The following is a 461373-nucleotide window of genomic DNA, read 5'->3' on the forward strand; positions in this document are numbered from 1 at the left end:
CCCCGACGGCAGGCTGCGGGTCCGCCGCGACGCGCCCCGCGGACAGGTGCAACGACTCGGCCTCGAATCGACCAGGACCGCTGCCCCGCCCGTCGACGCCCTCGAACTCCCGCCCGCCGACGGCCCGTCCACGCGCGACTGCCCGCGCTGCGGGGCGACGACCTCGGCGCGCTCCGCCAGGTTCTGCGAGAACTGCGGCCACCGCTTCGACGAGGCGACGACGGACGGCACCCCGGTGGACGCCGCATGAGCGCAGCGACCACGCAGCCCCGACGGTCCCTGCGCGAGGCGTTGACCGGCTGGGGAACACGGGCCCGGGCGGTCCATCCGGTGCGGGTGCTGCGCTGGCTCAGAGCGGGCGTGATCACCATGGTGCTGGCCACGGCACTGCTCTATCTGCTGGTGTCGACGCGGGCCGGCGACCAGCTGGCCGCCGCGAGGCGCACCGGCGGCGCCATCGAGGACATCGTCCAGGCACGGGACACGGCCGTGGCCGCGGACAAGGCGCTCGCGAAGGCCGCCGACACCGGCCAGGTCACCCTCATCGGCACGGGCACCGAGTTCGCCAACGACACCGCACGCGTGAACACCCTCGTCACCTCGGCGGCCGAGGGCAACGCGGCCGGAAACCGGGGGCAGGCCCAATTCCAGTTCATCCAGGGACAGTTGACCACCTGCGTCCAGCTCGCCAACACGGCGGTGCGCGACTACGCCCGCAGCGGGCGGGCCGGTCTGACCACCGCCCGGCAGGCCCTGACCGCCCCGAACGCGCGAGAACCCGGGACGGACGACCCCATCCCGGGCACCGGCGGCCTCAAGGCATCGCTCACCGACCTCGAGAACATGCAGCGACAGGCCCTCGACGCCCAGCGTGAGTCGCACTGGCTGAGCCCCGCCTACGTCTGGTCCCTGCTCGTCGGACCCGCGGCCGTCCTGCTCCTGTGCGTGCTCGCGACCGGCCGGATCGTCGTACGCCGCTTCCGCCGCCGTGTCAGCCCCCAGCTGGTCCTCGCACCGGTGGCCACCGCGGCGGTCGGGATCACCGCCAGCCTGCTGTGCCGGCACGACGCCCAGGCGCTCAGCCGGCATCCACTGATCGGACACTGGCTGACGACGACGCTCGCCCTGGGCCTCCTCGCGGCCGCCGCCGCGCTCGCCTACCTCGGCTACCGCCCCCGCCTCGCCGAGTACCGGTTCCCGCGCGCATGACCACGGTCAGGGACACGGCCATGAGAACGCTGCCGGCGCGCCTCGCGCGCTGCGTCCTGGTCCTGGGCCTGCTGCTGGCCGCGGCCGGCTGCGGCAGCGGCCCCGGACACGACCGGGTGACGATCATGATCCCCTGGTCCGGCAACGAGTTCCAGGCGTTCTACTCGGTCGTCAAGTCCTTCGAGGACGACACCGGCATCCAGGTGGACGTGCAGGTCACCCGCGCCCTGACCCAGCAGCTCGACGCCGCGGTGGCGGCCGGGGCGCCGCCCGACCTCGCCATGCTGCCCAGCGTCGGAGCCATCTACCGGTACGCGGACCGGGAAGCGGAGAACGACAGGAAGCTACAACCGCTCCGGGTCCCCACGGACGCCTATCTGGAGCCGTTCCGCGGGCTGTCGAAGGTGCGGGGCGAGGTCTACGCGGTGCCCGTGAAGGTGGACGTCAAGAGCCTCGTCTGGTTCGACCCCGCGGTGACCGGGCGGCCGTCGCCGGCCGACCTCCGCAAGACCGGGACCTGGTGCCTCGGACTGGAGTCCGGCCCCACCTCCGGCTGGCCCGGCGCCGACTGGATCGCCGACATCCTGCTCGCCCAGGGCGACGGCGCCGCCTACAAGCAGTGGCTCTCGGGCGCCCTGGAATGGAACTCGCCCCCGCTCAAGCAGGCGTGGACCACCTGGCGCAACCTCGTGGGGACCGGTGTCGAGGGCGCCGCCGTCCGCAACTTCGGCGAGGCCGCCGCGGGAATGGCCGGCACACCCCGCACCTGCTCCCTCGCACACGGCGCGCTGTCCGCGATGGGGTTCAGAAAGGGGCAGAGCCACGACTACCTGCCGTCCTCCTCGACGCGCCGACTGGAGGTCTCGGCGGACTTCGTCGGCATGTTCACCCACGACAATCCGAGCGCCGAGGCCTTCATCGCCTACCTCGCGGAGACGAAGGCCCAGCAGTCCTGGGTGAACCAGGGAGCGGGCTCCGCGTTCTCCGCCGACAGCCAGGTCACCCGCTACGACGACGCCGTCCAGCAGCGGATAGCCGGCATGCTCCGTCCGGACTCCGGCTACACGCTGTGCTTCGGCGCGGCCGACACGATGACCCCCGATGTGTCGGCCGCCTTCTACCGGGCCGTGCTCGACTACGCGACCGCCGGCACGAAGGACCCCACCGGCCTCCTCGACGATCTCGACGAAGTCCAGCACAAGCTGGGGAAATCCCCCGTCCCCCCGGACAAGCTCTGCGCGACGCTGACGAGCTCGTCGTAACGCGGGAAAATAGTTCGCGCCGTGATGTCGAGAACCCGCGGCCGGCTCCGTCCCTGCTACGAACGCGACCACAAGGGGTCGCACCAGGACCGAGGAGAACCACCATGGCCAAGTACCTGCTGCTGAAGCACTACCGCGGAGCCCCGGCCGCGGTCAACGACGTGCCCATGGAGCAGTGGACGCCCAAGGAGATCTCGGAGCACGTGCAGTACATGCGGGACTTCGCGGAGCGGCTGGAGAAGAGCGGGGAGTACGTCGACGGTCAGGCGCTCGCCCCCGAGGGGACATGGGTGCGGTACGACGGCGAGGGGCGCCCGCCCGTCACCGACGGACCGTTCGCCGAGACCAAGGACCTCATCGCCGGGTGGATGGTGATCGACGTCGACAGCTACGAGCGGGCCGTCGAGCTGGCCGGGGAGCTGTCGGCCGCCCCCGGGGCCGGCGGGAACCCGATCCACGAGTGGCTGGAGCTGCGCCCGTTCTACGGCGCGTCGCCCACCGACATGGACTGCCACGCCGGTGGATGAGGCACTGCTGAGAAGCCTCACGCCGAGCGTGCTCACCGTCCTCGTCCGCCGCGGAGCAGACTTCGCGGCGGCCGAGGACGCCGTCCAGGACGCGCTCGTCGAGGCGGTCCGCGGCTGGCCGGCCGACCCACCCCGCGATCCCAAGGGCTGGCTGGTCACCGTGGCCTGGCGGAAGTTCCTCGACCAGACCCGCGCGGACACCGCACGCCGTCGACGTGAGGACCGTATCGAGGACGAACCGGCGCCCGGCCCCACGACCGCCGTGGACGACACGCTCCAGCTCTACTTCCTGTGCGCCCACCCCTCGCTCACCCCGTCCTCCGCCGTCGCCCTCACCCTGCGGGCCGTCGGCGGCCTCACCACCCGCCAGATCGCCCAGGCCTACCTGGTGCCCGAGGCGACCATGGCGCAGCGAATCAGCCGCGCCAAGCGCACCGTCTCCGGCGTGCGGTTCGACCGGCCCGGCGACGTCGCCACCGTCCTGCGCGTCCTCTACCTGGTCTTCAACGAGGGCTACTCCGGCGACGTCGACCTCGCCGCCGAAGCCATCCGGCTCACCCGCCGGCTCGCGGCGGCGATCGACCACCCCGAGGTGGCGGGGCTGCTCGCCCTCATGCTGCTCCACCACGCCCGCCGCGCCGCCCGGACCGCGCCCGACGGCAGCCTGGTCCCGCTCGCCGAGCAGGACCGCAGCCGCTGGGACACGAAGTCGATCGCCGAGGGCATCGCCATCCTGCAGACGGCCCTCGCCCGCGACCGCCTCGGCGAGTTCCAGGCCCAGGCCGCCATCGCCGCCCTCCATGCCGACGCGCCCACGGCCGAGGAGACCGACTGGGTGCAGATCGTCGAGTGGTACGACGAGCTCACGCGGCTGACCGACAGCCCGGTCGTCCGGCTCAACCGCGCGGTGGCCGTCGGCGAGGCCGACGGACCGAGAGCCGGCCTGGCCGCGCTCGCGGCGCTGGACGACTCGCTGCCCCGGTACACCGCGGTGGCGGCTTACCTCCACGAGCGCGACGGCGACCTGGCGACGGCGGCCCGGATGTACGCCGAGGCGGCCCGCAAGGCGCCCAACCTCGCCGAACGCGACCACCTGACCCGCCAGGCCGCCCGCCTCAACACCCGCCTGTCGTAGCTCAGGCCCTACCCCTGAAGCCGCCAGACCCGGTTCTTCTTCGTGCCGAGGGCGCTCGCGCGGTCGCAGGTCCGCATTACCGATGAAGATCTTGGTCAGTGGCCGCGGGCGTCTCGGGCCGGCGCCTCCCGGGCCAGCAGCCCGGCGCGCAGCTCCAGCGGGGTCGCCCCGTGCCAGCGACGCACCGCCCGCCGGAGGGCGCTCACGTCGGCGAACCCCGCCTGGCGGGTGATCTCACGGAGCGTCAGTTCCGGTCGTCGTAGCAGCTGTTCGACCTGCTCGCGACGTACCCCGTCGACGATCGCCTCATAGGTGGTGCCGCACTCGGCCAGGCGACGGCGCAGGGTGCGCTCGCTGGACGCGTGCCTGCGGGCCTGCTCGGGGAAGGAGGGCACGGCGGGAAGGCTCTGCGCGATGGAGATCTCCAGCACCTCCAGCAGGTCCTGCTGGTCGCGCCGCGACGCCGTCTCCCTCTCCAGCACCTCCAGCACCGAGGCATAGGTGATGGCGTCCCACCCCGGCATGGCCGCGCGGGCCCACCGAGCGGGGATCACCATGCGGTTGCCGGCGGCGTCGAAGCGCAGGGGGCAGCGGAAGAGTTCGTCGAACGGGCGTGTGTCACGCGGCGCGGGAAAGGCGAACTCGACCGCCTGCGGGGCGTACGCGGCGCCGACGCTCAGCCGGGTGAGGGTGACGACGCTGGAGTACGCCTCCTCGATCAGGAAGACGCCGACCGTCGGATCCAGCGCGGGGTCCGGCAGGTCGGCGCGCAGCACATAGCCGGCGTCCTCCCAGCCAGCGGACCACACCGTCATCGCCCCGGAGAGGTTCTGGTAGCGCACGCCGGTCTCGATGGCGTCCTGATGAGTTGCGGCGGCCATCATGGCGAAGCCGAGCAGTCCCCACGCGGTCAGGTGCTGCGCCGCGCCCACGCGCAGCCCCAGGTGCTCGTCCCCGGTCAGCCGCACCGCCTGCCGGATGACGTCACTGCCCTGCCGGTAGGAGACCCGCAGCGCGGCGGAGCCCAGCACCGTCGGGTCCAGCCCGACCCGGGTCAGCAGCGGTTGCAGGTCGACGCCGTGCTCCTCGACGACCCGGGTGAGATAGCGGAGGATGTTCGGCGCGATGGTGGCGGAGGTGCTGCGGCTCGTTCCCGGAGAACTGGCCGGAGCGGGAGCATCAGGCATCGCGTTCCCTCTCACCAGGGCGTTTCTCGCTTCACTGTAAGCAACCGGCCCCCGTGTGTCGCCCGGGTGGCCGCCGGAGCCCCCATTTCGGCCTCCGACGCGCTGCACACGGCCTTTCCGCCCTCCCTACGGTGTGCGGAAACCCGCCCGCCACCCGCCCTGCCGTGCGCGAGAAATGAAGGCTCACGATGACTGCACCTCGTCGGACCGCGGCTCGGCGCCGATCCGTGCGGCGGAGCCCGCTCAGGGCAGCGCGGCGGGCCGTGGCGACGGTGTTCGCCGCCCAGGGAGCCGCGGTGGCCGCGGTGTCCACCACGGTGCCCGCCGTCAAGGAGCGTCTCTCGCTCTCTCCGCTGACGATGACCGTGCTCGTCGTGGCCGTCGCGTTGAGCGCGGGCGTCGGCAGTTTCGCCGGACCGGCCGTGATCCGACGGCTGGGACCCGTGGGCGCCATGCGGGCCGCCGTCGTGACCGCCGCCACGGCCCTGCTGCTGATCGGCCGGGCTCCCGACGAGGCCGTGGCCGCGGTGTCCTACGGGTTGTTCGGCATGGCGCTGGGCTGCAACGACGTATCGGCGAACACCCGGGCCGCCGCCGTCGAACGCCACTACGGGCGGAGCATCTTCGCCTCCTTCTACGCCGCCTGGAGCGCAGCGGGCGTCGCCGCCGCGCTGGTGACCGCGGGCACCGCTCGCCTTGGTTGGCCCGCCGAGTACACCCTGACCGCCGAGGCCGGCCTCGTCCTGGCCCTGGCCCTGACCGTCCGAGCGCACGAGCTTCCCGTCGACGCACCACCCGTCGACTCGCCACCCGCCGAGTCCGTGGTGCACGGACGCGGACTGTGGATCGAGCTCGCCCCGTTCGGCCTGGTCCTCCTGGTCGCCTACGTCATCGACTCCACCGTCTCGTCGTGGTCGACGCTCTACCTCCACCAGACCCTGGACACCGCTCTGTCCCTCGCACCTCTGGCGTATGCGGCCTACCAGGTCGGCACCGTCACCGGGCGGGCCTGCGCCGACCACCTCGTACGGGCCGTCGGTCCGGCGGCCGTGATCCGTGCCGCCCCCCTGCTCACGGCCATGGCCCTGGCCGGACTGGCGGCCGCCCCCACCTGGCCGTACGCCGTCCTGGCCGCCGCGTGCACCGGGCTCGGGGTCTCCGCGCTCGTCCCCCTGTGCCTCGCCTCGGCCGGGCGTCTGCGACCGGCGGCGACCGAATCGGTCCTGGCCCGTATGAACGTCTTCAACTACCTGGGGGTGCTGGCCGGCGGGGCCGCCAGCGGAATCCTCGGGTCCACCGGCCACTTCCGGCTCGCCTACGGGATACCCGCCGCACTCGTCCTCGCCCTCCTGGCGACGGCACGGTCCTTCCGGCTGGCCGCCCAGGCCCCCTCTCTGACCGCGGGGACCATTTCCCGCTGAACTGCGGGTGAATAAGTTCCTTTCAGCCCTTCAGGAATGGGATCGCGAACGGCTGGAAAAGGAATCTGGTTCATGGGAAATATCCAGTACGACACATGCGTGATCGGCGCGGGACCTGCCGGGCTGGCGGTCGCCAGAGCGCTGGCGGAGCGGAATCTGCCGTACACGCATCTGGAGCGGCACACTGGGCCCGGCGGGATCTGGGACATCGACAACCCCGGTAGCCCGATGTACGAGTCGGCCCATTTCATTTCCAGCAGAACCCTCTCGGGCTTCGGAGGTTTTCCCATGCCCGACGCATTCGCCGACTATCCCCCACACCGGCAGATCCTCTCGTATCTGACGTCCTTCGCCGACGCCTATGAACTGACGGAGCGCATCCGGTTCGGCGTCGAGGTCGAAGGCGTCGAGAAGAACGCGGACGGCACCTGGACGGTCACCCGCGCCGACGGACAGCGGACCGTGCACGGCCAGGTCGTGGTGTGCACCGGCGCCCAGTGGCACCCCAACGTCCCGGAACTGCCCGGGAACTTCACCGGAGAGGTCCGCCACACGGTCGGCTACCGCAGCGCGGAGGAACTGCGCGGCAAGCGGGTCCTGGTCGTGGGAGCCGGAAACTCCGGCTGCGACATCGCCTGCGACGCGGCCCGCAGCGCCGACCACGCGGTGATCAGCATGCGCCGCGGCTACTGGTTCATCCCCAAGCACCTCTTCGGCCGCCCGGTGGACACCATCGCGAGCGGCGGGCCGCACCTGCCGATGTGGCTCGCTCAGCGGGTCTTCGGCACCCTCCTGCGGATCGTCAACGGCGACCCGACGCGCCTTGGCCTGCAGAAACCGGACCACAAGCTGTTCGAGACGCACCCCGCGATCAACTCGATGCTGATCCACCACCTTCAGCACGGCGACATCACCGCCAAACCGGGGATCGCCCGCACCGAGGGCAGAACCGTCCACTTCACGGACGGCACCCGCGACGACTTCGACCTGATCCTGCTGGCCACCGGCTACGTTCACCGAGTGCCCGTCGCGCAGAAGTACTTCGGCGACGAGCAGCACCCCGACCTGTACCTGTCGTCGTTCTCCCGGGAACACCAGGGCCTGTGCGGAGTCGGCTTCGTCGAGACCAACTCCGGCGCGTACCGGCTCTTCGACACCCAGGCCCAGCTGATCGCCGGGCACATCCACGATGTCGCGCACCGGCTGCCGAACGCCGAGCGGTTCGCCGGCATGATCCGTACCGACCGTCCGGACCTGTCCGGCGGCATCAGGTTCGTCGACTCGCCCCGGCACACCGGCTATGTCGACAGCACGGCCCTTGTGAAGCACCTCGCGAGGATCGCGGCCGACATGGGCTGGCGCACCGAAGGCCGGCCGCCGCGCGCTCGGTCCCCGCGGGGCGTGGAGGCCGTGTCATGAGCGGATTCGACTTTCATGACAAGGTCATGCTGGTGACCGGCGGCGCCGGCGGGATCGGCAGCGCGATGTGCCGTCGCTTCGCCGCCGGGGGCGCCCGCTGCGTCGTCGTCGACCTCGACGAGGCCCGCGCGAAGCAGGTCGCCGTCGGACTTCCCGGTCCCGGCCACACCGCCATCGGCTGCGACCTGGTGGACCGGGCCCAGGTGGAGCGCCTTTTCGACCAGGTCGCCGACGGGTACGGCCGCCTCGACGCGCTCGTCAACAACGTGGGAATGACCAGCGCCGAACGCTTCGACGTGCGCAGCGTCGAGAGCATCGAGAAGGAGATCACCCTCAATCTGACCTCGCCGCTGGTCGCCACCAGGATCGCGATCCCGCTGCTGCGGGCCTCGCCGGACGCCCGTGTGGTCACCACCGTCTCCCTCGGCGGGATCTTCCCGCTGGGCGAGACCCCCATCTACACGGCCTCGAAGTTCGGACTGCGCGGGGCGATGCTCGCCCTCGGGCTCGACCTGAGGAGCAAGGGCATCCTCGCCGGGTCGGTGCTGCCGTCGGCGACCGACACCCGGATGCTGCGTCAGGAAGCCGTGGACGGCGGGAACTCCATGCAGTTCCAGGACCCGCCACAGCAGCCCGCCGACGTCGTGGCGGCCGTGGTGAGCCTGCTCGACAAGCCCCGCCTGGAGGCCTACCCGCGCACCGGTGAGTCCCGTCTGGTCAGGTTCGCGATGCTGGCGCCGAACCTGTTGCCGAAGGTGTTCCCGCTGTTCCGTAAACGTGGTGAGCGCGGCATGGCCCGCTATCTCGAGGAGCTGCGCCGCCGTGGACTGGCCCGGCAGGTCGACGGACGCTGGGAACTGGTGGAGGAGAAGTGATGTTCACCGAGAGCCCCGCCACGCTGAACGTCGTCAACCCGGCCACCGGGGAGCTGATCACCACCGTGCCCGCCACGAGCGCCGAGGACGTCGCCAAGGCTGCCGAGCGGGCCGAGCAGGTCTTCGCGTCCGGCGTCTGGTCGCGGCTGCCGGTCCGGGAGCGCGGCGCGGTGCTGCTGCGACTGGCCGACCTGATGGAACGCGACGCCGGGATCCTGGCCCGGCTGGACAGCGAGGACGCTGGAAAGCCGATCACGGAGTGCCTCACCGGCGACGTACCCGGTGCGGTCGAGTCGATCCGCTGGTTCGCCGAAGCGGCCGACAAGGTGTTCGGCAGAGTCGCCCCCGGAGGCGGACACGAGCGCCTCGGCCTGATGACCCGGGAGCCGGTCGGGGTGGTGGCGGCGATCCTGCCCTGGAACTACCCGCTGGCCATGTCCGCGTGGAAGGCCGGTCCCGCCCTCGCCGCGGGCAACAGTCTGCTGCTCAAGCCCGCCGAGGCGACCCCGCGCTCGGCCCTGCACCTGGCCGGGCTGGCCGCCGAGGCCGGCCTGCCCGACGGTGTCCTCACGGTCCTGACCGGCCACGGCTCCGTCACCGGCGCCGCCCTGGCCCGCAGTCCCCTCGTGGGCGCCCTGTCGTTCACCGGCTCCACCGAGACCGGGCGCCGCATCCTCAAGGACGCGGCCGACAGCAACTTCAAACGCGTCTCGCTGGAGATGGGCGGCAAGAGCCCCCAGGTGCTGATGGCCGACGCGCTCGCCTACGGGGACGAGCTCATCGACCACATGATCGAGGCCGCGTTCCTGACGATGGGGCAGAACTGCACGGCCGGTTCCCGCGTCCTGGTCCACCACAGCATCGCCGACGAGGTACTGGAGCGGTTCACGACCGCCGCGAAGAGCCTGGTCATCGGTGTTCCGGCGGACCCTCGCACCCAGGTGGGGCCACTGATCGACCGGGCGGCCTTCGACCGGGTCGCGGCGGCGGTGGAAGCGGCCCGGGCCGGTGGAGCCCGCGTCCACACCGGAGGGCTGCCGCACGGCCTGCCGCAGCGCGGGGCCTACTACCCGCCCACCGTGATCACCCACGCGCCCGACGGCAGCGACGTACTCACCAGGGAACTGTTCGGCCCCGTCGTCACCGTCCAGACCTTCACCTCCGAAGAGGAGGCGACGCATCTGGCGAACGCCACCGAATACGGGCTCGCCGCCTCCGTATGGACCCGCGACCTCGACACCGCCCTCCGGTTGGCACGCGGCGTCCAGGCCGGCGTGGTCTCCGTCAACGCCTACAGCGAGGGCGACATCACCACACCCTTCGGCGGCTGGAAACAGTCCGGGTTCGGCGGCGTGGAGAAATCGACCGACGCCTTCGACCAGTGGACCCGGCAGAAGACCGTCTGGATCCGCACCCGCTGAGAGTCCGCGTTTCTGGGCGAGCCGATGCGCAGGTGGCCGGCATCGACGCCCTCGCCTGCGGTATGGGCTCCCTGCTGCCCGCTACTGCTCCTCTTCGTCAGTGAGGTCGTTGATCAGCGGGACCAGGAGGGGGTGGACGGCGAAGCCGGACGCGGGACCGGGGCCCGCCTCGTACTTCGCTTCGAGGACCGTGACCGCCGAGTCCGGGATCGTCCCGACATTCCTCATCAGGGTGGCGATCCGGGTGACGGGCTTGGTGAAGCCCCGGAGGGTGCGGTCCTCGGGGTATTCGCAGATGTCGTAGACACTCCTGGCGTCGGCGACACCGTTCATCTCGGCGGCGTACTTGATCACGGCCACCCGGTCTCCGCGGCCTTCGTAGGTCAGCCGGTCGAAGAGCTCCTGGAGCGTGCTCGCGGTCCAGCCTCCGTAGGTCTCCTCGGTGCCGATCCGCTCCACCCGTTCGATGTCCTCGACGGATCCTTCCTGTAGACGGACCTCAAGGATCGGCGCGGCGACCTCCAGGAACCGTTTGGGGCTGAGCATGAAGAGCCGGCCGCCGCCGCGGGTCCTCAGTTCCTCGGTCAGTTCCGGCCGGGGACCGCGGTTGAAGCCCTGCTCCTTGCGCCACCAGTCCTCCTTGGCGTCCGCCGTCACGAACAGGACGTCACAGCGGCGGCGGGCCGACTCGCGCAGGATCTGCTCCCAGATGAGATAGTCGGCGGCGGCCCCCACGCCTTCCTTGGCGTTGTCCATGTAGCCCGGAGGCAGACGCTTGTCGACCCGGCGCATCCCCTCCGCGATGGCCTTGTCGTAGTCGGCCTGACTCAGCGGGGCACCGACGTGACCGTCGAGACCGGGCTCCAGTCTGGCGATGACCGGGTCGGTGCTCGTGTCCTGGGTGATGTTCTGCCACTCGCCGTCGCCCACCTTGACGATCGTCTCCTGCACGTCGTCGAAGACCTCGTTCAGCTGACTGCGCAGCCGTTCGGTCTCCTCCTCGGGCAGGGCGACGCGATTGGCCCAGGTACGCAGGGTCCGCTCCGCCTGGGCCGCGTGACCGGCCATGTCCTCGGCGGCTTGCGCCCCGGACGACCGCGCGTCACTGAGGGTGCTCTCGCGGTTCCGCCAGAATTCCACGAGGACCTGGTGAGGAACCCACAGCCGGTCCTCCAGCGCGAGGAGCGCGTCCAGCAGGTCGCCCCGGGCCTTTTCGGTGTACCGGTACAGGTTCAGCAGCACGTTGGCGTCGGGGGCGACCAGTCCGCGGGTCAGTACGGTGGTGAAGTCGTCGGTCGTGGGAGTCCGAAAGGCTCCGAAGTCGTCGAAAAGCCCTCGACCGTCCGCGCCCTCGGTCATGCCACTCACTCTGAACCACCCCTGTCCGCAACCGACTTACCCCTGGCGATCCTAGGACTGCGGGCAGGGAGGGGAGCGGCGAACGGTCGGATGCACGATCAGCAGGTGACACGGTGCCGTCAAAGGGCGCGTAGCAGCCAGGTCAGTTGCAGTTCGCGGGCGGTCAGGCCGGATATCTCGCGGAGCTGGTCGGTTTCGGCTCCAGGGGGCAGTTCGCCGGCGAGAGTGAGGGCCGCTGCTGCCGTTTGTGGGCGGGCGCCGAGGGACGCTCGCAGGTGGTAGGACCGGCGCAGCTGGGCGATGCCTTGTTCCCGGTCCCGTTCCAGGAGGTGGGCGCCGATGTGGCGTACGGCGTAGGACTCCAGCAGTGCGTCGCCATGCTCCTGGGCGTGCCCCAGCGCCTGTCGATAGGCCGTTTTGGCAGCGTCGGGATCCTTGTCGATGTTGTCGGCGAGCACTCCGAGCCAGAACGTGGCCCAGCCGGTCAGCCGTGGGTCGGCCGTGGCGGTGGTGAAGTCCTCGCGAGCCCGCTGGAAGTCTTCGGGGAGCGGGTCCAGGCTGAACAGCAGCCGGGTGTAGCGGATCTGCGCGGAAAGGAATCCGGCGAGTACGGGGTCGGACGGCTGGAGTGCGCTGACCGCCTCCTCGGCCGCCGCGGCCCCGTCCAGCCTCCACCAGTGGCGGTCCACCAGGATCTCGGCCCGCTCCGCCACCGCGTCCGTCGGCAGGAGGGCCAGCGCCTCGTCCCACCGGCCCATACGGTGCAGCATTCGCGCGACGGCGGTTGAGCCGTCCATCATGTAGGTGGCATCATTGGTCATGATGCCTACTCTTCAGGCGTGGGAGGTAGGTGGTCAAGTGCGTTACGTCGACTACATCGGGAATCTGACCCGACTCGCGGTCGAGATCGTCAACGGCGACGACCCGAGCGAGTTGCGCCGGGAGATGTTTCTCCAGCACCGGATCGTCGAACCGGACCCCGAGCGGCTCGGCGAGTTCCTGCCCAGGCTGCTCGGCGCGGTGGAGGCCGCATCCCAAGGCGGGCCGCTCGGCCCCGTCAATGCCCTGCTGGAACAGCACCCGCCGCTTGTCCGGGTCGACGACCACAACGGCGAAGGCGCGCCACATCTGCACTTCGCTCCCAACGGCGAGGACGCCGTGAGCTGGCTCGGGCGCAGTTGCTCCGCGGCACTCGCGCACGTCGTCTGCGGCGACCCGGCCGTGACGATCGGCCGCTGCCACGCTGCCGACTGTGAGCGTTTCTATGTCGACGACTCCCGCAACCGCACCCGGCGGTTCTGCTCCAATGCCTGCGCCAGCCGGACCACCGTCGCCGCCTACCGTGCCCGCCGCAAGGCTGGACACTGACCCGTCGCGTGGCGGCCTGTGGGCCGACGCTGCCTCCCGCCCTGATCGTGACGGCGGAGGCGGACGTCGTACGGGACGAAGGCGAACAGCACGCCCGCCTGCTGCGACAGGCCGGCGTCCCGGTGACCGCCGTCCGCTACCTGGGGACCGTGCATGACTTCGTGTCCCTGATTCCACTGCGGGACAGCCCGCCGACCGTGGCGGCGATCAGGCAGGGCGGCCCCTTCCTCAGGGATGCTCTCGCCGACCGGAGTTGAACGGCCGGCAGCAGCGGTTGCGCATGTCCTGAGAACGTTCGGCGGATCCAGGTCACATCCGGGCGTACGGCTCGGCGGACAGCGTCTCGAACGGGAGCCGGACGGTGGTGGCCGTCCCGGTGTCCGCGTTGGACGTGCGCAGGGCGGTCACTTCCTCCGCCGTCAGCGCGCGCCGCACCAGGCGGAACTCGTCCAGGGAGCCCTTGAGCCGGTCGTGGCCGTCCGGCCTTGCGCCCAGATGCAGACCGAGCACGGCGAAGCCGTCCTCGTACGTCACCGAGCCGGCCGGAGCCGGCGCTTCGCCGGGCGGCCCGCCGTCCACCGACAGGCTCAGCTTCCCGCCCGAACGCTCGAGTACCACGTGGTGCCAGGCGCCGTCCCCGAAGGCGTAGGCCGCGCTGCCGTCGCCCGCGTAGACGGTGGTGGTGGCCGTGTCGGTCTGCAGCACCGCGGCGAGCCGGTCCTGGCCTGGCTGGGCCCGCAGCCACACCTGCCGTTCGGCGGCGCCGACGCCGTACGCCCAGAAGACGACCTGGTTGGCGCTTGTCTGGCCGGCCGTGTAGCGCAGCCATGTCGCCACGGTGAAGTCACGGGAGCCGAGGATTTCGTCCGCGCCGTACGGCAGCTCGACGGAGTCGTCCGTGCCGTCCAGGGGGAGCCCCGCCCCGAACCTGCCGCCTCCCGCCGTAGCCGCGGGACGCGCTCCGCCCCGTACGAAGGCGTGGTTGCAGTGCACCGAGGAGTCCGGGGTGGCCGGGCCAGCTGCCGGCCTGACCACCTGGTGGGCCTGGGTGTTGCCGTTCTCCATGGACCACGACAGGGCGGGCCTGTCGGCCGGGTAGCCGCCCGAGGAGCCGACGACGGACTGCGCGATTCTCGTCAACTCGTCCGTTGTGAACGCCCGCTTGTAGAGCCGGGCGTCGTCCAGGGAGCCGGTGAACACATCGAGGTTGCCCGGCTTGGAGCCGACCCTCAGCCCCTCCGGCGTCGTGGTGGAGGTGAGCGTGCCGGACAGCCCGGTTGCCTCGGCGGACGTGGTCGCGTCGACGCTCAGCCGCAGTGTGCCACCGCTTCGGGTGACCGCCAGCAGATGCCAGGCGCCGTCCCCGAAGGCGGCCGACGGGCCGGTGTCCCCGAGTGCCACCTGCACCGCACCCGCGGGTGTCTCGGCCCAGGCGAGCAGCCGCCGCTGGGACGGCTGCGCCCGCACCCACAGCGAGGGCTCGCCCGTGACCGAGCCGTAGGCCCACAGCAGCGCGGCGTTCGCGTCGGCCCCGGTCAGGGTGTGCCGGAACCACAGGGTGTAGGTGAAGTCACCCGATCCGACGTCGAGGGCCGGCAGATAGGGGACCTCGACGCCAGGTCGGGACGCCGTGACGGAGATCGCGCCCTTGCCGACCCGGCCGGCCACCTCGGCGGGCACCCCGCCGAGCAGGGTCCCGTCGGCGCAGTGTCCCGAGACGTCGTCCTCGATCGCGACCGAGGTCAGCGCGGGTACATCGGCCGTGTCGACGACCTGGAACGGCAGCCGCACACCGAGTGAACCGTCTGCGGAAGGGGCCGCGTTCGCCGTGCGCAACTCGGCGAGCTGGGTCTGCGTCAGAGCGCTGCGGTACATGCGGAACTCGTCCAGGCCGCCGCTGAAGGGGTCACCGGCCGCGCTGTCGGGCTTGGCCCCGAGCCGGATCCCGTCGACGCCGTCCACGCGGTCGGCGCTGACCGACCCGGCCACCCCGGTGGCCTGCGCCGACGACGTGCCGTCCACCGAGAGCGTGATCCGTCCTCCGCTGCGCACCAGCGTCAGCTGGTGCCAGGCGTCGTCGCCGAAAGCGGTGGACGGGCCGGGGTCGGTCAGGGCGACGGAGGCGCCGCCGCCGGTGCCCTGCACCCAGGCGTACAGCCGGTTCTGGCCGGGCTGGGCGCGCACCCACACCTGCGGTTTCGTCGCGCCGTACCCGTAGGCCCACATCAGTACCCGTTGCTGGGTCTCGCCGGGCTGCGCCCGGTACCTGAAGAACAGCGAGTAGGTGAAGTCGCCGTCGCCCGGGTCGATTCCCGGCGTGTACGGCACGTCGGCGTACTCACCGGTGGCGTCGAGGGCCAGACCCTGGCCCCAACTGCCGGTGCCGAGCGCCGAACTCCCGGCGAGATAGGCGTCGTTGGCGTCCGGCGTGGTGTCAGGGGTGGTGCGTCCCGCGGCCTGGGAGGCCTGTGGGTACACCGCGCCGGTGAAGGTGCCCGGCACGCCGGCCGCCGCCGGGGTGAAGCGGTTGAAGTAGATGTTGGCCGCGGAGAAGCCGTCGCCGCCCTCGTAGACCAGACCGATCTCGCCGTCGGTCAGCTCGACCAGGTCCGAGTAGCCGGCCCGCTTGGCGTTGATCTGCGCGGCGTCGTGCCAGGTGGTGCCGCGGTCCGTGGAGTAGCGGATCCGCATGTTCTGTCGGTCCGTCGGGTGCGAGGGAGCCGACAGGACGAGCGTGTCACCGGGCGTGGCCCGGTAGGTCTGCTCCAGCGCCAGGACCGACGCCTGCACCTCGGGCGTGGTCAGCGAGGGCACGACCTGCTGCGCGGGCACGGTCGCACCGGAGTCGGTGCTGACGGCGTGCGTGCGGTGCCCGGACGAAGAGCCGTTGTTGTTCCGGGCGTTGATGTAGACATTCCCGTTGTCGAGTTCGGCGACGGTGGGTTCGCCCGGCGACATCCCCGGCCCGGCGGAGTCGGCCGTGGCGCTCGCGAACCAGTCGTCGCCGTTGTCGCTGTAGAGCACCCCGACGAGCTGGGGATCCTGACCGGGCTGTGGCGGGGACTCGTACGCCCCCACCACCAGCCGGCCCGCCTTGTCGCCGCGCTTGAGCTGGATGCCGTGCGCGGGGCCGGTGCCGAACCAGCCGTCCTGCGGGTTCGACAGCCGCGGCAGCGCCTTCGGCGCACCGAAGGTCAGCCCGTCGTCCGTGCTGCGCTGGACCCGCGGCAGCCGCTTGCCGCCCGGCACGGCCGGTTCCGACGTGGAGAGCAACTGGACGTCGCCGGTGCGCAGGTCGGCCACGGGGGAGGGGTTGCCGCGCGTGTAGGGCGTCTCCGGGTCGGTGTCGCTGCCGGCGAGCACCACGCGGACGGGGCCCCAGGTGCGGCCGCCGTTGGTGGAGCGGCGGACGACGACGTCGATCGCACCCCGGTCGGCGCAGGAGGGAGAGCGGCGGGCCTCCGCGAAGGCGAGCAGGGTGCCCGCCTTCGTACGGACGATCGTGGGTATGCGGAAACAGCCGTATCCGGCGGTTCCGGAGCGGAAAAGGATCTGTTCGTTTCCGATGAGAGCGTCGGCCGACGGCTGTGTACCGCCGGCGGCGGCGGGCGGAGCGACGGCTCCGAGGAGGATCAGGGGCAGGGTGACGAGGGCGGCGCCGAGGGCGCGTACGCGTAGCCGGGACACGGCGGTGCAGACCCTTTCTGGTGAGGTGAGGACCTGGCCTCAGCGGACCGCCGCGGGCGGCGGAGGCGGCGGGGGCCTGCCGACCGGCGGGCCGCCAGGGCCTCCTTTACGGTGTGATCACTTGGCCGGGGGGTTGGGCAGCTTGCCGCCCCGGAAGTCCGGCGCGTCGGCCTCGGCGCGCAGGGCGCCGAGTGAAGAGGTCTGCTGGACCTGGTAGATGCGGGTCTGGTTGTCGGCGGTACGGAAGGTGTAGGCCCAGGTCGGGCCGGTGGCGTTGGTGTAGGTGAAGGCGGTCGGCTCGGTGGCCGAGGCTTCGAAGCTCACCTGCTGCCAGGCGCGCCAGGCGCCGCTGCCCTGGGTGGTCTCGCCGGTGTTGTGGACGGTGCCGTCGGCGCCGCGGACGACGATCTCCGTGAGGCCGGTCAGCGGGGAGATGACGGCGCTGGGGGAGCCCTGCGCGGTGATCCCGCCGATGGTGTCCCACGTCCCGTACGCGCCGCCCTCGGCGGACTGGGCGGTGGTGACCACGTTGCCGCTCGCGTCCGTGGCGAAGACGCGCATGCGGTAGCCCGGGTAGACGACGACCGACGGGGTGCCCGTGACGGCCTGGGCGCCGAGGGCGGTCCATGCCGAGAGGGTGCCGTTCTCCTTGAAAAGGGCCGTGGAGAGGGTGCCGTCGGCTTTCCTGCCGAAGAGCTGGATGCCGTCGCGCACACTGACGGCGGTGAGGGGGCCGGTGAAGCCGGTGCCGGAGAGCGGCATCCAGCCCATGAAGTCGACGTTGGCGCGCTGCTGGATGCGGTACCAGGGCTTGCCGCTCGCGTCGAGGGCGAACTGGGTCATGAGACCGGTGGGGGTCTTGCCGGTGACCGCGTGCTGCTGCATGGCGCCGGCCAGATCGATCCAGTTGCCCCAGTCGGCACTGCTCACGGCGCTCTGGTTGCGCTGCCAGACGCTGCCGGAGGTGTTGTGGGCGGTGACGACGACGCGGCCGTCGGTGTGCTCGGAGAGCGAGGGCCGGCCGGTGAAGGCCTCCTGTCCGGAGATCACCGTCCACTGGGCGCCGTTGATGTCGGCCGGGTCGGTGCGGCCGTGGACCAGGCGGCCGATGTTGTCGGTGTAGGCGAGCTCCAGCTTGCCGTCGGACGCCTGCATGACGGAGTTGGGGGTGTACGACTCCAGCGGCACGGGCGTCGCCGCGGGCGTGTGGTTGACGTTGAGCCTGCAGATGTCGGGCGCCGCCGAGACCGAGACGTAGCCGGCCCAGCCGGACGCCTCGACCTGCTTGTTGTACACGGCCCAGTCGCGGATGTCCTCGTCGAAGCGGTAGTACGTGACCGCGCCGCCGCCCTTGACGCGGAACAGCGTGTCACCGCCGTACGACGGCATGAACTTGGTGTCGCTCCAGTCGGCGGCGGACTCCAGCACATGGCGTTCGATCCAGCGCTGGCTGGTGTAGTCGTAGCGCGAGCGGTAGAGCTTGCCGTCGGTCGCGTCACGGCCGTAGACGACGCCGCGCTCGCCCGCGTAGATGGCGTCGTAGTTCCAGCCCTTGTCGACGATCTTGCCGCTGCCCTCGACGAACTCGTTGGCGGTCGCGTCGTAGCGGTACCAGCGCAGGTCGTTGGTGGCGCCGGAGACCGTCCATATGTAGCCGCCGCGGTCGATGGCGATGTCGTCGATCCGGTCGGCGGCCCTGAACTGGGCGAAGCTGGAGCTGATCTTCCGGTGGTGGACGTCCCAGGTGTTGCTGGAGCTGATCCGGTGGCTGTAGTACAGCCCGTCCGACTTGATGCCGTAGAAGGTCGCTCCAGGGCCGGCGAGCATATGGCCGTAGCCGGTCCAGGTGGTGTCGATGGTGCTGCCGGCGGGCAGGGCGTTGCCGACCGCCGGATCCGGCATGTCGGTTCTGTTGAGCTTGCCGGCGGAGTCAAGGGTGTAGGTGACCCCATTGGAGCCGCAGGTCAGTGAGACGGCCGCCGCTGCGGGAGCGGAGGGCAGCGCGCCGGTGAGCGGCAGGGCGGTCGCCAGGGCCGTGGCCAGAGCAGTGGCGGAGATCAGTGCGCGAGGTGAAATCCGGTTCATGACATGGACGTTAAGCGTCCGACGGTGAACGCTGCCGTTTCAGTCAGGTGAACAAACGTCTTCAATAGGGATCTTGAAAGTGAACTGATGGACTCAACTGACCCTGTGTGATGACTAGTTGACGGAACAGTCCCTGACCCCGGTGCCCGGTGAACGGCAGGTGAGGGCCCGGGGAGGCGGGATGCCCCTCCCCGGACACGGCGATCACATGTGTGGGGCGGGGTGGCGTCAGTCAGCCGTGGGCAGGCTGCGTCCGGTGAAGTCCGGGGTCTCCCGGACGGCCTTCGTCGTGGAGAGGGCCGCGGTTTGCTGGACCGCGTAGAACCGGGTCTGGTTGTCCGCGGTGCGGAAGGAGTACGCCCAGGTCGGGCCGTTGGCGTTGGTGTAGGTGACGGCCGTGGGCTCGGTGGCGGAGGTCTCGAAGCTGGACTGCTGCCAGGTGCGCCACACTCCGCTGCCCTGGGTGGTCTCACCGGTGTTGTGGATGTAGCCGTCCGTACCGCGGACGACGATCTCGGTGAGGCCGGTCAGCGGGGAGATCACGGCGCTGGGGGAGCCCTGCGCGGTGAGCCCGACGACCTGCGTCCATTCGCCGTACGCCCCGCCTTCGACGGACTGGGAGACGGTGACGACGTTGCCGTTCCCGTCGGTCGCGAAGACGCGGATGCGGTATCCGGGGTAGACCACGGCGGACGGGGTGCCGGAAATGGCCTGCGCGCCGAGCGAAGTCCAGGCGGAAAGCGTGCCGTCCGCCTTGAACAGCGCGGTGCTCAGGACGCCGGAGGCGTTCTTGCCGAACAACTGGAGGCCGTCCCGCACCGTCACCGCCGTGAAGGGACCGGAGAAGCCGGTGCCGGACAGCGGCAGCCAGCCCAGGAACTCGCCGTTGGCCGCGGTCTGCAGGCGGTACCAGGGTGCGCCGTTCGCGTCGGCCGCGAACTGCACCAGCTGTCCCGAAGGCAGCTTCGCGGTGGTGGCATGCTGCCGCATCGCGCCGGCCTGGTCGTTCCAGGCCGCCCAGTCCGCACTGGACTTGGCGACCTGGTTGCGCTGCCAGACGCTGCCCGAGGTGTTGTGCGCGGTGACCGAGATCCGTCCGTCCGCCTGCTCGACGAGCGAGGGCTGACCGGTGAAGGCCTCGTTGCCGGAGATGGTGGTCCACTGCACGCCGTTGACGTCGGACGGGTCGGCCATGCGTCCGTGGACGAGCCGTCCGATGTTGTCGGTGTAGGCGAACTCGACGGACCCGGTGGAGGACTGCATCACCGAGCCACGGCTGTACGACTCGAGTGGGATGGCCGGGGACGCGGGCGTGTGGCTTGCGGCGATGCCGCAGTTGTCCGGTGCGCCCGAGACGCTGAGCAGGTTCTGCCAGCCGGAGGTGCCGATCTCGACCCGGTTCACCGGCCAGGATCTGGTGTTCTCGTCGAACCGGTAGTAGAAGAGCTGGCCGGTGGAACTCTGGACACCCATCAGGGTGTCACCGCCGTTGGACGTGATGCTCTTGAACTGGTGCCAGTCGCTGGAGCTGACCAGCACATGGCGCTCGATCCAGCGCTGGCTCGTGCTGTCGAAGCGGGAGCGGTAGAGCTTGCCGTCCGCCGCGGCACGGCCGTAGATCACACCGTCGTCCGCTGCGGTGATCAGGTCGTAGCGGTTCCAGCCCGTGTCATGGAGGAAACTCGTGTCGGCCGGCGTCCAGGCGCCGCCCGAGCCGTCGTACCTGTACGAGTAGAGGCTGCCGTTGTCGAGCAGCACCCACATGCGGCCGGAGCGGTCCACGGTCACCTGGTTGCGGTCCGCGGCATCGGCGAGCCAACCGAACGCAGTCGTGATCTTCCGAGGACTCACCGCCCAGGCACCGGTGCTGACGTCACGCCGGCCGTACCAGGTGCCGTCCGACTTGAGCAGGTAGAACTTGCCGTCCGGGCCGGAGATGACCAGCGGATAGTTGTTCCAGCTGGAGCCGATCGTGGTGGGGCTGAGATATCCGCCGGCGCCGTTGATCGGCGACTTGAGCTTGTACTCCAGCAGGGAGCCGGCGCTGTTCACGCCGTACGTCGGGCCGTTGGTCCTACAGGTCGCGGCATCGGCGGCGTGCGCCGTGCCCGGCGCGGCGATGAGCAGCGGCAGTGCGGCCGCCGCGGCGGCCGCCATGGCCGTGAGGCGAGCGGCTCTGCCGCGCGTGAAGAGGGTCATGGCGGGTCCTTTCAGAGGGATGTCAGCGGGCCGCGGGCAGGCTGCGCGCAGTCGCCGTCGTGCACTGAAGGAGCTCACCGGCCGCTGTCACGGAGGTCAGTCCGGCCGACTCTGCGGTGTTGAGTCGATGCCATGTGGATTCGTCCTGTCCTTCCGTCGAACAAGCCGCCCCAGGGCAGCCTGTTTCGTGGCTTCCGGCGGAAGCCCCCCTGTGAGCTCGAACCGTAAGTGGCGGTCAGGAAGCCTACGTTCGACGTCGAGAGGGAACGATCACGATCGGATAACGCTGAGATGAATGGACTGGGAAAAGATTCGACAAAGACTCCGGCAAGGCGTCAGGCTCCCATCTGATCGTTCGTTCGTTCGTGCTGTGGGGGGCCCGTGCCGGCGTACCGAAGACTCGCGCGCAAGTTCCTGATCACGAGACTCCTGCGTTCACGTTGGGGCAAGGTCATCGCGCTCGCCGTGACAGCGGTCATCGCCGTCGGTTCGCTCGCCATCGCGGGGGCCGGGTTCCCCCTCTTCCCGGGAGAGCCGGCCGCCGCCAAGGGCCCCGGCCAGCGCTGGGGCAGTGCCGAGGGGCTCAGCCACTTAGCGGGGGGCACGCGCAACGACGACGCGCCGAGGTCCCTGCGCGCCAAGTACCCGCTGAAGAGCCCGCCCGCCGCCCGGCCCACGGTCCGCAAGAACGCGGTTGACGTCACCGCGCCGGCCCCCGCGCAGGTCAAGGGCTTCGACCGCAGCACGAGCAAGGAGATCGTCTCGGAGCGGGACGCCCGCAGCCGTACGTACGCGAACCAGGACGGCACCCGCACCAGCGAGGTCTCCACCGACCCGATCAACTACCAGGACGTCCGCGGGGTCTGGCGGCCCATCGACAGCGAACTGGTCGAGCAGCAAGGCGGCTGGGCGAACACCGCCGACTCCGTGAACCTGCGCCTGGCCGGGCGGGCCGATGCCTCAGAGCTCGCCACCGTCACCCTGCCGTCCGGTGAGTCCTTCGGCTACGGGCTGAGCGGCGCCGCCTCCGTGGCGGGCACCGCGGACGGCGCCCGCGTCGCTTACGAGCAGGTGCTCCCCGGCACCGACCTCTGGCTCGACTCGCAGGCCGGCGGGGTCAAAGAGACCCTCGTCCTGAAGTCCGCCACCGCCCCGAACAGCTTCGTCTTCCCGCTTCACCTCAAGGGCCTCACCGCCCAGGCCGACGGCGGATCGATTCTGCTGACCGACGCCAAGGGCCGCACCCGCGCCGTCATTCCGGCCGGGTTCATGGAGGACGCAGCCCACGCCGTCTCGCACGCCGTCACGTACGAACTCGTCCAGCGGCAGGGCGGCGGCCAGGCGCTGAAGGTGACCGCCGACCGGGACTGGCTCGCCGACCCGGCCCGTGCCTACCCCGTCCGCCTCGACCCCTCCGTCGACACCACCTCCACCTCCACCTCCATGACGGTGCGCAGCGGCGGTTCCGTCGTGGGCTCCAGCGAACTGCAGGTCGGCAAGGGCCCGGATGGCGCCTCCGCCGCCTACCTCGGCTTTCCCGGCCTCGACGAAGAGCTCAGATACCACCAGATCTTCGGTGTGCAGCTCCAGGTCGTGAACTTCGACTCGGCCTCCTGCAAGCCGCGTTCCGTCTCCGTCCACCCCGTGACCGGGTCGTGGACCGCCGGCACCGGCACCGCCTACCCCGGCCCCTCCGTCGGCGGCGCCCTCGCGTCGAAGTCCTTCGCCTACGGCCACATAGGCTTCGGCCAGTCGAAGTCCGCCTGCCCCACCGCCGGTGAGCTCTTCGACCTCGGCAAGGGCGGCCGTGACCTGGTGCAGCGCTGGGTCAACGGCACCCAGGCCAACTACGGCCTGTCCCTGCGGGCCTCGGCCACCGACTCGCTCGCGTTCAAGAAGTTCACCGGCCACGCCACGGCCAACCCGCCCAAGCTGTACGTCACGCACTCCCCGTACAACGCCTCCTACGGCTTCCCCAAGCCCGTCCCCGACCCGCCGGTGCTGCAGAACCAGGCCGGAAAGGTCAAGGTCGCCGTCACCAACAAGGGCGCCCAGACCTGGACGCCGTCCACCTACTACCTCGCCTACCGCGCCTACGACAAGAAGGGCAAGCTGGTCACGCAGCAGCGTGCGGGCAGCCTCACCGGCAACGTGGCCCACGGCGCCAAGGCGACGGTCGACGCCACCATCAAGGCGCTCCCGCCGGGCGTCTACATGCTCGACTTCACGATGGTGCGCCAGGGCGGCACGGTCTTCACGGACGAACAGGTGCCGCCGGGCCGACTGACCATCCAGGTCTTCGACATCGCACCGGTGGTCAAGGAGCAGTTCCCGCCCAACGGCTACCAGGCCCAGACGCTGACCCCGCAGCTGTGGGCGGCCGGCACCGACATCGACGCGCCGCCCGGCTCCACGCTCCAGTACAAGTTCGAGATCTGCGAGTCCGACAAGGCCGGCAAGCCGATCGCCTGCACCACCTCCGCCTATCAGACGAGCTCTGCCTACCCGGTCCCGTCTGGCCGGCTGAAGTGGGGCAAGACCTATCTGTGGCGCGGCTTCGTCAAGGACGCGTCCAACGAGGTGCCCACCCAACAGGTGGCGCTGGTCGCCACCGTTCCGCAGCCCGAGATCACCTCGCGGCTCTCCGGCGCGCAGGGCAAGGAGTTCGACCCCAACGTCGGCAACTTCACCTCCAGCGCGACCGACGCGTCCCTCGCCGGCGTCGGTCCCGACCTGACGCTCATCCGCACGTACAACAGCCTCGACCCGCGGCGTGACCTCGCCTTCGGCGCCGGCTGGACGACCCGCTTCGACATGCGGCTCACGCCGGACGACGACGGCAGCGGCAACGTCGTCATCCGCTACCCCGACGGCCAGGACGTCCGCTTCGGCAAGAACACGGACGGCACGTACGCCCCACCGCCCGGCCGCTTCGCCAAGCTGACCTTCGACTCCACGGCCAACACCTACACGCTGCAGGACAAGTCGGGTACGACGTACGCCTTCAGCACGACCGGTCTGCTGGCCAAGATCACCGACGCGTACTCCAACTCGGTCACCTACACCTACAGTGCGGGCAAACTCGCGACCGCGACGAACAACCGCACCTCCCGCTCGCTGACCTTCACCTGGACCGGCGCGCACGTCACCAGGGTCCAGACGAGCGCCGTCGACGGCGCCCCGCTGGCCTGGACGTACAGCTACACCGGCGATCTGCTGGACAAGGTCTGCGACCCGCTGAACGGTTGCACCCAGTACGCCTACGGCACCGGCAGCCACTACGCCACCACCGTGCTGGACTCCCGCCCCGAGTCCTATTGGCGTCTCGGCGAGGAGGAGGGCACCGCGGCCAACAGCGCCAACGAGGCCAACCTCGGCAAGGACCGCGGAACCTACCAGAACGTCACCCTGAAGGCCGGCGGCGCCATCACCGGCGACCCCGGCACCGCCGCGTCCTTCGACGGCGCCGCCTCACGTGTCGACCTGCCCGCCGGCACGTTGAAGAAGAGCCGTGACGCGTCGGTGGAGGTGTGGTTCAAGACGATCGCCGGCGGCGTCGGCGGCCCCCTCGTCGGCTACCAGGACAAGGCCTGGGGCACCACACCCGGCACCGGTGTCCCGATGCTGTACGTCGGCACCGACGGAAAGCTCCGCGGCCAGTTCTGGACCGGCACGGCCGGGCCGATCACCGACATCACCAAGAACGTCAACGACGGCCAGTGGCACCACGCGGTGCTGTCGATGTCCGGCTCCGCCCAGAGCCTCTATCTGGACGGCAAGCTCTCCGGGACCCTCACGGGCAAGCAGCCACTGCAGACCAACCTCACCTACAACCAGATCGGCGCCGCCCACGCCACCAGCCCCACCACCTGGCCGGGCTGGGGCTCCACCGCCGCCAAGTCCTTCGCGGGCGCCATCGACGACGTCGCCGTCTACCACCACCCGCTGGGCTCCGCGGCCGTCACCGCCCACTACCGCGAGGGCGGCCGCAGCGCCGACGTTCTGACAAAGACGACGCTGCCCAGCGGCCGCGTCGCCTCCGAGGTCCAGTACGACACCACCCGCGACCGCGTCCAGGAGTACACCGACCGCAACGGCGGCACCTGGGAGATCGGCACGCCCGCGGTCTTCGGCAACGACAAGGACCTGCGCCGCACCGTCGAGGTGCGCGACCCGATGGACGCCCCGTACTTCTACGAGTACGACGGGTTGTCGTCGCGGCTGCTGCGCTACGGTGAGCCGATGGCGCTGGGCGCCCGGGAGTCCGTCACCGAGGCCCCGTCCCCGTCGCCGACCGACCCCGGCGAGGTCTGCACCCAGCCCGACCCGGGCGACCCGGCCTTCTGCACCAATCCGCCCGGTCGCGGCGGCGAGGGGCCGGACTTCATCCGGTACCCGGTCGACGGCGTCGCCATCCGCTCGTTCGCGTACGACGACAACGGCTTCCAGACCGGCATCACCAGCGAGAACGGTGAGAAGGTCACCCTCGGCTACGACGACCGCGGCAACGTGACCAGCCGGACGACCTGCCGTTCGGCCGGCGACTGCCAGACCTCGTACACCACCTACCCGACACCGGCCGGCGACTTCGACCTGCGGGGCGACCAGCCGTCCGAGACCCGCGACGGCCGTTCGACCGGCCCCACCGACAACCGCTTCCTCACCAAGTACACGTACAACACCAGCGGCGCGCTGCTCACCCAGGCGGCGCCCGACGGCGGCACGGCCAGGAACACATACACGACCGGCGCCGAGCCGGCCATCGGCGGCGGCAACACACCCACCGGCCTGCCCCTCACCACAGCCGACGCACGCGGCAAGATCACCCGCTACCAGTACTACAAGAACGGCGACCTGGCCTGGGTGACCGATCCGTCCGGCAGCGTCACCAAGTACACGTACGACGCGCTGGGCCGCAAACTCACCGAGACCGTCGTCACGGACGCCCAGCCGGCCGGCACGACGTCCACCTTCACCTACGACAAGCTCTCCCGGGTCCACACCCTCACCGACCCGGCGGCGACCAACGCCGTCACCTCCGGCAAGCACCAGCGCCGGACCACCACGGACTACGACGCCGACGGCAACGTGGTGCGCACCGAGATCGGCGACCTGCTGGGCGGCGACGCCGCCCGCGTGATGACCTTCGACCTCGACGACCACGGCCGCCCGGAACGTGTCGGCGACGCCGAGGGCAACGAGACGACGTACACCTACGACGTCTTCGGCAACAAGACCTCGATGGTGGACGCGGGCGGCAACCACTACGACTACGTCTACACCGCGCGCAACATGATGGCCGAGACGCGGCTGCGCGACTGGGACGACGACGGCGGCGACGACAGCTACACCGTCCTGCAGTCGTACGCCTACGACATGGGCGGCCGGCTGGCCCGGCACACGGACTCGATGGGCCGCTCGCTGCTGTACCAGTACTACGGCGACGACCTGGTCAAGTCGATCACGCTCAAGGACTTCCACAACCCCGACGGCACCAAGCGCGACATCGTCGTGGAGTCCAACACCTACGACGGCGCCGGCAACGTCCTGACCGAGACGAGCGGCAACGGCAAGCTCGTCACCGCCTACACCTACGACCCGGTCGGCCGGGTGAAGTCCGAGGTCATGGACCCCGACGGACTCGCACGGCGCACGACGTACACCTACGACCTCGCCGGCAACGTGCTGACGACGGCCTCCAGCGGTTCCCCCTCCAACGTCCCCTGGCCGGTGAGCGTCAGCGGCGACTCCGTGCGCTACGAGTACGACGACGCGGGCAACGTCCTCCACGAGACGGTCGAGAACGGCACCGACTCGCGAACCACCGACTACACCTATGACGACCGCGGTCTCACCACCGCCAAGACGGACCCGGCGGGCAACAAGACCGAGTACGGATACGACGAGCTGGGCCGGGCGGTCTCCGTCACCGCGCCCGCCGTCCGGACCGAGTCCGGCGGCGGCACGCCCGCCACCTCCCGGCCGACCACCTTCACCGGTTACGACACCTTCGGCGCGGTCACGGAGTCGGTCGACGCGCTCGGCAACGTCAACCGCACCGCCTACGACCGGCTGGGCCGCGCCGTCACCGGGACCGCGCCCTCCTACACGGCGCCGGGCTCCACCGAGACCGTCGCCCCGACGGTCACCAACGAGTACGACGCGCTGGGCAACGTCACCGAGACCACCGACCCGCTCGGCCGCGTGACCAAGTTCCAGTACGACCGCCAGAACCGGCTCACCGTGAAGGACGTGCCCGTCGGCACGGGTGACGAGCGGGGGCAGTGGAAGTACACCTACACCCGCACCGGCGAGGTGCTGACCGTCACGGACCCGAACGGCTCCCGCGCCGAGACGACCTACGACGACCTGGACCGCCCGGTCACCACCACCCGGATCGAGCGCAAGCCGCAGCCGGGTGCCTTCACCACCCGCAACGAGTACGACGACGCGGGCAATGTGCTGAAGCAGACCACGCCGAGCGGCGCCGTCAGCCAGTACACCTACGACAGCCTCAGCCAGCTGACCAGGCTGCAGGAGCCGAGCGGCGCCACCACCCTGCTCGGCTACGACGCCTCGGGCCGCGAGGTGCGCCACACCGACGGCATGGGCCGCACCTCGGCGAAGATCTACGACCAGCTCGGCCGGCTCGTCCAGGACCAGGACCTGGACTCGGTCAACAACCAGCTGCGCAAGGTGAGTTACACCTACGACAAGGCGGGCAACCTTCTCACGTCGACCAACCCGCTGAACCGCACGACGACGTACGCGTACGACGCCCTCAACCGGCTGACCAGCCAGACCGAACCGGTCTCCGACACCAAGTCCATCACCACGTCCTTCGGCTACGACGCGCTCGGCAACCGCACCCGCTACACGGACGGCCGCGGGAACTCGACGATCTACACCGTCAACACGCTCGGCCTCGCCGAGTCGGTGATCGAGCCGGCGACCGACCGCGACCCGTCCCCGGCAGCCCGTACCTGGACGACCGCATACGACGCCGACGGCCAGGCGGTGAAGCTCACCGCGCCGGGCAACGTGGTCCGCGAACGCGAGTACGACAAGGCGGGTCAGCGGGTCCGGGAGACCGCTACGGGCGCCGACGTGGCGACCCCCGAGAAGCGGTTCCAGTACGACCCGGCGGGCCGGCTGGTCGTGGCCTCCTCCTCGAAGGGCGACGACACCTACGAGTACGACGACCGGGGCTCCCTGCTGAAGGCGACCGGGCCCTCCGGCGACGCGACGTACTCCTACAACAGCGACGGCCAGCTCACCAGCCGCACCGACGCGGCCGGCACCGCCGGGTTCAGCTACGCCAGGCAGCAGCTGACCTCGGCGACCGACCCGCTGACCGGTGTGCGGCAGAGCTACACCTACGACGGCGCGGGCGCGATCAAGAAGGTCGACTACGGCGCGGGCCAGTCCCGCAGCTTCACCTACGACGACCTGGGCCGGCTCGACACCGACACGCTGAAGAACAGCACCGGCCAGACGATGGCCTCGACCGACTACGGCTACGACACCGACGACCGGTTGGCGTCCAAGACTACGGTCGGCACCGCCAAGGCCGGGACCAACACCTACGGTTACGACCACGCCGGCCGCCTCACCTCCTGGACGGCCGACGGCACGACGACGGCGTACGGCTGGGACGACAGCGGCAACCGGGTGAAGAACGGCAGCAAGACCGCCGCCTTCGACGAGCGCAACCGGCTGCTGTCCGACGGCGACTACACCTACGACTACACCTCCCGCGGGACGCTCGCGTCGCGCACCAGCTCCGGTCTGAAGGAGGATTTCACCTTCGACGCCTTCGACCGGCTGGTGAAGGCGGGCGAGTCCGGAACCCAGTACACGTACGACTCGCTGGACCGGATAGCGGACCGCAACGGCGCGGACTTCTCCTACGCGGGCTTCGCACCCGACCCGGTCAAGGACCAGAACGCCACGTACGGCCGTGGCGCGGCGGACGAGCTCCAGTCGATCGCGGACAACGGCGGCACGGCCCAGCTGACGCTGGAGGACAAGCACGGCGACGTCGTCGGCAGTATGTCGGCGACGAACGGCGCGGCGCCCGCCCTGAACGAGTCCACGGCCTTCGACCCGTTCGGACAGGTGCTCGGCACCGCCGACATGGACGGCAACGTGGGTTACCAGGGCGACTGGACCGACCCGGACACCAACCAGGTCAACATGCAGTCCCGCTGGTACGACCCGGGGACCGGCGCCTTCGACTCCCGGGACTCCTACAGTTACAGCTCCGGCGCCTCGATCCTGGCCAACCGCTACACCTACGGCGCCGGCGCCCCGCTGGACTACACCGACCCGGACGGCCACTGGCCGAGCTGCGGCTGGTGCAAGAAGGCCGCGAGCTGGACGAGCAAGAAAATCCACCAGGGCGTGAACTACGTCTCCAAGACAGCCCAGTCGGTCTGGCACGGCGTGCAGTGGGCCTGGAACAACCCGGGTGCGGCGTTCAAACTGGCACTGAGCTACGTCGGCAAGGCCGCCAACTGGGTCTACCGGAAGTCGGGTCTGAAGACGGTCGTCGACGCCACCGTCAACGCCGTCAAGTGGGTGGGCCAGAAGACGGGCATCACCGAGTGGGCCCGTGAGAAGGCGAGACAGGCCGCCAGGGCGGCTTACCAGGCCAAGGTCTACGTCACGAAGAAGGCCAGACAGGCGGCGTCGTTCGCGGCGCAGCACAACCCGATCCCGGCGATCCTCGCGGCCACCAAACCGTTGATCGCCGTCGGCAGAGCGATCGTCACGGCCGACCCGAACCTTCCGGCGATCATCGTCGGCGCGGCCGTCCAGGTGGTCGCCGATGCCGCCAAGGCCGCGGACGCCATCCGCGACGAGGTCGTCAAGCAGGTCGGCAGCGTCGTGGAGACCGTTTCGGACGCGGTCGACTGGGGCGAGGTCTGGGACGGTGTCAAGACCGTCGGCAACATCGTCGGTGACGTCACCGGCTTCAACGACATCAAGAACTGCGTCACCACGGGCGACATGGAGTCCTGCGCCTGGGCGGCGGCGACCGTGGGCGGCATCGTCCTCGGCGGCGCCGGCGCGGCCGCGGTCCGGGCGGCGAAGGCCGGACGGATGGCGGCGAAGGCGGCGAAGTACGCGGACGAGATCGCGAAGGCGGCGAAGAAGGGGAAGAAGATCCTCGAAGAGGCCGAGTCGGTGGGGGAATGCGTTTCCACCGCCAGGGACGTGGCCTCTCTCGCCAGCGCCAACAGCTTCGTACCCGGTACCGAAGTCGTGATGGCGGACGGCAGTCGCAAACCGATCGAGAAGGTCAAGGAGGGCGACGAGGTCCTCGCCACCGACCCGACGACCGGCAGGACGTCCAAGCAGAAGGTCACCGACACGATCGAGGGCAAGGGCGAGAAGCACCTCGTCAAGCTCACGATCGACACGGACGGCGACAAGGGCGACGCCACCGACACGATCACCGCGACCGAGGGCCACCCCTTCTGGGTGCCGGACCTGAAGAAGTGGCTGAAGGCCGGCGAACTCAAGCCGGGCCAATGGCTCCGGACCGGTTCCGGAACCTGGGTCCAGGTCGACGCGGTCAGCGCCTGGACACAGCAGGCAGCGGTCTACAACCTGACGGTCGACACGGCGCACACGTACTACGTGGCGGCGGGCGGGACATCGACGCTCGTCCACAATTGTAAGCTCAGCTACGGCGAAGCCTCAGAGAAGGCAAACCGGGCACTGGCCGCCAAGCTCGACGAAATGCATTCAACAATGTCTCGCTCCAAGATTCGCGAATTCGCAATGGGGTCTGCCGCTGTCGACCGGAAAACCGGGAACGTAGCAGTGGGCATGAAGAGGACCGGAGACGGGGCCTTCTGCGCGGAAGATATGTGCCGAGCCGATCTTGTCGCCAGAGGTGCGAACCCGGAAGACATCGTCTACAGCGTGCCGCTTCGCCCGTTGAAGCGAACCCCTGCCCCTGTGTGTCAGCGTTGCGAGGGCAGAACCACTCGCGATCAGTTCGCTCCTGGAACTGAATGGGAGAGTGATCTGGAGTGAAAATATCCGAAGAGTGGGACTGGGAATCCCTTACTACCCTGAGTGTGCCTTCGAATCAACTTCGACAGCACCTTGGGCGACTGCTCGGGCGAGATGCAGAGGCACGCAAACGTGCAGGCGGGCTACTCTACTGCGAGGTCGCCAATCAGGGGCATCTGTATAGCGCCGCTGCCCCGTGTGTCGACATCATCGCGGATCATGTGGAGTCCGGAGGGGGTTTCAGTTCCGACTCCGTCGCCTTGCTCGAGTCGATCCTCAACGCCAGATCTCCGGGACTCCAGGTAACTGTTGGTGGAGTCCGGGTGGACGTTTCCGAGTACTGCAGGAAAAGAATCCTTGATCTCCTCCCGGAGATTCTCCGGGAGGCCGACGGGGAGGACGTTCAGCTTTTCCGGGAGGTCTGCTTCCTGATTCCTCAGCTGGCTGACTCGTCGCAGGAAGTAATTGAGTTCCTCAATCTTTCGATCTCGCGATTTGAAGGCGAATTGCGGCGCGTCTCCAGTGAGGCTTTGGAAGAGGCCCAGGAAGTTCTACGCGACGGGCATATGCCCTAATGCTCCCGTTGTAGATCGTGATCTTGCCGGTGGGGCGGGGCTACGGCCATGGGTGCGGAGCGAAATCGGATCGCGTGACGCGGTCGGGGGCTGGGTCGCTGCTCCGCATGGATCATCCGGAAGTACTGCTCATCGAAGGACGTGCCGATGTCGGCAAGCGGACGGTGGGGTGGGAGGTTTCGGCGCGACTGCGCAGCCGGGGCGGTCTCGCACGCGATCGTCGAGGGTGACTTCATGGGCCGGGTGCATCTGGGCACGGGAGGGGGGATCCCCGCCGCTCGGAGATCACTGAGAGTAATCTGACGGCCGGCTGGGCGAATTTCGCCCGGCTCGGTCACGGCAGCTGTAGTTCCAGCGTCTGCGCTGGTCAGTGTGTTGCCGGGGCGGGTGTGGGCATGAGTACAGCCACCGTGATCATGAACGTTTGTGACGACGTATCAAGACGCGGTGGCCGTGGAAGCCACGATAGCCGAGCGGGCGTGGGGCGAGGCGTTCGGGAGGGCGATGCGGGCGGTCGCGGGCTGCTTCGCGCGACGTGAAGCCCGGGCGACGGCGGCGGAGTTGGTCGCGGGGCTGTTGCTGGAGGTGGACACGCGGAACTGCTGGACGCTCGCGCAGGTTCTGGGACATCCGGGCCCGCACCGGCTGCAGCACCTGCTCTCGCGCGCCCGGTTCGACCATGAGCGGGCCCGGCAGGAGATCGCCTGCCTCATGATCGATGAACTCGCCGGTCAGAGCGTGGTATTGGTGGCGGACGAGACGGGGGATGCGAAGTCGTCCACGGACTGCGTGGGCGCCGGCCGGCAATACTCCGGTGCAATCGGCGGCGTCGGACTGTGCCAGGTGGCGGTGCACCTGGCGGCGGTCACCGCGACGACGAAGGTGATCATCGATCGGGCCCTGTATCTCCCGGCGGACTGGGCTGCGGACGAGGAACGCCGCGAGGTCGCCGGAGTGCCGGAGGAGATCGCTTTCGCGACGAAGCCGCAGCAGGCGCTGGCCATGGGCACCGACGCGTTCGCCGCCGGGCTGAAGGCCCGTTGGTTCGCGGGCGACGAGGTGTACTGCGGGCGCGAACTACGCCGGGGCATACGGGCGCTGGGGCTCGGCTACACCGTTGGTGTAGCCGCCACCTACCAGGTCATCGACGGGACCGGACGCCGGTGGGAGGCCCGCAAAATCATCAACAAGGTGCGGCCCGGGCAGTGGATGCGCCGGCAGACCGGACACGGCACCAAGGGCACCCGCGAGTACGACTGGGCCTGGCTCGATGTCCGCCCCGACGACGCTCCCGAGGAGAACCGGAACGAGCAGGAGCCCGGGACGAGTGTGCTGGTCGCGCGGCGGCACCGCTACACCGGTGAGGTGTCCTACTTCCGCTGCTGGGCCCTCTGCGACGTCTCGCTCGGCACGCTGGTGGAAGTGATCTGTCGCAGGTGGCGGATCGAGGAAACCTTCCAACTCGCCAAGGGCTTCACCGGACTCGACCAGGGCCAGGTGACCTGCTGGAACTCCTGGATGCGCTGGTCACTGTTCTCCCTGATCGCCGCCGCCGTCCTTGCCCTCACGGCCACCGCCGTCCACGACGCCGCCGAGGACGAGCCCGCGCTCGTCCCGCTGAGCTGCCCCGAGTTCATCCGGCTCCTGCGAGCCCTCGTGCTGCCGCCACCCGTCCGCGACCGCGAGCACGTCCTGCACTGGACCGCCTGGCGACGCCATCACCAAGCCGTCGCGACCGCCTGCCACCAGCGACGACACCACCGTCACGACCAACCGTGATCAAGAACCACAGCTGCCGTGTCCGATGGGGGGATCTTCGTGAAAACCGATGGTGTTCATGCACGGCAGCGAGCAGTGGCCGAATGGGCTGACATTGCTCCACGTCTGCGCACTGGTCGATCTTGAGCGTAATGCGCGGCTTGCCTGGCTGATCGCCGCTGTAGGTTCGCGATTCCGATGTCCTTTTCTCGTTGACGGTGGCCTCTGTCCGGCCCAAGGGACAAAGCGGTGAGACGAACTTCTGTCCCCTCGCATTCCAGTTGGCAGATTCGCAATCCTTCGCGGTCACGGCGTGGTCACCCGGCCCCACTCTTCCTGGCCGCGCAGCCGGCAGGCGGAGGCGCTGGAGGCTGACGGGCCGGGGACCACAACGTGGAGGCCATCGACGTCCTGCTCGTCGTCGCCCCGCAGCAGCGCGGCGACCGTCGGGCCGGGCAGGCGCAGCTCCAGGAAGCTCGCCGTGCTGTAGCGCCAGGCTCGTTCCTTCAGTGGGGCGTCGTCCAAGGTGACCTGCCCATGGTGCAGTCGCCACTGTGGTGCGTCCGCGATCAGTGCCGGCCGAACGTTCACGGCGGCGTGCTCGCTGAGCATCGCCACCAGTGCGGCCGTGTCCGTCTGTCCGTTGTTCGCCATGCCCGGTTTCCCTCTCCCCGCAGCGTCGCGGAGCGCCTGACACAGCTGGTCGACGGTGGGGACGCCGGCCGCCGCGCCCGGGGTGCGGTAGATCCGGCAGGACGAAAGCCGTCGCCAGCCCAACATGCTTCGCCGTGCCGGCCTCTCCGCAGCTCGCAACGGTCAGGATTGTTGAGAGGACCGGCTCGAAACAATGAAGCCGCCACGACCGGCCGACGATCAACCACACTGGAGGCAGGGCCCCGCTACCGGGCCCGCCCAGCGGACGTCCACTGGTCCGGGCACAGCGTGGACGATCTGGGGTTTCCCTTACGCGGGCCCCGCCGGGCAGGCCGGCCAGCCTCGTGCAGACGAAGTCCAGCAGCATCCCGGCGTCGATCTTTCCCTCGGTGCGCTGCCAGACCAGGTCCGGGGCGGTGCCGCAGACCAGCGCGCCGAGCGCGTTGACCCGCCGGTTCCGGGTGTCCTCGCGTCCCACCACGGCGCGCTGCCCGATCCTCGACCAGGTGTAGCCGGTGGGCATGGTCGGGGCGAACCCGAACTCGTCCAGAAAGATCAGATCGCGTGTGCCCGCGGCGGCCTCCAGCCGTGCAGCCGTGCGCCCTCCAGTTGAGCCCGTGCCGCCTGCTGGAGGGCGGGATCTGCCTTGTGCCGTAGGCTGTCGCGGGTGCGTTTCCAGCGGAAACCCTCCCGGTGCAGCAGCTCGGCCAGCGCGGCAAGACCGCCCTCCTCGAGACGGTGCACCACCCTGCGCACCGTGGTCACGTCGCACTCCAGGACCTCGGCGGCCTGCGGCGCGGTCATGCCGCGGTTGAGCAGCCGGACCGCATCGAGGCGCAGCCTCTCGAACCGCGGCAGGTCCCGGCGCTGAAGCCATATGCGTAACTCGGCCCGTTCCTGCGACGACAGCACCACTTTCAAGATCTTCGGCATCGGGCGCCGCCCCCGCAGGGACGGCTACCCAAACCGACGGCCACATCACCGAGACCGCTTAGCGTCCCGCACCCGTTCCTCGTCGAGTGGCTGAAGCGGATGTCGGTTGTGCGGTGCCGTAGCGGCGTTGGCGGTTGCCGTATTCGCTGACGGCCCTCCACAGGTCGCGTCGGTCGACGTCGGGCCAGTGGCCGGGAGTGAAGTACAGCTCGGCGTACGCGGCGTGCCAGGGAAGGAAGTTGGAGGTGCGTTGCTCGCCTCCGGTGCGCCACAGCAGGTCCACGTCCGGCACGTCGGCGAGGGGGAGATGGCGGGAGAAGTCGTTCTCGCCGATGAAGTCGGGGTCCAGTTCACCGGCCAATGCTGTTCGGGCGAGGGCTGCGGCGGCTCGGGTGATTTCGTCACGGCCGCCGTAATTGAAGCAGAGGGTGCAGGTCAGCCCGGTGCGGGTGCGGGTGGTGGTCTCTTTGTGCTGCAGGGACTCGACGAGGTCCGCGGGCAGTTTCTCCGGGCGACCGGTCCACCGCATGCGCACATTCAGTTCCCGGAAGGGGTCTTGGTCGATTTCCTCTCGCAGGGTGCTCATGATGCCTGCGACTTCCTCCGTGTCGCGTCTCCAGTTCTCGGTGGAGAATGCGTAGACGGTCAGGTGGGGCAGGCCGATCTCCAAGGCGCCGTAGACCACCTCGTGCAGGGCGGCAACACCGGCGCGATGGCCTTCGGCGCGGGGTAGGCCGCGTTGTCGGGCCCAGCGGCCGTTGCCGTCCATGATGACGGCCACGTGGGTGGGCATTGCTTCGGTTTCGATCTGGGGAGGCCGGCAGCCACTGGGATGTCTCGGTGGCTGCTGGAACGTGGTCGTGTCGGGAACCGGGCGGGTTGCTGGGCGGGGCCCCGTGGCAGCCGGACTTCGCGGGGCGACTGGAACCGTCACCGGTGTCAGGCTCCACACCAGAGCCGACCGGATGCGAGCGGGAAGGAAGATGCGCGCCCGTGTCATGTGTGAGGGACGCGGCTGGGACCGGAGCAGGGCGGGGCCCGCCGCCTCGACTGCGTCGAGCAGGGCGAGCAGAAAGCTGATCAGCGCGTGGCCCGTGATGGCGATGCCTGGGTGCATGCCGTGGGCCAGGCGGGGCTGGTTCACCCATCGACGGGCGAGGGAAGTCAGTTCAGCGACGAGGTCTGCCGCTGCCGGGCTCCATCGGCCGCGCAGCAGGTCCTCCTCGGCTCCGGGGAACTGGTTCAGGATCTCGTCCGGTAGGAGAAGCTTGTCCTCGCCCTGGTCGGTGCGCAGGTCGGTGAGGATGTCGACGAGCCGGATGCCGTCGTTGAGCTGCTCGTAGCTCTCCTGCCGGTCCAGCCGGAAGTCCACCGGCACGCCCGCCCGCCCGAGCAGGATCCGAAGCGTGTCGAACATGGGGACGATGTGGCCGCGGCTCCAGGCCCGCCACTGGGCCCAGTCATCGAAATGCCGGTGGTCGATGTCATTGCGCGACACGAGTACACCGTCGCGGAAGTCGGACAGATCGATGTGCCAGCGTGCAGCGGTGTCCACCAGAGCATGACGAATCGGGTCGGTGCTGGTCCCGGCAGCCATATCGGCCTCCAGCGCGGCCATCCATCTGTCAGCACGGGCCGCCCGTTCGGCTGGTGTCGCATCCCGGTCGTCGATCAGATCGTCGACGACCGTCAGTCCCGCCCAGACGGCCCAGTACGCGGGGTGCAGCACGGGGGGCAGCAGGCGCAGGACGGCGTATGCTCCGGGGTCCTGAGTGCGCGTGATATGGCGGCACAGGCGATAAGCGGCCCGCAGGTCGGTCTCGGCGCGGCTGCCGGAGAAGGGTGCGGGCCAGTCCACGACTGGGTAGTCCTCCGGTGCGGTGGCCGACGGCCGGCGGCCACCGCAGTACCGGCGGAAGCGTTCACGTTTCTGGGGCGTGTCCATGGAGGGCTCCACGAGGTAGCTGAAGGGGCGTGTCAGCCGACGGGCGCGGGTACTGCGGAAGGTTCAGTCCGCCACCGTCGGACCGGCTTTTGCCGCCTGGTCCCGGACGGTTCGGCGGGATCCCGGCACGAAGGGCCGGGCTGCCGGGGGCAGCGCGTTGCGGGTGCGGCGGTGGAAGGCGAGGAGACCGGCCAGCGCGGCGGCGGCGGCCCAGATCAGCTGGACGGCGACGTGCCCCGGCACGGCCGCGGTCGAAAAGCCCGCAGCGGTACTGGCCTGCATCGCGCCGTAGGAGGGCAGGAAGCAGGTGACGGGACTGTCGCTCCCGGAGCTGGAAATGGGGTTCTGCAGACCGAGGTCGATGATGCTCGTCATCAGGATGGCGAACATGCCCTCGACCTCCCTGCGCATCACGGCACCGAAACCGACGCCCAGGACGCCATAGGTCATGGCGGCGCTGAACAGTGCGACAGCGAGCAGGACAGGCTGGCGCGGTGTCCAGATCAGACAGGTGACGGCGGTGGCGTAGGCGGACACGGCGGCGGAGGCCAGGGCGAGCGCGGCGACCTTCGCCAGGACGAGATGGGTCCGGGGATAGCCGGCCATGGCCAGGCGGCGGTCGAAGTCGTGCCCGGCGAACGTGGCCGCGAACATCATGAACCCGGTGATCAGGGTGACGGCGTTGAGCGCACCGCTGATTTCCGTGATCTCGTTCCCCCGTGGAGCCAGCACCTGCCCGGTGGCCCGCAGTCTCATCCGGGCCGGAGAGTCGGGCATGACCAGGTAAGCCAGCATCGTCCACAGCGGGATGAACACGGCGACCAGCACCATCGCGAACCGATTGCGTACGTGTTCGGTCAACGCATACCGCGTCGCGGTGGCGAACAGCGCCAGATGCCTTTTCATGCCGCGCCCGCCATAGGCTGGAGCGTGCCGTCTTTCATCTGCCACAGTTCGTCCAGCCGCTCGGCGTCATAGGCGAGGTGCGAGACGACCAGCACCGAACGGCCGGCGTCCCGCAGCCGGGCCGCCAGGTCCCAGAAGCGCTGGTAGGTGTCCCAGTCGAAGCCCTGGTAGGGCTCGTCCAGGAGCAGCACCTGCGGGTCGTGCATCAGAGCCAGGGTCAGATTCAGCTTCTGCCGCGTCCCGCCGCTGAGCACCCCGGCGCGCACGTCGGCGTACTCGGCGAAGCCCAGGGTCTCCATCACCTCCTCGGCGTGGCGCAGGTCGGCCAGGCCGAAGGCGGTTTGGAAGAACTCCAGGTGCTGCCGGACGGTGAAGGCGTCGTTGAGGACAGGGTGCTGCGGGCAGTACCCGAAGCGGCCGACGTGGCGGACGGTGCCGCGAGACGGGCGCAGCTCACCCGAAAGGATCCTGAGCAAGGTGGACTTGCCCGCACCGTTCTCGCCGACGATTCCGACGAGCGCGCCGGGACGCAGGTCGAAGTCGACCCCGCGCAGTACCGTGCACCGGCGGTAGGAGTGATGCACGTACCTGACCTTCACGCGCCCGCCCCGCCGACAACGCCCAGGGCCACCAGCCCGACGCCTAAGCCAGAAACACTCCAGCACCCGGAAATCCTCAATGCCCCTCCAGGCACGTCGATTGTGAGCGACCCGGCACCGCACCGGTAACACGAACAGGTCTCCGCGGTAAGCGTGTTGCTACGCCCCCTCGGGCGACACACAGAACGTACAGTCAGCAAAATGATGATCGAGGCGCCGCTAAGTTAATCCCCCCGATCGGGTGATGACCGATGCCCGCAGCCACCCCGCCACCCCGCTGACCAGCCTCAACTTACGACGCAGCCACATCTACAGCTGCCGTGTCGGTTACCGCGGCCTGGTCTATACGAACACCGTGAGTGTGCTGCCCGAGGCGACGGCCATGTTCGAGCGCGCCTCACGGCGTAGATCCTGGCCGCTGGCAGGAAGCGTTCGAGGTCCTGATGGGCCGTATCGCGGGATGGTTCGTGCGGGGGGAACCACGGTGCCGGGCACGGCCGTTGGTGCTCGGGTTGTTGTCGGACCTGCCGCGCAAGAACTGCTGGACGCTCGCCGAGCATGCCGGGGACGCGACGCGGACGCATCGAGAACAGTCAGGTCGCCGTCTACCTTGCGTACTCCACCCCGCTCGGGCACGCGGCGATCGACCGGGAGTTGTATGTCCCGCGTTCCTGGACCGAGGACACGGCCCGCTGCCAGGCCACCGGAATACCCGACGCCGTCGCCTTCGCCACGAAACCCGCCCTAGCCGCGCGCATGATCGGCTGCACCCTGGACGCTGGCGTCCCCGCGTCCTGGGTGGTCGCTGACGAGGTCTACGGAGGCAACCCGCACCTGCGAGGCGAACTAGAGAAAAGGCAGGTCGGCTACGTCCTTGCCGTCGCCTGCGACCACCAGATCACTACCCGTGCGGGCAAACTCCGCGCCGACGCCCTGGTCAGGAAGCTCCCCCCACGGGCCTGGCAGAAGCTCTCCGCCGGCACCGGAGCCAAGGGCCACCGCTTCTACGACTGGGCCCTGGCTGGCATCGCCGACGACTCGCCCGGCCACCACCAGCTACTCGTCCGCCGCAACCGGCGCACCCGTGAACTCGCCTTCTACCGCTGCTACTCAGCCACCCCGGTGCCGCTGTCCACCCTGGTGCGGGTCGCCGGACGCAGATGGACGGTCGAGGAGACCTTCCAGTCCTGCAAGGGCCTGGCCGGACTGGACGAGCACCAGGTCAGAGGCTGGGTGTCCTGGCACCGCTGGGTCACCCTCGCGATGCTTGCCCGCGCCTTCCTCGCCGCCGTCCGCGCCGACGAACACGCCCGCCACCCGAAGCCGGACGGGCTCATCCCGTTGACCTGCAACGAGATCCAGCACCTGTTCACCGCGCTCATCGGCCGGCCCGCACACGATGCGGCCCACCGGCTCAGTTGGTCCCACTGGCGACGCCGCCACCAGGCCCGATCCCAGACAAGCCACTATCAGCGACAAGCCGCTCAGACATGAAGATCGCGATCTACAACTGGAGTAGAGAGCAGTGCTGATTTCAGGACGGGCACGTTGTGATATTCCCCTTTCGTCGCCGCCTCCGGAATGGGCATCATGCGCGTCGTCGACGGCAAGATCGCCGAGACCTGGTCCCGCGCACGCACCGCACGCGGACGGGGGTGGCCATGGCACGCTCAGGTCAGCAGGTCGGCCAGCACGTCGGGGCGTTCCAGGGCGATGAAGTGGCCCGCCTTCGGGACCTGTGTGAAGTCGGCGGCCGGCAGGAGCTTCTTGTTGGCCTCCCGGTCCGAGGGCCGGGACCAGTCCTTCTCGCCGTAGACGAGATGCACGGGGGCCTTGACCTCGGGGTAGCGCGAGCGGGCCGCGATGAGGGTGGGCAGGCCCTGGTACACGGCTCGGGCGACGGTCGGGTAGCCGGGGCGGCTGCCCACCTGGAGGAGCTCGTCGACGTAGTCCTCCCGCAGGGCGGTCTTGTCGCCGAGGCCGCCCTGAAGGATCTTGCGGAGGGCGGCCTTGGGCTCCACCCCGGCGATCACCGGGCCCACTCCCGGCGTGAGGACACCGCTGACCACCACGCGGGCGAGGAGACCGGACCGGGCGATTCCGTGGCGGAAGTCGTACGTGTTGACCGCGACGACGCGCCGGACGCGCTCCGGTAGATCGGCCGCGGTGGTCAGTGCCAGCACCGCTCCCATGGACTCCCCGACCAACGTGACGTCGTGGAGGTCGAGTTCGGTGAGGAGCCGTTCGACGCCCGCGCGCATGGCCGGCTCGTCGTACGACGCACCGGCCACGATCTCGGAGTGGCCCATCCCGGGCAGGTCGAGGGCGTACACGGTGTAATGGTCCGCGATCAGCGGGATGAGGGCCCGGAAGTGCTCGGCCTGGGTGCGCACGGTGTGCAGCAGGACCAGGGGAGCGCCGGTGCCCGCCTTGAGGTAGCGCAGCGTTCCCTGGTGGCCGTGGCGGCCCGGGCGCGGGGCGATGGTGTGGCTGGTGGTCCCCGGGATGTGGATCGTGGAACGTGACTCGTGGACGGGCATCCCGTCGGCTCCTTGTCCTACGTGCTACTTGGCCAACTGGGCGTACAGGGCGGTGAGGTCGTCGGCGAGGCCCGCCTTGACCTGGCGCGAGATGTCGTCGGCGAGCACCTCGTACGCGCCCGTCTCGATGCCGTCGAGGGCGAGTGCGGCGACGTCACGAGGGTCGGACTTCGGTGCGTCGACGCCGGCCGTGAGGTCCGTGTCCACGTACCCGACGTGCAGTCCGGTGACGGCGATCCCGCGCGGCTGAAGCTCCAGGCGAAGGGAGTTGGTCTGCGACCACAGGGCGGCCTTGGAGGCGCTGTAGGAGCCGCCGAGGGCGATCCAGGAGAGCACGGAGTGCACGTTGAGTAGGTGACCGCCGCCGTTGCGCTCGATGACCGGCACGAAGGCCCGGGCGAGAAGCAGCGGGCCGTAGAAGTTGGTCTCGAACTCCCGGCGCACGTCGTCGACCGGCGACTTGAGGAAGGATGCGCCGACCGAGGCGCCCGCGTTGTTGATCAGCACGGTGACGTCTTGCGCCTGTGCGGCGGCGGCCGCCACGGAGGCCGGGTCGGTGACTTCCAGTGCCACGGGAACGGCGTCGGGGTGCGTCACGCTGCGCGGGTCGCGGGCCGTGGCGTAGACCTTGCCGGCGCCGCGGGCATAGAGCTCCTCGACCAGGGCCTTGCCGATGCCCCGGCTGCCGCCGGTGACGAAGACGTTTGCGCCCTTCAGAGCGGTCATGACTGCCTCCACAGAGTGAGAAACCGAACGGTTTTCAACATAGTAAACCGATCGGTTTCCCAACGCAAGCGCCGAGGGTGGGCGGTTCGACGGTTCGGTGCACCGCTCGCGTCGCGTTCGCTTGCGCTCTGGAAACCGATCTGTTTTTCTGAATGGAAACAGATCGGTTTCCAACCGGTGGTCGGTCTGTGACCAGCAGCTAAGGGGAAAAGTGAGTACCACGTTCGACCGTGGGGCGCCCGCCTCCGGGAAAACAGATTCGGGCCGCCGCGGCTCGCACGCCGTGCGCTGGTGGGTGCTTGTCGTGCTGGGCACGGCGCAGCTCATGGTCACGCTCGATGCGACCGTCGTGAACATCGCGCTGCCCGCGGCCCAACATGACCTCGGTTTCAGCGACGGCAGCCGGCAGTGGGTCATCACGGGTTACGCCCTGGCCTTCGGCAGCCTGCTGCTGCTCGGTGGCCGGCTCGGCGACCTGTTCGGCCGACGCACCACCTTTGTGACCGGCCTGATCGGTTTCGCGGGCGCATCCGTCCTCGGCGGCGCGGCCACCAGCTTCGACATCCTCGTCGCGGCACGTGTGGCCCAAGGGCTCTTCGCCGCGCTGCTCGCGCCTGCGGCACTCTCCCTGCTCAGCGTGACCTTCACCGAACCGACCGAGAGGCCGAAGGCGTTCGGCATCTTCAGTGCGCTGGCCGGAGCGGGCGGCGCGGTCGGGCTGCTGCTCGGCGGCATGCTCACCGAATGGGCGTCGTGGCGCTGGGTGATGTACGTGAACGTCGTCTTCGCGGCCGTCGCGCTGGTCGGTGCGGTGCTGCTGCTGGCCAAGCCCGCGGTCACCGAGCGGCCCAAACTCGACATTCCCGGCACCATTGTGGTGAGCGCGGCACTGTTCGCCATCGTCTACGGGTTCGCGCACGTCGAATCCACCAGCTGGACCAACCCGGTCACCCTCGGCTCGATGATCGCCGGCGTGGTGCTGCTCGCCGTATTCGTATGGCTGGAGTCCAAGGTCGCGCATCCACTGCTGCCGCTGCGACTCGTGCTGGACCGGACCCGCGGGGGTTCGTTCCTGGCGGTGTTCGTCATAGGCATGGGGATGTTCTCGATCTTCCTGTTCCTGACCTACTACCTGGAGGCCGGCATCGGCTACTCGCCGATCGAGACCGGACTGGCGTTCCTGCCGATGGTCGCGGGCATCGTCGTCGCGTCGACCACGGCGCCTTCGCTGCTGCTGCCCAAGGTCGGTCCGAAGATCGTGATCAGCGCCGGCTTCCTGGTCGCCGCGACAGGGATGGCCCTGCTGACCCGGCTCGAGCTGGACAGCGCCTACGTCGCCGACATCATGCCCGGCCTGGTCCTGCTGGGTCTCGGCCTCGGTGGGGTCATGACCACCGCGTTCCAGGGTGCGACCGCAGGCGTGCATCACGAGGACACGGGCGTCGCCTCGGCGCTGATCAACACCGGCCAGCAGGTGGGCGGATCGATCAGCACGGCGCTGCTGACCACCGTTGCCTCGTCGGCCGCGACCGACTACCTGTCCTCGCACAAGCCCGGCGCACTGACCATGGCCCAGGCCGGCGTCGAAAGCTACACGGCCACCCTTGCGTGGGGCTCCGGGTTCTTCGTGGTCGGTGCCGTCCTGTCGGCGCTCCTGATGCCGAATGTGCCTCTGGCGCCGTCGGAGGGCGAGCCCGTCATCGCCCACTGAGCCCGACTCCACCGGGGATGCCCGGTTGGTCGATCACAACGAGTGGAGAGTGAGAAAATGCCCTGCTGCCTGCGCTGATCGCCTGCTCTCTAGGCGCAGGTCGGCGAAGGGAGACAGGGCATCTCCGAGAGCGGGCACCATGGCGTGGTGCTCGAAGGTCGCCCCGACCGGCGTTGTAAACCGATCGGTTTTCATTTGGTCGGAATCGAGTTAACCTCGCAATATGACCACCGACGCGAAGTCAAGTCCCCGAGAGCGGCTGCTGGAGGCAGTGGCCACGCTCACCTACCGAGACGGTGTCGGCGTCGGCGTCGACGCGCTGTGCAGGGCGGCGGGGGTGTCGAAGCGTTCCATGTACCAGCTGTTCGAGAGCAAGGACGAACTGCTGGCGGCGAGCCTGGAGGAACGCGCCTCCGCCTACGTGGCGACTCTTCTGCCCGCAGCCGACGACAACCGTTCGCCCCGCGAGCGGATCATGCACGTCTTCGACCAGTTGGTGTCACAGGCGGGTGCGTCCGACTTCCAGGGCTGTCGGTACCTCGCCGTCCAGATCGAGCTCAAGGACCCGGGCCACCCTGCGAGCCGGGTGGCCCGCCGGGTCAAGGAGGACCTGGCAGCCTTCTTCCGCGCCGAGGCCGAACAGGGCGGGGCGAACGACCCGAATCTGCTGGCCCGGCAACTGGTCCTGGTCTTCGACGGCGCCAACGCCCGCGCGGGAATCAAAGCCGACACACCGACAGGGCTCATCGCGCCCACGGTGGCCGTCCTGCTCAACGCGGCGGACATGCGCCGACCCGGCTGATGGGCCGTGGGGGCTCCAGCGGCGCCGCCGCCCCGCCGGCGTGCCGTTGTACAGTGAGGAACGCCCTTGACCTGCGGCTAGCAGGCAGGGAGCCGTCTTCTAGGAGTGCTGAATGCTGCGCACCATGTTCAAGTCCAAGATCCACCGTGCCACCGTCACCCAGGCCGACCTGCACTACGTGGGATCGGTGACCATCGACGCCGAACTGCTGGACGCCGCCGATCTGTTGCCGGGCGAGCTCGTTCACATCGTCGACATCACCAACGGGGCACGGCTCGAGACGTACGTCATCGAGGGGGAGCGTGGCTCGGGCGTCGTCGGGATCAACGGGGCCGCCGCCCATCTCGTACACCCCGGCGATCTGGTGATCATCATCAGTTACGCTCAGGTGACCGACGCGGAGGCGCGGGCTCTGAAGCCACGGGTCGTGCATGTGGACCGCGACAACCGGATCGTGGCCCTCGGGGCCGACGCCTCGGAGCCGGTACCGGGCTCCGACCAGGAGCGCAGCCCGCAGGCCGCGTCGGCCTGACCGAAGCAGGCATCGCACGCATCGCACCGGGAGTGCCCATGAGCGACATCGAGATCCGCGACGACCGGGCGGCGGGCCGCCTCGAGGCCCTCGATGCCGGCGGCGAAGTCGTGGGCCGCATCGAGTACTTCGTGCTGGAGTCGCCCGCACCCGCCCTGGTGCCGGTGCACACCATCGTCGAGCCGGCCCACGAGGGCAAGGGCATCGCGGGCTCGCTGGCGCGCGAGTTGTACGCCCTCTCCGCGCGCGAGGGTGTCCCCGTCGCCCCGCTCTGCCCGTACGTCGTGAAGTGGGCGGCCCGCCACCCCGAGGAGGCCCCGGTGGCCGACCCCGAGCTGCTGAGCGCCGCCAAGGACTGGCTGCGCGCGCACCCCGGGCGGTTCTGACCGGTGGCGCTGGCGCTGCTGCACACCTCACCCCTCCATGTGCCGGTCTTCGAGGCGCTGCGCGACGAGGACCACCCCGGCCTGGAACTGCGGCACTTCGTCGATGAGTCACTGCTCGCGCGTGCGCGTGAGCTGGGTCCCGAGGCGGTCGCGGACGACGTCCGGACCGCCTTGTCCCGTGCCGCGGCCGACGGGGCCCGAGCAGTGCTCTGCACCTGCTCGACCATCGGCGCGGTCGCCGAGGCCGCCGCCTCCACGACCGGCGGCCCAGGCGTTTCAGGCGCCCCGGGGGTCCCAGGTGTCCCCGTCGTGCGCGGCGACCGCCCTATGGCCGCCGCGGCGGTGGCCGCCGGGGGCCGCATCGTCGTCCTGGCGACCGTGGAGAGCACCTTCGCCCCGACCGCCGGGCTGATCGAGGACGAGGCCCGGCGTGCCGGCCGCTCCGTCACCGTCGGCACACTGCTGGTCGAGGGTGCCTGGGGGCAGTTCGCGACGGGGGACACGCAGGCGTGCGCCCGCCTGGTCGCGGACGCGGCCGACTCGGTCACCGACGCCGACGTGATCGTCCTGGCCCAGGGCTCCATGGCCCCGGCCCAGCACCTCGTCCGCACGGCCGTACCGGTGCTGTCCAGCCCCCGGCCGGGCCTCGCCGCGGGCGCCCGGGCCGCCCGGGCCGGGTGAGTCCACCCGGGTGAGTGTCCGGGGCGGAGCCGGGTAGGCGGGGGAGTAGTCCATGGCCGAGCTTCTCGACTGCCCGGAGGACACCATGACGAACCCGCAGCCCGATCCGGTCCCGCCCGGACCCGTCCCCGGCCCACCGGACCCGTACCCGAGCCCGGTGCCGACCCCGCAGCCCCCTTCCCCGGAGCCCCCGGCCCCCGCCCCGACGCCGCCCCCGGGCCCGCCCCCCGAGCCGTCCCCGTCCCCGATCCCGCCGGGCCCCGAGCCGGTCCCGAGCCCGGAGCCGGGGCCTCCGCTCACCTGAGCGGGCCGGAATCGACCTCGGGCAGCACGGGGGGGCGCGGAAATCTCACCGTGAACCCCGTCAGAGGGGCGGTGAGGGTTTCGCCGGTGTCCTCCGGCGCCGGGTCGATCAGGTAGATCGTCAGCAGGGGCCGCCCCGGACGCGGTGCTGCGCCGAGCACCTGGTCCTCGTCGAGTCCGGCCTGGTCGTCGCGCGGGTTGCGCAGCACCTTCAGCCGGTACGTGCCGTCTGGGGAGACGGCGTCCAAGGGGCGACGGACGACCAGGCCGACGCGATGTCCGGCCACGTCGACCGTGCCCCGGCGGTGTGTCGGGTTCGCGATCTGGACGGTCCACTTCGCCGCGTCCCCGTCGGCCATGCGCCGACGCACAAACGCGGAGAGGTCGTTGACGGGCTCCCGTTCCCCCGCCGGGGGCAGCGCCGGCTGATAGGGATCCAGGAAGCCTGTGACCACCCGCTCCGGCGGGACGTCGTCCCAGAGCAGGTTGCCGTCACCCACGCTCCGCGGTCCTCGGCCGAGCTTGTCGAGCGAACGGACGAAGGACTCCACCATCCGGAAATTGCGGCGCAGGACGGCGGGCGTCAGACGGAAGTACCGGGTCTCCACCACAGCCCCCGAGAACGCGTCGAGGCTTTGTCGGCGACGGCCCAGCACCTCCGGTGTGGCGTACAGCCGGCAGAGGTCCTCGTAGCCGGTCCGGTAGCGGAAGGCGCTGTTCAGCTGGAGCAGCGTCCCGTACGTGCCGGTGGCGCGCACGTAGTAGCCGACGGTGAGTCCTTCCAGCGCCGTGCCCTGCCCGAGTTTCGTACCGCCGACCGCCACCACGTTCAGGCCCTCGGGGTGCGCGTGCCACGCGGGCATACCGTCGGAGCCGCTGTTCACCAGGACGACGTCGGTCTTGCGGGCGGCGTCCGCCAGGTGGTGTTCCGCGCGGGCCCAGGCGACCGCCTCCGCCGCCGAGTCCGGTGTCACGTCGCTCGCGGGGGCGAAGTCCGATTGCCACAGGGAGTGGAACTCGCTCGTGAGCCGTTCGCTGCCGGGCTCCGCCAGCGCGGATGCGAGCAACCGCACATACCCCGCCAGCTGGTCGCGGACATGCGCCTGCACGGCGGTGAACCGACTGACCGAGACCAGCATGGAGTTGTGCGCCGCTCGCTCTTCGCGTGCCCGACGCACGGCACAGGCCAGCACGAACGAGTGGACGGCTGTCACCAGCGAGGGTGGGAGCTCCCTGCCCGGCGTGTGCGTGGCGTCGTGCCGGGTGGGCAACCATTCTTCCTGGTCGGTCACCTCGCGCACGAGCGGCAGCAACTCCTGGGCGACCGGCTGGGGTTCCTCACCCGGGTGCGTCCATAGGTTGTGGACGAAGTGGTCGGGGTAACGGCTCTGCTTCTGGCCCCCGGGGCCGGGGACTGGGAGGAAGGGGGCGAAGGCGAAGCTGACGTAGGCGGACTTCGGGAACGCTGCCAGCAGGTGGTGGACGACGTCGTCCGCGGCGGTGGGATGGCCCGCGGACGCCGACTCGACGACGAGCAGCGGGAGGCCGTTGTACGGCTCCAGGTACCGGGTATGGCGCGCGAGCCAGGAGCGGACAGCCTCCACGACCCTCTTGTTCTTCTTGATCACGAAGACGAGGGGGTAGGCGTCCGGCGGAGCGTTCAGCCGCGCGGCCCCGCGCGCGGTGAAGTCGCTGGAGGTGCTGGTGAGCGTGGCGATCTCCAGGCCGTCGGGCACCCCGAAAGCGCCCACCCCGACGGGTCTCCGTGGCGGTTCGTATCGGGAGCCGACCATCTGGTACGCACTGTCGAAGCCCAACAGACCCTCGTCGACGAGCCGTTGGGTCTGCAGTCGGTCGTCGTTGGACGGTCCGGTCAGCACGACTATCACTCGGTAGCCCGCGTCGAGGGCCTTGGCCGCCAGGCCGATGACCACCCTGGTGCGTCCCGATTGGACGGGTGCGACGACCAGTCCCGCCCGGTGCCAATGCCCCGGACGGCGCGGGTCGTCGAGCCGGCCCAGCAGCCGGTCCGTGGCCCTGTCGATCCGGTCCGGGTCCGGTGGTACAGGTCTCGCGTCCTCGTCGAGGTGTTCCAGGTAGCGTCCCCAGAACGTGTTGTGCTGGGGGAGCGGGGTGCGGATCCACTGTTCCTGGCCTCCGAAGACGTCGGAGCCGGACGCGGACTCCTGGAAAACGGCATGCCCGGACTCCACCTCCCGCACCAGGACCTCGGGGTCCGCGGCGAGTCCCTGCCCGTGCAACAGCGTCAGCGCCACCTCGACGGCCGCCGTCAGGTCGCCGCGGCTGAGCTGCCCGCCCGTGGGCAGGAGGGCCGCCACGATGCGCAGGGCTAGCTCGGTGGGATCGGGGGGCGGCTCCTGCACGTGAACGGGAGGCAGGAGCGTCGGGGAGGCAGGGGCGGGCGTCGGCGAGACCTCCGTCGCCGACGAGGTCTCCGTGGCCGGCGCGAGCTTGATCGTCCTTCCCTGCCCGCCGGGCAGCCCCAGCAGCTCCAGCGTCCGTGCCAGCGCCCGCCCCGCCGGCGTCGACTCCGCCGCGACGGCTTCCGGGCCGTCGGCCGCCCCGCCCGCCACCATCGGCATGTGCCCGCGCCCCTCGCGCCGGGTCGCGACGTGGCGGTTCAGCGCCCGGCTCAGCCGCAGTGCCTCGTGCTCGGGCAGTGACTGTTCCAACCGCGTCCGGATCGCTTCCGGTGCTTGCAGGACCACCGTTCCGGACGCATCGGTGTGCAGCGCGAACAGGTCGGAGCCGATCAGCTCGGCGACGTCCGCCGTACCGGCCTCGGGCACCAGTTCCTGGCGGAGCACGTGCAGCAGGTCGAGGCTCAGCCGGTCGAACGTGGAGCACAGCACGGCCAGCCGGGCGGCGGCCGGGGCGGCCGTACGGAGGAAACCTTCCGCGCGGGACTCGGTGTCACGCAGGGTCGACGGCCGTGCCGGCGCCGTGTCCCGCCCGGGCGCCGGACGGCCCCCGGACGGGACCAGCGCGGCGGCGCAGCCCTCCGGCGCGGCGAGCATCACCGCCCGCGACCACCGCCTCAGGGAGTGCGGGGACAGGGACAGCACCGGCACCGCGAGCCACTCGTCCCGGCCGTCGCCGGAACCGCCGTCGGTGCGCGGCAGCAGCGGCGGGAGCCGGAAGGTCAGCCCGGCGTTGGAGCCGCCGGGGGCGCCCGGTGTGACTCGGGCGGTGGGCAGGTCGAGCCCCGTCCGGCGCCACAGCTTGGTCGGCAGCGGGTTGAGCAGGGCCAGGGGAGCGCTGCGCCCCCACGTTCTCAGCCGCTGCCAGACCTCGGGCGCACGCCAGGGGCCGGCGGTGCAGTCCGACACCACCACGATCAGCCGGCGGCCGTCGGCGGAACCCGGCTGCCGGGCGGAGACCGGCCGTCCTTGACGGTCGGTGAGTTCGAGGCCGTGGTCCGTGCCGAACCGGAGGTCGCGGACCTGGAGCGTGCGGAAGGCGCCCAACTGGTCCAGGACGCCGGTGAACGCGTCGACCGTCTCACGCCACACCTGCATGGAGGGGGAGCGGTCGACGACGAGGGTCAGGTCGAACCAGCGTTCCGGCGCGGGGGTGAGGACGGGGAGGAGCTCGCCGCTGCGGGCGTATCCGTCCACGGTCGCGGCCACGTCGAGGGTATGACGCCGGCCGGTTCGCCACGGCCGCTTCCAGGGGCGCAGCGCCCTGGTCAGCGGCAGCGCGAGCGGCAGGGCCGACGGTCGTGGCACGGCGACCGCATGCCCGGGAACGGGGGAGGCGGACCCTGGCAGCCGTTCGTGGAGGGTCCGGGTGGGCAGTTCGGGGGCTGGGAGAGCGGGGGGCCGCAGTACGGGGGCCTGGTCGGGGGACGCGGAGGACGGGCGGGGCCGAGGGGCCTCCGGCTCCGTCGGCGCCGCGGTCTCCGCCCCCTGGCCCGGCGACGTCGCGTTGTGGTCCGCCCCCATCCGAGAGGCCAGCCACAGGGCCTCCGCGAGGCTCGTCGCGTCGAGCTGAGGAGCCACGGCCCGCAAGCCCGACACGGCTCGCTCAAGCGGGGACGAGCCCTCGGGCGGACTCTCAGGCACGGGACAGCTCGCGCAGGATCAGGTCCACCACGTCCTGCGCCGTGTCGCTCTCCGAGGCTGCCGTGCTGGTCAGCACATGGACGGCGTTCAGCAACTGGTCCACGGCCAGGCTCTCGCCGGCCGCGAGCCGCTCGATGAAACGGGCGATCAGGGTGTCGACCGAGGCGGAGTGCTCGGTGTCGACCTCCAGATGGGCCGCCACGACGGCGCGCAGGGACTCGACCGTCGGCGCAGGCATCGTGAAGCGGATGCAGCGCCGCAGGAACGCGGCCGGGAAGTCCCGCTCGCCGTTGCTCGTCATCACGATGAAAGGGAAGGTGTCGCACTGCACCCGTCCCTTGACGATCCGGTGCAGGCCCTCGCCGCCCCACTCCCGGACGTCGACCTCGTCGCGCTGGTAGCGGGCCAGCTCCGGGATCTCGAACTCGCCGTGCTCCAGCACGTCGAGGAGGTCGCTGGGCAGGTCGAAGTCGCTCTTGTCGATCTCGTCGATCAGCAGGGCGCGGGGCAGGCGTTCCGTCGGCAGCAGTGCTGTGCCCAGGGGGCCCAGCCGCAGGAAGGGGGCGATGTCGTCGCCGTCGGGGTCGCCCGCCAGCCGCTGCGCGTGGATGCGGCCCAGCGCGTCGTAGCGGTAGAGGGCGTCGACGAGCGTGCTGCGGGAGGTGATGTGCCAGCGCAGCGGCTCGTCCAGTTTCAGCTCCGCCGCAACCTGCCCGATGACGCTGGACTTGCCCGACCCGGGCGCGCCGGTCAGCAGCAGCGGGCGGCGCAGCACGAGCGCGGCGTTGACCGCCTCCACGAGGCCGGGCGGCGGCTGGAAGCGCTCGTGCCGGGGCCGGCGGGGGAAGGAGCGCCAGGGCGGGGGAGTGCCGAGGTCCACGTCCCGGGGCGTGCCGTCGCCGACGTAGAAGGGGGTCCAGGTCATCGCGTGTTCTCTCCATCGCCCGTGCGGGTGTCGAACCAGTCGCAGAAGTCGAGCCATTGCGTGTCCAGCCATGCCGACCTCACCCGGGCGAGGTCCGCATGGCCGCCCGCCGGGTCCTGTCCGCCCGCGGCTTCCTTCCAGGCGCTGCGGTAGGCGGCGCTGAGTTCCGCGGGGAGCCGGTCCCACAGGCGCTCCACGCTGTCCCGGGAGGCCGCGGGCAGCTCGCCCGGTCCCTGCGGCCACAGCACGATCGGGGCGTAGGCCAGCAGCGGCGGCAGGAAGTCCGCGAGCCGGTCGGGCCGGTGGGCCAGGGCGAGGGCACGCTCGTAGAGGCCGCTCTCCAGCCGGTCGGCGAGGTCGTCCGCCCGGCCGGTCTCCTCCTGGCCGAGCCAGTCGAGGGGGACGCGGTCGCCCTTCTCCATCGCCTCGAGCCGGTCCCGGGCGTAGTCGTTGATCCAGGAGATGTGGGCGGGCGGGCACAGCCGGTCGCTCCAGCGCAGGACGACGTTGTAGCGCAGGCCCAGCCGCGGGCCGACCCTCGCCTCCTCGGGGCGCCAGCCGGCCAGCAGCGCCGAGGGGGCGGCGATGTCGACGTGCCTGAGGCGCAGCCCCGCCTGCCGGGCCTGCTTGGCGGCCCAGGTCAGCACCGTGCCGAGCGTCTGCTCCACACCGGCTTGCGTCGCGGGGCAGGGGAACTCGTCGTGCGCGAGGGACGTGCCGCCGTCGAGCAGCCAGGCCAGGAGGGTCTCCGGCCAGTCGTCGGCGACCGCCGCGTGCAGGCTGACCACGAGGCGCAGTCGGCCCTCGGCGCTGGCCCGGGCCAGCTCGGCGAACGCGTCGTTCAGCTCCAGGACGGCGTCCACGGCGTCGGCCCAGGCCGCCAACTCCGGTGTCGCGGAGCTGAGTTGGTCTTCGGCGGCGAGCGCGGCGACGAACGCGGCGAGCGGCGCCCGGCGGTTGCCGCGCACGCCGGCGACCCGCAGCCGCAGGGACTCGACGCAGTCGCGCAGTAGCTCCCCGCCGTCCGTCAGGGGAGCGCGCACGGTGCTGCCGGCCGCCGCGGAGAACGCGCGCCGCAGCCGGGGCGACGTCAGCGGCGCCCCGGGCCAGCGCCGCAGGAGCGCCGTGGTGCGCAGCGCGTCCGACAGCCCGCCGACCACGTGCAGGGCGCTCGTCACGTCGCACGCGTCCGCCGTGCCGTCCCGGCTCAGCTCGGACAGCGTCTCCCGCAGCCGCGTCAGGTCCTCGGCCGCGTCGGGCGGGGAGGGCGGGACCGCTTCGCCGAGCGGTTCGAGCGCCCAGCGCAGTTCCTCCGCGCCCAGCGGCCCCAGCAGCGTTCCGCCGTGTGCCGCGTGCCGGGCGTTGCGGGCGATCCAGGGGCGCTGCCCGAACAGGTCGCCCTCCTGCACCAGGGCCTGCGCGCCGGTGCCCGTGACCGCGTTGACGGCGTCCCGCACCTCCTGCGCCGACAGGAACTCCCCGGCCCCGGACACGCCTTCGCGCAGCACCCGCAGGAGCCCGCGGGTGAACGACAGCCCGTAGGCGTCCTCGGTGACCCCCACCGACGTCAGCAGCGACAGCATCGTCGCGCCCCTGCGGACCCCGGCGCCCAGCGCCGCGAGATCCGGCACGGCCCCGCCCGCGCGGCAGGTGTCGACCAGCGCTACGACGCCCTGGACGCCCGGAGTGTCCAGGGCGTCGGAGAGCAGCCCGCCGAGGTCGACCACGGTCGTCGGCGCGTCGGCACGGGAGTCGCTCGCCATGAAGGCCAGCCGGGGCACGTCACCGGGCGTGGTGCCGTGCCCGAGGAACGCGAGGACCAGCCCGGCCTCCGCCTCGCCCGCCCGCTCCGCCGCCGCCCGGACCGCCTTCTCGACCTGCGCCTGGCCGACCTGCGGCCCGCACAGCAGGGAGGAGTCACCCGGTGCGGCCTGCTCGCAGCCGCCCACCGCGGCGTCGGCGAGCGCGGCGTGCAGGGACCCCGCCAGCTCCTCCAGGCCGTCGAGGGGGCCGAGGTCCGGGCACTGCGGAGCGACCACCAGCAGATGACGGGGCGAGAGCGGCGGCGTCATACGGGCGTGACAGCCTCGAGAGCCTCGGCGATCGGCCCCGCCACGGCAGACTGGGCGAGATACTTCGCCGCGGGGTGCACCCAGGCGCCGTCGGAGTCGACCCGCCTGCTGACCGGGGCCACCGACGCGGCGTTCGGCGCGACGAACCGCTCCAGCCGGGGCGTGGCCGTGACGAAGTCGTCGCGGTCCCAGAAGTTCAGCCAGCCCTCGACCTGCGCCGGAGTCCGCAGCGGCTGGGGACGCATCCGGGGCTGTACGGCCGCGCGCATGCCGATGGGCGATCCCAGCGTGACGAGCAGCGGTATCGGAGCCTCGTGCTCGTGCAGGGTCTCGAAGGCCACCACGGTGCCCAGCGAGTGGGCGACGACGAGGGTGGGACCCTCGGGGTCGAGCTCGGCCCGGACCCGGTCGCGGATACGGGCGTCGAGGCTCACTCCGGCCGCGTCGGGATGCTTGCGCGCCAGGTACTGCCTGACCTGGCGCAGGACGTGCACCATCAGGCCGGCGCTCGTCCAGCCGCCGATCCGGCGCAACCCCGGCAGGGCGAGCAGCGTGTTCCCGGCGGCGAGGGTGCGCCGCAGGACGTCCCCGGCGCCCTGGGCCTCTCCCTCCGGTGCGAGCTGTTCCCTGGCCCTGCGCAGCACCTTGGCCTCACGGTCGTCCCGCGGCGCTTCCAGACGCGCGTCGACGGCGTCGAGGAGCAGCTGCGCCAGCTCGCCCTCCTCCTGCTCCTCCGCCCGCTCCGGGCGGGCGTCAGGACCCTGGCCCGGGAACAGGTCGCCGTAGTAGGCGAAACGGATGTCGGCGGAGCGGCCGTCCAGCAGTTCGGCCGCCCGCCGGGAGTGCCCCGCGGCCCCCATGCCGTCGGCCAGTGCGAGCCGCCACTCGTCGAGATCCCGCTTGGCGTCCCGCGGCTTGCCCACACCGTGCACGAAGACCAGACGTGGTCCCATCGAACCCCCCGTACTTCCCAACTTCCCGCGTGCCCCCCGGCATTGCCCGAGACCTCTGTCCCCTCGGGCGGGCTGCGAGGATATCAACGCCACCGACAGCCCGTCCGAGGAACAACCACCGCGGGGGCGGCTGAGATCAGGCCGGTCAGGCCGTCACCTCCGACCGGTCGCCGCCCCACAGGGTGTGGAACGCGCCCTCCTGGTCCACCCTCCGGTACGTGTGCGCGCCGAAGAAGTCCCGCTGCCCCTGCGTCAGCGCCGCGGGCAACCGCTCCGCGCGCAGCGCGTCGTAGTAGGCGAGCGCCGCCGCGAACCCGGGCGTGGGCACGCCCTGGAGCGTCGCGGCCACCAGCACCTCGCGCCAGGGGTCCTGCGCCGCCGCGATCTCCGAGGCGAACGTCTCGTCCGACAGCAGGCTCGGCAGGTCCGCCCGGGCGTCGTAGGCGGCGCGGATCCGGTCGAGGAAGGCCGCTCGGATGATGCAGCCGCCGCGCCAGATCGCGGAGACGGCACCGAGGTCGATGTCCCAGCCGTACTCCTCGCTGCCCGCGGCGATCTCGTGGAAGCCCTGCGTGTACGACACGATCTTCGAGGCGTACAGGGCCTGTTCCACCCGGTCGGCGAAGGCCTGCGCCTCCGCCTCGCCCAGCGCCGACGCCTTGGGCCCCGCCAGGTCGCGCGAGGCCTCGCGCAGCGCCGCGTGCCCCGACAGCGACCGGGCGAAGACGGCCTCCGCGATGCCGGACACCGGCACGCCCAGGTCGAGGGCGATCTGGACGGTCCAGCGGCCGGTGCCCTTCTGCTCGGCCTGGTCGACCACCACGTCCACGAAGGGCTTGTCCGTCGCCGCGTCCACGTGGGACAGCACCTCGGCGGTGATCTCGATCAGGTAGGAGTCGAGGCGGCCCGTGTTCCAGGTGCGGAAGATGTCCGCGATCTGCGCGGGCTCGTACCCGGCGACGTCGCGCAGCAACTGGTAGGCCTCGCCGATCAGTTGCATGTCGGCGTACTCGATGCCGTTGTGGACCATCTTCACGAAGTGACCGGCGCCGTCCGGGCCGACGTGGGTGACACAGGGCGTTCCGTCCGCCGCCTTCGCGGAGATCCTCTCCAGCATCGGGCCCAGCGACTCGTACGACTGCGGGGAGCCGCCCGGCATGATGCTCGGGCCGTGCAGCGCGCCCTCCTCGCCGCCGGAGATGCCCGCGCCGACGAAGTGGATGCCCTGCTCGCGCAGTTCGCGCTCGCGGCGGCGGGTGTCGGCGAAGTGCGCGTTGCCGCCGTCGATGATCATGTCGCCGGGTTCGAGCAGCGGGGCGAACTCCCGGATCACCGCGTCGGTCGGCTCACCGGCCTTCACCATGACGACCAGGCGGCGGGGCCGCTCCAGGGCCGCCACGAACTCCTTGGCCGTCTCGGCGGCGACGAACTCGCCTTCGTGGCCGAACTCCTCGACCAGGGCGTGCGTCCGCGCCACCGTGCGGTTGTGCAACGCGACCGTGTAGCCGTTGCGTGCGAAGTTGCGGGCGAGATTGCGGCCCATGACCGCGAGTCCCGTGACACCGATCTGCGCTGTCGTGCTCATACGGTTGGCTCCTCCGGGGGTGTGCCCGTCAGTATCGTCCTGGGGACCATCTTGACGGGTTTCCCGACCGGATTCCCGGTGGGGTGCCCCGAGCTCCGGGGCGCGTCGGAGCGGCCGGTTGTCGCCTTGTCATGGCCAGTTCGTGGCCCTTATTTTTGCCCCTCCTGACGCTCGTCGAGGGGGATCTCCATGGCCGTACGCGGCCGGCACCGCCGGTATCAGCCGAACAGGATCAACCGCGCCTCACTCACTGTCACGGCGGGCGGCGCCGGCATGGCGATACCGCTCATCGGCACCGGAGTCGCCCAGGCGGCCGACGTGGACACCTGGAACAAGGTCGCCGCGTGCGAGTCGACCAACGACTGGAACATCAACACCGGCAACGGCTTCTACGGCGGGCTGCAGTTCACCCAGTCCACCTGGGAGGCGTACGGCGGCACGCGGTATGCGCCCCGTGCGGATCTGGCCACCAGGGACCAGCAGATCGCGGTGGCCGAGAAGGTCCTGGACGGGCAGGGGCCCGGTGCCTGGCCGCTGTGCTCGGTGAAGGCCGGACTGAGCAGGGGCGGCGACGCCCCCGACGTCCACCCGAACGGCTCGTCGGGGAAGACGGCCCACGGCACCAAGCCGTCCACGTCCTCCAAGGGCTCGAAGACGTCCCTCGAGGACGTGCAGCCCCAGAGCACGCCCCAGTCCCGGGCCGGCACCGCCGAGATGTACACCGTCGTCCGCGGCGACACCCTCTCCGGCATCGCCGAGACCGAGGAGGTCAAGGGCGGCTGGCAAGGGCTGTACGCGGCCAACCGGACGACCATAGGCGGCGACCCGGACCTGATCCTGCCGGGCCAGCGGCTCAGTCTGAGCGAGCGCGCGGCCGCCGCGGGCAAGGCCCCGAGCCGCCATGCCCCGAGCACCAAGGCCCCGGGCCGCAAAGCCCCGAGCGGCAAGGAGAGCAAGCCGGCCAAGAGCACCAGGACCAGGGACGACGACAAGGCGACGACCGGCCATTCCCTCGTCGCGCCCGTCAGCGCCGCTACCGGGACGCCGTACCACGCGACCGGCTCCTCGTGGTCGAAGGGCTACCACACGGGCGTCGACTTCCCCGTGCCCACCGGCACGTCCGTGAAGGCGGTCAAGGCGGGGAGCGTGGTGAGCGCGGGCTGGGGCGGTTCCTTCGGCTACCAGGTGGTCATCCGGCACGCCGACGGCCACTACACGCAGTACGCCCACCTGTCGGCGATCTCCGTGCGCGAGGGGCAGTCGGTCGGCGGCGGCCAGCGCATCGGCCGGTCGGGCTCCACCGGCAACAGCACGGGCCCGCATCTGCACTTCGAGGTGCGGACGGGGCCCGGTTTCGGGTCGGACGTCGACCCGGTCGCCTACCTGCTCGCAGGCGGCGTCAGGATTTGACTCGCACCCGATGCCGGTCGACGGCCGGCATCGGGACGAGCAGCCCTCCGTAGACCGGGGCGTAGTACCACGGTCGTTCAGCGTCGTCGGGGTCCGAGAGGTCCTCCTCGCCGGGCGAGGAGGAGGCCGGTACTCGCCGGTCCTCCCGCACGTCCTCCAGCAGCGACGCGACCGGCTGTTCCGGGATCTCGATCTCCGCGGGGATCTCGATCTGCTCGGGGATCCCGATCCCGCCGAGCGCCTCGTCCGCCGCCGGGGCCGACGCGGGGGCGGCGTCGACCTGTGCCCGCGGGGCGGGGACACGGGCCGGAGCCGCCACCGCCTGCACAGCTGCCCGCGCCTCCGCCTCCGCGTCCGCCTGCGCCGTCTCCTGCTGGGCTCCCTGCAGGCGCTCCGTCGTGAGCAGGATCAGTCCGCCCGCCGCCACCACACCGCAGCTCAGGGCGAGCGCGGTGCCCGTGGTGCCGTAGCGGAAGGTCTCGCCGAACATCGTGATGCCGACCGCGGCGGCCACCACCGGGTTGATGACCGTGAGCGTGGCCAGCGGGGCCGCGAGGCCCGCGCCCCGGTAGGAGGCCTGCGAGAGCAGCATGCCGGCCGTGGCCAGGACGCCGATCACGGCCAGGGAGGGGATGTCGGCCGCCGTGACGCCGCCGCTCCAGTCGACGGCGACGGTCTTGGTGAACACCGACGACATGCCGAACGCGATGCCCGACGCGGTCGCCAGCAGCATGCTGCGCACCGCCGGGTGCCGGTGCGCGGCCCGCGCGGCCACCATCAGGGTCACTACCGCGGCGGCCGTGACCATGGCCACCGTCACCCGCTGCGGGGTGCTCAACGTCTGCGCGTCGGCCGCACCGACCAGGGACAGCAGACCGGCGAGACCGACCGTCGCCATGATCGCCCCGCGCCAGGCCGTCGCCCCGGCCTTGCGGCCGACGAACAGCGCGGCCATGGGCAGCGCGAACACGATGGTCAGCGCGCCGAGCGGCTGAACAAGGCTGAGGGGACCGTAGGCGAGGGCCACCACATGGAGGAGACCGCCGAGACCGTTCATCGCGACCGCGGCCCACCAGCTCGGCCGGCGCAGCGGGGCGTACTCCTCGTCGGGCGAGGACACCGCGACCCGCTCCTGCACGATCGCCCCGCCCGCGTACGCGACAGCGGAGACGAGCGACAGGACGACGGACAACGCGAGGGCGCTCATGAGCTGCTCCTCTGCGTGAGGCGGGGGCGCAGGGCCCGGCGCGGCGAACGGTCGGCTCTCATAACCAACACGATGCCTTCTCGATCTGTTCCCGTCGTCGTCCCTGAGCACGCAATGGGTCCTACTACCGATGGAGTACGACGGGCCCGCCCTCCTCCCCCAGGCGGGTGACGTACCAGGGATCCCCCTGATCACTGCCCCTACTCGCCTTGGTACTACTGCACTTCGTGGACCTCGACCCCCAACTCGCCGCGCTCCGCCCGCTCGGCGGCTTCTTCGTCCTGCGCACGCTACGAGGCGACCCAGGAGAGCCGCCCGGAGCGCTGCCGACGCTCGCACGGGCCTATGCGGAAACCCCCGATCGCGCCGCCTCGGACGGGTACGGAGATCCGCTGGCCTTCAGGGTCGGAAAGGTCTCCCGGGCCCTGCGCGCTCCCGAGGACCGGATCGCCGCCTCCGTGGCGCAGCAGGGCCTCGCGGCCCGGCTGTGGTCGGTGGCCCTGGGCTGCGCCGTCCTCTACCGGCGCGTCCCCGACCTGGCCCCGGAGCTGCTGCGCTGGGACCCGGACGCCGGCGCGCCGGACGACCTGTGGCTGACGGAGGTGCGGTCCCTGCCCGGGGACGCGGCGACCGTCGCCGCGACGGTCCTGGTCGGCCATCTCGAACCCCTCTCCGCGGCCCTGCGCGCCCGTCGATCGGTGGCGGCGGGCCTGCTGCGCGGCAATGCCGGATCGGCGCTGGCCGGAACCGTCCGGCAGCTCGACCAGTGGTCCCGGGCGCACGGCCGCCCCGACGTCGCGGCACGCGCCCGTGCCCTCACCGATGAGCTGTTCACGCACCCCCTCCTCGCCGGCACCGGCACACCGACGGGTACCGCGTTCCGCCGCCGAAGCTGCTGCCTGTACTACCGGGTGCCCGGCGGGGGTCTGTGCGGTGACTGTTGCTTCACACGACCCCCGCGCTCTTCCCCACGCGCCCCGTCTGGGTGACCATGAAGGGAGCCGACCGCTGAGACTGGGGGGTTCCGGGTGCGAGTGGGACTGCTGACCCGGGAGTATCCCCCGGACGTGTACGGCGGAGCGGGCGTCCACGTCGAGTTCCTCGCCCGCGAGTTGCGGCGGCTGGTGGACCTCGACGTGCACTGCTGGGGCGAGGGTCGCACGGACGGCGTGCTGCGCCACCGCCCCTGGTCCGTGCTCGACGGAGCCAACGACGCGCTGCGCACGTTTTCCGTGGACCTCGCCATGGCGGCCGCCCTCGAAGGCCGCGAACTCGTCCACTCCCACACCTGGTACGCCAACCTCGGTGGTCACCTCGCCAAGCAGCTGTACGGCGTCCCGCACGTGGTGACCGCGCACTCGCTGGAGCCCCTGCGGCCCTGGAAGGCCGAGCAGCTCGGCGGCGGCTACGCCCTGTCCAGCTGGGCCGAGCAAAGCGCGGTGGAGGCCGCCGACGCGGTGATCGCCGTCTCCTCCGCGATGCGCGAGGACATCCTGGCCTGCTATCCGACGCTGGCCCCGGACCGGGTCCACGTCGTGCACAACGGCATCGACACCGGTCTCTACCGTCCCGACCACGGCACCGACGCCCTCACCCGGATCGGCCTCGACCCGGATCGCCCGTATGTGCTGTTCGTCGGCCGCATCACCCGGCAGAAGGGCGTGCCCCATCTGCTGCGCGCCGTGCGGGACATCGACCCGGCGGCGCAGGTCGTGCTGTGTGCGGGAGCGCCCGACACCCCGGAGATAGACCAGGAGTTCCGTGATCTCTTCGCGGAGCTGAGCCGAGCCCGGGGTGGGGTGCACTGGATCCCGAAGATGCTGCCGCGCCCCGAGGTGATCCAACTCCTCACGCACGCGGCCGTGTTCGTCTGCCCCTCGGTGTACGAGCCCCTCGGCATCGTCAACCTGGAGGCGATGGCCTGCGGCACCCCTGTCGTGGCCTCCCGGGTCGGTGGGATCCCGGAGGTCGTCGAGGACGGGGTGACCGGGACGCTCGTCACCGTGGACGAGGGATTCGAGGCGGGCCTCGCGCGGGCCCTGGACGCGATCCTCGGCGATCCGGCGGCCGGGCGTCGCATGGGAGAGGCCGGGCGGGCGCGCGCGGTGGGGGAGTTCGGCTGGGACGCCGTCGCCCGGCGTACGGTCCGCCTCTACGAGGAGATCGTCAAACAGGCGTAGCGCGCCCCTCACGGGGGAAGGTCATGGTTCAAGCAGGGTGAGGGGAGCGGCCATGCGTCGTGGTGGGCCTTCGGTACTCGGGATCGTGCTGGCGGGCGGTGAGGGCAAGCGCCTCATGCCCTTGACCGCGGACCGCGCCAAACCGGCAGTCACGTTCGGCGGCACATACCGGCTCGTCGACTTCGTCCTGTCCAACCTCGTCAACGCCGACGTCCTGCGCATCTGCGTGCTCACGCAGTACAAGTCGCACTCGCTGGACCGGCACATCACCACCACCTGGCGGATGTCGAGCCTGCTCGGCAACTACGTCACCCCGGTCCCGGCCCAGCAGCGGCTCGGCAAGCGCTGGTACCTGGGCAGCGCCGACGCCATCCTGCAGTCGCTGAACCTGGTCTACGACGAACGGCCCGAGTACGTGGCCGTGTTCGGCGCCGACCATGTGTACCGCATGGACCCGCGCCAGATGCTCACCCAGCACATCGAGAGCGGCGCGGGTGTCACGGTCGCCGGGATACGGGTCCCGCGCAGCGAGTCCTCCTCCTTCGGGGTGATCACCCCGGGCTCGGACGGCCAGACGGTCGAGCGGTTCCTGGAGAAGCCCGCCGACCCGCCCGGCCTCGCCGACGACCCGGACACCGTGTTCGCCTCGATGGGCAACTACCTCTTCACCACCAAGGCCCTCATCGAGGCCCTTCAGCGGGACGCCGAGGACGAGGACTCCGTGCACGACATGGGCGGCTCGATCCTGCCCCAGCTCACCGAGCGCGGCGAGGCCCAGCTGTACGACTTCAGCAGTAACCACGTCCCCGGCGAGACCAGCCGCGACCAGGGCTACTGGCGGGACGTCGGCACGCTCGACGCGTACTACGACGCCCATATGGACCTGATCGCCGAGCGTCCCGCGTTCAACCTGTACAACCGCAGCTGGCCGATCTACACCCACTCGGGTCAGCTCTCCCCGGCCCGCTTCGCCGCGGGCGGCATGGCCGGCGAGTCGATCATCAGTGCGGGCTGTCTGATCCGCGGGCAGGTGACCCGGTCGGTGCTGTCGCCGGGCGTCGTGGTCGACCCGGGAGCGGTCGTCCAGGGCTCGATCCTGCACGACAACGTCCACATCGGACGGGGTGCGGTGGTGCGCGGGGCGGTCCTGGACAAGAACGTCGAGGTCCCTCCGGGTGCGACCATCGGCGTGAACCCGGAGCGGGACACGGAGCTGTACACGGTGTCCAAGAACGGCGTGATCGCCCTGGGAAAGGGCCAGCGGGTGTCCTGAACTTAACGGCTTGTTAACTGTACGTAGTCTGATCGTACTTGACCGTAATCGCCTGGGCGCGCTTGACTGCTTGCCTCACCCTTCGTCGTTGCGAGGCAAGTCCTTGACTGCTGATGATCTGCTGGCACCCCTCGACCTGGCGTTCTGGAACCTCGAGTCGGCCGAGCACCCCATGCACCTGGGGGCGCTCGGCGTCTTCGCGGCGCACTCGCCCACCGCGGGAGCCCACGCGGCCGACCTGCTCGCCGCCCGCGCGGCCGCCGTCCCCGGGCTGCGCATGCGGATCCGGGACCTGTGGCGGCCCTTCGACGCCGGCCGGCCCCTCGACCTGCGCGGCGCGCTCGCCTTCGGCGGCGCGACCCGGGAGCCGGACCCCGACTTCGACCCCGTCCACCACGTCACCCTGCACGCCCCCACCGCCGACTTCCAGACCGAGGCCGGCCGGCTCATGCAGCGGCCTCTGGAGCGCGGCCGCCCGCCCTGGGAGGCACACGTGCTACCGGGAGCGGACGGCGTCTCCTTCGCCGTGCTCTTCAAGTTCCACCACGCCCTCGCCGACGGCCTGCGCGCCCTGACGCTGGCCGCGGCCGTCCTTGACCCCATGGACCTGCCCGCGCCCCGGCCCCGCCCCGCCGAGCCGCCGCGCGGGCGCCTCCCCGACGTGCGCAGGCTGCCCGGTCTGCTGCGCGGGGCCGTCTCCGACGTGGGCCGCGCCCTCGACATCGGCGCCTCCGTCGCCGTGCACACCCTGGGCATGCGCCCCACGCCCGCCCTCACCGCCCGGCCCACCGGCACCCGCCGCACCGCCGGCGTCGTCATCGACCTCGACGACGTGCACCGGATCCGCAAGGCCGAGGGCGGCACCGTCAACGACGTGCTGATCGCGGTCGTCGCCGGGGCGCTGCGCCGCTGGCTCGACGAACGCGGCGACGGCAGCGAGGGCGTCGTCCCCCGCGCCCTCATCCCCGTCTCCAAGCGCCGCCCGCGCACCGCCCACCCGCAGGGCAACCGGCTCTCCGGGTACCTGATACGGCTTCCTGTCGACGACCCGGACCCGCTGCGCCGTCTCGGCACGGTCCGCACCGCCATGGACCGCAACAAGGAGGCGGGACCCGGCCGGGGCGCCGGCGCCGTCGCCCTGCTCGCCGACCACGTCCCGGCCCTCGGCCACCGCCTCGGCGGTCCGCTGGCCGGCCAGGCCGCCCGGCTCTGGTTCGACATCCTCGTCACGAGCGTCCCCCTGCCCAGCCTCGGCCTGAAGCTCGGCGGGAACCCGGTGACCGAGGTCTTCCCGTACGCCCCGCTGGCCCGCGGCCAAGCCCTGGCGGTCGCCGTCTCGACCTACCGCGGCCGTGTCCACTACGGGCTCGTCGCCGACGCCGAGGCCGTCCCCGATCTCGACCGGTTCGCCCGCGCGCTGACCGCCGAGGTGGAGACGCTCATCACGGCCTGCGGCTCTTGACGGGAACGGGTTTGGAGGAGGGGCCCGGCGCTCCGTAAAATTCCCTGTTCGAGGCGGGCGCGGTCGGAGCGCCGCACGGGTGATCAGGGAAGCGGCAGCGCGATGACGGTGACAGAGGACGGCTCGACGGCGGTCACGGAGGAGGTCGTGGGCGAGGTCGTGTACGGGCCCGGCATCGACCCGGAGCGGCTCGCCCTCTGCCTCTCCGTGCTGGAGGAGCTCGACAAGCTGGACGTCGACCACCCCGACGCGATCGCCGTGCGCCGCGCCACCGCCGGCATCTACCGCACCGTGAAGCAGCGCCGTCGCCAGGAGCGCCGGGCCGCCAAGACCGCCCACGACAAGGCGGTCACGGAGGCCACGGCGACCGGCTCCGCCCAGCGCATCGACGACGAGACCGAGGGCATCCTCCCGTCGTCGATCACCGAGGAGGGCCGGGTCGCGGGGATACTCCAGCGCCCGCGCTCCTGCTACACCTGCAAGACCCGGTACGTCGAGGTCGACTACTTCTACCACCAGCTCTGTCCGGACTGCGCGGACCTGAACCGCGCCAAGCGCGACGCCCGCGCCGACCTCACCGGCAAGCGCGCCCTGCTCACCGGCGGCCGCGCCAAGATCGGCATGTACATCGCGCTGCGGCTGCTGCGCGACGGCGCGCACACGACGATCACCACGCGCTTCCCCAAGGACGCCATCCGCCGCTTCAAGGCCATGGACGACTCGGCGGACTGGATGCACCGCCTGGAGGTCGTCGGCATCGACCTGCGCGACCCGGCGCAGGCCGTGGCCCTCGCCGACCAGGTCGCCGAGGCGGGCCCGCTCGACGTCCTGATCAACAACGCGACCCAGACCGTACGCCGGCTGCCGTCCGCCTACGCCGCCCTGGTCGAGGGCGAGAGCGCCCCGCTGCCCGCCGGTGAGCTCCCCGCCCACCACGTGATCGGCGCCTTCGGCTCCGGCGCGGTCGACGGCCTGGCCGCGCTGCCCGTCGGCATCAGCGGCCTCGACGCGCAGCAGGTCGCCGACCTCGCCCTGGTCGCGGGCAACGCCAGCGTCGCCCGGCACCTCGACGGCACCGCCATCGACGCGGGCGGCCTGGTTCCCGACGTCGTCGACACCAACACCTGGGTGCAGACCATCGAGCAGATCTCCCCGGTGGAGCTCCTGGAGACCCAGCTGTGCAACTACACGGCGCCGTTCATCCTGATCAGCAAGCTGCGGCCGGCCATGGCCGCGGCCGCCCGTGCGGCGACGAGCGGGCGGGCGTACGTCGTGAACGTCTCGGCGATGGAGGGGGTCTTCGGCCGCGGGTACAAGGGCGCGGGGCACCCCAACACGAATGCCGCCAAGGCCGCGATGAACATGGTCACGCGGACCAGCGCGCAGGAGATGTTCCAGGCCGACGGCATCCTCATGACCTCCGTCGACACCGGGTGGATCACCGACGAGCGGCCCCACTACGACAAGCTGCGGCTTGCCGAGGAGGGGTTCCATGCGCCGCTCGACCTGGTGGACGGGGCGGCTCGTGTGTACGACCCGGTCGTGCGGGGTGAGGCGGGGGAGGACGTGTACGGGGTCTTCTTGAAGGACTACGCGCCCGGCAAGTGGTAGGGCCGGCTACGCCCGATGGGTGGGCGCCGGTCGTGGCGGCTGGTCGCGGGCCGCGGCGAAGCCGCCGAGCGACGCGGCCCCGCGCCCCTGAGGCGCGGTGCTCGCCGCCCGTACTCTCGTGCCGCCGTCCACCACCAGGTCCGTACCCGTGATCCACTTCGCCTCGTCCGACGCCAGCCACACCACCGCCCTCGCCACGTCGTCCGGCTCGCCGATCCTGCCCAGGGGCAGTCCCGCGGCGATCTCCTCCTCCCTGGGCTCCCACATGAAGCGGGCCATCTCGGTCCGCACCAGTCCGGGGGAGACGGAGTTGACCCTCACCCCCGGCCCCAGCTCGCCCGCGAGCTGTTGCGTGAGGTGCAGGAGGGCCGCCTTGCTGGTGCCGTAGGCGCCGACGCCCGGCCCCACATGGGTCGCGCCCTCCGTGCAGAGGGTGACGACCGCACCGCCGTGCTCGCGCATCCAGCCCCGCCACGCGCACTGCACGAGCCGTAGCGGCGCCTCGACGTTCACCGTGAACGCCTCACGCCATACCAGCGGGTCGGCGTCCATGAGCGGGCCGTAGGGCTGGTTCGTCGCCGCGTTGTTGACCAGGACGTCCAGCCGGCCGAACTCACTCAGACACAGGCCCGTCAGTTCCTCGGGGTGACCGGGGTCCCCGACGCTGCCGGCCAGGCCCACCCCGCCCAGCTCCGCGGCGGTCCGCCGCACCTCGTCCGCGTTCCGCGAGCTGACACACACCCGTGCCCCGGCCTCCGCGAGCGCCCGTGCCACCGCCAGGCCGATGCCCCGCGTGGCGCCCGTGACGACTGCGGCCCTGCCTCGTAACGCATGCGACGACGTCATCGGCGTACGGTCTCACGGTGGGCCGTCAGTCGACAGCCCCGAGACGTGAGGTGCGGGCCGCCACCAGTTCCAGGACCGTGCGCCAGTCCTCCAGCACACCCGCGTCGAACCCGGCGACGCGGCCGTCCTCGTCGGCCTGGCGCAGGCTGAGCAGGTCGTCGTCGGCGGGTGCGCCGAGCCAGGGGTGCAGAGCGACGAGGCGGGAGACACGAGGGCCGAGCAGCGGGCGTACGGCGTCGGCGGCGCGCTCCGAGCGGCCGGCGGAGTCGGTGGGGCACAGGAGATGGCCGATGGGGTGGACCAGCCCGGTGAGCTGGAGCTCCTTGTCGGCGGGGCGGCTTCGGCGCAGCAGAGCGGCCGTCTGCAGCGCGTGATCGTGCAGGTCGACGCCGGGTCCACCGCGGCCCGTCGTGTCACGTACGCCCCGGCAGGCGTACAGCAGGTCCATCAGCTCCTCGACGCTGCGCAGCTCCATGCGTCTGTCCTTCCGCGAGACAGCCGTTGCCGGACACCAGCAGATCATGGCCGGCTTGCGATCGGACGAACGGGACTTGAACTGCGCTGCCGTAGCCCGGACGGGCGAATCCAAAAGGTGCGTAAGGGGGTAAAAGTGTTCAATTCTCCTACGAAGAGCTGAGAGTGGCTTCCCATGGTTACCTCAAATCTTCAGCCCTATCGAGCGGGCCCCCGCTCATTTGGTTACCCTGTAGCGGACGGACGACAAAACGGAGTGCCACCCACACCCGCAGTCCGTCATGGGACAAGCCGCTTCACAACGGCCTGCTCTCCACAGGAGTTGCCGGCGCCACCGCGTCCTTGACCGACTTGAGCCAGACCCGAGGGAGCGTCAGGTGCCGGACCGCAGACTGGTCGGCACGCCCCGAGGGTGACCCGACACATAAGGAGTGCGCGGTGACACCGGAGAAGACGAATCGCGAGCAACGCCCCAAGGAACGCCCGGAGCGGGCCGGCCGCAGGCCCGGCGAGATCGGCAGCCTCGACGTGTGGGCCCGCTCCGCCCCGATCCGCCTGGCAGGCTACGAGGACGACCTCGCCGAGCCCCACATCCTGCCCAGCGTGGACTGACCCGCTCGCGATCGCTCACCGCATGGGCGTGCACCCGGCACGCCCATGCCGAGCCCCCTGCTCTCCCGGCCGCCTCGGGCCGCTGTCCGCGTCGCCGTCCCCTCGCTCAGTCGAGCGGCGCCGTCCGCCGCCACGGACGCAGGTTCTCCAACTGCTCCGCCACCCGCAGCAGTTCGCCCTCCGACCCCGGCCGGCCCACCAGTTGCACGGCCGCGGGAGCGCCCGACGGCAGCGTGCCGAAGGGCACCGCCATCGCGGGCCAGCCGGTCAGGTTCCACGGCGGGGTCAGCGGCGAGTAGTTCGTGTTCACCAGGATGTTGCGCAGCCAGCCCCGCTCGTGCCACGCCGCCGCCTTCGGCGACCGTCGCGCCAGCGCCGGTGTGAGCAGCACGTCGTACTCCGCGAAGAACGGCTCCAGGCGGCGGCGCAGTTCCTGCCGCGCCGAGCCGTCGCGCACCCCGTTCATGAAGCGCCGGCCGAGGGCCGCGTGCACCCGGGTGCGCCGGGTCAACAGGCGCGGGTCGAGCGGCGCGGCGTCCACCGCCGTGCCCGCCGTCCAGTGCGCGAGCGAGGTCATGCTCAGCGACAGCGGGTACGGCGGCTCGGCCCGCTCCACATGATGTCCCGCCCGCACCAGCACCCCGGCCGCCTCCCGCGCCGCGCTCGTGTACGGCCCGCTCACCGCGACCCCGGCCAGCGGGCTGCGCACCGAGACGGCGATCTTCAGCGCCCCCAGTTCCCCGGCCCGGACGGCGTCGGCGTCGGTGCCGGCCAGGACCGAGAGCATCAGCCGAGCGTCCCCGACCGTCGTCGCCAGCGGGCCGTTCTCCGACATCCCGAACCAGTCGCCGTCCCCGATCCCGGCCGGGACGACGCCGTGGCCCGGTTTGATGGTCACCAGGCCACAGTTGGCCGCCGGTATGCGCAGGGACCCCATGCCGTCGTTGCCCAGCGCGATGGGCACCATCCCGGCGGCGACCGCGGCGGCGCTGCCGCCGGACGAGCCGCCGGCCGTGCGCGAGGTGTCCCACGGGTTGCGGGCGGTGCCGTGGACGCCCTCCGTGGTGCCGAAGACACACAGCTCCGGCACGTTCGTCAGACCCACCACCACCGCACCGGCCGCCCGCAGCAGGGCCACGGTGACATGGTCGGCGCCGGCCGGGGTGTCCGGCGTCGCGGCCGAGCCGACGCGGGTGGACTCGCCCCGCACGGCCAGGTTGTCCTTGACCGCCACCGGAACCCCGGCCAGCGGCAGAGCGGCCAGGTCGCCGCGGGCTGCCACCTCGTCCGCCTCGGCGAGCGCCGCCCGCGCCCGCACCGCACGGAACGCACCGATCCGGCCGTCCAGCCGCTCGATCCGCGCGAGATGCTCCGCCACCACCTCACGCGGGGTGACCTGCTTCTCCCGCACGGCGGCGGCGATCTCGACGGCGGTCCGGCCGGCCCAGCTGGTCACAGGCAGCTCCCTCGGTGTGCGTGCGCTACTCGCGAGTACGTCGCGTAGGGAGAACTGTGCCCGGCCCGGAGCGCCGCGTCGAGGGGCGACCGTACGCCCTGCGGATCTCAGCCCCACGGATCTCAGTCGCGCGGGTCCCGGCCGCGCGGGTCCCGGGCGCGTGAAGGTCGGGCGCGTGAGGGTCGGGCTGGTGTGGGCCGGGCTGGTGTGGGCCGGTCACAGGCTCACCTGGGCTCTCAGCCACTCCTCCACCTCACCCACGTGCGCGGCCGCCGCCGCCCGCGCGGCCTCCGGGTCGCGGGCGGCCAGGGCGCGGTGGATCGCCGCGTGCTCGCGGCGCGTACGGGCGAACGCGCCCTCCTGCTGGTAGCCGCGCCAGACACGGGCCCGGAACGTGCGCGAGGACAGGCCGTCCAGGATCGCCGCCATCGTCTCGTTGCCGGCGGCCGTCGCGATCGCACGGTGGAAGGCGAGATCGTGGGCGAGGATCTCCTCCGGGTCGTCCGTGGCGTTCATCGCCGCCAAGTGCCCGGCCACGACGGCCAGTTCCTCCGAGGTGATGCGGGCCGCGGCCAGTGCCGTCGCCGTCGACTCCAGGATCCGGCGCACCTGGAGCAACTCGACCAGACGCGGACCCCGCGAGAGGTCGGCCACCACCCCGAACGTCTCCAGCAGATCACCGGCCCTCAACGCGGTGACGTAGATGCCCGAACCGTGCCGGGCCTCCAGCACGCCCAGGACCGTGAGCGCGCGGATCGCCTCACGCATCGAACTGCGGGAGATGCCCAGCTGCGCCGCGAGGTCCCGCTCGGTGGGCAGCCGCTGACCCGGCTCCAGCAGACCGTCGGCGATCATCGCCTTGATGCGCTCGATGGCGCGCTGTGTCACCGTGCCCCTGGGGGCGTGCGCGCTGGACGGGGTGTCTTCCACGGGGCCTCTCCTGTCGCTGATGCGCCGCAGTCCAGCCAGGGAGGTGGTCGGACCACTTGAGGCAATAATGCAGCCGAATCTCCTCTCGAAGGGTGTTGTCGAGGCGAAGTGGTCTGATAAATATGCGTCAACCGTTGGATCGTCCGCCAGACCGACAGCCCCGGACCAGTCCGACGCCGGACCGGTCGGGCGGCCGCGGTACGGGTATCCCGGCGGCGACTGCTGGACCGCCAGCCTCAAGAGCCGGAAGGAGAAGGCGGCGTGAGCGACTTCGAAGGGCTGACGGCCCTGGTGACGGGGGGCGGCTCCGGCATCGGCCGGGCGACCGCACAGCTCCTGGCCGAGCGCGGCGCCCGGGTCGCCGTCCTCGACCTGGACGTGTCGGGCGTGGAAAAGCCGCTGCTCGGCTACCGGGCCGATGTCGGCGACGACGCCTCGGTGCGGGAGGCGGTCGCGGCCGCCGTCACCGACCTCGGCGGGCTGGACGTCCTGGTCAACAACGCGGGCATCGGCGCCCAGGGCACTGTGGAGGACAACGACGACGCCGAATGGCACCGCGTCCTCGACATCGACGTCGTCGGCATGGTCCGCACGGCCCGCGCCGCCCTGCCGCACCTGAGGCGCTCCGCGCACGCGGTGATCGTCAACACCTGCTCCATCGCCGCCACCGTGGGCCTGCCGCAGCGGGCCCTGTACAGCGCGGCCAAGGGCGCCGTGTACGCGCTCACCCTCGCCATGGCCGCCGACCACGTGGGTGAGGGGATCCGCGTCAACTGCGTCAACCCCGGCACCGCGGACACCCCGTGGGTCGGCCGACTGCTCGACGTGGCCGACGACCCGGCCGCCGAGCGCGCCGCCCTGGAGGCCCGCCAGCCCACCGGCCGCCTGGTCAGCGCGGCCGAAGTCGCGGGCGCCATCGCCTACTTGGCGAGCCCCCTGTCCGGCGCCACCACCGGCACCTCCCTCGCCGTCGACGGCGGCATGCAGGGCCTGCGGCTGCGCCCGGCGGACCCCCGATGACCGGCCTCGGCCGCAGCGGCGTGCAGGTCACCGCACTCGGCCTCGGCGCCGCGGCCCTCGCCAACCTCTTCTCCGAGGTCACCGACGAGCAGGCGTACGACACCGTGACCGCCGCCTGGCGGCGGGGCGTGCGTTACTTCGACACCGCGCCGCACTACGGGCTGGGCCTGTCGGAGCGGCGCCTCGGCGCCGCCCTGCGGGACTTCCCGCGGGCGCAGTACACGGTCTCCACGAAGGTCGGCCGCCGTCTGGAACCCGTGGACCCGCCGGTCGGCGACGACCTGGCCAACGGCTTCGCGGTGCCCGCCACCCATCGGCGGGTGTGGGACTTCAGCGCCGACGGCGTACGCCGCTCCCTGGAGGCATCCCTCGAACGGCTCGGTCTCGACCGCGTCGACATCGTGTACCTGCACGACCCCGACGACCACGCCGAACAGGCCTTCCGCGAGGGCTATCCCGCCCTGGAGAAGCTGCGCTCGGAGGGGGTGGTGGGCGCGATCGGCGCCGGGATGAACCAGGCCGAGATGCTCACCCGGTTCGTCCGCGAGACCGACGTGGACGTGGTGCTCTGCGCGGGCCGCTACACCCTGCTCGACCAGCGCGCCCGCGCCGAACTGCTGCCCGCGGCCGTCGAACGGGGCGTGTCGGTGGTCATCGGCGGCGCCTTCAACTCGGGCCTGCTGGCCGACCCGAGGCCCGGAGCGACGTACAACTACGGGCAGGCGCCGGCCGAGTTGCTGGAGACGGCCCTGCGTATGAAGGAGGTCGCCGACCGGCACGGCGTCACCCTGCGCGCCGCCGCCCTGGCCTTCTGCGCCGCCCATCCGGCGGTCGCGAGCGTCCTGGTCGGCGCCCGCTCGCCGGCCGAGGCCGAGGACTGCGCCGAGCAGTTCGCCGCCCCCGTCCCGGCCGCCCTCTGGGACGAGCTGCGGGACACCGGTCTGTTGCCCTCCCAGGAGTCGTCATGAGGATCGCCCTGCACACCAAGGTCCGCACCGACCGGATCGCCGAGTACGAGGCCGCGCACCGGGAGGTGCCGAAGGAACTCACGGACGCCATCCGAGCGGCCGGTGCCACCTCCTGGACGATCTGGCGCAGCGGCACCGATCTGTTCCACGTCCTGGAGTGCGAGGACTACGCACGCCTCCTCGCCGAGCTGGAGAAGCTGCCGGTCAACATGGTGTGGCAGGCGCGGATGGCCGAGCTGCTCGACGTGGTGCACGACTACTCCGACGAGGGAGCCGGCGCGGGCCTGCCGGTCGTCTGGGAGCTGCCATGACCGTCGACGCCCACCATCACGTCTGGGACCTGTCGGTGCGGGACCAGGACTGGATCGCCGAAGGCAGCCCGCTGCGGCGGGACTTCGCCGTCGAGGACCTGTTGCCCGAGGCCCGCGCGGCCGGGGTCGACCGTACCGTCCTCGTCCAGACGGTCACCGTGGCCGAGGAGACCCCCGAGTTCCTCGCCCTCGCGGCCGGGCACGGGCTGATCGCGGGCGTCGTCGGGTGGACCGACCTGACCCGCCCGGACGTCGCCGACGAACTGGCCCGGCTGCGGGAGCTCCCCGGCGGCCGGTACCTCAAGGGCGTCCGGCACCAGGTCCAGGGCGAGCCGGACCCGGAGTGGCTGCTGCGGGCCGACGTACGGCGCGCTCTCGCCGCCGTCGCTGACGCGGGGCTGGTCTACGACCTGATCGTGCTGCCCCACCAGCTACCGGCCTGCACCAAGGCGGCCGCCGCCCTGCCCGAACTCACCTTCGTCCTCGACCACTTGGGAAAGCCGCCCATCGCCTCCGGAGCGCTGGAGCCCTGGGCCCTCGACATCAGGACCCTCGCCGCGCTGCCCAACACGGTCTGCAAGTTCTCCGGCATGGTCACCGAGGCCGACCCCTCCTCCTGGAGCGTCCACGACCTGCGCCCGTACGCCCACACGGTGCTGGAGGCCTTCGGACCGGCCCGGTTGATGTTCGGCTCGGACTGGCCGGTGTGCACGCCGACCGCGTCGTACGGCGAAGTCGTCGACGTGGCACGGAAGTTGATCGACCCACAAGACCACGCCCAGATCTTCGAGGCCACGGCCGTGCGCGTCTACGACCTCTGAGAGACCCTGGCCAGCCGGGTCGGCGGCAGATACTCCCGCACATACGTCCGCTCCCAGCATGCGCCCGTCTCCCGCAGCTCACGCCAGGTCGTGTAGCGGTAGCGGAAGAGGCGGGCGCGGATGTGGCGCGGCGGCTCGTCGGGCGGGAACGGGGAACGGCGTAGCAGTCTCAGGGTGTCGCGGTCGTTCTCCAGCAACCGCTCCACCATCGCGCCGAACCACGGCCCGGCGTACGCGGGGGAGAGCGCGGCGAACCACATCAGCCAGTCCAGGCGCAGATGGTAGGGGGCGAACTGACGCGGCCAGCGCCGCGGATCGCCCGGTTTGCCCTTGAACTCGTACTCCCGCCAGTCGGACTCCTCGCGCGGCACGTCGTCGAGGGTGCCCTCGACCACCACCTCGTAGCGGATCCGGCTCACGCTGCCGAACGCGCCGTAGGTGTTGACCAGGTGCAGCGGGTCGAAGGAGCGGTTCATCACCTGGCGACGGGAGAGCATGTTGACCACCGGGTGGTAGCTGAGGAACAGCAGAAGCGCTGCCGCGGCGAGGACCACGATCTCGAACCAGAGCGGTGCGACGGGGCCCGACCGATGGCCGGTGGGGAGGGCGAGCGCGGGCACGGCCAGGACGATGGCGATCCAGTTCAGCCACGAGAAGTTGCCCGACAGCACCAGCCACAACTGGGTGAGGATCATCAGGGACGCGGCTGCCGTGGCGACCGGCTGCGGGGTGAACAACAGGAACGGCACCACGAGTTGGGTGAAGTGGTTCGCGGCCACCTCGATCCGGTGCAGCGGCTTGGGCAGGTGGTGGAAGAACCAGCTCAGCGGGCCGGGCATCGGCTGGGTCTCGTGGTGGTGGTAGAGACAGGTCAGCTTCCGCCAGCAGGCGTCGCCCCGCATCTTGATCAGGCCGGCGCCGAACTCGACCCGGAACAGGACCCAGCGCACCAGGAAGAGCACGAGAACCGGCGGGTCCACCTGGTCGTTGCCGAGGAACACGGCGAGGAAGCCCGTCTCCAGCAGCAGGGACTCCCAGCCGAACGAGTACCAGGTCTGACCGACGTTCACGATCGACAGGTACAGCGCCCACGGCACCAGCCACATCGCCATCCCGGCCCAGAGCGGCAGCCGGCCGTCCAGCCCCGCCAGCAGCGCCGCCGACACCGCGCAGCCCGTCCAGGCCACCGCGGCGAAGAGACGGTCGGAGTAGCGCAGCTGGAACAGGCTCGGGGCCGCCCGGAACGGCACCCGCTCGACGAAGCGGGGGATCGGCAGCATCCCGCGCTCACCCAGCAGCGCCCGGAACTGCCACGCCGCCGTCAGGAACGCGACCAGGTACACACCGGCCAGGGCCCGCTGGAAGACCAGCCGGCTCAGCCAGTACTCGGGTGCGGTGAACCAGTCCACGGCGGTGCGCTCCTCTTCTCCATTCTGACCTCGTCACCGTGCGTGTTCCCCTGTTCCGTTTGCGTGACGCGGGTGGGTGGAGCAGACAATAGTGGTCGTGCGACTACCCACTGCCACCCTCATCACCGCCTGCGCCCTCTCGGCGGCGCTCCTCGTCGTCGGCCGCGGCGGCGAAGGGCAGAAGGAACCCGCGCCGGGCTCGGAGGTCGTCGCCCCGGCGGTCGAGGGGCGTGTCCTCTTGACCGACCCCTTCGACGACACCCTCGGCCACCTGTTCGCCGACACCTCCGACACCTCCGACACCTCCGACATCGATCCCGCCGCTCCCGCCGCTCCCGCCGATCCGACCGATCCCGCCGAGGCCGAGGCGGACTCCGGTGCCGAGGGCGACGCCGATCCGGGCCTCGACCGTGCCCTCGAACCCGCCGGCCCGGATGTTCCCGTCGTCCCCGACGACATCGGCCCGGAGGTCGTCCCGGAGGTTCCCGATCCGCCCGACGGGGGCGGGCTGATCCCCGACGGGCCCGACGAGTCCGACGTCATGCCCGGCTGAAGGCCCCGGGTCGAAGAATCGGACAAACCCTGGCAAGGTGGCTCCATGGTTGATCGGGCAGCGAGCGCCCTGTCCCTCCCGGACGACTGGCCCGCCCACCCGGACCCGATCCTGGCGCTCAACCGGATGGGCAGCTTCGACTGGGACCTGGACACCGGGCTGTTCCACATGGACGCCCGGGCCCACGAGATCTTCGACCTGCGGCCCGAGGAGTACGACGGCGACCCCAACTCCCTCGCCGTGCGGGTCCCACCGGTCGAGGCCAGCCGGCTGGACGAGGTGATCGCCCAGGCCATCAAGGACGGCAGCGAGAACTACGGCGCCTACTTCCGGATGCGGCTGCGCGACGGCACCCCGCGCTGGACCCACACCCAGGGCTACATCCGGCGCGACGACACGGGCCGCCCGCGCCGCATCGTCGGCATCGTGCGCGACGCGTCCGACGAGCTGAGCGACCTCGCCGCCCGCACCGAGGAGACCACCCTCGACGACGCGCGCCGCGAACAGACCAACGTCGTCCAGCTCACCACGGCGGCCCTGGCCCACGCCCGCACCGTGCAGGACGTCATCGACGTCCTGAAGGACACCCACGGCCTCACGCATCTCGGCGCGACCAGCCTCGTCATGGGTCTGGTCGAGGCCGGCCGGATCCGGCTGATCGCCGAGGGGCCGGAGGGCAGCTTCGTGCCCGGCACACTGGTCACCCGGATCGACGAGCCGTACCCGATGAGCGAGGTCGTGCGCACCCTCACCCCCCGCTTCATCGAGTCACCGCAGGAGTTCGCCGGCGGCTACCCCGTCCTGTGGCCGCACCTCACCGATCTGAAGATCACCTCCGCGGCCTATCTGCCGCTCATCGTGCAGGCCCGGCCCATCGGCGCGATGGGCCTGCTCTACAGCGACCGGCACGGCTTCACCCCGGAGGAGCGCAACATCCTCGTCGCGCTCGGCAGCAGCATCGCGCAGAGCCTGCAACGGGCCATGTTCTACGAGCAGGAGAGGGACATCGCCCAGGGCCTCCAGCAGGCCATGCTGCCGCGCACCATCCCCAGCGTCGCCGGCGCCGACGTCGCCGTCCGCTACCGTGCCGCCACCATCGGCGGCTCGCTGGGCCGCGGCATCGGCGGCGACTGGTACGACCTGATCCCGCTGCCCGGCGGGCGGGTCGGAGCCGTCATCGGCGACGTCCAGGGCCACGACACGCACGCCGCCGCCGTCATGGGCCAGCTGCGCATCGTCCTGAGGGCCTACGCGGCCGAGGGCCACACCCCGGCCACCGTGATGGCCCGGGCCTCCGTCTTCCTGCACGAGCTCGACACCGACCGCTTCGCCACCTGCCTGTACGCGGAGGCCGACCTGTCCACCGGGGTCGTCCAAGTGGTCCGCGCGGGACACATCGATCCCCTGCTGCGTGCTCCCGACGGGACCTGCCGGCGCATCTCCGTGCCCGGCGGGCTGCCGCTCGGTCTGTCCGCCGAGTTCGGCAGCCTCCAGTACCCGGTCGGCACCGTCGAGCTCGACCCCGGCCACACTCTGCTGCTGTACACCGACGGTCTGGTCGAGCAGCCCGGCGCCGACGTCGACGACGGCATGCGGGCCCTCGCCGCCATGGTCGCCGCGGGACCGGGGGACGTGCGCAAGCTCGCCGACCAGCTCATCGAGGTCGCCGAGGAACGCGGCGGGGACGACGACGTCGCCCTGCTCCTGCTGCGCCGGCGCGGCCCGGACACCCCGCAGGCGGGGAACCGGCTCCAGCAGCATGTGGCGCCCGGCGACCCGGAGGCCCTCGCCGAGGCCCGGCACATGATCCGGGCGGCCGTCCGCGCCTGGGGCGCCGGGGACCGCTCCGACGAGATCGAACTGGTCGCCGACGAACTGATCACCAACGCGCTCATGCACACCGAGGGCGCGGCGATCGTCACCGTGCGGGTGGTCACCGGCGGCGAGCGCCGGCTGCGGGTCGAGGTCGAGGACTCCTCCAGCGCCCTGCCGCGCCGCCGTGAGGCCGGCGAGTCGGGTGTCTCGGGGCGCGGTCTGCTGCTGGTGGACCTGCTCAGCGACGCGTGGGGCGTGGAGGCGCGGGGCGGCGGCAAGTGCGTGTGGTGCGAGTTCGTCGTACGCGAGCCCCGGTGACCTCTCGTGGCACTCTGGACGTATGCCGGAACTCCCCGAGGTGGAAGCGCTCAAGGACTTCCTGACCGAGCATCTCGTCGGCCACGAGATCGTGCGCGTGCTGCCCGTCGCGATCAACGTGCTGAAGACGTACGACCCGCCCGTCACCGCCGTCGAGGGGCAGCAGGTCACCGCCGTGCACCGGCACGGCAAGTTCCTCGACCTGACGGCCGGCGACGGGCTGCACCTCGTCACACACCTCGCCCGCGCCGGCTGGCTGCACTGGAAGGACCGCCTGCCCGACGGGCCGCCGCGCCCCGGCAAGGGCCCCCTCGCGCTGCGGGTCGCCCTGGAGACGGGGGCGGGCTTCGACCTCACGGAGGCCGGCACCCAGAAGCGGCTCGCGGTGTACGTCGTGCGCGACCCGCAACAGGTGCCCGGCGTCGCCCGGCTGGGCCCCGACCCGCTCGCCGCCGACTTCGACGAGCCCCGCCTGGCCGCACTCCTCGCCGCGGAGCGGCACCGACTCAAGGGCGTCCTGCGCGACCAGAGCCTGATCGCGGGTGTCGGCAACGCCTACAGCGACGAGATCCTGCACGCGGCGAGAATGTCCCCCTTCAAGCTCGCGGCGTCCCTCACGCCCGAGGAGACCCACATCCTCTACGAGGCCCTGCGCACGACGCTCACGGCGGCGGTGGAGCGTTCGCGAGGTGTGGCGGCGGGGCGGCTCAAGGCGGAGAAGAAGAGCGGCCTGCGGGTCCACGGCCGCACCGGCGAACCCTGCCCGGTGTGCGGCGACACCGTCCGCGAGGTCTCCTTCAGTGACTCCTCGCTCCAGTACTGCCCCACCTGCCAGACGGGCGGCAAGCCGCTGGCGGACCGGCGGATGTCGCGCCTGCTGAAGTAGGCGTCACCGCCGAGGCGGCGTCCCTGCCGACCTGGGCACGAAGTGACCTGAACTCACTTCGGGCCGAGGTCAGTGGGCGTCGAGCGTCACCAGGTGCTCGCCGGTCGCCGTGCGCAGCTCGTAGCGGACGATCTCGTCGGAGTGCCAGGCCGCCGCGCCCTGCACGGTGTTGGGGCGGGCGTCGTGCTTGGGAACGACCCAGCTGGTGATCGTCTGCTCGGAGCCGTCGGCGCCGATGGCGATCAGACGGCAGGAGCGGGGGCCGGCCCCGTCCTTGACCTTCAGCTCCACATGGCTGCCCCACGGCTCGTCCTCGGTGGTGATCTGCGCCCACACTCCGGACTTCTCGTCGGTCGCGGTGACCCGCGCGGCGTCCGCGCCGTCGCTGCCGCCGCCCGCCATCATCGCGATGACCGGACCGGCCAGGGCGACCACCACCGAGGCGGCCACCGCGTACAGCACCCGTCGGCGCACGGCGCGGTGCCGGGCCGCCACCTCGCCGAGCAGTCGGTCCAGCAGCTGCGGGCCGGGCCCGGCGAAGGGGTGCACGGCACGCGGGGTGGCGCGCCGGTAGAGCATCATCTGTCGGGCGGTGGGGCCGAACTCGGTGACCTGCGCCGCGCATTGAGGACACTCCATGAGGTGGTCCTCGAAGCGGAAGGCCTCCGCTTCGTCCAGCACGCCGAGCGCGTACGCGCCGACGTCGCGATGCCTCTCCAGGGACCTCATGCCGAAACCTCGTGCCGTTGAGTGCCAGTGGGGTTACTCCTTGCTCCCACCGGTACGCACCCGACAGACGAATCACTCAAGCCGCGTACCGAATCGTGACCCAGATGTTCGGAGCGGACCGGCCCGCGGATTGGTGCGAATCTAAAAAAGATGAATCGCGAGGTGCCCGAGGGGCAGTCCGAGCTGCCAGGCGGGCGTCCAGACCTTGGGTCCGTCCTCCTCGCCGACCACCGGGGCGCCGCCCGGCACCGCGTTGAGGTCGGGAGCCAGCAGCTCCGTCTCCTCCAGCCAGCGCCAGGCCGCGGCCGCCAGTTCGAGATCCGGGGCGGGCCCGTCCAACGCGGCCGCTTCAGCCGTCAGTTGAGACATACGTTCGCCGACCCAGTCCTGCCACGGCTGGTCGTACGCCGTGAGCGAAAGCCAGGTCTCCAGCTGAGTGACGACCCGGATGCCGGGCAGTTCGCCGTCGGTGTCGGACAGGAAGATGGTGAGCGCCAGGGCATCGCGTCCGGCGCGGAACTCGAAGGACGTCGGTGGCATCAGATCGCCGGTCCGCAGCAGTTCGTCGGCGATGTACTCGGCGTACAGCCAGGCCATGGGGACGGTGAGTTCACCGCCGCCGGTGCCGTCCGTGTCCTGGTGACCTCTGTGCAGCATCCCTTCCTGCCTTCCTCCGGTGCGTGCGCGTCGCCCGATGCGGGGACCCCGGGGAGGACCCCATCCGGAACACGGATAAGGACACCCGATTACTCAATGGGGGTCCTCGGCAAGGCGCTTTACGGAGGCTTGACCGAGCCGTGGGTTTCAGTGCAGGTCGGCCGCGTATCCCGGAAGCACCCGGCGTAGGGCGCGCAGCGCGTAGTACGCGCGGGACTTCACCGTACCCGGAGGAATTCCGAGGGCTTCGGCGGCCTCCGCCACACTCGCCCCTTGGAAATACACCAGCACCAGGACTTCACGGTGTTCCGGAGTGAGTGTCTTCACAGCCTCGCGCACATCGAGGGCCGCGGCGGCCCGCTCGGCGTGGTCGGCGTGGACCGGCGCGTTCTCCAGCACCGCGTCCCCGACCTCCGCCGGCCGCGCCTGCCGGGCGCGCCGCGCGTCGATGGCGAGCCGTCGGCCCACGGTGAGCAGCCAGGGCCGTACGGAGTCGAAGGCGTCGGTGCGCAGTGCCTCGGGATGCTGCCAGGCGCGCACCAGGGTCTCCTGGACGAGGTCCTCGGCGCGCTGGCGGTCGCCGTCGGACAGCCTCAGCAGCAGCGCGAAGAGCGGCCTGCCGTGCTCGCGCTGCAAGGCGGCGAGTTCGTGCTCGGCGGTCGTCGGCCCGGTCGCGGTGAGGGTGATTCCGGCGGTCATGGGCGTATGGCACCGCAGTGCGCCGGTTCGGGACAGCGTCCGCACAGGGATCTGCGGCGGACGGTCGATCGCGTCGACGAACGGTTCGACGAACGGTCCGGGCTACGCCGATCGCGGGCATCGGCCCTGGACGCAGGGAGTGGTGGGGCGCTCGGATGCCTCCCATCCATTAGTACTGATACGTGCGTAAATATGACAATTCATGCGAAGTGGAGTGATCAGGTGATCGCACGCAGACATCAGATGGCGCTGGTCCTCACGGCCGTCCTCGCGTCGGCCGCCGCCTGCCAGGCCCGGGACCGGCCGGCCGAGCCGACGGGACGTCCGGCACCGTCCGCCGCCCGCGGCTTCACTCTCGTGGCCTCCGGCGACGTCCTCCCGCACGGCACCATCATCGACCGCGCCCACTTCGACGCGGGCGGTCCCGGCTACGACTTCCGCCCGATGTTCGAGGGCGTCAAGCCCGTCGTCTCCCGCGCCGACCTGGCCCTGTGTCACATGGAGACCGTCTACGGCGCGAACGGCGCCTACACCGGCTACCCCGTCTTCAGGTCCCCGCCCGAGATCGCCCCGGCCCTCGCCGCCACCGGCTACGACGGCTGCTCCACCGCCTCCAACCACAGCCTCGACGACGGCGCCGCCGGCGTACGGCGCACCCTCGACGCGCTCGACGGCGCCGGCGTACGGCACGCGGGCACCGCGCGCACCGAGGCCGAGGCCAACTCGGTCACGATGCTGCGCGCGGGCCCGGCGAAGGTCGCCCACCTCGCCTACACCTACGACACCAACGGCTACCCGCCCCCGCCGGGGCAGCCTTGGGCCGTCAGTCTCATCGACGAGAACCGGATCGTCGCCGACGCCAAGGCCGCCCGGAAGGCGGGCGCCGACGTGGTCGTCGTCTCCGTGCACTGGGGCACCGAATGGCAGGACGCGCCGGACGACCGCCAACTCGCCCTCGCCCGCACCCTCACCGCCGCCCGCACGGCCGGCCGCCCCGACATCGACCTGATCCTGGGCACCCACGCGCACGTCCCCCAGGCCTACGAGAAGATCAACGGCACCTGGGTCGTCTACGGGCTGGGCGACCAGATCGCGGGCGAGATGTTCAACCACCAGGGCGCCCAGGACCCGCGCGGCAACCAGTCCACCCTCGCCCGCTTCACCTTCGCGCCGCCCGCCCGGCACGGCGGCCGTTGGGAGGTGCGCAAGGCGGAGTTCGTACCCCAGATGTTCGACATCGACGCCGGCCGGGTGGTGAACCTCAACAACGCGCTCGCCCGGGGCGCCGACGTCGAGGGCGTGCGCGACCGGATCAGGACCGTGGTCCTCAGCCGGGGCGCGGCCAAGGACGCTCTGGTGATGGGGGAGTGACCGGTGAGAGGGGAGTGAGAGGAGCGGCGGCCGCGCCTTCGGGGTGACGGAGGTGCTACGGCACCACCGTCACCGGCCACCGCCCCGCCTTCACCAGCCGGATCGCGACGGACCCCACGATCCGGTGGCCCGCCTGTTCGGAGGCGCCCACCACCACCGCGTCCGCCTTGAGCTGGTCCGCCGCCTTCACCAGCCCGCTGTAGGGGTCGCCACGGAAGGTGTGGAACTCCCAGCGCACATCGAATATCCCGCGCGTCCGCTCGGTGGCGTGCCGGATCTGCGCGACCAGGTCCTCGGCGATCGCGTCGGTCGTGTCGGCGACCGGCACTCCGAACGCCGCGCCCGCCGCCAGCACCGGCTGCACGTACACCACGGCGAGCAGCGCGTGCTGGCGCCGGGCCAGACCGGCCGCGTAGGCCGCGGCCCGGAGCGAGGTGTCGGAGCCGTCCACGCCGGCGACGATGACCTTGGGTCCATCCGTGCCCCGCTCGAACTGGTGCGCGGGCTGCTGTGAGTGCTGTTCCGTCACGGCCCAGAGGCTATCGGAACCCGCAGGTCCGGATGGGACCCGCCCGGCCGATCACGCAGGTACGGCGCCGAGGCTCTCCCGCCATCCGACCGGCAGGACAGCTCCCCGCGCGCGGGCCGCTTGCTTGCTCGCGCCGGCCGACCCCGCACTGCGCCGGTCGGGTGGAATCGTGCCGCCGGGGCGGTGTCGGTGCGGTGCGTCGAGGCTTCGTCGGGCGACTGATGACTCATGAAGAAGGATCAGTTGTTCACGCGGCGCCGGGCGTTGCTCGCGGGCGCCGCCGCGGTCGGAGCGGTCGGCACGGCCGGAGTGTTCGGGTGGGGCGGGGACAGCAAGCCGGTGAAGGCCGCCGCCCCGGCCCCCGCGGCGGGCGCCCCGGCGCGCGGCATCCCGCGGAAGCCCTCCGCCTACCGTCTCCAGCCGCTGACCGGCTACGGCCCCCCGCACGCCGCGCCCGCCCGCACCCCGGTGCGCCGCGAACCGCTGCTGAGGATGAACGGCCGCGGCCGCACCATGGTGCTGACCTTCGACGACGGCCCCGACCCCCGCTACACCCCTGGCATCCTCGACACGCTGGCCGAGTACGACGTGCGCGCGATGTTCTTCGTGTGCGGGGAGATGGCCGTCGACAACGAGGACCTGCTGGAACGCATGGCCGACGACGGCCACATCGTCGGCAACCACACCTGGTCCCACCCCCTGCTCACCCGGCTGACCCGCCGCCAGATCCGCTCCGAGATGATCCGCACCAGCGACGTCATCGAGGAGAGCTACGGTGAGCGGCCCCGCTGGTTCCGCGCCCCCTACGGCGCCTGGAACCGCGCCGCCTTCCAACTCGGCGCCGAACTCGGCATGGAACCCCTCGCCTGGACGGTCGACAGCCTCGACTGGACCACCCCCGGCACCGGCACCATCGTCGAACGGGTCGAACAGGGCGCCGCCCCCGGCGTCGTGGTGCTCTCGCACGACGCCGGGGGCGACCGCTCCCAGAGCGTGCGGGCGCTGCGCAGATATCTGCCGCAGCTATTGGATTCCGGCTATCACATCACCGTTCCGCACCGGAAGTACACCTGACACGAGGCATCCGCCCGCCCGGTCGGGAACCGCTCAACGGACCTCGACCAGGCGGGCGAAAGCGACGACATTCCCGTCGTAACCCTTCGCCTTGGAGAAACCGCCCCCGCAGGTGATGATCCGCAGTTCCGGAGAGCCCTTCGAAGCGTAGACGCGGTCGCCGGGGAAGTTGTTCTTCTCGAACACCTCGATGCCATAGACATCGAAGACCGCGGTCTTTCCGTCCTGCCGCGACACCTCGACGCGGTTTCCCTTCTTCAGGGCTCCGAGACCGTAGAAGACGGCCGGACCCAGTTTGTTGTCGACATGGCCGACGACGACCGACGTCCCCTTCTCGCCGGGCGAGACCCCGCCCGTGAACCAGCCGGCCAGGTTCGGGTCCTCCGGCGGCGGTGCGGCCACCCAGCCGTCCGTGTCCAGGCCGACCGGCATGATCGGCGCGTCCACGCTGATGGCGGGGATCCGTACCCGGTTCGGCACGGCGTACGCCAGCGGAGTCGGGGGCAGGCCGAGGGCGCCGGCCCGACTGTCCGCGGCCGCCGCCGAGGCCGGCTGCGGCGGGCCGATGTCGAACTCCCCCGACCCGTTCCGGATGAGCGCGAGACCGGTCAGCAGAACAAGCGCTATCACGCCCCAAGGGGCGCGCTTCTTCTGCCGCTCCTTTTCATCCGCCGCCTCGGACAGCTCGTACGCATACATTCGCCATCCCCTTTCGACGCGGCCGTCGCCACGTCCTTTTCGCGCATACGAGAACGCTAAGTCCCGAGTGGGCAACCGGCGACGGGGCAGCAGCGAACGGGTGGCCCCGACCCTCTTCGGTGCGCCATCCGAGTTGCCGACGGCAGGAATTTTCTGACGGTCCGTGACCTGCGGCGATATCCCCTTGTGTGCATGCCGCCCGGCGTGTCCTCTCACCAGTACGGACCATTCCCGAAATGCGGGCGCGTGCACGGCATCTGAGGGTCTTTCCGGGAGGTGCTTTCTCGCCGACATGCCGGGGACGGGCCCCGGGACGCCTTCCGCGGAGGATCACATGCGTACCACTCGTGTCCTGGCGGCCGCGGCGGTCTCAGCCGCCTCGGTCGCCGCCCTCGGCCTCGCCGCACCCGCGGCGCTCGCGCGTGACGGCATGGGCGTCAGCCCGAGCAACATCGTCGTGCTGCCTGCTGTCATCGCCCGCGGCGGACAGATCACCGTCACCGTGGACGGCTGCCCCAGCGGCGGCACCATGACGTCGCCCGCCTTCAGGACGGCCAACCTGACCCCGATCAACGGCGCCAACCAGACGGCCAAGGGAAGGGCGATCATCGACGAGGACGCCCGGCCCGGCACGTACGACATCACCGTCAACTGCTCCGGCCGGACCCTGACCCGCCCGGACGCCTTCACCGTCATCGGGGGCGTCCGCGGCGGTCTGGGCGGCGGCACCAGCACCGGCGCCACGCCGACCGACATGGCCATCGGCGGCGGGCTCGTCGCCGCGGCCATGGTCGGCGGCGGTCTGTTCTGGATGCGACGCCGCGCCGAGCGTCGCATCTGAGCTGCGCCCCCGCACCCCCGCAGACCGCACGTCACACAGACCTTCGCCCCGGTCCCCGCTGGGATCCGGGGCGAAGACCCGCGCCCGGTGGAGCGTCAGCCGCCGTCCTCGCCGGTGCGGCGCCGGGAGAGGCAGTACGCGGCGCCGACCGATCCGGCGATGAGCGCGGCGCCCAGCCCGATCTCCTTCAGGTCGAACCCGGCGACGGTGCCGCCCTCGCCGGCGTGCACACCCTGCTGCACCGGATAGGGCGCCGGCGTGAGATCGGCCGGACGACCGCCGGCGATCGTCAACTCCTTGACGGCGCTGACGCCGCCGCAGACGAACGTCACCCGGTACGACCCGCCCACCCTGGCGTCCCGGTCGACCAGGGCCACCGCCGACGACGACCCCCGCGGGACGACGACCGTGTCGAACACCGGCGACGAGACCGTCACGGAGCGTCCGCAGCCACTGGCGACGCGGTCCACCCGAAGGGTGACCTGGCCGCCCGCCGCGATGGCCGAGGGCAGCACGTCGTAGCCGTTGGACATGACGTAGTGGTTGTCGTCGCCGCCGTCGCTCGCGAGGGCGGCCGGTGCGGAGCAGGTCAGGGCGGTCAAGCCCAGCAGGGCGGCCGAAGCGACGCGTATCGCGTGCATGTGGATCCTCCGGTCCTCGAGGAGCAGCGGTGCGGACCTGTTCCGCTTGCGCCGCAAATGCACCTCGATGACCGAAACGCTAGGAACACGTGTGCGCCGCCGCGATCGCAGTCGCGCGAATGGGGCATGCGTGTGGGCCGCTCAGGGGACACCGTTCGTGCGACCGGGGGACGGCCGCGGCGTGGCGGCCACCCCCCGGCGCGGGACCGAACCTCAGCCGCCGATGTGCGGGAAGAGGTGGAGGAACGGCTCCGCCGACGCGGTGACACCCCGGCTGTAGGGCGCGTCGAAGTCCCAGATCAGGAAGAGCAGGAACGCGATGAGCGCGGAGAACAGCCCGGCCAGGACCAGTTCACGGGGCGTGCGCCGGATCTGCAGAGCGAAGACCATGCCGATGGTGATGACGGCCCCGGCCAGCAGTCCGAACCACACCACGCCGGGCATGGTCGCCCCGGTCGAGGCCGCGCGGGCGTTGCGCGCCTGGTCCGCCGCGGCCATCTGGTCGAGCAGCGGCTGATACGCCTGCGCCTCGAAGTCGGACGCCGGCCGGTAGTCGGTGACGTCGACCCGGACGCGCTGCAGGAGTTCGTCGCCGCGCTTGGTCACCTCGCCGTCGTCGGCCATCGTCTTCCATTCGACGGTGACGACGTGTCCGACATAGGCGTTGACATCGTCCCGAATACGGTCACGGACGTCGGTCGGGTAGACCCGCACGCGCTCGGAGATCTCGTGCAGCGCCTGGGCCTCCGCCTGGACGTGGTCCTGGGCGACGCTGCGCGCCTCCCACACGCCCGCGATGGCCAGGCCCAGCACGATGGCGTACACCACGCCGATCCACATCGTCATGTACTCGATGACGTCCGGGGTCTCGGAGGGGTCCTCGTCCTCGGGCGCCCTACGGTGCCGTACGAGGGTGACGACGACCACCACCGCACAGGCGGCGAGCATCGCGAGGGTGAGAACAAGCCATTCCGGCAAGTGATGCCTCCAGGATCATCGTTAGCGCGGTCGCATCGCGGCGACGGCGATCACCGCGGGCACGGTGATGAGCAGGACGTAGACGACCGGCGACTGGCCGCCGCGGGCGGCCCGCTGGTGCACCGAGGGGCGATACGCGGGATAGGTCACCGGGGTCGCGGAGGGGCGTGGCGTGGGGGTCGGTTTCGGTGTCGGGGTGGGGGTGGGTGTGGGGGCCGGCCGGGGGAGTGGTGCGGCGGGCCGGGGCGGCGGGGGCGCCGGTGGCTTCGGGCGTGGGGCCGGCGTCGGCGGCCTGGGCTGGGGCGGCGGCGGCTTCGGGGTGGGGTCGGGCTTCGGGGTGGGTTTCGGGGGCGGGCTCGGGGTCGGCTTGGGCGGTGGTGTCGGCTTGGGCGGTGGCGTCGGCTCGGGCGGTGGCGTCGGCTTGGGCGGTGGCTCCGGTTTCGGCGGGGTGGGGCTCGGGGTGGGCGTCGGCTTCGGCTTCGGGCACACCGGGGGAGTCGGCCACGAGTCGCTCCCCGCGACCGCCACCGCCTCGATGCCGTCCGGACCCGTCGAGGCGTATGCGCACGCGTCGGCCGCCGCCACCCCGGCCGGTGCGGCCGCGAGGATCCAGGCCACGGTCACCAGTGCCAACGCCCTTGCGGCGAGGGTGGATCGGGTCTGCTGGGGTCCATGCACGACGGAGATCATGCGACCTCTCGCACCTGCCTACGCCCGCACCCGGCGGGGAATGCCCCGAACGGGGGAAGTTCGGGACCAGGGGTTTGCCGGGAGTGCGGCCGCGCATCCGGTCCCTCGCGTGCCTGTGCGACCCGGTGACGGGCCGACTCTCCGGCGGGGTCTTCGGCGGACTCTTCGGCCGGCGGACCGGTCGGCGGATCGGCCGATGAGCCGGTCGGCCCGGACCCCGGGGCACAGCTTCCGGAAAGTTTTTCGTGCCGGGTTTGAACACAACGACCGCCCGCATGCGTACTCAGGGCCGTGCGGCGGCGCAGCAGGGCGCTGCAACACCCTTGTGACGATCGGGGAGTTGTTGACGATGAAGACCACCTGGCGGAGCGCCTCACTCGCGGCGGGCACCGTGGCCGTTCTGGCGCTGACGGCGGCGTGCGGATCCGAAAGCGGCACGTCGGCGTCGAGCCAGAACGTCGGAGCCACGGCTCCGGCCGGTGGCATCGGCGGCGTCGGCAGCGGCTACGGCGGGGTCGGCGCCAGTGCGAGCGCCAGCGCGCCCGGCGGCGTCGGTACCGGTACCGACACCGGTACCGGAGCCCAGACCGCGGGTGCCGGTGAACTGGCCATCTCCGCGAACGGCCAGCTCGGCAAGATCCTGACCGACAGCGCAGGCAAGACTCTCTACCGCTTCGACGCGGACACCGCCGAACCGCCGAAGTCGAACTGCGACGGCGACTGCGCCACCACCTGGCCGCCGGTGTCCGCCGACGACACCAGCGCCGGCGACGGCATCGACAAGTCGCTGCTCGGCGAGATCACCCGCCCCGACGGCACCAAGCAGCTCACCGTCGGCGGCTGGCCGGCCTACTACTACGCCAAGGACGCCAAGCCCGGTGACACCACCGGCCAGGGCGTGGGCAACAAGTGGTTCGCGCTGGCCCCCGACGGCAAGAAGGCCAAGTCGGGCTCGGGGTCGGGCTCGGGCTCGGACACCGCCCAGGCGGGCCTGTCCGTCCGCAAGGACGCCAACCTCGGTGACATCGTGGTCGACAAGGCCGGCATGACGGTCTACCGCTTCATCAAGGACAAGGCGTGGCCCAAGCCGGTGTCGAACTGCAACGGCGCCTGCCGGGACAAGTGGCCGGTGGTCGAGCCCGTCGACTTCTCCCAGACCAAGGGGATCCAGAAGAAGGGCTACATGAACTTCACCCGGTCCGACGGTGACAAGCAGCAGACCATCAACTGCTTCCCGATCTACACCTTCTCCGGTGACAAGGCCCCCGGCGACATCAACGGCCAGGGCGTCGGCGGTACCTGGTACGCCGTGGCCCCCAATGGAGACCTGGTCGGCGCGCCCAAGAAGTAGAGATCGCCTCCCCAGGGCTGATCACCGCACCTGCTGACTGAGCGCGCACGACCACGGATCCGCCCCCTCCACGCCGCACGGAGGGGGCGGATCGCCGTTTTCCCGTTCATACCCCGTATGCGTAGACTTTCGCCGCCCTGGGGGCCGCGCCGGAACTCTCCGGAACGCCCCGGGTACTTTTCGTAGCCCCTCGGGGGTCGTCGATTCGGCACGTGCCGCAGGCAGTGACCGGGAACGGACGGTCAATTTCCGTTTCCACTCGCCCGTTTGGCGGGCGATCAGTAGCCTCAGCTCGAACACCGGATCGCCTACGCCTTGGAGAGATAGATGGAGCGTCCCGCCTGGGCCCCTCGGAGCATCGACATCTCGGTGCCGAGCGTCTCGCGGATCTACGACTACTACCTGGGCGGTTCGTACAACTTCGAGGTCGACCGGGAAGCGGCCCGCAGGGCCATGGAGTTCATGCCGGGACTCCCGAAGATCAGCCAGGCGAACCGGGCGTTCATGCGCCGCGCCGTGCGGTACGCGGTCGGCGAGGGCATCACTCAGTTCCTCGACGTCGGCTCCGGCATCCCCACCTTCGGCAACGTCCACGAGGTCGCCCAGGCGGCCAGCCCGGGGGCGCGGGTGGTGTACGTCGATCACGACCCGGTGGCCGTCGCGCACAGCGAGGCGGTGCTGGCGGACAACGCCGACGCCGACGTCGTGGCCGCCGACCTGCGCAAGCCGCAGGAGATCCTCGGCAGCCCGCAGGTGGAGCAACTGATCGACCTGGAGCGGCCGGTGGCGCTGCTGCTCGTCGCCCTGCTGCACTTCGTGGAGGACGCGGACGACCCGTACGCGGCGGTGGCCGAGTTCGGCGCCGCGCTCGCGCCCGGCAGTCTGCTCGTGCTCACGCATGCCTCGTACGAGGGAATCCCGCTGCCGCCGGAGCGGGCCGAGGGCGCGGTGGACGTATACAAGGACATTCGCAACCCGCTGGTCATGCGCTCGCGTGCCGAGATCGAGCGGTTCTTCGAGGGGTACGACATGGTGGAACCGGGACTGGTGCCGATGCCGCACTGGCGGCCGGACACGGCGCCGGAGGACGAGGACCCCTGGGCCTTCTCGGGTTTCGCCGGCGTGGGGCGTACGGCGTGAGTGCGGAGCCGGACGGGCCGGAGGACAGACTGCGGCGGTTCGTGACGATCTGGAGCCGGGCCGTGTTCCCGGTGACCTCGACGTCGCTGACCCGGCCCGAGCTGGAGGAACAACTGCTGCCGCTGGCACGGCGGTTGAGCGGGGCGCTGCTGGAGCGGGCCTTCGACGCGGACGCGGGCAAGGCGGTGGGCTCGGCTCTCGTCGACGCGCACTGCACCGACCCCGAGGCGCTCAGCCGCTCCCTCGACTGCGTGGACGCCTACCTGGTGCTCTACTGCGGCGAGGACGGCCCCCAGGAGGACCTGCGCACCCGTGCCTCGCGGCTGCAGCACGCCATGGCGGCCGGATACGCGCAGGCGCTGCGCCGGCGCACGCTCGCCGAGCAGGAGGCCATCGCCCAGGCCGCGTTGCGGGCCCAGGGCGTGGTCGCGCAGGCACTGCACGCGAGTGAGGCCCGCTTCCGAGCGGTCTTCGAGGGCGCCGCGATAGGAATCGGCATCGCCGACCTGGAAGGCAACGTCCTCCAGGTCAACGGGGCGTTGCTGCGGATGTTCGGCGGCTCCGAGCAGAGTCTGCGGGGCCGCAGGGTCCAGGACCTGACCCATCCCGAGGACGCGCCGCAGACCTGGAAGCTGTACTCCGAACTCGTCCGCGGCGAGCGCGAGCACTACCACACGGAGAAGGCGTTCAGCCGTCCTGACGGAACGGTCCTGTGGACCAACCTGACGGTCTCGCTGCTGCGTGACGCGGACGGCAACCCGCAGTATCAGCTGGCCCTGATGGAGGACACCACCGAGCGCCGGCTGCTGAACCTCCGGCTGCGCTACGAGGCCACCCATGACGCGCTGACCGGCCTGCCCAACCGCACCCTGTTCTTCGAACGCCTGGAGAAGGCGCTGGGCGCCCGCGAGAACCAGCGCTTCGGTCTGTGCTACCTCGACCTGGACGGCTTCAAGACCATCAACGACAGCCTCGGACACGCGGCCGGCGACCGGCTGCTCGTCGAGGTCGCCGACCGGCTGCAGTCCTGCGCGACAGCGCCCGGTGAGATGGTCGCCCGGCTCGGCGGCGACGAGTTCGTCGCGCTGACCACCGGCCCCGACACCCGCCGCGAGGTCGACGAACTCGCCGCGCGCATCATGAACGCCCTGCTCGCGCCGGTCAGCATCGACGGCCGGGAGCTGACCGTGCGCGGCAGCATCGGCATCGTCGAGGGGCCGGCCGGGGAGCGCAGCGCGGCGGAGGTGCTGCGCAGCGCCGACATCACGATGTACCGGGCCAAGTCGGCGGGCGGCAACCGTTTCGAGCTCGCCGACCCGGAGGCCGACGCCCGCGCGATCACCCGGCACGGGCTGACCACGGCGCTTCCGGCGGCTCTCGAACGCGGTGAGTTCTTCATCGAGTACCAGCCCCTGGTGCACCTCGGCGACGGCAGTGTGCGCGGCGCGGAGGCCCTGGTGCGCTGGCTGCACCCGCAGCACGGGGTGCTCGGCCCCGACCGGTTCATCCCGCTCGCCGAGCGCACCGGGCTGATCGTGCCGCTCGGCCGCTGGGTCCTTCAGGAGTCGGTCCGGCAGGCCGGCGAGTGGCGGGAACGCAACGGGGACACCGCGCCCGTCCGTATCAACGTCAACCTCTCCCCGTGCCAGCTCACCCACCCGGGTCTGGTGCAGGACACCGTCGAGATCCTGGAGCGGGCGGGCGTCGAGCCGGCCGCGCTGTGCCTGGAGGTGACGGAGTCGGCGCTGATCGGCGCCGACGACGACCTGCTCAAACCCCTGCGTCAACTCGCCGAGATGGGCGTCGACATCGCCCTCGACGACTTCGGCACGGGCTACTCCAACCTGGCCAATCTGCGCCGTCTCCCGGTGAACGTGCTCAAGCTGGACCGGTCCTTCACCCAGGGAATGCAGCAGTTCCCGGCGGACCCCGTCGACCTCAAGATCGTCGAGGGGATCGTCTCGCTCGCCCACAGCCTGAACCTCGCGGTCACGGTGGAGGGCGTGGAGACCGGCGCGCAGGCCGAGCAGCTGCGCATACTGGGCTGCGACACGGCCCAGGGCTGGTACTACGCCCGCCCCGGCCCGCCGGACCGGCTCCACCAACTGGCCCTGGTGGACGCCACGGGGTGAGCACGGGCGGCCGGGCGGTCGGGGGGCGCTCCAGCCCGGCCGTCAGCCCGCTTCCCGTTCCCGTTCCCGTTCCCGCAAGGGCGTCACGGTGGCGTTCTCCCCGGCCGCTTCCGCCACCGACACGGCGGCGCGGACGAGGGCGGCCGTGGCCGTCGAGCGGGACTGCTGCGGCCAGACGATGGCCAACGCCGCGGGCGGGGCGTCCGACACCGGGCGGTAGACGACGTTCGGGCGGGGGTAGCGGACGACGACGGAGGCGGGCAGCACGGGTATGACGCGGCCGAGGCCGACCAGGGTGATGAGTTGGGCGAGGTCGTGGCCCTGGCTGCGGATCTCGTCCAGGTAGCGGTGCAGCTCGCCGGGGCGCAGGCCCAGGTCGGCGAGGGTCACCCGGTCACGGGCGGCGAGCGGGTGGTCCGTCGCGAGGGCGGCGACGTACGGCTCGGTGGTGAGCCTCTCGGAGTCGAGACCGGTGCGGTCGAACGGCTCGTAGATCAGCGCGGCGTCGGCCTCGCCGAGCCGCAGCAGCCGGGGCTGCTCCTGCCATCCGCTCAGGCGGACGGTGACCGGCAGCGCGGACGGCTCCTGCGCGTAGCGCGCGCACAGCGCCTCCAGCAGTCCCGCGTCGCCGTCGGCCTTCACGGCCAGTACCAGCTTCGGGCCTCCGTCGGCGGCCCGCCGTGCGCGCCGCCCCGCGGCCTCCAACGCCTCCAGCGCGAACCGGGCCTCCGCCAGGAGGACCTCTCCCGCCGGGGTGAGCGCCACGCTGTGGGTGGTCCGCTCGAAGAGGGCGGCCCCCAGCTCCGTCTCCAGCCCGCGGATCGCCCGGGACAGCGGTGGCGCGGAGATGCCCAGCCGCTCCGCGGCGCGGGTGAAGTTGAGCTCCTCGGCGACGGCGACGAAATAGCGCAGCGGACGGGACTCCATGGGCGGCTCCCTCGGCTCGGTATTGCTCTGAGGGTAACAACCGCGACCGAACGGGTCCTTCAGTTCAACGCCGCCGGGCGGCAGGCTCGACGACGTCCCCACCGAGGGACATCCCGACCGAGGGACCTCCCAACCGCCTTTGTTTCAGGAGCAGTTCATGATTGTCGTCACTACGCCCACCGGGCAGATCGGCCGTGAGGTCGTCGCCCGCCTCCTCGACGCCGGCGAGGGCTCCGCACCGGTCCGGGTGATCGTCCGCGACCCCGGTTCGCTCGCCCCGCAGGTGCGCGAGCGCGTCGACGTCGTCCAGGGGTCGCACGCCGACCCGGCCGTGCTGAAGGAAGCCTGTCAGGGTGCCGACCAGGTGTTCTGGCTGGTCCCGCCGACCCCCACCGCGCCCGACGCCGAGGCGCACTACGGTGAGTTCACCGACCGGCTGTGCGAGGTGATCGAAGCGCAGGGCCTGGAGCGAGTGGTGGCCGTCTCCACCCTCGGCCGTGGCATCGCGCGGGGCGCCGGGCTGATCTCCGCCGGCCTCGCCATGGACGAGCGGATCGCCGCCACGGGCGTCCCCTACCGGGCGCTGTGCCCGCCCGCCCTGATGGAGAACACACTCCGTCAACTGGCCTCGATCCGTGACACCGGAGTGTTCGCCACCGGGCATGTGACCGACCGTGTGCTGCGGCTGTGTGCCACGCGCGACGTCGGCGCCGCGGCCGCCCGGCTGCTGCTCGACGACTCCTGGTCCGGGCGGGCGGACGTCCCCCTGGTCAGCCCGGACGAGCTGACCCCCGAGGGCATGGCCGACATCCTCGCCGAGGTGCTCGGCAGGCCTGTGCGCGCTCAGTTCCTTCCGGTCGCCGAGCAGCGGGCGGGGCTGCTGCGGGCCGGGGCGACGGAGGGCTGGGTCCGTTCCTACACCGACATGGTGACGGCCCAGAACGAGCAGGGTTTCTACGGCGCCTCCCAGCGCCCGACGCCCGATCTCGCGCCCACCACCTTCCGTCAGTGGTGCGAGGAGGTGCTCAGGCCGGCAGCCGAGGGCTGACAGCTGAAGGCTGACAGCCCAGCGCTCCGGACATCGCTCCGGTCATCGCTCCCGACATCGCTCGGGTCACCGCTCCGGTCATCTCTCCAGCAGCATCCGCTGCAACTCCCGCGCGGCCCGCGGCGGAGCCACGTCGCTGCGGTGCGCGAGGGCGATCGTACGGTGCAGGCCGGGCCGGGCGAGCGGGGTGACCCGTAGCCCCCGGCCCGAGCGGGCGGCCACCATCCGGGGGACGACGGCCACCCCGAGCCCCGCCCGCACGAACCCGAGCACCGCGTCCATCTCGCCGCCCTCCACCGCGAAGTCCGGCTCGAAGCCCTCCGCCCGGCACGCGGCCACGGTCAGTTCCCGCAGGTCGTAGCCGTGCCGGAACATCACCAGGCGTTCGCGCTCCAGATCGGCGATCCGGACCGTGCGCCGCCCGGCGCCCGGCTTCGACGCCTCGGGGGAGGACACCACGACCAGGTCCTCCCGCAGCAGCTCCACCGTCGTCAGCGCCGGGGACGGCGTCGGCAGCGGCAGGACGACCAGGGCGAGGTCCAGGGCGCCGCGGGCCAGTTCCCGGACCAGGTCGTGCGAGCCGCCCTCCTCGATCAGCAGCCGGATGCCCGGATAGCGGTCGTGGAAGGCGCGCAGCACATCCGGCAGCAGACCCGTGCACAGGCTCGGCGTCGCCCCGAGCCGCACCCGGCCGCTGCGCAGCTGCACCAGCTCCTGCACCTCGTACCGCGCGGTCTCGGTGTCCGCCAGGATCCGCCGGGCCAGCGGCAGCAGCGCCTCGCCCGCGTCGGTGAGCGTGATGTTGCCGCGTGCCCGCAGGAACAGATCGGCCCCCAACTCCCGCTCCAGCGCCTTGATCTGCTGCGACAGCGAGGGCTGCGCCACGTGCACGAGGTCGGCGGCCCGGGTGAAGTGCCGGGTCTCGGCGACCGCCACGAAGTACTGGAGCTGCTGGAACTGCATGCCGCAACCCTACGCCTCGATAGCCACAGCCTATGGAATCGAGGCGGACCATGTCTTGGACCGATGGGGTGGCCCGGCCCTAGCGTCTTGACCCATGGCTCTGGCAACGCGGACGGACCGACGGCCGTCCATGGCACGCACCGTGTGGGACTCCTCCGTCGGCAAGAAGACCGTGATGGCCGTCAGCGGCGTGATCATGCTGCTGTATCTGGTCGCCCACATGATCGGCAACCTGAAGATCTTCTTCGGGGCGGGGGAGTTCAACCACTACGCGCACTGGCTGCGCACGGTCGGCGAGCCCTTCATGCACTACGAGTGGACGCTCTGGCTGATCCGCGTGGTGCTGGTTCTCGCGGTCGTCGCCCACGCCGTCTCCGCGTACCAGCTCAGCCGCCGCGACATCAGGGCGCGGCCCAGCAAGTACGTGCACCGCAAGCCCCGGGCGAGCTACGCCACCCGCACCATGCGCTGGGGCGGGATCATCCTCGGCCTGTTCATCGTCTGGCACATCCTGGACCTGACCACCGGCACCGTGCACAGCGGCGGTTTCCAGGAGGGCCACCCGTACCAGAACGTCGTGGACACCTTCTCCACCTGGTACGGCAATGTCATCTACATCGTCGCGATGCTCGCCCTCGGGCTGCACGTCCGGCACGGCTTCTGGAGCGCCGCCCAGACGCTCGGCGTCGGCAGCCGCACCCGCGACCGCGCCCTGAAGATCGTCGCCGACGTCCTCGCGCTGCTGCTCACGGTCGGCTTCATCGCCGTGCCCGTGGGCGTCATGACCAAAGTGGTGAGCTGAATGACCGACTACGTGGACTACGAGACCGGCGAGCCCCTCGCGGACGCCAAAGCCCCCGCCGGCCCCGTCGCCGACCGCTGGGACACCCGCCGCTTCGAGGCCAGGCTGGTCAATCCGGCGAACCGGCGCAAGCACACCGTGATCGTCGTCGGCACCGGCCTCGCCGGCGGTTCCGCCGGGGCCACCCTCGCCGAACAGGGCTACCACGTGGTCCAGTTCTGCTACCAGGACTCCCCGCGCCGCGCCCACTCCATCGCCGCGCAGGGCGGCATCAACGCCGCCAAGAACTACCGCAACGACGGCGACTCCATCCACCGGCTGTTCTACGACACCGTCAAGGGCGGCGACTTCAGGGCGCGGGAGTCCAACGTCCACCGGCTGGCGCAGATCTCCGTCGAGATCATCGACCAGTGCGTGGCGCAGGGCGTGCCCTTCGCCCGGGAGTACGGCGGGCTGCTCGACACGCGCTCCTTCGGCGGCGTCCAGGTGTCGCGGACCTTCTACGCCCGCGGCCAGACCGGGCAGCAGCTCCTGCTGGGCGCCTACCAGGCCCTCAGCAGGCAGATCGCCGCGGGCAACATCGAGATGCACCCGCGCACGGAGATGCTCGACCTGATCGTGATCGACGGGCGGGCGCGCGGGATCGTCGCGCGGAACCTGATCACCGGGAAGATCGACACATACGTCGCCGACGCCGTCGTCCTGGCGAGCGGCGGCTACGGAAACGTCTTCTACCTGTCGACCAACGCCATGAACTCCAACGCCACCGCGATCTGGCGGGCGCACCGGCGTGGCGCGTACTTCGCCAACCCCTGCTTCACCCAGATCCACCCCACCTGCATCCCGCGCACCGGCGACCACCAGTCGAAGCTGACGTTGATGAGCGAGTCGCTGCGCAACGACGGCCGGATCTGGGTGCCGAAGGCCAAGGGCGACGACCGTCCGCCGAACCGGATCCCCGAGGACGAGCGCGACTACTACCTGGAGCGGATCTACCCCTCCTTCGGCAACCTGGTCCCGCGTGACATCGCCTCCCGCGCCGCGAAGAACGTCTGCGACGAGGGGCGGGGTGTCGGGCCCGGTGGGCAGGGCGTCTACCTGGACTTCGCCGACGCCATAAAGCGCATGGGGCGCAAGGCGGTTGAGGCGAAGTACGGCAACCTCTTCGACATGTACCAGCGGATCACCGACGAGGATCCGTACGAAGTGCCGATGCGGATCTACCCGGCCGTGCACTACACGATGGGCGGCCTGTGGGTCGACTACGACCTGCAGACGACCGTCCCGGGCCTGTTCGCGATCGGTGAGGCCAACTTCTCCGACCACGGTGCCAACCGCCTCGGCGCGTCCGCGCTGATGCAGGGCCTCGCGGACGGCTACTTCGTGCTGCCGGCCACCATCAACGACTACCTCGCGAAGAACCCCCGCCAGGACGAGGTGACCGTTGAGCACCCCGCCGTTCAGGAGGTGTTGGCGGAGACCGAGGACCGGCTGCATCTGTTGCTGTCGGTCGACGGGGACCGCACTCCCGACTCCTTCCACCGTGAACTCGGGGAACTGATGTGGGAGTTCTGCGGCATGGCCCGCACGGACGCCGGACTGCGCAAGGCACTTGAGCGGATCCCGCAGATCCGCGAGGAGTTCTGGCGCCGCATCAAGGTGCCCGGAACCGGCGAGGAGTTCAACCAGTCCCTGGAGAAGGCCAACCGGGTCGTCGACTATCTGGAGCTCGCCGAGCTGATGTGCCTCGACGCGCTGCACCGGGCCGAGTCCTGCGGCGGCCACTTCCGCGAGGAGTCCCAGACTCCCGACGGCGAGGCGGCCCGCCGGGACGACGCCTTCGGGTACGTGGCCGCCTGGGAGTTCACGAGCACCGGCTCCGCCCCCGTCCTGCACAAGGAAGACCTGGTCTTCGAGTACGTCCACCCCACCCAGCGGAGCTACGCATGAAGCTCACCCTGCGCGTCTGGCGGCAGCGCGACGCCGACGCCGACGGCACCATGTCCACGTACGAGGTGGACGGCATCTCGCCCGACATGTCCTTCCTGGAGATGCTCGACACCCTCAACGAGGAACTCATCCTGCGCGGCGACGACCCGGTCGCCTTCGACCACGACTGCCGCGAGGGCATCTGCGGCGCGTGCTCGCTCGTCATCAACGGCGACGCGCACGGCCCGGAGCGCACCACCACCTGTCAGCTGCACATGCGCTCCTTCAAGGACGGCGACACGATCGACGTCGAACCGTGGCGGGCGTCCGCGTTCCCGGTGATCAAGGACTTGGTCGTGGACCGGTCGGCGTTCGACCGGATCATCCAGGCCGGCGGGTACATCACCGCCCCGACCGGCGCCGCGCCGGAGGCCCATGCGACGCCGGTGCCGAAACCGGACGCCGACTTCGCCTTCGAGCACGCGGAGTGCATCGGGTGCGGGGCATGCGTGGCCGCCTGCCCGAACGGAGCGGCGATGCTGTTCACGTCCGCCAAGGTCAACCATCTGAACGTCCTGCCCCAGGGGGCGCCCGAGCGGGAGACGCGGGTGCTGGACATGGTGGCGCAGATGGACGAGGAGGGGTTCGGCGGGTGCACGCTGGCCGGGGAGTGCGCGACCGCCTGCCCCAAGGGCATCCCGCTGGTCTCCATCACCAGCATGAACAAGGAGTGGCTGCGGGCCACCAGGAAGGTCGCCAAGCGGTAGCGCCGTAGCGGGTACGGCGGGACCACCGGACGTTCGCCGACAAGGTGCGGACGGGCGGGGCCGGGAGTGGTGCTCATCCCCGGCCCCGCCAGGCACCCCCGGCACTGCCGGAACGCACCCGGCGGGGCGGCCGTAACCGGCTTGGGGCCGGTCGGCGGGCAACGACTTCCGGCATTCAGCATTCGCACATCCACGGGTCCCGCGCCGGACACGCCGAGGCCAGCCGACCGCGGAAGAAAGCAGGTGCAGATTCCCCATGCACTGTCCCCATGCTTTTCCGCTCGGCGCAGGAGACCTCCATGACCGCCATGCCCGTCTCGCCCCCCGCCCTTGCCGTCCCGCCCGGCGGTTCCGGCTACCTCGTGTCGCTCGCCCGTGACCTGGACGACGTCCGGGCCGCGCAGCGGCTGCGTCACCAGGTGTTCGCCGGGGAGCTGGGCGCCCTGCTCGACGGCCCGGAACCGGGCCTGGACACCGACGCCTTCGACGCGTACTGCGACCACCTCCTCATCCGGGACAAGGGCACCGGCGAGGTGGTCGGCACCTACCGGCTGCTGCCGCCCGAGCGGGCCGCGGTCGCCGGACGGCTGTACTCCGACGGCGAGTTCGACCTGAGCCGGCTCGACGCGATCCGGCCCGGCCTGGTCGAGGTCGGCCGCTCGTGCGTGCACCCCGCCCACCGCGACGGCGCCGTCATCGGCCTCATCTGGGCCGGGATCGCCCGCTACATGGTGGACCGCGGCCACGAGTGGCTGGCCGGCTGCTGCTCGGTTCCGCTCGCCGACGGCGGCGCCCTGGCGACGGCGACCTGGGACCGGGTGCGCGAGAAGCACCTGGCGCCGGAGGAGTTCCGGGTACGGCCGCTGCTGCCCTGGACCCCGAACGGCGCCGGCCCGGTCTCCCGCACCGAACTCCCGGCGCTGCTGCGCGGCTATCTCCGCCTCGGCGCCTGGGTGTGCGGGGAGCCCGCCCACGACCCCGACTTCGGCGTCGCCGACCTGTACGTGCTGCTGTCGATGCGCCGGGTCAACCAGCGCTATCTGCGGCACTTCCTCTCCCTCGTCCCGGCCTGATGAGCGTCTGGCTGCCCAGCGCACCCTGCACCCCGCGGGCGTGCGTGGAGACGACGGCTTCCCTCACGGCCGTACCGAGGGCCGTGCTGCGGCTCACGTCGGTGGTCGTGCTGGTTCTGGTCGGGGTCGTGCTGTCACCGGTGGGACGGTGGATACCGGATCGCGTGGTGCGGTCGTGGAGCCGGGCCGTGGTGCGGGCGGCGGGGGTGCGGATCCGGGTGACCGGCTCGCCCGCGCCCACCGCCACCGGGCTGCTCCTGGTCGCCAACCACATCTCCTGGCTGGACATCCCGTTGCTGGCCGCCGTCCGCCCGGCCCGGATGCTGGCCAAGGCCGAGATCCGGCGGTGGCCCGTCGCGGGCGCGCTGGCCGCCCGCGGCGGCGTCCTGTTCATCGACCGCGACCGGCTGCGCGCCCTGCCCGCCACGGTCACCCGGATCGCCGACGTGCTGCGGGCCGGGCGGGCGGTCGCCGTGTTCCCGGAGGGCAGCACCTGGTGCGGCCGCGCCCAGGGACACTTCCGGCGGGCCGTGTTCCAGGCCGCGCTGGACGCCCGCGTGCCCGTCCAGCCGGTACGCATCCGCTACCTGGACCGCGCGGGCGGGGCCAGCACCGCGGCGGCGTTCGTCGGCGACGACCCGCTGCTCGCCTCGCTGTGGCGGGTGGTGTCGGCGCGGGGTCTGGTCGCGGACGTCGAGGTACTGCCGGCGCTCGCACCGGGCGGTCACCCCGACCGCAGGTCGCTGGCGGCCGACGCCGGGGCCCGGGTGCAGGGCGGGACGCACGAGCGGCGGATCCTCGCACCGGCCGACCGGCACGGCCCGCTCGGCGGACGCCGGTCCGGCGAATTCCCGGTAAGCAAGGGGGAGATGGCCGTCCTTGATGGGATCATGACGCGACCCGACCTCTGAGGGGAGCGCGCGTGAGCGGAAGCCCGGCCGGCCGGACGGTACTCGTGACGGGAGGCAGCGGCTTCGTGGCCGCCCATCTCGTGCAACAGCTCCTGGAACGCGGCCACCACGTCCACACCACTGTGCGCGGCACGGCGAACACGGCCAAGCTCCGTCCCCTGCACGCCCTGCGGGACGCCCATCCCGGCCGGCTCGACCTCTTCGAGGCGGACCTGCTGACGGAGGGCTCCTTCGACGAGGCGGCGAAGGGCTGCGCGGTGGTCTTCCACGTGGCCTCGCCGTTCCTCATGCCGGAGAAGATCAAGGACGGCCTGCGGGACGTGGTGGAACCGGCCCTGCTGGGCACCCGCAACGTCGTGGCGGCGATCGAGCGCACGGAGACCGTCGAGCGCCTCGTCTTCACCTCCACCGTGGGCGCGATCTTCGGCGACTACGCCGACGTACGTCAGATGGACGACCAGACGCTGTCGGAGAAGTACTTCAACACCACCAGCACGGTGGAGAACAACCCGTACCACTACGCCAAGACCGTGGCGGAGCAGGCGGCCTGGGAGGCCGAGGCGGCGCAGAAACGCTGGCGCATGGTCTCCGTCAACCCCGGCCTGATCCTGGGCCCCTCGCTCACCCCCGCCTCGGACTCGGGCAGCCTGTTCCTCCTCGACGAGCTCTTCAAGGGCTACTTCTTCTACGGCGCCCCCGACTTCAGCTTCACCACCGTCGACGTACGGGACGTGGCGGCGGCCCACATCGCGGCGGCGGAACGCCCCGAAGCACACGGCCGGTACATCGTCGCGGCCGAGGAGATGACCTCCTTCCACCAGATGGCGAGAGCCCTGCGCAAGCACCACCCGCGCAACCGGCGGCTGCCCCGGACCGCCCTCCCGCACTGGCCGGTCCGTGTCCTCGGCCCCGCCTTCGGCCTCTCCCAGGACTACATCCGGGCGCACCTCGGCATCCGCTTCCGCGTCGACAACCGCAGAAGCACCGAGGAACTGGGCCTCACCTACCGCCCGATCGAGGAAACCCTGCTGGACCACTACCGCTCCTGGCAGGAGCAGCGGAACTAGGACCTGTCCGGGGAGAGCGGCGGTCGGCCGCCGCTCCGCTCGCCGTGCACGATGCCGGCCAGCCGGCGGTAGGAGTCCAGGAGCGCCGCACGGTCGTACGTGCTGGTCGTGACCAGGACCTCCTGCGCTCCCGTCTCCTTCAGCACCGTCTCCAGTTCGTGGGCGACCTGCTCCTCGGCGCCCGCGAGGTGACCGGTCAGGCCGGACTCGTAGAAGCCGCGCTCCTTCGCGGTCATCGTGCGGGCCTCGGCCTCCTCCGCGGGCGGCAGCGGGGGGAAGGTGCCCCGGGTGCGCGAGTGCGCCATCGACCAGGCCTCCGGGATCAGCAGCCGCCGGGCCGCCTCGGGAGTCGCCGCCACGGCGATCGTCCCGGAGATGACGACATAGGGTTCCACCGCCCAGGCGGAGGGCCGGAAACGGGTGCGGTAGCGATCGACGCCCCGCCGCATCTTCTCCCTGTCGCGCAGGTCGCCGATGACCATCGGCAGCCCCGCGCGGGCGGCGATCTCCGCGCCCTCACCCATCGCCAGTACGAACGGCGGCACGGTCAGGCCCTGCGCCGGGTACGCGTGCACGCGGGTCGGGGAGGCGCCCCGGAACCAGCCGAGCAGTTCCTCCAGCTGGGCCGCGAAGTCGTCGGCGTCGTCCTTGTCCCGGCCGAGAGCCCGGCGCACCCCGTCGGTGAAGCCCACCGAGCGGCCCAGGCCCATGTCGATCCGGCCGGGGAAGAGCGATTCCAGCACGCCGAACTGCTCGGCCACGACCAGCGGCCGGTGGTTGGGCAGCATCACCCCTCCGGTCCCCACGCGGATCGTGCGTGTCGCCCCGGCCACGGCGGCCGCGAGCACGGTGGGCGCCGAACCCGCCACGCCGGGCACGCCGTGGTGCTCGGAGACCCAGAACCGGTGGTAGCCGAGGCGCTCGGCCTCCTGCGCCAGCGCCACGGTGTCCCGCAGCGCCTGGGCTGCGGTGTGCCCCTCGCGGATGCGGGAGCGGTCGAGGACGGAGAAGCGGGCCGAGGCGATCACGGAACTCATACCGGGTGCAACGCCTGGCGGCCCGCAGGATTCCTCGGCGGGCGCAGCGCGACCGGGTACGGCGGCGCGGTCAGGCGTCGGGGCGCAGCAGTCCGCGCTCGTAGGCCTTCACCAGATGCTGGGGCACGAGGTGACGGACGCCGTCGACGGTGACCGGTACGAGTCGCGGCGTGCTCGCCTTCCACTGGGCGCGGCGGTGCCGGGTGTTGCTGCGGGACATCTTCCGTTTGGGGACGGCCATGGGAACCTCCTCGATCGGCTCGGGATGAGCTTCGAGGGACGCTATATGAAAATGGATCCCATTAGCAATTGGCCCTCTCGGGCTGCCGGGGCGGGCTGGGCCGGGCGCGCGGCGGCGCCGGGTCAGAATCGTGCCCCGACGGCCGCCCCGCTGCGTGGGACCAGGAACGACGGGGCGGACGGCAGCGTGCCGTCGGCCGCGGGCGCCGGTGAGCGGCCCGGCGTCCGTGCTCAGCACCGAGGACGCGTCCCACGTGCCGCCCAGATCCCAGGAGCCAGGGTCCTGGGCGCGGCGGACGCCTCGCCCGCCGGGCCCGCCACCGTCGCCAGTGCCGCACTCAGCACCGCTGCCGTCCAGATCGACGCGTTGCGCATGGGCTCTCCCGCCTCCGTCAGTCCACTGTGCATGCTTGCCGTCGTTGCTGCCGCAGGGCAGTGGGCGCCGGGGGCGGGAAGGTTGCCGGGGTCGGCGATCTGTTTAGGGTGAGCTTCGTGACCGACAGCAGCAAGAGGCCCCTCGCCGTGTTCGACCTGGACAACACCCTCGCCGACACGGCCCACCGCCAGCGGTTCCTGGAGCGCGCACCGCGCGACTGGACCGCGTTCTTCGCGGCAGCGCCGCAGGACCCGCCGATCCCGGAGGGCATCGCGCTGGCGCTGGCCCACGCCGAGGAGTGCGAGGTCGTCTACCTCACCGGCCGGCCCGAGCGCTGCCGCCGGGACACGCTGGAGTGGCTCGCCGCGCAGGGTCTGCCGGAGGGGCGCGTCCACATGCGACGCAACGACGACCGCAGGCCCGCCCGGCGCACCAAGCTGGAGATCCTCAAGCGGCTCGCCGGCACCCGGGAGATCCGGGTGCTGGTCGACGACGACGAGTTGGTCTGCGCGGACGCCGAACGGGCGGGATTCACCGTCGTACGGGCGCGCTGGACCGCCCCTTCCGCCGCGCTGGAGACCGCGCAGGAGCGGGAGGGGCGGACCTGAGAGCCGTCAGTCGGACTCCTCCAGCCGGAAACCGACCTTCAGGCCCACCTGCCAGTGCTGGATCTGCCCGTCCTCGATCTGGCCGCGCACCTGGGTCACCTCGAACCAGTCCAGGTTGCGCAGGGTCTGCGAGGCACGGCTGATCCCGTTGCGGACCGCCTGGTCGACGCTGTCGGGCGACGTACCGACGATCTCCGTGACCCGGTAGGTGTGGTTCGACATGCGGGTGCTCCTCTCCGCCGTGACGGCTGTGTCACGCGTCACTCCACCGTGCCTCAGTCCGCCGTGGAGCGCGAGCCGTCCGTCACCGCACCGTGCTCAGCGACAGGGCGAAGCGGCCCTGGGCGTCGGTCCACCAGTGGGTCAGCTCCAGTCCGGCGGCGGACAGTTCCGCGCGTACGCCCTCCTCCCGGAACTTCGCCGACACCTCGGTGCGCAGTTCCTCGCCGGCCGCGAAGTCGACGGCGAGGTCGAGCGCGGGCACCTTCACGGTCTGCGCCGTACGGGAGCGCAGTCGCATCTCTATCCACTCGTGCTCCGGGTCCCAGAGCGCGACGTGGTCGAACGCGCCGGGGTCGAAGTCGGCGCCCAGTTCACGGTTGACGACGGCCAGGACGTTCTTGTCGAACAGGGCCGTCACCCCGGCCGCGTCGTCGTACGCCCGCACCAGCACACCCTCGTCCTTGACGAGGTCCGTGCCGAGCAGCAACGCGTCGCCCGGCGCGAGCAGCGCGCGCACCGAGGCGAGGAACACCGCGCGCTCGGCCGGCAACAGGTTGCCGATCGTGCCGCCGAGGAAGGCGACCAGGCGCGGGCCCGGAGTGTCCGGCAGGGCCAACCGCGCGGTGAAGTCGGCGATCAGGGCGTGGACGGTCAGCCGCGGCCGCTCGGCGATCAGGGCCTGCCCGGCCTGGGTGAGGGCGCTCTCGCTGACGTCGACGGGCACATAGGTGTCCAGTTCCGTCAGCGCGTCGATCAGGTAGCGGGTCTTCTCCGAGGAGCCCGAGCCGAGCTCGACGAGGGTGCGGGCGCGGGCCGCCGCCGCGATCTCGCCGGCCCGGGCCACGAGGATCTCGCGCTCGGCGCGGGTCGGATAGTACTCGGGCAGTTCGGTGATCCGCTCGAACAGCTCGCTGCCGTGGGCGTCGTAGAACCACTTGGGCGGCAGCGTCTTGGGGGTGGCGGTCAGGCCGCGCCGGACGTCGGCGCGCAGGGCGGCGTCCGTGGCGTCCTCGGGGAGGGTGCGGGTGATGTGGAACGGGCTCACGTGCCGGTCTCCTTGCGGGGTGCGGATGCCACGTCCGGGCTCGGGTCCTTGAGAGGGGTGAGCAGGACGTCGGCGCGGCTCGCCGCGAGCAGGGTGCGGTCGGGGACCTCCTGCCAGCGCGGATCGTCGTCGTAGGGTTCGGAGGCCACGACCGTGCCCCGGCCGGGCTCCGCCAGATACCAGAGGGTGTCGCCCCAGGCGGTCGCCGTGATGGTCTCGCCGTTGGTGAGGAGCAGGTTGAGCCGGGAGCCGGGGGCCGCCGCGGCGACCTCGACCACCGTGTCCGTCAGCGCCTGACTCTCCGTGTCCCCGCCGCGCAGCCGGGCCAGGACCAGCGCCCACACGAACGCCGAGTCGTTGCGGGCCTCCATCGACAGCAGCTCGGCGGCCGGCAGGGAGCCGGTGAGCGGTTCCAGCGAGCGCGGCCAGCCCGCCACCGCTCCGTTGTGGCTGAACAGCCAGCTCCCGGCCGCGTACGGAGCCGCCGCGGCCTCCGCGTCGGCCCCGGCCAGCGTCGCGTCGCGGACGGCGGCCAGCAGTGCCCGGCTGCGCACGACCCGGGCGAGGTCGGCGAAGGACAGGTCGGCCCAGATGGGCCCGGCCCGGCGGTAACGCGCCGGCACCGGATCCCCCTCGGCGTACCAACCCACCCCGAAACCGTCGGCGTTGACCGTGCCGTACCGCTGCCGGCGTGGTGCCCACGACTGGCGGTACAGGGCGTGCGGGGGCTCCACGAGGAGCCGGCCGAGTGGCTCCTCGTGGCCCAGATAGGCGAGATGACGGCACATCAGGCGGCCCCGGCCGAGCGGGCGGTGCGGAACCCGGAGAAGATCTGCCGCCTGATCGGGTAGTCCCAGTTGCGGAACGTGCCCCGGCAGGCCACCGGGTCCACCGCGAACGAACCGCCGCGCAGCACCTTGTACTCGGGGCCGAAGAACACCTCCGAGTACTCCTTGTACGGGAACATCCGGAACCCGGGGTACGGGAGGAAGTCGCCGGCCGTCCACTCCCATACGTCGCCGATCAACTGCCGTACCCCGAGCGGGGATTCACCGGCCGGGTAGCTGCCGGCCGGAGCCGGGCGCAGATGGCGCTGGCCCAGGTTGGCGTGCTCGGGGCCGGGATCGGCGTCGCCCCACGGGTAGCGCATCGAGCCGCCGGTCACCGGGTCGAAGCGGGCCGCCTTCTCCCACTCGGGCTCGGTGGGCAGCCGGCGTCCGGCCCAGCGGGCGTAGGCGTCGGCCTCGTACCAGCACACGTGCAGCACCGGCTCGTCGGGCGGGACCACCTCGGTGACCCCGAAGCGGCGGCGCAGCCACTGCCCGCCGTCGCGCCGCCAGAACAGCGGGGTGTGGATGCCGTGCCCGCGGATGTGCGCCCAGCCCTCCTTCGTCCACCAGCGCTCCTCGTCGTAGCCGCCGTCCTCGATGAACGCCTGGTACGCGGCGTTCGTCACCGGGGTGGTGTCGATGTGGAAGGCCGCCACCTCCCGCTGGTGCGCGGGCCGTTCGTTGTCCAGCGCCCAGGGTTCGCCGGACGTGCCCATCGTGAACGGGCCGCCGGGGACGAGGACTTCGGACGGGCCGGCGAACAACGGCACCGGGTCGGGGTCGGGGGCGGTCAGGGCCTGCGGGCCGGTGCGGAGCTGATGGGTGATCAGCATCGTCTCGTCGTGCTGCTGTTCGTGCTGGGCGATCATCCCGAAGGCGAAGCCGGCCTCCGTCAGCCGGGTGCCCTGGAAGTCGGCCGACTCCAGCACGTCCATCACCCGGCCGCGCACCTCCGCCGCGTACTGGCGGGCCTCGGCGGGCGGCAGCAGCGGCAGCGAGGGCCGTTCGGCGCGCGAGTGCTCGAAGGCGTCGTACAGGCCGTCGATCTCGGGGCGCATCGCCTCACGGCCGGCCACCGCGCGCAGCAGCCACAGCTCCTCCTGGTTGCCGATGTGCGCGAGGTCCCACACCAGCGGGGACATCAGCGGGGAGTGCTGGGCGGTGAGGTCGGGCTCCTCCACGCAGCTCGTCAGCAGCGTGGTGCGCTCCCGGGCCGTGGTGAGCGAGGCGAGCACGCGGGCGCGGAGGGTCTCCGCGTCCGGGGCGGCCGCAGCGTCCCCGGCCGACTCGACGGCCGGCGCGGGCTCGGTGTCCAGTGCGGCCTCGGTGTCCAGTGCGGGCTCGGTCATGTGCGGAGGTCCTTCCCGTACGCGCGGGTGTCCGTGCCGCGCAGGCGGTCGAGCTGGTCGTCGGCGGGGGTGCGGCCCTTGAGGACGTAGCGGTCGAAGTAGTCCGTCACCGCGTCCATGACGCCGTCGTCGGCGCCGAGGCGGGGCAGGGCCCGCAGCGCCGTGGTGAAGCAGGCGACGGCGACCTCGTGCAGCTCGGGGTCGGCCAGCCCGTAGCGGGCCGCGTCGATCCACAGCGGATTGTGCGGGGCCGGCAGCGGCTGGGCGCGCTCCGCCAGCGGCTTCACGGTGCGGTAGGCGTTCTCGGCCGCCTCCGGGTCGTCGAACAGCGCCGCCGTCACGGCGAGCGGGACGATCCAGCCGTCATCGCCGGGCTGCGCGTCGATCATGCGCAGTTCCAGGTGGCCGCGCGGTCTGACCGGCGGGAACAGGGTGGTGAGGTGGTAGTCGAGATCCTCCTGGGTCGGCTCTCCCGCCCGGGTCCACTCCCGGAACGTGAGCCGCTCGGGCACGTCCCACGGCCCGCTGTCGCGCCGGACGCACATCACCGGCGCGTCCAGCACATGCCGGGCCCAGGCGGCGCGTGGATCGCCGTCCAGGGCGGGTCCGCCCGCCCGGCCGGCGCCGATCTCCATCCACAGCAACTGCCGGGTGGAACGCCAGCCGGTGGGGTTGCCGTCGAGCAGCGGGGAGTTGGCGAAGGCCGCCACCAGGACCGCGCCGAGCATGTGCGACAGCCACCAGCGCCGTCCGTGCCCCAGCGGGCCGGGCTCCTCGTACCCGGCGTCCAGGCAGACCTGCACGGAGGCCGAGGTGCACATCATGGCGCGGCCGGCCGGGCCCGTGCGGTCGAGGCAGGCCTCCATGGCGTCGTAGCGGGGCTCGTGCAGGAACCGGCGGGGTGGGTGCCAGGGGTCCGTGCCGTTGCCGGAGAGGGCGAGTCCGTGCTCGGCCAGGGCCGCGCGGACGGCGGCGAGGTCGGCGGAGACGGTGCCCACGCACTCCATCAGGGAGGCGGCGGGCGGGGAGCTCAGTTCCAGCTGACCGCCTGGTTCGACGGTGAGCGGCGAGCTCAGCGGCACGGTGCGCAGTGCGGCGTAAGCGGTTTCGAGTTGTTCAGTCGTGACGGGGAGCTGCGGCGAGCGCAGCTCGTGGACGAGCCATTCCACCTCGACCCCGACGGTGCGGGGCGGGCCGGTCTTGAAGCAGATGCCCCTGACCAGGGCCTCCACCTCGGCTTCGGTGAGGGCGGTGCGGCGCTCGGTACCTTCGGTGCTGTCGGTACAGTCGCTGACCGAATCGGACATGTCGGGATCCTCCTGAGATTCCACCATGCCACCGGTCCAGCCTCGGTGCGGCCGGACCGGCATAGCTCGTCCCACCCAAGTCCCTCGAAACGAATCGCACAAGGGTGCACAACGGCACTTTTGGGACCGGGAATGCTGGATTCCCTGCTTATTCCATGCCTATTTCGAGCTGTTTCCTATGTGTTTTCGGCGTGTCGGCGCGGGGTTACCCGGCCCTGGAAACCCTGTTGCACCAGGTGTCCAGGATCGCTCACGATGCGTGCATGAGCACGGCGGGGGAGGCGGGCGGGGCGCGAGTGACCGCGCGGCGCGCGACCATGGAGTCCACGGGGGTGGCGCCATGAGCGCGCGACTGCGCGGTATCGCCCGCGAGACACAGGAGATCGTCGCCGCGGGCGGCTACCGCGCGTCCGACGGGCGCGAGGTGCCCCTCGCGGCGGCGATCGAGGCGGCCCGGGCGGCAACGCGGACGGCGGGACCGGAGCCGGTCGCCGTGCCCGAGCCGGTGGCTCCGGTCGCGGACACGCTGATCGAGGTCACGGGCGAGAGCACCCTGGAGGCCGCCCGCCGGCTCGCCGACACCGGCCCGGTCGCGGCCTTGAACTTCGCCTCCGCCCGCAACCCCGGCGGCGGCTATCTCAACGGCGCCCAGGCGCAGGAGGAGGCCCTGTGCCGGGCCTCCGCGCTGTACACCTGCCTGCTCACGGCCCGGGAGTTCTACGACCACCACCGCGCCCACCGCGACCCGTTCTACACGGACCGCGTCATCCACTCACCGGTCGTGCCCGTCTTCCGTGACGACCGGGGACGACTGCTGGACGAGCCGTACCCCGTCGGCTTTCTGACGGCCGCCGCGCCCAACGCGGGCGTGGTGTCGCGGACGGCGCCGGAGCGCACGTCCGAGCTGCCGCGCGCGCTGGCCGTCCGTGCCGAGCGCGTCCTGGAGACGGCCGCCGCGCACGGCTATCAGCGGCTCGTCCTGGGCGCGTGGGGCTGCGGGGTGTTCCGTAACGATCCCACGCAGGTGGCGGGGGCGTTCCGGGCCCTGCTCGCCCCCGACGGGCGGTTCGGGCAGACGTTCGACCATGTGGTGTTCGGAGTGCTCGACCGGACGCCGGGCGGCGCGGTGCGGGGCGCCTTCGAAAAGACGTTCGCCCTCTTCGGGGTCTGACAGAGCCTCAGGTCCAGCCGTAGCGCTCATGCAGCCGCTGTCGGACCAGGTTGAACCGCATCCGGTCCAGCGCGCAGGCCTCGCGGCGCATGCCGTCCTCGTGGAGGCGCAGGATGCGGTCGACGTCCACCCAGGAGTCCCGTCCGGTCCGGTCCCAGGGCCCGCTCCCGATCGCCACCCACTCCCGGTCGCCGTCATGCCGTTTGCTCGACAGCTGCACGGCGAGGAAGGTGCCGCCCGCCTCCCGGGCGACGACGAGCACCGGGCGGTCCTTGCCCCGGCCGTCGTTCTCCTCGAAGGGCACCCAGGTCCACACGATCTCGCCGGGATCGGGGTCGCCGTCGTGCGCGGGGGAGTACTCCGTGCGTACCCGGCCGGTCTCGTGGGGGTCGGCCTCGGTCGTGGCGGAGGGGCCGAAGCGGCCCGGGACGTCTGCATCTGCATCGGTAAACGCGGTCACGGGGGCACCTTAGAGGCTGCCCCCGTGACCGCGTTTCACCGCCGGGTCACTTCTCCTCGACCGGCACCCGCTGCGACGGCGGGCCCGAGGGCGGGCTCGTGATCCCGTTGAGGGGCGAAGTCCCGTGCGGGGCCTGCCCGTTCTGGTTCATCGAGGCAAGCAACTGACGGGCCAGACCGAGTCCCGTCCCGCCCATGGTGAGCGCCTTGGCGAACACGTCCGCCATGCCGTCCGCGCCGTTGAGCAGCACCATGTTGTCGACGTTGCCGAACGCGGACGCGCCGGCCCGCACGATCTCCGGCCAGTTCTCGGCGAGTTGCTGGGCGACGACCGCCTCCTGGTTCTCGGCCAGCGCGGCGGCCCGGGCCTTGATGGCCTCCGCCTCCGCAAGACCCTGCGCCTTCGTCGCCTCGGCCTCCGCCAGGCCCCTGGCCTGCGCGGCGGCCGCCTCGGCCTCACCGGTGGCCCGGGTCGCGGCGGCGGTGGCCTCACCCCGGGACTTGGTCGCCTCGGCCTCGGCGCCGGCGGCCTGCTTGACCCGGCTCGCCTCGGCGGCGGACGCGAGCTCGGTCTCCTTCGCCTTGGCCTGCGCCGCCGAGATCCGGGCGTCGCGCTCGGCCTCGGCGAGCGTGCGCTTCTCGTAGGCCTTCGCGTCCGCGGGCTTGCGGACGTCCGCCTGCAGCTGCTGTTCCCTGCGGTGCGCCTCGAGTTCGGCGACCCGGGTCTCCTGGACGACGACCTCCTGCCGGGCGGCCGCGTCGGCGAGAGGCCCCGCCTGACGGGCCTTGGCGCCCGCCTTGTCCCGCTCGGCCTGGTAGCCGGCCTGAAGGATCTCGCTGTCCCGGGTGGCCTCCGCCATCCGCGCGAACGAGGCCTGTTCCGCCTCCGTGGCAAGACGGTTCGCCTCCGCCTGGGCGATGCGCGCGTCCCGCTGCACGGCCGCTGCGTGCGGCATCGCCAGGTTCCGGATGTAGCCGGTCGGGTCCTCGATCTCGTGGATCTGCAGGGAGTCCACGATCAGGCCCAGCTTCTCCATCTCCGTGCCGCAGGCGGCGCGGGTCTGCCCGGTGAGCTTCTCCCGGTCGCGAATCATGTCCTCGACCGTCAACCCGCCCACGATGGACCGCAGATGACCGGCGAAGACGTTGTGCACCCGCTCCGACATCAGCTTCTGCTGGTCGAGGAAGCGCCGGGCCGCGTTGGCGATCGACACGAAGTCGTCGCCCACCTTGAAGATGACCACGCCCCGCACCTTGAGCGGTATGCCCTGGTGCGTCACGCAGTCCACATGCAGTTCGGTCTCGTTGAGATCCAGCGACAGCTTGCGCACCACCTGCACGCCGGGCATCACCAGCGTGCCGCGCCCGGTGACGATACGAAAGCCCATCCCCGCTTCCAGGCCCTCGGTGCGGTGGTTGGAGCCGGAGATGACGAGTGCCTCGTTGGGTTCCGCGACCCGCCACATCATCTTGAACAGACCGAGCAGAACGAGAACGGCGAGAGCCGCCGCCCCCGCAACGACGCCGACAATCATCGGCATACGCCCCCTTTGGATGGTGCCCTGTCGGCACCGAACGAAGGGAGTGTGCGCCTGCCCGAGTCCAGGTTGAAGACGCCGGGGAATCCTTGTTGCAATCTTGACGCTTACGTTCCCGAAGGCGCACCAACCCGCTCTCAGCTGGGCCGGAGCAGGCTCAACTGTCGTAGGCCGGGGTGACGTAGACCGTTCTGGGCGGCAGGTGCTCCACCACCATCACCACCGTGCCGCACTCGATGCAGCCCGTGCCGTCCGCCGGGTAGGCGAGGAAGTGCTCGGCCCCGCCGCGCACCCGGACGATCACCTCGCCCACGAGGCCCGGCCCGATCGCCCCGGTGACCCGCCCCATGAGCCCGACCATCGACGCATCGTCCATGGTCACAGGGTACGGGTGGAACCCGCTCGGCCCGCCGGGCGGTTCGCGACCGTTTTCCCGCGCCCAGGATGCGTGCCACAGCCGTCCCACAGGCATCTTCTGTTACTGCGCGAAGGATTGACGTGTTCCTGCCTCACCCCTACCTTCCGATCGATGTTCCGAACTGTGTTCGGAATTTCGAACCTTGAGCCGTAGGAGAGCCGCACCATGACGACACGTCCCCCCGCTCCGTCCCGCCGTGCCCTGCTGCGTGCGATGGCCGCGCTGCCCGCCGCGGCACTCGTGCTGGGCGAGGCGCCCGGCCTGCTCGGCACGGCCCTCGCCGCCGCGCCGGCCGCCGGATCGGCCACCCGCTACACCATCGTGCCGTTCCTCAACAGCAACGACGGCATGGTGAACGTCTACCAGTCCGACGACGCCACCGACTTCCGACTGGTGCAGTCCTCCGCGTACACCCCGCCCAGCAACCGCATCCGCGACGCGAGCGTCTTCAAGCACACCAACGGCTACTACTACATCACCTACACCACCCACACCTGGCAGGACGCCAGCACCACCATCGGCTTCGCCCGCAGCTCCGACCGGGTCAACTGGACGTTCCTGTACGACTACACGGTCCCGATCGCGAACCTCTCCCGCGCCTGGGCGCCGGAGTGGTTCGTCGACAGCGACGGCAGCGTCAACGTCATCGTGTCCTGCTCGGTGACCAGCGACGAGTGGATCTTCACCCCGTATCTGCTGAAGGCCACCAACTCAGCGCTCACCGCCTGGAGTTCACCGGTCGCCCTGTCCGGCATCGGGTCGAACCACATCGACACGTACATCGTGAAGATCGGCTCGACGTACCACGCGTTCACCAAGAACGAGACGGCGAAGTACATCGAGTACGGCACCGCGTCCAGCCTCGCCGGCCCGTACACGATCACCAGGACCGGCGACTGGGCGGGCTGGGGCAGCTACCGCGAGGGCCCGTCCGTCATCCAGCTCGACAACGGCGGCTGGCGGATCTTCTTCGACGGCTACGGCGACGGCAACTACTACTACAGCGACAGCTACGACACCTTCGCCACCTGGACCGCGCCGAAGGCCCTGCCCGGCATCTCGGGCACGGCACGCCACTTCACGGTGATCAAGGAGACGGTGACCGGCGGCCTGGCCATCACGAAGAACGCCACGCGCTCCCTGCGCTCCGCGAACTACACCACCCGCTACTGGCAGGAGCAGTCCGCGCTGCTCAACCTGCCCGTGGTGACCAGCTCCAGCACCACCGCAGAGAAGCAGGCGTCCACCTTCACCGTCGTGGCGGGTCTCGCGGACGCGAACGCCTACTCCTTCCGCGACACCTCCGGCAACTATCTGCGCCACTACTCCTTCCGGGGCCGCTTCGACGCCAACGACGGCACATCGACCTTCGCCAGGGACGCCACGTTCATCGCCCGGACGGGCTCGACGAGCGGTGCGATCCGTTTCGAGTCGTACAACTACCCCGGCTACTACCTGCGCCACTACAACTACCAACTCAGCGTGGAGCAGTCGGACGGCACGGACCTCTTCCGGCAGGACAGCTCCTTCGTGCCGGTGGCTGCCTGGGTCTGACCCGTCCTCCCTTCGGGCGATCGCTCCTCGACCCCCTTTCGTCTACAGTGCGCTGGACCGTCTACGTACCTGTGGTCAACCGGGCTCGTTCCGGCAGGAAAGAGGTCGCGGCCATGGCCCTCCTGCTCGCCTGCGTCTGCCTCGCGCTGTTCGCCGCCCTCGCCACGGCCGTGGCCGTGCGCGAGGGCGCACCCCTGCCGGGCGACCGCGCCGTCCACGCCTGGTCGCTCGCGCACCGGCCTCCGGTGGCCGAGGCGCTGGCGCGCGGGGTCACCGTGACGGGCGGGGGCGTCTGGCCGTATCTGATCGCCGTCGCGGCCGGGTTGATCGCCGGACGATCGCCTCGGGAGCGGCTGTGGTCCGTGGCGGTCGCCGTGGGCGTCCTGCTCGCCGGGCAGTTCATCCGCTTCGGGCTGATGGAGTTGCTCGCCCGCGCCCGTCCGGCCCCCGCCGACTGGGTGGCGGCCGCCTCCGGCTACGCCTTCCCCTCCGGCCATGCGACGACCTCGGCGCTGGCCGCCGGTCTGCTGGCCTGGGCGGTGCTGCGGCGGACGGCGCCCGCCCGGGCCCGGACGGTATGCGCCGTGGCCGCCTGCTGGGCCGTCGCCGTAGGCCTGAGCCGCGTGTACCTCGGTGTGCACTGGCCGAGCGACGTCCTCGGCGGCTGGCTGCTGGCCGCCGCCTGGCTGAGCCTGTGCGCGCAGGTGGCGGCCCGCCGCCTGCCCGGGTTCACGACCCGTACGCCGCAGGAGCCGGGGGCGGAGGATCCTCCTCGGCGAGGCCGATCAAGCCCCGGGTGACCGGGACCCCTCAGGGGGTGGCGATCGCCGGGGGCGCGGTGTGGAGGGTGAGGGCGTGATTGAAGCGGCGCAGGAGGAGCAGCGCGGTGGTTCCGAGGCCGATGAGGAGGCCCAGCCAGATGCCCACGGTGTCCCAGCCGGCGGCGAAGCCGAGGAGCGCGGCGGCCGGGAGGCCGACGAGCCAGTAGCCGACCAGGGTGACCCGGAAGCCGCCCTTGGTGTCGTCCAGGCCGCGCAGCAGGCCGACGCCGATGTTCTGGGTGCAGTCGAAGAACTGCAACACCGCGGCGATCAGCAGCAGATGCGTCGCCAGATCGGTGGCGGAGGCGTTCTCGCTCTCGAAGAACGGCGCCAGCACCAGCCCCGGCACGGTGACGTACACCAGCGCCACGACCGCCATCACCGCGGCGGCGCACGCCAGCGCCGTCGACTTCAGCCGCTGGGCCGCCGCCGTGTTGCCGAGGGCCAGTTCACGGCTGACGCCGAGGGACGCGGCATGGGAGAGCCCGACCGCTGTCTGGAACACGATGTACACGAGCTGGTTGACGGCCGTGTGCGCGGCGAGCGCCGCTGTGCCGAAGCTGCCCACCAGCAGCGCGACCACCGAGAAGAAGCCCGCCTCGGAGCCGTAGGTCGCGGCGATCGGCGTGCCGAGCGAGACGAGCCGCCGCAGGGTGGCCGGGCGGGTCTTCCAGATGCTCAGCGACAGCAGCGGGGCCAGTCGTGGGTCGCGGCGGGCGGAGGCGTACAGGGCGAGGCACGACAGGGTGTACACCGACGTCGTGGCGAGCCCGATGCCCGGCAGACCGAGCTTGGGCAGGCCCCAAGTGCCGTGGATGAAGACCCAGTTGAGTCCGGCGTTGACCGCGATCGAGGCGATCGTGATGCGCAGCAGGGCCTGTGGGCGGCGCATACCGACGGTGAACTGGCGGATCGCCTGGAACCACAGACAGGGCACCAGTCCGGGCGCCATCGCGTACAGCACGGGCTTCGCCGTGTCGACGACGTCCGGGTCCTGGCCGAGGAACACCACGGCGTGCCCGATCAGCACCATCAGCACCGCCCCCGCGAGACCGGCGAGCGTGGACAGCAGCAGGCTCGCCCGGACCAGGTCCCGGACCTCCTCGTGAGCGGCCTCCGCCGCAGAGCCCTCGGTCTCGGCGCGCGCGTCGGCCGAGGCGACCTGGTTGCCGACGGCCGTGACCAGGCCGACGCCCATGGTCCGCAGCTGATTGAAGATCACCATGGCGAGACCGCCGGCGGCGAGGGCCTCGGTGCCGATGAGACCCATCATGACCGTGTCGGTGGTGGTGAGCGCGACCTGCGCGAGCTGGGTGAGCGCCAGCGGGACGGCGAGCGCGGCCAGGGCGCGGCCGTCGGTGAGGAAGCGGGCGAGGACGGGGGGCATCAGTTCTTTTCCTGCGAGGTTCGTGGGGAGTCGGTGCGGCGGAGCTTGGCCATCAACTCCTCGACCTCACACTCCACTTGGGGCGAGAGGAGGTCGCGGTCGGCCATCCAGTCGTCGTCGAAGACGGTGTCCATGTATTTCTCGCCGCCGTCGTTGATCAATGCGACCACCGTAGTGCCGGGCGGCAGGGCGGACATCCGGGTGAGGGCCTCGTACACCACCCCGCCCGCCGAGCCGCCGAGGAGCAGCCCGGTGCGGCGGGCGACGGCCCGGGCGGTGGCGAACGCCTCGACGTCCTCGACCTTCGCCCCCTCGTCCAGCAGCGCGTAGTCGACCATGGCCCCGATCGTCGCACCCTCCGGAGTGCCGGTGCCGGACTGGTAGTAGTCGTGCGCGGGCGGCCCGAAGGCGATCGAACCCTTCGGCTCGACGCCGACGATCCGCACCCCGGGCACGGTCTCGCGCAGCACGCTCCCGGTCCCGAACAGTCCGCCGCCGGTGCCGACCGCGCCGATGAGGATGTCGATACGACTCTCCAGGGCAGCGTCGAGCTCCCGGGCCACCGCGTGGTAACCCACCCCGTTCGCGGGGTTGTTGTGCTGCTCGGTGAAGTAGGCGTTGTCGGACTCGGCGGCCAGTTTCTCCGCGAACTCCTCGCGGGCGGCGGTGGCCAGTTCCCCCTCGCCGGCGTCGGCCACGTACACCAGCTCCGCGCCGAGCGCCTTCATCGCGCGCAGCTTGTCGACGGCCGCGTGACGGTCGACGACGGCGGTGAAGGTGTAGCCGCGCTCGGCGGCCACGACGGCGAGCCCGAGCCCGGTGTTGCCGGAGGTCGATTCGACGATCCGGCCGCCCGGGCGCAGCAGTCCACGTTCCTCGGCGTCGAGGACCATCTGCCGGGCCATCCGGATCTTGGCGGTGCCGGTCGGGTTGAACTGCTCCAGCTTCAGCAGCAGCCGGACGTCGCTCTCTGTCCGGCACAGCTCGAACAGCGGGGTGGCGCCGATGAGTTCGGAGACCTGCCGCACGATGGGCGGCCGGTACAGGGGGTCGTCCATGGAGGCTCCAGGGATGCTCAGGCGGGATGGCGGTCGAGGCGCCAGCGGAAGGGGGAGGACTGGGCGGACGCCGACTGTTCGACGACGACCTTCGGCGGCAGCGGCAGCTCGTGGAACGGCGACTCGTTGGAGTCCATCTGGTAGCCCGCGGTGTTGAGGTACACCAGGAGGTCGCCGACGGCGGGCCGGAGCGGGAAGGGGATCTTGCGCCAGGTCAGCATGTCCGACTCCAGGCAGGTGGCGGCCCCCACGCACGCCGGGTACGGCCCCGCGTCGGCGACCGGACGGGACCCGGCCGGCACGAGCACCGGGTCCGGCAGGAACTCGCTGTCGAACCACTGTTCGGACAGGCTGAGACTGCTGCCGTCGACGGTGAGGACCGCGTACCCGTCGCGCTCCTTCACGCCCTGCACCCGGAACACGGTGAACCCGGCCTGGTCCAGCAGCGCCCGGCCCGGTTCCACGAGCAGCGTGACACCGGCCGCCCGCAGCAGCGCGGCGAGGCTCGTGTGCTCACCGGCCGGGGTGGCCGCCAGCATCGTCCGCAGGGCGTCGGCGCCGGCGACGGGGGAGTGGTAGGGATAGAAGCCGCCGAAGGACTTCCCCGCGTGGAAGTGCTCGGGCCGCCGGCTCTCCTCGAAGCGCCGCCAGTCCTCGGCCGCCACATAGTCGACGGCGAAGCCGCCGCCGACGCTGACCCGGTCGGCCCGCAGACCCAGCTCACGGGCGCGCCCGCACAGGTGGACCAACTCGACGGCCAGATCGGCGCGTTGGCGGACGTCGTAGCCGGAGAGATGGAAGCTGAACCCCTCCATGTCGACGGGTCCCTCGACGCAGCGCGTCAAGGCGCTCGCCAGCTCGCCGTCGTCGAGGCCGAAGCGGCTGTGCGGCTGCTCCGGCGGCAGACGGCGCAGCAACACCCGTGCCGTACGCGCCAGTTGATGTGACATTGCGATCAGCCGGTCCAGCTCGTCGAGGGCGTCCACGGCGATCAGCGCACCCTGGAGCACGGCGACGCGCAGCAATGCGTCCGTCTTGGCCGGGCCGGTGACGACGAGGTCCGCGCCGCGGACCCCCGCCGCCAGCGCCTCGCGCAGTTCCCCGTGGCTGGCCACGTCCACGCCCAGGCCGGCCACGGCCGCCCGTCCGGCGTAGACGGCCGCCTTGTTGGCCTTCTTGGCGTAGTACACCCGTCCGTCGACGCCCGCCTCGGCGAACACCTCCCGGAAGGCCGCCGCGTTGGCGTCGAAGCGTTCAGGGAACAGCACGTGGTACGGGCCGCCGAGGCCGTGGCTCAGCTCGTGCAGCAGCGCGTCGGCGAGCAGGGAGCGCACCTCGGGGGTGGTGTGCGAGGGGAGTGCCGTGGTCATTTCCACAGCGGCACCGCCGTGCCGAGCCCCTGGGCGAGGGCGAGCTGGGCGAACCGGTGGCCGAGCGCGATGTCGGTGACGACGAGTCCGCTGTTGTAGGCGAAGATCCGCTGCCCCGGGTCCGTTCGGCCGACGGCCCGGCCGGCCAGCACTTCGGGGAACTCGGCGTCCACGTCCCGGAGTTCACCGCTCGCGTCGGCCATGTCGGTGCCGGTGACGCGCATCTGGGCGGCGCTGGTGGCGATGACCCGGTCGGCCCGGTGCAGGGTCGAGGGCGCGATGCCGTAGCCGACGAGGACGCAGAGCGCGGCCGGCCTGAGCCACTCGGCCTCGACGGACGCGGGGGTGTTGGGCCCGGCCGTGGCGAGCACGATGTCCGCGTCCTCGGCTGCCGCCCGCAGGTCGGTCACGACCTCCACCTCGCGGTCGGGGAAGTGGGCGTGCAACTGCTCGCGGACCGCCCGGATGCCGTCCGGGTGTGTGCCGAACAGCATCAGCCGCTCCAGGTCCGGCCGCGTGGTCAGCAGGAACGGCAGCGCCAGCCGCCCCTGTGTGCCGGTGCCGACGACCAGCGCGCTGCGGGAGTCCGGGGCGGCCAGTTCACGGGCCAGCAGGGCCGAGACCGCGGGGGTGCGCAGGGCGCCGACCCGGCCGCAGTCCAGCATCGCGACCGGCAGCCCGCTCTCGTCGTCGTACAGGGTCAGCGTCGTGTAGTAGTGCTGCTTGTCACGGTCCTCGTGCAGGCCGTGCTTGTACGACGTCTTCACCGCGACCACGCCCCGCACCCCGTCGCGGCCGAGCATCGCGTACGCCACCGAGTGGCCGTCCTGCGGCTTCACGGTGAGCTTGCGCGGGTTGTCGGACCGGCCGTCGGCCAGTGTGCGGTAGGCCTGCTCCACCACGGAGACCACGTCGGACAGCGAGATGTCGATACCGGCCACGTCGCTGGTGCTGAGGATGCGCAGAGTCGTGTCGTCGGACGCCATGGTGCTCCCCCTGAGTGCCTGATCGGAGTGGGTGTCGGTCACGCGAACGCCTCGACGGCCGCCTGGCCGTAGCCGTGCTCGAACCGCTCGGCCCGCGGGCGGGTGCGGCGGCCGGGCACGCGCACGGAGGAACGTTTCAGCCATCGGTCCGTGCCGTCGTAGCGGGCCTTGAAAGGGACCCGGCCGTGGACCACGAGGTCGTTGTCGACGACCAGGACCTCACCCGGCGTCAGAGCCACCGCCACGGAGACGCGCGCGAGTTCGGCCTCGAGCCGGCCATAGGCCGCGCGGTACTCCTCGGGCGCCTCGTCGAGTGGCGTGTAGGCGGGGTCGAAGCGCAGAGTCGGCCCGTCCGGGGAGTGCCAGATCGTCGGTACGGGCGGCGGGGTGCCGTCGTAGCCCTGGGCTTCGGCGTAGGCGTCGTCGGGCAGGATCGGCAGCACCGGGCGGCCGAGCAACTCCAGGTCGTCCGCGTCGAGTCGGGCGTGGCGGATGCTGGCGGCCGTGGTGGCGACGGAGTCCGGGTTGCGCAGGCAGCCGAGGATCAGCAGATGGGCGCGGCCGGGGTGGAAGGCGTCCTCGGTGTGCGGGCTGAGCAGCACGTCGCTGCTGGCGCCGGTCTGCTCCTCCTCGTGTCCGGGCGAGGGCACGATGTTGTGCACGAACCGGCCCTCCTGCTGCCCCTCCCAGGCGAGGGGTGTGCCCATCACCGTGGACAGCAGGAGCAGGACGACGTCGTGCACGGCGCCGGAGGTCCCGGCGGCGGACCAGTGACCCGGGGTGGCGCCGATGGCCTCGTCGTCGACCGGGAGGCCACTCAGCACGAACAGTCCGTCGGCGGTGTCGACGGGACGGCAGGCGTACCGGATGTCGTCGCTCAACTTGGCGGCGGCGTCCGGGACTCGGGCGAGCAGCGCGGGGTGGGTGGCGACGCCGTCGAAGGCGTCGAGCAGGGCGCGGGCCGTGGTGAGTAGTTCGGTCACGGCGTGCGGGTGGAGCTGACGTACAGGCGTTGCTGCCGTCGGCATGGGTGATCCGTCCGTTCGATGCGGGTGGGGGGTGCGGGTGCTGGGCCTCCGGCGAGGGAGGCGTCGTCAGCCGGACGGAAACATAGCCAGCACACAGAAATTAGGCAAGGCTCACCTAAGTTGATCTAGATCACGCCCCCCGCCCTCTTGTATGATCGTCGCAATTCAGGGTAGGCAAACCTAAGCATGTGCCCCGCTTGTGAAATCGAGGACGAAGTGGACCTGACCAGACGTCAACTCCTGTGGGCCGGTGGCGCCTTCGGTGCGACCGCCCTGCTGGCCGCCTGTGGAGGCGGCGATGACGCCGAACCGGCCGGGTCCGCCACCGGCGGCTCGACCAAGCCGCGCAAGGGCGGCACGCTCCGGGTCGGCGCCCTCGGCCGGGCCGGCGCCATCACCCGCGACCCGCACGGCTCGCAGGCCAACGAGAGCGACTACCTGATCATCAGCCTCGTATACGACACCCTCGCCGTGCCCGGCGCCAAGCCGAACACCGTGCCCCGGCTCGCGGCCGGTTGGGAGCCGTCCGCGGACCTGAAGACCTGGAAGTTCAGGATCGCCCCGGGGGCGAAGTTCCACGACGGCACACCGGTGACCGCGAAGGACGTCGTCTTCTCGCTCAAGCGACTGCGGGCCACCCCGTCCGGCGCCTCCCGGCTGCCCGGTATCCAGGCGAAGAACATCACCGCCGAGGGCGCCGACACCGTCGTCCTGGTCTCCGACTACGCCAACGCCGAACTGCCCCTGCTCACCCGCCTGACCACCTTCGTCATCCCCGACGGCACCACCGACAAGGACATCGCGAAGGCCCCCGGCACCGGCCCCTTCAAGCTCGACTGGTTCCGCTCCGGCAACGCCCGCCTGGTCCGCAACGACGACTGGTACGGCGGCGACGTGTACCTCGACGCCATCGAGGTCAAGATCTTCGAGAGCCCGCAGGCGATGGCCAACGCCCTGCTGGCCGGCCAGATCGACCTGGCCTCCAACGTCGGCGCCGTCGCCGCCCGGACGGCCGCGTCCCGCAAGGACGTGACGACCGTCCGCCGCCCCAACGACATGGCGATGCCGATCGTCATGCGCACCGCCGACGGCCCCTTCGCCGACCCCAAGGTGCGCGAGGCGCTGCGGCTGGCCGTCGACCGCAAGGCCATGGTCGACCAGGTCCTCTCCGGCTACGGCACCGTTGCCAACGATGTCCTCGGCACCGGCGACCCCGCCTACGACAAGGGCATCCCGCAGCGCACCCGTGACCTCGCGCAGGCCCGGAAGCTTCTCGCCGAGGCAGGCTTCGACACCTCGAAGACCTACGAACTGATCACCACCGAGGACATATCCGGCCTCGCCGAGTCGGCCACCCTCTTCGCCACCCAGGTCCGCGAGGCCGGCGTCAAGGTGAAGGTCGTCAAGCAGGAGTCGGCCGTCTTCTGGGACAGGACCTGGCTCAAGGGCGACCTGTACACCACCTACTGGGGCACCAACGACTCGGTGGTCTTCTTCGCCAGCAAGACCATGGTCTCCGACAGCGGGCAGAACGAGGCAGGCTGGAAGTCCCCGGAGTTCGACGCCGCCTACCAGAAGGCCATCGGCACCGCCGACGCCGCACAGCGCACCCCGCTCCTCGCACAGCTCCAGCAGATCGAGCACGACACCTCCGGCTACCTCCTGTGGGGCATGGCCGACGGCATCGACCTCGCCGGGGCGAAGGTGCGCGGACTGCCCACCCTGCCCGGATACGGAAGGGTGCAGCTGCAAGGCGCATGGCTGGCCAGTTGACCCCCGACACCGCGGCGCCGGCCTCCTCCCGTCCGGGGAGGCCGGCGCGCGCGCCCGCCCCGGCCCTGCTCCTGGCCCGCCTCGGCACCACGCTGCTGAAGCGGCTCACCCTGCTGGCGCTGCTGCTCGCGCTGGTCTTCTGCACCGTCGAACTGCTCCCGGGCGACGCGGCGAACGCGACCTCCGAGCGCGGCGAGAGCGCCGCCGACCTCGCGGCGCGCCGTGAACTGCTCGGCCTGAACCGGCCGGTCCTGGAACGCTTCTGGGACTGGATGACGGGCCTGCCCACCGGCGACCTCGGCATGTCCGCGCGCGGCGAGAAGGTCACCGACCTGCTCTCCCACGCGTTCCCCAACACCCTTCTCCTGGGCGGCGTCGCCCTGCTGCTCACCGCGGTCCTGTCGCTCGCCCTGGGCTGCTGGGCCGCCCTGAAGCCGGGCGGACGCCTGGACCGGGCCGTGTCGGGCGCCGCGACCGCGGTCCTCGCCCTGCCCGAGTTCGTGGTGGCCGTCGCCCTGGTGCTGCTGCTGTCGCTGTGGACGGGCTGGCTGCCCGCCGTCACCCTCACCGACGCCGACGGATCCCCCGCCACCTGGGACATGCTCGTCCTGCCCGCCCTCGCCCTGACCATCCCGCAGGTCGGCTGGAACACCCGGATCGTGCGCGCCGCCCTCGCCGACGAGGCCCGCGCCCCGCACGTGGAGACCGCCGTCCTCGACGGACTCCCGCCCCACCGCGTCCTCACCCACCATGTGCTGCCCGGCGCCCTGCCCGCCATCGCCGCGGGCCTGGCCACCTCCACCGGCATGCTGCTGGGTGGCGCGGTCGTCGTGGAGACCATCTTCAACTACCCGGGCATCGGCTCGGTCCTGGCCTCCGCCGTCACCGACCGCGACAGCCCGGTCATCGCCGGGGTCACCGCGCTGTCCGGCGCCGTCATCACCGCTGTCCTGCTCCTGGCCGACCTGGTCCGCGACCTCGTGACGGGAGACCGACGATGAGCGAGAGAACCTCCCGCACGGGCGTCGCGCTGCGTATCGCGCCCGCCCTCCTCCTGACGGGCCTCGCCCTGATCGGCCCCTGGATCGCTCCGCACGCCGTGGACGCCCCCGTCACCGCGCCCTACGCCGAACCCGGCTCCGCCGCGGTCCTCGGCGGCGACCAGCTCGGCCGGGACGTGCTCAGCCGACTGCTGGCCGGCGGCCGCGAACTCGTCCTGTCCTCCCTGCTCGTCGCGGCCCTGGTCACCGGCTCGGCCGCGATCCTCGGCGCGATCGGCGCCGTACGGCCGCGCGTCGGACGGTTGGTGGAACGCACCGCCGACCTGCTGATGCTGCTCCCGGCGGTGCTCGGGATCCTGCTGGTCACACTGTCCTGGCCGGGCGGCGGCCGGCTCGCCGTGATCGCCGCCGCCGTCGTGCTCGGCGTGCCGTACGCCGTCCGGCTCGCCGCGAGCGCGGCGGCGCCCGTCGCCGGGGCGGGGTACGTGGAGGCGGCGGCCGCCGGCGGCGAACGCCTCTGGTACCTGGTCGTCCGGGAGATCCTGCCCAACCTGCACGCCACCCTGCTCGCCCTGTTCGGCCTACGGTTCGTCGCCGCCGTGTACCTGGTGGCCACCGCCGGCTTCCTCCAGGTCGGACCCCAGCCGCCGGCCGCCGACTGGGCGTTGATGATCCGGGAGAACTCTCCCGGCATCCTTCTCAACCCCTGGTCCGTGGTCGCCCCCGGCATCGCCGTCGGCCTGCTCGCCCTGAGCGTCAACCTCGCGGCCTCCGCCCTCGCACCCCAGACCGGCCGAAAGGCGGTGACCGTCCTGTGAGCCATGCGCCCGACCGGTACCCGAAGCGCGCGGGCACCCCGGACGACCCGCCGGCCGTCGAGGTCACCGGCCTCACCGTGGCCGCCCCGGACGGCCGGCTCCTGGTGAAGGAGGCGTCCCTGACCGTCCGCCCGGGCCGGCTGGTCGCCCTCACCGGCCCCTCGGGCGCCGGCAAGACGACCCTCCTGCGCGCGCTCACCGGCCTGCTGCCGCCCGGCACCACCCGCACCGCAGGACACGTCGACGTCCTCGGCCACGACGTGTTCGCCCTCCCCGAGAAGGAACTGCGCACCCTGCGCGGCACCCGCCTCGCCTACGTCGGCCAGGACCCCGGCTCCGGCCTCAACCCCCGGATGCGGGTCCGTACCCTCGTCCGCGAACTCGCCGTCGACCGCGGCGCGGACGCGGTCGCCGCCCTCCTCGCCGAGGTCCACCTCCCCGACGACGGCCGGCTCGCCGCCCGCCGTCCCGGCGCCCTCTCCGGCGGACAGCAACGCCGCGTAGCCCTGGCCCGGGCCCTGGCCCGCCGCCCCGACGTTCTCCTCCTGGATGAACCGACCGCTGGCCTCCACCCCGAACTCCGGGACGAGATAGCCGAGTTGCTGTCCCATCTCGCCCGCGAGCACCGGCTCGCCGTCGTCTTCTCCTGCCATGACCCGGCCGTCGTCGAACGGTTCGCGGACGAGGTCGTGGAGCTCGGCGCCCACCTGCCCGCACCGCGCACCGCGCCCGCCGCCCGGACGTCCGCCGCGCCCGCGGTCGCGGGGAGCCCGCCGGCCCTTGAAGTACGGGGCCTGCACGTGGCGTTCCACGGGACGCCCGCCCTCACCGGAGTCGGCCTCACCGTCGCCGCCGGCTCCGCCGCCGGCATCGTCGGCGTCTCCGGCTCCGGCAAGACCACCCTCGTCCGCACCGTCGTAGGACTCCAGCGCGGCACCTCAGGCACCGTGCACGTGGCCGGCGCCGCCGTCAGCACCGGTCTGCGCGGCCGCACCCGGGAGCAGCGGCGCGGACTGCAACTCGTGACGCAGAACCCGCTCGGCGCGCTGAACCCCAGCCGCACCGTCGCCGCCGCCGTGGGCCGACCACTGCGCCTGCACCGACGCTGCCCCGCCCAGGAGGTCCCCGAACGCGTGGCCGAACTCCTCGAACAGGTCGGTCTGTCGCCCGCGTTCGCCGACCGCTACCCGCACGAACTGTCCGGCGGGCAGCGCCAGCGGGTGGCCATCGCCCGGGCGCTGGCCGCCGAGCCCGACGTCCTGATCTGCGACGAAGTCACCTCCGCGCTCGACCCCGACACCGGCCGCTCGATCATGGACCTGCTGACCGGGCTGCGCGAGCGGCACGGCATGACGCTCGTCCTCATCAGCCACGACCTGCCCCTCATCGCCGACCGCACGGACACCGTCACCGTGCTGGAAGCCGGGCGCGTCGTGGAGTCCGGACGCACCGCCGACGTCTTCCACGCCCCTCGCCATGAGGCGACCCGGGCCCTGCTGGGCACGTACGCTCCCGCGGCCGGCCCCTGACGAGCACGACCGGCCGGCAGCCCCCGCAGCGACCCGACACGGGCCGGCAGTTCAGCGGATCCGGTCGTAGACCAGGGCCAACGTGCCGTGCTCGCCCGCCGTCTGACGGGCCAGTGACCACTTCCCCGCGGGCAGGCCGTCGTCGAAGAGACGCGGGCCGCCGCCGAGGAAGACCGGGAAGACCGTGAGCGCGAGCCGGTCCACCTGGTCGGCGGCCAGCAGCGCCTTGATGACGCTCGCGCTGGAGAGCACGAGGATGTCGCCGCCGTCGGTCGCCCTGAGGTCCGCGACCGTCTCGGCGGCCGGCTTGTCGACGATCGTCGTCCGCTCCCACGGCGCCTCGCCGAGGGTGGCGGAGAGCACCACCTTGTCGGTGTCGACGAGCCACTTCGCGAAGGCCTCGTCGCGCGGGTCGGCGCCCTCCATGCCGATGACGGTGGGCCAGAAACCGAGGAAACCCTCGGCGTTGACCCGCCCGAGCAGGGCAGTCGTCGCCGGCTCCCACAGGCTGGTCAGATGGTCACGGGCGACGTCGGTGACCGCGTACGGCATCACCCAGCTCATGTCCAGGGGGTTGTCCGGTCCGGCGTAGCGGCCGTCGAGGGAGAGGCTCATGTTGGTGACGACCCTGCGGCCGTGGGCGGCGGTCTGCTCGGTCATTTTGTGCTCCTCGGGTCCGTGTCGGTGTCGGCGCCGGTGCCGTCGGAGGCACCGGTGTCGTGGGTGTCGTGGGTGTCGTCGGGCTCCGCGGCGAGAGTCGCCGTGAGCTTGTCGAGGCTCTGACCGAAGCCGGTCTCGATGCCCGCGACGAAGTCTGCGGAGTCGACGGTGCTGTCGGTGATCCGGTAAAGGACGTCGAGGTCCGTGCCGGCGCCGGTGCGCGTGAGGACGAACTCGACGTGGGAGGTGAAGGCGAGGCCCCCGTCGGGAAGCAGCGGGGAGAGCCGGTAGACGAGGCGCTCACTCGCGCGCACCTCGTGGACGACGCCCTCGGCGCGCCCGGCGACCAGGTCGGAGCCGTCGGCGTCCTCGGCGTCGCGGTACTCCAGGACGACCCGCCCGCCCTCTCGCGCCTCGAAGATGAGCTCGGAGACGCGCAGGTCGTCGGGTGTCCACCAACGGGCGAGCAGGTCGGGCTCGGTCAGGTGGCGCCACACGAGCTCGGGGCGCCCCTTCAGTGACCGGAGGAACCTGAACGAGCGGCCGTCGGCCCACCCCGGCTCCTCGGCGGCCAGCCGCTCCGCCCGGAGGCTGAGCCCATGGCGGTCGTAGGCCGATTGGGGGCCGTCGGCCCGGTCCGCGGTGTCGGCGAGCCGGCTGAGCTCGGCGGCCAGGTCCCGCAGGGCGGCGGACCGCAGCGCGTAGACACGGCGCTGGCCGGTGCGCTGGGACGTGACGACGCCGGCCCGCTCAAGGGTCTGCAGATGCTTGGTCGTCTGCGGCTGACGCGCCTCGGCCAGCTGGGCGAGAACCCCGACGGAGCGGGGCCGCTCGGCCAGCAGGCTCACGAGCCGCCAGCGCGCCGGGTCGGCGAGCGCGGTGAGAAGTGCGTCCATGGCGAGTAGTATTCCTGACAAAGAATATTCGTGTCAAGGAATATGGGTCGCGGGTCCGCCCCTCATGGCCGTCGCTCGGGTGAACCTGTCAGCGGCCCAGGTAGGCGAGCTCGGGGAAGTGCCGCTGGTAGGCGTCCAACAGGCGCTTGGCGACGGCGTACGAGTCGATCAGGGGGTGGATGGTCAGGGCCCTTATGGCGTGCGCGCGATCGCGGGTGGTGGCGGCCCGGATCACCGCGCGTTCCACGGCCTTGACCGAGCACACCAGGCCGGTGCCGTGGTCGGGCAGCGGGGCCCCGGCGATGGAGTGGGCGCCGTTGCCGTCCACATGGCAGGGAACCTCGATGACGGCGTCGTCGTCGAGGACCGGGATCCGGCCGCGGTTGCGGACGTTGAGGATGAGGGTCGCCCGCTCGTCCAGGGCGATGGCCCGCATCAGGGCGAGGGCCACCTGTTCGTAGCCGCCCGACTCCAGATCGCAGGAGTCGCGTTCCCCCATGCCTACGGCCTCGCGGTTCTCGGCCATGTAGGTGACCTCGCGCTCCAGGCGGGTCGCGTCCCAGGCGTTCCAGGCGGCGCGCGACGCCGGCGAGGTCTCGGCGACGGCGCCCAGGGAGTCGTAGAAGTGCTGCTGCTGGGAATGCAGGAAGGCGCCCCGGGTCTGCTCGGCGGCCCCCGCCGAGCGCACCGACTCGCGGCTGAAGTAGTAGTAGTGCAGGTACTCGTTGGGCAGCGCGCCGAGCGTGCGCAGCAGATCGGCGCCGAAGAGTTTGCCCTCCTCGAAGGAGGTCAGCGCGGCCTCGTCCGCGAACAGGGAGGGCAGCAGGTTCCGGCCCTCGGCGTACAGGCCGCGCAGCCAGCCCAGGTGGTTCAGGCCCACGTAGTCCAGGCGGACGCGCGCCGGATCGACGCCTAGCGCCCCGGCCGCGCGGCGGCCGAGGCCCACCGGTGAGTCGCAGATCCCGATCACCCGGTCCCCCAGGTGGGCGGTCATCGCCTCGGTGACCAGGCCGGCCGGATTGGTGAAGTTGATGACCCAGGCCTCGGGCGCCAGGACCGCGATGCGGCGGGCGATCCCGACCGCCACCGGGACGGTGCGCAGCCCGAAGGAGATGCCGCCCGCGCCGACGGTCTCCTGGCCCAGCACTCCTTCCGCCAGCGCGATGCGTTCGTCCGCCGCGCGGCCGGCGAGCCCGCCGACGCGGATGGCGGAGAACACGAAGTCCGCTCCGGTGACCGCCTCGTCCAGATCGGTGGTGGCGGTGACGGTCGGCGGGTCGGGATGCCCGGACGCCTGGTCGGCGAGGACCTTGCGGATGGTGGCCAGCCGGGAGGCGTCCAGGTCGTACAGGGTCACATCGGTGACGCGCCCCTCACCGCGGTCGCCCAGCAGCGCCCGGTAGATCAGCGGGACCCGGAAGCCGCCACCGCCCAGGATCGTCAGTCTCATACCTCGACCACCTCGCTCATACCTCGACCACCTCGACTCCCGCCTCGCGCAGGCGATTGCAGGTCTTCGCGTCCCCGGGCGCGTTGGTCACCACGACGTCGAGCTCCTCGGGGCCGCACACCCGGGCCATCCCGGTGCCGGGGAACTTGCCTGCGTCCGCCACCAGGACCACCTGGGCGCTGGCGGCGATCATCGCCCTTTTGACGGGCACCTCGACCGCGGTGGTGTCCAGCACCTGACCGTCGGGCCGCACCCCGCTCGTGCCGAGGAACAGCCGGTCGGCGTGGACCTGGCGCAGGTTGTCCTCGGTGAGGAAGCCGACCAGCGAACGGTAGTCGCGCCGCACCACGCCGCCCAGCAGGATCAGCTGGACGTCCTTGTCGTCCTGGAGCTCCTCGTAGACGGCGAGGTTGCTGGTGATCACGGTCAGGGACCGGCCGTGGAGATGCCGGGCCACCCGGTGAGCGGTGGTGCCGATGTCGAGCAGCACGGTCTCGCCGTCCCTGACGAGGTTTGCGCACCACAGGGCCAGGGCGTCCTTCGCCTCGACCCGGACGCCGGCCACGTCGGCGAACGGGTCGTCCTCGCCCACGACGGGGGCGGCGCCGCCGTACACCCGCTTGAGCAGTCCCTCGTCCTCCAGTTGTGCGAGGTCGCGCCGGACCGTGGCCTGACTCGCCCCGACCTTCTCGGTCAGGGCGACCACCGAGGTGGGCCCGTCCGCACGCAGTGCGCGCAGGATCAGCTGATGTCTTCGGTCAGGGAGCATGCGGCAGACCATACTCGCGAACTCGCCAAACTCAAGCAAAGTCGCGCATGAATGTCTCGATACCTGCTTGACCCTTGTCAAACCCGCGCACCGGGTGCACTCTCTTGCGTAATTCGGAGCCAGGCCCGGACCCCACTCCGGTCGGCCGAAGCGGATGAACGGCGTATTCCGCCGTCACGACGCGTCGGCGCCGTCTGAGAGGACCAGGTCACACACCCCGGGTGGCTGAAGGGTTACCACCCACGCCGATGCTCTTCAGCCACCCGGCCTCCCCGCCGCGCCCCACCGCGGCCCAGCACTCACAAGCCGTGTCGGACATGCCCGACACGCCGTACCCGCCGCCGACCTCGCCCTACCCGCCGAACTCGCCGAAAACCAGGAGAAGACAGTGGACCTTTCCCGCAGACGATTCCTCCAGGCCGCCGTACTGACGGCCGCCGCGGCCGGTGCCACCGCAGCCTGCGGCGGCGGCTCCGGATCGAGCGGCAGCAAGGACAGCAAGAACCTGAGCCTCTGGTACTGGTCCGGCGGGCTGAGCGACAAGGTCGTCGCGGACGCCAAGAAGCACTTCTCCGACATCACCCTCAAGACCTCCGTGGTCGGCGGCGACTTCAAGACCAAGCTGCTCACCGGCCTCAGGGCCGCCCAGTCCGCCCCGGACATCACCGGCATCAAGGGCGAGGACATCGCCTCCTTCCTGCCCAACGCCGACCGCTTCGTCGACCTGAAGACCGTGGGCGCGGACAAGCTGATGCCGCAGTACCTGTCCTGGAAGCTGAAGCAGGCCACCACACAGGACGGCAAGCTGATCGGCTTCCCGATCGACATCGGCCCCTGCGCCACGTTCTACCGCGAGGACCTCTTCGCCGCGGCGGGGCTGCCCACCGACCCGGCGAAGGTCTCCGCCGAGCTGTCCACCTGGGACGACTACTTCAAGGCCGGCGTGGAACTGCACAAGGCCGTGCCGAAGACCTATCTGATCAACAACATCGGCTCCGTGTTCTCGATGATGATCGGCCAGGGCACCCAGCGCTTCATCGACGAGAACAACAAGTTCATCGGCGACCAGGACCACATCCGTACCGCCTGGACCACCGCCGTGAAGCCCTACACCCTCGGCATCGACGCCAAGATCAACGACAACACGTGGAACGCCGCGATCGGCAACGGCTCCCTGGGCACCGAGATCGGCGCCGCCTGGCACGCGCTGGACATCAGCAACGCCGCGCCCGGCACCAAGGGCAAGTGGCGGGTGGCGAGCCTGCCGGGCGGCCCGTCCAACCTCGGTGGGTCCTTCCTGGCCATCCCCGCGACCAGCGGCAACCCCGAGGAAGCCTTCAAGATCATCAGCTGGATCCTGGACCCGGAGAACCAGGCCCGCGGCTTCACCGACGCGGCCCTCTTCCCGACCGCCCCGGCCGCCTACAAGCTGCCGGCGCTGACCGGCGGTGACGCCTTCTTCGGCGGCCAGAAGACCATCGAGATCTTCGGCCCGGCTGCCGAGAAGATCCCCGCGGCCTACGAGGCCCCGGCGGACGCGGCGGTCTCCGCGCCCTTCTTCAGCGAGCTGACCGGCATCGAGGCCAAGGGCAAGGACCCCGACGAGGCCTGGAAGGACGCGGTCGGCCAGGCCAAGCAGATCGCCCAGCGGCAGGGAGTGAAGTGACATGTCGTCCAGCCCGGTAGCCGGCCCGGCTCCCACCGGACCGACCTCCGGATCCGACACCGGTCCCACCGAGCGGCCGGCCCCGGACCGTCTCCACGGTCCGGGCCGACGCGCCCCCCGGATCCGGCCGGTCTCCGCCGGGGCCCGGCGCGGGCCGGGGCGGCGGGTCGCCAGACACTGGCCGCAGTACCTGGCCATCTCGCCGTACTACCTGATCTTCTCGGTCTTCATGCTCTTCCCGGTGATCTACACCGTGTACCTGGCGTTCCAGAAGTGGGACGGCATCGGGGACATGCACTTCGTCGGGTTCCAGCAGTTCCGGTTCCTGTGGGACGATCCGATCTTCTGGCTGTCCATCCGCAACACCCTCGTCATCTGGGTGCTGTCGACCGTGCCGATGCTCTTCATGGCGCTGGTGCTCGCGGTGCTGGTGAACTCCACCAAACGCCTCACCGCGTTCTACCGGGTCGCCCTGTTCATCCCCAGCATCACCTCGCTGGTGGCCATCGCGATCTTCTTCGGCGCGATCTTCAGCAACAACTTCGGCCTGATCAACGCCATCCTGCGGGCCCTGCACGTGTCGGCCGTGCCCTGGCTGAGCAACGAGTGGACGATCAAGCTGGTGATCGCCGCGCTGATGACCTGGCAGTGGACCGGCTACAACGCGATCATCTATCTGGCCGGCCTCCAGGCGATCCCCTCGGAGCTCTACGAGGCCGCACGGATGGACGGCGCCGGACCGGTCCGGATCTTCTTCTCCATCACGATCCCGCTGCTGCGGCCCATCATCCTGTTCACCGTGGTGGTCTCCACCGTCACCGGACTGCAGAGCTTCACCGAACCCCAGGTGCTGTTCAACAGCGACGCCTCGACCAACCCCAACTCCGGTGGTCCGGGCCAGGCGGGCATGACCACCCTGCTGTACTTCTACCACCAGGCCTTCGACAACAACGACTTCGGCTACGGCGCCGCCATCGTCTGGGCCTTCTTCCTGCTGATCCTGCTCATCGTCCTCATCAACTGGCGCCTGGTGCAGCGTAAGGAGCGACGGTCGTGAACAGCCAGAACCGTAAACGCCTGCGGGGGCTCAGCGTCCACGCCGTCCTGATGACCGGCGTCGTCATCTCGGTGTTCCCGTTCTACTGGATCGTCGTCATGGCGACGAACACCTCGCAGGACATCTACAGTTACCCGCCGAAACTCTGGTTCGGCGACCACCTGCTGACCAACATCCAGCACCTGTTCGACAAGATGGACTTCTTCGGCTCCCTCTTCAACACGGTGATCGTCGCGGTCTGTACGACGGCGCTGGTGCTGTTCTTCGACTCGCTGGCCGCCTTCGCCTTCGCCAAGTACGACTTCCCCGGCAAGAAGTTCCTCTTCGGCGTGCTGCTGTCGATGTACATCCTGCCGACCCAGCTGGCGATCATCCCGCAGTACGAGATCATGGTGCAGCTGGGCTGGCTGGGCACGCTCAAGGCGCTCATCGTGCCCGCCGCCGCCAACGCCTTCGGCATCTTCTGGATGCGCCAGTACACCTCCACCAGCGTCCCCGACGAACTGCTGGACGCCGCCCGCATCGAGGGCGCCGGGTTCTTCCGGCTGTACTGGCACGTGGTACTGCCGTGCGTCCGCCCGGCCCTGGCGTTCCTCGGCATCTACACGTTCATCGCCGCCTGGAACGACTACATCCTGCCGTTGGTGATGCTGGTCAACCCCGACCGTCTCACCCTCCAGGTGGCGCTGGCCCAGTTGTACGCCGGCCACTCCACCGACTACAGCATGGTGATGGCCGGGGTGCTCCTGTCGGTCATCCCGCTGGTGCTGGTGTTCACGTTCTTCGCCCGGGGCTTCATCGCGGACGCCACGAAGGGCGCCCTGCGCTGACGACGGCGGAGTGGGAGGCCGAGACGGCGGCGGGGACGGGCCCGGTCGGGCGGCCCCCGGTGGACGGTGTGCCGTTCGGTCGGCCTGAGCGCGAGCCTCGCGTGGCTTTCCGCTCCGGAGTCCTAGCGTGGCGCCATGACGAGACAGCAGGACATGGGGCAGCGAGCAGCCGTGGTGCTCTGCGTGAGTGCGGCGCTGATGGGACCGGGAAGCCTGGCCGGCGCAGCCGCCGCGACGTCGGCGGCCGGGCCGTCCTCGCGGCCCGATGCGCTCGTTTACCTCGCCAACCTCCACTCCGACACGGTGTCGGTCGTCGACACCGGCACCGGCATGGTCGTGGACAGCGTTGCTGTCGGGGACGGACCGGACAGCGTGGCCGTCAGCCCGGACGGCTCCCGCGTCTACGTCACCAATTCCGCGTCGGACACCGTATCGGTGATCGACGCCCGTACCCGGACGGTCATCGCCGCCGTCGCCGTCGGTGACGAACCAAGCAGAGTGACCATCTCTCCTGACAACCAAAACGTCTACGTCGCCAACGTCGGGTCGGACAACGTGTCGGTGATCAGCACCCGCACCCGTGCCGTGACGGACACCATCGCGGTGGGCGATGCCCCGCTGGGCGTGACGGTGACACCCGACGGACGCACCCTGTACGTCGCCAATGCCGCGTCCGACACCGTCTCGGTGGTCCGGACCGCCACCGGATCGGTCACCGACTCCATCCCCGTCGGCAGCGGACCGACCGCCCTGGTACTCACCCCCGACGGCCGGCACCTGTACGTCTCCAATCTGACCTCGGACGACGTGTCGGTGGTCGACGTTCACGACGGCGTGGAATCGGACCGCATCCCGGTCGGGGACCAGCCCGCGGGAATCGGGGCGCGACCGGATGGCCGCCAGGTCTACGTCGCCAACATCGGGTCCGACAACGTGTCCGTGATCAGCACCCGCGGCCGTGCCGTCACCGACACCATCGCCGTGGGAGACGGCCCCAACGGCCTCGCCGTCGGCCCGGGCGGCTCCCGGGTCTACGTCAGCAACTTCGACTCGGACACCCTCTCGGTCATCGACACCTCGACAGCCCGCACAACGAACACAGTGGCCGTGGGCGACGGGCCGACCGGCGTGGCAGTGGCACAAGCAAAGAGGGCCTGACACCGGCCGCGGTCTCGTCCTGTCGCTGCCGCAGTCGCTCCAACTGACCCACCATCAAGGAGACACGTCCTAGAAGGCTCATGAAGATCTTGGTGAGGGGCTGTCCGGCCGGAGGCCGGGCAGCCCCTGTTCGCTATGTGGTGGCCGGGGTGAGTCGCCAGCGGCCGCCAGTGTGGGTGAGTCCGAGGTTGATCAGTCGGCGGAGGTTGAGGGCGGCGGCTCGGGTGTGAAGCCAGGTGTTGTTGTTGATGGTTCCGCGGTAGCGGAGTCTGCGGTTGCCGTGCTGGACGAGCCAGGCGACGGCGCGTTCGACTGGTGGTCGCCAGCGGCGGTAGTCGGCTTGCCAGTCCGGGTCGGTGGCGGCCTGGCGGCGGGCGGCCGCTTGCAGGTCGTGGTGGGGGCGGATGGTCAGGATGCGGCCGGCCTTGGCCTTGGTGCACCGCTCGCGGAGGGGGCATCCGGTGCACAGGTTCCCGAAGGCCGCCTTGCGCTGGTTGTGCTGTCCGCCGGGGCCCGACAGGGCAACCGTATGCCCGGCGGGGCAGGTGACCGCGGAGGCGGCGGTGTCGATGGCGAAGTCGTCCAGGGTGAAGCCGCCGGGGACGGCGGGCCGCAGTGGGGCGGGCTTGAAGAACAGCCGGTGCCCCGCCTGGTGCAGGGCTTGGCGCATGTCGCCGGCGGAGTAGGCGGTGTCGCCGAAGGCGTCCACCGGACTCTCCTCGTCGGCCAGCAGATCCAGGCCGACGGTGGCCTCGTGGTGCTCGGCTCCGGCGCCGGGCCGCAGAGCCACGGCCGTGTATAAGCCGGTCTCGGGCTCGATGGCCAGGTGGGCTTTGTATCCGTCCTGCTGGTGGGTGCGGGTCTTGTGGATGTGGCGGGCTTCAGGGTCGACGGTGGACACGACGCGGCCCGGAGCGGTCCCCTTGCTGATGCGCCAGCGTCCGTCGCGGCCGTCGGAGTCCTCGGCCGGCTCCACGTCTTGTCCTGCGACCAGCGCCAGGATGCCGAGGGCGTTCGCGGCCTTCTCGTCCAACTGCTGGTCGGGCAGGTGGCCCAGCAGCCGCAGCACATCGGTGACCAGGGCGTCGACGAGTTCCGCGCGGGCCTGCTCGTCGTTCCAGGCGATGCGGGGTTTGCCGGGATCGGTGTAGTCGTGCGCGGTGCACTGCACGGCCGCGACCTCGGCGGCGCCGGGGACTTCGCGGATCACCGCACGGACGGCGGCGATCAGCTGGGTGACGGTGTCCTGGGTGGCCACCGCGTCGTCCAGCACCGTCGAGTCCAAGGCCCGCCGGTGCTTGCCGCCCAGGACACCGGTGGCCTTCACCACCTCGCGCACGGCCTCGAAGACGCGGTTGGGCCGGGCCGAGCAGGCCAGACGGCGGCGGAAGTAGGCCAGCAGAGACGGGTCAAACGCCAGGTCGTTCAGGCCCAGCCCGCACGCGGCCTTCCACCGCAGGTCACACCGCAGCTCCTGCACCGTCTCGAAGTCCGACAGCCCGTGCAGGGCCTGCAGCGTGATCGCCGCAGCCAGGATCTGCGGCGGCATGCTCGGCCGTCCATTCGCCGACGGGTACATGTCCGCGAACATATGAGCCGGGAACAGAGCACCACGGTGCTCGGCCAGAAACGCGAACACACTCCCCGCCGGAATCAACTCCCGGCACGTCTCCCACACATCCGGCCCGACCGTGTCCCCGGCCCATTCCCCCATCACCACGAAACGAGTCTGGCCCCACCGCTCACGCGGCGGGGCCAGAACCCCAAGATCTTCATGAGCCTTCTAGTCGACGTCCACCGGGCCGTCGTCCGTCTTGCGGTCCTTGCCCGGGTGCAGCTGGAGCAGGGCGCTGCCGTTGCCGTTCTCGGGGCGGCCACGGCCCTCGCCGGAGTCCTGCCCGCCCAGGTTCTGGCGGACCGAGTCGAGGATCGTCAGGCCCTGGGAGACCAGGCCGGCGGCGATCTCGCCCAGGCCGTCCGCGCCGTTCAGGACGTTGACGTTGGCGCCGGCGAGGCCGCCGGCCGCCTCCTTCACGATCTGCGGGAGCTGGTCGATCAGCATCCGGTCGAGCGCGACCCGGTCGTAGGACGCGGCCGCCTCGGCCTGGATCTTCATGCGCTGCGCGTCGGCGGCGGCGAGCACCCGGATCCGCTCGGCCTCGGCCTCGGCCGGCTTCACGATCTCGGCCACCAGCTGCTGCTGGCGCAGCTTGGCCTGGCGCTGCGCCAGCTCGGTCTGGGCGGCGAGCACCTCCTGCTGGGCGTGGGCCTGCGCCAGCGGGCCCGCCTGGGCGGCCTGGGCCTGCGCGCGGTCCACCTCGGCCGAGTACTCCGCCTTGACGACGGCCGTCTGCCGGGCGTACTCGGCCTGCTTGCGGGCCGCCTCCTGCTCCGCCTCGACCGACGCCTGGGTGGCCTGGGCCTGGGCGATCTGGGCCTGCCGCTGGATGGCCGCCTTGTGCGGAGCGGACATCGCGTCGATGTAGCCGGCGTCGCCGTCGTCGATCGACTGGATCTGCAGCGAGTCCACGATCAGACCGATCTTCGCCATCTCCATCTTGGAGGTGTCCAGCACCTCCGCGGCGAGCTTCTGCCGCTCGGTGACGATCTCCTCGACCGTCATCGAGCCGATGATGGCGCGCAGGTGCCCGGCGAAGATCCGCCCGGTCAGCACCGACATCTGGTCCTGGTCGGAGAGGAAGCGCTGCCCGGCGTTGATGATGCTCTCGTGGTCGTTGCCGACCTTGAACGCGATCACGGCACGCACGTGCAGGGCGATGCCCTGCCTGGTCACACAGGTCTCGGTGACCTCGGCCTCGCACATCGACAGCGTGAGGAAACGGGTCTTGCGGAAGAACGGGATCACGAACTTGCCGTGTCCCGTCACCACTCGGAACGGCGCGCCCCCCAGTCCCCGCCGGCCCCCCGAGATCAACATCGCCTCGTCGGGAGCGGGAACGCGGTATCCGAACATCTCTCTTCTGCTCCTCAGTCGGCGTCGGCGAGATCGCCGAGCGCGTCCAATGGATCCCTCCACTCGATGACGCCGACCTCGCGACATCCACGCGATTCGATCACCAGGACCGTCGCCCCAGTGGGTAGAGGATCCTCCGACCAGGCGAGAAAGGTCTCGGAACCGCCCCTGACCCGCACCAGGATCTCGCCGGGGCCCGCGGAACCGCGGGTTCCGACGAGCACCTTCCCCGTACAGCCGATCACGGCCTCATCCTGCGGCATCACCGGCCGCCCTCCAACGCTCTGGCCCACGGTTCAGACGATAGACCCACCAGGGCCGGGGGCCCAACGGGCACGACGATTCGGCCCGCGGGGGCGGGCATACCGCCTTTCCCACGACGGGAAACCGGGCCGGGACGACGGGGGCCCGCACGAGGCCGAGGAGCCTCGCCTGCTGCGCGGCGGTCAGGGCGGTGCTACCTCCTCGTGGCGGACGGTGACCGTTTCGCCGTCGATCTCCATCGAGGTCGGCTCCGAACCCCAGAAGCAGGGGCGCCGCGCTGCACCTCGCGGGTGCTCTCGGCGAGCACGAGGTCGCCGAGCGTCCGCACGGGTCCCTGGTCGGACGTCTGCGCCGGCCCGGCCCGACGCAGCAGACCACGCAGCCGCTCGTTCTCGCCGCGCAGCCGGCGCAGCACCTCGACGCCGTCCACGTCGGGCAGCATCCCGTCGACCATCAGCACGCGAACCGTGCCTTCACGGGTACCGGGGACGCCAGACATGGGCCGAGGTTCGCTCGGTGCGCTGTGAGAACCGGGTGCGCGAGCTGAGCGCGTGCCAGGAGGACGTCAGCGGCGCGGTGACCGGCGGACGGTCAGGACGGCGACGTCGTCGTGCCGGCGGCCCCCGCCGGCGAACCCGCGGGCGTCCTCGTGCAGCGCCCGGGGCAGCTCGGTGGGGGAGAGGTCCAGGTGCTTCATCAGGCGTTCGTCGACCGGGTAGAACGTGCCGTCGGCGGCGCGGGTCTCGGTGAGGCCGTCGGTGGTCAGCAGCAGCGTCGAACCGGCCGGGAACGCGAACCAGTCCACGGTCGTGGGCTCGGCGGCCAGTTCGGCGAGCCCGAGCGGGACGCCGGAGTCCAGCGGCGGAGTGCTGACGGCGCCCTCGTGCACCAGCCGGGGCGGGACGTGCCCGCAGTTGACGGCCTGCACCTCCTCGCCCGCGTCGACGCCGATGATGAGGGCGGTGACGAACCGCTCGTCGTCGCCGGTCTGTTCGGCGTAGGAGTTGTGTCGGACGACGGAGGCGTCCAGGGCGTCGACGAGCGCGGTGAGCGTGGGCTCGCGGTGGGCCGCCTCGCGGAAGGCGCCGATGACGGCGAACGCGGCGCCCACGGCGGCCAGGCCCTTGCCCTGCACGTCGCCGATGAGCACCCGCGTGCCCCAGGGCGAGGCGACGACGTCGTAGATGTCGCCGCCCACGAGCCGGTCCTCCTGCACGGGTTCGTAGACGCCGTTGACCAGGACGTCGTCGGTGAGCAGGGGGAGGGGGTGGAGGATGTGCCGCTGCATGGCGGCGGCGGTGGAGCGCAGCCGCAGCATCTCGTGCTCGCGCCCGATACGCCGGTGGCAGGCGTAGACGGAGGCGGCTCCGAGGGCGAGGGTGAGCAGTACCAGCAGCGTCCGGTCGAGCGGTCGGCCGCCGTTGCCGCTGCGCAGCAGCACGGTGAGGGTGACGAAGAGAGTGGTCCACGCGGCGACGAACTTCGTCTGCTGGACGGTGCACAGTGCCGACGCCGTCCCCGGCAGGAAGACCAGCAGTCCGAGGAGCCACACCTCGGACCCGGACAGGACGCCGAGGACCTCCACCAGGACCGTCACCGACAGCACCCCGACGACCGTCTCGGCGTTGCTCGGAGGCTCGATGGCATCGAGGGTGTCGGCGGCTCTCTTCCGACGGATACCGATCATGGGAACTCCCGGGCAGGCGGTGATCTCTCTGTACCTTAGACAGCCGACCGGCCCGGCGGACGCCGCCACGACCCCTCGGTCCTCGGCTCACGTCCCTCGGCTCACCGGGCCGCCCGCCCCGCAGCCCCGCCCCCATTTCCCGCCGCCCCTAGGGCGGTGTCGCGTCCGGCGGTTCCGGGTGGGTGGGCGGCGGTTCCGGGTGGGCGTCCGGCGGTTCCGGATGGGCGGGTGGTTCCGGGATGGGTGCGGGGGGCTGGGGCGGCAGGTCGGCTCCGTGGACGAGGACGATCTGCGGGCCGGGTATCGCCACGAACCGGGCCGGGTGGTGGCGCCGCTCCTGCCCGGGCTCGGTGACCGCGAGCGGCCACTGGAGCACGAGGTCGCCCTCGCCGAGCGTGTCCCGTTCACCGTCGAGGCTCAGCAGCTTCCCCTCCCACAGCCGTCCGTCGGTCAACTCCACCGCCAGCCACAGCGAATGCCCCGGCGGAGTCAGCTCGACGGCCCTGCGCAGCGGGGGAGAGGGGGTGTGCCGGACCGACGTGCCCTTGTAGCGGGCGACCGCCAGCCCGGCCGACCCCGCGATCCCCAGGCTGATCGTGAACGCCAGGACACCCGACCAGATGGCCTGCCAGGGATGAACGGTGAGGTAGGCGGAGCCCTTCAGCAGCCCTTCGAGCGGCAGCAGCGCCGTCCAGTGCGGCGCGAACAGCAGCACCACCAGCGTCCCCACGGCGCTGCCCGCGGCCCCCACGCACACCAGGTCCACGAGTTCCAGGAGCGAGGTGCGCCGGCGTCGCGCTCGACGCACCTCGACGATACGGACGTAGACGTACCCGGGTGCGGCGGAGACGAGCAGCACGACGAGCGCGACGACACTGGTCGGCATCTTCCCCCCTTGCCTTCCCCCTTGCCTTGTCGCCTACCTTCGCGTCTGGGGCTCCCCGCCACTCGTCGGTGGTGGTGGCGGTGGTGGTGGCGGCTGTTGGGCGTTCGCGCTGCCGAAGGGGTCCGGTAGCCCGGCCGCCCCGGGGTCGGGCTCAGCCGGCATGTCGGTCCCTCGCGGGTCCGAGTTCTCGGTGAACTCACCTTGGGGCAGGAGGTCCTGGAGGTCCGCGTGCGTGTGGACGAGCTCCGCGAGTTCCTCCTGGAATTCGTCGTTGTCCAGACCGTGGGAGCGGTCGTAGAACTCGATCAGAGCGGCTCGGGTCCCCTCGGAGAGCCTGTGCCACCCGGCGTGGACGGCCTTTCGGACCCGCGCGTCGGTGACGCCACGCGGCAGAGTGGGAAAGGCGGGACGTCCGGAATCGGAACGGCTGGAAGGCACGGTCGCTGACACCTCCGGAGACGGCTGGCTGAGGGCGCCCGGACATCCTGCCAGTCTCAGTCCTGTCAAGGAGAACCTTTTCTCACACAAATCTGTTCATCGGTACGTAATCTGGGGGGACGAGAGCGCGCCTCGCCTCGGCCGTCCGAAGACGTCACCGGGGCCTGAGGCCCGGGCAAGGGGGCACGGCACGGTGGTCGGGCAGAACAGGCCTTGTGAGTACCGGGACTTCACCGTTCGCCTGGTCCGGACATACCCGACAGACGGTACCGGTGACACCGGGGGCGGTGCCGGGAGGCTCCGTTTCGACGTGTACGCGGCGGAGGACGGGGTCCGGGTCCCGGACAGGTCGCTTCACATCGAGAACGTACGGCAGTTCGCGGAGAGGTTCGACGAACTCGGCGTCACCGACTCCGACATGGCGAGCATCATGGGGAGCGCGCTGCTTCCCAAGCCCGTCGACGCCTGCTTCCGGGCCGCCTTGGAGGACGCCCGGCAGCGGCGGGCCGGAGTCCGGCTGTGCATCGAGACCACCGACCCCGAACTGGCCGCCGTCCCCTGGGAGATCTGCACCGTGGAGGTGAACACCGCGGGCGGCGGACCGGAACGGCGGTTCCTGTACCGCCACGAGGCCGTGTCCGTGGCACGCAGGCGTGTCGGCTCCTTCCGGCCGCCGGAAGTGGAAGCCTTCGCCCGCGAGGCCGGGGCGGTGGTCGTGGCCACCGCGCTGGACGTCGTCGACCGCCACGGCCGCTTCGGACTCCAGGAGCGCAAGCCCGGCGTCGGCGGGCACATCTCCGCGATCAGCGCCGCGCAGGCGGCCGATCGGCTCCAGGGCACACGCTACGAGCCGGTGGTGACCCAGGACCCCGTCAGCCGCGACCAGCTGTGCGACGTCCTCGCCACCCGGGCCTGGGCGTTCGTGTTCGGCGGCCACGGCACCGCCGACGGCATCGTGCTCACCGGGCCCGGCGGCCGCGAGGACCTGGAGCTGATGACCGCGACCGACCTCGCCCGCGTCCTGCACGCCGCGAACGTGCAGGTCGCCGTCCTCGCCGCATGCCACACGGCCACTGAGAGAGGCCCCGGCGCCGTCGACACGCCGAGCGGCTGGAGCAGCGTGGCCGGGACACTCGTCGACGGCGGAGTCCCCTGGGTGATCGGGATACGCGGCCTGGTGGACGACAAGGTGGCGGCCGAGCTGACCCGGCAGTTCCTGGCCGGGCTGAGGGACGGCGACTCCGTGGAGAACGCGCTGGCCCGGGCCCGCGACGAGGTGGGCAATCCCGGCTGGCTCCCCGTGCTCCACACCTCCGAGTCCGCGCCGGACGCCCGGTTCCGGCCACCGGCGCAGGCCGTGGCGCGCGAGGAACTCACGGCGTTCCCGGCCGTGTCGGGGGAGCGGGCCACCGCGGGTCGGCTCGTATACGACGAGGGCCCGTGCCGGCTCGACGTCCTGTGGGGTCTCGACCGGGGCCCGATCCGCGGCGTGCTGGCCGACTGGCCCGACACCCGGCTCGCCGACGAACTCGACCGCGTGGAGGACGGCCCGCTGGCGCCCGCCACCACACCCCCCGAACGCCGGGAGGCCGGGACCGCGCAGTTACCCCGGCGGAGGTGGTACGAGCTGCGGTGCGACGGCGCGGAGGTCCCGGGCTCTCCGGACGCGCTGAACCTCCTGGTCTCCCGCCCGTACGGCTGGAACCTGCACATGAAGGCGCACCCCGACGGTTCCTCTACGGGGTTCGTGGTGTGCTGGGACGCGCCCCGCCGCTGCGCTGCGGGCGCCGTCCGTCCCGCGGTGGACCTCATGCGGGCGGTCGCCTCGCTGCTCCCCGGCGCGGCAGTGCTGCTGCATATCCGAGGGGACGACGAGGAAGCGCTGCTCGGTGCGGCCGAAGAGGCGGCCGGGTCGCTGCCCGCCCGGGACGACGGCTCGGGGATCGCGCCGGCGGTACTGACTCGGGTGCGATGGGGGGACACCGCCTGGCGCACCGCCACGGAAACCGGTCGGCCCAGGGACGCGGAGGCCGGCGTACCCCCCGACGCCGCCTCCTCCGGACAGCTGACGGCCCGCGCCCGCGTCGACCGCTACAAGCGGAAGAGGGGGCAGCTGGATGCGGCCGAGCAGCGGTTGAACGCCGCGCGCACGTTCATCGCGGAGCTGGAGGCGGACGACGAGGACTCCGGTCTGCTGGCGGATCCGGCGTTCCTGGCGAGCGAGGTGTTCCGGGTGGGCACCCGACCCGCGGTCGAGGCACTGCTCACCGTGCTCGCACGGGAGCGGGACGACGACGAGGAGCGCTACGCCTCGCTGGCCGCCGCGGCCACCCGGGAGGACCACCTGGACGTCTGGCTCGCCGCCGCGGAAGGGCTTCCCACGGCGAGCGGCGAACCCGCCGAGGGCGCCAGACCGATCGACCCGCTGTGGCTGCCGCCCGCCCTGTTCCCCGAGGCGGTCCGGACCCGCGTCGCGCTGGGGCTCCTCCGGCGTGGCGACGATCCCGCGCGGGCCGTCCCGGGACCGCACTGGGACGGCCAGGTCCCCCAGGACCTGCGCCGCGTGTTCGCCTATCTGCGCTCCGCGCCCAAGGGCCGTGACACGGCCGAGGGCAGAGCCGCCGACCTGAAGTTCCTGCTCGGTCTCCGCAGCTACGAAGCCGCGGCCACCGCGCTGCGGGCCGGCGTCGGCCAATCCCTGTCGATCCGTGAACTGTCCCCCGCCGAGCCGAAGTGCCCCGACGGACGACTGTCGCCCGCGGGCTGGGCGGCGCTCGCGTCCCGGCCGCTGGAGAGGGCCTCCGTGCGGCTGCTGAGCGGCGAACTCGCCGAGTGGATGCAGCGAGCCGTCGGCTTCCACCGGAATCCCGCCGAACCCGACGGCGACAACCTCCGTTTCGCCGAGGGGCTGCGCCGCGCCCTCTTCACCCCGCACCCGCCGTTCGCCGCCTCCGTCTGACCGCCTCCGTCCGACCGCCTCCGTCTGATCGCCTCCGTTCGACCACCTTCGTCCCCACCCCTCATCGACACACGAGGAGAGTCCGTGCTCGCTGCCTGGTACCTCTGTTCCTGTCTCGGTCTGACCATCCGGCAGAGCGCCGACTACCTGGACATCCTGGAGATCCTGCGCTCGAAGAAGAGCGACGAGCATCAACTGGCCGCCGCTGTCGAGAAACTGGTGGAGTGCGAGCCGTCGCTGCGGCTGCACGGACTCGGTCACGTCCTCGCGGCGGCGCGACGGCCGGAGCACGGCGAGCAGGATGACGCCGAGGCCGGCGGAGGCGCGCTCGGTGTGGCCGCGCTGGCCATGGCCACCCGACTCTGCGAGGGCCTCGTCGAGTGGGCGGCCCCCGCCCAGGCCGGCACCCGGCGGAAGTTGAACGACCTGCTGAAAGAGGCCCTCGACGGCTCCCACCACCCGGCGTACGTCGAACGGGTCGCCGCACTGCTGGGCGAATGCGACCAGCGGGCCAGGTCCGTGCCCACCGAGGCGATCCCCTACCAGAGCGTCGACGGCACGGTGTTCGAGACGCTCGCCCTCACCCTGCTCGTGGCCGCCGTGGCGCAGGACCCGGACGACGCCGCCAAGCTGTGCGTGGGGGACGACCGCCCCGAGGTCGTCACCGACGCGCTGGCGAACCGGCTGGGGCGGCTGCCGCTGCTCGTCGCCGTCGACGCCGTCCTGGCCGCCTCCCCGGAGGAGGCGGACGACGCCGTACGCACGGCCGTGTGGCACGCGGGGCAGGGCTCGGCGGACCTCGAACCCGATCTGCTGACGGCCGCCGCCCGGTCCTGGTTCCCCGCCCGCCCCCAGCACGGCGACCCCGGTTCCGACGAGGACCCGCAGGACCTGGAGGACCTCGCGAAACGCTTCGAGACCGAGCTGGGCACCGGCCTGCTGTTGCGTGGCTGGGCGGGGGACAGACGCGGTGTCGGGGCGCGCGGAAAAGAGGTGCTGGCCCGGCTGGGCTGTGGGTCGGACGGCCTCACGGACGCCCGGGTGCGTACCGCACTGTGGCAGCTGATCCTCTGGGAACTGTTCGCCGAGGACGCGCCCGCGCAGGCGCTGGAGTCGGCCGCGCGCTGGTGGGGCGCGCCCGCCAGGTACGAGAGGCGGACCCTGTTCGACGGCACGCTGGCCGTCCTGCCGTCCGCCGAGGCGACCGACTCCGAACGGCAGACGGCCGTCGACTGGATCGGCACGATGGTGCGCAGGCCCTACCGGCCCGGAGGGGCGCCCGAGGTCACCTGGAGCGACGATCCGGACGGCCTTCCGCCGCACGTGGTGTGCTCGCCCTGGATGTGGCGGGGCGACAACCGCTTCTCCCTCAAGCCCAAGAGGGAGTCCCCGACCACCTGGTACCGCAGTTGGGACCACCTCGACCTGCTGCGGGTCACGGCTTTGGCCCCGATCGCGGTGCGGCTCCTGCGCGAGGCCCACGACCCGGTGCCGACCCTGGACTTCGACGGGCGGCGGCCGACCGACCCGGCCGTGGCCTTCCTGTTCCACGCCAAGGACGTCTTCACCGACCCCAGTTGCCGGTTCTTCCTCACCGCCCTGCGCACCCAGTCCCGCCCGGACGACCTGACCGTGGACGTCCGCCTGGCCGCGCTGGTGATGCACAGCCATCTCACCGTGGGACGCGCCGGGCGGGGCCTGTACCCCGAGGTCCCCGTGTCGCTGTTCGCGGACTTCCTGATCGACGGACCCGGCGACGTCAGCGAGGCCGAGGAGAAAACCCAGTGGTACCAGCTGTTCTCGCGCCCCGCGTTCAACGGGGCGCGGGACTGGATCACGGACTCCGCGGCCGGCGCCCGGCTCACCGGCACCGGCGAGGCCCAGGGGCCGCGCTGGTTCGACGGCAGTGTGCCCCATGCCCGCCGGCTGCTGACGACGGCCGTCGACCGCCTCCTGCCCATCGACCGGGCGGAGGACGGGGCCGACGCCGAGAAGGCGCAGAAGGAGGGCAAGGCCGCCCGTCGGCAGAAGCACGGGTCCACCAAGCCGTTCCTGAGGTCGCTCGGCGAGCACTTCACGCCGGATCTCGTCACGGCGGCGGCCCTCGCCGAGATCGACCGGGACTGGATGGCGCCGGACCGGCTGGACCAGCGCGTCGAGAGGCACAGCGGGCAGCGGGCCGCCGCCCGCCGGCGCGGTGACGCGATACCGCCGGGCCTGAGCCCGGACGATCTGCTGGTCGCCGAGCGCTACCCGGCGCAGGCGTGGGAGCTCAACCAGGAGAACATCGAGCTGCTCGTCCCCGACCCGTTCGATCCGCAGGAGTGGCAGCACTACCGGGAGCCGTTCGAGCGGTTCCTCACCGACATCGGCGCCGTCCCGCTGACCTTGCAGACGCTCAGGGTGGCGGCCCTGCTGCAGGCGGAGCAGCCGGAGACCATCCGGCACAGCGAGGAGTGGCTCACGTCCTGGCAGCGGTTGATGGACAACGTGACCCACAAGAACCACCTGGGCCGTTTCATCCGCAGGGCGGCCCTGGAGATGTTCCGGACACCGGACCGGGGCGTGGACGCCCAGGACCGTGTCAGGCGGGTCCTGGAACGGGTCGTCGGCAGCGTCGTGGCCTTCAGCGCCGAAGCCCCGCGCTACTACCAGATCCTGCTGTCGGAGGACGCGTTGAGGCCCGTCCCCGAAGCCGCGCGGCCGCTGCCGCCCGAAGGGATGAACCGGCTGCGGGTACAGGCCCTCTACGCGATCCGCCGCCGTAACTGGCATGCGCAGCGGGCCTCCGAGGCGACGACCGGTCCGTGGGAGGTGATCGAGGGGCGACGGTCACGTGACGATGTCGACGCCCAGGTCCGCGCATTCGTCGCCGCGGCGGCCACCGAAAAACTGACGTCCGACCCCGGGAAGACGCTGGGGGACACGTTCGTCAGCTCGTGGGAGCGGTACGCGCTGAGCCTGCCGGGCCGTCCCGGGGACGAGCGGGCGGACCCCCGGCTGGTGGTCGCCCGGGGAGTGCGCCACCGCACCGGTGAGCCGTGGTCCGGTCTCGGTCCCTGCAAGCTGGAGCCCGAGGAGAGCGGGCGGGACGGCTCCGGGGCCACCGATCTCGGCGCTCTCTCCCCGGACGAACGGCAGGCGCGCCTCGCGGCATGGCGCGACGCCCTGCAGTCCCGGACCGTCCTGGGCATGGTCTGCGCGCGTGATGCCGCAGGGGCCGGTGTACGGATCAACTGGGGCGCCGGGACTCCGCTGTCCGCCGAGGACGGCGGGAAGCTGGAGGTCGGCGACCCCTGTGTGGTGCAGGTGGTGTGGGATCCGGCGCGGGAGACCTGGCGGCAGGCGGAGGGTGACACCGCGCGCCGGGCGGGCCGCGCCGACCCGCGCGACGGAGAGGTGCGCGCCGCGCGCGTCCGCAACGACGACGGCAGGGTGCGCGTCACCGTGGACGGCGTGCCGGGTGACGCGGTCGACGGCGGGGCCGCCGCCGTGCTCTGGGAGCCGGACCTCTCGCAGGTGGTCGCCCGGCGGGGCGGCAGCGCCGCCCCGGACGCCCTCGCCACCCTCGCCCGCTGGGACGCGGCCACGAGCCGTTGGCTGCCCGTCGACCGCTCGCTGACCGAACTCGTCGCCGCCGACCTGCCGTACGGGGATCCGGACGGCCCGCGCGCGACGGTCCTGGTGTACGCGGGCCACGCGGAGACGGACAGCCCCGAGGAGTCCGAGGCGAGGCGCTTCTCGACCGTCGCCGGCCGCAGCTATCTGCTGCGGCCCCAGGACTGGGTGGACCCGGAGGCTCTCACTGCCGTCCTCACTCCCGCGGCGCGTGGACCGCTCGCCGGCGAACAGGACGAACTCCAGGAGAACGGCGCCGCGCCCGCCCCCGGGATGCTCGTCTACGTGGCGCTGGGCGAGGGACCCGATCCACGGCTGGACCTGCTCCCGGACCCGCCCGCCGGCGCGGAGGGGCGGTGGCCCGCCCTCGCCTCCGGTGCGGGCCGCGACACCCGCAACGTCGACTGGCTGGCTCTCTTCGACGAACCCGAGGCACGGCCGTGGCGGGCCACCGCCCACCAGGTCGACACCAGGGCGGACAAGACGCCCCTCTGGCAGGTGCAGGTCGACGACCTTGCCGGCTATCCGAAGGGCGCGGGCTTTCCGACTCGGGTGACCGTCGAGGGCGTGGAGTCCGGCGACGGCGCGGAGCGGCTGTTCCAGCCGCGGCCCTGGGACGAGCAGGGCGCCCGAGCCGCCCGGGTGCTGGGCGACCGGCTGCCCGTCCAGCGCCTGGAAGACGCCGAACAGCCCCCGAGCGGGGCGCGGTTCGACGCGTTCTGGCAGATCGAACCGGGCGACACGTTTCCGGTGCGGTCCCTGGGCCGGCCCCGCGCCACGGCGCCGACGGTCGGGGCCACGGCCGGAGCGGGCTTCCCGGTCCTGCTGGAGCGCTCCGGACTGCTCTTCGAGGACCGGACCGTCGCCGGCCTCACGCTGAGCGTCACGCGGGTCACCCCCGTGCCCGCGCGGTCCGACCGGGACGCGGTCCCCCTCCCGGACCGGGAGCTGTGCACGCGCCTGGGGACGAGCACACCTCCCGACACCGGGGTGGAGGGCGTCGTCGTCCAGTTGATTCCGCTGCTCGACGGCTCGGTCGACTCCTACGACGTCTGGCTGCGCGCGCCGGGTGAGGAGCCGCGGCTGTGCGCGCTGCCCGCCGCCTCCTTCCGCGCACCCGTCCGCGACGCGGGCACCACGTTCCGCGGCACACGCACCCAGGACGGCTGGCTGTTCACCCCGCGACAGGTGCGTGGCACCGCGCTGCACCAGGTGCGGAAAGCCTCGGCGCCGCCCGGTGGGTCGTGGGAGTTCCAGGGGCCCGTCGGCCGCCCCGGGCAACAGGAGTCCGCGCTCTACACCCAGCGGCGCACCGGCGAGATCGTCCTGGCCCCGCCGCCGGCCGAACGCCCCCGCACGCGGGTCGTCGTGCGCGTCGCCCTCGGCACGTGCCAGGTCCGCTCCCGCCAGATGTCGCTGCTGCTCGCGGGGATCGGCACGTCCGCGGCGGTGGGCATCGTGCCCGCCGCCCTGGCCGGCAGGATCGTGGCCGGCAAGGTCCCGATCACGGGGATCCACTTCGAGCTCGCCTCGGACGGCCCGGACGAGCCGATGAACGGAAGCCCGATCGCGCTGCGCCGCTGCTTCGACGTCGGCCCCGGCCCCCGCACCAAGCAGAGGGCCGCCCCGGACCGGCCGCGCACCGAGGAGGACCTCTGGCGCCAGGGCTACGACGCCGGGAAGCCCCTGACGGAGACGGGCGCGCTCAGCGGCAGAACGTTGACCGTGCGCGGGCACCAGATCCCGGTACGCCGCGACGACGTTCCCTTCGTACGGGCGGTCCGGTACTCCCTGAACGACGTCAGGGCGCTGATCGTCGTGGAGAACGGCGACCTCGTCGCCTCGACCCGCCAGGTGCCCCCGCTCGACGCGGCGCAGTTCGCCCACTACCTGTCCACGACGCTCTCCGCGAAGAAGGGCCGCGTGTGCGAACTGCGGCGCAGGCTCCACTACGTGGGGACCTTCCGGCAGGGCGGGGAGACGCTGTGGCACTTCGAGTGGGGGCGGGGCTACACGGTCGCGCTGCGCCCCGGTGAACTCACCTGTGACGGCAAGCCCTGCGGCGAGGCGTTCCCGCTGTTCCACGGCGACCAGTTGGTGCGGCTGAGGTACCGCGAGGAGGCGTCCGGCCGGGTCACGGTGGACTTCCGGTCGGGCGACATCCGGGTCCAGGCCGGTACCCGGGTCGCACAGGAGGCACAGGACGACGGCTTCGTCCACCAGGTCACCGTCTTCGCCGACCCGAGCACTGGCGAGGTGCGGATTCGCCGGGTCAGGCTGACGCCCCGTTTCCTGCCGCGGGCCGACGAGCGGTTCCAGGACGTGAACATCGCCGCGCACCTGTCCAGGTCCGACCGGGAGAAGGTGCTGCGGCTGCTCGGGGACAGCGCCCAGGCGACGGAACTGTGCGTGCTGGCTCGCTTCGACCGCGACCAGTACCTCGCCACCAAGGGCGTGATGCGGACCTTCCGCTACGTGGAACCCCGGTTCATCGGGGCGCTCGACGGGCGAGGCCCCGCCAGGAACCGCCTCTTCATGGTCGCGGACGGCATCACACGCGACGCCGGCGGCACCTATCTCACCCTGAAGCTGCCGGAGGCGGTACGCCAGCCCGAGGGCACCGAGCTGAAGGTGCGGGTGTATCCCCGTGACTTCTCCGTACGGCCCAACCTCCTGCCCCGCATCCACGACGAGGTCGGCGGCGATGGCAACGGCGCAGCCGAGGAGTCCGACCCGGCGCTGCGGTACCGGGGAGTCGTCTTCCTGGTCGAGGTGAGTCAGGGCACGACGCCCGGCACCTGGCGGGGCAGACTCACCTCCGCGCCCGCCAGGGACGCGCGCACGCTCGTCAGCGCCGTACGGCAGGCCGGAGGATCGCTGCTCGCGGTGGTCGCCGACGAACGGGGGCGCACGGTCGAGGTTCTGCCCGGTGTGGTCTTCGAACTGCCCCAGGACGCCTGGAAGTTCGCCGACGAGGTGGGCAAGGGCGGGATCGTCCGGCTCTACCCGCGCGGCGGCGAGGGACTGTTCGTCGGCCGGGCCCAGCGACCGGACCACGCCTATCTGCACCGGGAGGGCCGCGTCGCCGTCGTCGAGGAGTCGTCGAGCCTCGGCGACAGCCGCGCCGCGTTCCGGGTGCGCGGGCTGCCCGCCCTGTCCGTCGAAGTGGCCGAGGCCCTCGCGAGCCGCCTCCGCGACACCCGGCTGCCCCAGACCGCCGTGCTGCTGCGCTCCGGCGCCAAGGTGACGGCCGTGTCCCCCGGCCCCCGCGCCCAGGTGCGGGCCGCGAGGGTCGACACGACGAACAGGGACAGCGCGGAGGCCGTCCTCAGGCCCCTCCGGCTCGGCGGCAGCAAGCCGCCGGAGGGACCCGTCCCCTGGTCGCAGCTCAGCTTCGCCGACGGCTCCGTGGAAGACCTCCGCGCCCACTGGGCCAAGCCCCGGCCGGACGGCGCCGCCGGGGCCCGCGCCGCCGAGCGCCGACGCGCGCCCGTCTTCTTCGACGACGACGGCAACGGCGGCTGGACCCTGCGCTACCGGTCAGACCGGCTGCTGAGGAACTTCGCCCTGCCCGCGACCACGCTGACCGAAGTGCCGCGGCCGGCCGGCTCCGCCTGGTACACCGTGGCCGGACCGGCCCGGGACAACAGGGGCGCCGCCTACGGCCTGTGGCTCGAACTGAGCCCCGGCGCCGTCATCGAGGTCCACGGCCGGCTGGTCATCGGGCCGTCCGGGCACCCACTGGCCGATCTCTCCTGGGACCGCTTCGGGCCGGGCGACCAGGTGCGCCTGGAAGTCGTTCGGGGCGCGCTCGCCGCACCGCGCGAACTGCGGCTGTCGGACTGGCGTCCGGGCGCACGCGCCGCCTGGTCGGCCGGCCTGCGGGACCGGGTGTGGCTGCCCGTCCGACCGCTGCCCGGCAGGAACGGCGTCGAGCTGGGCGTGAGGCACTTCCGTTGCCGCTACCCCGTGATCGACCCCGCCGCCGCGCTCGCCCCGGGCGGCTTCCTGCACTCCGCGCTGACCGGGGCGACGGCGGTCGTCCTGGACAGCGCCGCCAACACCCTCTCCGGGGCCCCCGAAGCGGGTCCGGCGCCCGGCGACTGCGCCCTGCTCGGCCTCGACCCGCAGGGCGAGCCGACCCTCCTCGGCCTGCCGCACCGCCGGGTCGGGCTGAGCGAGGACGCGGCCGGATGGCCCGGCGGAGGCTGGCTGCGTGACCTGCTCGCCGACGGGCCGGAGGCGCTGCTGGAGCAGCTGGAGGGTCTGCCGGTGACCATCGAGGAGTGGGGCGAGGAGGCCGTCATCGTGTCCCGCCGGCTCCAGCCGGCCGGGACGCTGCCGGAGAGAGCGACGATGCTGTGCACCGCGCTGGCCGAGACCGGCGGCGACCTCGTGGTGCGCTGCGGGGGAGCACTGCATCTGCTGCCCCTGCGGGAGGTCGTGCCCGGCCTTCCGGAGCAACTCGCCGTCGAGGCCGCCCGCTTCCTCAGCGGCCGTGCGCCGCACGAGGAGCAGGAGAACAGGCGAGGCCAACGGCTGTGGTGTCAGTCGACGATCCCCGGCGACCGCGGTCGGCAGGACGGCGCCGCCCCGGTGCTCCACGTCCGCCTGCCGCTCGCCCCGCTGTCACCCCACGCGGACGAACTGCACGCCACACCGCGCGGCGTGCTGGTCCCGTCCGACGGGCCCGACCGCCCGCCGTACGGTCTGCTGCTGGAGGCGGACCGCGACCGGCGCTGGCACTGGATGCCGGCCGAGCGGGCCTCGTGGCTGCCCGACCCCACGGCCGGGGAGCTGCGCGCCGCACTCGTCGACGGCGCACGGCCCGTGCGCGTCCGCCGGCTGGCCGACGACACGGTGTCGGTGCTGCACGTGCGCGACGTCGAGCGCGCGCGGCTCGCGCTGCGGCCGGGCACCCGGCTCCGGGTCGCCCCCGGCAAGGACCGGGAGCGGACGGCGGACGGACCGCGGCCGAGGGTGGCACGCGCCCTGCCCACCGGAGTCCTCGTGCAGCTGCGGCCCGCCCAGGAGGAAGGCGTACGGTCGGGCGAACAGCTGTGGTGCGAGGTGGAGCGGCTGGACACCGGGCACGGCCGGGGCACCGTCGGCGTGGTGCCGGTCGGCAGCCGCCGGCACCGGGTGGACCTGCCCAAACGCCTCGCCGTGGACTTCGCGACGACCGCGGCCGCGCAGCAGGCGGCACTGCTCGCGACCTGCGCCGCCCAGGACGTCGTCGCCGAGGCGTATCTGTTGCCGCGCACACCCGAGGCCCCGCTCTCGCCCGACGCCCGCCAGGCCCTGCGGCGCTGGCTCACCGAGCACGGAGCGGCCGCGTACCACCTGATCGCCGATCCCGAGGCGGCCGACCTGGATCTGGAGTTGACGGACGTCCTGGCCGCGACCCTCCTGCTGGAGCGGCACGGCCGAAGCAGTCTGTTGCATGCCAGGGGCGCGGTCCTGCTCGCCCATCACCTGGGGCTGCGGGCGACCCGCTCGCTGCATGTGGAGCCGCTGGTCCGGTCCTGGGCCGCGCTCGAACGGCTGGCCGCCGACCCTCGTCTGGCGCGGCTCCGGTTCCCGGCCGAGCTGGACGACACCCAGCTGCACATCGTTCGCTCCTACGGCAACGGGCTGCTGAGCCAGACCGACGGCGCGGGAGACGAGCACACCGACGCGCCCGTGGCCCGTGCCGCTCTCGCGGCGGTGGGCGACCTGCCGCCGGGGGAGGACCTGTCGAAGGGCGCCGACTGGCTGTCACCGCTGGCGGCCCTGGGCCGGGCCCTGCACCCGCCGAAGGGCGAGGCCACCGCCCAGACCGAGCTGGATCCCGGCCAGCGCGACCAGTTGCACACCTCGCTGCGCAACTCCCTGAACGTCCCGATCCCGTTGCTGGCCCACACCGGCGCCGTCCCCGCCGCCCAGCGGGACCTCGCCCGACTCGTCCTTGAGGAGGACATGGAATGAACGGCCACGGCCGCTGACCCGTATCTCTTCGCGAACGCCCGGCCACAGGCGTGGCCGGGAAGCGCGCCGAAAACGGAGTTGTACGTGCTTCAGCAGTCCACGGCCCGCCTTGTGCGCGGCGCCGCACTGGCCGGCAGCCTGGCCCTGCTTCCCCTTACCACCGCGTGCAGCGGCGGCGAGGACGACGCGTCCGCGAAGAGCACGCCGGCGCCCCCTGCGGTGACCGCCGCTCCGGCGGCCGGGGTCGTGGCGCCGGCGAAGGTCGAGGTGATCGCCGGCCTGACCGGCTGCACCGCCAAGATCCGCATCGAGGCGGACGAGCTGCGCCAGGGCGTCTGCCACACGGCGGAGGCCGACTACCTCATCACCACCTTCCCCGAGGAGCAGCACAAGGAGACCTGGCTGGAGTCCGCCAGCATCTACGGCGGCAAGTACCTCGTGGGCTCCCGCTGGGTCGTCAGCGCCCAGCCGAAGCTGCTGGAGCAGTTCCGGCCCAAACTCGGCGGCACCATCCAGCAGTTGGGCTGAGCCCGTCAGCTCTTGAACACGACGACATAGCCGGCGCGGGCCGTCAGGGGCGCGGCCAGGGGCGGCCACACCTTCGCCTCCGAGGACGGCTTCCGCACCGCGCTCCTCGTCGGCGTCGGACTCGCCCTGGTCTCCGCGGCCATCGCCGCCGTCATCCCCGCCGCCCGCACCACGGCGGCCGACGAGGACGCGACCGACCCGACCGACCACGCCCTCGCGCCGGAGCAGGCCGAGGTCTGAGCCGCGGGAGACGACGAGGGGGCACCCGCGTTGCCGGGTGCCCCCTCGTCGTACGTCTCACGCGAGGTCCAGCAGCCCCCGGCGCACCGCCTCCGACACCGCGGACGCGCGGTTGTCCGCGCCCAGCTTGCGGTAGACCCGCACGAGGTGCGTCTTGACGGTGGCCTCGCTCAGGAACAGGGCCTCGGCGATGGAACGGTTGCTCAGCCCGTCCGCCAGCAGCCGCACCACCTCCACCTCCCGCCCACTCAACACCCGCTCCGGAGCGGGCACTTGGGCGACCAGCTCACCCACCACGTCCGCGGCGAGGCCGAGCGCTCCGGCGGCCGCGCCGCGCACGGCCCGGAACAGCTCCTCGGGCGGACCGGCCTTCAGGACATAGCCCCGCGCCCCCGCCTCCAGCGCCCGCACGACATCGACCCGCCCCGAGTAACTCGTCAGCATCACCACAGGGACGTCCGGCACCGCGACCCGCAGTCTGCGCACCGCCTCGATCCCGTCGATCCCGGCCCCGCCGCCGCCCGCGAACCGCAGATCCATCAGCACCACGTCCGGGACCAGCGCAGCCGCCAGCCGCACGGCCTCCTCCCCGGCGCTCGCCTCGGCGACCACCTCCAGGTCCGGCTCACCTTCCAGCAGCGCGCGCAGCCCGGCCCGGACGACGGCGTGGTCGTCCGCCAGCAGCAGACGCAACGCGGCGCCGGTCACCGGCCGGCCACCGCACTCGGCGCGCCCACCGGCGGCCGGACCGGCGACGACGTGGGCACCGTGGCCCGCACCCAGGTACCCCGTCGGGGCGCGCTGCCGACCTCCAGATCGCCGCCGCACTCGCGCAGCCGGGTCCGGGCCGCCGGAAGTCCGAGCCCGCGGCCCGGACCCGAAGCGAAAGCGCCCCGGGCCGCGTCGAACCCCGCTCCGTCGTCCCGTACTTCGAGCTCCACCCGGTCGGCATGCCGGTGCAGGGTGACCAGGACGTTCCCGGCGCGGGCGTGTTCGCGCACGTTGGCCAGGGTGCTCTGGGCGACCCGGAACAGGGTCGCGGCCGTCCGGCCGTCCACGGCGGGGCGGGGCGCGCCCAGCGACCGGAACCGCACCCGGGCCGCCGCCCCTTCCGCCTGCGCGCGAGCGCACAGCAGCCGCAGCGCGCCTTCCAGACCGGCCTCGTCGACGGCGGACGGCGTCAGGTCGCGGATGATCCTGCGGGTCTCCGCGAGGTTGGCGTGCAGACCGTCGGCGACGGCCCGGACCCGGGTCCGCGCCACGTCCGGACGGGTGTCCCAGTCACGCTCCGCCGCCTGCAGCAGCATGACGCCGCCGGCGAGTTCCTGGGCCAGTGTGTCGTGCAGGTCCCGGGCGATCCGGGTCCGTTCCGCCAGCACCCCGGCCTCACGCTGCTGCCGGGCGAGGACGTCCCGGGTGCCCCGCAACTCCTCCACGAGCCGCAGCCGTTCGGCGGCGTCGCGCTGCTGCGTGCGGTAGAGGGACACCGTGCCCCACACCGCGGCCACCGGGATCAGCACGATCTCCGGATCGAACTGACCGCCGCTGCGGATGAGTTGACCGGCCAGCACGACCGTGAGCGCGGCCACCGCCACCGCGGCCGCCCGGCGGCCGAGCGCGCGCAGCGCCACACAGGCCAGCGGCACCGCGCACCACACGTAGGCCGCGGTGAGCGACGCGGGAGCGAGCAGGACGAGCACCGTCCACAGCGCCAGCAGCGCCGCGATCCACACCGGCCGACCGAACCGCCCCAGCCGGTCCCACGCCGCGAGCCCACCCGCGTACACCAGCGCCAGCAGCCCGCTGACGGACACGATGTCCCAGCACAGACCGATCCTCAGCTGCTCCAGCCGCACGAGACCGGCGCCGACGACGAGGAAGAACGTCAGATGCGACAGACGGGCCAACGCTCCCCGGCTTCCGCGGGCGGTCCGCACTGAGGAAGGGACGGGAGCGTGGTCGGACACGGCAGAAACCCCTTGGACGCCCTTGGACGATGATCCGTTCGAACAGGGGTGCCGAGTCTATCCGTCGGCTGTAGGGCCGGTGTGAGGACGGCGGGTGCCGTCGGTCACGCCCCCGGGTGCAGCCCGAGCACGCCCGGCGTCGGCTCGCCCTTGACCTCGCCGAAGTACAGCGCGAACGTCTGCTTCAGACGCTCCACCTCGGCCCGGTCGGACATGAAACGGGGGAAGCCGTCGACGTTGGCGTTGCGGTACTCCCACACCGGCTTCAGACCCGTCGGGGGAGTGACGTCGGTGCGCACCGACCAGCCGCTGAACGAGTTCTGCTGGACGGCCGTGGACAGCTGCCAGTTGAGGTAGAGCTTCGCGGCCGTGGAGTTCTTCGCCGCCTTGAGGATCGCCGCCCGCTGGCCCCACGCCATGAACGGGGCGCTGTCGGGCAGGACCCACTTCACGGGGCCCGTGCCCAGGGGCGCGCCAGAGCCGCCGACGCCGATCGCGTACTGCCCGGAGCCCACGGCCTCGCCGGGCGAGTTGCTGCCGCGCGCGAAGCGGACGTCCTGCGCGGCCAGCTTGGCCACCCAGTCCCAGCCGTAGTGCTTGACGTAGAGCGAGTACAGGAACAGGACGGCGTCGTCGTCGTGCGGGAACGACGAGGCGATCTTCCCCTTCCACTTCGGGTCGACCAGGTCCAGCGGCGTGCGCGGCGCGTCCGAACCCACAGCGGCCGTGCCGTACATGAAGCTGAAGCCGATCGCTCCGATGGCGACCCACGCGCCCTGCGGGTCCTTGAACTGCTCGTGGACCTTCGAGAACCCGGCGGGACTGTAGTGCAGCAGTCGGCCCTGGGCCTTCCAGCGGGTGAAGTCCTGCAGGGTCTGCAACTGGACGACGTCGGGGACGAGGGTGCCGGTGGCGAACTGGTTGTCGACGCGTACGTCGTGGTACTTGCTGTAGTCGACGATCAGCTTCAGGTCGATGCCCGGGAAGGCCTTCAGGAAGGCCGCCTTGGTGCCGTCCTGCTGGGTCGGGGTGTCCCCGCCGGCGTAGACGACGAGCTTGCCGCCTTCCGCGAGCGCGGCCTGGTACAGCTCGTCGAGCGACCTGCTCTCCTCCGCGCCGGAACCGGTCCGACGGGGGGACGTGGACGACGCGGTCGCGGTGGCCGCGGACGCGGGGGCGGCGCCGAGGGCGCCGAGGCCGAGGGCGGCGCCCGCCCCGGTCGCGAGGAGACGCCTTCTGCTGGGGAATCCGGACATGGTGGGGAGACCTCTCAGGACTCGGAGGGGGGTGAGGACCGGGCGCCACGGTCGAGGTCGAGTCTGCCGGGCCCGACGACCGGTCCGCGTCGTCCGGACGGCGCGGACGACGGGCGTACGGTCGAATCCCCGTTCAACCGATCGGTTGAACGCCTCTGCGGCCGCCCCGTCCTCGCGGGAGCGCCGCTACGGCCGCGCCAGCCGCCGCATCGTCAGCGCGAGGTGCAGCCGCAGCCGGCCCTGGGGTGTGCGCACCGGCCACCCCAGCAGATGCTCGGCGTGCACCAGCCGGTCCTGGAGGGTGGAGTGGTGGACGTTCGCCTCGGCGGCTGCCGCCCGCAGACTCGCCGTGGCGGTGACGGCGTACAGGGTGGCGAGCAGCCAGGGGGCGTCCGCGGCTGCCGCCTCGACCGCGTGGACGTCCGGCGGCGGCTCGGCGCCGGGCACGACGAGGTCGGCCAGCAGGGCGACGCCGCCGAGCTCGTCGGCGTGCACGACCCGGGGCCCGGGATCCTGCGCGGTGCCGTCCGCGGTGAAGCGCAGCGCGGTGCGGGCCGCGGCCCAGGACCGGGGCAGGTCCGGCACCGGCACGGCGGGTCCGACACCGGCCCGGCCGGCGGGCACCGCGTCCCGGGCGTCCGCGGGCAGCACCCGGGGCCGGCCGCCGGGCGTGGCCAGCGCGCGGGCCGGGGCGGCGGGGTCGAGGCCGAGCCGGCGGGCCGCGTGCAGCCGGGCCGGCTCGGGGGCCGTGGCGTCGAGGAGGGTTTCGACAAGCGCGGGATCGTCGAGCGGGGCCCGTCCGCGCGTGCGGTCGAGGACCAGACGTGCCGCGCCGGCCGCCCGTTCCAGGATCACCGCGTCCACGACGCTGGGCACGGCGCCGGTGCGTTCCAGCCACAGCGCGGGAGCGCCGTCGGGCGTCAGACCGGTGGACGGCCAGGCCGGGTCCGGCGGCAGGTCCGTGTCCCGGCGGGCCCCGTCGGCCTCCACCCGGATCCGCACCCGCCGGTCGGCGTCGACGAGCCGCGCGGGCACCCCGGCCAGCACCGCGGCTCCGCGCACCAGCGCCTCCACTCCGGCCCGCGACTCGGCGAGCCGGTCGAAGTAGGCGATGACCTGCACGGCGGCTCCGGCGTCCGGGTCCAGCGCGGTCAGGCGCCCGGCCAGCTCTTTCATACGGCCATGATGCGCCACGCGGGCCCGCCGAGGAACGGACCGCTTCGGATCCGCACCCGGTACCGGGCGGCCGGGCCGCCCGCGGGAGTCACTCGGCGAGCAGCCTGCGCAGCCAGTCCAGGTGGGCCGCGCGGGCCGACCGGGACAGCGCGGCCTGCGGCGCGAAGCCGTCGAAGCCGTGGAAACCGCCCGGCCAGACGTGGAGTTCCGCGATCCCGCCGGCCTGCCAGATCCGGGTGGCGTAGGCGACGACCTCGTCCCGGAAGGTCTCGGCGGAGCCCACGTCGAGGAAGGCCGGGGGCAGCCCGGACAGGTCCTCGGCGCGGGCAGGCGCCGCGTACGGGGAGACGTCCGGTCCGCCGCGCCGCTCGCCGAGCAGGGCGCCCCACCCCGTCTCGTTGGCGGTGCGGTCCCAGACGCCGAGGCCCGCCATCTGGTGGCTGGAGGGGGTGTCGTTGCGGTCGTCCAGCATCGGGCACATCAGCATCTGGCCGAGCGGCCGCGGACCGCCCCGGTCGCGCAGCAGCAGGGCGAGTGCCGCGCTGAGGCCGCCGCCCGCGCTCGCTCCGGCGATCACGATCCGCTCCGGGTCCCCGCCCAGCTCCTTGGCGTGCTCCGCCGTCCACAGCAGACCGGCGTACACGTCCTCGACGGGCGCCGGATGCGGGTGTTCGGGCGCCAGCCGGTATTCCACGGACACCACCACCATGTCCAGTTCCCGCGCCCAGTCGAGGGCGACGTCCACCCCGACCCGGTTGTTGCCCAGGACCATGCCGCCGCCGTGCACGTGGTAGACGACCGGACGCGGCCGGTCTGGGGCCGGAGAGGTGGGCCGGCAGATCAGCAGCGAGATCTCGGCGGCGCCCTCGGGGCCGGGCACCGTGCGGTCCTCGACCTCGAAGGCGCCGTCCGCGGTGAGGTCGAGCTCGGCGAGCAGTTCGATCCCCGGTCCCTGCCGGATGACCTCGATGTCCTCGGGGGTCATCCCCGGCTGGATCATCTCCTTGATCAGTTCCAGGGCGGCGGCGAGTTCGGGGTCGAAGGGCGGCGGCACGTACGTCATGGGCTTCTCCTCACGCGAAACGCGGATGCGCGGCGGCTCGTGCGGCCCATGATCGGCGCATCCGCCGTCCCGGTGGGCGCCGCCGTACGGCGGAACCTGCCCGCCGTTCGGCGGGTGACGCCCGCCCCACCCGCGCAGCTTGCCAGGACTTGACCTTTTGTTCACCTGTGCCGGGTGGAAAGGAGCAAGCCGCCGCGACAACGATTTTCAGCCCCCACACAGGCACCAGGAGTACCACCCGTGAACATCTCGCTCTCCGTCTGGCTGCTGACCGTCGCCGCCTTGTGCGCGCTCGTCGCCGTCGACTTCGTCATCGGCCGCAAACCGCACGACGTCTCGGTCAGGGAGGCCGGCATCTGGACGGTCGTCTGGGTCGTCCTGGCCTGTCTGTTCGGTTTCGGCGTGTTCCTCTTCGGGGGCGGGAGGCCTACGGGGGAGTTCTTCGCCGGGTACATCACGGAGAAGTCGCTGAGCGTGGACAACCTCTTCGTGTTCGTCCTGATCATGGGCAAGTTCGCGGTTCCCTCGCAGTACCAGCAGCGGGTGCTGATGGTGGGCGTGCTCGTGGCCCTGGTGCTGCGCGCGGTGTTCATCGCCGCCGGCGCGGCGATCATCTCGACGTTCTCCTGGGTGTTCTACCTCTTCGGCGCCTTCCTGATCTGGACGGCCTGGAAGCTGATCCAGGACGCCAAGAAGGGTGGGCACGAGGACGAGTACGAGGAGAACAAGCTGCTGAAGTCGGTGGAGAAGCGTTTCGGCGTGGCCGACCGCTACCACGGCACGAAGCTGTGGGTCGAGCAGAACGGCAAGCGGGTCATGACCCCGATGCTGGTAGTGATGCTGGCGATCGGCTCCACCGACGTGCTGTTCGCCCTCGACTCGATCCCCGCCATCTACGGGCTGACCGACGACCCGTACATCGTGTTCACCGCCAACGCGTTCGCGCTGATGGGCCTTCGGCAGCTGTACTTCCTCATCGGCGGCCTGCTGAAGAAGCTGGTCCACCTCAGCTACGGCCTGTCGATCATCCTCGGCTTCATCGGCGTCAAGCTGCTGCTGCACGCGCTGCACGAGTCCGGGGTGCATGTGCCGGAGATCGGCATCCCGTTCTCCCTGGGCTTCATCGTGCTGGTCCTCGCGGTCACGACCCTCACCAGCCTGCGGGCCGCCAAGCGCCAGGAGGCGGCAGGAGAGGCCGCGGCGGAGCCCGAGACCGGGGCGCTGCGGGACGGCTCTACGGCGTAGGCGCCGCGTCCGCGCGCATCAGCACGCAGTCGAACTCGATCACCCGGCCGGTGGTCGCCTCGCGGGTCACGGGGTACATGCCGGTGATGCCGAACCCGGCGGCCTCGTACACCGCGACGGCCTCGCCCATGCCGGGGCTGCCGTCGTACAGCTTCAGCACGGCGACCTCGGACTGCATCCCCGCGAACTCCGCGATCCGCTCCCCGGCTCCGGCGAACACCTCCAGGTCATAGCCCTGGGTGTCCATCTTCAGGTAGGGACGCGGTTCGGCGAGGCCCTCCAGCGCCTCGTCCATGACCTCCGCCAGCCGGCGGATGCGGATCTCCTCGGTGTCGGCCTTCGCGAACCGGCTGTAGCGGCCCTTGCCGTAGTCGCTCGCCGACAGCAGGGAGTTCATCGTCTGCCAGCCGACGTGGATCTGCGCCCTCGTCTCCTCGCGGCCCAGCCCGCACTGGTACACGTGCCAGTCGGGGTCGTGCGCGGCGGCCTTCTCCAGCCGGGCGAAGGTCTCGGACGTCGGCTCGAAGGACACGATCCGGCCGGTGTAGCCGAGCCCGCGCAGCCGCTTGGCGTACTGGCCGGTGTTGGCGCCGACGTCGAAGACGCAGTTCACGCCGTAGAGCTCCAGCATCGCGGCGACGTGCTGGGTGCAGAGGTATTCGGCGGCTGCCAGCTGCAGTCTGCGCTCGTCGAGCCGCTCCGGGGCGTCCATGAGGAGCAGGGTGGCGGTGTCGCCCAGCCGCACGGCGGCGCCCCGGGCGACCCCGGCCCGCGCGCTGTCTCCCGTCCGCCGGAGCACCCAGGTGTCCTTGTCCGCACGGGTCGCCTCGTACGGGCCGCCGCCCCGCGAGACCACCGCCGTCCCCGGCCCGAGATCGGTCACCCGGACGCCGGCACGGGGCATCAGGTCGAGCAGTCGTCGATAAAGGGTGCGCATCTCCCCACCCCTATCAGACATGACCGGAAAACGTCTGCAGGTTGACCGAGATTCGCGGCCGACGGCGGTGAGGCGACCGGCGGCTGCCGGTGTGGTGCCGGGCCGGTCGAGGGCCGCGCAACGCGAACGGGGCCCGGAAAACCGCTCCGGACCCCGTTCGTGCCTGCGTGCCGCGTGGCGTCAGCGCACTCAGGCGGCCGCAACCTCGCCCGCGTGCCCGTGCAGCCGGGCCACGACCTCGGTCAGCTGGGCGGCGACCTCGGCGTCGTCGACCGGGTGGGTCTCGGCGAAGCGGGTCAGGGAGCCCGGGATGGAGAGCTTCAGGTCCTCGATGACCTTGCCGCCGGCGATGCCCACGGCCTTGCGGGCCTCGTCCTGCGCCCATACGCCGCCGAACTGGCCGAACGCGGTGCCGACCACGGCGACGGGCTTGCCGCCGAAGGCGCCGGCGCCGTAGGGGCGGGACAGCCAGTCGATGGCGTTCTTCAGGACGGCCGGGATGGTGCCGTTGTATTCGGGGGAGAAGAGCAGGAAGGCGTCGGCGGCCTGGGCGGCCTCACGCAGCTTGACGGCGGTGGCCGGGATGCTGCCTTCGACGTCGAGGTCCTCGTTGTAGAAGGGGATCTCGGCCAGGCCCTCGAAGAGGTCGACCTCGGCGCCCTCGGGAGCGACCTTGACGGCCGCCTCGGCGAGCTGGCGGTTGGTCGACCCGGCGCGGAGGCTGCCGACGAGCGCGAGGATGCGGACAGACATGGATACTCCCAGAGGCTGAAACATTGCTGTTACGAATCCGGACCGAGGTCCGTTTAATGTTCTAGCACCCTAACCGGACCGCGGTCCAGTTTCATTCCCGGTGCTTTACGCTGAGTTCATGTCCGCCCTGCTGCCGCCCTGTCCGGATCCCGAGGAGACCACTGGCGAGCCCGAGCTGCTGCAACTCGGTTCGCCGGACGACGAGCCGTGCCTGCGCGCCGACGCGGCCCGCAACCGGGCAAGGCTACTGTGCGCCGCCGCCCGGCTGATCGCCGAGCACGGGGCCGCCGGAGTCACGATGGAAGCGGTGGCGGCGGCCGCGAACGTGGGCAAGGGCACCGTCTTCCGCCGCTTCGGCGACCGCACCGGACTGCTCACCGCGCTGCTGGACCACTCCGAGAAGATGTTCCAGGCCGCGTTCCTGAGCGGCCCCGCGCCGCTGGGGCCGGGCGCGCCGCCCGTGGAGCGGCTGAGGGCCTTCGGCGTCGCCCTGCTGCGGCGCGCCGTCGACGAGCTGGACCTGCAGCTCGCCGCCGAGCCCAGCCCGGAGCGCCGCTACTCCGTGCCCGTGCGCCGCGTCCACCACAGTCACCTGATGATGCTGCTGCGGCAGGCGGTGCCCGACGCGGACGCCGAACTGCTCGCCCACACGCTGATGGGGTACCTCAATCCCGTTCTCGTCCACCACCTGACCCGGCAGTGCGGGCTGCCGCCGGCGCGGCTCGAGGCCGGCTGGAGCGACCTGGTCGACCGGGTGACGTCGATCCCGGCGTGAGCGGAAGAGGAAACCACCGGTCGACTCCGGTCGACGGCGGCCCCTCGGATTTCGACGTCCCCCGCCCGGAACCCCGCCCGCAGCTTCTGCCAAGATGCCGTACGTCATGGTGCAGATACCGAACACGCCCGCGCCGACGAAGTCGCCGGCGCCCCGCCCCGTGCCCACCAGCGCCGACGTGGCCCGTCTGGCCGGCGTCTCGCGCGCGACCGTTTCCTACGTCCTGAACAACACCAGCGCCGTACGCATCAGCGAGCCCACCCGCCGCCGTGTCCAAGAAGCCGCCAAGGAACTCGGGTACGTGCCGCACGCGGCGGCCCGCAGCCTGCGCGCCGGACACAGCAGGATGGTCCTGATGCCCACCCTGCCCGTCCCGGCCGGCCACCTCTACAGCCAGTTCGTGCACGACTTCCAGGGGGCGCTCAGCCGCCTCGACTACACCGTCGTCCAGTACGGCGCCACCGGTCTGCACGGCGACGCCGCCGCCCGCGCCTGGGCCGAACTGCGGCCTGTCGCCGTGCTGGTGCCCACCCCCGGCATCGGCCCGGAGGGGGTCGCCGTCCTCAAGCGGTCCGGCGCCCGGGCCGTGGTGACCCTCAGCCCCGTGGCGGTCGAGGGCGCCCGTTCGGTCCGCCTCGACCACGCCGACGTCGGCCACAGCGCCGCCACGCACCTGTATGCCCGCGGCCGCCGCCGGATCGGTGTGGTCGTCCCCGAGGAGCACGGCATGGAGGTGTTCTCCACGCCCCGACTCGCCGGCGCCCGCGCGGCCCTGCACGGCACCGACGCCACCGTCACCGAGCTGCCCCTCGTCTACACGGAGGAGTCCGCGGCCGCCCTCGCCGCCCGGTGGCGGGGTCTCGGCCTGGACGCCGTGTTCGCCTACAACGACGAGTACGCCATGCTGCTGATGCGCGCCCTGCAGGACGAGGGCTTACGCGTACCGAAGGACGTGGCCGTGATCGGCGCCGACGACCTCGTGCTCGGCCGGCTGCTGCGGCCCAGGCTCAGCACCGTCCGCATCGAGCTGCCCTCGGGCCGCGACCTCGCCTGGCTGCTCGACGAGGCGGTCCGCGATCCCACGGCCGCCCCCGTGTCCCACGAACAGTGCGGAGCCACGGTCGTACACCGCGACTCCAGTTGACCCACGATTCCTCGGCTGTGTCCTCAGGCCCCCGGCAGGACACATGACTAGGATGTTGCACGCTCAACCAGATGGGATGCGCGGTTCACCGCATCCCGCACGCCGCCGCCCAACTGGCGGCGACCGCACGGGACTTCCGCTTCCCGTGCGAGCCGTCAGTCCCGTGGGTCCACTGATCGGAGAGCCGTCATGCCGTTGCTCGACCCCCAGACCTGGCAGTCCCGCCCCCTCTCGGGCCCCCAGCACACCGTGACCGAGCCCGCCACCGGCGACGAGCTGGGCACGGTCGTCCTGGCGAGCGGCGCGGACGTCGGCCCGGCCGCCGAGGCCGCCCGCGCCGCGCAGGCCGAGTGGGCGCGCCTTCCCCACTTCGTGCGCGCCGGAGTGCTGCGCAAGGCCGGCGACCTGTTCGCCGCGCACGCCGACGAACTGCGCGACTGGATCGTCCGCGAGTCCGGCTCCATCCCCGGCAAGGCCGACTTCGAGCTGCACGTCGCCGCCCAGGAGTGCTACGAGGCCGCCGCCCTCGCCTCCCGCCCGGCCGGCCAGGTCCTGCCCAGCGAGGCGCCCCGGCTGTCGTACACCCGGCGGGTCCCGGTCGGCGTGGTGGGCGTGATCTCCCCCTTCAACGCCCCGCTGATCCTGTCGATCCGCTCCGTCGCCCCCGCCCTCGCGCTCGGCAACGGGGTCGTCCTCAAGCCGGACCCGCGCACCGCGGTGTGCGGCGGCCTGTCGCTGGCCGCGGTCTTCGCGGAGGCGGGCCTGCCCGAGGGCCTGCTGCACGTCCTCCCGGGCGGCGCCGAGACCGGTGCGGCCCTGGTCGCCGACCCGCACGTCCCGGTGATCTCCTTCACCGGCTCCACCGCGGCCGGCCGCGCCGTCGGCGAGGCCGCCGGACGCCACCTCAAGCGTGCCCACCTCGAACTCGGCGGCAACTCCGCCATGATCGTGCTCGCGGACGCCGACCTCGATGCGGTGATCTCCACGGCCGCCTGGGGCTCCTTCTTCCACCAGGGCCAGGTCTGCATGACCACCGGCCGCCACCTGGTGCACGCCTCCCTCTACGAGGAGTACGTCGAGCGGCTCGCGGCGAAGGCCGACGCCCTCGCCGTCGGTGACCCGCACCGCGCTCAGGTGCACCTCGGACCGCTCATCGACGGCGGCCAACTCGCCAAGGTGCACGGCCTGGTGGAGGCCAGCACGGCGGCCGGCGCGAAGCTCGCCGCGGGCGGCACGCACGAGAACCTCTTCTACCGGCCGACGGTCCTCGCGGGCGTCGACGACACCACCCCCGCCTACGCGGAGGAGGTCTTCGGCCCGGTGGCCCCGGTGCGCCCCTTCCACACGGCGGACGAGGCGGCGGCCCTGGCCGCGCACAGCTCCTACGGCCTCGCCCTCGGCATCGTCACCCGGGACGCCGCCCGCGGCCTCGACCTCGCCGAACGCATCCCCACCGGCATCGTGCACATCAACGACCAGACGGTGAACGACGAGGCCGTGGCGCCCTTCGGCGGGGTCGCCGCCTCCGGCACCGGCGCCCGCTTCGGCGGCGAGGCCAACCTGGAGGCCTTCACCGACGTGCGCTGGACGACGGTGCGCGGGGACGTGGCGCCGTACCCGTTCTAGGAGCCGGACCTGCTCCAGGGCCGGACCCGCTCCAGGGCCGGACCCGCCCCTGGGCCGGACCGGCCCTGGAGGTCACTGGCTCTCGGCGGCGTCCTGCTGCGCCTCGACCGCCTTGCGGACCTCGTCCATGTCCAGCTTGCGCGCCTGTCCGATCACGTCCGTCAGGGCGGCCTCGGGCAGCGCGCCAGGCTGGGCGAACACGGCGACCCGGTCCCGGACGATCATCAGCGTGGGGATCGACTGGATGCCGAAGGCCGCGGCCAGCTCCGGCTGCGCCTCGGTGTCCACCTTGCCGAACACCAGGTCGGGGTTGTCCTGCGCCGCCTGCTCGTACACCGGCGCGAACTGACGGCACGGCCCGCACCACGACGCCCAGAAGTCGATCAGGACGAAGTCGTTGTCCGTGACCGTCTGGTCGAAGTTCTCCTTGGTGAGCTCCACGGTGCTGCTCATGACCTGAATCCTCTTCCCTGTGGGGGGCGAAACCGTCCGCACAACACGGCGACCCGGAAACCTATTCCGCGCCCCTACCCGTGTGGTCACCGGCCACACCACCCACCAGACTGAGCCCATGACGGAAACGGAAGCCAACGTGTACGACGTCGTGGTGCTCGGGGCCGGGCCCGTGGGGGAGAACGTCGCCGACCGCACCCGCGCGGCCGGTCTCACCACCGCGATCGTGGAGAGCGAACTCGTCGGCGGCGAATGCTCCTACTGGGCCTGTATGCCCAGCAAGGCCCTGCTGCGCCCGGTCATCGCCCGCGCCGACGCCCGCCGCGTGCCGGGCCTGCGCCAGGCGGTCCAGGGCCCCCTCGACGCGGCCGCGGTCCTCGCCCACCGCAACTACTACACCTCCGACTGGACGGACGACGGCGCCGCCCAGTGGATCGACGGCATCGGCGCCGACCTCTACCGCGGCCACGGCCGCCTCACCGGCCCGCGCACGGTGACCGTGGGGGACAAGGTGCTCACCGCGCGGCACGCCGTCGCCGTCGCCACCGGCACCCGTGCCGTCCTGCCCGACCTGCCCGGACTCGCGGAGGTCAAGCCGTGGACCAGTCGGGAGGCGACCAGCGCGCAGGCCGTGCCCGGCCGGCTCGTCGTGGTCGGCGGCGGAGTCGTCGCCACCGAGATGGCCACCCTCTATCAGGCCCTCGGCGCACAGGTCACCGTGCTCGTGCGCGGCAAGGGCCTGCTGAACCGCATGGAGCCGTTCGCCGGCGAACTCGTCGCCGAGGCGCTCACCGAGGCAGGCGCCGATGTGCGCACCGGAGCGTCGGTCGAGTCGGTGACCCGCACGGCGGACGGCGCCGTCGTGGTCGTCACCGGCACCGGCGACCGGATCGAGGCCGACGAGATCCTCTTCGCCACCGGCCGCGCCCCGCACACCGACGACCTCGGCCTGGAGACCGTGGGCCTGGAACCCGGCTCCTGGCTCACGGTCGACGACAGCCTGCTCGTCACCGGCACCGACTGGCTCTACGCCGTCGGCGACGTCAACCACCGCGCCCTCCTCACCCACCAGGGCAAGTACCAGGCGCGCGTCGCGGGAGCCGCCATCGTCGCCCGTGCGGCCGGCGCCCCTGTCCAGGCGGCCGAACCGTGGAGCGCCCATGCCGCCACGGCCGACCACGAGTGCGTGCCCCAGGTCGTCTTCACCGACCCCGAGGCCGCCGCGGTGGGCCTCTCCCTCGCGGAGGCCGAACAGGCCGGGTACCGGGTGCGGGCCGTCGACGTCGACATGACCTCGGTGGCGGGCGCGGGCCTGTACGCCGACGGCTACAAGGGCCGCGCCCGCATGGTCGTCGACCTGGAGGAGGAGATCCTGCGCGGCGTCACCTTCGTCGGGCCGGGCGTCGGCGAGCTGATCCACTCCGCGACGGTCGCGGTCGTCGGCCAGGTCCCGATCGCCCGCCTGTGGCACGCCGTCCCGTCCTACCCCACGATCAGCGAGGTGTGGCTGCGGCTGCTGGAGGCCTTCCGGGACAACTGACCTACGGCAGCTCGAAGCCCAACGCCTGCGCCGCCGCTGCCGGAGTCGGCTGCGCCCACCGCTCCAGCACCGCCTGATTGGCGCAGAGCGACCGCAGTTCGGCCCGGTCGAGGTAGAGCAGGCCGTCGAGGTGGTCCGTCTCGTGCTGGACGATACGGGCGGGCCAGCCGCCGAACACCTCGTCCAGCGGCCGGCCGTGCTCGTCCTGGCCGGTCAGCCGGACCTCGGCATGCCGGGCCACCACCGCCTGGTAGCCCGGCACGCTCAGACAGCCCTCGAAGAAGGCGGCGGGGGCGGAACCGACCGGCTCGTAGGCCGGGTTGACCAGGACCCGGAACGGCTGGGGCACCCGTCCGCGCGCCGCCCGCACCTCCTGCGGCACCGGCGCCGGGTCCTCGATGACCGCGATCCGCAAGCCCACACCGACCTGCGGGGCGGCCAGCCCGACACCCGGCGCCGCATGCATGGTGACCCGCAGGGCCTCGACGAACCGGGCCAGCAACGCGGGGTCGAGCTGGCCGTCGTAGCGCACGGCGCCCGCGCGCAGGACCGGGTCGCCGGCCGTGACGATCGGCAACGGGCCGCCGGGGGCGAGGAGTTCCTCGATCCGGTCGGCAAGGGGCGCGCGGGGACTGGGAGATGCCATCGAGCCAGGATGCCACGGACAGCCATCATGTGACGCAGGTCACTCGAAGTGGCGGGAACTCGGGGGTGTTCTCCTGCGACTACTGGTGCGCCCCGGCTGAAGAACGTCCCCCAGCCCTCGGCTCCCCGTCCCCGCTCCCCCTGACCCCGGAGAAGCCCGCCGATGTCCACCGCTCCCTCGACGACCACGGACGAGGCCCCACAACCGGCAGCCCCCGCGCCGAAGTCCCGCGGCCCGTGGGCCCCGTTGCGCCCGCTGGTCCTGCGCCTGCACTTCTACGCCGGCCTGTTCGTGGCGCCCTTCCTGCTGGTCGCCGCCACCACCGGGTTCCTGTACGCCGGCGCGTTCCAGGCCGAGAAGCTCCTGTACTCCCACGAGATGACCGTGCCCGTCGGCGACGCCAAGCTGCCCATCTCCGAGCAGGTGGACGCCGCCCGCAAGGCCCACCCCGAGGGCACGGTCTCGGCCGTCCGTCCCTCCCCGCAGGACGACGCCACCACCCGGGTGCTGCTGTCCGGCGTCAAGGGAGTCGACTCGGGCCACACCCTCGCCGTGTTCGTCGACCCGTACACCGCCAAGGTGCGCGGCTCGCTGGAGCAGTACGGCTCGACCGGCGCGTTGCCGCTGCGCACCTGGATCGACGAGTTCCACCGCGATCTGCATCTCGGCGAGAACGGCCGCCTCTACAGCGAACTCGCCGCGAGCTGGCTGTGGGTGATCGCCGGCGGCGGCCTCGTGCTGTGGTTCACCCGTCGCCGCGCCCTGCGCAAGGTGCGCGGCACGAGCGGTCGGCGCCGCACGCTCGGCCTGCACGGCGCGGTCGGCGCGTGGGCCGCGGCCGGGTTCATCTTCCTGTCCGCGACCGGCCTGACCTGGTCGACATACGCGGGCGCCAACATCGACGAGTTGCGCACCTCCGTGGGCCAGTCCACCCCGTCGGTCTCGGCTGCCGTCGGCGGCGGCGGTGAGCACGCCGGTCACGACGCGGCCTCCGGCAGCGGCGGGGACGCCGAGCACGGCGTCGGCCTCGACAAGGTCCTCGACGCCGCGCGCGCCGAGGGGCTGGGCGACCCGGTCGAGATCGTCCCGCCCGCGGACGCCTCCTCCGCGTACGTGGTCAAGCAGGTGCAGCGCAGCTGGCCCGAGAAGCAGGACTCGGTCGCGATCGATCCGGCCACCGGCAAGGTCGTCGACGTGCTGCGCTTCGACGACTACCCGCTGCTCGCCAAGCTGACCCGCTGGGGCATCGACCTGCACACCGGCGTTCTGTTCGGCCTGGTCAACCAGATCGCGCTGATGCTCCTCGCGCTCTGTCTGATCCTGCTGATCGTGTGGGGCTACCGCATGTGGTGGCAGCGCGGCCGCGGCTCCGCCTTCGGCCGGCCGATCCCGCGCGGCGCCTGGGCGCAGGTCCCCCCGTACGTCCTCGTCCCGCTGATGGCGGCGGTCGCCGTGGTCGGCTACTTCGTCCCGCTGCTCGGCATCCCGCTCGCCGGGTTCATGGTCGTGGACGTCGTCCTCGGGGAGATCGCGCACCGAAGGGGGCGCCGGACGGCCGTCTGAGCCCGTCCGGCCCGGCGCGTCAACGGCCCGGCGGCCTCTCGCCACCGGTCCCGCCCGCGCCGGGCCGCCCGCGCAGGCGGGCGCCGAAGTAGCGGTACCAGCGGTGGGCCATGAAGCCGGCGACCACCGGCATGCCGTAGATGACGGGGTAACGGGAGCTGGGCGTCCAGTCCGTCTCGAACCACAACAGATCGGCGGCCATCGTCAGACACAGCAGCACGAACACCGGACCGTAGACGTAGAAGTTCCAGTCCTCCCAGAAGGCCCATTCGTTGCGGCGTCGACTGGAGCGTGTGATGCGCCAGTCGATCAGGAGGAAGACCGACAGCAGGCCGGCGAGCACGTAGAAGAGCACCCACGCAGTATGGGGACCAGGGTGTTCGGCGGTCCACAGCGCCGGAGCCGTGATCGCGTGGGGTCACGCGGGTTCACGGCTCCGGCTCCGGCGGCGGTTCTGTGCGGGCGGGGTGCGTCAGGCCTGCGGGAAGTCTCCCGCCAGCGCCGAGGCGAGGCGCAGATGCGGGCCCGCCTCCTCGTGCCGGCCCTGCCGCTCCAGGGTGCGGCCCAGCATCAGCCGCGCGTAGTGCTCGACCGGGTCGCGCTCGACGATCACACGCAACTCGCTCTCGGCACGCAGGAGTTGGGCCGAGTGGTAGTAGGCGCGGGCCAGCAGCAGCCGGGGCCCGGTCTGCTCGGGCACCTCCTCGACCAGCCCGACCAGGACCCGCGCGGCGGCGGCGTACTCCTTCGCGTCGAAGAACAGCTGAGCCCGCTCCCACCGCTCGGCCGGCGTGCCGTGACCGTAGTACGCGGAGTCCTGCGTCGTCTCGTATGTCATGTCCACTCGCGCCTCCTTCGACGCCGACAACCGGGAGCGGTGGTTGAATATTCCACCATCGGCGGGTGGCGGGACGGCTACGAGGTCAGGGCCGCCAGCTCCGCGTCGGCCCGTTCGGTGATGCGCGCGAGGACGCGTCCGGCCGTCGCCAGGTCCTCCGCCGGGATCCCGGCGTAGATCCGGGCCGAGACCTCGCCCGTCTCGGCGCCGATCGCGGCGAACAGCTCGCGCCCGGCGTCCGTGGGGCTGATCAGCGGGCCGTCGGCGGCCAGCAGCCCCTTGGTGAGCAGCGTGCCGACGGTGGCGCGCACGTCCGCCGCGTCCACCTTGAGGTCCGCGGTGACCCGCTCGACGAGTGTGTCGAGGTCCAGCGGACCGTCGGCGACGACGGCCCTCCGGACGACGATCTGCTCCTGGAAAGTGACGCCGTGCCGGGCCAGGACGTGCTCCAGGACGGCGCGGCCCGCGTAGTGCGCCAGGCCTATGGTGCGGCCGTTGGCGGGCTGTGGGGTTGAGGTCATCACTGCTCCTGAGGGGTCTCGTCGGTGAAGTCGAGCGGCGTGTCGAGCAGGAGCGCCAGCTCGCTCTTGAAGGTCTGCGTCCGTGCACTGTCCAGGCCGCCGAGCGGTTGCAGCAGCTGTTCCAGCAGTCTCTGGACCACCTGGACGGCCCGTCGGGTGACGTCCTGGCCCTGTTCGGTGAGCGCCAGTTGGACGGCGCGCGGATCGCGGGGGTCGCGGGTGCGCTCGATCAGCTCCGCGGACTCCAGGGCGCGCGCGAGCTTCGAGACGTAGAGCGGCTCGAGCCCGGTGTGGTCGGCGAGGCGGCGCTGGCTGGGGCGTTCGCCGGCCCGCTGCATACCGTGGAGCGAGGCGACCAGCGAGTACTGCGCATGTGTCAGTCCGAGCGGCGCCACCGCCCGGTCGACGGCCACGCGCCACTTCGTCGACAACCGCCACACCAGGTAACCGGGCGTGGCCCGTTCGGAACCGCTGCTCTCGCTCATGGGCATTACATTACATGGCTACTATGTCCATGGCTACTAAATCCGCACGCCCGCCCGTCGTCGGGGCGTCGCGTACCGAGGGATCACGCCTTGCGCAGGTCCCTGACCCGGCGCAGTTTGCCGAGCGAGCGCTCCAGGGTCTCCGGGTCGACGATCCTCACCTCGACGCTCACGCCGACGCCGTCCTTGATCCCCTGGGCGATCGCCCGGGCGGCGGCGTCGCGCGGCTCCGTGCCCGTGTCCGTGTCCGTGTCCGCGTCCGTGCCGGGGCGGGCTTCGATGAGGACGGTCATGTGGTCCAGCCGTTCGCGCCGGCTCAGCTGGATCTGGAAGTGCGGGGCGACCCCGGGCGTGCGCAGCACGATCTCCTCGATCTGGCTGGGGAAGACGTTCACCCCGCGCAGGATGATCATGTCGTCGCAGCGGCCGGTGATCTTCTCGATACGGCGGAACGCGGGCCGGGCGGTGCCGGGCAGCAGCCGCGTCAGATCACGGGTGCGGTAGCGGATGACCGGCAGCGCCTCCTTGGTGAGGGAGGTGAAGACCAGCTCGCCCTCCTCGCCGTCGGGCAGCACCTCGCCCGTGATCGGGTCGACGACCTCCGGGTAGAAGTGGTCCTCCCAGACGTGCAGTCCGTCCTTGGTCTCCACGCACTCCTGCGCCACACCCGGACCGATCACCTCGGACAGGCCGTATATGTCGACGGCGTGGAGGTCCATGCGCTCCTCGATCTCGCGGCGCATCTCCTCCGTCCACGGCTCGGCGCCGAAGATGCCGACCTTCAGCGAGGTGGAGCGCGGATCGACGCCCTGACGCTCGAACTCGTCGAGGAGCGTGAGCAGATAGGAGGGGGTGACCATGATGATGTCGGGCTGGAAGTCCTGGATGAGCTGCACCTGCCGTGCCGTCATGCCGCCCGACGCGGGGATCACTGTGCACCCGGCCCGCTCGGCCCCGTAGTGGGCGCCGAGGCCGCCGGTGAACAGCCCGTAGCCGTACGAGATGTGCACCTTGTGTCCGGGGCGGCCGCCTGCGGCGCGGATCGAGCGGGCCACCACGTCGGCCCACATCGACAGGTCGTTCTCCGTGTAGCCGACCACGGTGGGGCGGCCGGTGGTCCCGCTGGAGGCGTGGATCCGGCGGATCTCGGACGGGGGGACGGCGAACATGCCGAAGGGGTAGGTGTCCCGCAGATCGGCCTTGGTGGTGAAGGGGAACCGGGACAGGTCCTTCAGCGAGCGGCAGTCGTCGGGCCCGACCCCGGCCTCGTCGAACTTCTTCCGGTACTGCTCGACGTTGTCGTAGGCATGCCTCAAGGTCGCCCGCAGGCGGTCGAGTTGGAGCTCCGTCAGCTGCTCGCGAATCATCCGCTCGCCGTCGTCCAGCAGCTCCTGGGGGAGCGGCTCGCCCCGGCGGGGTCGGGCGACGGCCGGGGCCGTCGGTTCAGTGCTCATCGCGACTCTTCGCCTCCATGCTGCGACCCTGCGACCGCGGCCGTTTCGCCAGAGGGCCGCGCCACCGTCTCCACCCCCCTGGGTACCGACCGAACATTCGGTTAGCGACACGGCCAAGTAATCCAGCCGTACCACTGCATGTCAAGAGGTGGATCGCCTGCCCGCCTCCGGCCTCTCCTCGCCGCCCGTCGCGTGTGTCGGGGTGGGGTGGGTACCTGGGGGCGAGGTGACGAACGAGTCCTGACGGCAAGCGCCGCGGCAGACGTGAGGAGATCCCATGGTCCACAGGCGCGGGGGACCGAGTGGCCGTGCGCTGCTCGCGGACCCGTTGAGCAACAAGGGTGTCGCCTTCACCCAGCAGGAGCGGGAACGGCACGGCCTGGTCGGGATGCTGCCGCCCGGGGTGCTGCCCCTGGAACTCCAGGCGCGACGGGCATGGGAGCAACTGCGGGCCCAGCCGGACGACGTGGCCAAGAACGTGTACCTGGAGCAGCTCCACGACCGCAACGAGGTCCTCTACTTCCGGCTGCTCTGCGACCACCTCCCCGAGCTGCTGCCGATCGTGTACGACCCGACCGTGGGCGAGGCGGTCAAGCGCTACAGCCACGAATACCGCCGACCGCGCGGTGTCTACCTGTCCGTCGACCGCCCGCAGGACGTCCGTCCCGCCTTCCAGGCGCTCGGCCTTGGCCCCGACGACGCCGACCTGGTGGTGGCCACCGACGGGGAGCAGCTCCTCGGCATCGGTGACTGGGGTGTCGGCGGCATGCAGCTCTCGGTCGGCAAGCTGGCGGTCTACACCGCCGCCGCGGGTATCCACCCGGGGCGGGCCGTGGCGGTGATGCTCGACGTCGGCACCGGGAACCAGGCGCTGCTCAACGACCCGCTGTACGTCGGCAACCGGCACAACAGGGTGCCCGGGGAGGCGTACGACGTGTTCGTCGGCGCTTTCGTGGAGGCCGTCGGCGAGCTGTTCCCGCACGCGCTGCTGCACTGGGAGGACTTCGGCCCCGGCAACGGCCGCCGGCTCCTCGAGCGGTACGGCGACCAGCTGTGCACCTTCAACGACGACCTCCAGGGCACCGGCGCCATCACGCTGGCCTGCGTCCTGAACGCGATACGGGTCTCCGGCACGCCCCTGCGGGACCAGCGGATCGTGGTCTTCGGCGCGGGGACGGCCGGTGTGGGCATCGCCGACCAGCTGCGCGACGCCATGGTCCGCGACGGACTGGACCACGAGGAGGCCACCCGCCGCATCTGGTGCGTGGACCGCCAGGGCCTGCTACGGCAGTCCACCGAGGGGCTCCGCGACTATCAGCAGCCGTATGCGCGGCCCGACGACGAGTGGCCCGACGGCAGGCCGGCCGACCTGCCCGGCGTGGTGGACCGGGTGCGGCCCACCGTGCTGGTGGGAACCTCCACCCGGCACGGGGCCTTCACCGAGGACGTGGTGCGTTCCATGGCCCGCCACGTGGACCGGCCGGTCGTCCTGCCGTTGTCCAACCCCACGGAGAAGATCGAGGCCATGCCGCAGGACGTGCTGCGGTGGACCGACGGCAAGGCACTGGTCGCCACCGGCATCCCGGTACCTCCGGTGGACCTGGACGGCACGACCCATGTCATCGGCCAGGCCAACAACGCGCTCGTCTACCCGGGGCTGGGGCTGGGGGCCGTGGTGGCCCGCGCCGAGCGGATCACCGACGGCATGCTCCAGGCCGCGGCGGAAGCCGTCGCCGGCCTCGCCGACCTGTCGCAGCCCGGGGCCGCCCTGCTGCCGGAGGTGCGGAACCTGCGCGCCTCCTCGGCCGTGGTCGCCGCGGCCGTCGCCCGCCGCGCCGCCGAGGAGGACGTCGCGATGGCCCGCCTCGACGACGTCATCCAGCAGATCCAGGACGCCATGTGGCAGCCCGAGTACCGCTGACCGCAAGGGGGCGCTGCCGGCAAGGGGTGGCCATGACCGCAAGCGGGCGGGGGAGCGGCGTAGACCTCCCCAGGCGCTCCGCCGCTTCCCCGCCGACATGGCCCGATTACCCTGGGGCGCCGGTTCCAAGCCCGGCATCTCCGAGCGGGCACCGGAGGCCTCAGGCGATCAGCGTCACCACCATGGCGATCAGTCCGATCGCTATCAGTGCCACCACCACCATGATCAGGACGAGTGGCATCGCTCCCCACCCCTTGCGCAGTTCGGGCGGCTCAGGATGGGAGATGCCGTACGTGCCTCCTTCGGCGGGCGGTGTCTCACCGGGTGACACGCCGCCGCCCGGTACGAGTCCCGGGGTTCGCCTCGGGTCGGGGTCAGGAGTCGTCATGGCGCACGCTCCTCTCGGCGTCGTACGGGTGAGGACGCGTCACTTGTTGGGGCTGGTGGAGCTGATGTCGCCGAGAGCCGACTCGGGGTCGCGCTCGATGGCCAGGTCGCCGATGGAGACGATGCCCACCGCGTGCTGTCCTTCGTCGACGACCGGCAGTCGGCGCACGGAGTGCTCACGCATCACCGCCACTGCCCGGCCGAGGTCGTCGTCGGGCTGCACCGTGACGAGGTCGTCGCTGCACGCGTCCGCCACGGTCGTACGGTTCGGATCGCCGCCCTCGGCCATCGCGCGGATCACCAGGTCACGGTCGCTGACCAGTCCGCGCAATCGCTCGCCCTCGGTGACCAGGACGGCGCCGATGTCCTCGTCCCGCATCATCCGGGCCACGGCCGTGACCGAGGTCTGCGGTTCGACCGTCACCGGGGAACGCGTCATGACGTCGCTGACATGCTGAGTCATGGGAAGGACCATCCCTTCGTCGGGTGGCGGCGCTTCCCACCGCCGCCGGACCTCCCGAGTACCCGGAGGCGGCCGGTCCCCACTCGGTCACCGGGAGCGGGTGTCGGGCCCGAGGTGACGGCGGTCCTCCTCGTCCCACGTCCGGGTGTCGCGCGGCTGGACGTACGGTTCCTCGTCGGCCGGAAGGCCCCCGGCGACGGCTCGCTGACGCACCAGCTCCGCGTCGAACTCCAGGCCGAGCAGGATCGCCAGGTTGGTGATCCACAGCCACACCAGGAAGATGATCACACCGGCGAGAGCGCCGTAGGTCTTGTTGTACGAGCCGAAGTTCGCCACGTACAGCGCGAACCCGGCCGAGGCGATCATCCAGATCAGCAGGGCCAGGACACTGCCCGGCGTGATCCAGCGGAAGCCGCGGACCCGCGCGTTGGGGGTGGCCCAGTACAGGACCGCGATCATCACCGTCACCAGAACCACCAGCACCGGCCACTTCGCGATGGACCACGCGGTCAGCGCCGTGTCACCGACCCCGAGCGCGGCGCCGACCTGCCGGGCCAGCCCGCCGGTGAACACGACGATCAGCGCACTGATCACAGCCATCACCATCAGCAGCACGGTCACGCCCACCCGCACCGGCAGCACCTTCCAGACCGGGCGGCCCTCGGGGATGTCGTAGACCGCGTTGGCGCTGCGGATGAACGCGGCGACATAACCGGACGCCGACCACACCGCCAGGACCAGACCCACGATCGCCATGATCGAGCCGAGTCCGCCCTTGCCCTGCATCTGGTGCACGGCATTGCGCAGGATGTCCTGGGCCGCACCCGGGGCGAGCTTGCGGATGTTGTCCAGGACCGCCTGCGTGGCCGACTGCCCGACGATCCCCAGCAGCGACACCAGCGTGAGCAAGGCGGGGAACAGCGCCAGGATCGAGTAGTAGGTCAACGCGGCGGCCCGGTCGGCCAACTCGTCCTTCTTGAACTCCTTGAGGGTGCCTTTCAGCACCGCTCCCCAGGAGCGTTTGGGCAGGTCCGTCGGCTTCTCGGGGGCCCGCCGCTCAACCTGCTCGTCCGGCCCGACGGCGGACCGTGCGGCCTGCCCCGTGCCGCTCCCGCCGTCGGCCGCGACGCGCTCGCCGTGCCGTCTGTGCGGCTTCAGTGTCCGTACCATTCCGCTCGGGTATCCGCCGCTGCCCCACCCATGCGCGAATACATGACATGAATACGTGACATATCGGGCGTCCGTGAAGCGGTCGCCGAGGTGTCACCGTGGCGGCCTCTGGCGGTGCCTCACCAGCTGATTCCGGCCGCCACCGGCAGGTGGTCGCTGCCGGTGGCCGGTAGCACCCACGAGCTGTCCGGCTCCACGCCCCTGACGAGGATCTGGTCGATCCGCGCCACCGGGAACTTCGCCGGCCAGCTGAAGCCGAAGCCGTCCCCGGCCACGTCCTGGGCCGAGCGCAGCCGCGAGGTGATGCCGTCGAACGCGCGGTCGTCCATCGTGCCGTTGAGGTCGCCGAGCAGCACCACCCGCTCGTTCCGCTCGGCGGCGATGGCCTTGCCGAGCGCCTTCGCGTTCCTGTCCCGCGAGTCCGTCCAGAAGCCCACCCTCGGATTCACCCGTACCGACCCCAGGTGGGCCACATACACCGCCAGCGGCCCCCGGTCCGTGGCCACCGTGGTGCGCAGCGCCCGGCTGGAGGCCAACTTGACCTCGATCGGCTTGGTGTCCGCCAGCGGTCCGACGTCCTGCGCGATGTCGACCGGCCGGGTGTCCGACAGCGGCAGCTTGCTCCACAGCCCGACCGTGCCCTGCACGGCGTGGTACGGGTACGCCGTCGCCAGCTCCTTCTCGTACGTGTCCCTGGCCTGCTCGGTCAGCTCCACCAGGGCCAGCACGTCCGCGCCGGAGGCGGCCAGGTCGCGAGCGGTGCCGGCCGGATCGGGGTTGTCGGCGCCGACGTTGTGGCTGACGACGGTGAGGTCGCTGCCCGGGTGGGACTTGTCGCCGAGCAGTCCGCCGAACAGGTTCAGCCACACCACGACCGGCAGCAGCAGCGCGGCCACCGCGGAGGCGGAGCGGCGCCACAGCGCCCCGGCCAGCAGCACCGGGACGAACAGGCCGAACCACGGCAGGAAGGTCTCCACCAGGCTGCCGAGGTTCCCGATCCGGTTCGGGATCTTCGCGTGCAGCAGCATGAGCAGCCCGAGCAGCAGCGCCAGCGCCGCGAGGACCGGGCCGCGCTTCCAGGGCGCCGGCCGGGAGGCGGCACGGATCAGGCGGCGGATGCCCGCGCGCCGGCCGCCGGCGCCGGTGGCCAGGAGGTCTGCGCCGCCCTGCTCCGTCCGCGGCGTGTCCACCGGCGCCACCGTCTGCGCTCGCTCAGTGCCCGTCACCGCTGCGTCCTCGGGTCCCGGGTGGGGTCGGCGTGCCCGTGCCGGCCCCCAGGATCGACCGAGGGCTGCCGTGCCGACAGTGGTGTTCGATTCATGCCGCCAGTCAAGGCGGCGCCGTGTTGCCGGTACGTATGCGGATTTCGATACGCGGACGATATGCGCCGCCTCGTAGCCTGAACGGCATGCGTGTGCTGATCGTCGAGGACGAGCCCTATCTGGCAGAAGCCATCCGCGACGGCCTGCGCCTGGAAGCCATCGCGGCCGACATCGCAGGTGACGGCGGCACCGCCCTGGGGCTGCTGAGCATCAACGCCTACGACATCGCCGTCCTCGACCGCGACATCCCCGGACCGTCCGGCGACGAGATCGCCAAACGCATCGTCGCCTCCGGCAGCGGCATGCCGATCCTCATGCTCACCGCCGCCGACCGTCTCGACGACAAGACCACCGGGTTCGAACTCGGCGCCGACGACTACCTCACGAAACCCTTCGAACTGCGCGAACTCGTGCTCCGGCTCAGAGCACTCGACCGCAGGCGTGCCCACAACAGACCGCCCGTACGGGAGATCGCGGGCCTGCGTCTGGACCCGTTCCGCAGAGAGGTCTACCGAGACGGCCGCTATGTCGCCCTGACCAGGAAGCAGTTCGCCGTGCTCGACGTCCTCGTCGCCGCCGAAGGCGGGGTGATCAGCGCCGAGGAACTCCTGGAGCGCGCGTGGGACGAGAACGCCGACCCGTTCACCAACGCCGTGCGCATCACCGTCTCGGCACTGCGCAAGCGCCTCGGCGAACCCTGGATCATCGCCACCGTGCCGGGCGTCGGCTACCGCATCGACACGCAGCCGGCGGCCGGAGACGAGGGAGATTAGGGAGATGAAGGAGGCGAGGGAGGCAAGGCAGGCGAAGGGGGCGGGCATGGACAGGGCCGCTGGGGTGAGCGTTCGCGTCAAACTCACCCTCAGCTACGCAGGGTTCCTCATGCTGGCCGGCGCCCTGCTGCTGGCCGCCGTATGGGTGTTCCTCCTGCGTTACGTCCCCGACCGGGCGATGCTCATCAACGCCGGTGACAAGCCCGCGAGCGATGTTTTTCCCGTCCGGTCCGCCCTCCTGGCCGTTTTCGCTCCGAGGGCGGCCGCGGTGTTGGCGTTCCTGCTGGTGTTCGGCCTCGTGGGAGGGTGGATCCTCGCCGGCCGCATGCTTGCCCCCCTGACCCGCATCACCGACGCCACCCGCACGGCGACGAACGGATCACTCTCCCACCGGATCCGGCTACCGGGCCGCAACGACGAGTTCCGCGAACTCGCCGACGCCTTCGACACGATGCTCGCGCGGCTCGAAGCACACGTCGCCGAACAGCGAAGATTCGCAGCCAACGCCTCGCACGAGCTGCGCACCCCGCTGGCCGTCTCGAAGACCCTCATCGACGTGGCCCGCACCGACCCGACGTGCGACACCCGCGAAGTCATCGACCGCCTCCACGCCGTCAACACCCGAGCGATCGACCTCACCGAGGCGCTGCTCCTGCTCAGCCGAGCCGATCAGCGGTCCTTCACGCGGGAACGCGTCGACCTGTCCCTCATGGCGGAAGAAGCCACCGAAACACTCCTCCCCCTCGCGGAGAAGCAGGGCGTCACGATCGAGACCCGCGGCGACATCACCCCCACGATCGGATCGCCGGCGCTCCTGCTGCAGCTGACCACGAACCTCGTGCACAACGCGATCGTCCACAACCGGCCCGAACAGGGCACCGTGTGGGTCGACACGAGCGTGCACCCCGACACGGTGGCGCTCACCGTCGAGAACACCGGCGAGAAGGTCACCCCGGAGCTGGCCTCGACCCTCACCGAACCCTTCCGGCGCGGCACCGAGCGCGTGCACACCGACCACGCAGGCGTCGGCCTCGGCCTGGCCATCGTCAGGACCATCACCCACGCCCACGACGGAACGCTCACCCTCACCCCGCGCCCGGCCGGCGGGCTCCGCATCACCGTGGAACTACCCGCGACAGCCCCGCACCCGGACAGGCACCCGCACACCGACGGGTCCCCGCACACGGACCGGCCCCCGCACACCGACAGGTGAAGAAGACCCACCCGGCACCGCCGCTGCCCGAACGCTCCGTAGCCGGTCAGCTACTCCGTACATCCGGGTCCGCGACGTCCTTGCGCGTCACCGCGAGATGGACGACCAGGCCGAGGATGACCGCCAGGAACAGGGTGCTGGTGACGACGCTGCCCAGGCCCACTCCGCCGTCGCCGGTCGGCTGGGAGAGGTAGTCGCCGATCGACGCGCCTAGCGGGCGGGTCAGGATGTAGGCGATCCAGAAGCTCCACACCGCGTCCAGGCCCAGCGCGAAGTGCGCGACCGCCACGGCGGCGATGGCCACGGCGAACAGGACCGCCGAGAGCCAGTAGCCGAGATCCATGCGCTCGGAGACCAGGTCCCCGGCCGCGGTGCCGAGCGCGAAGGTGAACAGCACCGCCAGCCAGTAGAACGACTCGCGGCTCGTGGTGTCGATGCTGTGGATCGACAGGGTCCGCTCACGCCGGTACCAGACGACGAAGACGACCGCGAGGACGAGCGCGAAGACCGTGGTGCTCGTCTCCAGCGGCACGCCCATGTTGTCGGTGAGGTTGTCGCTGATCAGCGTGCCGACCACGCTGATCAGGGCGACGGCCGTCCAGTACACGCCCGCGCGGTAGGCGCTCGTGCGGAACTGGACGACGAGAACGACGGCGAGGAGCGCGCTCATCAGCACCGACACGCCCGTGAGCCCCAGGCCGGCCTTCTCGTTGAGCAGGTCGGCCGCGGTCTCGCCGACCGTCGTGCAGAGCACCTTGATGATCCAGAAGTAGGCGGTGACTTCGGGAACCTTGTTCCAGCGCAGCCGGCGGGCGGGGCCGCTGCCGCTCCGGGCGGCTTCAGGAGTCTCGGAGATCTCATAGGTCATGAGGCACGACGGTGCCAGCGGGTACCTGAACACATCCTGACTGCCGCGCGGTCATGCCTCCCCGACGCCTGACACCCGATCACCATGAGCCCATGTGCACCCGTCGGCCCTGCATGGCGGATTCCGTCCCATCCCAGCTCCCACTCCAGTTCCCCCCAACTTCCCACCCCAGGCCCCGCCCCAGGCCCGCCCCGGTTCCTGTGACGGAAGCAGGCCGCTGTGATCCCTCCGACCGCTTCCCCCTCCCCGGCCGAGCGCGCCGCCTCCTGGCTGCGACGTCGGCTCGGCCGCGCCGTCGTCCTCGCCTACACCGCCGCGCTGCTCCTGCCCGGCCCCGCGTTGTGGTTGCGCCGCCCCCACGCCGTCCCGGCGGCGCACCTGACGCTGCACACCGCACCGCTCCTGCTGTCCCTGGTCCTGTTCTCGGCCGGGCTCCAGGTACCCGTACGCGCGCTGGGCCGCCTGCTGCGGCGGCCGAAGGCCCTGCTCGCCGGGCTTGTGCTGCACCTCGCGATCCCGCTGGCGGTGGTGCCGTTCGTCGCGTTCCTGCTGCGGCGCACCCCCGACACCGACGGCGGCAGCGGACTGCTCACCGCGATGATTCTCGTCGTGGCGATGCCCGTCGCCGCCGGGGCCACCGTGTGGACCGACAAGGGCGACGGCGATCAGCCGACGATGGTGGGCCTCGTCCTGGCCTCCACCCTTCTCAGCCCGCTCACCACCCCCTTGCTGCTGGAGACGCTGGCACCGCTGCTCAGTGGCGGCTACGCCCACACCCTCGCCGTCACCGGCCGGTCGGCCGAGCGCGGATTCGCCCTCACCGCCGTGGTCCTTCCCTGTGCGACGGGTCTGCTGGGCGCACTCGTCCTGCCGACGCGGTGGCTCGGCCCACTGGTCAGGACGGTGGCGCCGTCGGCCATGGCAGGTTCGCTGGTCATGACCTACGTCAACGCCGGCGGCGCCCTCGGATCCGTCCTCACCCGGCCCCGCCCGCTGCTGATCGCCGCCGCCCTGGCCGTGGCCGCCCTGGTCTGCCTGCTCTCCTTCACCCTGGGCCGCGTCGCCGCCCGCGCTCTGCGGCTGGAGGCGGGCGTGGCCTCCTCTTTGACGCTGGCCTGCGGAATGAACAACAGCACCGCGACCGCCGTCCTCCTGACGGCCTCACTGCCCGGCAAGCCCCATCTCCTGCTGCCCGTCCTCGCCTACGGGCTGCTGCAGAAGACGGCCGCGAGCCGGGTGGTCACCCGGCACGGCAGACCGTGGTTCAGTCCACGCTGGGCAGGGCCAGACCCTGGTCGTAGGCGAAGATCACGGCCTGGATGCGGTCGCGGGCTCCGATCTTGGCCAGGACGCGGCCGACGTGGGTCTTGACGGTCGACTCGGACAGGACGAACCGGGCGGCGATCTCACCGTTGGTCCAGCCCTTGCCGACGGCGACGAGGATCTCGCGCTCGCGGTCGGTGAGTGAGGCGAGTCCCGGGTCCTCGACGGAGTCCACGCGGTGCGCGGGCACGTAGCGGGCGTACTCCTCCAGGAGGCGGCGGGTGAGGGCGGGCGCGATGACGGCGTCGCCGGAGGCGACCGCGCGGATTCCGGCGAGGAGCTCCTCGGGTCGCGCGTCCTTGAGGAGGAAGCCGCTGGCACCGGCGCGTAGGGCGGCGTGGACGTATTCGTCGAGATCGAAGGTGGTGAGCACGAGCACCCGCGAGCGGCCACCGGCGGCGACGATGCGCCGGGTGGCCTCGATGCCGTCCATGCCCGGCATCCGGACGTCCATCAGGACGACGTCCGGGCGTAGTTCGGCGGCCTTGCGGACGGCCTCGGTGCCGTGCGCGGCCTCCCCGACGACGTCGGTCTCGGCGACGGAGTCCAGGAGCAGGTGGAAGCCGTAGCGTTGCAGCGGCTGATCGTCCACGATGAGCACGCTGGTCATCGGTCACCGCCCTGGGGCGTGAGGTCGAGGACGGCCTCGACGCTCCATCCTCCGCCGCCCGTCGGCCCCGCGCTGACGGTGCCTCCGTACAGAGCGGCTCGTTCCCGCATGCCCACCAGGCCGTGTCCTTCCTCGTTCGGAGGCCCGGGCCGGGTGGCCGGACCGGTGTCGTGGACCCGGATGTTGAGCCGACGGTCCTCGACGAGGATCGCCAGGTGCACCCGGGTATCGGTGGCGGCGTGCTTCAGGGTGTTGGTGAGGGCTTCCTGGACGATGCGGTAGACCGTCAGCTGTACCCCGCTGTCCAGGGCGTCCACGTCGCCGACGGTCCGGTAGACGACCTCCAGGCCGACGGTGCGCACACCCTCGCACAGCGCCTCGACGTCCCCGACGCCGGGCTGCGGACTGAGGTCCGGGACCCTGTCCGGGACGTCCGACGTCTCCCGCAGGACGCCCAGCACGCGCCGCAGCTCACTGAGGGCCGTCCGGCCGGTGTCGCCGATCAGCTGCAGGGCCTCCTTGCCGCGTTCGGGCGCGATGTCGGTGGCGTACGCGCCTGCGTCGGCGAGAGTGATCATCACGGACAGGTTGTGGCCGACGATGTCGTGCATCTCGCGGGCGACCCGGGTGCGTTCGGTGGCGGCCGCGAGTCTGCTGCGCTGGTCGCGTTCGATCTCCAGGCGGGCCGCCCGGTCCCGCAGCCCCGCGAGCTGGGCCCGGCGGATCCGCACCATCAGCCCGAGCGCCAGGGCCGCGGTCGCCGTGCTCAGCAGGAAGAACAGCGCGTCCCAGACGGACACCGCCGCCGAGGCGCGCACCGCGACCAGCACCATGCCGGCCGCCATGGCCCCGCAGGCCCACGGCAGCTGCCGCAGCCGCCCGTGCAGGGCCAGGCTGTACAGGGCGATGAACAGGGAGATGTCCGCGCGCAGCGCGGCGCCGAGCGACCACTGGAGGACGAACACGGCCGCGACGGTGGCGAAGGCCGCCATGGGCCTGCGCCGCCGCCACAGCAGCGGCAGCACGAGACCGGCCTGCAGGGCCAGCATGGCAGGCGGAGGAAGCCGGGTGAAGGCGAGTCTGAACCGGCGTGGCGCGTCGCCGTCCCCGGCACCCCCGTGCAGCAGATCCGGCAGGCAGAACAGCAGGAAGACCAGCACCACCACCGTGGTGTCCAGCACCCACGGATGCGCACGGTCCGCGTGCCGCAGCCGCTGGCCGGCCCGGCCGAGCCGGGCGACCAGCGGTCCCATCCCGCCGATGTCGTCGGTGGCGGTCGTCAAGGTGGTCACCTGCCCATGGTGCGGGCGATCAGACGTCGCTGCGCACGAGCCGGTACGCCGCGCCGCCCAGCGCGAGCGCCGTCCAGCACAGGAAGACCAGCAGTCCGGCGCCCGGCGACAGGGCCGTCGAGTCGTGGGTCAGCGCGAACATCGACTCACCCGCGTTCGACGGCAGGTAGGGGCTGATGTCGTCCTGCCAGGAGCTCGGCAGCAGGGAGATGAGCCCTGGGATCAGCATCAGGGCGGCGACCAGCACCGAGATCCCTCCGGCCACCGACCGCAGCAGCGCGCCCAGGGCGGCGCCGATCACCCCGACCAGGCCGAGGTAGAGCCCGGCACCCAGCAGGCTCCGCAGTACACCGGCGTGCGAGAGGCTCATGGCCGCGGGCGTGCCCGAGACGATTCCGCTCCCGATCATGAACGCGACGAACGCGCCGAGGGTCCCCACGGCCAGCGCGACCAGTCCGAACACGGCGGCCTTGGACCACAGCACGGGCAGCCGCCGGGGCACCGCCGCGAGCGTCGAGCGGATCATGCCGGTCGAGTACTCGCCCGCCGTGACCAGCACGCCGAGCACGCCCAGGGCCAGTTGGGCGAAGTTCGTACCGAAGAGGGACAGGCTGACGGCCGTCGAGTCGGCGAAGTCCTTGTCGATGTTGCCCGAGTCGATGCCCGACTTGTAGCGGCTCGACGCGATCAGCCCGAAGGCGACGAGGAAGAGCAGCCCGAGGCCCAGGGTGATCCACGTCGAACGCAGCGACCACAGCTTGGCCCACTCCGAGGTCAGCACGCGCCGTCCGGTCACCCGGTAGCCGGGGCGGGCAGGGGTGGTGCGGGGTTCCTCGGCCGTTGCGGTGAGGGTGCTCATGCGGGCCTCCCGACGGCCTCGATGGTCTCGATCGTGGTCGTGGAGCCGTGGTACTCCACGGCATCCCTGGTCAGGTCCATGAACGCCTCCTCCAGTGACACGGTCCGCGCGCTCAGCCCGAACAGCGCGATCCCGTGCTCGGCGGCCTTCAGCCCGATCTCGCGGGCGGTCAGCCCGGTCACCTGCAGCTCCTCGGAGCCGATCCGGCCGGTGACGTCGACGCCCGGCCCCGCCAGCACGTCCCGCAGCCGTGCCGGATCCTGCGTCACGACGCTCACCGAGTCCCCGCCCGCCTCGCGGATCAGGTCCGCCACGGTCGTGTCGGCCAGCAGCCGCCCGCGCCCCACGACGATCAAATGGTCCGCGACCAGCGCCATCTCGCTCATCAGGTGCGACGACACGAACACCGTCCGCCCCTCGTCGGCGAGCCCCTTGAGCAGGTTGCGGATCCAGAGCACACCCTCCGGGTCCAGCCCGTTGACCGGCTCGTCCAGCATCACCGTCTGCGGATCTCCCAGCAGCGCCGCCGCGATGCCCAGCCGCTGCCCCATCCCGAGGGAGAAGGCGCCGGCCCGCTTCTTCGCCACGCTGCCGAGGCCCGCGAGGTCGATGACCTCGTCGACCCGGCGGCCCGGAATGCCGTGGGTCAGCGCGAGGGCCCTGAGGTGGTTGTACGCCGAGCGGCCCGGGTGGATCGACTTCGCCTCCAACAGCGCGCCGACCTCCTGCAGCGGCGCCCGGTGCCGGGCGTAGGGGTGGCCGTTGACGGTGACGGAGCCGCTGGTGGGAGCGTCGAGGCCGACGATCATGCGCATGGTCGTGGACTTGCCCGCGCCGTTGGGCCCCAGGAAACCGGTCACGGTGCCGGGCTTCACGACGAAGTCCAGCCCGTCCACGGCCGTCTTCTCCCCGTACCTCTTGGTCAACCGCTGTGCGTCGATCATTCGCGTTCTCCCTGTCGGGCTCGGGCGTCCTCACCTGCGACGCCTCACCCGCAACGCTAAGACGCGGATCACCCCGATCCGGTGGTACCGGGAGGCTGAACCGCGCCGGGGGCGTAGTACCCCGGTACTACGCGCCCTCTGGGCGGAGCCGCCCGCGGGCCGGTCCGGTCACGGGCCGGTCCGGTCACGGGCCGTCCTCGCCCTGGGCGATCTCGACCTCGTGGTGGAAGTCGACCACGCCGGCCGTTCCGGCCGCGACGGACAGGACCGCGCAGGCTACGAGGAGGAACGCGGTGAAACGCCGGGCGCGCGAGCGCCCCTCGACGGGCCTGAGGAGGGCGGCGACGCGTTGCGGCACGGGGCCCGTCGTCGCCGCGGGTGCGAAGTCCGGGCGGTCGGAGGGGGAGGCGTGGCCGGCGAGGGCGGCGCGGGCGATGGCCGTGGCGATCAGACGCCGGTCGCCGACGGCGGTGGCGGCGGCCTCGTCGGCGGCCCGCTCCGCAGTGAGCCGGATGGTCTCGCGGGCCGTGCGCAGGGCGGGGTGGCAGTGCGCGGCGAGTTCGGCCGCGGCCAGGAAGTAGTGGTGGCAGGCCCGGTTGTGGGCGCGTTCATGGGCGAAGAGGGCCTCGCGCTCGGCGGAGCCGAGGCTGCGCAGCATCGCCGTGGTGACGACGATGCGGTGGGGCCGTCCGGGCAGGGCGTACGCGTCCGGGTGCGGCGAGTCGACGACGCACAGGTCGCCGGCGGTGGGGCGGCGGTCGGCCTGCGTCCGGGCGGTACGCCAGGCGCGGGTCTGCCGGAATGCGGAGCGCACCACGGTCCAGACGCTGAGGGTGAGCACTCCGGTGGCCGCCATGGCCGCGGGGAGGACGAAGTGGTCCGAGGGGGTCCGCAGGGGGTGGACGAGTTCGCCGAGGGCGGCGAAGGCGGGGAGCTTGAGCAGTCCGGTGAGCACCAGGGCGCCGAGGGCGGCGACGCAGGTACCCGCCAGCGCCAGGGCCGAGGCGGTGAGGACCCACAGCGCGGTGGCGGGGGCGAGGCGGTCGAGGGTCCGGCGGGCCAGCACGGGTGCGAGGAAGGGCAGGACCAGCGGGACGAGCAGCAGGGCGGTCATCGCTCGTCACTCTCCAGGAGCCGGCGCAGGTGCTGCTCGTCGCCGGGGCTGAGCTGGGCGACGAAGCGGGCCAGGACCGTCTCCCGGTCGGTGTCGCGGTCGAGTTCGGTGTGCATGCGCCGGGCGGTCAGGCCGGGAGCGTCCTGCACGGGGGAGTAGGCGTAGCCGCGTCCCTGCCGCTCGCGGCTGACGGCGCCCTTCTCGTGCAGCCGGGTCAGTATCGTCGCCACCGTCGTGCGGGCCAGGCCGAAGCCGAGTTCGGTCTGCAGCCGTCCGGGCGTGAGCGGGACCCCGGCGGCCCACAGCGCGGCCATGACGGCGGCTTCGAGCTCGCCGGCCGGCCGTCTCTCGTCCCTCGCGTCGGTCATGGGAACGTTCCTCACTCCGCCATCGTCTACAGTGCAGTAGACCGTCTACAGGATTGTAGTCAGTTGTCGGCGCCACCATGCCGGGCGTTCTCGGTGCGTCCGACGGTCGGCACGAAGGTCGAACGACGAAGTACGAACGACGAAATACGAACGACGAGAGGGCTCTCGACGATGACCACAGCCATGCACCTATCGTCGCAGCTCGCCGTCAATGTGCTGGACGCCCGGTCGTTGCTGTCCGCCTTCGGCGTGCTGGGCGTGGGTGTGGTGCTGTTCGCCGAGACCGGGCTGTTGATCGGCTTCTTCCTGCCGGGCGACTCGCTGCTGTTCACGGCAGGTCTGCTGTGCACCGGCTCCGCCGACCGCGGCCTGACACTCTCCCTCGCCCCGCTGCTGGTCGCCGCGGCGGTGGGGGCGCTGGCGGGCGCCCAGTGCGGATATCTCCTGGGCCGAAGAGCGGGCGGCGCCCTGCTCGCCCGCAGCCGCTCGGCCCGCCTGCACGAGGGGGCGCAGCGCGCGGAGGAGCTGCTGGAACGCTACGGATACGCGAAGGCGATCGTGCTGGCCCGCTTCGTCCCGGTGGTGCGCACCGTCCTGAATCCGATGGCGGGCGCCCTGCGGGTGCCGGTGCGGACGTTCACCGGGTGGCAGGTGGCGGGCGGCCTGGTGTGGAGCCTCGGTCTCACGTTGGCGGGATACGCGCTGGGCTCCTCCGTGCCGAACGTGGACCGGTATCTGCTGCCGATCGTCGCGGTGATCGTTGCCCTGTCGCTGATTCCGCTCGCCGCCGAGTCGTACCGCTCGCGTCGGGACGCGAGGGCGAAGGCCGAGGAGGCACGCGGATGATCCTCGCCCTCGACGGCTCGTCGGTCGACGGCTCGGCCTACACCGATGTGGTGAACCTCGCCCGGCACGCTCCCGCGTGGCTGGACGACACGGTGTCGGCCTGGTCGACGTACGGACTCGCCCTGTTCGCGGCGCTCATGACGATCGGCTGGTGGCGCGCCCGGCGGGCGGGAGCCACCGCGTCCGTGACGGCGCTCGCCGTGCCGTTCGTCGTGGTCGTCGCCTACGCGGCGGACGCGGTGCTGAAGCTGCTGGTGCGAGAGGACCGGCCCTGTCAGAGCCTACGGGCGGCGACGCTGGAGGCGTGTCCCGCGCCAGGTGACTGGTCCTTCCCCAGCAACCACGCGGCCATCGCCGCGGCCGCTGCCGTCGCCCTGCTCTTCGTCTCCCGCCGGCTCGGCGCCATCGCCGCGGTGGCCGCCTGCGCGATGGCGGCCTCACGGGTCTGGGTCGGCGCACACTACCCCCACGACGTGCTGGCAGGGGTCGCGGTGGGCGCGCTGACCGCCCTGCTCGTCATGTCGGCACTGCGCAGGCGTGCGGAGACCGTGGCCCTGCGGCTCACGGCCACCCGCCTGCGTCCGCTGCTGGTGGCGGCGTCATGAAGCGCGGCGACGTCGCCGAACTGGCCGGCAGCTGCGGCCTCGGCGCCTGGGCGGCGTTCGGCGTGCTGACCATGGTCGTGGCGGGCCACGACGGCGGGCCGCTGTTCGCGGACGCCGACCTGCTGTCGTGGTCCGTCGGTCACCGCCCCGACGTGGCGGTGGCGTTCGCCCGCGGGCTGACCGCCACCGGGACGGGTGTCGTCCCGTACGCGCTGGCGGTGCTGGCCGCGCTCATCGCGCGGCGCACCCTCCGGCAGCGCGCGTTGGCCGTCGCGCTCTGTCTGGCCTGCCTCGCGGGGGGCCAGGCGCTGCGGTACGCGGTGATGACGCTCGTCGCCCGGCCCCGGCCACCCCAAGCGGACTGGCAGACGCATGCCTCGGGATGGGCGTTCCCGTCCGGTCACACCACCACGGCGGCCCTCACCGCGGGGCTGCTGATCATCGCCGTCCGAGTGCGCGCCCCACGGGGCGGAACCCTGCTCGCGCTGGTCATCGGCGGCTGGGGCGCGCTGGTCGGACTGACACGCGTCTACCTCGGGGTGCACTGGTTCACCGACGTCGTCGGCGGCTGGCTGTTCGCCCTCGGCTGGCTGGGAGTGTGCCTGTGCGCCGTGGCCCGCCGGCTTCCCGAGCGCTCGACCCCCGGTACGACGGATACGGCACGAGAACAGAAGGAGGGCCATGCGCCGGACGATCCTGGTCGTCGAGGACGATCACGCCCTGCGTGACGTGGTGATGCGCGGGCTGCGCGAGGAGGACTTCGACACCGTGCCCGCGCCGGACGGCGCCACCGCCCTGCGGCTGGCCACCGCCGACATCTGTGCCGCCGTGCTCGACATCGGGCTGCCCGACGCCGACGGGCGGGACGTGTGCCAGGCGATGCGCGCGAACGGATTCCTCTCCCCGGTCATCTTCCTGACCGCCCATCACCGGCTGCCCGACCGGCTGTCCGGGTTCTCGGCCGGCGGCGACGACTACCTCACCAAGCCGTTCCACCTCACCGAACTCGCGGCCCGCCTGCGGGCAGCCCTCAAACGGGCCGCGCCGCCGCCTGCCGCCACGACAGGAGACCTGGTACTGGACGCCGTCCGGCACATGGTCAGCGTCCGAGGAACCCGGGTCGATCTGACCCCGACCGAGTTCCGTCTCCTGGCCGTGCTCATGGCGGCCTCCGGCGGCATCGTGCGCCGCCGCGAACTGGTCCGGGCAGGCTGGCCCGAGGGCGCCCAGGTCCACGACAACACCCTCGACCAGTACTTGACCCGACTGCGCCGCAAGCTGCGCGAGGCGGGCAGCGACCGCACGATCGGCACGGCCCGCGGGATCGGCCACCGCCTGTCATGAGCGGTCCCCGCCACCGGCCGTGGCCTGCCGTGACCGCTCTCCTGAACCGTCTGGCGCCCCGCACACTGCGCGGCCGGCTCTCCCTCGTGGCCCTCACCACGGCCACGCTGCTGATGCTGGTCCTCACCGTCGCCTTCAACGCCGTGGCCGGCCACCGCCTCCAGCACCAGGCGGACGACGAACTGCGCACCCGCGCCGCCGCGGTCGCGACGACCGTCGACACCAGCGGCACGACGGTACGCGTCCTGGAAACCTCCCACGACGAACTCCTCGACACCAACGTCTGGATCTACACCGGCCGACGCCTGCTGGAAGAGCCGCCGAACGCCGGCCCCCTGACCCGCGTCGCCGACGCACTCGCCGGGCGCGGCGGGCGGACCTGCGTCACCGCCGATGTCCACGGCCCCCTCCGGCTGTGCTCGCAGCCGATCTCCGGGGAGAAGAGCGAGGCCACGGTGGTCACGGCACTCGACCTCTCCCCCTACCGGAGTTCGGCCGACACCCTGCTCCTGGGATCGCTCGCCCTGGACGCCGTGATGCTCGCCTGCACCTACGCCCTGACCCGGCTGGCGGTCGGCCGCGCGCTGCGCCCCGTCCGCACCATGACCGACCAGGCCATCCAGTGGAGCGCCGTCGCCTCCGAAGAACGCTTCGGCCAGATGCGGCACCCGGCCGAACTCGCCCGCCTCGGTACGTCGCTGGACTCCATGCTGGACCGCATCCGCACCCTGCTGCGCTACGAGCGGCAGCTCACCGGCGAGCTCTCGCACGAGCTGCGTACCCCGCTGAGCCGGATCATCGCCGAACTCGACTGGTGGCAGACCCGCCCGCGCACGGCGGACCAGACCCGCGCCGCCCACAAGGTCATCGCGGACGCCGCCGAGTCCATGCGGACCATCTGCGACACCCTCCTGGACGACGCCCGGGGCGGCACACTCACCGCTCCGGGCACCGCCGACCTCCCGCCCACGCTGCACCGCCTCGCCGAACTCCTGGACGTGCCGCCCCACTTGACGGTCACCATCGACAGCGCACCTCTGACGGCCGGAGTCCCACCCGCCCTCCTCGAACGCATCGTCAGCCCGCTCCTCGCCAACGCCTGCCGCTACGCCCGCGCCGACGTCACCGTCCGCGCCCACCGCACACCCGACGGCGTGCGCGTCGACGTCGTCGATGACGGTCCCGGCGTACCGCCCCCGTTCGTCGGACAGCTCTTCGAGCCCGGTCGACGTGCGGATCCCGGCGACGGCCATGAGGGAGCGGGCCTGGGGCTGCCGCTGGCGCGACGCCTGGCCCGCTCCGTCGGCGGCGAAGTGGCGTACGACCCCGGGCACGCGCCCGGGGCACGGTTCGTGGTCAGCCTGCCCGCCGGGTGACGTCGGCCGCGCTCGGCCTGTCACGGCATGACGTCATGCCGGACGTCCTTGTGAGAGGCCGCCAGATAGCCGACGAAGCCGAGGATGGCCACCGTCCAGGACAGCGTGACCGGCCCCAGACCCAGGTCGAGTCCGCCTCGGTCGTGGCCGACGGCCATCCAGTCGGCGACGGAGGCCCCCAGCGGGCGGGTGATGACGTACGCGGCCCAGAAGGCGGCCACCGCGTTCAGGCTCCCCCCTCGGTGAGCGACGGCCGGTACGGCGATCGCGACGGCGTACAGGACCGCGGAGCCCAGGTAACCGAGGCCGATCGTGGCGGTGAGGTCGCCCGCGGCGGTGCCCAACGCGAACGTGGCCAGCACCGCGGCCCAGTAGAAGGTCTCGCGGCGCCGGGTGTGGATGCTGTGGATGGACAGGGTGCGTTCGCTGCGGTACCAGAGGACGAAGACGGCGGCCAGCGCCACCATGAAGAACGGCGTCGACAGCGTGTACGGCACACCGAGGCCGACGTGCAGGACGTCGGCGGCCATCGTGCCGAACACGCTGACCATGACGATCGCCGTCCAGTAGATCCAGGCCACGTACCGGCGGACGGCGAACTGCACCACCAGAGCGGCCGCCAGGGCGACGCCGCCGACACCGACAGCAGGGACAGGGCCGAGCAGATGGGCGAGAAAGTCGGAGGCCGTCTCGCCCATGCCCGTCGTCAGCACCTTGATGATCCAGAAGTAGACGGTCACCTCCGGCACCTTGCTCGCTATGTGTCGGGCGTGGCGCGCATGCCGGTCGTGAGTGAGGTGATCAGTCGTCATGGCACGCACGATGGCACGGTGCCCGCCGCTTGCCCCAGACCCCTTTGCCAGAGTTTTGGTGCCTCTGGTGCCTTCGTTGCCCGAGGCTCGTCCAGGTCTGAAAGCAACCTGAACACGATGGCCGAAGAGCTGGTCACGGGCGCCCGGCGGGTGTACCGGGCCCAGCTTCGAGACACCCAGGACCCGCGGTGTCGTGCCGAATGTTGACCCGCGGGCTTTTCGACGGCGGTTCGCCGCGAGGCATTGTTGGTTAGGGTGGCGAACAGAGACTGATTTTTCGTGCAGGAGGGGGAGATGCATCGCAGGGTTGCGGCGGCAGCCGGCGACCGAAGCACCGTGGGGACCGGGCGCGGTGGGCCGGTGACCGGCCGGTCGGCGCCCGCGGTGCTGCCCCGGCCGCTGCGCGTGTGGCTCGGACTGATCGCGGCGCTCGCCGCCCTGGTGGTCGTCGTGCTCGGTGTCGTGTACGCCGGCCACGGCGAGCCCGGCAGGGTGGACCGCTGGATCATCCAGCCGACGGCGGACAGCGTGCGGCCGCCCTGGAGGCGCGTCGCCCTGGTCATGGACTTCCTGGGGGAGCCCGCCGGATCGGTGATGCTTGTCACGGCCGTCGTGGCGGGCTGCCTGCTGCTTCGGCGTCCTCGCGCGGCGGTGCTCGTCGTCGCCGGCACCACCCTGACCGTGGGGACGACGACGCTGCTCAAGCACGTGGTGGGACGCACCATCCACGGCGACGACAACCTGTCCTATCCGAGCGGGCACACCGCCTTCCTCACCGCGCTCGCCCTCGTGGTGGCCCTGCCCGCGACCGGCCGGCTCGGCCTCGGCAGGACGGCCGGCACGTCACTCGTTCTCGCCGCGGCGCTGGTCGCCGGCGCCGCCATGGGCTGGGCGCAGGTCGCCCTGGGCGCGCACTACCCGACCGACGTCCTCGGCGGCTGGTGCACCGCGCTGGCGGTGATCCCGGCGACCGCATGGCTGATCGACAGGACCGCCGACGCCCGTCAGCCAGAACGCCGCTGACGTCACGTCACGGCACATCATCACGTCATGTCACGCCAGGCGGCGGAACACGGGCTGCACCGGCCGCCCTGCCAGCCAGGGGGTGGGGTCGGCCGCGTCAAGTGCCTTCCGGTACACCGCACACGCCTGGGCCACCACGTCGACGGTGTGATCGATGTCGGCGTCGTCGAGCGCGCTGCTCACCACGAACGACGGGGCCAGCACCCCGCCCGCGAGAAGCCGGCGCAGGAACAGGGTCCGGTACCGCTGTGACGGCTGGAGGTTCTCGTCGAGGGTGGCGAAGACCAGGTTGCTGGCCCGGCCCCGGACGACGAGGTGGTCGCCGACGCCCATGGCGGCCGCGGCGTCGCGGACACCGGCTGCCAACCGCTCGCCGAGGGCGTGCAGCCGGGCGGTGACGCCCTCTTCGACGTAGGTGGTGAGCACGGCCATCGCGGCTGCCAGGGAGTGCGTCTCCGCACCGTGCGTGGTGGACAGCAGGAACACCCGCTCTCCGGAGTGACGCAGCCCGCCCCGCTCCATCAGCTCGCGGCGCCCGGCCAGCGCGGAGACGGCGAACCCGTTGCCCAGCGCCTTGCCGAACGTGGAGAGGTCGGGGACGACGCCGTACAGGCCCTGGGCGCCCGCCTCGGACCAGCGCAGGCCGGTGATCATCTCATCGAAGATCAGCACGCAGCCGTGCCGGTCGGCGAGTTCGCGCAGGCCGGCGAGGTACCCGGGCGGCGGCTCGCTGTGGGTGGCGGGTTCGAGGATCAGGCAGGCGACCTCGCCCTGGTACCGGGTGAGCAGTTCCTCCGTGGCGGCCAGGTCACCGTAGGGGAAGGACACGGTGAGCTCGTTGGTCGCCGCCGGAATGCCGGCGGACATCGGGGTGGTGCCGATGAACCAGTCGTCGACGGAGAAGAACGGATGGTCGGCGCAGAGAGCCACCCGCGGGCGCCCGGTGGCGGCGCGGGCGAGGCGCACCGCGGCGGTGGTGGCGTCGGAGCCGTTCTTCGCGAACTTCACCATCTCGGCGGTGGGCACCGTCGCCAGGAACCGTTCCGCGGCTTCGACCTCCACGATGGACGGCCGGACGAAGTTGCTGCCGCGGTCGAGTTCCCTGCGCACCGCCTCGATCACGCGTGGGTGGGCGTGGCCGAGGCTGACCGACCGCAGACCGGAGCCGTACTCGACGTAGCGGTTGCCGTCGACGTCCCACACGTGGGCGCCGTGGCCGTGGCTGATGACCGGGGCCAGGTGCTCGGGATACTGGTCGTCGCCCTTGGCGTAGGTGTGCGCGCCCCCGGGGATCATGGCGTGCAGCCGCTCGTTCGCGCTCCGCGACCGGGGCAGGAGGAGTTCCGCGGTGTCTACGGTGTCCACACCGACCTCAACTTTCTACTGTTGCTTCAGGACCTCGGCGAGGCTCGGCGCCTCGCGGTCCCGCTGGGACATCGAAGTGACCGGCAGCGGCCAGGGAATGGCGAGCTCCGGGTCGTCGAACGCGATCGTCACGTCCTCGGCCGGATCGTGCGGGCGGTCGATCCGGTAGGAGGTGTCGGCGGTTTCGGTGAGCGCCTGGAAGCCGTGCGCGCACCCCGCCGGGATGTACAGGGTCACCTGTGTCTCGTCGGACAGCTCGAAGAAGCCCCGGTTGCGGTAGGTCGGCGAGTCCGCCCGCAGGTCCACGACGACGTCGAAGATCCTCCCGTACGAGCACCGCACCAGCTTGGCCTCGCCGGCGCCGGAGCGCAGGTGCAGGCCCCGCAGCACGCCCCGGGCCGAGCGGGACAGGCTGTCCTGGACGAAGGTGTCCGGGTTCAGGCCCACCGAGCGGACCACGTCGGCGTCGAAGGTGCGGCAGAAGAAGCCGCGTTCGTCGGCGTACGGCGTCGGCTCGAACAGGAACGCGCCCGTGATCTCGGGGACTTCGATCGCTTTCATGGAGCCTCCTGCCGGGCGTGGGCCTGCTCGTGGTCGGTCGTCGGGAACAGGGCCGCGGTCAACGCGGTGAACTGGTCCTCGAGTTGCCGGGCGGTGGCCAGGTTCCGCTCGGCGAGTATCTCCCGCAGCTCCGCCGAGCGCTTCTCCAAGGACCGGAACTGCTCGAGCAGCCGGTCGGCGTCGACCTCGCGAGCCGGGTGGCAGTACGCGCCGAGGCCCATCCGGTCCATGAGCGCGTCGCTCTTCGCCGCATAGCAGAGGGCGAGCACGGGCGTTCCGGTCTTCAGCGCGCAGATCAGGTTGTGGTAGCGGACGGCCACCACGGTGTCGGCGGCCGCCATCTCGTTCATCAGGTCGGCCAGCGAGGCCGGTTCGGCCGCGGTGACCAGTGGTGAGTCGACCGCGTCCAGGACAGCGGCGACCACCGACAAGTCGCACTGGTCGCCGGTGAGCAGCCGGACCGGCCTGCCCTCCTCGACCAGCGCGCGGACGAACCGGATCGTGCCGTCGAGGTAGCGCCGGTATATCTCATCGGCCCGGGCGCGATCGTCGTTGCCGCCGTGGAAGTCCATGACGCCGAGGCAGACGGTACCCGGCGTGCCGGTGGGCGCGCTCGCCGGCGGTGTCGGCAGGGAGAACGCGAGGTCGGGGTAGACCTCGTCGCGCGCGGTGTCCACGCCCATCGCCCGCATCGCGTCCCGGGACTGGCCGTCCCGGTACGACCGGTACGCGGCCAGCCGCGCCGACCAGCGCACCAGGGCCCGGGTCGGGCGGTTGCGGATCTCGGCGGCGCCGACGCCGACCAGCGCGACCCGGGTGCGCGTCAACCGTCCGCTCGCGCAGAGCAGGAACAGGGAGTACGGGAAGCCCCACGGCCGCAGCGGCAGGGTGGCCTCCAGTACGCCCATGCCGGGCACGATCACGACGTCGTGCCGGCGCACCCAGGCAGCGGTGCGGAAGGCGTCGACGAGTTTGCCCAGACCCTTCGAAGCGATCGCGCCCGCACGCGACGCGGTCCGGTACTCCCCGCGGTTCCAGTGCAGCCGCGTCGCGGGGATCCCGAACTTCGCCGTCACCGCTTCGGGTCCGCCGCACAGCGCGTCCACGACCGCGTCCGGGTGCTCGGCGCGGAGGTAGCCGAGCACGGCTTCCAGCGATCCGTCGTTGCCGAGGTTGCCGGAGCCGAGCAGGCCGAACAGCCCCACCCGCACCGGAGTTTCGTCCGCGGACGTCATGCGCGCCTCCCCTCTCGGCCGGCGACGAGGGCGTCGACGGAGACGGTCAGCTTGGCCGGGTCGACCGGGGCGCGGTCCTCCACCCGCTCGCCCGCGCCGGGCCGGACCCGGCTGGTCATCCAGGCGGCCAGGTGGCGGTAGCAGGCGCGCCGGTCGGCCGGGGACAGCGGGGCCCGCCGGATCGCCGAGGTGAAGCCCCAGACGTACTCGGCGAGCAGCCGGGGCGTCGGGTGCAGCAGACCTGCCCGGCGCGGGTCCAGGTTGACGCACCGGGAGCGCTTGGACGGGTTCGCCCGCTCGGCGCGGGTGGGGTGGTCGCGGCGGAAGTACAGCAGCTCCGGCACCTGGTGGAAGCGGCCGTGCAGGGCGATCTCGGCGACGAAGGTGCGGTCCGCGTGGTGGTAGCTGTCCATCGGCTTCACCCGGCGCAGCGCGTCGGCCCGGATCACCCCGTAGAAGTCGTCGCCGCCGGGCTCGAACAGCATGCTGCGGAAGCGCTCCGGCGCCTGCGGCGAGTCGGTCGCAAGGGTGTACTCGTAGGGGACCTTGACCTGGCCGTCGGCGTCGATGACCGCCTGGTCGGCGTGCGCGAGGATCACGTCGGGCTGCTCGTCCAGGGCCTGGACGCAGCGTCGCAGCAGATCGCGGGCGTAGAGGTCGTCGTGCGAGGCCCACTTGAACAGTTCGCCGCGGCACTCGGCGAACACCCGGTTGTGGTTCGGCGTGGCGCCGACGTTGCGGGGCAGCCGAAGGTACCGGATGCGCGCGTCCTGCGCGGCGTACTTACGGCAGATGTCCTCGGTCCCGTCGGTCGAGGCGTTGTCGGAGATGACCAGCTCGAAGTCCTCGTAGGTCTGGCCGAGCAGGGCGTCGAGCGATTCCGCCAGGTACTCCTCGCCGTTGTACACGGGCAGGCCGATGGTCAGCCTGGGTTGGGAGGTCATGAGGTCCTCACTTCGGGGATGGGGTTGTGGCGGTGCTCGCGCAGGGCGGATCGCAGTTGCAGCCACCAGACGGTCGAGCCGCTGAGGGTCGCGGCGGCGACGCCCCAGGCCGAGCCGGCCGTGCCGCCGACGGCCGCGCCGCCGAGCCCGCCGCCGACGTAGCAGGCGGAGGCGAACAACTGGCAGCGCAGGCTGCGCCGGGCCGCGCCGAGCGCGCGCAGGCCGGCCGCCGCGCCGGTGCCGAGGCCCGCTCCGGCGACGCTGAGGGTGATCTGCACGATGAGGTGCGACGAGGAGTGCCAGACGTCGCCGAGCGCCAGTTCACCGAGCCGGCCCGGCATCAGCAGCAGCGCCGAGCCCCAGAGCAGCGCTCCGGCGGCCTGCCCGCCGCCGAGGAGGAGGCAGAACCTGCCCAGTTGGTGCGGGGCCTGCCGCAGCACCCGTGCCGCCTCGGGGACGGTGACCAGCGAAAGCCCCATGAGTACGGCGAGGAACGGGCCGAGCAGGAGCTCGGCGCCGCGCACCGTGCCCACCGCGCCGATCCCGACGATCACGCCGAGCCCGTACGCCCGCACCTGGCTGGCGCCGCTGAGGCTGACGTTCTCGGCCAGGTACCGGTAGCCGAGGTCGCGCTGTTCGCGCAGCCACCCGCGCGCCTCGGTCATCCGGGGCCGGATTCCGGACTGGAGGTAGCCGTACCCCGCCGCCACCGTGGCGGACGCGCCCCAGGCGAGCACGAAGGCGGCCACGCTGTCCACGTGGGCCGCCACCACCATGGCCGGGACGAGCGCGATGCCCCACACCACGTCGTTGACGAACGCCTTCCGCCCGGCGCCGGCAGCGAAGAACGAGAACCGCCAGGCGTCCTGGAGCAGCAGCCCCGGCAGCATGAGACCCAGGGCCGCGAAGGCGGGCCCCACGCGGCCGCCGAGACCGAGGCCGGCCACCAGGCAGACCACGCCGAGGGCCGAACCGACGCAGAGGGCGGTACCCGTCGAGCGGGCCACAGCCCCGCGCCAGGACGCCTTTGGCACGCCGCTGAAGCGCACCACGAGCGGGTCGGTGGCCAGGCCCCGGGAGACGTTGAGCACCACGCCGTAGGTCACCCAGGCCAGGCTGAACACGCCGAACGTGGTGACCCCCAGCGAGCGGGCCACGTAGATGCCCACCGCGAAGTTGCTGACGCTGGAGGCCGCCTGGTCGGCCAGTCCCCAGGACAGCCGGCCGACGAGGGCCCGCTTGGCGGATCGGGCCGGTGGCGCCGCTGTCCGGGGATTCTCCCCCTCGACGGGCGTGGACGTCATGTCTTGATCAGCCCTGCCTCGTGCAGCGCGTCGGCCGCGTCGGCGACGGTGTCGAACGGCAGTCCGGACCGCTCCGCGACGTCCAGCAGACTGTGCTCGCCGTCGGAGAGGTTGAGCACCCAGAGCATGGCCATCTGGGCCTGCTTGGTGTCGCTGCGGCCGCCGAGCGCGTCGTACAACCCGCGTCGCCCCAGCTGTGGTTCGCCGTACGGGCTGAGGTTGACGTACCGCCGGTTGCGGTCCAGGACGGCGAACGCCTCGCGGCAGACGGCGAGGGTGTCCGCCATCGCCTGAGGGGAGACGAAGTCCAGGTTGTCCGCCGAGGTGTGGTACTCGGGGTAGCCCGCGTACGGGGTACGGGTGAGCGAGCCCACGCCGAGATCGAACCCGGGCGAGCAGTACTGCCGCTCGTCGTAGCCGTACGGAGTGAACTCGTTGACCTGATGCGGGCGTTCGGATGCGGTCAGTACGTGCCGCATCACCCGGTCGATCTCCGCGTCGCCGCGCCTGCTCTGCTTGTACGTCAGGCTGCCCGGGTCGCCGGCGCAGGCCAGCACCAGCCCGTGCTTGACCCGCTCCACCCGCTCCGCGTTGCGGGCCAGCCAGGTGATCGCCCCGATGGTGCCGGGCGCGAAGATGAACCGGTAGGTGTGGTACGGCGTCGTGGTCGCCAGCGCACGGGCCAGGAACGTCGCCACCGCGATGCCGGCCAGGTTGTCGTTGGCCAGCGACGGGTGGCAGACATGGCAGGAGACGATCACCTCGTCGGCGACCTGCCCGGGAACCACGTGCTCGGCGTAGGTGAGATGGCCGTCGGCGAGCGTGGAGTCGATGCGCACCTCGTACTCGCCGTCCGGCATCGCGTCCAGGGTCTCCTGGGCCAGGCAGAACCCCCACTGCGGCTGGTAGTAGCTGGTGCGGTACGGCACCCAGGACGGGTGGTCCGGCAGGGTGTGCAGGTGTCCGCGCAGCTCGGACAGCGGCATGGTCGCCGACACCGGCACGCTGTAGCCGAGGACGTGCAGGCTGGACGCGGCGAAGTCGACGACCCGGTGGCCGGTGGCGTCGGCGATGTACGCGTCGCGGATGTTCCACTCCTGCGGCACCGTCCAGTCGAGGACCTGGGTCCCGGTCGGCACCTCGTGCGTCTGCAGCGGGACGTACTCGCCGACGATGTCCAGGGTGGCGCGCACCCCGTCGCCCGTGATGCTCCGGCACAGCGGGTACAGCCGCTCCACCAGGGCGTACATCTCCTCGCCGTGCTCGGTCACCGGCGCCACCGCAGGGTGTCGTCGACCGTGCCGGCCTCGGACGCGGCGCGCAGCACGGCGAGCCGGGTGAAGCGCCGCTCGAAGTCCTCCCGGGCCAGCCCGTGCTTCCGGTAGGCGTCGGCGAGTTCGAGCGCGCCCTGCTTCACCGTCCACTCGCAGTCGAAGCCGGGGATCGCCGAACGGAACCGGGAGAAGTCCACTCGGTAGGACCGCGGATCGGCGCCGTTCTCCCCGGTGATCACCACCTTCGCCCCGGACACCGCCTCGGCGACCTGGTCGGCGATCTCGGCGACCGTCACGTTGTTGATCTCGCTGCCGATGTTGAACGCCCGGTCGTGCACCGCTTCCCGCGGCGCGACCAGCGCGGCCGCGAAGGCCCGGGCGATGTCGGCGGCGTGCACCAGCGGGCGCCAGGGCGTGCCGTCGGAGAGCACAAGGACCTCGCCGGACAGGAGCGCGTGGCCCACCAGGTTGTTCAGCACGATGTCGGCGCGCAGCCGGGGCGAGTAGCCGAAGGCGGTGGCGTTGCGCATGTACACCGGGCTGAAGTCGCCGTCGGCGAGCGCGTGCAGATCGTCCTCGACCCGCACCTTGGACTCCGCGTACGGCGTCACCGGGCGCAGCGGGGCGTCCTCGGCCACCAGGTCGTCGCCGCCTGCGGCGCCGTAGACCGAGCAGGTCGACGCGTACAGGAAGCGCCGCACCCCGGCGTCGCGGGCCAGCCGGGCCAGCCGTACGGACGCGTGGTGGTTGATGTCGTAGGTGAGGTCCGGCGCCAGCGATCCCAGCGGGTCGTTGGACAGCGCGGCCAGGTGGATCACGGCGTCCACTCCGGCCACGTGTTCGGCCGTGACGTCGCGCAGGTCCACCCGGTGCCCCGGCGGGTCCGCGGGGGTCGGGCCGAGGACGCAGTCGGCGAACAGGCCGGCGTCCAGGCCGACGACCTCGTGTCCGGCGGCCGCGAGGACCGGGGCCATCACGGTGCCCAGATAGCCCTGGTGTCCGGTCAGTAGTACGCGCAAGGTTCAACCCCCCAGGTTGAGCGTGAGTTTGGCGACGTCGAACGCCTCGGCGTAGCGCGCCTGGCATTCGATGCCGCGGATCCGGGCAAGGCCGAGGAAGGCCTCCCGGTCGTACCAGGGCCGGTGCCGCTGCGAGGGGTAGTGCTCCTGCAGCAGCCGCACCTTCTGTTCGGCGGTCTCCGACGACAGCGGCTGGTACGCCGCCGGACGGCCGAGATCGCCGTCCCACTTGACGATCTCGTAGCCGAGCACGAGATGGTCGCGGAACGCGGTGGGGATCAGCTTCGCCAGGCCGCGGTGATCCTGGTGCGCGTCATCGGTGCGCGGGGCCAGGATCAGCTCCGGGTCGGTCCGGGCGCGCAGCTCCTCGACCGCGGCCTTGGCCTCCTCCCAGTGCGCCGGCAGCCGGCCGTCGGGCAGCTTGTGCACGGTCAGCCGCAGGTCGGCGCCCGGGCAGAAGGCGGCGAGCGCGGCCTGCTCCTCCTGCTCGCGCTCGCTGCCACCGCCGGAGAGCACCAGCGCGTCGACGCGGACACCCGGCCGTGCGTGACACAGCGTCAGCAGCGTGCCGCCGGCGCCGATGGCGATGTCGTCGCAGTGCGCGCCCACCGCGACGATCCGGTCCAGGCGCCCGGCCCCGAGCCGGATCACGCGCCGACCCCGGCGTTGTCCCGCTCCCACACGGCCCACGGGCGTTCGCCCCGGGCGTAGGCGTCGTCGAGCGCGGCGCGCTCCTTCACGGTGTCGGTCGGCTTCCAGAAGCCGCGGTGCTGGTGCGCCACCAGCCGCCCCTGCTTGGCCAGTTGGGCGCATCCGTCGGCGACCAGGTCCCCGTTCTCCGGGATGTGGTCGAAGATCTCCTGGCGGAGCACGAAGTAGCCGCCGTTCTCCCACAGCGGCATGTCGCTCACCGCGGTGATGCCCCCGACCAGGCCGTCCTCGCCCAACTCCACGCAGTGGAACGACGACTGCGGCGGCACCACCATCATCGACGCACCGGCGTCACGCCGGGCGAACCGGTCGATCATCTCCGGCAGCGGGGCGTCGGTGAGCACGTCGGCGTAGTTGGCGAGGAACATCTCGTCGCCGTCCAGGTGGTGCCGCACCCGGCGCAGCCGCTCCCCGATCGGTGACTCGATGCCGGTCTGCGCGAACGTGATCGTCCAGTCGGCGATGTCGGTGGACAGCAGTTCGGTCCGGCCGCCCCGCAGCACGAAGTCGTTGGACGTCGTCTCCTCGTAGTTGAGGAAGAAGTCCTTGATGTGGTGGGCCCCGTAGCCGAGGCACAGGATGAACTCCCTGTGCCCGAAGTGTGCGTAGTAGCGCATGACGTGCCAGATCAGCGGCCGCGGGCCGACCATCGCCATCGGCTTGGGCACGTCGTCTGCGGCGCCGCTCCGCATCCGCATCCCGTAACCGCCGCAGAACAGAACGACCTTCATGCTGTGACCTTTCGAGACGCGACCTCGACAATGCTCGGTTCGACGATGCTCAGTTCCGGGATGGGAAAGACCAGTCGGCCGCCCCAGTCGCCCACGAAGGACAGCTGCTCGACCAACTCGGCCCGCAGGTTCCACGGCAGGACGACGACGTAGTCCGGCTTGTCGGCGGCTATCTGCTCGGGCGGCAGGATCGGGATACGGGTGCCCGGGGTGAACCGGCCGTGCTTGTAGGGGTTGCGGTCGACCGTGTACGCGAGCAGGTCGGGCCGGATGCCGCAGTGGTTGAGCAGGGTGTTGCCCTTGCCCGGCGCGCCGTAGCCGACGACCGTCTCACCGCGCTCGGCCGCCTCGATGAGGAACCTGAGCAGGTCCCGGCGCACCTTGGCCACCCGGGCGGAGAACTCGGCGTACCCCGACAGCTCCTGAAGACCGGCGGCCTTCTCCCGGGCCAGCACGTCGGCCACCCGCGGCGTCGGCTCGCCGGCCGCCTCGGCGGGCCGGGCCCACAGCCGGATGGAGCCGCCGTGCGTGGGCAGCAGCTCGACGTCCACGAGCGCGAGCCCGCCGCTGGCAAGGGCCCGGATCGCGGACGCGACCGTGTAGTACTGGAAGTGCTCGTGGTAGATCGTGTCGTACTGGTTCTCCTCGATCAGGGTCAGCAGATGCTGCACCTCGATGGAGACCCAGCCGTCGTCGGCGACCAGGGCGCGCAGGCCCTGGGTGAACCCGACCACGTCGGGGATGTGCGCGTACACGTTGTTGGCCACGACCAGGTTCGCCGGGCCGTGCTCTTCGCGGACGGCCGAGCCGGTCTCCGGGCTCAGGAACTCCGTGAGCGTGGGCACGCCCGCGTCCCGCGCCGCGGCGCCGACGTTCACCGACGGCTCGATGCCCAGGCAGCGGATCCCCCGGTCCACCACGTGCCGCAGCAGGTATCCGTCGTTGCTCGCGACCTCGACCACGAAGGCGTCGGTACCGAGAGCAAGGCGCGCTGCGGCGTCGGCGACGAACGTGCGCGCGTGCTCCACCCAGGACGTCGAGTACGAGGAGAAGTACGCGTACTCCTTGAACGTCTCCTCCGGCGTGATCAGCGGCGGGATCTGCGCCAGCCAGCAGTCGGTGCAGACCCGCAGGTGCAGCGGGTACGCGGGTTCCGGCCGGTCCAGTTGGTCCGCGGCGAGAAAGCTCTCACATGGTGGCGTCGCCCCGAGGTCGACGACGCTCGCCATCGCTTCCGAGCCGCAGAGTCGGCATCGTGTCATCTACTGTCCCCATCCCCCCTGCTCGCGCGGGTGTCCCCGCCGCGAGTCAGTGCTGACCGGCCCGCGATCGCGGTGCGGTACTCGTCAACCAGGCGGTCGAGGCCGACCGCCGGGCTGAAACCGTGTTCGTAACGGAGCCGGGCCTCCCGGCCCAGCTCCCGGTTGTGGTCCGGTTCGGCCGCGATCCGGCGTAGGCAGGACGCGAGCGAGGCGGCCTCGCCCGGCCGGTGCAGCAGCCCGGTCACCCCGTCCTCGACGAGTTCGACGAAGGCGCCGTGACCGGCGGCGACGACCGGAACCCCGGCCGCCATCGCCTCCACGACCACCAGGCCGAACGCCTCCAACCACGTCGAGGGAGCCACCACGGCGACCGACCGCGCGATGGCTTTCTGGCACTCCGCGGTGTCGTACAGGCCGACGTAGCGCACGTCGTCCCGGCCCGCCGCCCAGGCGGTCACCTCCGGCTCCAGCGGCCCCGTGCCGGCGATCACGAGCGGCACGCCCACACCGCCGCTCGCCGCGAGCTCGTCCCACGCAGCCATGAGCAGCCGCACGCCCTTGGCCTCGGCGAGCCGGCCGAGATAGAGCAGATGCTCGCCGGCACCCTCTCGGCGGGCGTCCGGGTCGGGCACGAAGTTGTGCTTCACCGCGAGTCGCTCGGCCGGCATGCCGGCCCGCACCAGGACGTCGCGCTGCGCCGCGGAGATGCAGAAGAACCGCTCCACACCGGACCACCACCGCCGCCGGTTGACCGCCAGGCTCACCGCGAGCGGCACCGTCGCCAGGCGGGAGTTCCGGTAGCAGCCGTGCCGGACGGCGGGCAGCGGCGTCGACCCGACGCACTCGGTGCAGGGCCGGCCGTCGCGCTGCAACGTGCCGGGCGGGCAGACCTGGGTGTAGTTGTGCAGTGTGGCGACGGCGGGCACGCCGGCGTCGGCGCAGGCGGCAAGGACCGCCGGCGACAGCAGCGGGAAGACGTTGTGGACGTGCACCACGTCCGGCCGCTCGGCGCGCAGCCGGGCGGCGAGCTCCGTGCGGACCGCCGGGTTCCACGGCACCAGCAGCGGCACCGCGACCTTGCCCGGCAGGGAGCGGGCGGCGATGTCGTCGCTGCGCCGCTCGAACAGCTCGACCTGGTGGCCTGCCTCGCGCAGCAGCGCCACCTCCTGGTCGACGACCTTGTTCTCCCCGCTCGGCTGCGCCGAGGCGTAGCGGTTGTGCGCCACGAGGATGTGCATGCTCAGGCCACCTCCGATCTCTGGGCCCATCGCGGGCCGCGTCGTCGAGGCATGTCGGGTGTCGAGGGGGGAGTGGCCGCCGCAGGTGTCGCCAGCAGCGAGGCGGCCACGGCCAGATGAAGCAGATACGGCGAGGCGTCGCCCAGCCCGGCCTCGGTGTACGAGGCGATCGCGCAGTAGCTGATCAGAAAGATCGCGCAGGCCCTCGACAGCGACGGCGGCCGCAGCAACGCGACGCCGCCCAACACGCTGATGATCGCCGCCACCAGCGCGACGCCGGTCATGCCCTGCTCGTTGTAGACGGCCAGCCAGCTGTTGTCGATCGGCAGCCCGCCGAACGACTTGTCGCCCAGACCCGCGCCGAACAGGTACTCCGAAGTCGTCCGGGGCGCTGCCAGCAGGGCGTGCCAGACCTTCTCCCGACCGGTGAGGCTGCTGAAGTTCTCCTGGCTCTGTCCGCGCAGGAACCACGCCTGCAGCGCGGAGCCGAACCCCACCGCGGCCACCGCGGCGCACACCACCGCCCAGGAGAAGAACCGGCGGGCGGCGGCGCTGGTCAGGATGAGCGACGCAATCGCCAGCGCCAGCCCGATGAGCAGGCCCAGCGTGGCGGTGCGGGTATGGGTCAGCGCGAGCAGGACGAGTGACGGCACGATGACCACCGCCGCGCTGGTCCTGTCGGTGCTGCGGCCCAGCAGGAGCAGCACGGTGAGCCCGATGATCACCGCGGCGTACTGTCCGATCTGCGGCGGGGTGAGCGGCCACAACGCGCCGACCAGCCGCCCGCCGTAGAGGTCGGGCAGGGCCGCGCCCGGTGAGATGACAAGGCCGGCGGCCACCGACCCGAGGACCGCGAAGTACATCCGGATGTGGTGCCGCACGAACGTCGGGCCGCCGTCCCACCAGCGGCTGAGCAGCCACAGCGTGCCGACGAAGAGAGCCAGCCGGGCGCACCGGAACAGCGCCCCGAACCCTGACTCCAGGTTCGCGCTGGAGATCACGCTCAGCACCAGCAGCAGGGTGAGCAGGAACAGGAAGGCACTGGCCCGGATGCGCAGCCGGAGATTGACCGCGAGCGCCAGCGCGAACGCGGCGACCAGCGCGCCCATGGTGACCATCTGGATGAGGGAGCGGGGCAGCGGGACGATGGTCTTCGCCCCGGCGGAGCCGAGCGTGTTGAGGACCAGCAGCCCCCAGACTGTCCCGACGATCTTCGGCGTGTGGTCCGTGCCCATCTCAACCACCGTCCCCTGCGCGGAAGGTGCTGCCGACGTCCTGCTGGTACGGCGCGGCCTGCCACTGCGCGGAGTCGAGTGTCCGGCTCGGGTCGTGGGCGACGAACGTCCACGGTCCGACGTAGACGTTGTCGTGCCAGTGGTTGTCCTGCTTGCGGGTGATCGCCTCGGCCACCCGCTCGCCCTGGTAGGGCGACCAGTCCGGATAGGTGCCGTAGTTGGCCAGCACCGCCATGCGGTCGCACTTGACCGTGCAGTCGACGACGGACTTGTCCAGCACGAAGCGGTTGCCGTGGATGTCCACCCGCTGGGTCTTCCACCGGCAGTCGGCGTAGAGCGGTGCGGTGGCGATCGCCGGCTGTGCGCAGCTGCCGGTCTTCTTCACCAGCAACGTGCAGTCACCGGAGGAGGTGTTGGCCGGGCTGTTGCAGAACCGGTCGGCGTTCTCCCACAGGGTGATCCCGGACCAGTTGTTCTCCAGCACGTTCCCGTAGATCTCGATCTTGTCCGTGCGGGCCCGGATCCGCGGTTCGCCGCCGGACTCGGACAGGTAGACGGTCGCGAACGGGAAGTTGTCGCCCTTGTCGGCGTACCTGCGGCCCTCCACCCAGTTGTTCCGGCGGATCGTGTTCTTCCGGATGATCGCGTTGTAGCTGGTCTCGTAGATCAGCGCGGCACCGTCGTTGGCCTCGAGCACGTTGTCCTCGATGAGGAAGTCGTTGTTGTTGGTGTCCGCCCACAACCCGGCCCCGCGGTTGTCGTGCACCCAGTTGCCCCGTACGTCGGCGCCGTCGACGGCCCAGAACTTGACGCCTCCGGTGCAGCCGCAGCCCGGCCGCCGCCGCTCCCAGTCGCCGGTGTTGTTGCCCACGATCTCGTTGCCCTCGACCACCAGAGCGGTGACACGGCCGCCGCTCTTGTACGCGTTCATGCCGTACTGCCCGTTGGCGCGCAGGCAGTTGGCGCGGACCTGCTGGTGGGCGCCGGCCATCAGCCCGGCGCCGGAGTTGTTCTGGATCGTGGAGTGCTGGATCACCCACCCGTCGGCCGAGTCATGGTTGACCACACCTTCGTCCTGCGGCGCGACGAAACCCTGCACGGTGAGGTAGCCGATGGTGACACCCCGGGCGGTGCCGCCGAACGCGTACTGGTTGGTCTTGCGGCCGTCGAGCACCGCGCCCGGCGCGCCCAGGTAGCTGTCCCCCTCCTTGGGGATGACCTGGGCGTAGCGGTCCGGCTCGAGCGTGTGCCTGCCCGGTCGAAGCCAGAACGTGGTGTGCGGGGGGCTGCTCTTGGTCTTCGCCGCCAGGTCACCGACCACCGCGGGGTCGACCGGCACCGCGCCCTTCGGCGCCTTCGCCGGCCCGGCCACGGGCTTGGCGCACACCCGGGCCACGGACGTGGCCACGGACGCGGAGGGCGCGGCGGTGGTCGGCTTCGGCGCCGCGCCCGGCGTGCTGCTCTCGCAGCCGGTCGCCGCCGGCAGAACCAGCGCCAGCAGTGCCGTCGGCACCGCCCAGTGCCCCCACTTGATCCCCACACGTCCTCCCTAGCCGTGGAACCTGAGTACGGTGGTGAACCCCTGCGCGCCGTCGGCGAAGCCGGTGCCGATGAGCGCGGTGGCGGGTTCCTTGCGTCCGAAGCCGGGGGAGTACCAGCCCAGCGGCGGGTCGCTCTCGCCGCGATGCGCCCGCCAGGACAGCTGCCCGGGCAGGTCGAGCGTCGCGGAGCGGTCCTCGCCGTCCCGGGTCCAGGTGAGCACGGCCCGGTGTCCTGCCAGCTCGGCGACGATCGCCGGGCCGAGGTGGAACGCCAGTCGCACGGCCCGGCGCGGGCCGCGCACCTCGTCGACCACCGTCAGCTCCTGGCTCGCGGCCGACAGTTCCACCCGGCGGCGGTGCACGGAGCGCTGGTAGCCGTCGTGCTCGGCGCACCAGCGGGCCGTCCCCCCGGCAAAGGCGCCGGAGGTGTCCGCGACCAGGACGCGGCTGCGGGCCTGCCGGGTCCACAGGAACGGGCCGCCGGAGACGGACTGGTCACCGCCGTCCAGTTGCAGGGTGTTGTGCCCGAGGGTCGATCGGAAGTACTGCCGCCACTCGGGCTGCCCGTGGTAGCAGTACGTCCCCGGGTCGGCGAGTACGTCGACCCCGTCGTGCCGGACCTCCACGGACAGCGCGTCCGCGTGGGCATGCGCGGCGATGGACAGGAACCCGTGCGGACCACCGTCGCAGCGGCACCAGATCTCCGCCGTGTCCGTCGTCTCTGTCGGACCACGCAGGATGGTCATGCCCGCGTCGGCGAAATGACCCGGTCGGCTTGCCGGGCGGGACACGGCCGGTGCGGCTCCGTTCTGCGGGCACGGTCGGATGAGCGGGGCCAGCAGCGGGGTGCGCACATCGGTGCCGGTCACCGTCGGCCACCAGGCGAGCCGACCGAACACGGCGTCCCCGGTGGCCAGCAGCGAGCCCCAGCGGTCGGTGCCCGCACCGTCCACGACCAGACCGTGCCCGTCGTCCGAGTCCCCCTGACGCGGCGGCCGCAGCCGGCTGTCCACGACGGCCGCGAGCGCGTCGGTCATCCGCAGCAGCACCAGCCGGATCGACGCGGGCACCGGCACGCCTGCCGTGTCCGCCTCGGCCAGCGCGGCCAGGCCGAGCTCCAGCACCAGTCCGTGGTACTCGGTGGCCAGCTCACGGTTGAGGCCGGAGAGGAAGGTGTTGCCGCGCAGGTGCCGCTCCAGCGACCGCAGGGCATCGGCCCGCCAGCGCTCCGAGGAAGGGAACCAGCCGAACGCGCAGGCCGCCGCGAACTGTCCGGCGGCCTCGGCGATGACGTGGTTGTTCGCCGAAGACCCCCGGCTGGGGAAGGCGGCCAGCCACCGCTGGTGGTGCCAGATCTGGTTCAGCGCCACCGGGTTGCCCTCGAACAGAGCGCCCACGCCCGGCCAGCCGTCGAGCAGCCGGCGGATCCACACCCACGACAGCAGCCGGATCCCCAGCTCGATGCCGCTGGTCCAGTGCACCCCGCGCAGCGGCGCGTTGCCCGCCCACCACGACCGCAGGTGCTCGGCCACTCGCTCGGCGTACCGCTCGTCCTCGCTGATCGCGTAGGCGGCCGCGAGCACGGTGAGGTACTGGTGCCGGGACAGCTCCCAGATCTGCTTGACGTCCCCGACCGCGTCCTCGTTCCGGTACGGCACGTCGAAGGCGTAGCCCCACGGAGCCCGCCGCCCGGTCTTCGGGTCGTACCACCAGTCCGGGTCGGTCAGGTCGTCGCGGACCACCCCGAAATACTCGGCGTGCCCGGCCATCAGCCGGTCCGCCTCGGCAAGGAGACGTTTCGCGGCGTCCGGCGGTACCGCCTCGATCGTCCCCGCGGGCAGCACCGCGGTGAACCGGGCGCCGGTCACGTTCGGGCAGTCCGGCCGCGCCGACCGCCAGCGCCGCCTGCGCACCGTGTCGCCCACCCGGCCGCCGACCTCCCGCGGTCCCATCCGGGACAGCCGCCGCAGATACCAGCCCGCGCTCATGGTCATCGGGCTCTCGCCAATGTCACCGGCGCTCCGCCGACCAGGCCGGTCTGCACGGCGAGGGTGGCCGCCGTGGTGGCGACCAGCGACTCCAGCGGCACCGGCATCGGCCCTCCGGTCCGCACGGCCTTGACGAACGCCGCCAGTTGGGCGTTCTGGCCCTTGTCCCGGGCCTTGGGCAGCCGCGAACTGACCCACCGCTTACGGCCGTACACCGAGGCACGGACGAAGTCGTCGAGCCGGAGCACTCTGCCGTCCGCGATCAGGTCCAGCGTCTCCTTGGGGAAGCCGGACGAGCCGGTGGTGACGTAGCTGATGGTGGCGGTGGACCCGTCCGGGTAGCGCAGCACGATCTGCAGGTCCTCGTTGCCGGACGTGGCGGCCGCGTACACCGACACCGGGTCGGCCTCCAGCAGCCAGCTCGCCGTGTCGATGAAGTGGCCGCCCTCGCCGGCGAACCGCGAGCCCTCGGTGCCCTGTCGCAGGTACCAACTGCCGTGATCGAGCCGGCCCGCGTTGACCAGGTAGCGCAGGCTCGCCGGCCCGGTCCGGGCGCCGAACCGCTTCCTGGCCTCCTGCAGCAGCGGCGCGAACCGGCGGTTGAAGCCCACCTGCAGCCGGTCGTTGCCGGACTCCTCCACCGCCGCGAGCACGCCGGCCAGCTCGTCCTCGGTGAGCGCCAACGGCTTCTCCACGAACACCGTCTTGCCGGCCAGCAGCGCCTTTCGGGTCAGCTCGGCGTGCGAGCTGTGGCGGGTGACCACGAACACCGCGTCGATGGACTTGTCGCCGAGCACGGCGTCGAGGTCGGTGGTCGCCTCGGCGAAGCCGAACTTCCGCTGCGCGTTGGCCGCGGACAGCGCCGTCGTGGTGACGACCGTCGACAGCTCGACGCCCTCACGCTGTGCCAGGTGCGGCAGCAGCATCGACGTCGCGTAGTTGCCCGCGCCGACGAACGCCAGCCGCACCGGCGAGTCGGCGGCCCGGGCCGACGCGGGCACCGCGCCGCTGGACCGCTTCACCGTGGGCACGGCCACCGCCGGGGCCGCCGTTTCCCCCGTTTCCCCCGCTTCCCCCGCTTCCTGCACGTGTTCGGGGTAGCGGAACAGCACGGCCACGGCCTTCAACTCGCCGTCCTTGAGGCTCCGGTACGTCTCGACGGCGTCGTCGAAGTCGGCGATGTGGGAGACCAGGGGCTCCACGTCGACGCGGCCGCGGGCAAGGAGATCGAGGAAGCACGCCAGGTTGCGGCGCTCGGTCCAGCGCACATAGCCGATCGGGTAGTCCCGCCCCTCGAGCTCGTACTCCGGGTCGTAGCGCCCGGGGCCGTAACTGCGGGAGAAGCGGACGTCGAGCTCCTTCTCGTAGTACGCGTTCCACGGCAGGTCCAGGCGGCACTTGCCGATGTCGACGACCCGGCCGCGGTCCCGGCTCAGCCGGGCGGCCAGCTCGACGGGCTGGTTGCTGCCGCCGCCGGCGGCCAGATACACCTGGTCCACGCCCAGGCCGCCGGTCAGCTCGGCGACGGCGCTCTCCACGGCCGCGGAGCCGGGATCGCCGCAGGCCGCCGCGCCCAGGCGCTCGGCGAGCTCGCAGCGCGCCGGGTCGGGGTCGACCCCGACGACCAGGACTCCCGAGGCGGCCAGCAGCTGCACCACCAGCTGCCCGATCAGCCCGAGGCCGATGACCAGCGCCACCTCGCCGAGCCGTGACTCGCCCTGGCGGACGCCCTGCAACGCGATCGACCCGACGGTGCCGAAGGCCGCGTGCCGCGGCGCGAGGCCGTCCGGCACCCGGGCGTAGAGGTTCTTCGGCACCCAGTTCAGCTCGGCGTGCAACGCGTGCTCGTTGCCGGCGCAGGCCACGAGGTCGCCGACCTTCACCTCGTCGATCCCCGCGCCGACCTGCTCGACCACCCCGCACAGCGAGTAGCCCAGCGGCGTGTAGGAGTCCAGCTTGCCCATCACCTTGCGGTAGGTGGCGGGCACCCCGTTGGTGGCCACGCTCTGCACGACCTTGGCCACCTGGTCCGGCCGGGAGCGGGCCTTGCCCAGCATCGACATGCCGGCCTCGGACACCTTCATCAGCTCGGTCCCGGTGGAGATCAGCGAGTAGGCGCTGCGCACCAGCACACCGTCCGGCTTGCACCCCGGCACCGGCACGTCGAGCAGGGTCAGCTCGCCGCTCTTGTAGTTCTGCACAACCTGTTTCACCCGAAGTCCTCTTGTCTCTACGCCGTCAAGGACGAGTTCTGGCCGGCCCGGGAGGTCGCGCCGCGATACCAGTACTCGAGGGTCAGCACATGCCACAGATGCTTGGAGAAGTCCCGCTGTCCGGCGGCGTCCTCGGCGACCATCCGCGCCAGCGCGTCGCGGCGCAGGAACCCGGAACGGACGAGCACGCCGTCGTTGACCACCTCGCGCACCAGCGGCGCCAGATCCCGGCTCATCCAGGCGCGCAGCGGGGCGCTGAACAGGCCCTTGGGCCGGTACACGATCTCCCGGGGCAGGATCGAGGCGGCCGCCTCCTTGAGGACGGCCTTGCCCTGCCGTCCGACGATCTTGCGGTCGCCGGGGATCGCGAACGCCGCCTTGACCACCTCGACGTCCACGTACGGCGTCCGTACCTCGGTCGACGCGGCCATGCTGGAGCGGTCCGTGTACGTGAGGTTGAGGCCCGGCAGGAACATCCGGGCGTCGCCCAGGCACATGCGGTTGACGAAGTCGTCGAGGTCGTTGTCCCGGTAGACGTCCGCGTGCTCGGTCAGCACGTCGTCGACCGTCCCGGCCAGGTCCGGGTCGATCAGGGCGAGCAGCTCGTCCTGGTCGTACATGGTGTAGCTGCGCCGGAACGCGGTCTCCTCCGGCAGATCGGCGAAGGAGAGGAATCGCTTCGCGAAGCGCACCGACCGGTATCCCCGGCGGGCCGAGGCGACCGGCAGCCGGTCCACGGCCGCGGACAGGCCACGCCGCAGGGGCCGTGGGACGCGCTGGTAGCGCAGCGCGAGCAGGTTGGCCAGGTGCTTGCGGTAGCCGGCGAACAGCTCGTCGGCGCCCATCCCCGAGAGCATCACCTTGACCCCGGCCTCCCGGGCGGCCGAGCAGATCAGGAACGTGTTGATCGCCGCGGGGTCGCCGATGGGCTCGTCCAGGTGGTACGTCATCTGCGGCAGCAGGTCGAGCACGTTCGGAGCGATCTCTATCTCGTGCAGGTCGACGCCGAACCGCTGGGCCACCTGCCGGGCATAGCGCAGGTCGTCCGGCATCGCCTCGAACCTGGCGTCCTCGGCGCGGAAGCCGATCGTGTAGGCGGAGATCCCCGGTTGGTGGCGGGCCGCCAGCGCGGTCAGATAGCTGGAGTCGAGGCCGCCGGAGAGGAAGGTCGCCACGGGCACGTCGGCCATCAGATGGCGCCGGGTCGACTCCTCGACGACGGCAGCGAGGTCCGGCTGCTCGCCGCTGCGGGCCCGCTCCCGGCCCTCGGCGGCGACGTCCCTCAGGTTCCAGAACCGGCCGCGCTCCACCCGGCCGTCGGGCCGGCACCTGAGCCAGCTCCCCGGCGGCAGCTTCTCCGCTTCGCGCAACGCGCACCGTGAGTCCGGCACCCAGTAGTACAGCAGCGAGGCCACCAGCGCCGCCGGGTCCACCTGCAGCGACCCGCCGGTCACGGCGGCGAGCGCCTTGAGCTCCGACGCGAACACCAGACCCTCGCCGCGCCGGAGCAGGAACAGCGGCTTGATGCCGAGCTGGTCCCGGGCGAGCACCAGGTCACCGGTCCGCTCGTCGAAGATCCCGAACGCGAACATGCCACGCAGCCGGGGCAGGCAGTCCGTGCCCCAGCGCCGCCAGGCCTCCAGCAGCACCTCGGTGTCGGAGGTGCCGCGGAAGCGCACCCCGGTGGCCGCCAGCTCGGCACGCAGCTCGGGCGCGTTGTACAGCTCGCCGTTGTACGTCAGGGCGAGGCCGCCCGAGACCATCGGCTGGGCGCCGGTCTCGGACAGGTCGATGATGGCCAGCCGGCGGTGCCCGAGGTGTACTTCGCCGTCACCGGCGGCGTGGCCGTACCGTCCCCCCGCGTCCGGACCGCGGTGGGCGAGGGTGTCGGTGAGCCGGTCGGCCACGGCCTTCCCGTCCGGCCATCGGTAAGTGCCTGCGATTCCACACATGTCCTACCGCGCTTCCTGGTCGTTGTCCGGGACCCGTGCCGCCCACATCGGCAGCCGCTCCGTCTGCCGTCGGCCGTCCCCCACTGCCTGAACGGCATGGGAGGTACCCCCACCGTTGTGTCGGGCCGGCCGCTCGTGCACACCGCGCAGCGCGGTGTGCAGCCCGTCCCACAGGGTGCCGTCGGTCCGGTCACGCGGATCGGGGTCGATCAGCACCACACCGATCACCGCGATGCGCTGATCGGCGAGCTGTCGTGCCACGGTGTGCAGCCAGGCGGCGCTGCCGTGCCCCGCGCGCACGACGAGCACGGACCGAGTGCCGAGGTACTGGAGGTCGGTCCACGCCGTGCCGGGCGCCACCGAGCCGACACCGAGCCGGAGTTCCTCGTGCGAGACGGCCGTGGCATGTTCGCCGCTGACCACGGTCGGGTCCCCCGGTTTCGGGCGGCGGCCGGCGAGCTCCTGGCCGGGCAGAGCGTCGATGACAACGACGGGCCCGTCCGCCGCCAGTGCTCCGGCGAGGTCCAGGGCGATCACGCTTGTGCTGCGCGCAGAGCCCAGCTCCAGCAGCGACACCGGTTCCGCGGAACCGCGCACGGTGCGGGCCAGGGACGCGGTGAGCCGTTCGCGTGCGGCTCGGATCCGTCGGCGCTGCCACGGCCCGGCCGACCGGCTCGGCAGCTCCGCGATGACGGAGACGCCGAGGTTCGCCGCGATCTCCCGGCGCAGCACGGGGCGGTCCGCCACCACCGTGCCGACCGCGGCCACCGCGAGCCCGAGGGCGAGCCCGAGGACGAGTCCGATCGCGGCGTCGGTGGCAGCGGTCCTGGGCAGGGAATGCGCCACCGCGCGCGGGGCGTCCACGATCTGTGTGCCGGCGATGAGCTGCGGCGTGCCTACGCGCGCCTCCGCGGCACGCTGGCCGAAATCGGTGATCCGCGAGGTGAGCTCGGCCCGGCGGGCGAAGAGCGACTCCAGGTTCGCCGACCCCTTCGGTCCGCTGTCCGGCGAAGCGTCGCCGATCGACGCGTTGACCTGGGCGAGTTCGTCCTGCAGTCGGTCACGCTGGGCGAGCAGGGCCATGGCCTGGGCGTCCGCGGCCTGCTGTATCCGCCTCACGTGGTCCGCGATGAACGCATCGGCCAGGGCCTTGGCGCGGGCCACCGCTTCCGCGTCGCTGGCGCCCGTCACATTGATCTGCAGCAGGTTGTTGGTCAGGCCGGCACCCCCGTAGTCCTGCATGAAGTCCTCCGGTTTTTCCGAGGACTTGAGGGACTGCAGGGCCGCGTCGGCGATCCGCGTGGTCTGCAGCAGCGCGACGTCGGTGCGGATCAGCGTGCCGGGGTCGTTCGGCTGGTCCTCCTGATGGGCGACCAGCACCTTGGTCACCGCGCTCGGTGGCGGCGGCAGCAGGACCGCCACCGCCACGCCGGCGAACAGCCCCAGCAGTGCCATGGAGCACCAGAGGCGGCGGCGCCTGCGCACCGCCACCACCAGTGACTGCAGGTCCAGCAGCGGAGCGGCGGTCGACGACTCCGAAGTCGTGCTCGTGGTCACCTTGAACCTCCCGTCGCGTCGTTGCCGACCGCGAGCGCCGGCGTGGCGGCATGCCGTGGATGACCGGCGGACCGCGTCGGGCGGGCCCGGACCACGCCGGCGAGGACGATGCCGACGATTTCGTGCCCCGCGTCCGCACACGCGTCGGCGAGGCCGGCGAGCTCTCCTGCGGTCCAGTTGCCCGCACTGAGCACGACCAGGGCGCCGGACTCGAGGTCGCGGTCCGCCACCATCGGCTGGGACACCGAAACCTCCACCACCCGCAGCAGCGGATCGCCGCCGGCTTCGGCGGCGAGCTGCCCGGCGGCCAGGTATGCGATCTCGTCGCCGTCCGGTACGACGACCAGCAGCCGCCGGGGAGCCGGTAGTCGGTCCCGGATACGGGCGCACACCCGCCGGTAGCGGATCTGTCTGCCGGCCTCGTCGCCGGAGGTCTGCGGGGTGGGTAGGTCCCACCGGACGTCGGCGCCCAGCAGCCGGCGGATCCGGGCTCGCGCGCCACGGCCTTGCGGCCGGTGCGCGGGCTGTTCACCGGGCACGTCGACGGTGCCCAGCAGCGCCGAGCCGAGCGCCGCCGCGATCTCCCCTTCGGTGCGCGGTCGGCGACTCATCCGTGCGGCGGTGAGATGGCCGATGACCGCGAGCAGGAAGAACAGCAGTGCCCCGCCGGCGATGAGCTGCACCCTCGTCGGCGGCGCCTCGCCGGTCGGCCGGGCCGCCGACCCCATGACGACCATGTTGGCCTTGCCGGCAGCCGGGTCGGCCGCCTGGTTCAGCTTGTTGACGGCGTCCTGCAGCGCGGTCCGCAGCTTGGCGAGCTCGGTGCGGGTCTGCACGCTCTCCACGGTCCGCCCCGGATCGGTGGCGTCGGCCAGCTCGCTGATGCGGCGGCTGGTCTGCGTCACCAGCTGCCGCAGTGCCTCGGGCTGGGCCGCCGTCTCGGGGGTGGTGTTGTCGCCGGCGATCTGCGCGGTGAAGGCGACGAACTGCCGGGCCACCTGGTCGGAGAGCTGCTGTGCGCGCTTCGGGGTGTCGGCCGTGCCCGAGATCTTGATGATGTTCCCGTCGGCGGCCGCGGCGCTCACCTGATCCCGCAGCTCGCTCCCGCTGGCGCCGGTCCAGTGCAGGGCGGCGGCCGCGCGGTCGACCACCACCGAACTGGTCGCGATCTCCGTCTGCGTCAGCAGCTCGCGTTCCTCCCATGCCCCCGGCAGCAGGACCGACGCCGACGTCGTGTAACGCGGCGGAATCAGCAAAGAGGTGCCGTAGCCGACGAGGGCACCCAGCGCGACGAGAAGGGTGAGAAGCCGCCGGCGCCGACGGATGATCCGCCCGATCGTGACCAGGCGTATGGTGTCATCGCTCAACTGTGCGGCCTTCTCCCTGCTTGGTGCGGGTTGCCCGCCGACGCCGGAGCGTGGTCCCGGCAGGCAGCGGTGTAGGCGGCGAGCAGCGACGCCTGTGAGTTCCGCCAGGAGAGCGGCCCGTTGACCCGCTCCTGGCCGATCTTGCCCATCCGGGCCCGCTGCTCCGGATCGTCCAGCAGCAGCGCCACGAGTTCGGCGAACTCGCTCTCGTCGTCGGCGGGCGCGTAGAGGGCGGCGTCACCGGCGGAGACCCGCGCCTCCTTCAGATCGAACGAGACGATCGGCCGGCCCATCACCATGTACTCCAGGACCTTGTTCATGGTGGACACGTCGTTGAGCGGGTTGTGCGGGTCGGGGGAGAGGCATACGTCCGCGGTGGACAGGTAGCGCACCAGGTCGGCGTCCGGGATACGTCCGGTGAACTGCACCTGCTCCGAGAGCCCGAGCCGCCGGGACAGCTCCACCATCGCGTCGAAGGTGTCGCCGGCGCCGACGAACACCGCGTGCCAGTCGGTCCGCCCGACCTCGTCGCGCAGTTTCGCCAGCGCCCGCAACGCGTAGTCGACGCCGTCCTGCGGGCCCATGACGCCGAGGTAGCACAGCAGATGCGGCTTGCCGCGCTTCAATTCCGGCTCCGGCGGCACGGGGTGGAAGCGGTCGACGTCGGGCGCGCTGCGCACCACGAAGACATCCGCCGGTCGCTTGCCGCCACGGCGCACCGCGACATCCCGGTAGCTCTCGTTGGTGGCGAGCACGATGTCCGCGGCGCGGTAGGTCCGCCGTTCCAGCGCGCACACGGCGCGGTAGAGCAGGTCCTTGCCGCGGCCGAACCGGGAGAGGTACAGCTCGGGCACCAGGTCGTGCTGGTCGAAGACGAACCGCGCGCCGCGCCGCTTCAGCCACAGGGCGGGCAGGAACAGCAGGTCGGGCGGGTTGCAGGCGTGGACCACGTCGACCGGGCCGACCTTCCGGGCCAGCCGGACCGTGTGCCACAGCGCCGATCCGTACTCCCGCAGATAACCGGCCGGCCCTCCGGTGGCCGCGCGCAACGGGTAGCGGTGGATCCGCACCCCGTCGATCACGGCCTCCGGTTCCGTGTCCCGCTTGCTCCCCTGGGGGCAGATGACGTGCACCGTCCAGCCCGCGTCGCGCAGCGTCGTGCACTCCTGCCACACCCGCCGGTCGAACGGCACCGACAGGTTCTCCACCAGGATCAGCGCGCGCCGGTCCGGCCGGTCGCCGCTTCTCGCGTCACCAAGCAAGGCCCATGTACCCCGGTTCGGCCCGCCGCGCATCGGCGTCGGGAAGGTGGATGAGGTCGACGATCAGCGGGCCGTCGGTGCCATGGGGCAGCGCCGACAGCACGGCCGGATCCCTGGTCCCGACCAGGCACACCTCGGCGTGGTCGAGCACCTCCTCGACGGAGTCCGCGAGCAGTTGCGCGAGATGCGGCAGCCGGGTCTCGATGTACTCGCGGTTCGCGCCGAGCAGCCGCGAGAGGCTCACGTTGGCGTCGTAGATCTTCAGGTCGTAGCCCTTGCCGAAGAGCCGCTCCGCCAGTTCGACGAGCGGGCTCTCGCGGAGGTCGTCGGTGCCGGGTTTGAAGGACAGCCCGAACAGGCCCGCCCGGCGCTTGCCGGTGCGCTCGACCAGCTCCACCGCGCGCTGCAGATGGTCGGAGTTGGAGGGCAGCACATGGGCGAGGATGGGCACCGAGACGTCGGCCCGCTGCGCCGCGTGAACCAGGCTGCGCAGGTCCTTGGGCAGGCAGGAGCCGCCGAAGGCGAAGCCGGGCCGCAGATAGGCCGGGCTGATGTTCAGCTTGCGGTCGGCCAGGAACACGTCCATCACCTGGTGCGAGTCCACTCCGAGCGCCTGGCACACCGCGCCCAGCTCGTTCGCGAAGCCGATCTTGAGGCCGTGGAACGCGTTGTCCGCGTACTTGATCGCCTCGGCCGTCGGGACCGGCACCCGGAACACCTCGCCGGGCAGGCCGTCGTACAGCGCCAACACCGCGTCGCCGCTTGCCGGGTCGAGCTCGCCGATGACGGTCTTTGGCGGGTCGAAGAAGTCCCGCACGCTCGTGCCCTCGCGCAGGAACTCCGGATTGACCGCGACCCCGATGTCCACCCCGGCCGTGCCGCCGACGTACTTCTCCAGGATCGGCACCAGCAGGTTCAGACAGGTGCCCGGGAGCATGGTGCTGCGGAACACGACGGTGTGCCGCCCGCCCCGCTCGGCCAGCGCGGCGCCGATCTGCTCGGTGACCCGCTCCAAGTACGTGGTGCACAGGCTGCCGTTGGGCTCCGACGGCGTGCCCACGCAGACCAGCGACACCTCGCTGTCCATGACGGCCTCGCGGACATCGCCGGTGGCACGCAACGCTCCGGTCCGCACGACCTCGGCGATGAGCTCGCCGATCCGCTCCTCGACAACCGGGGCCTTACCGTCGTTGACCAGGTCGACCTTCACCTGGTTGACGTCCACCCCGATGACCTCGTGCCCCATGCTGGCCAGGCACGCGGCCGACACGCAACCCACGTAGCCGAGGCCGAAAACGCTGACTCTCATGCCTTGTTCCTCCCCCCAGGCAGGCCCTTGCGGCCTGCGGTCCGCCTCTCGGCGGGACCGTCGAGTTGCAGCCCCCCGCGCATCAGTACGCCCCCTGACCTGAGAGCACCGCACGCAGCGTCTTCCACAAGATCACTGTGTCCAGGGCGAGCGACCAGTCCTCCACGTACCGCAGGTCGAGGCGTACCGCCTCCTCCCAGGACAGGTCGCTGCGTCCGCTGATCTGCCACAGGCCGGTGAGGCCAGGCTTGACCAGCAGCCGCCGCCGGATGTCCGGGCCGTACGCGGCGGACTCCTCCGGCAGCGGGGGCCGCGGACCGACGAGCGACATCGATCCGGTGAGCACGTTGAAAAGCTGCGGGAGCTCGTCGAGCGAGTACCGGCGCAGCACCGCTCCCACCCGGGTCACCCGCGGATCCCGACGGAGTTTGAACAGCAGGCCGGCGCCCTCGTTGCGGTCGGCCAGTTCGGCACGTGCCCGGTCGGCCCCGGCGACCATGGTGCGGAACTTGAGGATGGTGAACTCGCGGCCGTCCTTGCCGACCCTGCGCTGGCGGTAGAACGCCCCACCCCGACTGTCCACCAGCACGAGCAGCGCGACGAACATCATCAGCGGCGCGAACAACATCAGCAGAAACGTTGCGCCTATTCGATCGACCACCCCTTTGACCGCCCGGCGGCCCCCGGTGAAAGTCGGCATGCTGACCCGCAGCAGCGGGATCCCGAGCACCGCGTCGACGTGCAGCCGCGGGCCGGCCACCTCCATCAGCACGGGGGCCACGACCATCTCGGCGTCGCTGCCCTCAAGGTTCCACGCCAGCCGCTGCAGCCCGTCCGGTGACCAGTGCGGGTCCGGGGTGACCGCGACGACACGGTAGCCGTCGCGGTGGACGTGGTAGGCGACGTCGGCCAGGCGGCCCACGATCGGCACGCCGTCCACGTGGTCGCCGTCGAGGTCGAGACCGTCCGTCGTGCACACCGCGTCCACCCGCCAGCCGAGGTGCGGGAATTTACGGGTCCGGGTGATCAGGTCGCGCACGGTGGCCGGGCTCCCGGCGGCGAGCACCGGTCTCAGGCAGCGGCCTTCCTTGCGCTGTTTGTGCAGCGACAGGCGCAGCAGATACCGCGTGGTCATGGTGACGATCGCGATCGCGGGGATCGCGACGAAGATCCAGAGCTTGATGTTGCGCGAAGTGAGAGCGATCCCGCCGAGCGCCAGTACGACGGTCGCCGTGAACAGTGAGCGTCCGAGCCGGCGGAATTCCTCGGCACCCTGGCCGAGTACGGCCGGAGCCCACGACCGGCTCACCGCGAGCGCCCCCAGCACCAGCAATTCGGTGCCGAATGCGAGAATCACCCATTTCTCGTGCCAGTTGGCCGCGTCCCGGGCCCCGAAGAAGTTCCCGATCGCCACCACCACGAACGCGGTGGCCACGGTGTCGCTGGTGATCACGGTACGGCGGTACCGCTGCTCCCATTCGATGGCGGGCCGGCTGATGGCCCCGTTCGCCATATGGTCGCGCGCCGACGGAAACGGGCTGACTACACCCCCTTGCCGCACAGAACCCCCCAGGTTCCCCAGTGGTTCGACGTGTTCGCCCAACACTGTTCCTCCCCCCGGGAGGCCCCCGCCCCCCGTCCTGTTCCTCCCCTCGGGAGGCCCCCGCCTCCTGTGCCGCGCTCCTCCTCCCCTCGGGAGGCCCCCGCCTCCCGCGCACGACATGCCAGCTGTTGCAGAGTTACTTGGACAACCCACCCGGGCGGCAGCGGACTCGCAGGTCCTGCCCGTCTCCCGGGGTACGAGGGACCCCGTCGAAAACCTCGGGTGCTCCCCGCACCCAAGGCCCCTGTCGGGCTCCCAGAGTTGATCACCCCCACGTCGGCGCCGGGGACGAGACTGCTGGTTTTCTGTAGCACCGGACGTATGGTCATTAGCGGTCGCTTACTGCTCGAACCGCTGAAGCACGGTCAATCTAGACCATGCGGCACGGTAATGAAGAGGGGATGTGTGTAATTTGTGTTCAAGCTTTGAGACTTGATCTACCGGCCGGTGACGGCCTGCGGATGCCTTGACACCACCGCGCGGCTCCGGCGGCTCGCCAGGCCTCCGGCCGCGGCTTCTGTACGGCAGTGATCTACGACCCGCGGTGACCCTTCTGCGGCGCCCGGCTCGGCGTCGGCTTCTCGCTGGTCGGGGCATGTCCAAAGGCGAGCGCAGCCGCCTGGAGGTCGGGGTGCGCGGCACGATGCCGATCCCCGCGCTGAGGGAAGGGTCGCCCACACGGTCAGTCGGCGCTCGAAGGACGAGGGGGCGGATCTGACCGAAATCTGTTTACGCCGTTTTGACGCACATCGACCCACAGCGCCTGACCGGAGGACCAAAACCGGGGCGCCGGCCTGGCTCGGCGCGGCTCGGCTCGTGGCCGCCGTACCTCGATGCCATTCCCCGCGTCTGCGGCACGATCCGCCGGACAGGCCCTAAAACACTTGGAGATGGACGTGCGCATGAAGGCGGCGTGTCGGAGCCGGGAGTCGGAAGCTGCGGGCGAAGCTTCGACGGAGCGGTCGTCGGCCGGATGACCGCGTTCCGGAGGTTGCACCGCATGCTTGTTCTCGGGCGATCACAGGTCGAGGCTCTGCTCGATGTGGACACACTGATCGATGCCTTGGCCGCGGCGATGGCGGACCTCAGCGCGGGCCGCGCGTCGGCACCCGACCGGGTCGCCGCCCTGGTGCCCGGACGCGACGGGTTCCTGGCGGCCATGCCCGGCTTCGTGCCGTCGGCCGGGGTCCTCATGAGCAAGCTGGTCTCCCTGTTCCCGCGCAATGCCGGGACCGAACTGCCGACCCACCAGGCGCTGATCGTGGTGTTCGACCCGGACACCGGCGAGCCTGCGGCGTTGCTGGACGGTACGGCCATCACCGCGGCGCGGACCGGCGCCTGCTCGGCGCTGTCCGCGCGGCTGCTGGCCCGCGAGGACGCGTCGGTGCTGGCGGTCCTGGGCACCGGCGTGCAGGCCCGGTCCCACGCCCGCGCCATGTGCCGGGTCCGCCCGATCCGGCAGATCCGCGTGGCCGGCCGGGACCCGGCGAAGGCAGCCGCCCTGGCCGAGGAACTGTCGTCCGAACTGGAGACGGACGTCAGGGCGGTGTCCACCTACGCCGAGGCGCTCGACGGCGCCGACATCGCCGCCGCGACCACCCACTCCCTCGAACCGGTGATCCGCCGCCCCTGGCTGGCGCCCGGGGTGCACATCACCTCGGTCGGGTACAACCCGGCCGGACGCGAGGTCGACGATGCCACGATCGCCCAGTCGCTGGTCTGCGTGGAATCGCGGCAGGCAGCGCTGGCCCCCTTCCCCGCGGGCAGCAACGACCTGCTGACCCCGATCCGCGACGGTCTCATCACGGCCGAGCATATTCACGCCGAACTGGGCGAACTCGTCTCCGGCAGCAGAGCGGGACGTGCCTCGACGGACCAGATCACCCTCTATAAATCCGTCGGGGTTGCCGTGCAGGACGCCGTGGCCGCGGGCCTGGTCGTCACCGCTGCCCGCCATCGGGCCATCGGCGAGGAGATCACGTTGCAGTGACGCCGTTGTCCGGCTCGCGGCCCCGATGGCCGGTGCCGCACGCGTCGCCTGCCGCGTCCCGGTGGCGTCAGCTTTGTTTCGCGTCGTCGGAGGGCGTGGCTGTCGCGGCGGCGGAGCGGGAGCCGACCAGGAGCAGGCACAGGACGGCGACGCCGGCGATGACGCCGGCCAGGACCAGCAGAGGGTCCAGGGGGTGGTGGACGCGGTGGGGCAGTCGCTCGCAGGCGGCCGCCGTGACGACGATCCGCGCGGTCATGCCGGGGTGGACGGTGCAGACGTAGCCGTACGTTCCGGCGGTGGTGAAGGTGTAGCTCCAGCTGCCGCCCTTGTTCGGCATCGGCGAGTGCAACGAGGCCGGGCCCGAGGTGGTCTCCACGTCGTGCGGCGCGGCATGTGAACTCCGCGGCGATGAGCAGACACAGGCGGTCTGCGGGGCGGATGCGGGACAGGGCGAAGCCGGTGGTGCGGCGCAGCGGGCCGTAGGCAACGCCAGTGGTGCCGAGGACGAGGAGGCTGGTGTCGGTGGGTTCGACGACGCGCAGGGTCAGCGTCGCGGGAACCAGCCCAGAGTCAGTCGGCCGACCTCGACCGTCGTCTCGGGGACGGTCACGCCGACGGATGACGCGCGCCGCCGCCCGCGGACATGTCGCCGACGGGCGGTGTCCAGGAGCCGTCCGACGTTCCGCGCCCCGAACCGTCGGGATCGGTGCCGGTGGGGCCGGAACCGTTTCGGTCGGACGGCGCCATGGGGCCCCGGCAGCCGGAGGGGCGGCGACGTTCACGCTCTGGCCGGCGGGGGGCGCCGATGCCCGACGCATACCCGAGGACGACGACCACCGCCGCGACGAGCGCGCCGGCGACCGGCCATGGAGGAATCGTGAATGCGAACAGGCCGGCCATTATTTCTTCGCCGAATTCACTTGCCTGCATATGCGGCCATGCGCGCATTTGAGTGCGGCGGACTCGGTAATCGCATTCACATCAGCTGCCGCCGATACCGAGGGCGGTGAGCAGAACCACGACGAGGGTGGCCACGGCGAGCACGCCCCGGAGTCCTGGCTCAGACACCAGGGAGCAAGTAACCCGCGGGTAGGTTAGGGCGGTTCAGATCCGCCGTTTCCCGACGTCGGGCACCTCGTTGAGCCGACCGGGTGAGCGCCCGGAGGTCGACAGCAAGGGGACGGGTGTGCGGCAGGAGTGGTCGCCGGAAGACGTAGTGGCGAACTGGACGCTGGTGGATGGCGACTGGGACTTGGTGGCGAACAAGTCCGGCCCGACCCGACTCGGCTTCTGCCTGATGCTCAAGTTCTTCGAGATCGAGGCCCTTCACCAGCCCGGCAACGTACTCCACGGCGGGCTGTGGGAACTCCTCAATGAAATCCGGGAACCGGGCCTGGTGGCCGCGCGGGGCCGGTGGGAGAGGGCGTTCTGTACCCGGACCATCGAGCGCCTGGGCGACGCGGGTACGGCCCGGCTGCTGGCGCTGGTCGCGGAGGACAACGAGGACGGCACCGCCCTGCTGGCAGCGCTCAAGCGCGACCCGGGCGCGGTCGGGCTGGAATCCCTGCTGACGGAGATCACCAAGCTGAACGATGTCCGCAGGCTCGGCCTGCCCGAGGGGCTGTTCGCGGACTGCTCGGAGAAGCTGCTGGCCGCGTGGAGGGTGCGGGCGATCAAGATGTATCCCTCGGACTTCCGGGACACCGCTGAGGATGTTCGGATCACGCTGCTCGCGGCGCTGTGTTCCTCCCGGCAGGCGGAGATCACTGACGCTCTGGTGGATTTGCTGGTCGCCTTGGTTCAGAAGATCAACGCTCGTGCCGAGCGGCGGGTGGAGAAGCAGTTGACGGCGGAGCTGAAGAAGGTCCGTGGCAAGGAGGGGATCCTCTTCAGGCTCGCCGACGCCGCGATCGGCAAGCCGGACGAGATCGTGCGCACGGCTTTGTACCCGGTCGGGGAGAAGACGTTGCGTGACCTGGTCGCCGAGGCGAAGGCGAACCAGAAGGTCTTCAAGGCCAAGGTCCGCACCACACTCCGGTCGTCGTACAGCTCGTACTACCGGCAGATGCTGCCGCCGCTGCTGAATACACTGGGCTTCAAGTGCAACAACACCGCCTACCGGCCGGTGATGGACGCGCTGAAGCTGCTGGCCAAGTACACCGACGTCGACGGCAAGACCCGCTTCTACGACCCCGCCGATGAGGTGCCGATGGACGGCGTCGTACGCAAGGACCGGCGCGAGGCCGTCGTCGACGGCAAGGGCAAGGGCAAGGCCGAGCGCATCCCGTACGAGCTGTGTGTCCTGGTCGCGCTGCGGGATGCGATCCGCCGCCGCGAGATCTACATCGAGGGCGGGCTGCGCTGGCGCAACCCGGAGGACGACTTGCCCGGCGACTTCGAGGCCACCCGCACCGTGCACTACGCCGCGATCCGCCAGCCGATGGATCCGGGGGAGTTCGTCGCCAGCCTGAAGCGGCGGATGACGGACAGCCTGGCCCGGCTGTCGGCGGCGCTCGCGGACGGGTCGGCGGGCGGGGTGAAGGTCACCACCCGCAAGGGCGAGTCATGGATCACCGTGCCCAAGCTGGAGCCGCTGGACGACCCCACCGGCCTCCAGGCCCTCAAGGACGAGGTCGTACGCCGGTGGGGCGTCCTCGACCTCCTGGACGTGCTGAAGAACGCCGACTTCCTCACCTCCTTCACCGACGAGTTCACCTCGGTCACCGCCTACGAGCGCATCGACCGCGCCACCCTCCAGCGCCGTCTGCTACTCGCCCTATTCGCACTGGGCACGAACATGGGCATCCGGGCGATCGTGGCGACTGGCGAGCACGGCGAGACGGAGGCCGCGCTGCGGCACGTGCGCCGGCACTTCATCACCGTGGACAACCTGCGCGCCGCCGTGACCAGGCTGGTGAACGCCACGTTCGCCGCCCGTGATACCGCATGGTGGGGCCAGGGCACGGCATGTGCGTCGGACTCGAAGAAGTTCGGGTCCTGGTCGTCGAACTTCATGACCGAGTACCACGCCCGCTACGGTGGCAACGGCGTGATGATCCACTGGCATGTGGAGCGGAAGAACGTCTGCATCTACTCCCAGCTCAAGAGCTGTTCGTCGTCCGAGGTCGCGGCGATGATCGAGGGCCTGCTACGGCACTGCACGGACGCCGAGATCGAGTCGAACTACGTCGACACGCACGGCGCGAGCGTCATCGGGTTTGCCTTCACCGAGCTGCTGAACTTCCGCCTGCTGCCCCGGCTGAAGAACATCGGCAGCATTCGCCTGTACCGGCCAGACGACACCCCACCCGGCTGGCCATCGCTCGGTGGCTCGCTGACCAGGTCGATCCGCTGGGACCTGATCGCCCAGCAGTACGACCAGGTGATCAAGTACGCCACCGCCCTGCGCCTGGGCACGGCGGAGTCGGAACAGGTGCTGCGACGCTTCACCCGCGGCGGCCCTAAGCACCCTATCTACCAGGCCCTCGAAGAGCTGGGCCGCGTGGTGCGCACGATCTTCGCATGCGACTACCTCGCCAGTCCCGGCCTGCGCCGCGAGATCGACGGCGGGCTCCAGGTCGTGGAGAACTGGAACTCGGCGAACACCGTCCTGCATTGCGGCAAGGATGGCGCCCTGACCGGCCCGGACAAGGAGCACGCCGAGACCTCGATGCTCGCCCTGCACCTTCTCCAGTCGAGTCTGGTGCACATCAACACCCTGCTAGTCCAGCAGGTGCTCGCCGAACGGGCGTGGGCGAAGAAGCTGAGCGACGAGGATCGACGCGGGCTGACCGCGCTGTTCTGGTCGAACATCAATCCGTACGGAACCTTCCGGCTTGATATGGGCACCCGCCTGGACCTGGGCAGCCTTCCCGCACGTCAGCCCACCCGCAGCTGAGCAGGGGCGACACTGTGGAAGCTGGAGGGCGCCAGCACCGGTACGCGTGGCGGGCAGCGCTGACTGCTGCGGTGCTGATGGTGATGCTGTGCGCGGCGTGGGTGGGACAAGCACTGGCGCGTAACCAGTTGAAGCCACAGGACACGGCCAGTGTGATCGGGCTGCTGATCGGGACGATTGGCGTGGTGCAGAGCCTCGTCGCACTGCGCCGTCGGCCCGAGACAGATCTGGAGACCGCGGCCGATCGACTGGCTGGCTGGGTGAAGAACTCTGAGGGCGCGCAGTGGCACCAACTGCTCGGCGGGGACCGGGTGCCCATCGACGTCACGTTCTCCTTCCACTCAACCGAGAGCCGTGCTGCGTCCGTACCATCCGCGCCATCTGGACACCTGCAGGGGGTGATCGATGATTTTCGGGCCACTCACCCGCGTCGGGTCGTGATCACCGGAGGTCCTGGGGCCGGCAAGACCGTCCTGGCAACAAAGCTGCTCCTGGCGCTCCTCGCGGAGCGGACCGCCGACGATCCGGTGCCGGTGCGTGTTGCCCTGGCCAGTTGGGATCCCGCGGTGCCCTTGAGGAAGTGGCTTGTCAGCCGCTTGATCCAGGACTTCGACCGCGATCCCCAGGTGGCCCGAGATCTCGTGGAGCAGGGCCGCATCCTGCCTGTCCTGGATGGGCTCGACGAGATGGACGCCTCTGCCACACCCCTGCGCGATTCGAGAGCACGGGAGGCGCTGAGGGCGCTGGATGCCTACCAGGACGGAGTCGAGGGCGCGCCTTTCGTGCTCACCTGCCGTACCGCCTTCTACGAAGACCTGGCCGCGGCGGGGCACCATGCGCTGGACACGGCCCGCATCGAACTCGCTCCCGTGACCGCGACGCAGGCGCACGCTTATCTGACCTCGCGCCGGGCCCGCCACCCCGAACGCTGGGATCCGATCCTTGACGCTCTACGCACCCACCCGGGCGGAGCACTCGCCTGTTCTCTGTCGACGCCCTGGCGGCTGACCCTCGCCGCCACCGTCTACGCCGAAGCCGGCGACCCCTCCGAGCTGCTGGCACGCACGTCCCCATCCGAACTGGACGAACACCTGCTCGCCCGGTACATCCCCGCCGCCACACAGGTCCACGCCCAGACCGCTGTGCACTACACCTCGTCTCAGGTTCACGGCTGGCTCGCCTGCCTGGCGCGGTACCTGGAAGCCGGTGCAGATTCCACCGCCGAGTCGCGCGGTACGGCCGGTCCGGCTAGTGAGCTGATCCTTCACAGGCTGTGGCCACTGGCTGGCCGATGGTGTGTGCGCGCAGTTGATGCGGCCTTGTCTCTTCTGATCTTCTTGCCGGGTGCGGCACTGTTCTATGGGCAGATCCCGCAGGTGACCTCCGCCACGGGAAAGCACGTCGCTGCCGCCGGAATCGGCGCCGTCGCGTTTGTTCTGGTCTGTAGAGCCGGGCGCCGCGGCACACCACAACCCGCTGCCATGCGATGGCCCAGGCGCGGTACACCCGCGAGGCGCCGGCTGGCCTTTCGCCGACGAAGGGTGGGCGTGATGGTCGGGCTTGCGACGGGTCTCGCGGTGGGGCTTGCCCTTGTTCTTGTCCCTGTGGCCAATTCTGACCTCACGTTCGGAGGGCCCTTTGGCGCCGCAGTCACGTATGCGTTCGTGCTCAGTCTCACCGTCGGGCTCGTCTTCGGCATCGTGGCCGCACTCACGACGCGGCCGGGAGACAACGCAGCGCAGGATGCTCCCGATCCGTGGGGGCCGCTGCGCGCTGACACGCTGGCCGGAGCTCTCTCCGCGCTGGCGTACGGAGCGACGCTCAGCCTTTTACTTGGACTCGCAGAGGGTCTCGCGCCGAGCTCGCAGTGGCTCATGTCGGCGCTGGCGTCCGGGACGAACTACGGAACACTTGTCTACGACCCGGCAAGCGGGTTCATGTCAGGACTTGAGTCCGGCGTGACATACGGGCTGGCGCTCGGGCTCTTGGTCAGTTCTATTCGGATGGCAGCCGGTCGCCGATACGTAGCGTTCTTGCTGTGCGCACGGGCACGGCTGCCATGGCGCTTGGGAGACTTCCTCGCCTGGTCGTGCGACGCGGGGCTGCTGCGCACATCCGGGAGCACATATCAGTTCCGCCACCGCGAGTTGCAGGAGTGGTTGGCCCGACACCCGTGAACCCTCTGGGGTGCGAAGGTCTCGCTCTCGACCGCCAACCATTTGTCCTGTCGCAGCGAAGGTTGGGTCATTCTCAAGCATGAGTAGTGCGGGTCACTCGGTCTCGTCGTGCTGGCGGGCAGCGAGGACCGCGACGTCGTCCTCGTACGCACCGTTCGCCAGGCGGGCCAGGAACGTGTCGAGCATGTCGTCCAGAGGGCCGTCCGCGGGCAGGCTCAGCGCCTCAAGCGCCTGCACCGATACGTCGATGTCTGTGCCGCGTCGTTCCACCAGTCCATCGGTGTAGAGCACCAGCGTGGTGCCGCGGTCCATCCGGACGGTGAGCGGTTCGTAGCCGCCGAGTCCGGTGCCGATGGGCGGACCAGCCGGGAGCCACAAGACCTCGATGCTGCCGCCCGGTCGCAGGACGGCCGGCGGCAGATGCCCTGCGCTGGCCACCGTGCAGGTGCCCGCCCGCGGATCCATGACCGCGAGAAGACAAGTGGCGAGGCGGTCCAGCCCGAGCTGCGCGACCTGACGGTCGAACTCGCCGAGGATCTTGTCGACACCCGTGCCGGCAGTGGCAATGGTGCGCAGTAGGGAGCGGTACTGGCTCATGGCGACAGCGGCCTGAAAGCCGTGGCCCATCACGTCGCCCATGACCAGCAGGGTGCGGGAGTCCGGCAGGGGAATTGAGTCGTACCAGTCCCCACCGACCAGGACGCTGCGGCCGGAGGGAAGGTAGCGGGTGGCCACTTCCACAGCAGGATGGGGGGTGCGGGGTTCGGACAGCAGGGCCCGTTGGAGTTCCAGCGCCATGGTGTGTTCGTAGCTGTAGCGGCGTGCGCTGTCGATGGAAAGGGCGGCCCGGTCGGCCAGAGCCTGGATCGTCACGATGTCGTCGTCGTCAAAGGGCTGCGATGCGCTTGCCCGACCCAGAAGGACGACGCCGACCGGGCGGCCTGCCGTGATCAGGGGGGCGATGAGAAGCGAATGGATGCCGGCCGCGCGGAAGATTCTGGTTCGTTCGGGGTCTACGGTCACCTTCTCAAATAGCTCATCCGAAGCCAGGTTGCCCAGCCATGGCCGCCCGCTGTCCAGGCAATGCCGTGTGGCGACGCCACGGGGAACGTCGACGTACGGTCCTGGTCCGCCCATCTGGTGCAGCAGCCATTCCATCCCAGGGGGCGCTGAACCCCTCACCTTGCGCAGCCGCAGGAAGCCTGGAGGAGGCGGGGGAGCACCGGTGAACTCTTCCTCTACGATTCCCACCGCGGCCATGTCGGCCAGCGAGGGGGCCAGGAAGTCGACCAGCTCCTGGCACGTAATTTCGATGTCGAGCGTGGTGCCGACGCGCGTGGCCGCGGCATCCAGCAGGGCAAGCCGCTGATGGGCAGTCTCCAGGTCGTCCAGATAGCGGCGCAGATTACTGATCTCCACGCCGATCCCGCACAGACACGCATCCTGTCCGGGCAGATCCACCCGGTGATATACCGCTCGCCAGAGACGCTGCCCCAACGGCGAGGAGACCCCTGTCGTACCTGAGATGGTTGCCTCCCGAGGTTCCCCGTCGGCGAGCACCTCCAACAGAATGTCGTCCGGCCTTTGGAGGTCCGGCAGCACTTCCCCAAGAGTTCGTCCCAGGAACGCGGCGGCTGGCAGGCCACTGACCTTGACCCACGCCGGATTGACGTACAGATGGCGCAGCTGCGCGTCGAGAAAGACGATGGGGGCCAAGGTCCCCTCTACAAGCTGACGCGCCGGAAGGCCATCGCCCTCCGGAAAGTGCCACTGCGGCATGGGGCCCTCACCGTTCACAGGTTCCCTCTCTGTCATCACTGGAGCCAATGCATACCCCGTCGATGGAGTGACCTCTCGCTTGAGCGTCCTCGGTGGTCAGGGCCGCAGGGCTGCCACTGTCCGGCGTTCGGTGCATCGCCCTGATCTGCGTACTTAACCATCGGTGAGAAGAGCCGCCAGTCAGCAATCTTCGCTGCGAACCGCTCAGCCTTGCTGCGAGAGGTCACCATTCGCTTCGCCTGTTCTGGCCACCGAAGTGTCGGCAAACGACCGTCTGTCGACACTCGGGCCCGTGATCACGAACCCGCAGGTGGGTAATGTCGGCAACTCGCGTCGGAAATCAACGTCGGTGAACGGTGGAGCCGATTGATTCCGACATACGCTCATCGGCTACGCGCGGGTCTTGACCGCCGATCAGAACCACGATCATCAGATCGACGCCCTGCTGCGGGCCGGCGTCGACCGCGACAACATCCACGTCGACACCGCCAGCGGCGCGAAGGCATCCCGGCCGAAGCTCGACCTCGTGCTCCAGTTGCTGCGAGAGGGCGACACGTTGAAGGTCACCCGGCTCGACCGGCTCTCCCGCTCGGTGCTCCACATGGTGATGCTCGGCGCGGACCTGCGTGAGCGCGGCATCGGGCTGCACGTCATCGAGCAGGGCATCGACACGTCCACGATGGAGGGCCGGGCGATGTTCGGGATGCTGTCGGTGCTCGCCGAGCTCCAGCGCGAGCTGATCGTGGCGAACACCAACGACAGGCTCGCCTCCGCACGGGCGCGCGGCCGCGTCGGCGGACGTCGGCCGAAGCTCACAGCGGACCAGGCCGCGCTCGCCCAACGCCTCTACGACGAGCGGGAGAAAACCGTCCAGCAGATCGCCGACATGCTCGGCGTGCCCCGGTCGACGGTGTACGGACACCTCGACAAGACCAAGACCGTCCCCCGTCAGCCCAAGAAGAGCGCCACCACCAAGACCTGAACCCACCACCGGGTTACTTGCTCCCTGGTGTCTGAGCTAGGACTCCGGGGCCGAGCACGCCGTGCGCCAGGACCGCGGGCAGCGGGAAGTGCCGTTCGGCAGGAACGGTCCCCTCCGTCCCCGCAGCGCCGTCGGCCGGGGCGGCCGTGACCGAGGAACGGGACCGGTGGACGGGGATCCAGCGGGCCAGCATCGTGAAACCCAGCAGGGCGACCGGCAGCAGCAGGCCGAAGGCGGTCCAGGCCAGGGCGTCCTTGTCGGCCACGACGTAGATGATCCACACCACCAGGCCGATCGCGGCCAGCGCGAAGTGCCCGAAGATCACCGGTGCGGGCAGGCGGCTGGCACCGGACTGCTGCTGCCGGATGCCGCCGCGTCGGATCCACGTACCGAGCAGGTAGAAGCCGCCCAGGGCGGTGACCACCCAGGCGATCAGTGCGGCGATGTCCATGACGAACTCCTCAGCGATGGATGGTTGGCAGGCGGCCGACCGGCACCGGACGCCGAGAGAAGGGTGCGGTCGGGTCTGATCAGGCTCGGCCGGCGTCGCCCGGCACGTATCCCTCGGCCTGCGTGCTCTCGTCCGCGACCCGCACGCCGTAGCGGTAGGCGAGCTTGCCGCCCAGGAACCCCGAGAACGCGCCGCGGGGCGGGGCGGGGCGGAGCGGAGCGCAAGGAACAAGCCAAGCATTTCTCAAAATCGCCTACAGAACCTATTAGGTAAGGCTTACCTCGCCTAGGTTCGGGGTGTACTTCTCCGCTCATCCAACTGGAGTCCCCCTATGTCCGGTTCCCAGGTGGCCCTGCTCGGCGCCATCGCAGGGTTCACCATCTACCTCGGCCTGCCCCTCGGCCGCCTGCGCAACCCGGACCCACGGCTGCGCGCAGGTCTGAACGCCGTGGCCATCGGCATCCTGATATTCCTGGTCTGGGACGTCCTGACACATGCCTGGGAGCCGGTCGACGACGCGCTGGGCAAGCACGACTGGGGCACCGTGGCCTCCGGGGGCCTCACCCTCGCCGTGGGCCTCGGAGTCGGGCTGATGAGCCTGGTGTACTACGACGGCTGGATCGCCCGCCGTGCGGTCTCCGACCGGCGACCCGTCGGCCCCGGTGCCGCCGCGTCCGCCGAGCTGGCCCCCGGAGTCCGCAGCCAGGCCGGCTCGCTCGCGCTGATGATCGCCACCGGCATCGGCCTGCACAACTTCGCCGAGGGCCTGGCCATCGGCAACTCCGCCGCCCAGGGCGAACTCTCCCTCGCCGTACTCCTCATCATCGGCTTCGGCCTGCACAACGCCACCGAAGGGTTCGGCATCGTCGCCCCGCTGGCCGCCGAGGGCGAACGACCCTCATGGTCCACGCTGCTGCTGCTCGGCCTGATCGGCGGCGGTCCGACCTTCCTCGGCACCGTGGTCGGCCAGCACCTCGTCAACGACACGGTGTCGATCGCCTTCCTGGGGCTGGCCGCGGGGTCGATCCTCTATGTGGTCGTCGAGCTGCTGGCCGTCGCGCGCAAGGCCGCCCTGAAGACCCTGACCACCTGGTGCGTCCTGCTGGGCCTCGTCCTCGGCTTCGCCACCGACGCCGTCGTCACCGCCGCCGGGGCCTGATGAATCGTCCAGCGGGCCAGGGGATCTTGGCCGTTCCGGATGTGCCAGTCTTCGCCGACGGCATCGGCCGGGCGATCACGCTCAGGGAGCGGGCCGGCGGGCAGGCCATGTCCTTGAACGCCTCAGGGCGCAGCGCCGAGGACGCGGCCCGCTTCCGGGTGCTGTACACCGCCGCCCGGTCCGCGTACTGGCCGGAGTTCCTGTCCGCCTGCGGCACGCTGGAGCGGCCGCGGCGCCGGCACCGCGACGTCTTCGCCGCTCCGCACCGGACGCCGGCTCCGCACCGGACATCGGAGGGGCAACAGTGAGCGGGCGGGCCGCCCCGCCCCGGCAGATGTGGCCGCTGTACGCGGCCGGGTTCACCACCGCCTTCGGCGCGCACGGCATCGCCGCCAACCTCGGCGGTCACACGGAGGACGCGGTCACCTCCCTGTTGGTGCTCGGCGGGCTGCTGGCCCTCTACGACGGTGCCGAGGTCGTCCTCAAGCCGCTCTTCGGCACGCTGGCCGACCGCGTCGGCGCCCGCCCCGTGCTGCTCGGCGGGCTCGCCGCTTTCGCCGTCGCGTCCGCGCTGTACGTCGTCGCGGACAGCCCGGGCTGGCTGTGGGCCGCCCGTCTGGGCCAGGGGGCCGCGGCCTCCGCGTTCTCGCCGTCCGCCTCCGCGCTGGTCGCCCGGCTCAACCCGGCGGCGAAACACGGGCGGGCCTTCGGCAGCTACGGCTTCTACAAGGCCATCGGCTACACCCTCGGTCCGCTGCTCGGCGGCGTCCTGGTGTGGGCCGGGAGTCTGCGGCTGCTGTTCGCCGTCCTCGCGGGGCTCGGCGCGGTGGTCGCCGCCTGGGCCGCGCTCGCCGTTCCCGTCGTACCGCCGCTGCCCAAGGCCCGGCAGACGGTGCTGGACCTGGCCCGGCGGCTGGCCGACCCCGCCTTCCTCGCCCCGACGGCCGCGCTCGCGGCGGCGACCGCGGCCTTGTCGGTCGGGGTCGGTTTCCTGCCGGTCTCCGGCCGCGTCGCCGGGCTGGGCACAGTCGCGACCGGGGCAGCCGTGTCGGTGCTCGCCGCCTGTGCCGCTGTCGTCCAACCGCGCGCTGGTCGTGCTCTGGACGACGGCCGTCTCACGACTCGTTCCGGCCTGGCGGCGGGACTGCTGGCCACCGCTGCGGGTCTGGCCTGCGCGATGCTGCCCGGCCTGACCGGCATCCTCCTCGGTGCTGCCCTGATCGGCGTCGGCACGGGGCTGATCACCCCGCTCGGCTTCGCCGCGCTGGCGACGAGCACGCCTGCCGAGCGTCTCGGCCAGACCATGGGCGCCGCCGAACTGGGCCGCGAACTCGGTGACGCGGGCGGGCCCTTGCTCGTGGCCGCCGTCGCCTCGTTCGCCACCCTCACCTACGGATTCGGGGCGCTCGCGGCTCTGATCGGGACGGGGGCGGTGGTCGCGTTCGTCCACCGTCGCTCTGTGCCGGCCGTGCCCGGGCCCGGGACGGAAGGGTGAACGGACGTACGAGGTGCGTCAGTTGTGGTGCCGACGCCGTAGAGGGTGGTGCCGGAAAGAGCCCGGTGACGCGTCGGCGAGTCGGCCCGGAGTCCTGCGTCCGGCAACGGCGCCAGTCCAGCCGATGGGTGGGGTTGGGGACGGCGCCGGTGGCGCGGGGCGGCAGGATCTGGTCCCAGTCGTAGTACCACTGGCTCCAGAAGATGGTGCCCCAGGCGTGGTTGAGGGTGTCCAGGTCGTCGTCGTAGCGGGCGCGCAGCCAGGTGCGGAACGCGGCGGCGGTGGGGTGGCCAGGTCGGCGGCGATGCCGTTCTCGTGGAGCAGGTCGAGGATCCGGTCCATACGGGCGAAGTCGTAGACACCCTCGGACGGTTCGAGCAGCGCCCAGGAGAAGATGTTGACGCTGACCATGGTCACGCCGGCCTCGGCCATGAGGCGCATGTCCTCGGCCCAGACCTCCTCGGACCACTGCTCGGGGTTGTAGTCGCCGCCGTAGGCGAGGCCGGGCAGGCGAAGGCGGCGCTGACGAACTGGCGCTGGAGGACGAAGTACACGATCAGCGTGGGGATCGCGGTGAGCAGGGCGCCGGCGGCGACCAGGTTGGGGTCGGTGAAGTACTGGCCGGAGAGGTTGTTCAGGGCCGAGGTGATCGGCATGTTCTCGCCGGTGGAGATCAGCACGATCGCCCGGAAGAAGTCGTTGTAGATCCAGATGGACAGCAGGGTCGCCAGGGCGGCCATCGCGGGCTTGCACAGCGGCAGCACGATCTGCCAGTACAGGCGCCACACGGACGCGCCGTCGACGAGCGCGGCCTCGGTCAGCTCGTGCGGCAGCGAACGCATGTAGTTGGCCAGCACGAACGCGCAGAAGCCCGACTGGAAGGCGACGTGGATCAGGACCAGGCCGAGCGCGGAGTCGTACAGCTTGCCGCTCACGGTGATGCCGGGCAGGTCGACGAGCAGGTACAGCCGGTACAGCGGGGTGATGATGACCTGCTGCGGCAGCAGGTTGCCGGCCGTGAAGACGAGCAGCAGAAGATCGTCCGCATCAACTGATCGGCTGACACCCACTCGTCGTCGACTGCGCGCAGGGCCTCCTGGCCGCTCGGGATCGCAACGCGAACCAAGCGTCAGGAGGCCCTGGTTGCCGGTGCACGACGCCAGGCGGCCCGGTCGAGGAGCCGGCGGCGACGCCCGCGTCCGACGGGCACCTTCCCCGGTCAGGCGCTCTCTGTCTGCCTCTGGAAGAAGCCCGGCTTGTTCGGTGAGTACGACACCCGAAGGTTTTTCGTCTGCTGAGGTGCCCGCCTTGCATGTGGCTGATCTGTGGAAATAGCCTCTGCCAAAGCCGGGGGAGGGTTGCTGGCCCGGGAATGGTCCGGATCATGGTCGGAGGCGCGATCCGACTCATGTCCGCAGTCCGCTTGGGTAGGAGGCCCCAGCCCGGATCCCCCACCGATTCCGGAGCGGTTCAGTGCATGATGTCGGCCTCTTGTTGGCGCTGGCGCTGTCAGCAAGCTGCGCAGTCCGCGCAGCGTGGTTCAACGCTGCCGCAGCGGGCGGGAGGAGAGCTGATACGGGCGTGCTACGCGACGGCGTCGGCGCATCGACCGATCGGTCCGGGCGTCCGGTGGCGGCACGCGGGAGAGCCGGCCGACGGGCCGAGGCGCTGAAGCGGTGCGCGACAGGCGAGTGGGCACGAGGGACAGGAGAGGCCCGGCCGTGACGCCCGAGCAGGTCCGCGACTTTGAGGAGCCCTCAGGGCAACGAAATTCCTCGGCGGGCTCGCACGGCGTCCGTACCACACCGGGAAAGTTGATATGTCCATACAGTCCTCCACTCTGTCCGCCCCCGCCTCACCGCAACCAAGGCCAACGCCACCGCCACCGCCACCGCCACCGGCACTGCGCCGGTCGCCCGGAGCGGCGAGGTACCGCGTCCCGCTCCTCGCCATCGCCGCCGTCCTCCCCCTGTACTGGGGGTGGGACGCCGTTCTTGCGACGGACGGCGGCGACCTCGCCGCGCAGTACGCGTGGGCGGGGTTCGTGGGCAGGCACCCGGACACGCCGTACGGCCTTTTCTGGTTCGGCGGGATCCACACCGTCAACTACAGCGTCATATCACCGCACTTGATGGCGCTGCTCGGCGTCCGTGCTGTCTCCGTGATATCCGGGATCAGCGCCACCTGGATGCTGGCCGTACTGCTGGAGCGCACCGTTGCGCGCGTGCCGCTGTGGCCCGCGCTGGTCGGTGCGTTGGGCCTCTGGTACAACGTCGTGCTCGGCCGCACCACGTTCGCCCTCGGCCTGGCCTTCGCTCTCGCGGGTCTGCTTGCCGTGGCCGACCGTGCGCCCCGGCCCGCCCGGCTTGCCGTCGCCGTGTTCGGGGCGCTGTTCGCGACCATGGGCAGCCCGGTGGCCGGGCTCTTCCTGCTGGTGGCAGGTGCCGGATATCTGGTCGCGCGGCAGTACGGCAAGTGTCTCGCCCTGACTCTGCCGCCCGTCGCCGTCGTCGGCGCGACGACCCTGCTCTTCCCCTTCCAGGGCGAACAGCCCATGGCCGCGGGCCGCATGATCCTGCCCGTGCTGCTTTCCGCCGCCGTGGTGTGGGCAGCCCCCCGCACGTGGCGGGTGGTGCGGGCAAGCAGCGCCCTGTACGCCGCCGGGGTCGTCCTGACCTGGCTGGTCCCCTCTCCGATCGGCAACAACGTGGAGCGGCTCGCCCTGCTCTTCGCCCCCGCGGTGCTGCTGGCGGCCGCGCTGCACCGCCGCTCCGGAGCCACCCGGAACGGCGTACGTCGAGCCCATGTGCGCGCGATGACGCTGGTGACCGCTCTCTCCGTCTCCTATCTCTGTGTGACGTCGCTGATGCATCTGCGGAGCCCGGACCCGGTGCCGGGCTGGGTCACGCACACCGACGGAGTGCTCGCCGCGCTCGCCCGGCTGGGCGCGAACCGCGGCCGGGTCGAGCTGCCGACGGATCGCGACCATCGTGGAGCCACCCTCCTCGGCCCGCACGTCGAACTGATGCGGGGCTGGAATCAGCAGTTGGACGTGGAACGGGGACGCCTGTTCTACGAGGGCGAGCTCGACGGGCCGCGTTACCACGCCTGGCTGCGCCAGTGGGCGGTGGGCTACGTCGTCCTGCACGACGGCACACCAGACCGGTCCGCGGAGCGTGAGACCGCTCTGATCAAGGAGGGACAGGACTGGCTGGAGCTCGTCTGGCACGACCGCTACTGGAAGATCTATCGCGTTCGCGACACTCTGCCGCTGGTCTCCGCCCCGGCCGAGCTGGAGCATGCGGGAGAGGCGGAGCTGACGCTGAGAATGCCTCGCGCTGGGACGAGCACCGTGCGGATCGCGTATTCGCCGTGGTTGCGGGCCGAGGGAGCGTGCGTCAGCGCGGCCGGCCCGTGGACCCGGCTGACCGTGCCCCGGGCAGGCGTCTACCGACTGACCTCGGACTATGTCGCAGGGCCTGTCGACGAGCGCGGCTGCCGGCCGGCCGGGTGAGGGACACCCGTCTCCGCCGGGTACGCGTTCCACGGGTCCAGAACAGGCGCCCTGGCGGCTCGGGGCGGAAGAAGGATGCCCAAGTGCCATGAGCCACGGGGAGCGGTGTCGGGCTGCCGGGAACCGTCAGGCGTTCCGCGTCTCACGTTCTACCGGAACGTGTGGGGCGAACCGATTCCACGCAAGCGCTTCGACGGGCAGCTACGACTGGTGGAGTGCGGGGCCGATGGCATGCCGCGCGGCGAAGGCGGCGCCGGCGCGTGGGCCGAGGAGCCGGCGCTTCGGCCAGTGCCTTCCCGACCGGCCTTCCGTCATCCGCGTTCGGCGGCTGCATCCCTGTTCACCGGCGTGATGGGCAGGCGCGCGGTGGGCCGGGCCCGGCTGCCGGACACACCTGCGCGGTGGGAGGTCACACCACCATCCGCATGCCCGCACACCGAAACAATTCGAGCGAGCGATCGGTTCGGAACCACTGGAATCAGCCGTCGAACCGATTCCGCGACAAGGTTCGCAGCGGGGACCTCCACACCCTTGACAGCCCGTGAAGCCGGGAGCACCGTCTCCCCCCGAAACCTCTCTGCAATCTCGCCGCACACACGGCACCTCCAAGCGCTTCCGGATTGTCAGCGCCACCAACACGACCCGATCGGGTTGCGTCGGCACGGTAGGGAGATCGGATGGGAACCACACGTACGAGACGCCACCCGCTGGCCGGGCGCGGTGACGTGCGACGGTTACTCGCGGCGCTACGGCGCCGTGGCAGGCCGGACAACGTGCCGTACCGGGCACACGTCCCTGTGCCGGAGTGCTCGTCCGGCTCCCGTCGGAGAGTGTTCGCCCGTGCGGGGGCCGCGGCCGTGCTCGTGGTCGGCACGCTGGCCGGCACCACGGCCACGGCGGGTACGGCCCGTGCCGACACGTCCGGGCCGTGCGACATCTACGCGGCAGGCGGTACACCCTGCGTGGCGGCGCACAGCACGACGCGAGCGCTGTACGCCTCGTACAACGGGCCGCTCTACCAGGTCCGGCGTGCCTCGGACAACACCACCCGGAACGTCGGCGTCCTGAGCGCGGGCGGATACGCCGACGCCGCCGCCCAGGACTCGTTCTGCTCGGGGACCACCTGCCTCATCACGATCATCTACGACCAGTCCGGCCGCGGCAACAACCTCACCCAGGCGCCCGGGGGCGGTGCCGCCGGCGGCCCCGACAACCTCGCGAACGCGACCGCCGCGCCCACCACGGTGGGCGGCCACAAGGCCTACGGCGTTTTCGTGGCGCCCGGCACGGGTTACCGCAACAACCACACCAGCGGCATCGCGACCGGGGACAACCCCGAGGGCATGTACGCGATCTTCGACGGCACGCACTACAACGGCGGCTGCTGCTTCGACTACGGCAACGCCGAGACGGACAGCAACGACGACGGCAACGGCACCATGGAGGCCATCTACTTCGGCAACATCAAGGTGTGGGGCTACGGCGCCGGACCCGGCCCGTGGATCATGGCCGACCTGGAGAACGGCCTGTTCTCCGGGGTGAACCAGCACTACAACGCGAACGACCCGACCATCAACCACCGGTATACGACCGCCATCGTCAAGGGCGGCCCGAACCACTGGGCGATTCGTGGCGGCAACGCGCAGTCCGGCGGTCTGTCCACCTTCTACGACGGACCGCGTCCCAACGTCCCGGGCTACAACCCGATGCGGAAGCAGGGCGCCATCATCCTGGGCATCGGCGGCGACAACAGCAAGGGCGCCCAAGGCACCTTCTACGAGGGCGTGATGACCTCCGGCTACCCGTCGGACGCCACCGAGAACTCGGTCCAGGCCAATATCACCGCGGCCGGATACAGCAACTCCTCCGGCGGGACGAGCACCGGCGCGCTGCACGCGGTGGGCGCGGGCAAGTGCCTGGACGTGCCGAACTCGTCCACCACGGCCGGTGCGCAGCTGCAGATCTGGGACTGCAGCGGCGCCGCCAACCAGACCTGGACCCGCACGTCGTCGGGCCAGGTGACCGTCTACAGCGGCAGCAGCCAGATGTGCGTGGACGCTTACAACAACCAGACGTCCGCAGGCACCAAAGTGGTGACCTGGCCGTGCAACGGCGGTGCCAACCAGCAGTGGCAGCTGAACTCCGACGGCACCGTCACCGGCACCCAGTCCGGACTCTGCCTCGACGTCTCCGGCGCCTCCACCGCCAACGGCGCACTGGCCGAACTCTGGACGTGCAACGGTCAGTCCAACCAGCAATGGAGCCTCAGCTGAGACTGAGCGGCTCCGGCCGTGGCCGGCTCACCCCCGGCCACGGGCCGCCGCCACCGGATACAGGCCCCCCACCGCCGGATACCGGCCGCCCCGCACCACAGGCCCTATGCGTCCCCACTGGAGGATCACGATGTCCGGAGCCAGAGCGCTCCACGGCCTCTGGGCCGTCCCCTTGGCCCTGCTCGCCCTACTGGCCCAATGCCTGGCCACGACCGGGGCCGCGCACGCCGCACCCGCCGAGCGCCAGATCGCGGCCGCCGCCCTGTATGTGTCGCCGGGTGCGGCTCCCGGCGGGAACGGCACCGCCGAGCAGCCGTTCGCCACCATCGAGCAGGCGCAGCAGCCCGCGCACCGGCTCTCGGCCGACGCGGACGTCGTGGTCTACCTGGCCGGTGGCACCTACCGGCTGTCCAAGCCGCTGACCTTCGGCTCCGACGACGGCGGCCAGAACGGCCACACCATCACCTACCAGGCCATGGCCGGGCAGCAGCCGGTCGTGAGCGGTGCCCAGCAGCTCTCAGGTTGGCAGGTGCATGATCAGAACAGCAACATCTGGTCGGTCCACGTCGGCACCGGCGTGAACACGCGTCAGTTGTACGTGAACGGCAAGCAGGCACCGCGGGCGGCGATCCAGGTGACCCGCTCCAGCTTCACCTTCACGCAGACCGGCCTGACCATCACCGACTCCTCCCTCGACTACCTGGCCGGCCTCTCGGACCAGAAGCACATGGAAGTCGAGAGCATCAACTCCTTCACCGACCGCTACGCGCCGGTCCAGTCGATCAGCGGCAGAACGATCACCATGCAGCAGCCCGCGTGGAACAACAACTCCTGGGGCTACGACACGATCAACGCGCCGTTCGCCGGCGGGACGATGTACCTCGAGAACAACTACGCGTTCCTCAAGCAGGCCGGACAGTGGTACCTCGACTCGTCCACCGGCGACCTCTACTACCGGGCTCAGCCCGGGCAGAACCCCAACAGCCTCGACGTCCAACTGCCCCGGCTGCAGAGCCTGCTCGGCATCAGCGGCAGCTACGGTTCACCGGCGACCGGCCTGGGATTCACCGGCATCCGGTTCACCGGGACCTCCTGGCTCGGCCCGAGCGGACCCGACGGCTACGCGGACCAGCAGAGCGGCGCGCACATCACCGGTGCCTACGCGATGCCCGCCAACTGGCTGAGCACCTGCAAGTCGGGGTGCACGCAGTTCGAGGCCACCCGCAACCACTGGGCACAGATGCCCGCGGCCGTCCAGGTCTCCGCCGCCACCGGCATCACGTTCTCCGGCGACACGTTCTCCGAACTCGGGCAGGCCGGACTGGGTGTGGGCAACGACGGTGTCGCCACGGCCTCCGGCACCGGACTCGGCGCCAACGGCGTCACCGTCACCGGCAACACCTTCACCGACATCGCCGGCAGCGGCATCCAGGTCGGCGGCATCCAGCCGGACGCGCACCACCCCGGAAACCCGCAGATGACCAACCAGAACATCACCATCAGCAACAACAAGGTCAGTGGGACGGGCACCGACTACAAGGAGACCGCGGGCATCCTGTCCACCTACGTCACCAACGCGACGATCACCCACAACCAGTGCGACCACCTGCCCTACGACGGGATCGACATCGGCTGGGGCTGGGGGATGAACGACCCCGGCGGCAGCCAGGACTACGCCAACCGGGGCACGTACAACTATCAGCCCGTCTACAGCACTCCCACGACGCTGAAGAACAACACCGTCTCCCACAACCTGGTCTTCGACACCAAGAACGCGATGTTCGACGGCGGCAGCATCTACAGCCTGTCCGCCATGCCCGGCTCGGTGATCTCCGAGAACTACATGTACGACAACAACCGCACCACCGCGCTGTACCTGGACGAGGGCTCCCGGTACCTGAAGGTGTCCAACAACGTGGTGCAGGACGCCGGCAACTGGGCGCTCACCAACGCCAACGCGAACAACCACACCGACGACAGCACCTTCTCCGGCAACTGGTACAACGGCGGCAACACGTACGTGGCCACCGGTCCTCCGCACAACAACGTCCTCACCGGCAACGTCCTGGTCAGCGGGACCAACTGGCCTCAGGGCGCCAGGCAGGTCATCCAGCAGGCGGGCGTGCAGTCGTCGGGCGGCGGTGACGGCTTCCCCACCGGCTACCACCGGTTGGTGATCGGCAACAACGGTCTGTGCCTGGACGTGTACGGCAACTCCAGCAGCGCGGGCGCCGCGATCGACCAGTGGACCTGCAACGGGCAGAGCAACCAGCAGTTCGAGTTCGTGCCGGCCTCGGGCGGTTACGGGCAACTGCGGGCGCAGCACTCCGGGCAGGTCGTCGCGGTGGCGGGCGGCTCCACGACCGCAGGTACGCCCGACATCGTGCAGCAGGCCCCGGACCAGGCGGCCGCGAGCCTGTGGCTGCCGGTACGGCAGACCGACGGCTCGTACTCCTTCCAGAACAAGAACAGCGGCCTGTGCCTCGACGTCCACGGCGGCGGCAGCAACCTCGGCCAGCAGCTCGACCAATGGCCCTGCAAGAACACGGCCGGCAGCAACCAGGCCTTCACCCCCCGCTGACCGGCTCTCGTCCTCGTTCACCCCACCCACTGTCCCGCACCAGTGAGGAACGCTGATGAAGTACTCGTTACCCCCGCCGGCTGTAGGGCTCGGCAAAGAGCCCCGTCCGGATCTGGGACTCCAACGGCGGCGCCACCAGCACTGGAACGTCAGCTGAGGTGATCGGCGCGCAGCGCGCGCTCCTGCCCCCGGGCTGCTGAGGAGCACCGGTCGGGGCACCCGGAACGAACACCCGCGCCCGGCACGGCGGCCGTCGCCGGACGCGGGTTCCGGCGTGCCCTCGTGACGGTCTGACCAGGCAAAAACATGGGATGGATCGAATGTCGAGTCGTTCCGATTCTGCTATTGACAGGGTGCAGAGCCTGTGGAATCACTATGCGACATGGGATGTCTGAGGGTCTTCTGTGGATACGCCGTGGCCCGTCGGCCACGCTTATCGGCCGCCGTCGTAGGCGTCATGGCACTGCTCGCCCTGTCGCTGGTGACCGCTCCGACATGGTCGGCGTCGGCGACGGCCGCACCGCTGGTGAGCTCGGCGTCGGGGCGGTGTCTGGACGTCAAGGGCAATGTCGACACGCCGGGAACGACGCTGGAGATCTGGGACTGCAACGGCCAGGTCAATCAGGCGTTCGAGTTCACCGCGGCGGGTGAGCTCAGGACGATGAACGGCACCCGGTGCGTGGACGCCTACGACGACCGAACGGCCCCGGGAGGCCCGGTGGTCATCCGGGCGTGCGACGGGCGGGCGACCCAGATGTGGCGACAGAACTCCGACGGGTCCGTCACCGGTGTCCGGTCCGGCTTCTGCCTGGACGTCAACGGAGCCGGCACGGCCAACGGCACCGCGGCCATCCTGTGGACCTGCAACGGCCGGAGCAACCAGAAGTGGACCACGACGTCGACACCACCGCCCCCGCCCCCGCCCAGCGGGTCGGGCCCGTGCGACATCTACGCCGCGGGCGGTACGCCGTGCGTGGCCGCGCACAGCACGGTGCGGGCGCTCCGCGGCTCTTACAACGGCGCCCTTTACCAGGTCAGGCGCGCCTCGGACAACGCCATCAGGGACATCGGCGTGCTGGCGCCGGGAGGTTTCGCCGACGCGGCGGCGCAGGACGCGTTCTGCGCGGGCACCTCCTGTGTGATCACGGTCGTCCGCGACCAGTCCGGACACGGCAACGACCTGTGGTACCAGGGCTCGGCCCAGGTCCCGGGATCGAGTCAGAGCAGCCCCGCGAAGGCGACCTCCGAGTCGCTGACCGCCGGGGGCACCAAGGCGTACTCGCTGTACATCAACCCCGGAAACAGCTACTGGCGCGACGGCCACCTGACGGGCGTGCCGACCGGTGCCGCGCCCGAAGGGGCGTACATGGTCACCAGCGGCACCCATGTCAACGCCGGCTGCTGCTTCGACTACGGCAACAGCGAGACGACCCGGAAGGCCGACGCCGCCGGGGCGATGGACGCGATCAACTTCGGTACCGAGTGCTGGTTCGGCGGCTGTTCGGGAAGCGGTCCCTGGGTGCAGGCCGATCTCGAATGGGGCCTGTACTCCGGCGGCAGCCAGTCCTGGAACACCAACCAGCGGGCGTTTCCGAACAAGTTCGTCACCGCGATGCTGAAGAACAACGGCACGTCGAGGTTCGCCCTCAAGGGTGGCAACGCCCAGTCAGGGGGCCTGACCACCCTGTGGGACGGCGGGCTTCCCGGCGGATACAGCCCCATGAAGAAGCAAGGGGCCATCGTCCTGGGCAGCGGCGGCGACTGCTGCAAGCCCGGCGGCGGCGCCAACCTGAGCGCCGGCACCTTCTACGAGGGAGCAATGGTCGCCGGCTACCCCTCCGACGCCACCGACAACGCGGTGCAGGCCAACATCACCGCCGCCGGCTATCGCTGAACTCAGAACTCAGCTTCTCAACTCGGCCCAGGAGTCGATGACGTATGCCCAAGTCCACTGTGAGAGCCAGCCGCCTTCGGCCGCTGACCCCGCTGCTGTCCCTGCGCAGACCCCTGGCGCTCACCTGCTCGGCCGTGCTGCTCACCATCGCCGGCACCCTCCTCTCCCTCGGCACGGCGCCGCCCGCCGCCGCGCTCGGCAACGGGCTCGCGCCGACCCCGCAGATGGGCTTCAACGACTGGAACGCGTACGGCTGCAGCGTCTCCGAGTCGCTGATCAAATCCACCGCCCAGGCGATGCACACCAACGGCATGCAGGCGGCGGGCTATTCGTACGTCAACATCGACGACTGCTGGATGACCCACAACCGCGACTCCGGCGGCCACCTGGTACCGGACCCGGCGAAGTTCCCCGACGGCATCAAGGGCACCGCGGACTACGTGCACTCGCTGGGCCTGAAGCTGGGGATCTACGAGGACGCCGGCACCGCGACCTGTGCGGGTTATCCGGGCAGCCTCGGGCACGAGACCACGGACGCACGGTCGTTCGCGTCGTGGGACGTGGACTACCTGAAGTACGACAACTGCAACAACAACGGCGTGCCGGCGCGGACCCGGTACACCGCGATGCGTGACGCCCTGACGGCCACCGGCCGGCCGATCCTGTACAGCCTGTGCAACTGGGGCCAGGAGAACGTGTGGACCTGGGGCGCGGACGTGGGCAACAGCTGGCGCACCACCGGGGACATCAGCCCGAGCTTCTCCAGCATGCTGTCGATCTTCCACAGGAACGTCGGACTGGCCGCCTATGCCGGACCCGGCCACTGGAACGACCCGGACATGCTGGAGGTCGGAAACGGCTCGATGACGGCCACCGAGAGCCGCAGCGAGTTCAGTCTCTGGGCGGAGATGGCCGCGCCGCTGATCGCGGGCACCAACATCCCCTCGGCGAGCGCGGACACCCTGTCCACACTGACCAACTCCCGGGTGATCGCGGTCGACCAGGACCCGCTCGGCAAACAGGGCACCATGGTGTCGTCCTCGGGCGGCCTGGACGTGCTGGCGAAGCCGCTGGCGGGCGGGGACGTGTCGGTGGCGCTGTTCAACGAGACGGGCTCGACCGCGACCATCACCACCACCGCGGCCGCGATCGGGAAGACCGGGGCATCCGCCTACACCCTGACCGACCTGTGGTCGGGGGCGTCCTCGACCACATCGGGCACGATCAGCGCCCGGGTGCCGGCCCACGGCACCGTGATGTACCGGGTCGCCGGCGGTACCAGCGGCGGCGGCACCGGCGCGACCGGTGAGCTGCACGCGGTGGGCGCGGGCAAGTGCCTGGACGTACCGAACTCGACCACCACCGCCGGTACCCAGGTGGCGATCTGGGCCTGCAACGGCGGCGCCAACCAGACATGGACGCACTCCGCGTCCCACCAGCTCACCGTCTACTCCGGCAGCAGCCAGATGTGCCTGGACGCCTACAACAACCAGACCACGCCGGGGACAAAGGTGGAGATCTGGAACTGCCACGGCCAGACCAACCAGCAGTGGACGCTGAACGCCGACGGCACGATCACGGGCGTCCAGTCCGCCCTGTGCCTCGGCGTCACCGGAGGGTCCACGGCTGACGGAGCCCTGGCCGAGCTGGAGACCTGCAACGGCAGCAGCGGTCAGCGGTGGACGCTGGGATGACTCCCTCTCCCACGGTCACCGGCAGCTTCAGTGCCGTAGCGCGACGGCACCGCGACAGAGGAGGTTTCCATGCTCCACACAGCAACCCGTCGCCGGCGAAGGCGGTTTCCAGCCGTGCTCCTGGTCGCCCTGGCGATGGTCCTGGCCGCGTTCGGCGCACCGGGGCCCGTGTTCGCGGCGGACGTGTCGCTTCCCTGTGACATCTACGCGGCGGGCGGTACGCCCTGCGTGACGGCGCACTCCACGACCAGGGCGCTCTTCGCCTCGTACAACGGGCCGCTGTACCAGATCCAGCGGTCCTCCGATCACGGCTACCGCGACATCGGGGTGCTCGGCGCGGGCGGGTACGCGGACGCCGCGTCCCAGATGTCGTTCTGCCGGGGCACGTCGTGCACGATCACGAAGATCTACGACCAGACCACCAAGCACAACGACATGCCGATCTCCTGGGGCGGCTTCTGGAAGGGCCCCGGCCCGAACGGATCCGACATCGGAGCGGACGCCATGGCCCTGCCGGTGACCGCGGCCGGCCACCAGGTCTTCGGTGTCAAGGTCACCCCCGGCGTCGGCTACCGGATGGACCACGCGAGCGGCGTACCCACCGGGTCCCAGCCCGAAGGCATCTACATGGTGACGTCGTCGAACTACACCAACCAGTGGTGCTGCTTCGACTACGGCAGCGGTGAGAACTCCCACACCGACACCGGCAACGCCACCATGAACGCCATCTACTGGGGCAACGCATGCTGGTTCAACGGCTGCACCGGCAGCGGGCCGTGGGTCGAGGCCGACCTGGAGAACGGCATGTTCCACACCAACACCGGCTCCAACAAGGACCCGAACAACCCGGGTGTGCACTACCCGTTCGTCAGCGCGTGGCTGAAGAACAACGGCACCAGCAACTTCACTCTCAAGTACGGCAACGGCACGAGCGGCGGCCTGACCACCACCTTCTCCGGCCCCCTGCCGAACGGCTACTCACCGATGAAGGTCGACAGCTCGGTCCTGCTCGGAACCGGGGGCGACAACAGTCCCAACGGCGTGGGCGAGTTCTTCGAAGGCGCGATGACGGCGGGCTACCCCTCCGACGCCACCGAGAACGCCGTCCAGGCCGCCATCACCGCTGCCGGCTACGGGGTGGGGAGCGGCGGCGGTGGCACCACGGGTGCGCTGCACGCGGTGGGTGCGGGCCGGTGCCTGGAGGTGCCGGGCGGGTCCACGACGGCGGGTACGCAGACACAGATCCGGGACTGCACCGGCGCCGCGAACCAGACCTGGTCCCAGACCGCCACCCACGAGCTGACCGTCAACTCCGGCGGCAGCCGCCTGTGCCTGGACGCCTCCGGGCAGGGCACCAGCTCCGGCACCAAGGTCATCACCTGGACCTGCAACGGCCAGAGCAACCAGCAGTGGACGCTCAACACCAACGGCACCGTCACCAGCGCTCCCTCCGGACTGTGCCTGGACGTGACGGGCGCCGCCACCGCCAACGGCACCCCCGTGCAGCTGTGGACCTGCAACGGCCAGTCCAACCAGCAATGGTCACTGAACTGACCCGGTGAGGTACACGGGAGCCGGCCCCGTCCAGCACGCGCGCCGCACCGCAGCGGCGCCCCATCTCAGGAGGATCGGATGAGGACGAGAGCGAGACCCGGCCGTCTGGCACTGCTGGCCGGCAGCCTCCTGGCACTCGTGCTGCCGCTGCTGTCGCCGGCCCCGAGCCAGGCCGCCTCGGGCACGTCGCTGAGCGTGAACCTGGCGTCGACCCGGGGACCGTCGACCGGCGTGGGGGAGGGGTTCCTCTACGGCTTCAGCGAAGACGGCAGCCGGCCGGCGGACCAGTACATCCAGCCGCTGGGGATCAACGCCTTCCGCGGCGGTGGATGGTTCTCCGGCGGCTGGATCAGGGACGGCTACCAGTACGGCTCGGCCACCCGGGCCGACATCGACTCGATCACCGCCCAGGCGAAACGGCTCACCAGGCCGCCCTACCACGCGCAGTACCAGGTACTCGTCAGTGACATCTACGGCGCGAACGGCGGCCAGCCGTCGAACACCAGGTACCCGTGCGACAACGGCGACTGCTCCAACTGGATCACCTTCATCGACTCCACCGTGGGAGCGCTACAGGCCTCGGGGCTCACGTTTTCCTACGACATCTGGAACGAGCCGGACATCTCCGCCTTCTGGACCCGGGGCGTGAACAGCGCCCAGTACTTCCAGATGTGGGACACCGCCTACCGGGAGATCCGGCGCATCGCCCCCGGGGCGCAGATCGTCGGGCCGTCACTGGCGTTCACCCCGGAGCGCAACCCGGGCGAATGGCGGACCTGGCTCGCGCACGTGAAGGCGGCCGGGACGGTGCCTGACATGATCGCCAACCACAACGAGGGCGATGTCGACGACCCCGTCAGTGTGTCGCGGGCCCTGAACAGCGCCCTGACGGCGGCGGGCATCGCTCCGCTGCCGCTGTCCTCGAACGAGTACCAGCCGGCCGACCGGCAGACCGCCGGGGTGACGGCCTGGTACCTCGCTCGGTTCGCGCAGTCCGGGTACACCAACGCGATGCGCGGCAACTGGGTGTGCTGCGTCACCCCGAACCTGACCGGAGTCCTCACCCAGAGCGGGGGCAGCTGGCAGCCGACCGGCAACTGGTGGGCGCTTCGGGATTACGCCGACATGACCGGCACCCTCGTGGACACCTCCGGCCAGGTCGGCTCGACGGCGATCTCGGCCTCCGAGGACCCCGCGAACAAGCGCGCGGTGGCGATCATCGGCGACTCCAACGGGTACACCGGCGCCACGTCCGTGACCTTCAACGGGCTGGCGTCCCTGCCCTGGCTCGCCGGCGACGCCGGCGTGCACGTCATCGTGCACCGCATCCCCGACCAGGCGCCCCTGGGTGCCCCGCAGACCGTGTACGACCAGAACGTGAGCACCACTGGCGGCTCGCTCACCGTACCGATCACCTTCCAGGGCGCGCACGACGCGTTCTCCGTCCATCTGACACCCGCCTCGTCAGGAGGCGGCGGCTTCCCGGACGGCTACCACCAACTCGTACTCGCCCACGACAACCTGTGCTTGGACGTGTACGGCAACTCCGCCGACGCGGGTGCCGCGATCGACCAGTGGACCTGCAACGGGCAGGGCAACCAGCAGTTCCGGTTCGTGCCCGCCTCGGGCGGCTACGGCGAACTGCGGACCCAGAACTCCTCACTGGACGTGGCGGTGGCCGGCAGTTCCACGGCGGCGGGCGTCCCGGACATCGTCCAGCAGACACCCGGCACGGCAGCGGCCAGCCTCTGGCTGCCCGTGCGGCAGTCCGACGGTTCCTACGCGTTCCAGAACAAGAACAGCGGTCTGTGCCTGGACGTCTACGGCGCCGGCAGCAACACGGGCCGGCAACTGGACCAGTGGCAGTGCAAGAACACGTCCGGCACGAACCAGGACTTCTTCGTCCGCTGACCACACAGCCATGGGCCCCGCCGCCGGACCCGCCACCACCGGCCACGGGGCACCTCCCACCTGCGAAAGGAACCCACCGTGTCAGCATACGGACGGCTGTTACGGCGTCTACGCGCCACGGCGGCCGTGCTCGCGGGCCTCCTCCTGGCCGCCGGCGGCCTCGTGGGCACGGCCGCCGCGCCGGCCCAGGCCGCCACCTCCATCACGATCAACGGCGCGTCCGGCGGCCGGACCTTCGACGGCGTCGGCGCGATCAGCGGCGGGGGCGGCAACAGCAGGCTCCTGATCGACTACCCCGAGCCCCAGCGCGGCCAGATCCTCGACTACCTGTTCAAACCCGGCTACGGCGCCTCCCTGCAGATGCTCAAGGCGGAGATCGGCGGCGACACCAACTCCACCTCGGGGGCCGAGCCGAGCCACCAGCACACCCGCTCCGACCTGAACTGCGACCGGGGCTACGAGTGGTGGCTGATGGAGCAGGCCAAGGCCCGCAACCCGGGCATCAAGCTGTACGGGCTCGCCTGGGGCGCGCCCGGCTGGATCGGCGGCGGGAACTTCTGGTCCGCCGACATGGTCAACTACGCGCTCTCCTGGCTGGGTTGCGCCAAGCAGCACGGGCTGAGCATCGACTACCTCGGCGGATGGAACGAGCGCGGCTACAACGTCTCCTGGTACCAGCAGCTGCGCGGCGCGCTCAACAGCAACGGCTACGGCAACGTCAAGATCGTCGCGGCCGACTCGGACTGGGGGGTGGCCAACGACATCAACTCCAACGCGTCCTTCGCCTCCGCGGTGAGCGCCATCGGCACGCACTACCCCTGCGGCTACCGGTCGGCCCAGACCAACTGCTCGGTGCCGTCGGCCGCCCTGTCGTCCGGCAAGTCGCTGTGGGCGAGCGAGAACGGCTCGGACGACTACAACGGGGGAGCGCAGGCCGTGGCCCGCGGCATCAACCGCGGATACATCGACGGACGGATGACCGCGTACCTCAACTGGCCGGTGGTCGCCGCGCTCACACCCAACCTGCCGTACCCCACCATGGGCCTCGCTCTGGCCTCGCAGCCGTGGTCCGGCTCCTACTCGATCGGCAAGAACACCTGGGTGATGGCGCACACCAGCCAGTTCACCGCGCCGGGGTGGCACTACCTGGATGCCTCCAGCGGCTACATCGGCGGCAACCGCAACAACGGCAGCTACGTCTCGCTGAAGTCCACCAACAACTCCGACTACTCCACGGTCATCGAGACCATGGATGCCGGCGGCGCCCAGACGCTGAACATCAACGTCACCGGGGGACTGTCCACCGGAACCGTCCACGTCTGGTCCACCGACGTCAGGTCCGGCAACCCGGCCGACCACTTCGTGCACACCACGGACATCACTCCGTCCGGCGGCGGTTTCAGCCTCACCGTCCAGCCCGGCCACCTGTACACCCTGACGACCACGACCGGACAGGGCAAGGGCACCGCCACCGGGCCGGCCAAGGCCCCGCTGAAGCTGCCGTACAGCGACTCCTTCGACGGCAACGCCACCGGTACCGAGGCGAAGTACCTCATGGACTGGCAGGGCGCGTTCGAGGTGGTGGGCTGCGGCGGCGGCCGCAGCGGCAAGTGCGTGCGCCAGATGAGCCCGCAGAAGCCGATCACCTGGGACTCGCTGACCGATCCGCACACCCTGCTCGGTGACGTGGGCTGGGGCAACTACACCGTCTCGTCGGACGTGATGCTCGAGCAGCCCGGATACGCCGAGTTGATCGGCCGTGCGGGCGGGCACGACTACGACCGTACCGGCGGGCAGAACGCCTACCGCCTGCGGGTGAGCGACACCGGGGCCTGGTCGATCCTGAACTCGAACACCAACGGCACCGTCTCCACCCTGGCCCGCGGCACGACCGCCGCGCTGGGCACCAACCGGTGGCACACTCTGGGTCTCACCTTCTCCGGCACCACGATCACCGCGGTCATCGACGGTGCCACGGTAGGTTCCGTGAACGACAGCACCTGGGCCACCGGGCAGATCGGCTACGGGACCAGCCAGGGCGAGACGGCTCAGTTCGACAACTTGTCCATCACCCCCGGCAGCGGCGGAAACGACGGCGGTACGACAGGCGCGATCGTCGGGGTTGCCTCCGGCCGGTGCGTGGACGTGCCCAACCAGTCGCACACGGCCGGCACCCAGGTGGCGCTGTGGGACTGCAACGGCGGCAGCAACCAGCAGTGGACGGACACCTCGGCCGGTGAGCTGCGCGTCTACGGCAGCGCCTGCCTGGACACCGCGGGCCAGGGCACCAGCCCCGGCACCAAGGTGGACATCTGGGACTGCACCGGTGGCAGCAACCAGAAGTGGACGCTGCACGCCGACGGCACGATCACCGGTGTCCAGTCCGGCCTGTGCCTGGACGCCACCGGCGCGGGCACGGCCAACGGCACCCTGCTGCAGCTGTGGACCTGCAACGGCAGCAGCAACCAGAAGTGGACACGCGACTGATCCGGTGACGGGCTGCACGACCACCTAGTCCCGCACCACCTCCGTCATCCCCCGAGAGGCACCCATCATGTCTTCCTCCTCCCTGCCGCTCAGCCGGCGCCGGCTGCTGGCGGCGGCCGGCGCGGCCTCGGCCTTCGGCCTGCTGCGGTTCGCCCCCGAGGCCGCCGCCACCGACGGCCCCAGCAGCTACACCCCGAGCTGGTCCTCCGTGGACCAGCACCCGCCGGCCCCGGCCTGGTTCCAGGACGCCAAGTTCGGCATCTACTACCACTGGGGCGTCTTCAGCGTTCCTGCGTTCGGCAACGAGTGGTATCCGCGCAACATGTACATCGGCGGCTCGGCCGAGAACAACCACCACAAGGCCACCTACGGCGACCCCTCGGCCTGGCCGTACCACAACTTCATCGACGGTGCGCGCGACAAGGCGGGCAACTTCGTTCAGTTCGCCCCCAAACTGGTCTCCCAGGGCGGCAAGTGGGACCCGGACGCCTGGGCTCAGCTGTTCAAGGCCGCGGGCGCCAGGTTCGCCGGCCCGGTCGCCGAGCACCACGACGGCTTCTCCATGTGGAACAGCCGCGCCAACCCGTGGAACTCGGTCCAGCGCGGCCCGAGACTCGACCTGGTGGGGCTGCACGCGCAGGCCATCCGCGGGCAGGGACTGAAGTTCATGGCCTCGCTGCACCACGCCTACCACTTCAACGGCTACTACGACCACGTGCCGTCCCAGTCCGACCCGACGCTGCGCACCCTCTACGGCCAGCAGGGCTCGGCCGCGGAGAACAAGCTCTGGTACGACAAGCTGGTCGAGATCATCGACGGCTACCAGCCGGACCTGGTCTGGCAGGACTTCGCCCTGAACCAGGTGCAGGAGTCCTACCGGCTCCAGTTCCTCGCGCACTACTACAACCAGGCGGTCGCGTGGAACAAGGACGTGGTCGCGACCTACAAGGACGGCCTCAACAACAAGGGCGAGGTCTTCGACTTCGAGCGCGGCGGCCCGGCAGGTCTGCTCACCCCCTACTGGCTGACCGACGACAGCATCTCCTCCTCCAGCTGGTGCTACACGACGGGCATCGGCTACTACTCGACGCAGGCACTGCTCCACTCGCTGATCGACCGGGTCAGCAAGGGCGGCAGCATGCTGCTGAACATCGCCCCGATGGCCGACGGCACCATCCCCTCCGGGCAGCAGTCCATCCTGCTCGCCATGGGCGACTGGCTCGGCCGCTTCGGAGAGGCGGTCTACGGCACTCGCTCCTGGTCCAGTTACGGCGAGGGCCCCACCAAGATGGGCGGCGGCTCGTTCAGCGGACCGGTGGCCGGCAAACCGCAGGACGTCCGGTTCACCCGCAGCCGGGACAACAAGGTCCTCTACGCCACCGCGCTGGGCTGGCAGGGCGGCACCATGACCATCACGACGCTGAACTCGAACCAGATCAACCTCAGCAGCCTGACCGGCGCCAAACTGCTGAACAACACCGTCGGCACCTACATCGACCTGCCCACACCGGTCCAGGACGCCTCCGGCCTGCACCTCACCATGCCCTCGGCCAACCCGCCGTTCAGCGCCCTGGCGTACACGGTCAAGCTCACCTTCTCCGGTGAGATCCCCGTCCTGGGCGCGCCGGGCGGCTCCACGACCTGGGTGAGGATCGCCAACGTGACCAGCGGACTGGTGCTCGACAGCGGGGGCAGCGTCGCGGCCGGATCCAACCTCAAGCAGTGGAACTACGACGGCAGCACCAACCTGCAATGGCAGCTGATCGACCTCGGCAACGGCTACTACCGCATCGTGAACCGCACCAACGGCATGGTCGCCGACAGTTACGGCAACTCCGCCAACGGCGCTCCCGCCCGCCAGCAGGCGTGGAACGGCGGCAACAACCAGCAGTGGTCGCTCAACAGCCTCGGCAACAACCGCTACCAGATCGTCAATCGCGGCACAGGCACCGCCCTCGACGGCGGCGGCAGCACCGCGGCCGGCTCGACCACGGTGCTGTGGACGCCGAACTCCAGCACCAACAACACATGGACCGTCACCGCCGTCTGAACATCGGCGCTTCCTGTCCCCCCCGAGCACGGAAGAAGGAGAGCATGAAACGCAAACCGCTCTTAATGTCCCTCGTGGCCGCCCTGCTTCTCGTCCTGACAACCGCGGGCACTTCGTTCAGCAGCGGCCTCAGGGCACCCGCGTCGGCCACGAAGACCGCCACCGCGGCGGCGAGCACCGGCTGCGGCAAGGCCCCGGCGCTGACGAGTGGTAACCATACGATTCAGAGCGGCGGCCAGAACCGCAGTTACATCCTGCGGGTCCCCGCCGGCTACGACAACAACCACCCCTACCGGCTGATCTTCGGCTTCCACTGGCGGGGCGGCACAGCAAACGACGTCGACTCGGGCGGAACGGACGGGTACAACTGGTCCTACTACGGCCTCAGGCGCCTGGCGGACAACGCCAACAACAGCACGATCTTCGTCGCCCCCCAGGGCAACGGCAACGGCTGGGCCAACCCCGGTGGCCAGGACGTTGCCTTCGTCGACGCCATGGTCAACCAGATCGAAGCGGGCCTGTGCGTCGACACCACCCAGTTGTTCGCCGGCGGCTTCAGCTACGGCGGCGGGATGTCGTACGCCCTCGCCTGCTCCCGCGCGACGGTCTTCCGCGCGGTCGCGGTCTACTCCGGCGCGAACCTCAGCGGGTGCAACGGCGGCACCCAGCCCATCGCCTACATGGGTCTGCACGGTCTCAGGGACAACGTGCTGCCCATCTCACTGGGACGGGAACTGCGCGACACCTTCGTCCGGGCCAACGGCTGCACCCCGCAGAACCCGCGCGAGCCGGCCAACGGAAGCCTGACGCACATCATCACCACATACTCCGGGTGCAGGTCCGGGTACCCCGTCGTCTGGGCCGCGTTCGACGGGGCGGGCCACGACCCCGGTCCCATCGACGGTTCCACCGGTGACGGCTGGCGCACCTGGACCTCGGCAGCGGTGTGGCAGTTCTTCACCCAGTTCGGCTCGACCACGCCCCCGCCGCCCTCCGGCAACCAGAAGATCGTCGGCCAGCAGTCGGGACGCTGCCTCGACATCAACAACTCCACCACGGCCAACGGCACGCAGGCACAGCTGTGGGACTGCAACGGCGGCTCCAACCAGCGCTGGACCTACACCGCCGAGAAACAGCTGGTTGTCTACGGCAACAAGTGCCTGGGCGTCGGCCAGGCAGCGGGCAACGGCGCCCCGGCGGCGATCTGGGACTGCAGCGGGCAGGCGGACCAGCAGTGGAACGTCAAACCCGACGGCACGATCACAGCGGTGCAGTCGGGGCTCTGCCTGGACGCCAGCGGCCAGGGAACCGCCAACGGCACGAAAGCCCAGCTGTGGAGTTGTTCGGGCGGTGCCAACCAGAGCTGGCGCCTGGAGAACTGAGTCCGCCGTCGGCTGACCACTCAGGGCCGGGGGGCGAGCCGCTTCCCGGCCCATACCGATCACCGGAAACGAGGTTCACTTGTGAGACGCACTCTGCGCGCTGTCCTGACGACGGTGTTACTGCCACTGGTCGCAGCCCTGACGCTCCTGGCGCCCCAGCCCGCGGCCGCGGCGAGCCTGACCCGCGTCACCGGCTTCGGGAACAACCCCACCAACCTGAACATGTACCTCTACGTGCCCAACCACCTGGCGGCCAAGCCCGCCCTGCTGGTCCTGGTCCACTACTGCGGGGGTTCGGCGGGGGGCATCTTCGGCGGCAACGGACACGATTACGTCACCGCCGCCGACCGGTACGGCTACATCATCGCCCTGCCCGAGGCCACCCGTGACGGGCACTGCTTCGACGTCTCGTCACCAGCGGCGCTCAAGCGTAATGGCGGCAGCGACTCCACCGGCATCATGTCGATGGTCAGTTACACCCGGCAGCACTACAACGTCGACCCGGCCCGCATCGTCGTCAGCGGATTCTCGTCGGGAGCCATGATGACAAATGTGCTGGCCGCCGAGTACCCCGATGTCTTCAGTGCCGCCTCCGCGTTCTCCGGGGTGCCTGCGGGCTGCTTCGCCACCAGGGACGGTTCCCAGTGGAACGGCCAGTGCTCCGGCGGCAATGTCATCAAAACGGCTCAGCAGTGGGGTGACCTGGCCCGTTCCATGTATCCGGGCTACACCGGAGGCTACCCGCGCATGCAGGTGTGGCACGGCACCACCGACACGACCCTCGCCTATCCCAACTTCGGCGAGGAGATCAAGCAGTGGACCAATCTCCACGCCCTGAGCCAGAGACCGGCCGCCACCGACCGGCCGCAGTCGGCCTGGACCCGCACCCGCTACGGCAGCACCGGCCCGCAGTCCCCCGTCGAAGGCATCAGCATCGCGGGCACGGGCCACACCCTGCCGCAGCCCGGCATGCTCGCCTACGCCATCACCTTCCTCGGTCTGGGGAGCGGCGGCACCACCACCCCGCCGCCCAGCACCTCCGGTGAGCCGCATGCGGTGGGTGCGGGCAAGTGACGGGACGTCACCGCGCCTCCACCGGCGGCGGCCCGGTCCAACCGGGGACCTGTAACGGCGCCACCGACCAGAAGCGGAACCTCGACTGACTCCACCACTGTCCGGTTCGGGGGCGAACCGGCACCGTGAAGGGCGCCTGACCGGCATCTGCTGGTCAGGCGCCCTCTCGCTGCCTCTGGAAGAAGCCCAGCTTCTTCGCCAAGCCGCATGGGCCGGCCCGAGTGCGCTGTGGGCGTCGCCTCCCTCTGCGGCCATCGCCGCGTGTACCGGCGCATCGCCGCCCACGACTCGGGCGGGCTCGGCCTTCCGCCGAGCCCGCCACGCCGGTTCCTTGCCGGAGCCGGACTCGCGTCACACCGTCAGCGCTGCAGTGTCAGCAGGCCCGGACGGTAGGGCCAGAGACCGTAGTCGCCACCGGAGTTGGGGTTGCGCCCCTGGTAGAGCAGCTGCAGGCGGCAGGGGTCGACGGTCATCGTCTGGTCGGCGCTGGTGCGGATCAGTTCGCCATGGCTGATGTCATTGGTCCAGGTGGCACCGCTGTTGGCCTTGCCGGCGAAGGGATTGCTCTCGGTCGCGGCCTGGGGGGTCCATGAACCGTTCAGACTGGTGGCCGTGAACGAGCGGAAGTAGCGGCCCCGCGAGCCGATCGCCTCGACGATCATGAGGTAGCGGTTCTGGCCCTGCAGCTTGTAGACCTGCGGGGCTTCGAACAGGTTTTCCTTCGTATCGCTCATGACCACGGTCGAGGACGAGCCGAAGCTGCCCGGGAAGTTCCCGATCGGCATACTGGCCCGGTAGATCTTGCCGTTGTCACCGGCGAAGAACAGGTACATGTTCGTCCCGTCACCGATGAGCGTCTGGTCGATGGGGCCTGTCCCCGAGCCCGAGATGCTTCCGGAGAAGAGCACCTGCTGGGAGGACCAGCCGTTCGGGTTGGTGGGGTCGCTCGACGTCCGGTAGGAGAAGGCGGTCCCGCCCCACTGGTAGGTGAGCACCCAGATGTTCTTCGGTGCGAAGTAGAAGAGCGTGGGTGCGACGGTGGAGTTCGACATCGCGTTCTGGCTGGCCGATCCCATCTCCGACCAGTTGGTGAACAGGCCGAAGTTCATCGAACCCCACTTCGACCCCGTGTCGTGCGTCGTCGCGTAGACGAGCTGCTTGCCGTTGTAGGGGACGACGGTGAAGTCCTTGAGCGAGACCCAGCCCGACCTGGGCTGCGCCAGCGCGCCCGTGGAAGACCAGCGGTATGACGAGGGAAGATCGCACGCGCCGGGTCCCTCGGCGCCGACCTTGACGAGCTGCCACTGCTGGTTGGTGCCGCCCCAGTCGTCGTACTGGACGACGTTCGCGTTGTCGGCGGTGGAGGCGCCCTGCACTTCGAGGGCCTTGTTGCTGTGGCGCGCGATCAGCCTCACGTAGCCGTCCGGGCTGTCGGCCAGCCGCCACTGCTGGTTGGCGGCGTTCAGGTCGGTCCGCTGGACGATCGAGCCCCCGTTCGCGGTGGACCCGTTGCTCACCTCCAGGGCCTTGCCCGAGTGGCGAGACACGAGGCGGTAGTAGCCGCCCCCGGAATCGACGAACCGCCACTGCTGCTGGTTCTGGTCGTTCCTGGTCCACTGGGTGATGCGGGCGCCGTCGCCGGTCGCCATGTTGTAGACGTCCAGGGCCTTGCCGCTGTTGCGGTTGACCAGCACGTACGAGGCGTTGGGATCGACGGTCGCCGCGCCGGCGGGCTGGGCGCCGAGGAAGGTGACGACGAGCAGCAGGGGCGCGAGGACGGCGAGTAAGCGTCTCAGGTGGGCCGGGGACGGGTGGCGGAACCGCATGGGAGGGCCTCCTTGGGGGGAGCGGGGGTGAGGTGCCCCCGATGAACCACGGAGCGGACGTGCCGGGCGAGGAGGAATTCCGAAATATTTCGAAGAATTCCCGGAAGCTTTGACGCCACAAGTTAGGAATCCGAGGCCCGTTGGTCAAGGTCTGTCGCTGATCTGTCCACAAACAGCACCTCCTCTTCGAGCTCGGCAAGCTGTCGCTCCGACCGGAAGCACTCCGAAGTCTGCGATGCGGCCTGCGAGTCCAAGGCGGCCGCACGGAGAGAAGTCGAGCAAGCGGCGGTCGGCCGGCGTATGCGCCCCGGCGCCGACCCTGAGGCATCCGTCGACGGCGGCACCGGATCGGCCCGGTCGGCTCGCCGGGATTCCGGAAGTTTCGGACGAGAAGCAGAAAGTTTCTGCGAGGAGTATTGACGAGCCATCGTCAATACCTCAATCATCCGAGCCTGAGGAGCCGGTCGCCGTTCGAGATGCCGAACCAAGTCTGCGCTGCACGGCAGATTCCCGCACAGCTCTACGCCCGATCCGCGCACCGACCAGAACCGCCCCACCCCGTCACGTTCCGCCCGCCGTACGTCCCTCGACGACCGGCCGGGTGCCGTACGTGCCGGTCGAGATCGTCCCGGTCCCATGACCGCGGTGTCCGGTGATTCCGTGCTGCCCGGGCTCCGGCCCTTCGTCTGCCGAGGGGGAGCGGACGACGCGTCCCCCTGCGCTTCAGTCCTTCCGTGATTCCTACCCTGGAGGCACCGTCATGGGCTCGTACGCCCTTCCCAGAACCGTTGTCCGCCGGAAGATCCGCGGCCTGCTGCTGGCGCTGGTCGCCGGCGTCCTCGGTGTGGTCGCCGCACTATCCGCGCCGCCGACCGCACACGCCGCCGAGAACACGCTCGGCGCCGCCGCGGCGCAGAGCGGCCGCTACTTCGGCACCGCCATCGCCTCGGGCAGGCTGGGCGACTCGGCGTACACGACGATCGCGGGCCGTGAGTTCAACTCGGTGACGGCCGAGAACGAGATGAAGATCGACGCCACCGAACCACAGCGAGGCCAGTTCAACTTCGCCGCCGGTGACCGCGTCTACAACTGGGCGGTGCAGAACGGCAAGAAGGTGCGCGGCCACACCCTGGCCTGGCACTCCCAGCAGCCCGGCTGGATGCAGAGCCTCAGCGGCAGCGCGCTGCGCCAGGCGATGATCGGCCACATCAACGGCGTGCTGGCCCACTACAAGGGCAAGATGGCCCAGTGGGACGTCGTGAACGAGGCGTTCGCCGACGGCAGTTCGGGAGCCCGGCGCGATTCCAACCTGCAGCGCACCGGTAACGACTGGATCGAGGTCGCCTTCCGCACCGCGCGCGCCGCCGACCCGGCCGCCAAGCTCTGCTACAACGACTACAACGTCGAGAACTGGACCTGGGCCAAGACCCAGGCCATGTACTCCATGGTTCGGGACTTCAAGCAGCGCGGCGTGCCGATCGACTGCGTCGGCTTCCAGTCGCACTTCAACAGCGGCAGCCCCTACAACAGCAACTTCCGCACCACCCTGCAGAACTTCGCCGCCCTCGGCGTCGACGTGGCCATCACCGAACTCGACATCCAGGGCGCCTCGGGCACGACCTACGCCAACGTGACCAACGACTGCCTGGCCGTCTCACGCTGCCTCGGCATCACCGTCTGGGGGGTGCGCGACAGCGACTCCTGGCGGTCGCAGGACACGCCGCTGCTGTTCAACGGCAACGGCAGCAAGAAGCCCGCCTACACCGCCGTCCTCGACGCGCTCAACGGCGGTACCTCCACGCCCCCTTCGGAATCCGGAACGATCAAGAGCGTCGGTTCGGGCCGCTGCCTGGACGTGCCCGGCACCAGCACCACCGACGGCACCCAGCTCGCCCTGTGGGACTGCCACGGCGGCACCAACCAGCAGTGGGCGTCCACCGCCGCCGGCGAGCTCAGGGTCTACGGCAACAAGTGCCTGGACGCCGCCGGAACCGGCACCGGCACCAAAGTCCAGATCTACAGCTGCTGGGGCGGCGACAACCAGAAGTGGCGTCTCAACTCCGACGGAACCATCGTCGGCGTCCAGTCCGGCCTCTGCCTCGACACCGTCGCAGGCGGCACCGCCAACGGCACCCTGATCCAGCTCTCCTCCTGCTCGAACAGCAGCAACCAACGCTGGACCCGCACCTGATGGGACCCGTCACGGGCGAAAGGGCGAATCGATGAAGACCAACAGTGCGGATTCTCCGGCCCCTCCACAAAGACAACGCTGGTGGTCCCGGGTGGCCGCTGTGGCGGCGGCGGCCCTCGCGATCGGCATGCTCGCCGCGGTGAATCCGGCGCCCGCCGAGGCGGCGACGGTGGACACCAATGCCTGGTATGTCCTGGTCAATCGCAACAGCGGCAAGGCGCTGGACGTCTCAGGCGCGTCCACCGCCGACGGCGCGCGGGTCAGCCAGTGGACGCGCAACGACGCAGCCGACCAGCAGTGGCAGTTCGTGGACTCCGGCGGCGGCTTCTACCAGCTCAAGGCCCGGCATTCGGGCAAGGTTCTCGACGTGGCCGGGGCCTCGAGTGCCGACGGTGCCGCGATCCAGCAGTGGGCCGACCATGACGGTGCCAACCAGCAGTTCCGACTGGCCGACTCCGACGCGGGCCACGTCCGGCTGGTCAACCGCGCCAGCAGCAAGGCGGTGGAGGTTCAGGGCGCCTCCACCGCCGACGGAGGCAACGTCGTCCAGTACACCGACTGGGGCGGCGCCAATCAGCAGTGGCAGATGATCAAGCTGTCGTCCGGTGGTGGCGGCGATGGTGGTGGTGGCACCAGCGCATGCGGCAGCGCTCCGACCCTGGCGAGCGGCACGTACACGATCCAGAGCGGCGGCAAGAGCCGCAGCTTCATCCTCAGGGTCCCCGCCAACTACGACAACAGCCATCGCTACCGGTTGATCTTCGCGTTCCACTGGCGGGGCGGAACCGCCGGCGACGTCGCCTCGGGCGGAACGAGCGGGAACGCCTGGTCCTACTACGGCCAACAGGAGCAGTCGAACAACAGCGCGATCCTCGTCGCCCCCCAGGGCCTCGGCAACGGCTGGGCCAATTCGGGCGGTGAGGACATCACCTTCGTCGACGACATGATCCGGCGAATCGAGGGCGGCCTCTGTGTCAACCCGGCACAGCGTTTCGCCACGGGATTCAGCTGGGGCGGCGGTATGAGCTACGCAGTCGCATGCAGCCGGGCGAACGTCTTCCGGGCCGTCGCGGTCATGTCCGGCGCTGAGATCAGCGGGTGCAGTGGCGGCACCCAGCCCATCGCCTACTTCGGAATCCACGGCGTCAGCGACTCCGTCCTCAACATCGCGCAAGGACGATCCCTGCGCGACAGATTCGTCCGCAACAACGGCTGCACGCCCCAGAGCCCGCGCGAGCCCGCGCCGGGCAGCCGAACGCACATCACCACCGTCTACTCGGGCTGCCGTGCCGGATACCCGGTCCAATGGGCCGCGTTCGACGGAGGCCACATACCCGGTCCGGTCGACGGCTCATCCAACGAAAGCGGTGTCACCACCTGGACCAAGGCAGAGATCTGGAGGTTCTTCACACAGTTCCAGTGACACGCCCGCACCACGGAGTGGAGCCAGGATCATTCTGGCTCCACTCCGTCGATGTCTGCCCCGGATTGATCCGGCGTGGGCGTCGGAGACGACCTGCTGGACACCGGACAGGCCGCGGGCGAAGTGGAGAGTGGTGCTGCGGAGTTGGCGCCCCCGGGCCCGGTCCTGGCCGAGGGGTGGGCCGATGTGCAACGCCGTCTCCAAGTCACCGACGCTGCCAGAACCGCAGAACGAGCGTCAGACGGTCCAGGTAGTCGAGCAGGGGCGTCATGGTCCGGCGGGCCGCGGTGCTGTGGAAGGCGTGGCGCGACCACATGGAAGGCAACACCACGCCGATGGCGTCGTGTGCCCCCACTACTGACCTGGTCCAGGAATCGGCGCGGGGCCGTCGGTGCTGGACGAACGTCTCTTGGACGAGCTCTGAGACGGTCTGCGGCGGACCAGGACGTCAAGACCGGTTTCGCCGGGGATGAGTTGGCGCCGTGCTAGGTCGGCGAGGTATTCAGACAGAGCAGCAGTCAGAAGACTCGTGCCCATTTCCGCGCCCCGTCACCGCCGCGGGCCTCGACGGCAGACGTGACCGCGTCGACGACCAGGCCGGCTCGCATGTGCGCGGCGAGCGACCAGCCCACGACCCGCCGCGAGTGCATGTCGATCACCGTCGCCAGATACATCCACGACCCGCCAACCGGCAGGTACGTGATGTCGCCGCACCAGCGCACGTCCGGCGCCGGAGGCTCGAACACGCGCCCCACCAGATCGGGCGCCGGCGGCACGCTCTTGTCCGCGACCGTGGTCCGAACCGTCCGCCGCAGGCGCCGGCCGGCCAGCCCGCGCTCGCGCATCAGACGGGCGACTCGCTTGTGGTTCACCGCACCGTGCCGATCCCGGATCTCGCGGGTGACCCGGGGGACGCCGTAGGCGCCTTGGGACTTTTCGTGGATCTCCTCGATCCACCGGTAAAAGCCGGACGCGGAGACGGCCAGAACCCGGCACAGCCGCTGCACTCCGTACAGGTGACGATGATCGGAGATGAACCGCCAGCGGCCGGTCATCGACCCATCTCCTTGGCAGAATACGCGGCTGCCTTGCGCAGGATCTCCTTCTCCAGCTCCAGCTCACGGACCCTGGGGACGGTGCCGTCTGGTGTCGATGACAGTCTGGCTGGGTGGTGTCCCACCGAGTGGTGTAGCGGTGCAGAGTTCGTGACTCCGCAGGTCAGTCGGCTGACGCAGTCGTCAGCCGCGCCGGAAAGGGGGTGCTGACGCCTGCGAGCAGCACGCACGACAGACCCGCGAGCCGACCGGGAACCGCCAGCTCGACTCTGAGCGGATCCACGCGATAGGTATGGCTACACCACTCGGCGGGGCGCAATCTCTGGTTTGCGTCCCATGGCTGTACCGGATGGGAGGCGAAACGTGGGGGCGGAACTCGGTGAAAGACCGCTGGGAGTCTTCTCAGACGTCGCTGAGGCGCAGGCCGGCGTGGGCCTTGTAGCGGCGGTTGACCGAGATCAGGTTGGCGACCAGCGACTCCACTTGGTGGGCGTTGCGCAGTCGTCCGCCGTAGACGCCGCGTGCGCCCGGGAGGCGTGAGGCGAGTGCCTGGACGATGTCGGTGGCGGCGCGTTCGTCGCCCAGGACGAGTACGTCGGTGTCGATCTTCTCGATCTGCCGGTCTTCCAGAGTGACGGCGGAGAGATGGTGAAACGCGGCGGTCACCCGGGAGTCCGGCAACAATACGGCAGCCTGCTGGGCGGCGCTGCCCTCCTCGGGCCTCAGTGCGTAGGCTCCCTTCTTGTCGAAGCCGAGCGGGTTGACGCAGTCGACCACGATCTTGCCGGCGAGTTCATCGCGGAGCGCGGTCAGTAGCTCGGCATGTCCCTCCCAGGGAGTGGCGACGATCACCACATCGCTCTCCCGTGCGGTCGTGGCGTTGTCGGAGCCGCGCACGTCTCCGCCGATGGTCACTGCGGTGGAGGCGGCCCGGACGGCGTTCCGTGAGCCGATGATGACCTGTTGGCCCGCACCGGCGAGCCGGTAGGCGAGGCCGCGCCCCTGTGGGCCGGTTCCGCCGAGGATGCCGACGACGAGGCTCGACACATCGGGGAGGCGATGGGGATCGTTTCGAGTGGCTTCATCGGGAGTGGAGGGGCGGGTGCCGGCGGCTTCGTCCAGAGTGGTCATGCTGTGGTCCTTGGCTTGTTCGGTTCGTTCTTCGGCGGCCCGGTGCCGTTCGTCGTCAAGCAGGCTGCCCGGGCCGCGATGCGGGACATCGGTCGGCGCCGTCAGGCGGTCAGGGACTCCACGCGGCGCATCACCTCGCGGCAGAACGCGCCCACTCCGTTCGGGTCGTCGGTGAACTGCGAGGGCTTGACGCAGAAGGTGGTGAAGCCCTGGGCCATCTGCTCGGGGATGGGTTCAAGGGCCTGTGCGAGGTCGGCGCAGGAGTTGTCGTCGGGGAACACGGCGCGGGTGCTGCCGATCATCTCCAGGTCGGCGATGTCGCGGCCCGCGGCGGCCATCGCGGTCTTCAGCGTCTGCATGTCCTCGGGCTTCACCTTGCCCAGCGGGTTGAAGGCGTGGCCGTACCGGACGATCCTGCGGACCATCGCGTCGTGCATGCCCGCGCCGCCGAAGCACAGTCGGGGGCCGTCCGGGCGGTGTGCCTTGGGCTCGAAGTAGACGTCCTGGAAGGTGTAGTACTCGCTCTCGTGAGACACGGGAGAGGGGCCCCACAACTTCGCCCAGATCTCCAGGTGTTCGTCGAGGAGCTTGCCACGCCGGGAGAACGGGACGCCGAGTGCCGCGTACTCGTCCCGGCTCCAGCTGACGTTGGGCAGCGCGATCAGCCGGCCCTCGGAGAGAAGGTCGAGGGTGCCGAGCTCACGGGCCAGGAGCAGGGGATGCCGCAGGGGAGCGATGACCGCCGACGCGGCGAGACGCAGGCGATCGGTGACAGCGGCGATCGCGCTGAGCAGCATGAGCGAGTTGGGCCATGGGGTGTGGGGGTCCTGGTTGCCGGGCAGGGCGTAGTCGCGGGGGTTGCCCATCACGCCGCCCGCGCCGGCGTCGGGACCGAGCACGATGTGTTCGCTGATCATGACGGAATCGAATCCGGCGTCCTCGGCCTCCCGGGCCCAGCGGATCACGGTCGGCAGATCCGCGCGGCCGCCGGTCATGGTCCAGTTCTCGCTCAGGACGAGCTGCATGCGGGGAGTGGTCATCGTGGCGATCCTCGGGAGAAGTATGTTTGAGGGCAGACGTGAGGGGCGGCCGCTCGTTCGGGTCGTGGCGCCCCGGCGGCCGCAGCCGTCCGGACGGCTGGGACATGCGGTCAGGCGAGGGTGACCTCGACCGGCAGCTTCTTGATGCCGTTGACGAAGTTGGAGCGCACGCGGGGGACTTCGCCGGTCAGGCGGATGTCGGCGATCCTCGGGATGAGTTCCTCGAACATGATGCGGATCTCGGTGCGGGCGAGCAGGTTGCCCAGGCAGAGGTGGGGGCTGCCTTTGCCGAAGGTGACGTGGTCGTTGTCGGTGCGGGTGACGTCGAAGTCGTACGGGTTGCCGAAGGCCGACTCGTCGCGGTTGCCGGAGGCGTACCACATGACGACCTTGTCGCCCTCCTTGATGTGCTTGCCGCCGAGTTCGACGTCCCGGGTCGCGGTGCGCCGGAAGTGGTAGACGGGGGAGGCCCAGCGCAGGAACTCCTCCACCGCGACGGGAATCAGGGACGGGTCGTTCTGAAGGCGGGCCAGCTGGTCGGGGTGCTGGAGGAGGGCCAGCATGGAGTGGGTGATGGTGTGGCGGGTGGTCTCGTTGCCGGCCACGACGAGGAGCAGGAAGTAGTTGTCGAAGTCCTGCGGCGAGAGCGGCACACCGTCCTTCGGGGTGGTGTTCACCAGCCTCGACACCAGGTCGGTGCCGTCGCCGCCGCGCCGCTGCCGGGCCAGCTCACGGCCGTATTCGAAGACCTCCAGCGAGGCGGGCGAGCGGAAGGGCAGGTGCCGGTACTGCTCGCTCTCCGCGCTGTCCAGCAGGACGTCGGCGTAGTCGGGGTCGGTGTTGCCGATGATGCGGTTGCCCCAGTCGATGAGCTGCTGGTTGTCCTGTGGCGGAACGTCGAGGAGGCGGGCGAGGACGTTGATGGGGAAGTCCGCGGAGACTTCCTTGACGAAGTCGAAGGTCCCCTTGGCCAGCGCCGCGTCCAGCGTGGTGGCGGTCAGACCGCGCAGGAAGTCGGTGTAGCTGTTGATGACGCTCGCGCCGAACTGGCGCTGGAGCAGGCTGCGCATGGCGCGGTGGCGGACTCCGTCCAGCTCCAGGATGGAGGCACGCGTCTTGATCTGGTCGTCGTCGACCTCTTCGAGGTTCACGAACTTCATCGAGGTGAAGGTCTCGGCGTCACGGTCGACACGGGCGATGTCCGCGTGCCGGGTCACCGCCCAGAAGCCGGAGTTGGGGGCCTCCTCGGGCTGCCAGTGCACCGGGTCCTGGTGGCGCAGGGTGTGGAACATACGCCACGGGGTGATCCCGTCGGTGAAGTTGTCCAGATCGGCGAGGTTGACGTCCGCCAGCGGCATCGGTTCGCTCACGGCGGCGGTCGGGGTCTCGGTCGTCATCGCATGGCTCCCAGTCGTCACAGGTGGTAGGCGTACTCGGTGAACTCCCAGTCGGTGACGTGCCGTTGGAAGCGGTCGATTTCGTTGCGCTTGTAGGAGAGGAAGGAGGCGGTGAAGCCCTTGCCCAGGACGTCGGTCAGTTCCGTGTCCGCTTCCAGGGCGTCCAGCGCGGCCGGCAGGCTCATGGGCAGCACGGTTGCCCTCGCGGTGTCGTAGCCGTACCCCTCCAGCGGGGCGGGGGGCTCCTCGCCGGCCAGTACCCCGAGCAGCGCGGCGGCGAGCGTGCCCGCGATCAGCAGGTGCGGGTTGGCGCTCGCGTCACCGAGGCGCAGTTCGAACCGTGCGCCGGAGCCGCGCTCGGGCGGGATGCGGACCATGGCGCTGCGGTTGTCCAGGCCCCAGTCGATCAGCCAGGGGGCGAGGGTGTCCGGGCCGAAACGCTTGTAGGAGTTCACGGTCGGGTTGGCCAAGGCGGTCAGGGCCGGGGCGTGGGCGAGGATGCCGGCGACGGCGTGGCGGGCGGTGGCGGACAGCCCGTACGGTGCGGCGGGATCGTCGAAGGCGTTGCCGCCCTCGTCGTTGTCGCAGGACAGGTGGAGGTGGAAGCCGGAGCCTCCGGCGTCGTTGAACGGCTTGGCCATGAAGGTGGCGAGTTTCCTCTCCTTCCGGGCGAGTTCCTTGATCGCGGCCTTGAAGCGGAAGGCGCGGTCCGCGGCGGACAGGGCGTCGGAGTGGGTGAGGTTGATCTCGAACTGGCCGCCGTCGAACTCGTGGTTTCCGCTGGTCACGCCGATGTTCATGTCCCGCAGCAGGCGCAGTGTGCGGAGCAGGTGGTTGTCGCCGTCGGCGCGCAGACCGGCGGTGTAGACGGCGCCGGTGGCGCCCGAGTAACGCTTCCAGCCGCTCGGGGAGGCAGGGTCCTCGTCGCAGAGGAAGTATTCGAGTTCGGGGCCGACCACCGGACGCAGGCCGTGTTCGGCGCACCGGTGGAGGACGGTGCGCAGCAGATCGCGGGGTGACTCGGGCGCGGGCAGGCCGGTGGCCGGGTCGGTGACGTCGGCGAGGCAGTAGGCGACGCCGGGTTCCCAGGGGAGGGGGACCAGGGTGTCCAGGTCGGGTCGCACGGTGATGTCGGGCAGGCCCGCGTCGAGGCCGCCGGAGACGGGGACCACGTCGCCCTGGGGGCTGGTGTGGTAGACGGCGCGGCAGAAGGCCAGGCCGTGGTCGCAGGCCGACGGCAGGTGGTCCAGCAGGATGTCGCGTGCGCGGTCGGTGCCGATGAGGTCGGGATAGGTCACGCGCACCACGTCGATGCCCTCGGCGGCGAGCCGTTGCATGTGCTGACGGAGGCTGGGGGTTGGGGCTGCGCTCACCGATGTCTCCTCGGGCGCTTGGAGTGTGGGTGACGAGGGAGTCAGAGGGCCGGTGCTGGTGAGGGCACAGGGCTGACTTGTTTGGTGCCAAACGGTATGGGCGCTGCGGGCACCCCGCAAGAGGGGATGAAAAAAAATTATCCGCATGGATAGGTATTGACCAGGGGTGGGTGGCTTCCTATGTTGTTTGAAGCCAAATGAGTAAGGGTCCGGTCAGCCACCGGGCCCTTGGCCGGGGCCCGGCCGACAGCGGCCGGGCCCCTCTTCCTCCCCCCCTTGCCCCCCGCCCCGACGCCCTCAGTTTCAGGAGGACCGGCCATGAAGGTCGTCGTCGACATGAACAAGTGCCAGGACCACGGCCAGTGCGTCTTCGCCGCCCCCGATGTCTTCTCCATGGACGACAGCGGCCACCTGGCCTACGTCCCCGACCCCGACGACGCGCTGCGCGACGAGGTCGAGGAAGCCGCCGACGTGTGTCCGCTCCAGGCCATCCGTATCGAGGGCTGACCATGACTTCGAGGAGTGCACGCATCGTCGTGGCCGGCGCCTCCATGGCCGGCCTGCGCGCGGCCGAGCAACTGCGCGCCGCCGGCTGGACCGAAGCCATCACGCTCGTCGGTGACGAGCCGCACATGCCCTACAACCGGCCTCCCTTGTCCAAGGAGGTCCTGGCCGGCAAGGCACCCTTCGAGTCCCTCGCCTTCCGCCCGCGGGCGAGCGTGGCCGACGCGGAGTGGCGACTGGGCACCAAGGTCGTCGCCACCCGGCTCGCGGAGAACATCGTCGAGTTCGACGACGGCGAGGCACTCTCGTACGACGGTCTGGTCGTCGCCACCGGAATGCGGCCCCGGCGCCTGCGCTGCCCCGGCCCGTTCGCGGGCCGGCACACGGTCCGCACCATCGACGACGCGCAGGGCCTGCGGCAGGCTCTGACCAGCCCCGGAGCCCGGGTGGTCGTCGTCGGAGGCGGCTTCATCGGCTGCGAGGTCGCCGCCACCGCCGTCGCTCTGGGCGCCCAGGACGTGACTGTCGTCGACCCGCTGCCCCTGCCGATGGTCGGCCCCCTCGGCGAACTCCTCGCCAGGGCCCTGCTGAAGCGCCACGAAGAGCGCGGCGTGCGCTTCGCCCTCGGCACGGGCGTGACCGGCTTCACCGGCGACGACCACGTCACCGGCGTCGCCCTCGGCGACGGCACCGTCCTGCCCGCCGACGTGGTGGTCGAGTCGGTCGGGTCGGTCGCCAACACCGAGTGGCTGGACGGCAACGGCCTCGACCTGAGCGACGGCGCGCTCACCGACGAGCACCTGCGCGTCGGCGGACGGCCCGACGTGGTGGCCGTCGGCGACGTCGCCCGCTTCCCCAACGCCCGCTACGACGGCGTACCGCGCCGTGTGGAGCACTGGTGCATCCCCACGGACACCGCCAAGCACGCCGCGAAGACCCTCGTCGCCGGGCTGAGCGGTACCGGCCACGACCTGTCCCCGTTCGCGCCGCTGCCCACCTTCTGGAGCGACCAGCACGACTTCCGCCTGCAGTCCTTCGGGGCACCGGTACTCGGTAAGGAGGACGTGCGCGTACTCGAAGGCGACCTCGACGGTGACGTCGTCGTCGGCTACCACGCCGGTGGCCGGCTGGCCGGTGTCGTCGCCCTCGGCGGTCAGGCCGCGGCGGCCGCCGCCTCCCGCTATCGCGCCGAACTGCTCAAGCAGCCCGCCCTCACCGCCTAAGGACTTTGCTGACCATGACCACCGTCCGTGGATTCTTCTCCCCCAAGACGGCGAGCGGAGCCTCGTCTCTGATCCCCTCACCGCCCTGGCGGTACTCCGGAGACCTGCTCACCGTCGAGTACCGCACCGACCCGGCACGCGTGCGTGAACTGCTTCCCCAGCCACTGGAACTCGCCGACGAGGACCCCGGCGCGGTGGCGCTGATCTGGGCCGACTGGCAGTCCTGCTCGGCATCCGGCGCGGAGCTGCTCGATCCCGTGCTCTCCCAGTACAAGGAGGCCTTCGCGGTCGTCCGCTGCAAGTACCGGGGGCAGACCTACTCGCGCTGCGTCTACATCTGGGTCGACAAGGACTTCGCCATCGCGCGCGGCCTGCACCAGGGCTACCCGAAGAAGCTCGGCTCGATCCACCAGACACGCCCCCACCCGTACGGCCCCGCGCCGCGCATCGAGGCGGGAGCCCGCTTCGGCGCCACGCTCGCCGCCGCCGACCGGCGCCTGGCCCACACCGTGGTCACCCTGCGCGAGCCGTCGGAGACGAACGGCTTCGTCAACGCCCACCCGATGGCCCACCACCGCTGGCTGCCCTCCATCGAGAAGGGCAAGGGCCTCGCTCTCGACGAGCTGATCGAGTCGGGCGCCGCGTCCTTCGAGGCGGGACAGGCATGGCGCGGTGACGCCGAGCTGGAGCTGTTCGAGGCGCCCACCGAAGAACTGGCCCGCCTGGAGATCCACGAGCCGATCGCCGCCTACTACCGCCAGGTCGGCGTCGTCTGGGACGGCGGCCGACTGCTGGAATCCGGCACCTCCGGCGCCGAGTAGACCCCACCACCGCGTGAGACCGGAGGAACAGAGCATGAGCGAACACACCATCACCGTGGCGGGGGTCGCCGTCGACACCCGGCACTGGATCGGCGGCGAACGCGTCGCCTCGACACAGACGTTCCCGGACGTCTCGCCCATCGACGGCAGCACGATCGGCGACATCTCCCGGGGCACGGCCATGGAGGCAGCCGCCGCCGTGGCCGCCGCGAAGGCCGCGTTCCCCGCCTGGGCCGCCACCTCCCGCACGGAACGCGCCCGCATCCTGCACGCCATCGCCGACGGCGTCGAGAAGCGCATCGAAGAACTCGCCATCGTCGAGACCACCGACAACGGAGCCCTGCTCCGCTCCCACCGCCGCGGGGTGATGCCGCGCGTGGCGCACAACTTCCGCTTCTTCGCCGACTGGCTGCTGCAACTGGAGCACGAGGACTTCGAGACCCGGGGCCACACCAACCACGTGAGCTGGGACCCGGCCGGACCGTGTGTGCTGATCACGCCCTGGAACGCGCCCTTGATGCTGGCGACCTGGAAAGTGGCGCCCGCGCTGGCCGCGGGCAACTCCGTGGTGCTCAAGCCGGCCGAGTGGTCGCCGCTGACCGCCTCGCTGCTGGCCGACATCGCCGCCGAGGCCGGGCTGCCGGCCGGTGTGCTCAACGTCGTCCAGGGCTACGGCTCCGAGATCGGCGACGCGCTGACCTCGCATCCGGACGTGCGCCGCATCAGCTTCACCGGCTCGGTGCCCACGGCCAAGCGCATCACCGAGTCGGCGGCCGCGAACCTCACGCCCCTGAGTCTCGAACTGGGGGGCAAGTCGCCGCTGTTGGTGTTCGCCGACGCGGACCTGGACCTCGCCGTCGACCTGGCGGTGGAGCAGTACGACAACGCCGGGCAGGTGTGCCTGGCGGGCACGCGGCTGCTGGTCGAGGAGTCGGTCGCAGAGGAGTTCACCCGCCGCTTCGTCGAGAAGGCCGGGCAGCTCACCCAGGGCGACCCACGTGACGAGGCCACCGACATCGGGCCCAACATCCACCCCCGCCAGCTGGAGAAGATCGACGGCTTCGTGCAGAGGGCCGTGGCGGCCGGGGCCCGTGTCGTCATCGGCGGCCACCGCAAGGAGGGCCAGTACTACGCGCCCACCCTGCTCACCGATGTCGCCCAGGACTCCGAGATCGTGCAGGAGGAGGTCTTCGGCCCGGTCCTGACGCTGCAGACCTTCGCCGACGAGGACGAGGCCGTCCGGCTGGCCAACGGCACCCGCTTCGGGCTGGCCGCCACGCTCGCCACCGGCGACCCCGAGCGTGCCGAACGCGTCACCGGGCAGCTGGTCGCGGGCACGGTGTGGGTCAACTGCTTCTTCGTCCGCGACCTGCAGGCCCCCTTCGGCGGCTCCCGGCTCTCGGGCGTCGGCCGCGAGGGCGGCACCTGGAGCTTCGACTTCTACTGCGACCTGAAGAACACCGTGACCGCGCCGAACGGTTGGAGGAATCATGGGTGAGATCGTCGGGGCCGGCCTACTCGCCCACGTCCCCACCATCGTGCTTCCGGAGGAGACCCGGCTGGAGCTGAACGAGGGCAAGGAGATCACCCTTGTCACGGGGCTCCGGCAGCTCCGCGCAGAGGTCTTCGAGCGGGACGACTACGACACCGTCGTCGTTCTCGACTCCCACTGGGCCACCACCGTCGAGTTCGTCGTCACCGCCCAGCAGCGCCGGGCCGGGCTGTTCACCTCCGAGGAACTGCCGCGCGGGATGTGCCGGATGCCGTACGACTTCCCCGGTGATCCCGAACTGGCCGAGAACATCGAGAAGTTCGCCGACAAGCACCGTACGTGGATCACCGCGATCGACGACGAGTACCTGCCGATCTACTACGCCACCATCAACCTGTGGAAGTTCCTCGGAGAGGGCCTGCCCGACAAGAGGTGGGTGACCATCGGCGTCTGTCAGACCGGCGACATGGAGGACCACCTGCGTCTGGGCCGCGCCCTGGCGGACGGCATCGCCGCCACCCCGGGCCGCCGGGTCCTGCTGATCGCCTCCGGCGCCCTCTCGCACACCTTCTGGCCGCTGCGAGAGCTGCGCGACCACGAGTCGAGCGACCCGGTGCACATCTTCACGCCCGAGGCCCGTGCGGCCGACCACGAGCGCATCGCCTGGTTCAAGGAGGGCCGCCACGACAAGGTCCTCGACACCATGGACGAGTTCTGGAAGTACAAGCCGGAGGCGAAGTTCTTCCACTACCTGATGATGGCCGGCGCCCTCGGGGAACAGGCCTGCGTCGCCAGGGCCCGCCAGTACGGCGAGTACGAGAACTCCATCGGCACCGGCCAGGTCCACCTCTGGTTCGACCGCCCGTCCGAAGGCTGGACCGGTACCGGACTGCCCGCCCCGCGCACCCCTCACAGCCGTATCTAGGAGTACTGCCATGCCCGAATACCGCCGCATCCTCCTCGACGGCGCCGCCGTCCAGGTCACCGTCGACGGGGACGAACTCGTCGCCGCAGACGGCCGCCGCGTCAAGACCGAGGACGCCCAGCACCTGCCCCCGGTCGTCCCGTCCAAGGTGATCGCGGTCCACCTCAACCACCGCAGCCGCGTCGACGAGTTCGGGATCGACCTCCCTGACACGCCCACCTACTTCCACAAGCCGACCTCGGCCCTCAACTCCCACAAGGGCGCCATCGTCCGCCCCGAGGGCTGCAAGTGGCTCAACTACGAGGGCGAGGTCGCCATCGTCATCGGGAAGACCGCACGCAACATCTCCCCGGCCGAAGCGGGCGAGTACATCGCCGGCTACACGATCGCCAACGACTACGGACTGCACGACTTCCGCGACACCGACGCCGGCTCCATGCTCCGCGTGAAGGGGTCCGACACCCTGTGCCCGCTCGGGCCCGGCCTGGTCACCGACTGGGACTTCCACGGCAAGAGCCTGCGCACGTACGTCAACGGCGAGGTCGTCCAGGACGGTACGACCGACGAGATGAAGTGGGACATGCACTACCTCGTCGCCGACGTCGCGCGCACCATCACCCTGTATCCCGGCGACGTACTCCTGTCCGGCACCCCCGCCCACTCCCGCCCCGTCCAGCCCGGCGATGTCGTCGAGGTCGAGGTCGAGGGCCTCGGCAGGCTCACCAACCACATCGTCACCGGCCCGATCCCCGTCCGCGCCGACATCGGCGCCCAGCCCACCGAGTCCGAGGAAGTGCTGTCCACCGCGCTCGGCGGCGACTGGGAGTTCCGCGGCATCCGCCCGCCGAAGCGGTGACGCCGTGCGGTGGTCTGCCGGTCCCGGCGTACGGGTAGGGTCGCGCTCATGAGCGATTCCTCCGAAAAGCCCCCGGCCAGGCTCCGCAAGCGGGTGGACTACGGGACCGGCCGCGAGGCCCTGCTCAACGCGGCCGTGCGCGTCGTGGCCCGAGGAGGGCTGCGCAAGCTCACCTATCGCGCCGTCGCGGAGGAGGCGGGTGTCACGCACGGGCTCGTGGTGCACCACTTCGGTTCGCGGGACGCGCTGATCGAGGCAGCCCTCGAACACGCGGTACGCACCAGCGCGAGTACGAGCTCCCTGGAACCCGGTACGGGCGACATCGCGGACTTCGCGGCGGGACTGGCGGACATGGTCACCCGCGAGCCGGCCATGCAGACGTTCCAGTACGAGCTCATGCTCGAGTCCCGACGCAGGCCCGAGCTGCTGCCGCAGATCCGCGCGCTGTACGACGAGTACTTCGAGGCCACGGAGAGGGAGCTGTCCCGCAGCCTGCCCGAAGGCACCAGCCCTGCCCTGACCCGGCTCGTCTTCGCCGCCCTGGAGGGTCTCGTACTGCATCAGCTGATCCTCGACGAGCCGGACGTCACCGAGGCCGCGCTGAAGGAGCTGCGGTCACTGCTGACCCGGCAGCGTGGAGACGCCGAGTAGTCGCCCATGTGGCAGTCCCTGCCATAACAGCAGGTCAGGAGGAGTCCCCGTCGCACGGCGACGGGGACTCCTCTGTTTCCGGCGGCGTAAAGAGTCGATTACGTGTGCGCGAAGTATTGACGAAATTATCCGAGTGGATAATTCTCGGCGGTGTAGGACCACTGTCGCCCTCCCTTTCCCACTCCCAGCTCCCCCTCCGCCTCGCGCCCGAGGAGTGCCACGACATGACCGTCACCACCGCCGGACCCGCGTCCGCCACCGAGGACCTGCTGCCCTTCCGCGACACCGGCTTCCGTGCGGACCCGTACCCGTACTACGCGCGGCTGCGGCAGGAGCATCCTGTCTACAGGCACCCGGTCGGCCTGTACGTCGTCTCCCGCTACGAGGACGTCGCCCGGCTGATCCGCAACCCCACCCTGAGCGTGCAGCAGCTCGACTTCGGGCCGGCCACCCCGATCCACCACACCATGCTCGGCAAGGACGCCCCCGACCACACGCGGCTGCGGCGGATCACCAACCGCTGGTTCACACCCAAGGCCGTCGAGGAGTGGTCCAGGGTGATGCGCGCCTCCGTGGAGGCCGTGCTCGACGAGGTCGAGAAGGGCGACGGCACCCTGGACGCCGCCGGCGGCCTCTCCCTGAAGTGCACCTTCGAGACGACCTGCCACATCTTCGGCATCGAGCCGACCGAGATGGACACCATCCAGCGCAAGACCTACGAGATCGGGCTGAGCCTCGGCCCCGGCGGCAACGACGAGGAGGCCCGCGCCACCACGGAGGCGTTCGCCTGGTTCGCCGAGCACATCCGCCAGCTCGTGGCCGACAAGCGCGCCCACCCCGGCGAGGGACTGATCGACGCCTTCATCGCCGCGCAGGACGAGGGCCGGATGACCGAGGAAGAAGTCGTCTACACCATCTTCCTGTTCTTCGCCGTGGGCCACCTCGACGTCAAGCACCTGATCAACCACGGCATCTGGCTGATGACGCAGCATCCCGAGCTGTTCGCCGCCTACCGCGACGAGCCGGAGGCCCGGCCGGGCATCATCAACGAGATCCTGCGGATCGACACGCCCGAGTCGATGGTGGTGCGCCTGACCACGCAGGACACGGTCATCGGCGACACCACCGTGCCGGCCGGAGAGGCGCTGGCCCTGCTCATCGCCTCCGCCAACCGCGACCCCGAGGTCTTCGCCGACCCCGACACCTTCGACCACACCCGCCCGCTCGCCGCCAGCCAGCACCTGGCCTTCGGCTCCGGCATGCACGGCTGCGCCGGCCAGGTCCTGGCCCGCGCCGAGGCCGACATCGTCTTCAGCTCGATCGTCAACCGGTTCTCCGGTGTCGAGTCGGCGGGCGAGCCCGCCTATGCGCACACCGAGTTCCTGCGCACGATCACCCACCTCCCCGTCCGTTTTCTCTGATTCCCCCGACCCCTCCGGGAGACAGGAGCCGTCATGAAGGTCGAAGTCGACCTCAAGAAGTGCCAGGACCACGGCCAGTGCGTGTACGCGGCCCCCGACCTTTTCGCGCTGGACGACGAGGGACGCCTGTCCCTGCGGTCGCGGGCGACCGACGTCTACGTGGCCGACGTGGACGAGGGAAGCGCCGAGGAACTGTACGAGGCCGCCGAGGTCTGTCCGCTGCAGGCCATCACGGTGCGCGAGTAGACGGGAACCCGGCATGTCACCGATGGCGTCCGGGCCACCGGAGAACGACCCCGGCGACAGCGGTCTGAGCGTGGGTCCGCCCAAGGAGTACGCGGCCGGCATCCCGGCCGTCGTCCAGTCGCTGCGGCACGGCGGCCGCCAGATGGGCGCCAGACGGACCCTGCTGACCCTGCTGAGCGTCAACCAGAGGACCGGGTTCGACTGCCCCGGCTGCGCATGGCCGGAGGGTGATCACCGGCACGCCGCCGAGTTCTGCGAGAACGGCGCCAAGGTGGTGGCCGAGGAGGCCACACTGCGCCGCGTCACCCCGGCCTTCTTCGCTGAGCACAGCGTGGCGGAGCTGCTGGAGCGCGGCGACTACTGGCTGGGCCAGCAGGGCAGGCTCACCCACCCGATGTACCTCGCACCCGGGGAGCGGCACTACACGCCGGTGAGCTGGGAACAGGCGTACGACATCGTGGCCGGGGAACTGGGCGCGCTGGACTCGCCGGACGAGGCGTCCTTCTACACCTCGGGGCGCATCAGCAACGAGGCGGCGTTCGTCTACCAGCTGTTCGTCCGCGCACTGGGCACCAACAACCTGCCGGACTGCTCGAACATGTGCCACGAGTCCTCCGGCGTGGCCCTGTCCGAGACCATCGGGATCGGCAAGGGCAGCGTCTCCCTCGACGACCTGCACCAGGCGGACCTGGTCCTCGTCGTGGGCCAGAACCCGGGCACGAACCATCCCCGCATGCTCTCCGCCCTGGAGCGGACGAAGCGGGGCGGCGGCCACGTGGTGGCGGTGAACCCGCTGCCCGAGGCCGGCCTGCTGCGCTTCAGGAATCCGCAGCGGCCCTCAGGGATGCTCGGCCGGGGCACCGCGCTGGCGGACGAGTTCGCGCAGATCCGCCTCGGCGGTGATCTGGCCCTGTTCCGAGCCCTGAACCGGCTTCTGCTGGAAGCCGAGGACCGCGCCCCGGGCACGGTGGTGGACCGTGCGTTCGTCGAGGAGTACACCGACGGGTACGAGGAGTTCGCGGCCGACGTGCGCGCCACGCCCTGGGCGGACGTCCTTGAGGCCACGGGCCTGGAGCGCGAGCAGATCGAGCGGATCCATCAGCGGGTGCTGAAGGCCCGGAAGATCGTGGTGTGCTGGGCGATGGGCCTGACCCAGCACAAGCACTCCGTACCGACCATCCGCGAGGTGGTCAACTTTCTCCTCCTGCGGGGCAACGTCGGCCGTCCCGGCGCCGGGGTCTGCCCGGTGCGCGGCCACTCCAACGTCCAGGGCGACCGCACCATGGGTATCTACGAGAAGCCCGCGGACGACTTCCTCGACGCGCTGGAGAAGGAGTTCGGCCTGCCCGTACCGCGCCGCCACGGGCTTGACGTGGTCGACACCATCCGCGCCATGCGGGACGGCAGGGTGAAGGTCTTCTTCGCCATGGGCGGCAACTTCGTCTCGGCCACCCCGGACACCGCCGTCACCGAGCAGGCCCTGCGCCGTACGGCACTGACGGTGCAGGTTTCCACCAAGCTCAACCGCTCCCACCTGGTCACGGGCCAGCGGGCGCTGATCCTTCCCACGCTCGGCCGCACCGAGACCGACATGCGCGGCGGCGGACCGCAGTTCGTCACCGTCGAGGACTCGATGAGCTCGGTGCACGCCTCCCGGGGCACCCTGGCGCCGGCCTCGCCGGAGCTGCGCTCGGAGACGGCGATCGTCTGCGAACTGGCCGAACGAGTGCTCGCCGCTCGCGGTGAGCCGCCACGCGTTCCCTGGCGGGCCATGGCGGAGGACTACGACCTGATCCGCGACCGCATCGCCCGGGTCGTCCCCGGGTTCGAGGACTTCAACCGGCGCGCACGCGATCCGGGCGGGTTCGTCCTGCCGCACGGGCCACGGGACGAACGGCACTTCCCGACCGCCACCGGCAAGGCCCGCTTCACCATCAATCCGATGACCGTCCTGCGCGTGGTCTTCGTCCACCCCGACGACCTGGCGGCTCTCCAACTGGCCGACCGACCGGGTCGACCTGGTCGGTGAGTACCCCGACGGCGCCGAACGCGTGGCACCCGACTACCGGGTCGTGTCCTACCCGACCGCGCGCGGGTGCTGCGCCGCGAACTTCCCCGAGACCAACGTCCTGGTACCCCTGGACAGCACCGCCGACCTCAGTAACACCCCCACGTCGAAGTCCGTCGTCGTACGACTCGCACGCCGGGGCAAGGCCGACCGAGCCGCGGCCTGAGTCACGGTCCTGTTAAGACCTCCGCGGTCGAAGAAGGATCTACCCCCAACCCCTTGTCAAACGGATAGTTCCGGCCCACCATGAGGCAACTCGTTTGGCCTAAAACAAACTCCCCTCCCTCCCCGTTCCTGGCAGGTGATTCGAGTGGACAGTCAGACCGCGGTTCCTAAGCAAACGGGTCATGATGCATCCATGGAAGGCAAGCTCAAGCCCGATTCTCTCGGTGTCCTGGGCATTCTTTTCTTCGTTCTCTCCGCCCAGGCGCCGCTGACGGCCGTCGCGGGGGCCGTGCCCTTCGCCGTCGCCATCGGCAGCGGTGCAGGCGCTCCCACCGCCTACCTCGCAGCCGGCGCCATCGTTTTGCTCTTCTCCGTCGGATTCGTCGCCATGAGCCGCCATGTCGTGGACGCCGGAGCCTTCTACAGCTACATCGGCAAGGGGCTCGGCCGCCCGGCCGGTTCCGGCGGCGCCGGGCTCGCCCTCTTGGCTTACTGTGCCGTGCAGGCCGCCATGTACGGGCTGTACGGCGCCACGGTGAGCGCCCTGGTCGAGCACTACTCGGGCGTCCACGTGGCGTGGTGGGTCTGGGTCCTGGTCACCATGGCGATCGTGCAGGTCCTCGGCGCCTTGGGTATCGAGATGGGCGCGAAGATCCTGGCCGTCTTCGTCCTGGCGGAGTTCAGCATCCTGATCGTCTTCGCGCTCGTGACCTTCTTCAAGGGCGGCGGGCCCCAGGGGCTCGGCTTCACCGACAGCTTCTCGCCGTCCGCCGCGCTCAAGGGCGCTCCCGGTGTGGCGCTGATGTTCGCCGTGGCGTCGATGTTCGGCTTCGAGGCCACCGCCATCTACGGCGAGGAAGCCCGCGAACCCCGTAGGACCGTCCCTCGGGCCACCTACCTGTCGGTCGCGGTGATCACGAGCTTCCTCGCCTTCACCTCGTGGATGCTGGTCTCGGCACACGGCGCGTCCCGGGCGACGGGCGATGCGGGCAAGGCGCTGCAGAGCGGCGACGCGACGAGCTTCGTCTTCGCCCCGATCGCCGCCCTGTTCGGCGGCTGGGCGAACGACGTGCTGCCGATCCTGCTGTCCACCTCCCTCTTCGCAGGCATCCTGGCCTTCCACAACTCCGCCAACCGCTACCTGTTCTCCCTCGGCCGGGAGGGCCTGCTGCCCCACGGGCTGACCTCCATCAACCGGCGCCACTCGCCCTGGGCCGCAGGCACCGTGCAGACCATGCTCTCCGTGCTGCTGGTGATGCCCTTCGCCATCCTCGGCAAGGACCCGGTGCTGACCCTCTTCTCCTGGCTCAGCGGCGTCTCCGTCCTCAGCATCATGCTGCTGTACTTCCTCACCTCGGCCTCGGTCGTCGTCTTCTTCCGCCGCTCGCGCACCGACACCCGCCCCTGGAACACCCTGATCGCCCCCGTACTGGGCGCGCTCGGCATCGCCGGGGCCGTCTGGGTCATCGTCGACAACTTCACGACGCTCATCGGCGGTGACCAGACCACCGCCATATGGCTCCAGATCACCGTTCCGGTGGTTCTGGTCCTCGGCGTCGTCGCCGCCCGGCTGACGCGGCCCCGGGCGGAGGCCACCGGCTGAACACCGTGATGCCTCACCGATACGGCCGGAGCCTGCGCCCCGGCCGTATCGAGCCTTTCGCCGAACGCCGCAAGTCGTTTGTCACCACATGAAATGGATGAAACGGAGAGGGAAAGCGCGTGCTGAACGCCACCCATGAGGACCTGCTGCGCCGCGCCAAGGAACTCGACCTGCCCACGCAGCACCACATCGACGGCAGGAGCGAAGCCGGTGACGGTGGATCATTCGCCGTGATCTCCCCGCGCGACGGCCAGACCCTGGCCCAGGTCGCCGACGCGCGGGAGGCCGAGGTCGATCTCGCCGTCACGGCGGCGCGCCGCGCCTTCGACACAGGGCCGTGGCCGCACCTCGCGCCCGCCGAGCGCGGCCGGGTCCTGCTGCGGATCGCCGATCTGCTTCAGGAGCGGCGTGAGGAACTGGCGCTGACCGTGAGCCTGGAGATGGGCAAACCGATCACGGACGCGTACGCCATCGAGCTGCGCGCCGCGATCAACACCTTCCGCTGGTACGGGCAGCTCGCCGACAAGCTCACGGACGAGTCCCCCCATACCGCGCCGGACTCGCTCGCCCTGATCACCCGGGAGCCGACAGGTGTCGTCGGCGCCGTCGTGCCATGGAACTTCCCGCTCACCTTGGCAAGCTGGAAAGTCGCTCCCGCGCTCGCCGCCGGCTGCACGGTCGTCCTGAAGCCGTCGGAGTCCTCTCCGCTGTCCGCCCTCCTGCTCGGCCGCGTCGCCACCGACGCCGGACTGCCACCGGGCGTCCTCAACGTCGTGACCGGTGACGGGCCGGTGGCGGGGCGGGCGCTCGGCCTCCACCCCGACGTGGACGTCCTGGCCTTCACCGGATCCACCGCCGTCGGCCGCCACTTCCTGCACTACGCCGCCGACTCCAACCTCAAGCGCGTCTGGCTCGAACTCGGCGGCAAGTCACCGAACATCGTGCTGCCCGACGCCCCGGACCTGGAGAAGGCGGCGGCGACGGCGGCCTGGGGCATCTTCTTCAACCAGGGTGAGATGTGCACCGCCCCTTCCCGGCTGCTGGTCCACTCCTCCATCGCCGAACAGGTCACGGAAGTTGTCGTGGCGCGGGCGCGCGAGCTGCGGGTGGGCGACCCGCTCGATCCGGCGACCGAGATGGGCGCACTGGTCGGCGACAGCCACCTGGACAGGGTGCTGGAGCATGTCGCCTCCGGTCTGGACGAGGGCGCCCGGCTGCGCGTGGGCGGGGGCCGGGCCCTGGCCGAGACCGGCGGCAGCTACCTGCGGCCCACCGTGTTCGACCGGGTCGACCCCGGCATGCGGCTGGCCCGCGAGGAGATCTTCGGCCCCGTCCTGTCCGTCCTTGCCTTCGACGACCTCGACGAGGCGGTACGGCTGGCCAACGCCACCGAGTACGGCCTCGCCGCCGGCCTGTGGACCTCCGACCTGTCCACCGCCCACAAGGTCTCGCGCGCAGTCAAGGCCGGGACGGTCTGGGTCAACTGCTACGAGGAGGGCGACCTGACCGTCCCCTTCGGCGGCATGAAGCAGTCCGGCAACGGCCGCGACAAGTCCACCCACGCCATCGAGAAGTACACCGAACTGAAGACCACCTGGATCCAGCTGTGACCCGCACACACAGGCGCCCCCTGATCGCGATTCCGGCCCGGTTCGCCGCCACCACGTCCGCGCTCCGCTACGCCGCCGAGGTCAACGCCCGCGCGCTGGTCGAGGCCGTGTGGCGGGCCGGGGGTGAGCCGGTGAGCATCCACCCCGCCGACCCGGCCGGAGCCGACGTGGCCGAGCGGCTCGCCCGCTTCGACGGCGTGTTGCTCCCGGGCGGCGGAGATTTGGCCCCGCACCGCTACGGAGCCGCCGACACCCATGACAGTGTCTATGACGTCGACGACCTCCAGGACGTGTTCGATCTCGAAGTCGCCCGGCGGGCCCTGGACTCGGGTCTGCCCCTGCTCGCGATCTGCCGTGGGCTGCAGGTGGTGAACGTCGCCCTCGGCGGCAGTCTGGAACAGGACATGGGCGGCGCGGACCGCGAACACCGGCACATCGTGCACCCGGTCGCGATCCAGCGAGGCACCCTGCTCGAACAGGCCACCGGCGCCGAGAAGACGGAGGCCTCCTGCTACCACCACCAGCGCGTCGACCGCATCGGTGTCGGGCTCACGGTCACCGCGCGGGCCGCCGACGGCACGGTGGAGGGGCTCGAACTGTCTGGATACCCCGGGTGGTTCACGGCGGTGCAGTGGCACCCCGAGGACACCGCGGACCAGGACCCGGCCCAGCAGGGCCTGTTCGACGCCCTGGTTCAGACTGCCCACAAGAGACACTGAAAAGGGGACATGGCTCTTTTCGGCCACAGGCGACAGGCACCCCGTCTCGCCCCCGAACTCGACGACGTTCCGCTGGGCCGGGTGCTGAGAGGCATCGCCGCCGCCCGGGGACCGGGGCCGCAGGACCTCGCCATCGCCCACGTGGAGCGGCTCTTGCGGGACACCGGTGACGACTGGGACCGCCGCTGTCACAGGGTCGGCGTCCTTGCGCAGGCCGCGCCCGCGTTGGCCCGGGGCTGGCGCGAACGTCGGCCCCGCGACCCGGACGCCCTGGTGCTGGCCAGCTGGTCCGAACTGGCGACCGATCCACGGGGTGCCCTGGCGACCTGCGGCGTCGCCGCCGATGCCCGCCCAGCCGATCCGACCCCGTGGGTGGCGGCGCTGGCGGCATTGCGGCTTCTGGGGCGGCCGAGCTCCGAGCTTTCTCCCGTCTGGCAGGAGATACGCGCGCGTGATCCATGGCACCGGGAGGCGCACCTGCAGATCCTGGGCTACCTCTCCCCGGAGGAGCAGGGCAGCCAGGCCGCGCTGCGGGACTTCCTCGACGATGCCATCGCGGTCATGCCGTGGGACGCACCGACGGCATGCCTGCCCCTGACGGCGGCTGTGCGGCAGTACCACCGGACAAGGAGCAGCGGGGGAATCCAGGCGCTGGGGGCGAGCCGGTACTGGTCGCAGCCGCACACCGACCGGCTGCTGGACCAGGGCGCGGCCCTCTGGTTGCAACCCGGTCACTTGCGTCACGCGGCCGCCGTCGCGGACCTGGGAATGCTCGCCTACGCCCTGGTCCGGGCGGGCCGCAGGGGCGATGCCGGCCCGGTCTTCTCCGTAGTCGGCGGACTGGTGGCGCCTTGGCCGTGGAAGTACGAGGGGGACCCGGTGGAGTGCTACACCGACTACTCCGGTCGCGGGTAGGGGCGGGCGGCTCTCCGGCCGCACGGCGACGCATGGGGAGTGGGGGGCAGGACCTTTCGGTCCTGCCCCCCACTCCCCATGCCGGCGTCAGCGGCGCTCTGCCGCCTCGACGATGTTGGTCAGCAGCATGGCGCGGGTCATCGGCCCCACTCCTCCGACCGGGGGTGCGAGGGAGCCGGCGATCTGGTCGACGTCCGGGTGGACGTCTCCGAGGATGCCCTCGACGGTCCGGGTGATGCCGACGGACAGGACGGTGGCGCCCGGTTTGATCCAGTCGGGCCTGACCAGATGGGCCACGCCGGCCGCGGCCACGACCACGTCGGCGATGCGAGCGTGGGCGGCCGTGTCCTGGGTGGCCTCGTGGCACAGGGTCACCGTGGCGTGCTCGGTGCTGCGGGTCAGCATCAGGCCGAGCGGCCGGCCCACAGTGAGCCCGCAGCCGATGACGCAGAACTGCTGTCCGGTGATGGGCACGTGGTTGCGTCGCAGTAGGTCGATGATGCCGCGCGGGGTGCAGGGCAGCGGCGCCGGTATGCCCAGTACGAGCCGGCCCAGGTTGGCCGGGTGGAGCCCGTCGGCGTCCTTGGCGGGATCGATCAGCTCCAGCACGGCGTGGGTGTCGATGTGGGCCGGCAGCGGCAGTTGGACGATGAAGCCGGTGCACGCCGGGTCGGCGTTGAGCCCCAGCACGGCGGCCTCGACCTCGGCCTGAGTCGCCGTGCCGGGCAGGTCCACCCGGATCGAGGCGATGCCGACCTGGGCGCAGTCGCGGTGCTTGCCGCCGACGTAGGAACGGCTGGCCGGATCGTCGCCGACCAGGATGGTGCCCAGCCCGGGGGCGACGCCTCGGCTCTTCAGCACCTCCACCCGCTCGGCGAGTTCACGTTTGGTCTCGGCTGCCGCGGCCTTGCCGTCGAGCAGTGTCGCGGTGGTCATGTCGTACGAGCCTCTCGGTGCGTTCGTCAGGCGAAGACGACGGTGCGGGAGCCGGTGAGAACGACGCGGTCCTCCGCGTGCAGCCGGACAGCCCGGGCCAGTACGACCCGCTCGACGTCCCGGCCGATCGCGACCAGTTCGGGCGCGGTGTGGCGATGACCGACGCGGACGACGTCCTGCTCGATGATCGGGCCCTCGTCCAGGTCGGCGGTGACGAAGTGGGCGGTGGCGCCGATGAGTTTGACGCCCCGGTCGTGGGCCTGGTGGTAGGGCTTGGCGCCCTTGAAGCCCGGCAGGAACGAGTGATGGATGTTGATGATCCGGCCGGACAGCTTGCCGCACAGGTCGTCGGAGAGGACCTGCATGTAGCGGGCGAGCACCACGAAGTCGACCTGGTGCTCGGCCACCAGCCGCAGCAGCTCGGCCTCCGCCTCGGGCTTGCTGTCGCGGGTGACATGGAGGTGGACGAAGGGGATGCCGTACCGCTTCGCGACCGGTGCCAGGTCAGGGTGGTTGGAGACGATCAGCGGGATGTCGACGGGCAGTTCGCCCAGGTCCCAGCGGTAGAGCAGGTCGACCAGGCAGTGGTCGAACTTCGACACCATCAGCAGCACCCGGCGGCGCCGCTCCTCGGGCCGGACGGTCAGCACCGGGTCGAAACGGGCCAGCCGCAGTGTGAGTTCGTCCCGCAGGCCCTCGGTGTCGGCCTCGGGTGTCTCCAGGCTCACACGGATGGTGAAGATGCCGGTGCCGGGATCGGAGAACTGGGCGCTCTCCAGGATGTTGCCCTTGGCCTCCGCGACGCCCGCGGCGAGCGCGTGGACGATGCCGGGCTGGTCGGGGCAGCGGAGCGTGAGAATGGAGCGTTGCACGTCAGGATCTCCGTCGGTCAGGCCCGCACGCGGGCGCGCTCGGGGTCGTACACGGGGGTGGGCCGCACCGTGGCGTCGGCCTTGGAGCCGTCGGCGGCGACGGCGGTCAGCGCGGTCCCGGACTTCACGGCGTCGCGGTGGACGCGGGCGAGGCCGAGGGTGGCGCCGTCAAGGGCGGGGGAGGGCAGCGCCATCGTCACGTAGCCGATGTCCCGGCCGTCCAGCTCCAGCCGGGCGCCCTCGGCGGACTCGGGTGCCGCGTCCACGACGACGCTGACGACACGACCGGTCGCGCTGTCCTTCCTGGCGAGCAGCGCGTCCCGGCCCTGGAAGGGGCCCTTGTCGAAGTCCAGCGCCCAGCCCATCCGGCACTCGAACGGTGTGACCGTGTGGTCGTACTCCAGCTCCCCCATGATCATCCCGGCCTCGGTGCGGCAGGTGAGCAGGGCGATCGCCCCGAAGGCCCTGATCCCGAGGTCCGCACCCGCTTCGAAGACCGCGTCCCACAGCTCCAGCGCGCGCTCCCGCGGGACCTGGATCTCGTAGCCGAGCTCGGCGGTGAACCCGAGCCGGCTGACCTGTGCCGGAATGCCCGCGATGAGGACGTCGCGCAGGAAGGAGTAGTAGGGGAACGCTGCGTTGGACACGTCGACGTGGGTGAGGCGCTGCAGGACGTCGCGGCTGCGCGGGCCCTGCAAGGTCAGTACGGCGGACTCGTCGCGGCGCTCCGTGACGGTGGTGCCGGCGGGGGCGTGCGCGGTCAGCGACTGCTGGGTGGCCGGGTTGCCGCCGGTGACGACGACGTGGTCGGGCGCGAGGGCGGCCACCGTCACGTCGTCCACCATCAGCCCGTCGGCGTCGACCACGACCCCGTAGGCGATACGTCCGGCACCCAGCCCCTTGACGCTGCGCGAGAACACGGCGTCGACGGCGGCGACCGCATCCTCACCCTCGACATGCCACTTGTAGAGCATCGAGTACTCCGAGGCCCCGACGGCGGTGCGGATGGCCGCGTACTCCTCGGCCGGATCACCAATGGCCAGCGGTACGGCGTTGCCGTAGACGTCGATCCACTCCTCGACACGGTCCGCGTAGCGGGGAGCGAACGGGGTGGGGCTCAGTCCTTCGGGGATGGCCATGGGAACTCCAGTGGAGAGAGGAGACGTGCACTGCAGCGAGAATCTATCCATCTGGATAACTTGTCAATAGGATAGATTGACCTTCGAGGGAAGGGCAGACAGAGGGAGGGCAAATGACTGCCGTGGCAGAGACGGACGGCGAGGCCGGCCAGGAGGCCCGGCCCGGTTACGGCGAAGGGCGGGGGGCCCTCCTGGAAGCGGCGGTCAGAGTGGTGGCCCGTGGCGGCCTGCGGAAACTGACCTACCGTGCCGTCGCCGCCGAAGCCGGTGTCACCCACGGACTGGTCGCCCACCACTTCGGTTCGCGCGACACGCTGCTCGAAGAGGCGCTGCGGTGGTGCGTCACACGCAGCATCGAGACGTCCTCGCTGGTGCCCGCCAGCGGAAGGCTGGAGGACTTCGCCGCGACCCTGGCCGACTTCATCGCGGCCGACCCGGACATCCAGGCCTTTCAGTACGAGCTGAAGCTCGAATCCAGCCGGCGGCCGGAGCTGCGCCACCACGTCGCCATGCTCTACGACGCGTACCGCGACGCCGTCCGCGCGGCACTGGCCTGCTTCGACGTGTCGCAGGAGATGACGGAGATCGTCTTCGCGGCCCTGGATGGCCTGGTCTTCCACCAGGTCACGTCCGGTGCACCGGACCGCACCGAGGAGAGTGTCGACGCCTTGCGCCGGCTCCTAGCGGCCCATCGCGCGCAGGCGTCACCGGGGGTGACCGGCGGTACATTGAATGAGCCGAAGCTCTCCCGCGCCGACTTCAGGAGCGGCGATGACGAGCATCTTCCCAGGGCGTGACCAGCCAGTCCGGCCGCACGGCACGTCTTCCTCGGCCGTACCGACGCCCGTCGGCGCGACCGCGGTACTGGACCAGCACCTGCGGTTCACCGGGTGGAGCCGGGAAGCCGAGGAACTGTTCGGTCTGGCGTCCGAAGAAGTCCTCGGCCGGTCCGCCGACGCCGTCCTGGCCGATACCGAGACGGGTGCCGGCGTCTCAGCCGCTGCTGGCGGTGATGCGGCATGGTCGCTCGGCCCTCGGCCGGTCCGCCGTGGTGACGGCCGCCCGGTGTCGATTTCCTTGTCTCTCACCCCGCTCGCCCTGGGAGCGGGCGCGACCGGGTGGCTGCTGAGGGCCATGGACGCCGAGCTGGCGCACCGGGAGGCCATCGGCCGGGCCATGCTTGACGGACTCGACCGCGAAGCGCCGGTCCAACTGGTGGTCTACGACACGGACGCCCGGGTGCGCTGGATCAACGCCGCGATCGAGAAGCAGTTCGGAACCCCGCTGGAGGACGCTTCCGGTAGGTTCGTGAAGGACATCCTGCCGCAGGGCGAGGTGCTGGGGGAGGCCGACGGGACAGCCGCGAGCGTCGAGGAGATCGTCCAGCGCGTGGCCCGCACCGGGGCACCTGTGGTCGACGTCCGCTACCGCAGCTCCACTCACCTCGACCCCCGTCACGAACGTGTCTGGTCGTGTTCCTACTTCCGGCTTCAGGACGGGGAAGGCCAGCCGATCGGAGTGTGTGAGGCCGGCCTCGATATCACCGACCGCTACGTGGCGCGGCAGCGTCTCGCCTTGCTCAGCCGGGCGAGCGGCAGTATCGGAAGGACCCTGGACATCCGGCGCACGGCCGAAGATCTGGCGGAACTCGTGGTCCCCGAGTTCGCCGACGCCGTCACCGTGGACATCTTCGAACCAGTCCTGGACGGGCAGGAACCACAACACCTCAGCGCCCACCCCACCCTCTGCCGGTTGGCTCACCGCACCGATCACGCCGCGGCCAATGACACCGCGTACGACGAACTGGACACCGTCCGCCTGCGGTGCCTGGCCGAGAACGCGTCGGCCACCGACACGGTCACCCATGTGCTCGCCCTTCCCCTCAAGGCACGTGGTGCCACCCTGGGCGTGGTGGCCTTCGCACGTTCCCGACACGCCGACCCCTTCGAGCAGGAGGAGATCCAGCTCGCCGAAGAGCTCGTCTCCCGCACTGCGGTCTGCCTGGACAACGCCCGCCGTTACACACGAGAACACGCGACCGCGCTCATGCTCCAGCGTGATCTTCTCCCTCGCACCCTCCCCCAGCAGCCGGGCGTGGAGGTCGCTCACCGCTATCTGCCCGCGGCCGGGCCCGCCGGCGTCGGAGGGGACTGGTACGACGTCATCCCCCTCTCCGGGGCACGCGTCGGGCTGGTGGTGGGGGATGTCGCCGGGCACGGCATGGGCGCGGCCGCAACCATGGGCAGGGTGCGCACCACCGTCGCGGCGCTCGCGGCGCTCGACCTCGCGCCGGACGAAGTGCTCGCCCGGCTCGACGACCTGGTGGCGCGGACCGGCGCCCCGCCTTCCGGGCCCGCGGAGGCCGAGGACCAGGCGCTGGGCGTCACCTGCCTGTACGCGATCTATGATCCGGTCTCCCAGCACTGCGTCATGGCCCGGGCGGGCCACCTGCCGCCCGTGCTTGTCACCCCCGACGGACACGCCGAGTTGGTGGCCCTTCCCGCCGGACCGCCCCTTGGCCTGGGCGGTCTGCCGTTCGAATGCGCCGACATCGAGCTGTCGGAAGGGGCCACGCTCGCTCTCTACACCGACGGACTGGTCGAAAACCGTCAGACGGACATCGACACGGGAGTCCGCGCTCTCTGCACCGCACTCGCAGGGCCTGGGGACGGCCAACTGGACAAGACATGTGACAGGGTCATCACCAGACTCCTGCCCCAGGCCCCCGAGGACGACGCCGCACTGCTGCTGCTCCGCGTCCACGCCTTGGCCGAGAATCTGGTGGCGACGTGGGACATGGCCTCCGACGCCGGAGAAGTGGCACGAGCGCGGTCGCTGGCCCTTGGTCAGCTGGCCGCGTGGGGAGTCGACGAAGCCGCGTCGTTCGTCGTCGAGCTCGTCGTCAGCGAGCTGGTCACCAACGCGATCCGCTATGGCGGCGCTCCGGTGTGTCTACGGCTCATTCGGGAACGTGGCCTCATCGTCGAGGTCTCCGACAGCGGCCACACCTCGCCCCACCTTCGGCGGGCCGCGATGGAGGACGAGGGCGGCCGAGGTCTGTTCCTGGTCGCGCAACTCACGCAGCGGTGGGGAACCCGGTACACGCCAACGGGCAAGACAATCTGGACCGAGGTGTCGCTGGTTCCAGCCCAGATGCCAGGAACCTTCGTAGGCGAGCAATTCGAGCTCTAGCGATTCGGGCGCGCCCGTCCGGGACTGTCGCGGCTCAGGCCTTACGGCGGCCGCTGCGGCGTGGCGTGGGAGCGGCACCGCCCAGCAGATCCTGGCGGCGCTGCCCGCCGTTCTCCTCCACCTGCAGCACCACCCGGCGCAGTCCGTCGGCGACGGTCCGGCAGTCCGTGTCGCTGAGCTGCCCGGTGACGAAGGACTCCTCCTCGTTGAACGCCGGAAAGAGGCGCTGCATCAGCTCCTCCCCTTCGTCGGTCAGGCTCAGGAGCACCAGCCTGCCGTCGGTGGGATGGTCTGCTCGCTGTACAAGCCCTCGCCCTTCCAACGTCCGGGCAACCCCCGTGAGCGTGCCCTTGGAAATCCCGGCCTCTTCGGCCACGTGCCGCGTCTCCGACTCGCCCCAGATCCAGGTGACCCAGAGCACCACGAAGGCGGTCCAGGTCAGGTCGACGCCGCGCAGCACGGAGTTCTCCAGGTGCTGCCGCACCGCCGAGGCGGCGCGATAGATGTTGGCGACGACTGCCATCTGGTCATGCCGGACGGGGATACCGCCAAGCCTGGCCGCTGCCATTTTCTCGGCTTCGGCGATGGATCGATGGCCGGGCACGAGCACGCTCCTTCGGGCCGCCTGCGAAGACATGAGACTCAGAATTGTTCGGGCCCAAATTATATGGTGTCTCGTGCCTTCGGCCTCCCGAGGGTCGACCCTCCGGGCTCGGGGCGCTGCGTGCTCGCACCCCACGTGGACACTTCCTCTGGCCTCGGACCTGCTGCGGAACTACCGCAGCCTGGCCCATTCCCTTGCCGAGAAGCGGGTCAAAACACATGAAGCGCTGTCCTCAACGATCTGGCGCGAGCAGCCTCCATTGGAAGACCGGGAGGACGATCTTGCTGGGGAGCCTCCTCCGCTGCACTCTGCCCTGGTCGCCGGAGTCGTCCATCGGAGGTGAGCTCGGCGGCCGGCGGTGGGGGCGGCGGGGCCGCCTTCTTGGCACCGCCCCCCGAGGGCGCGACCGGCGCGGGGGCCGGGGGGCCTCACTTGGGAAGCTTGGCGGTGTGCTCGGGGTGGGCGGCGCCGACGTGGCGCATGGCCGTCTGCTCGGTGATGCCGAACAGCCGCATCAGCTTGAGGGGGTCGGCACTCGTGTCCGGGCGAAGTCGGCGTTGTACGTGGCCGATGTGTTCGCCTCGGTGCCGCGCAAGGACCAGCGGGCCAAGGGCGACTGCTACCTGCGGGGACTGATGCTGGACGGCCGTCGCAAGTCGATCCAGGCCATGGCATCGAGGCTGCCGGACGGCAACGAACAGAACCTGCAGCAGTTCGTGAACCAGTCCACCTGGGACCCGGTGCCTGTGCAGCGGCGGATCTGCGAGCGTATGCTGCCGCTGATAGCCCCGACGGCCTGGGTGATCGACGACGTGTCGCTACCCAAGGACGGAAGAATGTCGGTCGGCGTGGCTCCACAGTACTGCGGGGCCCTGTGCAAACGCGCCAACTGCCAGGTCGCGGTCAGCGTCCACGCCGCCGGCGACGCCGCCTCCTGCCCGCTGCAGTGGCGGCTGTTCCTGCCCAAAGAGTGGGCCGCGGACACCGACCGCCGCACCGCCACCCGCGTCCCGCCCGAGATCACGCACCGCGAGAAGTGGCGTCTGGCTCTGGACATGCTCGACACGCTGGCCGGTTGGGGCATGAGTCCGCCGGTCGTGGTGGCCGATGCCGCCTACGGAACCAATGCCCACCTGCGGGCCGGGCTCGCAGAGCGGGGAATCGACTACGTGCTGGCCGTCCGCGCGGACGTGAGTGCCCACCCGTTCGACGTGAGGCCGGTGGCCCCGGACCGCAAGGGCCCGGTCGGCTGCTGGCCCCAGCCCCGCTACCGCCAGCCCGCACCCTCGGTCGCGGCCCTGGCGGCCGAGCTCGGGCGGGAGGCGTTCACCTCCCTCACCTGGCGGCAGGGCTCGCGAGGAGAGTTACGGTCCCGCTTCGCCGCCGTGCGTGTCCGCCCGGCCGGCAAGGCCGTCGAGCGTCCGATCCGGTCTGCCGCCTCGGCCGAACAGGGCTGGTGGGACGGCATTCTGCCCGACTGCTGGCTGCTGATCGAGTGGCCCGAAGACGCCGAGGCGCCCACCGACTACTGGCTGTCCAGCCTGTCGGCCGACACCTCGATCACCGACCTGGTCCGTCTGGCCAAAGTCCGCTGGCGCATCGAGCACGATTATCGCGAACTCAAACACGGCCTGGGCCTGGACCACTTCGAAGGCCGATCCTGGCCCGGCTGGCACCACCACGTCACCCTCGTGACAGCCGCCCACGCGTTTCTCACCGAACAGCGGCCGGCCCCAAAAGTGTTGGATCACCGGGTGGGCGAACGCCAAGCCCTGACATTAAACGTCAAATGCCTCTTTCTACCTGGATGGGTGGCATCCGACTGATCATGTCTTGTCCTGCGACTGCCTTACTTAGCGTAAAGGCATGACAACTCCAGCAAGTTATCGGCAGGGCTCGACATGGCTCCAGACCAGCCCGGTCGACTTCAGCCACTCGCTCACCGGCGCCGACAGGACCGATGAGCGGATCTCCGAGATCCCGGAACTCACGATCCCCTTCCCAGGAGTGTGGGAGATCTCGTACCACGCCCGCTCATACACCGGCGGGACCGCAGCGGCGAGCTTGCTCGTCCGTACTGCACTGTTCAAGAACGGCCAGGTCATCCCCGGCACCGAAGCGCTGACCGGTGGGAAGTGGGAAGGGCAGACCACCCCCGGGCAGACGATCCTGGAGAAGTTCGACGTCAATGACGTCATCACGCTCCACGCGTACCGCATCGGGACGGGCAGCGCCCAAGTCATCAGCAACGGCGACGGACGTACGGGAGTCATGGCGCACTGGGTGAGCCCCGGGTTCTAGGCCACTGCTTCAGTCAGCTTCGACGCCAGCTGGGCGGATGTGTGTCGGAAGGTGCAGATGCACGGCGGCACGACATGGCTCCCCGCCGTCGGCTGGGACATCAACCGGGCCGATGGCCGGCGCGCCGACAAGCTCCCCAGGGGCATCCAGAAGTTCCACACCGCGAGTGACAGCGACGTACCGGACGACAACCCGTCGGCTGGCTACTCGATTACGTGTAGCCCAACGACCCCGGCCGAGCCGCCGCCGCGAGCTTTCTTGCGGGATCCATCCCGGAATCTGGACCAGACGTCAACGAGTGAGGGGAATGTCTGATGGCGAACGAACTCAAGTACGGCGATCAGATCCACCTGCAGAACGGGTACAACAGCTGGCAGGGCGGCTACCTCGACACCCTCAACCACAGCCCCCATGCCGGCCTGAAGCACGAGGTGGCCACCGCCGACAGCCCCACCCGCGCCCAGGGCTCGGGCACGTGGGAGATCCTGTCCGCCTCGGGTAAGGCGGCCGGCCAGCCTGTCCTGAGCGGGGACCTGGTCCACCTGCGCAACCTCTACGGCGGCGACGGCGGCTACCTCGACACCGCAAACCACGCCAGCACCGTGCAGAAGAGCGTCGGCGGCAAGTACGACGTGTCCACCGCCCAGGCCACGAACCGCGCCCCCGGCAGCGGCAGCTGGCGGATCCTCGCCCAGACCTCCGCACCCGGCGACCAGAACGTCCGGGAAGGAGACATCGTCCTCCTGTGGAACACCTACGACGACAACGGCGGCTTCCTGGAGGTCAACCAGAACGCCACAAACGGCGGCAAGCTCGACGTCTGCACCAACGCCTACTTCAACCGCGGCGGCAACTTCGCCGACTGGAAGATCAGTAAGTAAGGCGCACCCCTCCTCCCGCGATACCTGGCCCCGGCTGCCGCACCGGCCGCCGGGGCCCAGCCTCTTTCTTTATGGCGCACACTGCCGTCACCCAACACCCTGGCAGGGCGGTTGCAGCCGCGCCCCTGGGCCCTGCCCCCTCTCGAACGAAATGATCTGCCGGCGAGCGTGTCACGCGACCCATCAGACGCGCCTTCAGCGGCGGGTCGTGTTGAGGCGCAGGATGTCGCCCATGGCGTCTCTTCCGTGCAGTCCGGGTTCTTCCGGATGCCCGGGGCCGTGTTGAAACGCAGCGTGGGCCGCGCTTGCTCAACTGGACCTTGCCGAGCGCGGCATGCCGGGCCGGCTGCCCGATGACGACCTGCTCGCAGCTGTCCATGAGGTGTTGCAGCTGATCACTCGGCTGAGCGTGACCTCTTCCGCGGATGTGCCTTGGCCGGCGAAGAGCACCGGCTGGGCCGTGGGGCTGACCGGGAACCTGATCTCGTGGGCACGCTCCAGGCCAAGTGCCTGTTTCTGAACCACGTATCAGCAGGTCAAGAACCGTCAGTCTGAAATGGGAGTCGCTGTTGCTGGTGTGGCATCAGTTGACGGAGCGGCGGACATCGTGACGTCGGTCCGTACCCCACAACGGGCCGTTTCCGGCCGTGATCCTGCATCCGCCGGGCACAGCGGATAAACCAGATGTCACCTGATCGAAGGGCGTTCTGACGACGCCGAGCGTGTCGCTGTGGCCCCCTGCGAGCCTTCGTAGGCCGCGAGAGGCCAGCCCTCTCGCGGTCCAGCGTTAGTCCGCGAGCAAGGAGCCACCGTGAGCACTCCCCCACAGACGCCTGTCCTGGCCGGGTACTTCAGCGTGCAGAAGCTCGACTGGCCCGACGGCAAGGGCGACGTCTTCCTCTCACGTACAACCATGATCAGATCCTGTCCACATCGAGGGTGCTCGTGGCGGCCTTCCAGGTGTATCAGGGCAAGCCGCATCCTCAGGCGGGGGCCGACTTCATCGTGGCCCAGGTGGCTCCCTTCGACGGCGGCGTCAGGATCAAGGTCAAGGTCGACTACTCGATTCCGCTTCCCATCGGCACCAGCATCCTGGTCCTGAACTAGGCCCCTCGCCGACGGTCCGGTCCGGCCTCGAACCCTCACTCGCGGGCAAGGCGGGCCTCGGCACGCACGACGTGCGAGATCCTCGCCGAGGGCCGGTTCCTGTTCGTGGAACGGTCACGGTGACCGTTCCACGAACGGAAGTCTCTGCGGCTGGTGTGGCGCGAGCAACAGGACGCTACGAACTGATGACGGTCGCCTTGGCTCACTGCCTGCCTGTTACCAAGCTACTGAGCCCGCGTCTTCCGGGGGTTCAGAAACAGGCACCAAACCCTTGGCAGGCGTCACTCGGGGTTTCCGGGCGCCAGAGTACGAGGGGTGCGTCGGAGGTGAGGAAGGTCGGCTTACGGCTGGGCTCGAGTCGCCAGTGCCGAGCTCGGTACTGCGGGATGCACGCTTGGACGGAGCTGGGCGGCACGGCTACTGCTTCGTCGTGGGCGGGATCGTTGCCGCCGTTCATCGCTCGCGTGCCGTGGTAGTAATCTCAGGCGCCCTGGGCTTCGGCTGCCCGTGGCGGGTGACCGAGGTGCTTGCGGATGAGGTACTCGGTCATCAGCGCCTGGTCGCCCTCGCGCCGTTCGCGTAAGCGGTGACGTCGCACCCAAAAACAGCATCGTGCGCTGCCTCGGTGTCCGGCAGCCAGGCAGAGGCAGAGCATCGTCGGCCCGGGCGGCCGGAGGCACCCGTCTCGTCTGTTCGGCGCAAGGCGGCAAGCCCCTGCCCTTGCAGGCCGCTGAGCTCGTGCTCGATGGCCGTGCAAGGGCGTGCCGTTCTCGTCCGGCCGCTACGCCGGTTGGCGCCTCCTGCGCACCCCTCGCCCCCGAGCCGGCGTCCGCCACACGCACCGATCCCCGGGCGCCGGCGCCCTAACGGCCGGACTGGGTTGCCAACCGCTCCCGGGGAGAGCGCGAGCGGACGTCGCGCGCAGGAATTTGTTTACGGCTGGGCCTTGGACAGGCGCCAGATGGTGACGTTTGCGTCGCGATTCCAGTAGCCGTTGGTGACTACGTCGTAGGTACCCCCCGCCGGTGCCGACTTGCCAGCATTGATCTCCAGGAAGCTTCCGTTGCCGTACAGGTTCCACAGCAGAACGGGGTCGCTCACGCGGACGCACTGGTCGAAGGGGCTGGAGGCCATGTCGAAGATGCGCCAGGTGCCGGTCCCCTCTCCTGCACGGTCGGCATCCCGGTTGGTGGAGACGTCGTAGACAGCGCCGACTGTCCGCTGGTTCGCGTCCGCTTGGCCGTTGACGTCCAGGTAGCCGTTGTCGCTGACGTTGCGCAGGTGGACGAGGTCTCCGGTTTTGATCTGGTCGCCGGTGCTCTTTCCTGCGGCCGAGGCGATCTCCCAGGTACCGCTGCCGGGAGCGCGGGTGGCCGTCGGCGCGGTGGCAACCGTGTGGATGGCCCCTGCACCGGCGGTGCTCGACTCAGTGGAGGCATCCAGGAAGCCGCCACTCCCCGTGGTGTAGCCATTGTTGATGTAGACCTTGTCGCCGTACTTGATCTCGTTCGCCACCAGATCCCCATGGTTGAGGTGAAATAGTGCATATGCCAGGTAGAGCTAAGCAGGGGGTCTGTGAGCAGCGGGAGAGCGCGATCAGCTCATTGGGCGGCGTGTAAGAGGTACCGCTTCTCCACCTTCAGCTTCGCGCGCCCCCAGAGCTACTCAGTACTTGAGTGGCCGGAAACGGGCGCTGAATGTCGCGATCTACTTGGAGTACCAGACCTCGATTGCGCTGAGCCGCGACAGGTCCACGGTCGTCAGTCCGCTCACGAGCCCGAGCCGGATGGCACTGGCGCTTTCCTGCGTTCGGCCTTCTGCCATACGGGGCGTGGAGTGTCGCGTACCTGGCCGAGAGTGGCTGCGCCGTCGACGCCCAGGCCCGGTCCATCACGTCGCTGACCGTCTTAGCCTCGCGCGCCGCCTCGAAGACGTGAGCGGACAGCAGGGCCACGGTCTCGGGTAGTTCAGAAGCAGCTACGCCCACCGTGCCGCGCAGGACAGCGACGGCTGGCTCCGTCTGGCCATCGTTCCCGTACCCGTGCAACGGCTCCTGCACCTCGTCGGCCTGGACGACCTCATGCCGATGTATGCCACGCTCCAGGCCGCCCTCCCCTTCTGAAGAAACCGGCCAGGCGCCCAAGAGCTGCATGCGTCGCAAGGATTCCCTCACGTGCACCTGCCGAGCCGGGCCTCGAACTCCGGCCCTCTTCGCACGGGCGGTCGGCGTCGCGCAGGATCGGGCTCCGACGGCTTGGGCCTGGGCCGTCGCACCGGATTCATCCTTTCGTGGTCTCCCGGTGCGTGAGCAGGCCCGGCCCTCTGGTGATCGGTAGCGTGCGGAAAGCCGTCGTTCGCACGGCATGTCCGCGTCGCCCGGCGCGGCCCCCTGCTCCGGAGGTGTCCCGATGGTGAGTATTGGCGGCCTGCTACCCCCGATCGGGCTGGAGATCCCGTGCTCCGGCTACGCCGTGAACGTGCCGCTGAAGATCGACGCGACCGGTATGGTCGAGCTCGACTTCAAGGGCGGCATCAGGGTCCGCATCGAGGCGAACCTCAACGGCGGTCTCGGCGGAGTGAAGATGAGGATCATCGGCGAGGAGTACAGCGCCGACCACCCGACGCTCGGCAGGGTCACGCTCTCGCAGGCCGACGTCGACACCACGCCGCTCAGCCTGCTGGAAGTCGTCTCGAACATGCCGCCGACGTTCAGGAGCACCCTGTTCCACGACTTCACCCTCACCATCGAGAAGTTCCCCGGCACCGGTGAGCCGATGGTGCTGTCCAACACCAAGACGATGACCACCCTGAACAGCAACCTCACTGTGTTCCCCCCGCAGGGTGCCGTCTACCAGCTGCAACAGCCGGTCGACTTCGCACCCGTCGGCGACCCGGGCAACGCCGTCGTGCAGCTCATGGCCCTTCCGATGACCATGTCCCACAACCCCTGACCGCCCGCCCCGCCCGTCCCGTCTTCCTGGACAGGCCGGGAGGGACGGGCGCGCGGCACTTGTGGCGGACCCCGCTGGGCTCCTAGCGGCCAGGGCTCTGTCGGCCGATACCTGCTCGCGCGTCGTTCGTGCCGAAGTCCACGGCCTCGCCCGATGCGCCGGAAGTCCTGTGCCGCTTCGTGGGGAGCACAGACCGATGCTCATGTCGATAGCCCATGGGTGGGACAGCGTGTCCGGCCGAAGCGCTCCCAGCCGAGCCGGTTCCGCCGAGCCCTTGCAAAGGCAACGGGAACTGAAACCATGATTTACTGGCTCGTTTGACATTAAGACAAGCATTCGCCCCTTTTGTTGCGGTCGTCTCGTCGCTCAGTGTCGTAGCCAACAGCGGCTCGACGGAGGGGACTTCATGGCGGATTGGGTAAAGGTCGACGGCGGTCTCTCGGCCATCTCGGCGGGGTCCAGGACGACGGTGTGGGGTGTGAACTCCGCGAATGCCGTCTACCGGTACACGAACTTCGACGGCAACCCCTGGGTCAACATTCCGGGTGGGCTGAGCGACATCGGTGCCGCGGCGGACGGCACCGTGTGGGGCGTCAACAGCGGCAACCAGATCTACCGGTACACCGGCGACCAGAGCACGACGAACTGGGTGGGCATCAACGGCAGCCTGGTCCGCATCGATGCGGGTTCCCGGACGAATGTGTGGGGCGTGGACTCCGCCGGCGCCATCTACCGGTACACCAACAACGACACCAACCCGTGGCTCAAGATCCCCGGAGGGCTGAGCGACATCGGTGCCGCGGCGGACGGCACCGTGTGGGGCGTCAACAGCGGCAACTATGTCTTCCGGTACACCGGAGACCAGGACAGCTCGAACCCGTGGCAGAGCGTCGGCGGCAGCCTGAAGCGGATCGCGGTCGGCTCCCGGACCAACGTGTGGGGCGTCGACACGGCAGGCAGCATCTACCGGTACACCAACAACGACGCCAGCGGCAGTAACCCGTGGGTCAAGATCCCCGGCAACGCCACCGACATCGCCGCAGGCGCCGACGGCACCGTGTGGCACGTCAACAGCGCCGGCGCCATCTACCGGTACACCGGCGACCAGCCAAGCTGATCCAGCCTCGACAACCGTGCGGGCCCGGCCAACAGGTCGGGCCCGCACGGCTGCTCCGGTCTGTAGGCCCCGCGCCGCTGTCCTGCTCAGCTGGCCGCGAGGCGGAGCCGGCAGCAGTCCAGCGCTGGGCCCGCTGCCCGATGGCCGAGCTTCCAGAACAGGTCCACCAGAAGCGGTACGGACAGGTGGCGCGGATGGGCCGCTTGGGCGTTCGGTGACGGAGACCAGGATCTACCCGAGGAGCTTGCCCACGTTGATGTTCATGCCCTGGAGTTGAGCGAATGCCGGGGCCGTCACCGTCCCCACGAGATTGATGGGGTTGGCAAGTTGATAGAGCTGGCCACCGACCGGACCGGGGTCGACGCTCGGAGCGGCCGCTGAGGCACTATGCGCCGGAAGGCTCAAGCCACCGAGGGAAAGGAGCGCGATAGCCGCAACTCTGGACCCTTTATTCATTTCTGTTCCTTACGGGGTTCGGACGGCGTCCGGCACGCGTCACCCACCGGGACGGGCGCGCCTGCCTGCCAGACCAACGCACCAGGCGGTTCTTGGTAACGGCCGCACGCAACAGGCGAAGGGCAAGCAGCCAGGATCCTGTTGTCCATGGAGGGTCAGTCCCGCCCTGAGCAAACCCTCTGAAGTTCCCCCCTGATCGTGGACAGCGGGTTGTTACGCTGCGGGGGTGAGGTCTTGTGTCGTCAGTGCCCTGGTTTCGAGTGGGGTGACGTACCCGTAGACGGGATGCTTGCGCAGGCGGGTGCGGTTGTACTCGACCTCGATGAAGCGGAAAACGTCGGTTCGTGCGTGTTCGTGGGACTCCCGGAGAGTGGTCCCGGTCTCCGCTTTCAGCAATCCGAAAAAGCTCTCGGCTGCGGCGTTATCGTAACAGGAGCCTGTTCTGCCCATGCTCTGCCGCATTTTCAACTTCCGTATCTGGCTGCGGTATTCGCGTGAGGTGTATTCGGATCCGCGGTCGGAGTGTGCGATGCAGCTCTCCTTGAGCAGTGCCCGGGAATACGCCCTGACCCGTACTGAGCGCACTTCTCGCCTGGCCAAGCGGCCTTGCGATCTCCGTCACGCCGGGATCTCGTTCTGGCTCTACTCCGGAATGGACGAGAGCAGGCGAACCGTCTCATCGAGCAGTCCATGAACGAGTGGCAGCGCGTCAGTCAAGGTGACGTACCCGAGGGCTGAACCGGGGATTTGGTCCGTGACTGGTCCGGACGCACTGGTCAGAGGGGGTGCAGTCGTGGGAGGAATTGGGAGTTGGCGCGCAAGCCGGGCTCGGCCGAGAGCGGGTTGAGCGAAGGGCGCCTGACGGGTGAAGCCCCAGGTCAGGCGCCTTTCGCAGGTGTTTAGAAGAAGCCCAGCTTCTTCGGCGAATACGACACCAGAAGATTCTTGGTCTGCTGGTAGTGCTCCAGCATCATCTTGTGCGTCTCGCGCCCGATCCCGGACTGCTTGTAGCCGCCGAAGGCAGCGTGGGCCGGGTACGTGTGGTAGCAGTTCGTCCACACACGGCCCGCCTGGATCGCCCGGCCCGCGCGGTACGCCGTGTTGATGTCCCGCGTCCACACGCCGGCCCCGAGGCCGTACGACGTGTCGTTGGCGATCTTGATGGCGTCGTCGAAGTCGTCGAACGAGGCCACTGAGACGACCGGACCGAAGATCTCCTCCTGGAAGATCCGCATGCGGTTGTCCCCCTCGAAGATCGTCGGCCGGACGTAATAGCCGCCCTTCAACTCGCCTTCGTACTCGGCACGTTCACCGCCCGTGAGGATCTTGGCGCCCTCCTTCCGGCCGATGTCGATGTAGGAGAGGATCTTCGCGAGCTGTTCGCCGGACGCCTGCGCGCCGATCATCGTGTCCGTGTCGAGGGGGTGGCCCGGCTTGATGAGCTCGGTGCGGGCGACGGCCGCCTCGAGGAAGTCGCCGTAGTTGCCGCGCTGGATCAGGCCGCGCGAGGGGCAGGTGCACACCTCGCCCTGGTTCAGCGCGAACATGGTGAAGCCCTCGAGGGCCTTGTCGCGCAGGTCGTCGTCCTTGTCCCACACGTCGTCGAAGAAGAGGTTCGGCGACTTGCCGCCCAGTTCCAGCGTGACCGGCTTCAGGTTCTCCGCGGCGTACTGCATGATCAGCCGCCCCGTGGCCGTCTCGCCCGTGAACGCGACCTTCGCCACTCGCGCACTGGACGCCAGCGGCTTGCCCGCCTCCTCGCCGAACCCGTTGACGATGTTCACCACGCCCGGCGGCAGCAGATCCGCGATCAGGCTCATCCAGTAGTGCAACGACACCGGAGTCTGCTCGGCGGGCTTGATGACCACCGTGTTGCCCGCGGCGAGGGCCGGTGCGAGCTTCCATGTGGCCATCAGGATCGGGAAGTTCCACGGAATGATCTGCGCGACGACACCGAGTGGCTCGTGGTAGTGGTACGCCACCGTGTCGTCGTCGAGCTCGCTGAGCGAACCCTCCTGGGCGCGGACCGCGCCGGCGAAGTAGCGGAAGTGGTCGATGGCCAGCGGGATGTCCGCCGCCAGCGTCTCGCGGACCGGCTTGCCGTTCTCCCAGCTCTCCGCGACGGCGAGGGGCTCCAGGTACGCCTCCATGCGGTCGGCGATCTTCAGCAGGATGTCGGAGCGCTCGGTCGACGAGGTCCGGCCCCAACTCGGGGCGGCCGCGTGCGCCGCGTCGAGCGCCCGCTCCACGTCCTCGGCCGTGCCACGCGCCACCTCGGCGAATGTCTCCCCGGTCACCGGAGAGGGGTTCTCGAAGTACTGCCCCCGAGCCGGGGGTACGTACTCGCCTCCGATGTAGTGGTCGTAGCGCGTCTGGTAGGAGACGATCGCGCCCTCGGTACCGGGCGCCGCGTAACGGGTCATCCTGCTCTGCCTCCTTCAGCAGCGCTGCCCGCCATTGGACAGCTCTGCGCGGGAGGCTAGAGACGCAGACGTTGCAGTCACGTTGCGCTGCTGGTCGGGGGCGTCATCCCGGCGGGGTGACGGGCGCGTTGGGTGGGCGAGAGGGAGTGGCTGTCGGGTTGAGGGGCGGGGCGGTCGGTGCGGGTGTCGAGCTGAGGGGCGCGTGTGCCGAGCCCACGGGTGCGGGTAGGGCGTGCGGGCGCCCACGGGGTGCGGCCGGTCGGCCCGAGCCTGTCGCCGGTGTCCGCAGTGCCCGGCAGGTTCGGGCGGTGGCTCGGCAGACATGCGCAGCGCCCCGACCGGTCGGGGAGGCGGACCGGCGGGTATGCGTCGCAACCCGGCCTGCGCGTGCGGTGCTCCGGTCTATGGGTGTGGCCATCCGGCGGGTGCCGTCAGTTCTGTTTCCAGAGAGGCGAGGCGCGCGCGTATCGCCGCTGTCGGGCGGGCTGCCGCGAGCGCCCGCCACGCGTCGAGGTCGTCCTCGCCCCACGGCGCGTGCGCCCAGTCCGCCAGCAGATCGGGGTCGCCGCAGGCGATCAGCGCGGCGCGCAGCTCCTCGGCGAGACGGTGCCGGAGCCGCACCACCGACGGTGCCTGGGACGACGGCAACGGCGGCCCGGTGTACGCCGTCACAGCCGCCGTGACGGCACCGGCTGCCAGCCGTCGTTCGACGACCGCCACGTCCGACTCGAACGGAACGGTGAGCCGGTAGGGGCGCGAGGCCAGCAGCCCGGGGCCCAGCACCCCGCGCAACCGGGCGAGTTCGGCGCGCAGCGTCACCGGTGTGACCGACTCGTCCTTGTACAGCGCGCACAACAACTCGTCGCCGCTCAGGCCCTCGGGGTGACGGGCCAGCAACACCAGGATCTCGCTGTGCCGACGGCTCAACCTGATGCTCCGGCCGCCGACGGCCAGACGCGCCTCGTCCCGGCCCAGCACCGTCAGCCGTGGTGTCTCGGCGGCAGGCCGTGCGGGGGCGAGCAGCGCCAGATGGGCCTCGGCCGCCCGCGCGACCGCCTGCACGAAACCCAGGCTGTGCGGATGCGCCAGCCCGTTCCCGCCCGTGATGTCCACGGCACCCAGCACCCGCCCGGTCCACGGATCGTGCACCGGCGCGGCCGCGCACGTCCACGGCTGCACCCGCCGGATGAAGTGCTCGGCCGCGAACACCTGCACCGGCCGGTCCAGGGCGACCGCCGTGCCCGGTGCGTTCGTGCCGACCGCGCTCTCGGCCCAACGCGCACCCGGGACGAAGTTCATCCGCCCCGCGTGCCGCCGTGTCGCCTTGTGGCCCTCGACCCACAGCAGCCTGCCGTGGGCGTCGCACACCGCCAGCAGATGTTCTCCATCGGCGGCGAACGTGCCCATCAGCTCGCGGAACAGCGGCATCACCCGCGCCAGCGGGTGCTCGGCCCGGTAGACGCCGAGCTGACCGTCGGTCAGCTCCACACTCGCGGTGCCGTCGGGTCCCACGCCGGCCCGTGCGGAGCGCCGCCACGAGTCGGCCACGACGGCACGCACCGGTCGCGGCACGGTGCCCGCCTCGGTGAACGTCTCGTGCGCCCGTCGCAGGATCCGTACACGCTCGGCAGGGTCGGCCCCCGGCTCCAGGGCCACCCAGGGATCGGTCAAGTCGTCCTCCCGGAAGGGCATGCGGGGCGATACGGCTGGGAACATCGTCACGCCGCGTGCGCGGACCGACAACCGTTTGGACGTGGTCACCCGAAACCTGGGCGTCCGGTTCCGGTACCGGTCCGGTTCGCGTCAGGCAGTGTTGACGAGCCACATGTAGCGGCCCCAGTCCCAGTTCGGACCGGGATCGGTGTGATCGGTGCCCGGCACTTCGTGGTGGCCGATGATGTGCGCCCGGTCCTTCGGGATGCCGTACCGGTCGCAGACCGATGCCGTCAGCCGAGCGGACTGCTCGTAGAGCGTCTCGGTGAAGTATTCCGGTCGATCCACCCACCCTTCGTGTTCGATTCCGACGCTGCGTGTGTTGTAGTCCCAGTTCCCCGCGTGCCAGGCGACGTCGGACTCGCGTACACACTGCGCCGCATGACCGTCCATGGAGCGCACGACATAGTGGGCGGAGACTTTCTTCCGCGGATTCTGGAAGATGGACAGGGCTTTGCCGTAGTCGGTCTGTGTGACGTGGATGACGACGCGGTCCACGACGTGGGTGGCGGGGCGGTGCGACGCCGTGTAGTTGGACGCGGTCGCGGGCTGCCACTCGGCGAGCGGATAGTCGACGGTTCGAGGCTGCGCGCCCGCCCGCGCGTCGGGGAGCAGCGCGTACGGAACGGCCGACAGGGCGGCGCCCTTCAGGATGCGTCGTCGTCCGGGGAGGGGCCTTGCTCGTTCCATGAGGTGCCGCCTTTCAAGGGGTGTCCGACGTGGGGAAAGCGGCACCGACGCACGTGTGTGGTCGGTGTCGCACCCATTGGCCAACGGCGATTCGACGGCCTGGGTTGCGCACTGGTGCGCGTCCAACTCGGCGAACCCGTAGTCCCGCACCAGTACACGGACCAGGCCGAGCTGGGATATGCGGAACGCGTCCTCCTCGCACCACCGAACGCGCAGGCGCACTCGCCCTGTTCCGGACGCACGGTCAAGATCTGAGGACCGCTCATTGCTGCACGGCTCCGTTCCGAGGGAGATCAGGGCGGCGGCGAAGCGAACCCCCCTCGCACGCGTCCGTGAGTGAGCCGTCACGGCTCGACGGCTGCGCCCCGCACGGATCACGTTACGGCGCGGGTCGGACCGGCAGACGGGCGTGCCGAAGTTCCGTGGACGACCGCGGCATTGTGGACAACTCGCTCACCCGAACGGGGAGTTCCGGCTCGGGCGGTTGGCGCGGTGCGGCCGCTCAGGCCCGCCCGGCCACCGCCGCCGGGTCGTCCATCACGGCCCGCACGACCGAGTGCGCGGCCCCGAGCAACGGTCCCTCGGGACCGAGTCGTGAGACGGACACCGGGCAGGCGGGGCCCGCCGTACGGCGGGAGAGTTCGGTCTCTAGGGACGGCAGCAACCACGGTGCGAGCCCGGCCAGGGCGCCTCCGAGCACGACGCCTTCGGGGTCCAGAAGATTGAGCGCCCCGGTCAGGGCGATACCGAGGGCCGTTCCCGCCTCGCGCAGAGCGCGCCGTACATGCGGATCGCCGTCCGCGGCGCGGCCCGCGAGGAGGCCGACGCGGTCCTCGCCAGGTGCCAGCCCGGCGGCTCGCAGCACCGCCTCCTCACCGGCGTACTGCTCCAGACACCCGCGTCCGCCGCACCCGCACTGCGGCCCGTCGGGATGGACCGGCACATGGCCCAGCTCGCCCGCGAAGCCGCGGGTGCCACGCAGCAGGCTGCCGTCCACGATCAGTGCGGCGCCGATGCCGATCTCGGCCGACACATGCAGGAAGTCCCCTGGCGTGTCCGTGCCGAGCCAGAGTTCGGCCAGCCCGCCGAAGTTGGCCTCGTTGTCCACGGTCAGCGGGAACTCCTCGGGCAGCAGCGCGCCGAGGTCGACGTCCTGCCAGTCGAGGTTCGGCGCACGGACGACCGTACGGGCGTCGCGGGAGACCAGTCCGGGGACGGCCACGGCGAGTCCGGCCGGCCACAGCCCCTCGCGCTCCGCCTCGGCGACGACCCGGTGCACGAGCCCGGTCAGCTCCTCGATGACCGGCTCGGGGGAGCGGCCCCGGTTCGTGCCGTGCCGCACGGCGCGCGCCCGTACCTCGCCGCGCAGGTCGACGGCGCAGACCGCCAGGTGGTCCACGCCGATCTCGGCGCCCATCCCGGCCGGGCCGCGCCCGCTGACCGCCAGTGCCGAACCGGGCCGGCCCACCCGGCCGGGCCGCTCGGGGCCCAGCTCCTCGAGCAGGCCGGTGCGTATGAGTTCGTCGACGAGGGTGGACACCGCCGCCCGGGTCAGGCCGATGCGCGAGGCGACCGCCGCCCGCGAGAGCGGTCCCTCGGCACTGACGGCGTGCATCACCCGGGCCAGGTTGCGGCGACGCATGCCCTGCTGGGTGTCGGGCAGCGCGCGCCCGGGCCCGGTCGGCCGGGTCTCGTGCAGCGGTGCTGTCATGCCTCCGTCGATTCGTCGATGCTCAGTGGGCGTCCGTACTCCGTTCGAGCAACGGGGCCGCGTCGGAGAGTACCCCGGCGATCCTGGCCAGCGTCTTCTCGTCCCGCTCGACGGCGTCGAGCACCGGACCGCGCGTGGTGTTCCAGCGGCGGGCGACGGCGGCCGGGTCCTCCCCGGTCAGCAGGCCCGCCGCCTGTGCCGCGGCCCCCAGTGCGACGAGTTCCTTGGCCTCTGGCACCTGCACCGGCCGCCCGGACAGCCGACGCACGGTCTGCTGCCAGGCCCTGCCCCGGGCGCCACCGCCGATCAGCAGCAGGGGAGCCGAGCGGTCCGCGTCCTCGTCGAGGACCAGGTCGAGCGCGCCGAGCAGCGAGTGCACGGCGCCGTCGTAGGCCGCCTGCAGCAGCTGACCGGCGGTCGTGTCGTGGCGCAGTCCGTGCAGGACACCCGAGGCGTTGGGCAGGTTCGGGGTGCGCTCGCCGTCCAGGTAGGGCAGGAGCGTGACGTCCGCGGCGGGCTCCACGGCTTCCCGGTCCAGGCCCAGCAGGGCGGCGACGCGGTCGACGGCGAGCGTGCAGTTCAGGGTGCAGGCCAGTGGCAGCCAGTCGCCGTGGGCGTCGGCGAAGCCGGCCACGGTGCCGGTGGGGTCGGTGGGGCGGCGCTTGGCCACCGCGTACACCGTGCCCGACGTGCCGAGGCTCAGTACGGGCGTGCCCGGCCGCAGCCCGAGACCCAGCGCCGCCGCGGCGTTGTCACCGGTGCCCGGCGCTACCAGCGTTCCCTTGGCGAAGGGCAGTTCGTGGCTGTCCCGCACGGTGCCCGCCACCTCCCCGGGCCGCACCACGCGGGGCAGCAGCGCGGGGTCGAGGCCGACATGGGCGAGGATCTCCGCGTCGTACGTCTCCGTCCCGGACGCCCACCAGCCGGTGCCGGAGACGTCGCCGCGGTCGGTGGTGCCCTCGCCCGTGAGGCGCTCGGTGAGGTAGTCGTGGGGGAGGCGCACGGCCTTCGTCGCGCGCAGCGCCTCCGGCTCGTGCTCGGCCAGCCAGGCCCACTTCGTGACGGTGAACGACGCGGCCGGGACGGATCCGGTGCGCTCCGCCCAGAACTTCGCGCCGCCCAGTTCCTCGGTCAGCCGACGGGCCTGCGGAGCCGAACGCACGTCGTTCCACAGCAGTGCGGGGCGCACCGGCTCACCGCGCTCGTCCAGCGTGACGAGCCCGTGTTGCTGCCCGCCGATCGACACCGCGGCCGCCTCGCGCGCCGCGTCACCGCACTGGTGCAACGCCTCGCGCAGGGCGTCCCACCACTGGCGCGGGTCGCTCTCACGGCCGGCCCCGGAGGACACCGTGTGCGGCGCCTGGCCGCTCGCGACGACCTCGCCGGTGGCCGCGTCGACGACCAGCGCCTTGGTGGACTGGGTGGACGTGTCCACGCCGACGACGAGCGGACCCTCGGCTGCTGACATCGGGTTCTCCCTCAAGTTTTTTCCGCGGCTCTGCGGGATCTGTCTTCCCAGAGATGCGTCCGCATACTAATTTGTAAACGGCCATGACGAAATAGTTCGCCACCACCAGCACGACAGTCTTCAAGCAAGGAGCCGCGGCATGAGCTACCAGCCCACCCCCGATGACAGGTTCACCTTCGGCCTGTGGACCGTCGGCTGGCAGGGAAGGGACCCGTTCGGCGACGCCACGCGGCGCGCCCTGGACCCGGTCGAGACGGTGCAGCGCCTGGCCGAGCTGGGCGCCTACGGCGTCACCTTCCATGACGACGACCTGATCCCCTTCGGGTCCTCCGACAGCGAGCGCGAGGAGCACATCAAGCGCTTCCGCCAGGCCCTGGACACCACCGGCATGACGGTGCCGATGGCCACCACCAACCTCTTCACGCACCCCGTCTTCAAGGACGGCGCGTTCACCGCGAACGACCGTGACGTGCGCCGTTACGCCCTGCGCAAGACCATCCGCAACATCGACCTGGCCGTCGAGCTCGGCGCGAAGACCTATGTCGCCTGGGGCGGCCGTGAGGGCGCTGAGTCCGGTGCCGCCAAGGACGTGCGCGTGGCCCTCGACCGCATGAAGGAAGCCTTCGACCTGCTGGGCGAGTACGTCACCTCCCAGGGCTACGACCTGCGCTTCGCCATCGAGCCCAAGCCGAACGAGCCGCGCGGCGACATCCTCCTGCCCACCGTCGGCCACGCCCTGGCGTTCATCGAGCGCCTGGAGCGCCCGGAGCTGTACGGCGTCAACCCCGAGGTCGGCCACGAGCAGATGGCCGGGCTGAACTTCCCGCACGGCATCGCCCAGGCGCTGTGGGCGGGCAAGCTCTTCCACATCGACCTCAACGGCCAGTCCGGCATCAAGTACGACCAGGACCTGCGCTTCGGCGCCGGCGACCTGCGCTCCGCGTTCTGGCTGGTCGACCTGCTGGAGAGCGCCGGCTACGCGGGCCCGAAGCATTTCGACTTCAAGCCGCCGCGCACCGAGGACCTCGACGGTGTCTGGGCGTCGGCCGCGGGCTGCATGCGCAATTACCTGATCCTCAAGGAGCGTGCGGCCGCGTTCCGCGGCGACCCGGAGGTCCAGGAGGCGCTGCGCGCTTCCCGCCTCGACGAGCTGGCGCAGGCCACCGCGGCCGACGGCCTGCAGAGCCTGCTCGCCGACCGCACCGCGTTCGAGGACTTCGACCCCGCGGCCGCCGCCGCCCGCGGCATGGCCTTCGAGCAGCTCGACCAGCTCGCGATGGACCACCTGCTGGGCGCCCGCGGCTGAAGCCGCCGTTACGCGTGCGTGCGCCGATGAGGGTGCACACGCGCGTGCCGCGAACGGTCGATGTTTCGAGCGGTCTCCGTACGGAGTACTCCGGAATGATGCGGTCCATGGCATGGATCCGTATCAACTTCCGTGCGGAGGTCGCGCCCCGAACGGGCCGCCGCGACGCTGGACGGTATGGCCATGCCCCCCGTACCGCCCCAGCCGCCCGGACCGCCCGGTGGCACGCCGCCTCCGGGCGGCTTCGGACCACCCCGGTCCCGCTTCGGACCCGATGACGGGACGGGAGGGGGCGGCTGGCCGCCCCCTCCGCCGCCGGAGCCGCCAGGAGGCTCGGGAGGCTCCGGAAGGCGCAGGAGCCCCCTCTTCGTCGTCCTCGCGCTTGTCGTCACCGCCGGAGCCGTCATCGCCGTCGTGCTGATGGCCTCGGGAGGCGGCGGCTCACCGGACGACAAGCCGACCGCCGGGAGCAGTACCGGCGGTGGCTCCACTCCCGCCCCGTCCTTCAGCCTCCCGGTGGAGCTGCCGAGCAGCCTGCCGACCGAGCTGCCCTCACAGCTGCCCACCGACCTGCCGACCGCGATACCGAGCGACCTCGAGTCACTGCTGCCGTCCCTGGGCGAGCTGCTGCCCTAGAAGGCTCATGAAGATCTTGGTGAGGGGCTGTCCGGCCGGAGGCCGGGCAGCCCCTGTTCGCTATGTGGTGGCCGGGGTGAGTCGCCAGCGGCCGCCAGTGTGGGTGAGTCCGAGGTTGATCAGTCGGCGGAGGTTGAGGGCGGCGGCTCGGGTGTGAAGCCAGGTGTTGTTGTTGATGGTTCCGCGGTAGCGGAGTCTGCGGTTGCCGTGCTGGACGAGCCAGGCGACGGCGCGTTCGACTGGTGGTCGCCAGCGGCGGTAGTCGGCTTGCCAGTCCGGGTCGGTGGCGGCCTGGCGGCGGGCGGCCGCTTGCAGGTCGTGGTGGGGGCGGATGGTCAGGATGCGGCCGGCCTTGGCCTTGGTGCACCGCTCGCGGAGGGGGCATCCGGTGCACAGGTTCCCGAAGGCCGCCTTGCGCTGGTTGTGCTGTCCGCCGGGGCCCGACAGGGCAACCGTATGCCCGGCGGGGCAGGTGACCGCGGAGGCGGCGGTGTCGATGGCGAAGTCGTCCAGGGTGAAGCCGCCGGGGACGGCGGGCCGCAGTGGGGCGGGCTTGAAGAACAGCCGGTGCCCCGCCTGGTGCAGGGCTTGGCGCATGTCGCCGGCGGAGTAGGCGGTGTCGCCGAAGGCGTCCACCGGACTCTCCTCGTCGGCCAGCAGATCCAGGCCGACGGTGGCCTCGTGGTGCTCGGCTCCGGCGCCGGGCCGCAGAGCCACGGCCGTGTATAAGCCGGTCTCGGGCTCGATGGCCAGGTGGGCTTTGTATCCGTCCTGCTGGTGGGTGCGGGTCTTGTGGATGTGGCGGGCTTCAGGGTCGACGGTGGACACGACGCGGCCCGGAGCGGTCCCCTTGCTGATGCGCCAGCGTCCGTCGCGGCCGTCGGAGTCCTCGGCCGGCTCCACGTCTTGTCCTGCGACCAGCGCCAGGATGCCGAGGGCGTTCGCGGCCTTCTCGTCCAGCTGCTGGTCGGGCAGGTGGCCCAGCAGCCGCAGCACATCGGTGACCAGGGCGTCGACGAGTTCCGCGCGGGCCTGCTCGTCGTTCCAGGCGATGCGGGGTTTGCCGGGATCGGTGTAGTCGTGCGCGGTGCACTGCACGGCCGCGACCTCGGCGGCGCCGGGGACTTCGCGGATCACCGCACGGACGGCGGCGATCAGCTGGGTGACGGTGTCCTGGGTGGCCACCGCGTCGTCCAACACCGTCGAGTCCAAGGCCCGCCGGTGCTTGCCGCCCAGGACACCGGTGGCCTTCACCACCTCGCGCACGGCCTCGAAGACGCGGTTGGGCCGGGCCGAGCAGGCCAGACGGCGGCGGAAGTAGGCCAGCAGAGACGGGTCAAACGCCAGGTCGTTCAGGCCCAGCCCGCACGCGGCCTTCCACCGCAGGTCACACCGCAGCTCCTGCACCGTCTCGAAGTCCGACAGCCCGTGCAGGGCCTGCAGCGTGATCGCCGCAGCCAGGATCTGCGGCGGCATGCTCGGCCGTCCATTCGCCGACGGGTACATGTCCGCGAACATATGAGCCGGGAACAGAGCACCACGGCGCTCGGCCAGAAACGCGAACACACTCCCCGCCGGAATCAACTCCCGGCACGTCTCCCACACATCCGGCCCGACCGTGTCCCCGGCCCATTCCCCCATCACCACGAAACGAGTCTGGCCCCACCGCTCACGCGGCGGGGCCAGAACCCCAAGATCTTCATGAGCCTTCTAGGTCGTGTCCGCAAAGTCCCGCCTGGCTCGTGACGCCCCATGACGCCGCGAGCCCTGCCCTCCGGGCAGACGGCGCTACTTTGCGGACACGACCTGGTCCGCACGCGCGCGTGGGGCGCTCCACACCGCCACGCGCGCGTGCCCACGACACCGTCCGTCCCTCTCTCACATGCGCCGCGGCAGCCGCACGTAGGTCATCGTCGTCTCGATGCCGCTGTCGACGAGCCGGCCCTGAGCGTCGAACGCGCCGGCGCCGTCCGTCATCCCGAAGTCGTTGTCGTTGACGAGGGCCAGCGTGTCGTGGTCGACACGCGCGACGCCCTCGATCTTCCCGGGCACCCCAGCGACCCTGCCCAGATCGACCACCAGACGCTTGGACAGCACCGGCACCCCCAAGGCGGCGGGATCGTCGAGCTGCTCCAGCGAGGGTGCGGTCGCCGCGTCGTCCCAGCGGCTGCCCAGGATGTTCGCCTCCATGCCCAGCCGTACCAGCTGCAGCCGTGCGGCCTTGTCCGTGCGCTCCTCCACCAGCAGCCGGTCGCCGCCCACCGCGACCACCGAGGAGATCTTGAGCTCGGAGGTGTCGTCCTCGTTCGGGTCGACCACGTCGACCGGGTCGAAGCGGTACACGTACTCGGCGGTGACTGCCTTCTTCTTCGGCGAGAAACGCAGCAGACGCGCGGTCCGCGAGCCCTCTCCCGCTGCCGTGTCCGGCAACGAGAGCGGGCTCTGCATCGCCAGCACGAGGTCGCCGCCCGGAAGTTGGGCGAGCCCCTCGAAGCCACGGTTGATCTTCCGGTGCAGCAGGACGGCGGGCAGCGCCTCCACGACCGGGTAGTCCGTGCCCGTCAGGTTCAGCCCTTGGGGAACGTAACGCGTCAACACCTTCCCGCGCGCGGAGACGTGCACCAGCGAGGGCCCGTACTCGTCGACGAGCCAGAAACTCCCGTCCGCCGCCCGCACAAGGCCTTCCGTGTCCAGCCCGTTCGGGTTGTACGCCAGGGGTGTCAGCGCGTTGTAGGAGTACGGCGCCTCGTCGCGTCCCGCCTGGTTCGGCAGCCCCGTCACGGGCTTGCCCGATGACGTGGTGACCGGGATCGCCTGCACCACCTGTACCGTGTCTGCGGACACCCGGATCCGCACGATCGCCGGGTCGAACCCGGGCACGGGGAACGTGCGACGCTTGGTGCCGCTCACCTTGATCTGGCCGTTGGGCCCGCGGTCGGTGACCGTCCAGAACTCGCCCTTGCGGCCCGTCGGATACATGTCGCTGCCGATGCCGCCGAGGTCCACGCCGCGGTCGTCGTCCACCGTTCCCGGCAGCAGCCCGTTGCTGAACGTCCCGAGCGGGATGTCGCCGAGCGTCGCGGTCCTGGTGACGTGCGCCTCGTGGGGCCCCCAGGCCGGTGTACCAGCGGCGGCGGGTCCGGCAGTGGCGAGCGCGGCCAGCACGGCGAGCGGTACGCCCGCGGCGACGGAACGATTGACGCGGCGTCGACCGGCGGTATGCGGGGACATCGGGCCTCCTGAGGGGCGGTGCGGCAACTTCGGGGACAGCGGCCAGAGTTGGGGCGCGCGCCGAACGTCGCGCGACCTCCGGGTGAACACGGGGCGTCGGCAGCCCGTCAGACCGACGGCCCCGTGTCACGGAACGAACGCGCGTTCAGGAAAGCGCGTCCTCGCTGTCGGGCACGGCCACGGCGAGGGCCGTCGCCGGGTCATGGGCCCCGTCCCCGGCCGGCATCCAACGACCACTCTCCTTGCGATACGGCCACCAACGGCCGTCCCGCCCCAACCGCAGTTGGCAGTCCGCCCCGACGACCGTCCACCGGTTCCCCCGCGCGCGCAGCACCGGCCGCTCGTGCTCCTCCCAGGCCGCATCCAACGCGGCACGCGCGCGTGCGAGAGCCTCGCCCGCTACGGTCCACTCCTCCTCGAACACCGACAGTGCCGCCGCCCCTCCGTGACACCAGGCATGCGCGGCCGACGCCAGTTGCTCACGGCTGCGCCCCGACCCGGCGGCGAGTCGGCCGACGACGGCCGTGGCGGGAGGATCCGCTGCCTGAGCGCCGTCGAGGACGCCGGCCGCGAGCCGTGCCGCGTCCTGGCCGACCGTCAGCTCGGCTGTGGGCGCACTCGGTCCGGATCGCTCACGGAGCGCCTGAGCGAGCATCAGGTACGCGGTGGCGGCCGTTCCGGCGGCCAGGATCTCCAACGCCGCCGGCTCCACCCCGGGCGGGGCCGGCGCCTCCGTGTCCAAGGAGGGCGGAACACCTGGCCCCTCCGGGAGTTCGGGAGTGTCGGGCAGCGCAGGCAGGATGCTCCCGGCCGCATACGCCTCGGCCGCGTCCACCCCTTCGGCCCGGGGTGGCTCCGCTTCGGGCCGAGCGGCGGTGCCGCGCGCCTGAAGGGCGTCCAACAGGGTCCGTTCGGCGCGCCCCCTGAGCAGCAGCAGGACGAACGGATCCTGGTCGAGCAGCCGTGCCACCTGATAGCAGACCGCCGCCGTGTGACCACAGTGGTCCCAGGCACCGCAGTCGCATTCCGCCTCCAGGTCGCCGAGCCCGGGCAGCAGGTCGATGCCGGCCGCCTCGGCGTCCTCGACCAGATGCGGCGGCATCTCGCGGTCGAGGAGTGCGGCGACGTGTCCGGCCCGCTCGACCGCCAGATCCAGGAAACGGTCCCACTGTGCCTCCGACAGCCTCTCGAGCAGCACATCGGCCCGGTGCGGTGTGCGATCGCGGTCCTCGACGACGGCCGTGATGCGACCGGGCCGCACCGACACCGCGCCCACGGCGCCCGCGCGTGCGAGCCGGCGGCCCGTCCTCACCTGCTCCCCGTCCATTGCTCCGTCCTCCAACGCGGCCAGCCACGCCCGGCCCCACCACGTCTGCGCGAACCCCCTCCCGTGCGCGGGAGGCAACGCGGCAAAGGTCCGTTCCTCGACGCTGTCGTGCCGGTTCATCGCGTGCCCCCTCGCAGCTCGACCAGATCGGCCAGCTCGGCGTCCGTCAGTTCCGTGAGCGCCGCCTCGCCCGCCCCGAGAACGGCCTCAGCCAGATCCCGTTTGCGCCGCAGCATGTCGGCGATGCGATCCTCGATCGTGCCCTCGGCGATCAGCCGGTGCACCTGTACGGGCCTGGTCTGGCCGATGCGGTACGCCCGGTCGGTGGCCTGCGCCTCGACGGCCGGGTTCCACCAGCGGTCGTAGTGCACCACGTGCTCCGCGCGCGTGAGGTTGAGGCCTGTGCCGGCCGCCCTGAGAGACAGCAGAAACACGGGGACTTCACCGTCCTGGAAGCGCCGGACCATGGCCTCGCGCTCGGCGACAGGCGTGCCGCCGTGCAGGAACTGCGTGGGCACGCCACGCGCTGCCAGGTGCTGCTCCAGGAGACGCGCCAGGCGCACGTACTGCGTGAAGATCAGCACGCTCGCCCCCTCGGCGAGGAGGGTGTCGAGCAGTTCGTCCAGAAGCTCCAGCTTCCCGGAGCGCCCGGCGGTCGTCGGCTGTTCCTCCTTCAGGTACTGCGCCGGATGGTTGCAGATCTGTTTGAGGCCGGTCAGGAGCTTCACGATCAGCCCCCGCCGCGCCATGTCGTCGGCCTCGGCGATCGCCTCGAGCGTCTCGCGCACCACGGCCTCGTACAGGCCCGCCTGCTCCTTGGTGAGGGACACCGGGCGATCCGTCTCGGTCTTCGGCGGCAGCTCGGGGGCGATTCCCGGGTCGGACTTGCGCCGGCGCAGCAGGAACGGCCCCACGAGCCGGGTCAGCCGCTCCGCCGCGGCCGGATCCCCGCCGCCCTCGACGGCTCGCGCGTACCGCGTGCGGAAGGCGCCGAGCCGGCCCAGCAGCCCCGGCGTCGTCCAGTCCAGGATCGCCCACAGCTCCGACAGGTTGTTCTCGACCGGGGTACCCGTGAGCGCCACGCGCGCGCGGGCGCCGATCGTGCGCAGCGCCCGCGCCGTCGCCGAGTACGGGTTCTTCACATGCTGGGCCTCGTCCGCCACCACCAGACCCCACGGCACCTCGCGGAGCCTGCCTGGATCCAGTCGCAGCGTGCCGTAGGTGGTGAGCACGAACTCCCCGTCGGCCAGGGCCTCCAGGTCACGACGCGGCCCGTGGAAGCGGCGCACCGCGGTGCCCGGCGCGAACCGCTCGATCTCCCGCTGCCAGTTGCCCATCAGGGATGTCGGGCAGACCACGAGGGTCGGACCTGCCGACGAGATGTCCGTCTGGCGGTGCAGGTGCAGGGCGATCAACGTGACGGTCTTGCCGAGCCCCATGTCGTCCGCGAGACAACAGCCCAGCCCGAGGGACGTGGCCCGGGCCAGCCAGTCCAAGCCGCGCCGCTGGTAGTCGCGCAGCGTGGCGTCGAGTGCGGCGGGCGGCTCCACCGGCTCCTGTTGCTCCGGCCGCGTCAGCCGCTCCCGCAGGGCCGCCAGCCACCCGGTGGGCTGCACGTCGACCCTGCGGCCGTCCACCTCCGCAGAGCCCGTCAGAGCGGCTCCCAGCGCGTCCACGGGGGTCATCTTGCGGTCCTGCTGGGCGCGGGCACGGCGAAGCTCTCGTGGGTCGATCAGGACCCACTGGTCGCGCAGCCGCACCAGGGGCCGGTTGGCCTCGGCCAGACGATCCAGCTCCTCGCGCGTCAGCTGCTGGTCGCCCAACCCGAACCACCAGGTGAAGGTCAGGAGCGCGTCCGCGGACAGGAAGGACGGTGTGTCAGAGCCGGTGCGGTCCGGTTCCGTTGTCTCCTGCGGCGGCCCCACGACCGCGCTGGCGGTCAGCGTGCGGGCCAGCTCCCTGGGCCAGTGCACCTCGACTCCCGCGTTCGCGAGCGCCCGCGAGCCCTCGCCCAGCAGCTCGGTGACCTCCTCGTCCAGGAGGTCCACGGCGTCCGGCACGGTCGCCGACAGCAGTGGCGTGAGCGCGGGCCAGGCACGGGCCGCACGGCGCAGGGCGAGCAGGGCGTCCATTCGCGCGCGCGGGCCGAACGCCTCGTGCGTGACGCCGTCGTCTCCCCAGATCTCGGAGGCGTCCGCGAGGAGCGCGGGATCGCTGACACTGTGCACCTGCGGGACGGCCCGGAACCCGTGCCGTGCCGGGCTCGCCGCAGAGCCGGCGATCTCGACGGCATCGGCCCCGGGCATGTCGAGCTCCAAGGCGTCGTCGATGCCCGACACCTCGATCCGCAGCGAGATCCGCAGGCCGGCGTCGTGACCCGCGGCGACATCGCTCGCCCATGCGCGCAGCTCCGGGACGCGATGGGGCTGCTGTGCCGCGAAGGCAGGCCCGCCCGTCACGAGCGGCGCTGCCGGCGTGCGGGGCAGGGTATCCGCGACGGCGTCCAAGAACGCCCGTAGGAGCCGTTCGGGGGAGGCGAGCCGCAGGGGCGGTGTTTCGTTCACCGGCAGGGCATGCGCCTCCGGTGGCATCGAGGCGGCCAGTCGGCGCACCTGCTCGACATCCTCCGGGCCCAGCGGGCCGACCCGCCAGGCGTCGTGGTCCTCCTGGGACAGGCCGGGCAACAGCAGTCCACGGGCCACACAGCGCAGGGCCAGCAGGGCGGCCGCACCCCAGAACGCGGTGGCGCGGTGCGCGTCCGGGGTGACGCGCGCGTGGGCGAGGGCGGGCAGGGCGTCCCGTACCGGCAGCAGCACGGCAGGCACGCGTACGAGCGCCACACCGGTGCCGTCAGGCCTGACGACGGTCAGATCCTGTACGGCCCTCGGCGCGACGACGGGTGGTGCGTCACCGTCGGGGAGCCAGAAGGCGACACTGCCGGTACGGGCCGGAGCGCCGGGCACGAACAGGGCGCAGCAACGGGCCAGTTCGGAGATCTCGGACGAAGCTTGCACGGGAACCCTCTGCACAGCGATGAGCTCGCTCCTCAAATTTGACTACTGGAGGTCGGGCGGTCGCCGAGGGTACAGCACTTCGGCAGGAAATGCGCGCCGACTTGGGACCGAGGTTCCTGTCGTCCGCACACCCGGGGCGAGATGGTTCTCAGGGGCGTCTCGGGGGTCTACCTCAGGGAGGTCTCAGGGTCGATTCCGGAACCGCGGGCGGCGCGGACCCGTTCTCATGGCAGAGAGCGGCAGTGGCCGCGAAGGAGGCGACGTAGATGTCGAGGAACGCGAAGATCGCCGCAGGAGGTGTGGCGGCTGGGCTCCTCCTGCTGATCTGGCTGCCCTGGTGGGCTGCCCTGCTGATCGTGCTGGGAGTTCCGGCGGCGGCCTACCTCACGCTGGATCCCTCACAGCGGCGCAGGCTGCGCCGTGTCACACGCAAGGAGCTCGGCCGGTGAGTGACGGGGGCCGCACCGCGGTCCCCGTCTTCCGGCACAGGCGAGCCGCCCGGGCCCTCAGGCGTCGCGCGACCCCTAGGACCTCTACCGCTCCAGCAGCTCAGAGGGGCCGCACGGCCATCTTGTCGAGCGCTTCCAAAAGCCCGGGCAGTTCGGGGCCGCGGCCGACCGGCAGCACCTCGCCGGGCTGTTCGTCGAGCAGGACGAAGGCGATGTCGTCGGTCCTGGCCACCAGCGACCAGCCGGGGCCGTCGGCGCGCAGGGTACGTGCATCACCGGGAGCGAACGAAGAACGCACGCGGCCGAGGGGAGGCGGGGTGTCCACGTAGGCACGCACCTCGGCCAGGACACGTCGGACACCGCTGGGCCTCTTCAGTGCCCCCTTCCCGGCCTCGTCGGACCCGTTGGCCGCGTCGGTTTCGTCGGACCTGCCGGACTCGGCGACGTCGGCGGCTTCGTCGGAGCGGTCTCCCTCCCCGATGCCGGAATCCGTTCCGGTGGCCGCGCGCGCAGGCGCGAACTCCGTGTCGTCGATCTGCTCGCGCCACAGGGCCCACTGCAGCGCGATCTCGTCGGCCCCGAGCCGCCGCTGCGCCGGACCCCAGGTCGTCGTGTCCGGAGGGCACAGCGCAGGGCTGTCCGCGACGTCGGGGCCGGGATCGTGCGGCGCGGGCACGCCCGGAGCCGCGACCGCGACCGCCAGCGGCCAGCCGGGCAGCGCGGCAACGACCGTCCGCTCGTCCGGCGACAGGTCGTACTCCATGCCGCAGTCCCACGACGCGATGGCGACGGCCACCAGCGACACGTCGTCGATGACGACAGTCCACCGCGCGCCCTCGCCGTCCTGGCCCAGCACCAGGCCGTACCCGTCGGCGAGCGGCGGGAGGCCGAGCGCCGCACAGGCCTCAGGGTAGTCGTCGCCCAGCGCGCTCGGGAACTTCGCCGGCGTCAGCAGCACCGCCGTGAGCACATAGAGCGCCTCGTCCGCGGCGGCGACGGCGTCCTCGTCCGTCCCGGCCATCCCAGCCTCCCCATCGGTTCGTCCAACGGCGCGCACCCTAGTGGGGCGGGAAGGCGCTTGTCACGGCTGCCCGACACGCCCGGAGCAGCTGTTTTCCGACCGGACGGGGCGAATCGACCACCGCCGGCCGTTGAATGCATCACGCCGACGGCAGTCCGAGGAGTGCACGGGCCACGGTCTCGGGCGACTCGTCGCGCTCTCGCGCGAGAGCGATCACGGCGCGACAGGCCAGTTCGTTGATCCCGAAGGACAGCGCCTCCGGCGACACCCAGCCCGCCGCCTCGTCGAGCCCGTCCTGATCGTCCTGCGCGCAGGCCGAGACGTACGCGGCGGCAGCCTCGAACAGATTGGGCGTGCGCTTCCCGCCGGCGCCCGATGCCCCGTCCGGACGTCCCTCCCCGTCCGGACGCGACCGTGTGCGCGGCGCGCCGAGGAAACTGCCGTAGGCCTTGCGGATCCTGTCGAACATGTCGACCACCTTCCCCCTGCATGAATGCCGCGACTGATCGTTCATGTCCTGCTGCTCAACCTAGAGTTGGAGCGCCGGCGACAGAAGAGGGCCGAAGCGGCGGGCGTCACGAGGCTCCGCTGCACTGCCCGCACCGAGGGGGAACGATACAGTTCGACGGTGCGGGCAGCGACGTTCGCCGGACCGTCATGTTCGACAACCCCGACGCGTTCGGGCGGTCGCCGAGGGAGTGTGAGCCTCAGGGCTCGCGGACGGCCAGGGCCAGGAAACGATCGTCCTCGTCGACGTACGACGTCATGCGCCACCCCGAACCGGCCAGCAGCGGGCGGAGGTTGGGCTCCGCGCGCAGGTCCTCCGGGGTGATCCGCCGGCCCTGCCGGGCCGCGAGCGCCGCCCTGCCGATCGGGTGGAACAACGCCAGCGTGCCGCCGGGGCGCACCACCCGCGCCAACTCCCGCAGGTTCTCGGCCGGGCGGGGCAGATGGGCGATGAGGCCCGCCCCGAACACGGCGTCCAGCGAGACGGACCGCAGGGGAAGCGCGGCGACGTCGGCCAGCACCAGGTGCCCGTCACGGTCGCGTCCTGCCCGTACGGCGGCCTCCAGCATGGCCGGAGTCAGATCGGCCCCGATGACCACTCCCGAGGGCCCCACGGCCGCACGCAGGGGCGTCAGGGCCCGTCCGGTGCCGCAGCCGGCGTCCAGCACGCGGTCCCCCTCGCGCAGACCGAGGTCTCCGACCGCCGCCGTGTAGGCGGGGCCGTCGTCGGGGAACCGGCGGTCCCAGTCCGCGGCGCGGGCCGCGAAGAACTCCTGAACGTGTGTGTGGTCGTCGCTCATGCTCCGCATGATCCCTCACCGACACGGACGACACCTCGGCGCACATGTTCGAGCGTGACCCGATCGATCCGGCGCATTTCCGCGTCATATTCCAACACCTTTCGAAATGCGCCCCCTTTGTGCTCCTGCGCCCCGGCTAGCGTCCCGTGGCCATGGGACACCTGGACCACGCCGCCTTCGGCTGGCTTACCCCCGTGCTGTCGTACGTGATGGCCTGTATCGGCGCCGCCCTCGGGCTGCGCTGCACCGTGCGCGCCCTCGGCGCCACCGGACGCTCGCGCCGGAACTGGCTGATCACCGCGGCCTCGGCGATCGGCTCAGGCATCTGGACCATGCACTTCGTGGCCATGCTCGGCTTCGGCGTCAGCGGCACCGACATCCGCTACGACGTTCCCCTGACCGTGCTCAGCCTCCTCGTCGCCATGGTCGTCGTCTGCGTCGGCGTCTTCGCCGTCGGCTACAGCCGCGACCGCACGCGCGCGTTGCTGATCGGCGGACTGACCACGGGCCTGGGGGTGGCGAGCATGCACTACCTGGGGATGGCCGCGGTCCGACTGCACGGCGATGTCACCTACGATCCGGTGCGCGTCGGACTCTCCGTCCTGATCGCCGTCGTCGCGGCCACCGCGGCCCTCTGGGCGGCACTCAACATCAAGTCGCCGATCGCGGTCACCGTCGCCTCCCTCGTCATGGGCGCGGCCGTGAGCAGCATGCACTACACGGCGATGTTCGCGGTGAGCGTCCACGTCACGCCCTCAGGGGAAGCACTGCCCGGGGCCACGGCGATGCAGTTCATCTTCCCCCTCGCCGTCGGCCTCGGGTCCTACCTCTTCCTGACCTCGGCCTTCGTCGCGTTGTCGCCCACCACGGGGGAGCGCGAGGCGTCCGCCACGGCACAACAACCGCTGGAGAACCTGCCCGGCCGACAGCAGGCCCGGCCCGTCTGACGCGACCGGCAGGGCACGCCCCCGAACCACTTCCGAGCGAGGAGGCCATGCGTACACCCCGTAGGACCCCCACGGCAGGCGCCGACGCGCCGCCCCCCACGCGCGGGCGCCGCGCCCACGCCGGACCCCCCGCCGACGAGGGGCCGGACGACCGGACGGACCCACCGGCGGGCGCGATGCCCCCGCGCGCGGAACGCTGGCGGATCCGGCCGCGCACCGTGCGCGCCAAGATCGTCTGCCTGCTGATGGTGCCGGTCGTCTCCCTGCTGGCCCTGTGGGCGTATGCCACCGTCAGCACCGCCCAGAACGTCGCAGGACTGCGGCAATCGCAGCGCGTGGACTCCGAGGTGCGCGCCCCCGTCGCGGCGGCGATGGCCGCCCTGCAGGCCGAGCGGGCGGCCGCCGTACGGTACGCGACCGCCCCCGCCCCCGGTCGGACCGGTGACCTCAAGGCGCTTGCGGAACGCACGGACCGCGCGGTGGCCGAACTGCGGCTCGGCGACGACAGCACCGTCGCCGACGCTCAGGAACTGCCCAAGGGAGTGGCCCAGCGGCTCGAGTCGTTCGTCTCCAGGACCGAGGGACTCGCCTCGGTACGGACCGCCGTGCTCGACGGCAGAACCGGCTGGGAGGAGACGTACGGCCGGTACACGAGCACGATCTCCGCGGCCTTCTCGGTCGGTGGCGCGCTCTCCGGCATCCAGGACGCCGAACTCGGCTCCGACGCGCGCGTGCTGCTCGAGTTCTCCCGCGCGGGCGAGGCCCTGTCCCAGGAGGACGTCGTGCTCGCAGGCGCCCGCCGGGCCGGGCGCCTCGACGGACAGCGCCTGCGACTGTTCACCGGTGCCGTCGCCACACGCCGCACCCTGACGGAATCGGCCGTCGCGGACCTGCGCGGCCCCGAACGCACCGCCTGGCAGAGCCTTGCCGCCGGCAGCGCCTACGCCGCCCTGGCCGCCGCGGAGGACAAGGTGCTCGCCGCAGGGCCAGGCGTGAAAGCGATCACGGCTGCTCCGGCAAGCACCTGGGACCAGGCCCACGCGCGCGTGCAGAGCGGGATGCGGACCATCGAGGCGGACGCCGGACGCGGTGTCGCCGACCGCGCCGACCCCTTCACCCGCGGTCTGCTCACCGCCGCCGGCGCCGCGGTCCTGCTCGGACTCGCCGCCGTCGTCGCCTCACTCGTCATCTCCGTGCGCATCGGCCGCGGACTCGTCGTCGAACTGGTCAGCCTGCGCAACAGCGCCCTGGAGATCGCCCGGCGCAAACTCCCCGAGGCCATGCGGAAACTGCGCGCCGGGGAGGAGATCGACGTCCGCGCAGAGGCCCCGCCCGGGCCTCCCTCCGAGGACGAGACGGGTCAGGTCGCCGAGGCTCTGAGCACCGTGCACCGCGCCGCGCTGCGCGCCGCCGTGGAGCGCGCCGAACTCGCCAGCGGCATCTCCGGCGTGTTCGTCAACCTCGCCCGCCGCAGCCAGGTCCTCGTGCACCGCCAGTTGAGCCTCCTGGACAGCATGGAGCGCCGCTCCGACGACCCGAACGAGCTGAGCGACCTCTTCCGGCTGGACCACCTCACCACCCGTATGCGACGCCACGCGGAGAGCCTGATCATCCTGTCCGGGGCGGCGCCGGGCCGGGCCTGGCGCATGCCGGTGTCCCTCACCAACGTGGTCCGCGCCGCCCTCTCCGAGGTCGAGGACTACGCGCGCGTGGAGGTACGGCAGCTCCCGGAGGCGGCCGTCATCGGCACCGCGGTCGCCGACCTCACCCACCTGCTCGCCGAACTCGTCGAGAACGCCGCCCAGTTCTCGCCCCCGCACACGCGCGTGCGCGTCACCGGCGAACCCGTGGGCAACGGATACGCCGTCGAGGTCGAGGACCGGGGCCTGGGCATGGGCAAGGAGACCCTCACCGACGCCAACCGGCGCATCGCGCAGTCCGAGGCCCTCGACCTCTTCGACAGCGACCGGCTGGGCCTGTTCGTGGTCAGTAGGCTCGCCGCCCGTCACGGCATCAAGGTGCACCTGCGCACCTCGCCCTACGGTGGGACCACAGCGGTCGTCCTGCTGCCGACGGCCCTGCTGCACAGTGGCAAGCCGGAACGTTCCGCCCGTGAGGTCGCGCAGGTGCAACAGTCCGCGGAACGCGAGCACGCGCGCGTGCCCGAAGCCGACCGCGATGCCTCCAGCCGTCATGCCTCGGACCGTCACGCCTACGACCGTCGTGCCATGGACCGCCAGCCGGAGGCCGTACCCGCGGCCGCCGACCGCCCCGCGCTGGTGGCCCCCTTACGGGCCGCCGCCGCACCGGCGGCAGCCGAACCCCCGCCTCCCGGAGTCACGACCTTGCGCCTGCACCGCTCCCCGGACGACTCCGAAGGCTCGGACGACCTCCCGCGCCGGGTGCGGCAGGCCCATCTCGCCCCGCAACTGCGCCGCCCGCTGTCCGAGGAACCGGCCAGGGCGCCCGACCCGCGCGGCGACGAAGGGCGCACCCCCGAACTCGTACGGGACCGAATGGCGGCGTACCGGGCCGGCTGGGCCCGGGGCGGCGGCAGGCAACCCGGCCGCGCGGCCACCCCGGACCCCGCACCGGGCAGCGACAGCAGTGAAGGAGACCCCGCATGATCCAGGACCCGAGTACGAGGTCGGCCCAGCGGTCCGGCGAACTCGACTGGCTGCTGGACGACTTGGTGATGCGCGTGAGCGAGGTACGGCACGCCGTGGTGCTGTCCAACGACGGCCTCGCCGTCGGCGCCTCGACCGACCTCAGACGTGAGGACGCCGAACACCTCGCCGCCGTCGCCTCCGGCTTCCACAGTCTCGCCAAGGGCGCGGGCCGGCACTTCGGCGCCGGCGGTGTGCGCCAGACCATGGTGGAGATGGACGACGGCTTCCTCTTCGTGGCCGCCGCGGGCGACGGCTCCTGCCTGGCCGTCCTCACCGCGGTGACCGCCGACATCGGCCTGGTCGCCTACGAGATGGCGAGGCTGGTCAAGCGGGTCGGAGAGCACCTCTACACGCCGCCACGCCTCGGCGCGCGGCCGCCCGCCGCCGGCTGAGGCGAGAGAGCGACCCGCGCAGATGACCGACGACATGACCGGCGCCCCACGCGAGCTGGGCAGCCAGTGGTACGACAACGAGGCCGGTCCGCTCGTCCGCCCGTACGCCATGACGGGCGGACGCACGAAACCGGGCCCCACCGGAGTGCGCTTCGACCTGATAGCCCTGGTCACCCTGGATCCGGGCGCGCCTGGTGTGGACGGCTTGGCGCTCGGGCCCGAGCACCGCACCCTCATCGACCTCTGCCGTACGGAGACCCAGTCCGTCGCGGAACTCGCGGCCGGCGCGGATCTTCCCGTCGGCGTGGTCAGGGTGCTCCTCGGAGACCTGCTGGAACTCGGTTGTGTCACCGTCAGCCGTCCCGTCCCGCCTGCCCAGTTGCCCGACGAGCGGATCCTGCGCGAGGTGATCGAGGGGCTGCGAGCGCTGTAGAAAAACGCTCAACCCCACCCGGACGGAAAAAGTCCCCAGTTGTCATGCTGCCGGCTTCGCACACACGCCGAAGTCGTACTCTCCCGAGAGAAGTGATCCATGGTCTCCGAGCACTCCGACGCCACAGGCGGCGAGACGTCCCCCCTGGCGTTGAAGATTCTGGTCGCCGGCGGGTTCGGCGTGGGCAAGACCACCATGGTGGGCGCGGTCAGTGAGATCAAGCCGCTGCGCACCGAGGAACTCCTCAGCGAAGCCGGGCAGTTGGTGGACGACACCGACGGCGTGGACCAGAAGGTCACGACGACCGTGGCCATGGACTTCGGCCGGATCACCATCCGTTCCGGCCTGTCCCTCTACCTGTTCGGAACGCCGGGTCAGGACCGCTTCTGGTTCCTGTGGGACGAACTGTCGCAGGGCGCTCTCGGCGCGGTGGTCCTGGCCGACACCCGGCGCCTGGAGGACTGCTTTCCCGCGGTCGACTACTTCGAGCACCGGCACATTCCCTTCGTCGTAGCCGTCAACTGCTTCGCGGGCGCACGGACATACGGCGCCCAGGACGTCTCGCGCGCCCTCGACCTCGACGGAGGAACCCCCGTCGTCCTGTGCGACGCCCGTGACCGCGATTCAGGGAAGGAGGTGCTGATCCGGCTGGTGGAGTATGCCGGGCGGATGCACACCGCCCGGCTGCTCGACTCGGTGGGCTGACCAACCGGAGGCGCCACGTGCGGGCTGCCGTCGGTCATCTTCTGTGCCACGCCGCCATCCTCCTTGCTCCGGCGGCCGACCCTGGGGAAGGGTGGCGGGCAGATTCTCCGGCGAGGCGGAGGATCGCATGGGGAAGACATACGGGGAACGTCACACGGGGAGTGGCACATGGTGCAGAACCAAGAGCTGGGCTGGTTGTTGGACGACTTGACCGAGCGCGTCGACCACGTGCGGCACGCGCTCGTCCTGTCCAACGACGGTCTGGTGGCGGGCGCGAGCACAGGACTGCGCCGGGAGGACGCGGAGCACCTCGCCGCGGTCTCGTCCGGACTGCACAGCCTGGCCAAGGGATCAGGACGCCATTTCAGCGCGGGCCGAGTCCGCCAGACGATGATCGAGTTCGACGACGCGGTGCTGTTCGTCACCGCGGCGGGAACCGGCAGTTGCCTGTGCGTGCTCAGCGGCGCGGAGGCCGACATGGGGCAGATCGCCTACGAGATGACCCTGCTCGTCAACCGGGTCGGCGAACACCTCACGGTGGACGCCCGACAGCCCGAGCGTGCCCCGCTGACAGATATCTGACCTGCGCTTTTCCTCTCCTTCGTGGAGTTATCCACAGGCTCGCCACGAGATCGGCGATTCCGGCTACGGTTTTTCCCGAGGCCACCGCGGACAGCGCGGGCCTGCTGCACTCCACTTCACTCCACGGGGGAGACCGACCATGTCCGGCAACACCGTCACGCAACCACACTCCGTTTCCTGCACGCCGAGTCGGGCGGCGCGGGAACTGAACCTGAAGCGAAGTGAGTTCGACCTCGCCGTGCATCTCGGACGCGTCAGGACCCTGCCCGACGACGGAGGAGGGGGCCGCCGGGTGGCCCGCACGGAGATCGACCGCCTGCGCTCGGAACCCGGCTTCCCCGAAACGCTGCGCGAGAGCGTGTTGGCCGTGGGCACCGGCGACGCCGCGGCCATCCTGGACGTGCCTCCCGCCCGGTTCACCCGGCTCGCGCGGGTGGGACTGGTGGTGCCCGTCAGGTTCTATCTCAACCGCTACCGAGCCGTCGTCTGGCTGTATCTCGCCGAAGAACTACAGCAGTTCGCCACCGACAAGACCAACTCGTCCCTGCTCACCGGTCGGACACCCGAGACGTTGCGCAGCCGGTTGGCCGAAGGCGTTGACCTGCGGGCCCGGAACTGGCGGGGACGACACCTGGGCTTCCTGCTCCGACAGGCCGACGGCCCGTGGCAGCACGCCGGTGTTCTGGCCGGGTTCCTCGACCCCCTCCAGGTCGCGGAGATCGTCAGGGACCCCTACGAACGCTCCCACCTGAACAGGTTCCGGCCCGGACCGCCGGCCCACGGCACCCCAGGTACACCGGGTGCCCAACTCGTCGAGAAGATCATGACCGCGGACGACCCCGACGAGATCGACTGGCTGAGGTCCGACCTGGAACGCACTCTGGCCGAGGCCCGTGCCGACCAGCCCGCGCCGCGCCCCTCGCCGAAGCCGTCCAGGTCGACGCCTGTTGCGCCGGAGCCGATCGCGTTCGGCCGGTCGACACGAGGTCTGCTGAGCCGGTTGCGCCGCCGAACCGCGTGACGTACAGGGACCTGACGTACGGGGACGGGAGCTACAGCGCCCGGAAAAGTCCCTCCTGGACCACGGACACCAACAGGCGCCCTTCCCGGTCGTAGATGCGCCCGCGAGCCAGCCCTCGTCCGCCGGTGGCGATCGGCGACTCCTGGTCGTACAGGAACCACTCGTCCGCGCGGAACGGCCGATGGAACCACATCGCGTGGTCCAACGACGCCATGTCGAAGTTCCGCGGACCCCACAGGGGCTCGACCGGGAGGCGGACGGCGTCCAGGAGCGTCATGTCGCTGGCGTAGGTGAGCGCGCAGGTGTGGACGAGCGGATCGTCGCCGAGCGGCCCGACCGCCCGCATCCACACCGCGCTGCGCGGCTCGGCTTCCTTGACGTCCTCGGCGCTCCAACGCAGCCGGTCCGCGTACCGGATGTCGAAGGGCTGACGGCGCGCCATGCGCTCCAACTGTTCGGGCATCGCGCCCAGATGCTCCCGGATCTCTTCCGCGACCGTCGGCAGGGACTCCGGGTCCGCGACCTCGCGGGCCGGCGGCAACTGGTGCTTGAAGGGCCCTTCCTCAGGCTTGTGAAAGGAGGCGGTGAGATTGAAGATCGTGCGCCCCTGCTGCACGGCGGTGACCCGGCGGGTGGTGAAGGACCGCCCGTCCCGCACCCGTTCGACCTGGTACACGATGGGCACACCGGGCCGACCCGGGCGCAGGAAGTACGCGTGCAACGAGTGCACCGGCCGGTCGCCGTCGGTGGTCCGCCCGGCCGCGACCAGCGCCTGGCCCGCGACCTGGCCGCCGAAGACCCGCTGCAGGGACTCCAGCGGGCTGCGGCCGCGGAAGATGTTGACCTCGATCTGCTCCAGGTCGAGCAGATCGACGAGCCTCTCGGCCGGATTCGTCATCGGTGCGTTTCTCCTGTGCCTTCTGCCGTTCCTTGTTCTCTGTGCGCTTCGGTCCCTGCTGCGCCGCTCACAACTGACCGACGGAGGTGACCCGGACGACCGCACGCCCCTCGGCGTCCGAGGCCGTGAGGTCGACCTCCGCACTGATGCCCCAGTCGTGATCGTCGTTCGGGTCGTCGAAGATCTGGCGGACACGCCACAGGGCGTTCTGCGGCTCCTCCTGGATGACAAGCAGCTTCGGACCCCGGGCATCCGGACCGGTGCCGAGGTCGTCGTACTCGTCCCAGTACTTGTCCATCGCCTCGCCCCACGCGTCGCCGTCCCAGCCGGACTCGCCGTCCATCTCGCCCAGCTCGTCGACGTGATCGAGAGCGGCGAGCTCGACGCGGCGGAACATCGCGTTGCGGACCAGTACCCGGAAGGCGCGGGCATTGGCGGTGACCGGCTTGACCTCGTCCGCCTTCTCCTGGGCCTCCTCGGCGGTCATCTCCTCCGGGTTGGCGAGCTGCTCCCACTCGTCGAGCAGGCTCGAGTCGACCTGGCGCACCATCTCGCCCAGCCACTCGACCAGATCCTGCAGATCCTCCGACTTGAGGTCGTCGGGGACGGTGTGATCGAGGGCCTTGTAGGCGCTGGCCAGGTAGCGCAGCACGATGCCCTCGGTGCGGGCCAGCTCGTAGTGGGACACCAACTCGGTGAAGGACATCGCCCGCTCGTACATGTCACGGATGACGGACTTCGGCGACAACGGGTGGTCGCCGACCCACGGGTGGCTCTTGCGGTAGGTGTTGTACGCGTGGAAGAGGAGTTCCTCCAGGGGCTTCGGGTACGAGATGTCCTGGAGGCGTTCCATGCGCTCCTCGTACTCGACGCCGTCCGCCTTCATCGCGGCCACCGCCTCGCCACGCGCCTTGTTCTGCTGAGCGGCGAGAATCTGACGCGGATCGTCCAACGTGGACTCCACGACGGAGACCATGTCCAGAGCGTAGGAAGGCGACTCCGGGTCGAGCAGCTCGAACGCGGCCAGCGCGAAGGTGGACAGCGGCTGGTTCAGCGCGAAGTCCTGCTGGAGGTCCACGGTGAGGCGGACGATGCGGCCGGTGGCGTCGGGTTCGTCGAGCTTCTCGACGATCCCGCCGTCCAGCAGCGAACGGTAGATTGCGATCGCGCGCCGGATGTGCCGCAACTGCTGCTTGCGCGGCTCGTGGTTGTCCTCCAGCAGATGCCGCATCGCCTCGAAGGCGTTGCCGGGCCGGGCGATCACCGACAGCAGCATCGTGTGCGTGACCCGGAAACGGGAGGTCAGCGGCTCCGGGTCCGACTCGATGAGCTTGTCGAACGTGTTCTCCGTCCAGCCCACGAAGCCTTCCGGCGCCTTCTTGCGCACCACCTTGCGGCGCTTCTTCGGGTCGTCGCCGGCCTTGGAAAGGGCCTTCTCGTTCTCGATGACATGCTCGGGCGCCTGGGCCACCACGTAGCCCGCCGTGTCGAAGCCGGCCCGCCCCGCCCGGCCCGCGATCTGATGGAACTCGCGGGCCCGCAGGGTACGTACCCGGTTGCCGTCGTACTTGGTCAGCGCCGTGAACAGCACAGTGCGGATGGGCACGTTGACGCCCACACCCAGCGTGTCCGTACCGCAGATCACCTTCAGCAGACCGGCCTGGGCGAGCTTCTCCACCAGGCGCCGGTACTTGGGCAACATGCCGGCGTGGTGGACGCCGATGCCGTGCCGCACGTAGCGCGAGAGGTTGCTGCCGAACTTCGTGGTGAAGCGGAAGTTGCCGATCAGGCCGGCGATCTGCTCCTTCTCCTCGCGCGAGCACATGTTGATGCTCATCAGCGCCTGCGCCCGCTCCACCGCCTGCGCCTGGGTGAAGTGCACGATGTAGACGGGCGCCTGCCTCGTCGCCAGCAGATCGGTGAGCGTCTCCGTCATCGGCGTGTACTGGTATTCGTAGGACAGCGGGACAGGCCGTGTCGCCGAGCGGACCACCGCTGTGGGGCGGCCGGTGCGCCGGCTGAGGTCCTTCTCGAAGAACGACACATCGCCGAGCGTGGCCGACATGAGGACGAACTGTGCCTGTGGCAGCTCCAGGATGGGGATCTGCCACGCCCAGCCGCGGTCTCCCTCCGCGTAGAAGTGGAACTCGTCCATGACGACCTGGCCGACGTCCGCGTCCTTGCCGTCGCGCAGCGCGATCGACGCGAGCACCTCGGCGGTGCAGCAGATGACCGGGGCGTCGGAGTTCACGGACGCGTCGCCGGTCAGCATGCCGACGTTCTCCGTGCCGAAGATCTTGCACAGTTCGAAGAACTTCTCCGACACCAGCGCCTTGATCGGGGCCGTGTAGAAGGTGACCTCGTCACGGGCGAGGGCCGCGAAGTGCGCGGCGGCCGCGATCATGCTCTTGCCGGATCCGGTGGGCGTCGACACGATCACGTTCGCCCCGGAGACCACCTCGATCAGCGCCTCCTCCTGATGGGGGTAGAGCGTCAGACCGCGCTCCTGCGCCCAGGACTCGAAGGCTTCGTACAGGGCGTCGGGATCTGCGGTCGGTGGCAGCTGATCGATGAGGGTCACGACCCCATCTTGCCTGCCCCAGCCCTTGATGGGGGAATCGGCTGCCGGCCCGAAGATCATGGCCGCTACGCTGTGTCGCCGACGGAGCGTCATCGCACCCGGTCAACTGGACAGCGGCACACGAGGAATAGGGCGGGCAACGGCCATGATGGGACCAGCACACTCACTGTCGGGCGCCGCCGCCTGGCTCGGCGTCGGTGCGGCCGCCGCCGCGGCAGGGCACACGATGCCCTGGCCGGTCCTGCTCGCGGGTGCGTTGATCTGCGCCGGCGCCGCGCTCGCCCCGGACCTCGATCACAAGGCCGCCACCATCTCCCGTGCCTTCGGTCCCGTCTCGCGCTGGCTGTGCGAGATCGTCGACAAGCTCTCCTACGCGGTCTACAAGGCCACGCGGAAGCAGGGCGACCCGCGCCGCTCCGGTGGGCACCGCACCCTCACCCACACCTGGCTGTGGGCGGTCCTGATCGGCGCCGGTGCCTCGGCGCTGGCGATCACCGGTGGCCGCTGGGCGGTGCTGGCGATCCTCTTCGTGCACATGGTGCTGGCGATCGAGGGCCTGTTGTGGCGGGCGGCCCGGGGCTCCAGCAGCGATGTGCTGGTGTGGCTGCTCGCCGCGACCAGTGCGTGGATCCTCGCCGGTGTGCTGGACAAGCCGGGCAACGGCTCGGACTGGCTGTTCACGGACCCGGGCCAGGAGTACCTGTGGCTGGGGCTGCCGATCGTGCTGGGCGCCCTGGTGCACGACATCGGGGACGCACTGACCGTTTCCGGCTGCCCGGTCCTGTGGCCCATCCCGATCGGGCGCAAGCGCTGGTACCCGATCGGTCCGCCCAAGGCGATGCGGTTCCGCGCGGGCAGCTGGGTCGAGCTGAAGGTGCTGATGCCCGTGTTCATGCTGCTCGGAGGAGTGGGCGGGGCTGCCGCCCTCAACTACATCTGACGCGCGACGCGACGGGTGCGCTGGGCCGGTGCGCCGAGGGCCGTGACGGTGGTGGCGGCGGGGTCAGCGCCGGTTCAGGTCATTGCCCCGCCGTCGCCGTAGCGCCGCTCGAATTTGGCGACGCGGCCCTCCGTGTCCACGGTGCGTGCCTTGCCGGTGTAGAAGGGGTGGCTCTCCGAGGAGATCTCCACATCCACGACCGGGTAGGTCTCGCCGTCGTCCCACTCGATGGTCTGGCCGCTGGTCGCGGTGGACCGGGTCAGGAAGGCGTAACCGGCCGTCCGGTCGCGGAAGACGACCGGGTGGTAGTCGGGCTGCTTGTCCTGCTGCATGCGGACTCCTCGTGCGGTGGCGGTGGCGGTGGCGGTGGCGGGGGCGGCCACGGGCCGGGGACGGCCGGGCCGGCAGCGGGTGGGTCAACCGGACAGGGTGTCCTCGTCGACGATGTGCATCGCGGCCTCCTCGGCGGAGGCTGCGGCGCCGTCGATGCCCACGTCCGTGGCGATCAGTGCGCTCTCCTCGTCCTCGTGGACGCCCTCGTCCGGTGCCACCAGTCGGCCGGATCGGGCGGCGCCGACCTCGTTGTCGAGGAGTTCCCCGTCGGTGCCGTCGCAGTCCCCGAGGCCGTCACCGTCGGGCACATCGAGGTCCGGGAGCTCCTCAGCGAGCCGTTGGTCCAGCGTCTCCCCCTGATGGCGCTCCGCGGCGGTCACCCCGGTGTGCTCCACGGCCCAGGGGCGGTCCGGAGGGGACCAGCCGCGGTCGAGGGGGTCTCCGACGCCGTCGTTGTCCAGCGTGTCCTCCACGTCGAGCAGCCCCGCGTCCTCCTGGATGTCGGACGCGTCGGGCTGGTAGACGTCGTCTCCCCATCCGTCGGCGCTGTTCACGGGTACCTCCATGGGGTGACGGGCCCGTACTCTCCGCGGTCGGCGATGGGATACCGCCGGACGGAGCACCGGCCGGGGGAGACGCGTTCCGGACGGATTCCGGGTGCCTCCCGCGCGGGTGCCGCTATCCAGCGTTCCACCCCGCTTCGGGACCGCGCAACGCCAAAGGTCACACGGCCGTGGGACGGGGTCGCCGCGGCCGGGGCACCGGGCTCGCGCAGGGGAGGCACCCGCTGTCTCCCGGGCGTCACCGACCCGCGTGTCTGCTCCGTTCCCGGCCCGAGCACCACTACTTACGGCGGTTCTGCCGAGAACGCCGGCACTCGCACCAGCACCGGCACCGGCACCGGCTGTGGCACGGGTTGTGGCTGGAGGCGCCGTACAGACAGGCCTGGCGCCGACGCCGCTCTCCGGCGACGGCGCCTCTCCTCCTCACCCGTGCCACGACCGCCACAGTGCCGCGTACGCTCCGTCCGCCTCGACCAGCTCGGCATGGCTGCCCAGCTCGCTGATGCGGCCGTTCTCGACGACGGCGATGACGTCGGCGTCGTGGGCGGTGTGCAGACGGTGGGCGATGGCGACGACGGTGCGCCCGTCCAGGACGCGGGCGAGGGACCGCTCCAGGTGGCGGGCGGCACGCGGGTCGAGAAGCGAGGTCGCCTCGTCCAGGACCAGCGTGTGCGGGTCGGCCAGCACCAGACGGGCCAGCGCGATCTGCTGGGCCTGGGCCGGAGTGAGCGCGACACCGCCGGAGCCGACCTCGGTGTCGAGGCCGTCGTCCAGCGCCCGCGCCCAGCCGTCCGCGTCGACCGCGCCCAGGGCGGCCCACAGCTCGGCGTCCTCGGCTCCCGTCCGGGCGAGCCGGAGGTTGTCGCGCAGGGAGCCCACGAAGACGTGGTGCTCCTGGTTGACGAGTGCCACGTGGGAGCGGACCCGTTCGGCGGTCATCCGCGACAGTTCGGCACCGCCGAGGGTGATCCGGCCGTCGCGCGGCGCGTAGATCCCGGCGAGCAGCCGTCCCAGGGTGGACTTGCCCGCGCCCGAGGGGCCGACCAGGGCGAGCCGGGTCCCGGGGGAGACCTCCAGGGACACCTTGCGCAGGACGTCGACGCCCTCGCGGTAGCCGAAGTGGACCCGGTCGGCGAGTACATCGCGGCCGTCGGGCACCAGCCCGGAGTCCCCGCCGTCCGGCTCGATGTCGCGCACCCCGACGAGGCGGGCCAGCGACACCTGGGCCACCTGCAGCTCGTCGTACCAGCGCAGGATGAGGTTCACCGGGTCGACGAGCATCTGCGCCAGCAGTGCGCCCGTCGTCAGCTGGCCGACCCCGATCCAGCCCTGCAGGACGAACACGCCGCCGAGCATGAGGACCGAGCCGAGGACGGTGACGTGCACGAGATTGATCACCGGGAACAGCACCGACCGCAGCCACAGCGTGTAACGCTCCCAGGCGGTCCACTGCCGGATGCGCTGCTCCGACATCGCGATGCGGCGGTCGCCCAGGCGGTGGGCCTCGACGGTGCGGCCGGCGTCCACGGTCTCGGCGAGGGCGGCCGCCACGGCGGCGTAGCCTGCCGCCTCCGAGCGGTAGCCGGCCGGGGCCCGCTTGAAGTACCAGCGGCACCCGACGACCAGCAGGGGCACCGCGACCAGTACGGCAGGCGCCAGCGGCGGCGCCGTGACCACGAGCCCGCCGAGCAGCAGCAGGGCCCACATCACGCCGATCGTCAGCTGGGGCACGGCCTCCCGCATCGCGTTGGCCAGCCGGTCGATGTCCGTCGTGATGCGGGACAGCAGGTCGCCCGTTCCGGCCCGCTCCAGCACGCCCGGCGGCAGCCGCACCGACCGTACGAGGAAGTCCTCGCGCAGGTCGGCCAGCATCCGCTCGCCGAGCATCGCGCCGCGCAGCCGCACCTGCCGTACGAAGGCGGCCTGGACGACCAGGGCGATCACGAACAGCGAGGCGGTGAGCCCGAGATGGAGCTCCCGCGCTCGGTCCGAGAGCCGCTCCACGAGATCGCCGAGCAGCCAAGGACCCACCATCGAAGCGACCGTGGCGACCGTGTTGACGAGGAGGAGGAGCAGGAAGGCGCGGCGGTGCCGGCGCAGGAGTTCGGCCACGTAGGCGCGTACGGTCGCGGGGGCGCCGACGGGCAGGGTGTTCGCCGTCGTCGGTGCCGCCGGGTCGTACGCGGGCGGCGCCACGCCGATCATGCGGTCTCCTCGATCTCTTCGCGTTCGATCTCTTCGAGTTCGTTGTCGTCCAGGTCCTTCAACACGCCGTTCAGGGCGGCCTCCTCGTCGGTCTCCCTGGTCACCACGGCCCGGTACCGGGGCTCGGTGCGCAACAGTTCGCGGTGCACGCCGACCGCGACGGCCTCGCTCTCGTGCACGAGCACGACCCGGTCGGCCCGGTCCAGCAGCAGGGGCGACGAGGTGAACACGATCGTCGTACGCCCCGCACGCAGTGCGCGCAGTCCTTCGGCGATCCGTGCCTCGGTGTGCGAGTCGACGGCCGACGTGGGCTCGTCCAGGACGAGGACCTCGGGGTCCGTGTACAGGGAGCGGGCCAGCGCGAGCCGCTGCCGCTGGCCGCCGGAGAGGGACCGGCCGCGTTCGGTGATGCGCGCGTCCAGCGGATCGTCGGCGTCCAACGAGCCTTGGACGAGCGCCTCGAGGACGTCCCCGCACTGGGCGGCGGCCAGCGCCGCATCCGCGTCCACCGCTCCGGAGGCGGGCACGTCGAGCAGGTCGCGCAGGGAACCGGACAGCAGCACCGGGTCCTTGTCCTGGACGAGGACCGCCGTGCGCGCGCAGTCCAGCGGCAGCTCGTCCAGGGGGACGCCGCCCAGCAGCACCGACGGGCCGTCCTCCGGCGGGTGTCCGCCCAGCCGTTCAGCCAGTTGTCCTGCCGTGTCCGGGTCGCCGCACACCACGGCGGTGAGCCGGGCGGCCGGAGCGAGCAGGCCGGTGGCGGGGTCGTACAGGTCGCCAGAGGGAACGTCGGCCGCGCGCGACCCGCCGATGTCGGTGGCCCGTTCCAGGGACAGCACGCGTGCGGCCCGTTTGGCCGAGGGGCGCGAGAAGGAGTAGGCCATCGCGATCTCCTCGAAGTGCCTGAGGGGATAGGCCAGGACCATGACGGAGCTGTACACCGTGACCAGTTCGCCGACGGTGATGCGGCCCTCGCGGGCCAGGTGGACGCCGTAGCAGACGACTGCGATCAGCAGCAGGCCGGGCAGCAGCACCTGGATGGCGCTGATCAGGGACCACATGCGAGCGCTGCGCACGGCCGCGTGCCGGACCTCCTGAGAGGCGCTGCGGTAGCGGTCGAGGAACAGTTCCTCGCCACCGATCCCGCGCAGCACCCGTAGGCCGGCCACGGTGTCCGAGGCGAGTTCGGTGGCGCGTCCGGCCTTCTCGCGCTGGAAGTCGGCGCGGCGTGTCGCCCGGGGCAGCAGGGGCAGCACCGCGAGCGCGAGGACGGGCAGGCCGACGGCGACGACGACGCCCAGGGCCGGCTCGTAGACGACCAGGCCGACGCAGACCAGCAGGACGGTGAGGGCCGCGGCGGTGAAGCGAGAGACGGCCTCCACGAACCAGCCGATCTTCTCGACGTCGCCCGTGGAGACGGCCACCACCTCACCGGCCGAGACCCGCCGGGTCAGCGCGGAGCCGAGCTGCGAGGCATTGCGGGCCAGTAGTTGCTGGACCCGGGCGGCGGCGGTGATCCAGTTGGTGACGGCGGTACGGTGCAGGAAGGTGTCCCCGAGCGCGGTGGCGGCACCGCACAGCAGCATCAGCCCTCCGGTGAGGGCGAGCCGGGTACCGGAGCGGTCCACGACGGCCTCGATGGCGAGTCCGACGCAGAACGGTTGTGCGGAGACGGCGACGAAGTGCAGCAGCCCCCAGGCCAGGGACTTCAGCTGGCCACCCAGCTGATTGCGGCCGAGCCACCACAGGAAGCGGGGGCCCGAGCGTGCGTCCGGCACACCAGGGTCGAGGTACGGAAGGTCTTGGATCTGCATGACGTCCCAGTGGCTCGAGTCAGCGGAGGGGGAATAGGCGGGGCGGGGGAGGGGGTGGGGGGAGGGAAGGGAAGGGCAGGGAGGCGGATCGGCGGAAGGTCCGCGGGGAGCGGCAACAAGCGGCAACAAACCGTGCAAGGTTCGCGTCGCGGCGTGGTGAAAATCAACCTGTTTTCCGCTGCGGCGGCAGGATCCGGCAGCCGCCCGACACGGCCCGGATGCCCGGAACCTGCCGTAAATGACCGGAAAGTGATGCGAGCATGGCCCGGTGCGACATGGTGAGGTGCGGCGCGTCGGAGCCGCGACGGTGACCTGTGGTCTTCTGCTCGTGGTCCTGGCCGCGTGCGGCGGCTCGGGTGCAGAACACGGGCGTGACAGCATGCCGCGAGCGGGTGCCGAGGGCAGCGTCACTCCGCCGAGCGTGGCCCCGGCGACCGGCGTCCCGGGCGTGGGGGAGCGGCTGCAACGGCAGATCCCCGCTGGGTCGCGCCAGGTGGTGGCGGTGTACGGCGACGGCAAGGACTCCGCGACCGCCACCGTCGTGTTCTACGCCAAACGTGGCCCGGTCTGGGAGCGCGTCCGCACCTGGCCCGCGCACAACGGCAAGAAGGGCTGGACCGCCGAGCACTACCTTGGCGACGACCGCAGTCCCGTCGGCGTGTTCACCCTCAGTGCCGCGGCCGGCGTCCTGGACGACCCCGGGACCCGGCTGCCGTACACGCAGTCCGAGGACTACGCGGCGCCCCGCTGGTGGGACCAGGCGCACTGGCACGACTTCGACTACGTCATCGCCATCGACTACAACCGCGTCAAAGGCACGCCTCCCGACGATGCGGAGCAGCCCCTGGGCGAGGAGCGAGGGGGCGGGATCTGGCTGCACCTGGACCACGGCGACGGCACATCGGCCTGCGTCAGCCTGCCCAGGGCAGCGATGGAGTACCTGCTGCGCACGCTCGACCCGGATCAGCATCCCGTGGTGGTCATGGGGGACAGGGCCGCGCTGAGGAGCTAGCACTTCCGGCGGACGCGTCATTGCGGGGAGGGGGCGACTCGCCGTAGAACACCGGCCATGAGAAGTCGGATCATCATGTCCATGCTCACCGGAGCGATCCTCCTGGCGGGCACCGTCCTCGGGGGCGGCACGGCGCGGGCCGCCGCATCCACGTCCGCGGCGGTCGAGGTTCCCGCCGAATTCGGCACCGACTGGCACGACCCTCTCACCGCCGCCCCGCCCGTGACCAGGCCCGACGCCAAGTCCTGTCAGATCACCCTCGCCGAGGCGCAGTTCCGGGACTTCACGCCGTACCGGGGCACGTACACCCCGCCGGACGGCTGCGGTGACCGCTGGAGCAAGGTCGTGCTGCGGCTCGACGGCAAGGTCAAGGGGCGGCAGTTCGACCGGCTCGGCTATCTGCACATCGGCGGGGTGGAGGTCTTGCGTACATCGACGCCGGAGCCGTCGCCCGACGGGATCGAGTGGTCCGTCGAGAAGGACGTCACCCGCTACAGCGACACGTTCCGCTCGGCCCAGGACGTCGAGATGCTCATCGGCAACGTCGTCGACGACACCTACACGGGTGTGATCGACGTCAAGGCGACCCTCACCTTCTACGACCTCACCTTCTCCAAGGGGAAGCCGGCCGCCGTCCCCGACCGAGTCCTCACCCTGGCCGAGGGCCCCGACGGCGCGACCCTCACCGCGCCGCGCAACAGCGAACGCGTCGTCGCCGAGGTGTACGCCACCGGTTCTGGTGGCGGGTGCGAGGAGTACTGGTACCTGACCGTGCCCGCGTCGGCGCCCTACTCCTGCCATGCCGACGACGGCCCCTACCGGGAGGTGCAGGTCAAGGTCGACGGACAACTGGCCGGCATCGCCACTCCCTTCCCGACCGTCTGGACCGGTGGCTGGTCCAACCCCTTTCTCTGGTACGTGATCCCAGGCCCCCGCGCCTTCGACATCAAGCCGATCGAATACGACCTGACGCCGTTCGCCGGGGTTCTCAACGACGGCCGCCCGCACCGCGTCGAGGTGTCCGTGGTCGGGGTGCCCGAGGGGCAGAGCGGCTGGAGCACACCCGTCAACGTGCTCGTCTGGCAGGACCCGGGCAAGGCCGTCGTCGGCGGGAAGCTCGTCACGCACGATGCGGGGGAGCTCACCGATTCCAGCGTCTACACGCCCGGCACGGAGCACCGGCTCGACACCGAGGGTCGGCATCGGCTGACCGTCGCCGGATTCCTCGACACCTCGCACGGACGCGTGCGTACCACCGTCACCCGCACCCTCGCGAACACCTCCGTGCACCGCTGGAGCGACGGCGAGAACGTGGACGGCCTCGACGCCACCTGGACGGACGACGAGTCGGTCACCGTCGACGGCCGCGGACCGGCCCGGGCGACACGCACCCACCGGACGTACACGATGAACGGCACCACCACCCTCGGCGCGGACGACCGGCTGCGCACCGTGCTGACCCTCGGCGACCGGGCCGACGCCATGACGACGCGAAACGGCCGACGCACGTGGTGGTCGCGGCTCGACGACACGTACACGGGTGACGCGACCTTCACCGTCAACGTGCCCCGCGACCAACGGCACGCCGTCGCCAGGACGAGCGAGCGCTACCGGCTGTACGGCTCGCAGGGCTGCCACGACCGTCGGCTGACCACCCTTCAGGGGGTGTTGACCGAGGACCGCGGAGGCTGCTGAGACGCAGTGCGTGCGATCCGTCACTCGTGGCGGGATTTACACGGCTGAAACGCAGCGGTCTTGCGCGCGATCAACGTCACCTTCAAAGTGATCGCCACGGAAGCCGCTTTCCGTATCGCAGAAGTCGCCGTCCCCGGCTTCTGTGTGCCAGCCGTCCCCCAAGGAGTGCCCGTGCCGTCGTCCGCCCCGTCCCTGCCACGACGCGTCGCACGCATACTGCGTACCTCACTCTTCGCGCAGGTCGCCTGCGCGCTCGTCCTGGGTATCGTCGTCGGAAAGCTGTGGCCCGACGTGGCCACGGATCTCAAGCCGCTCGGCGACGGGTTCACCCGGCTCATCAAGACGATCATCTCGCCCCTCGTGTTCTGCGTGGTTGTCGTCGGCATCGCGAAGGCCGGTGACCTGAAGGCCTTCGGCCGGATCGGGCTCAAGGCCCTGATCTGGTTCGAGGTCGCGAGCACGCTGGCCCTGATCATCGGGCTCCTCGCCGCCAATATCGTCCAGCCCGGCTCGGGGATGAACGTCGACCCGTCCACGCTCGACACCTCGGCGGTCGACGCGAAGACGGGCGGCGGCTCGCTGCCTTCCACGACCGAGTTCATCGTGAACGCGCTGCCCACCAGTTTCATCGGCGCCTTCGCGGAGAACTCCCTGCTCCAGGTGCTCATCCTGGCCTGTCTGGTGGGCGCGGCGCTGCTGCACCTCGGCCACACCAAGGTGCCCAAGGTGCTGCCCGCCGTGGAGCAGGCCCAGGAGATCATCTTCGCGATCGTCGGCTTCGTCATGCGACTGGCGCCGATCGCCGTGTTCGGCGCGATGGCCGTCCTGATCGGCAACTACGGGCTCGGTGTGATCGAGACCTACGGCAAGCTGATCATCCTGTGCTACGTGGCGGCGGCCCTGTTCATCGCGCTGCTCGCCGTCGCTCTGCGGCTGGTCACCGGACTGAGCCTGTGGAAGTTCCTGCGCTACATCCGCGAGGAGATGCTCCTGGCGCTCGGTACCGCCTCCACCGAGGCCGTCATGCCGCGCGTGATGCAGAAGCTGCGCAAGGCCGGCGCCCGCGACGACGCCGTCGGTCTGGTGCTGCCGACGGGCTACTCCTTCAACCTCGACGGCGCCTCGCTCTACCTGTCCATCGGCACCCTGTTCATCGCCCAGGCGGTCGGCGTGGACCTCAGCCTGGGGCAGCAGATCACCGTGGTCCTGGTGCTCATGCTGACCAGCAAGGGCATGGCCGGCATCCCCGGCTCGGCCTTCCTCGCCCTGTCCGCGACCGCCTCCTCGCTGGGGGCCATCCCCGCCGGCGCCGTGGCCCTGCTGCTGGGCGTGGACCGCATCATGGACTCGATGCGTGTCGTCACCAACCTGCTCGGCAACTGCGTGGCGGTATTCGCCGTCTCCCGCTGGGAGGGCGCGCTGGACCTGGAGCGGGCCAAGAAGGTCCTGGACGGCGAGGACGTCGCCGCGGACGAGGAGGAGCCCGCGGCTTCCGCCGAGCCCGAGGGCGCCGAAAGCCCGGAAACGACCGGCCCCGTGGCTGTGGTCCCTGCTCAGCTCACCAAGGAGGCGGCCCCCGAGGTCAGTTGACGCACAGCGACACCGCAACGGGCCGTGGCCGCCCCTCCCGCAGTACGGAGGAGCGGCCACGGCCCGTCACGTCGTTCAGCAGGCTCGCCCCTGCCCCTGCCCCTGCTCATGTCCCCGCCCCTGCTCCTGTCCCTGCGTCCGCTCCCGCTCCGGTGTCCCGTCGACCAGGGCGTCGAGCAACCCGCTCAGCACCTGGCGTTCCAGGTCCGTCAGCGGATCCAGAATCTCCTTCGCGGCGGACACGCGCGCACCGCGCAGCTCCCGCAGTGCCTCGCCGCCGTCCTCGGTGAGTTCGATCCGGATCACCCGCCGGTTGGTGGGGTCGGGCACCCGGCGCACCTTGCCGCTCGCCTCCAGCGCGTCGACCAGGGTCGTCACAGCCCGGGGCACCACCTCCAGCCGCTCGGCGAGGTCGGCCATGCGCGGCGGTGCGTCGCAGTGTGCCAGGGTGCGCAGCAGCCGGGCCTGGGCCGGGGTGACGCCCAGCCCGCGCTGCTCCAGGTGGCGCTTCTGGATGCGGTGCACCCGGCGGGTGAGCCGCAGCAGTTGCTCGGCGAGGAGGCCGTCGGAATCCGGGGTGGTCATACGGGAACAATATCAGGACGCCGTTCATTGTGAGTATAGGTAACAATGAGCTATGCTCCGTCAGTCCTCACCGTCTCACCCTCCGTAGGAGCCATGCCCCGCGACCACATCGACTGGACCCCTCCGCCCGGCACCTCGACCGATCAACCCCGGCAAGTGCGCCGCATCCTCACCCTCTTCAAGCCCTACCGTGCCCGGCTCGCGGTCGTCGGCGTGCTCGTCGCCGCCTCGTCGCTGGTCACCGTGGCCACACCGTTCCTGCTGAAGGAGACGCTGGACGTCGCCATCCCGCAGGGGCGCACCGGCCTGCTGAGCCTGCTCGCCCTCGGCATGATCCTCAGCGCCGTCCTCAGTGGCGTGTTCGGCGTCCTGCAGACGCTGATCTCGACGACGGTCGGCCAGCGCGTCATGCACGACCTGCGCACGGCCGTCTACGGCCGCCTGCAGCGCATGTCTCTCGCCTTCTTCACGCGCACGCGTACCGGCGAGGTGCAGTCCCGCATCGCCAACGACATCGGAGGCATGCAGGCCACCGTCACCTCCACCGCCACCTCTCTGGTCTCCAACTTCACCAGCGTGGTCGCCACGATCATCGCGATGGTCGCCCTCGACTGGCGGCTGACCGTCGTCTCCCTGCTCCTGCTGCCGGTCTTCGTGTGGATCAGCCGCCGCGTCGGCAACGAGCGCAAGAAGATCACCACCCAGCGTCAGAAGCAGATGGCCGCGATGGCCGCCACGGTCACCGAGTCGCTGTCGGTCAGCGGCATCCTCCTCGGCCGCACCATGGGCCGCTCCGACTCCCTCACCCGGTCCTTCTCCGAGGAGTCCGAGCAGCTCGTCGACCTCGAAGTGCGGTCGAACATGGCCGGCCGCTGGCGGATGGCCGTCATCGGGATCGTCATGTCCGCCATGCCGGCCGTCATCTACTGGGCCGCGGGCGTGACCCTCCAGCTCGGCGGTCCCGACGTCTCCCTCGGGACGATCGTCGCCTTCGTCTCGCTCCAGCAGGGACTGTTCCGCCCTGCCGTCAGCCTCCTGGCGACCGGTGTGCAGATCCAGACCTCCCTCGCGCTCTTCCAGCGCATCTTCGAGTACCTCGACCTCCCCATCGACATCACCGAGCACGACAACCCGGTCCACCTCGACCAGATCAAGGGCGAGGTGCGCTTCGAGAAGGTCGCCTTCCGCTACGACAATGACGACGACAAGGCGGTCCGGCCCGTCCTCGACGGCATCGACGTCACCGTCCCCGCCGGCGGCAGCCTCGCCGTGGTCGGCCCGACCGGCGCCGGCAAGTCCACGCTGGGCTACCTGGTGCCGCGCCTGTACGACGTGACCGCCGGCCGGGTCACCCTCGACGGCGTCGACGTCCGTGACCTCGACTTCGACACCCTGGCCCGCGCGGTCGGCGTCGTCTCGCAGGAGACGTACCTCTTCCATGCCACGGTCGCCGACAACCTGCGCTTCGCCAAGCCGGACGCCACCGACGAGGAGCTGCACGCGGCGGCGCGGGCGGCGCAGATCCACGACCACATCGCCGCCCTGCCGGACGGCTACGAGACGGTCGTCGGCGAGCGCGGCCACCGGTTCTCCGGCGGTGAGAAGCAGCGGCTGGCCATCGCCCGCACGATCCTGCGCGACCCGCCGGTACTGATCCTCGACGAGGCGACCAGCGCCCTGGACACCCGTACGGAACGGGCCGTCCAGGAGGCCATCGACGCGCTCTCGGCGAACCGCACCACCCTCACCATCGCCCACCGGCTGTCCACCATTCGGGGTGCCGACCAGATCGTGGTCCTCGACTCCGGCCAGGTGGCCGAACGCGGGACGCACGAGGAGCTGTTGGAGCGGAACGGGCGGTATGCGGCCCTCGTGCGACGAGACGCCCACCTGGAGCCGACAAGATGAAAGTATGCCAAGTTATGCCGGGTTTGTGACGATATGAGAGTTACCGTGCCCGCATGCGTAAGAACACTCCGCCACGGACCACGATTCGACTGACGCGCCGCGGCCGTCTCGTCCTCATCGCGACCGGAGCCGTCGTGGCCGGCACCGCCGTGGCGGTGCCGCTGCTGAGCCTGGAGCGATCGAAGGATCACGAGCCGAAGCCGAGGGCCCTGGTCATCCCGGAGGGCTGGCGCGCAAGCCAGATCTACGAGGCCGTCGACAAGGCGCTCGCCCTGCCGCCCGGCACCACCCGGGGGACACTGCCGAAGGCCGGTCTCAAACTGCCGAACGACGCCGAGGGCAACCCGGAGGGCTACCTCTTCCCGGCGACGTATCCCTTGGGCAGGAAGGCGACGCCGCAGACGGTGCTGTCGTACATGGTCGACATGGCGAACAAGAAGTTCAACGGGGCGCCCATCGCGGCCGGTGCCCAGCGCAACGCCATGAACGTCTATCAGGCGGTCACCATCGCCAGCCTCGTCCAGGCAGAGGCCGCCACCAAGGCGGACATGGGCAAGGTGGCCCGGGTCGTGTTCAACCGCTTGGAGCGCGGGATGCCGTTGCAGATGGACTCCACCATCAACTACGCGCTGAACCGCTTCACGCTCAGGACGACGCAGAACGACACCCGCATCCAGAGCCCCTACAACTCCTACCAGCGCATGGGCCTGCCGCCGACGCCGATCGACAACCCCGGCGAGGAGGCCATGCGTGCCGCGATCAGCCCCACCCCGGGCGACTGGCTGTACTTCGTCACGGTCAAGCCGGGCGACACGCGCTTCACGGCGAGCTACGCGGAGCACCAGCGCAACGTCGCCGAGTTCAACCGGAACCAGAAGGCTCAGAAGAGCACGTCGGCGGCGGCGAAGTGACCTGGCGGGGCGTCAGGCGGCGACGCTCTCCCCGGCGAGCAGCCGCCTGATGTCCCGCACGGCCGCGCGTCCGGCCCGGTTGGCGCCGATGGTGCTGGCCGACGGCCCGTAGCCGACCAGGTGGATCCGCGGATCGGCGACCGCACGCGTGCCCTCGACCCGGATCCCACCACCCGGCTCACGCAGCCGCAGCGGCGCGAGGTGCTCGACGGCGGCCCGGAAACCGGTCGCCCACAGGATGACATCGGCGTCCACGCGCCGCCCGTCGTCCCATGCCACGCCGTCCGGAGTGATCCGGTCGAACATGGGCAGGCGGTCCAGCACCCCGTCGGCCAGTCCCTGCCGGATCGCGTCGGTGAGCGGCAGCCCCGTCACGGACACCACGCTCTTCGGCGGCAGGCCCTGCCGCACCCGCTCCTCCACGAGCGCGACCGCCGCACGGCCCGCACCCTCGTCGAAGGGTCCCTCGCGGAACACGGGAGCCCGCCGCGTCACCCACGTGGTGTCGGCCGCGTACGGCGCGATCTCCAGCAGGTGCTGCGTACCGGACGCACCGCCGCCCACCACGACCACCCGCAGTCCGGCGAACGCCTCGGGACCCGGGTACTGCGCGGTGTGCAACTGCCGTCCGCGGAAGGTCTCCTGGCCGGGATAGCGTGGCCAGAACGGCCGGTCCCAGGTACCGGTGGCGTTGATCACCGCCCGCGTGGACCACGTACCGTCGGAGGTCTCGACGAGCAGTCGCCCGGCTGCGCCCTCCCGTACGGCCTTCACATCGACCGGCCGCCGTACACGCAGGTCGAAGGTGCGCTCGTAGGCGTCGAAGTACTCGGCGACGACCTCGGAGGACGGCCGGGAGGGATCCGCGCCCGTCAGCTCCATGCCGGGCAGCGCATGCATCCCGTGCACCTTGCCGTACGTCAGCGAGGGCCACCGGAACTGCCAGGCACCGCCGGGGGCCGGGGCGTGATCGAGCACCACGAAGTCGCGCTCCGGCTCGAAACCGGTGCGCCGCAGATGATAGGCACCGGCCAGACCTGCCTGACCGGCGCCTATGACGACCACCTCGACCTCACGCAAGTTGTTCACGTTTCTACCAACAGGGCGGTGGGCGTGGATCTTCCCGGAGCCGCCCTGATGCCGCGTGTGATGGTGTGATTACGAGGACACGCGCGCGGGAGTGGTGGAGGGCGGCAGGTCGCCGTTGTAGCGCGGGTCCACGAAGGCGGCGAAGTCCACCTTGCGAGGGATGAGCTTCAGCTCGGTGAACCTGTCGGCGATCTGCTGCTCGGAGGCGATCAGCGGCTTGTCGACGGCGACCGAGATCCGCGTGGAGTTCGTCCGCTTCACCGAGGCCAGCGCCACCTCGTACGGCAGCCCGGTGTCCTTCGCCCACACCTTGGCCCACTCCTCCTGGTGGTCGTACACCCACGCCGTGGCACGCCGCAGCCGGTCCAGATAGTCCTTGATGGCGGCGGCCTTCTTGCCGTCCTTCAGCGCGGAGGGCGCGGCCACCTGGAAGGTGAGCCCGTTGGTGACGCCCTCACCGGTGGTCAGCACCCTGCCCTTCTTCGCCTGCAACACCTGCGAGGTGTACGGGTCCCACACCGCCCACGCGTCGACCTTGCCGGAGGTGAAGGCGGCGAGCGCGTCGGCCGGCTGGAGGTACTTGACCTTCACGTCGCTCAGCGCCAGGCCGGCCGCCTCGAGGGAGGCCACCAGTTGGTAGTGCGCGGAGGAGCCCTGGGCCACGGCGATCGACTTGCCCCTGAGCTGCGCGGGCTCCGTAAGCTTGGAGTCGTTCGGCACCAGCACGGCATCGCCCCTGGAGGTGCCATGGAAGGCGGACACGACCGTGATCTTCGAGCCGGCGCCGGCCGCGAAGACGGGCGGGGTGTTGCCGACGCCGCCGATGTCGACCGCCTCGGCGTTGACCGCCTCCAGGAGGGGCGGCCCGGAGGTGAACGTGGACCACTTGATCTTGTAGTCGAGGTTCTTCAGCTCTCCGGCGGCTCGCAGGATGGCTTCGGAACCACCCTTCTGATCTCCGACGTTGAGTGTGAGAGAGCCCTTGCCGTCAGTGCCGCCGCCGGTGCCTGTGCTGGCGGACGAGTTCCCCCCGCAGGCGGAGAGCAGGAGGGCGAGAGGCAGAAGCAGAGCGGCGGGGACGAGGCGTCGTCGCATGGGGGTCCATTCCGAGGGGAGTACGAGGGTGGCGGTGCCAGGAGTGAGGGGGCGAGGAGTGAGGAGGCGAGGATGCGAGGAGCGGGGAGAAGAGGGTGAGTAGGGGTGTCAGGCGGCTTCGGCGGCCGTCGGGTCCACGCCGAGGCGGCGCAGCAGGCCGGCGCGCAGTTCCGCGAACCGGGGATCGGCGATGTCGCGGGGGCGGTCGAGGTCGATCTCCTGCTCGTGCGCGATGATCCCGTCGTCCATGACCAGGACCCGGTCGGCCAGCAGCACCGCCTCCTCGACGTCGTGCGTGACGAGCAGCACGGCGCAGCCCCGGCGCTGCCACAACTCGCCCACCAGGCGCTGGGCCTTGATGCGGGTGAGCGCGTCGAGCGCGCCGAACGGCTCGTCGAGCAGCAACAGATCGGGTTCACGCACCAGGGCCCGGGCCAGGGAGGCGCGTTGGGCCTCGCCGCCGGAGAGGGTCTTCGGCCAGGCGTCGGACCGGTGCCCGAGCCCCACCTCGTCCAGGGCCTTGTCGGCGACGGGGCGCTCGGGCCGGCCCGGCAGCCCGAGGAGCACGTTGCGCCATACCTTCTTCCACGGCATGAGCCGCGGCGACTGGAAGGCGACGGCCTTGCGACGTGGCACCAGTACCGTGCCCTCGATGTCGCGGTCGAGTCCGGCGAGAATGCGCAACAGCGTGGACTTGCCGCAGCCGCTGCGGCCCAGCAGGGCCACGAACTCGCCCGGACGGATGTCGAGTCGGAGGTCGTCGATGACGGCGCGGCCGTCGAAGTAGCGGGTCAGCCCCTCGACGCGGACCGCCTGCGGTGTACGGGTCACGCGGGCAACCGGCGAGGCATCGGGCCCGGTGCCGGGCGCCGGCGAGACCGCGGAGATCGGAGAGGCCTCGGAGGTCTGGGAGGGCTCGGAGGACTCGGAGGGCTCGGAGGTTTGGGAGGCGGAGGTCTGGGACGGTTGGGACGTCTGTGACGTCGGCCCCGACTGGGGGGTCACCGGCCGGTGAACGTCGGTCGCCATTGCAACAGCAGCCTTTCGAGGGTTCGGACGACGAAGTCGGCGAGGAGGCCGAGGAAGGCGTAGACGATGAGGCAGACCACGATCACGTCGGTGCGCAGAAAGTCCCGCGCCTGCACCATCAGAAAGCCGATCCCGGAGTCGGCGTTGATCTGCTCGGCGAAGACCAGCGCGAGCCAGGCGATACCGAGCGAGTAGCGCAGGCCGGTCATCGCGCCCGGCAGCGCGCCGGGAAGGATCACGTGCCTTACCAGGCCTCGGCGTGACAGTCCGAGCGACTCCCCGGCCTCGATCAACTGCGTGTCCACGCCCCGGATTCCGGCGTAGACGTTGAGGTAGAGCGGGAAGGTCACCCCGAGCGTGATGATGGCGATCTTGGGAGCCTCGCCGATGCCGAACCAGATGATGAACAGCGGGATGAGGCCCACGAACGGCACGGTCCGCAGCATCTGCACCGGGGCGTCGACGAGGTCCTCGCCGATCCGGAACAGCCCGGACACCAGAGCGAGTCCGGTGCCGACGACGGTGCCCAGGAGCAGTCCGGCTGCCACCCGCTGGAGTGAGGTGCCCATGGCCGAGGGCAGTGAGCCGTCGGAGACGAGATCACCGGCGACCTGAGCGATGCGGCCGGGTGAGGCGAGGATGTCGGAGGTCAACACGCCCGTGGTGCTGAGGAGTTGCCACAGCAGGAGGAGCAGGACCGGGCCGGTGGTCCGGCGCAGCCAGCGGGGTACACGGGCGCGGCGGGAGGAGCGGGGGACGATGGGTTCGAGGTCGAGGTCGAGATCAACCTCGGGGTCCTTCCGTTCTGGTGCAGCAGATGCAGCAGATGCAGCAAACGCGGCAGACGCGGCAGGTGCGGGAGAGGCGGAAGAGGTGCCGGATATAGAGGAAATATCCGGCTCAGAGGAGTCGGGTGGGGCATGGCTGATGCTCATGGGGGCTCCACGGAGAGGAACGGCGGCCGGTGGGGGACGGGCGGGCGCACCTCGCCACCGCCGCGTCACGGTCGACTCAGGCGCGACCGGGCGTGCGGACAGGGCGGGCGAAGGGGGAACGAAGAGGGAAGCGAGGGGGAAGGGTGATGCGAGAGGTCAAATCAGAGGCTGAAAAGGCGTCAGCGGCCGCGGCGACACGCGGCAGAGGCCACCCGCAGCAGGTCGATGTGACCGCGCGTGGTGAGCAGGGCTGAACGCAACATGCGGCTGAACGTAGTCAGGTCGCGTGCCCACGGTCAACGGGCATCTCGCGGATCGGACCCCTGGTATCACACAGTGGGCGAGCGGTCGGGTGTGGAACGCGGGGTATGGGTCAGGATGGGGGTATGTCAGATGCGTTCACCACCCGAGTTCTGCACGTCGCCTCCGGTTCGCGGGAGAGGGTTGTCGACCTCACCACGGACTGCGAGACGTTCCTCCGTGACGTGGCAGGCGGCCGCGACGGCCTTCTGAATCTCTTCGTGCCGCACGCCACGGCCGGTATCGCGATCATCGAGACGGGCGCCGGCAGCGACGACGACCTGCTGGCCGCGCTGCACACGCTGCTACCCGCCGACGACCGCTGGCAGCACCGCCACGGCAGCCCGGGGCACGGTCGTGACCACGTCCTCCCGGCCTTCGTCCCGCCCCACGCGACCTTGCCGGTCGTGGGTGGCAGGCTCGAACTGGGGACGTGGCAGTCGGTGTGCCTGGTGGATACGAACCGTGACAATCCGGAACGCAAGCTCCGATTGAGCTTCCTCGCCTAGCGGGCCGCCAGGGTTGCGCGGTCGGCCTCATTCTTCATTGCCGCACCTTGTGTAATCTAAAAATTAACCTTTCGTGCGCGAGCGAAAGGTGGTGCGAATGTAGGCGCCGTGCTACGCTTGACGCTAGTTGCAGTTGTGGTTCCCGAAACTTCAAGTGCCTCGGCGGCTATATGTCGTCGGGCATTTTTGTATCTCCGGTGCTTATCCGGACGGGGTCATTGTGGCAACACACGGGTCCACACGGTGTGGGCCCCTGGGCACTGCCCCGAAGGAGATAAGACATGGCTACTGGCACCGTCAAGTGGTTCAACTCGGAAAAGGGCTTCGGCTTCATCGAGCAGGACGGCGGCGGCCCCGACGTCTTCGCTCACTACTCGAACATCGCCGCCCAGGGCTTCCGCGAGCTCCAGGAAGGCCAGAAGGTGAACTTCGACGTCACGCAGGGTCAGAAGGGCCCGCAGGCGGAGAACATCACTCCCGCCTGACATCGAAGCGCATGAAGTAGCTGGGGTCCGCCCTTGGGGCGGGCCCCAGCTTGCTGCGTTCTGCATTCCAGTCAGAATTGCCTCCGTCTTGCTTTCGGCTCGTTCTTGCAATTCGTCCGGCTCGTTTCCGCCGGGAATTCCTCGATGCGTGCCCTCGTCGAGGAAGGTTCTCCATGAGCCGTTCAGTTCACACGAATGACCGATCCACAGCGCCGGGAGAGTTCGCGCTGCCGGTCACCGTCACTCCGGCCCTCCCCGCGGCTGCGACCTTCGGTGAACTGGACATGCCGGACGAGGTGCTGAAGATGCTCACCGGCCGAGGCCTGCACGAGCCGTTTCCGATCCAGGCGGCCACGTTGCCGAACTCCCTCGCCGGGCGTGACGTGCTGGGCCGCGGGCGCACCGGCTCGGGCAAGACGCTCGCCTTCGGCCTGGCGCTCCTCGTGCGCACGGCCGGGCGACGCGCCGAGTCACGGAAGCCGCTGGCCCTGGTCCTCGTCCCCACGCGCGAGCTCGCGCAGCAGGTCACCGATGTGCTCACCCCGTACGCCGAGTTGCTGCGGTTGCGGCTGGCCACCGTGGTCGGCGGCATGTCGATCGGCAGGCAGGCCGGCGCGCTGCGGGCCGGCGCCGAGGTGGTCGTCGCGACCCCGGGCCGGCTCGCGGACCTCGTCGAACGCAAGGACTGCCGCCTGGACCGGGTGAGCATCACCGTCCTGGACGAGGCCGACCAGATGGCCGACATGGGCTTCCTGCCCCAGGTCACCGAACTCCTCGACCTGGTACACCCCGACGGTCAGCGCATGCTGTTCTCGGCCACGCTCGACAGCAACATCGACCTCCTGGTCCGGCGTTACCTCCACGACCCGGTGGTCCACTCGGTCGATCCCTCGGCGGGCGCGGTCACCACGATGGAGCATCACGTGCTGGAGGTGCACGGCCCCGACAAGTACGCCACCGCCACCGAGATCGCCGCCCGCGACGGGCGCGTGCTGATGTTCCTGGACACCAAGCACGCTGTCGACCGGTTCACCAGGCACCTGCTGAGCAGTGGCGTCAGGGCCGCGGCGCTGCACGGCGGCAAGTCGCAGCCTCAGCGCACCCGCACCCTGGACCAGTTCAAGGACGGTCACATCACGGTCCTGGTGGCCACCAATGTCGCGGCCCGAGGCATCCATGTCGACGCCCTCGACCTCGTTGTCAACGTCGACCCGCCGGGCGACCACAAGGACTACCTGCACCGCGGCGGCCGTACCGCCCGCGCCGGGGAGACCGGCAGTGTCGTCACGCTGGTCCTGCCGGAGCAGCGCCGGGACATGGCCCGGCTGCTGTCCGACGCGGGTATCAGGCCGCAGATCACACGGGTCCGCTCAGGCGAGGCCGAGCTGAGCCGCATCACCGGCGCGCAGGCGCCCTCCGGTGTCCCCGTCGACGGCAGCGGTCCGGTCGCGGAGCGCCCGAAGCGCGGCGGCGCACCCTTCCGCGGTCTGGGCACCCGCCCGGGGCAGGCCGGCCGCGGCGGCGGCGAGTCCCGCCGGTCCGCCGAGAGCCGCCAGATGGCGGAGGCACGCAAGGCCGCCCGGGTCCGGCGCGGCGCATAGCCGACGTCACCCCTACGAACTACGCGGGTCCGGTCGGGGACGCTCGCCATGCGGTGTTCTTCGAACGGATGCGTGCGGGAGCGCCCAGGAGCGTAGCCTCCCCCTGTACTGCAACGGGGGGAGGAAGGCGGGGCGTGCGGCGGCTTGCGGCCGTGCACGCTCCATCCTGGCGACTCGTGCGGGTCGGCAGGATCGCTCGTACAGCCGCCACCACCTGCTGTTCGGTACTCGCACAGCCCGGAACTCACGGAGAACCATGGCCGAGTCCACCACCCCTCAGGCCAGTGCCGCCGCGCTGCTGCGCCGCCCCAGACTGTGGTTGGTGCCCACGATCCTCACGGGACTGCTCGCCCTGCTGCTGTCCCTGCTCTACATGGGCGGGATCGTCAACCCCAACCAGGACCTGCGCGACCTGCCCCTCGCCCTCGTCAACAGCGACACCGGCAAACCGCCCGCCGGACAGAAGCAGAACCTGGGCACCCAGGTCGCCGCCGCGATCGCCGCCGACACGGCCGGCGGCAAAGCCGAATGGCGTACGCTCACCCGCGCCCGGGCCCAGGAACAGCTCGACTCCGGCAAGGTCTACGGCGCGCTCGTCATCCCCGCCGACTTCACCGACTCCGTCACCGCTCTCAGCACGACCGGCGCCACCCAGAAGCCGCAGCTCACCGTGCTCACCAACCCCGGCAAGGGCAGCCTGGGTTCCTCCCTCGCCTCCCAGATCACGACGAAGGCGGCGCACCAGGCGTCGCGGACCATCGGCAAGCAACTCACGACAGCCGTCGGCACCCGGGCGAATTCCACCACGCGGCTGCTGCTCGCCGACCCGGTGAACGTCGTCACCCAGGTCGGTCACCCCATCGGCACCCACAGCGGTCTCGGCCTGACCGCCTTCTACTACACCCTGCTGCTCGTCCTGGCCGGCTTCATGGGCGGCAACGTGATCAGCAACGGCGTCGACACCGCCCTCGGCTACGCCGACAACGAGATCGGACCCTGGCACACCCGCCGCCCCACCGTGCCGATCAACCGCACCCAGACGCTGCTGTTGAAGATGGGCATGACCGCGGGCATCTCGCTCCTCAGCGCCTCACTGGTGATGCTCGCCTGCGTGGCCGTCCTCGGCATGGACGCGTCCCACCTGCCCCTGTTGTGGGTGTTCTCCTACTGCGCGACGCTCGCCGTCGGCCTGGGTGTACAGGCCATCAACGCAGCCTTCGGCGGAATCGGCCAGCTGGTGTCCATGTTCGTGTTCATCGTCCTCGGCCTGCCGTCCTCGGGCGCCACGGTTCCGCTGCAGGCGGTCCCCGACTTCTACCGTTTCCTGTCGCACTTCGAGCCCATGCGCCAGCTCAGCGACGGCGTGCGCGCCATCCTCTTCTTCGACGCCCGCGGTGACGCCGGACTCACCCGCTCCTGGATCATGATCGCGATCGGTGCGGCCCTTGCGCTGCTCTTCGGCTTCGCCATGACGACGTACTACGACCGCAAGGGACACCGACGCTTCACACCACAACCCGCCTGACCCCGAGGCTCCGCCCAGAACCCCTCGCCGCAGGAGAAGCAGACCGGTCGCCGGGACAGCGCAGGTCGAGGACGCCGGATTGTCCGAGCCCTGCCCCCGTGGTTCACCGGAGGCGGGGTCTGGGATATGGTCCCCCCGGTTCCGGCTACCTCATGAAAACGCGCCGGTACGGGGAGTGTCGGAGGGGCGGCAAAACATGGAATCCCAGGTGGGCGAGGGCGCATCCGTGGACCTGGACGGCGCGCGGTTGGAGACGATGACTCCCGAACCGCTGCTGACCCGGGACTACGAGACGCGGCCTTCACTCGTGTACGAGAGACTGCGGCAGCGGCACGGCCCCGTCGCGCCGGTCGATCTGCTGGGCGTGCCCGCCTGGTTGGTCCTCGGCTACCGCGAGGCGCTCGACGTGCTCCAGAACGACGCCGGCTGGCCGAAGGGGCTGGAGAACTGGCGGGCCCGCTCAGAGGGCAGGGTGCCGGCCGACTGGCCGCTCGGGCCGTCCCTCGAGGTCAACCACGTACTGATCCAGGGCGGCCCCGGTTACCGGCCGTTGCGGACGGCCTGGGACGCGGCTCTCAAACCGTTCCAGGACCCGCGTCACGCCCAGGCGAAGCGGCTGAAGACGGCCGTCGCCGCCTACGCCGACGAACTGATCAGCCTGGTGGGGCAGGCCGGGGGCACGGGTCTGGCGGATCTGTCCGCCCAGTTCTCCCGTCCGCTGCCGCTGATGGTGGCGAGCCATCTGCTCGGCTTCCCCGGCTCCCAGGGCGACGACGCGCTGATGGACATGTGGCGGGTGCTGGACGCCGGACCGGACGCGGAGCCCGCGCTGGAGCGGCTGCTGGCGGCGCTGGCCGAACTCGCGGCGGTGAAGCTGGAGAAGCCGGGCGACGACTTCCCCTCCTATCTGCTGGCCGCGCACCCCGAGCTCTCGCTCGACGAACTCGCCCGTGAGCTGTTCATGCTGCTCGGCATGACCTCCGACCACGTCGGCATCCTCATCTCCAACACGGTGGTCGAGGTCATCTCCGGTGAGGGCGGCGTGCGGGCCAGTCTGTCGGCCGGGATGGTCAGGGAGAGCATGAACCGGGTGGTGATGCGCAAGCCGCCGCTGGTGAACTTCGTACCGAGGTTCGCGGCCGAGGACACCCGGCTCGGCAACTACACGATCCGGGCGGGCGATCCGGTGTGGGTCTCCTCCGCGGCGGCGCACGCCGACCCGCTCTTCGCCGACAACGTGTGCCCGAGCACCACGGTCAGCACCCGGGCGCACCTGTCGTGGGGTGCGGGCCGCCGCCAGTGCCCGGCACGCGAACTCGCCTCGACGGTCGCCGCGGTCGGCGTGGGCCGGCTGTTCGAGCGGTTCTCCGACCTGGAGCTCGCCCTCCCCGTCGACCAACTGCCGTGGCGTTCCTCGCCCTTCATGCGGGGCCTGCGCTCGCTTCCCGTGCGGTACGAACTGGCCGCGATGCCGGAGCAGCCGTCGGCGGCCGCGCCGGACGCGGATCCGGCCGAGTCGGCGGAGGCCGTGCTGCCGGACCCGGCCGTTCGTCAGCGCTCCTCCCTGTGGCGCTATCTGACGGGACTCATCGGCGTCGGCCGCTGATCCCGGGACGCCGCGGGCGCCCCGGGACCGGCCGCGCACATCGGACTACGACTGGCGGACGACGCGGCCCAGTTCGATGCGGTCGATGTTCGGGGCCCAGGCGTTCGCGTTGGCGAAGGTCACGCTGTTGGCGCCCTTCTTCAGATCGACGGGGACGCCCAGCGTCCAGTAGTCGTCCCCGCTCCAGGTGTTCTTGAAGGTGGCCTTCCGCGGTGCCGCGGTACCGACCGTGATGTCCGCCGTACGGGACATGATGTCGGTGTTGTAGGCGTGGCCGTTGTCACGGCGGTCGTTGTGCGCGTAGTGCACGACCAGGACGTAGCGGCCGGACTCCGGCGCCCGCACCGTGAACCGGGCGGTGCTGTCGGGGCTGTTGCCGAGATCGCCGATGTAGGAGCCGCCGGAGGCGTGGGCGGAGTCGACGAGCCTCGCCCCTCCCGTGAGGGCGGCGGACGCGGCCTCGTAGGAGAGGACGCCGGTGGTGGAGCCCGTGCCCAAGACGTCGAGGGACCGGACGGCCGCGTGTCCGGCGGTCAGCGCCACGCGGTTGTTGCAGGTGGTGCAGGAGGCAGGACTCGTTTCTGCGGGGGACGTATCCGTGGCGGCTCGTAGGGGGTGGTCAGCCGTGGGTGGGCGCGGCCCCCGAGCTCTCCCGCACCACCAGCTCCGGTACGGAGACGGGGTGCGGGGCGATCTGCGCGGATTCCTCCAGCGCTGCGTGCAGCAGGGCGAAGGCGGACCTGCCGAGGCCGGTGAAGTCCAGCCGCACCGTCGTCAGGGACGGCGTGAGGTAGGCGGAGTGCGGGGCGTCGTCGAACCCGGCCACGCTGACCTCGCCGGGCACGGACCGGCCTGCCTCGTGCAGGGCGCGCAGCACCCCGAGGGCGAGGTCGTCGTTGCCGCACAGGATCGCGGTGACGGCCGGGTCCCGGGCGAGCCTGCGGCCCGCCGCGTGACCGCCCGCCGGACCCCAACTGCCCTGCATGGGACGGGGTTGCGCAGCCCCGGCCTCCTTGAGGGCCTCGCGCCAACCGGTGGTGCGGGCACCGGTGCGCCGGGTGCTGGACGGGATGGCCACATAGTGCACGGTCTCGTGGCCGAGGGAGAGCAGATGCCGGGTCGCCTGGTAGGCGGCCTCGCGGTCGTCGGTCCACACCCAGGGGCGGTCGCTCGCGGGCGGGCTCGCCGGCGTCTCGACCACCCCGACGACGGGCAGCCCGGCGCGGACGGCGGTCAGGGCCCGGACGCCGGCCGGATCGTAGGCGATCACGATCAGTCCGCCGCTCGCGTCCGCCGCCCGCTGTACCTCGGCGGCGACCGCCGCCTCGTCCGCCGATTCCAGCACGCCGATGCCCACCGCGTAGGACGCGGCGCGGGCCGCCTCCTCGATGCCCTGGAGGATGGAGGCGTAGCCGTAGTGGGTGGTGTTGGCGGTGAGCACGGTCACGGCCCGGCTGCGCCCGCTGGCCAGCGCGAGCGCGGTCGCGTTGCGGCGGAACCCCAGCTCGTCGATGGCGGCGAGTACCCGCTCGCGGGTCGCGGGCTTGACGCTGGGATGCCCGTTGATAACCCGGGAGACCGTCTGGTACGAGACTCCGGCGGCCGTCGCGACGTCCCGGATGCTCGCCGGACGCCTTGTGTGACCGGCCACATTCATGCCAGAATTGTGACCGGTCACACAGGGGCCGTCAAGAGACCGTAACGAGGGATTCACGCGAGTGACGCGACCGCCGTCGGGGCACCGGCAGGGCGGGCTCGGGAGGGGAAGCACCTTGACCGGTAGGGCGGATGCGATGCGGAGAGTCATCAACTACCCCCAGGTTCGGTTCAGTTGGCCTCATCCGGCCCTCGAGATCGAGTTCGGCACCGCCCCCGACGGGACGCTGCGACTGCTCCGGCTGGACCGGGCCGACGACGACACCGGCTCCGCCCCGGACCCCGAATCTGCCCTCCCCCTCGTCGAGTTGACCGCTCTCGGCCACGGCAGCGGCTGGTCCGGCCCGCGCTTCACGGGCACGGCCCTCGGCGCACGGCTCTGCTACCGGTCCCACCTCGGCGGCAACGGCCCCGACCGGCAGTGGCTGACCGTCGAACTCCACGACGAGGCAACCGGGCTGACGGCGTTCGTGGAGCTGACGTCCCCCGCCGGACTGCCCGTCCTGTGCTCGCGCGTCCGGCTGCGCAACGAGGGCGCCGAGCCTGTCGTCGTCCAGTCCGTCAGCAGCCTGCTGCTCGGCGGCCTGCCCTCGCCGGACGACCTCGACGTGCACCGCGCCCGCAACGACTGGCTCGCGGAGTGCCGCTGGTACGCCCAGCCGCTGCGCGACACGGTCGCCGACATCAACGTCGACGCCCACCAGCACGACAGCCGGGCCGCCCTCGCCCTCACCGGACGCGGCAGCTGGCCCACCGACGGGCATCTGCCGATGGGCGCGCTGACCGAGCGGGGGAGCGGCCGGACCTGGCTGTGGCAGGTCGAGTCTCCGGCCGGCTGGCGCTGGGACCTGGGCGAACGCGCCCGCCGTACCTATCTGGCGCTGAACGGCCCCACGGACGCGGAGCACCAGTGGCGGGTCCGCCTCGCCCCCGGCGCGGAGTTCACCACGGTGCCCGGGGTCCTGGCCCTCGGCGCCGGGTTCGACGCGGCGATGGGCGCGCTGACCTCGTACCGCCGCGCCGTCCGCCGTCCGCACCCGGACCACGCCGCGCTCCCCGTGGTCTTCAACGACTACATGAACACGCTGATGGGCGATCCGACGACGGAGAAACTGCTGCCCCTGATCGACGCGGCGGCCGAGGCCGGAGCTGAGTACTTCTGCATCGACTCGGGCTGGTACGACGACGACGCCGACGGCTGGTGGGACAGCGTCGGCGAGTGGCTGCCCTCGCCGCGCCGCTTCCCCGGCGGCGGGATCCGGGCGGTCCTGGAGCGGATCCGGGAACGGGGCATGGTGCCCGGGCTGTGGCTGGAGCCGGAGGTCGTCGGGGTGCGCAGCCCCGTCGCCGCCGCGCTGCCGCCGGACGCCTTCTTCCAGCGCGACGGCGTACGCCTCACCGAGCAGGGCCGCCACCAACTCGACCTACGGCACCCGGCGGCCCGCGCGCACCTGGACCGGACGGTGGACCGCATCGTCGGCGACTGGGGCGTGGGCTATCTCAAGCTCGACTACAACATCGTGATCGACCCGGGCACCTGCGCACCCGGCGACCTCGCACCGGGGGCCGGGCTGCTCGGCCACACCCAGGCCTACCTGGACTGGTTGTCAGAGGTGCTCGACCGCCATCCCGGTCTGGTCGTCGAGAACTGCGCCTCGGGCGGCATGCGGATGGACGGTGCCACGCTGGCCGTCACCCAGCTCCAGTCGACCAGCGACCAGCAGGACCCGTTGCGCTACCCACCCATCGCCGCCGCCGCGCCGACGGCCGCCCCGCCCGAGCAGGGCGCCGTCTGGGCCTACCCACAGCCCGGCTACGACGACGACCTGATCACCTTCACCCTCGGCGGCGCCCTCCTCGGACGCATCCATCTCTCCGGCCATCTGGATCGGATGACGCGGCGTCAACTCGCCCTGGTGCGGGACGCGGTGGGCGCGTACCGGGCGATCCGCGGGGATCTCGCACAGGCCGCGCCGTTCTGGCCGCTGGGTCTGCCCGGGTGGACGGACGAGTGGCTGGCCCTGGGGATGCGGGTGCCGGGCGACCGGACGTCGTACGTCTCCGTCTGGCGCCGCGGTGGTGAGCCTGAACTCCGGCTGCCCGTCAGGCACTTGGCGGGCAGCGCAGTACGGGCGGAGATCCTGCACCCGTCCGCCGCGACCGCCGGCTCGGCGGCCTGGGACGGCAGCGGCCTGCGGATCTCGCTCCCGCGCACCCCGGCCGTCCTGCTGATCCGCCTCACCCAGCAGCCCGCGAACCTCCCGTGAGCAACCGCCCGTGAGGAACCGCCCGGTGGCCGGCCGTGCTGGGCGGCATCCGTGTCGTGGGGCTGGAGGCGTGTGAAGGCGAGGCGGGCTCCGGCCCGTTGAGCGCGGTGGCGCAGCCGGGATCCGACCGGCAGGGACCCGACCCGACGGGACCCGGCCGGCCGACGGGGGAGCGGCGGCCAGGCGGGGGAGGAGCGCCTCCGCGGCGGTGCGGTTCACCGCGCTCAGGACGCCGGGGTCCACGCCTTCGTCGAGGCCGGCCTTCGTCGAGGCCGCCCGCGAAGTACTGGCCGGCGATGTCCGGGGCGAACGGCCAGTCACTGCCGGCGCCCTCGTGCAGCGGTGCCTGGCCGGGAGTCGTGGTTGGTCAAGACGTTCAGCAACCTCGACCTCCGCCGGCTCTTCCTGCTCGCCCGGCCTGCGCGGGCCGCCCACCGCGGCGCCCTGGCCGTCGCCGCCTACGACGCCGCGGCGAAGGAGCAGGTGAACCGGTTTCCGGACAGGATCGGCTACGAGGCGGTCGACACGGGTCCGCCATCCCGCCCGCTGAGGGCGACGCGTCGTGCAGGCGTTGATCGCGGGTCAGCCGTTCGGCGTAAGTGGGGTCCGCGGCACCGACGGGTCATTGCGGCCCGGTGCCCTGCGCCCCAGGGTGGACGTAGCGCACGGGCGGTGGCGAGGAGGACGGGCGATGACGGACGGCGACGGTGCGGCGGATGCCGAGCGGAGACGGCTGGCGGAGGCCGACGAAGGTGTGGCGCCCTGGCGGAGGTGGGGGCCGTACCTGAGCGAGCGGCAGTGGGGGACGGTCCGGGAGGACTACAGCGCCGACGGCGACGCCTGGTCGTACTTCACCCACGACCAGGCCCGCTCGCGCGCCTACCGCTGGGGCGAGGACGGCATCGCCGGTGTCAGCGACGACAAACAGCGGCTGTGCTTCGCGCTTGCCCTGTGGAACGGCCGCGACCCGATCCTCAAGGAACGGATGTTCGGGCTGACCAACGCCGAGGGCAACCACGGCGAGGACGTCAAGGAGTACTACTTCCACCTCGACAACACGCCCACGCACTCGTACATGAAGTACCTCTACAAGTATCCGCAGGGCGAGTTCCCCTACGCCGACCTCGTCGACACCAACCGGGCCCGCGGCCGCCGAGACGTCGAGTACGAGCTTCTCGACACCGGCGTCTTCGACGAGAACCGCTACTTCGACGTGTTCGTCGAGTACGCGAAGGCCGCGCCGGAGGACCTGCTGGTCGAGATCACGGCGCACAACCGTGGCCCCGACGAGGCCACCCTCCACCTCCTGCCGACCCTCTGGTTCCGACACACCTGGTCCTGGGCGGGCGGCGACGCCGTGCCCTGCCTGCGTGCCATGGACGGCGTCGTCCGCGCCGACCATCCCGAACTCGGCCCCCGCCGGCTGTACCACGACGGCACGGCGGAGGTCCTGTTCACCGGCAACGAAACCAACAACGAGCGGATCTTCGGCAGTTCGAACGCCACGCCCTACGTCAAGGACGGCATCGGCCGCTACGTCGTCCACGGCGAGACCGGCGCCGTCGACCCTTCACGCACTGGCACCAAGGCGGCCGTCCACCACGTCCTCACCGTCCCCGGTGGCGGCAGCGCCACCCTCCGGCTACGCCTGACCGACGCCGAACCGGCCGACCCCTGGCGGGAGTTCGACGCCACCATGGATCTGCGCCGCACCGAGGCCGACGCCTTCTACGACGGCATCACCCCGGACGGCATGGGCGAGGACGAACGACACCTGGTCCGGCAGGCGTTGGCCGGCATGCTGTGGAGCAAGCAGTACTACTACCTGAACGTCGAGCGCTGGCTCGCCGAGCACGGCGTCGACCCGCTCGCCGCCGACCCCCGGATCCGCAACAGCGCCTGGTACCACATGGTCAACGACGAGATCATGTCGATGCCGGACACCTGGGAGTACCCGTGGTTCGCGGCCTGGGACCTCGCCTTCCACACCCTGGCCCTGGCCATGGTCGACATCGGCTTCGCCAAGAGCCAGCTCGAGCTGCTGCTGCACCGCCTCTACCTGCACCCCAACGGCCAGATCCCCGCGTACGAATGGAACTTCGGCGACGTCAACCCGCCCGTGCACGCCTGGGCCACCCTCTTCGTCCACGAACTGGAGAAGCATCGCACCGGACGCGCCGACCGCGCCTTCCTCGAGAACGCCTACCACAAGCTGATGAAGAACTTCACCTGGTGGCTCAACCGCAAGGACGTCGACGGCAACAACGTCTTCCAGGGCGGCTTCCTCGGCCTCGACAACATCGGCGTCTTCGACCGCAGCGCCCCGCTGCCCACCGGCGGCCACCTCGACCAGGCCGACGGCACCGCCTGGATGGCCCTGTACTGCCAGAACCTCCTCGACATCGCCATCGAACTCGCCGTCGACAACCCCGTCTACGTCGAACAGGCGCAGATGCTCTTCGAGCACTTCGCGTGGATCGCCGTCGCCATGAACCGCGTCGGCAAGGACAACGCCAGCCTCTGGGACGAGGAGGACGGCTTCTTCTACGACGTCCTGCGCCTGCCCGACGGCACCGCCACCCCGCTGAAGGTGCGCTCGCTGGTCGGCTTGATCCCACTGGCGGCGACCAGCGTCATCGGCGGCCGGGCGGACCAGCGCTTTCCCGAACTGGTCCAGGGAGCCCAGGAGTTCATCAAGCGGCACCCGGCCGTCGAGGCCTTCGTCTCCCGGCAGATGACCGCCGAGCCGGGCGCCGACGGCCGCTATCTGTTCGCCCTGTTCGGCGAGGACCGGCTGCGCCGCATCCTGGCCCGCATGCTCGACGAGGCCGAGTTCCTCGGCCCGCACGGCATCCGCTCCCTCTCCCGCCACCACGCCGACCACCCGTACACCTTCGACGTGCACGGCCAGACGTACGGCGTCGGCTATCTGCCGGCCGAGTCCGACTCGGGGATGTTCGGCGGCAACTCCAACTGGCGCGGCCCGGTGTGGTTCCCGATCAACCTGCTCCTGATCCGCGCGCTGCTCAACCTGCACGGCTACCACGGCCCCGACTTCCGCGTGGAGTGTCCGACCGGCTCCGGACGGCTGATGAACCTCTACGAGGTCGCCCGGGAGATCTCCGACCGGCTCACCTCGACCTTCCTGCCGGACGGCGAAGGCCACCGCCCCGTGCACGGCGCACAGCCCCAGTTCGCCAAGGACCCGCACTGGAAGGACCTGATCCTGTTCTACGAGTACTTCCACGGCGACAACGGCGCGGGCCTCGGCGCCTCCCACCAGACCGGCTGGACCGGCCTGGTCGCGGCCACCACGACGCTGTTCCACACCCTCACCGCCGACGAGTGGCATCGCGGCGGCCGGGAGTCCCTGCGCCCGAAGAGCGACGGCGACCGTGCGGAGCCCCTGTCATGACGGTGCTCTATGAGATCAACACCCTTGTCTGGCTGGGCGAGTTGAGCGCGCGATACGGGCGCCGCGTCACTCTGGGCGACGTGCCGGGGGAGGCCTGGGACGAGGTCGCGCTGCCCGGTGTCGACACCGTCTGGCTGATGGGCGTCTGGGAGCGCAGCCCGGCCGGTCTGCGGATCGCGCTGCGCGACGAGGCCCTGCTGGCGTCGCTGCGCGAGGCCCTGCCCGACCTCACCGAGGCGGACATTGCCGGATCCCCGTACTGCGTACGGGACTACGTCGTCGACGCCTCGCTCGGCGGACCGGCCGCACTGGCTGCGGCCCGGGCCCAACTCGCCGCCCGTGGACTGCGGTTGATCCTCGACTTCGTCCCCAACCACGTCGCCCCCGACCACCCCTGGCTCACCGCGCACCCCGACCGCCTGATCCAGGGCACCGCGGACGACCTGGCCCGAGCCCCCGGCGAGTACATCGAGGCTGCCGGCCGGGTCTACGCCCGGGGCCGCGACCCGTTCTTCCCGCCCTGGCCGGACGTCGTCCAGCTGAACGCCTTCAGCGAACGCCTGCGCGCGGCGACCGTGGACACCCTGGTGGCGATCGGCGACCAGGCGGACGGCGTGCGCTGCGACATGGCGATGCTGCTGATGAACGACGTCTTCGCGAAGACCTGGGGTGACCGGGCGGGACCGGCTCCCACCGAGGACTTCTGGCCGTACGTCGTCCCGCGTGTCCGCGAGCGCCACCCGGATCTCCTCCTCGTCGCGGAGGCCTACTGGGACCTGGAATGGGCCCTTCAGCAGCAGGGCTTCGACCACTGCTACGACAAGCGGCTGCGCGACCGCCTCCTGCACGAGGACGCCGACTCCGTCCGCGCCCATCTCGGCGCCGACCTCGCCTACCAGCGACGCCTGGTCCGCTTCCTGGAGAACCATGACGAGCCACGGGCCGCCGCCACCCTGCCCGGCGCGCGGGGACGGGCGGCAGCCGTCGCCGTCGCCACCCTCCCCGGCGCGACCCTCTGGCACGAGGGCCAGTTCGAGGGACGCCGGGTGCGTCCACCGGTGTTCCTCGCCCGCAGACCGCGGGAGCCCGTCGACGAGCCGCTGCGCGACTTCCACCGCCGACTCCTGCCGGCCGCGGCCGCCGTCCGACGGGGCGCATGGCGGCCGCTCGCCCCGACGGGCTGGCCGGACAACGACACCCGCCGCAACCTGCTGGCCTGGACCTGGACGGACGGCGACGCCCGCCACCTGGTCGTCGTCAATGACTCCGACCAGCCGTCCCAGGCCCGGCTGCCCCTGCCCTGGGACGACCTGCGCGGGCGCCCGCACCGCCTGACCGACCTTCTCACCTCACAGTCGTACGACCGCGACGGCGACGAACTGGCCGACCCCGGCCTGTTCGTCGCCCTGGAGCCCTGGCAGACCCACGTCCTGGAGGTCGCGGAGGTCTTCGAGAGCGGCTGAGGTCAGCCCATGCTCTTCGACCCGTCCAGCGACTCACGGATGATGTCGGCGTGACCGGCGTGCTGCGCGGTCTCGGCGACGATGTGCAGCAGCACCCGGCGGGCCGACCAGCGCAGGCCCGGCTCGAACCACGGGGCCGACGGCAGGGGGTGGTCCGCGTCGAGGTCGGGCAGGGTCGCGACCAGCTCGTCGGTACGGTGCGCCACCTCGTCGTAGTCCTTCAACACTCCTGCCAGCGTCTCGCCCGGGAGCATACGGAACTCGTCGGCCCGCTTGGCGAAGTCCTCCTGGGTCATGCTGGTGAAGTCGGGCATCGCCGACGGGCCCTCCAGGATGAACGCCGCCCAAGACCGTTCGACCGACGTGACGTGTTTGATCAGGCCACCGAGACACAGCTCGCTGGCCGTGGTCCGCTGCCCGAGCTGCTCGTCGGTGAGGTCGCGGGTCGTGAAGCGCAGGAAGTGCCGCTGCTTGGCGAGCGCCTCCAGCAGGTCGGCGCGCTCGCCGGTGACGGTCTGGGCGAGGGGGGTGGAGTCGCTCATGGTCCTCTTCTTCCGTTACTGCCGTGAAGGCTGTTCCGCGGTCGAGGACCACGTTAGAAGCCATAGAGGTCAGATCCTGACCTAAAGGGGTGACCTAAAGGGGCGGGCATCGGCCTGCGTCCTCACAGCACCGCCGGCACCGCCTTCGTCCCCGCACCCCAGGCCGCCGCGCACAGTGTCCGTTCGACCTCGGCGGTGTAGACGGCCGCGGCCAGCCAGGCGTGGGCGAAGCGGCCGGTGTCGGCGGGGAGCAGCCGGCCGAAGGCGTCCCGGGAGCGGTCCGCGGCGGCGGCCCGCAGCTCGTCGAGGAGGTCGCCCGCGGTGGCGAGACCGACGCGCCGCAGTCGCCCGCCGTCGCCCGCCCCGCTGTCCGGGAACGCAAGCACCCGACGGCCGCCGGAGACCGCCTGGTGCACACGGCGGCGCAGGAGATGCAGCGGCGCCTCGTCCACCACCGGAGCGGGGGCGGGGGCGGAGGCCGCCCTGGACGTGGGCAGGTCCGCGTGTTGGAGGCGGTCAAGGCCCAGGTCCACCCGGGCGTCCGGCCGGGCGGGATGTTCCGCGGCGAGCAGCAGCGCGCGCGGGACCGGACCCGGCACGAGCCGCGCCACGATCCGCAGTCGGCTGCCCCGGGCGGCGGCCAGCAGACGGAGGTTGTCGCGGTACGGCAGCGCCGGATCCTCGTGGGCCGCGGCCAGCCGGACGGGGAGGCCGTCGCAGTCGGCCAGCAGACAGTCGCCGGCCGCCTCGCGGACCGTGCCCGCCAGGGTGACGTCGAGGAAGAGCAGGCCATGGCCGTCGCTCAGAGCGTGCGCGACCTGCTCGGCGACGGGCACCGCCCACAGCCGCTTCAGCGGCTCTGCGTCCCAGGCGACGCCGGACGCGCGCACCGCCCGTACCCCCGCGCCCGCGCCGAGCCGCCCCGTCGGCGAGACGGTCGCCCCGGAGACCGCGAGCCCCGCCCGCGACAGCTCACGGTGGGTCAGGGCGGTGTCCCCGATCCGGACGGCACGGTCGGCGGCGCCGGTCGCCCGGCTCGGTCCGCCCGGAGCCACGTCGGACACCGTGTAGAGGCGGCCCCCGGCGTCGGCGGTCCAGGTGACCGTGCCCGCGTACCCGGTCGCCGTCGACACCGGCTCGGAGAAGACGCCGTACAGGCGCAGCGAGCCGTCCGGGGTGTATGGCTGCCGTACGGTGCCGCGCAGTTCGGCCAGGCCCGGGCCGCTCGCGAAGGGCAGCCGGTGGGCCACGCCGAGGACGGTGCGCAGGGCCTCCACGAGGTCGGATCGCCGGTACCCGGGATCCGCGGAGCGGGCCGCGCGTATCCCGGTGACCACGGAGACCGCCGAGGCGGCGGCACGGGGGAGTCCCGCGAGCCGGGCGGTGTGCGCGGCGCGCAGGAGCTCCGCCTGGAGCACGGCGCCGGACCCGTCCGTACCGGCTTCCAGGACGGCGGCCGACGCGTCGTACACGGCCCGTGCGGCGGCGAGCTGGGCCGGGCCGGCGGCTTCCGACTCCGGCTCCGGCTTCGAGCCCTGCGTCGCCGCCTCTTCCTGCGCCTCCGCCTTCTCCTGCGCCTCCGCCTCCGCCTCTGTCTTCTTCTTCGCTTCCGGCTGCGCTTCCGGTGAGGATGTGGGTGCCGTGTCGGGCGTGGGGTCGGCGACCGGCGCGGCCGAGGCCACCGCCGCGCGGTGCAGACAGTCGGGGGCGAGCAGACAGCCACAGCGGATCGCGTCCGCGTCGGCCACCGAGCCGCCCGGCGCGTGCAGTTCGAGGTCGGTGTCGTCGTCGAGGGCGATCCGTACGATGTCGCCCTCGCGGACAACCGGACGAGCCGCCAGCTTGGCGATGCCCGCGTCCAACCGCTTGCGCAGCCGGGGCGAGAGCGCCTCGACGAGTTCGGCGGTGACGGACGGCGCGACCGGAGGCAGGTCCTGACCCGTGCTCATGCGATCTTCTCCCCTACCCAGCGGGCGAGTTCGAGCGGACTGAGGGCGGCGACGGGCATCCCCGCGGCGACGAGCTGACCGGCGACGCCCGTGGAGTAGCGGGGCCGGCCGGTGTCGTCGAGGCTCGCGCAGCCCAGGACGTGACAGCCCGCCCCGACCAGCGCGCGCACCTCGGCGAGCAGCCCGCCGAGCGGGTAGCCCTCCTCGAAGTCGCTCACGACCACGACGAGGGTCCGCGACGGCACGGTGACCAGCTCACGCGCGTGCCGCAGCCCTGCCGCGATGTGCGTGCCGCCGCCGACGCTGACCTCCAGCAGCAGCGACAAGGGGTCGTCGACCTGGCCGGTGAGGTCGATGACCTCGGTGGAGAACGCCAGGAAGTGCGTGGACAGCGTCGGCACCCCGGCCAGCACCGAGGCCGTGAGCGCGGCCCACACCGTGGACGCCTCCATGGACCCCGACACGTCCGTCACGAGGATCAGCCGCCAGTCGGCGGCCCGTCGCGCCCGCGTCCGGAACACCGGGCGCTCGGGGATGACGTGCACCGTGCCGTCGGGGCCGCGCCGGGCGGTCGCCAGGTTGGCGCGCAGCGTACGGGGCAGATCGAGACCGCCACCCGGACGCCGGCTGGGGCGCGGCAGCGTCGTGCCGTGCAGAGCGGGCCGCAGCCGGGTGGCGAGCTGCCGGGTCAGCGAGTCGACCAGGCGCCGGACGAGCGGACGCAGCGCGGCCAGCCGGGCCTCGGGCAGCCCGCCCGCGTGCCGCAGCACCGTGCGCAGCAGATCGACCGAGGGGCGCACGCTGTCCTCGTCCAGCTCCATGAGCACGTCGTTGCGGCCCGACGCGGCGGCCGCCGCCAGCACCTCCTCGCGGATGCCCGGCCCGAACAGCGCCGCCAGTTCTTCCGACCACTCCCGCACCCCTGGATACGGCACGTCCCGGCCGCCGCCGGACCCCGGCCCCGTCAGGTCCCCACGGCTGCCCTCGCCGCGCCCGCTGCCGTACAGCTCGTCCAGCGCCGTCGCCAACTTGCGGGCGGACGAAGGGAGCCGGTCGCTGCGGCGACCCAGGACGAGCCGCCAGCGGTCGGCGGGAGCGAGGCGGCGATCCTCCTCGACGGAGCCCACGACGGTGTGGGGGGCGGTTGTGGGGGTGACGGCCTCGGGGATCGGCGGCTGTGCGTCGCCGCATGGCGAGGGCAGCAGCCCCAGCGACCGCAGGGCGGCGCGGGCCGTGAGGTCAGCTCCGGTCCAGGCGGCGAGCGCGGCCGGGTCGACGCCGTCGGTGTCGGCCACGTACCTGGTGTCGAGGCGTTCCTCGACGGCCGCGAGGAGACGGTCGCGGGCGGCGGGGCTCAGTGTGTCGAACCCGCCCCGCAGCGCGGGAAGCCGGTCGAGGAACTCTCTGTCGGGGAGCTCGGAGATCCGCTCGAGCAGGGGCTCCAGCGCGGGCGCGGCGGCTTCCAGCAGCGGGCCCGCGGCGGTGAGCAGCCCGCTCAGGCGGGCCGTCAGGGCCGACCGCGCGTCGGGGTCGACGGCTGCGTCGACCCAGGAGGCGACACGGTCGCCGAAGGCCCGGGCGTCCTCCTGCCCGAGCAGCACCCGGACGGCTCCGGCGGCACCGCGCATCAGCGGAGCGCCGGCGGCGGCCAGTCGGGCGAGGGCGTCGGTGAGCCGGATTCCGCCCAACAGGTCGGCGCGGTGGGCGAGTTCGAGCAGGGCGTGGGCGTCGGCGGGGTCCTCGGAGCCGGTCAGGCCGTCCACCTGCCGCACCGCCGCCGCGGTGAGCAGCTCGGCGACACCGGCCGCACGCGCCGTACGGTCCTCGCCGGCGCCGAGCCCCGGCACGTGACCGACCCGCAGCCGGTCCAACAAGGCCAGAGCGGCGAGGAGTTCGGGCAGCGTGCCGGAGTGCGGCAGCACCTCGGCGACGTCGTCGAGCCGCTCGTCGGCGAGCAGCGGCAGCCCGCACTCCGCGGCTTCCGTCAGCCCTTGCAGCACCTGGGCGGCCGTCGAACCGCCCTCGTCCCGCTCCGTGCGCCGCCGTTCACGCAGCACGCCCTCGGCGGCCTGGGCGGCGGTGACCCCGCGCACGCCGGCCGCGGTCAGCATGGCCGCCGTCGCCGGCGTCCAGCGCACCTCCCAACGTGAGGTGAGGGTCTCTGCGCCGCCCGCGCCGACGACCTCCTTCGCCTCCCCGTACGGCACCCCGCACACCGTGAGGCGCCGCAACAGCAGCTCACGACGCCGGTCGAGATCCGAGCGCAGCGGGTCGAGCCGCAGCTCCCGGGCCGGGCCCAAGGAGCTCTCCGGCCCGGGCAGGCGCAGCCCCGCCACCTCGTCCTCGACCGCCGGGGCGAGACCACTGCGCGGCGCGTCCGGCGCGGGCCGGCCGGTACGCGTGCCGACGAGCACCCGCTCCATCGCCCGCGCCACGGCCCGCCCCCGCCCGTACGGCTCGCCCTGCGCGAGGACCGTCTGCACGGCCTCGGCCAACTCGCCCCGGCCCGCCGCGGGCAGCCCGCGCAGCCGGGCCAGATCCGAGGCCAGCCGGGTGATCTCCCGCGCGTCGGCGGGCCCGGACGGATGCCCGAGCCCCCGCAACTCCGCGCAGACCCGCACGGCCGCCCGCGTCAGCGCCTCCTCCAACGCGGCCGGATCCCCTGCCGCCCGCCACACCAGGTCCTGCCACTCCGGGTCCCGGATCCCGGCCGGATAGCCGGAGCGCTCGTCCAGGAGCGCATAGGAGTAGGGGATCAGGGAGGTGGTCCACGAGCCTCGCCCGGGGGCGCCGGCTTCGGCCCGCTCGCCGCCGACCGGGAGGGAGGCATCCGGCGGCTCGTCGCCGGCCGGGACGAAAGCCCTGCCCTGCGCGGGCAGGGCCGAGCCGGACGGCTCTGCCCACTTGTCACCGTCAGGGTGGCAGGCCCCGGGCTGCTCCTGCCCGGGACGCTCGGCGCCGATGCTTCGTTCGGCGCCGGTGTCTCGTCCGGCGAGGGCCGACCCCGTCAGCGCCGGGGCGTGGAAAGCGCCGATGATCACGGCGGCCCGGGCGCCGTCGGCGGTGGCCTCGGTGATACGGGACCGCATCCACCGCTCGCGCCGCAGATCCAGCTCGGGCACCCCGCCGCAGGCGGCCGCGTCCTCGCGCAGCGCCCACCCCGTCAGCAGGGCCGCCCGGCGCAGGGCCTCGGGCGGGGAGCCCGGAGCGGTGGCCTCGACCAGCCGGTCCCACAGATCGTCGCCGGGGCGGCCGGTGAGCCGGGCGCGGAGCGCGTCGGTGAGTCCCCGCGCACCCTCCTGTACCGTGCCGCCGTCGCGCCCCTCGGCCCACGCCCGGTCCCTGAGCGGCAGATCGCAGGCGATCACCGGGACACCCCGCCGGGCGGCCCAGCGCACCGCGGCCAGCTCGGGCGAGAAGTCGGCGAACGGGTAGAACGCCGGACCCCCGGCGCCCCCGCCGCTCCTGCTGTCACCGCCGCCCCTGCTGTCACCGGGCGCCGCGGCGAGCGCCACCGGGGCCCGGGTCTCCCCGTGCCCGAGCCAGGGCAGCCACTCCTGCATCTCGGCCGGCAGCTCGACGAGCACCACGTCCGGATTCGCCTGATCCAGCAGCGCGGGCACGGCGGCGGCCAGCGAGGGCGCGTGGTGCCGTACGCCGATGAGGTAGGGCGCGGCCGGGTCGGTGAGAGCGGCGAGCGCCTCGTCCGGGGCGCCCGGTGCGGTGGGGTGGAGGGACACGCCGTCAGCCCTCCAGGACCGTGCGCAGATCCCACAGGGTGCGCCAGGTGGCCGAGCCCTGTTCCGCGCGGCGACGGACGGGACCGTCCCAGTAGCCGCGCAGCCGGGCCGCGTCGGCGGGGTCGTCCTTGCGGACGACGCCGAGCAGATGACCCGGCAGCAGGCCCAGCACGTCACGGTCCCCGGGGAAGTACGCCGCCGCGAGCGCCAGCGCGCCCGCGACGGACACGGCCTCCGCGGTGCTCATCACCGTGGACGGCCGCTCCACCTCCCAGCCCTCCGCCGACCGGCCCTCCCGCAGATCGCGGAAGGCGGTGACCAGAGCCTCCAGCACGGCGTCGTCGACCTGGAAGGGCGCCCCGGCCCGCTCCACCGACGCCCGCGCCTGGCTGCGCACCAGCGCGGTCTCCGCGTCGAGGTCCGGAATCGGGCCGACCGTCTCGAAGTTGAAGCGGCGCTTGAGGGCCGCGGACATCTCCGAGACACCCTTGTCGCGCAGGTTGGCCGTGGCGATCAGGTTGAAGCCCGGCGCGGCATGCGCCAACGCGTCGTCGCTGCCCGCCAGTTCGGGTACGGCGATGCGCCGCTCCGACAGCAGCGAGACCAGCGAGTCCTGCACCTCGGGCAGACAGCGGGTGACCTCCTCGACCCGGGCGATGGCGCCCCGGGACATGGCGGTCAGCACCGGCGAGGGCACCAGCGCCTGCCGGCTCGGCCCCTGCGCGAGCAACAGGGCGTAGTTCCAGCCGTACTTGAGCTGGTCCTCGGTCGTGCCCGCCGTGCCCTGCACGACCAGGCCGCTGGTGCCGCACACGGCCGTGGACAGCAGTTCCGACAGCATCGACTTGGCGGTACCGGGCTCGCCGACGAGCAGCAGCCCGCGCTCCCCGGCCAGCGTGACCACGCACCGCTCCACCAGCGCCCGGTCGCCGACGAACTTGCCCTCCACCGCCAAGCGGCGCGGCACCCCGTCGGGGGCGTCGACGCCGTCGGGCAGCTTCAGGGCGCGGCCGTCGCTGCCCATGACGAACGTGACGACGGCACGCGGGGTGAGCCGCCAGGCGGGCGGGCGCGGCCCGTCGTCGTACGCGGCGAGGAAGGCCAGCTCGGTGGCGTACCGGTCCTCGGGCGGGACGATCTGGCGGACGGGGGCGGCGTAGGGGGCGGTGTCGGACGGGGCGGTGGTGGTCATCGGCGCGCGTTCTTCCAGGCGGGGCGGGAGGGCGGTCATCGGCGGCCCTTACGGGTGGTCCGAGTGGTGAGCTGCTCGTAGGCCGGGGCGTCACCGGCGCGGACGCGGTCCCACGCGCGCGTGAACAGTTCCGGCACCGGCGCGAGGGGCACCGCGCGCGCATGGGCGCGCACCGGGTAGAGGTTCTCCTTCCAGATCTCCACCGGCAGCGCGGGAGACTTCAGGTCCAGCCAGCCGCCCGGCAGGAAGAGGGTGCGCCCGGCACGCGGCCGCCTGGCCTCGACGACCAGGCGGGTCGCCGCGAGTTCCACGCGGGCCTTCTTCGTCCGGGCGGGCTTCCAGCCGGTCCAGCGCACGCAGTTGCGGTCCGTCGGGTCCGGGAGGGCCAGCAACTGGAGGTAGAGCGCCGCCGCGTCCTCGCTCAAGCCGTGCTGCGCAGCGACCTCGACAACCAGTTCGGGCACGCTGAAGGTCGGGTCCTGGGCGTACCCGGCGGGCCCCTCGGCGTCGGTTCCGGCCGCGAGCGCGCGGGCGAGTTCCTCGTCGAGGATCGTCCGCAGCGCCCACACGCCATGGCCCCGTCCGAGCCCCACGAGCCCCTCGAGGAGCCCGAACACCGGATCGTCGGGGGAGCCGAGCGCGCCCGGCCGGACCAGGACGGTCTCCTGGTCGCCGTACCACGGGCGTAGCACCAGCGCCTCGCCCGCGTGTGTCAGACCGTCCGCGCCGGCGCCCCCTGCTGCGGGCAGCCCGTACGCCTTGCGCAGCTCGACGGCGGTCGAGGAGCCCTTGTCCGTCCACGCGACGTCCAGGTCGACCAGCAGCCCCGGGTCGGCGACGCGGCGGCGCAACGCGGCCAGGCTCTCCGGCAGGACGGCCCGCAGCGGGTGCCCGTACGGCAGGGAGTAGGCGAGCCCGGCCAGGGCGGCCACGGCACGCGTCAGGTCGTACCGGCCGGGCAGCGCCTGCGGGTCCTCCGCGACCAGGTTGCCGTCCTTGTCCGGCCGTTGGACGGTGGTGCGGCTGATCCACGGGGTGAGCCCGGGGTTGAGGACCTCCTCGGCCGAGCCGGTGGGCAGGCCGCCGAGGGAGAGCTCCCCGGCGAGGTCCTCGGGCAGCCGGACGACCGCGCCGAGCCGCTCGGCCCACACGCGGCCCGCCGCCTCGATGTCCGGACCGGCCGTCCACAGGTCCCCGGGGCGGTGCGGCAGCAGCGCGCCGACGAGCGCCGCCCGGTCGTCGTGCCCGACCGACGCGAACAGGGCGTCGCCGAGCTCTTTCTGACGAGGCTTCAGCCCGGTCGCGGCGATCACCTCGGCGGTGAGCTGTTTCGGCCTGGCCGCGAGCAGCAGCGCCGCCTGCACGGGCCCCAGCCCGCCGCGCGAGGCGGCGGCGAGGGCGGCGGGTGCCTCGGGCTGCCAGGGCGCCGGCCCCTTGTCCCGGACGAGTCCGGTGACGGCGGCCAGCGCGTCGGCGGGGAACACCGCCGGGTGCGCGGTCTCCCGCTCCAGCGTGAAGTGGGCGATCGCGCCGAACACGCCGGCCGGGTCGTGGTCCAGGGCGAGCCAGTCCACCCGCTCGGCCTGCCGGTCGAGGCGCTGGCAGCCCAGAACGACGACGGTACGGCCGTCGCGGCGGAGCACCTGGCCGACCCGCTCCTGCTTCTCGTGCGGCTCGCTCAGCACGACCTCGCGCAGCGCGCCCGCCGGTACGGCCAGCGGCCCGTCGGTGATCGCCTCGAACAGCAGGAGCAGCGCCTCGCGTCGAGCGTCGGTCACCGTCGGGCCGGCAGCGCGGTACGCGAGCGGGCGCAGCACGTCCAGCAGGGGTGTCCACACCAGGCCGATGGCGGGAACGGTGAACTCGTCGCTGCGCCAGCCGTCGGCGACGCCGGCGGACCGGGAGGCCTCGGCCAAAGGCTTGCCGTCGGCCTGCTTCCCGGACAGCACGTGGTTGACGGCGCGGATCTGCCGCAGCGTGGTCCACCGCGTCTCGTTGCCCCACCAGCCCTGCACCTCGACGAGGCCGGTGGTGGCCTCGCGCAGTGTCTCGTCGTCGCCGTGCTCGGGTTCGAAGTCGGCGAACATGCCGTCGACACGGCCGCGTTCCGCCTTCGGCCGCTCGACCGGCGGCGCCACGAACGAGGCGGTCGACTCCGTGAGCCGCAGCATCGCGCGCACGAGCGCGGCGACACCCGTGACGAGCCTGGAGTCGCCGAGCGCGGGCAGGGCGCGGGAGACGATCTCCTGGATCACCTCGTCCGCGGCCGGGACGACGGCCTTGCTCTCCGCCGTCCCGTCGACCGCCCTGGCCGCCGCCAACTTCGCCTGGCGCTCATCCAGCGCCTGCGCCGCCGTCCGCAGCAGGCCGGCCGCCTGCTCGTCCGTCAGCGCGCGCAGGACGGCCGACGCGCGCGCGTCGCGCGGGCGAAGGGCGTGCCAGAACTCCACCGGCGGGACGAACCGGGTACCGGCGGCGAACTCGCTGCCACGCTCCATCGGCGTCACCCGGCCCAGTTCCCCGGCGGCGGAGGCGTGGTCGCACGCGTACAGGGCGATCTGCCGGTGGAGCCGGACGGCGACGGGCTCGGCCCCGCCGGGCAGCCGCAGCGAGCCGAGCGGCACGCCAGGCGCCCGGCCCCCGGCCCAGGGCAGGGCGACGGTCCGGCCGTCCGGTGTACCGACGACCGTCCGTGCCTCGGCGCCCTCGCCCTGGGTGCGCACCCAGCGCCCGAGGACCGTGCCGTCCGTGCCGAACGGGCTCTGTGCCAAGCCCGGTTGGAGCGGCAGCAGCTCGCAGTGCTGCTGGAGCAGCGTCGCGTCCTCATGGATGCCGGACTGCAGGAACGCGGGCAGTGAGGCGCGCCCGTGCGTGCCGGTGGCCGGGTCGTACTCCAGCCACACGTGGAGCCGGCCCTGCCTGCCCTGACGCCAGTACGAGGTGCCGTCGCCGAGGACGCGGCGGCCGGCGGGCAGGACGGTGTCGCCCGCGTGCAGGGTGCGCCCGCCGTTGGCGCGGCCGCCGTCGGGCAACGGGATCGAAGGGGTGCCCGCCTCGCTGCCGCCGTACCAGTAGTGGGGAATCTGGTCGCCGGTGAGCGGGAACACGTCGGCGGGGCGGGCGGACCAGTAGCCGAACTGCTTGCCGTCCTCCCGCCACATCACCAGCAGTTCGCCGTCGGTGTAGCGGAACGACGGAAGCTGCCAGCGGCTCGGGGACACGGGCAGCCGCAGGTCGTGCTCCAGCAGGATCTCCTCCGGGCCGACCACGAGCACCTTGTGCTTGCGGGAGACGATCAGCGCGGGCCACGCCTCCTGGACGGTCAGCGGGTTGTCCTGGTCGCGGTCGGGCTTGGTCTCGGCGTCGATCCGGCGCAGCGCCTCCTCGAGCGCGGGCCAGCCCAGTTCGTCCAGGATCCCGGCGCGCAGGGTGTGCCCGAGCAGGGGCGCGACCTCGTGCGCGGCGACCTTCGCGACGGCCGCCGGGCTCACCCGGGCGGCCACCGCGCGGAAGGGGCGCAGCCGTTCCAGCGCGGCCCGCGCGGCGGGCAGGCCGACCGCCGAGGCCAGCTCCCCGGCCGCGTCGTCCAACCACTCGCGCAGCACATCACTGAGCACGGGGTGGGCGGCCAGGCCCTCCAGCACCTCGTTTGCGGGACGGAAGCCGCTGACGGTGCCGATGTCGGCGTACAGCAGGCGCCGGAAGCGCGGATCGGCGGCGGTCGCCGTCAGGTCGCGCCGGCCGGGGCGGGGCTCGCGCAGCCAGCGGTCCAGGGAGAGGTACACGACCTGGTCGGGGCCGGGCAGCGTCAGCGGCACGCGCTCGGCCACGCACAGGTCCAGCAGGTCGAGGTCGGCGCCGGCGTGCCAGCGGCCCGTGCACAGGTCGACGGGACGGCCCCGCTCCCGCAGCCGGGGCGCCATCCGCTCCACGAGGGCGAGGGTGGCCGGGGAACGGTCGCTGACGTTGCCGCCGTGCTTGCGGTGCAGGGCCCACCGGCCCAGCCAGTCCGCCGGGTCCGCCTCGGAGGCCGTCTCACCGGTGAGGAGCAGGTCCGCACCGCACTCCGTGAGCAGCGCCAGCCAGAACTCGTCGTCCTCGACGGAACCGCCCAGGCCGGCCGGCATGATCTCCAACAGCCGCTCCCGCACCTCCGGTCGCTGCTCCGCGAGGACGGCCAGCGTCGACCGGTAGGAGTTCCAGAAGGACGCGGGGGCCCGGACCGCGGCGGGCGACGCGAGCAGATCGGCGACCAGGGCGCACTCCTCGGTGACCCGGTCGAGGCCTGCGGCCTTGATCAGCCCGCGCGCGTCCTGCGGCAGTGAGGCGTACGGCGGCATCCCGGCGGCGCAGCGCTCCACGGTCAGCTGCCGGAACTGCGCCCAGGCCGCGGCCGGGTCGAGCCGCGTGGCGAGGGCCCTGACGTGTTCCTTGAGCGCCTTGACCGTCAGCGCCCCGGCGAAGGCGAACTCCAGGAACACGGCCCGCTGCCGCTCCTCGTCCACCGCCAGCGCGTGCACCCGCTCGGCCTCGCGGGCCTTGCCGAAGAACGCGGACGCGTACGTCGTGTTCTCGTGCTGGAGGAAGACGCGGGCGGCCTGCTCGTAGAACGTGGGCAGGAAGTGCGGCACGGCCCGGCCGAGCCGGGTGCCGAGCTCCTCGAAGCCGTCCTTGGCGTTGCCGGGGCGGGACTTGGCCTGCCGCGCGAGCCGTTCGACGTCCTTGACCAGCGCCAGCGCGTGATGGCCGTTCGCCGGGTCGTGGACCAGCGCCCAGGCGGGGAAGCCGAGCGTCTCCCGGCGCACCTGACCGACCTCGGGGGTCTCCGTCTCCCGGGCCAGTCCGAGGAAGTCCAGCGCGAGGTCCTCGGCCTCGCCCAGGGTGCCCGGCACCAGCCGCACGATCCGCCGGTCGTCCAGCGCGGGATGACTGTACGTGCGGACGGTGAGCGTGTCGGCGTCCTCGCGGGCCGTGCTGCCCGGGGGCAGGACCGCGCCCGCGTCGAGCAGGGTGGCCGCGGTGGTCTCGTCGTAGGTCGTCATGCCGCCCGCTCCTCGTCCTCGACGTCCCGCCCGGCGTACAGCGCGGCGGCCATGCGCATGCCTTCCGACCAGGCCACCGGCCCGATCCGGCCGAGCTTCAGCACCCGACCGGCGGAGTCGGTGAACACCAGGGGGCCGGTTTCCGCCTGCTCGTAACCCTCGTAGTCGCCGACCCACACGCGGGCCTCGACGGTGCGGCCATCCTCCAGGACGGAGGTGACGGCGTGGCCGCCGCGCACACGGTGGCCGAGCTGGGTGACCCGGCCGTGCAGGAACCGCTGCTCCTTGAACACTCCGCCGGCGTACTCCTCGACGGCGGTGCCCTCGGCGTCGAGCGCGGCGGGTCGCTGCCACACCTCGCGGAAGAGCTGCTGGGCGCGCTGCTCCACGCCGAGTTCCACGGCGAACTCCCGCAGCTCCTCCAGGTCTTCGAGGAGCACGGGGTGCGGGAGGCGGACGAGGTCCGGGGCGATGCGGACGGTGTCGCCGTCGAGGTCGACCAGGCCGAGGCCGCGCTCGGGGTCGGCGTCCCGCAGGAATCCGGCCACCTCGCCGTCGGCGCCGGTGACCACGAGGTCGCGCAGGGCGGCCTGCCAGGCGGGGTCGGGCCACACCCGCGCGAGGACGGCGAGCGGCACCGGCAGCGAGCGCACCATCCAGCGCTCCACGTGGGCCAGGCACTGGCGTTCGTGCCGCTCCAGCCACTCGGTGAGCTGACGCAGGCCCACCACCGCCGGATCGTCGGCGATCTTGGGCGGCACGGACTTCAGTCGTCGCCCGGCCGCGTTGCGGCACACCACCTTGCCGTCGTCGAGAGCGACTTCGTAGTCGCCGGCCGACACCCACCCCATGTGTGCCTCCCGCACCCGCAGTGATCAAGTGACGGGAACTGTAGAACAGGCCACTGACAACGGGGTCCGACAGCCGATCAGGCCGGGTCCGGCCCTTTCTGCGGCGCCGGTCCGGAGGCTGGGACAGGGCCGGGAAGACGCCCGGGGAGACGCCCGGGAACCGGTCCGGGGACAGGCACCGGCGGTGGAGGAGGCGGCCCGGCCCGGGCCGCCTCGGGCCCGGCGTCGGGCGCCGGGTGGCTGGTCAGCCCTCGACCCAGCCGTGGTTCTTCGCGAACTGCGCCAGCCCGGCACGCACCTGGACGATCTGCTCGCCGGTGAGCGAGGGCGCCGACGTCAGCAGCGCCTCTGTGACGTCCCGGGTGAACTCCTCCGTGCTGAGCACATCGCACAGGACGTCGTCGTCGGCGGCGAGGGGCTTGCCGTCCGCGCCCCGCGCGAGCCGCACCCCGGACGCCTTCGGACCGCGTTCGCCGTCCTCGATCTCGAACTCCACCACGATGCCCCGGCGCACCTGCGACTCGGGCATCAGCATGTCGTTGACGTGCAGGAATACATCCTCCCCGCCGTCGTCGGGCGCGATGAACCCGTAACCGCGCTGGCTGTCGAAGCGCACCACACGACCAGCAACCATCCCAACCCCCAGCAACCTCGAAACACCCACGTCGGTGAACCTGCCCAGATCGTAGTCAAAGCGACGGCCCCAGGGCGACTCGCGGGCGTCAGGACGCCGGGGGCCTCAGGACTCGTCGCGCTCCGCGTCGCGCTTCTTGATGCGGACGGTCTCCTTGCGGACCTCGGCCTGGGTGGCGCGCTCCTTCTCCAGCCACTGTGGCCTGGCGTCCTTGAGAGCCTCGATCTGCTCGGTGGTGAGCGCCTCGGTCACCCCGCCGCGGGCCAGGCCCGCGATGGAGACGCCCAGCTTGGCCGCGACCACCGGACGGGGGTGCGGGCCGGTCTCGCGCAGCGTCCGCAGCCACTCGGGCGGGTTCGCCTGGAGCTCGTTCAGCTCGGCGCGCGAGATGACGCCCTCCTGGAACTCGGCGGGCGTGGCGGGGAGGTACACACCCAGCTTCTTCGCCGCGGTGGCGGGCTTCATCGTCTGGGTGCTCTGCTGCGAACTCATACTTCCCAGGGTATCGGCCGTTGACGAGACCTCCGACCACAGCCGGTAGCCTGGCGGGATGACCGACTCGGCGGATTCCCTCTCGTTCCGGCTCGCGTACGTCCCCGGAGTGACGCCCGCCAAGTGGGCGCGGATCTGGCAGGAGCGCTTGCCCGACACGCCCCTCACCCTTCTCCAGGTGACCCCCGCCGAGGCCTCCGACCTCTTGCGCGAGGGCGCCGCCGACGCGGCCTTCGTGCGCCTCCCGGTCGACCGTACGGTGTTCAGCGCGATCCCCCTCTACACCGAGACGACCGTGGTCGTGGTCCCCAAGGACCACGTGATCACGGCGGCCGAGGAGATCACCCTGGACGACCTCGCCGACGAGGTGGTCCTGCACCCCCTCGACGACGTCCTCGGCTGGGAGCAGCCGCCCGGCGAGCCCGCCTTCGAGCGCCCCGCGACCACCGAGGACGCGATCGAGCTGGTCGCGGCGAACATCGGCGTCCTGGTCGTGCCCCAGTCCCTGGCGCGCCTGCACCACCGGCGCGATCTCACCTACCGCACGGTCGTCGACGCCCCGCAGTCGGAGGTCGCGCTCTCCTGGCCGGAGGAGGCGACCACCGACCTGGTCGAGGACTTCATCGGCATCGTCCGCGGCCGCACGGTCAACAGCACCCGGGGCCGTGCCCCGCAGGCCGCCCCGGCGAAGGAGCGGCAGCCGCGCAAGGCGCAGCCGGGCGGCGGCGCGCCCCGCAAGAGCGTCGGCGGCCGAACCGGGGGCGTGAAGAGCGGCGGTGCGAAGAGCGGCGGTGCGAAGAGCGGCGGTGCGAAGAGCGGGGGGACGAAGAGCGGCGGCGGCCGGCGTGGAACCGGCGGCGGCAAGCCCCGCCGCCGGTCGTAGCGACCCGCCGGTCCTCACACCCCCGGTCCGCCGGTCCTACGGCACGACGGTCGCCCCGCGTGCCGTACGCACCACCGTCTCCCCGTCGGCCTGCGTGAGCAGCCCGGCGGCCATCCATGCGTCCACCACGGTCCGCACCCGCGTCACCAGCGCCGCCTTCCCACGGAACGGCGCCGCGGCCCACACCTCGTCGAGCAGGGTCGTCCCGTCCGCCTTCGCCGGGTTGGCCACGCCCGAGTCGCTGTTCCCGAACACCACCCGGGGCTCGGTCCTGCGCACATACGCGTGCGTCGGATCCTCGGTGCCCTCGAAGAAGGGGGCGAACTCGGTGCCGTCGAGCGTGAAGTGCAGCGGCTTCCCGCTCACCGGGGTGAGGGAGGGCAGCAGGTCCCCGGAGAGGGCCGCGTTGCGGTAGAGCCCGAACTCCAGATACTGCGTGGCGGAGTCGCGGGCCACCAGGTTGAACGGGCCGTAGAACAAGGTCTGCAGCGACGGGTCGTCGAACGCCCGCTCCACGCGCAGCCGGAACGGCATCGCCACCCGGACGACGTCCCCGTCCCGCCAGGTCCGGGACACCGTGAAGTAACTGCCGGGCGTCGGCGTCCCGTTGACCTTCCGCCCGTTGACCGTCACCCGGAACCCGGCCGTGGCCCAGGACGGCACCCGCAGCCGCAACGCGAAGGCAGCGGTCCGCCCGCGCACCGTCAGCGTGCTGCCCTGCTCGCGCGCGAAGTCGGTGCTCTGCGCGAGAGTGACGCCCTTCTCGGCCCAGGTGAGCGTGGACGGACTGTAGAGGTTGACGTAGAGCGCGCTGCCGTCGGCGGCCTTGAAGTACACCGAGTCCTGGTACTTGGTGGCACTCTCCATGCCGGTGCCCTCGCAGCAGGTCGTGCCCTGCTTGGGTGTGTAGTCGCGCACATGACCAGGGGTGAGCCCGATGAAGTACGTGACCAGCGGCTTCTCCGCGTCGTCGGTGTCCTGCTTGGAGCCGAGGACCTGGTTGTACAGGGCCCGCTCGTAGTAGTCCATGTAGGCCGGGTCCTGCTCGTGGAAGAACAGCGTCCGGCTCAGCTTCAGCAGGTTGTACGCGCAGCACGTCTCGGCGTTCGTCGCGCCGATCGTCCCCGCGATGACGTCCCGCGCCTTCCAGAACTCGCCCGTGCTGGTACCGCCGATGCCGTACATGCGGTGCGGGACGACCATGGTCCAGAAGTTCTTCGCGGCGGTGAGGTAGCGCGTCTCGCCCGTCGCGTCGTACAGCCGCACGAGGCCGGTGAAGATCGGGATGTGCTGGTTGGCGTGCAGCCCGTCGAGCGTGTCGGTGTTCGCGGCGCAGGCGTCGATGAGCTTGTCGAGGTCGAACAGCCGGGCCAGCGCGAGGTGTTCGGCCTTGCCGGACAGCGCGTGCAGATCGCAGATCGCCTCGACGATGCCGCCGAACTCCCCGCTGGAGAAGATGCCCCACATGCGCTGGAGCGTGGCCTCGGGCAGCTTCGACAGCCGGGAGTACATCCAGTCGCACATCCCGGAGGCCAGGTCGAGTGCGCGGTCGTCGTCGGTGGCGAGGTAGGCGTCCAGCAGCCCTCTGAGGATCTTGTGGGCGGTGTAGTAGGGCGCCCACACCTTGGTGTAGTCGCTGCCGGTCATCGACTCCAGCTGGATGAACTGGGTCTCCGGGTAGGCCGCGAGAAAGCCCGGATGGCTGGGCCCGCCCCAGGTGCGGCGCAGGGTGGCGGTCAGGCCGTGCCCGGAGGCGTCCGCGAACGTGCTTGCCGAGGTCTCGTCGAACGCGTAGGAGGCGAGGTCGCCGGCCGTCCGGCCGCTCTGCAACTGCGTCACCTCGTCGGCGGTCAGCGCCCGCGACCATACGTCGAAGCCGCCGAAGGCGCCCGCGAAGACGGGGTCGGACGCGTAGTGGGACCGGCCGAGCCAGTGGTGGGCGAGTGTGCCGAGGGCGGCCGGGGTGAGCGACATGGCGGTGTTCCGGGCCACGGCCGTGCCGTTGACGTACAGGGTTCCGGTGCCCGCGGCGATCGTCACCGCGAGGTGGCTCCACTGGTTCAGGGGCAGCGCGGCGGTGCCGTTGATCCCCTGCTCCCCGCCCGCACCGCCGGTGGTGACGGCGAACCGGGGCACGCCGCTCGCGTTGCGTGCGGCCAGGTAGAGATACCGGGTGGTGTCGTTGCCGAAGTCGAAGATCCGGGTCCAGCCGGCGTCATGGGTGGGCTTCACCCAGGCGGCGAGGGTGACCTCCGCGGCGCCGCCGAGGACGCCGGACGGCAGCTCGACGTACCGGTAGGAGCCGCGCACGTTCTCCACGGCCGTACCGAACCTGCCGTCGACGCTCAGCACGGTGGGGTCGTGCCGCAGCGACTCGCGCACCTCCGTCAGCGCGCCGATCGCCGTGCGGATCTTGTCCGCGAACACCTTCTCGCCGGTGCTCGCGTACGCCTGGGACAGCATGGTGAGGAAGTGCCCGGTGTAGTGGCCGCGCAGGTTGCCGTTCGCCTCCCCGTCCAGGCCCTCCCAGCCGCCGGGGGCGACCGCGCCGAGCGTGGAGCGGCCGGCGTTGGCGCGGAAGACCTGCAGCAGCCGGTTCACGTCGTAGCCACGGGCGTGGTCGAGCATCAACTGCCGCTTGGCGGCGAAGACTCCGGGGCCGAGGGCGACGTCCTCGAGCGGGAAGGGCTGCAGGGACCAGGCGGCCGACGGCGGGACGGCGGCCGCGGAGGCTCTGGTGGCCGCCGTGGCGGAGAGTGCGGGGACGGCCGCCGCGAGCATCGCGCTCTGGAGAAGGATCCGTCTGCTGAGAGGCGGTGCCATGTGCTGCTCCTCCAGTCCACGTGGGGGTCGCCCCCCTCGTTTGTTCGACATTGCGAACGGTGTGCGGATGGTCGACCAGACGCTAGAGGGGGGACGGGGGTGCGTCAACGGTCCTGACGAGACTGAAAGTTGCGGACCGGGAGCTACTTCGCGGCAGCGCGCCCGATCGACTCCACCAGCGGCAGCAGCCGGTGCGGCACCCGTTCGCGCAGTGCCACCTCGGTGCGGGTGCGGACCACGCCGGGCACGCTGATGAGCTTCTGGATCACGTCCTCCAGATGCTCGTTGTCACGCGCCACGACCCGCGTCACAAGGTCGCCGCCGCCGGTGATGGAGAACGCCTCGACGATCTCCGGTACGGCGGCCAGCGCCTCGCCCACCTCGTCCAGATGGCCCTGGGTGACCTCGATGTGCACGAACGCGAGCACCGGGTGGCCCAGCGCGGCGGGGGAGAGGGACGGACCCGTGCCGGTGATCACGCCGTCCCGCTCCAGCCGGTCGAGGCGGGCCTGGAGGGTGCCGCGCGCGACGCCGAGGAGCCGGGCGTACTCCCGCACGCTGGTGCGCGGCTGTTCCAGCAGCAGCCGCAGGATGCGGGTGTCCAACTCGTCCACGGCCATGACCCCGGCCTCCTCGGCATCCTCGTGTGCGCGTGATCAGCGCCGACTGTACCCATGGCCCGGTGGAACAGGCATCGCCCGGGCCAGTGGTGAAGAGGGCGTCGTCACGAAGGTCCGCGAGCGTCAGACGTCGAACTCGTGGTCGCGGGTCTCCGGCAGGGCCAGCAGGCACAGGAGGCTCACCAGACAGAGTCCACCGGTGTAGAACCCGAGGACGAGCGGCGACCCCCAGTGGCTGTTCAGCCAGGTGGCGACCGACGGGGCGAAACCGCCGCCGAAGGTGTTGGCCAGGATGAAGGCGGCGGAGGCGCCGGTGTAGCGCATCCGGGCCGGGAACAGTTCCGGCAGGAAGGCCGCCACAGGAGAGAACATCAGGGCGAGGAACATCAGGCCGACCGTGTAGGCGCCGGTGATCACCAGGCCGTTGCGTGAGCTCAGCGAGGCGTACATGGGGACGGCCCACACCACGCAGCCGACGGCTCCGGCCAACATCAGCGGGCGGCGGCCGATCCGGTCGGACAGCCTCGCCACCGGAAGGGTGACGGCGATTCCGGCCGCCGCGCCGATGCTCGCGGCAGTGAGCATCGTGTTCCGGGGGATGCCGAGTTCCTGCGGGCCGTAGGAGAGGCTGTAGACGATCGTCAGGTAGTACACGGCCGAGCCGCCGATCGCCGCGCCGGTGCCGAGCAGCAGCCGGCCGGGGTACTGCCTGAGGATCGTGCCCAGTGGGAATCGGGGCGCCGCTTTCGACTCCGGTGCCCGTGCCGTGGTCGTGAAGACCGGGGACTCGGAGACCGTCGTGCGCACCCACAGGCCGACCACGACCAGGACGGTGCTGAGCAGGAACGGGATGCGCCAGGCCCAGTCGGTGAAGCCGTCCATGCCCACGATGTTCATGGTCGGCAGGATGACAGCGGTGGAGAGCAGGAAGCCGAGCGAGGGGCCGGCCTGCGGAATGGACGCGTACAGCGCGCGGCGGCCGGGCGGCGCGTGTTCGGCGGCGAGCAGTACCGCCCCGCCCCACTCGCCGCCCATGCTGACGCCCTGGAGCAGACGCAGTGCCACCAGCAGGACGGGGGCGAGGAGTCCGGCGGTGTCGTACGTGGGCAGCAGCCCGACGCCGACCGTCGCCACGCCCATCATCAGCAGCGAGATGACCAGGGCCTGTCTTCTGCCGAGCCGGTCGCCGATCGTGCCGAACAGGACGACGCCGAGGGGGCGGGAGAGGAAGGCCGCGGCGAAGGTGAGGAAGGCGGCCAGGGAGGAGAGGGTCGCGTTGCCGGAGGGGAAGAAGGCAGGACCGAGGACGAGTGCGGAGGCGGTCCCGTACACCGTGAAGTCGTAGTACTCGATGGTCGTGCCGACCAGGCTCGCGGCGGCGACCCGTGGCGCGGATCCCGCGGTCCCGGTGGTTCGCGGCGCCGTCGGGGAAACGGGCTTGAGGGTGGTATTGGGCGGTAATTCAGGCATGGGGAGTCACTTCCGATACGCCCGGTCCGTACGGTCGCACGGGCCGGGACCGAATGGGGAGGGAAGGCCTCGCATGTAACACGAACAAGAGCGCCCCTGTCACCCTCATCCGCGAATTCAATTTCAACCGGGAAGGCTTCTCCGTCGAAATGGGCGCTGATTTACACGTGACATCGGTACAAAGCGAAGAAACTACCCTGAACGTCACCCTCCGGCCGCGTCAACCCGCCTGACCTGTCAACCCGCTGTCAAATACTCATGCGTTGCCGTGTATGAATATTTACAGGCGATCACACCTTGCCAACGGCTGATCACGCACGGAATGCTGACGCGGGGGAACTTGAAAGTTCTACGACCATCGTTTTTCAGACATGGCGACTGCATCAGGCTGCTCCGGTACGGATTCCCTGAAATGCGGTCTCCAGGCTGGGAAGGCTTATTACCCATGCTGAAAACCGGCAAGTTATTGCGCTTAAGAAGACTTTCGCTGGCGGGGGATGGCCGGCATCTGTTCGTGCCGCTCGACCACAGCGTTTCGGACGGCCCGATCGTCCCCGCCGACAAGTGGGACGACCTGTTGCGCGCACTGGTGGACGGCGGGGCCGACGGGATCATCGTCCACAAGGGACGGGCCCGCGCCTTCGCCCCGGACATCCTCAAACACTGCGCCCTCGTGGTGCATCTGAGCGCCAGCACCGCCTGTTCCGCCGACGTCCACGCCAAGGTGCTGGTCGCCGACGTCGAAGAGGCGCTGCGGCTCGGCGCGGACGCGGTGAGCGTCCATGTGAACATCGGCTCGGACACCGAGGCCCAGCAGCTCGCCGACCTGGGGGCGGTGGCCGGTTCCTGCGACGCGTGGGGCATGCCGCTGATCGCGATGGTCTACCCTCGCGGCCCGCGGATCGACGACCCGCGCGACCCTGCCCTCCTCGCCCATGTGGCCAATGTCGCCGCGGACCTGGGCGCGGACATGGTGAAGACCTCCGTCGCGCTGCCACTGGAGCGGATGGCCGAGGTCGTGGCCAACAGCCCCATACCGGTCCTGGCGGCCGGCGGCCCGCCGGACGACTCCGACCTGGTCGAGTACGGCACCGCGGTGATGGCCTCCGGCTGCCGCGGACTGGCCGTCGGCCGCCGGATCTTCTCCTCGCCCTCTCCCTACGCACTGGTGTCCCGGCTCTCCGCGGTCGTGCACGGCGGGGGAGGGATCGCTGCCGAGATGAGCATGACCCCCACAACCAGCAACTACTCGACGATCGTGGCAGGTGTCGCATGAGGTTCGCGTGGATCGATCTCCGTGAAGTCCCCCGTCCGCAGCTGCAGGCGGTGGTGGACGCCGCCGTCCACGCCCGCATGGCGGGGGTGCTCTCCGCCGACGCGGAGCTGCTCGCAACGCTGCCCCCGACCATCACCCGGGTCCTGGCCGCCGACGGCCCGGTCGCGGCGGTCACGACGCTCGCCGCGAAGAAGCCCGACGACAAGGCGACGAAGGACGCGGCGGGCGCGAAGGGCGCCAAGGAGGCGAAGCCCGCCGGAATCGACGTCCTGTTGCGGAAGTTCAGCACCCAGGACGAGCTGGACGCCCTCGCCACGGCCAACCGCGCCACCGGCGGCAGCGCCGCCATCACCCCCGTCGCCGGCTTCATCGGCGTACGGGACGACCGCACCCTGCGGCTGTCGTGCTCGGGCGCCATGGCACTGCCCTACACCGTCATCCACTTCGCCGACCCGACCAAGATCCCCCTGGAGATCGTGCTCGCCGCCGCCGAGTCCGCCGAGGGCAAGCTGGTGACCGTCGTCGACGGTCTGGAAGAGGCCGCGATCGTCTTCGACGTGCTCGAACGCGGCTCGGACGGCATCCTGTTCACGCCCCGCAGCGCCGACGACGTCTTCGCGCTGGCCCGGTTGTTGGAGGCCACCACGCCCCAGCTGGAGCTGTCCACGCTGACCGTGGAGAGCATCCGACACGTCGGACTCGGCGACCGGGTCTGCGTGGACACCTGCTCGCACTTCGAGGAGGACGAGGGCATCCTCGTCGGCTCCTACTCCTCCGGGTTCGTGCTGTGCTGCAGCGAGACCCACCCGCTGCCCTACATGCCGACCAGGCCGTTCCGGGTCAACGCCGGCGCCCTGCACTCGTACACGCTCGGGCCCGACAACCGCACCAACTACCTCAGCGAGGTCGGCTCCGGCAGCGCCCTGCTGGCCGTCGGCGCCGACGGACGCACCCGACGGGTGGTGGTCGGCCGGGCGAAACTCGAGTCCCGCCCGCTCCTGGAGATCCGCACCCACGCCGAGGACGGCCGCCTGGTCAGCCTGACCGTGCAGGACGACTGGCACGTACGGGTGCTCGGCCCGGGCGGCAAGGTCCTCAACGTCACCGAGCTGCAGGCGGGTGACGAACTGCTCGGCTACCTGGCCGCGGACAAGCGCCATGTGGGCCTGCCCATCGGCGAGTTCTGCAAGGAGGTCTGAGGCCCGATGGGCGAGCACCTGTCACCGCCCGGCGCGGACGACCGCGACGACGGGATGAGACCGCTCGTCCGGCGTCTCTTCGAGGCGCAGGACGACAGCCTTCCCTATCTGATCCACCGTCAGGAGATTGTCACCCGGGGCGAGTTACGCGAGCGAGTGGCCAAACAGGCCGCAGTCTTCGCCGGTTACGGCATCGGCCCCGGCGACACGGTGGGGCTGCGGACCCCGCCCAGCTTCACGCAGGTCGAGGTGCTGCTCGCGCTGTGGCGGCTCGGCGCGCAGGTGCTGCTCTTCGACTTCCGGCTCAAACCGGCCGAGGTCGCCGGGCTCTGCGCCGTCTGCCGGCCGCAGTTCATGGTGAGCGCCGGCATCAATGTCCAGGCCACCTTCGGCTTCCGGTCCGAGTACGAGGTCGTCACCGAGCGACAGAGCGGCGGCCGGCCGGCGGCCACCGACCACCGGCTGGTCCAGTTCAGCTCGGGCTCCACCGGCCGGCCGAAAGTGATCGGCAGGACCGCCCGGTCGCTCGCCGCCGAGGTGGACCGGTTCGCCGGGATCCCCGGCATGCCGGGCCCGGGCGACCGGCTGCTGCTGCTCAGCTCGACCGCGCACAGCTTCGGCCTCGTCGCGGGGCTGCTGCACTCCCTCGCGGCCGGGGTCTCGGTGGTCTTCGCCCCCCGGATCTCCGCCCGCGACATCCTGCGCACCGCCGCCGACCATCACGTGAGCGCCCTGTTCGGGGTGCCGATGCACTACGAACTGCTCGCCGCCGCCCTCGATCCCCCCGCACTGCCCGACCTGCGGGTCGCGGTCTCGGGCGGAGAGCTGATGCCCCCACCGGTCGCGGCGCACTTCGCCGACCGCTACGGGGTGCCCGTCGGCGAGTCCTACGGGACCACCGAGACCGGCGTGGTCGCCATGGACACCGGCGGCGCCCTGCGGCCGGCGGTCGGCCGGGGCGCCCCGGGCGTCGTGCTCCGGGAGCACCGGGGCGAACTCGACGTCGCCCTGGAGGAGTCGCCGTACCTCTTCGGCACCGGCGGCGCCCAGTACACCGACGGCTGGCTGCACACCCGGGACCGGGCCACCGTGGACGGCTCCGGGGCGGTGACGGTGCACGGCCGGGCGGACTCCCTCGTCGTGATCGGCGGCCTCAAGGTGGACCTCGTCGAGGTCGAGAACGTGCTCCGCGAGCATCCGGCCGTCGAGCAGGCGGTCCTGGTCCACGAGGACGTGACCGAGGCGTACGTCTCGCTGTCCGCCGGGGCCGGCCAGCCGACCGCGGAGGAACTGCTGCGCTGGTGCCGGCAGCGGCTGGCCGACTACAAGCTGCCGCGGGTGATCCGGCTGCTGAAGACCCTGCCCCGCACGTCCAACGGGAAGCTGCTGCGCCAGGCGGCGGCGTTGCGCTCCTCGGATTGAACCGGGGCGACACCGGACGTCTGTTGTCCGCGGGTCGTCCGCGGGCCGTCCGTGGTGTGTCGCGCCCACGCGGCGGAGCCGCACGATGCCACAGCCCCGCGCCCCCCGGGGTGCTGCACTTCCCCGAAATCACTCAATGGAGACGCCGATCATGAGTACGTCGACCCTGGAAGACGAGATCCGCGAGTTCGTCCTGACCGCGGTCATCGACGAGATGAACATCCTCACGAGCCGCGACGGCATCACGGACGAGAGCCCCGTGACCGTCGGCGGGCTGGACGTGGACTCACTCAGCCTGATCGAGCTCACGCTGCGGCTGGAGTCGCGATTCGGCGTGGAGATCCCGGACACCGACATCGAGCCCCTGGCCTCGCTGACCCTCGGCGGGCTCGTCGCCGAGGTCGTCCGACGCGGTGCGAAGGCATGAGCACGAGCACCTTCACCACCGACAGCGTCCGGGAACTGCTGTCGGACCGCAACGTCTTCCCCGGCCTGCCCGACGACCTCGACGAGGACGCCGAACTGGTCCTGGACTCCCTCGGGTTGGTGTGGCTCCTCCATGTGGTGGAGGAACGTCACGGCCTGGTCGTGGAGCCCAGTGACGAGGACATCGCCGGACTGACCTCGCTGCGGCGGCTCACCCAGTACCTCAGCGCCGCCGTGCCGGCCCCGACCGAAGGAGGGCGACCGCGATGAGCGGTGAGGTCACGGTGACCGGATTCGGCGTACGCACCGCGTTCGGCGACGGAGCCGAAGCCCTGCGGCGCGGAGTCTTCGCGGGAGTCCCCTCGTTCGCGCCCACCACGAGGTTCGACACCGCCCCGTACCGGACGCCGATGGCGGCCGCCGCCCCCGACGGTCCCGACGCGGTCGAGGACTGGGCGCTGCGCCACGCGCTCGCCCGGTGCGGGGCGCAGGCCCTCGACATGGCGGGCCTGCGCCCGGGCACGGAAGCCGCGGTCCTGCTCGGCGTCGCCGGAGACCACACCGCCGTCACCCGGTACTGGCGGGCCGAGGCCGGTGCGCCGACCGCCGGGCAGGTGCCGTGGTCCGACGCCGTCCCCGCCCGGCTGGCCGAACTGCTGGCCACCGACTCCGCGCTGAGCGGACCCCGGCTGACCTTCACCAACGCCTGTGTCGCCTCCGCCGCCGCGATCATCCACGCCTGCCGGCTGATCTCCTCCGGGCGCACCGATGTGGCGGTCTGCGCGGGCGGTTACCTCGTGGAGGAGGAGACCTTCGGAAAGTTCGACTCGGGGCGGGCGCTCTCCCGGGACGGCATGGTCCGCCCGTTCAGCGCCGACCGCAGCGGGCTGCTGCTGGGCGACGGGGCCGCGGTCGTCGTGCTCGAATCCGCCGAGCACGCCCGGCGGCGCGGCGCCCGGTCGCTGGCGTCCGTGGTGGGCTGGGGCGCGGCGACGGACGCCCACCACATCGCCCAGCCCCACCCGGAGGGCGTAGGCCTCGCCCGGGCGGCACGGCAGGCGATGCGGCTCGCCGGTGACCCGGAGGGAGCGGCCCTCGGCTATGTCAACGCCCATGGCACCGGCACCAAGTACAACGACGGGGCCGAGACCCGTGGGCTGCGGGCCGCGTTCTGCGAACGGGCGGAGTCGATCCCGGTCAGCTCCACCAAGAGCACCACCGGCCACCTCCTGGAGGCGGCGGGCGTCGTGGAGTTCGTGATCACGCTGCTGGCCCTGACGGACGGGGTCCTGCCGCCGACCGCCGGGTACACCGCGGCGGACCCGGAATGCGACCTCGACTACGTGCCGAACCGGCCGCGCCAGACCGATCTGCGCCGCGCCCTCACGATCAACGCCGCCTTCGGGGGCGCCAACACCGCACTCGTCCTGGAGCGGCCATGACGACCAAGCCCCTGTTGCGTTCCGCGCTCGGCGTCCTCGCCACGGCCACCGCCACCCACGGCACCGGCCGCGGCGACGACATCGCGCTGCCGAGGCTGCCCGGCTTCGTGGAGTCCGCCTTCAGCCCGCTGACGTACGAGGTGATCAGCCGGTGTCTGACCGAGCGGCCCGGCGACGGCACCCGCACCGCGGTGGCGCTGGCAAGCCTGACCGGTGACACCACCACCGCTGATCTGGCCAGCAGCCGCATGGTCTCCGGGAAGGTCCACAACCCGCTGCTGTTCATGCAGGCCACCCCCAACTCCGTGCTGGGCCACACCAGTCGGGAGTTCGGGATCACCGGGCAGATGTTCAGCGTCTCCACCTTCGACGACCCGGTGGCCGAACTCCTCGCCCTGGCCGACCTGTTGCTGGAGGACCCGGAGCTGGACCGCGTCCTGGCGGTGGGCGTGGAGCTTGGCGGCGGCGCCCGGACGGCAGCCGTGCACCGGGAACTGACCGCCGGCAGCGGCCGTCCCGTGCCCGGTCTCCCCGCGTCCGCGGGCCTCGCGGCGGCGGTGCTGCTCGGCCGTGCCGACGCCGGCGCGCCCGTGACCGTCACCGCGGACCGGCTGCCCCCGCCCGGCGACGACCTCCGGCATCCCGGGAGCATCGAGGGCCTGTTCGAGCTGGCCGCCGCCCACCGGCTGCTGCTGCGGGACGGCGGCAGCCACCGCCTCCAGCCCTCCGCCTTCCTTCTCACCGCCGACAGAAACGAGAGCGACACCCATGCTCATCAGTAGGCAGGAGCGGGCCCGGATCTGCTCCGACCCCGAACTGGGCGCCGGCAACGTCCTGGAGCGACTGACGGCGTACGGCCGTCCGCTCGACGAAGTCGTGCTGCGTACGGACGGCGGCTGGCGGGCCCCGGACGGCAGCCGGCCCGAGGCGCTCACGTTCGGTCGGCTGCGGGAGGTCGTCGAGACGTATGCGGGCTGGTACGCCGCGCAGGGCGTGCGGCCCCGCGACCCGGTCGCCGTCCACTCCGCCTCCAGTGCCGAGTTCGCCGTGAACTTCCTGGCGCTGACCTCCCTCGGCGCGATTCCGTCGTTCGTCAACGGCAATCTGGCCCCGGAGATCGCCGGCGAGTACGTCCGCCGGCAGGGCGCGGTCGGCGCGTTCACCGACCAGGCCCATCGGCAGGCGCTGGCGGGCTCCGGGCTCGGCTTTCTCGTCACCGCCGACGACATCCGCCCCGAGCACCGCGCGTCGCTGCCGCCGGTCCACCCCTACCGGCACGACCCGACCGACCCGGTGCTCATCTCGCACTCCTCCGGCACCACCGGCATGCCCAAGGGCGTCCCGCACACCCACCGCACGCTGATGTACGCGCAGTTGCACCGGCTGCGTTACTCCACCGGCACCGACATGGAGCGCACCCTCGTCGGACTGCCCGGCGCGCACAACGCCATGGTGGCCACGCTGCTCTACTGCCTTCTGCTGCGCACCGACATCAAGCTCCTGTCCAGTCAACGCGGCGTCGACGTGCTCGACGCCGTCGAGGAGTTCCGGCCGACCACCGTGCTGGCCTTCGCCGGCACGTTCGGCGAGATGGCCGCCGAGGACCTGACGGGGCGTGACCTGTCCAGCGTGCAGGTGTGGTTCAACACCGGGGACGCGGCGCACGAGGCGCACATCAGGGCGCTCGTCCGGCACGGCAGCCATCTGGAGATCCGGCGTGACCTGAGCCGCGCCCGGGTGGACGGCTCGGTCTTCGTGGACGGGCTCGGCTCCTCGGAGGCCGGCTACTCCGTCTTCCACAACCGGCACACCAAGGACACCTCGGCCTACTCGCGCTGCGTCGGCAAGCCGATCAGCTTCGCCGAGGCCGCCGTGCTCGCCGAGGACGGCACCCCGCTGCCGCCGGGACAGATCGGCCGCCTCGGCCTCAAGTCGCCGACCCTGACACCCGGTTACTGGAACGACTCGCTGACCTGGAACAGGATGCGGCTCGGCGGCTACTGGCTCACCGGGGACCTCGCCCACCAGGACGAGGACGGCAACTTCTACCACCTCGACCGGGCGCCGGACGCCGTCCGCACCCGTGACGGGATCGTCTTCAGCACCCGCACGGAGGAACTCCTCCTGGCCGAGCTGCCCGAGCTGGCCGACTGCACGGTCGTCGGCGTCGCCCAGGACGGCGTCCGGGCGGACTGGGACGGCGACGGAGAAGCCGAGGCCTACGCGCTGCTCCAACTCGCCGACGAGGAAGGCCATGGCGAGGGCACGGACGAAGGCGACGGCGACGGCGGCGACGAGGTGTGGACCCGGCGGGTCAACGCCGTCCTGGCGGACGCCGGATTCCCCCCGGTGACCCGGGCCCTGCGGATGAAGCCGGACGACGTCGCCAAGGGCGCCACCGGCAAGGTTCTCAAGCGAGTGATGCGCGACAGGTTCGCCGCCAAGGAGCAGCACGCATGAGCACGAATACGAACACGGACACGAACACGGACACGGACACGGACACGGACGGCGTCAACCACCGGGCCCGGGCGGGGGAGGCGTACCGGCTGTGGTGGCAGCACGACGCCCACTGGTACCAGGGGGTGGCCGCCCGGTTCGGACAGGAGGCCGCGAACGAGATCAACGCCGAGGCGCTGCGCAAGGTGGCCCTGCACGTCGCCCAGCGCGTGACCCGCCTCTCCGGCGGGCTCCCCGACAGCGGGGACACCGGAAAGGACCTTCAGGAGCTGCGCCGCCGCTACGACCAGTGCGGGGACCGGATGTTCCCGCCGGAACTGCGCAACGCCTCCACCGAGGTCGAGGGCGACGACCTGATCGTGCTCACGCTGCGCCGGAACTTCGCCGTCACCATGGTGCGCATGGCCGGCTCGCTGGACGGCTACCGGTGCCCCTGCACCGACATCCACGCCGGCTGGTCCGAAGGGCTCGGGGTGACCCTGACCGAGAACCGGGCCGAGAGCTGTCTGCGCGACGGCGACAAGGCGTGCCGCCTGCTGATGCGGGTCGCTGCCCCCGGCCCGTCCACGTCGGAGGGCTGAACCGTGCGGATACTCGTCGCCGGAGCCACCGGAGTCGTCGGACGCCCGCTGGTGGGCGCCCTGCGGGCACGGGGCCACCAGGTCGCCGCGCTGGTGCGGGAGGAGGCACGGGCGCCGGAGGCCGACGAGGTCGTGGTCGCCGACGCCCTCGACCGCGACGCCGTGCGGTCGGCGGTGTCGGCCGCCCGGCCCGAGGTGGTCGTCCATCAGCTGTCGGCGTTGCGTCTGCTGCGCGACGACCCCCCGGAGGCCTTCGCGCAGACCGCGCGGCTGCGCACCGAGGGCACCGCCCATCTGGTCGAGGCGGCCCGCGCGGCCGGCACCCGGCGGCTGGTCGCCCAGTCCATCGCCTTCGCCGCCGCCCCCGCCGGGCCCGCCGTCCTCGACGAGGACGCGCCGCTGTACGTGGACGCCCCGGACCCGGGCTGGGCCGCCACCGTACGGGCCGTCGCCGAACTGGAGCGGCTGGTCCTGTCCGGCGCCCCCGGCCTCGCGGGCGTGGTGCTGCGGTACGGCGCCCTCTACGGCCCGGGCACCGCGTACGCCCGTGACGGCGGGACCGGGCAGCGGGTGCTGGCCGGGAAACTCCCGCTGCCCGAGGGCGGCGCCGGCATCACGTCCTTCCTGCATGTGGAGGACGCCGTGGGGGCGGCCGTCGCCGCCGTCGAGTCGGAGGCCACCGGCGTCTTCCATGTCACGGACGACGAACCGGCCCCGGCCGCCCGGTGGCTGCCGCACTACGCGCGCACCCTCGGCGCCCCGCCCCCGCGCACCATCCCGGCGGCCCTCGCACCCCGGCTGCTGGGCTGGTTCATGACCCATCAGCTCACCACGGCACGCGGAGCCGCGGGCGACCGCGCCCGGGCCACGCTGGGCTGGAAGCCGCAGCGGCCGGACTGGCACGACGGGCTGGGCCGGGAATGATCGAACCCCCTGGCCCGCCGCTGGCCGTGTGCGTGATCGGCGCCGGTCCGCGCGGGCTCTGCGTCCTGGAGCGGATCTGCGCCAACGCGGCAGGCACCGGCCGACCGGTCACGGTGCACCTCGTCGATCCGTACCCGCCCGGCCCGGGCGCGGTGTGGCGAACCGGTCAGCCGGGCGAGCTGCTGATGAACACGGTCGCCTCCCAGGTGACCCTGTTCACCGACGACAGCGTGGACTGCGCGGGCCCGTCCGTACCGGGGCCGAGCCTGCACGAGTGGGCTCGGACGCTCCCCGAGGGATACCCGGAACAGGTCGTGTCCGAGGCCCGGCGGCTCGGCCCGGACACCTATCCGACCCGGGCGTTCCACGGTCACTACCTCGAGTGGGTGTTCCGGCACCTGTCACGCACCGCGCCCGAGGAGGTGACGGTCCACACGCACCGGACGACCGCCCTCGCGCTGGACGACGCCTACGACGGACGACAGACGGTGACGCTGGAGGACGGCGGCCGGCTGTCCGGGATGGACGCCGTGGTGCTGGCCCTCGGCCACGGAGAACTGGTCCCCGACCGGGCGGAACGCGAGCTGGCCGACTTCGCGGACCGGCACGGTCTGACCTACGTCGGGCCCGGGAACCCGGCCGACGCCGCACTGGACGGCATCGCGCCGGGCACGCCGGTCGCCCTGCGCGGCCTCGGGCTGAACTTCTTCGACCACCTGGCCCTGCTCACCGAGGGCCGCGGAGGCACGTTCAAGGAGAACGAGACCGGCCTTGTCTACCTCCCCAGCGGCAACGAGCCGACGCTGTACGCCGGTTCGCGCCGCGGAGTGCCGTACCACGCGCGGGGCGAGAACGAGAAGGGCGCGCTCGGCCGCCACCACCCGCGCTTCCTCACCCCGGAGGTCATCGCCGGGCTGCGGCGGCGCGCGGACGGCGGACGGCCCGTCACCTTCCGCGAGGGGATCTGGCCGCTGATCGACCGCGAGGTGCGCACCCTCTACCACGAGACATGGATCCGGGCCGCCCGAGGCGCCTGGGCCGCGGACGAGTTCGTACGGCTCACGCTCGCGGGCCGCGGTCCGGAGACCGACCTGCTGGACCGGTACGCCGTGCCGCGCGGCGAGCGGTGGGACTGGCGGCGGATCGAGCGCCCGCACGGCGAGCGTGCCTTCGCCGGCCGCGACGACTTCCGGCACTGGCTGCTGGAGTATCTGCGGCGCGATCTCGCCGAGGCCCGGCTGGGCAATGTGAGTGGCCCGTTGAAGGCGGCACTGGACGCCCTGCGGGACCTGCGCAACGAGATCAGGCTCGCGGTCGATCACGGAGGAGTCTCCGGGGAGTCGTACGCCGGCGAACTGGACGGCTGGTACACGCCGTTGAACGCCTTCACCTCCATCGGCCCGCCGGCCTTCCGCGTCGAGCAGCTGATCGCGCTCCTCGAGGCCGGGACCCTGCACGTCGTCGGGCCGGGGATGCGAGTACGGCCCTGCGCGCGCGAGAACGGGTTCCTGGTGGACGCGGAACGGGTCGCCGAGCCGCCGGTACGGGTCGGCGCGCTGATCGAGGCACGGCTGCCCGAGACCGACCTGCGGCGCAGCGCCAACCCCCTGCTCAGGACGCTCCTCGCGGCCGGCGGTTGCGTCCCCTACCGCTTGGACGGTCATGAGACGGGAGGGTTGGCCGTGACGGGCGGCCCGCCCCGGCTGGTGGACGCGGCGGGCCGGGCGCACCCGCGCCGCTTCGCGTTCGGCGTGCCGACGGAGGGCGTGCGCTGGGTGACGGCCGTCGGCGTCAGGCCCGGCGTGGGCTCGGTGACGCTGGAGGACGCCGACGCGATCGCCCGAGCGGCACTGCGGCTCCCGGAGGCCGAAGCAAGACCCAAGGAACACAAGGAATACCTGGAATCCAAGGAATACAAGGAACGCAGGGAGCTGGGGAGTCGATGAGCGTGAACGCGCTGTCCGTGGGCACCGACGCGGGCCTGCTCGCCCCCACCTGGGCGGACACGCCGGCCGCGGCCGAGGTGACCGACGAGGCGTGGCTGCAGGCCATGCTGGACGCCGAAGTGGCCCTGGCCCGGGCCCAGTACGCCGTCGGGCTCACCCCCGCCGCCGCGGTGGAGGCGATCGCCGCGGCGGCCCGTACCTACCGGCTGGACCCGGTCGCCCTGGCCCGTGCGGCGCGGGCCGCGGCCAACCCGGTGGTCGCCCTGGTCACCGCCTTCACGGAGGTGGTCGCCGCGCAGGATCCGGCCGCGGCCGAGTACGTGCACCGCGGATCCACCAGCCAGGACATCCTCGACTCGGCGGCCATGCTGGTCGCCCGCCGGGTGCTCGCCCTGATCGCCGCCGACCTGGAACGCGTCCGTGCCGCCCTCGCTTCCCTGGCCGACACCCACCGCCGCACCGTGCTGGCGGGGCGCACCCTGACCCAGCACGCCGTGCCCACCACCTTCGGCCTGAAGGCCGCCGGCTGGCTCCAGTTGGCCGCCGACGCCCTGGCCCGGGTACGGGCGCTGGCGTCCGCACTGCCGGCCCAGCTCGGCGGCGCGGCCGGCACCCTCGCCGCGTACGGCGAGTACGCGGCACTGGACGGCGGGAAGAGCGAGGACGCCGTGGACCTGCTGGGGCCGTTCGCGCGGGCGCTCGACCTGGCCGAACCGGTGCTCCCATGGCACACCGCGCGCACGCCCGTCGCGGACCTGGGGGCGGTGCTCCAACTGGTCACCGGGGCGCTCGGGAAGTTCGCGCTCGACGTGCAGACGCTGTCGCGCACCGAGATCGGCGAGGTGTCCGAGCCGGCCGCGGTCGGACGCGGCGCCTCCTCGGCGATGCCGCAGAAGCGCAATCCCGCGCTCGCCACGCTCATCGTGTCGGCCGCCCGGCAGGTCCCCGCGCACGCTCTCGTCCTGGCCCAGAGCATGCTCGCCGAGGACGAGCGGCCCGCCGGGGCGTGGCACGCCGAGTGGCAACCGCTGCGGGAGGCCCTGCGCCTGACGGGCGGGGCCGCGCACACCGCCGTGGAGCTCGCGGAAGGGCTGGTCGTCCATCCGGACCGGATGCACGCCAACCTGGAACTGACCGGCGGCGCCCTCGTCACCGAACGCCTGACGGTGGCGCTCGCCCCGACGCTCGGCAGGACGCGCGCGAAGAAGCTGCTGTCCGCCGCGACGGCCGAGGCAGCCGCCGGCGGACGCCCCCTCGCGGAGGTGCTGTCCACCCATCCCGACCTGTCGGCCCGGCTCACCCCGGACCGGCTCGCGAACCTCCTCGACCCGGCCCGGTACACAGGCGCGGCCGACGCCCTCGTCGAGCGGGCGCTGCACAGCTACGGGGATGCCGGCACCGCCGTCCCGGCGCGCGAGGGGAGCACCCGATGAGCGCCGTCAGCCGCGCCGAACCGACCACGCCACCGGCGACGGCCCCCCGCTCCTGGCCTGTCCTCGTGGTCGTCGTCTGCGCCCAGATGCTGATCTGGCTGGACACCTCGATCCTCAACGTGGCGGTCACCACGCTGGCCGACCCGGCCGACGGACTGGGCGCGACCCCGGCCGAGCTGGAATGGGTGGCCAGCGCCTACACCCTGGTCTTCGCCGGCACCCTCTTCGCGGGCGGCGCGCTCGCCGACCGCTTCGGCCCACGGACCACGCTCCTCGCCGGTCTGGCGCTGTTCGGTGCCGCTTCCGGGGCCGGCGCGTTCGCCGGGAACGCGGCCTGGCTGATCGTGGCGCGCGCCTTCATGGGCGCGGGCAGCGCCCTGCTGATGCCCGCGACCCTCTCGGTCATCGTGCAGAGCACTCCGCCGGAGAAACGCACCCGGGCCATCGCGATCTGGAGCTCGTCCAGCGGCCTGGGCGTGGCCGTCGGCCCCGTCGTGGGCGGGGCGCTGCTCAGCCACTTCTGGTGGGGTTCGGTCTTCCTGGTCAATGTGCCCATCGTGGCCCTGTGCCTGGTCGGAGTGGCGGCGGTGGTGCCCGCGCTGAAGGGCCCCGGACGCAGAGTGCTCGACCTGCCGGGCCTCGTCCTGTCCGTGCTCGGCCTCGGCGGTGTGGTCTACGCCGTCATCGAACTCGGCAACGGACAGAGCCCGCACGGCGTCCACGTCCTGCTGCCGCTCGTCCTGGGCGGCGCGCTGCTCACCGCCTTCGTCGTCGGTCAGCGCAGGTCCCCGGCGCCCAGCCTGGACCTGCGGCTGTTCCGGCAGCCCGGGTTCACGGCCGGGAGCGTGGTGCTGTTGGTCGCGTTCATGGCGCTGGCCGGGCACCTGTTCTACGCGGCCTTCTATCTCCAGGGACCCCGCGGGCTCTCCCCGGCCGACGCCGGCATCGTGATGATCGCCGCCGCGGTCGGCATCGTCCTGGGCAGTCAGGCGTCCCCGGTGCTGAGTAGAGTGCTGTCGGCCCGCTGGACGGTCGCGGCCGGAGTCCTCGCCACGGCGGCCACCTACGTCGGCTACCTGTGGTTCGACGGCGGGACCCCGATCCCGGTCGTCGTGCTGCTGTTGTGGGTGCAGGGGTTCGGCATGGGCCTGGTCGGGACGCCGGTCACGGCCGTGATGATGAGCGGGGTGCCGCCGCAGCTCGCGGGCGCCGGGTCGGCCGTCAACAGCGTCACCCGGCAGGTCGGCGGAACGCTCGGGGTGGCGATGGCCGGCTCGATCCTCTCCGCCGTGTACCGGGACCGCATGGCGGACGCCCCCCTGCCCGACGGTCCGGGGGAGCTCACCCCGGCCGCCCAGGAGCAGGCCCGCACCTCGGCAGAGGCGGCCCGCGCACTGGCCGGTTCGCTACGGCTGCCCGAACTGGCGGCCACGGCCGACCGCGCCTTCCTCGACGCCATGTACGCGGCCACGTTCTGGACCGCCGTACTGGCCTTCGTCGGGTTCGTCGTGGCCGCCGCAGGGCTGCGCTCACGGAAGGCCGGCGACGAGACCGGAGGAAACCGAGAGGACGGGGAGAGGAAATGACAGGCATCAGCGAACCCGCGACCGGCCGGTCGGTCTTCGTGACCGGCGGGAACAGGGGGATCGGACTGGCCGTCGCCCGGAGCTTCGCGGCGGCGGGCGACCGGGTCGCGGTCACCCACCGGGGTGATCCGCCGCCCGCCGACGACGATCTCCTCGCCGTACGGTGCGATGTGACGGACGGGCAGCAGGTGGAGCAGGCCTTCAAGGAGGCCGAGACAGCACATGGTCCGGTCACCGTCCTGGTGGCCAACGCCGGGGTCACCGCCGACCGGCTGCTGGTGCGGATGAGCGAGGAGGACTTCACCTCCGTGATCGACACCAACCTCACCGGAGCCTTCCGGGTCGTCCGGCGCGCGGTGCGCGGGATGCTGCGGCAGGGCCACGGCCGTATCGTCCTGATCTCCTCCACGGCCGCCCTGCACGGTGCCGCCGGGCAGACCAACTACGCGGCGGCGAAGGCGGGGCTGGTCGGGTTCGCCCGGTCACTCACCCATGAGCTCGGCGCCCGGGACATCACCTGCAACGTGGTGGCCCCCGGTCTGACCGAGACGGACATGAGCCGCGCGCTCACCAAGGGGCAGCGCCGCCACCTGCTCGACCGCACCCCGGCCGGCCGCCCGGCCCGACCCGACGAGGTCGCCGAAGCGGTGGTGTACCTGGCCGGCGCGGGCTATGTGCGCGGCGCCGTGATCCCGGTCGACGGAGGCGCCGGACTGGGGCACTGATCCGGGAGTGGGCCGTTGGCCGGCCGATGGCGGTGAGACCCGCCTCTCTGCTGAGCCATTGGCCCACTTCAATCGCACCCTGTTGAACCACCAGCCCTCCAGGTGTTGAGATGGTCGTATCGATGGCGCTGCGGACTCCGCGGCGCCTTTCTCATGTCGCATCACATGCCGCATCACATGGCGTGTCCCATGGCGCGGTGCTCAGGGTGGGGAAGGGGCGGGGCAGCTTGCTGAAGAGGGCGTTCGTGGCACCGGATCCGGGGCGTGTGCGGCTGCGGTTCGCCTCCCGGGCCGTGCTGGGCATCGGGCTCGCCGTCGCGCTGTGCGGTCTCGCCGGGCATTCGCTGGCGGCGGCCGTCACCGGAGGTCTCGCGGCACTGCTCGCCCTGTTCACGGTGACCGACGCGACCGTGCGCGGACAGGCCGTCACGACCGCTCTGCTCCCGGTCGCCGGGCTGCCGGTGCTCGCTCTCGCGGCCGTCCTGCACGAGCTGCCCGTCGCCCGTGACCTGGCCTTCCTCACCGTCGTCGGGGCCGGTGCGTACGCACGGCGCTGGGGGCCACGCGGCCACGCGCTCGGGGTGTTCGCGTTCATGACCTTCTTCGCCGCACAGTTCCTGCACACCGTCCCCGGGCAGCTGCCCGAGCTCTACGCCGCCGTGCTGATGTCGCTGGCGGCGTCGTCGACGGTGCGTTTCGGGCTGTGGTGCTACGAGCGGCGGCTCCCGACGCCGCCGGCCCCCGTCGCCCCGCCGGCCGGTGGCACGGGACTGGCGCGGATCACCACACGGCAGGCGGTCCAGGCGACCGCGGGCGCCGGAATCGCCCTCGTCGTCGGACAGACGCTGTCCGACCAGCGCTGGTACTGGGCGGTGGGCGCCACGTGGTGGGTGTTCGTGAACACCACCTCGCGCGGCGAGACGCTGGTCCGGGGCTTCCGCAGGCTCCTCGGCACCGCCATCGGCATCGTGCTGGGCCTGCTCGTGGCCGTGCCCCTGCACGGGGAGCCGGTGGCGACCGCCGCGATCGTCACGGTCGCCGTCTTCGGGATCTTCTACTCCGCCGCCGTCTCCTACACCTGGATGATGCTCGCCGTCACGGTCATGGCCAGCGCGCTGTACGGGCTGCTCGGCGTGCTCGACCCGGCCCTGCTCGCCCTCCGGGTCACCGAGACGGCCGTGGGAGCGCTGGGCGCCGTGCTGGCGGTGCTGCTGGTGCTTCCCGTGACGACGCACTCCGTCACCGACGCCTGGGTGGAGCGTGCCCTGCGCTGCGTGCACACGTGCACCGCCGAGGCCGCCGCCAGGCTCGCGGGCTCCCCTACGGCGGACCCGGCCCGGCGGGTGGCCGAGCTGGAGCAGATCCTGGCCCGGGTCCGGCAGTCCCTGGCGCCGCTGGTGCACCCGCTCAGCCCGCTGCGGGCCCGCAAGGCGCGGGCCCGGCACGTGCTCGCGCTGCTCGACGACTGCGCCCGCGAGGTGCGCGCCCTGGCCTCGGTCGTCGCGGACCCCGAGGCCTCGCACGACGCCCGGCTCGTCGCCGCCTGCTGGCGTGTGGAGGCCGCCGTCGAGTCGCTCACCGCCCCGCCGACCGACGGGCCGCGGCACCCCGCACCCACCGCCGCCGCGTCGCACGGTGCGCCGGCCGAGCCGGTACTGGCCCATCTCCACGCCCTCGAACAGGCCCTCCTCGAACTCGCGGTCCCCCTGCGTGGCTCCCACCGGGCCTCGCTCGGCGCCTGAGCGGGCGCGGGCTTCCCGACGCGGCGAGCGAGTCTGGTCTAGACCGCTGCTGATCGACTGCTACCGTCACCCCGAGCAGCAGCGTCAGCAGCGAGAGCGGCGACCCGGGAGGGGACAGCGGTGGCAGACCTCGGCGGAAGACGACAGCGGGCGTTCATCGGCTCGTTCACGGCGGCTGGAGGGCCCGGCATCGTGGCCGCCGCCGTGGACCCGGACAGCGGCGCCCTGACCGTCCTGAGCAGCGTGAACGGCGTCCCCGACCCCTCGTACCTGGCCCTGTCGCCCGCCGGGGACACGCTGTACGCGGTCAGCGAGACGGCGGACGGCGCGGTGGCCGCCTACCGGGTCGAGGGCGATGTGCCGGAGCCGGCCGGACCGCCCGTGCCCGTCGGCGGCAGCGGGCCCACGCACCTCAGCGTGTTCGACGGCCATGTCCTTACCGCCAACTACGGTTCCGGCAGCGTCACCGCCGTCCCGGTCCGCCCGGACGGCACCCTGGCCCGCGTCGCCTCCGGCGTCCTGCGGCACACCGGCTCGGGCCCGCACACGCGACGCCAGCAGGGCCCGCACGCCCACCAGGTGCAGCCCGATCCGAGCGGCCGCTGGGTGGTGAGCGTGGACCTGGGCACGGATTCCGTGCGGGTGTGCGCCCTGCGCGACGGCAGCCCCGTCCTGCACCGGGAGCACGCGCTGCGCCCCGGCTCCGGACCCCGCCACCTGGCCTTCCACCCCAGCGGCGGGTACGCCTACGTCGTCAACGAACTCACTCCGACCGTCACCGTCTGCCGCTGGGACGCCTCGGACGGCTCGCTGAAACCGCTGGCCGAGGCAGCCGTGCTGCCCGGCGCCCCGGCCGGGGACGCCTACCCCTCGGGGCTCGCCGTCTCGCCCGACGGCAGGTTCCTCTGGACCGCGACCCGCGGCGAGGACGTGCTCTCCGTGTTCGCGGTCGAGGGCGAGGGGGACGCCCTGCGGCTGGTCGGCACGGTGCCCTGCGCCGGTGACTGGCCGCGGGCCGTCGCCGTCGACGGCCCGGGCCGCTGCCTCTACGTCGCCAACGAGCGCTCCGGCGACGTCACCTGGTTCACCCTGGACCCGGCCACCGGCCTGCCCCGGCGCGGCGGCTCGATCCCCGTCCCGGCCGCGTCCTGCGTGATTCTCGGCTGAGAGCCCCTGTCTCGCGACCCCGGTCCCGGCCTCGGCAGCCCGCACGACGAAGGGCCCGCTTCTCAGCCGGAAGCGGGCCCTTCGGGTCGTACTGCGTCCTCTAACCGTGGTTTCAACGGACCGGCGTGCCCTGCGGCTGCGGCGGCGCGATGCCGAGGGCGGTCGTGTACTTGGCCAGCGCGAGCTTGCCGATGGCCGGGTACGGGCCGAGCGCCTCGGCGGCGGCGCAGCCCGCCTCCTTGGCCGCCTCCTCGATCAGCGTGGCGTCGATCTCCGGGCCGATCAGGTACGGCGCCAGGGCGAGCTGCTGGGATCCGGAGGAACGCAGCTGCTCGGCGACGGAGGCGATGGAGCCCTCCTGGTCGAGGGCCGCGGCCATCACCGGCACGGCGAGGCGCGCGGCGAGCAGCATGCCGGTGATCCCCGCCGCCTGCACGGCCTCCTCGCCGCCCACGGAGGCCAGGATGATGCCGTCCGCGGCCGTCGCCACGGTGAACAGCCGGGCGCGGTCCGCGCGGGCCAGGCCCGCCTCGGACAGCCGCACGTGCAGCGCCTCGGCGAGCAGCGGGTGCGGGCCGAGCACATCGGTCAGCTCGGCCGCGATCCGGCTCTCCATGACGGCCTGGCGGACCTGGCGCAGCAGCGAGTTGTCGGGGCCGGCCAGCAGCGGCACGACGACGGCGACGGGGCCGTCGGGCTCCTTGACGTCCAGACCGGCGGCACGGGCCTGCTCGAAGCGGGCGGTGCGCTCCTCGGCGGCGTACGTGAGCACGGACTGCAGGGTGGGGAACTCGGTGTCGTCCCCGTCGAGGTAACCGATACGCGCGTCCAGGCCGGGAAGCTCGGAGCGAGCGATGCTCACGATCTCCTCGGCGAGGCCGCGGGTGGCGGCGCTCGGCGTACCCGGCACCGCGAGAACGAGGGCGGGCGCGCCCTCGGGAGCCGCCAGCGGCTCGGGTCGGCGGTGCCGCCCGGGCTGGCGAGGTCGCGGCATTCGTACTGGCAGGCCGGACGCGGGCCCAGTGGGGGAGCTCATGGCGACGCATGTTACTGGCTTCCTGGGCTCCCCTGTTCGGGGAGGGTGCAGGTGAGCGGTATCCGTCCTGTTTTGTCTGATGAGTTACGTACGGATCAGAAGTGATCAGCGTGTTTTCCGGGAGACTTGCCCTCGAAGGGGGCAATCCCCGCTTTTGGACCGCGACGTACGTTCTCTACGCCCACTGCACTACGGATGGTGCACCACCGAGAGCAGTGTCTCCTCGGCCGGCAGCGTGAGCGTGCCCGTCGCCAGTGCGGTGGCGATGCGCACGCCGCCGTCCAGCGGATCGCCCTCGGCGGGCACCCGCCGGGCGTGCGGCAGCTGTCTCGCCAATTCGTCCTCCAGGGGGACGAGAAGGGGATCGCCCAGGTTGAACAGGCCCCCGGTGAGGGCGATCCGGGGCGCTCCGCCGGGCGGGCAGACGGCGGCGGCCGACGCGGCCATGTGCCGGGCCGCCGCCCGCAGGATGCCGGTGGCGACCGGGTCGTCCTCGGCGCAACCGGCCACGTCCGGTGCGAAGGAGGCGAGGACGGCGGGGCGGTCCTGGCGCGGGTAGAGCAGCCCGGGCAGTGCGGGCATCGGCCCGAACCGCTTCTCGGCACGGGCCAGGAGCGGTGCGGATCCGCCCGGACGCCCGTCGTACGCACGCAATGCGGCTTCCAGCCCGGCCCGGCCGATCCAGGCGCCGCTCCCGCAGTCGCCCAGCAGATGACCCCAGCCGTCCGCCCGCTGCCAGGCCGTCAGATCCGTACCGACCGCGATCAGACCCGTGCCCGCGGCCACCACGGCTCCCGGCCGTGCCCCGAGCGCGCCGACGTAGGCGGTGACGGCATCGGCGACGAGCGCGGTCCTGCGGACCCCGAACTCCCGCGCCAGCGCGCCCGGAAGCTCGGCGCGCAGGGCGTCGCCCAACGTGCTGAGCCCGGCCGCTCCCACGACGGCCGTGGTCGGCGACGGGGCGCCGGTCTCGTCCCTCAACGCCCGGACCAGAGGCGTCAGTCGCGCCATCAGGTGACCCGCGTCGATGCCCCGTGCACCGGTGCGCACGGGCAGGTCGGACGAACACCGGCCCAGGATCTCCTGCCCGGCGACTCCCAGCGCGACCCGCAGCCCCGAACCGCCCGAATCCACGGCGAGGATGCCGGTGCCGTCGCCGTGACCGGCGTCGGCGGTCACGGCAGGCGCCAGTCCACCGGCTGACCTCCCTGCCGGACCAACAGGTCGTTGGCCCTGCTGAACGGCCGTGAGCCGAAGAAACCGCGGTCGGCCGACATGGGGGAGGGGTGCGCGGACTCCACCGACGGCAGATCCCCCAGCAGCGGACGCAGGTTGCGGGCGTCACGGCCCCACAGGATGGAGACCAAGGGCTTGCCGCGCGCCGCCAGCGCCCGTATCGCCTGCTCGGTGACCTCCTCCCAGCCCTTGCCGCGGTGCGCGGCCGGCTTGCGCGGCGCCGTGGTGAGCGCCCTGTTCAGCAGCAGCACCCCCTGCTGCGTCCACGGCGTCAGGTCGCCGTTGGACGGCTGGGGCAGGCCCAGGTCGGTGTTCAGCTCCCGGTAGATGTTGATCAGGCTGCCGGGCAGCGGGCGGACCTCCGCAGCGACCGAGAACGACAGTCCCACCGCATGCCCGGGCGTCGGGTACGGGTCCTGTCCGACGATCAGGACGCGGACGTCCTCGAAGGGTTGCTGGAAGGCCCGCAGGACGTTCTGCCCGGCCGGGAGGTAGGTACGTCCCGAGGCGATCTCCGTGCGCAGGAAGTCGCCCATCCCGGCGATCCTTCCGGCGACGGGTTCGAGGGCCTTCGCCCAGCCCGGTTCGACGATTTCATGCAAGGGTCGTGGTGCCACGGCGTCACCCTACTGCCGTACGCACAACGGTGATCAACCAGTGGCCAAGGCTGCCCGGCCGCTTCCGTCGCAGGGCTCCCCTCATCCGACCACCGCGGCCCGCACGCACAGGACGTCCGGCAGATGCGAGGCCAGTTGCCGCCAGCTGTCGCCGTCGTCGGCGGAGGCGAACACCTCGCCGTTGCGGTTGCCGAAGTACACGCCCGCCGGGTCCGCGTCGTCCGTCCGGAGCGCGTCGCGCAGGACCGTGCCGTAGTGGTCCTCCTGCGGCAGGCCTGCCGTGAGCGGCTCCCAGCTGTTGCCCGCGTCCGCGGTGCGGAAGACCCGGCAGCGCCGGTCGGCGGGCACCCGGTCCGCGTCGGCGGTGATCGGGAACACGTACGCCGTGTCCCCGCGCGTCGGGTGCGCGGCGACGGCGAAGCCGAAGGTGGACGGCAGGCCCGCCCCGATGTCGGTCCACCGCAGGCCCGCGTCGTCACTGCGGTAGACCCCCCAGTGGTTCTGCAGGTAGAGGCGGTCCGGGTTCGACGCGTCCCTCGCGACCTTGTGCACGCACTGGCCGAACTCCGGGTTCGGATCCGGCAGGAACACCGCGGAGACACCGGAGTTGGAGGGGGCCCAGCTCGCGCCGCCGTCGGTCGTGCGGAACACCCCGGCCGTGGACACGGCCACCGTCACCGCCCGCGGGTCGCGTTCGTCGGTGAGGACCGTGTGCAGGCCCTCCCCGCCGCCGCCCGGCACCCACTGCGAGCGCGTCGGGTGCTCCCACAGCGGGCGGACCAGTTCGAAGCTCTCGCCGCGGTCCTCCGAGCGGTACAGCGCGGCCGGTTCCGTGCCCGCGTACACCACGTCCGGCTCGGCCGCCGCCGGGTGCAGCTGCCACACGCGCTCCAGCGAGGCCTTGGTGTCCTGCGGGAACTTGACGGCGGGTTTCGCCGGTTCGGTCCACGTACGGCCGAGGTCGTCGGAGTGGAACACCGACGGCCCCCAGTGCGCGCTGTCGCCGCCGGCCAGCAGCCGCGGACGGTCGCCTCGGGTGTCGATGGCGACCGAGTAGATCGCCTGTGCGTTGAAATAGGGTGATTCGTCGAACTCCCATGCGCCGCCGCGCCGCCGCCCGATGAACAGGCCTTTGCGTGTGCCCACGGCGAGCAGTACCTCGGTCATGCCGATCTCCTCCGCTGTGTCCTCGACGTCCTTGTCCCAGACACCGGCCAGTCTGCACCCCGCCACTGACAGTCACCTCCGGAAACGTCGTCGCCGCAGGTCACAGCATTGGAGGCGGGTTGGGGGCGCATGTCCTCGGCCACTTTCCGACAGGCGTCTGCGCGGGCGGCGCAGGCGTGGGACCGTCGGGATGAGGGAGTCGTCCTGAGCATCGGGCCCGCCTGCCCCGTATGGGAGGGCGGCTGGGATGTTCATGCTCACGAGGAGGAAGCCTTCGATGGCGTTCCGTGGTCCGAAGCTGTGGCTGTGGCGCTGGCGGCGCAACCCGCTCAAGCGTCGCGCCGACACGGTGGAGTCCTGGGTCGTGCTCGGTGTGTGGGGGCTGACCGTCCTCGCCGGGGTGCTGGCGGGGTTGGCGACCGCAGGGTCCGTCGAGCACGGTCTGGCGCGGGAACGCGTCGAGTGGCGGCCCCTCGTGGGGCGGCTGTCCGAGCAGGCGCCGGGCAAGGCCGCCGCGAGCGGTTCCGCCAGCGGCGATCAGGTGTGGGCGAAGGTGGGCTGGACGGGGCCGGACGGTTCCGCGCACACGGGCCAGGTCCGGGTCGGCCCCGGCAGCGCCGTCGGCACGCCCGTCACGGTCTGGACGGACCGACAGGGCCGCCTGGTGACGAAGCCGGCCACCGCCTCCCAGGCCAGACTGCGTGCCTCGCTCGTCGGCGGCTTGGCCGGAGTCGGCACGGCGGCCCTCCCCCTCGCGGGCGGCCGCTTCGTACGAGGCCGCCTGGAACGCCGCCGCGTGGAACAGTGGGACACCGACTGGGCCCGCTTCGACGCCCTGTGGGGCCGCCCAACAGGCTGACCGACCCCGCACTTCGGTTGTTCGCGATGACTCGCAGGTGGGGACGGTCAGTGCGGGACGGAAAGGCTCCGCTCCAGGACGGCGTCGACATCGGCGCCGTCCGGGAGCGTCCCGAACGCGTGCCCCCAGTCGCCGCCCAACCGGGTCGCGCAGAAGGCGTCGGCCACCGCGGGCGGCGCGTGCCGGACCAGCAGGGAGGCCTGGAGGGCGAGCGCCATCTGCTCCACCAGACGGCGGGCGCCGGCCTCGGAGCCGGCGGTCAGCAGGCCCTCGAGCCGGACGACCGCCGCGTCCAGCCGGGCGTCCGCGCCGCGCGCCAGGGCGAGTTCGTCGAAGAAGGCCTGCGCGGTGCCCGGTTCCCGCCTGAGCGCCCGCAGTACGTCGAGGGCGTTGACGTTGCCCGAGCCCTCCCAGATCGACAGCAGGGGAGCCTCGCGATAGTGGCGGGGCATGCCCGACTCCTCCACGTAGCCGTTGCCGCCCAGGCATTCCAGCGCCTCCGCGGTGAACGCCGGACCCCGTTTGGTGACCCAGTACTTGCCGACGGCGGTCGCGATCCGCCGGAACGCCGCCTCGCCCGTGTCCCCGCGGATCGCCCGGTCCGCGGCGCCCGCCAGCCGCAGCGTGAGCGTGGTGGCGGCCTCGGACTCCAGCGCCAGGTCGGCCAGGACGTTGCGCATCAGCGGCTGGTCGACGAGGCGTGCCCCGAACGCGCTGCGATACCGGACATGATGACCCGCCTCGACGAGCGTCTTGCGCATCAGCGTCGCCGACATCATCACGCAGTCCAGGCGCGTGCAGTTGACCATCTCGATGATCGTCTTCACGCCCCGGCCCTCGGGCCCGACCAGCCAGGCCACGGTTCCCTCGAACTCCGGCTCGGAGGAGGCGTTGGAGCGGTTGCCCAGCTTGTCCTTGAGTCGCTGGATGCGGAAGGTGTTGCGGCTGCCGTCGGGCAGGATCCGCGGCACCAGGAAGCACGACAGCCCCTGCGGAGCCTGCGCCAGCACCAGGAACACATCGCACATCGGCGCTGACGTGAACCACTTGTGTCCGCGCAGCGTGTACACGCCCGGCTCGGCCGTCGGGGTCGCCGTCGTTGAGTTCGCGCGGACGTCGGAGCCGCCCTGCTTCTCGGTCATCCCCATGCCGGCGAGCAGTCCGGGCTTCTCCGTCGGCACCCGCAGCTCCGGGTCGTACTCCCGGCCGGTCAGCAGGGGTTCGTAGACCTTCGCCAGGTCCGGCTGCGCGCGCAGCGCGGGGACGGCCGCGTACGTCATCGACGTCGGACAGCCGTGACCCGCGTCGGTATGCCCCCACACCAGCCCGCCGGCGGTGCGGGCGACATGGGCGCCGGGCCGGTCGTCCGCCCACGGCGCGCCGGCCAGCCCCGCGGCGACCGCGGCCCGCATCAGGTGGTGCCAGCCGGGATGGAAGTCGACCTCGTCGACACGGTTGCCGTACCGGTCGTGGGTACGCAGCACCGGCTCGTGGACGTTGGCCTGCTCGGCCCACTCCTGCGCCTCCGCGCTGCCGGCCCGCAGGCCGAGCCGCCGGACGTCCTCCTCCGCCCATCCGGCGCCCTCCCGGCGCAGCCCCTCCAGCAGGGCGGTGTCCTCGGAGGCGTCGTACGGCGTCAGCGGCGGGGGCTGGTTGGTGACCTCGTGCGTGGTGTACGTCGGCTGGGGCTGCGAGGGCGCGGGTGTCGATGCCATGCGCCCCATGTTGCACCTTCCCTGCGGTCGTAGCAATGATGCAACATCGGGGCGCCCGTACAGTACGTGCTCATGCGCATGAACGTGTCAGAGCAGTCCGGTGAGCTCGGCCTGCGGCCGCTGTCCGCGCGGTCGGTCGTGCTGAGCCTGCTGCTGGGCGCGCACCCGCCGGAGCTCCCGGTGAAGGACCTCGTGCGCGCCGTCGAGCCGTTCGGCGTCGGCGGCTCCACGCTGCGTGCCGCGCTCAGCCGCATGGTGGCCGCCGGTGACCTGCGGCGCACCGACTCTGTCTACCGGCTCAGCAGCCGCCTGCTGGCCCGTCAGCGCCGGCAGGACGACGCGGTGGCCGCCCGCACGCGCGCGTGGGACGGCGACTGGGAGATGGTGGTGATCACGGCCACGGGGCGCGGTCCCGCCGAACGCGCCGACCTGCGCGCCCGGTTGGCCGCGCTGCGCATGGCCGAACTCCGCGAGGGCGTCTGGCTGCGCCCCGCCAACCTCAGCCGCCCCCTGCCGGACGACCTGACGCCGGTGGCCCAGTCCTACACCGCCCGCCCGGACCGTCCCGCACGCGAACTCGCCGCAGATCTCTGGCCGTTGGACGCCTGGGCCGCCACCGCGGAAGCCCTGCTCGGCCACATCGCGCAGGCGGACCGCCCCGCCGACCTCCTCGCGGCCTTCGCCACGGTCGTACGTCATCTGCTCACCGACCCGGTGCTGCCCCCCGAACTCCTCCCGGCCGACTGGCCGGGCACGGCCCTGCGCGCCGCCTACGCGGAGTACCAGGCGGAGATCACCGGCGCCATGGGGCACTGACCGGGGGCGCTGACAGGGGGCGCTGACAGGGGGGGGCGCGAACACGGCGGCCGTACGAAGCGCCGTGCGGGTGCGCTTCGTACGGCCGGGTTCACCGTGGGGGGTCTACTTGTAGGTGATGTCGGACGAGGAGTACTTGCAGTACGTCCCGTCGGCGTCCGAGCCGTTCTTGGGCGGCTCCGCGCCCGTGTTGTTGCCGATGTACTTCTGGCACGGGATGATCTTCTTGCTGCTGTCCCCGACGATGGTGATCTTCCTCAGGGTCGCGCTGTCGCCGTAGTTCGTGTTGATGCCCACGAGCCGGCCGCCCTTGTAGGTCGCCTCGATCGTGTTGAGGTTGATCGTGCGCTTGTACTGGCCGCTCTTGCAGTTGCCGCAACTGCGCACGAAGGTGCCGAAGTTCTTCACGGCGAAGTTCGAGACGTTCAGCGTCCCCGCGCCGTTGAACTGGAACACCTTGTCGCTGGCCTCCTTCGCCCCGCCGCCGGAGACGGTGTAGACGTTGGACGAGGAGGAGCCGAGGAAGGTCGCCGCGTCCTCGCCGACGTCCTCCCACCAGACGTTCTGCAGCGTGCAGCTGCCCTTGCAGTGGATGCCGTCGGCGGCGGGGGCGCCGATGATGACGTTCTTCAGGACGGCGCCGGGCGCGAGCTCCAGGATCGGGTCCTGGTCCTCGTTCTGGCCGCCGCTGCCGAGGTCGCCGCTGCCGTACAGGCGCTGCATCCCGTAGTCCTTGGTGCCGGAGACCGGGATGGTGGCGGTCACCGGCTTGCTGCTGGTGGGTGTGGGCCAGGTGGCGGCGCTCGCGGGGGTCAGCGCCCCACTAGTCATGATCATGCCAACCATGAGGCCGACGGCGGCCAGCCCGCCGGTGAGAGCGCGCCCGCGGGTGCGCCGAGGTGCTGGTGAAGGTGCTGGTGAGGTCATGTCCCGTGCCTTCTTCCAGGTGGGGGATGGGGAGTGCCTTCGGTCGGTGCTCCGGACGTGCTCGGGGCACTGCTCGGGCCAGTGCTCTGCACCGTGCTTCGGAAGGTCAGAGCTTTCCGGCGCCCGCGCCGGACGTCACCGAGGCGACGACGGACGGGGCGGGCTCGGCGGTGTAGCTGTACGGCGGCTTGGTGAACGTCCCGACCTGCGACACCTCGGTCGCGGCTCCACCGAGGTCGTTGCCGGTCAGGTTGGCGTAGCCGTCCACGTCGCTGTCGCGGTTGGTGGTGACGGCGACCTGCGTCGAGCGGAAGACGTTGTTCTCGACGAGCATCTGGGCGCCCATGCGTGAGTGGACGGCCGTCTCGGCTCCGACGACGTAGTTGTCGTAGAAGTGGCCGGTGCCGAAGCGCAGACTGGGGATGCGCGAGTAGACGTTGCTGAACTGGTTGTGGTGGTACGTCACCCTCAAGTGCCCGGTGTCCTGCCCGGCGTTGTTGTCGCTGTGGCCGACGAGCGATCCCTTGAAGTGGTCCTTGAAGGTGTTCCAGGACACCGTCACGTAGTCCGAGGCGTGATTGATGTCCAGCAGGCCGTCGTAGTAGTCCTTGTCGTGATCGCGGTCGGCCGAGAAGGAGTTGTGGTCGATCCACACCTTGGTGGAGGCCTGGACCTCGATGCCGTCGGCCGGCTTGAGCGGCTTGCTGATGTTCAGGTTGCGGATGACGACGTTCGTCACCTTCTTCAGACGCAGCCCGCCGCCGGTGAACCCGGACGACGAACCGACGCCCAGGACCGTGGTGTTGGACCCGATGTCGACCTGACCGCTCAGCGAGATCAGGCCGTTGATCTTCACGACCTTCGCCGTGCCGCCGGTCACCGCGGTCTTGAAGGCGGACAGCGTCGAGACGGTGACCGCGGTGGCGCTGCCGCCGCCGGTCGTGCTGGCGCCGAACCCGACCGGCGAGCTGTCGGCGGCGCCGGCCGGCTGGGGGAGGCCGAGGACCGCCGCCGTGGCGAGAGCGGCGGCCGCCGCCACGAGAGCGGATCTTTGCGGGTGTGTACGTGGGGGGCCTGTACGCATGCGGGTGCGTCCCTTCAGGGAGGGAAGTCGGGCAAGTATGTGAATGATGTGCGCCATTCTGAACGTCGTGCACGGGCAGTGCGGCCCTTTGCGGGGTTGGTGCGAGCGGCTCGGTCACACTGCTGAACGGAACGTAGGGGGCAAGCGCTTTCTAGTCAACGCTTTGCGCAGAACACATCCGGCCACCCCGGCGCGGCTCGGGCGACCGGCAAGGGCTTTCGGAGAGTTGGCATGGGAGCGCTTCCATGGCGAGCATGCGCATGCCACCATGCGACGCGACGCTTCCTTTCACGGCCTGTCGGAGAGGAGCGAGTCGATGCCGACTCCGCGCACGCGTACGTTCACCGCCGCTCCTGGTCCTGATCGCCGTCCTGCTCCTGAGCGCCGTCGCCGGTTCGCCTTCTCCGGCACGGCATGGATCCCGCGTCGAGCGGCGGCGGCCCCCAACTTCCCTGGCAGCTAGGGCGGTTGATCGACACGGACTCCGCCCGTCCCCGCCCGTCCCCGCCCTTTCTCGCCCGCACCACACGTACGACGTCCCCCGAGCCGCTATCAGAAAGGGGCAAGCACGTGTCCAACTCCCCCGGGAGAGCGCTGCGTTCGCTGTTCGGCGCACTGCTGCTCCTGCTCGCCGCCGCGCTGCTGACCGTACCCGCGGCCACCGCCCAGGCCGCCGCGCCGGTCCCCGCCGCCACGCTCACCGAGGTCACCGGCTTCGGCGCCAACCCCAGCAACCTCCAGATGTACGTGTACGCACCCGCCACCGTCACCGCGCACCCGGCCGTTCTCGTCGCCGTCCACTGGTGCGGCGGTTCCGGGCCCGCGATGTACTCCGGCACCGAGTACGCCCAACTCGCCGACAAGTACGGTTTCGTGATCGTCTACCCGTCCGTCACCCGCAGCAGCAAGTGCTTCGACGTCTCCTCCCCCCAGGCGCTCAAGCGCGGCGGTGGCAGCGACCCCGTCGGCATCAAGTCGATGATCGACTGGGTGAGCGCCGCCTACGCGGCCGACACCGGACGCGTCTACGTCACCGGCATCTCCTCCGGGGCGATGATGACCAACGTCCTGCTCGGCGACTACCCCGACGTGTTCGCCGCCGGAGCCGCCTTCTCGGGGGTCCCGTTCGGCTGCTTCGCGACCACCGACGGATCCGAGTGGAACAGCGCCTGCTCCGGCGGCACCGTGATCCACACCGCACAGGAGTGGGGCGACCTCGCCCGCGGCGCCTACCCCGGCTACACCGGGACCCGGCCGCGCATGCAGCTGTGGCACGGTACCGAGGACGACGTGCTGCGCTACCCCAACTTCGGCGAGGCGATCAAGCAGTGGACCAATGTGCGGGGCGTGAGCCAGACCCCGTCCGCCACCGACACGCCCGCCTCCGGCTGGACCCGCACCCGGTACGGCGGCACGGGTGACCAGGCCCCGGTGGAGGCCATCAGTCTCCAGGGCGTCGGCCACAACCTGTACGCCTGGGGCATGGCCGCCCGCGTGCTGACCTTCTTCGGCCTGGACGCCTCGGGTCCCGCGCCGCAACCCGAGCCCGGCAGTTGCAGGGTGAGTGCGACGACCAACGCCTGGAGTACCGGCCTGACCGCCTCGGTGACCCTCACCAACACGGGCGCCGCCACGGTCAACGGCTGGCAGCTCGGCTTCACCCTGCCCACCGGCCAGACCATCACCAACGGCTGGGGCGCCACATACGCTCCTGCCTCCGGGGCGGTGACGGCGACGAACGCGACGTACAACGCCACGCTCGCCCCGGGCGCGAGCGTCACCATCGGCTACCAGGCGAACCACACGGGCAACAGCGCCGCCCCCGGCTCCTTCACGCTCAACGGGGCCTCCTGCACGAACAGTTGAGATCCCACGTCCATGGGCGGCCGGTGTGCCCGGCCGCCCGGCCTGCCACCTCAGACGGCCTCTTGCCCGGCGGGCTGTTCCCCGCCGGCGGGGGAGAGGGGAACCGGCTTCGGTGCCGAACCGGCCCGCGAGGGAAGGTGGTTGAAGAGCAGGTTGAGTGCGATCGCCGTCACGCAGCCCGCGCTGATGCCGCTGTTCATCACTGTCTGGAACCAGTCGGGGAACTTCGCGTAGATGGTGGGCACGCCGACCGGCAGCATGCCCATCGCGACCGACACGGCCACCACCGTGAGGTTGTGGTTGTCCTTGAAGTCGACCCGGGCCAGCGTGCGCAGACCGCTCGCGGCCACGGTCCCGAACATCACGAGCCCGGCGCCGCCCAGCACCGGCGCCGGCACGGCCGCCACCACCGCGCCGAGCTTGGGCAGCAGCCCCAGCAGGACGAGGATGCCGCCCGCGGTGGCGACGACCCAGCGGCTGCGCACCCGGGTCATGCCCACCAGCCCGACGTTCTGCGCGTACGCCGTGTACGGGAACGTGTTGAAGACACCGCCGAGGACGGTCGACAGGCCGTCGGCGCGCAGGCCGTCGGAGAGACCGCGCGGCTCGACCTCACGGCCCGTCAGCTCACCGACGGCTATGAGGTCGCCGGTCGTCTCGGTCATCGTCACCAGCGCCACGACGAGCATCGAGATGACCGCCGACGCCTCGAACGTGGGCGCGCCGAAGTGGAACGGCGTGCTGATCCCGACCCAGTCGGCGTCCCCGACCCCGTCGAAGTCCGTGAACCCGAACGGCACCGCGACGGCGAGCCCCACCACGATGCCGATCAGCACCGCGATCCGGCTGAGGAACACCGGCGCGAACCGCTGCACGCCCAGCACCACCACGAGCACGAACGCGGCGAGCCCGATGTTCTTCGGCTCCCCGAAGTCCGCCGAACCGACGCCGCCGGCCGCCCAGTTGCCCGCGACCGGCAGCAGCGAGACACCGATGACCAGGATCACTGTGCCCGTGACCAGCGGTGGGAAGTAGCGCAACAGCCTGCCGAACACGGGTGCCAGCAGCACGATCGCGAGTCCCGCCACGATCACCGAGCCGTAGATCGCGGGCAGCCCGCCGCCCGTCGTCCCGATCAGCACCATCGGCGACACCGCCGCGAACGTACAGCCCTGCATGATCGGCAGCCGGACGCCGAAGCGCCAGAAGCCGACACACTGGATGAGCGTGGCGATGCCGCACACCAGCAGATCGGCGGTGATCAGATACGCCAGGTCGGCGGGCGACAGCTTCATCGCACCGCCCACGATCAGAGGCACGGCGACCGCGCCCGCGTACATCGCGAGCACATGCTGCAGGCCGAACGCGGCCAACTGGCGTACGGGCGGCACCTCGTCGACGGGATGAACGGGCGCGGTCGTGGCCATGGGCACTCCAGAGCGGCGGGGGAAGGGGGCGGCGGCATCCGCACTGCACGAGACCGTACGAGTCTTGAACAGTTTGTTGATTTCACGGACGTTGCGGCTGTGTGTCCTGTACACCGATCCCGGTCGGGTTCGCCGCGGCCCGCAGCGACGCCCAGTCCGGCAGTTTCACCACGTTCCGTCCCAGCGAGGCGCCCAGCTCCGCCTCGGCCCGCTCGATCGCCAGCCATCCGGCCCAGTCGACGGGCTCGGCCCCGGCGGCTCGCAACTCCGCGAGCGGATCACCGGGCAGCTCCCGCCGCATGAGGCCGGGGGCGTCCGCCAGCAGGGATGTCGCCGTCTCCTTCGCGCACGGCCGGTTGGTGCCGATGACACCGGTCGGGCCCCGCTTGATCCAGCCCGCCACGTACTCGCCCGGCGCGACCGCGCCCTCGCGCAGCACCCGCCCGGCGAGCTGCGGCACCGTGCCCCGCTCCGGGTCGAACGGCAGCCCCTCCAGCGGCACCCCGCGATACCCCACCGACCGCAGCACCAACTGCGCCTCGACGTCCTCGTACCCGCCGGTGCCGCTCACCCCGCCGTGGCCGTCCGGGACGGTCCGCTCGAAGCGCACCGCACCCACCCGGCACCCGTCGGCGCGCAGTTCGACGGGCCGGAGGAAGAACCGGAGCCGGATCCGTCGCCGGGCGCCGCGGGTCGGCGCCGACGCCCAGCCGCGCAGCACCTCCACGTTGCGCCGCTGCGCCGCCGGCAGTGCGGACGGATCTCCGTACGCCGGGTCCAGCGCCAGTTCCGCCTCGTCCACGATCACCTCGGTGTCCGGCAGTCCGCCCAGCTCGCGCAGCTCCTTGGTGGTGAAGCGGGCCTGGGACGGGCCGCGCCGGCCCACCATGTGGATCTCGGTCACCGTGCCGGCCGCCAGCGCCGTCAGCGCCGCCTGCGGCATGTCGGTGGGGCTCAGCTCGGCCGCGCCCCGGGCCAGGATCCGGGTGACGTCCACCGCGACATTCCCCACGCCGACCACGACGGCCGAGTGAACGCCCTGCAGAAACCGGCCGCCGGCGGCGTCCGGATGCGCGCTGTACCAGGACACGAACTCCGTGGCCGACCAGCTGCCCGGCAGCTCCTCGCCAGGGATGCCGAGGCGGCGGTCCGTCGCGGCGCCCACGCAGTACACGACCGCGTGGTAGAGCCGGCGCAGCCGGGCCACGGGCACCCCGCCCGCGCCGACCCGGACCCCGCCGAGGAAGCGCACCCGCTCGTGCTCCAGCACCGCGCGCAGGTTCTGCTGGAGCGACTTGATCTTCTCGTGGTCCGGGGCGACGCCGTACCGCACGAGCCCGTACGGGCACGGCAGCCGGTCCAGGACGTCGACGAGTACCTCGGGGTCCTGCTGAACCAGACTCTGGGCGGTGTAGACCCCACTCGGCCCGGAGCCGACGACGGCGACACGCAGCACGGGCGGAACTCCTTACCCCTTGGGTCGGAGGAGATCGCTGGTGACTCCAGCATCGCACCATGGTCGCTCCGCTGACAGGGTGCTGTGCGGTTGCGACGCGTGCGTGTTCGTTCGTACGGAAAGCGATCATGAGGTTACGTTCTATTTGTGCTAGAAGCATCGTTTCTTAATCTTTCTGATCGTTCCGCCGAGGACGGCACGGTGTCCGTGTGGCCCGCGTGGGAGATCCGGGAGGGTGGGGGCGCCACTTCCTGGTTCGATGTCCGGCTGGCGTTCGCCGACGGGGCGCACGTCGAGCTGCTGGCCGTCGTCTCCGAGGGCCGTGTCTCCATCGAGGACATCCGGGCCCAGCCGGCCCTGTCCCTCGTCGATCTGAGGGTGCTCGCGGACCGGATCAAGGGCCCACTGTTCGAGAACTGCGGCGACACTGTCCTCGACACGGAGGACACGGAGGACACGGAGGACGCGGAGGACGCGGAGGACGCGGAGGACGCGGACGGGACGGAGGGCGCCGTGGATGCCGGTGTCGCGGCGTATGCCGACGAGCCCCCCGCCGTCCGCCGTGCCCGCCCGACCTGGCCGCGCGGCGCCGCGGGCCGGCGGCTGGTGGCGCAGGAGTACCGCGCCGCGCAGGAGGAGGGCGTGGATCCCGTCCTCGCGGTCATGTGCGCGACCGGGCACAGCCGACGCCGGTCCCTGAGGCTGATCTCACAGGCGCGGGACGCCGGATACCTGACGCCACGTCACGCTCGACGCTGAGAGAAGGGTCGGCTTCACTGCATGGCGCGCATCCGCGTGATCTCACTCGTCTGCTGGGCCATCACGTCGTCCGCCATTTCCTCGATCCGCACGTTGTTGCCCTGTGTCTTGACCTCCGAGGCCATGGTGAGGGCGCCCTCGTGGTGGGTGATCATCAGCGTGAGGAAGAGCGCGTCGAACGCCTTGCCGCGCGCCGCACGCAATTTGGCCAACTGTGCCTCGGTGGCCATCCCGGGCATCGCCGTGTGCTGGTGACCGCTGCTCGCCGTTTCCTTGCCGTATGTCGTGAGCCAGGCCTTCATGGCCTCGATCTCCGGCCCCTGCGCTGCTCCGATCCGCGCCGCGAGGCCCTTGACGGTCGTCGACTGGGCCTGTCCCGGGGCGAGTTCGGTCATCTCCAGGGCCTGTGCGTGGTGCTCGATCATCTTCTGTGCGTAGGCCACGTCGGCCGAGTTGGGCGTGTCGTCGTCGACGCGCTGCTCGGCCGCGTCCTGGGCGGAGAGGGTCCGGTTCGCCTCGCCCGGCCTGCCCGGCGCGATCACCGAAGGTCCGCTTGCCGCACCCGACTTGGTGTCCTTCCCGGAGTCGCAGCCCGTGAGGGCGAGTGCGAGCAGCAGCGAGGCTGCGACGAGGGGCACGCGGCGAACGAGCACAACGACCTCCTGGGGCAAGCGAGTTGGGACGGGGATCCGTCCTCGTAGGGATCTTCGCATCACTGGTCGCTTCACCGGCCGCATTGCTGACCAGAAAGATTCATTACGAGTGCGTTGCCAGCCTTTGATATGTGCATGATGAAGACGATACTTCGGAGCACCGTGAACCGTTCCTGTGCGAACGGCGACGAGGGAGGAAGCAGTGACCCTGTTGAACGATCCCCGAACACGCCGCAGACGGCTGGGAGTCGCAGCCGCGTGCGGCGGACTTCTGGCCGCGCTCCTGACCGCGGTTCCGGCAGCCGCGACCCCCGACCCGGGGGACGGTCCGGCCGTGCAGCGCGAGGTGTCCCAGGGCGTCCGGGCCGAGGCGGCCGAGGCGATCGCGGCGGGCGAGATACCCGGGCAGGACGAGATCGTCCACTCCGCCAACATCGAGCACCTGACGAACATCCCCAAGGACGCCCTGCCGGGCACCAACTCGGACCTGGCCTTTCAGGGCAAGTACGCCTTCGCCGGCAACTACGACGGCTTCCGCATCTTCGACATCAGCAACCCGAAGTCCCCGAAGACCGTGGCCCAGGTGCTCTGCCCCGGCTCGCAGAACGACATCTCCGTCTCCGGCAACCTGCTCTTCCTGTCGACCGACTCCTCGCGCAGCGACAGCAGTTGCAACAGCACCACGCAGCCGGTGACCGAGAAGTCCTCCTGGGAGGGCATGAAGGTCTTCGACATCAGCGACAAGGCGAACCCGAAGTACGTCGCCGCCGTGGAGACCGCCTGCGGCTCGCACACCCACACCCTGGTGCCCGAGCGCAAGAACGTCTACATCTACGTCTCCTCGTACTCGCCGAACGCCGCCTACCCCGACTGCCAGCCGCCGCACGACGGCATCTCGGTCATCAAGGTGCCGCGCAAGGCGCCCGAGCAGGCGGCGGTCGTGAGCTTCCCCGTGCTGTTCCCGGGCGAGGGCCCGGACGGCGGCGGCAACCCCGGCGCTCCCACGAACCCCGGCGTCTCCAAGACCACCGGCTGCCACGACATCACCGTGCTGCCGGAGAAGGACCTGGCGGCCGGCGCCTGCATGGGTGACGGCATCCTGTTCTCGATCAAGGATCCGGAGCACCCGAAGGTCATCGACCAGGTCCAGGACAACGTCAACTTCGCGTTCTGGCATTCGGCGACCTTCAACCAGAAGGCGAACAAGGTCGTGTTCACCGACGAGCTCGGCGGCGGTGGTGCGGCCACCTGCAACGAGGCGACCGGCCCGAACCGCGGCGCCGACGGCATCTACGACATCGTCGGCAAGGGCGACAAGCGCAAGCTCGTCTTCCGCGGCTACTACAAGATCCCGCGCCACCAGGCGGACACCGAGAACTGCGTCGCCCACAACGGCTCGCTGATCCCGGTCAAGGGCAAGGACCTCATGGTCCAGGCCTGGTACCAGGGCGGCGTCTCCGTCTGGGACTTCACCGACTCGACGAAGCCGAAGGAGATCGCCTACTTCGAGCGCGGCCCGCTGAACACCACGACCCTGCAGACCGGCGGCGCGTGGTCGGCGTACTACTACAACGGCTACATCTACTCCAACGACATCGCCAAGGGCTTCGACGTGCTGAAGCTCGACGACCGTCGCACGGATCCGGCGAAGCGGGTCCACCTGCGCGAGCTCAACGTCCAGACGCAGCCGGACTACTTCGACTGATCCCCGGCAGCCGGGTCCGTCGCGAAGAACCGCGACAGATCGGTGTCGCATCTCCCGCCGGGCGCCTCGGCGTCCGGCGGGACCCCCCGCTCCCAGTCGAGCCGGTAGCGCGCGAACAGCTCGGCGCGCAGGGTCGCGAGCGGCAGGGGCACATTGGGCAGCACCATCGCGTAGACGGCTCCCATCAGCTGGGAGCGCAGCATCGGGTAGTCGTGGTCGACGTCCTGCGACCCGTGCCGGACAGCGGTGTCCCGCAGCAGTTCGGCCAGCCGTTGCTGCTCCGGGCACTGCACGAAGCCCTCGGCCTGCAGCAGCCCCGCCATGTGCTGGCGCATCAGCACCGTACGGTCCCGGGTCAGGCCCAGGATCGCGTCGATGGCCCTCGCCATCCGCTCCCGGCCGTCCTCGGTGCGCGGCTCACGCTCCAGCGCCTCTTGCAGCGTGCAGTGCATCAGCCGGTGCACGGCCGACTGCACCAGCTGCCGCTTGCCGGGGAAGTAGTACGACACCAGACCGCGCGCGGAGCCGGCCCGGTCCGCGATGTCGGCGAGGGTCGTCGCCTCGTACCCGCGCTCGCTCACCAGCTCCACCGCCGCCTGCAGGAGGCGCTCCCGGGAACGCCGCCGCAATTCTTCATTGACCGAGGCGCTGCGCGGGGACATCCTGTAACTCCTGCGTTGACTGGCTGGCAGCCAACTATACTCAGGGCATCCCGGTCCACTCCGGACGGAGTGCGCCGGGTTGCCGCCTGCTCTGGGCGACGCGGGGGATCGTCCAGAGTGGGCGCGCTTTTCCCCTGAAAGTGGCCTGAGGCTACCGCTTGCAGGATGGCGAGCCGGAGTCCCGCGACAGCTCACCTCACCAGCCTCAGCGCCGGTCGCAGATCCCGGCCGATGTCGCCGACCTCGCCGGCCGCCCGACCGACTGCCTGGGGCGGCGGTGGAGCCGACGCCCCCGGAGCGTGGGGCAGCGCCTCGGTCCGGTCACGACCGCCACCCCCACTGCCGTTGCTGTGCCGCGATCGCCAGCGTCACCAGAAGCGCCCCCAGCAGCCAGCCGCCCAGGACGTCCGACGGCCAGTGCACGCCCAGCCAGATCCGGGTCAGCCCCACGCCCACCACGGAGACTGCCGCCACCGCCACCGCCGTACGCCATATGACGGGCCCGGCGCCGTGCCGGTGCAGCAGCCACAGCAGGAGGCCGAACACCACGGTCGCGGTGAGCGCGTGCCCGGAGGGATACGCGGCGTAGTGCGCGGAGTCGACGGGGTCGGGCCACACCGGGCGGGCCCGGCCGACCCCGGCCTTGAGGCCCTGCTGGATCAGCGTGCCCAGCACCGACGTGACGACCAGCCACCCGGCCGTCCACCAGGCCGCGTGCCGCCACACCAGCCACACGGCGACCGCCGCGCCGAGCAGACGCATGGTCAGGGGGTCCCAGACCCAGTCCGTGAGGATGCGGCAGGCCTGGGTGACGTCCGGGGCGGCGACGGCCCAGCGGTGGGCGGTGCGGGAGATGTCGCCGTCGACGGAGATCAGCGGACGCCACTCGACCCCGACCAGGACGAGGAGCAGACCGGAGCACACACCAAGGACCAGGGCGCTGCGGAGCGCCGGGCGCAGGGTGCCGGGGCGGAGCCGGGGACGGGGCGGGGAGTCGACGGATGGGTTGGGCATGGGTCGATCCTCGCCGAACCGGGGGGCGAGAGGCGAACCCGGAGGCTCGCCCAGGGCCGCAGGGGTACAGGTTCCGGCCTTCGGGGGGCTGATTCCAGCCATGGAGCGACGGTCCGGACCCGGGGTGCTTGTCCGAGGCCCCCGGGTTTCCGGCCACGGGGTGCTTCCGGGCGGGTTTCCCGGGCGGTGGGCGGTCAGCCCAGTGCCCGCAGGCCTGGGACCAGGGTCACCAGCACGGGGATCACCGGTACCAGGGAGGCCGCTGCCGTCAGGCGGAGTCTTCGGGCGGCGGTGAGGCGGTCGGGCGGGGTGAGCAACCGGTGTACGCGCTGCGGGAGATGGGCCTGCGGGGTGGGGGAGGGGCCGAACACGCCCCGGTCCTCGTTGAGTTCCACCAGCGCCAGCGCGGTCGTCAGTCGCCCGAAGCGGCGGGAGGCCATGTCGTCGGCGGACAACTCGACCAGTCGGTGCATCTCGTCGCGGAACGCGGCGAACACCGACACCTGCGGAAACCCGGTGGCCAGCGCCGTCGAGCAGTGCAACAACCAGTCGTGCCGCGCCTGGGCGTGCCCCTGTTCGTGCGCGAGCACCGCATCGAGCCGGCGGCCCTTCAGTCGCCGCAACGCGGCTGTTGTGATGACCAGTTGGGGTTCCGCGCCGGGCAGCCACCAGGCTTCCGGGCGCTCGCCCTCCAGTACGAGCAGCCGGCCCCTGGCGAACTCCTCGCCCGGCAACAACGGGGCGCGCAGCCGGAGTTCAGTGCGCCGGGACCGGGCTCGGGCCCGACTGCGCAGCACCTCCCGCACCAGCATCGCCCCGCTCCACAGCCCGCCGCACGCGAGCGTCACCGCGGTCGCCGCCGCCCAAGGACCGGCCGAACCCAGTGCGTACGCCTCCACGACCGGCCGAGGGGCCGGTGCGAAGACCTGGCCGCGCACCGCGTGCCAGGCAGCCGCCGCGCTGAGCGTCATCGACAGCGCGCAGCACAGCAGGACCGCCGCCACCACGCACTGCCACGCCCACAGGGCCACCACCGGTTCGCGGTCCGGCCAGTCGGCCCGGGCGATCAGCCGGGGGCCGACGGCGGCGGTCAGAGCGCCGAGCAGCAGCAGGACCGCGGGGACCATCATGGACAGCACCCTATGAGCGGCGTACTGCTCAGGGGTACGACTTGTCACGGCGAAGTGATGCAGACCACGCCAGGACACACGGACTGCCGTCGCCCGTCCGGCGGTTGGGGCGGGGGATCACATCGTCAGCAGCATGGCGAGCATCCCGACGCCCATCGCCAGCCGGCAGGCGCGCGCCACCTCGGGCCGGTCGCCCCACGCGAGGGCGGCTCCGCCCGCCCCGGGCGCCGGAAGCAACCGAACCCCGGAGAGCAGGACGTACCCGGCGAAGTACAGCAGCAGCGCGCCCGTCAGCAGCGGGATCCCCGAGCCGCCGTGCGCGTGCCCGTGTGCGTGCGCCGGCGAGGACGAGGGTGAGGCGGCCATCGCCGCCGCCATGTAGACCATCGCCCCGGTACCCACCAGGTGGTGCAGGTGGTGAGGGCTTGTACGGGTGGCCCGCAGGGCCCACAGGGTCCGCAGTGCCGCCGCGCCGAACACCGCCGTATACGCCGGCCAGGCCCACGCCGGCGGGATGAACACGGCCGGGGGGACGGCCATCGCGGCCATCCCGAAGCCCATCAGCGCCTCGCCGCCCGCGGCCCTGCGCTGTTCCTCGACGGCGCTGCGCATCCGCAGCAGACAGTAGGCCCCGGTCGCCGCACACAGCGCGACCAGCAGCCAGCCGGGCGAAGCCGGTCCGTGCATGCGCACCTCCCGCTCGACGTTCCCCGTCGAGGGAATGCGATGCCCACGCCACGCCGGACCACGCCACGCACACGCGGGCGCAAGGGTGTACATGGGGAGCATTCGACGGAGCACGGCAGGCGACAAAGTATTTTACGAGTAAAACACATGTTAAATTAAGTTGTATGCCCCACCGTCTCCGTCTCCCGCTCACCGGTGTGCTGCGCCTCGGCCGGCCCTCCGACATCTGGTTCAAGCCCGCTCTGAGCGTGGTCGCCGCGGTCGCCCCACCGAACCTGCTCCTGCTGGCGCTCGGGCGGCTGGACCTGGCGATGTACACGATGGCCGGCTCCCTGTGCGCGCTGTACGCCCACAAGCGCCCCTACGTCGCCCGGGCTCGCGTCCTGGCCGGGGTCGTGCTGGGCATGACCGGCGGCCTGGCCGTCGCCCTGCTCGCGGCCTCGCTCGCCCCCGGCGCGGTGGTCCTGGTCACCGTCGGCGCTCTGCTCGCCGCCGTGCAGAAGGTCCTCTGCGACGCCACCCGCCTCGGCCCGCCCGGCAACGTCGTCCTCACCTTCATCAGCTCCGCGTCGCTGTTCGTGCCGCAGACCCTCGGCCAGGTTCCCGGCCATGTGGGACTGGCCCTCGTCGCGGGCGCCTGGGCCTGGCTGATCGGCATGGCGCCCCGACTGTCCCGGCCGCACGGTCCCGAGCGTCGCGCCACCGCCCACGCCCTGAACGCGGCCGCCGCACACGCCGCCGCACACGCTGGCACGGACGACGCCGACGACGGTCACGCCCCGACGCGTGCCGCCGCTGCCGCCGCCGTGCACGCCGCCTGGCAGACCCTCCTGTCGGCCCGCGCCGGCGAGACGCGCCGCGCCCTGGAACGACTCCTCGTCCGAGCCGAGATCGCCCTCGCGGCCCCCGCCGACACCGATCCGGCACGGCTGCGCGACTGGGCCCGCGACCTGCGTGGCACCGGCCCGGTCCCGCATCCGGCCGACCTCGTGGACGACGACGGACTCCTCGGCCTCGACGCCGAACTCGCCACCGGCCGACCGCCGTTGCGGCAGCGCCTGGGCCCCCTCGCGCCGATCGCCGTACGCACGGCGCTCGGCTGCGCCCTCGCCGGATACGCCTCCCTCGCCCTCGGCGTCGGCCGCCCCTACTGGACCCTGGTCACCGCCGCCTCCCTCTACCAGGCGAACGTCACCCTCACCTGGAGCCGCGGAGTCCAGCGCGTCGTCGGCAACCTCGGCGGGGTCCTCGCGTTCGCCGCGTTCGCCCCGCTCGCCCACGTCCACCCGGCGGCCCTCGTCCTGATCTGCCTCGCCCTCAACTTCGGCGCCGAGGCGCTGATGAGCCGCAACTACTGGCTCGGCAGCGTCTGCGTGACCCCGATGGCGCTGCTCATCACCGAGTTCGCGCAGGCCCAGGACGCCGGTCGGCTGATCACCGAGCGGCTCCTCGACACCCTCGTGGGCGCCGTGGTCGGCTTCCTCGCCGCGGTCGCCGTCACCAACCGCCGGGCCGGTGACAGCCTCGGACACGCCCTGACGGCCGTCGAACGGGCCCGCGAGCACGCCGCCCGCCTCCTGGCAGAGCGACGGCCGACCCCCGGCGCCCTGGAACGTGCTCGCCGCGGCCTCACCGCCGCGCTGGTCGAGCTGCGCGCCACCGCCGACGCGGCATCCGGCGAGTGGTGGCAACGCGCCCTGCCCGAGGAGCGGGTCGTGACGGCCGAACAGTGCGGACACCGTACGCTCGCGGCGACGGTACGGCGCCAGGGGCTGCTCCTGGACCGGGACGCGAGTACGAAAGCGGAGGACGCGCGGCGATGACGGCGACGCAGGGACGGGCGGCGGCCGAGAACGGGAGAGGGGACGGCACCCAGGACCCCACGACGGACGAAACACCCCGAGAACACCCCACGGCCGACGGGGGGAGCAGGGCGTGGTCGGATTTCGGTGGCCCGGAGAGGAACGACACGGTTGCCGCCGTCGTACGGCAGTGGCAGGCCGTGCGGCCCGAGCTCGACACCGCGCCCATGGAGATCATCGGCCGCGTCAACCGCTGTGCCGCCCTCCTTCAGCAGGCCGAGGACGCACCCCTGCGGCGGGCCGACCTGAGCCGCCCCGAGTTCGACCTGCTCGGCGCGCTGCGCCGCACCGGCCACGAGCTGACCCCCGGCGAACTGGCCCGCGAGACCTTCTCCTCCGGGGCCGCCGTCACCAAACGCCTCAAGCAGCTCACCGAACGCGGTCTGGTGGAGCGCCGCGGCGACACACGCGACCGCCGCGTCGCCCACCTCCGTCTCACCGACGCCGGACGTGACCTCGTCGACGGCATCATGCCCGAGCAACTCGCCTACGAGAGCGCCGTGCTGTCCGCCCTGGACGGCGACCGGCAGGGCGAACTGGCCGACCTGCTGGGCGAGTTGTTGAGCCGGTTGGAGGGGCTCATGCGGACGTTGCGGGTCTGAGCGCCCCGTCGACCCCGCCCCACAGACCCTGCCCGGAGGCGACCGGCGGCTTCAACGCGACCGGTCCGGGCTCACCCCTCGTCGCCGGCCCGATACACGCCGAACACCGCGCCCAGCGGGTCCCGCAGCACGGCGATCCGCGGACCGTCCGGTACAGAGGTCGGCTCCATGAGGGCGGTGCCGCCCGCCCCGAGCGCGGTCTGCGTGGAGGCGTCCACGTCGGCCACCGCGAAGTACGGCAGCCAGTGCGGCGGCACCTCGGGCGGGAACTTGTCGTCCATCGTGATCATGCCGCCGAAGTCGGAGCCGCCGACGCCCCACTGCAGATAGTTCTCGGAGGGCCTGACGGTCCAGCCGAACACGGTGGTGTAGAAGGTCTCCGCCCGCTCGGGATCCCGGGTCAGCAGCTCGACCCAGCCGAGCGAGCCGGGCGCGTTGAACAGCCCGGCGCCGGGGAAGGCCCGGGCCTGCCACAGCTGGAACGCGGCGCCGCCCGGGTCGAGGGCGACCACGAAACGACCCACGTCGAAGACGTCCATCGGTCCGACCAGCACCTTGCCGCCGGCCTCCGTGACCAGCCGGGCGCTGACATCCGCGTCGGTCACCGCGAACGACACGTTCCAGGCGCACGGCTGTGCCTCCTGGTACAGGGGAGTCAGCGCCGCGACGGCCGCCTTGTCGAGGTGCGCGACCGTGTAGCCGCCCGCTTCCTGCCGCGGATCCGTCTCCGCACGCCAACCGAACAGTTCCGCGTAGAACCGTTTCGCCGCCTCAAGGTCACTGGTTCCCAGCTCGGCCCAGCAGGGCCCGCCGGGCACGGGCGCGTCGAGCTTCATGGCGTTCCTTCCGAAGGGAACCCCCTCCAGCACGCTAAGCCTCCCCCCGGCCCACGGCATCCCCTGACGACCACGCCCACCGTCCGTAGGGCCCCGAGGCCGTTCACCGTCAGCGCGGCAGCGTGACGAGCCCCGTCTCGTAGGCGGTGATGACGAGCTGGACCCGGTCCCGGGCGCCCAGTTTGGTGAGCAGCCGTGACACATGCGACTTCGTGGTGGCCACCGTGATGAAGAGTTCCTCGGCGATCTCGGTGTTCGACCGGCCGCGCCCGACCAGGGTCAGCACTTCCCGTTCCCGCTCGGTGATGCCCTCGACCGGCCGCGGGGCGCGCTGCGGACCGGCCGCGGGACGCTCGACGAAGTCCGCGATCAGACGGCGGGTCACACCCGGCGCGATCAGCGCGTCACCGGCCGCGACCACACGGACCGCCGCGAGGATGTCGTCCAACGCCATGTCCTTGACCACGAAGCCGCTCGCACCGGCCCGGAGCGATCCGTAGACGTACTCGTTCTCGTCGAAGGTGGTCAGAACAAGGACGCGTGCGGTCGCCGGACCGGCCGTGATCAGACGGGTGGCCTCGATCCCGTCCATGCCGGGCATGCGGATGTCCATGACCACGACGTCGGGGCAGACCTCCCTGACCAGCTGAACCGCCTCGGCGCCGGTGGCGGCTTCACCGACGACCTCCAGGTCGGCGTGATCGGCCATGATCACCCGGAGACCGGACCGAACCAACGGCTGGTCGTCGGCGAGCACCACCCGGACGGTCATCGGGCCTCCACCGGAACTGCCACGGGTGCGGGCAGCGGCAGCCCGGCAGCCACCCGGAAGCCGCCCTCGGAGCGCGGTCCGGCGCTGAGACGGCCGCCCAGCAGGCCGACCCGCTCCCGCATCCCGATGATGCCGAAGCCGTGGGCCGAGCCGTTCTCGTCGGCGCCGCGCCCCTCGTCGACCACCTCCACGGACAGTTCCCGCTCTCCGTAGTCGATGGCCACTCGGCAACGCCCGGTGCCCGCGTGCCGGACCACGTTGGCCAGCGCTTCCTGCACGATGCGGTAGGCGGACAGATCGATGTCGGCCGGCACCGGACGCTGCCTCCCGCTGCGGCGCACGTCGACGTGGACCCCCGCGCCCGCGGTCGCCGCCGCCAGCCGTTCGACGTCCGCCAGCCCCGGTGAGGGTGCGAGCGGTGACTGCTCCGAGGCGCTCGCGCCCCGATCGGCCTGGCGCAGCGACACCAACGTGCGCCGAAGGCCCGACAAGGTCTCTCTGCTGGTGGCCTCGACGGCCCGCAGAGCCTCGCGCGCCTGTGCCGGCTGGGTCTCGATGACCCGGCTGCCCATGCCGGCCTGGATGGCGATGACGCCGATGCTGTGGGCGACCATGTCGTGCAACTCCCGTGCGATCCTCAGCCGTTCGGCGGTCACGGCCTCGGCCACCTCCTGTGCGCGCAGCGCCGCCGCGTGCTCGCGGCGCTCGCGGCTCAGCAGACCGGCCATGCACGACGCGGCCATCGCCAGGAGGGCGATCACCCCGTTGACGGCCAGGCCGTCCCCGTGCGCGAAACCCCCGATCACCAGCAACTGCACGGCGCCGGCCACGGCCACGGCGACCGTCGAAGCGCGCCCTGCGCAGGTGGCGACGATGAAGCCCAGCACGAGGTCCACCGCCAGAAACGACAGGAACTGGCCCTGATAGGACGCCGCCGGGCCCTCAGGGACGGAACTCGGAGGGCCCACCACCACAGCGGTGGATCCGAGGAGCGCCAGGGCCAGCGCGGCCGGCGGCATCCGTCGTACGACGCCGACGAGCAGGCACCCGGCCAGCAGCGCCCCCACTCCGTGGACCGCGCCCGACGCCCGCGGCGCGGCCCCCACCAGCAGGCCCACCACGAGGACATAGGAGACGCCTCCCGCCCAGGCCACGGCCCTTGTGCCCGTCATCGGCGGTGCGCCCTCTCGGGAACAACGCCGCGGTGTGCGGCGGGCGCGGGCAGCGGAGTGGGTGTCAGGGGATTCACGCCGCGAGACTAACCGGCCCACCGCCGGCGTGGCATCAGCCCCGGGACGTACGGCCACGGGCTGAGGCGGCCCGCCCGATTGTCGCCCACGGCCCCATGCCCGGACGGGAGTTCGCTCGCCACTGTGGGTGCCGTGATCGAAGTCAGAGAACTCACCAAGCGCTACGGCAGCAAGACCGCCGTCGACCGGTTGTCCTTCACCGTGCGGCCGGGCCAGGTCACCGGATTCCTCGGCCCCAACGGAGCCGGCAAGTCCACCACCCTGCGGATGATCCTCGGCCTGGACGCCCCCACCGCCGGCACCGCCACTGTCAGCGGCGTCCCCTTCCACCGCCACCCGCGCGGACTGCGGCACGTCGGCGCCCTCCTGGACGCCGGACAGGTCCACGGCGGACGCAGCGCGACGGCACACCTGTCCGCTCTGGCCCGCAGCAACGGCATCCGGCGACACCGGGTGGACGAGGTGCTTCAGGAGGTGGGGCTGGCCGAGGTGGCGAACCGCCGCATCGGTGGATTCTCCCTCGGCATGAAGCAGCGACTGGGCATCGCCACCGCCCTGCTCGGCGACCCGCCCGTGCTCATGTTCGACGAGCCGATCAACGGCATGGACCCGGAGGGCGTGCTCTGGGTACGCCGGCTCTTCCGGCGCCTGGCCGCCGAGGGACGCACGGTCTTCCTCTCCAGCCACCTGATGTCGGAGATGGAGAACACCGCCGATCAGCTGGTCGTCATCGGCCGAGGCCGCCTCATCGCCGCCGAGCCGCTACGGGCCTTCGCCGCCCGCGGCACCCGTGGCAGCGTCGTGGTCGGGACGCCGCAGGCCGCCGAGCTGGCAGCCGTGCTGACCGCGGCAGGCGCCTCGGTCGAACCGGAGGGCACGGCGGGCGCCGAGAAGCTCGCCGTGACCGGGCTCGCGGCGGACCGGATCGGAGCGCTCGCCTTCGACCACGGCATCCGGCTGGCCGAGCTGACCACCCGTACCGCCTCACTGGAGGCGGCCTTCATGGAACTCACCGCCGACAGCACCGACTACCTGGCAGGACAACCCTGATGACCACACGCGCCCCCATCCACCGGAGCACCCTGACCGCCCCGGCCACCCCGACCGCCGTGCCGCGGGCCCGCTTCGGCGACCTGCTCGTCTCCGAGTGGATCAAGACGAGGTCCCTGCGCTCCACGCCGTGGACGATCGGGCTCACCGTCCTGTTCGTCGTCGGGTCCGCCGCGGTGGCCACGTCGGCGGACAGGGCCGCAGGTTCCGGCCCCGTCGACTTCCTGCCCTACGACGCCTATCCGTCGGCCGGCTACTGGACGCTGATCCTCGTCGCAGGCAGCATGGGCGCCCTCACCGTGGTCAGCGAGTACAGCAGCGGGCTGATCCGCACCACCACCCTGGCCGTTCCCGCCCGCGGCTCGGTCGTGCTCGCCAAGGCGGCCGTCACCGCCGCGCTGTGGACCGCGGTCGGCGCGATCGCCTCCACCGGTTCCTTCCTGGTCTCCCAGGCCATCCTGGACAGGCACGACGCCGGCGTCGCGATCACCCACCCCGGGGCGGCCCGGGCGCTGGCGGCCTCCGCGTTGCTGGCTCCGGTCAGCGCCCTGGTCGGTCTGGGCCTCGGCGTTCTGCTCCGGCATGCCGCCGGGACCATGGTCACCAGCGTCTTCGCGCTACTGATGCTGCCCACCATGTTCTCGGACAGCAACCGTTGGTCGGCGGACGTCAAACACGCGATGGTGTCGGCCGCCTGGAACCGCCTGGTCCAACCCTGGGAGCCCGATCCCGGATCCCTGGGCTACACCGCCACCGTCCCCGGCTCCTGGATCGTGTACACGCTCTGGCCGCTGATCACGGTCGCCGTCGCCGTGCTCGTCGTGAGCCGCCGCGACGTGTGATCGTGCCTCACGACGTGAGCCGCTTCGTTCGACCGTGACGGGATCCGGCACATCGCGGGTGTTGCCGACAGTCCCATCCCATAACCTCGTGCGGGGGAGACAGCGGATGCCATGGGCATTCACATCGAGGAGGCGACAGTGCTCGGTAGGGACATGCGGTTGCTCACGGGCGTCCTGATCGTGGCCTGCATCGTGCTCGTCGGCTCCAGGGCACCCAGCGGAGCTTCCTCCACCAGGTCACTGCCCGCCGAAGGCGCCAGGGACGTCGTACCGAACCGGGTCATGACGTGGAACATCTGCAACCCCTGCGAGAAGAGCAACGCCGACCGGGCAGCGGAGATCGCCACGTATGCGCCCCAGGTCATCGGCCTGCAAGAAGCGTGCGTGCGTGACGTCGAAGGGATCCGGGACCGTCTGGAGAGCCGATACGGGCTGGTCTACCACGTCAAGTACGGGACGGTTCTTCGGAATTGGGGCCGCTGCGGGGGAGCGCCGTGGAACCCGGGGGCCTACGGCCAGGCGCTGCTCTCGGCCGCGCCGATGACAGACGCCGTCACCGTGGAATACCCCGACGGCGGTTCCGAGGACCGCGGGTACATGGCAGTCACCACCACGGTGGGCGGCCGGTCCGTCCGGGTCTTCAACACCCACCTCGCCGAACGACGTCAGGAGACGGTCCGAGCGGCCCAGACCGCCGTACTCGCCGAAGAGGTCGCCCGGCACGACCGTGCGATCGTGCTCGGCGACTTCAACGCCGTGCCGGACGCCCCCGAACTCACCAAAATGTGGAAACTGGCCGCGGACGCGGACCCGCAGTGCCATCCCTCGCCCACCGGCGACTGCCGGCCGACCACCGACTGGCACAGCAAGTTCGACTACATATTCCTGCGAGGCATCCTCCCGCTCGAGCACCGTGTGCATCCGACCCCGTACTCGGACCACGACCTGGTGCACGCCGACCTGAAGACGACATGAGCGGACCTCCTGACCGGCTCGTCCGGTGCCCCGCCGAGCCGGCCGCGCAGGACTGCGTCCGACCGACCGCCGGGTCAGGTCATCTGCGTCCGAGGTAGATCCCCAACGCCCGTTGCAGCACCTTGCCCTGGCTGCCCACCGGTAGTTCCCACTCGCCGAGGTACTCCACCACCCGGCCGCCGGCCCCCGTCTTGAAGCGGAGTCGGCCGAGGAGCCGGTTCTCGGTGAGGGCGGGGGTGACGGAGCGCAGGTCGTACGTTTCGGCGCCCGCCGCCCGTGCGTCACTCAGCATGTGCCACAACAGCGCGCTGCTGGGCCGCAGTTGGCGACCTTTGCGGCCGGATGCGGCGTAGGAGTGCCAGGCCCGGGAGCCGACGCTGATCATGAGGGCCGCGGACAGCACCTCGCCTTCGTGCCAGGCGAGGTAGAGGCGGAGCCGGTCCTCGTCCTCGGCGTTCAGGGCCTTCCACATGCGCCGGAAGTAGTCCAACGGGCGGGCCTTGAAACCGTCGTGGGCGGCGGTCACGGTGTACAGGCGGTGGAACTCGGGCAGGTCGGAGGCCGAGCCCCAAGAGACATGGACGCCTGCCGTCTCGGCCGTGCGCAGGGACTGTTCCCAATGCGGTGCGAGGGCGCCGCGAAGATCTTCCGCCGAGCGCCCCGCCAACGGGATACGGCAGCCGTAGCGCGGCTGACCGAGGCCGAACCCGCTGCCGTCGCCCTCCTCGCACGGCCGCCACCCGAGCCGTCGCAGCCGCTCAGCGGCGTCGAGCGCGAATCCGTCGATCCCGGCCGCAGGCAGATCGTGCAGATGACGCACGTCGGGGTCGGCGATACCCGCCGCCACGGTGGCCGCGTCCCAGTGACGTACGACCAGGGGCGGCCCGATCCGCACCGAGAACGCCCCGATCCGCTCCAGATGGGCGACGAGCGGGTCCAGCCATCGCTCTATACGAGGGGTCCGCCAGTCGATCGCCGGCCCATCGGGAAGATACGCGAGGAAGCGCCGCGTCCCGGGAAGCGGCCGGTACAGCACGAGCGCCGCGGCGACCAACGCCTCGCCCTCGAACCAGCCGACGCTCTCCGGCAGCCAGTCGGGCTTCACGTCGCCCCACTCGGGGATCTGGAGATGGCTCGCGTCGGGGGACAGCCGCAGAAGGGCCAGATGATCCTCGCGCGTGATCTCCCGTACATACAGGCTGGTCATGGGTCGGGTGCTCCTGCTCGGGGCGGCCACCTTAGGGCCTGTCCAGCGGATCATGCCGCAGACGCGGGGTATGGTGCGTCCTTTCCCACTCTCGGCTTCGCTCGAGCGGCAGGTGCCCCCACCGGCGTTGTCGTCGGTTGCCGACTCCCCCACTCTCGGCTGCGTTCGAGCGGGGGGACCCCCATCGCGTCGACGCCCTCCTCCGCCTTGCATCTGGACGCACCATACCCCGCTCACCTGCGTCGATCAGGCGCCGCTGCGTTCCTGCGACTTGATCCGCCGGACAGGCCCTAATCCCGGGATCACCGCACGGGTCAAGACTTCACGGCGGTGAGCCGCGCCCACACCTGCTCGCCGCCGTTCCTGGGCGTGATCCCAGTCGCGCTCGGTGTACAAAGACCGGCACTACAGGCGAACGGCCGCCGACGGACATCCGAACTCCGCCTTCCGGCGGCCCGCCCGGTCTCGCGGCCCGGGGCCCGGGGCGGGGCAGCGCCCGGGATCCGGTATCGGGGCCGTACCTCAGATGCCCGGGCGGTAGCGGATCGGGTGGTCCGGTGGGACCTCCACGAGGACGATCGGGGTGCCGTCCGGGTCCGTGATCCACATCTCCAGCAGGCCCCACGGCTCCTTCACCGGCGGGCGGACGACGTCGACGCCCTTCGTCCGCAACTCGTCGTGCGCCGCTGCCAGGTCCGGCACCTGCAGCCACAGCCGCACGGCAGGATCCGGCGGGGTCTGCGACCGGCCGGAGAGTTCCAGGAAGCCGCCGCCGAGGAAGTAGACGACCCCGCGCTCCGAGCCCGTACCGAACTCGCGGTAGACGGCCAGGCCCAGTTGCTCGCCGTAGAAGGCTCGGGAGCGCCCGGGGTCGGTCGGGCGGAGCAGGGTCCTGCTGCTGAGTACATGCACCATGCGTCCGGAGCCTAAGGGGCATCCGGCGGAACCCGTCCGCGACGGCCCGATCGGCAGACGTCTGCGCCGGCCAGACCCTTGCACGGCAGGGTTGGAGCCTGTCCGGCAGATCAGGCGACTTGATCCGCCGGACAGGCCCTAGGCTCGTCGCTGTCACCACCGCGTCAGAGACCACCGGAGATCGCCCGCATGGACACCGCCGACACCGAATTCACCTTCCGCGACGCCACCGACGCCGACGTGGACGCCCTCGTCGCGCTCATAGAGGCCGCCTACCGCGGCGACTCGAGCCGGGTCGGGTGGACGACGGAGGCGGACATCCTCCAGGGGCAGCGCACCGACCCGGACGGCGTGCTCGATGTCATCAAGGCACCCAACAGCCGACTGCTCACCGTCGAGCAGGACGGCCGGATCATCGCCTGCTGCCAGCTCGAACACCGCGGCGACCACGCCTACTTCGGCATGTTCGCGGTCAGCCCGACGGCCCAGGGGGGCGGCCTCGGCAAGGCGGTCATGGCGCAGGCCGAGCGCCAGGCGCGCGAGAACTGGGGCGTCACCGAGATGCACATGACGGTGATCTCCGTACGCGAGGACCTCATCGCCTGGTACGAACGGCGCGGCTACCGCCGTACGGGACGGATGACCCCCTTCCCGTACGGGGACGAGCGCTTCGGCATCCCCCAGCGCGACGATCTGCAGTTCGAGCTGTTGGTCAAGCCGCTCGCCTGAGCCTCGGCATGAGCATGAGCATGGGCTTGGGCTTGGGCCCGAGCTTCAGCGGGCCCCGGAGCATGTCCACGCGTGGCGCGCCCACTCCCGTGGCCGCGCCGTCGCCCGCGCCCGCGCCCGTTCACGCCGTGAAGCGGCCCGTGCGCCTGATCTCCGGGTAGTCGGTGGTCGCGCCGTCCAGCTCCAGGGCCCGGACGAGCCGCAGCTGCTCCTGGGTGTTGACCACCCAGCCGATGATCCGCAGGTGCCGCTTCCGCGCCTCCTCGACGGTCTCCAGGTTGAGCCGCCGCAGGTTCAGGCAGACCGTCGCGGCGCCCGCGTCCACGGCCCGGTCCACGATGTCGAGGCCGTAGCGGCTGCCGATGAGCGCGGTGCGCACCCCGGGGACCAGCCGTGCGATCTCGGCGACGGCCTCGTCGTGGAAGGAGGACACCTCCACGCGGCCGACCAGGTCCCGTGCGTGCATCACCTCGGCCAGTGCCCGCGCCGCCTGCACGTCCTTGATCTCGGCCTGGAGCGGCACCTGCACCGCGTCCAGGACCTCCTCGAAGAACGGGACACGCTCCCCGCGGCCCGCGTCCAGAGTGCGCAGCTCGGCGAGCGTCTGGTCGGCGATGGGCCCGGTCCCGTCGGTCGTACGGTCCACGTCGGGGTCGTGCATCACCACCAGGGCGCCGTCCTTGCTCAGGTGCAGATCGAGCTCGACGACGTCGAGACCGGCCTGCTCGGCGGCGACGAAGGAACGCAGGGTGTTCTCGGGTTCGACACCCATGACTCCGCGGTGACCGATGGTGAGGAAGTTCAAGACGGGACTCGCTTCCGTCGACGGCGGGGTTGGAGAGCTCGCAGCCTAACGGCCCCGCCCCGCCATGGACATGTGCAGGCGGGCGGGTGGGCCGGCTGGGCCCCGCCTCTACCCAGTCGAAGCGGAAGTAGTCGCTCCTTCGATGTCGGACAGGAAAAAATGCGGTGAAGGACCAGCCGCGCAGGATAATCTCTCGAAGGTCCACTTGCTGGAAGAAACCTCATATGCATACGGTGTGCTGACGCGAGGTTCTCCAGCGGAGGATGGGACATGACGGAAATTCTTGTGCAGGCAGCAACGGGGGAGCGGGTTCCTCCGGCGACCAGGGTGGTGGAGCACCCGGCGTGGCGCGTGCTCAAGGATGCCGTGGAGCGGATTCGGCCCTGGCAGTCCAAGGACGGGTCGATCGACTTCGCGGCCGAGGGTGCACCCGCGCGCGCGGACGCCGAGCAGGCGGTCCGGCGCGTGATCGAGGCCGTCGAGGAGCTCTCCCCGCTGCTTCCGCACGACGCCGACTACCACCGAGCCCTGACCGGCGACCTGCGGACCTGGTCCGACGGCGGCTTCGAGGTGCCGGACTTCCTGGACTCGCTGCTGGCCTTCCAGCCCGCGGCGAGCCGCGCGGACGGGCTCCAGCATCTGGTCGTCTTCCCGATGTACACGCAGAACGGCAACCCGGACCGCAACCTGGAAGCCGTCGTGCTGCGCATGGTCTGGCCGCAGTGGCTGGCCGAGCTGGAGCGCACCCGCTACGACAACCCGCTGTTCTGCGGCATCACCTTCGAGGACTTCACGGCCGGGTACGACACCAACTCCGCCGTCCTCTTCCCGGAGACGATCGCCGTCCGCGAGGCGCCGGAACGTTTCTCCTGGGGTGGCATCTTCTGCGACCGCGAGGCCGCCCGCTTCCGCCGGGTCACCGACGCGGCCGTCGACATCCTGGGCCTGGAACTGCCCGAGGACATCGCCGCCATGGTCCACGACCAGAAGCGCTGCGAGGAGGCCTTCGTCCTGTGGGACATGGTCCACGACCGCACCCACAGCCACGGCGACCTGCCGTTCGACCCGTTCATGATCAAGCAGCGCCAGCCGTTCTGGATGTACGGCCTGGAGGAGCTGCGCTGCGACCTCACCGCCTTCAAGGAGGCCGTGAAGCTGGAGGCCGACGGCATCCCGCAGGCCCGCGATGTGCAGTACGCCGTGCTCTTCGACCGTATGTTCCGCTTCCCGGTCACCGGCGAGCGCGTGCGCAACTACGACGGTCTCGGCGGCCAGCTGCTCTTCGCCTACCTGCACAAGCACGAGGTCGTCCGCTGGACCGACAACAAGCTGCACATCGACTGGCAGCGCGCCCCGCAGGTCACCAACCAGCTGTGTGCCGATATCGAGCAGCTCTACCGGGACGGCATCGACCGCCCCAAGCTCGTCCACTGGTTCGCCGGCTACGAGCTGGTCTCCACGTATCTCGCCCCGCACCCGGGCTCCAAGTGGGCCAAGGGTCCCGACGCCCTGGACCTGAGCCAGCCGCCGCGCAAACTCGTGGATGACGTGCTTCCGGACGAGTTTCCGCTGAGCATGTTCTATGAGGCACTGTCCAAGAAGCTCAAGAACGTGATCGCCTCCACCAAGGGCATCACGGCGGACAGCGCCGAGAGGGTCGCCGCGTGAGCGACCGTACGAACACCGCTCAGCAGGAGGCAAGGATGGGGAACGGGGCTCTCAACGGTGCGGTGATCGCGGTGGCCGGCGCGGGCGGACCCGCCGGCCGGGCGGCACTGCTCAGGCTCGCCGAGGCCGGCGCGACCGTCGTCGGCGCGGACAACGACCCCGAGCGTCTGGCGGAGGCCGTCGACGCGGCCCGCTACGGGGCCGGGGGCGCCACCGTCACCGGCGAGCCGGTCGACCTGCTCGACCTGGGCTCGACCCGGGACTGGGCCAACCGCGTCGAGAAGGACTTCGGCCGGATCGACGGCTTGGTCCACCTCGTCGGCGGCTGGCGGGGAAGCGAGACCTTCGTCAAGACCAGCCTGGACGACTGGGACTTCCTGGAGCTGTTGCTGGTCAAGACCGTGCAGCACACCTCGCTCGCCTTCTTCGAGGCCCTCCAGCGCAGCGAGCGCGGCCGGTACGTGCTGATCAGCGCCGCCGGCGCCTCGAAGCCCACGGCGGGCAACGCCGCGTACGCCGCCGCCAAGGCCGCCGCCGAGGCCTGGACCCTCGCCACCGCCGACGCCTTCCACAAGGCCGGGGGCGCCGAGGGGCCGACCTCCGCCGCTGCCATCCTGGTGGTGAAGGCGCTGGTGCACGACGCGATGCGCGCCGAGCGACCCAACGCGAAGTTCGCGGGCTTCACGGACGTCAAGGACCTGGCCGAGGCCATCGCCGGAGTCTGGGAGAAGCCCGCCCCCGAAGTGAACGGACAGCGTCTGTGGCTCACCGAGAAGCCGTGAACCCCCCGAAGACCGACGCCCGTCGCCACCACGACCCCGACCTTCGCGGCTTCGCCAGCGACAACTACGCCGGGGCCCACCCGGAGGTGATGGCCGCCCTGGCCCTGGCCAACGGCGGCCACCAGGTGTCGTACGGCGAGGACGACTACACCGAGCACCTCCAGCGGATCGTCCGCAGCCACTTCGGCCCCACGGCGGAGGCGTTCCCGGTCTTCAACGGCACCGGCGCCAACGTCGTCGCGCTGCAGGCGGTCACCGACCGCTGGGGTGCGGTGATCTGCGCCGAGAGCGCCCACATCAACGTGGACGAGGGGGGCGCGCCCGAGCGCATGGGCGGCCTGAAGCTGCTCACCGTCCCCACACCCGACGGCAAGCTGACCCCCGAGCTGATCGACAGGCAGGCCTGGGGCTGGGAGGACGAGCACCGTGCGATGCCGCAGGTCGTGTCGATCACCCAGAGCACGGAGCTCGGCACGCTCTACACGCCGGACGAGATCCGCGCGATCTGCGACCACGCCCACGCGCACGGTATGAAGGTCCACCTGGACGGCTCCCGCATAGCCAACGCGGCCGCCACCCTGAACGTCCCGATGCGGACGTTCACCAACGCGGTCGGCGTCGACATCCTCTCCCTGGGCGGCACGAAGAACGGCGCCCTGTTCGGTGAGGCGGTCGTCGTCATCAACCAGGACGCCGTGCGCCACATGAAGCACCTGCGCAAGCTGTCCATGCAGCTCGCGTCCAAGATGCGCTTCGTTTCCGTGCAGTTGGAGGCCCTGCTCGCCAAGGACCTGTGGCTGCGCAACGCCCGCCACGCCAACGAGATGGCCCAGCGGCTGGCGGAGGGCGTGCGGGCCGTGCACGGCGTGGAGATCCTCCACCCGGTGCAGGCCAACGGGGTCTTCGCCCGGCTCCCGCACGACGTGAGCGTGCGCCTGCAGAAGCGGTTCCGGTTCTACTTCTGGGACGAGGCTGCGGGCGATGTGCGCTGGATGTGCTCGTTCGACACCAGCGAGGAGGACGTGGACGCGTTTGTGGCGGCGCTCAAGGAGGAGATGGCGCGCTAGCAAGACCTTGGATGCATAGGTATACGGTCACCCTCAAAAATATTTGACGCGCGGGTGATCGTATTCCTATGCTCTCCCGCCATGGAGCTGATCCAGGAAAACCCTGACCTGTCCGCGTATCTGGCCGCTGACGAGGCCGTCGACCACCATCATCCGCTGGTGCGGGCGACGGCCGCACGTCTTGCGCGGGATGCGGAGGACTCGTATGTCTATGCACACCTGGCGTTCGAGTTCGTCCGCGACACCATTCCCCATTCGCAGGACGTCGGCGACCCGCGCGTGACCTGGCGCGCCTCGGACGTGCTGGAGCAGGGGACGGGCATCTGCTACGCCAAGGCCCATGCGCTGGCCGCCCTGCTGCGGGCCGAGGACATCCCCACCGCCCTGTGCTACCAGCGGTTCGCGCACGACGAGGGCGACGGATACGCCCTGCACGGACTCGTCGCGGTGCGCTTCAACGGGGCCTGGCACCGGCAGGATCCGCGCGGCAACAAGCCGGGCGTGGACGCGCGGTTCTCCCTGGACGGCGAACGACTGGCCTTCCTGCCCGACGCCGAGACGGGCGAGCTGGACTACCCCGGCCTGTACGCCGCACCCCACCCGGCCGTCCTCGCCGCACTGCGGGCCGCTCAGGACCGCCCGCACCTCTGGCGGACACTCCCCACCTCACTGTGACGCCCTGAGTGAGGACGACGGTGGGCGACCGCGCGGAAAATCCCGGACCACCCACCATTCGTGGGCGTCCGGCTGGGCGAGCCGGTCAGCCGCCCGGTACGACCACGACCACGGCCGCAGCCGCAGCCGACACCTTCACCCGGCGCGCGCTGTGCCGACGGACGTCAGCGCGCCTCGGCCGCGCGGACCTGCTCCGGCGTCGGCGCCGTGCCGCCCAGGTGGGCCGGCATCCACCAGGTGTCGCCCGCGTCCCTGGGACGCACCGGGTAGGCGCGCTGAGCGGCCTCCAGGAGCTCCTGGACGCGCTCGCGCAGCTGCCGGGTGATGGCGCCCGCGTACTTGTCGCGGGAGGCCTCGATGGCCTCGCCGACGCGGATGGTGATCGGGGTGTGGCTGCGCTTGAAGTTGCGCGGGTGGCCCTTGGTCCACAGCCGCTGCGTCCCCCACAGGGCCACCGGGATCAGCGGGACGCCCGCCTCCTGGGCCATGCGGGCGGCGCCCGATTTGAAGCTCTTCAGGGTGAACGACTGCGAGATCGTGGCCTCGGGGAACACCCCGACGATCTCACCGGAGCGCAGCGACTCCAGCGCGTGCTGGTACGCCGTCTCGCCCTGGTCGCGGTCGACCGGGATGTGCTTCATCCCGCGCATCAGCGGACCGGAGACGCGGTGGCGGAACACGGACTCCTTCGCCATGAAACGAACGAGACGTTTCTGCGGGAGCGCGGCCAGGCCGTCGAAGATGAAGTCGAGGTAGCTGATGTGATTGCTCACCAGCACGGCTCCTCCCGAGCGCGGGATGTTCTCCGACCCCTTGCAGTCGATCTTGAGGTCCCAGACCTTGAACAACGTCTGGGCGAGGCCGACGACGGGGCGGTAGACAAGCTCTGCCATGGGCGGGGCGGACCCTTCCTTCTCTTCGCCGAGGGAGGCTCCCGTCGGCAAAGTTACGCAGCCGTAGGTTTACGGCATCTCGCAGATCGTGCCCGAAGAACGGCCGGGGAGCCAGTCCTGGTGCCCGGCGGCGGCGAGATCCTCGTCACTTCAACCCGCTTGATCCACCTCGGCCTTTTAGGTCGCCTTTACTCCGCACGCACCGCGACCCTCCGCACGAGCAGGTACAACTCGCAGCCGAGGCAGTACCCGAAAGCGGCATTCAGGAACGCGGCCGCCAGCGCCGCGCCGGTCGCGGCCAGGCCCAACCAGTCGGGACCCAGGGTGAGGCCGGCGAGGCCGACGCCCGCGAACAGCAGGCCCACCGTCTGCGCGAACCGCGGCGGCTCGGGGGCCTCGAACTCGGTCGGCGGCCCGATCCGCGGCCGTACGACGGTGCGGAACAGCCGGCCGTACGGCGAGCGTGCCACTCCACCCGCCGCGCCGAGCGCGAACGCCAGCGTCTGCCAGGCGAGCAGCCAGGCGCTGCCCGTGATCAGTACGACCGCGAGTACTACGGTCGTCACTGCGGCCCCGAAGCGCGGGCCCCTCGCGTCGATGTCCATGAATCAAGCATTCCGCAACGGAAACGATTCATGGGGTCGGGAATCTTTGCAGTCTCATGAACGCTGGAGCGGCTGATGACCGGACTGGTGGTGTGTGTGGCCGTGCTCGCGGCGGCGAGCGCCTTCGGAGTGCTGCAGCGGCGGCGGAGCGGGAGAGTGCGCGTGCGCGGGCGGGACGACGGACGACGACTCGGGGCGGACCGGCTCGGCGGCCAACTCGGCGAACGGGCCACGCTCGTGCAGTTCTCCAGCGCCTTCTGCGCGCCCTGCCGGGCGACCCGCCGGGTCCTCGGCGAGGTGGCGGGCGTGGTTCCCGGGGTCGCCCACATCGAGATCGACGCGGAGGCGCACCTGGACCTCGTCCGGGAACTCGACATCCTCAAGACGCCGACCGTCCTGGTCCTCGACGCCGACGGCCGCATCGTCCGGCGCGCCACCGGCCAGCCACGCAAGGCCGACGTCATCGCGGCCCTGGGGGAGGCGGTGTGACCCTCCCGAAGGCGACGGTGAGGCAGCTCCCAGATGCCGGAACGCACTTGACTGCGCCCGTCACCCATCGTCAGCCTGGCTGTATGCCTGAGGAACTCCTTCTGCACGGACGGGTCCACGTCGACCTGGTCCGTACCGCGAGCGCGCGCTGTCCGGCTTGTTGAGCACCCACGGACCGTTTCGCCACTCCTCGCAGAAGGACAACTCCATGACGGCCACGCCCGACCTCGGCGCGCCTCGACTCGCCTCTCCCGATCTCCTGCGCTCCGTCTTCCGGCGGCATGCGGCGGGAGTCGCCGTGATCACCGCTCACGGTGAGAGCGGTCCGGTCGGCTTCACCGCCACCTCCCTCAGTTCCGTCTCCGCCGAGCCCCCGATGCTCTCCTTCGGCATCGGCGTCGGCGCCTCCAGCTGGCCCGCGATCTCCGGGGCCGAGTACGTGGGCGTCCACATACTCGGCGAGCATCAGCAGGTGTTGGCCGCCACCTTCGCCAGAAGCGGCGCCGACCGCTTCGGCGCGCCGACCGTCTGGCGCGAGGGCCCGGAGGGCGTCCCCGTCCTCGACGACGTGCTCGCGTGGCTGGTGTGCCGTGTCGTCGCGCGTGTGCCGGCGGGCGACCACCGCATCGTGCTGGCCGAGGTTGTTCTGGGCGATCCCGAGGGCGCGGGCCGTCCGTTGCTCTACCACCAGGGGCGGTTCACCGCTCTGCGGGATTGATCACGGCCCGGCTCTCCTGCGAAGTCGTCGGATTCCGATTACGCTGCGTTGCGAAGGTCACAGTTCAAAGCGCTTGCTTAGCGGGCATGAACTGGGTGTACTGACGAGTAATATTTCGGTCGGGAGCGCAGGCCGCCCCAACCGGGATCGGCCGCTTGTGACGCCTATGCTGCCTGGAAGAAGGCAGCCGAGAACTGACGATGCAGTAGGAGAGCCGGCGTGAGCTTGAGGATCGTTGTCACTGTGAAGTACGTGCCCGACGCCACTGGCGACCGGCACTTCGCCGATGACCTGACCGTCGACCGGGACGACGTGGACGGTCTGCTCTCCGAGCTCGACGAGTACGCGGTCGAGCAGGCGCTGCAGATCTCCGAGAACTCCGACGACGACGTGGAGATCACCGTCCTGACGGTGGGCCCTGAGGACGCCAAGGACGCGCTGCGCAAGGCGCTGTCGATGGGCGCCGACAAGGCCATCCACGTCGAGGACGACGACCTGCACGGCACCGACGCCATCGGTACCTCGCTGGTGCTGGCCAAGGCGATCGAGAAGGCCGGCTACGACCTGGTGATCTCCGGCATGGCCTCCACCGACGGCACCGCCGGCATCGTCCCGGCCCTGCTGGCCGAGCGCCTCGGCGTCCCGCAGGTCACCCTGCTCTCCGAGGTCTTGGTCGAGGACGGCACCGTCAAGGGCCGCCGGGACGGCGACGCCGCGAGCGAGCAGCTGGAGGCCTCCCTGCCGGCGGTGGTGTCGGTCACCGACCAGTCGGGCGAGGCGCGTTACCCGTCCTTCAAGGGCATCATGGCCGCCAAGAAGAAGCCGGTTCAGTCCTGGGACCTGTCCGACCTGGACCTGGAGGCCGAGGAAGTCGGCCTGGAGGGTGCCTGGACCGCGGTCGAGTCCGCGACCGAGCGTCCGGCCCGCACCGCGGGCACGATCGTCAAGGACGAGGGCGAGGGCGGCAAGCAGCTCGCCGAGTTCCTCGCGGGCCAGAAGTTCATCTAAGGCCCCTCGCCGACCGCCCCTCAACTTCGTTTCGCAGGAGAGCAATTTCATGGCTGAAGTCCTCGTCTACGTCGACCACGTGGACGGCGCCGTCCGCAAGCCCACCCTCGAGCTGCTGACGCTGGCCCGCCGCATCGGTGAGCCGGTCGCCGTCGCGCTCGGTGCCGGTGCCGAGAACACCGCCGCCGCGCTCGCCGAGCACGGCGCGGTCAAGGTCCTCACCCACGACGCGTCGGAGTACGCCGACTACCTTGTCGTGCCGAAGGTCGACGCCCTGCAGGCCGCCGTCGCCGCCGTCTCCCCGGCCGCCGTCCTGGTCCCGTCCTCCGCGGAGGGCAAGGAGATCGCCGCGCGTCTGGCACTGCGCATCGGTTCCGGCATCATCACCGACGCCGTCGACCTCGAGGCCGGCGACGAGGGCCCGGTGGCCACCCAGTCGGTGTTCGCCGCGTCCTTCACCACCAAGTCCCGTGTCGCCAAGGGCACGCCGGTCATCACCGTCAAGCCGAACTCCGCCGCCGTGGAGGCCGCTCCGGCCGCCGGCGCGGTCGAGGCCCTGACGGTGTCCTTCTCCGACAAGGCGACCGGCACCAAGGTCACCGGCCGCACGGCCCGTGAGTCGACCGGGCGTCCGGAGCTGACCGAGGCCGCGATCGTGGTCTCCGGCGGCCGGGGCGTCAACGGCGCGGAGAACTTCGCGATCATCGAGGCCCTCGCCGACTCCCTCGGCGCGGCCGTCGGCGCCTCCCGCGCCGCCGTCGACGCCGGCTGGTACCCGCACACCAACCAGGTCGGCCAGACCGGCAAGAGCGTCTCGCCGCAGCTGTACATCGCCAACGGCATCTCCGGCGCCATCCAGCACCGCGCCGGCATGCAGACCTCGAAGACCATCGTGGCCGTCAACAAGGACGCCGAGGCCCCGATCTTCGACCTCGTCGACTACGGCGTCGTCGGTGACCTCTTCGACGTCGTCCCGCAGCTCACCGAGGAGATCAACACCCGCAAGGGCTGATCCCTCGACAGTCGCACGACTGTACGGGGCCCCCGTGATCGCGCAGGCGCGCTGGTCACGGGGGCCTCGGCTCATCCCAGGGTCAAGGAGGCCTGCACGGGCAGATGGTCGCTCGGGTACTGGCCGTCCGCGGTGTAGGTGTCGGTCCACTCCCGGTGGACCGTGACGCCCGGCGTGGCCAGGATCCAGTCGATGCGGTCCCCGCCCGGCGTGAGCGCCTTGTACCCGTGGAACGTCGCATACGCCCCGCCACGCGCGCGTGCCGTGTCCCACGTGTCGACCAGACCGGCGCCCAGCAGCGTGTCGTAGACCGGATTGGCGTGGGCGACGACGTTGAAGTCGCCGGTCAGCAGCAGTGGCAGGGAGCGGTCGAGCCGGGCGATCCGCTTGGCGATCAGGTCGGCGGAGCGCACGCGGGCGTACTGGCTGGCGTTGTCGAGGTGGGTGTTGAGGAGGTAGAACTCCCGCCCCCGCGCCCACAGATCACGGAAGCGGACCCAGGTGACCAGGCGGGGGTGGGCGCCGCCCCAGGTGTTGGAGCCGCGTACCTCCGGCGTGGCGGAGAGCCAGAAGTGCGCGTACTCCGCCGGGGCGAGCCGGCGCTTGTCGTAGAAGACGGCCATCACCTCCTCGTCGCCGCCGCGGGTGGTGCCGATCCAGTCGTAGTGCGGCCCGAGATCGGCCTCGATGTCCCGCAACTGCGGCGGTTGGCCCTCCTGGGTGCCGATGACGTGCGGGGCCGCCCGGCGTAACAGCGTGCGCATCACCGGGCGTCGGTCCGCCCAGCTGTTGGGCTCCTCGTCGGACGCGTAGCGGAGGTTGAACGTCATGACTTCCAGCGGCGGCACGGGCGTGGGGCGGAGCGGCGCCGGTGACGCGTTCTCGCGCCGGGCGGCGGAGGCTCCTGCCACGCCGAGCAGGGGGAGGGCCGCCAGGGTGGCCACCATCGTTCTCAGTCCCGCCCGCCGGGTCGGTCCACTGTCGCCCGTCATGTGTCCCCCCTCGTCCCGTGAGCAAGGATGAAGGGGTGAACCGTTGTGCGGAAGGGGGCCTAGGCACGGTGGTGAACGCGAGGGGACCATGGCGTGGACAGGGTGTTGACCTGCCGGAAGATCCCCGGATAACTTCGTTCTGCGGATTGTTTATTCCGTAGAGTGGAAAACTGGAGGGTGTGGGATGGGCCAGGGACAGCAGGAGACGGTGACGACGAGTCTCGCGGGCGCCGTCAGTGAGGAGATCAGCGCCTCCCTCGCCCCGGTCGACGCCGAACTCGACCGCCGCTACCCCGGAGACCCCGGCAGCCGCCAGCCCGTGCACACCGTCTACGTCCCCGGTGACGCCTTCGACGCCGACACGATCCGCTCGTGGGGCGACCGGGCCCTCGCCGCCCTCGACGAACACGCACCCGACGCCGCCTCCTTCGCCGCCTGCCTAGGTCTGTCCGACGCGCTCGCCGAGCCCGTGTACGCGCGCGTGCGCGCCAAACTGGAGCGTGAGCCCATCGAAGACCTGCGCGTCGACTTCGAGGACGGCTACGGGCCCCGCCCGGACGCCGAGGAGGACGAGACGGCCGCCCGGGCGGCCCGCCTGATCGCCGAGGCGTACGCCAAAGGCACCGCGGCCCCGTACATGGGCATCCGCATGAAGTGCATGGAGGCCGCCGTACGCGACCGGGGCATCCGCACCCTCGACGTCTTCCTCAGCGGACTGATGGAGGCCGGCGGCCTGCCCGACGGCCTGGTCCTCACCCTCCCGAAGGTGACGTACCCCGAGCAGGTCACCGCCATGGTCCGGCTGCTGGAGGCCTTCGAGGAGGCGCGCGGGCTCGAACCCGGGCGGCTCGGCTTCGAGATCCAGATCGAGACCAGCCAGTCCATCCTCGCCACCGACGGCACCGCGACGGTCGCCCGCATGATCCAGGCGGCCGAAGGCCGCGCCACCGGCCTGCACTACGGCACCTTCGACTACAGCGCCTGCCTCGGTGTCTCCGCCGCCTACCAGGCCAGCGACCATCCGGCCGCCGACCACGCCAAGGCGGTCATGCAGGTCGCGGCGGCCGGCACCGGGGTGCGCGTCTCGGACGGCTCCACCAATGTGCTGCCGGTCGGCCCGACCGAGAACGTCCACGACGCCTGGCGCCTGCACTACGGCCTCACCCGCCGCGCCCTCGCCCGCGCCTACTACCAGGGCTGGGACATGCACCCCGGCCACATCCCCACCCGCTACGCGGCCGTCTTCGCCTTCTACCGCGAGGGCTTCGCCCAGGCCGCCGAACGGCTGTCCCGGTACGCCAGCCGGGCCGGCGGCGACGTGATGGACGAGCCGGCCACCGCCAAGGCCCTCAGCGGCTATCTGCTGCGCGGCCTGGACTGCGGCGCCCTCGACCTCGCCGAGGTGACCGACGCGACCGGGCTGACCCGGGCCGCGCTCGAGGGCTTCGCGGCCCCGCGCCGCGGCGATCTGACGGCGTCCGCCCAGTAGCGCGCCACGGGCTCGAGCGCGCGAAGGCCGACGGCCGGCCGGGACGCCCCGAGCGGCCGCCGGCCGTCACACGGGACTACTGCGCGGGGAAGGTGTACGGGGTCGTGATGATCTCCATCCCGTGCCCCGAGGGATCCATGAAGTACACGCCCCGACCGCCGTGGTTGTGGTTGATCTTGCCGGGCTGCTTGCCGTGCGGATCCGCGAAGTACGGGATCCCGCCCTGCTTGATCCGGTCGAAGGCCGCGTCGAACTCCTCGTCCGAGACGAGGAACGCGTAGTGCTGCATGACGATGGACTCCGCCGGGATGGTGGCGAAGTCCAGGGTGACCTTGTTGCTCGTCTCGACCGGGACGAACGGGCCCCACTCGGACCCGACTTCGAGTCCCAGGATGTGGGCGAGGAACTCGGCGGACTCCCGGTTGTCACGGGAATGGACGATGGTGTGATTCAGCTCGACTGACATGTGTGGAATGCCTCCGTAAGGCAAACTCACGGGCGCCTCCATGCCTCACCCGGACGGTGACCGACACGCGATGCCGTCTGATCATCCTAACGGATGTGCAGATGCTCCAGGCCGGAAGCGATCACCATCTTCTCTTCCGCGAACAGCCGGGTACCTCGCTCGCACAGCCGCGCGTCGGCCCGCGCCCGAGCGCAGAACTCCTCCGGAGTCACCCCGAAAAGCAGTCGCAACGCCGCTGAGCCTGCGAGAAGTTCGGTGATCAGGGCGCGTTGCCCGGGATGACTGCGCGGAGCGCCGGCGCCGTTGTGCAGCACCCCGTGATGATTCACGTACGCGAACGCATCGAGGAGTGCCTCGCCGTTCTCCAGCTCGACCCGGAACCCCGGCGCGGGCAGCAGGACCCGGTCGTAGTGCGGCTCCGTCGCGTCGAGCATGGCGAGTTGCTCCGCGTCCAGCCAGATGACGAACAACTCCCGTGTCGTACCAGGGACATTGACCGGGGACGCGGACACGTACCCGAGCGGGCTGACGTGGGCCGAGACGCCCACGTCGAGGCCCGTCACGCGCGTCTTCACCATCGGGACGGGCGAGACGATCCCGAACTCGGCCATTTTGTGGCGCAGTTGGGCGGGGCTGGCGTTGGAGCCGACGGCCACGACGGGAGTGCGGCCGGGATGTGTCAGCCGGTCCAGCGGCAGCAGCCTGTCCCCGTCGAGGAGCCCGGTCCTGGCCGGCCGGGCGCCGGGATAGCTCAGCGGATGGTCGCGCGGCGCGACGGCCAGGCCCAGCGCCTCCAGCGTGCCGTGCTCCGGCGTGCGGTACTCGTCGCGGGCGTCCACAGGAGCCTCAGTCCGCCGGCGGCAGCTCGCCCGAGCCGCGGGCGACGAGCCGGGTCGGCAGTTCGATGCGCTCGGGCGCGATCAAGGTGCCGTCCAGCTGCCGGAACAGCCGGTCGGCGGCGGTGCGGCCGAGGGCGGCCGCGTCCTGGGCGATCACCGTGACTCCCGGCTGGAGCAGGTCGGCGAGCTCCAGGTCGTCGAAGGCCACCAGGGCGACCCGACGGGTCCGCTCGGCGAGCACCCGGATCACGGTGACCGTCACCCGGTTGTTGCCCGAGAAGATCGCCGTCACGGGCGCGGGGCCGGACAGCATCTCCTCGGCCGCCCGGCGCACCCGCAGCGGCTCGGTGGCGCCCAGCGACATCCACGCGTCCTCGATGGGTATCCCCGCGTCCTCCATCGCCACCCGGTAGCCCCGCAGGCGCTCCGCGGCGGTGTGGATGCGCGGCATGTCGCCGATGAAGCCGATCCGGCGGTGCCCATGTGACACGAGATGGGCCACACCCTCGCGGGCGCCGCCGAAGTTGTCCGACAGGACGCAGTCGGCGTCGATCCGGCCGGCCGGCCGGTCGACGAAGACCGTGGCGACGCCCGCCTTGATCTCGGGCTCCAGGTACCGGTGGTCGTCACCGGCGGGGATCACCACCAGGCCGTCCACCCGACGCGCGCACAGCGCCAGCGCCAACTCCTGCTCACGGTCGGGGTCCTCGGCGCTGGAGCCGTTGATGAGCAGGGCGCCGTGGGCCCGGGCCACCTCCTCCACCGCGCGGCTGAGGGGCCCGTAGAACGGGTCGGCGAGGTCCTCCAGGACCAGGCCGATGCTGGCCGTACGGCCCTTGCGCAGCACCCGGGCGCTGTCGTTGCGGCGGAAGCCCAGCGCGTCGATGGCCTCCTGGACACGCCGTTCGGTCTCGGACGTCACCCCGGGCTCGCCGTTCACCACGCGCGAGACCGTCTTGAGGCCGACTCCGGCGCGAGCGGCGACGTCCTTCATGGTGGGACGGTTGCCGTAACGGCTCTCGGGGCGGCGCTGCGTCTCGGGCACGATGCTGGGTCCTGTCCTGTCGTCCCCGGGAGGCCGGCCCTGCCCGCCGACCACACGCCGTGTGCACGAAGTGTTGCGTACGGGATGCGCGAGGCCCAGGGGTTGTATGAGGATGTGGCCTCGAGCATAGAGCCTGGACAACGTTGTCAGGTGCAGGGGACACTGTCCACCGCAATCTCCGGCCCGCGTCCCCCCACCGCTGGACCGGCCAGCCCTTTTCCATGGTGGACCGGGAGAAACCAGACTGATGCACACCGACCTCGTGGCCGCGCTCGACATCGGCGGCACCAAGATCGCCGGAGCGCTGGTGGACGGCGACGGCACGATCCTGGCCCGCGCGCAGCGCCCCACGCCCGCACAGGAGAACGGCGACACCGTGATGCGGGCCGTCGAGGAGGTGCTGGGGGAGCTGACCGTGTCGCCGCTGTGGGCGCGCGCGCACGCCGTCGGCATCGGCAGCGCAGGCCCGGTGGACGCCTCCGCGGGCACGGTCAGCCCGGTGAACGTGCCGGGCTGGCGGGACTATCCGCTGGTCGAGAGGGTCCGGGCCGCGACCGGGAACCTTCCGGTCGAGCTGATCGGCGACGGTGTGGCGATCACGGCGGCCGAACACTGGCAGGGCGCCGCCCGCGGCCATGACAACGCGCTGTGCATGGTGGTCTCCACCGGCGTCGGCGGTGGCCTGGTGCTGGGCGGCCGGCTGCACCCCGGTCCCACCGGCAATGCGGGGCACATCGGGCACATCAGCGTCGACCTCGACGGCGACGCGTGTCCGTGCGGTGCGCGCGGCTGTGTGGAGCGCATCGCGAGTGGCCCCAACATCGCCCGCCGGGCCCTGGAGAACGGCTGGCTGCCCGGCCCCGACGGCGACACCTCCGCGGCCGCGGTGGCCGCGGCGGCCCGGGCGGGCGACCCGGTCGCCCTGGCCTCGTTCGAGCGGGCCGCCCAGGCCCTGGCCGCCGGCATCGCGGCCACCGCGACCCTCGTCGAGATCGACATCGCGGTGATCGGCGGAGGCGTAGGCAAGGCGGGCGAGGTGCTCTTCGCGCCCCTGCGCCGGGCCCTGCGCGACTACGCGACCCTCTCCTTCGTCCAGCACCTGACGGTGACGCCCGCGCAGATGGGCACGGACGCGGGCCTGGTGGGGGCGGCGGCGGCCGCCCTGACGAGGAGAACCGCGGCGGGCGTCTGACACACCACAGCAGGAACGTTCCGGCCCGTGGGGATGCTGTGGGGCTCGGTCTGTCGGCGCGGGGTGGGGGCCGGTGGTCGGCGGGGCGGGCTGTGAGGTCGGGCTGTCGGCCCGGCACCCGGCCGCGGCCGGTGTGGGGAGCGACCGGTCGTTGTCGGCTGGGGGACGCTGTGAGGCTCGACGCGCCGACGTGCCTGCTGGCCTGACGGCGTGGGCCCGGTGGCCGGCGGGGGCGGGTGTGAGGTCGTGCCGTTGTGTCCGGCACCCGGCCGCGGTCGGGTGCCTGGAGTGATGGGGCGGGGGTGGTCTCAGGCGACGGTCGGCCGGGTTGCGGCGAGGGGGTCCCAGCCGCTTCGGGCAGGGATGTCCTCGCAGGCCTGGCGCCAGGCGGTCGGGACAGCGCCGGTTCCGGTGCGGGCGGCGACCACGCCTCCCACGATGGCGCAGGTCGTGTCGCGGTCGCCCCAGCCGCTCACGGTCTGCCACAGGGCCTCGGGCAGGTCGTTCAGATGCCCGGCGGCGGACCAGAGGGCGAACGGCACCGTGTCCGGGGCCGAGATCAGCGTCCCCGAGCCCAGCACGGACGCCGCATGGCGCACCGACGTGTGCTCGGGCAGGTTCGCCGCCACCCGCAGTCCGGAGCGGACGTCGCCGTCCGGCACCTGCGCGGCGACCTCCCGCAGGAAGGCCGCACGCACCGGGGCGTCCGTGTCCGCGCAGGCGGCGGCCAGCGCGGCGGCGACCGCCACGGCCACCGCGCCCGCGACCGCCTCCGGATGGGCATGGGTGACCAGCGCGGACACCCGGGCCTGCTCGCGGGCCGCGGCCAGGTCGCCGTGGAACCAGGCCCCGAGCGGGGCGACCCGCATCGCCGCGCCGTTGCCGTAGGAACCCTGTCCGCCGAACTGCCCCGTCGTCACCGCCCGCCAGTCCTCGCCCTCGGCGACGCGCCGCAGCACACCGTGCATGGACGGCCCGTACTTGCGGCCCGGGTCGCGGCCGTACTCGGCGGCGAACTCCCGCGCAAGGTCGTCCGGACGGACCTCCCCGTGCGCCGTCAGGTGGGCGAACAGCACGAACGCCATCGCCGAGTCGTCCGTCCACAGCCAGGGCGCCGGACGCGGCTCCCGGGCCGCCCACAGCGCCTCGGCGGGTTCGTCGGAGCGGGTGAACCAGCTGTCGCCGAAGGCGTCGCCCAGGACGAGCCCGTCCAGACTGGCGTGGGCGTGCTGCGGACCGCTCATGGCAAGGCTCCTCGGAAACGTCTGCGATCACGGCATTCTCACCGGGGACCGGTGCGCCGCGCGAACGAATTGCCGGGTCACGCGTGACTCCGCGCCCGTCCGCGCAGTTGATCCGCGCATGAAGAAGCGCAGCATGCTCGCCATCGCCTCCCTCGCCACCGGCTTCGTCGTCGCGGCGATCACCCCCTCGCACGGCCTGGGCGCCGAGGACCTCGGCGGACTGAACGTCGGCGACACCCTCGGCACGCTCGATCACACCATCATCGCCAGCGACAGCCTGGCCCTCGACGACGACGCCCTGGGGCAGAGCGGCTGACGGACCGGGCAGTAGGCACGAAGCCGTGGCGCCGGACCCCATCGGGAGGGGTACCGGCGCCACGGCGTTTGTGCGCCCTCAACGCGAACTGGTTTCCGTGGCAGGGTGGAGCGGGCAAGCCTCAGGGGGCCAACAGAAGAGGGGGAACCGTGACCGTCGTCTGGATCAACGGCGCGTTCGGTGCGGGGAAGACAACCACCGCACGGGAATTGATCGACCTGATCCCGAACAGCACGCTCTTCGACCCCGAGGTCATCGGCGGGGCGCTCCCGTACCTGCTACCGCCGAAAAGACTCGCCGAGGCCGGCGACTTCCAGGACCTGCCGATCTGGCGACGGCTCGTGATCGACACGGCGGCCGCGCTCCTCGCCGAGCTGGGCGGCACCCTCGTCGTCCCCATGACCCTGCTGCGCCAGGAGTACCGCGACGAGATCTTCGGCGGTCTCGCCGCCCGCCGGATCGCGGTCCGGCATGTGCTCCTCGCTCCGGCGGAAACGATCCTGCGCGAGCGAATAGCCAACCGGGAGGTCCCGCCCGACCTCCCGGACGGCGAGATACGGATCCGACAGTGGTCGTACGACCACATCGAGCCGTACCGCGCCGCCCTCGCCTCCTGGCTCACCGCCGACGCCCACCCCGTGGACAACGGCGCCCTCACCCCGCACGAGACGGCCGCCCGGATCGCCGAGGCCGTCGCCGGCGGCGCCGTGTCCGCGTGCGACATCGTGCAGACCCCCGAGCCCAGCGCCGAGACGCTGGCCGCCGGCGTGCTCCTCTTCGACGAGCAGGACCGGGTGCTGCTCGTCGACCCGACGTACAAGCCCGGCTGGGAGTTCCCGGGCGGCGTGGTGGAACCCGGCGAGGCGCCCGCGCGGGCGGGTGTGCGCGAGGTTGAGGAGGAGACCGGGATCCGGCTGGCGGACGTTCCCCGGCTGCTCGTCGTCGACTGGGAACGACCGGCGCCTCCCGGCTACGGCGGACTGCGGCTCCTCTTCGACGGCGGCCGGCTCGACCCGGCGGCCGTGGCGGGGCTGCTGCTGCCCGGCCCCGAACTGCGCGCCTGGCGCTTCGCCACGGAGGAGGAGGCGGCCGACCTCCTGCCGCCGGTCCGCTACGAGCGACTGCGCTGGGCGCTGCGGGCCCGTGAGCGCGGGGCCGCGCTCTACCTGGAAGCGGGAATTCCCACCGGGGAGCTCCTGCCGGGACGAGACGCGCCGTAGCGCCGCCGCCGGAAGGGGGCCGAGCGGCGCTCCGCCCGGACCCGTCCTTCGAAGTCCTCCCGCACCCTCGGCGACCGGGGCATCACGACCGGCGACTGCGGCGGTCCGTCCTGGGCCGGGGGTGCGGGAGGGTGCCCGAAGTGGGCGTCGAAGCACGGAAGTTGACGGCCCGTCAAGGAAGCAGGTCGGGGCCGTCGGCGCCCTCGCTCCTTCGCCGTCGGCCCAGCGGCCGGTTCAGCTCGCCGCGTAGGTGCGCAGGAACAAAGCCTCCGCCACCGACAGCCGCTCCAGCTCCTCGGGGGACACGCTCTCGTCGACCGCGTGGATCTGCGCCTCCGGCTCGCTCAGACCGATGAGGAGGATCTCCGCCCGCGGGTAGAGGGCGGCGAGGGTGTTGCACAGGGGGATGGAACCGCCCTGGCCCGCGTACTGCATGTCCTGCCCGGGGTAGGCGACGGCCATGGCCTCGGCCATCGCCGCGTAGGCCGGGCTGGTGGTGTCGGCGCTGAACGCCTGGCCCTGGCCGATCTGCTCGGTGCTCACGCGCGCGCCCCACGGCGTGTGGGCCTCCAGGTGCGCCTGGAGCAGCTTCGTCGCCTCGGCCGCGTCCACGCCCGGCGGCACGCGCAGGCTGATCAGGGCGCGGGCGCTCGCCTGCACGGACGGGGTGGCGCCGACCACCGGCGGGCAGTCGATGCCCAGGACGGTGACGGCGGGCCGCGCCCAGATGCGATCGGCGACTGTGCCGGAGCCGATCAGCCCGACGCCGTCCAGCACCTTCGCGTCCTGGCGGAACTGTCCCTCGTCGTACTGCAGGCCTTCCCAGCGCGAGTCGTCGGTCAGCCCGTCGACGGTGGTCGAGCCGTCCTCGGCGCGCAGCGAGTCCAGGACGCGGATGAGCGCGCCCAGCGCGTCGGGCGCGGCCCCGCCGAACTGGCCGGAGTGCAGGTTGCCCTCGAGGGTGTCGATCCGCACGCGCATCATGGTCATGCCGCGCAGGGTGGCGGTGACCGTCGGCAGCCCGACGCGGAAGTTGCCCGCGTCGCCGATGACGATGGTGTCGGCCGTCAGCAGCTCGGGGTGTTCCTCGGCGTACCGCTCCAGACCGCCCGTGCCCATCTCCTCGGAGCCCTCGACGATGACCTTGACGTGGACCGGGACGCCGCCGTTGGCCTTGAGGGCGCGCAGGGCGAGCAGGTGCATGATGACGCCGCCCTTGCAGTCGGCGCTGCCGCGGCCGTACCAGCGGCCGTCGCGCTCGGTCAGCTCGAAGGGCGGGGTGGTCCAGGCGGCCTCGTCCAGCGGCGGCTGCACGTCGTAGTGGGCGTAGAGCAGGACGGTCTTCGCGCCTTCGGGGCCGGGCAGGTAGCCGTAGACCGACTGGGTGCCGTCGGGGGTGTCGAGCAGGGCCACGTCCTGGAAGCCCTCGGCGCGCAGCGCGGCCGTGATCCAGTTCGCCGCGGCCTCGCTCTCGCTCCTGGGGAACTGGTCGAAGTCCGCCACCGACCTGAAGGCCACCAACTCGGTGAGCTCCGCCCGCGCCCTGGGCATGAGCGAGGCGACGGTCTCGGCGACCGGATTCGACGACATGGGCACGCTCCTTGTGGGTGCGACGTTGTACGGGGTGGCACTGGTCCGTTCGGGGACCGTGCGAGCGTACGCGCTGCCGGGATGGGGGCGCGCACGCCGCCGATCCTCGCACAGCGGACCGTCATCGGACCGTGACGATCTCCGCCGTAGGATGCGGGGGACAGGTGCGGCAGGCGGCTTGATCGGGAGCAGTAGACCATCGTGAGCAGCGAGAACTCTTCGGCGGACGACGAGAACTCTTCGGCGGACGACATGCGGCTGGTGTGGGACGTCGTCGTGGTGGGCGCGGGGCCCGCGGGGGCTTCGGCCGCCTACGCGGCGGCGGTCGCGGGGCGGCGCGTGCTGTTGCTGGAGAAGGCAGAGCTGCCCCGTTACAAGACCTGCGGCGGCGGCATCATCGGCCCTTCGCGCGACTCCCTGCCACCCGGCTTCGAGTTGCCCTTCCGGGACCGGGTGCACGCGGTGACCTTCTCGAACAACGGGCGCTTCACCCGGACCCGCCGCTCCCGCCAGATGCTGTTCGGGCTGATCAACCGGCCCGAGTTCGACCAGCAGCTCGTGGAGCACGCCCAGAAGGCGGGCGCCGAGCTGCGTACGGGCGTCACGGTCACGCGCGTCGAGCAGCACGGCTCGGCCGTTCCCGACCGGCGCACGGTCGCGGTCGTGCTGCAGGGCGGCGAGACGCTGCTGACGCGGGCGGTGGTCGGCGCCGACGGCAGCGCGAGCCGGATAGGCGCGCACGTCGGTGTGAAGCTCGACCAGGTGGACCTCGGCCTGGAGGCGGAGATCCCGGTGCCGGAGACGGTCGCCGAGGACTGGAAGGGCCGTGTCCTCATCGACTGGGGCCCGATGCCCGGCAGTTACGGCTGGGTGTTCCCCAAGGGGGACACGCTGACGGTCGGTGTGATCTCGGCTCGCGGCGAAGGCGCCGCCACCAAGCGCTATCTGGAGGACTTCATCGGGCGGCTCGGTCTCGCCGGGTTCGAGCCGAGCATCTCCTCCGGTCACCTCACCCGCTGCCGCGCCGACGACTCCCCGCTCTCGCGCGGTCGGGTGCTCGTGTGCGGCGACGCGGCGGGTCTGCTGGAGCCGTGGACCCGCGAGGGCATCTCCTTCGCGCTGCGGTCGGGCCGGCTCGCCGGCGAGTGGGCGGTCCGTATCGCCGAGGCACACGACGCGGTGGACGCCCGCCGCCAGGCGCTGAACTACGCCTTCGCGGTCAAGGCGGGCCTCGGTGTGGAGATGAGCGTCGGCAAGCGGATGCTCGCGCTCTTCGAGCGGCGGCCCGGGCTCTTCCACGCCGCCCTCACCGGCTTCCGCCCGGCGTGGCGGGCGTTCACCGACATCACGCGCGGCCACACGACGCTGGGCGAACTCGTCCGCACCCATCCGATGGCCCAGCGGGCGCTCACCGCCATGGACCGGCGGCCCGCGGCGCCGGCGCAGGCCGCCGATGAGACCGGTTCGTGACGGTTTTCGAACCCGGGCGCGCGACGCGGATCACCGCCGGTTCGTGACCGTGATCCGGAACACCGGGTGGTCAGGGGCGATACGGCGCAACTCGGCCTCGGAGGAGTCCGGGCCCACCCCGTTGAAGAAGACGCCGACCTCGGCCTTCCAGCGCTTGAGGTAAGCGCGCAGCAGCGGTGTCTTGTCGTCGTCGGAGACCTCGGTGGCCGTGAACTCCTCCACGGCCTTGCCGAGGTGGAGCTCGCCGCCGCCCGCCGCCCGCATGTTGTGCGTCCACTGGACGTGGCCACGCGGCGCGACCAGGTACTGCTGGCCGTCCACGGTCAGCAGGTTCACCGGGGTGGTGCGCCATGCGCCGCTCTTGCGGCCGCGGACCGCCAGCACCCTCGAACCCCACACGCTGAGACCGCGACGGGTCAGCCAGGCCACGGCACGGTTGAAGACGTTGACGGTGAACCAGCCGGGCTTCTGCACGTGGGTGGACATGGCTGCTGCCTCCTGAGGCGGAAAGTGTGAGCACTGCTCTCGCTTGAGGAGAGTCTGCCTGAGAGCAGTGCGCCATAGCAAGAGCGCCGCTCTCTTTTTTGTTCACCGTTCTCGATTATGTGCACCGCTCCTCGTTCATGGCACAGTGAAAGAATGAGCCGCACCGTTCGAGGGGCCCGTGCCCGCGCCAGGATCGAAGTCACCGCCGCCATCAAGGACGAGGCCCGCAGACAGCTCGCGTCCGAGGGCGCCGCCAAGCTCTCGCTGCGCGCCGTCGCCCGCGAACTCGGCATGGTCTCGTCCGCGCTGTACCGCTACTTCCCGAGCCGCGACGACCTCCTCACCGCACTCATCATCGACGCCTACGACTCTCTCGGCGAGAGCGCGGAGGCCGCCCACGCCGCCGTCGCCGACGCCGTCCCCGTCGAGCGCTGGGTCGCGGTCGGCGAGGCGGTGCGCCGCTGGGCGCTGGCGAATCCGCACGAGTACGCGCTGATCTACGGCTCGCCGGTGCCCGGCTACAGCGCACCCGACACGACTGTCCCGGCCGCAGCCCGCGTCGGCGTCCTCCTCATCGACATCGTGCGCGACGCACACCGGGCGCAGGAGCTGGAGGTGCCGCTCCTGACGGACGACCTGGTCCCCGAGGCGGTGCGCATGGCGGCCGATCTCGCCCCCGACCTGCCGCCGGGCGCGGCCGCCGCCCTCGTCGCGTCCTGGGCCCAGCTGTACGGACTGGTCGGCTTCGAGCTGTTCGGGCAGTTCCACCGCGTCGTGGAGGAACGCGAGCCGTTCTTCCGGTACGCGATCACACGGCTCGCCCACGAGGTGGGGCTGCGCCAGGCGTGAGGGCCGCGCCCCGGTGCCGGGGGCGCGGGGGTGGCCGTGCATGGCGCGCGAGGGTGCCGGTGCGTACTTCCAGGGGAGTACGGGTGATCACCTCGTCCGGTGGACGTCCGGCACGGGCGGCGGCGTCTAGCGTGGCCGACATGGACGAAGAGCAGGTGCGCGGGCGTGGTGGCCCGCTGCGGTGGTGGCGACACGGGCCACCGTGGCTGCGCCGCCGGGAGGGCCGGGACGGCCGGGAGGACACGGTGCCGGGCGCGGTGCGGTGGCCCTGGCGTTCCACCGTGCCGATCACCGTCTTCGTCCTCGTCGGCTCGAACTTCGCGGCGCACGCGCAGGGGGACCAGCGGGCCCCGCTCGACGCCTTCGCGCGCGTGCTGCTGGTCGTCGCCTGCGGGCTGCTGTTGTGGCGGCGACGGCACCCGGTGGCCGTCGTGTTCGGCACGGCGGCCGCCGCGGCGCTCTACCTGGGCGCCGGCTACCCGTATGGGCCGGTGTTCCTGACCGTGGCCGTGGCCTGCTTCGCCGCCGTCGTCGCCGGGCACCGCCGGGCCGCCTGGACGGCCCTGGGCATGCTGTGGGCCGTGCATCTGCTGGTCGCGCACTGGCTGTACCGGTGGCTGCCGCCCGCCGGAGACGACCCGGCGCCCTTCGGGCAGGAGATCGTCGTCGCCGGCTGGGCCGTGGCGATCGTGGCGATGGCGGAGCTGGCCCGGATCCGGCGCGAGAGCTGGGACCGCGAGCGGGCCGAACGCGCCCAGGCCGCCCGGCGGCGCGCCGACGAGGAGCGGCTGCGCATCGCCCGCGAACTGCACGACGTCCTCGCGCACAGCCTGTCCGTCATCAACGTGCAGGCGGGCGTGGGCCTCGCGCTCCTCGACTCCGATCCACAGCAGGCGCGCACCGCGCTGACCACCATCAAGTCCGCCAGCAAGGAAGCGCTGGGCGAGGTGCGCCAGGTGCTCGACACCCTGCGCACGCCGGGGGACGCGCCGCGCACTCCGGCGCCCGGCCTGGACCGGCTGCCCGAGCTGGTGGAACAGGCGGCGCGTGCGGGCCTCACGGTGCAGGTGGAAGGGAAACCGCCCCGGCTGCCGCCCGGCGCCGACCTCGCCGCGTTCCGCATCGTCCAGGAGGCCCTGACCAACGTCGTACGCCACTCCGGCTCGCGCCAGGCCCGAGTGCGGCTCGATCGCAGCGGCGGGACGCTACGGCTCCGTATCGACGACGAGGGACCGGCGACCGGGGCCGACGCGGGCGGCAGCGGCAACGGTCTCGCCGGAATGCGGGAGCGGGCCGCGGCCCTCGGTGGCACGATCGAGGCGGGGCCACGGCCCGACGGCGGCTTCCGGGTGCTCGCGGCACTGCCGATCCGGACGGCCCCGGAGACCGGAGCCAACCAGTGAGCGAGGGAGGACCGGTGATCCGCGTACTGCTCGCCGACGACCAGTCGCTGGTCCGGGCGGGGTTCCGGGCGCTGCTCGACGCGCAGTCGGACATCGAGGTGGCCGGGGAGGCCGCCGACGGGGAGGAAGCGGTGCGCGCGGTGCGTGAACTGCGGCCCGACGTCGTCCTGATGGACATCCGGATGCCCCTCCTCGACGGCTTGGCCGCCACCCGCCGGATCGGCGAGGACGAGGCGCTCTCCCAGGTCAAGGTGGTCATGCTCACCACCTTCGAACTCGACGAGTACGTCTTCGAGGCGATTCGCTCGGGTGCTTCCGGCTTCCTGGTCAAGGACACCGAGCCGGACGAACTCCTGCGTGCGGTGCGGGCGGTGGTCGCCGGGGACGCGCTGCTCTCGCCGGGCGTGACACGTCGGCTCATCGCCGAGTTCGCCGCCCGTTCCAAGGAGCCGGCAGCCGCCGATGCGCTGGTCCGGCTCACCGAACGGGAACGGGAGGTGATGGCGCTGGTCGGGATCGGCCTGACCAACGAGGAGATCGCCCGCCGGCTGGTCGTCAGCCCGCTCACCGCCAAGACCCATGTCAGCCGCACCATGGTGAAGCTGGGCGCCCGCGACCGGGCCCAACTGGTCGTGCTGGCCTACGAGTCGGGGCTGGTGCGGCCGGGCTGGCTGGGCTGAGCCTCCGCACGGAAGCGGAGCAGCACGGAGACCACCCGGGCCACGAACACCAGGGGTGCGAGGGCGAGGCCCGCCCGCAGCAACGACTTCTCGGCCAGGTCCGGCAGTTCGAACAGCAGCGCCGGTCCGGCGACCGCCCCGAAGAGCACCGCCGCCGCGAACACCGCGCTGCACAGCGCGTATCCGATCTCGACGGTGATCGCGTCCCGCTCGGCCTGTGTACGCCGTCCCCCGTAACCGCTCATACGGCGAGTCTCACAGGAGTGCGCCCGGCGAGGCAATCGGCCCCGCCGGGCACACAGGTGGAGGATCTCCGCTAGTCGCGGACGCCGACCGCCTCGGTCCCCGCTTCCGTCCTCACGTCCGTCTTCACGTCCGCATCCGCCTCCGTCACGGTGGACTTGGCGACGACGACCGAGCCCTGGGCGCGTCGGGCGCGCAGGCCGGGGAGGGTGATGAGCAGGCCCGCCGCGGCGATCACCGTCACCACCGCCAGTCCGGGGCGGTAGCTGTCGAGGACGGCCTGCGGGGTCGGGTCGGCCGGGGCGCCCGCGGTCACCACCGCGGTCACCACCGCCAGGAAGATCGCGCCGCCGACCTGCACCGAGGTGTTGAGCAGCCCCGAGACCATGCCCTGCTCATGGTCCGCCACACCGTTGGTGGCCTGGATGTTGAGCGAGGGGAAGACCAGCGCGCAGGCCGCGCCGATCAGCAGCATGGAGGGCAGGATGACGGTGGCGTAGACCGGGTCGAGATCGACGCGCAGGAACAGTGCGTACCCGGCGACCATGAAGGCGAAGCCGGCCGCGATCAGCCGCGGGGTGCCGAAGCGGTCCACGATCGAACCCACCTTGGTCGAGGACACCGCCACCAGCGCACCGGCCGGCAGGAAGGCGAGCGCCGTGTGCAGCGCCGACCAGCCGAGCAGCGTCTGCATGTAGAGGGTGGCCAGGAACTGGAAGCCGACGTAACTGCCGAAGAAGGCCATCGCGCCGAGCTGGGCGCGGATCTGACTGCCGGACCGCAGCACGCCGAGCCGGATCAGTGGGCCGGCCGAGCGTCGCTCGACGAGGACGAAGGCGGTCAGCAGGACGGCGACGGCGAGGAAGGACAGCAGCGTGCGGGCGGATGCCCAGCCGGCCTCCGGGGCCTGGACCACGGTGAAGACCAGCAGCAGCATCGAGGCGGTGCCGAGGACGGCGCCGGGCACGTCGTAGCCGTTGTGGTTCTTCTCCCGTTCGCTGCGGGGCAGCAGCTTCAGGCCCGCCGCCAGCGCGAGCAGGGCGATCGGCGCGGGCAGCAGCATGGTGAGGCGCCAACTGGCCTCCGTGAGCAGGCCGGAGAGGACCAGGCCCATCGAGAAGCCGGTCGCGGCGCAGGTGGTGTAGATGGCGAGGGCGCGGTTGCGCAGCGGGCCCTCCGGGAACGTCGTGGTGATGATCGACAGGCCGGCCGGTGCCGTGAAGGCCGCGCTCAGGCCCTTGATGAACCGGCTCGCGATCAGCAGCGGACCGGAGTCGACGAGCCCGCCGAGCAGCGAGGCCAGCGCGAACACGCCGAGAGCGACCAGGAAGACCTGGCGGCGGCCGAGCAGGTCGGCCGTGCGGCCGCCGAGGAGGAGCAGGCCGCCGTAGCCCAGGATGTAGCCGCTGACGATCCATTGCAGGGTCGAGGTGGACAGGTCGAGGTCGGAGCCGATGGACGGCAGGGCTACACCGACCATCGACACATCCAGCGCGTCCAGGAACATCGCGGCGCAGAGCACCAGCAGGGTGCCCCACAGCCGGGCGGTCCAGCGGCCCTCGGCGAGCGGGGACGCGGGGGAGGGGAGCGGAGAGGTCATGCCGGAGACATTACATGCGTACGCATCGAATGCAAACGCATTTAATTCCGGTGCAATGAATTCTGTTCTCTGCTACGGTGCGCCCCATGGCGGCGAAGACGGGCGCGACCGAGGCCGAGCAGGCGCTGGTGGAGCAGTGGCGGGACATGCTGGCGCTGCACGCGCGCACCCAGTGCGAACTCGACCGGGCACTTCATCAACACGGCCTGTGCGCCAGCGACTTCGAGGTGCTCGACGTCCTCGCCGAGTCGGGCGCGCCGGACGGCACGTGCAGCTATCGCGTCCAGGAGATCGCCGAGCGGGTGCACCTCAGTCAGAGCGCGCTGTCCCGGCTCGTCGCGCGACTGGAGAGGGACGGTCTGGTCGAGCGCCGCATGTGCGCGGAGGACCGCAGGGGCGTGCGGGTGGCGCTCACGGGGAAGGGGCGCGCGCTGCACGGCGACGTGCGGCCGGTGCAGCGCGCGGTGTTGACCCGGATGCTGGCGGACTGACCCCACGGTTCCTCAGATGGCGGACGTCTCCTGCCACAGCGTCGCCAGTGCGGCGTCCCCGGTCGCGCTCGGGAGCGGCAGCCGGTTCCACAAGGACAGATAGAGCAGTGCCGCCGGTCCCGACACCTCGCAGTCGGCGGCCCCTTCGGCGTCGCGTTCCGTCACGGGCGGCTCTGACGACAGGCGGACGGTCCACACGGCGTCGGCCGTGTCCGTCGCCCGCACCCGCAGGACCCGGGGCTGCTCGGTGCGCACCCTGCTCCTGGCGCGCGCGTGGAAGCCGCGCAGCAACTCGTCGATGCCGTCCGCCGCGAAGTCGACGGCGAGCTCACCGGCGATCTCCTCGGGCGTCCGGCCGCGGGCCGACTCCGCGTCGACTCGATGCACGGCCGTCTCGTGCGCCTGCCGTCTGGCCCAGAACGCGAGCGGTGACGGCGCGGAGAAGAAGTGAAAGCACCGCATATCGGGCGAGGCGGCGGAGAGCGTGTCGACGAGTCGTCGATGCCCCTCGCGGAACCAGGCCAGCAGCGCGTCGCCGTCGAGGTCCGGTGGCTCGGTCATCGGCCGGAACGAAGAGTGGCCCTCGGCCACGAATGACGTCGCCCAGCGGTGCACCGTGCCCGTGTGGCGCAGCAGGTCCCTGACCTGCCAGTCCGGGCAGGTCACAACCTTCGCGCCGGGGCCCGCCTCCGCAGCGGCGGAGGCCAGCGACCGGCCCTCGCGGTCCAGGGCGCGGATGAACTCGGCAGTCTCCATACGGGGAGTCTGCCGGATGGAGTGCAGTCGAAGACAACGGCCGCCGAGCCGTCGACCGGCCGAGCCGTCGAGCGGCTTTGAAGCCGCCGAGTCGCCGAGCCGCCGAGCCGCCGAGCCGCCGAGCCGCCGAGTCGCCGAGTCGTCGAGTGGCCGAGCGGGCGAGCGGGCGAGCCGCCGAGGCGGCGACTCGTTGAGTCGTGGTGGTCAGTTGGCCGTGGTGTGGCGTGTGGCGAAGCCGATCACTGCGGCCACTCCGGCCAGGACCGCCACGCTGGTGAGGGCGGCGGAGAGGGAGAACCAGTCCGCCATGAAGCCGATGGCGGGCGGGCCCAGGAGCATGCCGCCGTAGCCGAGCGTGGAGGCGATGGCGACTCCGCTCGGGCCGGCCAGGGCGCCCGCGCGTTCGACGGCCACCGGGAAGAGGTTGGCCAGGCCGAGCCCCGCGATCGCGTAGCCGAGGAGCGCCGCCCACAGGGCCGGGGCGAGGGAGCCGAGCAGCATTCCGGCCGACGCGACCGCGCCGCCGGCGACCACCGTGCGGGTGCGGCCGAGCCGTTCGAGGAGGGTGGTGCCGGTGAGCCGGCCGACCGTCATGGCGAGTGCGAAGCAGGAGTATCCGGCTGCGGCGGCCCCGGAGGAGGAGCCCAGGTCCTGTTCGAGGTGCAGGGCGCCCCAGTCGGCGAGAGCGCCTTCGCCGTACGCCGTGCAGAGGGCGATCAGGCCGAAGACGAGGACGAGACGGCGGGTGCGGGCGGTCGGGCGGTGCGGGCCCGCCTGTGACGGCGCGTCGAGGGGCACCTTCGCGGCGGCCGGAAGCCCGGTGCCTGCGGTGCCGGTGGCGTCGACGGTGGTGTCGGGGGCGGGCGGGCGCGGTGGCTTGTGCCGGAGCAGTGTGGGGCCCGTGAGCGCGGTGACGAGCAGGCCGATGATCCCGAGGCCCAGCAGATGGCGGGTGGGGGACAGGGACCCCGCGACCAGGCCGCCGAGCCCGGCGCCGATCATGCCGCCCAGGCTGAACGCCGCGTGGAACGTGGGCATGATCGGCCTGCGCAGCGCCGCGACCAGCGCGACCGCGGCGCTGTTGAAGGCGACGTTGA

The 461373-nt window shown here is 71.3% G+C and carries 383 protein-coding genes and 8 pseudogenes (2 of these 391 only partly in view); 192 read left to right on the plus strand and 199 right to left on the minus strand.

Translation table 11 applies throughout. From position 1 onward, the window contains the following. From B5557_RS38725 to B5557_RS38745, 5 genes are all read left to right on the plus strand, one after another. Positions 1-250 carry the 3' portion of a VWA domain-containing protein gene (locus B5557_RS38725; protein WP_159424474.1) on the plus strand. 1172 nt of this gene lie to the left of the window's left edge, so the window shows 250 of its 1422 coding nt (coding positions 1173-1422); its start codon lies off the left edge, out of view; the stop codon is at positions 248-250. Then, positions 247-1209: a hypothetical protein gene (locus B5557_RS38730; protein WP_079663865.1), complete on the plus strand. Its 963-nt coding sequence runs from the start codon at positions 247-249 to the stop codon at positions 1207-1209. The genes B5557_RS38725 and B5557_RS38730 overlap by 4 nt, the downstream gene beginning before the upstream one ends. 20 nt (positions 1210-1229) lie before the next feature. Then, a complete protein-coding gene (locus B5557_RS38735; protein WP_159424475.1) occupies positions 1230-2471 on the plus strand; it encodes an ABC transporter substrate-binding protein in 1242 nt (413 codons plus the stop codon). Positions 2472-2575: 104 nt separating this feature from the next. Continuing rightward, entirely contained in the window at positions 2576-2998 is a 423-nt protein-coding gene (locus B5557_RS38740) for a YciI family protein (protein WP_079663867.1), read from the plus strand. Next, a complete protein-coding gene (locus tag B5557_RS38745) occupies positions 2991-4133 on the plus strand; it encodes an RNA polymerase sigma factor (RefSeq protein ID WP_079663868.1) in 1143 nt (380 codons plus the stop codon). The genes B5557_RS38740 and B5557_RS38745 overlap by 8 nt, the downstream gene beginning before the upstream one ends. Before the next feature lie 95 nt (positions 4134-4228). Here the strand turns inward: B5557_RS38745 and B5557_RS38750 are convergent, their stop codons facing one another. Continuing rightward, complete coding sequence (locus tag B5557_RS38750) at positions 4229-5320, minus strand: AraC family transcriptional regulator (protein WP_079663869.1); 1092 nt, start codon at positions 5318-5320, stop codon at positions 4229-4231. Positions 5321-5583: 263 nt separating this feature from the next. Here B5557_RS38750 and B5557_RS38755 point away from each other — a divergent pair, with 263 nt between their 5' ends. From B5557_RS38755 to B5557_RS38770, 4 genes are all read left to right on the plus strand, one after another. Continuing rightward, positions 5584-6741, plus strand: coding sequence for an MFS transporter (locus B5557_RS38755; RefSeq protein WP_231976143.1), 1158 nt, complete (start codon positions 5584-5586; stop codon positions 6739-6741). A 72-nt stretch (positions 6742-6813) separates the two neighbouring features. After that, entirely contained in the window at positions 6814-8160 is a 1347-nt protein-coding gene (locus B5557_RS38760) for a flavin-containing monooxygenase (protein WP_173877782.1), read from the plus strand. Next, positions 8157-9035 (plus strand): SDR family NAD(P)-dependent oxidoreductase, encoded by an 879-nt coding sequence (locus tag B5557_RS38765; RefSeq protein WP_079663871.1) that lies wholly within the window; start codon positions 8157-8159, stop codon positions 9033-9035. Before B5557_RS38760 ends, B5557_RS38765 begins: the two co-directional genes overlap by 4 nt. Continuing rightward, entirely contained in the window at positions 9035-10456 is a 1422-nt protein-coding gene (locus B5557_RS38770; protein WP_079663872.1) for an aldehyde dehydrogenase family protein, read from the plus strand. The genes B5557_RS38765 and B5557_RS38770 overlap by 1 nt, the downstream gene beginning before the upstream one ends. 81 nt (positions 10457-10537) lie before the next feature. On the opposite strand, the gene B5557_RS38775 is transcribed toward B5557_RS38770, so the two are convergent. Beyond that, positions 10538-11815 carry a PIN-like domain-containing protein gene (locus B5557_RS38775; protein ID WP_079663873.1) on the minus strand — a complete coding sequence of 426 codons (1278 nt, stop codon included), beginning with the start codon at positions 11813-11815 and terminating at the stop codon, positions 10538-10540. Between the two features lie 119 nt (positions 11816-11934). After that, positions 11935-12636, minus strand: coding sequence for a hypothetical protein (locus B5557_RS38780; protein ID WP_079663874.1), 702 nt, complete (start codon positions 12634-12636; stop codon positions 11935-11937). 37 nt (positions 12637-12673) lie between these two features. Between B5557_RS38780 and B5557_RS38785 the strand changes: the two genes are divergently transcribed. Next, entirely contained in the window at positions 12674-13183 is a 510-nt protein-coding gene (locus B5557_RS38785; RefSeq protein WP_079663875.1) for a CGNR zinc finger domain-containing protein, read from the plus strand. A 29-nt stretch (positions 13184-13212) separates the two neighbouring features. Further along, positions 13213-13440, plus strand: a pseudogene (locus B5557_RS38790) (alpha/beta hydrolase); the annotation flags it as partial. A gap of 52 nt (positions 13441-13492) precedes the next feature. Here B5557_RS38790 and B5557_RS38795 read toward each other — a convergent pair. The 3 genes from B5557_RS38795 to B5557_RS38805 all read right to left on the minus strand — a co-directional run bounded on the left by B5557_RS38795 (position 13493) and on the right by B5557_RS38805 (position 21154). Beyond that, positions 13493-16870 (minus strand): sialidase family protein, encoded by a 3378-nt coding sequence (locus B5557_RS38795; protein ID WP_079663876.1) that lies wholly within the window; start codon positions 16868-16870, stop codon positions 13493-13495. A gap of 117 nt (positions 16871-16987) precedes the next feature. After that, positions 16988-18955, minus strand: coding sequence for a tachylectin-related carbohydrate-binding protein (locus B5557_RS38800; protein ID WP_079663877.1), 1968 nt, complete (start codon positions 18953-18955; stop codon positions 16988-16990). Positions 18956-19183: 228 nt separating this feature from the next. After that, positions 19184-21154 carry a tachylectin-related carbohydrate-binding protein gene (locus tag B5557_RS38805; RefSeq protein ID WP_079663878.1) on the minus strand — a complete coding sequence of 657 codons (1971 nt, stop codon included), beginning with the start codon at positions 21152-21154 and terminating at the stop codon, positions 19184-19186. Between the two features lie 381 nt (positions 21155-21535). Between B5557_RS38805 and B5557_RS38810 the strand changes: the two genes are divergently transcribed. The 4 genes and pseudogenes from B5557_RS38810 (at position 21536) to B5557_RS38825 (ending at position 33534) form a co-directional block, all read left to right on the plus strand. Further along, a complete protein-coding gene (locus tag B5557_RS38810) occupies positions 21536-31201 on the plus strand; it encodes a polymorphic toxin-type HINT domain-containing protein (RefSeq protein WP_079663879.1) in 9666 nt (3221 codons plus the stop codon). After that, positions 31198-31755, plus strand: coding sequence for a hypothetical protein (locus B5557_RS44005; RefSeq protein WP_159424476.1), 558 nt, complete (start codon positions 31198-31200; stop codon positions 31753-31755). The genes B5557_RS38810 and B5557_RS44005 overlap by 4 nt, the downstream gene beginning before the upstream one ends. Before the next feature lie 107 nt (positions 31756-31862). Next, positions 31863-32091 (plus strand): annotated as a pseudogene (locus B5557_RS45505) (hypothetical protein); the annotation flags it as partial. Between the two features lie 90 nt (positions 32092-32181). Then, positions 32182-33534 carry an IS701 family transposase gene (locus B5557_RS38825; RefSeq protein ID WP_079663881.1) on the plus strand — a complete coding sequence of 451 codons (1353 nt, stop codon included), beginning with the start codon at positions 32182-32184 and terminating at the stop codon, positions 33532-33534. 285 nt (positions 33535-33819) lie between these two features. Here the strand turns inward: B5557_RS38825 and B5557_RS38830 are convergent, their stop codons facing one another. Beyond that, positions 33820-34167 carry a hypothetical protein gene (locus tag B5557_RS38830; protein WP_231976144.1) on the minus strand — a complete coding sequence of 116 codons (348 nt, stop codon included), beginning with the start codon at positions 34165-34167 and terminating at the stop codon, positions 33820-33822. Between the two features lie 344 nt (positions 34168-34511). Here B5557_RS38830 and B5557_RS44010 point away from each other — a divergent pair, with 344 nt between their 5' ends. Beyond that, a complete protein-coding gene (locus tag B5557_RS44010) occupies positions 34512-34679 on the plus strand; it encodes a hypothetical protein (protein WP_159424477.1) in 168 nt (55 codons plus the stop codon). Between the two features lie 43 nt (positions 34680-34722). On the opposite strand, the gene B5557_RS38835 is transcribed toward B5557_RS44010, so the two are convergent. The 4 genes from B5557_RS38835 to B5557_RS38850 form a co-directional block, all read right to left on the minus strand. Beyond that, on the minus strand, positions 34723-35100 hold the full coding sequence (locus tag B5557_RS38835; protein ID WP_079663882.1) for a helix-turn-helix domain-containing protein: 378 nt from the start codon (positions 35098-35100) through the stop codon (positions 34723-34725). Between the two features lie 58 nt (positions 35101-35158). After that, on the minus strand, positions 35159-37045 hold the full coding sequence (uppS, locus tag B5557_RS38840) for a polyprenyl diphosphate synthase (RefSeq protein ID WP_079663883.1): 1887 nt from the start codon (positions 37043-37045) through the stop codon (positions 35159-35161). Between the two features lie 63 nt (positions 37046-37108). Beyond that, on the minus strand, positions 37109-37951 hold the full coding sequence (locus tag B5557_RS38845; protein WP_079663884.1) for a hypothetical protein: 843 nt from the start codon (positions 37949-37951) through the stop codon (positions 37109-37111). Then, positions 37948-38550, minus strand: a complete 603-nt coding sequence (locus B5557_RS38850; RefSeq protein WP_107472674.1) for an ABC transporter ATP-binding protein — start codon at positions 38548-38550, stop codon at positions 37948-37950. The genes B5557_RS38845 and B5557_RS38850 overlap by 4 nt, the downstream gene beginning before the upstream one ends. A gap of 443 nt (positions 38551-38993) precedes the next feature. Here B5557_RS38850 and B5557_RS38855 point away from each other — a divergent pair. Further along, positions 38994-40044 (plus strand): annotated as a pseudogene (locus tag B5557_RS38855) (IS701 family transposase). 176 nt (positions 40045-40220) lie between these two features. On the opposite strand, the gene B5557_RS38860 reads toward B5557_RS38855, so the two are convergent. Then, positions 40221-41090 (minus strand): alpha/beta fold hydrolase, encoded by an 870-nt coding sequence (locus B5557_RS38860; RefSeq protein WP_079663885.1) that lies wholly within the window; start codon positions 41088-41090, stop codon positions 40221-40223. A 24-nt stretch (positions 41091-41114) separates the two neighbouring features. Further along, positions 41115-41816: an SDR family oxidoreductase gene (locus B5557_RS38865; protein WP_079663886.1), complete on the minus strand. Its 702-nt coding sequence runs from the start codon at positions 41814-41816 to the stop codon at positions 41115-41117. Positions 41817-42027: 211 nt separating this feature from the next. On the opposite strand from B5557_RS38865, the gene B5557_RS38870 reads away from it, so the two are divergent. The 6 genes from B5557_RS38870 (at position 42028) to B5557_RS38895 (ending at position 46232) form a co-directional block, all read left to right on the plus strand. Next, positions 42028-43527, plus strand: coding sequence for an MFS transporter (locus B5557_RS38870; protein WP_079663887.1), 1500 nt, complete (start codon positions 42028-42030; stop codon positions 43525-43527). A 223-nt stretch (positions 43528-43750) separates the two neighbouring features. Beyond that, on the plus strand, positions 43751-44329 hold the full coding sequence (locus B5557_RS38875; RefSeq protein ID WP_079663888.1) for a TetR/AcrR family transcriptional regulator: 579 nt from the start codon (positions 43751-43753) through the stop codon (positions 44327-44329). A 112-nt stretch (positions 44330-44441) separates the two neighbouring features. Continuing rightward, a complete protein-coding gene (gene panD / locus B5557_RS38880; protein ID WP_079663889.1) occupies positions 44442-44861 on the plus strand; it encodes an aspartate 1-decarboxylase in 420 nt (139 codons plus the stop codon). 38 nt (positions 44862-44899) lie between these two features. Then, positions 44900-45247 (plus strand): GNAT family N-acetyltransferase, encoded by a 348-nt coding sequence (locus tag B5557_RS38885; RefSeq protein WP_079663890.1) that lies wholly within the window; start codon positions 44900-44902, stop codon positions 45245-45247. Between the two features lie 3 nt (positions 45248-45250). Further along, positions 45251-45928, plus strand: a complete 678-nt coding sequence (locus tag B5557_RS38890) for an aspartate/glutamate racemase family protein (protein WP_079663891.1) — start codon at positions 45251-45253, stop codon at positions 45926-45928. Positions 45929-45980: 52 nt separating this feature from the next. Further along, positions 45981-46232 (plus strand): hypothetical protein, encoded by a 252-nt coding sequence (locus tag B5557_RS38895; protein WP_180291697.1) that lies wholly within the window; start codon positions 45981-45983, stop codon positions 46230-46232. On the opposite strand, the gene B5557_RS45800 is transcribed toward B5557_RS38895, so the two are convergent. The 5 genes from B5557_RS45800 to gndA form a co-directional block, all read right to left on the minus strand. Then, on the minus strand, positions 46225-50253 hold the full coding sequence (locus B5557_RS45800) for an SAV_2336 N-terminal domain-related protein (RefSeq protein ID WP_159424478.1): 4029 nt from the start codon (positions 50251-50253) through the stop codon (positions 46225-46227). The two genes, B5557_RS38895 and B5557_RS45800, sit on opposite strands and share 8 nt — an antisense overlap. A gap of 55 nt (positions 50254-50308) precedes the next feature. Continuing rightward, complete coding sequence (locus tag B5557_RS38905) at positions 50309-51241, minus strand: AAA family ATPase (protein ID WP_079663893.1); 933 nt, start codon at positions 51239-51241, stop codon at positions 50309-50311. Continuing rightward, entirely contained in the window at positions 51238-53313 is a 2076-nt protein-coding gene (locus tag B5557_RS38910) for a hypothetical protein (RefSeq protein ID WP_079663894.1), read from the minus strand. The genes B5557_RS38905 and B5557_RS38910 overlap by 4 nt, the downstream gene beginning before the upstream one ends. Continuing rightward, positions 53310-54266: a hypothetical protein gene (locus B5557_RS38915; RefSeq protein WP_079663895.1), complete on the minus strand. Its 957-nt coding sequence runs from the start codon at positions 54264-54266 to the stop codon at positions 53310-53312. The genes B5557_RS38910 and B5557_RS38915 overlap by 4 nt, the downstream gene beginning before the upstream one ends. 145 nt (positions 54267-54411) lie before the next feature. Beyond that, a complete protein-coding gene (gene gndA / locus B5557_RS38920) occupies positions 54412-55851 on the minus strand; it encodes an NADP-dependent phosphogluconate dehydrogenase (RefSeq protein ID WP_079663896.1) in 1440 nt (479 codons plus the stop codon). A 189-nt stretch (positions 55852-56040) separates the two neighbouring features. Here gndA and B5557_RS38925 point away from each other — a divergent pair, with 189 nt between their 5' ends. Next, positions 56041-57261, plus strand: a complete 1221-nt coding sequence (locus B5557_RS38925) for a transglycosylase family protein (RefSeq protein ID WP_079663897.1) — start codon at positions 56041-56043, stop codon at positions 57259-57261. Here B5557_RS38925 and B5557_RS38930 read toward each other — a convergent pair. Further along, positions 57251-58468 (minus strand): DMT family transporter, encoded by a 1218-nt coding sequence (locus B5557_RS38930; protein ID WP_173877783.1) that lies wholly within the window; start codon positions 58466-58468, stop codon positions 57251-57253. The genes B5557_RS38925 and B5557_RS38930 overlap by 11 nt on opposite strands. Before the next feature lie 209 nt (positions 58469-58677). On the opposite strand from B5557_RS38930, the gene B5557_RS38935 reads away from it, so the two are divergent. From B5557_RS38935 to B5557_RS38955, 5 genes are all read left to right on the plus strand, one after another. Further along, positions 58678-59457 (plus strand): (2Fe-2S)-binding protein, encoded by a 780-nt coding sequence (locus tag B5557_RS38935; protein ID WP_231976145.1) that lies wholly within the window; start codon positions 58678-58680, stop codon positions 59455-59457. 39 nt (positions 59458-59496) lie between these two features. Then, positions 59497-60648, plus strand: coding sequence for a glycogen synthase (gene glgA / locus B5557_RS38940; protein WP_079663899.1), 1152 nt, complete (start codon positions 59497-59499; stop codon positions 60646-60648). 52 nt (positions 60649-60700) lie between these two features. Beyond that, the gene (gene glgC / locus B5557_RS38945; RefSeq protein WP_079663900.1) at positions 60701-61921 is read left to right on the plus strand and encodes a glucose-1-phosphate adenylyltransferase; all 1221 of its coding nucleotides are present in this window, start codon (positions 60701-60703) and stop codon (positions 61919-61921) included. 103 nt (positions 61922-62024) lie between these two features. Continuing rightward, on the plus strand, positions 62025-63383 hold the full coding sequence (locus B5557_RS38950) for a wax ester/triacylglycerol synthase family O-acyltransferase (protein ID WP_079663901.1): 1359 nt from the start codon (positions 62025-62027) through the stop codon (positions 63381-63383). A 102-nt stretch (positions 63384-63485) separates the two neighbouring features. Next, complete coding sequence (locus B5557_RS38955; protein ID WP_079663902.1) at positions 63486-64994, plus strand: SDR family NAD(P)-dependent oxidoreductase; 1509 nt, start codon at positions 63486-63488, stop codon at positions 64992-64994. A 6-nt stretch (positions 64995-65000) separates the two neighbouring features. Here B5557_RS38955 and B5557_RS38960 read toward each other — a convergent pair whose 3' ends face one another. Together B5557_RS38960 and B5557_RS38965 are read right to left on the minus strand one after the other, a co-directional pair. Next, the gene (locus B5557_RS38960) at positions 65001-65840 is read right to left on the minus strand and encodes an SDR family oxidoreductase (RefSeq protein WP_079663903.1); all 840 of its coding nucleotides are present in this window, start codon (positions 65838-65840) and stop codon (positions 65001-65003) included. A gap of 25 nt (positions 65841-65865) precedes the next feature. After that, a complete protein-coding gene (locus B5557_RS38965; protein ID WP_079663904.1) occupies positions 65866-66315 on the minus strand; it encodes an inositol oxygenase family protein in 450 nt (149 codons plus the stop codon). Positions 66316-66752: 437 nt separating this feature from the next. On the opposite strand from B5557_RS38965, the gene B5557_RS44370 reads away from it, so the two are divergent. Continuing rightward, complete coding sequence (locus B5557_RS44370) at positions 66753-66926, plus strand: hypothetical protein (protein ID WP_107472678.1); 174 nt, start codon at positions 66753-66755, stop codon at positions 66924-66926. A 106-nt stretch (positions 66927-67032) separates the two neighbouring features. Here the strand turns inward: B5557_RS44370 and B5557_RS38970 are convergent, their stop codons facing one another. Both B5557_RS38970 and B5557_RS38975 read right to left on the minus strand, forming a co-directional pair. Then, positions 67033-68382, minus strand: coding sequence for an amidase (locus B5557_RS38970; protein ID WP_079663905.1), 1350 nt, complete (start codon positions 68380-68382; stop codon positions 67033-67035). A 216-nt stretch (positions 68383-68598) separates the two neighbouring features. Continuing rightward, positions 68599-69312: a FadR/GntR family transcriptional regulator gene (locus B5557_RS38975; protein ID WP_079663906.1), complete on the minus strand. Its 714-nt coding sequence runs from the start codon at positions 69310-69312 to the stop codon at positions 68599-68601. A gap of 261 nt (positions 69313-69573) precedes the next feature. Here B5557_RS38975 and B5557_RS38980 point away from each other — a divergent pair, with 261 nt between their 5' ends. Genes B5557_RS38980 through B5557_RS38995 form a run of 4 tightly spaced genes read left to right on the plus strand, consistent with a single transcriptional unit; the run spans position 69574 to position 72432 of the window. Continuing rightward, positions 69574-70332 (plus strand): SDR family NAD(P)-dependent oxidoreductase, encoded by a 759-nt coding sequence (locus B5557_RS38980; protein ID WP_079663907.1) that lies wholly within the window; start codon positions 69574-69576, stop codon positions 70330-70332. After that, positions 70329-71300 carry an aldo/keto reductase gene (locus tag B5557_RS38985; protein ID WP_079663908.1) on the plus strand — a complete coding sequence of 324 codons (972 nt, stop codon included), beginning with the start codon at positions 70329-70331 and terminating at the stop codon, positions 71298-71300. Before B5557_RS38980 ends, B5557_RS38985 begins: the two co-directional genes overlap by 4 nt. Beyond that, positions 71297-71611 (plus strand): L-rhamnose mutarotase, encoded by a 315-nt coding sequence (locus B5557_RS38990; protein WP_079663909.1) that lies wholly within the window; start codon positions 71297-71299, stop codon positions 71609-71611. Before B5557_RS38985 ends, B5557_RS38990 begins: the two co-directional genes overlap by 4 nt. Then, positions 71608-72432 carry an amidohydrolase family protein gene (locus tag B5557_RS38995; RefSeq protein ID WP_079663910.1) on the plus strand — a complete coding sequence of 275 codons (825 nt, stop codon included), beginning with the start codon at positions 71608-71610 and terminating at the stop codon, positions 72430-72432. The genes B5557_RS38990 and B5557_RS38995 overlap by 4 nt, the downstream gene beginning before the upstream one ends. Here B5557_RS38995 and B5557_RS39000 read toward each other — a convergent pair. Continuing rightward, entirely contained in the window at positions 72420-73841 is a 1422-nt protein-coding gene (locus B5557_RS39000; protein ID WP_079663911.1) for a lipase maturation factor family protein, read from the minus strand. The two genes, B5557_RS38995 and B5557_RS39000, sit on opposite strands and share 13 nt — an antisense overlap. Positions 73842-73938: 97 nt before the next feature. Between B5557_RS39000 and B5557_RS44015 the strand changes: the two genes are divergently transcribed. Genes B5557_RS44015 through B5557_RS39015 form a run of 3 tightly spaced genes read left to right on the plus strand, consistent with a single transcriptional unit; the run spans position 73939 to position 77413 of the window. Next, a complete protein-coding gene (locus tag B5557_RS44015) occupies positions 73939-74394 on the plus strand; it encodes a hypothetical protein (protein WP_159424479.1) in 456 nt (151 codons plus the stop codon). Positions 74395-74439: 45 nt separating this feature from the next. Further along, the gene (locus tag B5557_RS39010; protein WP_079663913.1) at positions 74440-76527 is read left to right on the plus strand and encodes a SpoIIE family protein phosphatase; all 2088 of its coding nucleotides are present in this window, start codon (positions 74440-74442) and stop codon (positions 76525-76527) included. 22 nt (positions 76528-76549) lie between these two features. Then, on the plus strand, positions 76550-77413 hold the full coding sequence (locus B5557_RS39015; protein ID WP_079663914.1) for an Fpg/Nei family DNA glycosylase: 864 nt from the start codon (positions 76550-76552) through the stop codon (positions 77411-77413). Positions 77414-77482: 69 nt separating this feature from the next. On the opposite strand, the gene B5557_RS39020 is transcribed toward B5557_RS39015, so the two are convergent. From B5557_RS39020 to B5557_RS39030, 3 genes are all read right to left on the minus strand, one after another. Beyond that, positions 77483-78142, minus strand: coding sequence for a zf-HC2 domain-containing protein (locus tag B5557_RS39020; protein ID WP_079663915.1), 660 nt, complete (start codon positions 78140-78142; stop codon positions 77483-77485). A gap of 141 nt (positions 78143-78283) precedes the next feature. After that, a complete protein-coding gene (locus B5557_RS39025; protein ID WP_079663916.1) occupies positions 78284-78799 on the minus strand; it encodes a hypothetical protein in 516 nt (171 codons plus the stop codon). A 147-nt stretch (positions 78800-78946) separates the two neighbouring features. After that, complete coding sequence (locus B5557_RS39030; RefSeq protein WP_079663917.1) at positions 78947-79498, minus strand: sigma-70 family RNA polymerase sigma factor; 552 nt, start codon at positions 79496-79498, stop codon at positions 78947-78949. Positions 79499-79720: 222 nt separating this feature from the next. Here B5557_RS39030 and B5557_RS39035 point away from each other — a divergent pair, with 222 nt between their 5' ends. Further along, positions 79721-80869, plus strand: a complete 1149-nt coding sequence (locus B5557_RS39035; protein ID WP_079663918.1) for a CapA family protein — start codon at positions 79721-79723, stop codon at positions 80867-80869. 55 nt (positions 80870-80924) lie between these two features. Here B5557_RS39035 and B5557_RS39040 read toward each other — a convergent pair whose 3' ends face one another. Next, on the minus strand, positions 80925-81398 hold the full coding sequence (locus tag B5557_RS39040; protein ID WP_079663919.1) for a universal stress protein: 474 nt from the start codon (positions 81396-81398) through the stop codon (positions 80925-80927). A gap of 228 nt (positions 81399-81626) precedes the next feature. On the opposite strand from B5557_RS39040, the gene B5557_RS39045 reads away from it, so the two are divergent. Continuing rightward, entirely contained in the window at positions 81627-82472 is an 846-nt protein-coding gene (locus tag B5557_RS39045) for a polysaccharide deacetylase family protein (protein ID WP_079663920.1), read from the plus strand. Between the two features lie 33 nt (positions 82473-82505). Here the strand turns inward: B5557_RS39045 and B5557_RS39050 are convergent, their stop codons facing one another. Beyond that, positions 82506-83171, minus strand: coding sequence for a class F sortase (locus tag B5557_RS39050; protein WP_079663921.1), 666 nt, complete (start codon positions 83169-83171; stop codon positions 82506-82508). A gap of 334 nt (positions 83172-83505) precedes the next feature. On the opposite strand from B5557_RS39050, the gene B5557_RS39055 reads away from it, so the two are divergent. Continuing rightward, on the plus strand, positions 83506-84012 hold the full coding sequence (locus tag B5557_RS39055) for a hypothetical protein (RefSeq protein WP_079663922.1): 507 nt from the start codon (positions 83506-83508) through the stop codon (positions 84010-84012). A gap of 95 nt (positions 84013-84107) precedes the next feature. Here B5557_RS39055 and B5557_RS39060 read toward each other — a convergent pair whose 3' ends face one another. The 3 genes from B5557_RS39060 to B5557_RS39070 all read right to left on the minus strand — a co-directional run bounded on the left by B5557_RS39060 (position 84108) and on the right by B5557_RS39070 (position 86321). Next, on the minus strand, positions 84108-84653 hold the full coding sequence (locus tag B5557_RS39060; RefSeq protein ID WP_079665233.1) for a hypothetical protein: 546 nt from the start codon (positions 84651-84653) through the stop codon (positions 84108-84110). 213 nt (positions 84654-84866) lie between these two features. Next, positions 84867-85631 carry a bestrophin-like domain gene (locus tag B5557_RS39065; RefSeq protein ID WP_079663923.1) on the minus strand — a complete coding sequence of 255 codons (765 nt, stop codon included), beginning with the start codon at positions 85629-85631 and terminating at the stop codon, positions 84867-84869. Between the two features lie 21 nt (positions 85632-85652). Beyond that, positions 85653-86321 carry a hypothetical protein gene (locus tag B5557_RS39070; protein WP_079663924.1) on the minus strand — a complete coding sequence of 223 codons (669 nt, stop codon included), beginning with the start codon at positions 86319-86321 and terminating at the stop codon, positions 85653-85655. Between the two features lie 349 nt (positions 86322-86670). On the opposite strand from B5557_RS39070, the gene B5557_RS39075 reads away from it, so the two are divergent. The 3 genes from B5557_RS39075 (at position 86671) to B5557_RS39085 (ending at position 90944) form a co-directional block, all read left to right on the plus strand. Continuing rightward, positions 86671-87672: an SCO0930 family lipoprotein gene (locus tag B5557_RS39075; protein ID WP_079663925.1), complete on the plus strand. Its 1002-nt coding sequence runs from the start codon at positions 86671-86673 to the stop codon at positions 87670-87672. Positions 87673-87999: 327 nt separating this feature from the next. Then, positions 88000-88812 carry an SAM-dependent methyltransferase gene (locus B5557_RS39080; protein WP_079663926.1) on the plus strand — a complete coding sequence of 271 codons (813 nt, stop codon included), beginning with the start codon at positions 88000-88002 and terminating at the stop codon, positions 88810-88812. Then, complete coding sequence (locus tag B5557_RS39085) at positions 88809-90944, plus strand: putative bifunctional diguanylate cyclase/phosphodiesterase (RefSeq protein WP_079663927.1); 2136 nt, start codon at positions 88809-88811, stop codon at positions 90942-90944. Before B5557_RS39080 ends, B5557_RS39085 begins: the two co-directional genes overlap by 4 nt. A gap of 42 nt (positions 90945-90986) precedes the next feature. On the opposite strand, the gene B5557_RS39090 is transcribed toward B5557_RS39085, so the two are convergent. After that, positions 90987-91871, minus strand: a complete 885-nt coding sequence (locus B5557_RS39090; protein WP_079663928.1) for a LysR family transcriptional regulator — start codon at positions 91869-91871, stop codon at positions 90987-90989. Positions 91872-92028: 157 nt separating this feature from the next. Between B5557_RS39090 and B5557_RS39095 the strand changes: the two genes are divergently transcribed. Next, on the plus strand, positions 92029-92919 hold the full coding sequence (locus B5557_RS39095) for an NAD(P)H-binding protein (RefSeq protein WP_079663929.1): 891 nt from the start codon (positions 92029-92031) through the stop codon (positions 92917-92919). A gap of 78 nt (positions 92920-92997) precedes the next feature. Here the strand turns inward: B5557_RS39095 and B5557_RS39100 are convergent, their stop codons facing one another. Then, the gene (locus tag B5557_RS39100) at positions 92998-93882 is read right to left on the minus strand and encodes a LysR family transcriptional regulator (protein WP_079663930.1); all 885 of its coding nucleotides are present in this window, start codon (positions 93880-93882) and stop codon (positions 92998-93000) included. Positions 93883-94012: 130 nt separating this feature from the next. On the opposite strand from B5557_RS39100, the gene B5557_RS39105 reads away from it, so the two are divergent. From B5557_RS39105 to B5557_RS39130, 6 genes are all read left to right on the plus strand, one after another. Further along, the gene (locus tag B5557_RS39105) at positions 94013-94684 is read left to right on the plus strand and encodes a succinate dehydrogenase (RefSeq protein WP_079663931.1); all 672 of its coding nucleotides are present in this window, start codon (positions 94013-94015) and stop codon (positions 94682-94684) included. Continuing rightward, positions 94685-96634 carry a fumarate reductase/succinate dehydrogenase flavoprotein subunit gene (locus B5557_RS39110; protein WP_079663932.1) on the plus strand — a complete coding sequence of 650 codons (1950 nt, stop codon included), beginning with the start codon at positions 94685-94687 and terminating at the stop codon, positions 96632-96634. Next, positions 96631-97380, plus strand: a complete 750-nt coding sequence (locus B5557_RS39115; protein WP_079663933.1) for a succinate dehydrogenase/fumarate reductase iron-sulfur subunit — start codon at positions 96631-96633, stop codon at positions 97378-97380. The genes B5557_RS39110 and B5557_RS39115 overlap by 4 nt, the downstream gene beginning before the upstream one ends. A gap of 308 nt (positions 97381-97688) precedes the next feature. Continuing rightward, positions 97689-98453 (plus strand): GNAT family N-acetyltransferase, encoded by a 765-nt coding sequence (locus tag B5557_RS39120; RefSeq protein ID WP_099938284.1) that lies wholly within the window; start codon positions 97689-97691, stop codon positions 98451-98453. Then, positions 98453-99364: a lysophospholipid acyltransferase family protein gene (locus tag B5557_RS39125; RefSeq protein WP_079663934.1), complete on the plus strand. Its 912-nt coding sequence runs from the start codon at positions 98453-98455 to the stop codon at positions 99362-99364. The genes B5557_RS39120 and B5557_RS39125 overlap by 1 nt, the downstream gene beginning before the upstream one ends. 11 nt (positions 99365-99375) lie before the next feature. Beyond that, positions 99376-100431, plus strand: a complete 1056-nt coding sequence (locus B5557_RS39130; protein WP_079663935.1) for an NAD-dependent epimerase/dehydratase family protein — start codon at positions 99376-99378, stop codon at positions 100429-100431. Here the strand turns inward: B5557_RS39130 and B5557_RS39135 are convergent. Continuing rightward, positions 100428-101468 (minus strand): LLM class flavin-dependent oxidoreductase, encoded by a 1041-nt coding sequence (locus B5557_RS39135; protein WP_079663936.1) that lies wholly within the window; start codon positions 101466-101468, stop codon positions 100428-100430. The genes B5557_RS39130 and B5557_RS39135 overlap by 4 nt on opposite strands. A 70-nt stretch (positions 101469-101538) precedes the next feature. Then, a complete protein-coding gene (gene rpmF, locus B5557_RS39140) occupies positions 101539-101709 on the minus strand; it encodes a 50S ribosomal protein L32 (protein WP_079663937.1) in 171 nt (56 codons plus the stop codon). A 491-nt stretch (positions 101710-102200) separates the two neighbouring features. On the opposite strand from rpmF, the gene B5557_RS39145 reads away from it, so the two are divergent. Further along, positions 102201-102692: a phosphatase domain-containing protein gene (locus B5557_RS39145; protein WP_079665235.1), complete on the plus strand. Its 492-nt coding sequence runs from the start codon at positions 102201-102203 to the stop codon at positions 102690-102692. A 6-nt stretch (positions 102693-102698) separates the two neighbouring features. Here the strand turns inward: B5557_RS39145 and B5557_RS39150 are convergent, their stop codons facing one another. The 5 genes from B5557_RS39150 to egtA all read right to left on the minus strand — a co-directional run bounded on the left by B5557_RS39150 (position 102699) and on the right by egtA (position 107445). Continuing rightward, positions 102699-102914 (minus strand): dodecin, encoded by a 216-nt coding sequence (locus B5557_RS39150; RefSeq protein ID WP_079663938.1) that lies wholly within the window; start codon positions 102912-102914, stop codon positions 102699-102701. Between the two features lie 82 nt (positions 102915-102996). Continuing rightward, complete coding sequence (gene egtD / locus B5557_RS39155; protein ID WP_079663939.1) at positions 102997-103959, minus strand: L-histidine N(alpha)-methyltransferase; 963 nt, start codon at positions 103957-103959, stop codon at positions 102997-102999. After that, positions 103956-104747, minus strand: coding sequence for an ergothioneine biosynthesis protein EgtC (gene egtC / locus B5557_RS39160; protein WP_079663940.1), 792 nt, complete (start codon positions 104745-104747; stop codon positions 103956-103958). The genes egtD and egtC overlap by 4 nt, the downstream gene beginning before the upstream one ends. Further along, positions 104747-106138 carry an ergothioneine biosynthesis protein EgtB gene (gene egtB / locus B5557_RS39165; protein WP_079663941.1) on the minus strand — a complete coding sequence of 464 codons (1392 nt, stop codon included), beginning with the start codon at positions 106136-106138 and terminating at the stop codon, positions 104747-104749. The genes egtC and egtB overlap by 1 nt, the downstream gene beginning before the upstream one ends. Continuing rightward, a complete protein-coding gene (gene egtA, locus B5557_RS39170) occupies positions 106135-107445 on the minus strand; it encodes an ergothioneine biosynthesis glutamate--cysteine ligase EgtA (RefSeq protein WP_079663942.1) in 1311 nt (436 codons plus the stop codon). Before egtA ends, egtB begins: the two co-directional genes overlap by 4 nt. Before the next feature lie 340 nt (positions 107446-107785). Between egtA and B5557_RS39175 the strand changes: the two genes are divergently transcribed. Next, the gene (locus B5557_RS39175) at positions 107786-108616 is read left to right on the plus strand and encodes a TIGR02452 family protein (protein WP_079663943.1); all 831 of its coding nucleotides are present in this window, start codon (positions 107786-107788) and stop codon (positions 108614-108616) included. A 7-nt stretch (positions 108617-108623) separates the two neighbouring features. On the opposite strand, the gene B5557_RS39180 is transcribed toward B5557_RS39175, so the two are convergent. The 3 genes from B5557_RS39180 to B5557_RS39190 form a co-directional block, all read right to left on the minus strand. Next, positions 108624-109076 carry a type II toxin-antitoxin system PemK/MazF family toxin gene (locus tag B5557_RS39180; RefSeq protein ID WP_079663944.1) on the minus strand — a complete coding sequence of 151 codons (453 nt, stop codon included), beginning with the start codon at positions 109074-109076 and terminating at the stop codon, positions 108624-108626. A gap of 46 nt (positions 109077-109122) precedes the next feature. After that, entirely contained in the window at positions 109123-110616 is a 1494-nt protein-coding gene (locus tag B5557_RS39185) for a flotillin family protein (protein ID WP_079663945.1), read from the minus strand. A 154-nt stretch (positions 110617-110770) separates the two neighbouring features. Next, on the minus strand, positions 110771-110989 hold the full coding sequence (locus tag B5557_RS39190) for a hypothetical protein (RefSeq protein WP_173877785.1): 219 nt from the start codon (positions 110987-110989) through the stop codon (positions 110771-110773). 207 nt (positions 110990-111196) lie between these two features. On the opposite strand from B5557_RS39190, the gene B5557_RS39195 reads away from it, so the two are divergent. Next, positions 111197-112585, plus strand: coding sequence for a glycoside hydrolase family 43 protein (locus B5557_RS39195; protein WP_079663947.1), 1389 nt, complete (start codon positions 111197-111199; stop codon positions 112583-112585). A gap of 113 nt (positions 112586-112698) precedes the next feature. Next, positions 112699-113385: a phosphatase PAP2 family protein gene (locus B5557_RS39200; RefSeq protein ID WP_079663948.1), complete on the plus strand. Its 687-nt coding sequence runs from the start codon at positions 112699-112701 to the stop codon at positions 113383-113385. Between the two features lie 10 nt (positions 113386-113395). On the opposite strand, the gene B5557_RS39205 is transcribed toward B5557_RS39200, so the two are convergent. The 5 genes from B5557_RS39205 to B5557_RS39225 are packed head-to-tail and all read right to left on the minus strand — an operon-like array spanning position 113396 to position 119235. Next, entirely contained in the window at positions 113396-114793 is a 1398-nt protein-coding gene (locus tag B5557_RS39205) for an MATE family efflux transporter (RefSeq protein WP_079663949.1), read from the minus strand. After that, the gene (locus B5557_RS39210) at positions 114793-115851 is read right to left on the minus strand and encodes a cysteine synthase family protein (protein WP_107472681.1); all 1059 of its coding nucleotides are present in this window, start codon (positions 115849-115851) and stop codon (positions 114793-114795) included. Before B5557_RS39210 ends, B5557_RS39205 begins: the two co-directional genes overlap by 1 nt. Before the next feature lie 17 nt (positions 115852-115868). Further along, on the minus strand, positions 115869-117221 hold the full coding sequence (locus B5557_RS39215) for an amino acid decarboxylase (protein ID WP_079663950.1): 1353 nt from the start codon (positions 117219-117221) through the stop codon (positions 115869-115871). Continuing rightward, positions 117218-118207 carry an ornithine cyclodeaminase family protein gene (locus tag B5557_RS39220; protein ID WP_173877786.1) on the minus strand — a complete coding sequence of 330 codons (990 nt, stop codon included), beginning with the start codon at positions 118205-118207 and terminating at the stop codon, positions 117218-117220. Before B5557_RS39220 ends, B5557_RS39215 begins: the two co-directional genes overlap by 4 nt. A gap of 38 nt (positions 118208-118245) precedes the next feature. Continuing rightward, positions 118246-119235, minus strand: coding sequence for a TauD/TfdA family dioxygenase (locus B5557_RS39225; RefSeq protein WP_079663952.1), 990 nt, complete (start codon positions 119233-119235; stop codon positions 118246-118248). 216 nt (positions 119236-119451) lie between these two features. On the opposite strand from B5557_RS39225, the gene B5557_RS39230 reads away from it, so the two are divergent. From B5557_RS39230 to B5557_RS39245, 4 genes are read left to right on the plus strand one after another with little or no spacing between them, the layout of a single operon-like run. Next, a complete protein-coding gene (locus tag B5557_RS39230) occupies positions 119452-121008 on the plus strand; it encodes an ABC transporter substrate-binding protein (protein ID WP_079663953.1) in 1557 nt (518 codons plus the stop codon). Next, positions 120993-122009 carry an ABC transporter permease gene (locus B5557_RS39235; RefSeq protein WP_079663954.1) on the plus strand — a complete coding sequence of 339 codons (1017 nt, stop codon included), beginning with the start codon at positions 120993-120995 and terminating at the stop codon, positions 122007-122009. The genes B5557_RS39230 and B5557_RS39235 overlap by 16 nt, the downstream gene beginning before the upstream one ends. Next, positions 122006-122827 carry an ABC transporter permease gene (locus B5557_RS39240; protein ID WP_079663955.1) on the plus strand — a complete coding sequence of 274 codons (822 nt, stop codon included), beginning with the start codon at positions 122006-122008 and terminating at the stop codon, positions 122825-122827. Before B5557_RS39235 ends, B5557_RS39240 begins: the two co-directional genes overlap by 4 nt. Next, positions 122824-124356: an ABC transporter ATP-binding protein gene (locus B5557_RS39245; protein ID WP_079663956.1), complete on the plus strand. Its 1533-nt coding sequence runs from the start codon at positions 122824-122826 to the stop codon at positions 124354-124356. Before B5557_RS39240 ends, B5557_RS39245 begins: the two co-directional genes overlap by 4 nt. A 51-nt stretch (positions 124357-124407) precedes the next feature. Here B5557_RS39245 and B5557_RS39250 read toward each other — a convergent pair whose 3' ends face one another. The 4 genes from B5557_RS39250 to B5557_RS39265 form a co-directional block, all read right to left on the minus strand. Then, the gene (locus B5557_RS39250) at positions 124408-125016 is read right to left on the minus strand and encodes a dihydrofolate reductase family protein (RefSeq protein ID WP_079663957.1); all 609 of its coding nucleotides are present in this window, start codon (positions 125014-125016) and stop codon (positions 124408-124410) included. Beyond that, positions 125013-125912: a metalloregulator ArsR/SmtB family transcription factor gene (locus tag B5557_RS39255; protein ID WP_079663958.1), complete on the minus strand. Its 900-nt coding sequence runs from the start codon at positions 125910-125912 to the stop codon at positions 125013-125015. Before B5557_RS39255 ends, B5557_RS39250 begins: the two co-directional genes overlap by 4 nt. 88 nt (positions 125913-126000) lie before the next feature. Further along, positions 126001-127362, minus strand: coding sequence for a 6-phospho-beta-glucosidase (locus tag B5557_RS39260; RefSeq protein ID WP_079663959.1), 1362 nt, complete (start codon positions 127360-127362; stop codon positions 126001-126003). Positions 127363-127378: 16 nt separating this feature from the next. Continuing rightward, complete coding sequence (locus tag B5557_RS39265) at positions 127379-128170, minus strand: DeoR/GlpR family DNA-binding transcription regulator (protein WP_443031314.1); 792 nt, start codon at positions 128168-128170, stop codon at positions 127379-127381. A 349-nt stretch (positions 128171-128519) separates the two neighbouring features. Here B5557_RS39265 and B5557_RS39270 point away from each other — a divergent pair, with 349 nt between their 5' ends. The 4 genes from B5557_RS39270 to B5557_RS39285 all read left to right on the plus strand — a co-directional run bounded on the left by B5557_RS39270 (position 128520) and on the right by B5557_RS39285 (position 132842). Next, entirely contained in the window at positions 128520-129797 is a 1278-nt protein-coding gene (locus B5557_RS39270) for an extracellular solute-binding protein (RefSeq protein ID WP_079663960.1), read from the plus strand. A gap of 1 nt (position 129798) precedes the next feature. Next, positions 129799-130854 carry a carbohydrate ABC transporter permease gene (locus tag B5557_RS39275; RefSeq protein WP_079663961.1) on the plus strand — a complete coding sequence of 352 codons (1056 nt, stop codon included), beginning with the start codon at positions 129799-129801 and terminating at the stop codon, positions 130852-130854. A 50-nt stretch (positions 130855-130904) separates the two neighbouring features. After that, positions 130905-131684 (plus strand): carbohydrate ABC transporter permease, encoded by a 780-nt coding sequence (locus B5557_RS39280; protein ID WP_079665238.1) that lies wholly within the window; start codon positions 130905-130907, stop codon positions 131682-131684. A 135-nt stretch (positions 131685-131819) separates the two neighbouring features. Beyond that, positions 131820-132842, plus strand: coding sequence for a YVTN family beta-propeller repeat protein (locus B5557_RS39285; RefSeq protein ID WP_079663962.1), 1023 nt, complete (start codon positions 131820-131822; stop codon positions 132840-132842). 133 nt (positions 132843-132975) lie between these two features. On the opposite strand, the gene B5557_RS39290 is transcribed toward B5557_RS39285, so the two are convergent. The 7 genes from B5557_RS39290 to B5557_RS44020 form a co-directional block, all read right to left on the minus strand. After that, positions 132976-134556 (minus strand): IS1182 family transposase, encoded by a 1581-nt coding sequence (locus B5557_RS39290; protein ID WP_079657897.1) that lies wholly within the window; start codon positions 134554-134556, stop codon positions 132976-132978. A gap of 69 nt (positions 134557-134625) precedes the next feature. Beyond that, complete coding sequence (locus B5557_RS39295; RefSeq protein ID WP_079663963.1) at positions 134626-135816, minus strand: SPFH domain-containing protein; 1191 nt, start codon at positions 135814-135816, stop codon at positions 134626-134628. Between the two features lie 14 nt (positions 135817-135830). Then, on the minus strand, positions 135831-136079 hold the full coding sequence (locus B5557_RS39300) for a hypothetical protein (RefSeq protein ID WP_079663964.1): 249 nt from the start codon (positions 136077-136079) through the stop codon (positions 135831-135833). A gap of 194 nt (positions 136080-136273) precedes the next feature. Then, on the minus strand, positions 136274-136579 hold the full coding sequence (locus B5557_RS39305; protein WP_331716809.1) for a hypothetical protein: 306 nt from the start codon (positions 136577-136579) through the stop codon (positions 136274-136276). A 66-nt stretch (positions 136580-136645) separates the two neighbouring features. Continuing rightward, positions 136646-137767: a PP2C family protein-serine/threonine phosphatase gene (locus B5557_RS39310; protein WP_079663965.1), complete on the minus strand. Its 1122-nt coding sequence runs from the start codon at positions 137765-137767 to the stop codon at positions 136646-136648. A 148-nt stretch (positions 137768-137915) separates the two neighbouring features. Next, a complete protein-coding gene (locus B5557_RS39315) occupies positions 137916-138653 on the minus strand; it encodes a DUF6338 family protein (protein WP_079663966.1) in 738 nt (245 codons plus the stop codon). 33 nt (positions 138654-138686) lie between these two features. Continuing rightward, the gene (locus B5557_RS44020; RefSeq protein WP_143688276.1) at positions 138687-139091 is read right to left on the minus strand and encodes a hypothetical protein; all 405 of its coding nucleotides are present in this window, start codon (positions 139089-139091) and stop codon (positions 138687-138689) included. Positions 139092-139401: 310 nt separating this feature from the next. Between B5557_RS44020 and B5557_RS39320 the strand changes: the two genes are divergently transcribed. From B5557_RS39320 to B5557_RS39330, 3 genes are all read left to right on the plus strand, one after another. Beyond that, complete coding sequence (locus B5557_RS39320; protein WP_079663967.1) at positions 139402-142050, plus strand: CHAT domain-containing protein; 2649 nt, start codon at positions 139402-139404, stop codon at positions 142048-142050. A gap of 84 nt (positions 142051-142134) precedes the next feature. Then, positions 142135-151635, plus strand: a complete 9501-nt coding sequence (locus tag B5557_RS39325) for a hypothetical protein (protein WP_079663968.1) — start codon at positions 142135-142137, stop codon at positions 151633-151635. Between the two features lie 84 nt (positions 151636-151719). Beyond that, positions 151720-152163, plus strand: coding sequence for a hypothetical protein (locus B5557_RS39330; protein ID WP_231976146.1), 444 nt, complete (start codon positions 151720-151722; stop codon positions 152161-152163). 297 nt (positions 152164-152460) lie between these two features. Here the strand turns inward: B5557_RS39330 and B5557_RS39340 are convergent, their stop codons facing one another. The 5 genes from B5557_RS39340 to B5557_RS39360 form a co-directional block, all read right to left on the minus strand. Continuing rightward, positions 152461-153111: a response regulator transcription factor gene (locus tag B5557_RS39340; RefSeq protein WP_079663970.1), complete on the minus strand. Its 651-nt coding sequence runs from the start codon at positions 153109-153111 to the stop codon at positions 152461-152463. Beyond that, positions 153108-154370: a sensor histidine kinase gene (locus B5557_RS39345; protein ID WP_079663971.1), complete on the minus strand. Its 1263-nt coding sequence runs from the start codon at positions 154368-154370 to the stop codon at positions 153108-153110. The genes B5557_RS39340 and B5557_RS39345 overlap by 4 nt, the downstream gene beginning before the upstream one ends. 104 nt (positions 154371-154474) lie before the next feature. Then, complete coding sequence (locus B5557_RS39350; RefSeq protein ID WP_079663972.1) at positions 154475-155626, minus strand: ABC transporter substrate-binding protein; 1152 nt, start codon at positions 155624-155626, stop codon at positions 154475-154477. 186 nt (positions 155627-155812) lie between these two features. Further along, the gene (locus B5557_RS39355) at positions 155813-156802 is read right to left on the minus strand and encodes a helix-turn-helix domain-containing protein (protein WP_079663973.1); all 990 of its coding nucleotides are present in this window, start codon (positions 156800-156802) and stop codon (positions 155813-155815) included. A gap of 88 nt (positions 156803-156890) precedes the next feature. Next, complete coding sequence (locus B5557_RS39360) at positions 156891-157865, minus strand: alpha/beta hydrolase (RefSeq protein WP_079663974.1); 975 nt, start codon at positions 157863-157865, stop codon at positions 156891-156893. Between the two features lie 240 nt (positions 157866-158105). On the opposite strand from B5557_RS39360, the gene B5557_RS39365 reads away from it, so the two are divergent. Further along, a complete protein-coding gene (locus B5557_RS39365; protein WP_079663975.1) occupies positions 158106-159110 on the plus strand; it encodes a TerC family protein in 1005 nt (334 codons plus the stop codon). Here B5557_RS39365 and B5557_RS39370 read toward each other — a convergent pair. Beyond that, complete coding sequence (locus tag B5557_RS39370) at positions 159100-160047, minus strand: FkbM family methyltransferase (RefSeq protein ID WP_079663976.1); 948 nt, start codon at positions 160045-160047, stop codon at positions 159100-159102. The two genes, B5557_RS39365 and B5557_RS39370, sit on opposite strands and share 11 nt — an antisense overlap. 189 nt (positions 160048-160236) lie before the next feature. Continuing rightward, positions 160237-160800, minus strand: a complete 564-nt coding sequence (locus B5557_RS39375) for an NADPH-dependent FMN reductase (RefSeq protein WP_079663977.1) — start codon at positions 160798-160800, stop codon at positions 160237-160239. A gap of 118 nt (positions 160801-160918) precedes the next feature. Between B5557_RS39375 and B5557_RS39380 the strand changes: the two genes are divergently transcribed. The 3 genes from B5557_RS39380 to B5557_RS39390 all read left to right on the plus strand — a co-directional run bounded on the left by B5557_RS39380 (position 160919) and on the right by B5557_RS39390 (position 164345). Then, entirely contained in the window at positions 160919-161575 is a 657-nt protein-coding gene (locus B5557_RS39380) for a TetR/AcrR family transcriptional regulator (RefSeq protein WP_079663978.1), read from the plus strand. Positions 161576-161669: 94 nt separating this feature from the next. Next, on the plus strand, positions 161670-162719 hold the full coding sequence (locus B5557_RS39385; RefSeq protein ID WP_079663979.1) for a LacI family DNA-binding transcriptional regulator: 1050 nt from the start codon (positions 161670-161672) through the stop codon (positions 162717-162719). Between the two features lie 189 nt (positions 162720-162908). Continuing rightward, positions 162909-164345, plus strand: a complete 1437-nt coding sequence (locus B5557_RS39390; protein ID WP_079663980.1) for an aldehyde dehydrogenase family protein — start codon at positions 162909-162911, stop codon at positions 164343-164345. Positions 164346-164417: 72 nt separating this feature from the next. Here the strand turns inward: B5557_RS39390 and trxA are convergent, their stop codons facing one another. Further along, the gene (trxA, locus tag B5557_RS39395) at positions 164418-164798 is read right to left on the minus strand and encodes a thioredoxin (protein ID WP_079663981.1); all 381 of its coding nucleotides are present in this window, start codon (positions 164796-164798) and stop codon (positions 164418-164420) included. A gap of 118 nt (positions 164799-164916) precedes the next feature. Between trxA and B5557_RS39400 the strand changes: the two genes are divergently transcribed. Next, the gene (locus B5557_RS39400; RefSeq protein WP_079665239.1) at positions 164917-166338 is read left to right on the plus strand and encodes a dihydrolipoyl dehydrogenase family protein; all 1422 of its coding nucleotides are present in this window, start codon (positions 164917-164919) and stop codon (positions 166336-166338) included. A gap of 1 nt (position 166339) precedes the next feature. Here the strand turns inward: B5557_RS39400 and B5557_RS39405 are convergent, their stop codons facing one another. Continuing rightward, complete coding sequence (locus B5557_RS39405; protein WP_079663982.1) at positions 166340-166984, minus strand: peptide deformylase; 645 nt, start codon at positions 166982-166984, stop codon at positions 166340-166342. Between the two features lie 162 nt (positions 166985-167146). Here B5557_RS39405 and B5557_RS39410 point away from each other — a divergent pair, with 162 nt between their 5' ends. Continuing rightward, on the plus strand, positions 167147-168547 hold the full coding sequence (locus tag B5557_RS39410; protein WP_079663983.1) for a PepSY-associated TM helix domain-containing protein: 1401 nt from the start codon (positions 167147-167149) through the stop codon (positions 168545-168547). A gap of 19 nt (positions 168548-168566) precedes the next feature. On the opposite strand, the gene B5557_RS39415 is transcribed toward B5557_RS39410, so the two are convergent. The 5 genes from B5557_RS39415 to paaK all read right to left on the minus strand — a co-directional run bounded on the left by B5557_RS39415 (position 168567) and on the right by paaK (position 171845). Beyond that, complete coding sequence (locus B5557_RS39415) at positions 168567-168902, minus strand: hypothetical protein (RefSeq protein ID WP_079663984.1); 336 nt, start codon at positions 168900-168902, stop codon at positions 168567-168569. A 117-nt stretch (positions 168903-169019) separates the two neighbouring features. Next, the gene (locus B5557_RS39420) at positions 169020-169385 is read right to left on the minus strand and encodes a tetratricopeptide repeat protein (protein WP_079665240.1); all 366 of its coding nucleotides are present in this window, start codon (positions 169383-169385) and stop codon (positions 169020-169022) included. Between the two features lie 77 nt (positions 169386-169462). Beyond that, positions 169463-169906, minus strand: a complete 444-nt coding sequence (locus tag B5557_RS39425) for a MarR family transcriptional regulator (RefSeq protein ID WP_079663985.1) — start codon at positions 169904-169906, stop codon at positions 169463-169465. Beyond that, positions 169906-170391, minus strand: coding sequence for a MarR family winged helix-turn-helix transcriptional regulator (locus B5557_RS39430; protein ID WP_079663986.1), 486 nt, complete (start codon positions 170389-170391; stop codon positions 169906-169908). Before B5557_RS39430 ends, B5557_RS39425 begins: the two co-directional genes overlap by 1 nt. An 83-nt stretch (positions 170392-170474) precedes the next feature. Next, entirely contained in the window at positions 170475-171845 is a 1371-nt protein-coding gene (gene paaK / locus B5557_RS39435) for a phenylacetate--CoA ligase PaaK (protein WP_079663987.1), read from the minus strand. Between the two features lie 277 nt (positions 171846-172122). Here paaK and B5557_RS39440 point away from each other — a divergent pair, with 277 nt between their 5' ends. Beyond that, positions 172123-173766, plus strand: a complete 1644-nt coding sequence (locus tag B5557_RS39440) for an NAD-dependent malic enzyme (protein ID WP_079663988.1) — start codon at positions 172123-172125, stop codon at positions 173764-173766. 160 nt (positions 173767-173926) lie between these two features. Here the strand turns inward: B5557_RS39440 and B5557_RS39445 are convergent, their stop codons facing one another. The 4 genes from B5557_RS39445 to B5557_RS39460 form a co-directional block, all read right to left on the minus strand. After that, positions 173927-174154: a DUF6480 family protein gene (locus B5557_RS39445; RefSeq protein ID WP_079663989.1), complete on the minus strand. Its 228-nt coding sequence runs from the start codon at positions 174152-174154 to the stop codon at positions 173927-173929. 39 nt (positions 174155-174193) lie between these two features. After that, positions 174194-174616: a CBS domain-containing protein gene (locus B5557_RS39450; RefSeq protein ID WP_079665241.1), complete on the minus strand. Its 423-nt coding sequence runs from the start codon at positions 174614-174616 to the stop codon at positions 174194-174196. Between the two features lie 87 nt (positions 174617-174703). Then, on the minus strand, positions 174704-175786 hold the full coding sequence (locus B5557_RS39455) for a YihY/virulence factor BrkB family protein (RefSeq protein ID WP_079663990.1): 1083 nt from the start codon (positions 175784-175786) through the stop codon (positions 174704-174706). 119 nt (positions 175787-175905) lie between these two features. Continuing rightward, the gene (locus tag B5557_RS39460; protein WP_079665242.1) at positions 175906-176895 is read right to left on the minus strand and encodes an endonuclease/exonuclease/phosphatase family protein; all 990 of its coding nucleotides are present in this window, start codon (positions 176893-176895) and stop codon (positions 175906-175908) included. A 299-nt stretch (positions 176896-177194) separates the two neighbouring features. On the opposite strand from B5557_RS39460, the gene B5557_RS39465 reads away from it, so the two are divergent. Both B5557_RS39465 and B5557_RS39470 read left to right on the plus strand, forming a co-directional pair. After that, entirely contained in the window at positions 177195-177881 is a 687-nt protein-coding gene (locus tag B5557_RS39465) for a response regulator transcription factor (protein ID WP_079663991.1), read from the plus strand. A gap of 46 nt (positions 177882-177927) precedes the next feature. Further along, positions 177928-179094 (plus strand): sensor histidine kinase, encoded by a 1167-nt coding sequence (locus B5557_RS39470; RefSeq protein WP_079663992.1) that lies wholly within the window; start codon positions 177928-177930, stop codon positions 179092-179094. Positions 179095-179140: 46 nt separating this feature from the next. Here the strand turns inward: B5557_RS39470 and B5557_RS39475 are convergent, their stop codons facing one another. Continuing rightward, entirely contained in the window at positions 179141-179962 is an 822-nt protein-coding gene (locus B5557_RS39475) for a COG4705 family protein (protein WP_079663993.1), read from the minus strand. A 219-nt stretch (positions 179963-180181) separates the two neighbouring features. Here B5557_RS39475 and B5557_RS39480 point away from each other — a divergent pair, with 219 nt between their 5' ends. Next, positions 180182-181333: a sodium-dependent transporter gene (locus B5557_RS39480; protein WP_079663994.1), complete on the plus strand. Its 1152-nt coding sequence runs from the start codon at positions 180182-180184 to the stop codon at positions 181331-181333. Here the strand turns inward: B5557_RS39480 and B5557_RS39485 are convergent. The 7 genes from B5557_RS39485 to B5557_RS45805 form a co-directional block, all read right to left on the minus strand. Then, complete coding sequence (locus B5557_RS39485; RefSeq protein WP_079663995.1) at positions 181227-181895, minus strand: response regulator; 669 nt, start codon at positions 181893-181895, stop codon at positions 181227-181229. The genes B5557_RS39480 and B5557_RS39485 overlap by 107 nt on opposite strands. Continuing rightward, the gene (locus tag B5557_RS39490) at positions 181892-183148 is read right to left on the minus strand and encodes a sensor histidine kinase (protein WP_079665243.1); all 1257 of its coding nucleotides are present in this window, start codon (positions 183146-183148) and stop codon (positions 181892-181894) included. The genes B5557_RS39485 and B5557_RS39490 overlap by 4 nt, the downstream gene beginning before the upstream one ends. 58 nt (positions 183149-183206) lie before the next feature. Beyond that, positions 183207-184046: a hypothetical protein gene (locus B5557_RS39495; protein ID WP_079663996.1), complete on the minus strand. Its 840-nt coding sequence runs from the start codon at positions 184044-184046 to the stop codon at positions 183207-183209. Continuing rightward, positions 184043-184990 carry an ABC transporter ATP-binding protein gene (locus B5557_RS39500; RefSeq protein ID WP_079663997.1) on the minus strand — a complete coding sequence of 316 codons (948 nt, stop codon included), beginning with the start codon at positions 184988-184990 and terminating at the stop codon, positions 184043-184045. The genes B5557_RS39495 and B5557_RS39500 overlap by 4 nt, the downstream gene beginning before the upstream one ends. A gap of 184 nt (positions 184991-185174) precedes the next feature. Then, a complete protein-coding gene (locus B5557_RS39505) occupies positions 185175-186104 on the minus strand; it encodes a M48 family metalloprotease (RefSeq protein ID WP_079663998.1) in 930 nt (309 codons plus the stop codon). Next, positions 186101-186472: a BlaI/MecI/CopY family transcriptional regulator gene (locus tag B5557_RS39510; RefSeq protein ID WP_079663999.1), complete on the minus strand. Its 372-nt coding sequence runs from the start codon at positions 186470-186472 to the stop codon at positions 186101-186103. The genes B5557_RS39505 and B5557_RS39510 overlap by 4 nt, the downstream gene beginning before the upstream one ends. A gap of 59 nt (positions 186473-186531) precedes the next feature. Further along, positions 186532-186657: a hypothetical protein gene (locus B5557_RS45805; RefSeq protein WP_269460195.1), complete on the minus strand. Its 126-nt coding sequence runs from the start codon at positions 186655-186657 to the stop codon at positions 186532-186534. On the opposite strand from B5557_RS45805, the gene B5557_RS39515 reads away from it, so the two are divergent. The 5 genes from B5557_RS39515 to B5557_RS39535 are packed head-to-tail and all read left to right on the plus strand — an operon-like array spanning position 186644 to position 190643. Then, the gene (locus B5557_RS39515; RefSeq protein ID WP_079664000.1) at positions 186644-187318 is read left to right on the plus strand and encodes a DedA family protein; all 675 of its coding nucleotides are present in this window, start codon (positions 186644-186646) and stop codon (positions 187316-187318) included. The genes B5557_RS45805 and B5557_RS39515 overlap by 14 nt on opposite strands. Continuing rightward, the gene (locus B5557_RS39520; protein WP_079664001.1) at positions 187315-187923 is read left to right on the plus strand and encodes a phosphatase PAP2 family protein; all 609 of its coding nucleotides are present in this window, start codon (positions 187315-187317) and stop codon (positions 187921-187923) included. Before B5557_RS39515 ends, B5557_RS39520 begins: the two co-directional genes overlap by 4 nt. Beyond that, on the plus strand, positions 187920-188651 hold the full coding sequence (locus tag B5557_RS39525) for a phosphatase PAP2 family protein (RefSeq protein WP_079664002.1): 732 nt from the start codon (positions 187920-187922) through the stop codon (positions 188649-188651). Before B5557_RS39520 ends, B5557_RS39525 begins: the two co-directional genes overlap by 4 nt. Continuing rightward, a complete protein-coding gene (locus tag B5557_RS39530) occupies positions 188605-189267 on the plus strand; it encodes a response regulator transcription factor (protein ID WP_079664003.1) in 663 nt (220 codons plus the stop codon). The genes B5557_RS39525 and B5557_RS39530 overlap by 47 nt, the downstream gene beginning before the upstream one ends. Then, on the plus strand, positions 189264-190643 hold the full coding sequence (locus B5557_RS39535; RefSeq protein WP_079664004.1) for a sensor histidine kinase: 1380 nt from the start codon (positions 189264-189266) through the stop codon (positions 190641-190643). Before B5557_RS39530 ends, B5557_RS39535 begins: the two co-directional genes overlap by 4 nt. Positions 190644-190663: 20 nt before the next feature. Here the strand turns inward: B5557_RS39535 and B5557_RS39540 are convergent, their stop codons facing one another. Beyond that, positions 190664-191455: a COG4705 family protein gene (locus B5557_RS39540; protein WP_079664005.1), complete on the minus strand. Its 792-nt coding sequence runs from the start codon at positions 191453-191455 to the stop codon at positions 190664-190666. Between the two features lie 360 nt (positions 191456-191815). Here B5557_RS39540 and B5557_RS39545 point away from each other — a divergent pair, with 360 nt between their 5' ends. Further along, positions 191816-192478: a phosphatase PAP2 family protein gene (locus B5557_RS39545; RefSeq protein ID WP_099937899.1), complete on the plus strand. Its 663-nt coding sequence runs from the start codon at positions 191816-191818 to the stop codon at positions 192476-192478. 30 nt (positions 192479-192508) lie between these two features. Here B5557_RS39545 and B5557_RS39550 read toward each other — a convergent pair whose 3' ends face one another. The 21 genes from B5557_RS39550 to B5557_RS39650 all read right to left on the minus strand — a co-directional run bounded on the left by B5557_RS39550 (position 192509) and on the right by B5557_RS39650 (position 220107). Further along, positions 192509-193774, minus strand: a complete 1266-nt coding sequence (locus B5557_RS39550; RefSeq protein WP_231976509.1) for a glutamate-1-semialdehyde 2,1-aminomutase — start codon at positions 193772-193774, stop codon at positions 192509-192511. Between the two features lie 84 nt (positions 193775-193858). Continuing rightward, positions 193859-194404 (minus strand): dTDP-4-dehydrorhamnose 3,5-epimerase, encoded by a 546-nt coding sequence (gene rfbC, locus B5557_RS39555; protein ID WP_079664008.1) that lies wholly within the window; start codon positions 194402-194404, stop codon positions 193859-193861. Continuing rightward, positions 194401-195639 (minus strand): polysaccharide pyruvyl transferase family protein, encoded by a 1239-nt coding sequence (locus tag B5557_RS39560; RefSeq protein WP_079664009.1) that lies wholly within the window; start codon positions 195637-195639, stop codon positions 194401-194403. The genes rfbC and B5557_RS39560 overlap by 4 nt, the downstream gene beginning before the upstream one ends. Next, on the minus strand, positions 195636-196583 hold the full coding sequence (locus tag B5557_RS39565) for a glycosyltransferase family 2 protein (RefSeq protein ID WP_079664010.1): 948 nt from the start codon (positions 196581-196583) through the stop codon (positions 195636-195638). Before B5557_RS39565 ends, B5557_RS39560 begins: the two co-directional genes overlap by 4 nt. After that, a complete protein-coding gene (locus B5557_RS39570) occupies positions 196580-197887 on the minus strand; it encodes a hypothetical protein (RefSeq protein ID WP_079664011.1) in 1308 nt (435 codons plus the stop codon). Before B5557_RS39570 ends, B5557_RS39565 begins: the two co-directional genes overlap by 4 nt. Further along, on the minus strand, positions 197884-199167 hold the full coding sequence (locus B5557_RS39575) for a DUF4910 domain-containing protein (RefSeq protein WP_079664012.1): 1284 nt from the start codon (positions 199165-199167) through the stop codon (positions 197884-197886). The genes B5557_RS39570 and B5557_RS39575 overlap by 4 nt, the downstream gene beginning before the upstream one ends. Further along, on the minus strand, positions 199155-200180 hold the full coding sequence (locus tag B5557_RS39580) for an NAD-dependent epimerase/dehydratase family protein (RefSeq protein WP_079664013.1): 1026 nt from the start codon (positions 200178-200180) through the stop codon (positions 199155-199157). The genes B5557_RS39575 and B5557_RS39580 overlap by 13 nt, the downstream gene beginning before the upstream one ends. 3 nt (positions 200181-200183) lie before the next feature. Continuing rightward, positions 200184-200831 (minus strand): PIG-L deacetylase family protein, encoded by a 648-nt coding sequence (locus tag B5557_RS39585; RefSeq protein WP_079664014.1) that lies wholly within the window; start codon positions 200829-200831, stop codon positions 200184-200186. Further along, positions 200828-201622, minus strand: a complete 795-nt coding sequence (locus B5557_RS39590; protein WP_079664015.1) for a glucose-1-phosphate cytidylyltransferase — start codon at positions 201620-201622, stop codon at positions 200828-200830. The genes B5557_RS39585 and B5557_RS39590 overlap by 4 nt, the downstream gene beginning before the upstream one ends. Next, a complete protein-coding gene (locus B5557_RS39595) occupies positions 201619-202884 on the minus strand; it encodes a class I SAM-dependent methyltransferase (RefSeq protein WP_079664016.1) in 1266 nt (421 codons plus the stop codon). Before B5557_RS39595 ends, B5557_RS39590 begins: the two co-directional genes overlap by 4 nt. Next, a complete protein-coding gene (locus B5557_RS39600) occupies positions 202881-204122 on the minus strand; it encodes a glycosyltransferase (protein ID WP_079664017.1) in 1242 nt (413 codons plus the stop codon). The genes B5557_RS39595 and B5557_RS39600 overlap by 4 nt, the downstream gene beginning before the upstream one ends. Before the next feature lie 2 nt (positions 204123-204124). After that, positions 204125-205357 carry a hypothetical protein gene (locus B5557_RS39605; RefSeq protein ID WP_079664018.1) on the minus strand — a complete coding sequence of 411 codons (1233 nt, stop codon included), beginning with the start codon at positions 205355-205357 and terminating at the stop codon, positions 204125-204127. A gap of 1 nt (position 205358) precedes the next feature. Beyond that, positions 205359-206897, minus strand: a complete 1539-nt coding sequence (locus B5557_RS39610; protein WP_079664019.1) for a right-handed parallel beta-helix repeat-containing protein — start codon at positions 206895-206897, stop codon at positions 205359-205361. Between the two features lie 9 nt (positions 206898-206906). Then, entirely contained in the window at positions 206907-208892 is a 1986-nt protein-coding gene (locus B5557_RS39615; RefSeq protein ID WP_079664020.1) for an alginate lyase family protein, read from the minus strand. After that, complete coding sequence (locus B5557_RS39620; protein WP_079664021.1) at positions 208889-211099, minus strand: bi-domain-containing oxidoreductase; 2211 nt, start codon at positions 211097-211099, stop codon at positions 208889-208891. Before B5557_RS39620 ends, B5557_RS39615 begins: the two co-directional genes overlap by 4 nt. Before the next feature lie 17 nt (positions 211100-211116). Further along, positions 211117-213051 (minus strand): asparagine synthase (glutamine-hydrolyzing), encoded by a 1935-nt coding sequence (gene asnB / locus B5557_RS39625; protein ID WP_079664022.1) that lies wholly within the window; start codon positions 213049-213051, stop codon positions 211117-211119. Positions 213052-213054: 3 nt separating this feature from the next. Then, entirely contained in the window at positions 213055-214608 is a 1554-nt protein-coding gene (locus B5557_RS39630) for a Wzz/FepE/Etk N-terminal domain-containing protein (protein ID WP_079664023.1), read from the minus strand. Beyond that, complete coding sequence (locus tag B5557_RS39635; protein WP_079664024.1) at positions 214605-215975, minus strand: Wzz/FepE/Etk N-terminal domain-containing protein; 1371 nt, start codon at positions 215973-215975, stop codon at positions 214605-214607. The genes B5557_RS39630 and B5557_RS39635 overlap by 4 nt, the downstream gene beginning before the upstream one ends. After that, a complete protein-coding gene (locus B5557_RS39640; RefSeq protein ID WP_079665244.1) occupies positions 215972-217237 on the minus strand; it encodes a glycosyltransferase family 4 protein in 1266 nt (421 codons plus the stop codon). The genes B5557_RS39635 and B5557_RS39640 overlap by 4 nt, the downstream gene beginning before the upstream one ends. Then, positions 217227-218546, minus strand: coding sequence for a nucleotide sugar dehydrogenase (locus B5557_RS39645; protein WP_079664025.1), 1320 nt, complete (start codon positions 218544-218546; stop codon positions 217227-217229). The genes B5557_RS39640 and B5557_RS39645 overlap by 11 nt, the downstream gene beginning before the upstream one ends. Before the next feature lie 82 nt (positions 218547-218628). Then, the gene (locus tag B5557_RS39650; protein ID WP_099938289.1) at positions 218629-220107 is read right to left on the minus strand and encodes a sugar transferase; all 1479 of its coding nucleotides are present in this window, start codon (positions 220105-220107) and stop codon (positions 218629-218631) included. A 1042-nt stretch (positions 220108-221149) separates the two neighbouring features. On the opposite strand from B5557_RS39650, the gene B5557_RS39655 reads away from it, so the two are divergent. After that, complete coding sequence (locus B5557_RS39655) at positions 221150-222139, plus strand: ornithine cyclodeaminase family protein (protein ID WP_079665245.1); 990 nt, start codon at positions 221150-221152, stop codon at positions 222137-222139. Positions 222140-222206: 67 nt separating this feature from the next. Here B5557_RS39655 and B5557_RS39660 read toward each other — a convergent pair whose 3' ends face one another. Further along, entirely contained in the window at positions 222207-222515 is a 309-nt protein-coding gene (locus tag B5557_RS39660; RefSeq protein WP_231976148.1) for a cupredoxin domain-containing protein, read from the minus strand. 230 nt (positions 222516-222745) lie between these two features. Next, positions 222746-223087: a hypothetical protein gene (locus B5557_RS39665; protein WP_143688277.1), complete on the minus strand. Its 342-nt coding sequence runs from the start codon at positions 223085-223087 to the stop codon at positions 222746-222748. Positions 223088-223325: 238 nt separating this feature from the next. Here B5557_RS39665 and B5557_RS39670 point away from each other — a divergent pair, with 238 nt between their 5' ends. Both B5557_RS39670 and B5557_RS39675 read left to right on the plus strand, forming a co-directional pair. Then, positions 223326-226037 (plus strand): Tn3 family transposase, encoded by a 2712-nt coding sequence (locus B5557_RS39670; RefSeq protein WP_079664029.1) that lies wholly within the window; start codon positions 223326-223328, stop codon positions 226035-226037. A 77-nt stretch (positions 226038-226114) separates the two neighbouring features. Then, on the plus strand, positions 226115-228214 hold the full coding sequence (locus B5557_RS39675) for an NACHT domain-containing protein (protein WP_231976510.1): 2100 nt from the start codon (positions 226115-226117) through the stop codon (positions 228212-228214). A 93-nt stretch (positions 228215-228307) separates the two neighbouring features. On the opposite strand, the gene B5557_RS39680 is transcribed toward B5557_RS39675, so the two are convergent. Beyond that, positions 228308-230029 (minus strand): SpoIIE family protein phosphatase, encoded by a 1722-nt coding sequence (locus B5557_RS39680; protein WP_143688278.1) that lies wholly within the window; start codon positions 230027-230029, stop codon positions 228308-228310. Positions 230030-230378: 349 nt separating this feature from the next. Here B5557_RS39680 and B5557_RS39685 point away from each other — a divergent pair, with 349 nt between their 5' ends. Then, positions 230379-230975, plus strand: coding sequence for a recombinase family protein (locus tag B5557_RS39685; protein ID WP_079664032.1), 597 nt, complete (start codon positions 230379-230381; stop codon positions 230973-230975). 13 nt (positions 230976-230988) lie between these two features. Here B5557_RS39685 and B5557_RS39690 read toward each other — a convergent pair whose 3' ends face one another. After that, positions 230989-231426 carry a hypothetical protein gene (locus tag B5557_RS39690; RefSeq protein WP_079664033.1) on the minus strand — a complete coding sequence of 146 codons (438 nt, stop codon included), beginning with the start codon at positions 231424-231426 and terminating at the stop codon, positions 230989-230991. A gap of 79 nt (positions 231427-231505) precedes the next feature. Continuing rightward, positions 231506-231673, minus strand: coding sequence for a hypothetical protein (locus B5557_RS44025; RefSeq protein WP_159424481.1), 168 nt, complete (start codon positions 231671-231673; stop codon positions 231506-231508). Positions 231674-231757: 84 nt separating this feature from the next. On the opposite strand from B5557_RS44025, the gene B5557_RS39695 reads away from it, so the two are divergent. From B5557_RS39695 to B5557_RS39705, 3 genes are read left to right on the plus strand one after another with little or no spacing between them, the layout of a single operon-like run. Then, positions 231758-232585, plus strand: a complete 828-nt coding sequence (locus tag B5557_RS39695; RefSeq protein ID WP_079664034.1) for a ZIP family metal transporter — start codon at positions 231758-231760, stop codon at positions 232583-232585. After that, on the plus strand, positions 232585-232893 hold the full coding sequence (locus B5557_RS39700; RefSeq protein ID WP_331716810.1) for a Chromate resistance protein ChrB: 309 nt from the start codon (positions 232585-232587) through the stop codon (positions 232891-232893). Before B5557_RS39695 ends, B5557_RS39700 begins: the two co-directional genes overlap by 1 nt. Before the next feature lie 26 nt (positions 232894-232919). Beyond that, positions 232920-234080, plus strand: a complete 1161-nt coding sequence (locus B5557_RS39705) for an MFS transporter (RefSeq protein WP_079664036.1) — start codon at positions 232920-232922, stop codon at positions 234078-234080. On the opposite strand, the gene B5557_RS46395 is transcribed toward B5557_RS39705, so the two are convergent. The 3 genes and pseudogenes from B5557_RS46395 to B5557_RS39715 all read right to left on the minus strand — a co-directional run. After that, positions 233971-234339, minus strand: a complete 369-nt coding sequence (locus B5557_RS46395) for a beta-galactosidase (RefSeq protein ID WP_443031373.1) — start codon at positions 234337-234339, stop codon at positions 233971-233973. The two genes, B5557_RS39705 and B5557_RS46395, sit on opposite strands and share 110 nt — an antisense overlap. Continuing rightward, a pseudogene (locus B5557_RS46400) lies at positions 234324-234521 on the minus strand (beta-galactosidase); the annotation flags it as partial. The gene B5557_RS46395 and the pseudogene B5557_RS46400, both read right to left, overlap by 16 nt. An 80-nt stretch (positions 234522-234601) precedes the next feature. Continuing rightward, positions 234602-235114: pseudogene (locus B5557_RS39715) on the minus strand (carbohydrate ABC transporter permease); the annotation flags it as partial. A gap of 785 nt (positions 235115-235899) precedes the next feature. Between B5557_RS39715 and B5557_RS39720 the strand changes: the two are divergent. The 11 genes from B5557_RS39720 (at position 235900) to B5557_RS39770 (ending at position 256494) form a co-directional block, all read left to right on the plus strand. Next, positions 235900-237594 carry a hypothetical protein gene (locus tag B5557_RS39720; RefSeq protein ID WP_231976150.1) on the plus strand — a complete coding sequence of 565 codons (1695 nt, stop codon included), beginning with the start codon at positions 235900-235902 and terminating at the stop codon, positions 237592-237594. A 677-nt stretch (positions 237595-238271) separates the two neighbouring features. After that, positions 238272-239867: an arabinofuranosidase catalytic domain-containing protein gene (locus tag B5557_RS39725; protein WP_231976151.1), complete on the plus strand. Its 1596-nt coding sequence runs from the start codon at positions 238272-238274 to the stop codon at positions 239865-239867. A 130-nt stretch (positions 239868-239997) separates the two neighbouring features. After that, positions 239998-242448: an RICIN domain-containing protein gene (locus tag B5557_RS39730; RefSeq protein ID WP_231976152.1), complete on the plus strand. Its 2451-nt coding sequence runs from the start codon at positions 239998-240000 to the stop codon at positions 242446-242448. Between the two features lie 457 nt (positions 242449-242905). Continuing rightward, the gene (locus B5557_RS39735; protein ID WP_079664037.1) at positions 242906-244342 is read left to right on the plus strand and encodes an arabinofuranosidase catalytic domain-containing protein; all 1437 of its coding nucleotides are present in this window, start codon (positions 242906-242908) and stop codon (positions 244340-244342) included. A 44-nt stretch (positions 244343-244386) separates the two neighbouring features. Next, positions 244387-246036 carry a glycoside hydrolase family 27 protein gene (locus tag B5557_RS39740; RefSeq protein WP_079664038.1) on the plus strand — a complete coding sequence of 550 codons (1650 nt, stop codon included), beginning with the start codon at positions 244387-244389 and terminating at the stop codon, positions 246034-246036. Between the two features lie 69 nt (positions 246037-246105). Beyond that, positions 246106-247590 (plus strand): arabinofuranosidase catalytic domain-containing protein, encoded by a 1485-nt coding sequence (locus B5557_RS39745; protein WP_079664039.1) that lies wholly within the window; start codon positions 246106-246108, stop codon positions 247588-247590. Between the two features lie 78 nt (positions 247591-247668). Continuing rightward, the gene (locus tag B5557_RS39750; RefSeq protein ID WP_079664040.1) at positions 247669-249501 is read left to right on the plus strand and encodes an RICIN domain-containing protein; all 1833 of its coding nucleotides are present in this window, start codon (positions 247669-247671) and stop codon (positions 249499-249501) included. 78 nt (positions 249502-249579) lie between these two features. Then, positions 249580-251988, plus strand: coding sequence for a ricin-type beta-trefoil lectin domain protein (locus tag B5557_RS39755; protein WP_079664041.1), 2409 nt, complete (start codon positions 249580-249582; stop codon positions 251986-251988). Positions 251989-252055: 67 nt separating this feature from the next. Beyond that, positions 252056-254038: an alpha-L-fucosidase gene (locus B5557_RS39760; RefSeq protein WP_079664042.1), complete on the plus strand. Its 1983-nt coding sequence runs from the start codon at positions 252056-252058 to the stop codon at positions 254036-254038. Positions 254039-254103: 65 nt separating this feature from the next. Beyond that, positions 254104-255420, plus strand: coding sequence for a ricin-type beta-trefoil lectin domain protein (locus B5557_RS39765; RefSeq protein WP_079664043.1), 1317 nt, complete (start codon positions 254104-254106; stop codon positions 255418-255420). An 81-nt stretch (positions 255421-255501) separates the two neighbouring features. Next, positions 255502-256494, plus strand: a complete 993-nt coding sequence (locus B5557_RS39770; RefSeq protein ID WP_079664044.1) for an extracellular catalytic domain type 1 short-chain-length polyhydroxyalkanoate depolymerase — start codon at positions 255502-255504, stop codon at positions 256492-256494. Positions 256495-256853: 359 nt separating this feature from the next. Here the strand turns inward: B5557_RS39770 and B5557_RS39775 are convergent, their stop codons facing one another. Further along, positions 256854-258320 carry a non-reducing end alpha-L-arabinofuranosidase family hydrolase gene (locus tag B5557_RS39775; protein WP_079664045.1) on the minus strand — a complete coding sequence of 489 codons (1467 nt, stop codon included), beginning with the start codon at positions 258318-258320 and terminating at the stop codon, positions 256854-256856. A gap of 760 nt (positions 258321-259080) precedes the next feature. Between B5557_RS39775 and B5557_RS39780 the strand changes: the two genes are divergently transcribed. Then, positions 259081-260511: an endo-1,4-beta-xylanase gene (locus tag B5557_RS39780; RefSeq protein ID WP_079664046.1), complete on the plus strand. Its 1431-nt coding sequence runs from the start codon at positions 259081-259083 to the stop codon at positions 260509-260511. A gap of 100 nt (positions 260512-260611) precedes the next feature. Next, positions 260612-261934, plus strand: a complete 1323-nt coding sequence (locus B5557_RS39785) for an RICIN domain-containing protein (protein WP_107472753.1) — start codon at positions 260612-260614, stop codon at positions 261932-261934. 205 nt (positions 261935-262139) lie between these two features. Here B5557_RS39785 and B5557_RS45810 read toward each other — a convergent pair whose 3' ends face one another. The 6 genes from B5557_RS45810 to B5557_RS39810 all read right to left on the minus strand — a co-directional run bounded on the left by B5557_RS45810 (position 262140) and on the right by B5557_RS39810 (position 267894). Then, positions 262140-262265: a hypothetical protein gene (locus tag B5557_RS45810; RefSeq protein WP_269460196.1), complete on the minus strand. Its 126-nt coding sequence runs from the start codon at positions 262263-262265 to the stop codon at positions 262140-262142. A 187-nt stretch (positions 262266-262452) separates the two neighbouring features. After that, positions 262453-262989, minus strand: a complete 537-nt coding sequence (locus B5557_RS39790) for an IS3 family transposase (protein WP_079664048.1) — start codon at positions 262987-262989, stop codon at positions 262453-262455. A 402-nt stretch (positions 262990-263391) separates the two neighbouring features. Beyond that, positions 263392-264120 carry an NADPH-dependent F420 reductase gene (gene npdG / locus B5557_RS39795; RefSeq protein ID WP_079664049.1) on the minus strand — a complete coding sequence of 243 codons (729 nt, stop codon included), beginning with the start codon at positions 264118-264120 and terminating at the stop codon, positions 263392-263394. Positions 264121-264221: 101 nt separating this feature from the next. Next, positions 264222-265160, minus strand: a complete 939-nt coding sequence (locus B5557_RS39800; protein WP_079664050.1) for a TIGR03619 family F420-dependent LLM class oxidoreductase — start codon at positions 265158-265160, stop codon at positions 264222-264224. A gap of 110 nt (positions 265161-265270) precedes the next feature. Continuing rightward, a complete protein-coding gene (locus B5557_RS39805) occupies positions 265271-266557 on the minus strand; it encodes a cytochrome P450 (protein ID WP_079664051.1) in 1287 nt (428 codons plus the stop codon). A gap of 17 nt (positions 266558-266574) precedes the next feature. Continuing rightward, positions 266575-267894 carry a glutamine synthetase family protein gene (locus B5557_RS39810; RefSeq protein WP_443031374.1) on the minus strand — a complete coding sequence of 440 codons (1320 nt, stop codon included), beginning with the start codon at positions 267892-267894 and terminating at the stop codon, positions 266575-266577. 354 nt (positions 267895-268248) lie between these two features. Between B5557_RS39810 and B5557_RS39815 the strand changes: the two genes are divergently transcribed. From B5557_RS39815 to B5557_RS39880, 14 genes and pseudogenes are all read left to right on the plus strand, one after another. Next, positions 268249-268437, plus strand: a complete 189-nt coding sequence (locus B5557_RS39815; protein ID WP_069757848.1) for a ferredoxin — start codon at positions 268249-268251, stop codon at positions 268435-268437. A 2-nt stretch (positions 268438-268439) separates the two neighbouring features. After that, positions 268440-269657 (plus strand): NAD(P)/FAD-dependent oxidoreductase, encoded by a 1218-nt coding sequence (locus tag B5557_RS39820; protein WP_079664053.1) that lies wholly within the window; start codon positions 268440-268442, stop codon positions 269655-269657. A gap of 14 nt (positions 269658-269671) precedes the next feature. Further along, positions 269672-270478 carry an acetoacetate decarboxylase family protein gene (locus B5557_RS39825; RefSeq protein ID WP_079664054.1) on the plus strand — a complete coding sequence of 269 codons (807 nt, stop codon included), beginning with the start codon at positions 269672-269674 and terminating at the stop codon, positions 270476-270478. A gap of 34 nt (positions 270479-270512) precedes the next feature. Beyond that, entirely contained in the window at positions 270513-271976 is a 1464-nt protein-coding gene (locus B5557_RS39830; protein WP_079664055.1) for an aldehyde dehydrogenase, read from the plus strand. Beyond that, entirely contained in the window at positions 271969-272895 is a 927-nt protein-coding gene (locus B5557_RS39835) for a 3,4-dihydroxyphenylacetate 2,3-dioxygenase (RefSeq protein ID WP_079664056.1), read from the plus strand. Before B5557_RS39830 ends, B5557_RS39835 begins: the two co-directional genes overlap by 8 nt. Before the next feature lie 10 nt (positions 272896-272905). After that, the gene (locus B5557_RS39840; protein ID WP_079664057.1) at positions 272906-273751 is read left to right on the plus strand and encodes a fumarylacetoacetate hydrolase family protein; all 846 of its coding nucleotides are present in this window, start codon (positions 272906-272908) and stop codon (positions 273749-273751) included. A 48-nt stretch (positions 273752-273799) separates the two neighbouring features. Then, a complete protein-coding gene (locus tag B5557_RS39845; protein WP_079664058.1) occupies positions 273800-274402 on the plus strand; it encodes a TetR/AcrR family transcriptional regulator in 603 nt (200 codons plus the stop codon). A 224-nt stretch (positions 274403-274626) separates the two neighbouring features. Next, a complete protein-coding gene (locus tag B5557_RS39850) occupies positions 274627-275823 on the plus strand; it encodes a cytochrome P450 (RefSeq protein ID WP_079664059.1) in 1197 nt (398 codons plus the stop codon). Between the two features lie 33 nt (positions 275824-275856). Then, positions 275857-276069 carry a ferredoxin gene (locus B5557_RS39855; protein ID WP_079664060.1) on the plus strand — a complete coding sequence of 71 codons (213 nt, stop codon included), beginning with the start codon at positions 275857-275859 and terminating at the stop codon, positions 276067-276069. 22 nt (positions 276070-276091) lie between these two features. Continuing rightward, positions 276092-278303 (plus strand): annotated as a pseudogene (locus tag B5557_RS39860) (FdhF/YdeP family oxidoreductase). Positions 278304-278447: 144 nt separating this feature from the next. Next, positions 278448-279905: an APC family permease gene (locus tag B5557_RS39865; RefSeq protein ID WP_079664061.1), complete on the plus strand. Its 1458-nt coding sequence runs from the start codon at positions 278448-278450 to the stop codon at positions 279903-279905. A gap of 119 nt (positions 279906-280024) precedes the next feature. Further along, complete coding sequence (locus B5557_RS39870) at positions 280025-281515, plus strand: aldehyde dehydrogenase (RefSeq protein ID WP_079664062.1); 1491 nt, start codon at positions 280025-280027, stop codon at positions 281513-281515. Continuing rightward, positions 281512-282234: a gamma-glutamyl-gamma-aminobutyrate hydrolase family protein gene (locus B5557_RS39875; RefSeq protein ID WP_079664063.1), complete on the plus strand. Its 723-nt coding sequence runs from the start codon at positions 281512-281514 to the stop codon at positions 282232-282234. The genes B5557_RS39870 and B5557_RS39875 overlap by 4 nt, the downstream gene beginning before the upstream one ends. Positions 282235-282243: 9 nt before the next feature. Then, positions 282244-283149: a hypothetical protein gene (locus B5557_RS39880; RefSeq protein ID WP_079664064.1), complete on the plus strand. Its 906-nt coding sequence runs from the start codon at positions 282244-282246 to the stop codon at positions 283147-283149. Positions 283150-283236: 87 nt separating this feature from the next. Here B5557_RS39880 and B5557_RS39885 read toward each other — a convergent pair whose 3' ends face one another. Genes B5557_RS39885 through B5557_RS39895 form a run of 3 tightly spaced genes read right to left on the minus strand, consistent with a single transcriptional unit; the run spans position 283237 to position 286096 of the window. Beyond that, positions 283237-284085 (minus strand): bifunctional methylenetetrahydrofolate dehydrogenase/methenyltetrahydrofolate cyclohydrolase, encoded by an 849-nt coding sequence (locus B5557_RS39885; protein WP_079664065.1) that lies wholly within the window; start codon positions 284083-284085, stop codon positions 283237-283239. A gap of 26 nt (positions 284086-284111) precedes the next feature. Beyond that, positions 284112-284957: a formyltetrahydrofolate deformylase gene (gene purU / locus B5557_RS39890; protein ID WP_079664066.1), complete on the minus strand. Its 846-nt coding sequence runs from the start codon at positions 284955-284957 to the stop codon at positions 284112-284114. Between the two features lie 17 nt (positions 284958-284974). Continuing rightward, complete coding sequence (locus B5557_RS39895; RefSeq protein WP_159424482.1) at positions 284975-286096, minus strand: aminomethyltransferase family protein; 1122 nt, start codon at positions 286094-286096, stop codon at positions 284975-284977. A gap of 113 nt (positions 286097-286209) precedes the next feature. On the opposite strand from B5557_RS39895, the gene B5557_RS39900 reads away from it, so the two are divergent. Beyond that, positions 286210-286893, plus strand: coding sequence for a TetR/AcrR family transcriptional regulator (locus B5557_RS39900; RefSeq protein WP_079664068.1), 684 nt, complete (start codon positions 286210-286212; stop codon positions 286891-286893). Then, positions 286868-289288 (plus strand): SpoIIE family protein phosphatase, encoded by a 2421-nt coding sequence (locus B5557_RS39905; protein WP_079664069.1) that lies wholly within the window; start codon positions 286868-286870, stop codon positions 289286-289288. Before B5557_RS39900 ends, B5557_RS39905 begins: the two co-directional genes overlap by 26 nt. A gap of 34 nt (positions 289289-289322) precedes the next feature. On the opposite strand, the gene B5557_RS39910 is transcribed toward B5557_RS39905, so the two are convergent. After that, positions 289323-289892 carry a MarR family winged helix-turn-helix transcriptional regulator gene (locus B5557_RS39910; protein ID WP_079665249.1) on the minus strand — a complete coding sequence of 190 codons (570 nt, stop codon included), beginning with the start codon at positions 289890-289892 and terminating at the stop codon, positions 289323-289325. 488 nt (positions 289893-290380) lie between these two features. Between B5557_RS39910 and B5557_RS39915 the strand changes: the two genes are divergently transcribed. The 4 genes from B5557_RS39915 to B5557_RS44030 all read left to right on the plus strand — a co-directional run bounded on the left by B5557_RS39915 (position 290381) and on the right by B5557_RS44030 (position 294181). Next, entirely contained in the window at positions 290381-291718 is a 1338-nt protein-coding gene (locus tag B5557_RS39915) for an IS701 family transposase (protein ID WP_443031375.1), read from the plus strand. A 40-nt stretch (positions 291719-291758) separates the two neighbouring features. Then, positions 291759-292193, plus strand: a complete 435-nt coding sequence (locus B5557_RS39920; RefSeq protein WP_099937924.1) for a hypothetical protein — start codon at positions 291759-291761, stop codon at positions 292191-292193. Between the two features lie 314 nt (positions 292194-292507). Then, positions 292508-293074, plus strand: coding sequence for a hypothetical protein (locus B5557_RS39925; RefSeq protein WP_079664071.1), 567 nt, complete (start codon positions 292508-292510; stop codon positions 293072-293074). A gap of 945 nt (positions 293075-294019) precedes the next feature. Continuing rightward, entirely contained in the window at positions 294020-294181 is a 162-nt protein-coding gene (locus tag B5557_RS44030) for a hypothetical protein (protein ID WP_159424483.1), read from the plus strand. A gap of 933 nt (positions 294182-295114) precedes the next feature. Here B5557_RS44030 and B5557_RS39935 read toward each other — a convergent pair. Next, positions 295115-295696, minus strand: coding sequence for a hypothetical protein (locus B5557_RS39935; RefSeq protein WP_079664073.1), 582 nt, complete (start codon positions 295694-295696; stop codon positions 295115-295117). Between the two features lie 893 nt (positions 295697-296589). On the opposite strand from B5557_RS39935, the gene B5557_RS39940 reads away from it, so the two are divergent. Then, positions 296590-297132: a hypothetical protein gene (locus B5557_RS39940; protein ID WP_079664074.1), complete on the plus strand. Its 543-nt coding sequence runs from the start codon at positions 296590-296592 to the stop codon at positions 297130-297132. A 406-nt stretch (positions 297133-297538) separates the two neighbouring features. Next, positions 297539-298249 carry a tectonin domain-containing protein gene (locus tag B5557_RS39945; protein ID WP_079664075.1) on the plus strand — a complete coding sequence of 237 codons (711 nt, stop codon included), beginning with the start codon at positions 297539-297541 and terminating at the stop codon, positions 298247-298249. A gap of 669 nt (positions 298250-298918) precedes the next feature. On the opposite strand, the gene B5557_RS46405 is transcribed toward B5557_RS39945, so the two are convergent. The 6 genes from B5557_RS46405 to xylB all read right to left on the minus strand — a co-directional run bounded on the left by B5557_RS46405 (position 298919) and on the right by xylB (position 306710). Then, a complete protein-coding gene (locus tag B5557_RS46405) occupies positions 298919-299167 on the minus strand; it encodes an integrase core domain-containing protein (protein WP_159424484.1) in 249 nt (82 codons plus the stop codon). A gap of 437 nt (positions 299168-299604) precedes the next feature. Further along, positions 299605-301128, minus strand: coding sequence for an acetaldehyde dehydrogenase ExaC (gene exaC / locus B5557_RS39960; protein ID WP_079664076.1), 1524 nt, complete (start codon positions 301126-301128; stop codon positions 299605-299607). A 402-nt stretch (positions 301129-301530) separates the two neighbouring features. After that, positions 301531-302799, minus strand: coding sequence for a GAF domain-containing protein (locus B5557_RS39965; protein ID WP_079665250.1), 1269 nt, complete (start codon positions 302797-302799; stop codon positions 301531-301533). A 132-nt stretch (positions 302800-302931) separates the two neighbouring features. Then, positions 302932-303531, minus strand: a complete 600-nt coding sequence (locus tag B5557_RS39970) for an N-acetylmuramoyl-L-alanine amidase (protein WP_079664077.1) — start codon at positions 303529-303531, stop codon at positions 302932-302934. 502 nt (positions 303532-304033) lie between these two features. Then, the gene (locus B5557_RS39975) at positions 304034-305242 is read right to left on the minus strand and encodes an ROK family transcriptional regulator (protein ID WP_079664078.1); all 1209 of its coding nucleotides are present in this window, start codon (positions 305240-305242) and stop codon (positions 304034-304036) included. Between the two features lie 22 nt (positions 305243-305264). Further along, a complete protein-coding gene (xylB, locus tag B5557_RS39980) occupies positions 305265-306710 on the minus strand; it encodes a xylulokinase (protein ID WP_079664079.1) in 1446 nt (481 codons plus the stop codon). 139 nt (positions 306711-306849) lie between these two features. Here xylB and xylA point away from each other — a divergent pair, with 139 nt between their 5' ends. Both xylA and B5557_RS39990 read left to right on the plus strand, forming a co-directional pair. After that, complete coding sequence (xylA, locus tag B5557_RS39985) at positions 306850-308016, plus strand: xylose isomerase (protein ID WP_079664080.1); 1167 nt, start codon at positions 306850-306852, stop codon at positions 308014-308016. A 177-nt stretch (positions 308017-308193) separates the two neighbouring features. Beyond that, positions 308194-308652: a hypothetical protein gene (locus tag B5557_RS39990; protein ID WP_231976154.1), complete on the plus strand. Its 459-nt coding sequence runs from the start codon at positions 308194-308196 to the stop codon at positions 308650-308652. Between the two features lie 60 nt (positions 308653-308712). Here B5557_RS39990 and B5557_RS39995 read toward each other — a convergent pair whose 3' ends face one another. The 4 genes from B5557_RS39995 to B5557_RS40010 all read right to left on the minus strand — a co-directional run bounded on the left by B5557_RS39995 (position 308713) and on the right by B5557_RS40010 (position 316224). Further along, positions 308713-310293 carry an IS1182 family transposase gene (locus B5557_RS39995; protein ID WP_079664082.1) on the minus strand — a complete coding sequence of 527 codons (1581 nt, stop codon included), beginning with the start codon at positions 310291-310293 and terminating at the stop codon, positions 308713-308715. Between the two features lie 237 nt (positions 310294-310530). Then, positions 310531-311883 (minus strand): esterase-like activity of phytase family protein, encoded by a 1353-nt coding sequence (locus tag B5557_RS40000; protein ID WP_079664083.1) that lies wholly within the window; start codon positions 311881-311883, stop codon positions 310531-310533. 145 nt (positions 311884-312028) lie between these two features. Then, entirely contained in the window at positions 312029-313330 is a 1302-nt protein-coding gene (locus tag B5557_RS40005; RefSeq protein WP_079664084.1) for an SWF or SNF family helicase, read from the minus strand. Next, positions 313327-316224, minus strand: coding sequence for a DEAD/DEAH box helicase (locus B5557_RS40010; protein WP_443031315.1), 2898 nt, complete (start codon positions 316222-316224; stop codon positions 313327-313329). Before B5557_RS40010 ends, B5557_RS40005 begins: the two co-directional genes overlap by 4 nt. 266 nt (positions 316225-316490) lie before the next feature. Between B5557_RS40010 and B5557_RS40015 the strand changes: the two genes are divergently transcribed. Then, positions 316491-316673 carry a hypothetical protein gene (locus B5557_RS40015; RefSeq protein ID WP_079664086.1) on the plus strand — a complete coding sequence of 61 codons (183 nt, stop codon included), beginning with the start codon at positions 316491-316493 and terminating at the stop codon, positions 316671-316673. Positions 316674-316773: 100 nt separating this feature from the next. On the opposite strand, the gene B5557_RS40020 is transcribed toward B5557_RS40015, so the two are convergent. The 3 genes from B5557_RS40020 to B5557_RS40030 form a co-directional block, all read right to left on the minus strand. Next, the gene (locus B5557_RS40020) at positions 316774-317694 is read right to left on the minus strand and encodes a hypothetical protein (RefSeq protein WP_079664087.1); all 921 of its coding nucleotides are present in this window, start codon (positions 317692-317694) and stop codon (positions 316774-316776) included. Positions 317695-317833: 139 nt separating this feature from the next. Then, positions 317834-318163 carry a hypothetical protein gene (locus B5557_RS40025; protein WP_079665251.1) on the minus strand — a complete coding sequence of 110 codons (330 nt, stop codon included), beginning with the start codon at positions 318161-318163 and terminating at the stop codon, positions 317834-317836. A 238-nt stretch (positions 318164-318401) separates the two neighbouring features. Continuing rightward, entirely contained in the window at positions 318402-319001 is a 600-nt protein-coding gene (locus B5557_RS40030) for a class I SAM-dependent methyltransferase (RefSeq protein WP_079664088.1), read from the minus strand. Positions 319002-319153: 152 nt separating this feature from the next. On the opposite strand from B5557_RS40030, the gene B5557_RS40035 reads away from it, so the two are divergent. From B5557_RS40035 to B5557_RS40065, 7 genes are all read left to right on the plus strand, one after another. Then, positions 319154-319948 carry an MHYT domain-containing protein gene (locus B5557_RS40035; RefSeq protein WP_079664089.1) on the plus strand — a complete coding sequence of 265 codons (795 nt, stop codon included), beginning with the start codon at positions 319154-319156 and terminating at the stop codon, positions 319946-319948. Between the two features lie 47 nt (positions 319949-319995). Beyond that, positions 319996-322575, plus strand: a complete 2580-nt coding sequence (locus B5557_RS40040) for a sensor histidine kinase (protein ID WP_079664090.1) — start codon at positions 319996-319998, stop codon at positions 322573-322575. Next, the gene (locus B5557_RS40045) at positions 322572-323009 is read left to right on the plus strand and encodes a roadblock/LC7 domain-containing protein (protein WP_079664091.1); all 438 of its coding nucleotides are present in this window, start codon (positions 322572-322574) and stop codon (positions 323007-323009) included. Before B5557_RS40040 ends, B5557_RS40045 begins: the two co-directional genes overlap by 4 nt. A gap of 22 nt (positions 323010-323031) precedes the next feature. Beyond that, positions 323032-323442 (plus strand): DUF742 domain-containing protein, encoded by a 411-nt coding sequence (locus B5557_RS40050; RefSeq protein WP_079664092.1) that lies wholly within the window; start codon positions 323032-323034, stop codon positions 323440-323442. A gap of 99 nt (positions 323443-323541) precedes the next feature. Then, a complete protein-coding gene (locus B5557_RS40055; protein ID WP_079664093.1) occupies positions 323542-324147 on the plus strand; it encodes a GTP-binding protein in 606 nt (201 codons plus the stop codon). A gap of 168 nt (positions 324148-324315) precedes the next feature. Next, positions 324316-324729, plus strand: a complete 414-nt coding sequence (locus B5557_RS40060) for a roadblock/LC7 domain-containing protein (protein WP_079664094.1) — start codon at positions 324316-324318, stop codon at positions 324727-324729. Between the two features lie 139 nt (positions 324730-324868). Beyond that, entirely contained in the window at positions 324869-325750 is an 882-nt protein-coding gene (locus tag B5557_RS40065; RefSeq protein WP_079664095.1) for a DUF6397 family protein, read from the plus strand. 31 nt (positions 325751-325781) lie between these two features. On the opposite strand, the gene B5557_RS40070 is transcribed toward B5557_RS40065, so the two are convergent. Next, complete coding sequence (locus B5557_RS40070; protein WP_079664096.1) at positions 325782-326648, minus strand: acyl-CoA thioesterase; 867 nt, start codon at positions 326646-326648, stop codon at positions 325782-325784. Between the two features lie 67 nt (positions 326649-326715). Then, positions 326716-329229, minus strand: a complete 2514-nt coding sequence (locus B5557_RS40075; protein ID WP_079665252.1) for a DEAD/DEAH box helicase — start codon at positions 329227-329229, stop codon at positions 326716-326718. A 145-nt stretch (positions 329230-329374) separates the two neighbouring features. Between B5557_RS40075 and B5557_RS40080 the strand changes: the two genes are divergently transcribed. Further along, positions 329375-330169: a metal-dependent hydrolase gene (locus tag B5557_RS40080; protein WP_079664097.1), complete on the plus strand. Its 795-nt coding sequence runs from the start codon at positions 329375-329377 to the stop codon at positions 330167-330169. Positions 330170-330243: 74 nt separating this feature from the next. Here B5557_RS40080 and B5557_RS40085 read toward each other — a convergent pair whose 3' ends face one another. From B5557_RS40085 to B5557_RS40100, 4 genes are all read right to left on the minus strand, one after another. Beyond that, positions 330244-330501, minus strand: coding sequence for a type B 50S ribosomal protein L31 (locus B5557_RS40085; protein ID WP_079664098.1), 258 nt, complete (start codon positions 330499-330501; stop codon positions 330244-330246). An 84-nt stretch (positions 330502-330585) separates the two neighbouring features. Further along, positions 330586-331056: a DUF5709 domain-containing protein gene (locus B5557_RS40090; protein ID WP_079665253.1), complete on the minus strand. Its 471-nt coding sequence runs from the start codon at positions 331054-331056 to the stop codon at positions 330586-330588. Between the two features lie 432 nt (positions 331057-331488). After that, positions 331489-333270 carry an ABC transporter ATP-binding protein gene (locus B5557_RS40095; protein ID WP_079664099.1) on the minus strand — a complete coding sequence of 594 codons (1782 nt, stop codon included), beginning with the start codon at positions 333268-333270 and terminating at the stop codon, positions 331489-331491. After that, positions 333267-335084 (minus strand): ABC transporter transmembrane domain-containing protein, encoded by a 1818-nt coding sequence (locus B5557_RS40100; RefSeq protein ID WP_079664100.1) that lies wholly within the window; start codon positions 335082-335084, stop codon positions 333267-333269. The genes B5557_RS40095 and B5557_RS40100 overlap by 4 nt, the downstream gene beginning before the upstream one ends. A 268-nt stretch (positions 335085-335352) precedes the next feature. Between B5557_RS40100 and B5557_RS40105 the strand changes: the two genes are divergently transcribed. The 3 genes from B5557_RS40105 to B5557_RS40115 all read left to right on the plus strand — a co-directional run bounded on the left by B5557_RS40105 (position 335353) and on the right by B5557_RS40115 (position 339381). Then, entirely contained in the window at positions 335353-336096 is a 744-nt protein-coding gene (locus B5557_RS40105; RefSeq protein ID WP_443031316.1) for a L,D-transpeptidase family protein, read from the plus strand. 57 nt (positions 336097-336153) lie between these two features. Further along, positions 336154-337791, plus strand: a complete 1638-nt coding sequence (locus B5557_RS40110; RefSeq protein ID WP_079664101.1) for a peptide-N4-asparagine amidase — start codon at positions 336154-336156, stop codon at positions 337789-337791. 171 nt (positions 337792-337962) lie between these two features. Beyond that, positions 337963-339381, plus strand: coding sequence for a cation:dicarboxylate symporter family transporter (locus tag B5557_RS40115; RefSeq protein ID WP_079664102.1), 1419 nt, complete (start codon positions 337963-337965; stop codon positions 339379-339381). Positions 339382-339456: 75 nt separating this feature from the next. On the opposite strand, the gene B5557_RS40120 is transcribed toward B5557_RS40115, so the two are convergent. Then, a complete protein-coding gene (locus B5557_RS40120) occupies positions 339457-339966 on the minus strand; it encodes a MarR family winged helix-turn-helix transcriptional regulator (RefSeq protein ID WP_079664103.1) in 510 nt (169 codons plus the stop codon). Positions 339967-340059: 93 nt separating this feature from the next. On the opposite strand from B5557_RS40120, the gene B5557_RS40125 reads away from it, so the two are divergent. Together B5557_RS40125 and mltG are read left to right on the plus strand one after the other, a co-directional pair. Continuing rightward, positions 340060-341874 carry an ABC transporter ATP-binding protein gene (locus tag B5557_RS40125; protein WP_079664104.1) on the plus strand — a complete coding sequence of 605 codons (1815 nt, stop codon included), beginning with the start codon at positions 340060-340062 and terminating at the stop codon, positions 341872-341874. A gap of 53 nt (positions 341875-341927) precedes the next feature. Beyond that, the gene (gene mltG, locus B5557_RS40130; protein ID WP_079664105.1) at positions 341928-342785 is read left to right on the plus strand and encodes an endolytic transglycosylase MltG; all 858 of its coding nucleotides are present in this window, start codon (positions 341928-341930) and stop codon (positions 342783-342785) included. Positions 342786-342797: 12 nt separating this feature from the next. On the opposite strand, the gene B5557_RS40135 is transcribed toward mltG, so the two are convergent. From B5557_RS40135 to B5557_RS46410, 5 genes are all read right to left on the minus strand, one after another. After that, positions 342798-343874 carry an NAD(P)-binding domain-containing protein gene (locus B5557_RS40135; protein ID WP_079664106.1) on the minus strand — a complete coding sequence of 359 codons (1077 nt, stop codon included), beginning with the start codon at positions 343872-343874 and terminating at the stop codon, positions 342798-342800. Between the two features lie 69 nt (positions 343875-343943). Next, positions 343944-344969 (minus strand): ABC transporter substrate-binding protein, encoded by a 1026-nt coding sequence (locus tag B5557_RS40140; protein ID WP_079664107.1) that lies wholly within the window; start codon positions 344967-344969, stop codon positions 343944-343946. Positions 344970-345077: 108 nt separating this feature from the next. Further along, positions 345078-345998: an ABC transporter ATP-binding protein gene (locus B5557_RS40145; protein WP_231976155.1), complete on the minus strand. Its 921-nt coding sequence runs from the start codon at positions 345996-345998 to the stop codon at positions 345078-345080. Continuing rightward, complete coding sequence (locus tag B5557_RS40150; RefSeq protein WP_079664109.1) at positions 345971-346933, minus strand: ABC transporter permease; 963 nt, start codon at positions 346931-346933, stop codon at positions 345971-345973. The genes B5557_RS40145 and B5557_RS40150 overlap by 28 nt, the downstream gene beginning before the upstream one ends. 179 nt (positions 346934-347112) lie before the next feature. After that, complete coding sequence (locus B5557_RS46410) at positions 347113-347196, minus strand: putative leader peptide (RefSeq protein WP_313884353.1); 84 nt, start codon at positions 347194-347196, stop codon at positions 347113-347115. Positions 347197-347319: 123 nt separating this feature from the next. Between B5557_RS46410 and B5557_RS40155 the strand changes: the two genes are divergently transcribed. The 5 genes from B5557_RS40155 to B5557_RS40175 all read left to right on the plus strand — a co-directional run bounded on the left by B5557_RS40155 (position 347320) and on the right by B5557_RS40175 (position 352959). Beyond that, on the plus strand, positions 347320-347742 hold the full coding sequence (locus B5557_RS40155; protein WP_079664110.1) for a YjbQ family protein: 423 nt from the start codon (positions 347320-347322) through the stop codon (positions 347740-347742). Positions 347743-348023: 281 nt separating this feature from the next. Further along, on the plus strand, positions 348024-348227 hold the full coding sequence (locus B5557_RS40160) for a cold-shock protein (protein ID WP_079664111.1): 204 nt from the start codon (positions 348024-348026) through the stop codon (positions 348225-348227). Positions 348228-348400: 173 nt separating this feature from the next. Next, complete coding sequence (locus B5557_RS40165; RefSeq protein ID WP_079664112.1) at positions 348401-349828, plus strand: DEAD/DEAH box helicase; 1428 nt, start codon at positions 348401-348403, stop codon at positions 349826-349828. A gap of 256 nt (positions 349829-350084) precedes the next feature. Next, positions 350085-351353 carry a DUF3533 domain-containing protein gene (locus B5557_RS40170; protein ID WP_079664113.1) on the plus strand — a complete coding sequence of 423 codons (1269 nt, stop codon included), beginning with the start codon at positions 350085-350087 and terminating at the stop codon, positions 351351-351353. A 196-nt stretch (positions 351354-351549) separates the two neighbouring features. Beyond that, positions 351550-352959, plus strand: a complete 1410-nt coding sequence (locus tag B5557_RS40175; protein WP_079664114.1) for a cytochrome P450 — start codon at positions 351550-351552, stop codon at positions 352957-352959. 45 nt (positions 352960-353004) lie between these two features. Here the strand turns inward: B5557_RS40175 and B5557_RS40180 are convergent. Both B5557_RS40180 and B5557_RS40185 read right to left on the minus strand, forming a co-directional pair. Continuing rightward, a pseudogene (locus B5557_RS40180) lies at positions 353005-353511 on the minus strand (CBM35 domain-containing protein); the annotation flags it as partial. Between the two features lie 67 nt (positions 353512-353578). Beyond that, positions 353579-354616, minus strand: a complete 1038-nt coding sequence (locus B5557_RS40185) for a LacI family DNA-binding transcriptional regulator (protein ID WP_079664115.1) — start codon at positions 354614-354616, stop codon at positions 353579-353581. Between the two features lie 136 nt (positions 354617-354752). Between B5557_RS40185 and B5557_RS40190 the strand changes: the two genes are divergently transcribed. From B5557_RS40190 to B5557_RS40200, 3 genes are all read left to right on the plus strand, one after another. Beyond that, positions 354753-356882, plus strand: coding sequence for an alpha-galactosidase (locus B5557_RS40190; RefSeq protein ID WP_079664116.1), 2130 nt, complete (start codon positions 354753-354755; stop codon positions 356880-356882). Between the two features lie 691 nt (positions 356883-357573). Next, positions 357574-360297: an MGH1-like glycoside hydrolase domain-containing protein gene (locus tag B5557_RS40195; protein WP_079664117.1), complete on the plus strand. Its 2724-nt coding sequence runs from the start codon at positions 357574-357576 to the stop codon at positions 360295-360297. Next, entirely contained in the window at positions 360294-361760 is a 1467-nt protein-coding gene (locus B5557_RS40200; RefSeq protein WP_079664118.1) for an alpha-amylase family glycosyl hydrolase, read from the plus strand. Before B5557_RS40195 ends, B5557_RS40200 begins: the two co-directional genes overlap by 4 nt. Before the next feature lie 2 nt (positions 361761-361762). On the opposite strand, the gene B5557_RS40205 is transcribed toward B5557_RS40200, so the two are convergent. The 8 genes from B5557_RS40205 to B5557_RS40240 all read right to left on the minus strand — a co-directional run bounded on the left by B5557_RS40205 (position 361763) and on the right by B5557_RS40240 (position 376202). Next, positions 361763-362302: a DinB family protein gene (locus B5557_RS40205; protein WP_079664119.1), complete on the minus strand. Its 540-nt coding sequence runs from the start codon at positions 362300-362302 to the stop codon at positions 361763-361765. A 122-nt stretch (positions 362303-362424) separates the two neighbouring features. Further along, positions 362425-364251: a hypothetical protein gene (locus B5557_RS40210; RefSeq protein ID WP_079664120.1), complete on the minus strand. Its 1827-nt coding sequence runs from the start codon at positions 364249-364251 to the stop codon at positions 362425-362427. Next, positions 364248-367991, minus strand: a complete 3744-nt coding sequence (locus B5557_RS40215) for a vWA domain-containing protein (protein ID WP_162499673.1) — start codon at positions 367989-367991, stop codon at positions 364248-364250. The genes B5557_RS40210 and B5557_RS40215 overlap by 4 nt, the downstream gene beginning before the upstream one ends. A gap of 4 nt (positions 367992-367995) precedes the next feature. Continuing rightward, complete coding sequence (locus tag B5557_RS40220) at positions 367996-369183, minus strand: ATP-binding protein (protein WP_079664121.1); 1188 nt, start codon at positions 369181-369183, stop codon at positions 367996-367998. 35 nt (positions 369184-369218) lie between these two features. After that, the gene (locus B5557_RS40225) at positions 369219-374225 is read right to left on the minus strand and encodes a hypothetical protein (protein ID WP_079664122.1); all 5007 of its coding nucleotides are present in this window, start codon (positions 374223-374225) and stop codon (positions 369219-369221) included. After that, positions 374222-375076 carry a DUF4132 domain-containing protein gene (locus tag B5557_RS40230; protein ID WP_079664123.1) on the minus strand — a complete coding sequence of 285 codons (855 nt, stop codon included), beginning with the start codon at positions 375074-375076 and terminating at the stop codon, positions 374222-374224. The genes B5557_RS40225 and B5557_RS40230 overlap by 4 nt, the downstream gene beginning before the upstream one ends. A gap of 244 nt (positions 375077-375320) precedes the next feature. Beyond that, positions 375321-375710: a cold-shock protein gene (locus B5557_RS40235; protein WP_079664124.1), complete on the minus strand. Its 390-nt coding sequence runs from the start codon at positions 375708-375710 to the stop codon at positions 375321-375323. A gap of 105 nt (positions 375711-375815) precedes the next feature. After that, the gene (locus B5557_RS40240; RefSeq protein ID WP_079664125.1) at positions 375816-376202 is read right to left on the minus strand and encodes a DUF5997 family protein; all 387 of its coding nucleotides are present in this window, start codon (positions 376200-376202) and stop codon (positions 375816-375818) included. A gap of 58 nt (positions 376203-376260) precedes the next feature. Between B5557_RS40240 and B5557_RS40245 the strand changes: the two genes are divergently transcribed. Then, a complete protein-coding gene (locus B5557_RS40245) occupies positions 376261-377085 on the plus strand; it encodes a LysR family substrate-binding domain-containing protein (RefSeq protein WP_079664126.1) in 825 nt (274 codons plus the stop codon). 36 nt (positions 377086-377121) lie between these two features. On the opposite strand, the gene B5557_RS40250 is transcribed toward B5557_RS40245, so the two are convergent. The 3 genes from B5557_RS40250 to B5557_RS40260 all read right to left on the minus strand — a co-directional run bounded on the left by B5557_RS40250 (position 377122) and on the right by B5557_RS40260 (position 381998). Beyond that, a complete protein-coding gene (locus tag B5557_RS40250; protein ID WP_079664127.1) occupies positions 377122-379908 on the minus strand; it encodes a beta-L-arabinofuranosidase domain-containing protein in 2787 nt (928 codons plus the stop codon). Between the two features lie 143 nt (positions 379909-380051). After that, on the minus strand, positions 380052-380528 hold the full coding sequence (locus tag B5557_RS40255; protein ID WP_079664128.1) for an Lrp/AsnC family transcriptional regulator: 477 nt from the start codon (positions 380526-380528) through the stop codon (positions 380052-380054). Positions 380529-380651: 123 nt separating this feature from the next. Continuing rightward, positions 380652-381998, minus strand: coding sequence for an MFS transporter (locus tag B5557_RS40260; RefSeq protein ID WP_079664129.1), 1347 nt, complete (start codon positions 381996-381998; stop codon positions 380652-380654). Between the two features lie 445 nt (positions 381999-382443). Between B5557_RS40260 and B5557_RS40265 the strand changes: the two genes are divergently transcribed. From B5557_RS40265 to B5557_RS40340, 16 genes are all read left to right on the plus strand, one after another. Beyond that, on the plus strand, positions 382444-383274 hold the full coding sequence (locus tag B5557_RS40265; protein ID WP_079664130.1) for a 2-amino-3,7-dideoxy-D-threo-hept-6-ulosonate synthase: 831 nt from the start codon (positions 382444-382446) through the stop codon (positions 383272-383274). Beyond that, positions 383271-384473, plus strand: a complete 1203-nt coding sequence (locus tag B5557_RS40270; protein WP_079664131.1) for a 3-dehydroquinate synthase II family protein — start codon at positions 383271-383273, stop codon at positions 384471-384473. The genes B5557_RS40265 and B5557_RS40270 overlap by 4 nt, the downstream gene beginning before the upstream one ends. Positions 384474-384479: 6 nt before the next feature. Next, entirely contained in the window at positions 384480-385895 is a 1416-nt protein-coding gene (locus tag B5557_RS40275; RefSeq protein WP_079664132.1) for a class I adenylate-forming enzyme family protein, read from the plus strand. 151 nt (positions 385896-386046) lie between these two features. After that, a complete protein-coding gene (locus tag B5557_RS40280; protein ID WP_231976156.1) occupies positions 386047-386322 on the plus strand; it encodes an acyl carrier protein in 276 nt (91 codons plus the stop codon). After that, complete coding sequence (locus B5557_RS40285) at positions 386319-386591, plus strand: hypothetical protein (protein ID WP_079664134.1); 273 nt, start codon at positions 386319-386321, stop codon at positions 386589-386591. Before B5557_RS40280 ends, B5557_RS40285 begins: the two co-directional genes overlap by 4 nt. Continuing rightward, positions 386588-387763 (plus strand): beta-ketoacyl-[acyl-carrier-protein] synthase family protein, encoded by a 1176-nt coding sequence (locus B5557_RS40290; protein ID WP_079664135.1) that lies wholly within the window; start codon positions 386588-386590, stop codon positions 387761-387763. Before B5557_RS40285 ends, B5557_RS40290 begins: the two co-directional genes overlap by 4 nt. Then, positions 387760-388545 (plus strand): hypothetical protein, encoded by a 786-nt coding sequence (locus B5557_RS40295; RefSeq protein ID WP_079664136.1) that lies wholly within the window; start codon positions 387760-387762, stop codon positions 388543-388545. Before B5557_RS40290 ends, B5557_RS40295 begins: the two co-directional genes overlap by 4 nt. Then, complete coding sequence (locus tag B5557_RS40300) at positions 388532-390223, plus strand: class I adenylate-forming enzyme family protein (RefSeq protein ID WP_079664137.1); 1692 nt, start codon at positions 388532-388534, stop codon at positions 390221-390223. Before B5557_RS40295 ends, B5557_RS40300 begins: the two co-directional genes overlap by 14 nt. After that, positions 390220-390804 (plus strand): hypothetical protein, encoded by a 585-nt coding sequence (locus B5557_RS40305; protein ID WP_079664138.1) that lies wholly within the window; start codon positions 390220-390222, stop codon positions 390802-390804. The genes B5557_RS40300 and B5557_RS40305 overlap by 4 nt, the downstream gene beginning before the upstream one ends. A gap of 3 nt (positions 390805-390807) precedes the next feature. Beyond that, a complete protein-coding gene (locus B5557_RS40310; RefSeq protein ID WP_079664139.1) occupies positions 390808-391728 on the plus strand; it encodes an NAD-dependent epimerase/dehydratase family protein in 921 nt (306 codons plus the stop codon). Beyond that, on the plus strand, positions 391725-393674 hold the full coding sequence (locus B5557_RS40315) for an FAD/NAD(P)-binding protein (protein ID WP_079664140.1): 1950 nt from the start codon (positions 391725-391727) through the stop codon (positions 393672-393674). The genes B5557_RS40310 and B5557_RS40315 overlap by 4 nt, the downstream gene beginning before the upstream one ends. Continuing rightward, on the plus strand, positions 393671-395107 hold the full coding sequence (locus B5557_RS40320) for a class-II fumarase/aspartase family protein (protein WP_079664141.1): 1437 nt from the start codon (positions 393671-393673) through the stop codon (positions 395105-395107). The genes B5557_RS40315 and B5557_RS40320 overlap by 4 nt, the downstream gene beginning before the upstream one ends. Next, on the plus strand, positions 395104-396693 hold the full coding sequence (locus tag B5557_RS40325) for an MFS transporter (protein ID WP_079664142.1): 1590 nt from the start codon (positions 395104-395106) through the stop codon (positions 396691-396693). The genes B5557_RS40320 and B5557_RS40325 overlap by 4 nt, the downstream gene beginning before the upstream one ends. Next, the gene (fabG, locus tag B5557_RS40330) at positions 396690-397418 is read left to right on the plus strand and encodes a 3-oxoacyl-ACP reductase FabG (protein ID WP_079664143.1); all 729 of its coding nucleotides are present in this window, start codon (positions 396690-396692) and stop codon (positions 397416-397418) included. The genes B5557_RS40325 and fabG overlap by 4 nt, the downstream gene beginning before the upstream one ends. Before the next feature lie 227 nt (positions 397419-397645). Continuing rightward, positions 397646-399160, plus strand: a complete 1515-nt coding sequence (locus B5557_RS40335; RefSeq protein ID WP_079664144.1) for an FUSC family protein — start codon at positions 397646-397648, stop codon at positions 399158-399160. Positions 399161-399280: 120 nt separating this feature from the next. Continuing rightward, complete coding sequence (locus B5557_RS40340) at positions 399281-400327, plus strand: lactonase family protein (protein WP_079664145.1); 1047 nt, start codon at positions 399281-399283, stop codon at positions 400325-400327. Positions 400328-400439: 112 nt separating this feature from the next. On the opposite strand, the gene B5557_RS40345 is transcribed toward B5557_RS40340, so the two are convergent. The 4 genes from B5557_RS40345 to B5557_RS40360 all read right to left on the minus strand — a co-directional run bounded on the left by B5557_RS40345 (position 400440) and on the right by B5557_RS40360 (position 404449). Beyond that, the gene (locus tag B5557_RS40345; protein WP_099937959.1) at positions 400440-401363 is read right to left on the minus strand and encodes a sirohydrochlorin chelatase; all 924 of its coding nucleotides are present in this window, start codon (positions 401361-401363) and stop codon (positions 400440-400442) included. Positions 401364-401552: 189 nt separating this feature from the next. Next, positions 401553-402542 carry an N-acetylglucosamine kinase gene (locus B5557_RS40350; RefSeq protein ID WP_079664147.1) on the minus strand — a complete coding sequence of 330 codons (990 nt, stop codon included), beginning with the start codon at positions 402540-402542 and terminating at the stop codon, positions 401553-401555. Next, the gene (locus B5557_RS40355) at positions 402539-403216 is read right to left on the minus strand and encodes a uracil-DNA glycosylase (RefSeq protein WP_079664148.1); all 678 of its coding nucleotides are present in this window, start codon (positions 403214-403216) and stop codon (positions 402539-402541) included. The genes B5557_RS40350 and B5557_RS40355 overlap by 4 nt, the downstream gene beginning before the upstream one ends. 81 nt (positions 403217-403297) lie before the next feature. Next, the gene (locus B5557_RS40360; protein ID WP_079664149.1) at positions 403298-404449 is read right to left on the minus strand and encodes a WD40/YVTN/BNR-like repeat-containing protein; all 1152 of its coding nucleotides are present in this window, start codon (positions 404447-404449) and stop codon (positions 403298-403300) included. A gap of 211 nt (positions 404450-404660) precedes the next feature. Between B5557_RS40360 and B5557_RS40365 the strand changes: the two genes are divergently transcribed. After that, positions 404661-405242, plus strand: a complete 582-nt coding sequence (locus tag B5557_RS40365) for an Rv1733c family protein (protein WP_079664150.1) — start codon at positions 404661-404663, stop codon at positions 405240-405242. 47 nt (positions 405243-405289) lie between these two features. Here B5557_RS40365 and B5557_RS40370 read toward each other — a convergent pair whose 3' ends face one another. Continuing rightward, the gene (locus tag B5557_RS40370; RefSeq protein ID WP_443031317.1) at positions 405290-406957 is read right to left on the minus strand and encodes an acyl-CoA dehydrogenase family protein; all 1668 of its coding nucleotides are present in this window, start codon (positions 406955-406957) and stop codon (positions 405290-405292) included. Positions 406958-407029: 72 nt separating this feature from the next. On the opposite strand from B5557_RS40370, the gene B5557_RS40375 reads away from it, so the two are divergent. Continuing rightward, on the plus strand, positions 407030-407773 hold the full coding sequence (locus B5557_RS40375) for a PaaX family transcriptional regulator C-terminal domain-containing protein (RefSeq protein WP_079664152.1): 744 nt from the start codon (positions 407030-407032) through the stop codon (positions 407771-407773). A gap of 105 nt (positions 407774-407878) precedes the next feature. On the opposite strand, the gene B5557_RS40380 is transcribed toward B5557_RS40375, so the two are convergent. Both B5557_RS40380 and B5557_RS40385 read right to left on the minus strand, forming a co-directional pair. After that, complete coding sequence (locus tag B5557_RS40380; protein ID WP_443031376.1) at positions 407879-408619, minus strand: pectate lyase; 741 nt, start codon at positions 408617-408619, stop codon at positions 407879-407881. A gap of 187 nt (positions 408620-408806) precedes the next feature. Beyond that, positions 408807-409784 (minus strand): pectate lyase family protein, encoded by a 978-nt coding sequence (locus B5557_RS40385; protein WP_079664154.1) that lies wholly within the window; start codon positions 409782-409784, stop codon positions 408807-408809. A gap of 570 nt (positions 409785-410354) precedes the next feature. On the opposite strand from B5557_RS40385, the gene B5557_RS40390 reads away from it, so the two are divergent. Then, positions 410355-411650, plus strand: a complete 1296-nt coding sequence (locus B5557_RS40390; protein ID WP_079664155.1) for an extracellular catalytic domain type 1 short-chain-length polyhydroxyalkanoate depolymerase — start codon at positions 410355-410357, stop codon at positions 411648-411650. Between the two features lie 50 nt (positions 411651-411700). Here the strand turns inward: B5557_RS40390 and B5557_RS40395 are convergent, their stop codons facing one another. Together B5557_RS40395 and B5557_RS40400 are read right to left on the minus strand one after the other, a co-directional pair. Then, positions 411701-413077 (minus strand): nucleobase:cation symporter-2 family protein, encoded by a 1377-nt coding sequence (locus B5557_RS40395; protein ID WP_079664156.1) that lies wholly within the window; start codon positions 413075-413077, stop codon positions 411701-411703. Between the two features lie 82 nt (positions 413078-413159). Beyond that, a complete protein-coding gene (locus B5557_RS40400) occupies positions 413160-414533 on the minus strand; it encodes an FAD-dependent oxidoreductase (protein ID WP_079664157.1) in 1374 nt (457 codons plus the stop codon). A 201-nt stretch (positions 414534-414734) separates the two neighbouring features. On the opposite strand from B5557_RS40400, the gene B5557_RS40405 reads away from it, so the two are divergent. Continuing rightward, on the plus strand, positions 414735-415292 hold the full coding sequence (locus tag B5557_RS40405) for a DUF6214 family protein (RefSeq protein WP_079664158.1): 558 nt from the start codon (positions 414735-414737) through the stop codon (positions 415290-415292). A gap of 14 nt (positions 415293-415306) precedes the next feature. Here B5557_RS40405 and B5557_RS40410 read toward each other — a convergent pair whose 3' ends face one another. Next, on the minus strand, positions 415307-416005 hold the full coding sequence (locus B5557_RS40410) for a DUF305 domain-containing protein (RefSeq protein ID WP_079664159.1): 699 nt from the start codon (positions 416003-416005) through the stop codon (positions 415307-415309). A 142-nt stretch (positions 416006-416147) separates the two neighbouring features. Here B5557_RS40410 and B5557_RS40415 point away from each other — a divergent pair, with 142 nt between their 5' ends. Continuing rightward, positions 416148-417650, plus strand: coding sequence for an LVIVD repeat-containing protein (locus B5557_RS40415; RefSeq protein WP_079664160.1), 1503 nt, complete (start codon positions 416148-416150; stop codon positions 417648-417650). Here B5557_RS40415 and B5557_RS40420 read toward each other — a convergent pair. From B5557_RS40420 to B5557_RS40435, 4 genes are all read right to left on the minus strand, one after another. After that, positions 417638-418312, minus strand: coding sequence for a TetR/AcrR family transcriptional regulator (locus B5557_RS40420; protein ID WP_079664161.1), 675 nt, complete (start codon positions 418310-418312; stop codon positions 417638-417640). The genes B5557_RS40415 and B5557_RS40420 overlap by 13 nt on opposite strands. A gap of 321 nt (positions 418313-418633) precedes the next feature. Continuing rightward, complete coding sequence (locus tag B5557_RS40425; protein ID WP_079664162.1) at positions 418634-419326, minus strand: phosphatase PAP2 family protein; 693 nt, start codon at positions 419324-419326, stop codon at positions 418634-418636. A 194-nt stretch (positions 419327-419520) separates the two neighbouring features. Continuing rightward, a complete protein-coding gene (locus B5557_RS40430) occupies positions 419521-420456 on the minus strand; it encodes a M56 family metallopeptidase (RefSeq protein WP_079665256.1) in 936 nt (311 codons plus the stop codon). Positions 420457-420573: 117 nt separating this feature from the next. Further along, positions 420574-421143, minus strand: coding sequence for a DUF5134 domain-containing protein (locus B5557_RS40435; protein ID WP_079664163.1), 570 nt, complete (start codon positions 421141-421143; stop codon positions 420574-420576). Positions 421144-421307: 164 nt separating this feature from the next. Between B5557_RS40435 and B5557_RS40440 the strand changes: the two genes are divergently transcribed. Both B5557_RS40440 and B5557_RS44375 read left to right on the plus strand, forming a co-directional pair. Continuing rightward, entirely contained in the window at positions 421308-422966 is a 1659-nt protein-coding gene (locus B5557_RS40440) for an FUSC family protein (RefSeq protein WP_079664164.1), read from the plus strand. After that, positions 422963-423607 (plus strand): MarR family winged helix-turn-helix transcriptional regulator, encoded by a 645-nt coding sequence (locus tag B5557_RS44375; RefSeq protein WP_079664165.1) that lies wholly within the window; start codon positions 422963-422965, stop codon positions 423605-423607. Before B5557_RS40440 ends, B5557_RS44375 begins: the two co-directional genes overlap by 4 nt. 71 nt (positions 423608-423678) lie before the next feature. Here B5557_RS44375 and B5557_RS40450 read toward each other — a convergent pair whose 3' ends face one another. The 3 genes from B5557_RS40450 to B5557_RS40460 form a co-directional block, all read right to left on the minus strand. Next, on the minus strand, positions 423679-424443 hold the full coding sequence (locus tag B5557_RS40450; protein ID WP_079664166.1) for a VOC family protein: 765 nt from the start codon (positions 424441-424443) through the stop codon (positions 423679-423681). A gap of 109 nt (positions 424444-424552) precedes the next feature. Then, positions 424553-425215, minus strand: coding sequence for a response regulator (locus B5557_RS40455; protein WP_079664167.1), 663 nt, complete (start codon positions 425213-425215; stop codon positions 424553-424555). Beyond that, positions 425212-426387 carry a sensor histidine kinase gene (locus tag B5557_RS40460; RefSeq protein WP_079664168.1) on the minus strand — a complete coding sequence of 392 codons (1176 nt, stop codon included), beginning with the start codon at positions 426385-426387 and terminating at the stop codon, positions 425212-425214. Before B5557_RS40460 ends, B5557_RS40455 begins: the two co-directional genes overlap by 4 nt. Positions 426388-426597: 210 nt before the next feature. On the opposite strand from B5557_RS40460, the gene B5557_RS40465 reads away from it, so the two are divergent. The 3 genes from B5557_RS40465 to B5557_RS40475 all read left to right on the plus strand — a co-directional run bounded on the left by B5557_RS40465 (position 426598) and on the right by B5557_RS40475 (position 429332). Beyond that, positions 426598-427515 (plus strand): ABC transporter ATP-binding protein, encoded by a 918-nt coding sequence (locus B5557_RS40465; RefSeq protein ID WP_173877788.1) that lies wholly within the window; start codon positions 426598-426600, stop codon positions 427513-427515. Next, positions 427515-428357 (plus strand): hypothetical protein, encoded by an 843-nt coding sequence (locus B5557_RS40470; RefSeq protein WP_079664170.1) that lies wholly within the window; start codon positions 427515-427517, stop codon positions 428355-428357. The genes B5557_RS40465 and B5557_RS40470 overlap by 1 nt, the downstream gene beginning before the upstream one ends. 111 nt (positions 428358-428468) lie before the next feature. Next, positions 428469-429332, plus strand: coding sequence for an endonuclease/exonuclease/phosphatase family protein (locus tag B5557_RS40475; protein ID WP_079664171.1), 864 nt, complete (start codon positions 428469-428471; stop codon positions 429330-429332). 79 nt (positions 429333-429411) lie between these two features. On the opposite strand, the gene B5557_RS40480 is transcribed toward B5557_RS40475, so the two are convergent. Both B5557_RS40480 and B5557_RS40485 read right to left on the minus strand, forming a co-directional pair. Further along, positions 429412-430539 (minus strand): lipid II:glycine glycyltransferase FemX, encoded by a 1128-nt coding sequence (locus B5557_RS40480; protein WP_079664172.1) that lies wholly within the window; start codon positions 430537-430539, stop codon positions 429412-429414. A gap of 522 nt (positions 430540-431061) precedes the next feature. Continuing rightward, complete coding sequence (locus tag B5557_RS40485) at positions 431062-431454, minus strand: VOC family protein (RefSeq protein ID WP_079664173.1); 393 nt, start codon at positions 431452-431454, stop codon at positions 431062-431064. Between the two features lie 189 nt (positions 431455-431643). Between B5557_RS40485 and B5557_RS40490 the strand changes: the two genes are divergently transcribed. Further along, entirely contained in the window at positions 431644-432183 is a 540-nt protein-coding gene (locus B5557_RS40490; protein ID WP_079664174.1) for a GNAT family N-acetyltransferase, read from the plus strand. 121 nt (positions 432184-432304) lie between these two features. Here the strand turns inward: B5557_RS40490 and B5557_RS40495 are convergent, their stop codons facing one another. After that, positions 432305-432988, minus strand: a complete 684-nt coding sequence (locus B5557_RS40495; RefSeq protein WP_079664175.1) for a glycerophosphodiester phosphodiesterase — start codon at positions 432986-432988, stop codon at positions 432305-432307. A 270-nt stretch (positions 432989-433258) separates the two neighbouring features. On the opposite strand from B5557_RS40495, the gene B5557_RS40500 reads away from it, so the two are divergent. From B5557_RS40500 to B5557_RS40515, 4 genes are all read left to right on the plus strand, one after another. Next, a complete protein-coding gene (locus tag B5557_RS40500; protein WP_079664176.1) occupies positions 433259-434656 on the plus strand; it encodes a DUF6421 family protein in 1398 nt (465 codons plus the stop codon). 35 nt (positions 434657-434691) lie between these two features. Then, entirely contained in the window at positions 434692-435438 is a 747-nt protein-coding gene (locus tag B5557_RS40505; RefSeq protein WP_079664177.1) for an SDR family oxidoreductase, read from the plus strand. Then, the gene (locus B5557_RS40510) at positions 435435-436505 is read left to right on the plus strand and encodes a threonine aldolase family protein (protein WP_079664178.1); all 1071 of its coding nucleotides are present in this window, start codon (positions 435435-435437) and stop codon (positions 436503-436505) included. Before B5557_RS40505 ends, B5557_RS40510 begins: the two co-directional genes overlap by 4 nt. A gap of 81 nt (positions 436506-436586) precedes the next feature. Further along, the gene (locus B5557_RS40515; protein WP_173877789.1) at positions 436587-437180 is read left to right on the plus strand and encodes a transglutaminase domain-containing protein; all 594 of its coding nucleotides are present in this window, start codon (positions 436587-436589) and stop codon (positions 437178-437180) included. A 164-nt stretch (positions 437181-437344) separates the two neighbouring features. Here B5557_RS40515 and B5557_RS40520 read toward each other — a convergent pair whose 3' ends face one another. Both B5557_RS40520 and B5557_RS40525 read right to left on the minus strand, forming a co-directional pair. Then, positions 437345-438073 (minus strand): lysophospholipid acyltransferase family protein, encoded by a 729-nt coding sequence (locus B5557_RS40520; RefSeq protein WP_079664180.1) that lies wholly within the window; start codon positions 438071-438073, stop codon positions 437345-437347. A 188-nt stretch (positions 438074-438261) separates the two neighbouring features. Beyond that, positions 438262-438678, minus strand: a complete 417-nt coding sequence (locus B5557_RS40525; RefSeq protein ID WP_079664181.1) for a DUF4395 domain-containing protein — start codon at positions 438676-438678, stop codon at positions 438262-438264. A gap of 75 nt (positions 438679-438753) precedes the next feature. Between B5557_RS40525 and B5557_RS40530 the strand changes: the two genes are divergently transcribed. The 4 genes from B5557_RS40530 to B5557_RS40545 all read left to right on the plus strand — a co-directional run bounded on the left by B5557_RS40530 (position 438754) and on the right by B5557_RS40545 (position 441905). Next, on the plus strand, positions 438754-439167 hold the full coding sequence (locus tag B5557_RS40530) for a thioredoxin family protein (protein WP_079664182.1): 414 nt from the start codon (positions 438754-438756) through the stop codon (positions 439165-439167). A 208-nt stretch (positions 439168-439375) separates the two neighbouring features. Continuing rightward, positions 439376-439885 (plus strand): flavin reductase family protein, encoded by a 510-nt coding sequence (locus tag B5557_RS40535; protein WP_079664183.1) that lies wholly within the window; start codon positions 439376-439378, stop codon positions 439883-439885. Positions 439886-440104: 219 nt separating this feature from the next. Continuing rightward, a complete protein-coding gene (locus tag B5557_RS40540; protein WP_079664184.1) occupies positions 440105-440893 on the plus strand; it encodes an electron transfer flavoprotein subunit beta/FixA family protein in 789 nt (262 codons plus the stop codon). 49 nt (positions 440894-440942) lie between these two features. After that, positions 440943-441905 (plus strand): electron transfer flavoprotein subunit alpha/FixB family protein, encoded by a 963-nt coding sequence (locus tag B5557_RS40545; protein ID WP_079664185.1) that lies wholly within the window; start codon positions 440943-440945, stop codon positions 441903-441905. Positions 441906-441976: 71 nt separating this feature from the next. On the opposite strand, the gene B5557_RS40550 is transcribed toward B5557_RS40545, so the two are convergent. Then, on the minus strand, positions 441977-442897 hold the full coding sequence (locus B5557_RS40550) for an endonuclease/exonuclease/phosphatase family protein (protein WP_079664186.1): 921 nt from the start codon (positions 442895-442897) through the stop codon (positions 441977-441979). Between the two features lie 184 nt (positions 442898-443081). Here B5557_RS40550 and B5557_RS40555 point away from each other — a divergent pair, with 184 nt between their 5' ends. Next, positions 443082-444386, plus strand: coding sequence for a DUF6986 family protein (locus B5557_RS40555; RefSeq protein WP_079664187.1), 1305 nt, complete (start codon positions 443082-443084; stop codon positions 444384-444386). Between the two features lie 76 nt (positions 444387-444462). Here the strand turns inward: B5557_RS40555 and B5557_RS40560 are convergent, their stop codons facing one another. From B5557_RS40560 to B5557_RS40570, 3 genes are all read right to left on the minus strand, one after another. Then, the gene (locus tag B5557_RS40560) at positions 444463-444852 is read right to left on the minus strand and encodes a VOC family protein (protein WP_079664188.1); all 390 of its coding nucleotides are present in this window, start codon (positions 444850-444852) and stop codon (positions 444463-444465) included. A gap of 86 nt (positions 444853-444938) precedes the next feature. Then, positions 444939-445691: a hypothetical protein gene (locus B5557_RS40565; RefSeq protein WP_079664189.1), complete on the minus strand. Its 753-nt coding sequence runs from the start codon at positions 445689-445691 to the stop codon at positions 444939-444941. Positions 445692-445698: 7 nt separating this feature from the next. Further along, the gene (locus B5557_RS40570) at positions 445699-446736 is read right to left on the minus strand and encodes a LacI family DNA-binding transcriptional regulator (protein ID WP_079664190.1); all 1038 of its coding nucleotides are present in this window, start codon (positions 446734-446736) and stop codon (positions 445699-445701) included. Positions 446737-446983: 247 nt separating this feature from the next. Between B5557_RS40570 and B5557_RS40575 the strand changes: the two genes are divergently transcribed. Continuing rightward, a complete protein-coding gene (locus B5557_RS40575) occupies positions 446984-447928 on the plus strand; it encodes an ROK family protein (RefSeq protein ID WP_079664191.1) in 945 nt (314 codons plus the stop codon). A 308-nt stretch (positions 447929-448236) separates the two neighbouring features. Here the strand turns inward: B5557_RS40575 and B5557_RS40580 are convergent, their stop codons facing one another. Then, the gene (locus B5557_RS40580; protein ID WP_079664192.1) at positions 448237-449172 is read right to left on the minus strand and encodes an ADP-ribosylglycohydrolase family protein; all 936 of its coding nucleotides are present in this window, start codon (positions 449170-449172) and stop codon (positions 448237-448239) included. 118 nt (positions 449173-449290) lie between these two features. On the opposite strand from B5557_RS40580, the gene B5557_RS40585 reads away from it, so the two are divergent. Both B5557_RS40585 and B5557_RS40590 read left to right on the plus strand, forming a co-directional pair. Then, the gene (locus tag B5557_RS40585) at positions 449291-449488 is read left to right on the plus strand and encodes a hypothetical protein (protein ID WP_079664193.1); all 198 of its coding nucleotides are present in this window, start codon (positions 449291-449293) and stop codon (positions 449486-449488) included. A 149-nt stretch (positions 449489-449637) separates the two neighbouring features. Beyond that, a complete protein-coding gene (locus tag B5557_RS40590) occupies positions 449638-450708 on the plus strand; it encodes an NUDIX hydrolase (RefSeq protein WP_079664194.1) in 1071 nt (356 codons plus the stop codon). Between the two features lie 234 nt (positions 450709-450942). Here B5557_RS40590 and B5557_RS40595 read toward each other — a convergent pair whose 3' ends face one another. Continuing rightward, positions 450943-452298 (minus strand): dipeptidase, encoded by a 1356-nt coding sequence (locus tag B5557_RS40595; RefSeq protein WP_079664195.1) that lies wholly within the window; start codon positions 452296-452298, stop codon positions 450943-450945. A gap of 252 nt (positions 452299-452550) precedes the next feature. On the opposite strand from B5557_RS40595, the gene B5557_RS40600 reads away from it, so the two are divergent. Next, positions 452551-453768: a geranylgeranyl reductase family protein gene (locus tag B5557_RS40600; RefSeq protein ID WP_079665257.1), complete on the plus strand. Its 1218-nt coding sequence runs from the start codon at positions 452551-452553 to the stop codon at positions 453766-453768. A gap of 30 nt (positions 453769-453798) precedes the next feature. Here B5557_RS40600 and B5557_RS40605 read toward each other — a convergent pair whose 3' ends face one another. Beyond that, positions 453799-454254 (minus strand): nitroreductase family deazaflavin-dependent oxidoreductase, encoded by a 456-nt coding sequence (locus B5557_RS40605; RefSeq protein ID WP_079664196.1) that lies wholly within the window; start codon positions 454252-454254, stop codon positions 453799-453801. A 153-nt stretch (positions 454255-454407) separates the two neighbouring features. Here B5557_RS40605 and B5557_RS40610 point away from each other — a divergent pair, with 153 nt between their 5' ends. The 3 genes from B5557_RS40610 to B5557_RS40620 all read left to right on the plus strand — a co-directional run bounded on the left by B5557_RS40610 (position 454408) and on the right by B5557_RS40620 (position 457186). After that, positions 454408-455103, plus strand: a complete 696-nt coding sequence (locus tag B5557_RS40610) for a TetR/AcrR family transcriptional regulator (RefSeq protein WP_079664197.1) — start codon at positions 454408-454410, stop codon at positions 455101-455103. Positions 455104-455243: 140 nt separating this feature from the next. Then, positions 455244-456506: a sensor histidine kinase gene (locus B5557_RS40615; RefSeq protein ID WP_107472756.1), complete on the plus strand. Its 1263-nt coding sequence runs from the start codon at positions 455244-455246 to the stop codon at positions 456504-456506. A gap of 14 nt (positions 456507-456520) precedes the next feature. After that, positions 456521-457186 (plus strand): response regulator transcription factor, encoded by a 666-nt coding sequence (locus B5557_RS40620; RefSeq protein WP_079664199.1) that lies wholly within the window; start codon positions 456521-456523, stop codon positions 457184-457186. Here the strand turns inward: B5557_RS40620 and B5557_RS40625 are convergent. Together B5557_RS40625 and B5557_RS40630 are read right to left on the minus strand one after the other, a co-directional pair. Then, positions 457147-457431 carry a DUF6332 family protein gene (locus B5557_RS40625; RefSeq protein ID WP_079664200.1) on the minus strand — a complete coding sequence of 95 codons (285 nt, stop codon included), beginning with the start codon at positions 457429-457431 and terminating at the stop codon, positions 457147-457149. The genes B5557_RS40620 and B5557_RS40625 overlap by 40 nt on opposite strands. A gap of 71 nt (positions 457432-457502) precedes the next feature. Further along, on the minus strand, positions 457503-459029 hold the full coding sequence (locus tag B5557_RS40630) for an MFS transporter (protein ID WP_079664201.1): 1527 nt from the start codon (positions 459027-459029) through the stop codon (positions 457503-457505). Between the two features lie 86 nt (positions 459030-459115). Between B5557_RS40630 and B5557_RS40635 the strand changes: the two genes are divergently transcribed. Next, positions 459116-459520, plus strand: coding sequence for a MarR family winged helix-turn-helix transcriptional regulator (locus B5557_RS40635; protein ID WP_079664202.1), 405 nt, complete (start codon positions 459116-459118; stop codon positions 459518-459520). Between the two features lie 12 nt (positions 459521-459532). Here B5557_RS40635 and B5557_RS40640 read toward each other — a convergent pair whose 3' ends face one another. Next, positions 459533-460276, minus strand: coding sequence for a maleylpyruvate isomerase family mycothiol-dependent enzyme (locus B5557_RS40640; RefSeq protein ID WP_079664203.1), 744 nt, complete (start codon positions 460274-460276; stop codon positions 459533-459535). Between the two features lie 204 nt (positions 460277-460480). Beyond that, positions 460481-461373, minus strand: a pseudogene (locus tag B5557_RS40645) (MFS transporter) (its annotated part continues 4 nt past the right edge of the window); the annotation flags it as partial.

It is taken from the genome of Streptomyces sp. 3214.6 (genome assembly GCF_900129855.1).
GTDB classification, from domain to species: Bacteria; Actinomycetota; Actinomycetes; order Streptomycetales; family Streptomycetaceae; genus Streptomyces; species Streptomyces soliscabiei.

Bases quoted from the DNA above. Each gene is read 5' to 3' on its own strand.
- B5557_RS38730 (WP_079663865.1), top strand. From the start codon at position 247: ATGAGCGCAGCGACCACGCAGCCCCGACGGTCCCTGCGCGAGGCGTTG.
- B5557_RS38735 (WP_159424475.1), top strand. From the start codon at position 1,230: ATGAGAACGCTGCCGGCGCGCCTCGCGCGCTGCGTCCTGGTCCTGGGC.
- B5557_RS38740 (WP_079663867.1), top strand. From the start codon at position 2,576: ATGGCCAAGTACCTGCTGCTGAAGCACTACCGCGGAGCCCCGGCCGCG.
- B5557_RS38750 (WP_079663869.1), bottom strand. From the start codon at position 5,320: ATGCCTGATGCTCCCGCTCCGGCCAGTTCTCCGGGAACGAGCCGCAGC.
- B5557_RS38760 (WP_173877782.1), top strand. From the start codon at position 6,814: ATGGGAAATATCCAGTACGACACATGCGTGATCGGCGCGGGACCTGCC.
- B5557_RS38765 (WP_079663871.1), top strand. From the start codon at position 8,157: ATGAGCGGATTCGACTTTCATGACAAGGTCATGCTGGTGACCGGCGGC.
- B5557_RS38770 (WP_079663872.1), top strand. From the start codon at position 9,035: ATGTTCACCGAGAGCCCCGCCACGCTGAACGTCGTCAACCCGGCCACC.
- B5557_RS38775 (WP_079663873.1), bottom strand. From the start codon at position 11,815: ATGACCGAGGGCGCGGACGGTCGAGGGCTTTTCGACGACTTCGGAGCC.
- B5557_RS38780 (WP_079663874.1), bottom strand. From the start codon at position 12,636: ATGACCAATGATGCCACCTACATGATGGACGGCTCAACCGCCGTCGCG.
- B5557_RS38800 (WP_079663877.1), bottom strand. From the start codon at position 18,955: ATGAACCGGATTTCACCTCGCGCACTGATCTCCGCCACTGCTCTGGCC.
- B5557_RS38805 (WP_079663878.1), bottom strand. From the start codon at position 21,154: ATGACCCTCTTCACGCGCGGCAGAGCCGCTCGCCTCACGGCCATGGCG.
- B5557_RS38830 (WP_231976144.1), bottom strand. From the start codon at position 34,167: ATGGCGAACAACGGACAGACGGACACGGCCGCACTGGTGGCGATGCTC.
- B5557_RS38835 (WP_079663882.1), bottom strand. From the start codon at position 35,100: ATGCCGAAGATCTTGAAAGTGGTGCTGTCGTCGCAGGAACGGGCCGAG.
- uppS (WP_079663883.1), bottom strand. From the start codon at position 37,045: ATGGACACGCCCCAGAAACGTGAACGCTTCCGCCGGTACTGCGGTGGC.
- B5557_RS38845 (WP_079663884.1), bottom strand. From the start codon at position 37,951: ATGAAAAGGCATCTGGCGCTGTTCGCCACCGCGACGCGGTATGCGTTG.
- B5557_RS38860 (WP_079663885.1), bottom strand. From the start codon at position 41,090: ATGCCCGTCCACGAGTCACGTTCCACGATCCACATCCCGGGGACCACC.
- B5557_RS38865 (WP_079663886.1), bottom strand. From the start codon at position 41,816: ATGACCGCTCTGAAGGGCGCAAACGTCTTCGTCACCGGCGGCAGCCGG.
- B5557_RS38875 (WP_079663888.1), top strand. From the start codon at position 43,751: ATGACCACCGACGCGAAGTCAAGTCCCCGAGAGCGGCTGCTGGAGGCA.
- panD (WP_079663889.1), top strand. From the start codon at position 44,442: ATGCTGCGCACCATGTTCAAGTCCAAGATCCACCGTGCCACCGTCACC.
- B5557_RS38885 (WP_079663890.1), top strand. From the start codon at position 44,900: ATGAGCGACATCGAGATCCGCGACGACCGGGCGGCGGGCCGCCTCGAG.
- B5557_RS38895 (WP_180291697.1), top strand. From the start codon at position 45,981: ATGGCCGAGCTTCTCGACTGCCCGGAGGACACCATGACGAACCCGCAG.
- B5557_RS38905 (WP_079663893.1), bottom strand. From the start codon at position 51,241: ATGACCTGGACCCCCTTCTACGTCGGCGACGGCACGCCCCGGGACGTG.
- B5557_RS38910 (WP_079663894.1), bottom strand. From the start codon at position 53,313: ATGACGCCGCCGCTCTCGCCCCGTCATCTGCTGGTGGTCGCTCCGCAG.
- B5557_RS38915 (WP_079663895.1), bottom strand. From the start codon at position 54,266: ATGGGACCACGTCTGGTCTTCGTGCACGGTGTGGGCAAGCCGCGGGAC.
- gndA (WP_079663896.1), bottom strand. From the start codon at position 55,851: ATGAGCACGACAGCGCAGATCGGTGTCACGGGACTCGCGGTCATGGGC.
- B5557_RS38925 (WP_079663897.1), top strand. From the start codon at position 56,041: ATGGCCGTACGCGGCCGGCACCGCCGGTATCAGCCGAACAGGATCAAC.
- B5557_RS38930 (WP_173877783.1), bottom strand. From the start codon at position 58,468: ATGAGCGCCCTCGCGTTGTCCGTCGTCCTGTCGCTCGTCTCCGCTGTC.
- glgC (WP_079663900.1), top strand. From the start codon at position 60,701: ATGCGTCGTGGTGGGCCTTCGGTACTCGGGATCGTGCTGGCGGGCGGT.
- B5557_RS38955 (WP_079663902.1), top strand. From the start codon at position 63,486: ATGACGGTGACAGAGGACGGCTCGACGGCGGTCACGGAGGAGGTCGTG.
- B5557_RS38960 (WP_079663903.1), bottom strand. From the start codon at position 65,840: ATGACGTCGTCGCATGCGTTACGAGGCAGGGCCGCAGTCGTCACGGGC.
- B5557_RS38965 (WP_079663904.1), bottom strand. From the start codon at position 66,315: ATGGAGCTGCGCAGCGTCGAGGAGCTGATGGACCTGCTGTACGCCTGC.
- B5557_RS38985 (WP_079663908.1), top strand. From the start codon at position 70,329: ATGACCGGCCTCGGCCGCAGCGGCGTGCAGGTCACCGCACTCGGCCTC.
- B5557_RS38990 (WP_079663909.1), top strand. From the start codon at position 71,297: ATGAGGATCGCCCTGCACACCAAGGTCCGCACCGACCGGATCGCCGAG.
- B5557_RS38995 (WP_079663910.1), top strand. From the start codon at position 71,608: ATGACCGTCGACGCCCACCATCACGTCTGGGACCTGTCGGTGCGGGAC.
- B5557_RS39010 (WP_079663913.1), top strand. From the start codon at position 74,440: ATGGTTGATCGGGCAGCGAGCGCCCTGTCCCTCCCGGACGACTGGCCC.
- B5557_RS39015 (WP_079663914.1), top strand. From the start codon at position 76,550: ATGCCGGAACTCCCCGAGGTGGAAGCGCTCAAGGACTTCCTGACCGAG.
- B5557_RS39020 (WP_079663915.1), bottom strand. From the start codon at position 78,142: ATGAGGTCCCTGGAGAGGCATCGCGACGTCGGCGCGTACGCGCTCGGC.
- B5557_RS39025 (WP_079663916.1), bottom strand. From the start codon at position 78,799: ATGCTGCACAGAGGTCACCAGGACACGGACGGCACCGGCGGCGGTGAA.
- B5557_RS39030 (WP_079663917.1), bottom strand. From the start codon at position 79,498: ATGACCGCCGGAATCACCCTCACCGCGACCGGGCCGACGACCGCCGAG.
- B5557_RS39045 (WP_079663920.1), top strand. From the start codon at position 81,627: ATGAAGAAGGATCAGTTGTTCACGCGGCGCCGGGCGTTGCTCGCGGGC.
- B5557_RS39050 (WP_079663921.1), bottom strand. From the start codon at position 83,171: ATGTATGCGTACGAGCTGTCCGAGGCGGCGGATGAAAAGGAGCGGCAG.
- B5557_RS39055 (WP_079663922.1), top strand. From the start codon at position 83,506: ATGCGTACCACTCGTGTCCTGGCGGCCGCGGCGGTCTCAGCCGCCTCG.
- B5557_RS39060 (WP_079665233.1), bottom strand. From the start codon at position 84,653: ATGCACGCGATACGCGTCGCTTCGGCCGCCCTGCTGGGCTTGACCGCC.
- B5557_RS39070 (WP_079663924.1), bottom strand. From the start codon at position 86,321: ATGATCTCCGTCGTGCATGGACCCCAGCAGACCCGATCCACCCTCGCC.
- B5557_RS39075 (WP_079663925.1), top strand. From the start codon at position 86,671: ATGAAGACCACCTGGCGGAGCGCCTCACTCGCGGCGGGCACCGTGGCC.
- B5557_RS39080 (WP_079663926.1), top strand. From the start codon at position 88,000: ATGGAGCGTCCCGCCTGGGCCCCTCGGAGCATCGACATCTCGGTGCCG.
- B5557_RS39090 (WP_079663928.1), bottom strand. From the start codon at position 91,871: ATGGAGTCCCGTCCGCTGCGCTATTTCGTCGCCGTCGCCGAGGAGCTC.
- B5557_RS39095 (WP_079663929.1), top strand. From the start codon at position 92,029: ATGATTGTCGTCACTACGCCCACCGGGCAGATCGGCCGTGAGGTCGTC.
- B5557_RS39100 (WP_079663930.1), bottom strand. From the start codon at position 93,882: ATGCAGTTCCAGCAGCTCCAGTACTTCGTGGCGGTCGCCGAGACCCGG.
- B5557_RS39105 (WP_079663931.1), top strand. From the start codon at position 94,013: ATGGCACGCACCGTGTGGGACTCCTCCGTCGGCAAGAAGACCGTGATG.
- B5557_RS39110 (WP_079663932.1), top strand. From the start codon at position 94,685: ATGACCGACTACGTGGACTACGAGACCGGCGAGCCCCTCGCGGACGCC.
- B5557_RS39115 (WP_079663933.1), top strand. From the start codon at position 96,631: ATGAAGCTCACCCTGCGCGTCTGGCGGCAGCGCGACGCCGACGCCGAC.
- B5557_RS39120 (WP_099938284.1), top strand. From the start codon at position 97,689: ATGCCCGTCTCGCCCCCCGCCCTTGCCGTCCCGCCCGGCGGTTCCGGC.
- B5557_RS39125 (WP_079663934.1), top strand. From the start codon at position 98,453: ATGAGCGTCTGGCTGCCCAGCGCACCCTGCACCCCGCGGGCGTGCGTG.
- B5557_RS39135 (WP_079663936.1), bottom strand. From the start codon at position 101,468: ATGAGTTCCGTGATCGCCTCGGCCCGCTTCTCCGTCCTCGACCGCTCC.
- rpmF (WP_079663937.1), bottom strand. From the start codon at position 101,709: ATGGCCGTCCCCAAACGGAAGATGTCCCGCAGCAACACCCGGCACCGC.
- B5557_RS39150 (WP_079663938.1), bottom strand. From the start codon at position 102,914: ATGTCGAACCACACCTACCGGGTCACGGAGATCGTCGGTACGTCGCCC.
- egtC (WP_079663940.1), bottom strand. From the start codon at position 104,747: ATGTGCCGTCATCTCGCCTATCTGGGCCACGAGGAGCCACTCGGCCGG.
- egtB (WP_079663941.1), bottom strand. From the start codon at position 106,138: ATGACCGAGCCCGCACTGGACACCGAGGCCGCACTGGACACCGAGCCC.
- egtA (WP_079663942.1), bottom strand. From the start codon at position 107,445: ATGTCCGATTCGGTCAGCGACTGTACCGACAGCACCGAAGGTACCGAG.
- B5557_RS39175 (WP_079663943.1), top strand. From the start codon at position 107,786: ATGAGCGCGCGACTGCGCGGTATCGCCCGCGAGACACAGGAGATCGTC.
- B5557_RS39185 (WP_079663945.1), bottom strand. From the start codon at position 110,616: ATGCCGATGATTGTCGGCGTCGTTGCGGGGGCGGCGGCTCTCGCCGTT.
- B5557_RS39190 (WP_173877785.1), bottom strand. From the start codon at position 110,989: ATGGACGATGCGTCGATGGTCGGGCTCATGGGGCGGGTCACCGGGGCG.
- B5557_RS39195 (WP_079663947.1), top strand. From the start codon at position 111,197: ATGACGACACGTCCCCCCGCTCCGTCCCGCCGTGCCCTGCTGCGTGCG.
- B5557_RS39200 (WP_079663948.1), top strand. From the start codon at position 112,699: ATGGCCCTCCTGCTCGCCTGCGTCTGCCTCGCGCTGTTCGCCGCCCTC.
- B5557_RS39205 (WP_079663949.1), bottom strand. From the start codon at position 114,793: ATGCCCCCCGTCCTCGCCCGCTTCCTCACCGACGGCCGCGCCCTGGCC.
- B5557_RS39210 (WP_107472681.1), bottom strand. From the start codon at position 115,851: ATGGACGACCCCCTGTACCGGCCGCCCATCGTGCGGCAGGTCTCCGAA.
- B5557_RS39215 (WP_079663950.1), bottom strand. From the start codon at position 117,221: ATGACCACGGCACTCCCCTCGCACACCACCCCCGAGGTGCGCTCCCTG.
- B5557_RS39220 (WP_173877786.1), bottom strand. From the start codon at position 118,207: ATGGCGTCCGACGACACGACTCTGCGCATCCTCAGCACCAGCGACGTG.
- B5557_RS39225 (WP_079663952.1), bottom strand. From the start codon at position 119,235: ATGCCGACGGCAGCAACGCCTGTACGTCAGCTCCACCCGCACGCCGTG.
- B5557_RS39235 (WP_079663954.1), top strand. From the start codon at position 120,993: ATGGCTGGCCAGTTGACCCCCGACACCGCGGCGCCGGCCTCCTCCCGT.
- B5557_RS39240 (WP_079663955.1), top strand. From the start codon at position 122,006: ATGAGCGAGAGAACCTCCCGCACGGGCGTCGCGCTGCGTATCGCGCCC.
- B5557_RS39250 (WP_079663957.1), bottom strand. From the start codon at position 125,016: ATGACCGAGCAGACCGCCGCCCACGGCCGCAGGGTCGTCACCAACATG.
- B5557_RS39255 (WP_079663958.1), bottom strand. From the start codon at position 125,912: ATGGACGCACTTCTCACCGCGCTCGCCGACCCGGCGCGCTGGCGGCTC.
- B5557_RS39260 (WP_079663959.1), bottom strand. From the start codon at position 127,362: ATGAGACTGACGATCCTGGGCGGTGGCGGCTTCCGGGTCCCGCTGATC.
- B5557_RS39275 (WP_079663961.1), top strand. From the start codon at position 129,799: ATGTCGTCCAGCCCGGTAGCCGGCCCGGCTCCCACCGGACCGACCTCC.
- B5557_RS39280 (WP_079665238.1), top strand. From the start codon at position 130,905: ATGACCGGCGTCGTCATCTCGGTGTTCCCGTTCTACTGGATCGTCGTC.
- B5557_RS39285 (WP_079663962.1), top strand. From the start codon at position 131,820: ATGACGAGACAGCAGGACATGGGGCAGCGAGCAGCCGTGGTGCTCTGC.
- B5557_RS39290 (WP_079657897.1), bottom strand. From the start codon at position 134,556: ATGGGGGAATGGGCCGGGGACACGGTCGGGCCGGATGTGTGGGAGACG.
- B5557_RS39295 (WP_079663963.1), bottom strand. From the start codon at position 135,816: ATGTTCGGATACCGCGTTCCCGCTCCCGACGAGGCGATGTTGATCTCG.
- B5557_RS39300 (WP_079663964.1), bottom strand. From the start codon at position 136,079: ATGCCGCAGGATGAGGCCGTGATCGGCTGTACGGGGAAGGTGCTCGTC.
- B5557_RS39305 (WP_331716809.1), bottom strand. From the start codon at position 136,579: ATGTCTGGCGTCCCCGGTACCCGTGAAGGCACGGTTCGCGTGCTGATG.
- B5557_RS39310 (WP_079663965.1), bottom strand. From the start codon at position 137,767: ATGATCGGTATCCGTCGGAAGAGAGCCGCCGACACCCTCGATGCCATC.
- B5557_RS39315 (WP_079663966.1), bottom strand. From the start codon at position 138,653: ATGCCGACCAGTGTCGTCGCGCTCGTCGTGCTGCTCGTCTCCGCCGCA.
- B5557_RS39350 (WP_079663972.1), bottom strand. From the start codon at position 155,626: ATGTCCGGATTCCCCAGCAGAAGGCGTCTCCTCGCGACCGGGGCGGGC.
- B5557_RS39355 (WP_079663973.1), bottom strand. From the start codon at position 156,802: ATGAAAGAGCTGGCCGGGCGCCTGACCGCGCTGGACCCGGACGCCGGA.
- B5557_RS39360 (WP_079663974.1), bottom strand. From the start codon at position 157,865: ATGACGTACGTGCCGCCGCCCTTCGACCCCGAACTCGCCGCCGCCCTG.
- B5557_RS39370 (WP_079663976.1), bottom strand. From the start codon at position 160,047: ATGCGCACCCTTTATCGACGACTGCTCGACCTGATGCCCCGTGCCGGC.
- B5557_RS39375 (WP_079663977.1), bottom strand. From the start codon at position 160,800: ATGTCTGTCCGCATCCTCGCGCTCGTCGGCAGCCTCCGCGCCGGGTCG.
- B5557_RS39380 (WP_079663978.1), top strand. From the start codon at position 160,919: ATGTCCGCCCTGCTGCCGCCCTGTCCGGATCCCGAGGAGACCACTGGC.
- B5557_RS39385 (WP_079663979.1), top strand. From the start codon at position 161,670: ATGCCGTACGTCATGGTGCAGATACCGAACACGCCCGCGCCGACGAAG.
- B5557_RS39390 (WP_079663980.1), top strand. From the start codon at position 162,909: ATGCCGTTGCTCGACCCCCAGACCTGGCAGTCCCGCCCCCTCTCGGGC.
- trxA (WP_079663981.1), bottom strand. From the start codon at position 164,798: ATGAGCAGCACCGTGGAGCTCACCAAGGAGAACTTCGACCAGACGGTC.
- B5557_RS39400 (WP_079665239.1), top strand. From the start codon at position 164,917: ATGACGGAAACGGAAGCCAACGTGTACGACGTCGTGGTGCTCGGGGCC.
- B5557_RS39405 (WP_079663982.1), bottom strand. From the start codon at position 166,984: ATGGCATCTCCCAGTCCCCGCGCGCCCCTTGCCGACCGGATCGAGGAA.
- B5557_RS39410 (WP_079663983.1), top strand. From the start codon at position 167,147: ATGTCCACCGCTCCCTCGACGACCACGGACGAGGCCCCACAACCGGCA.
- B5557_RS39420 (WP_079665240.1), bottom strand. From the start codon at position 169,385: ATGACATACGAGACGACGCAGGACTCCGCGTACTACGGTCACGGCACG.
- B5557_RS39425 (WP_079663985.1), bottom strand. From the start codon at position 169,906: ATGACCTCAACCCCACAGCCCGCCAACGGCCGCACCATAGGCCTGGCG.
- B5557_RS39430 (WP_079663986.1), bottom strand. From the start codon at position 170,391: ATGAGCGAGAGCAGCGGTTCCGAACGGGCCACGCCCGGTTACCTGGTG.
- paaK (WP_079663987.1), bottom strand. From the start codon at position 171,845: ATGAGCACTGAACCGACGGCCCCGGCCGTCGCCCGACCCCGCCGGGGC.
- B5557_RS39440 (WP_079663988.1), top strand. From the start codon at position 172,123: ATGGTCCACAGGCGCGGGGGACCGAGTGGCCGTGCGCTGCTCGCGGAC.
- B5557_RS39445 (WP_079663989.1), bottom strand. From the start codon at position 174,154: ATGACGACTCCTGACCCCGACCCGAGGCGAACCCCGGGACTCGTACCG.
- B5557_RS39450 (WP_079665241.1), bottom strand. From the start codon at position 174,616: ATGACTCAGCATGTCAGCGACGTCATGACGCGTTCCCCGGTGACGGTC.
- B5557_RS39455 (WP_079663990.1), bottom strand. From the start codon at position 175,786: ATGGTACGGACACTGAAGCCGCACAGACGGCACGGCGAGCGCGTCGCG.
- B5557_RS39465 (WP_079663991.1), top strand. From the start codon at position 177,195: ATGCGTGTGCTGATCGTCGAGGACGAGCCCTATCTGGCAGAAGCCATC.
- B5557_RS39470 (WP_079663992.1), top strand. From the start codon at position 177,928: ATGGACAGGGCCGCTGGGGTGAGCGTTCGCGTCAAACTCACCCTCAGC.
- B5557_RS39475 (WP_079663993.1), bottom strand. From the start codon at position 179,962: ATGACCTATGAGATCTCCGAGACTCCTGAAGCCGCCCGGAGCGGCAGC.
- B5557_RS39485 (WP_079663995.1), bottom strand. From the start codon at position 181,895: ATGACCAGCGTGCTCATCGTGGACGATCAGCCGCTGCAACGCTACGGC.
- B5557_RS39490 (WP_079665243.1), bottom strand. From the start codon at position 183,148: ATGGGACCGCTGGTCGCCCGGCTCGGCCGGGCCGGCCAGCGGCTGCGG.
- B5557_RS39495 (WP_079663996.1), bottom strand. From the start codon at position 184,046: ATGAGCACCCTCACCGCAACGGCCGAGGAACCCCGCACCACCCCTGCC.
- B5557_RS39500 (WP_079663997.1), bottom strand. From the start codon at position 184,990: ATGATCGACGCACAGCGGTTGACCAAGAGGTACGGGGAGAAGACGGCC.
- B5557_RS39505 (WP_079663998.1), bottom strand. From the start codon at position 186,104: ATGACCGCCCTGCTGCTCGTCCCGCTGGTCCTGCCCTTCCTCGCACCC.
- B5557_RS39510 (WP_079663999.1), bottom strand. From the start codon at position 186,472: ATGACCGACGCGAGGGACGAGAGACGGCCGGCCGGCGAGCTCGAAGCC.
- B5557_RS39515 (WP_079664000.1), top strand. From the start codon at position 186,644: ATGACCACAGCCATGCACCTATCGTCGCAGCTCGCCGTCAATGTGCTG.
- B5557_RS45805 (WP_269460195.1), bottom strand. From the start codon at position 186,657: ATGGCTGTGGTCATCGTCGAGAGCCCTCTCGTCGTTCGTATTTCGTCG.
- B5557_RS39520 (WP_079664001.1), top strand. From the start codon at position 187,315: ATGATCCTCGCCCTCGACGGCTCGTCGGTCGACGGCTCGGCCTACACC.
- B5557_RS39525 (WP_079664002.1), top strand. From the start codon at position 187,920: ATGAAGCGCGGCGACGTCGCCGAACTGGCCGGCAGCTGCGGCCTCGGC.
- B5557_RS39530 (WP_079664003.1), top strand. From the start codon at position 188,605: ATGCGCCGGACGATCCTGGTCGTCGAGGACGATCACGCCCTGCGTGAC.
- B5557_RS39535 (WP_079664004.1), top strand. From the start codon at position 189,264: ATGAGCGGTCCCCGCCACCGGCCGTGGCCTGCCGTGACCGCTCTCCTG.
- B5557_RS39540 (WP_079664005.1), bottom strand. From the start codon at position 191,455: ATGACGACTGATCACCTCACTCACGACCGGCATGCGCGCCACGCCCGA.
- B5557_RS39550 (WP_231976509.1), bottom strand. From the start codon at position 193,774: ATGATCCCCGGGGGCGCGCACACCTACGCCAAGGGCGACGACCAGTAT.
- rfbC (WP_079664008.1), bottom strand. From the start codon at position 194,404: ATGAAAGCGATCGAAGTCCCCGAGATCACGGGCGCGTTCCTGTTCGAG.
- B5557_RS39560 (WP_079664009.1), bottom strand. From the start codon at position 195,639: ATGACGTCCGCGGACGAAACTCCGGTGCGGGTGGGGCTGTTCGGCCTG.
- B5557_RS39565 (WP_079664010.1), bottom strand. From the start codon at position 196,583: ATGACCTCCCAACCCAGGCTGACCATCGGCCTGCCCGTGTACAACGGC.
- B5557_RS39570 (WP_079664011.1), bottom strand. From the start codon at position 197,887: ATGACGTCCACGCCCGTCGAGGGGGAGAATCCCCGGACAGCGGCGCCA.
- B5557_RS39590 (WP_079664015.1), bottom strand. From the start codon at position 201,622: ATGAAGGTCGTTCTGTTCTGCGGCGGTTACGGGATGCGGATGCGGAGC.
- B5557_RS39595 (WP_079664016.1), bottom strand. From the start codon at position 202,884: ATGACACGATGCCGACTCTGCGGCTCGGAAGCGATGGCGAGCGTCGTC.
- B5557_RS39600 (WP_079664017.1), bottom strand. From the start codon at position 204,122: ATGCACATCCTCGTGGCGCACAACCGCTACGCCTCGGCGCAGCCGAGC.
- B5557_RS39605 (WP_079664018.1), bottom strand. From the start codon at position 205,357: ATGGGCACGGACCACACGCCGAAGATCGTCGGGACAGTCTGGGGGCTG.
- B5557_RS39615 (WP_079664020.1), bottom strand. From the start codon at position 208,892: ATGACCATGAGCGCGGGCTGGTATCTGCGGCGGCTGTCCCGGATGGGA.
- asnB (WP_079664022.1), bottom strand. From the start codon at position 213,051: ATGTGTGGAATCGCAGGCACTTACCGATGGCCGGACGGGAAGGCCGTG.
- B5557_RS39645 (WP_079664025.1), bottom strand. From the start codon at position 218,546: ATGAGAGTCAGCGTTTTCGGCCTCGGCTACGTGGGTTGCGTGTCGGCC.
- B5557_RS39655 (WP_079665245.1), top strand. From the start codon at position 221,150: ATGCTTGTTCTCGGGCGATCACAGGTCGAGGCTCTGCTCGATGTGGAC.
- B5557_RS39665 (WP_143688277.1), bottom strand. From the start codon at position 223,087: ATGCGCGCATGGCCGCATATGCAGGCAAGTGAATTCGGCGAAGAAATA.
- B5557_RS39675 (WP_231976510.1), top strand. From the start codon at position 226,115: ATGGTGATGCTGTGCGCGGCGTGGGTGGGACAAGCACTGGCGCGTAAC.
- B5557_RS39680 (WP_143688278.1), bottom strand. From the start codon at position 230,029: ATGACAGAGAGGGAACCTGTGAACGGTGAGGGCCCCATGCCGCAGTGG.
- B5557_RS39690 (WP_079664033.1), bottom strand. From the start codon at position 231,426: ATGGACATCGCCGCACTGATCGCCTGGGTGGTCACCGCCCTGGGCGGC.
- B5557_RS39695 (WP_079664034.1), top strand. From the start codon at position 231,758: ATGTCCGGTTCCCAGGTGGCCCTGCTCGGCGCCATCGCAGGGTTCACC.
- B5557_RS39700 (WP_331716810.1), top strand. From the start codon at position 232,585: ATGAATCGTCCAGCGGGCCAGGGGATCTTGGCCGTTCCGGATGTGCCA.
- B5557_RS39705 (WP_079664036.1), top strand. From the start codon at position 232,920: ATGTGGCCGCTGTACGCGGCCGGGTTCACCACCGCCTTCGGCGCGCAC.
- B5557_RS39720 (WP_231976150.1), top strand. From the start codon at position 235,900: ATGTCCATACAGTCCTCCACTCTGTCCGCCCCCGCCTCACCGCAACCA.
- B5557_RS39725 (WP_231976151.1), top strand. From the start codon at position 238,272: ATGGGAACCACACGTACGAGACGCCACCCGCTGGCCGGGCGCGGTGAC.
- B5557_RS39730 (WP_231976152.1), top strand. From the start codon at position 239,998: ATGTCCGGAGCCAGAGCGCTCCACGGCCTCTGGGCCGTCCCCTTGGCC.
- B5557_RS39735 (WP_079664037.1), top strand. From the start codon at position 242,906: ATGGCACTGCTCGCCCTGTCGCTGGTGACCGCTCCGACATGGTCGGCG.
- B5557_RS39740 (WP_079664038.1), top strand. From the start codon at position 244,387: ATGCCCAAGTCCACTGTGAGAGCCAGCCGCCTTCGGCCGCTGACCCCG.
- B5557_RS39745 (WP_079664039.1), top strand. From the start codon at position 246,106: ATGCTCCACACAGCAACCCGTCGCCGGCGAAGGCGGTTTCCAGCCGTG.
- B5557_RS39750 (WP_079664040.1), top strand. From the start codon at position 247,669: ATGAGGACGAGAGCGAGACCCGGCCGTCTGGCACTGCTGGCCGGCAGC.
- B5557_RS39760 (WP_079664042.1), top strand. From the start codon at position 252,056: ATGTCTTCCTCCTCCCTGCCGCTCAGCCGGCGCCGGCTGCTGGCGGCG.
- B5557_RS39765 (WP_079664043.1), top strand. From the start codon at position 254,104: ATGTCCCTCGTGGCCGCCCTGCTTCTCGTCCTGACAACCGCGGGCACT.
- B5557_RS39775 (WP_079664045.1), bottom strand. From the start codon at position 258,320: ATGCGGTTCCGCCACCCGTCCCCGGCCCACCTGAGACGCTTACTCGCC.
- B5557_RS39780 (WP_079664046.1), top strand. From the start codon at position 259,081: ATGGGCTCGTACGCCCTTCCCAGAACCGTTGTCCGCCGGAAGATCCGC.
- B5557_RS39790 (WP_079664048.1), bottom strand. From the start codon at position 262,989: ATGACCGGCCGCTGGCGGTTCATCTCCGATCATCGTCACCTGTACGGA.
- npdG (WP_079664049.1), bottom strand. From the start codon at position 264,120: ATGACCACTCTGGACGAAGCCGCCGGCACCCGCCCCTCCACTCCCGAT.
- B5557_RS39800 (WP_079664050.1), bottom strand. From the start codon at position 265,160: ATGACCACTCCCCGCATGCAGCTCGTCCTGAGCGAGAACTGGACCATG.
- B5557_RS39805 (WP_079664051.1), bottom strand. From the start codon at position 266,557: ATGACGACCGAGACCCCGACCGCCGCCGTGAGCGAACCGATGCCGCTG.
- B5557_RS39810 (WP_443031374.1), bottom strand. From the start codon at position 267,894: ATGCAACGGCTCGCCGCCGAGGGCATCGACGTGGTGCGCGTGACCTAT.
- B5557_RS39815 (WP_069757848.1), top strand. From the start codon at position 268,249: ATGAAGGTCGTCGTCGACATGAACAAGTGCCAGGACCACGGCCAGTGC.
- B5557_RS39820 (WP_079664053.1), top strand. From the start codon at position 268,440: ATGACTTCGAGGAGTGCACGCATCGTCGTGGCCGGCGCCTCCATGGCC.
- B5557_RS39825 (WP_079664054.1), top strand. From the start codon at position 269,672: ATGACCACCGTCCGTGGATTCTTCTCCCCCAAGACGGCGAGCGGAGCC.
- B5557_RS39830 (WP_079664055.1), top strand. From the start codon at position 270,513: ATGAGCGAACACACCATCACCGTGGCGGGGGTCGCCGTCGACACCCGG.
- B5557_RS39835 (WP_079664056.1), top strand. From the start codon at position 271,969: ATGGGTGAGATCGTCGGGGCCGGCCTACTCGCCCACGTCCCCACCATC.
- B5557_RS39840 (WP_079664057.1), top strand. From the start codon at position 272,906: ATGCCCGAATACCGCCGCATCCTCCTCGACGGCGCCGCCGTCCAGGTC.
- B5557_RS39845 (WP_079664058.1), top strand. From the start codon at position 273,800: ATGAGCGATTCCTCCGAAAAGCCCCCGGCCAGGCTCCGCAAGCGGGTG.
- B5557_RS39850 (WP_079664059.1), top strand. From the start codon at position 274,627: ATGACCGTCACCACCGCCGGACCCGCGTCCGCCACCGAGGACCTGCTG.
- B5557_RS39855 (WP_079664060.1), top strand. From the start codon at position 275,857: ATGAAGGTCGAAGTCGACCTCAAGAAGTGCCAGGACCACGGCCAGTGC.
- B5557_RS39880 (WP_079664064.1), top strand. From the start codon at position 282,244: ATGGCTCTTTTCGGCCACAGGCGACAGGCACCCCGTCTCGCCCCCGAA.
- B5557_RS39885 (WP_079664065.1), bottom strand. From the start codon at position 284,085: ATGACCACCGCGACACTGCTCGACGGCAAGGCCGCGGCAGCCGAGACC.
- B5557_RS39895 (WP_159424482.1), bottom strand. From the start codon at position 286,096: ATGGCCATCCCCGAAGGACTGAGCCCCACCCCGTTCGCTCCCCGCTAC.
- B5557_RS39900 (WP_079664068.1), top strand. From the start codon at position 286,210: ATGACTGCCGTGGCAGAGACGGACGGCGAGGCCGGCCAGGAGGCCCGG.
- B5557_RS39905 (WP_079664069.1), top strand. From the start codon at position 286,868: ATGACGAGCATCTTCCCAGGGCGTGACCAGCCAGTCCGGCCGCACGGC.
- B5557_RS39920 (WP_099937924.1), top strand. From the start codon at position 291,759: ATGACAACTCCAGCAAGTTATCGGCAGGGCTCGACATGGCTCCAGACC.
- B5557_RS39925 (WP_079664071.1), top strand. From the start codon at position 292,508: ATGGCGAACGAACTCAAGTACGGCGATCAGATCCACCTGCAGAACGGG.
- B5557_RS39940 (WP_079664074.1), top strand. From the start codon at position 296,590: ATGGTGAGTATTGGCGGCCTGCTACCCCCGATCGGGCTGGAGATCCCG.
- B5557_RS39945 (WP_079664075.1), top strand. From the start codon at position 297,539: ATGGCGGATTGGGTAAAGGTCGACGGCGGTCTCTCGGCCATCTCGGCG.
- B5557_RS46405 (WP_159424484.1), bottom strand. From the start codon at position 299,167: ATGCGGCAGAGCATGGGCAGAACAGGCTCCTGTTACGATAACGCCGCA.
- exaC (WP_079664076.1), bottom strand. From the start codon at position 301,128: ATGACCCGTTACGCGGCGCCCGGTACCGAGGGCGCGATCGTCTCCTAC.
- B5557_RS39970 (WP_079664077.1), bottom strand. From the start codon at position 303,531: ATGGAACGAGCAAGGCCCCTCCCCGGACGACGACGCATCCTGAAGGGC.
- B5557_RS39975 (WP_079664078.1), bottom strand. From the start codon at position 305,242: ATGACAGCACCGCTGCACGAGACCCGGCCGACCGGGCCCGGGCGCGCG.
- xylB (WP_079664079.1), bottom strand. From the start codon at position 306,710: ATGTCAGCAGCCGAGGGTCCGCTCGTCGTCGGCGTGGACACGTCCACC.
- xylA (WP_079664080.1), top strand. From the start codon at position 306,850: ATGAGCTACCAGCCCACCCCCGATGACAGGTTCACCTTCGGCCTGTGG.
- B5557_RS39990 (WP_231976154.1), top strand. From the start codon at position 308,194: ATGGCCATGCCCCCCGTACCGCCCCAGCCGCCCGGACCGCCCGGTGGC.
- B5557_RS39995 (WP_079664082.1), bottom strand. From the start codon at position 310,293: ATGGGGGAATGGGCCGGGGACACGGTCGGGCCGGATGTGTGGGAGACG.
- B5557_RS40000 (WP_079664083.1), bottom strand. From the start codon at position 311,883: ATGTCCCCGCATACCGCCGGTCGACGCCGCGTCAATCGTTCCGTCGCC.
- B5557_RS40005 (WP_079664084.1), bottom strand. From the start codon at position 313,330: ATGAACCGGCACGACAGCGTCGAGGAACGGACCTTTGCCGCGTTGCCT.
- B5557_RS40015 (WP_079664086.1), top strand. From the start codon at position 316,491: ATGTCGAGGAACGCGAAGATCGCCGCAGGAGGTGTGGCGGCTGGGCTC.
- B5557_RS40020 (WP_079664087.1), bottom strand. From the start codon at position 317,694: ATGGCCGGGACGGACGAGGACGCCGTCGCCGCCGCGGACGAGGCGCTC.
- B5557_RS40025 (WP_079665251.1), bottom strand. From the start codon at position 318,163: ATGTTCGACAGGATCCGCAAGGCCTACGGCAGTTTCCTCGGCGCGCCG.
- B5557_RS40030 (WP_079664088.1), bottom strand. From the start codon at position 319,001: ATGAGCGACGACCACACACACGTTCAGGAGTTCTTCGCGGCCCGCGCC.
- B5557_RS40035 (WP_079664089.1), top strand. From the start codon at position 319,154: ATGGGACACCTGGACCACGCCGCCTTCGGCTGGCTTACCCCCGTGCTG.
- B5557_RS40040 (WP_079664090.1), top strand. From the start codon at position 319,996: ATGCGTACACCCCGTAGGACCCCCACGGCAGGCGCCGACGCGCCGCCC.
- B5557_RS40045 (WP_079664091.1), top strand. From the start codon at position 322,572: ATGATCCAGGACCCGAGTACGAGGTCGGCCCAGCGGTCCGGCGAACTC.
- B5557_RS40050 (WP_079664092.1), top strand. From the start codon at position 323,032: ATGACCGACGACATGACCGGCGCCCCACGCGAGCTGGGCAGCCAGTGG.
- B5557_RS40055 (WP_079664093.1), top strand. From the start codon at position 323,542: ATGGTCTCCGAGCACTCCGACGCCACAGGCGGCGAGACGTCCCCCCTG.
- B5557_RS40060 (WP_079664094.1), top strand. From the start codon at position 324,316: ATGGTGCAGAACCAAGAGCTGGGCTGGTTGTTGGACGACTTGACCGAG.
- B5557_RS40065 (WP_079664095.1), top strand. From the start codon at position 324,869: ATGTCCGGCAACACCGTCACGCAACCACACTCCGTTTCCTGCACGCCG.
- B5557_RS40070 (WP_079664096.1), bottom strand. From the start codon at position 326,648: ATGACGAATCCGGCCGAGAGGCTCGTCGATCTGCTCGACCTGGAGCAG.
- B5557_RS40080 (WP_079664097.1), top strand. From the start codon at position 329,375: ATGATGGGACCAGCACACTCACTGTCGGGCGCCGCCGCCTGGCTCGGC.
- B5557_RS40085 (WP_079664098.1), bottom strand. From the start codon at position 330,501: ATGCAGCAGGACAAGCAGCCCGACTACCACCCGGTCGTCTTCCGCGAC.
- B5557_RS40095 (WP_079664099.1), bottom strand. From the start codon at position 333,270: ATGATCGGCGTGGCGCCGCCCGCGTACGACCCGGCGGCACCGACGACG.
- B5557_RS40100 (WP_079664100.1), bottom strand. From the start codon at position 335,084: ATGCAGATCCAAGACCTTCCGTACCTCGACCCTGGTGTGCCGGACGCA.
- B5557_RS40110 (WP_079664101.1), top strand. From the start codon at position 336,154: ATGAGAAGTCGGATCATCATGTCCATGCTCACCGGAGCGATCCTCCTG.
- B5557_RS40120 (WP_079664103.1), bottom strand. From the start codon at position 339,966: ATGACCACCCCGGATTCCGACGGCCTCCTCGCCGAGCAACTGCTGCGG.
- B5557_RS40125 (WP_079664104.1), top strand. From the start codon at position 340,060: ATGCCCCGCGACCACATCGACTGGACCCCTCCGCCCGGCACCTCGACC.
- mltG (WP_079664105.1), top strand. From the start codon at position 341,928: ATGCGTAAGAACACTCCGCCACGGACCACGATTCGACTGACGCGCCGC.
- B5557_RS40140 (WP_079664107.1), bottom strand. From the start codon at position 344,969: ATGCGACGACGCCTCGTCCCCGCCGCTCTGCTTCTGCCTCTCGCCCTC.
- B5557_RS40145 (WP_231976155.1), bottom strand. From the start codon at position 345,998: ATGGCGACCGACGTTCACCGGCCGGTGACCCCCCAGTCGGGGCCGACG.
- B5557_RS40150 (WP_079664109.1), bottom strand. From the start codon at position 346,933: ATGAGCATCAGCCATGCCCCACCCGACTCCTCTGAGCCGGATATTTCC.
- B5557_RS46410 (WP_313884353.1), bottom strand. From the start codon at position 347,196: ATGTTGCGTTCAGCCCTGCTCACCACGCGCGGTCACATCGACCTGCTG.
- B5557_RS40155 (WP_079664110.1), top strand. From the start codon at position 347,320: ATGTCAGATGCGTTCACCACCCGAGTTCTGCACGTCGCCTCCGGTTCG.
- B5557_RS40160 (WP_079664111.1), top strand. From the start codon at position 348,024: ATGGCTACTGGCACCGTCAAGTGGTTCAACTCGGAAAAGGGCTTCGGC.
- B5557_RS40165 (WP_079664112.1), top strand. From the start codon at position 348,401: ATGAGCCGTTCAGTTCACACGAATGACCGATCCACAGCGCCGGGAGAG.
- B5557_RS40170 (WP_079664113.1), top strand. From the start codon at position 350,085: ATGGCCGAGTCCACCACCCCTCAGGCCAGTGCCGCCGCGCTGCTGCGC.
- B5557_RS40175 (WP_079664114.1), top strand. From the start codon at position 351,550: ATGGAATCCCAGGTGGGCGAGGGCGCATCCGTGGACCTGGACGGCGCG.
- B5557_RS40185 (WP_079664115.1), bottom strand. From the start codon at position 354,616: ATGAATGTGGCCGGTCACACAAGGCGTCCGGCGAGCATCCGGGACGTC.
- B5557_RS40190 (WP_079664116.1), top strand. From the start codon at position 354,753: ATGCGGAGAGTCATCAACTACCCCCAGGTTCGGTTCAGTTGGCCTCAT.
- B5557_RS40195 (WP_079664117.1), top strand. From the start codon at position 357,574: ATGACGGACGGCGACGGTGCGGCGGATGCCGAGCGGAGACGGCTGGCG.
- B5557_RS40200 (WP_079664118.1), top strand. From the start codon at position 360,294: ATGACGGTGCTCTATGAGATCAACACCCTTGTCTGGCTGGGCGAGTTG.
- B5557_RS40205 (WP_079664119.1), bottom strand. From the start codon at position 362,302: ATGAGCGACTCCACCCCCCTCGCCCAGACCGTCACCGGCGAGCGCGCC.
- B5557_RS40210 (WP_079664120.1), bottom strand. From the start codon at position 364,251: ATGAGCACGGGTCAGGACCTGCCTCCGGTCGCGCCGTCCGTCACCGCC.
- B5557_RS40220 (WP_079664121.1), bottom strand. From the start codon at position 369,183: ATGACCACCACCGCCCCGTCCGACACCGCCCCCTACGCCGCCCCCGTC.
- B5557_RS40225 (WP_079664122.1), bottom strand. From the start codon at position 374,225: ATGACGACCTACGACGAGACCACCGCGGCCACCCTGCTCGACGCGGGC.
- B5557_RS40230 (WP_079664123.1), bottom strand. From the start codon at position 375,076: ATGGGGTGGGTGTCGGCCGGCGACTACGAAGTCGCTCTCGACGACGGC.
- B5557_RS40235 (WP_079664124.1), bottom strand. From the start codon at position 375,710: ATGGTTGCTGGTCGTGTGGTGCGCTTCGACAGCCAGCGCGGTTACGGG.
- B5557_RS40240 (WP_079664125.1), bottom strand. From the start codon at position 376,202: ATGAGTTCGCAGCAGAGCACCCAGACGATGAAGCCCGCCACCGCGGCG.
- B5557_RS40245 (WP_079664126.1), top strand. From the start codon at position 376,261: ATGACCGACTCGGCGGATTCCCTCTCGTTCCGGCTCGCGTACGTCCCC.
- B5557_RS40250 (WP_079664127.1), bottom strand. From the start codon at position 379,908: ATGGCACCGCCTCTCAGCAGACGGATCCTTCTCCAGAGCGCGATGCTC.
- B5557_RS40255 (WP_079664128.1), bottom strand. From the start codon at position 380,528: ATGGCCGTGGACGAGTTGGACACCCGCATCCTGCGGCTGCTGCTGGAA.
- B5557_RS40260 (WP_079664129.1), bottom strand. From the start codon at position 381,998: ATGCCTGAATTACCGCCCAATACCACCCTCAAGCCCGTTTCCCCGACG.
- B5557_RS40265 (WP_079664130.1), top strand. From the start codon at position 382,444: ATGCTGAAAACCGGCAAGTTATTGCGCTTAAGAAGACTTTCGCTGGCG.
- B5557_RS40270 (WP_079664131.1), top strand. From the start codon at position 383,271: ATGAGGTTCGCGTGGATCGATCTCCGTGAAGTCCCCCGTCCGCAGCTG.
- B5557_RS40275 (WP_079664132.1), top strand. From the start codon at position 384,480: ATGGGCGAGCACCTGTCACCGCCCGGCGCGGACGACCGCGACGACGGG.
- B5557_RS40280 (WP_231976156.1), top strand. From the start codon at position 386,047: ATGAGTACGTCGACCCTGGAAGACGAGATCCGCGAGTTCGTCCTGACC.
- B5557_RS40285 (WP_079664134.1), top strand. From the start codon at position 386,319: ATGAGCACGAGCACCTTCACCACCGACAGCGTCCGGGAACTGCTGTCG.
- B5557_RS40290 (WP_079664135.1), top strand. From the start codon at position 386,588: ATGAGCGGTGAGGTCACGGTGACCGGATTCGGCGTACGCACCGCGTTC.
- B5557_RS40295 (WP_079664136.1), top strand. From the start codon at position 387,760: ATGACGACCAAGCCCCTGTTGCGTTCCGCGCTCGGCGTCCTCGCCACG.
- B5557_RS40300 (WP_079664137.1), top strand. From the start codon at position 388,532: ATGCTCATCAGTAGGCAGGAGCGGGCCCGGATCTGCTCCGACCCCGAA.
- B5557_RS40305 (WP_079664138.1), top strand. From the start codon at position 390,220: ATGAGCACGAATACGAACACGGACACGAACACGGACACGGACACGGAC.
- B5557_RS40315 (WP_079664140.1), top strand. From the start codon at position 391,725: ATGATCGAACCCCCTGGCCCGCCGCTGGCCGTGTGCGTGATCGGCGCC.
- B5557_RS40320 (WP_079664141.1), top strand. From the start codon at position 393,671: ATGAGCGTGAACGCGCTGTCCGTGGGCACCGACGCGGGCCTGCTCGCC.
- B5557_RS40325 (WP_079664142.1), top strand. From the start codon at position 395,104: ATGAGCGCCGTCAGCCGCGCCGAACCGACCACGCCACCGGCGACGGCC.
- fabG (WP_079664143.1), top strand. From the start codon at position 396,690: ATGACAGGCATCAGCGAACCCGCGACCGGCCGGTCGGTCTTCGTGACC.
- B5557_RS40345 (WP_099937959.1), bottom strand. From the start codon at position 401,363: ATGAGCTCCCCCACTGGGCCCGCGTCCGGCCTGCCAGTACGAATGCCG.
- B5557_RS40365 (WP_079664150.1), top strand. From the start codon at position 404,661: ATGGCGTTCCGTGGTCCGAAGCTGTGGCTGTGGCGCTGGCGGCGCAAC.
- B5557_RS40370 (WP_443031317.1), bottom strand. From the start codon at position 406,957: ATGGCATCGACACCCGCGCCCTCGCAGCCCCAGCCGACGTACACCACG.
- B5557_RS40375 (WP_079664152.1), top strand. From the start codon at position 407,030: ATGCGCATGAACGTGTCAGAGCAGTCCGGTGAGCTCGGCCTGCGGCCG.
- B5557_RS40380 (WP_443031376.1), bottom strand. From the start codon at position 408,619: ATGGTTGGCATGATCATGACTAGTGGGGCGCTGACCCCCGCGAGCGCC.
- B5557_RS40385 (WP_079664154.1), bottom strand. From the start codon at position 409,784: ATGCGTACAGGCCCCCCACGTACACACCCGCAAAGATCCGCTCTCGTG.
- B5557_RS40395 (WP_079664156.1), bottom strand. From the start codon at position 413,077: ATGGCCACGACCGCGCCCGTTCATCCCGTCGACGAGGTGCCGCCCGTA.
- B5557_RS40410 (WP_079664159.1), bottom strand. From the start codon at position 416,005: ATGCGAAGATCCCTACGAGGACGGATCCCCGTCCCAACTCGCTTGCCC.
- B5557_RS40420 (WP_079664161.1), bottom strand. From the start codon at position 418,312: ATGTCCCCGCGCAGCGCCTCGGTCAATGAAGAATTGCGGCGGCGTTCC.
- B5557_RS40425 (WP_079664162.1), bottom strand. From the start codon at position 419,326: ATGCCCAACCCATCCGTCGACTCCCCGCCCCGTCCCCGGCTCCGCCCC.
- B5557_RS40430 (WP_079665256.1), bottom strand. From the start codon at position 420,456: ATGATGGTCCCCGCGGTCCTGCTGCTGCTCGGCGCTCTGACCGCCGCC.
- B5557_RS40435 (WP_079664163.1), bottom strand. From the start codon at position 421,143: ATGCACGGACCGGCTTCGCCCGGCTGGCTGCTGGTCGCGCTGTGTGCG.
- B5557_RS40440 (WP_079664164.1), top strand. From the start codon at position 421,308: ATGCCCCACCGTCTCCGTCTCCCGCTCACCGGTGTGCTGCGCCTCGGC.
- B5557_RS44375 (WP_079664165.1), top strand. From the start codon at position 422,963: ATGACGGCGACGCAGGGACGGGCGGCGGCCGAGAACGGGAGAGGGGAC.
- B5557_RS40450 (WP_079664166.1), bottom strand. From the start codon at position 424,443: ATGAAGCTCGACGCGCCCGTGCCCGGCGGGCCCTGCTGGGCCGAGCTG.
- B5557_RS40455 (WP_079664167.1), bottom strand. From the start codon at position 425,215: ATGACCGTCCGGGTGGTGCTCGCCGACGACCAGCCGTTGGTTCGGTCC.
- B5557_RS40460 (WP_079664168.1), bottom strand. From the start codon at position 426,387: ATGACGGGCACAAGGGCCGTGGCCTGGGCGGGAGGCGTCTCCTATGTC.
- B5557_RS40470 (WP_079664170.1), top strand. From the start codon at position 427,515: ATGACCACACGCGCCCCCATCCACCGGAGCACCCTGACCGCCCCGGCC.
- B5557_RS40475 (WP_079664171.1), top strand. From the start codon at position 428,469: ATGGGCATTCACATCGAGGAGGCGACAGTGCTCGGTAGGGACATGCGG.
- B5557_RS40480 (WP_079664172.1), bottom strand. From the start codon at position 430,539: ATGACCAGCCTGTATGTACGGGAGATCACGCGCGAGGATCATCTGGCC.
- B5557_RS40485 (WP_079664173.1), bottom strand. From the start codon at position 431,454: ATGGTGCATGTACTCAGCAGCAGGACCCTGCTCCGCCCGACCGACCCC.
- B5557_RS40490 (WP_079664174.1), top strand. From the start codon at position 431,644: ATGGACACCGCCGACACCGAATTCACCTTCCGCGACGCCACCGACGCC.
- B5557_RS40500 (WP_079664176.1), top strand. From the start codon at position 433,259: ATGACGGAAATTCTTGTGCAGGCAGCAACGGGGGAGCGGGTTCCTCCG.
- B5557_RS40505 (WP_079664177.1), top strand. From the start codon at position 434,692: ATGGGGAACGGGGCTCTCAACGGTGCGGTGATCGCGGTGGCCGGCGCG.
- B5557_RS40515 (WP_173877789.1), top strand. From the start codon at position 436,587: ATGGAGCTGATCCAGGAAAACCCTGACCTGTCCGCGTATCTGGCCGCT.
- B5557_RS40520 (WP_079664180.1), bottom strand. From the start codon at position 438,073: ATGGCAGAGCTTGTCTACCGCCCCGTCGTCGGCCTCGCCCAGACGTTG.
- B5557_RS40525 (WP_079664181.1), bottom strand. From the start codon at position 438,678: ATGGACATCGACGCGAGGGGCCCGCGCTTCGGGGCCGCAGTGACGACC.
- B5557_RS40530 (WP_079664182.1), top strand. From the start codon at position 438,754: ATGACCGGACTGGTGGTGTGTGTGGCCGTGCTCGCGGCGGCGAGCGCC.
- B5557_RS40535 (WP_079664183.1), top strand. From the start codon at position 439,376: ATGACGGCCACGCCCGACCTCGGCGCGCCTCGACTCGCCTCTCCCGAT.
- B5557_RS40545 (WP_079664185.1), top strand. From the start codon at position 440,943: ATGGCTGAAGTCCTCGTCTACGTCGACCACGTGGACGGCGCCGTCCGC.
- B5557_RS40550 (WP_079664186.1), bottom strand. From the start codon at position 442,897: ATGACGGGCGACAGTGGACCGACCCGGCGGGCGGGACTGAGAACGATG.
- B5557_RS40555 (WP_079664187.1), top strand. From the start codon at position 443,082: ATGGGCCAGGGACAGCAGGAGACGGTGACGACGAGTCTCGCGGGCGCC.
- B5557_RS40560 (WP_079664188.1), bottom strand. From the start codon at position 444,852: ATGTCAGTCGAGCTGAATCACACCATCGTCCATTCCCGTGACAACCGG.
- B5557_RS40575 (WP_079664191.1), top strand. From the start codon at position 446,984: ATGCACACCGACCTCGTGGCCGCGCTCGACATCGGCGGCACCAAGATC.
- B5557_RS40580 (WP_079664192.1), bottom strand. From the start codon at position 449,172: ATGAGCGGTCCGCAGCACGCCCACGCCAGTCTGGACGGGCTCGTCCTG.
- B5557_RS40585 (WP_079664193.1), top strand. From the start codon at position 449,291: ATGAAGAAGCGCAGCATGCTCGCCATCGCCTCCCTCGCCACCGGCTTC.
- B5557_RS40595 (WP_079664195.1), bottom strand. From the start codon at position 452,298: ATGTCGTCGAATCCGGTCGCCGAGACCGTCGCCTCGCTCATGCCCAGG.
- B5557_RS40600 (WP_079665257.1), top strand. From the start codon at position 452,551: ATGCGGCTGGTGTGGGACGTCGTCGTGGTGGGCGCGGGGCCCGCGGGG.
- B5557_RS40605 (WP_079664196.1), bottom strand. From the start codon at position 454,254: ATGTCCACCCACGTGCAGAAGCCCGGCTGGTTCACCGTCAACGTCTTC.
- B5557_RS40610 (WP_079664197.1), top strand. From the start codon at position 454,408: ATGAGCCGCACCGTTCGAGGGGCCCGTGCCCGCGCCAGGATCGAAGTC.
- B5557_RS40615 (WP_107472756.1), top strand. From the start codon at position 455,244: ATGGACGAAGAGCAGGTGCGCGGGCGTGGTGGCCCGCTGCGGTGGTGG.
- B5557_RS40625 (WP_079664200.1), bottom strand. From the start codon at position 457,431: ATGAGCGGTTACGGGGGACGGCGTACACAGGCCGAGCGGGACGCGATC.
- B5557_RS40630 (WP_079664201.1), bottom strand. From the start codon at position 459,029: ATGACCTCTCCGCTCCCCTCCCCCGCGTCCCCGCTCGCCGAGGGCCGC.
- B5557_RS40635 (WP_079664202.1), top strand. From the start codon at position 459,116: ATGGCGGCGAAGACGGGCGCGACCGAGGCCGAGCAGGCGCTGGTGGAG.
- B5557_RS40640 (WP_079664203.1), bottom strand. From the start codon at position 460,276: ATGGAGACTGCCGAGTTCATCCGCGCCCTGGACCGCGAGGGCCGGTCG.